At 68.0% G+C, this 459,725-nt stretch carries 431 protein-coding genes, 7 tRNA genes, 1 other RNA gene, 5 pseudogenes and 4 riboswitches (2 of these 448 only partly in view); of the genes and pseudogenes, 200 read left to right on the plus strand and 244 right to left on the minus strand.

The genetic code is table 11. The annotated features are described in order from the left end of the window. The 3 genes from HDA44_RS22400 to HDA44_RS22410 all read right to left on the minus strand — a co-directional run. A protein-coding gene (locus tag HDA44_RS22400; protein WP_337906260.1) for an AAA family ATPase crosses the window boundary here: on the minus strand, positions 1-49 show its beginning. The gene continues 944 nt to the left of window position 1, outside the view; the window shows 49 of its 993 coding nt (coding positions 1-49); its start codon is at positions 47-49; the stop codon falls past the left edge of the window. Beyond that, complete coding sequence (locus HDA44_RS22405; protein ID WP_184837472.1) at positions 46-2,385, minus strand: fibronectin type III domain-containing protein; 2,340 nt, start codon at positions 2,383-2,385, stop codon at positions 46-48. The genes HDA44_RS22400 and HDA44_RS22405 overlap by 4 nt, the downstream gene beginning before the upstream one ends. A gap of 79 nt (positions 2,386-2,464) precedes the next feature. Then, complete coding sequence (locus HDA44_RS22410) at positions 2,465-3,793, minus strand: BTAD domain-containing putative transcriptional regulator (protein WP_184837474.1); 1,329 nt, start codon at positions 3,791-3,793, stop codon at positions 2,465-2,467. Between the two features lie 260 nt (positions 3,794-4,053). On the opposite strand from HDA44_RS22410, the gene HDA44_RS22415 reads away from it, so the two are divergent. Both HDA44_RS22415 and HDA44_RS22420 read left to right on the plus strand, forming a co-directional pair. Continuing rightward, positions 4,054-4,377, plus strand: coding sequence for a YciI family protein (locus tag HDA44_RS22415; protein ID WP_184837476.1), 324 nt, complete (start codon positions 4,054-4,056; stop codon positions 4,375-4,377). Next, complete coding sequence (locus HDA44_RS22420; RefSeq protein ID WP_184837478.1) at positions 4,374-5,597, plus strand: RNA polymerase sigma factor; 1,224 nt, start codon at positions 4,374-4,376, stop codon at positions 5,595-5,597. The genes HDA44_RS22415 and HDA44_RS22420 overlap by 4 nt, the downstream gene beginning before the upstream one ends. Positions 5,598-5,645: 48 nt before the next feature. Here the strand turns inward: HDA44_RS22420 and HDA44_RS22425 are convergent, their stop codons facing one another. Together HDA44_RS22425 and HDA44_RS22430 are read right to left on the minus strand one after the other, a co-directional pair. Further along, positions 5,646-7,325 carry a dihydroxyacetone kinase family protein gene (locus HDA44_RS22425; protein ID WP_184837481.1) on the minus strand — a complete coding sequence of 560 codons (1,680 nt, stop codon included), beginning with the start codon at positions 7,323-7,325 and terminating at the stop codon, positions 5,646-5,648. 229 nt (positions 7,326-7,554) lie between these two features. Then, a complete protein-coding gene (locus HDA44_RS22430; protein WP_184837483.1) occupies positions 7,555-8,313 on the minus strand; it encodes an IclR family transcriptional regulator in 759 nt (252 codons plus the stop codon). Between the two features lie 125 nt (positions 8,314-8,438). Between HDA44_RS22430 and HDA44_RS22435 the strand changes: the two genes are divergently transcribed. Together HDA44_RS22435 and HDA44_RS22440 are read left to right on the plus strand one after the other, a co-directional pair. After that, complete coding sequence (locus tag HDA44_RS22435) at positions 8,439-9,206, plus strand: MIP/aquaporin family protein (RefSeq protein WP_184837485.1); 768 nt, start codon at positions 8,439-8,441, stop codon at positions 9,204-9,206. Further along, on the plus strand, positions 9,206-9,973 hold the full coding sequence (locus HDA44_RS22440; RefSeq protein ID WP_238352518.1) for a DAK2 domain-containing protein: 768 nt from the start codon (positions 9,206-9,208) through the stop codon (positions 9,971-9,973). The genes HDA44_RS22435 and HDA44_RS22440 overlap by 1 nt, the downstream gene beginning before the upstream one ends. Before the next feature lie 65 nt (positions 9,974-10,038). Here HDA44_RS22440 and HDA44_RS38975 read toward each other — a convergent pair whose 3' ends face one another. After that, on the minus strand, positions 10,039-10,497 hold the full coding sequence (locus HDA44_RS38975) for a RidA family protein (RefSeq protein ID WP_184837487.1): 459 nt from the start codon (positions 10,495-10,497) through the stop codon (positions 10,039-10,041). Beyond that, the gene (locus HDA44_RS22450) at positions 10,415-11,017 is read right to left on the minus strand and encodes a hypothetical protein (protein WP_184844927.1); all 603 of its coding nucleotides are present in this window, start codon (positions 11,015-11,017) and stop codon (positions 10,415-10,417) included. The genes HDA44_RS38975 and HDA44_RS22450 overlap by 83 nt, the downstream gene beginning before the upstream one ends. Positions 11,018-11,214: 197 nt before the next feature. Between HDA44_RS22450 and HDA44_RS22455 the strand changes: the two genes are divergently transcribed. Then, positions 11,215-11,556 (plus strand): hypothetical protein, encoded by a 342-nt coding sequence (locus tag HDA44_RS22455; protein WP_184837489.1) that lies wholly within the window; start codon positions 11,215-11,217, stop codon positions 11,554-11,556. 102 nt (positions 11,557-11,658) lie between these two features. On the opposite strand, the gene HDA44_RS22460 is transcribed toward HDA44_RS22455, so the two are convergent. The 4 genes and pseudogenes from HDA44_RS22460 to HDA44_RS22475 all read right to left on the minus strand — a co-directional run bounded on the left by HDA44_RS22460 (position 11,659) and on the right by HDA44_RS22475 (position 13,744). Beyond that, positions 11,659-11,946 (minus strand): hypothetical protein, encoded by a 288-nt coding sequence (locus tag HDA44_RS22460; RefSeq protein ID WP_184837491.1) that lies wholly within the window; start codon positions 11,944-11,946, stop codon positions 11,659-11,661. A gap of 543 nt (positions 11,947-12,489) precedes the next feature. Then, a pseudogene (locus tag HDA44_RS37480) lies at positions 12,490-12,858 on the minus strand (helix-turn-helix domain-containing protein); the annotation flags it as partial. Between the two features lie 110 nt (positions 12,859-12,968). After that, positions 12,969-13,044 (minus strand) — tRNA-Lys (locus HDA44_RS22470). Between the two features lie 67 nt (positions 13,045-13,111). After that, positions 13,112-13,744 (minus strand): YceI family protein, encoded by a 633-nt coding sequence (locus tag HDA44_RS22475; RefSeq protein ID WP_184837495.1) that lies wholly within the window; start codon positions 13,742-13,744, stop codon positions 13,112-13,114. Between the two features lie 140 nt (positions 13,745-13,884). Here HDA44_RS22475 and HDA44_RS22480 point away from each other — a divergent pair, with 140 nt between their 5' ends. From HDA44_RS22480 to HDA44_RS22495, 4 genes are all read left to right on the plus strand, one after another. Then, positions 13,885-14,769: a DUF5937 family protein gene (locus HDA44_RS22480; RefSeq protein WP_184837497.1), complete on the plus strand. Its 885-nt coding sequence runs from the start codon at positions 13,885-13,887 to the stop codon at positions 14,767-14,769. A 107-nt stretch (positions 14,770-14,876) separates the two neighbouring features. Then, positions 14,877-17,423: a glycosyl hydrolase gene (locus tag HDA44_RS22485; RefSeq protein ID WP_184837499.1), complete on the plus strand. Its 2,547-nt coding sequence runs from the start codon at positions 14,877-14,879 to the stop codon at positions 17,421-17,423. A 62-nt stretch (positions 17,424-17,485) separates the two neighbouring features. After that, positions 17,486-17,595: riboswitch (TPP riboswitch) on the plus strand. Further along, on the plus strand, positions 17,586-17,789 hold the full coding sequence (gene thiS / locus HDA44_RS22490; protein ID WP_184837501.1) for a sulfur carrier protein ThiS: 204 nt from the start codon (positions 17,586-17,588) through the stop codon (positions 17,787-17,789). (Overlaps the previous riboswitch by 10 nt.) Position 17,790: 1 nt before the next feature. Next, on the plus strand, positions 17,791-18,564 hold the full coding sequence (locus HDA44_RS22495) for a thiazole synthase (RefSeq protein ID WP_184837503.1): 774 nt from the start codon (positions 17,791-17,793) through the stop codon (positions 18,562-18,564). 3 nt (positions 18,565-18,567) lie between these two features. Here HDA44_RS22495 and HDA44_RS22500 read toward each other — a convergent pair whose 3' ends face one another. Next, positions 18,568-20,433 (minus strand): DUF6807 family protein, encoded by a 1,866-nt coding sequence (locus HDA44_RS22500; RefSeq protein ID WP_202887496.1) that lies wholly within the window; start codon positions 20,431-20,433, stop codon positions 18,568-18,570. An 84-nt stretch (positions 20,434-20,517) separates the two neighbouring features. Between HDA44_RS22500 and HDA44_RS22505 the strand changes: the two genes are divergently transcribed. After that, positions 20,518-20,904, plus strand: a complete 387-nt coding sequence (locus tag HDA44_RS22505; RefSeq protein ID WP_337906266.1) for a RidA family protein — start codon at positions 20,518-20,520, stop codon at positions 20,902-20,904. Here the strand turns inward: HDA44_RS22505 and HDA44_RS22510 are convergent. Continuing rightward, positions 20,901-21,773 (minus strand): serine hydrolase, encoded by an 873-nt coding sequence (locus HDA44_RS22510; protein ID WP_184837507.1) that lies wholly within the window; start codon positions 21,771-21,773, stop codon positions 20,901-20,903. The two genes, HDA44_RS22505 and HDA44_RS22510, sit on opposite strands and share 4 nt — an antisense overlap. After that, on the minus strand, positions 21,770-22,645 hold the full coding sequence (locus HDA44_RS22515; protein ID WP_184837509.1) for a LysR family transcriptional regulator: 876 nt from the start codon (positions 22,643-22,645) through the stop codon (positions 21,770-21,772). The genes HDA44_RS22510 and HDA44_RS22515 overlap by 4 nt, the downstream gene beginning before the upstream one ends. 122 nt (positions 22,646-22,767) lie before the next feature. On the opposite strand from HDA44_RS22515, the gene HDA44_RS22520 reads away from it, so the two are divergent. Further along, on the plus strand, positions 22,768-23,712 hold the full coding sequence (locus HDA44_RS22520) for an MBL fold metallo-hydrolase (protein WP_184837511.1): 945 nt from the start codon (positions 22,768-22,770) through the stop codon (positions 23,710-23,712). 8 nt (positions 23,713-23,720) lie between these two features. On the opposite strand, the gene HDA44_RS38660 is transcribed toward HDA44_RS22520, so the two are convergent. Together HDA44_RS38660 and pdxR (HDA44_RS22530) are read right to left on the minus strand one after the other, a co-directional pair. After that, the gene (locus HDA44_RS38660) at positions 23,721-24,464 is read right to left on the minus strand and encodes a GNAT family N-acetyltransferase (RefSeq protein ID WP_184837513.1); all 744 of its coding nucleotides are present in this window, start codon (positions 24,462-24,464) and stop codon (positions 23,721-23,723) included. Positions 24,465-24,516: 52 nt separating this feature from the next. Continuing rightward, entirely contained in the window at positions 24,517-25,908 is a 1,392-nt protein-coding gene (pdxR, locus tag HDA44_RS22530) for a MocR-like pyridoxine biosynthesis transcription factor PdxR (protein WP_202887500.1), read from the minus strand. A gap of 79 nt (positions 25,909-25,987) precedes the next feature. Between pdxR (HDA44_RS22530) and HDA44_RS22535 the strand changes: the two genes are divergently transcribed. Beyond that, positions 25,988-27,265 (plus strand): FAD-binding oxidoreductase, encoded by a 1,278-nt coding sequence (locus HDA44_RS22535; protein ID WP_238352519.1) that lies wholly within the window; start codon positions 25,988-25,990, stop codon positions 27,263-27,265. Then, positions 27,262-27,756 (plus strand): tetratricopeptide repeat protein, encoded by a 495-nt coding sequence (locus HDA44_RS22540; protein WP_319041857.1) that lies wholly within the window; start codon positions 27,262-27,264, stop codon positions 27,754-27,756. Before HDA44_RS22535 ends, HDA44_RS22540 begins: the two co-directional genes overlap by 4 nt. Here the strand turns inward: HDA44_RS22540 and HDA44_RS22545 are convergent. After that, on the minus strand, positions 27,749-28,597 hold the full coding sequence (locus HDA44_RS22545; RefSeq protein WP_184837518.1) for an SAM-dependent methyltransferase: 849 nt from the start codon (positions 28,595-28,597) through the stop codon (positions 27,749-27,751). The genes HDA44_RS22540 and HDA44_RS22545 overlap by 8 nt on opposite strands. Before the next feature lie 111 nt (positions 28,598-28,708). Continuing rightward, the gene (locus HDA44_RS22550) at positions 28,709-29,176 is read right to left on the minus strand and encodes a rhodanese-like domain-containing protein (RefSeq protein ID WP_184837521.1); all 468 of its coding nucleotides are present in this window, start codon (positions 29,174-29,176) and stop codon (positions 28,709-28,711) included. Positions 29,177-29,367: 191 nt separating this feature from the next. Between HDA44_RS22550 and HDA44_RS22555 the strand changes: the two genes are divergently transcribed. The 3 genes from HDA44_RS22555 (at position 29,368) to HDA44_RS22565 (ending at position 32,076) form a co-directional block, all read left to right on the plus strand. Further along, the gene (locus HDA44_RS22555; RefSeq protein ID WP_184837523.1) at positions 29,368-30,066 is read left to right on the plus strand and encodes an ANTAR domain-containing protein; all 699 of its coding nucleotides are present in this window, start codon (positions 29,368-29,370) and stop codon (positions 30,064-30,066) included. 168 nt (positions 30,067-30,234) lie between these two features. Further along, positions 30,235-31,389, plus strand: a complete 1,155-nt coding sequence (locus HDA44_RS22560; RefSeq protein WP_184837525.1) for an ROK family transcriptional regulator — start codon at positions 30,235-30,237, stop codon at positions 31,387-31,389. A gap of 36 nt (positions 31,390-31,425) precedes the next feature. Further along, entirely contained in the window at positions 31,426-32,076 is a 651-nt protein-coding gene (locus HDA44_RS22565) for a GNAT family N-acetyltransferase (protein ID WP_184837527.1), read from the plus strand. Here the strand turns inward: HDA44_RS22565 and HDA44_RS38665 are convergent. Further along, on the minus strand, positions 32,020-32,556 hold the full coding sequence (locus tag HDA44_RS38665) for a CGNR zinc finger domain-containing protein (protein WP_184837529.1): 537 nt from the start codon (positions 32,554-32,556) through the stop codon (positions 32,020-32,022). The genes HDA44_RS22565 and HDA44_RS38665 overlap by 57 nt on opposite strands. 131 nt (positions 32,557-32,687) lie before the next feature. Between HDA44_RS38665 and alr the strand changes: the two genes are divergently transcribed. From alr to fdhD, 12 genes and pseudogenes are all read left to right on the plus strand, one after another. After that, positions 32,688-33,818 (plus strand): alanine racemase, encoded by a 1,131-nt coding sequence (gene alr, locus HDA44_RS22575; protein ID WP_184837531.1) that lies wholly within the window; start codon positions 32,688-32,690, stop codon positions 33,816-33,818. Continuing rightward, on the plus strand, positions 33,815-34,780 hold the full coding sequence (locus HDA44_RS22580) for a D-alanine--D-alanine ligase family protein (RefSeq protein WP_184837533.1): 966 nt from the start codon (positions 33,815-33,817) through the stop codon (positions 34,778-34,780). Before alr ends, HDA44_RS22580 begins: the two co-directional genes overlap by 4 nt. Further along, on the plus strand, positions 34,777-35,574 hold the full coding sequence (locus tag HDA44_RS22585) for a M15 family metallopeptidase (RefSeq protein ID WP_184837535.1): 798 nt from the start codon (positions 34,777-34,779) through the stop codon (positions 35,572-35,574). Before HDA44_RS22580 ends, HDA44_RS22585 begins: the two co-directional genes overlap by 4 nt. Positions 35,575-35,771: 197 nt before the next feature. After that, positions 35,772-36,509, plus strand: a pseudogene (locus HDA44_RS37500) (peptidoglycan recognition protein family protein); the annotation flags it as partial. A 29-nt stretch (positions 36,510-36,538) separates the two neighbouring features. Beyond that, positions 36,539-36,601, plus strand: a pseudogene (locus tag HDA44_RS38980) (hypothetical protein); the annotation flags it as partial. A 96-nt stretch (positions 36,602-36,697) separates the two neighbouring features. Then, a complete protein-coding gene (locus tag HDA44_RS22595; RefSeq protein WP_238352521.1) occupies positions 36,698-37,189 on the plus strand; it encodes a PLL family lectin in 492 nt (163 codons plus the stop codon). 79 nt (positions 37,190-37,268) lie between these two features. Continuing rightward, entirely contained in the window at positions 37,269-37,763 is a 495-nt protein-coding gene (locus HDA44_RS22600; RefSeq protein WP_184837537.1) for an NAD(P)H-dependent oxidoreductase subunit E, read from the plus strand. Then, the gene (locus HDA44_RS22605; RefSeq protein ID WP_184837539.1) at positions 37,760-39,427 is read left to right on the plus strand and encodes an NADH-ubiquinone oxidoreductase-F iron-sulfur binding region domain-containing protein; all 1,668 of its coding nucleotides are present in this window, start codon (positions 37,760-37,762) and stop codon (positions 39,425-39,427) included. Before HDA44_RS22600 ends, HDA44_RS22605 begins: the two co-directional genes overlap by 4 nt. Next, positions 39,424-42,237 (plus strand): formate dehydrogenase subunit alpha, encoded by a 2,814-nt coding sequence (gene fdhF, locus HDA44_RS22610; protein ID WP_184837541.1) that lies wholly within the window; start codon positions 39,424-39,426, stop codon positions 42,235-42,237. Before HDA44_RS22605 ends, fdhF begins: the two co-directional genes overlap by 4 nt. Further along, positions 42,237-42,458, plus strand: coding sequence for a formate dehydrogenase subunit delta (locus HDA44_RS22615; protein ID WP_184837543.1), 222 nt, complete (start codon positions 42,237-42,239; stop codon positions 42,456-42,458). Before fdhF ends, HDA44_RS22615 begins: the two co-directional genes overlap by 1 nt. A gap of 44 nt (positions 42,459-42,502) precedes the next feature. After that, positions 42,503-43,804, plus strand: a complete 1,302-nt coding sequence (locus HDA44_RS38190) for a molybdopterin-binding protein (RefSeq protein WP_184844078.1) — start codon at positions 42,503-42,505, stop codon at positions 43,802-43,804. After that, complete coding sequence (gene fdhD, locus HDA44_RS22625; RefSeq protein WP_184837545.1) at positions 43,792-44,616, plus strand: formate dehydrogenase accessory sulfurtransferase FdhD; 825 nt, start codon at positions 43,792-43,794, stop codon at positions 44,614-44,616. Before HDA44_RS38190 ends, fdhD begins: the two co-directional genes overlap by 13 nt. Before the next feature lie 3 nt (positions 44,617-44,619). Here fdhD and HDA44_RS22630 read toward each other — a convergent pair whose 3' ends face one another. The 3 genes from HDA44_RS22630 to HDA44_RS22640 all read right to left on the minus strand — a co-directional run bounded on the left by HDA44_RS22630 (position 44,620) and on the right by HDA44_RS22640 (position 46,877). Continuing rightward, positions 44,620-45,051 carry a MerR family transcriptional regulator gene (locus HDA44_RS22630; protein ID WP_184837547.1) on the minus strand — a complete coding sequence of 144 codons (432 nt, stop codon included), beginning with the start codon at positions 45,049-45,051 and terminating at the stop codon, positions 44,620-44,622. 21 nt (positions 45,052-45,072) lie between these two features. Further along, positions 45,073-46,119 (minus strand): aminotransferase class V-fold PLP-dependent enzyme, encoded by a 1,047-nt coding sequence (locus tag HDA44_RS22635; protein WP_184837549.1) that lies wholly within the window; start codon positions 46,117-46,119, stop codon positions 45,073-45,075. An 83-nt stretch (positions 46,120-46,202) separates the two neighbouring features. After that, a complete protein-coding gene (locus HDA44_RS22640; RefSeq protein ID WP_184837551.1) occupies positions 46,203-46,877 on the minus strand; it encodes a glycoside hydrolase family 75 protein in 675 nt (224 codons plus the stop codon). 119 nt (positions 46,878-46,996) lie between these two features. On the opposite strand from HDA44_RS22640, the gene HDA44_RS22645 reads away from it, so the two are divergent. The 4 genes from HDA44_RS22645 to HDA44_RS22660 all read left to right on the plus strand — a co-directional run bounded on the left by HDA44_RS22645 (position 46,997) and on the right by HDA44_RS22660 (position 50,517). After that, positions 46,997-47,212, plus strand: coding sequence for a hypothetical protein (locus HDA44_RS22645; RefSeq protein ID WP_184837553.1), 216 nt, complete (start codon positions 46,997-46,999; stop codon positions 47,210-47,212). A gap of 54 nt (positions 47,213-47,266) precedes the next feature. Beyond that, entirely contained in the window at positions 47,267-48,277 is a 1,011-nt protein-coding gene (locus HDA44_RS22650; protein ID WP_337906268.1) for a LacI family DNA-binding transcriptional regulator, read from the plus strand. A gap of 97 nt (positions 48,278-48,374) precedes the next feature. After that, the gene (gene arfA, locus HDA44_RS22655; protein WP_184837556.1) at positions 48,375-49,874 is read left to right on the plus strand and encodes an arabinosylfuranosidase ArfA; all 1,500 of its coding nucleotides are present in this window, start codon (positions 48,375-48,377) and stop codon (positions 49,872-49,874) included. A gap of 25 nt (positions 49,875-49,899) precedes the next feature. Then, positions 49,900-50,517 (plus strand): TMEM175 family protein, encoded by a 618-nt coding sequence (locus HDA44_RS22660; protein ID WP_184837558.1) that lies wholly within the window; start codon positions 49,900-49,902, stop codon positions 50,515-50,517. Here HDA44_RS22660 and HDA44_RS22665 read toward each other — a convergent pair. Further along, the gene (locus tag HDA44_RS22665) at positions 50,501-50,953 is read right to left on the minus strand and encodes a GNAT family N-acetyltransferase (protein WP_337906269.1); all 453 of its coding nucleotides are present in this window, start codon (positions 50,951-50,953) and stop codon (positions 50,501-50,503) included. The two genes, HDA44_RS22660 and HDA44_RS22665, sit on opposite strands and share 17 nt — an antisense overlap. Before the next feature lie 83 nt (positions 50,954-51,036). Between HDA44_RS22665 and HDA44_RS22670 the strand changes: the two genes are divergently transcribed. Continuing rightward, entirely contained in the window at positions 51,037-53,634 is a 2,598-nt protein-coding gene (locus HDA44_RS22670; protein WP_184837562.1) for a GNAT family N-acetyltransferase, read from the plus strand. A gap of 17 nt (positions 53,635-53,651) precedes the next feature. Here HDA44_RS22670 and HDA44_RS22675 read toward each other — a convergent pair whose 3' ends face one another. The 5 genes from HDA44_RS22675 to HDA44_RS22695 all read right to left on the minus strand — a co-directional run bounded on the left by HDA44_RS22675 (position 53,652) and on the right by HDA44_RS22695 (position 61,822). Continuing rightward, entirely contained in the window at positions 53,652-54,476 is an 825-nt protein-coding gene (locus HDA44_RS22675; protein WP_184837564.1) for an SAM-dependent methyltransferase, read from the minus strand. Positions 54,477-54,908: 432 nt separating this feature from the next. Beyond that, positions 54,909-56,636 carry a malto-oligosyltrehalose trehalohydrolase gene (gene treZ / locus HDA44_RS22680; protein WP_184837567.1) on the minus strand — a complete coding sequence of 576 codons (1,728 nt, stop codon included), beginning with the start codon at positions 56,634-56,636 and terminating at the stop codon, positions 54,909-54,911. Between the two features lie 5 nt (positions 56,637-56,641). After that, positions 56,642-59,038 (minus strand): malto-oligosyltrehalose synthase, encoded by a 2,397-nt coding sequence (gene treY, locus HDA44_RS22685; RefSeq protein ID WP_184837569.1) that lies wholly within the window; start codon positions 59,036-59,038, stop codon positions 56,642-56,644. Beyond that, positions 59,035-61,152, minus strand: a complete 2,118-nt coding sequence (gene glgX / locus HDA44_RS22690; protein ID WP_184837571.1) for a glycogen debranching protein GlgX — start codon at positions 61,150-61,152, stop codon at positions 59,035-59,037. Before glgX ends, treY begins: the two co-directional genes overlap by 4 nt. 247 nt (positions 61,153-61,399) lie before the next feature. Continuing rightward, the gene (locus HDA44_RS22695) at positions 61,400-61,822 is read right to left on the minus strand and encodes a hypothetical protein (protein ID WP_184837573.1); all 423 of its coding nucleotides are present in this window, start codon (positions 61,820-61,822) and stop codon (positions 61,400-61,402) included. Between the two features lie 59 nt (positions 61,823-61,881). Here HDA44_RS22695 and HDA44_RS22700 point away from each other — a divergent pair, with 59 nt between their 5' ends. The 3 genes from HDA44_RS22700 to HDA44_RS22710 are packed head-to-tail and all read left to right on the plus strand — an operon-like array spanning position 61,882 to position 65,194. Continuing rightward, the gene (locus HDA44_RS22700) at positions 61,882-64,011 is read left to right on the plus strand and encodes a bifunctional polysaccharide deacetylase/glycosyltransferase family 2 protein (RefSeq protein WP_337906270.1); all 2,130 of its coding nucleotides are present in this window, start codon (positions 61,882-61,884) and stop codon (positions 64,009-64,011) included. A 33-nt stretch (positions 64,012-64,044) separates the two neighbouring features. After that, the gene (locus tag HDA44_RS22705) at positions 64,045-64,803 is read left to right on the plus strand and encodes a S1 family peptidase (protein WP_184837575.1); all 759 of its coding nucleotides are present in this window, start codon (positions 64,045-64,047) and stop codon (positions 64,801-64,803) included. A gap of 10 nt (positions 64,804-64,813) precedes the next feature. Continuing rightward, on the plus strand, positions 64,814-65,194 hold the full coding sequence (locus HDA44_RS22710) for a cupin domain-containing protein (protein ID WP_184837577.1): 381 nt from the start codon (positions 64,814-64,816) through the stop codon (positions 65,192-65,194). A gap of 110 nt (positions 65,195-65,304) precedes the next feature. Here the strand turns inward: HDA44_RS22710 and aceB are convergent, their stop codons facing one another. The 3 genes from aceB to HDA44_RS22725 all read right to left on the minus strand — a co-directional run bounded on the left by aceB (position 65,305) and on the right by HDA44_RS22725 (position 68,861). Next, positions 65,305-66,870 (minus strand): malate synthase A, encoded by a 1,566-nt coding sequence (aceB, locus tag HDA44_RS22715; protein ID WP_184837579.1) that lies wholly within the window; start codon positions 66,868-66,870, stop codon positions 65,305-65,307. An 81-nt stretch (positions 66,871-66,951) separates the two neighbouring features. Continuing rightward, complete coding sequence (locus tag HDA44_RS22720; RefSeq protein WP_238352523.1) at positions 66,952-68,649, minus strand: carboxylesterase/lipase family protein; 1,698 nt, start codon at positions 68,647-68,649, stop codon at positions 66,952-66,954. Further along, positions 68,646-68,861, minus strand: a complete 216-nt coding sequence (locus HDA44_RS22725; RefSeq protein WP_184837583.1) for a hypothetical protein — start codon at positions 68,859-68,861, stop codon at positions 68,646-68,648. The genes HDA44_RS22720 and HDA44_RS22725 overlap by 4 nt, the downstream gene beginning before the upstream one ends. Before the next feature lie 247 nt (positions 68,862-69,108). Here HDA44_RS22725 and HDA44_RS22730 point away from each other — a divergent pair, with 247 nt between their 5' ends. Next, positions 69,109-69,702, plus strand: coding sequence for a TetR/AcrR family transcriptional regulator (locus tag HDA44_RS22730; RefSeq protein ID WP_184837585.1), 594 nt, complete (start codon positions 69,109-69,111; stop codon positions 69,700-69,702). A gap of 272 nt (positions 69,703-69,974) precedes the next feature. On the opposite strand, the gene HDA44_RS22735 is transcribed toward HDA44_RS22730, so the two are convergent. After that, positions 69,975-70,535, minus strand: coding sequence for a TetR family transcriptional regulator C-terminal domain-containing protein (locus tag HDA44_RS22735; RefSeq protein WP_184837587.1), 561 nt, complete (start codon positions 70,533-70,535; stop codon positions 69,975-69,977). A gap of 208 nt (positions 70,536-70,743) precedes the next feature. Between HDA44_RS22735 and HDA44_RS22740 the strand changes: the two genes are divergently transcribed. The 3 genes from HDA44_RS22740 (at position 70,744) to HDA44_RS22750 (ending at position 73,514) form a co-directional block, all read left to right on the plus strand. Next, positions 70,744-71,808: a glycosyltransferase family 2 protein gene (locus HDA44_RS22740; RefSeq protein WP_184837589.1), complete on the plus strand. Its 1,065-nt coding sequence runs from the start codon at positions 70,744-70,746 to the stop codon at positions 71,806-71,808. Then, positions 71,792-72,958: a hypothetical protein gene (locus tag HDA44_RS22745; RefSeq protein ID WP_202888411.1), complete on the plus strand. Its 1,167-nt coding sequence runs from the start codon at positions 71,792-71,794 to the stop codon at positions 72,956-72,958. The genes HDA44_RS22740 and HDA44_RS22745 overlap by 17 nt, the downstream gene beginning before the upstream one ends. Before the next feature lie 211 nt (positions 72,959-73,169). After that, the gene (locus HDA44_RS22750; protein WP_184837591.1) at positions 73,170-73,514 is read left to right on the plus strand and encodes a YciI family protein; all 345 of its coding nucleotides are present in this window, start codon (positions 73,170-73,172) and stop codon (positions 73,512-73,514) included. 52 nt (positions 73,515-73,566) lie between these two features. On the opposite strand, the gene HDA44_RS22755 is transcribed toward HDA44_RS22750, so the two are convergent. From HDA44_RS22755 to HDA44_RS22790, 8 genes are all read right to left on the minus strand, one after another. Next, the gene (locus HDA44_RS22755; protein WP_184837593.1) at positions 73,567-73,854 is read right to left on the minus strand and encodes an antibiotic biosynthesis monooxygenase family protein; all 288 of its coding nucleotides are present in this window, start codon (positions 73,852-73,854) and stop codon (positions 73,567-73,569) included. 11 nt (positions 73,855-73,865) lie between these two features. Beyond that, positions 73,866-75,032 carry a VWA domain-containing protein gene (locus tag HDA44_RS22760; protein WP_184837595.1) on the minus strand — a complete coding sequence of 389 codons (1,167 nt, stop codon included), beginning with the start codon at positions 75,030-75,032 and terminating at the stop codon, positions 73,866-73,868. Then, positions 75,029-77,206, minus strand: a complete 2,178-nt coding sequence (locus HDA44_RS22765) for a DUF5682 family protein (protein ID WP_184837597.1) — start codon at positions 77,204-77,206, stop codon at positions 75,029-75,031. The genes HDA44_RS22760 and HDA44_RS22765 overlap by 4 nt, the downstream gene beginning before the upstream one ends. Continuing rightward, on the minus strand, positions 77,203-78,285 hold the full coding sequence (locus HDA44_RS22770; RefSeq protein ID WP_184837599.1) for an ATP-binding protein: 1,083 nt from the start codon (positions 78,283-78,285) through the stop codon (positions 77,203-77,205). Before HDA44_RS22770 ends, HDA44_RS22765 begins: the two co-directional genes overlap by 4 nt. Continuing rightward, the gene (locus HDA44_RS22775; protein ID WP_184837601.1) at positions 78,282-79,733 is read right to left on the minus strand and encodes a DUF5691 domain-containing protein; all 1,452 of its coding nucleotides are present in this window, start codon (positions 79,731-79,733) and stop codon (positions 78,282-78,284) included. Before HDA44_RS22775 ends, HDA44_RS22770 begins: the two co-directional genes overlap by 4 nt. Continuing rightward, the gene (locus HDA44_RS22780) at positions 79,730-81,067 is read right to left on the minus strand and encodes an SWIM zinc finger family protein (RefSeq protein WP_337906271.1); all 1,338 of its coding nucleotides are present in this window, start codon (positions 81,065-81,067) and stop codon (positions 79,730-79,732) included. The genes HDA44_RS22775 and HDA44_RS22780 overlap by 4 nt, the downstream gene beginning before the upstream one ends. Before the next feature lie 475 nt (positions 81,068-81,542). Further along, the gene (locus tag HDA44_RS38195; protein WP_272956432.1) at positions 81,543-84,155 is read right to left on the minus strand and encodes an MDR family MFS transporter; all 2,613 of its coding nucleotides are present in this window, start codon (positions 84,153-84,155) and stop codon (positions 81,543-81,545) included. A 292-nt stretch (positions 84,156-84,447) separates the two neighbouring features. Beyond that, positions 84,448-85,299, minus strand: a complete 852-nt coding sequence (locus HDA44_RS22790; RefSeq protein ID WP_184837606.1) for a LysR family transcriptional regulator — start codon at positions 85,297-85,299, stop codon at positions 84,448-84,450. A gap of 87 nt (positions 85,300-85,386) precedes the next feature. Here HDA44_RS22790 and HDA44_RS22795 point away from each other — a divergent pair, with 87 nt between their 5' ends. Then, a complete protein-coding gene (locus tag HDA44_RS22795) occupies positions 85,387-86,286 on the plus strand; it encodes a TIGR03564 family F420-dependent LLM class oxidoreductase (RefSeq protein WP_184837608.1) in 900 nt (299 codons plus the stop codon). Between the two features lie 70 nt (positions 86,287-86,356). Further along, positions 86,357-87,421, plus strand: coding sequence for a serine hydrolase domain-containing protein (locus HDA44_RS22800; RefSeq protein ID WP_184837610.1), 1,065 nt, complete (start codon positions 86,357-86,359; stop codon positions 87,419-87,421). A 22-nt stretch (positions 87,422-87,443) separates the two neighbouring features. Here the strand turns inward: HDA44_RS22800 and HDA44_RS22805 are convergent, their stop codons facing one another. After that, positions 87,444-87,626 carry a hypothetical protein gene (locus HDA44_RS22805; RefSeq protein WP_238352524.1) on the minus strand — a complete coding sequence of 61 codons (183 nt, stop codon included), beginning with the start codon at positions 87,624-87,626 and terminating at the stop codon, positions 87,444-87,446. A 136-nt stretch (positions 87,627-87,762) separates the two neighbouring features. Here HDA44_RS22805 and HDA44_RS22810 point away from each other — a divergent pair, with 136 nt between their 5' ends. The 4 genes from HDA44_RS22810 (at position 87,763) to HDA44_RS22825 (ending at position 96,165) form a co-directional block, all read left to right on the plus strand. Next, positions 87,763-88,257: a DNA polymerase ligase N-terminal domain-containing protein gene (locus HDA44_RS22810; protein ID WP_184837614.1), complete on the plus strand. Its 495-nt coding sequence runs from the start codon at positions 87,763-87,765 to the stop codon at positions 88,255-88,257. A 126-nt stretch (positions 88,258-88,383) separates the two neighbouring features. Next, a complete protein-coding gene (locus HDA44_RS22815) occupies positions 88,384-91,545 on the plus strand; it encodes a discoidin domain-containing protein (protein WP_184837616.1) in 3,162 nt (1,053 codons plus the stop codon). 66 nt (positions 91,546-91,611) lie between these two features. Then, a complete protein-coding gene (locus tag HDA44_RS22820) occupies positions 91,612-93,015 on the plus strand; it encodes a ricin-type beta-trefoil lectin domain protein (protein ID WP_184837618.1) in 1,404 nt (467 codons plus the stop codon). A gap of 24 nt (positions 93,016-93,039) precedes the next feature. Next, positions 93,040-96,165: a discoidin domain-containing protein gene (locus HDA44_RS22825; protein WP_184837620.1), complete on the plus strand. Its 3,126-nt coding sequence runs from the start codon at positions 93,040-93,042 to the stop codon at positions 96,163-96,165. A gap of 4 nt (positions 96,166-96,169) precedes the next feature. Here the strand turns inward: HDA44_RS22825 and HDA44_RS22830 are convergent, their stop codons facing one another. Both HDA44_RS22830 and HDA44_RS22835 read right to left on the minus strand, forming a co-directional pair. After that, positions 96,170-96,817: a nitroreductase family protein gene (locus tag HDA44_RS22830; protein WP_319040369.1), complete on the minus strand. Its 648-nt coding sequence runs from the start codon at positions 96,815-96,817 to the stop codon at positions 96,170-96,172. Between the two features lie 46 nt (positions 96,818-96,863). After that, positions 96,864-97,481: an L-threonylcarbamoyladenylate synthase gene (locus HDA44_RS22835; protein WP_184837622.1), complete on the minus strand. Its 618-nt coding sequence runs from the start codon at positions 97,479-97,481 to the stop codon at positions 96,864-96,866. Between the two features lie 356 nt (positions 97,482-97,837). Between HDA44_RS22835 and HDA44_RS22840 the strand changes: the two genes are divergently transcribed. Together HDA44_RS22840 and HDA44_RS22845 are read left to right on the plus strand one after the other, a co-directional pair. Beyond that, complete coding sequence (locus HDA44_RS22840; protein WP_184837624.1) at positions 97,838-99,313, plus strand: DHA2 family efflux MFS transporter permease subunit; 1,476 nt, start codon at positions 97,838-97,840, stop codon at positions 99,311-99,313. Between the two features lie 38 nt (positions 99,314-99,351). After that, positions 99,352-100,272 carry a CPBP family glutamic-type intramembrane protease gene (locus tag HDA44_RS22845; protein WP_184837625.1) on the plus strand — a complete coding sequence of 307 codons (921 nt, stop codon included), beginning with the start codon at positions 99,352-99,354 and terminating at the stop codon, positions 100,270-100,272. Here HDA44_RS22845 and HDA44_RS22850 read toward each other — a convergent pair. Next, positions 100,212-100,943 (minus strand): DNA alkylation repair protein, encoded by a 732-nt coding sequence (locus tag HDA44_RS22850; protein WP_184837627.1) that lies wholly within the window; start codon positions 100,941-100,943, stop codon positions 100,212-100,214. The two genes, HDA44_RS22845 and HDA44_RS22850, sit on opposite strands and share 61 nt — an antisense overlap. Then, positions 100,940-101,674 carry an SDR family oxidoreductase gene (locus HDA44_RS22855; protein ID WP_184837630.1) on the minus strand — a complete coding sequence of 245 codons (735 nt, stop codon included), beginning with the start codon at positions 101,672-101,674 and terminating at the stop codon, positions 100,940-100,942. Before HDA44_RS22855 ends, HDA44_RS22850 begins: the two co-directional genes overlap by 4 nt. A 221-nt stretch (positions 101,675-101,895) precedes the next feature. Here HDA44_RS22855 and HDA44_RS22860 point away from each other — a divergent pair, with 221 nt between their 5' ends. Both HDA44_RS22860 and HDA44_RS22865 read left to right on the plus strand, forming a co-directional pair. Further along, entirely contained in the window at positions 101,896-102,246 is a 351-nt protein-coding gene (locus HDA44_RS22860; protein WP_202887506.1) for an STAS domain-containing protein, read from the plus strand. Positions 102,247-102,449: 203 nt separating this feature from the next. Then, positions 102,450-103,178, plus strand: coding sequence for a polyprenol monophosphomannose synthase (locus HDA44_RS22865; protein WP_184837634.1), 729 nt, complete (start codon positions 102,450-102,452; stop codon positions 103,176-103,178). A gap of 361 nt (positions 103,179-103,539) precedes the next feature. Here the strand turns inward: HDA44_RS22865 and HDA44_RS22870 are convergent, their stop codons facing one another. Continuing rightward, positions 103,540-103,890, minus strand: a complete 351-nt coding sequence (locus HDA44_RS22870; protein WP_184837636.1) for a metallopeptidase family protein — start codon at positions 103,888-103,890, stop codon at positions 103,540-103,542. An 84-nt stretch (positions 103,891-103,974) separates the two neighbouring features. Between HDA44_RS22870 and HDA44_RS22875 the strand changes: the two genes are divergently transcribed. The 8 genes from HDA44_RS22875 to HDA44_RS22910 all read left to right on the plus strand — a co-directional run bounded on the left by HDA44_RS22875 (position 103,975) and on the right by HDA44_RS22910 (position 109,212). Beyond that, positions 103,975-104,047: transfer RNA gene (locus tag HDA44_RS22875), tRNA-Glu, on the plus strand. Positions 104,048-104,106: 59 nt separating this feature from the next. Further along, positions 104,107-104,180: transfer RNA gene (locus HDA44_RS22880), tRNA-Asp, on the plus strand. Positions 104,181-104,229: 49 nt separating this feature from the next. Next, positions 104,230-104,302 (plus strand) — tRNA-Phe (locus HDA44_RS22885). Positions 104,303-104,414: 112 nt separating this feature from the next. Beyond that, positions 104,415-104,705: a DUF6247 family protein gene (locus tag HDA44_RS22890; protein ID WP_184837638.1), complete on the plus strand. Its 291-nt coding sequence runs from the start codon at positions 104,415-104,417 to the stop codon at positions 104,703-104,705. 8 nt (positions 104,706-104,713) lie between these two features. Next, entirely contained in the window at positions 104,714-104,947 is a 234-nt protein-coding gene (locus HDA44_RS22895) for a hypothetical protein (protein WP_184837640.1), read from the plus strand. Positions 104,948-105,820: 873 nt separating this feature from the next. Next, entirely contained in the window at positions 105,821-106,555 is a 735-nt protein-coding gene (locus HDA44_RS22900) for a hypothetical protein (RefSeq protein ID WP_184837642.1), read from the plus strand. Between the two features lie 357 nt (positions 106,556-106,912). Beyond that, positions 106,913-108,010, plus strand: a complete 1,098-nt coding sequence (locus HDA44_RS22905) for a helix-turn-helix transcriptional regulator (RefSeq protein ID WP_184837644.1) — start codon at positions 106,913-106,915, stop codon at positions 108,008-108,010. After that, positions 108,007-109,212, plus strand: a complete 1,206-nt coding sequence (locus HDA44_RS22910; protein ID WP_184837646.1) for a hypothetical protein — start codon at positions 108,007-108,009, stop codon at positions 109,210-109,212. Before HDA44_RS22905 ends, HDA44_RS22910 begins: the two co-directional genes overlap by 4 nt. On the opposite strand, the gene HDA44_RS22915 is transcribed toward HDA44_RS22910, so the two are convergent. The 3 genes from HDA44_RS22915 to HDA44_RS22925 all read right to left on the minus strand — a co-directional run bounded on the left by HDA44_RS22915 (position 109,150) and on the right by HDA44_RS22925 (position 112,426). Then, the gene (locus HDA44_RS22915; RefSeq protein ID WP_184837648.1) at positions 109,150-109,662 is read right to left on the minus strand and encodes a GNAT family N-acetyltransferase; all 513 of its coding nucleotides are present in this window, start codon (positions 109,660-109,662) and stop codon (positions 109,150-109,152) included. The genes HDA44_RS22910 and HDA44_RS22915 overlap by 63 nt on opposite strands. Positions 109,663-109,791: 129 nt before the next feature. Beyond that, on the minus strand, positions 109,792-110,865 hold the full coding sequence (locus HDA44_RS22920; RefSeq protein WP_184837650.1) for a serine hydrolase domain-containing protein: 1,074 nt from the start codon (positions 110,863-110,865) through the stop codon (positions 109,792-109,794). 136 nt (positions 110,866-111,001) lie between these two features. Further along, positions 111,002-112,426 carry a DHA2 family efflux MFS transporter permease subunit gene (locus HDA44_RS22925; protein WP_184837652.1) on the minus strand — a complete coding sequence of 475 codons (1,425 nt, stop codon included), beginning with the start codon at positions 112,424-112,426 and terminating at the stop codon, positions 111,002-111,004. 93 nt (positions 112,427-112,519) lie between these two features. Between HDA44_RS22925 and HDA44_RS22930 the strand changes: the two genes are divergently transcribed. Continuing rightward, positions 112,520-113,188, plus strand: a complete 669-nt coding sequence (locus HDA44_RS22930; RefSeq protein ID WP_184837654.1) for a TetR/AcrR family transcriptional regulator — start codon at positions 112,520-112,522, stop codon at positions 113,186-113,188. Between the two features lie 107 nt (positions 113,189-113,295). Continuing rightward, on the plus strand, positions 113,296-113,481 hold the full coding sequence (locus HDA44_RS22935) for a YegP family protein (protein ID WP_184837657.1): 186 nt from the start codon (positions 113,296-113,298) through the stop codon (positions 113,479-113,481). Between the two features lie 54 nt (positions 113,482-113,535). Here the strand turns inward: HDA44_RS22935 and HDA44_RS22940 are convergent, their stop codons facing one another. Beyond that, positions 113,536-113,898, minus strand: coding sequence for a YciI family protein (locus HDA44_RS22940; protein ID WP_184837659.1), 363 nt, complete (start codon positions 113,896-113,898; stop codon positions 113,536-113,538). A 102-nt stretch (positions 113,899-114,000) separates the two neighbouring features. Between HDA44_RS22940 and HDA44_RS22945 the strand changes: the two genes are divergently transcribed. Together HDA44_RS22945 and HDA44_RS22950 are read left to right on the plus strand one after the other, a co-directional pair. Further along, a complete protein-coding gene (locus tag HDA44_RS22945) occupies positions 114,001-114,963 on the plus strand; it encodes a pyridoxal-phosphate dependent enzyme (RefSeq protein ID WP_184837661.1) in 963 nt (320 codons plus the stop codon). A 296-nt stretch (positions 114,964-115,259) separates the two neighbouring features. After that, positions 115,260-115,428: riboswitch (cyclic di-AMP (ydaO/yuaA leader) on the plus strand. Next, the gene (locus HDA44_RS22950; RefSeq protein ID WP_184837663.1) at positions 115,428-116,288 is read left to right on the plus strand and encodes a C40 family peptidase; all 861 of its coding nucleotides are present in this window, start codon (positions 115,428-115,430) and stop codon (positions 116,286-116,288) included. It overlaps the preceding riboswitch by 1 nt. Positions 116,289-116,484: 196 nt before the next feature. On the opposite strand, the gene HDA44_RS22955 is transcribed toward HDA44_RS22950, so the two are convergent. Further along, positions 116,485-117,141: a response regulator gene (locus HDA44_RS22955; RefSeq protein WP_184837665.1), complete on the minus strand. Its 657-nt coding sequence runs from the start codon at positions 117,139-117,141 to the stop codon at positions 116,485-116,487. After that, positions 117,138-118,469 carry a sensor histidine kinase gene (locus tag HDA44_RS22960; protein WP_184837667.1) on the minus strand — a complete coding sequence of 444 codons (1,332 nt, stop codon included), beginning with the start codon at positions 118,467-118,469 and terminating at the stop codon, positions 117,138-117,140. Before HDA44_RS22960 ends, HDA44_RS22955 begins: the two co-directional genes overlap by 4 nt. 143 nt (positions 118,470-118,612) lie before the next feature. Here HDA44_RS22960 and HDA44_RS22965 point away from each other — a divergent pair, with 143 nt between their 5' ends. The 3 genes from HDA44_RS22965 to HDA44_RS22975 all read left to right on the plus strand — a co-directional run bounded on the left by HDA44_RS22965 (position 118,613) and on the right by HDA44_RS22975 (position 120,749). Beyond that, positions 118,613-119,503 (plus strand): ABC transporter ATP-binding protein, encoded by an 891-nt coding sequence (locus HDA44_RS22965; RefSeq protein ID WP_184837669.1) that lies wholly within the window; start codon positions 118,613-118,615, stop codon positions 119,501-119,503. Between the two features lie 27 nt (positions 119,504-119,530). Then, positions 119,531-120,346 (plus strand): ABC transporter permease, encoded by an 816-nt coding sequence (locus tag HDA44_RS22970; RefSeq protein WP_184837671.1) that lies wholly within the window; start codon positions 119,531-119,533, stop codon positions 120,344-120,346. A gap of 217 nt (positions 120,347-120,563) precedes the next feature. Further along, complete coding sequence (locus tag HDA44_RS22975; protein ID WP_131293116.1) at positions 120,564-120,749, plus strand: DUF3073 domain-containing protein; 186 nt, start codon at positions 120,564-120,566, stop codon at positions 120,747-120,749. Between the two features lie 215 nt (positions 120,750-120,964). On the opposite strand, the gene purM is transcribed toward HDA44_RS22975, so the two are convergent. Together purM and purF are read right to left on the minus strand one after the other, a co-directional pair. After that, positions 120,965-122,038: a phosphoribosylformylglycinamidine cyclo-ligase gene (gene purM / locus HDA44_RS22980; RefSeq protein ID WP_184837673.1), complete on the minus strand. Its 1,074-nt coding sequence runs from the start codon at positions 122,036-122,038 to the stop codon at positions 120,965-120,967. 88 nt (positions 122,039-122,126) lie between these two features. Then, the gene (gene purF / locus HDA44_RS22985) at positions 122,127-123,689 is read right to left on the minus strand and encodes an amidophosphoribosyltransferase (RefSeq protein ID WP_184837675.1); all 1,563 of its coding nucleotides are present in this window, start codon (positions 123,687-123,689) and stop codon (positions 122,127-122,129) included. A gap of 265 nt (positions 123,690-123,954) precedes the next feature. Here purF and HDA44_RS22990 point away from each other — a divergent pair, with 265 nt between their 5' ends. Further along, on the plus strand, positions 123,955-124,938 hold the full coding sequence (locus HDA44_RS22990; protein ID WP_319040392.1) for a helix-turn-helix transcriptional regulator: 984 nt from the start codon (positions 123,955-123,957) through the stop codon (positions 124,936-124,938). Between the two features lie 46 nt (positions 124,939-124,984). Here the strand turns inward: HDA44_RS22990 and HDA44_RS22995 are convergent, their stop codons facing one another. The 4 genes from HDA44_RS22995 to HDA44_RS23010 form a co-directional block, all read right to left on the minus strand. Next, positions 124,985-126,355 (minus strand): NAD(P)(+) transhydrogenase (Re/Si-specific) subunit beta, encoded by a 1,371-nt coding sequence (locus tag HDA44_RS22995; RefSeq protein WP_184837677.1) that lies wholly within the window; start codon positions 126,353-126,355, stop codon positions 124,985-124,987. Next, positions 126,352-126,657, minus strand: a complete 306-nt coding sequence (locus HDA44_RS23000) for an NAD(P) transhydrogenase subunit alpha part 2 (RefSeq protein WP_184837679.1) — start codon at positions 126,655-126,657, stop codon at positions 126,352-126,354. The genes HDA44_RS22995 and HDA44_RS23000 overlap by 4 nt, the downstream gene beginning before the upstream one ends. Next, complete coding sequence (locus HDA44_RS23005) at positions 126,654-127,778, minus strand: NAD(P) transhydrogenase subunit alpha (RefSeq protein WP_184837681.1); 1,125 nt, start codon at positions 127,776-127,778, stop codon at positions 126,654-126,656. Before HDA44_RS23005 ends, HDA44_RS23000 begins: the two co-directional genes overlap by 4 nt. 82 nt (positions 127,779-127,860) lie before the next feature. Next, positions 127,861-129,204 carry a dipeptidase gene (locus HDA44_RS23010; RefSeq protein ID WP_184837682.1) on the minus strand — a complete coding sequence of 448 codons (1,344 nt, stop codon included), beginning with the start codon at positions 129,202-129,204 and terminating at the stop codon, positions 127,861-127,863. A gap of 120 nt (positions 129,205-129,324) precedes the next feature. Here HDA44_RS23010 and HDA44_RS23015 point away from each other — a divergent pair, with 120 nt between their 5' ends. Further along, positions 129,325-130,260 (plus strand): hypothetical protein, encoded by a 936-nt coding sequence (locus tag HDA44_RS23015; RefSeq protein WP_184837684.1) that lies wholly within the window; start codon positions 129,325-129,327, stop codon positions 130,258-130,260. Here the strand turns inward: HDA44_RS23015 and HDA44_RS23020 are convergent. Continuing rightward, positions 130,257-131,663, minus strand: coding sequence for a serine/threonine-protein kinase (locus tag HDA44_RS23020; RefSeq protein WP_184837686.1), 1,407 nt, complete (start codon positions 131,661-131,663; stop codon positions 130,257-130,259). The two genes, HDA44_RS23015 and HDA44_RS23020, sit on opposite strands and share 4 nt — an antisense overlap. A 180-nt stretch (positions 131,664-131,843) precedes the next feature. Between HDA44_RS23020 and HDA44_RS23025 the strand changes: the two genes are divergently transcribed. The 8 genes from HDA44_RS23025 to HDA44_RS23060 all read left to right on the plus strand — a co-directional run bounded on the left by HDA44_RS23025 (position 131,844) and on the right by HDA44_RS23060 (position 139,897). Then, positions 131,844-133,016 (plus strand): hypothetical protein, encoded by a 1,173-nt coding sequence (locus HDA44_RS23025; protein ID WP_184837688.1) that lies wholly within the window; start codon positions 131,844-131,846, stop codon positions 133,014-133,016. Between the two features lie 55 nt (positions 133,017-133,071). Then, positions 133,072-133,809 (plus strand): metallophosphoesterase family protein, encoded by a 738-nt coding sequence (locus HDA44_RS23030; RefSeq protein ID WP_184837690.1) that lies wholly within the window; start codon positions 133,072-133,074, stop codon positions 133,807-133,809. A gap of 17 nt (positions 133,810-133,826) precedes the next feature. Continuing rightward, positions 133,827-134,957, plus strand: coding sequence for a histidine kinase (locus HDA44_RS23035; RefSeq protein WP_184837692.1), 1,131 nt, complete (start codon positions 133,827-133,829; stop codon positions 134,955-134,957). A 10-nt stretch (positions 134,958-134,967) separates the two neighbouring features. Then, entirely contained in the window at positions 134,968-135,711 is a 744-nt protein-coding gene (locus HDA44_RS23040) for a LytR/AlgR family response regulator transcription factor (RefSeq protein WP_184837694.1), read from the plus strand. Positions 135,712-135,758: 47 nt separating this feature from the next. After that, entirely contained in the window at positions 135,759-136,139 is a 381-nt protein-coding gene (locus HDA44_RS23045) for a hypothetical protein (RefSeq protein ID WP_184837697.1), read from the plus strand. A gap of 2 nt (positions 136,140-136,141) precedes the next feature. Then, the gene (locus HDA44_RS23050) at positions 136,142-137,707 is read left to right on the plus strand and encodes a cation acetate symporter (protein ID WP_184837699.1); all 1,566 of its coding nucleotides are present in this window, start codon (positions 136,142-136,144) and stop codon (positions 137,705-137,707) included. Between the two features lie 208 nt (positions 137,708-137,915). Further along, positions 137,916-138,257, plus strand: a complete 342-nt coding sequence (locus tag HDA44_RS23055; protein ID WP_184837701.1) for a DUF485 domain-containing protein — start codon at positions 137,916-137,918, stop codon at positions 138,255-138,257. A gap of 11 nt (positions 138,258-138,268) precedes the next feature. After that, positions 138,269-139,897 carry a solute symporter family protein gene (locus HDA44_RS23060; RefSeq protein ID WP_184844095.1) on the plus strand — a complete coding sequence of 543 codons (1,629 nt, stop codon included), beginning with the start codon at positions 138,269-138,271 and terminating at the stop codon, positions 139,895-139,897. Positions 139,898-139,991: 94 nt separating this feature from the next. On the opposite strand, the gene HDA44_RS23065 is transcribed toward HDA44_RS23060, so the two are convergent. Continuing rightward, positions 139,992-140,738 carry an MBL fold metallo-hydrolase gene (locus HDA44_RS23065; protein ID WP_184837703.1) on the minus strand — a complete coding sequence of 249 codons (747 nt, stop codon included), beginning with the start codon at positions 140,736-140,738 and terminating at the stop codon, positions 139,992-139,994. A 28-nt stretch (positions 140,739-140,766) separates the two neighbouring features. Here HDA44_RS23065 and HDA44_RS23070 point away from each other — a divergent pair, with 28 nt between their 5' ends. Continuing rightward, positions 140,767-141,180: a MerR family transcriptional regulator gene (locus HDA44_RS23070; RefSeq protein WP_184837705.1), complete on the plus strand. Its 414-nt coding sequence runs from the start codon at positions 140,767-140,769 to the stop codon at positions 141,178-141,180. Between the two features lie 218 nt (positions 141,181-141,398). Here HDA44_RS23070 and HDA44_RS23075 read toward each other — a convergent pair whose 3' ends face one another. Genes HDA44_RS23075 through HDA44_RS23085 form a run of 3 tightly spaced genes read right to left on the minus strand, consistent with a single transcriptional unit; the run spans position 141,399 to position 143,876 of the window. Next, positions 141,399-142,907, minus strand: a complete 1,509-nt coding sequence (locus HDA44_RS23075) for a CYTH and CHAD domain-containing protein (RefSeq protein WP_184837706.1) — start codon at positions 142,905-142,907, stop codon at positions 141,399-141,401. Positions 142,908-142,938: 31 nt separating this feature from the next. Further along, complete coding sequence (locus HDA44_RS23080) at positions 142,939-143,079, minus strand: hypothetical protein (protein ID WP_184837708.1); 141 nt, start codon at positions 143,077-143,079, stop codon at positions 142,939-142,941. Continuing rightward, the gene (locus HDA44_RS23085) at positions 143,076-143,876 is read right to left on the minus strand and encodes a methyltransferase (RefSeq protein ID WP_184837710.1); all 801 of its coding nucleotides are present in this window, start codon (positions 143,874-143,876) and stop codon (positions 143,076-143,078) included. Before HDA44_RS23085 ends, HDA44_RS23080 begins: the two co-directional genes overlap by 4 nt. A gap of 28 nt (positions 143,877-143,904) precedes the next feature. Between HDA44_RS23085 and pdxR (HDA44_RS23090) the strand changes: the two genes are divergently transcribed. Then, positions 143,905-145,389: a MocR-like pyridoxine biosynthesis transcription factor PdxR gene (pdxR, locus tag HDA44_RS23090; protein ID WP_337906275.1), complete on the plus strand. Its 1,485-nt coding sequence runs from the start codon at positions 143,905-143,907 to the stop codon at positions 145,387-145,389. 71 nt (positions 145,390-145,460) lie between these two features. On the opposite strand, the gene HDA44_RS23095 is transcribed toward pdxR (HDA44_RS23090), so the two are convergent. The 5 genes from HDA44_RS23095 to HDA44_RS23115 form a co-directional block, all read right to left on the minus strand. Beyond that, entirely contained in the window at positions 145,461-146,393 is a 933-nt protein-coding gene (locus HDA44_RS23095; RefSeq protein ID WP_337906276.1) for a FecCD family ABC transporter permease, read from the minus strand. Between the two features lie 35 nt (positions 146,394-146,428). Further along, positions 146,429-147,412, minus strand: coding sequence for a FecCD family ABC transporter permease (locus HDA44_RS23100; protein ID WP_184837714.1), 984 nt, complete (start codon positions 147,410-147,412; stop codon positions 146,429-146,431). Beyond that, positions 147,409-148,431 (minus strand): ABC transporter substrate-binding protein, encoded by a 1,023-nt coding sequence (locus HDA44_RS23105; protein WP_184837716.1) that lies wholly within the window; start codon positions 148,429-148,431, stop codon positions 147,409-147,411. Before HDA44_RS23105 ends, HDA44_RS23100 begins: the two co-directional genes overlap by 4 nt. A gap of 26 nt (positions 148,432-148,457) precedes the next feature. Beyond that, positions 148,458-148,641: riboswitch (cobalamin riboswitch) on the minus strand. Between the two features lie 53 nt (positions 148,642-148,694). Continuing rightward, positions 148,695-149,666, minus strand: a complete 972-nt coding sequence (locus HDA44_RS23110) for a hypothetical protein (protein WP_184837718.1) — start codon at positions 149,664-149,666, stop codon at positions 148,695-148,697. Between the two features lie 13 nt (positions 149,667-149,679). Further along, the gene (locus tag HDA44_RS23115; protein ID WP_184837720.1) at positions 149,680-150,966 is read right to left on the minus strand and encodes an MFS transporter; all 1,287 of its coding nucleotides are present in this window, start codon (positions 150,964-150,966) and stop codon (positions 149,680-149,682) included. A gap of 200 nt (positions 150,967-151,166) precedes the next feature. Between HDA44_RS23115 and HDA44_RS23120 the strand changes: the two genes are divergently transcribed. Next, entirely contained in the window at positions 151,167-151,997 is an 831-nt protein-coding gene (locus HDA44_RS23120) for a hypothetical protein (RefSeq protein ID WP_184837723.1), read from the plus strand. 76 nt (positions 151,998-152,073) lie between these two features. Here HDA44_RS23120 and HDA44_RS23125 read toward each other — a convergent pair whose 3' ends face one another. Next, positions 152,074-152,409, minus strand: coding sequence for a sterol carrier family protein (locus HDA44_RS23125; RefSeq protein ID WP_184844100.1), 336 nt, complete (start codon positions 152,407-152,409; stop codon positions 152,074-152,076). Between the two features lie 88 nt (positions 152,410-152,497). Between HDA44_RS23125 and HDA44_RS23130 the strand changes: the two genes are divergently transcribed. After that, a complete protein-coding gene (locus tag HDA44_RS23130) occupies positions 152,498-153,124 on the plus strand; it encodes a hypothetical protein (protein WP_184837725.1) in 627 nt (208 codons plus the stop codon). 22 nt (positions 153,125-153,146) lie between these two features. Here the strand turns inward: HDA44_RS23130 and HDA44_RS23135 are convergent, their stop codons facing one another. The 7 genes from HDA44_RS23135 to HDA44_RS23165 form a co-directional block, all read right to left on the minus strand. Continuing rightward, positions 153,147-154,688 (minus strand): alpha/beta fold hydrolase, encoded by a 1,542-nt coding sequence (locus tag HDA44_RS23135; protein ID WP_184837727.1) that lies wholly within the window; start codon positions 154,686-154,688, stop codon positions 153,147-153,149. Beyond that, entirely contained in the window at positions 154,685-155,737 is a 1,053-nt protein-coding gene (locus tag HDA44_RS23140) for a PSP1 domain-containing protein (protein WP_184844103.1), read from the minus strand. The genes HDA44_RS23135 and HDA44_RS23140 overlap by 4 nt, the downstream gene beginning before the upstream one ends. 423 nt (positions 155,738-156,160) lie before the next feature. Beyond that, positions 156,161-157,165, minus strand: coding sequence for a DUF4190 domain-containing protein (locus HDA44_RS38670; protein WP_184837729.1), 1,005 nt, complete (start codon positions 157,163-157,165; stop codon positions 156,161-156,163). Positions 157,166-157,190: 25 nt separating this feature from the next. Then, on the minus strand, positions 157,191-157,850 hold the full coding sequence (locus tag HDA44_RS23150; protein WP_184837731.1) for a DUF4190 domain-containing protein: 660 nt from the start codon (positions 157,848-157,850) through the stop codon (positions 157,191-157,193). 135 nt (positions 157,851-157,985) lie between these two features. Then, on the minus strand, positions 157,986-159,194 hold the full coding sequence (locus tag HDA44_RS23155) for a DNA polymerase III subunit delta' (RefSeq protein WP_184837733.1): 1,209 nt from the start codon (positions 159,192-159,194) through the stop codon (positions 157,986-157,988). Further along, the gene (gene tmk / locus HDA44_RS23160) at positions 159,191-161,176 is read right to left on the minus strand and encodes a dTMP kinase (protein ID WP_184837735.1); all 1,986 of its coding nucleotides are present in this window, start codon (positions 161,174-161,176) and stop codon (positions 159,191-159,193) included. Before tmk ends, HDA44_RS23155 begins: the two co-directional genes overlap by 4 nt. A 9-nt stretch (positions 161,177-161,185) precedes the next feature. Continuing rightward, a complete protein-coding gene (locus HDA44_RS23165; RefSeq protein WP_184837737.1) occupies positions 161,186-162,283 on the minus strand; it encodes a pyridoxal phosphate-dependent aminotransferase in 1,098 nt (365 codons plus the stop codon). 63 nt (positions 162,284-162,346) lie between these two features. Between HDA44_RS23165 and HDA44_RS23170 the strand changes: the two genes are divergently transcribed. Further along, positions 162,347-163,759 (plus strand): aminotransferase-like domain-containing protein, encoded by a 1,413-nt coding sequence (locus HDA44_RS23170; protein WP_184837739.1) that lies wholly within the window; start codon positions 162,347-162,349, stop codon positions 163,757-163,759. A 41-nt stretch (positions 163,760-163,800) separates the two neighbouring features. Here HDA44_RS23170 and HDA44_RS23175 read toward each other — a convergent pair whose 3' ends face one another. The 4 genes from HDA44_RS23175 to HDA44_RS23190 form a co-directional block, all read right to left on the minus strand. Then, a complete protein-coding gene (locus tag HDA44_RS23175) occupies positions 163,801-166,590 on the minus strand; it encodes a glycoside hydrolase family 2 TIM barrel-domain containing protein (protein WP_337906277.1) in 2,790 nt (929 codons plus the stop codon). Between the two features lie 103 nt (positions 166,591-166,693). Next, positions 166,694-167,125, minus strand: a complete 432-nt coding sequence (locus tag HDA44_RS23180) for a Fur family transcriptional regulator (protein ID WP_184837743.1) — start codon at positions 167,123-167,125, stop codon at positions 166,694-166,696. A 54-nt stretch (positions 167,126-167,179) separates the two neighbouring features. Continuing rightward, positions 167,180-169,924, minus strand: coding sequence for a type I DNA topoisomerase (gene topA / locus HDA44_RS23185; protein ID WP_337906279.1), 2,745 nt, complete (start codon positions 169,922-169,924; stop codon positions 167,180-167,182). Between the two features lie 219 nt (positions 169,925-170,143). Next, positions 170,144-171,475, minus strand: coding sequence for an alpha/beta hydrolase family protein (locus HDA44_RS23190; RefSeq protein ID WP_184837745.1), 1,332 nt, complete (start codon positions 171,473-171,475; stop codon positions 170,144-170,146). A 172-nt stretch (positions 171,476-171,647) separates the two neighbouring features. Between HDA44_RS23190 and HDA44_RS23195 the strand changes: the two genes are divergently transcribed. Beyond that, positions 171,648-173,078 carry a DUF7059 domain-containing protein gene (locus HDA44_RS23195; RefSeq protein WP_184837746.1) on the plus strand — a complete coding sequence of 477 codons (1,431 nt, stop codon included), beginning with the start codon at positions 171,648-171,650 and terminating at the stop codon, positions 173,076-173,078. Here HDA44_RS23195 and HDA44_RS23200 read toward each other — a convergent pair. Next, positions 173,072-174,640 (minus strand): GGDEF domain-containing protein, encoded by a 1,569-nt coding sequence (locus tag HDA44_RS23200; protein ID WP_337906280.1) that lies wholly within the window; start codon positions 174,638-174,640, stop codon positions 173,072-173,074. The genes HDA44_RS23195 and HDA44_RS23200 overlap by 7 nt on opposite strands. 19 nt (positions 174,641-174,659) lie before the next feature. Continuing rightward, positions 174,660-176,216, minus strand: coding sequence for a GGDEF domain-containing protein (locus HDA44_RS23205; RefSeq protein WP_184837748.1), 1,557 nt, complete (start codon positions 176,214-176,216; stop codon positions 174,660-174,662). Positions 176,217-176,409: 193 nt separating this feature from the next. On the opposite strand from HDA44_RS23205, the gene HDA44_RS23210 reads away from it, so the two are divergent. Then, on the plus strand, positions 176,410-177,219 hold the full coding sequence (locus HDA44_RS23210; protein WP_184837750.1) for a TIGR03619 family F420-dependent LLM class oxidoreductase: 810 nt from the start codon (positions 176,410-176,412) through the stop codon (positions 177,217-177,219). On the opposite strand, the gene HDA44_RS23215 is transcribed toward HDA44_RS23210, so the two are convergent. The 8 genes from HDA44_RS23215 to HDA44_RS23250 all read right to left on the minus strand — a co-directional run bounded on the left by HDA44_RS23215 (position 177,216) and on the right by HDA44_RS23250 (position 186,601). Next, positions 177,216-177,713 carry an NUDIX domain-containing protein gene (locus HDA44_RS23215; protein WP_184837752.1) on the minus strand — a complete coding sequence of 166 codons (498 nt, stop codon included), beginning with the start codon at positions 177,711-177,713 and terminating at the stop codon, positions 177,216-177,218. The two genes, HDA44_RS23210 and HDA44_RS23215, sit on opposite strands and share 4 nt — an antisense overlap. Positions 177,714-177,760: 47 nt before the next feature. Further along, complete coding sequence (locus HDA44_RS23220; RefSeq protein ID WP_184837754.1) at positions 177,761-179,065, minus strand: cytochrome P450; 1,305 nt, start codon at positions 179,063-179,065, stop codon at positions 177,761-177,763. Positions 179,066-179,368: 303 nt separating this feature from the next. Next, entirely contained in the window at positions 179,369-180,157 is a 789-nt protein-coding gene (locus tag HDA44_RS23225) for a DUF2785 domain-containing protein (RefSeq protein WP_184837756.1), read from the minus strand. 190 nt (positions 180,158-180,347) lie between these two features. Beyond that, positions 180,348-181,112: a hypothetical protein gene (locus HDA44_RS23230; protein WP_184837758.1), complete on the minus strand. Its 765-nt coding sequence runs from the start codon at positions 181,110-181,112 to the stop codon at positions 180,348-180,350. Between the two features lies 1 nt (position 181,113). After that, positions 181,114-182,106, minus strand: coding sequence for an ABC transporter ATP-binding protein (locus HDA44_RS23235; RefSeq protein ID WP_184837760.1), 993 nt, complete (start codon positions 182,104-182,106; stop codon positions 181,114-181,116). A 276-nt stretch (positions 182,107-182,382) separates the two neighbouring features. Continuing rightward, positions 182,383-183,603, minus strand: coding sequence for a DUF4142 domain-containing protein (locus HDA44_RS23240; RefSeq protein WP_184837762.1), 1,221 nt, complete (start codon positions 183,601-183,603; stop codon positions 182,383-182,385). A gap of 130 nt (positions 183,604-183,733) precedes the next feature. Further along, complete coding sequence (locus tag HDA44_RS23245) at positions 183,734-186,034, minus strand: sodium-translocating pyrophosphatase (protein WP_184837764.1); 2,301 nt, start codon at positions 186,032-186,034, stop codon at positions 183,734-183,736. 237 nt (positions 186,035-186,271) lie between these two features. Then, entirely contained in the window at positions 186,272-186,601 is a 330-nt protein-coding gene (locus HDA44_RS23250) for an STAS domain-containing protein (RefSeq protein WP_184837767.1), read from the minus strand. 394 nt (positions 186,602-186,995) lie between these two features. On the opposite strand from HDA44_RS23250, the gene HDA44_RS23255 reads away from it, so the two are divergent. The 8 genes from HDA44_RS23255 to HDA44_RS23290 all read left to right on the plus strand — a co-directional run bounded on the left by HDA44_RS23255 (position 186,996) and on the right by HDA44_RS23290 (position 197,138). Then, positions 186,996-189,305 carry a DEAD/DEAH box helicase gene (locus HDA44_RS23255; protein ID WP_184837769.1) on the plus strand — a complete coding sequence of 770 codons (2,310 nt, stop codon included), beginning with the start codon at positions 186,996-186,998 and terminating at the stop codon, positions 189,303-189,305. A 36-nt stretch (positions 189,306-189,341) separates the two neighbouring features. Beyond that, positions 189,342-189,734, plus strand: a complete 393-nt coding sequence (locus tag HDA44_RS23260; protein WP_184837771.1) for a hypothetical protein — start codon at positions 189,342-189,344, stop codon at positions 189,732-189,734. A 329-nt stretch (positions 189,735-190,063) separates the two neighbouring features. Beyond that, complete coding sequence (locus tag HDA44_RS23265; protein ID WP_184837773.1) at positions 190,064-190,843, plus strand: RICIN domain-containing protein; 780 nt, start codon at positions 190,064-190,066, stop codon at positions 190,841-190,843. 631 nt (positions 190,844-191,474) lie between these two features. Beyond that, positions 191,475-192,905: an extracellular solute-binding protein gene (locus HDA44_RS23270; protein ID WP_184837775.1), complete on the plus strand. Its 1,431-nt coding sequence runs from the start codon at positions 191,475-191,477 to the stop codon at positions 192,903-192,905. Further along, positions 192,905-193,843 (plus strand): carbohydrate ABC transporter permease, encoded by a 939-nt coding sequence (locus HDA44_RS23275; protein ID WP_184837777.1) that lies wholly within the window; start codon positions 192,905-192,907, stop codon positions 193,841-193,843. Before HDA44_RS23270 ends, HDA44_RS23275 begins: the two co-directional genes overlap by 1 nt. Further along, positions 193,840-194,661 carry a carbohydrate ABC transporter permease gene (locus HDA44_RS23280; protein WP_184837779.1) on the plus strand — a complete coding sequence of 274 codons (822 nt, stop codon included), beginning with the start codon at positions 193,840-193,842 and terminating at the stop codon, positions 194,659-194,661. Before HDA44_RS23275 ends, HDA44_RS23280 begins: the two co-directional genes overlap by 4 nt. Positions 194,662-194,689: 28 nt before the next feature. Further along, the gene (locus tag HDA44_RS23285) at positions 194,690-195,823 is read left to right on the plus strand and encodes an ABC transporter ATP-binding protein (protein ID WP_184837781.1); all 1,134 of its coding nucleotides are present in this window, start codon (positions 194,690-194,692) and stop codon (positions 195,821-195,823) included. 67 nt (positions 195,824-195,890) lie between these two features. Beyond that, positions 195,891-197,138 carry a CehA/McbA family metallohydrolase gene (locus HDA44_RS23290; protein WP_184837784.1) on the plus strand — a complete coding sequence of 416 codons (1,248 nt, stop codon included), beginning with the start codon at positions 195,891-195,893 and terminating at the stop codon, positions 197,136-197,138. Between the two features lie 41 nt (positions 197,139-197,179). Here HDA44_RS23290 and HDA44_RS23295 read toward each other — a convergent pair whose 3' ends face one another. The 7 genes from HDA44_RS23295 to ssd all read right to left on the minus strand — a co-directional run bounded on the left by HDA44_RS23295 (position 197,180) and on the right by ssd (position 206,029). Beyond that, entirely contained in the window at positions 197,180-197,893 is a 714-nt protein-coding gene (locus HDA44_RS23295) for a hypothetical protein (protein WP_184837786.1), read from the minus strand. A 66-nt stretch (positions 197,894-197,959) separates the two neighbouring features. Then, on the minus strand, positions 197,960-198,580 hold the full coding sequence (locus tag HDA44_RS23300) for a response regulator transcription factor (protein WP_184837788.1): 621 nt from the start codon (positions 198,578-198,580) through the stop codon (positions 197,960-197,962). 991 nt (positions 198,581-199,571) lie between these two features. Then, complete coding sequence (locus HDA44_RS38985) at positions 199,572-200,402, minus strand: TadE family type IV pilus minor pilin (RefSeq protein WP_420488542.1); 831 nt, start codon at positions 200,400-200,402, stop codon at positions 199,572-199,574. 72 nt (positions 200,403-200,474) lie between these two features. Continuing rightward, positions 200,475-200,948: a DUF4244 domain-containing protein gene (locus HDA44_RS23310; RefSeq protein ID WP_184837792.1), complete on the minus strand. Its 474-nt coding sequence runs from the start codon at positions 200,946-200,948 to the stop codon at positions 200,475-200,477. Between the two features lie 299 nt (positions 200,949-201,247). Further along, entirely contained in the window at positions 201,248-201,967 is a 720-nt protein-coding gene (locus HDA44_RS36770; RefSeq protein WP_202887511.1) for a type II secretion system F family protein, read from the minus strand. 1,029 nt (positions 201,968-202,996) lie between these two features. Continuing rightward, positions 202,997-204,589, minus strand: coding sequence for a TadA family conjugal transfer-associated ATPase (locus tag HDA44_RS23325; RefSeq protein WP_184837794.1), 1,593 nt, complete (start codon positions 204,587-204,589; stop codon positions 202,997-202,999). Positions 204,590-204,904: 315 nt separating this feature from the next. Next, positions 204,905-206,029 carry a septum site-determining protein Ssd gene (gene ssd, locus HDA44_RS23330; protein ID WP_184837796.1) on the minus strand — a complete coding sequence of 375 codons (1,125 nt, stop codon included), beginning with the start codon at positions 206,027-206,029 and terminating at the stop codon, positions 204,905-204,907. A gap of 202 nt (positions 206,030-206,231) precedes the next feature. Between ssd and HDA44_RS23335 the strand changes: the two genes are divergently transcribed. Further along, on the plus strand, positions 206,232-207,995 hold the full coding sequence (locus HDA44_RS23335) for a glycosyl hydrolase family 18 protein (protein ID WP_184837798.1): 1,764 nt from the start codon (positions 206,232-206,234) through the stop codon (positions 207,993-207,995). A 28-nt stretch (positions 207,996-208,023) separates the two neighbouring features. After that, the gene (locus tag HDA44_RS23340) at positions 208,024-209,562 is read left to right on the plus strand and encodes a cellulose binding domain-containing protein (RefSeq protein WP_184837800.1); all 1,539 of its coding nucleotides are present in this window, start codon (positions 208,024-208,026) and stop codon (positions 209,560-209,562) included. A 68-nt stretch (positions 209,563-209,630) separates the two neighbouring features. Here the strand turns inward: HDA44_RS23340 and HDA44_RS23345 are convergent, their stop codons facing one another. Further along, a complete protein-coding gene (locus HDA44_RS23345) occupies positions 209,631-210,419 on the minus strand; it encodes an SGNH/GDSL hydrolase family protein (protein ID WP_337906287.1) in 789 nt (262 codons plus the stop codon). A 68-nt stretch (positions 210,420-210,487) separates the two neighbouring features. Then, positions 210,488-211,375: a LysR family transcriptional regulator gene (locus HDA44_RS23350; RefSeq protein ID WP_184837803.1), complete on the minus strand. Its 888-nt coding sequence runs from the start codon at positions 211,373-211,375 to the stop codon at positions 210,488-210,490. A 71-nt stretch (positions 211,376-211,446) separates the two neighbouring features. On the opposite strand from HDA44_RS23350, the gene HDA44_RS23355 reads away from it, so the two are divergent. Then, entirely contained in the window at positions 211,447-212,664 is a 1,218-nt protein-coding gene (locus HDA44_RS23355) for an MFS transporter (RefSeq protein ID WP_184837805.1), read from the plus strand. Positions 212,665-212,668: 4 nt separating this feature from the next. Beyond that, the gene (locus HDA44_RS23360) at positions 212,669-213,118 is read left to right on the plus strand and encodes an aminoacyl-tRNA deacylase (RefSeq protein ID WP_184837806.1); all 450 of its coding nucleotides are present in this window, start codon (positions 212,669-212,671) and stop codon (positions 213,116-213,118) included. A gap of 1 nt (position 213,119) precedes the next feature. Here the strand turns inward: HDA44_RS23360 and HDA44_RS23365 are convergent, their stop codons facing one another. After that, positions 213,120-214,022, minus strand: a complete 903-nt coding sequence (locus HDA44_RS23365; RefSeq protein WP_184837808.1) for a helix-turn-helix domain-containing protein — start codon at positions 214,020-214,022, stop codon at positions 213,120-213,122. Positions 214,023-214,024: 2 nt separating this feature from the next. Then, positions 214,025-215,704, minus strand: coding sequence for a chitinase (locus tag HDA44_RS23370; protein WP_184837810.1), 1,680 nt, complete (start codon positions 215,702-215,704; stop codon positions 214,025-214,027). 389 nt (positions 215,705-216,093) lie between these two features. On the opposite strand from HDA44_RS23370, the gene HDA44_RS23375 reads away from it, so the two are divergent. Beyond that, on the plus strand, positions 216,094-216,885 hold the full coding sequence (locus HDA44_RS23375) for an HAD family hydrolase (RefSeq protein ID WP_184837812.1): 792 nt from the start codon (positions 216,094-216,096) through the stop codon (positions 216,883-216,885). 243 nt (positions 216,886-217,128) lie between these two features. Here HDA44_RS23375 and HDA44_RS23380 read toward each other — a convergent pair whose 3' ends face one another. Then, positions 217,129-217,932: a Fic family protein gene (locus HDA44_RS23380; RefSeq protein ID WP_184837814.1), complete on the minus strand. Its 804-nt coding sequence runs from the start codon at positions 217,930-217,932 to the stop codon at positions 217,129-217,131. 24 nt (positions 217,933-217,956) lie between these two features. Here HDA44_RS23380 and HDA44_RS23385 point away from each other — a divergent pair, with 24 nt between their 5' ends. The 4 genes from HDA44_RS23385 to HDA44_RS23400 all read left to right on the plus strand — a co-directional run bounded on the left by HDA44_RS23385 (position 217,957) and on the right by HDA44_RS23400 (position 224,059). After that, positions 217,957-220,179, plus strand: a complete 2,223-nt coding sequence (locus HDA44_RS23385; protein ID WP_184837816.1) for a bifunctional glycosyltransferase/CDP-glycerol:glycerophosphate glycerophosphotransferase — start codon at positions 217,957-217,959, stop codon at positions 220,177-220,179. Positions 220,180-220,296: 117 nt separating this feature from the next. Continuing rightward, positions 220,297-221,991, plus strand: a complete 1,695-nt coding sequence (gene argS, locus HDA44_RS23390) for an arginine--tRNA ligase (RefSeq protein WP_184837818.1) — start codon at positions 220,297-220,299, stop codon at positions 221,989-221,991. Between the two features lie 16 nt (positions 221,992-222,007). Continuing rightward, positions 222,008-223,042, plus strand: a complete 1,035-nt coding sequence (locus HDA44_RS23395; RefSeq protein WP_184837820.1) for an alpha/beta hydrolase — start codon at positions 222,008-222,010, stop codon at positions 223,040-223,042. A gap of 36 nt (positions 223,043-223,078) precedes the next feature. Next, positions 223,079-224,059: a GNAT family N-acetyltransferase gene (locus HDA44_RS23400; RefSeq protein ID WP_238352526.1), complete on the plus strand. Its 981-nt coding sequence runs from the start codon at positions 223,079-223,081 to the stop codon at positions 224,057-224,059. Here HDA44_RS23400 and HDA44_RS23405 read toward each other — a convergent pair. Then, positions 224,048-225,517 carry an MFS transporter gene (locus HDA44_RS23405; protein WP_184837823.1) on the minus strand — a complete coding sequence of 490 codons (1,470 nt, stop codon included), beginning with the start codon at positions 225,515-225,517 and terminating at the stop codon, positions 224,048-224,050. The genes HDA44_RS23400 and HDA44_RS23405 overlap by 12 nt on opposite strands. A 128-nt stretch (positions 225,518-225,645) precedes the next feature. Here HDA44_RS23405 and HDA44_RS23410 point away from each other — a divergent pair, with 128 nt between their 5' ends. Continuing rightward, positions 225,646-226,236 carry a TetR/AcrR family transcriptional regulator gene (locus tag HDA44_RS23410; RefSeq protein ID WP_184837825.1) on the plus strand — a complete coding sequence of 197 codons (591 nt, stop codon included), beginning with the start codon at positions 225,646-225,648 and terminating at the stop codon, positions 226,234-226,236. Here the strand turns inward: HDA44_RS23410 and HDA44_RS23415 are convergent. Together HDA44_RS23415 and HDA44_RS23420 are read right to left on the minus strand one after the other, a co-directional pair. Continuing rightward, on the minus strand, positions 226,205-226,741 hold the full coding sequence (locus HDA44_RS23415; RefSeq protein WP_184837827.1) for a dTDP-4-dehydrorhamnose 3,5-epimerase family protein: 537 nt from the start codon (positions 226,739-226,741) through the stop codon (positions 226,205-226,207). The two genes, HDA44_RS23410 and HDA44_RS23415, sit on opposite strands and share 32 nt — an antisense overlap. Next, positions 226,738-227,958, minus strand: coding sequence for a DUF2786 domain-containing protein (locus HDA44_RS23420; protein ID WP_337906289.1), 1,221 nt, complete (start codon positions 227,956-227,958; stop codon positions 226,738-226,740). The genes HDA44_RS23415 and HDA44_RS23420 overlap by 4 nt, the downstream gene beginning before the upstream one ends. 133 nt (positions 227,959-228,091) lie before the next feature. On the opposite strand from HDA44_RS23420, the gene HDA44_RS23425 reads away from it, so the two are divergent. After that, on the plus strand, positions 228,092-229,480 hold the full coding sequence (locus tag HDA44_RS23425; RefSeq protein ID WP_184837831.1) for an FAD-binding oxidoreductase: 1,389 nt from the start codon (positions 228,092-228,094) through the stop codon (positions 229,478-229,480). A 13-nt stretch (positions 229,481-229,493) separates the two neighbouring features. On the opposite strand, the gene HDA44_RS23430 is transcribed toward HDA44_RS23425, so the two are convergent. The 3 genes from HDA44_RS23430 to HDA44_RS23440 are packed head-to-tail and all read right to left on the minus strand — an operon-like array spanning position 229,494 to position 231,722. After that, a complete protein-coding gene (locus HDA44_RS23430) occupies positions 229,494-230,240 on the minus strand; it encodes an SDR family NAD(P)-dependent oxidoreductase (RefSeq protein WP_184837833.1) in 747 nt (248 codons plus the stop codon). Beyond that, on the minus strand, positions 230,233-231,474 hold the full coding sequence (locus HDA44_RS23435) for an AMP-binding protein (RefSeq protein ID WP_184837835.1): 1,242 nt from the start codon (positions 231,472-231,474) through the stop codon (positions 230,233-230,235). The genes HDA44_RS23430 and HDA44_RS23435 overlap by 8 nt, the downstream gene beginning before the upstream one ends. Continuing rightward, on the minus strand, positions 231,471-231,722 hold the full coding sequence (locus tag HDA44_RS23440; protein ID WP_184837837.1) for an acyl carrier protein: 252 nt from the start codon (positions 231,720-231,722) through the stop codon (positions 231,471-231,473). The genes HDA44_RS23435 and HDA44_RS23440 overlap by 4 nt, the downstream gene beginning before the upstream one ends. A 57-nt stretch (positions 231,723-231,779) precedes the next feature. On the opposite strand from HDA44_RS23440, the gene HDA44_RS23445 reads away from it, so the two are divergent. After that, positions 231,780-234,146 (plus strand): hypothetical protein, encoded by a 2,367-nt coding sequence (locus HDA44_RS23445; RefSeq protein ID WP_184837839.1) that lies wholly within the window; start codon positions 231,780-231,782, stop codon positions 234,144-234,146. A gap of 2 nt (positions 234,147-234,148) precedes the next feature. Here the strand turns inward: HDA44_RS23445 and HDA44_RS23450 are convergent, their stop codons facing one another. After that, the gene (locus HDA44_RS23450; protein WP_184837841.1) at positions 234,149-235,720 is read right to left on the minus strand and encodes a glycoside hydrolase family 10-like protein; all 1,572 of its coding nucleotides are present in this window, start codon (positions 235,718-235,720) and stop codon (positions 234,149-234,151) included. 83 nt (positions 235,721-235,803) lie between these two features. Here HDA44_RS23450 and HDA44_RS23455 point away from each other — a divergent pair, with 83 nt between their 5' ends. The 3 genes from HDA44_RS23455 (at position 235,804) to HDA44_RS23465 (ending at position 238,843) form a co-directional block, all read left to right on the plus strand. Then, positions 235,804-236,313, plus strand: a complete 510-nt coding sequence (locus tag HDA44_RS23455; protein ID WP_184837843.1) for a GNAT family N-acetyltransferase — start codon at positions 235,804-235,806, stop codon at positions 236,311-236,313. Then, on the plus strand, positions 236,310-237,359 hold the full coding sequence (gene pseI / locus HDA44_RS23460) for a pseudaminic acid synthase (RefSeq protein WP_184837845.1): 1,050 nt from the start codon (positions 236,310-236,312) through the stop codon (positions 237,357-237,359). Before HDA44_RS23455 ends, pseI begins: the two co-directional genes overlap by 4 nt. 92 nt (positions 237,360-237,451) lie before the next feature. After that, positions 237,452-238,843 (plus strand): class I SAM-dependent methyltransferase, encoded by a 1,392-nt coding sequence (locus HDA44_RS23465; RefSeq protein ID WP_337906296.1) that lies wholly within the window; start codon positions 237,452-237,454, stop codon positions 238,841-238,843. Here the strand turns inward: HDA44_RS23465 and HDA44_RS23470 are convergent. The 5 genes from HDA44_RS23470 to HDA44_RS23490 are packed head-to-tail and all read right to left on the minus strand — an operon-like array spanning position 238,840 to position 246,605. Continuing rightward, the gene (locus tag HDA44_RS23470) at positions 238,840-240,987 is read right to left on the minus strand and encodes a glycosyltransferase family 2 protein (protein ID WP_184837850.1); all 2,148 of its coding nucleotides are present in this window, start codon (positions 240,985-240,987) and stop codon (positions 238,840-238,842) included. The two genes, HDA44_RS23465 and HDA44_RS23470, sit on opposite strands and share 4 nt — an antisense overlap. Next, positions 240,984-242,681 carry a hypothetical protein gene (locus HDA44_RS23475; RefSeq protein WP_184837852.1) on the minus strand — a complete coding sequence of 566 codons (1,698 nt, stop codon included), beginning with the start codon at positions 242,679-242,681 and terminating at the stop codon, positions 240,984-240,986. The genes HDA44_RS23470 and HDA44_RS23475 overlap by 4 nt, the downstream gene beginning before the upstream one ends. Beyond that, positions 242,674-243,519 carry a DNA replication complex GINS family protein gene (locus HDA44_RS23480; protein WP_184837854.1) on the minus strand — a complete coding sequence of 282 codons (846 nt, stop codon included), beginning with the start codon at positions 243,517-243,519 and terminating at the stop codon, positions 242,674-242,676. Before HDA44_RS23480 ends, HDA44_RS23475 begins: the two co-directional genes overlap by 8 nt. Continuing rightward, positions 243,519-245,801: a glycosyltransferase gene (locus HDA44_RS23485; protein WP_184837856.1), complete on the minus strand. Its 2,283-nt coding sequence runs from the start codon at positions 245,799-245,801 to the stop codon at positions 243,519-243,521. Before HDA44_RS23485 ends, HDA44_RS23480 begins: the two co-directional genes overlap by 1 nt. A 51-nt stretch (positions 245,802-245,852) precedes the next feature. Then, a complete protein-coding gene (locus tag HDA44_RS23490; RefSeq protein ID WP_184837858.1) occupies positions 245,853-246,605 on the minus strand; it encodes an N-acetyltransferase in 753 nt (250 codons plus the stop codon). A 130-nt stretch (positions 246,606-246,735) separates the two neighbouring features. Between HDA44_RS23490 and HDA44_RS23495 the strand changes: the two genes are divergently transcribed. After that, positions 246,736-248,964 (plus strand): hypothetical protein, encoded by a 2,229-nt coding sequence (locus HDA44_RS23495; RefSeq protein ID WP_184837860.1) that lies wholly within the window; start codon positions 246,736-246,738, stop codon positions 248,962-248,964. On the opposite strand, the gene HDA44_RS23500 is transcribed toward HDA44_RS23495, so the two are convergent. Further along, positions 248,957-249,979: a PseG/SpsG family protein gene (locus HDA44_RS23500; RefSeq protein WP_337906301.1), complete on the minus strand. Its 1,023-nt coding sequence runs from the start codon at positions 249,977-249,979 to the stop codon at positions 248,957-248,959. The two genes, HDA44_RS23495 and HDA44_RS23500, sit on opposite strands and share 8 nt — an antisense overlap. Before the next feature lie 163 nt (positions 249,980-250,142). Between HDA44_RS23500 and pseB the strand changes: the two genes are divergently transcribed. From pseB to HDA44_RS23545, 10 genes are all read left to right on the plus strand, one after another. After that, a complete protein-coding gene (gene pseB, locus HDA44_RS23505; RefSeq protein ID WP_184837862.1) occupies positions 250,143-251,126 on the plus strand; it encodes a UDP-N-acetylglucosamine 4,6-dehydratase (inverting) in 984 nt (327 codons plus the stop codon). A 33-nt stretch (positions 251,127-251,159) separates the two neighbouring features. Next, a complete protein-coding gene (locus HDA44_RS23510; RefSeq protein WP_184837864.1) occupies positions 251,160-252,284 on the plus strand; it encodes a DegT/DnrJ/EryC1/StrS family aminotransferase in 1,125 nt (374 codons plus the stop codon). Between the two features lie 10 nt (positions 252,285-252,294). Beyond that, entirely contained in the window at positions 252,295-253,776 is a 1,482-nt protein-coding gene (locus tag HDA44_RS23515; protein ID WP_337906304.1) for a hypothetical protein, read from the plus strand. After that, positions 253,776-254,591, plus strand: a complete 816-nt coding sequence (locus HDA44_RS23520) for a hypothetical protein (protein WP_184837866.1) — start codon at positions 253,776-253,778, stop codon at positions 254,589-254,591. The genes HDA44_RS23515 and HDA44_RS23520 overlap by 1 nt, the downstream gene beginning before the upstream one ends. Then, complete coding sequence (locus tag HDA44_RS23525; protein ID WP_238352527.1) at positions 254,579-255,316, plus strand: cytidylyltransferase domain-containing protein; 738 nt, start codon at positions 254,579-254,581, stop codon at positions 255,314-255,316. Before HDA44_RS23520 ends, HDA44_RS23525 begins: the two co-directional genes overlap by 13 nt. Positions 255,317-255,354: 38 nt before the next feature. Then, entirely contained in the window at positions 255,355-256,251 is an 897-nt protein-coding gene (locus HDA44_RS23530; RefSeq protein WP_184837868.1) for a class I SAM-dependent methyltransferase, read from the plus strand. Positions 256,252-256,359: 108 nt separating this feature from the next. Then, the gene (locus tag HDA44_RS23535) at positions 256,360-256,701 is read left to right on the plus strand and encodes a DUF485 domain-containing protein (RefSeq protein WP_184837870.1); all 342 of its coding nucleotides are present in this window, start codon (positions 256,360-256,362) and stop codon (positions 256,699-256,701) included. Next, a complete protein-coding gene (locus HDA44_RS23540) occupies positions 256,698-258,056 on the plus strand; it encodes a solute symporter family protein (protein ID WP_425557138.1) in 1,359 nt (452 codons plus the stop codon). The genes HDA44_RS23535 and HDA44_RS23540 overlap by 4 nt, the downstream gene beginning before the upstream one ends. A gap of 42 nt (positions 258,057-258,098) precedes the next feature. Beyond that, positions 258,099-258,347, plus strand: coding sequence for a hypothetical protein (locus HDA44_RS39095; RefSeq protein ID WP_425557137.1), 249 nt, complete (start codon positions 258,099-258,101; stop codon positions 258,345-258,347). A 322-nt stretch (positions 258,348-258,669) separates the two neighbouring features. Then, positions 258,670-259,185 (plus strand): hypothetical protein, encoded by a 516-nt coding sequence (locus tag HDA44_RS23545; protein ID WP_184837872.1) that lies wholly within the window; start codon positions 258,670-258,672, stop codon positions 259,183-259,185. 154 nt (positions 259,186-259,339) lie between these two features. Here the strand turns inward: HDA44_RS23545 and HDA44_RS23550 are convergent, their stop codons facing one another. The 4 genes from HDA44_RS23550 to acs all read right to left on the minus strand — a co-directional run bounded on the left by HDA44_RS23550 (position 259,340) and on the right by acs (position 264,225). Then, positions 259,340-259,798 carry a MarR family winged helix-turn-helix transcriptional regulator gene (locus tag HDA44_RS23550; RefSeq protein ID WP_184837874.1) on the minus strand — a complete coding sequence of 153 codons (459 nt, stop codon included), beginning with the start codon at positions 259,796-259,798 and terminating at the stop codon, positions 259,340-259,342. Positions 259,799-259,823: 25 nt separating this feature from the next. Further along, positions 259,824-261,689, minus strand: a complete 1,866-nt coding sequence (gene asnB, locus HDA44_RS23555; protein WP_238352528.1) for an asparagine synthase (glutamine-hydrolyzing) — start codon at positions 261,687-261,689, stop codon at positions 259,824-259,826. 60 nt (positions 261,690-261,749) lie between these two features. Further along, complete coding sequence (locus HDA44_RS23560; RefSeq protein WP_202887519.1) at positions 261,750-262,133, minus strand: hypothetical protein; 384 nt, start codon at positions 262,131-262,133, stop codon at positions 261,750-261,752. A gap of 157 nt (positions 262,134-262,290) precedes the next feature. Further along, entirely contained in the window at positions 262,291-264,225 is a 1,935-nt protein-coding gene (gene acs / locus HDA44_RS23565; RefSeq protein ID WP_184844134.1) for an acetate--CoA ligase, read from the minus strand. Positions 264,226-264,562: 337 nt separating this feature from the next. On the opposite strand from acs, the gene HDA44_RS23570 reads away from it, so the two are divergent. Next, positions 264,563-264,715 (plus strand): hypothetical protein, encoded by a 153-nt coding sequence (locus tag HDA44_RS23570; protein WP_184837877.1) that lies wholly within the window; start codon positions 264,563-264,565, stop codon positions 264,713-264,715. A gap of 104 nt (positions 264,716-264,819) precedes the next feature. Here the strand turns inward: HDA44_RS23570 and HDA44_RS23575 are convergent, their stop codons facing one another. Next, complete coding sequence (locus HDA44_RS23575) at positions 264,820-265,260, minus strand: MarR family transcriptional regulator (protein WP_184837879.1); 441 nt, start codon at positions 265,258-265,260, stop codon at positions 264,820-264,822. Between the two features lie 122 nt (positions 265,261-265,382). Then, the gene (locus HDA44_RS23580) at positions 265,383-265,736 is read right to left on the minus strand and encodes a winged helix-turn-helix transcriptional regulator (RefSeq protein ID WP_184837881.1); all 354 of its coding nucleotides are present in this window, start codon (positions 265,734-265,736) and stop codon (positions 265,383-265,385) included. Positions 265,737-265,808: 72 nt separating this feature from the next. Here HDA44_RS23580 and HDA44_RS23585 point away from each other — a divergent pair, with 72 nt between their 5' ends. Together HDA44_RS23585 and HDA44_RS23590 are read left to right on the plus strand one after the other, a co-directional pair. Beyond that, positions 265,809-266,507 (plus strand): NAD(P)H-binding protein, encoded by a 699-nt coding sequence (locus HDA44_RS23585; RefSeq protein ID WP_184837883.1) that lies wholly within the window; start codon positions 265,809-265,811, stop codon positions 266,505-266,507. Positions 266,508-266,551: 44 nt separating this feature from the next. Further along, positions 266,552-267,226 (plus strand): sugar isomerase domain-containing protein, encoded by a 675-nt coding sequence (locus HDA44_RS23590; protein WP_184837885.1) that lies wholly within the window; start codon positions 266,552-266,554, stop codon positions 267,224-267,226. Between the two features lie 237 nt (positions 267,227-267,463). On the opposite strand, the gene HDA44_RS23595 is transcribed toward HDA44_RS23590, so the two are convergent. Further along, positions 267,464-268,222 carry a GntR family transcriptional regulator gene (locus HDA44_RS23595; RefSeq protein WP_184837887.1) on the minus strand — a complete coding sequence of 253 codons (759 nt, stop codon included), beginning with the start codon at positions 268,220-268,222 and terminating at the stop codon, positions 267,464-267,466. 258 nt (positions 268,223-268,480) lie between these two features. On the opposite strand from HDA44_RS23595, the gene HDA44_RS23600 reads away from it, so the two are divergent. Then, positions 268,481-269,428 carry a glutathione S-transferase family protein gene (locus HDA44_RS23600; RefSeq protein ID WP_184837889.1) on the plus strand — a complete coding sequence of 316 codons (948 nt, stop codon included), beginning with the start codon at positions 268,481-268,483 and terminating at the stop codon, positions 269,426-269,428. A gap of 5 nt (positions 269,429-269,433) precedes the next feature. On the opposite strand, the gene HDA44_RS23605 is transcribed toward HDA44_RS23600, so the two are convergent. After that, positions 269,434-270,015: a TetR/AcrR family transcriptional regulator gene (locus HDA44_RS23605; protein WP_184837891.1), complete on the minus strand. Its 582-nt coding sequence runs from the start codon at positions 270,013-270,015 to the stop codon at positions 269,434-269,436. A gap of 56 nt (positions 270,016-270,071) precedes the next feature. Here HDA44_RS23605 and HDA44_RS23610 point away from each other — a divergent pair, with 56 nt between their 5' ends. From HDA44_RS23610 to HDA44_RS23625, 4 genes are all read left to right on the plus strand, one after another. Next, entirely contained in the window at positions 270,072-270,734 is a 663-nt protein-coding gene (locus tag HDA44_RS23610; protein ID WP_184837894.1) for a haloacid dehalogenase type II, read from the plus strand. Positions 270,735-270,805: 71 nt separating this feature from the next. Next, positions 270,806-272,020: a Na+/H+ antiporter NhaA gene (gene nhaA / locus HDA44_RS23615; RefSeq protein ID WP_202887521.1), complete on the plus strand. Its 1,215-nt coding sequence runs from the start codon at positions 270,806-270,808 to the stop codon at positions 272,018-272,020. 53 nt (positions 272,021-272,073) lie between these two features. Continuing rightward, complete coding sequence (locus tag HDA44_RS23620; RefSeq protein WP_184837898.1) at positions 272,074-272,553, plus strand: phage holin family protein; 480 nt, start codon at positions 272,074-272,076, stop codon at positions 272,551-272,553. 50 nt (positions 272,554-272,603) lie between these two features. Further along, positions 272,604-273,458, plus strand: coding sequence for an alpha/beta fold hydrolase (locus HDA44_RS23625; protein ID WP_238353281.1), 855 nt, complete (start codon positions 272,604-272,606; stop codon positions 273,456-273,458). On the opposite strand, the gene HDA44_RS23630 is transcribed toward HDA44_RS23625, so the two are convergent. The 6 genes from HDA44_RS23630 to nth all read right to left on the minus strand — a co-directional run bounded on the left by HDA44_RS23630 (position 273,415) and on the right by nth (position 278,271). Continuing rightward, positions 273,415-274,206 carry a hypothetical protein gene (locus tag HDA44_RS23630; protein ID WP_184837900.1) on the minus strand — a complete coding sequence of 264 codons (792 nt, stop codon included), beginning with the start codon at positions 274,204-274,206 and terminating at the stop codon, positions 273,415-273,417. The two genes, HDA44_RS23625 and HDA44_RS23630, sit on opposite strands and share 44 nt — an antisense overlap. Position 274,207: 1 nt before the next feature. Further along, positions 274,208-274,699 (minus strand): SigE family RNA polymerase sigma factor, encoded by a 492-nt coding sequence (locus HDA44_RS23635; RefSeq protein WP_184837902.1) that lies wholly within the window; start codon positions 274,697-274,699, stop codon positions 274,208-274,210. Positions 274,700-274,747: 48 nt separating this feature from the next. Further along, positions 274,748-275,920, minus strand: a complete 1,173-nt coding sequence (locus tag HDA44_RS23640) for a MarP family serine protease (protein ID WP_184837904.1) — start codon at positions 275,918-275,920, stop codon at positions 274,748-274,750. Continuing rightward, positions 275,917-276,687, minus strand: a complete 771-nt coding sequence (locus HDA44_RS23645; protein ID WP_184837906.1) for an NUDIX hydrolase — start codon at positions 276,685-276,687, stop codon at positions 275,917-275,919. The genes HDA44_RS23640 and HDA44_RS23645 overlap by 4 nt, the downstream gene beginning before the upstream one ends. Further along, positions 276,684-277,355 carry a TlpA family protein disulfide reductase gene (locus HDA44_RS23650; protein ID WP_337906309.1) on the minus strand — a complete coding sequence of 224 codons (672 nt, stop codon included), beginning with the start codon at positions 277,353-277,355 and terminating at the stop codon, positions 276,684-276,686. Before HDA44_RS23650 ends, HDA44_RS23645 begins: the two co-directional genes overlap by 4 nt. Before the next feature lie 151 nt (positions 277,356-277,506). Beyond that, a complete protein-coding gene (nth, locus tag HDA44_RS23655) occupies positions 277,507-278,271 on the minus strand; it encodes an endonuclease III (RefSeq protein ID WP_238352529.1) in 765 nt (254 codons plus the stop codon). Positions 278,272-278,405: 134 nt separating this feature from the next. On the opposite strand from nth, the gene HDA44_RS23660 reads away from it, so the two are divergent. Beyond that, positions 278,406-279,083, plus strand: coding sequence for a Crp/Fnr family transcriptional regulator (locus tag HDA44_RS23660; protein ID WP_184837908.1), 678 nt, complete (start codon positions 278,406-278,408; stop codon positions 279,081-279,083). A 125-nt stretch (positions 279,084-279,208) separates the two neighbouring features. Here the strand turns inward: HDA44_RS23660 and HDA44_RS23665 are convergent, their stop codons facing one another. Genes HDA44_RS23665 through HDA44_RS23680 form a run of 4 tightly spaced genes read right to left on the minus strand, consistent with a single transcriptional unit; the run spans position 279,209 to position 281,456 of the window. Next, complete coding sequence (locus HDA44_RS23665; protein ID WP_184837910.1) at positions 279,209-279,976, minus strand: MBL fold metallo-hydrolase; 768 nt, start codon at positions 279,974-279,976, stop codon at positions 279,209-279,211. Continuing rightward, positions 279,973-280,806, minus strand: coding sequence for an NUDIX hydrolase (locus HDA44_RS23670; protein WP_337906311.1), 834 nt, complete (start codon positions 280,804-280,806; stop codon positions 279,973-279,975). The genes HDA44_RS23665 and HDA44_RS23670 overlap by 4 nt, the downstream gene beginning before the upstream one ends. A 30-nt stretch (positions 280,807-280,836) precedes the next feature. Continuing rightward, positions 280,837-281,298: a RidA family protein gene (locus HDA44_RS23675; RefSeq protein ID WP_184837912.1), complete on the minus strand. Its 462-nt coding sequence runs from the start codon at positions 281,296-281,298 to the stop codon at positions 280,837-280,839. Beyond that, on the minus strand, positions 281,295-281,456 hold the full coding sequence (locus HDA44_RS23680; RefSeq protein ID WP_165553378.1) for a Sp36 family protein: 162 nt from the start codon (positions 281,454-281,456) through the stop codon (positions 281,295-281,297). Before HDA44_RS23680 ends, HDA44_RS23675 begins: the two co-directional genes overlap by 4 nt. A gap of 85 nt (positions 281,457-281,541) precedes the next feature. On the opposite strand from HDA44_RS23680, the gene bagA reads away from it, so the two are divergent. The 4 genes from bagA (at position 281,542) to HDA44_RS23700 (ending at position 288,571) form a co-directional block, all read left to right on the plus strand. Continuing rightward, positions 281,542-282,492 carry an ATPase BagA gene (gene bagA, locus HDA44_RS23685; RefSeq protein ID WP_184837913.1) on the plus strand — a complete coding sequence of 317 codons (951 nt, stop codon included), beginning with the start codon at positions 281,542-281,544 and terminating at the stop codon, positions 282,490-282,492. A gap of 31 nt (positions 282,493-282,523) precedes the next feature. Beyond that, on the plus strand, positions 282,524-283,645 hold the full coding sequence (gene bagB, locus HDA44_RS23690; RefSeq protein WP_184837915.1) for an ArsA family ATPase: 1,122 nt from the start codon (positions 282,524-282,526) through the stop codon (positions 283,643-283,645). A 94-nt stretch (positions 283,646-283,739) separates the two neighbouring features. Further along, complete coding sequence (lon, locus tag HDA44_RS23695; protein WP_184837916.1) at positions 283,740-286,091, plus strand: endopeptidase La; 2,352 nt, start codon at positions 283,740-283,742, stop codon at positions 286,089-286,091. Between the two features lie 200 nt (positions 286,092-286,291). After that, complete coding sequence (locus HDA44_RS23700; RefSeq protein ID WP_238353286.1) at positions 286,292-288,571, plus strand: penicillin-binding protein; 2,280 nt, start codon at positions 286,292-286,294, stop codon at positions 288,569-288,571. Here the strand turns inward: HDA44_RS23700 and HDA44_RS23705 are convergent. Then, positions 288,475-288,888: a hypothetical protein gene (locus HDA44_RS23705; protein WP_184837920.1), complete on the minus strand. Its 414-nt coding sequence runs from the start codon at positions 288,886-288,888 to the stop codon at positions 288,475-288,477. The two genes, HDA44_RS23700 and HDA44_RS23705, sit on opposite strands and share 97 nt — an antisense overlap. Before the next feature lie 117 nt (positions 288,889-289,005). Beyond that, entirely contained in the window at positions 289,006-289,473 is a 468-nt protein-coding gene (locus tag HDA44_RS23710) for a GatB/YqeY domain-containing protein (protein WP_184837922.1), read from the minus strand. A gap of 26 nt (positions 289,474-289,499) precedes the next feature. Here HDA44_RS23710 and HDA44_RS23715 point away from each other — a divergent pair, with 26 nt between their 5' ends. From HDA44_RS23715 to HDA44_RS23765, 12 genes and pseudogenes are all read left to right on the plus strand, one after another. Then, on the plus strand, positions 289,500-290,444 hold the full coding sequence (locus HDA44_RS23715) for a metallophosphoesterase (protein ID WP_184837923.1): 945 nt from the start codon (positions 289,500-289,502) through the stop codon (positions 290,442-290,444). A gap of 24 nt (positions 290,445-290,468) precedes the next feature. After that, positions 290,469-290,545: transfer RNA gene (locus HDA44_RS23720), tRNA-Pro, on the plus strand. Between the two features lie 61 nt (positions 290,546-290,606). Continuing rightward, positions 290,607-290,792, plus strand: a pseudogene (locus tag HDA44_RS38990) (J domain-containing protein); the annotation flags it as partial. Positions 290,793-291,308: 516 nt separating this feature from the next. Further along, positions 291,309-292,205 carry a hypothetical protein gene (locus tag HDA44_RS37525; RefSeq protein WP_238353602.1) on the plus strand — a complete coding sequence of 299 codons (897 nt, stop codon included), beginning with the start codon at positions 291,309-291,311 and terminating at the stop codon, positions 292,203-292,205. 9 nt (positions 292,206-292,214) lie between these two features. Then, positions 292,215-292,697 carry a hypothetical protein gene (locus HDA44_RS23730; RefSeq protein ID WP_238352530.1) on the plus strand — a complete coding sequence of 161 codons (483 nt, stop codon included), beginning with the start codon at positions 292,215-292,217 and terminating at the stop codon, positions 292,695-292,697. Further along, on the plus strand, positions 292,690-293,388 hold the full coding sequence (locus HDA44_RS23735; protein ID WP_184837927.1) for a carbohydrate-binding family 9-like protein: 699 nt from the start codon (positions 292,690-292,692) through the stop codon (positions 293,386-293,388). The genes HDA44_RS23730 and HDA44_RS23735 overlap by 8 nt, the downstream gene beginning before the upstream one ends. A gap of 72 nt (positions 293,389-293,460) precedes the next feature. Further along, entirely contained in the window at positions 293,461-294,393 is a 933-nt protein-coding gene (locus HDA44_RS23740) for a tetratricopeptide repeat protein (protein ID WP_184837929.1), read from the plus strand. A 123-nt stretch (positions 294,394-294,516) separates the two neighbouring features. Next, complete coding sequence (locus HDA44_RS23745) at positions 294,517-295,305, plus strand: CoA transferase subunit A (protein WP_184837931.1); 789 nt, start codon at positions 294,517-294,519, stop codon at positions 295,303-295,305. 1 nt (position 295,306) lies between these two features. Next, entirely contained in the window at positions 295,307-295,936 is a 630-nt protein-coding gene (locus tag HDA44_RS23750; protein WP_184837933.1) for a CoA transferase subunit B, read from the plus strand. A 61-nt stretch (positions 295,937-295,997) separates the two neighbouring features. Further along, positions 295,998-296,630: a DUF2975 domain-containing protein gene (locus tag HDA44_RS23755; RefSeq protein ID WP_184837935.1), complete on the plus strand. Its 633-nt coding sequence runs from the start codon at positions 295,998-296,000 to the stop codon at positions 296,628-296,630. Continuing rightward, positions 296,630-296,848: a helix-turn-helix domain-containing protein gene (locus HDA44_RS23760; protein ID WP_184837937.1), complete on the plus strand. Its 219-nt coding sequence runs from the start codon at positions 296,630-296,632 to the stop codon at positions 296,846-296,848. Before HDA44_RS23755 ends, HDA44_RS23760 begins: the two co-directional genes overlap by 1 nt. Before the next feature lie 116 nt (positions 296,849-296,964). Beyond that, positions 296,965-297,858 (plus strand): PfkB family carbohydrate kinase, encoded by an 894-nt coding sequence (locus HDA44_RS23765; RefSeq protein WP_184837939.1) that lies wholly within the window; start codon positions 296,965-296,967, stop codon positions 297,856-297,858. Here HDA44_RS23765 and HDA44_RS23770 read toward each other — a convergent pair. Together HDA44_RS23770 and HDA44_RS23775 are read right to left on the minus strand one after the other, a co-directional pair. Then, positions 297,815-298,495 (minus strand): SDR family NAD(P)-dependent oxidoreductase, encoded by a 681-nt coding sequence (locus tag HDA44_RS23770; protein WP_184837941.1) that lies wholly within the window; start codon positions 298,493-298,495, stop codon positions 297,815-297,817. The genes HDA44_RS23765 and HDA44_RS23770 overlap by 44 nt on opposite strands. A 34-nt stretch (positions 298,496-298,529) precedes the next feature. Next, positions 298,530-299,330 (minus strand): NUDIX hydrolase, encoded by an 801-nt coding sequence (locus tag HDA44_RS23775; protein WP_184837944.1) that lies wholly within the window; start codon positions 299,328-299,330, stop codon positions 298,530-298,532. Positions 299,331-299,408: 78 nt separating this feature from the next. Between HDA44_RS23775 and HDA44_RS23780 the strand changes: the two genes are divergently transcribed. After that, positions 299,409-300,428, plus strand: coding sequence for an SPFH domain-containing protein (locus tag HDA44_RS23780; protein ID WP_184837946.1), 1,020 nt, complete (start codon positions 299,409-299,411; stop codon positions 300,426-300,428). Beyond that, positions 300,428-301,303 (plus strand): NAD(+)/NADH kinase, encoded by an 876-nt coding sequence (locus HDA44_RS23785; protein WP_184837948.1) that lies wholly within the window; start codon positions 300,428-300,430, stop codon positions 301,301-301,303. The genes HDA44_RS23780 and HDA44_RS23785 overlap by 1 nt, the downstream gene beginning before the upstream one ends. Here HDA44_RS23785 and HDA44_RS23790 read toward each other — a convergent pair. Beyond that, positions 301,252-302,301: a hypothetical protein gene (locus HDA44_RS23790; protein WP_202887524.1), complete on the minus strand. Its 1,050-nt coding sequence runs from the start codon at positions 302,299-302,301 to the stop codon at positions 301,252-301,254. The two genes, HDA44_RS23785 and HDA44_RS23790, sit on opposite strands and share 52 nt — an antisense overlap. A gap of 34 nt (positions 302,302-302,335) precedes the next feature. Continuing rightward, positions 302,336-303,082 (minus strand): SDR family oxidoreductase, encoded by a 747-nt coding sequence (locus tag HDA44_RS23795; protein ID WP_184837951.1) that lies wholly within the window; start codon positions 303,080-303,082, stop codon positions 302,336-302,338. 101 nt (positions 303,083-303,183) lie between these two features. Here HDA44_RS23795 and HDA44_RS23800 point away from each other — a divergent pair, with 101 nt between their 5' ends. After that, entirely contained in the window at positions 303,184-304,017 is an 834-nt protein-coding gene (locus HDA44_RS23800) for an MmyB family transcriptional regulator (RefSeq protein WP_184837953.1), read from the plus strand. Positions 304,018-304,711: 694 nt separating this feature from the next. Continuing rightward, the gene (locus HDA44_RS23805; RefSeq protein ID WP_238352531.1) at positions 304,712-306,622 is read left to right on the plus strand and encodes a CocE/NonD family hydrolase; all 1,911 of its coding nucleotides are present in this window, start codon (positions 304,712-304,714) and stop codon (positions 306,620-306,622) included. A 145-nt stretch (positions 306,623-306,767) separates the two neighbouring features. On the opposite strand, the gene HDA44_RS23810 is transcribed toward HDA44_RS23805, so the two are convergent. The 15 genes from HDA44_RS23810 to HDA44_RS23880 all read right to left on the minus strand — a co-directional run bounded on the left by HDA44_RS23810 (position 306,768) and on the right by HDA44_RS23880 (position 323,615). Then, a complete protein-coding gene (locus HDA44_RS23810) occupies positions 306,768-307,913 on the minus strand; it encodes a glycosyltransferase (protein ID WP_184837958.1) in 1,146 nt (381 codons plus the stop codon). Positions 307,914-307,925: 12 nt separating this feature from the next. Then, positions 307,926-310,559: a glycosyltransferase gene (locus tag HDA44_RS23815; RefSeq protein WP_184837960.1), complete on the minus strand. Its 2,634-nt coding sequence runs from the start codon at positions 310,557-310,559 to the stop codon at positions 307,926-307,928. Further along, a complete protein-coding gene (locus tag HDA44_RS23820; protein ID WP_184837962.1) occupies positions 310,556-311,857 on the minus strand; it encodes a nucleotide sugar dehydrogenase in 1,302 nt (433 codons plus the stop codon). The genes HDA44_RS23815 and HDA44_RS23820 overlap by 4 nt, the downstream gene beginning before the upstream one ends. Positions 311,858-311,882: 25 nt before the next feature. Further along, positions 311,883-313,088 (minus strand): acyltransferase family protein, encoded by a 1,206-nt coding sequence (locus HDA44_RS23825; protein WP_184837965.1) that lies wholly within the window; start codon positions 313,086-313,088, stop codon positions 311,883-311,885. Positions 313,089-313,094: 6 nt separating this feature from the next. Further along, positions 313,095-314,147 carry a non-hydrolyzing UDP-N-acetylglucosamine 2-epimerase gene (wecB, locus tag HDA44_RS23830; RefSeq protein ID WP_184837968.1) on the minus strand — a complete coding sequence of 351 codons (1,053 nt, stop codon included), beginning with the start codon at positions 314,145-314,147 and terminating at the stop codon, positions 313,095-313,097. Continuing rightward, positions 314,147-315,148, minus strand: coding sequence for a Gfo/Idh/MocA family protein (locus HDA44_RS23835; RefSeq protein WP_184837970.1), 1,002 nt, complete (start codon positions 315,146-315,148; stop codon positions 314,147-314,149). Before HDA44_RS23835 ends, wecB begins: the two co-directional genes overlap by 1 nt. A 2-nt stretch (positions 315,149-315,150) precedes the next feature. Continuing rightward, positions 315,151-316,242, minus strand: a complete 1,092-nt coding sequence (locus HDA44_RS23840; RefSeq protein WP_202888441.1) for a DegT/DnrJ/EryC1/StrS family aminotransferase — start codon at positions 316,240-316,242, stop codon at positions 315,151-315,153. Beyond that, on the minus strand, positions 316,239-316,850 hold the full coding sequence (locus HDA44_RS23845) for an acyltransferase (RefSeq protein WP_184837974.1): 612 nt from the start codon (positions 316,848-316,850) through the stop codon (positions 316,239-316,241). The genes HDA44_RS23840 and HDA44_RS23845 overlap by 4 nt, the downstream gene beginning before the upstream one ends. After that, on the minus strand, positions 316,847-318,040 hold the full coding sequence (locus tag HDA44_RS23850; protein ID WP_184837976.1) for a hypothetical protein: 1,194 nt from the start codon (positions 318,038-318,040) through the stop codon (positions 316,847-316,849). The genes HDA44_RS23845 and HDA44_RS23850 overlap by 4 nt, the downstream gene beginning before the upstream one ends. Then, positions 318,040-318,780: a hypothetical protein gene (locus tag HDA44_RS23855; RefSeq protein WP_184837978.1), complete on the minus strand. Its 741-nt coding sequence runs from the start codon at positions 318,778-318,780 to the stop codon at positions 318,040-318,042. The genes HDA44_RS23850 and HDA44_RS23855 overlap by 1 nt, the downstream gene beginning before the upstream one ends. After that, positions 318,777-320,099, minus strand: coding sequence for a glycosyltransferase (locus HDA44_RS23860; RefSeq protein WP_238352532.1), 1,323 nt, complete (start codon positions 320,097-320,099; stop codon positions 318,777-318,779). The genes HDA44_RS23855 and HDA44_RS23860 overlap by 4 nt, the downstream gene beginning before the upstream one ends. Before the next feature lie 10 nt (positions 320,100-320,109). Then, positions 320,110-321,207, minus strand: coding sequence for a glycosyltransferase (locus tag HDA44_RS23865; RefSeq protein ID WP_184837980.1), 1,098 nt, complete (start codon positions 321,205-321,207; stop codon positions 320,110-320,112). A gap of 3 nt (positions 321,208-321,210) precedes the next feature. Continuing rightward, the gene (locus HDA44_RS23870) at positions 321,211-322,029 is read right to left on the minus strand and encodes an ABC transporter ATP-binding protein (protein WP_238352533.1); all 819 of its coding nucleotides are present in this window, start codon (positions 322,027-322,029) and stop codon (positions 321,211-321,213) included. After that, entirely contained in the window at positions 322,016-322,882 is an 867-nt protein-coding gene (locus tag HDA44_RS23875) for an ABC transporter permease (RefSeq protein WP_184837982.1), read from the minus strand. Before HDA44_RS23875 ends, HDA44_RS23870 begins: the two co-directional genes overlap by 14 nt. Positions 322,883-323,282: 400 nt before the next feature. Beyond that, complete coding sequence (locus tag HDA44_RS23880) at positions 323,283-323,615, minus strand: hypothetical protein (RefSeq protein WP_184837984.1); 333 nt, start codon at positions 323,613-323,615, stop codon at positions 323,283-323,285. 431 nt (positions 323,616-324,046) lie between these two features. On the opposite strand from HDA44_RS23880, the gene HDA44_RS23885 reads away from it, so the two are divergent. Further along, complete coding sequence (locus HDA44_RS23885) at positions 324,047-325,027, plus strand: helix-turn-helix domain-containing protein (RefSeq protein WP_202887525.1); 981 nt, start codon at positions 324,047-324,049, stop codon at positions 325,025-325,027. 214 nt (positions 325,028-325,241) lie between these two features. On the opposite strand, the gene HDA44_RS23890 is transcribed toward HDA44_RS23885, so the two are convergent. After that, positions 325,242-325,544 carry a hypothetical protein gene (locus tag HDA44_RS23890; protein ID WP_184837988.1) on the minus strand — a complete coding sequence of 101 codons (303 nt, stop codon included), beginning with the start codon at positions 325,542-325,544 and terminating at the stop codon, positions 325,242-325,244. A gap of 38 nt (positions 325,545-325,582) precedes the next feature. Here HDA44_RS23890 and HDA44_RS23895 point away from each other — a divergent pair, with 38 nt between their 5' ends. Then, the gene (locus HDA44_RS23895) at positions 325,583-326,032 is read left to right on the plus strand and encodes a helix-turn-helix domain-containing protein (protein WP_184837990.1); all 450 of its coding nucleotides are present in this window, start codon (positions 325,583-325,585) and stop codon (positions 326,030-326,032) included. A gap of 38 nt (positions 326,033-326,070) precedes the next feature. Here HDA44_RS23895 and HDA44_RS23900 read toward each other — a convergent pair whose 3' ends face one another. Continuing rightward, positions 326,071-327,177, minus strand: a complete 1,107-nt coding sequence (locus HDA44_RS23900) for an aspartate-semialdehyde dehydrogenase (RefSeq protein ID WP_319043208.1) — start codon at positions 327,175-327,177, stop codon at positions 326,071-326,073. Next, a complete protein-coding gene (locus HDA44_RS23905; RefSeq protein ID WP_184837992.1) occupies positions 327,174-328,442 on the minus strand; it encodes an aspartate kinase in 1,269 nt (422 codons plus the stop codon). The genes HDA44_RS23900 and HDA44_RS23905 overlap by 4 nt, the downstream gene beginning before the upstream one ends. A gap of 231 nt (positions 328,443-328,673) precedes the next feature. On the opposite strand from HDA44_RS23905, the gene HDA44_RS23910 reads away from it, so the two are divergent. Continuing rightward, positions 328,674-329,000 (plus strand): ArsR/SmtB family transcription factor, encoded by a 327-nt coding sequence (locus HDA44_RS23910; protein ID WP_184837994.1) that lies wholly within the window; start codon positions 328,674-328,676, stop codon positions 328,998-329,000. Between the two features lie 54 nt (positions 329,001-329,054). Further along, positions 329,055-329,639 carry a dihydrofolate reductase family protein gene (locus HDA44_RS23915; protein WP_184837996.1) on the plus strand — a complete coding sequence of 195 codons (585 nt, stop codon included), beginning with the start codon at positions 329,055-329,057 and terminating at the stop codon, positions 329,637-329,639. Here HDA44_RS23915 and HDA44_RS23920 read toward each other — a convergent pair. Then, positions 329,522-330,733, minus strand: a complete 1,212-nt coding sequence (locus HDA44_RS23920; RefSeq protein WP_238352534.1) for an MFS transporter — start codon at positions 330,731-330,733, stop codon at positions 329,522-329,524. The two genes, HDA44_RS23915 and HDA44_RS23920, sit on opposite strands and share 118 nt — an antisense overlap. Positions 330,734-330,832: 99 nt before the next feature. Here HDA44_RS23920 and dinB point away from each other — a divergent pair, with 99 nt between their 5' ends. Then, positions 330,833-332,029, plus strand: a complete 1,197-nt coding sequence (gene dinB, locus HDA44_RS23925) for a DNA polymerase IV (RefSeq protein ID WP_337906331.1) — start codon at positions 330,833-330,835, stop codon at positions 332,027-332,029. A gap of 87 nt (positions 332,030-332,116) precedes the next feature. On the opposite strand, the gene HDA44_RS23930 is transcribed toward dinB, so the two are convergent. The 5 genes from HDA44_RS23930 to HDA44_RS39100 all read right to left on the minus strand — a co-directional run bounded on the left by HDA44_RS23930 (position 332,117) and on the right by HDA44_RS39100 (position 339,329). Further along, the gene (locus HDA44_RS23930; protein ID WP_184830484.1) at positions 332,117-333,352 is read right to left on the minus strand and encodes an IS30 family transposase; all 1,236 of its coding nucleotides are present in this window, start codon (positions 333,350-333,352) and stop codon (positions 332,117-332,119) included. Between the two features lie 230 nt (positions 333,353-333,582). Then, on the minus strand, positions 333,583-334,227 hold the full coding sequence (locus HDA44_RS23935) for a DUF5063 domain-containing protein (RefSeq protein ID WP_184838002.1): 645 nt from the start codon (positions 334,225-334,227) through the stop codon (positions 333,583-333,585). Continuing rightward, complete coding sequence (gene recR / locus HDA44_RS23940) at positions 334,220-334,819, minus strand: recombination mediator RecR (RefSeq protein ID WP_184838003.1); 600 nt, start codon at positions 334,817-334,819, stop codon at positions 334,220-334,222. Before recR ends, HDA44_RS23935 begins: the two co-directional genes overlap by 8 nt. A gap of 1 nt (position 334,820) precedes the next feature. Further along, positions 334,821-335,525 carry a YbaB/EbfC family nucleoid-associated protein gene (locus HDA44_RS38675; protein WP_337906333.1) on the minus strand — a complete coding sequence of 235 codons (705 nt, stop codon included), beginning with the start codon at positions 335,523-335,525 and terminating at the stop codon, positions 334,821-334,823. A 516-nt stretch (positions 335,526-336,041) separates the two neighbouring features. Continuing rightward, positions 336,042-339,329, minus strand: coding sequence for a DNA polymerase III subunit gamma and tau (locus tag HDA44_RS39100; protein ID WP_184838005.1), 3,288 nt, complete (start codon positions 339,327-339,329; stop codon positions 336,042-336,044). 160 nt (positions 339,330-339,489) lie between these two features. Here HDA44_RS39100 and HDA44_RS39000 point away from each other — a divergent pair. Continuing rightward, positions 339,490-339,744 (plus strand): annotated as a pseudogene (locus HDA44_RS39000) (nucleotidyltransferase domain-containing protein); the annotation flags it as partial. A 135-nt stretch (positions 339,745-339,879) separates the two neighbouring features. Here the strand turns inward: HDA44_RS39000 and HDA44_RS23955 are convergent. Further along, a complete protein-coding gene (locus HDA44_RS23955) occupies positions 339,880-341,505 on the minus strand; it encodes a long-chain fatty acid--CoA ligase (protein ID WP_184838007.1) in 1,626 nt (541 codons plus the stop codon). 162 nt (positions 341,506-341,667) lie between these two features. Here HDA44_RS23955 and HDA44_RS23960 point away from each other — a divergent pair, with 162 nt between their 5' ends. Next, positions 341,668-342,150, plus strand: coding sequence for a MarR family winged helix-turn-helix transcriptional regulator (locus tag HDA44_RS23960; RefSeq protein WP_184838009.1), 483 nt, complete (start codon positions 341,668-341,670; stop codon positions 342,148-342,150). A gap of 2 nt (positions 342,151-342,152) precedes the next feature. Continuing rightward, positions 342,153-342,557, plus strand: coding sequence for an SRPBCC family protein (locus HDA44_RS23965; RefSeq protein WP_184838011.1), 405 nt, complete (start codon positions 342,153-342,155; stop codon positions 342,555-342,557). A 105-nt stretch (positions 342,558-342,662) separates the two neighbouring features. Here HDA44_RS23965 and nadE read toward each other — a convergent pair whose 3' ends face one another. Further along, positions 342,663-343,481, minus strand: a complete 819-nt coding sequence (gene nadE, locus HDA44_RS23970) for an ammonia-dependent NAD(+) synthetase (RefSeq protein ID WP_184838014.1) — start codon at positions 343,479-343,481, stop codon at positions 342,663-342,665. 21 nt (positions 343,482-343,502) lie between these two features. Continuing rightward, positions 343,503-343,599, minus strand: an RNA gene (ffs, locus tag HDA44_RS23975) — signal recognition particle sRNA small type. Positions 343,600-343,778: 179 nt separating this feature from the next. Between ffs and HDA44_RS23980 the strand changes: the two genes are divergently transcribed. After that, positions 343,779-344,594 (plus strand): TIGR03620 family F420-dependent LLM class oxidoreductase, encoded by an 816-nt coding sequence (locus tag HDA44_RS23980; RefSeq protein WP_184838016.1) that lies wholly within the window; start codon positions 343,779-343,781, stop codon positions 344,592-344,594. Here HDA44_RS23980 and HDA44_RS23985 read toward each other — a convergent pair. After that, positions 344,583-344,948 (minus strand): GNAT family N-acetyltransferase, encoded by a 366-nt coding sequence (locus HDA44_RS23985; RefSeq protein ID WP_184838018.1) that lies wholly within the window; start codon positions 344,946-344,948, stop codon positions 344,583-344,585. The genes HDA44_RS23980 and HDA44_RS23985 overlap by 12 nt on opposite strands. 80 nt (positions 344,949-345,028) lie before the next feature. Here HDA44_RS23985 and HDA44_RS23990 point away from each other — a divergent pair. Then, positions 345,029-345,116: transfer RNA gene (locus HDA44_RS23990), tRNA-Ser, on the plus strand. A gap of 133 nt (positions 345,117-345,249) precedes the next feature. Here the strand turns inward: HDA44_RS23990 and HDA44_RS23995 are convergent. From HDA44_RS23995 to HDA44_RS24065, 15 genes are all read right to left on the minus strand, one after another. Further along, the gene (locus HDA44_RS23995; RefSeq protein ID WP_337906338.1) at positions 345,250-346,521 is read right to left on the minus strand and encodes a tyrosine-type recombinase/integrase; all 1,272 of its coding nucleotides are present in this window, start codon (positions 346,519-346,521) and stop codon (positions 345,250-345,252) included. A gap of 13 nt (positions 346,522-346,534) precedes the next feature. Next, positions 346,535-346,813 (minus strand): helix-turn-helix domain-containing protein, encoded by a 279-nt coding sequence (locus HDA44_RS24000; protein WP_238352535.1) that lies wholly within the window; start codon positions 346,811-346,813, stop codon positions 346,535-346,537. After that, complete coding sequence (locus HDA44_RS24005) at positions 346,810-348,054, minus strand: DUF3631 domain-containing protein (RefSeq protein ID WP_337906341.1); 1,245 nt, start codon at positions 348,052-348,054, stop codon at positions 346,810-346,812. The genes HDA44_RS24000 and HDA44_RS24005 overlap by 4 nt, the downstream gene beginning before the upstream one ends. Positions 348,055-348,164: 110 nt before the next feature. Beyond that, on the minus strand, positions 348,165-349,070 hold the full coding sequence (locus tag HDA44_RS24010; RefSeq protein ID WP_184838022.1) for a bifunctional DNA primase/polymerase: 906 nt from the start codon (positions 349,068-349,070) through the stop codon (positions 348,165-348,167). Between the two features lie 17 nt (positions 349,071-349,087). Beyond that, complete coding sequence (locus HDA44_RS24015) at positions 349,088-349,510, minus strand: RRQRL motif-containing zinc-binding protein (protein ID WP_184838024.1); 423 nt, start codon at positions 349,508-349,510, stop codon at positions 349,088-349,090. Further along, on the minus strand, positions 349,510-349,824 hold the full coding sequence (locus tag HDA44_RS24020; protein WP_202887527.1) for a hypothetical protein: 315 nt from the start codon (positions 349,822-349,824) through the stop codon (positions 349,510-349,512). The genes HDA44_RS24015 and HDA44_RS24020 overlap by 1 nt, the downstream gene beginning before the upstream one ends. 249 nt (positions 349,825-350,073) lie before the next feature. Beyond that, positions 350,074-352,362, minus strand: a complete 2,289-nt coding sequence (locus HDA44_RS24025) for a cell division protein FtsK (protein ID WP_238352536.1) — start codon at positions 352,360-352,362, stop codon at positions 350,074-350,076. 19 nt (positions 352,363-352,381) lie between these two features. Then, positions 352,382-353,440 (minus strand): hypothetical protein, encoded by a 1,059-nt coding sequence (locus HDA44_RS24030; RefSeq protein WP_184838026.1) that lies wholly within the window; start codon positions 353,438-353,440, stop codon positions 352,382-352,384. Then, the gene (locus HDA44_RS24035) at positions 353,437-353,652 is read right to left on the minus strand and encodes a hypothetical protein (RefSeq protein ID WP_184838028.1); all 216 of its coding nucleotides are present in this window, start codon (positions 353,650-353,652) and stop codon (positions 353,437-353,439) included. Before HDA44_RS24035 ends, HDA44_RS24030 begins: the two co-directional genes overlap by 4 nt. Further along, positions 353,649-353,909: a hypothetical protein gene (locus HDA44_RS24040; protein ID WP_184838030.1), complete on the minus strand. Its 261-nt coding sequence runs from the start codon at positions 353,907-353,909 to the stop codon at positions 353,649-353,651. The genes HDA44_RS24035 and HDA44_RS24040 overlap by 4 nt, the downstream gene beginning before the upstream one ends. Then, positions 353,906-354,124, minus strand: coding sequence for a hypothetical protein (locus HDA44_RS24045; RefSeq protein WP_184838032.1), 219 nt, complete (start codon positions 354,122-354,124; stop codon positions 353,906-353,908). Before HDA44_RS24045 ends, HDA44_RS24040 begins: the two co-directional genes overlap by 4 nt. Next, positions 354,121-354,603 (minus strand): DUF3307 domain-containing protein, encoded by a 483-nt coding sequence (locus HDA44_RS24050; protein WP_184838035.1) that lies wholly within the window; start codon positions 354,601-354,603, stop codon positions 354,121-354,123. The genes HDA44_RS24045 and HDA44_RS24050 overlap by 4 nt, the downstream gene beginning before the upstream one ends. Continuing rightward, entirely contained in the window at positions 354,600-354,848 is a 249-nt protein-coding gene (locus HDA44_RS24055; protein ID WP_184838037.1) for a DUF6284 family protein, read from the minus strand. Before HDA44_RS24055 ends, HDA44_RS24050 begins: the two co-directional genes overlap by 4 nt. A gap of 98 nt (positions 354,849-354,946) precedes the next feature. Further along, positions 354,947-355,126 (minus strand): hypothetical protein, encoded by a 180-nt coding sequence (locus HDA44_RS24060; RefSeq protein WP_184838039.1) that lies wholly within the window; start codon positions 355,124-355,126, stop codon positions 354,947-354,949. Between the two features lie 41 nt (positions 355,127-355,167). Further along, positions 355,168-355,368, minus strand: coding sequence for a hypothetical protein (locus HDA44_RS24065; protein WP_184838042.1), 201 nt, complete (start codon positions 355,366-355,368; stop codon positions 355,168-355,170). A 151-nt stretch (positions 355,369-355,519) separates the two neighbouring features. On the opposite strand from HDA44_RS24065, the gene HDA44_RS24070 reads away from it, so the two are divergent. Together HDA44_RS24070 and HDA44_RS24075 are read left to right on the plus strand one after the other, a co-directional pair. Continuing rightward, on the plus strand, positions 355,520-356,299 hold the full coding sequence (locus HDA44_RS24070) for a GntR family transcriptional regulator (RefSeq protein WP_184838044.1): 780 nt from the start codon (positions 355,520-355,522) through the stop codon (positions 356,297-356,299). After that, the gene (locus HDA44_RS24075; RefSeq protein WP_184838046.1) at positions 356,296-356,826 is read left to right on the plus strand and encodes a GNAT family N-acetyltransferase; all 531 of its coding nucleotides are present in this window, start codon (positions 356,296-356,298) and stop codon (positions 356,824-356,826) included. Before HDA44_RS24070 ends, HDA44_RS24075 begins: the two co-directional genes overlap by 4 nt. A 421-nt stretch (positions 356,827-357,247) precedes the next feature. On the opposite strand, the gene HDA44_RS24080 is transcribed toward HDA44_RS24075, so the two are convergent. Continuing rightward, positions 357,248-357,862: a TetR/AcrR family transcriptional regulator gene (locus tag HDA44_RS24080; protein ID WP_238353294.1), complete on the minus strand. Its 615-nt coding sequence runs from the start codon at positions 357,860-357,862 to the stop codon at positions 357,248-357,250. Between the two features lie 57 nt (positions 357,863-357,919). On the opposite strand from HDA44_RS24080, the gene HDA44_RS24085 reads away from it, so the two are divergent. Further along, a complete protein-coding gene (locus tag HDA44_RS24085) occupies positions 357,920-358,438 on the plus strand; it encodes a cupin domain-containing protein (RefSeq protein WP_184838066.1) in 519 nt (172 codons plus the stop codon). Positions 358,439-358,505: 67 nt separating this feature from the next. Here the strand turns inward: HDA44_RS24085 and HDA44_RS24090 are convergent, their stop codons facing one another. Next, positions 358,506-359,351 carry an aminoglycoside phosphotransferase family protein gene (locus tag HDA44_RS24090; RefSeq protein WP_184838068.1) on the minus strand — a complete coding sequence of 282 codons (846 nt, stop codon included), beginning with the start codon at positions 359,349-359,351 and terminating at the stop codon, positions 358,506-358,508. 35 nt (positions 359,352-359,386) lie between these two features. On the opposite strand from HDA44_RS24090, the gene HDA44_RS24095 reads away from it, so the two are divergent. Together HDA44_RS24095 and HDA44_RS24100 are read left to right on the plus strand one after the other, a co-directional pair. Further along, complete coding sequence (locus tag HDA44_RS24095; RefSeq protein ID WP_184838071.1) at positions 359,387-359,854, plus strand: nucleotidyltransferase domain-containing protein; 468 nt, start codon at positions 359,387-359,389, stop codon at positions 359,852-359,854. A 201-nt stretch (positions 359,855-360,055) separates the two neighbouring features. Beyond that, positions 360,056-360,814 (plus strand): class I SAM-dependent methyltransferase, encoded by a 759-nt coding sequence (locus HDA44_RS24100; RefSeq protein ID WP_184838073.1) that lies wholly within the window; start codon positions 360,056-360,058, stop codon positions 360,812-360,814. Positions 360,815-360,842: 28 nt separating this feature from the next. Here HDA44_RS24100 and HDA44_RS24105 read toward each other — a convergent pair whose 3' ends face one another. The 5 genes from HDA44_RS24105 to HDA44_RS24125 all read right to left on the minus strand — a co-directional run bounded on the left by HDA44_RS24105 (position 360,843) and on the right by HDA44_RS24125 (position 366,417). Next, complete coding sequence (locus HDA44_RS24105; protein ID WP_337906826.1) at positions 360,843-361,682, minus strand: nitroreductase/quinone reductase family protein; 840 nt, start codon at positions 361,680-361,682, stop codon at positions 360,843-360,845. A gap of 382 nt (positions 361,683-362,064) precedes the next feature. Beyond that, entirely contained in the window at positions 362,065-362,967 is a 903-nt protein-coding gene (locus HDA44_RS24110) for a carbohydrate ABC transporter permease (RefSeq protein WP_184838083.1), read from the minus strand. Continuing rightward, a complete protein-coding gene (locus HDA44_RS24115; RefSeq protein WP_184838085.1) occupies positions 362,960-363,898 on the minus strand; it encodes a carbohydrate ABC transporter permease in 939 nt (312 codons plus the stop codon). The genes HDA44_RS24110 and HDA44_RS24115 overlap by 8 nt, the downstream gene beginning before the upstream one ends. Next, positions 363,895-365,169: an extracellular solute-binding protein gene (locus tag HDA44_RS24120; protein ID WP_184838088.1), complete on the minus strand. Its 1,275-nt coding sequence runs from the start codon at positions 365,167-365,169 to the stop codon at positions 363,895-363,897. Before HDA44_RS24120 ends, HDA44_RS24115 begins: the two co-directional genes overlap by 4 nt. Before the next feature lie 168 nt (positions 365,170-365,337). Further along, positions 365,338-366,417 (minus strand): substrate-binding domain-containing protein, encoded by a 1,080-nt coding sequence (locus HDA44_RS24125; RefSeq protein ID WP_184838090.1) that lies wholly within the window; start codon positions 366,415-366,417, stop codon positions 365,338-365,340. Positions 366,418-366,507: 90 nt separating this feature from the next. Between HDA44_RS24125 and HDA44_RS24130 the strand changes: the two genes are divergently transcribed. The 3 genes from HDA44_RS24130 to HDA44_RS24140 all read left to right on the plus strand — a co-directional run bounded on the left by HDA44_RS24130 (position 366,508) and on the right by HDA44_RS24140 (position 371,404). After that, entirely contained in the window at positions 366,508-367,125 is a 618-nt protein-coding gene (locus HDA44_RS24130; protein WP_184838092.1) for a DUF624 domain-containing protein, read from the plus strand. A 60-nt stretch (positions 367,126-367,185) separates the two neighbouring features. Beyond that, positions 367,186-368,661 (plus strand): MFS transporter, encoded by a 1,476-nt coding sequence (locus HDA44_RS24135; RefSeq protein WP_184838094.1) that lies wholly within the window; start codon positions 367,186-367,188, stop codon positions 368,659-368,661. Between the two features lie 199 nt (positions 368,662-368,860). Beyond that, the gene (locus HDA44_RS24140) at positions 368,861-371,404 is read left to right on the plus strand and encodes a Tex family protein (protein WP_337906350.1); all 2,544 of its coding nucleotides are present in this window, start codon (positions 368,861-368,863) and stop codon (positions 371,402-371,404) included. A gap of 417 nt (positions 371,405-371,821) precedes the next feature. Here HDA44_RS24140 and HDA44_RS24145 read toward each other — a convergent pair whose 3' ends face one another. Both HDA44_RS24145 and HDA44_RS24150 read right to left on the minus strand, forming a co-directional pair. Next, positions 371,822-372,061, minus strand: a complete 240-nt coding sequence (locus tag HDA44_RS24145; protein WP_184838098.1) for a heavy-metal-associated domain-containing protein — start codon at positions 372,059-372,061, stop codon at positions 371,822-371,824. Next, the gene (locus HDA44_RS24150) at positions 372,058-372,546 is read right to left on the minus strand and encodes a nuclear transport factor 2 family protein (protein ID WP_202887530.1); all 489 of its coding nucleotides are present in this window, start codon (positions 372,544-372,546) and stop codon (positions 372,058-372,060) included. The genes HDA44_RS24145 and HDA44_RS24150 overlap by 4 nt, the downstream gene beginning before the upstream one ends. A gap of 37 nt (positions 372,547-372,583) precedes the next feature. Between HDA44_RS24150 and HDA44_RS24155 the strand changes: the two genes are divergently transcribed. After that, positions 372,584-373,150, plus strand: coding sequence for a TetR family transcriptional regulator (locus HDA44_RS24155; RefSeq protein WP_202887532.1), 567 nt, complete (start codon positions 372,584-372,586; stop codon positions 373,148-373,150). A 62-nt stretch (positions 373,151-373,212) separates the two neighbouring features. Here HDA44_RS24155 and HDA44_RS24160 read toward each other — a convergent pair whose 3' ends face one another. Both HDA44_RS24160 and HDA44_RS24165 read right to left on the minus strand, forming a co-directional pair. Then, positions 373,213-373,986, minus strand: a complete 774-nt coding sequence (locus HDA44_RS24160; RefSeq protein WP_184838102.1) for a GNAT family N-acetyltransferase — start codon at positions 373,984-373,986, stop codon at positions 373,213-373,215. A gap of 23 nt (positions 373,987-374,009) precedes the next feature. Beyond that, on the minus strand, positions 374,010-374,447 hold the full coding sequence (locus tag HDA44_RS24165; RefSeq protein ID WP_184838104.1) for a helix-turn-helix domain-containing protein: 438 nt from the start codon (positions 374,445-374,447) through the stop codon (positions 374,010-374,012). Positions 374,448-374,509: 62 nt separating this feature from the next. On the opposite strand from HDA44_RS24165, the gene HDA44_RS24170 reads away from it, so the two are divergent. Beyond that, the gene (locus HDA44_RS24170; RefSeq protein ID WP_184838106.1) at positions 374,510-375,694 is read left to right on the plus strand and encodes an MFS transporter; all 1,185 of its coding nucleotides are present in this window, start codon (positions 374,510-374,512) and stop codon (positions 375,692-375,694) included. Here the strand turns inward: HDA44_RS24170 and HDA44_RS24175 are convergent. After that, entirely contained in the window at positions 375,675-376,109 is a 435-nt protein-coding gene (locus tag HDA44_RS24175) for a winged helix-turn-helix transcriptional regulator (RefSeq protein WP_202887533.1), read from the minus strand. The two genes, HDA44_RS24170 and HDA44_RS24175, sit on opposite strands and share 20 nt — an antisense overlap. An 80-nt stretch (positions 376,110-376,189) precedes the next feature. Here HDA44_RS24175 and HDA44_RS24180 point away from each other — a divergent pair, with 80 nt between their 5' ends. The 3 genes from HDA44_RS24180 (at position 376,190) to HDA44_RS24190 (ending at position 378,378) form a co-directional block, all read left to right on the plus strand. Continuing rightward, positions 376,190-377,590: an MFS transporter gene (locus HDA44_RS24180; protein ID WP_337906355.1), complete on the plus strand. Its 1,401-nt coding sequence runs from the start codon at positions 376,190-376,192 to the stop codon at positions 377,588-377,590. 270 nt (positions 377,591-377,860) lie between these two features. After that, positions 377,861-378,043, plus strand: coding sequence for a hypothetical protein (locus HDA44_RS24185; RefSeq protein WP_184838113.1), 183 nt, complete (start codon positions 377,861-377,863; stop codon positions 378,041-378,043). Continuing rightward, positions 378,040-378,378: a hypothetical protein gene (locus tag HDA44_RS24190; protein ID WP_184838115.1), complete on the plus strand. Its 339-nt coding sequence runs from the start codon at positions 378,040-378,042 to the stop codon at positions 378,376-378,378. Before HDA44_RS24185 ends, HDA44_RS24190 begins: the two co-directional genes overlap by 4 nt. A 168-nt stretch (positions 378,379-378,546) precedes the next feature. Here the strand turns inward: HDA44_RS24190 and HDA44_RS24195 are convergent, their stop codons facing one another. Then, a complete protein-coding gene (locus HDA44_RS24195; RefSeq protein WP_238352538.1) occupies positions 378,547-379,263 on the minus strand; it encodes a hypothetical protein in 717 nt (238 codons plus the stop codon). A 28-nt stretch (positions 379,264-379,291) separates the two neighbouring features. Continuing rightward, a complete protein-coding gene (locus HDA44_RS24200) occupies positions 379,292-379,468 on the minus strand; it encodes a hypothetical protein (protein ID WP_184838119.1) in 177 nt (58 codons plus the stop codon). Positions 379,469-379,866: 398 nt separating this feature from the next. On the opposite strand from HDA44_RS24200, the gene HDA44_RS24205 reads away from it, so the two are divergent. Continuing rightward, positions 379,867-380,694 carry an aminoglycoside phosphotransferase family protein gene (locus HDA44_RS24205; RefSeq protein WP_202888450.1) on the plus strand — a complete coding sequence of 276 codons (828 nt, stop codon included), beginning with the start codon at positions 379,867-379,869 and terminating at the stop codon, positions 380,692-380,694. Between the two features lie 80 nt (positions 380,695-380,774). Here the strand turns inward: HDA44_RS24205 and HDA44_RS24210 are convergent, their stop codons facing one another. Further along, positions 380,775-382,193: an alpha/beta hydrolase gene (locus HDA44_RS24210; protein WP_184838123.1), complete on the minus strand. Its 1,419-nt coding sequence runs from the start codon at positions 382,191-382,193 to the stop codon at positions 380,775-380,777. 114 nt (positions 382,194-382,307) lie between these two features. Beyond that, positions 382,308-382,670 (minus strand): nuclear transport factor 2 family protein, encoded by a 363-nt coding sequence (locus tag HDA44_RS24215; RefSeq protein ID WP_184838125.1) that lies wholly within the window; start codon positions 382,668-382,670, stop codon positions 382,308-382,310. Between the two features lie 112 nt (positions 382,671-382,782). Here HDA44_RS24215 and HDA44_RS24220 point away from each other — a divergent pair, with 112 nt between their 5' ends. Continuing rightward, positions 382,783-383,577 (plus strand): helix-turn-helix domain-containing protein, encoded by a 795-nt coding sequence (locus HDA44_RS24220; protein WP_184838127.1) that lies wholly within the window; start codon positions 382,783-382,785, stop codon positions 383,575-383,577. Continuing rightward, positions 383,574-384,077, plus strand: a complete 504-nt coding sequence (locus tag HDA44_RS24225; RefSeq protein WP_184838129.1) for a mycothiol transferase — start codon at positions 383,574-383,576, stop codon at positions 384,075-384,077. Before HDA44_RS24220 ends, HDA44_RS24225 begins: the two co-directional genes overlap by 4 nt. 139 nt (positions 384,078-384,216) lie before the next feature. Here HDA44_RS24225 and HDA44_RS24230 read toward each other — a convergent pair whose 3' ends face one another. Both HDA44_RS24230 and HDA44_RS24235 read right to left on the minus strand, forming a co-directional pair. Next, positions 384,217-385,452 carry a hypothetical protein gene (locus tag HDA44_RS24230; protein WP_184838131.1) on the minus strand — a complete coding sequence of 412 codons (1,236 nt, stop codon included), beginning with the start codon at positions 385,450-385,452 and terminating at the stop codon, positions 384,217-384,219. Continuing rightward, the gene (locus HDA44_RS24235) at positions 385,452-385,967 is read right to left on the minus strand and encodes a SigE family RNA polymerase sigma factor (RefSeq protein WP_184838133.1); all 516 of its coding nucleotides are present in this window, start codon (positions 385,965-385,967) and stop codon (positions 385,452-385,454) included. The genes HDA44_RS24230 and HDA44_RS24235 overlap by 1 nt, the downstream gene beginning before the upstream one ends. A gap of 167 nt (positions 385,968-386,134) precedes the next feature. Here HDA44_RS24235 and HDA44_RS24240 point away from each other — a divergent pair, with 167 nt between their 5' ends. Further along, a complete protein-coding gene (locus tag HDA44_RS24240) occupies positions 386,135-387,370 on the plus strand; it encodes a hypothetical protein (protein WP_184838135.1) in 1,236 nt (411 codons plus the stop codon). A 269-nt stretch (positions 387,371-387,639) separates the two neighbouring features. Next, complete coding sequence (locus tag HDA44_RS24245) at positions 387,640-387,903, plus strand: hypothetical protein (protein ID WP_184838137.1); 264 nt, start codon at positions 387,640-387,642, stop codon at positions 387,901-387,903. A 98-nt stretch (positions 387,904-388,001) separates the two neighbouring features. Here HDA44_RS24245 and HDA44_RS24250 read toward each other — a convergent pair whose 3' ends face one another. From HDA44_RS24250 to HDA44_RS24265, 4 genes are all read right to left on the minus strand, one after another. Continuing rightward, positions 388,002-388,658: a RodZ family helix-turn-helix domain-containing protein gene (locus HDA44_RS24250; RefSeq protein ID WP_184838139.1), complete on the minus strand. Its 657-nt coding sequence runs from the start codon at positions 388,656-388,658 to the stop codon at positions 388,002-388,004. Positions 388,659-388,765: 107 nt separating this feature from the next. Beyond that, complete coding sequence (locus HDA44_RS24255) at positions 388,766-389,293, minus strand: SigE family RNA polymerase sigma factor (protein WP_184838141.1); 528 nt, start codon at positions 389,291-389,293, stop codon at positions 388,766-388,768. Positions 389,294-389,380: 87 nt separating this feature from the next. After that, entirely contained in the window at positions 389,381-390,922 is a 1,542-nt protein-coding gene (locus tag HDA44_RS24260; RefSeq protein WP_238352539.1) for a GGDEF domain-containing protein, read from the minus strand. 161 nt (positions 390,923-391,083) lie between these two features. Further along, on the minus strand, positions 391,084-392,628 hold the full coding sequence (locus HDA44_RS24265) for a helicase HerA-like domain-containing protein (protein ID WP_184838143.1): 1,545 nt from the start codon (positions 392,626-392,628) through the stop codon (positions 391,084-391,086). A 187-nt stretch (positions 392,629-392,815) separates the two neighbouring features. On the opposite strand from HDA44_RS24265, the gene HDA44_RS24270 reads away from it, so the two are divergent. Both HDA44_RS24270 and HDA44_RS24275 read left to right on the plus strand, forming a co-directional pair. Then, positions 392,816-393,109 carry a type II toxin-antitoxin system VapB family antitoxin gene (locus tag HDA44_RS24270; RefSeq protein ID WP_130386840.1) on the plus strand — a complete coding sequence of 98 codons (294 nt, stop codon included), beginning with the start codon at positions 392,816-392,818 and terminating at the stop codon, positions 393,107-393,109. A 32-nt stretch (positions 393,110-393,141) separates the two neighbouring features. Next, complete coding sequence (locus tag HDA44_RS24275; RefSeq protein ID WP_184838145.1) at positions 393,142-393,702, plus strand: LytR C-terminal domain-containing protein; 561 nt, start codon at positions 393,142-393,144, stop codon at positions 393,700-393,702. 16 nt (positions 393,703-393,718) lie between these two features. Here the strand turns inward: HDA44_RS24275 and HDA44_RS24280 are convergent, their stop codons facing one another. The 6 genes from HDA44_RS24280 to HDA44_RS24305 form a co-directional block, all read right to left on the minus strand. Then, positions 393,719-395,230: a potassium/proton antiporter gene (locus HDA44_RS24280; RefSeq protein WP_184838147.1), complete on the minus strand. Its 1,512-nt coding sequence runs from the start codon at positions 395,228-395,230 to the stop codon at positions 393,719-393,721. A 110-nt stretch (positions 395,231-395,340) separates the two neighbouring features. Continuing rightward, a tRNA-Ser gene (locus tag HDA44_RS24285) sits at positions 395,341-395,431 on the minus strand. Between the two features lie 13 nt (positions 395,432-395,444). Next, entirely contained in the window at positions 395,445-395,873 is a 429-nt protein-coding gene (locus HDA44_RS24290) for a nucleoside deaminase (RefSeq protein ID WP_184844192.1), read from the minus strand. Positions 395,874-395,904: 31 nt separating this feature from the next. Then, positions 395,905-396,396, minus strand: coding sequence for a tRNA adenosine deaminase-associated protein (locus HDA44_RS24295; protein ID WP_184838149.1), 492 nt, complete (start codon positions 396,394-396,396; stop codon positions 395,905-395,907). A gap of 237 nt (positions 396,397-396,633) precedes the next feature. Beyond that, positions 396,634-397,740, minus strand: coding sequence for an IS110 family RNA-guided transposase (locus HDA44_RS24300; RefSeq protein WP_475584080.1), 1,107 nt, complete (start codon positions 397,738-397,740; stop codon positions 396,634-396,636). Between the two features lie 189 nt (positions 397,741-397,929). Next, the gene (locus HDA44_RS24305; RefSeq protein ID WP_184838151.1) at positions 397,930-398,091 is read right to left on the minus strand and encodes a hypothetical protein; all 162 of its coding nucleotides are present in this window, start codon (positions 398,089-398,091) and stop codon (positions 397,930-397,932) included. A gap of 107 nt (positions 398,092-398,198) precedes the next feature. Here HDA44_RS24305 and upp point away from each other — a divergent pair, with 107 nt between their 5' ends. Then, the gene (upp, locus tag HDA44_RS24310) at positions 398,199-398,840 is read left to right on the plus strand and encodes a uracil phosphoribosyltransferase (RefSeq protein WP_184838153.1); all 642 of its coding nucleotides are present in this window, start codon (positions 398,199-398,201) and stop codon (positions 398,838-398,840) included. Between the two features lie 70 nt (positions 398,841-398,910). Here the strand turns inward: upp and HDA44_RS24315 are convergent, their stop codons facing one another. From HDA44_RS24315 to HDA44_RS24325, 3 genes are all read right to left on the minus strand, one after another. Then, positions 398,911-399,882, minus strand: a complete 972-nt coding sequence (locus tag HDA44_RS24315; protein WP_184838155.1) for a phage baseplate protein — start codon at positions 399,880-399,882, stop codon at positions 398,911-398,913. A 126-nt stretch (positions 399,883-400,008) separates the two neighbouring features. Then, a complete protein-coding gene (locus HDA44_RS24320) occupies positions 400,009-400,911 on the minus strand; it encodes a 1,4-dihydroxy-2-naphthoyl-CoA synthase (protein WP_184838157.1) in 903 nt (300 codons plus the stop codon). A gap of 27 nt (positions 400,912-400,938) precedes the next feature. After that, complete coding sequence (locus HDA44_RS24325) at positions 400,939-401,952, minus strand: LacI family DNA-binding transcriptional regulator (RefSeq protein ID WP_184838160.1); 1,014 nt, start codon at positions 401,950-401,952, stop codon at positions 400,939-400,941. 157 nt (positions 401,953-402,109) lie between these two features. Here HDA44_RS24325 and HDA44_RS24330 point away from each other — a divergent pair, with 157 nt between their 5' ends. Further along, entirely contained in the window at positions 402,110-404,053 is a 1,944-nt protein-coding gene (locus tag HDA44_RS24330; RefSeq protein ID WP_184838162.1) for a Xaa-Pro dipeptidyl-peptidase, read from the plus strand. A gap of 51 nt (positions 404,054-404,104) precedes the next feature. On the opposite strand, the gene HDA44_RS24335 is transcribed toward HDA44_RS24330, so the two are convergent. Together HDA44_RS24335 and HDA44_RS24340 are read right to left on the minus strand one after the other, a co-directional pair. Next, positions 404,105-405,370: a type II toxin-antitoxin system HipA family toxin gene (locus tag HDA44_RS24335; protein ID WP_184838164.1), complete on the minus strand. Its 1,266-nt coding sequence runs from the start codon at positions 405,368-405,370 to the stop codon at positions 404,105-404,107. Further along, on the minus strand, positions 405,363-405,689 hold the full coding sequence (locus HDA44_RS24340) for a helix-turn-helix domain-containing protein (RefSeq protein WP_184838166.1): 327 nt from the start codon (positions 405,687-405,689) through the stop codon (positions 405,363-405,365). Before HDA44_RS24340 ends, HDA44_RS24335 begins: the two co-directional genes overlap by 8 nt. Positions 405,690-405,843: 154 nt before the next feature. On the opposite strand from HDA44_RS24340, the gene HDA44_RS24345 reads away from it, so the two are divergent. Further along, positions 405,844-406,173, plus strand: a complete 330-nt coding sequence (locus HDA44_RS24345; protein ID WP_184838168.1) for a PadR family transcriptional regulator — start codon at positions 405,844-405,846, stop codon at positions 406,171-406,173. Next, positions 406,170-407,156 carry a hypothetical protein gene (locus HDA44_RS24350; RefSeq protein WP_184838170.1) on the plus strand — a complete coding sequence of 329 codons (987 nt, stop codon included), beginning with the start codon at positions 406,170-406,172 and terminating at the stop codon, positions 407,154-407,156. The genes HDA44_RS24345 and HDA44_RS24350 overlap by 4 nt, the downstream gene beginning before the upstream one ends. Here HDA44_RS24350 and HDA44_RS24355 read toward each other — a convergent pair whose 3' ends face one another. The 8 genes from HDA44_RS24355 to HDA44_RS24390 all read right to left on the minus strand — a co-directional run bounded on the left by HDA44_RS24355 (position 407,157) and on the right by HDA44_RS24390 (position 414,989). Further along, positions 407,157-407,411 (minus strand): GNAT family N-acetyltransferase, encoded by a 255-nt coding sequence (locus HDA44_RS24355; protein WP_238352540.1) that lies wholly within the window; start codon positions 407,409-407,411, stop codon positions 407,157-407,159. Between the two features lie 99 nt (positions 407,412-407,510). After that, positions 407,511-408,533 carry an adenylate/guanylate cyclase domain-containing protein gene (locus HDA44_RS24360; protein ID WP_184838172.1) on the minus strand — a complete coding sequence of 341 codons (1,023 nt, stop codon included), beginning with the start codon at positions 408,531-408,533 and terminating at the stop codon, positions 407,511-407,513. 12 nt (positions 408,534-408,545) lie between these two features. Then, positions 408,546-408,938 (minus strand): cyclic nucleotide-binding domain-containing protein, encoded by a 393-nt coding sequence (locus tag HDA44_RS24365; RefSeq protein WP_184838174.1) that lies wholly within the window; start codon positions 408,936-408,938, stop codon positions 408,546-408,548. Positions 408,939-409,005: 67 nt separating this feature from the next. Beyond that, positions 409,006-409,728 (minus strand): class I SAM-dependent methyltransferase, encoded by a 723-nt coding sequence (locus HDA44_RS24370; protein WP_184838176.1) that lies wholly within the window; start codon positions 409,726-409,728, stop codon positions 409,006-409,008. Then, entirely contained in the window at positions 409,725-410,927 is a 1,203-nt protein-coding gene (locus tag HDA44_RS24375) for a 3,4-dihydroxy-2-butanone-4-phosphate synthase (protein ID WP_184838178.1), read from the minus strand. The genes HDA44_RS24370 and HDA44_RS24375 overlap by 4 nt, the downstream gene beginning before the upstream one ends. 224 nt (positions 410,928-411,151) lie before the next feature. Further along, a complete protein-coding gene (locus tag HDA44_RS24380) occupies positions 411,152-412,498 on the minus strand; it encodes a threonine/serine exporter family protein (RefSeq protein WP_184838180.1) in 1,347 nt (448 codons plus the stop codon). Further along, complete coding sequence (locus HDA44_RS24385) at positions 412,488-413,465, minus strand: sugar-binding domain-containing protein (RefSeq protein ID WP_202887535.1); 978 nt, start codon at positions 413,463-413,465, stop codon at positions 412,488-412,490. The genes HDA44_RS24380 and HDA44_RS24385 overlap by 11 nt, the downstream gene beginning before the upstream one ends. A 24-nt stretch (positions 413,466-413,489) precedes the next feature. Next, the gene (locus HDA44_RS24390) at positions 413,490-414,989 is read right to left on the minus strand and encodes a glycoside hydrolase family 140 protein (protein ID WP_184838181.1); all 1,500 of its coding nucleotides are present in this window, start codon (positions 414,987-414,989) and stop codon (positions 413,490-413,492) included. Positions 414,990-415,031: 42 nt separating this feature from the next. Next, positions 415,032-415,165, plus strand: a riboswitch (FMN riboswitch). An 84-nt stretch (positions 415,166-415,249) separates the two neighbouring features. Between HDA44_RS24390 and ribB the strand changes: the two genes are divergently transcribed. Beyond that, positions 415,250-415,873: a 3,4-dihydroxy-2-butanone-4-phosphate synthase gene (gene ribB, locus HDA44_RS24395; protein WP_184838183.1), complete on the plus strand. Its 624-nt coding sequence runs from the start codon at positions 415,250-415,252 to the stop codon at positions 415,871-415,873. Here ribB and HDA44_RS24400 read toward each other — a convergent pair. Genes HDA44_RS24400 through HDA44_RS24430 form a run of 7 tightly spaced genes read right to left on the minus strand, consistent with a single transcriptional unit; the run spans position 415,857 to position 422,680 of the window. Further along, on the minus strand, positions 415,857-416,825 hold the full coding sequence (locus HDA44_RS24400) for a transketolase family protein (RefSeq protein WP_184838185.1): 969 nt from the start codon (positions 416,823-416,825) through the stop codon (positions 415,857-415,859). The two genes, ribB and HDA44_RS24400, sit on opposite strands and share 17 nt — an antisense overlap. Beyond that, a complete protein-coding gene (locus tag HDA44_RS24405; protein WP_184838187.1) occupies positions 416,822-417,700 on the minus strand; it encodes a transketolase in 879 nt (292 codons plus the stop codon). The genes HDA44_RS24400 and HDA44_RS24405 overlap by 4 nt, the downstream gene beginning before the upstream one ends. After that, positions 417,697-418,692, minus strand: a complete 996-nt coding sequence (locus HDA44_RS24410; protein WP_184838189.1) for a sugar phosphate isomerase/epimerase family protein — start codon at positions 418,690-418,692, stop codon at positions 417,697-417,699. Before HDA44_RS24410 ends, HDA44_RS24405 begins: the two co-directional genes overlap by 4 nt. A gap of 8 nt (positions 418,693-418,700) precedes the next feature. After that, positions 418,701-419,591, minus strand: coding sequence for a carbohydrate ABC transporter permease (locus HDA44_RS24415; protein ID WP_184838191.1), 891 nt, complete (start codon positions 419,589-419,591; stop codon positions 418,701-418,703). Then, positions 419,588-420,493 (minus strand): carbohydrate ABC transporter permease, encoded by a 906-nt coding sequence (locus tag HDA44_RS24420; protein WP_184838193.1) that lies wholly within the window; start codon positions 420,491-420,493, stop codon positions 419,588-419,590. The genes HDA44_RS24415 and HDA44_RS24420 overlap by 4 nt, the downstream gene beginning before the upstream one ends. 4 nt (positions 420,494-420,497) lie before the next feature. Continuing rightward, a complete protein-coding gene (locus HDA44_RS24425) occupies positions 420,498-421,790 on the minus strand; it encodes an ABC transporter substrate-binding protein (protein WP_184838195.1) in 1,293 nt (430 codons plus the stop codon). Continuing rightward, entirely contained in the window at positions 421,787-422,680 is an 894-nt protein-coding gene (locus HDA44_RS24430; RefSeq protein WP_319036801.1) for a nucleoside hydrolase, read from the minus strand. Before HDA44_RS24430 ends, HDA44_RS24425 begins: the two co-directional genes overlap by 4 nt. Positions 422,681-422,790: 110 nt before the next feature. Between HDA44_RS24430 and HDA44_RS24435 the strand changes: the two genes are divergently transcribed. The 7 genes from HDA44_RS24435 to HDA44_RS24465 all read left to right on the plus strand — a co-directional run bounded on the left by HDA44_RS24435 (position 422,791) and on the right by HDA44_RS24465 (position 430,562). Continuing rightward, complete coding sequence (locus tag HDA44_RS24435) at positions 422,791-424,179, plus strand: FGGY family carbohydrate kinase (RefSeq protein WP_184838197.1); 1,389 nt, start codon at positions 422,791-422,793, stop codon at positions 424,177-424,179. Between the two features lie 217 nt (positions 424,180-424,396). Further along, entirely contained in the window at positions 424,397-425,134 is a 738-nt protein-coding gene (locus HDA44_RS24440; RefSeq protein WP_184838199.1) for a cupin domain-containing protein, read from the plus strand. Between the two features lie 11 nt (positions 425,135-425,145). Next, the gene (locus HDA44_RS24445; protein ID WP_184838201.1) at positions 425,146-426,306 is read left to right on the plus strand and encodes a Gfo/Idh/MocA family protein; all 1,161 of its coding nucleotides are present in this window, start codon (positions 425,146-425,148) and stop codon (positions 426,304-426,306) included. Further along, on the plus strand, positions 426,306-427,454 hold the full coding sequence (locus tag HDA44_RS24450; protein WP_184838203.1) for a dihydrodipicolinate synthase family protein: 1,149 nt from the start codon (positions 426,306-426,308) through the stop codon (positions 427,452-427,454). Before HDA44_RS24445 ends, HDA44_RS24450 begins: the two co-directional genes overlap by 1 nt. Further along, entirely contained in the window at positions 427,451-428,266 is an 816-nt protein-coding gene (locus tag HDA44_RS24455; RefSeq protein ID WP_184838205.1) for a sugar phosphate isomerase/epimerase family protein, read from the plus strand. The genes HDA44_RS24450 and HDA44_RS24455 overlap by 4 nt, the downstream gene beginning before the upstream one ends. A gap of 12 nt (positions 428,267-428,278) precedes the next feature. Further along, positions 428,279-429,034: a sugar phosphate isomerase/epimerase family protein gene (locus HDA44_RS24460; protein WP_184838207.1), complete on the plus strand. Its 756-nt coding sequence runs from the start codon at positions 428,279-428,281 to the stop codon at positions 429,032-429,034. 94 nt (positions 429,035-429,128) lie between these two features. Next, positions 429,129-430,562, plus strand: coding sequence for a diguanylate cyclase domain-containing protein (locus HDA44_RS24465; protein ID WP_184838209.1), 1,434 nt, complete (start codon positions 429,129-429,131; stop codon positions 430,560-430,562). A 2-nt stretch (positions 430,563-430,564) separates the two neighbouring features. On the opposite strand, the gene HDA44_RS24470 is transcribed toward HDA44_RS24465, so the two are convergent. From HDA44_RS24470 to HDA44_RS24490, 5 genes are all read right to left on the minus strand, one after another. Beyond that, entirely contained in the window at positions 430,565-432,217 is a 1,653-nt protein-coding gene (locus HDA44_RS24470) for a M16 family metallopeptidase (protein WP_184838211.1), read from the minus strand. Positions 432,218-432,358: 141 nt separating this feature from the next. Then, positions 432,359-432,850, minus strand: a complete 492-nt coding sequence (locus tag HDA44_RS24475) for a GNAT family N-acetyltransferase (protein WP_425557199.1) — start codon at positions 432,848-432,850, stop codon at positions 432,359-432,361. Between the two features lie 73 nt (positions 432,851-432,923). Further along, entirely contained in the window at positions 432,924-433,718 is a 795-nt protein-coding gene (locus HDA44_RS24480; protein ID WP_184838213.1) for a Fic family protein, read from the minus strand. Between the two features lie 49 nt (positions 433,719-433,767). Beyond that, positions 433,768-434,565 (minus strand): Fic family protein, encoded by a 798-nt coding sequence (locus HDA44_RS24485; protein WP_184838215.1) that lies wholly within the window; start codon positions 434,563-434,565, stop codon positions 433,768-433,770. After that, complete coding sequence (locus HDA44_RS24490) at positions 434,562-434,792, minus strand: antitoxin VbhA family protein (protein WP_184838217.1); 231 nt, start codon at positions 434,790-434,792, stop codon at positions 434,562-434,564. Before HDA44_RS24490 ends, HDA44_RS24485 begins: the two co-directional genes overlap by 4 nt. 128 nt (positions 434,793-434,920) lie before the next feature. Here HDA44_RS24490 and HDA44_RS24495 point away from each other — a divergent pair, with 128 nt between their 5' ends. The 4 genes from HDA44_RS24495 to HDA44_RS24510 all read left to right on the plus strand — a co-directional run bounded on the left by HDA44_RS24495 (position 434,921) and on the right by HDA44_RS24510 (position 437,971). Further along, positions 434,921-435,796, plus strand: coding sequence for an aldo/keto reductase (locus tag HDA44_RS24495; RefSeq protein ID WP_184838219.1), 876 nt, complete (start codon positions 434,921-434,923; stop codon positions 435,794-435,796). A gap of 39 nt (positions 435,797-435,835) precedes the next feature. Further along, positions 435,836-436,180: a tetratricopeptide repeat protein gene (locus tag HDA44_RS24500; RefSeq protein ID WP_184838221.1), complete on the plus strand. Its 345-nt coding sequence runs from the start codon at positions 435,836-435,838 to the stop codon at positions 436,178-436,180. 67 nt (positions 436,181-436,247) lie between these two features. Next, positions 436,248-437,360 (plus strand): LLM class flavin-dependent oxidoreductase, encoded by a 1,113-nt coding sequence (locus HDA44_RS24505; RefSeq protein ID WP_184838224.1) that lies wholly within the window; start codon positions 436,248-436,250, stop codon positions 437,358-437,360. Next, positions 437,357-437,971, plus strand: coding sequence for an FMN reductase (locus tag HDA44_RS24510; protein WP_184838226.1), 615 nt, complete (start codon positions 437,357-437,359; stop codon positions 437,969-437,971). Before HDA44_RS24505 ends, HDA44_RS24510 begins: the two co-directional genes overlap by 4 nt. On the opposite strand, the gene HDA44_RS24515 is transcribed toward HDA44_RS24510, so the two are convergent. Next, positions 437,957-438,727, minus strand: coding sequence for a TetR/AcrR family transcriptional regulator C-terminal domain-containing protein (locus HDA44_RS24515; protein ID WP_184838228.1), 771 nt, complete (start codon positions 438,725-438,727; stop codon positions 437,957-437,959). The genes HDA44_RS24510 and HDA44_RS24515 overlap by 15 nt on opposite strands. A gap of 95 nt (positions 438,728-438,822) precedes the next feature. On the opposite strand from HDA44_RS24515, the gene HDA44_RS24520 reads away from it, so the two are divergent. Together HDA44_RS24520 and HDA44_RS24525 are read left to right on the plus strand one after the other, a co-directional pair. Next, complete coding sequence (locus HDA44_RS24520) at positions 438,823-439,776, plus strand: ATP-binding cassette domain-containing protein (protein WP_319036784.1); 954 nt, start codon at positions 438,823-438,825, stop codon at positions 439,774-439,776. Continuing rightward, positions 439,773-440,567: an ABC transporter permease gene (locus tag HDA44_RS24525; RefSeq protein WP_184838229.1), complete on the plus strand. Its 795-nt coding sequence runs from the start codon at positions 439,773-439,775 to the stop codon at positions 440,565-440,567. Before HDA44_RS24520 ends, HDA44_RS24525 begins: the two co-directional genes overlap by 4 nt. Positions 440,568-440,682: 115 nt before the next feature. On the opposite strand, the gene HDA44_RS24530 is transcribed toward HDA44_RS24525, so the two are convergent. Next, positions 440,683-441,450: an SDR family NAD(P)-dependent oxidoreductase gene (locus HDA44_RS24530; RefSeq protein ID WP_184838231.1), complete on the minus strand. Its 768-nt coding sequence runs from the start codon at positions 441,448-441,450 to the stop codon at positions 440,683-440,685. Positions 441,451-441,538: 88 nt separating this feature from the next. Between HDA44_RS24530 and HDA44_RS24535 the strand changes: the two genes are divergently transcribed. After that, the gene (locus tag HDA44_RS24535; RefSeq protein ID WP_184838232.1) at positions 441,539-442,078 is read left to right on the plus strand and encodes a GNAT family N-acetyltransferase; all 540 of its coding nucleotides are present in this window, start codon (positions 441,539-441,541) and stop codon (positions 442,076-442,078) included. 50 nt (positions 442,079-442,128) lie between these two features. Here the strand turns inward: HDA44_RS24535 and HDA44_RS24540 are convergent, their stop codons facing one another. The 6 genes from HDA44_RS24540 to HDA44_RS24565 form a co-directional block, all read right to left on the minus strand. Next, positions 442,129-442,944: a bifunctional allantoicase/(S)-ureidoglycine aminohydrolase gene (locus HDA44_RS24540; protein ID WP_184838234.1), complete on the minus strand. Its 816-nt coding sequence runs from the start codon at positions 442,942-442,944 to the stop codon at positions 442,129-442,131. Further along, positions 442,941-444,281: an allantoinase AllB gene (gene allB, locus HDA44_RS24545; RefSeq protein ID WP_184838236.1), complete on the minus strand. Its 1,341-nt coding sequence runs from the start codon at positions 444,279-444,281 to the stop codon at positions 442,941-442,943. Before allB ends, HDA44_RS24540 begins: the two co-directional genes overlap by 4 nt. Next, positions 444,278-445,423 (minus strand): glycerate kinase, encoded by a 1,146-nt coding sequence (locus HDA44_RS24550; protein ID WP_184838238.1) that lies wholly within the window; start codon positions 445,421-445,423, stop codon positions 444,278-444,280. The genes allB and HDA44_RS24550 overlap by 4 nt, the downstream gene beginning before the upstream one ends. After that, entirely contained in the window at positions 445,423-447,198 is a 1,776-nt protein-coding gene (gene gcl / locus HDA44_RS24555; RefSeq protein ID WP_184838240.1) for a glyoxylate carboligase, read from the minus strand. Before gcl ends, HDA44_RS24550 begins: the two co-directional genes overlap by 1 nt. After that, the gene (locus HDA44_RS24560) at positions 447,198-448,097 is read right to left on the minus strand and encodes a 2-hydroxy-3-oxopropionate reductase (protein WP_184838241.1); all 900 of its coding nucleotides are present in this window, start codon (positions 448,095-448,097) and stop codon (positions 447,198-447,200) included. The genes gcl and HDA44_RS24560 overlap by 1 nt, the downstream gene beginning before the upstream one ends. Positions 448,098-448,214: 117 nt before the next feature. Continuing rightward, a complete protein-coding gene (locus HDA44_RS24565; RefSeq protein ID WP_184838243.1) occupies positions 448,215-449,030 on the minus strand; it encodes a hydroxypyruvate isomerase family protein in 816 nt (271 codons plus the stop codon). 473 nt (positions 449,031-449,503) lie between these two features. Here HDA44_RS24565 and HDA44_RS24570 point away from each other — a divergent pair, with 473 nt between their 5' ends. The 6 genes from HDA44_RS24570 to guaD all read left to right on the plus strand — a co-directional run bounded on the left by HDA44_RS24570 (position 449,504) and on the right by guaD (position 459,132). Beyond that, the gene (locus HDA44_RS24570) at positions 449,504-451,045 is read left to right on the plus strand and encodes a PucR family transcriptional regulator (RefSeq protein WP_184838245.1); all 1,542 of its coding nucleotides are present in this window, start codon (positions 449,504-449,506) and stop codon (positions 451,043-451,045) included. 120 nt (positions 451,046-451,165) lie between these two features. Further along, positions 451,166-453,103: a 2-oxo-4-hydroxy-4-carboxy-5-ureidoimidazoline decarboxylase gene (uraD, locus tag HDA44_RS24575; protein WP_184838247.1), complete on the plus strand. Its 1,938-nt coding sequence runs from the start codon at positions 451,166-451,168 to the stop codon at positions 453,101-453,103. Then, positions 453,100-454,536, plus strand: a complete 1,437-nt coding sequence (locus tag HDA44_RS24580) for a xanthine dehydrogenase small subunit (RefSeq protein WP_202887537.1) — start codon at positions 453,100-453,102, stop codon at positions 454,534-454,536. Before uraD ends, HDA44_RS24580 begins: the two co-directional genes overlap by 4 nt. After that, complete coding sequence (gene xdhB / locus HDA44_RS24585; RefSeq protein WP_184838249.1) at positions 454,533-456,872, plus strand: xanthine dehydrogenase molybdopterin binding subunit; 2,340 nt, start codon at positions 454,533-454,535, stop codon at positions 456,870-456,872. The genes HDA44_RS24580 and xdhB overlap by 4 nt, the downstream gene beginning before the upstream one ends. Further along, positions 456,860-457,858 (plus strand): xanthine dehydrogenase accessory protein XdhC, encoded by a 999-nt coding sequence (xdhC, locus tag HDA44_RS24590; protein ID WP_184838251.1) that lies wholly within the window; start codon positions 456,860-456,862, stop codon positions 457,856-457,858. Before xdhB ends, xdhC begins: the two co-directional genes overlap by 13 nt. After that, entirely contained in the window at positions 457,855-459,132 is a 1,278-nt protein-coding gene (guaD, locus tag HDA44_RS24595) for a guanine deaminase (protein ID WP_184838253.1), read from the plus strand. The genes xdhC and guaD overlap by 4 nt, the downstream gene beginning before the upstream one ends. 44 nt (positions 459,133-459,176) lie before the next feature. Here the strand turns inward: guaD and HDA44_RS24600 are convergent, their stop codons facing one another. Further along, on the minus strand, positions 459,177-459,725 hold the 3' portion of the coding sequence (locus tag HDA44_RS24600) for an MFS transporter (RefSeq protein ID WP_202887538.1). The gene runs 858 nt beyond the window's last position; only the last 549 of its 1,407 coding nucleotides appear in the window; the start codon falls outside the window, past its right edge; the stop codon is at positions 459,177-459,179.

Genomic DNA, 459,725 nt, shown 5'->3' on the forward strand with positions numbered 1-459,725 from the left:
CCGCGATCAGCTCGTACGCCTGCTGCGGCTCCAGCACGTCCCGCTTCACTCAGAGTCCTTCCGTCGGCGCGTGGTACGTCGTACTGCAGAGGCCGGCGCACTGGCCGGAAGTCCTGGAGCGCGCTGGGCCGGGGCCGCGCTCGTACTACCAGCCGCACCGGTCGCGGCAGTACTACTGGCGTTGTTGCGCTCCCTGGTGATCGCCTTGACCGTGAACATCACCGAACCAACAGACAGACCGGTGTAGCGCGTGCTGGTCGTTGTCACGGTCCGGTCTGACTGCCCGGTGGCCGACACGATGTAGTGCACCAGCTGACCACCATTGAGACTCGGTGCAGTCCAGCTGAGCGACACGGCGCCCTTGCTCGGTACTGCGGTCACCTTCGGCGCCGCAGCCGGCTTGTACGGGTACACCGTGCGCGTAGACGCCGACGGTGCTGACGTACCCGAGCTGTTCGTCGCAGTGACCCGATAGCTCACGCCCTTGCCCAGTGTGGGGTTCAGAGTCGTGGAGGTCGTGTACGGCGGGACCTGTGTCTTCGTACCGGTCGATGCGATCACCGTGTAGCCGGAGATGGTGTAGTCCGTGGTACTCGGCGCAGTCCACGACACAGTGACCGAACCGTTGGGCTTCGCAGCGGCACTGACCTTGGTCGGCGGACCAGGCGGCTCGGCTTTGCCACCGATCGACGTCACCTTGGTGTCCACGGACGGTCCAGTACCAACGCGGTTCGTCGCGGAGACGGTGAAGATGTAGCCGCCGCCGTTGAGCAGCTGACCGAAGCTGTGGCTGCGGGTACCACCTGACACGTTCACCGAGCCTGATGCCGGCAGACCGACGACAAACGTACCGGGAGCCACCCGGAAGCTCACCTTGTAGCCGGAGACCGCAGCACCGTTCGCCCGGGCAACGGTCCAGCTTACCGTCGCCTTACCGCTACCGGCCTTGGCAGACACTCCTCCCGGCGCACCAGGCGCGGCCGCGGGAGGCGTGGTCGGCTTCGTCGGAGGCGGCGGAGTCGGCTTGGTCGGTGTGGTTGGTCTGGTCGGCTTGCTGGGCGGTGTGGTCGGCTTGCTGGACTCTGGCCTCTTCGGCTTGCGCTCGTTCGTCCGCGGCGGTGCGACGGTCTCGGTTGCGTGCGGCCGCTCCGGGCCGATGGTCACGTGTACCGGCGGCAGGATCGGCCGATGCGCCGGCGGCGTCACGGGCGACGTCGGAGTACTGCTAGGTGTCGGCGTACTCGGCGTGGGCGTACTAGTCGGCGTACTGCTAGGGGTGGCTGATGGGGACACCGGCTTGTTTCCGCCGTCGATGTCGACTTCGCTCACTGACCCATCGCCGTCGACCACGGTGACAACCGCACCGGTCTCGTCGTCGATGTAGAGCCGCCCGTCTTCACCAGCAGTCACCCGCGGGTCGTGGCCCTTCTGCTCGCTGCCCTTCTTCTTACTCAACTCATGCGTGTGCAGAGCCTTGCCGTCAGGTGCGAACGTACGAACCACTCGCTTGGCGGTGTCCAGCACAGCTACAGCCGCACCTGTCGCCGCGACCGCGTTGTACTTGCCTGGCGGCAATGTGATGCTCTCCGCGGCCTTGGCACCAGTAGCGTCCACCAGCAGCAGACGCTGACCAGCCAGGATCGCGATGCGGCCACCGACGTCCGACTGCGCAACCACAGAGGTAGTCGGCAGAGCACCGCTGACATCCATCGGAAGCGCGCGGCCGGCCTTGTCACCAGTCAGCGGTGTCAGAGTCTGCTTGGACAGGTTGGCGAACGCAGGCTTGCCGGCAACGCTCAGCAGCGCCCCGGCGTCACCAGCTTGTGCAGGCAGCGTGCAGGCCAGCTCAGTCGACGCCGGTGCGAGCCTGCAGAAGTGGTCGGCGTCGCGGAGCCAGAGTGCACCGTCAGCAGTCGCTACTGCACTGGACACCGCGCTGCCGACGGTGATGGTCTGTTGCTGGTCACCGAGCCGGACGATCTGACCGTGCTGCCGGTACACCAGGTACGGCCCGCTCTGCGCCTCGATACCGATCGGCGCTTCCGGAATCCCGATCCGCACCGTGCTCTTCACGGACAGGTCCGACTTCCCGAACACGATCACGCCGTCGGACCGGACAACGTACCCATTGGTAGCGCCCTGGACGACCTGGCTGCCCGCCTCGGCCTCGACACCACGAACCTCGGCGTCGACGTTCTTGCCGCCGCCGTCAACGCGAAAGACCGCGCCGAGCGTCGCGTTGTACACCCAATGCCCGGCCTGCTGGAACGCGACGGCCGGCGCGCCGTGGCCGAACGCCGAGTACCCGACGAACGTCCCGAGCACCAGAGCCGCCACCACCCACCACGCGACGGGGCGGCGAATCGCGCGGGCGATACGAGTCATGGGGCTAAGCGTCCTCTCGGCTGTCCAGTTGTGGTCCAGCGGTGATACATCCGGCCAGTAGGCGTCCGGAAGCGGTCGTTCAGGAGGCCACCGACGACCTGGCCGGGTGCTCCGGCTCGCCCAGGTCGGCCAGCGCCTGGCGGGCCTCCGCTGCCGTCGCCGAGTCAGGCAGCAACCGCAGCGCACGGCGCAGGTACTCGGCCGCCTGCTGCCTCGCCCCACCGCTCGCCTCGGCCAGTGCCAGGTTCACCAGCACAGTGCCCTCCGCGTCCCGGTCGTCGTGTACGGAAGCAATGCCCAACGCCGCCGAGAACTCCGCCCTGGCGTCGTGCAGCCGACCGGCTCGCGTCTGCGCGATACCGAGGATGTTGCGAACGATGAGCTCGCCGTACCAGTCCTTACCTGCTCTGGTAGCCGCAGCAACGTCCGCAACCACAGGGGCCCAGCCCGGTACGTCACCACCGCTCTCGATGTACTGATGCACCGCACTGGTCAACAGCCACGCGTTAGCAACGTCGTTGGCGGCCAAGAGCCGGCTGATTGCTGTCGGAAGCTCAGTACGTCGACTGGCGAACCACTCGCGCGCAGCGACAGCATGCGGACCTACTAGTGCAGCGGAGGCGTCAACCACAGCCCGTACGTAACTCTCCGACGGCCCGGGCGCCGGCTCATCCACTAGCAGCTGTTGCTGCAGGGTACGCAGCTCCGGACCCGGCTCAGTACCCAACTCGTCGACCAGTGCGCTCCGCGCCTTCTGGTACGTGGCCAGTGCGTCAGCCCGGCGTCCGGCATCCCGGTACGCGACCAGCAGCCGCATCCAGTTCGTCTCTCGCAGTGGGTCTTCAGTGGTCAGGCTCTTGCCCAGTGCGATCGCATCGGCGAACCGCCCCGTACCGATCAAGGCATCCGCCAACCGCTCACGTACTGACCAGTGCAGCTCGGTCAGCCGTGCCACCTCCGGCTGGTACCGATCGGTCACCAACCCCTCGTACGGCGTGCCGCGCCAGAGTGACTGCGCCGACTCCAGGTGCGTCAACGCACCAGCCGAGTCCCGCGCCGCCAGTGCGTCATCCCCGGCGGCCAGCAGAGTACACATCCGGTCTGAGTCCAGCTCACCGGTCTCCACGCGGATGCGGTAGGCCTTGGAGCGGCTCTCGATCCGCTGTCCGTCCGCACCCAGCGGAGGCAGCGTTCGGCGCAGCTGCCAGATGTACGTACCGATGTTGCGCTCGGCCGACACCGGCGGCGTGCGACCGGACCAGACCGTGTCGATGATCTCGCCCACGCCGACCCACGTGTTCGCCTTGACCAGCAGCAACGCCAGCAACGCCCGTGGCTTGTCGGCCCGGATGTAGCTCACCGCATCGGTGCCATCGATCTCCACCGGCCCCAGCACCCGGAACAACACCGCCGCACCACCTCCACACGCTCACCGCAGGCCAACACCGAACCACTCGGGATCACTCGGACGCAACGTCCACGACCCCGGTTCCGCGACTCACCGCCGATATTCCATTACCGAAGGTAGTTACCCCGAGCGGCACCTGACGAACATAAAGGCCCGTAGGCTCAGATCCTGAGATCCAGCTGTCGGATCGGGGCAACAGCGTTCGTAGCAGAGGTGACGGGTCGCCCGCGAGGGGCACCACCGGCGTACGGGAGACGACGATGCAGTACTTGGTTTCGGTGATCGACGACACGCCGAACTCCGCCACCGACGCGGAGATGGTCGCGATCGACGCGTTCAACGACGGCCTGATCGCCGACGGGCACTGGGTGTTCGCCGGTGGGCTCGCGGCGCCCGACTCGGCCACCGTCATCGACAACACCGGCGCGGCGCCGATCTTCACCGACGGTCCGTTCGTGGAGTCGAAGGAGTACCTGGCCGGCTTCTGGGTGATGGAGGCGCCGGACCTGGACGTGGCGCTGAAACTGGCCGCGGCCGGTTCGAAGGCGTGCAACCGGAGGGTCGAGGTCCGGCCGTTCCTGTGAACTCGTACGAGGCGGCGATCACCCGCGTGCACCACGAGGAGTGGGCACGGGTGGTCGCGTCGCTGGCCAAGCGGTTCGGTGACCTGGACATCGCCGAGGAGGCGGCGGCCGAGGCGTTCGCGACCGCTGTCGAGCGCTGGCCGGAGACCGGTGTGCCGCCGAACCCGGGCGCCTGGCTGACCACTACCGCGAACCGCAAGGCGATCGACCGGCTGCGGCGCGAGACCAAGCGCGACGACAAGCACAAGGAGGCTCAGATGCGGTACGAAGAACCGCCCGAGCCACTGGGTGCGATCGACGACGAGCGGCTGCGACTGATCTTCACCTGCTGCCACCCGGCGCTGGCCATGGAGACACGGGTAGCGCTGACGCTCCGCATGGTCGCGGGGCTGACCGTACCCGAGATAGCCCGCGCCTTCCTGGTGCAGGAGACCGCTATGGGTCAGCGGATCACCCGTGCGAAGGCGAAGATCAAGGCGGCCAACATCCCGTACCGGGTGCCATCCGCGGAGGACCTGCCGACACGGGTCTCCGGTGTACTCGCTGTGCTGTTCCTGGTGTTCAACGAGGGCTATCTGGCGAGTAGCGCGGACACCGACCCCGTACGACAGGAGCTGACCGCAGAGGCGATCCGGTTGACCCGTCTGATCCGCACACTGCTCCCAGCCGACGGGGAGGTTGCTGGACTGCTCGCACTGATGCTGTTGACCGAAGCACGTCGTACTGCCCGGGTGTCGGCTACTGGTGAGCTGGTGTCACTGGACGAACAGGACCGCGGCTCCTGGGACACCACGCTGATCGCAGAGGGCCACCAGCTTGTCCGTGAACGCCTGGCCGCGCGGGTACGTCCCGGCCGGTACCAGATCCTCGCTGCGATCAACGCCGTACACACGTCTGCCCGCGACGCCCGCGACACCGACTGGTCCCAGGTGGTCGCACTGTACGACCAGCTACGCGTACTGGACCCGTCTCCGATCGTCGCACTCAACCACGCCATCGCCATGGCCGAACTGGACGGCCCAGACGTCGCACTGGCCGCAATAGACCGTTTAGAACCAAGACTGGCCGCCTACCACCCGTACCACGCCGCCCGAGCCGACCTTCTCCGCCGCTTGGGTCGCAGCCAAGAGTCCCGCACCGCCTACGACAAAGCCATAGCCCTAACCGCCAACACCGCCGAAACCGCCTACCTAACCCGCCGCCGCTCCCAACTCAGCTAACCCAGCGATCCGCTGGACCCGAGAAAGGAGCGGGCGACCTCCCCCTGGTCACCCTTCGGCGGGCACCTTCTCCTCTACCGTGGCGCGGACTGCTTCGAGTTGGATTACCACGGCTCGGGCGCCGGGGTCGACGATACCGAGGACGCGGTCGCCGAGGTAGCTGGATCGGCCGCGGGCGGCCTGAATGTCGGCTGTTGACTCGGTGCCGGCGCGCGCCGCGATGACGGCGTCAGCCAGCCGCCCCGTACGCAACGCCTCCGCCGCCGGGATCAACGCGTCCAGCATGGTCCGATCGCCGATCCCCGCGCCGCCAAGCTCGGCGATCGCGTGTACGCCGGCCTCGAACGCGACCGGCCACGATTCGCCGGAGTCCAACGTTCCCGCGATCCGGAGCACGAGCGCCGCGTACAGCGGTCCGGATGTACCCCCGATCACCCGCCGTACGGTGCCCGCGATTCCGCGAAGTACGGCCGCGTCGTCGCTCCCGTCGTACTGCACCTTGTCCTCGAGAACGGCCCGCGCGCCGCGAGCGAGGCTCAGCCCCAGATCCCCGTCACCGACCAGCTGGTCGAGCCTGGTCAGCTCGTCCTCGGCCTCGATCAGGCTCGCGCAGATCGTCTCGACGGTCCGCCACAGTACCGATTCGCCGTCGACCGGAACGGTGCTCACGGCAACATTCTCGGCCTCGCTGACCGGCAGTGAGAGCTCGCTCGCGACCCGGCCCACATGCGCCGCCGGCCAGGTCGTGGTCTGCGTCGGGGCATCCAGCCGCCCCAGCAACTGGTCGTCGACCCGCGCCAGGCTCAACGAACATCCAGCCATTTCCAGCGCGGTCAGGAACGTACCCACCCAGGCGCGCTCGACCTTGATCCCCTGCTCACCAAGGAATGTCACGGCCCGCCGGGCGACGATGCCGAGCTCCATCGTCGGGGTACCACCGAGGTTGTTCACCAGCAGTACGACGCGGTCCCCGGCGCCGATGCCACGGTCCGCGACCAGGCGGCCCAGCAACGCGTCGACAACCTCGTCGGCCGGACGGATCGCACCACGCTCGACACCAGGCTCGCCGTGGATACCAAGGCCCCACTCGATCTCGTCCATCGCGAGCTCGAGCCCGGGCTTACCCGCGGCCGGCACCGTACACGCGGACAGCGCGACGCCCATCGTCGCGATCGAACCGGCCGCCGCGAGCGCCTCCCGCTTGACCTCGGCCAGCGGCAGACCGGCCTCGGCGGCGGCACCCGCGACCTTGTGCACCAGCACCGTTCCGGCCAGGCCGCGGCGTCCGGCGTTGCCTCCGCCGGCGGCGAGGGCGGCGTCGTCGGCCACCACGATCATCTCGACCTGGTGGCCTTCGGTACGCGCGATCTCCGCCGCGAGACCGAAGTTGAGCCGGTCGCCGGTGTAGTTCTTCACGATCAGCAGTACGCCGCCGGGACCACCGACCGCCCGGATCGCGGCCAGCACGGCATCGACCGACGGCGAGGTGAAGACGTCACCCACGACCGCGGCGGTCAGCATGCCGGGCCCGACGTACCCGGCGTGCGCCGGCTCGTGGCCCGCGCCGCCGCCGGAGACGAGCGCGACCTGGCCGCGCTGCCGCAGCGCGGCGTGATCGGCGCGGACGACCACGCCGTCGCCGGCCAGCCGGAGCCCCGGGTTGGTCAGCACGAATCCCTGGAGCATCTCGGGGACGACCTTCGCCGGGTCGTTGACGAGCTTCTTCACGGCGAACCACCATTCCTTGAATCGAACCTCATTCGATAATGTCGAATGAGGTTCGGAGCATAGGCCGTGGTTCAGCGCGCTGTAAAGAGCGCGCGGCAGCTAGCGGCGGTTCGACAGGACGTAGTCGTATGGGTACATCGCTCCGCACGCCTGGACCGCCCGCAAATCACCCGCCGATGCCCGACACCTCCTGTCGAACTGCCGATCATGGCCGGCACAGGAGCCTGGGTCAGCGGGGCTGGATCGGCCAGTGGGCGGCGCCGAGTTCGCGGGAGATGTTCCGGGCGGCCTCGCGGACCGCGGCGAAGGTCGCGTCGGCCGGCGCCCAGTCGACGGCAGGCAGCACGATCCCGATCGCGCCCACGACCAGTCCGGACGCGTCGAAGATGGGCGCCGCGAGACCCGCCTCGCCGAGTACCGCCTCCTCCCGCTCCGCGGCCAGCGCATCGCGGGCGACCTCGTCGAGCTGCTTGCGCAGTTCGTCCCCGTCGATCACGGTCTCCGACGTCATGCTGCGCAGCGGTCCGTTGGCGAGCAGTTCGTCGAGCTGATCCGGCAGGTACGCGAGCATCGCCTTCCCGAGAGCGCTCGCATGCGCCGGAATCACGATCCCCACCTCAGGCATCTGCCGGCTGCCGTCCGGACGCGGTTCGTGGTGGATGATCACGACCTCGTCATGCGTCAGCACGCCCGTACGCACCGCATGACCGCTGCGCCGGGCCAGCTCCTCCGACCAGGTGACCGCCCGCGAGCGCAGCTCGAGCGTGTCCAGGTACACGTTGCCGAGCTTCAGAACCGCCGGGCCGAGCTGGTACCGGTTCGAATCGCGATCCTGCAGCACCATGCCGTGCGCTTGCAGCGTCTTCAGGATGCCGTGCACCGTCGACGGCGGCAGATCCAGCCGGGCGGCGAGATCGGACAGGCTCAGCCGGCGCGCCCCCTGCAGCACTCCGAGTATCCGGATCGCCCGATCGACGGACTGAATCATTGGCGAACCCCTCAGCTGAACGAGCAACTCTTTACAGCAGTGAACCACAGGCGTACCTTCCGAGTTGCGTTCGACAATGTCGAATACGCTTCGACGTACTCACCTTGGCTCGCGGAGGAACTTCCATGCCTGACAACAACCTGCGGCAACGGCTCGGTACCGAACTGCTCGGCACCGCGATCCTCGTCTTCGTCGGCGTCGGCGCGGTGCCGGCGACGCTGATCCTGAACGGTTCGGCACCGATGACGATGGCCGATCTCGGGATGATCTCGTTCGCCTTCGCCGCCGCCGTCATCGGCACCGCGTACGCGCTCGGCCCGATCTCCGGCAACCACATCAACCCCGCCGTGACGATCGGCCTGGCGGTGTCCGGCAAGTTCCCGTGGGCGCAGGTGCCCGGGTACCTCGCGGCGCAACTCGCCGGCGCGTTGCTCGGCGCCGGCGCGATCCTCGGCGTACTCGGTTCGAAGGCGAGCGACCTCGGGCTGGGCATCGCGGCGTACGGGCCGGGGGTCGGCACCGCGCAGGCGTTCACGGCGGAGTTCATCGGGACTTTCATCCTGGTACTGACCGTCTTCGGCGCGACGCACCGCAAGGCGGCGGCCGGGTTCGCGGGCATCGCCATCGGCCTGGTCGTCTTCGCCGTGATCATCCCGATCGCACCGGCCACGGGCGCCTCGATCAACCCCGCCCGTACGGTCGGCCCGATGCTCATCCAGCAGCTGGCCGGCGGCCAGGTCCAGTTCAGCCAGCTACCGATCTACGTACTCGCCGAACTGAGCGCGGGCGTGCTGGCCGGACTGACCTTCCTCGCCCTGTCCCGAACCACCGCGGACCAGCCGACGGCCGCATCAGCTACCGCACCGACTGCTGCGCCAACCGCGAAGGGCTGATGATGCGTCCACCCGGCCTGACCGCGCCGATGCTGGCCGAGTGGCTTCGCGAGTTCGCCCGCCTGGTGAGCGAACACGAGGACCAGCTCAACTCACTGGACGCAGCCATCGGCGACGCCGACCACGGCACCAACCTCACCCGCGGCTTCGAGGCCGTAGCCGCCAACCTCCGCCCCGGGACGTACCCCGCCGCACTGCTCACCGACGCCGGCCACATCATCATCAACAAAACCGGCGGCGCCGCGGGTCCGCTCTTCGGCACGTTCTTCCTCGGCCTTGCCGATGCCGTAGGCAACAACCCACTGACGCCAACCACCTTCACCACCGGCCTGCAAGCCGGCCTCACCGGAGTAGTAACCCGAGGCCGCGCCGAACCCGGCGACAAAACCATGTACGACACCCTGGCCCCCGCAATCACCGCCCTGACCTCCTCGATCACCGCCCTGGCCCGTGCCTCAACCACGGACCAGGGCGGTCCCAATGCCACTCCGACCCACGCGCCAACCACCGGTCAGCACGATCCCGGCGCCACCCTCTCGCAGGCGTCCACCACCGGCCAGCACGGTTCCGTCGCCGCCTTCACGTACGCCCTGCAAGCGGCCCGGCGCGCCGCCGAGGCCGGCCGCGACGCCACCATCCCCATGCTCGCCCGCAAAGGCCGAGCCAGCTACCTGGGCGAACGCACCATCGGCCACCAGGACCCCGGCGCCACCTCCGCCGCCCTCCTCTTCACCGCAGCCGCAACAGCCCTACCCCTCCTCAACTAGGGCCCGCGACACCAGCAACCGCGACGTACGGCCAGCCATCCCTCAACCAGCTACTCCACAACTGTTCAACGAGTCCGGAACGTAGCCGCAACCTCAACCGGACTCCCAGTAGGCAACGCACTAACCCCAATAGCCGCCCGCGCATGCCGCCCAACCTCAGCGCCGAACGTAGCGACGAACAACTCAGTAGCAGCATCAGCCACCAGATGCTGCTCAAAGAAGTCCGGCGTACAAGCAACCCAGATGTTCACCATCCGCACCGAAACAACAGACTCCAACGACCCCAACGCCTGCTGAGCTGCCGCAACCACATTGACCGCACACTGCCAAGCACAAGCCCGCCCCTGCTCCACGGACAGCTCAGCCCCCAACCGCCCCCGCATCAGCAACTCCCCAGACTCCCCCACCGCAGTCTGCCCAGAAACCGAAAGCAACCCGCCATCAAGCGTCGCCGGCAAGACCACCGGCCGCTCGCCCCTCGCCGGACACCCCTCTTTCGTCACCCGCAAGAACGCCTCGTCCACACCAATCCCCTTTATTCCAAATGCCGAAGATAACTTCCCAATATCGTACTCTCACCTCCCTCCGCCGGTCGGACCGTCCCCAGTCACGTACCGGGCGAAGCCGACCAGCCGATCGACGACGGGACTCGGCCGTGACGGTCACACCTGACGCGGTGAACTCGATCAAGAACGAGTAGGTGGTCAGCCTGAAAGTGTCCCAATTGTCGTACTCGAAGTCCGAAACCTGACCGTACGCCTCAGCAGGCGGCTCTTCACCACCCGGCCTTGTACCGTCGTATTCCCACCCGCGAATCATGACGTCCGCAAAACACATCGCCACGACAGGCGTTCGAACGGCCGCCTCGGGCGTCCACCGCGCCTCGGTGTACTCGAACCGCAGAATCAGAGTTCGATCGACAGGTTGCAGCTCGATCCCGACCAGCCCCATGTCGTGCAATCGCACGGGGACACCTTGATCGGTCCAGAACTCATACAGCCCGGTGCCACCACCAGCGAGGTCACGCCGAGGATCAATCGACACACCACGAACCTCAGCTCGCCGCCGAGCATCAATCACAAGGCGCTCCGGCGCCCCTCGACCCCGCCATCACCTGCCCATACCCAGAGTGTCGCAGGACGGGTGTCTACATCCACGCTCATTCACAGATCGTGTTCCTGGACGCCCCGTGCGGAATACTGCGACCGCATATCAAGGTCGCCCGTACGCGAAAGGCTGTCATGAAACCAGTTCTGGTTGTGATCGCAAGTCAGCTTCTTTTCACGATTGGAGACCTGATCGCGCGGCTGAAGATGCGGCAGCACGGCTTCGCGGCCGACACATTTCTGTCCTGGTGGTTCGTCAGCTACCTGACGCTGCGGACGGTCGCAACCTTCGGACAACTCTGGGTACTCGCGAAACTCGTACTCGGCCAGGCCCTGCCGTTGTTCGCAGCCTCATCGGTCATCCTCTCAATGGTCCTCAGCGCAACGGTCTTGAACGAAGGCCTCTCCCCAAAGACACTCATCGGCGGAGGCCTCGCCATCGCAGCACTCGTAGCCCTCGCATTACCGTGGGGCTAGACAGACACCCTCAAGGCCGGCTCCGCTTGGCGCACAGCCCCTGCCCCACCGCCTTGAGAGCGTTCGACCTTCAAAGTAGGGGCAAAGGCTGGCTCCGGTGTCCTACTCGTCGGCCTTCTGCAGTGCGTCCAGACCGCCCTCGAACCACGCATGAGCAGCAAGCCAGGTGATCGCGACCCGCTGTCCATCTGTCGCCGCAATCTCTTCTGCGCGTGTCAGGAGATAGCCGAGCATGGTGTTGTTGTCCTCAGGCCACGGCGGATCAGGCATATGACGGTCGCGAAGGTGCTCGACGGATGCTTGCTTGTCGAGATAACCCTCCAGTTGTTCGGCCCATCGTGCAAGCGAATCGCCGCCGGAGTCACCGAACAACTTAATTACCCGTCCCACGATCACTCCCGTTGTCCGGCGAGCAGCGCAGCGCTCGCGCTCGCTCGTATTGACGATTAGGCGTCCGGGTCACGCTAACCTCTTCTCACGCGAGCTGCTGGCTACGGGCCGAGTACGCGCCTCATCGAGAGGCACGGGCATGTCATTGCAGTTTTCTATTCAGATAGCCCCCGAGTTGCTCTGGGCGATCCTCCCGACCGTTCTCGGGGCTGGTTTCGTTCACAAGATCCGCGGACGCAAAACGCAAGTGACACGGACCGCCGTCGAGACTTCTGCGTCGCACCCCGAAGAGGTTGGATAATCGGCTGAGGTCGACGGCTGTCCGGCTGTCTGGTGGAATGCCCAAGCGACGGGTGCCGGATGTTGGCGGTGGGGGCGCATCGTCAACGGCTGAGATCTCGGCCGTTGTGCTTTTGCTGGGGTGTTGTCGTGGGTGGTCGCTGTGGTTTGGGCGCTGGTGCGTCTGGTGAGACCTTGCTGGTCACAAGGTCGCGCACCCAATCGAGTGCGAGTAACCCGTGGACTGAAATTGCGCGGCTGTTGACCGGCGCGGACCAGCGCCCGGTAGATCCCCGACCGCGACGGCACCACCACACCGTCCAGCTCAGCCAGGCCCGGGTCGTGCTGCAAGTCGTACAGGATCCGGCGCGGACCCCAGCCCGGATGCACCCGGCGCAGTTCCAAGATCCTGGCCTCGACCACCCCGCCGAGCTGATGCGGGCACGACCCCGGCCGGCGCGAACGCGGCGCCAAACCCGCGAGACCTTCGTCCTCGTAACGGCGCAGCCAGGCGTGCACCGACTGGCGTGACACTCCCCACTGCTCGGCGACCTCGGACACCGACCGTCCGTCAGCCAACACCGCGAGTACCGCCTGGTACTTCTGCTCTTGCACGCTCAACTCCTGCAACATGAGTCGAGTGTCAAGAAACAACCGAAACCACCGTCAAGCATCTACCGGAGCCACGTAAAGCAAGAGCCCAAGCCAACCTGTCAAGGATGACCCGGACTCATACACGGTTTTGGTAGGCCCCGTGGGACTCGAACCCACAACCCGCGGATTAAAAGTCCGCTGCTCTGCCAATTGAGCTAGAGGCCCTCGTAGGGGTGTGGGGAACAGTGTGTCAGGTTTGGTGGGGGAATGCTCGGTGGGGTGGGGTGGTGGGTCAGGGGCGGGTTGCCAGGAGGTCGAGGGTGAGGGTGACGTGGGGGTGGACCAGGGCTGTGGTCAGGGGGTTCCAGTTGGCGTGCCAGGTATGGCGGTTGAGGGTGGTGGTTGCGTGGAAGTGGAGGTCTGGGCCGAGCTTGGTGACGGTTAGCGGGATGGTTATGGGGTGGGTGGTGCCGCGGATGGTCAGGTCTCCGCTTACCACGAAGTGCTGGACGTCGGTCAGGTGAGTGGGGGTGGCGCTTGGTTGGCCGGCGGTGGGGTGGTGGGGAGCGGGTGCGGTGGTGAGGTGTGGGTTGGTTGGGGGCTGGGAGGCGGGTTGGTGGGTGGGGGTGATGGTGGTTGTGGTGAAGGTTATTTGGGGGTGGGTGGGGGTGTTGAGGAAGTCGCGGTGGAGTTGGGTGTCTCGGCGGGGGTTGTTGGTGGTGAGGCTGTTGGACTGGATGGTCAGGTGGGCGGTTGAGGTGGTGGGGGTGGTGGCGTTCAGGTGCAGGCTGGCCTTGAAGGTGGTGAAGTGGCCTTGGACTGTGGGGCCGAAGCGGTGGGCGGCGGTGAAGGCTATTCGGGTTCGGGTGGGGTCCAGTACGTAGTCGCCGGTCAGGTCGGTCGGGGTCCGGTCGGTTGGGGGCATGTCGGTTGGGGGCATGTTGGTTCGACGGGGTGGGGTGGTTGGGTGTCAGGTCATACTGCGGGGGTGGAAGGCTCGTTGCGGTGTTGACTTATGTGGTGGGGGCTCGGGATCTGGCGGAGGTTCGGTTTGCGGTTTCGCCGGTGGCTGAGGTGGTTTTGTCGTTGCGGGCCTTGCGGGAGCCGGGGCGGTTTCCGTTGCAGTTGGGGTGGGTGCGGGCGGTGCAGCCTCGGGTGCGGGAGTTGGAGTGGGATGTACTGCGGTGGCTGGTCAACGACACGATGGGGAGTCCGGACTTTCTGACGCCGCGGCCCAGTTCGCCGTTGACGCAGTTCGCGGATGAGTTGCAGGTGATCGGTGCGGTCGATCAGGGGACGTTCGAGCGGCAGCTGGTCGCGGTGCATGGTGAGCTGCCCCAAGGCATCAGTGCCGGCAAGGTTGTGGAGGCGCTCGAGCAGTACTGGCAGGCGGTCATCCAGCCGTACTGGGGTCGCATGCGGACGCTCTTGTCGGCTGACATCAGCTACCGCGGGCATGTGCTCACGCAGCACGGTACGGGTGCCATGCTCAACGGACTCGGCCCAGCTATCACGTACGCGGACGGGCTGCTCAAGGTGGATCGCGTCAGCGACCCCAGCCGTACTGAACGGATCGACGGCCGCGGACTGGTTCTCCAGCCGACGCTGTTCGGTCCGCACGCTGTTATTCCGTTCGACGTCGGCGCACCGCCCTTGCTGGGGTATCCGCCACGTGGTCAGGCGCACCTGTGGTCTGTTGTCGAGCCGCCGTCGCAGCAGGACCTGGCGCAGTTGATCGGTACGCCGCGGGCGCGCATCCTCCAGCTGCTCACCTACCCGCGGTCAACGACCGACCTGGCCGGCGAGCTGAAGGTGACGCCCTCTGCGGTCAGTCAGCACCTGCAGTTGCTCCGGCGTACTGGGCTGGTCGAGCCGCAGCGTACGGGCAAACAGGTGCTGTACCGCACGACCGAGCTGGCCGCGCTGCTGACCGGAACCCAAGTCGACTGAGCCGTTGACACCTCCGGCACCACGCGGCAATAGTACGAAAGCGCTTTCGCACACGTCGTGGCAGCCGACGTCCCATGACCCGCCCGCACCCTGAATCAGGAGTCGGCATGCGACGTACTCTTGCGCTCGCCCTAGGAGTGCTCCTTCTAACCCTCGGCACCATCACCCCCGCCCACGCGGCGACTCTCGCCCTGACCCCGATCACCCTCGGCAACGTGTTCACCGACGGACAGGCGGTGAAGGTCGGTCTGAGTACCGACGCCGCGTCCGTGACCTGGTCGGCCGCCGATGTCAACGGCACTGTGGTCGCCACCGGTAGCCAGGCCGCCGCCAGTACGCTGCAGCTCTCGGTCACCAACCGCGGCTGGTACAAGCTGACTGTCCAGGCCGGCACGCTGACCGCCCAGACCACTTTTGCCATCCTCAGCCCGCTCAGTACCGCACCTGTCACCGGAGTCACCAGCACACGCATTGGTGACTTCGAGAACGCCGCTGAGGGCTGGACCTTCTACCCAGGCAGTGAGTTCCCCGGTGCGACCGGTGGCTTCGCGCTGGACACCACTGACAACCACTCGGGTACGCACGCCGGCAAGCTGTCCGGTGACTTCAGCGCTGGTGGGGCGTACGTGAGTGTGACCCGCCCTTTGCCAGCAGTGGCTGCGAACAGCGTCAGCCTCTGGGCCAGAACGCCCAACTTGTCGTTTCTGACGTTCCGGCTGACTGATGCGACCGGACAGGTCCACCAGCAGCGACTGACCTTGTCCGGCGGGACGGACTGGCAACCGCTGACTGTCACGCGCTTCGACGGCGGCAAGCAGTACGTGCACTTCGGTGGTGCGAACGACGGTGTCTGGCACGGTCCGGCGAAGCAGATCGAGGTAGTACTCGACAAGGGCGCCATCAGTGGGGCAACGAGCAGCAGTGTGAGTCTCGATGACCTGACCCTCAGCTCTCCCGCCCCTGCACCTACTACTCCGCTGGGCGACTACGAGAGCACTGCTGAGGGCTGGTCGTTCTATCCGGGCAGTGAGTTCCCTGGTGCGACTGGCAGCCTCTCGTACGACACAGCGTCGCCACAGAGCGGTGCGCAGTCGGCGAAGCTCACTGGTGACTTCACTGGTGACGGCAACTACGTGGCACTGCAGCGCACGTTCGTACCGGTCAACCTGAACGCACTGAGCCTGTGGGTCAAGAGCAGCCAGCTGTCAGCACTAGGACTTCGGCTGACTGACGCGACCGGTCAGGTCCACCAGCAACGTCTGCCACTGACTGGAACAGGTTGGCAGCAGCTGAATGTCACCAGGTTCGACGGTGGCACCGGATACTTGCACTTTGGTGGTGCCAACGACGGCGTCTGGCACGGGCCAGCCACTGCGATGATGCTGACTCTCGACAAGAGCTCGATCAGCGGTACGACGGCGTCCGTCAATGTCGACGCAGTCGCCGCGACCACTCCGCGTTCGCTGGTCGGCGCTAGCACCCACTTCGGCGGTAGCTGGAGCCCGAACGCCATTCCGCTGCTCGCACAGACAGGTGCACGTGGCGCCCGCGACGAGGCGTACTGGTCCGCTGCCGAGACCACGGCCGGTACGTACAGCTTCCCCGCCAAGGTCGACACCTACTTGCAGTCCTGGCAGTCGAACAGCCTCGACCCACTACTGATCGCGGACTACGGCAACTGCCTGTACGACTGCCCGGACCAGCTGTTCAACGCGCCGTACACCGACGCCGGCCGCGCAGCGTTCGCCAACTACGCCGATGCACTCGCAACCCAGTACCCACAGGTGCACAACCTGGCGGTGTGGAACGAGTGGGACGTCAACGCGGCCGGTCCGGCGAACAAGACGCCGGACAGCTACCTGGCACTGCTGAAGGCGACGTACACCAAGGTGAAGGCGAACCACCCGGACGTCACGATCGTCGGTGGTGGTGACACCGATGTGACGCAGCAGGCGTGGTTCCAGGTGTTCTGCCAGCTGGGCGGGCTGAAGTACCTGGATGTGGTGTCGATCCACCCGTACAACTACCTGCATGCGCCGGAGGGCCTCGGCGCCGCGATCGACCAGGTACGGGCGACCATCCGCCAGTACAACGGCGGTGTGGACAAGCCGATCTGGATCACCGAAGCAGGCTGGTTCACCGGTACGGCGCAGGCGTCGGTGGACGAGGCCACACAGGCGATGTACCTGGCGCGCGCGCAACTGAACGTACCGGGCCATGACGTCGACCGGTTCTACATGTACGACTTCAAGAACGACGGTGTCGATCCGGCTGCACAGGAGGACAACTTCGGTTTGGTACACCATGAAGCGGATGCACTGGGTGCGTACACCCCGAAGCCGGCGTACGTCGCGTACGCAACCGCGGCCCGGCAACTGCGTGGCGCGACCTTCCTCGGCAAGGAATACCCGGGGAACGGACTGATCGACCAGGTGTACGCAGCCAACGACGGCACCCCGTTCCGAGCCATCTGGGCCGCCAGTGGCGCCAACTCGACCGTAACGGTCAAGGCGACCGGTCCGGTCCAGGTGACCAGTCTGTACGGACTGTCGTACACCATGTCACCAGATGCGAACGGTCAGGTCAGTGTCACGGTCGGCGTCTGGCCGACGTACATCTCCGGCACCAACGTGACCTCGGTGACCGCGCCATAACCCAGCAGCTCCCGCGGCCGGTGAGACCACGCTCGCGCCCGATTGAAGGCGTGAGTTAGAGTCGAGTTGTCCGCGGGAGCTCGCAGGAAGTGGGCTGAGAGGGTGACTGCCGTCACCGACCGCTGAACCTGAATCGGGTAATTCCGGCGTAGGGAGGAAGCGATGGAGTCCGTCTGGGTCAACGGTGCGGCGGTCGACGTGCCGGCCGGACAGTCGGTGGCCGAGTTGATTGCCGAGTACTCGGACCGTAGTACCGGGATCGCGGTCGCGGTGAATCAGACCGTGCTGACCAAGGCCGAGTGGGCGGCGACCGCGGTGCGGGCCGGCGACCGGGTCGAGATCGTCAGCGCCACCCAGGGAGGCTGAGATGGACGATCCACTGGAGCTGGGCGGGCGGACGTACACCTCGCGGCTGATCATGGGCACCGGCGGTTCCGCCAACCTGGAAGTGATGGAGGAGGCATTGATTGCCTCCGGCACCCAGTTGACCACGGTCGCGATGCGCCGGCTCGGGACCGGGCACGAGGGTTCGGTGCTGGACGTGCTGAAGAAGCACGACATCGCGGTACTGCCGAACACGGCCGGCTGTCACACCGCGGCCGAGGCGGTACTGACCGCGAAACTGGCCCGTGAGGCACTGGAAACCGACCTGATCAAGGTGGAAGTGGTCGCCGACGACCACCTGCTGCTGCCCGACCCGGTCGAGCTGCTGGACGCCGTGGACGCGCTGGTCGCCGACGGTTTCACCGTGCTCCCGTACACGAACGACGACCCGATCCTGGCCCGCCGGCTCGAGCAGGCGGGTTGTGCGGCGGTGATGCCGCTGGCCGCGCCGATCGGTTCGGCGCTGGGCATCCGCAACCCGCACAACATCGCGCTGATCGCCGAGGCGTCGAACGTGCCGGTGATCGTCGATGCGGGCATCGGTACGGCCAGCGACGCCGCACTGGCGATGGAGCTCGGCTGTTCGGCCGTCATGCTCGCGACCCCGGTCACCCGTGCGGAGAAGCCCGCACTGATGGCGGCCGCGATGCGTGACGCGGTGTCCGCGGGCCGGGCCGCACGGCTGGCCGGCCGCGTACCGCGCCGCTGGCAGTCCGCGCTGGCGTCGTCGCCTACAACCGGCCTGCCAGCCTTCTAGCCTCTACAAACGGCCAGCCAGCCTTCTAGCCTCGACCAGGTCAACCGCCCGGTCCAGCAGCAGGGCAGTGAGTGACAGTGTCAGCTCCTCGTTGGGCTGCAGCGTGAGCGGTTCATCCCAAGCGAGCGCCGGACACGCACCGACGTACTCCTCCGCCCGCAGGAACCACGGACGGACCTCACCAGGCTGGACCAGCAGCAGAGTCACCTCGCCCTGTACGAACGCCAGCCACCGACTCGACGACCCGAACGCACTATCCAGCCCCGAGCCGTCAGCACTCAGTACGGTGGTCGGCGCCAGTGGCAGTCGCCAGAAGATCCCGCCGTACGCCGCACCGTCCCGTCCACAGGTAGCCGGGCTGTCGATCCGCAACGCGCCGTACCGTGCAGTGAGCTCGCTCCGCCAGTCCAGCCGCCAGCCGTCGTGTACTGGCTCGCCCTTGAGGAACCGGCGTTCAACCAGTTGCGGACGACCCTGTTCGTCGTACCAGGTGAGGTCGTCGTTGAGCGTGTGCCCGTCCTGGATGGTCACGCTGCGGCTGCGCTGCTGCCCGTGGTTGGTGAGCAGCGTGGGGCCCTGGCCGCGTACGTACGTCCGACCGCCCCAGTGCGACGTGCCGTTCACCAACGGCACCGCCAGCGAGACGCCGTAGTGATGCCGATGGTCAACCGGACTGACTTCGGTCAACGGGTGTCCCCCGAGCGTACGGACCGGGTGCAGGTACGGGCGTGGCGCATGCACTTGGGGCATCCGGCGCCCGAACTCGTACCGCGCGAGTAGTCCGGCCGAACTGCCCAACTCGAAGATGTCGCCCTGTTGCTGCCAACCGATCCGGTCAGCCGGTGCACCACTGTCAGACCGAGGCTCCTGCGGTACTGGCCCGGTGCTCGCCCGCACAGCCAACCGCAGCTCCGGTACGGCATCCGCATCGCCCTGCTCGGTAGCGATCGCCGCATGCAACCGGCGCCACGCCAGCTCACCCAGGTCCGTCTGCGGCACCCGCACAGTCGTCAATGAAGGTACGGCGAACCGCGCCAAGCCGATGTCATCCATCCCAGTCACGGACAGATCAGCTGGTACGGCGACGCCGACCTCGTTCAACCGAGCCAGCAGACCGAACGCGACCAGATCGTTGAACGCAACCACCGCGGTGACCTGCGACTCAAGTACCTGCTCAACCGCGGCGTACCCGTCCTCGATCGACCGTCCACACTCCAGCCGGACCAGGTCCAGCCCGGGGATCTCCTGCTCGGCGACCTCAAGCGCACGCACCCGCATCAGGTTGGACGCGCTGGCGGCCGGACCGGACAGGAAGGCGAGCCGTCGATGCCCGAGCCCGACCAGGTGATCCACCACGATCCGGACCGCGCGGCCGTAGTCGACGACCACCGACGAGACCTCCGCCGGACCCTGGCGGTTGACCAGGATCACCGGCTGCACCTGCGGCAGCAGCTCGAGCAGGGCCGCCTCGTCCATCCGCGGCGACACCATGATCAGCGCGTCGCAGCGCCGCCGGGCCTCGATCGCGATCGACGCCTCGGCGCTCGGGTCCTCGTCGGTCTCCGCGACCAGCACCCGGTAGCCGGCCGCCGCCGACGCGTTGGTGATGCCGCGCAGGATCTGCTGGAACAACGGGTTGCCGAGGTCGGGGACCACCAGCGCGACCATGTTCGTCCGGCCGAGCGACAGGCTCCGGGCCAGGTCGCTGGGCCGGTAGTTCAGCCGCTCCGCCGCGGCCCGGACCCGGGTGACGATCTCCGGCGCGACGCTGAGCCGCCCGTTCATCACCCGGGACACGGTCGCCCGCGAAACCTCCGCCGCCCGGGCGACGTCGGCAATCGTGATCGAGTCCTTCGGTGTCCGTCCCACCCCCGTATCCTCTCCCGACAGAAACCGGTTTCTCAACCCTTCTTCCGGTATATGTGTCAGGACCCGACGAATTGGGAGGCACAGGTGAGCGAGCTGGAGTACCCGCCGGTGGACGGCGTTGCCCCAGGCAACGGTTATACCCACGTGGTGACCGGGCGTGGGCAGTGGGTCGCGGTCTCCGGGCAGGTCGCGCTGGACGTGGCCGGGCAGTTGGTCGGGATCGGCGATCCGGGCGCGCAGGCGGAGCAGGTGTTCGCGAATCTGGAGCGGTGTCTGGCGGCCGCCGGCGCGACCTTCGCGGACGTGGTCAAGATGACGTTCTTCGTCACTGATGTCGCTTATCTGCCGGCGATTCGGGAAGTGCGGGACAAATACATTCCCGGAACAAAACCCGCGGCGTCGGCGGTGCAGGTGGCCGCGTTGGTCATCCCCGAGTTCCTGCTGGAAATCGAAGCGTTTGCCATTGTCTAACGGAGCAGATCCACCGCCAGCCGAGCGGCCTCGCCGATCGCGGCGTCGACGCGTGGCTGGCGGAAGTCGCCGCGGGCGGTCAGCGTGTACACGGCGATCGCGTACGCGGCCCCGCCCGGCAACGTCACCACCCCGACCTCATGCCGCAACGCCCCGAAGGTCCCGGTCTTCCCCGCGACCAGCACGCCGTCGTGCGGAAACCCGGACGCCAATCGCTGCGTGAAGATCTGCCGATGCATCACCGCCCGCACGAACTCGGTCTGCCCGGCCGACAACAACTCCCCCGACCACAACCGGCGCAACAAGTACGTCATCTCCCGGGCCGTACTGGCCGACGCGTGCGCCGCCTCGTACACACCCGCCGGGTCGGTCTGGTCATTGTCGGCAAGCACCGCCAGCGCGGCATCCGGATCGTTTGTTCCGGTACGGCGTTGCAGGTCCCGCAGATTTCCCGCCGTACCGCGCCGTACCCAGGTCCTTTGTAATCCGAACGATTCCAGGATTTCGGCCAACCGGCGCAATCCGACAATGTCCAGCAAGGCATCGGCCGACGCATTGTCGGAGGCCGTCATCATCGACAGCGCAAGGTCTCGCAGCGACGCGGTCACCGGATCGGCGAACAACGACAGCCCAGTCGGCCCGGCGGTCTTGACCGCCGGATCGAGCGTGAGCTGCTGCCGCGGGTCCACCGCACCGAGGTCCACCAGTCGGCAGAAACCGGCCAGCAGCGGCAGCTTGTACACCGACGCCAGCGGCACGATCCCGTCCGCGTCGACCTCGACCGTCGACCCCGGGTCGTCCAGCGCGACCGCGTGCAACCAACCGCGGGCGCCGACGTCCTCGAACACCGCGCGAATCCGGGCGTTCACGACGCCACCAGCGCTTCCGTGAGCCGCGCCATCACATCGTCCGGTCGCAGGAACGGCGTCCGCGTCCGCGACCACACGAGCCGCAGCCGGAGCGGAAGGGGATCATCCACCAACCGGTGACGAGTCACTCCCGGCGCACCCAGCAGCGGATCGGCCGTGACGACGGCCGCCTGGCCCGCCGCGGCCATCGCCAGACCCGCTCGCTCATCCGTCACCACGACGGTGCCGCCGCGCGGGCGGTGCAGGGCGAGCGTGTCCAGGAAAAGATCGCGCGCCGCCGGTGCCTCCGTACGCGGCCGAACCGCGACCGGCAGCTCGCCCAGCTGACGCAACCCGACGACCTCGCCCGAGGCGGTCCCGGCAGGCAGCAGGAGCCAGGTCGGGAGCAGCGCGACCGGGCCGGCTTCCAGACCGTCCAGTACGGTCGGATGCGCCACGATCGCGAGCGTCAACCGCCCGGTACTCACCTGGTTGACCAGCGAACTCGTCGGCGCGGTCGCAACCGTCACCCGGCTGCCCGCGATCGCCTCACCACACGCGGCGGCAACGGCGGCGCCGGCCGACGGTGGCACCTCGGGAGCCAGGCCGAGCCGGATCTCCGGACCTTCCGGTTCGCGCTCGACCGCGGCCTGGTGCAGCTCCTCGATCGAGGACAGCGCGCGCCGGGCGTACGGCAGCAGGGCGGCGCCGGCGGGAGTCAGCTCGACCTGTCCGGCGCCTCGCTCGAACAGCTTCGCGCCGACCAGCGCCTCGAGCCGGCGCAGGCCCTGGGACAGCGGCGGCTGGGTGATCCCGACGACCCGCGCCGCGTCCCCGAAGTGCTGTTCCTCGGCCAGCGCGACGAAAATCTGCAGATGCCGTTCAGTCAGCACAGCACACCTGACCTGCGGTGATATCTCCAGACAATCGATGCATGCGTAAGAGCATATTCGACACGCAAGCGCGGCAAAGCCTTGACTGGGGTTCCAGGACGAACAGAGGAGACAGCGTGCAGGTGAGTCGGAGAGGGATGCTGACCGGAGCCGCGGCGGTCGGAGCGGTCGGCGTGATCGGCCTCGAAGCACACGGCGAGGCAGCCACGACAAAAGCTGCCACGACACAGGCGGCCACGACAGAGGCACAGCCCAAGAAGGAACCAGTCGAGCTGACTTGGTTCGGTACGCACGCCTGGCAGATCCGATGCGGCCAGAGCGTCGTGCTGACCGACCCCTGGCTGACCCGCTTCAAAACCGGGACGTTCACTCCGGAGGGCGCCGACCCCAAGACCGAGCTGGTGATCAAGCCCGAGGTGATCGATCGCCATCTCGGTACGGCGGACGCGATCCTGGTTCATCACGGCCACTACGACCACATGGCCGACGTACCGTACGTCGCCCGCAAGACCCAGGCGACCGTGCTCTGCACCGAGACGCACGCCAACCTGCTCCGCGCGATGAAGACCCCCGACGAGCTGCTTTCACCGGTCCGCGGCGGCGAGTACCTCCCGTTCGACGGCTTCACGATCGAGGTCTTCCCGTCCCTGCACTCGTGCGGCGGCAAGCGCCACACGTACGCCTATCCGGGCTACCGGTACGAAGTGCCGCCGCGTCCGCGAGTGATCGAGGATCTGGTCGAGGGCGGAACGCTCGCGTTCGTGATCACCATCGGCGGCGTACGCATCCTCAGTCTGAGTACCGCGAACTTCGACCCGAACGCGCTTCGCGGGCTGCAGGTGGACGTGATCTTCGCGGCGCCCGGCGGCGAACCGGGGATCACCGACCGGCTGCTGCGAACCATCAAGCCGGTGCGGAAGGTGATCGCGACGCACTGGGACGACTTCGACAAGCCGCTCGATCAGCCGGGTGTCCCGTGGACCGACCTGACCCCGCTGCGTACGTCGGTCGAACGCGCCGGCGCCGAGCTGATCGTCCTCGATCACCTGCAGAAGATCACGCTCTGAGCAGAGGATCACGCTTTGACGCGATAGTGGTACCGCGATGCGACCTGGAAGCCGAGCCGGTCGTACAGGGCGCGGGCCGGGGCGTTGCTCTCGACCACCTGCAGCCAGACCCGCTCGGTTCCCAGCGTCGTTGCCTTTCGCAACAACCCGTGGATGATCGCCTGCGCCAGCCCGAGCCGCCGGTGGCGCGGGTCGACGGCGAGGCAGTACAGCCCGGCCCAGTCGCCGACCAGCGCGAGCCGGCCGATCGCCCGCACCGGCGGACCGGACGGGATGACCGCGTACAGCGCGCGGGAGCGGTTCAGGATCTGCCGGGCCGCGGCCTGCGCGGCGGAACCGCCACGGCCGTCGACCGACCACCAGAAATCCATCCAGTGATCGTCGGGCGCTGCGGATATATTCACCGCAACGTCCGGCTCGGGGAGGTTCGCGAGGACCTCGGAGACGGTCGCGCAGAGCACCAGCGTCGGGTTCCGGAGCTGGTAACCACGGGCCGCCAGATATGCGTCGAGGTCGCCCGGCTGGGCCGCCGGACCGACCTGGAAGGACGGCGCGATGCCATGCGCCGCGTACAGGTTTTCCACGTAGTCCAAGGCGCGGCCGAGGTCGAACGGGGCGCCGGCCGGCAGCACCGAGTTGGCTCGCAGCGTGACGCCGGCGTTGCGGCGGACCAGCCAGCCGTCCAGCTCGGTGCTGGACGCGGCGGGCCAGCCTTGGTTCATCAGGGCGTCGATGCGAGCTGCGGCGATCACTCCACCAAGCCTAGAACCGCTCGGATCGAATTGCAATGAAATGCATACTTATTCATTCACGGATCGCCGCGACCGCGGCCGCGAGCAGATCGATGCCTTCGACAACGTCCTTCCGCGACACCGATCCGTACCCGAACACCAGCCCGGCCGGACCCGATCCCCCGTCCCAGTACGGCGCCAACCCGTACACGCCGAGCCCACGCTCCAGGGCGGCCGACTGCACTGCCTGCTCGTCCAGGTCGTCCGGCAGCCAAGTGAGTACGTGCAGCCCAGCCGATACGCCAACCGGCTCGAGCTCCGGCAACCGTGCGGCCAACCGGTCGATCAGCGTGTCCCGCAACAGCCGGTACCGCGGCCGCATCCGCCGCAGGTGCCGGTCGAACTCACCGCGCGCCACGAAGTCCGCGAACGCCAACTGGTCGAACACCGGTGAACCGCGATCGTCCATCAGCTTCGCGGTAGTCATTGGTTCGACCAACCAGGACGGCAGGATCAGCCAGCCGAGCCGCAGCCCGGGCACGAGCGTCTTGGACGCGGTCCCGGCGTACGCGACCCGATCCGGCGCAAGGCCCTGCACCGCACCGATCGGCTCCCGGTCGTACCGGTATTCCGCGTCGTAGTCGTCCTCGATCACCAGGCCGTCATGCCGATTCGCCCACGCCACCAGGGCCGCCCGGGTCTCGGCCGACGCGACCACGCCGGTCGGGAACTGGTGCGCTGCCGTCACGAGTACGACATCCGCGCCGGACTGCTCGAGTGCGTCGACATCGATCCCGGACGGCAGCATCGGTACGCCGACCACGTCCATCCCGGCCGCCCGCGCGACGTCCTTCAGATCGTTGTCGGACGGGTCCTCGACCGCGAGCCGCCGGCGCCCCAGAGCCACCAGCACCTGCAGCAACAGGCGGGAACCTTGCGCGAAACCGTTGCAGATCAACAGGTTCTCCGGGCGGGCCGCCGTACCCCGGACGCGATTCAGATAGTCGGCGAGCGACGTCCGCAACTCGATCGTGCCGCGACCGTCGATATACGCGAGGCTGTCGTTCGGCGTCTCGTTCAGCACCCGGCGTACGGAGCGCAGCCAAGCCGCGCGCGGGAACTGGGACACGTCCGGGCGGCTGTACTTGAAGTCGATCCGCGGCGGACCACTCGCGGCCGGTGCCGCGGGCGCCAATGCGACGGTGGCGATGTCCGCGACCGTCGTGTGGCCTCCGGCCCGGCTGATCAGGTAGCCCTCCGCGACCAGTTGCTGGTACGCCTCGACGACCACGCCACGCGACAGACCGAGGTCCTGCGCGAGCGCGCGGGTGGACGGCATCACGGCATCGGCCCGGAGCAGGCCGGACCGGATCCGGGTCCGCAAGCCGCTCTCCAGCTGCTGGTGCAGCGGCACGCCGTTGTCCCGGTGCAGCTCCACCAGGAGTTCGCCGGAACTGGTCCTCATTCGGCTCACGAAACTGGACCTTATCGGAGTACCGCTGCGCTGTCAGGGTTGTGCACGGAACCCGATGGGAGTGAGAACGATGACCACCTACCTGACCGCCGGCGACGCCGGCTACGACGAGGCCCGCAGCGTGTGGAACGCGATGGTCGACCGCCGGCCCGCGGCGATCGCGCGCTGCGCCACCACCGAGGACGTGGTGACGGCAGTCCGGTACGGGCGCCTGAACGGACTCGAAATCGCGGTCCGCTGCGGCGGGCACAACATCGCCGGACTGGCCGTACCGGAGGGTGGGTTGATGATCGACCTGACCCCGATGCACGAGGTCCGCGTCGACCCGGCGCTGCGGCGGGCGTGGGTGCAGGGCGGCGCGCTGCTCGGCGAGCTGGACCGAGCCGCGCAGGAGTACGGCCTGGCCACCACGGCGGGGAACGTGTCGCACACCGGCGTCGGCGGGCTGACGCTCGGCGGCGGGATGGGCTGGCTGGCGCGGCGGTTCGGACTGGCGTGCGACAACGTCATCTCGTACGAGGTGGTGACCGCCGACGGTTCCGTCGTACGGGCCAGCGCCGACGAGAACGCCGAGCTGTTCTGGGGCCTGCGCGGTGGTGGCGGCAACTTCGGGATCGTGACCAGCTTCGAGTTCCAGCTGCATCACATCGGCACCCGGGCGTTGAGCGTCGAGTTCACGTACCCGATGGCGAAGGGTTTCGAGGTGCTGCGCCGCTGGCGGGACCTGAACGCGAACGCGCCGCGCGAGGCGACCTGCACGGCCGGTCTGAGCACGGACTCGGTCACGGTCGGGTACGTCTGGGTCGGCGAAGGTGGGTACGACCTGCTGCCCGCCTTCCGCGAACTCGGTCCGACCGAGGAGAGCGTCGACGAGCTCACGTACCTCGAACTGCAGAGCCGCGATGACAACGTCCAAGGACATCGCTACCGCCGGTACTGGAAGGGGCACTACTTCAAGTCACTGCCCGACGAGGCGATCCGGGCGCTGCTCCAAGTACCTGACGTCGGCGTGAGCCTGCAGGCGTACGGCGGCGCGATCGCGGACGTACCCGATGCGGATTCCGCGTTCAGTCACCGGGACACGCGGTTCGAGTTCGTCACCGCGACCCGCTGGGAGGACCCGGCCGAGGACGAGGATCGGATCGGCGCGTTGCGCGCGTACGCGGCGACGCTGGAACCGTACGCACACGGCGCGTACGTGAACACGCTCAACGACGACCCGATCAACCGGGCCTTCCCGCCCGCGAAGCTGGCCCGGCTGGTCGCGCTGAAGACCGTCCACGACCCGGAGAACGTCTTCCACCTGAACCAGAACATCCGCCCGCGGCGCGGCATGATGGTGGTGTGACGACTGAGTTGACACCGGAGCTGGCCGCGACGATCGAGGCCGGGTTCGCGCGCCGCGACCGGGCGAACATGGGACCGACGATCGCGTTCTTCGAGCAGTTGCTGGCCGAGCACCCGGACAATCCGTACGTGCTGTACGAGGTCGGTGGTTCGTACGACACCGCCGGACAGGAAGAGACCGCGGTCGGGTACTACGAGCGCGCGCTCCCTGGGCTGAGCGGGGAGACGCGGCGGAAGTGCCTGCTGCAGTACGGGAGCACGTTGCGCAACCTCGGCCGGTACGACGAATCGCTCGCGATCTTCAAGTCAGCCTGCGCCGAGTTCCCGGAGTCGGATTCGCTGCGGGTGTTCAAGGCGCTGACGCTGCATGCCGCCGGGATGAAGGACAAGGCGCTCGCGACGCTGCTACTCGTGATCGCGGACAAGGTCGACACCGCGGACCTCAAGCGGTACGAGGCCGCGATCCGCGGGAACGCGGAGTACCTCAGCTAGCCGGTTTGCGGGCGACGCCGCCGTAGATGGCGTCGCGGACGTCGGCCGGCGGGTCCTCGTCCACCCGGCCGCCGGGCACGTGCCAGTCGCCGAGCTTGACCACGCCCGGGTCGAGGAGCTCGAACCCACTGAACAGCGACGAGATCTCCGCGACCGACCGGAAGGCCAAGTTCGGGAACGCGTGCCGGACCTTCTCGATCAGCTCGGTCACCATCGCGTCCACGTCGCCGCCGTCGCCCGGGTTGCAGGCGTGCGTGATCGCCAGGTACGACCCCGGCGGCAGCGCGTCGGCGTACGTCTGCGCGATCGCCCGCGTCTCTTCGTAGTCGGAGATGTGATGCAGCATCAGCGCCATCACCAGCGCGACCGGCTCACCGGGCTCCAGCAGCGCGGCGATCGCCGGGTCCGCGAGCACTTGGTCCGGCTTGGTCAGGTCGGCGGCGGTGAACTGCGTACGGTCGTTGTCCAGCAGCAAGGCCCGGCCGTGCGCGACCACGGACGGGTCGTTGTCGACGTACACGACCGAGGCGTCGGCGTTCACCCGCTGGGCGATCTGGTGGGTGTTGTCGGCGGTCGGCAGCCCGGACCCGGCGTCGATGAACCGCCGGATACCGGCATCGGCGGTCAGCCAGGTAATCACCTCGCTGAGCCAGCGCCGGTTCGCCTTCGCCCAGACCGGCGTCTCCGGCGCGACCTTGAGGATCTGCCGGTACAGCTCGCGATCGGACTCGTAGTTGTCCTTGCCGCCGAGCGCGTAGTCGTACACCCGGGCGACGCTCGGGCGGGTGGTGTCGATCCCGTGCGCGACCAGCCCGCCGTCGTTCCTCGGCTGATCGGTCACATCGTCTCCTCGCCTCGCGGCCTGGTAACTGATCCGAGCCTAACGTACGGAGAGTCAGCGTTTCACCACGGCGAGTTCAGCCTTTGTAAAACCTCTACTTTTCAGGGTTCTTCAGCAGGCGCAGGGGATCCCGTGCGGCGCGGCCAGTGGATCGGACGGCCGGCGTTCGATGCCGGCGGCGGTTTCGATCGGGCCGCCTTCGCGGACCCAGTACTCGAAGCCGCCGATCATTTCCTTGACCGGATAGCCGAGTCGCGCGAACGCGAGCGCCGCCTGGGTCGCGGCGTTGCAGCCCGGACCCCAGCAGTACGTCACCACCGTCACGCCGTCCGGTACGACGCTCGCCGCCCGGTCCGCGATCTCGCGATGCGGCAGCTGAATCGCACCCGGTACATGTCCCTGGTCCCAGCTTTCCTTGCTGCGGCTGTCGACCAGCACCCACCCGGTCACGCCCGCACCGAGGTCAGCGGCGACATCGGCCGCGTCCACCTCGTACGTAAGCCGCCCGGCGAAATGCGCCACGGCGGCATCTCGCGTGGCGGCCGGCGTACGCAGCACGGCGGAGGTTCGTACGGTCATGGCCGCTCCTTCAACTCGGGAACCACCAGCGTCAACCACCCGCCCGAGCCTCACCAGCGGCAGAAACGACCCACCTCAACAAGATCCAGCCATCGCGCTCCCGAGAGCCACGCCACTGCCTGTCCTTAGGTCCACCGTGGGTAGTGCATGATGTGCGTGCCCGTTTGGTTCGTTGTGCCCTGGAGCCTCCAGTGACTGAGTCTGACCTTGCTGCTTCGGCGGACACGTTCGCCCGTTTGGCGATCGAGTTGCATGATGCGCCGGGCGTGGTCGAGACCGTGGATGCCGTCGTGCAGTTCGCCTTGCAGGCGTTGAACTGCACGTATGCCGGCATCGCGCTGTACACCCGGGGTTCGCAGGCGGAGATCGCGGCGGTCACGGACCAGACGGTCGCGGAGGTGTACGAACTGCAGATCGCGACCGAGCGTGGTCCGTTGATCACTGCGCTCCGGGACCGTACGACGGTGCTGATCCGCGACACCGGCACCGACGAACGCTGGCCGGAATGGGCCGACAAGGTGGCCGCACTCGGCGTACGCAGTGTGCTCGACGTGCCGCTGGTCACCGGTGATGCACCGCAACGGACCGTGGGCGTACTCGGCTTGTACAGCCCGGAGCCGGATGCGTTCAATCAGGACGAGGAAGGGATCGCGCACATCCTCGCTCAGCACGCGTCGGTCGCGGTGGCGTCGGCGCGGCAGGAAGAGACGATGGCGCAGGCCGTCGACGCGCGGAAGCTGGTCGGGCAAGCGATGGGGATTCTGATGGAACGCTTCGACGTGGACGCGGACCGGGCGTTCGCGATCCTCAAGCGGTACTCGCAGGACACGAACACCAAACTCCGCGACGTCGCCCAGCACCTGATCGACACCCGCCGGCTCCCGCACTGAACCTGACACCGTTGTCCGGGCTCCGGGCCCGCGAAACCGTTGCATACTGCAAGGACAGGCCCGACGCCGGGGCTTGTGCGGCCAGTACGGCGGACCGGGTCAGGCCCCGGCGTTTCACCGCCCGGGCTGAACCAACCCCCGAGCAGCGCGAAGGCCTAAGCTGACCGGATGGGTGAGTGGCGGCCGTTGGCGGGTCCGTCCCGGCAGGTGGCGCTGGAGATCCTGCTGGACGGGCCGCTGTCGCGCGCCGAGCTTTCCCGGCGCGTGGGGTTGTCGCCGGGCAGTCTGACCCGGCTGACGAAACCGATGGTCGAGTCCGGCCTGCTGGTCGAGGTCGAGGGCGGTCCCACCGACGCCCGCGTCGGCCGGCCGTCCCAGCCGCTGGAGCTGGACGCGCACGCGCACCATTTCGTCGGCATCAAACTCACCGGCGACTCCGCGATCGGCGTACTCACCACGCTCCGGGCGGAGGTGATCGCGAGCGCGGAACGCCCGATCACCGACCCGACCCCGTCCGTGGTCGCCGATCTGGTCCTGGAGCTGACCGACGAGCTGGCCGTGCAGGTCCCGGCCGGTACGCCGATCACCGGGCTGGGCATCTCGCTCGGTGGCCGGATCGGGGCCGGCTCCGAAGTGCGCTGGGGCCCGTACCTGAACTGGGTGGACGTCCCGTTCGGCGACATCTTGGCCGCGCACACGGACGTACCGATCGTCCTCACCAACGACCTGACGTCGCTGACCGAAGCCACGCACTGGTTCGGCGCCGGGCGCAACGCGGATCGGTTCGTCCTGCTGACGATCGGTGCCGGGGTCGGGTACGGGCTGGTGGTGCACAACCGGATCGTCGAGAGCCCGGACGTCACGCTCGGTTTGATCGGTCACTACCCGTTGCTGCCGGACGGCCCGCGCTGCGACCGCGGGCATCGCGGCTGCGCGCTCAGTCTGCTCACCGTCGGCGCGATCACCGAGCAGGTAGGCGCGGCGATCGGCCGCCCGGTCGAGTACGACGAAGCGCTCGATCTGGCCGCGAAGGACGATCCGGCGGCCCGTGAGGTGATCGGCCGGGCCGGGCGCGCGCTCGGCAAGCTGATCGCCGCGGCCGCGAACTTCACCATGCCGGAGCTGGTCGTGCTCGGCGGCGAGGGCGTACGCCTGGCGGAGGTCGCCGACCGCGAACTGCTCACCGCCCTGCACGCCGACCGGCACCCGTCCGCGGCGGAACTGCCGATGGTGCTGCAGCCCGCGGACTTCAGCGAATGGGCCCGCGGCGCCGCCGTGGTCGCGATCCAGACCTTCGTCCTCGGCACCGAACAGGCACCGTAACTGACTATCTCGAAATAAACAGTTACAATCGTCGGCATGGACCTGATGCGGCGATGGTTGGCGGGTTGGCGGTTGTGCCGTGGACTGCCGCCGGTGATCGAGTACGACGACGCGTACGCCGCGGTGCTCGCACTACCCGGACGCGAACGCGAACTGTTCGCGCGCGACGACGATCCGGCCGTCGTCGATCGCCTGGCCAAGCACCTACCGCCGGACCACTGGCTGACGATCACGACCCACCACGGCGATGACATCGCGTCCCAGCTGGCGGCGGCCGGCGTACGCCCGTTCGACGAGCACAAAACGCTGATGTCGATCGACCTGACCGCCCACCCACAGCGCACGGCCGCGGATGAAAGCGACGGCCCGTTGGAGTACGTACGCGTGTATGTCGACGGGATCGTCGCCGCCCACGGGATGATGGCGATCGTTGGTACGGACGCGATCATGCACGACATCCAAACCGAGGCGGCGTACCGGCGGCGTGGTCTGGGCAATGTGGTGATGGGCGCGCTGGCAGCCCGGGCGCTCGATCGTGGCGCGCGGACCGGGATCTTGATGGCGACGACCGACGGCTTTCACCTGTACCGCAAGCTCGGGTGGCAAGCGGAAGCAACGATGGTGACCGGGTCAGGCTGTCCGCGCCCGGTGAGCGGCGACCTTGGTCCGGTTCTGACAGGCCGTTGAGCAGAACCGCTGGGTCCGGTTCCGGGTCGAGTCGAGGAACAGGTTGTCGCAGCGCGCCGCCTCGCACTTCCGGAGCCGCTCCTTCTCGTCGCTGCCCAGCAGCATCGCGGCCGCGGTCGCGAACTCGGCAAGCCAGCCGCGCGCCTCGTCCGGGCTGCCGAAGTGCAGGTGCCACGGCGTGCCCTCCCGCCGCGTCAGCCGCGGCGCGGCCTGGGTGTCGATCAGCAGCCGGTTCACCAGGTCGACCGCTGGATCGACGTCCGGCAGGCTGCTGAACGCGTCGTACAGCAGCCGCCCGCCGGCCGCGTAGTCGTCGACGATCACCTCGGGCAGCCGATTGGTGGTCAGGAGCAGTACCTCCCGGATCGCCTCGGCAGTCGGCGCGTTCGCCGCCCGGCCCTGGCGCATTTCGGCTCCGAACAGGTTGCTCAGCCCGACCGCTACCGCCAGCGACGCCTTCAGGTGATCGGTTGCATCCACGGCCCAAGTATCTCGCGGATGCTCTCATTCAACCGGATGAGGCCCGTCATACCACGGTCGTACGAGGCCCGCGCGGACATCCGTCCGCACTCCGATGATCGGGATCGTTGCCGGAAACAACAATGACTGGCATGTACCTGGTTCAGTCCCGCCCCCGCCCGGCGACCGACGGGATCACCGCCCTGGCGGAGGCAGTCGTCGACCTGTCCGCCATCCGCGACAATGTCCGGACCTTCCGGCGGCGCGTACCGCAGGAGGTCCTGGCCGTGGTCAAGGCCAACGGCTTCGGGCACGGCGCCGTACCGGTGGCTCGCGCGGCGCTCGACGCCGGCGCGACCTGGCTCGGCGTCGCGCATGCCGGTGAAGCACTGGAACTGCGCGCGGCCGGGCTGACCGTACCGATCCTGACCTGGCTGTACGACGCGTCGGAACTCATGCTGCTCAGTGACGCGGGCGTGGACGTCAGCGTTTCGACCGTTGCCGAACTCCAGCAAGTCGTATCAGCCGTGCCATTCGTACAGCTGAAGCTGGACACCGGCCTGCACCGATCCGGCAGCGCGCCGGATCAATGGATCGAGCTCACCCGAATGGCGGCGCACTATGAGGCGCTCGGCGCCGTCACGGTCCGCGGGATCTGGTCGCACCTCTCGCACGGTGACTCCGCCGATGCCGTGCAGAGTGAGCGGCAGCTCCAGTTCCTGCGGACCGGGGTGAGTCTCGCCCGCCGCGCCGGGCTGCGGCCGAGCGTCGTCCACCTGGCGAACTCGGCCGGCGCGATCACGCTGGACGCACCGGACACCGACCTGGTCCGGATCGGCGCCGGCCTGTACGGGATCGACGATCTCGGGATCGGATTACGCCCGGCGATGCGATTGACCAGCAAACTGACGCAGGTACGCCGCATCCGCGCCGGCGAAGGCGTTTCGTACCGGCACGACTTCGTCGCCGATCGGGACACCACGGTCGCGCTCGTCCCGATCGGGTACGCCGACGGTATCCCGCGCGCCGCGGCCGGACGGGCGAGCGTGCTGTGCCGGGGCGTACGGATGCCCGTGATCGGCCGGATCGCGATGGACCAGTTCGTCGTCGACGCCGGTGACCTCGGCGTCGAACCCGGCGAACCGGTGACGATCTTCGGCGCCGGTACGGACGGCGAACCGACCGCCCGCGAGTGGGCGGACTGGTCCGGCACGATCGAGCACGAGCTCTACTGCGGTATCGGCAATCGGGTTCCGCGACGGTACGAGGAGGGTACGCGATGAAGGTCGCGGTGGTGATGGGCGGCGCGAGCCCGGAACATGCGGTATCCATTGCCAGCGGCAACGGAATTGTCAGGGCGGTCGAGCTGCTCGGCCACACGGCCATTCCGCTGCTGATCGATGCCGACGGCAACTGGACGGACGGTCAGCACGAAGCGATCGAGATTCTGCAGGCCTGCGAGGTGACGATCCCGGCACTGCACGGTGAAGGCGGCGAGGACGGGCGGCTGCAAGGTTTCCTCGAGCAGCTCCACATTCCGTACGTAGGCAGCGGAATCGCGGCCAGCGCGATCGGCCTGGACAAGCACCTGACCAAGGCGCTGCTGTCCGCGCACGGCATCCCGGTGACGCCGGGCATCACGGTGCGCGGCGCGGACCTGACCGATACCGAGCTGGTGCTCCAGCAGCTCAAGGCCGCCGAGTTGGAGTTCCCCTTGTTCGTGAAGCCTGTCAACGGCGGGTCCAGCTTCGGGGTCACCCGGGCGATCGATCCGGTGTCGCTGGAGGCCGCGATCGCGGACGCGGCGATCATCGACCGGCACGTACTGATCGAGCGGGAGATGGCCGGGCGCGAGATCGACCTGGCAGTCCTGGAGTTTCCGGACGGCCGGGTCGAAACCGCGCCCGCGCTGGAGATTCATGCCGATCCGCGGCAGCCGTTCTTCAACGCGACCGCGAAGTACGACAGCAGCCGGACGCGCTTTTCCGTACCCGCGCTGCTGGAGGACGGACTGCCCGAGCGGTTGCGGCGTACGGCTCTCGACGTCTTCGAGGTCCTTGGCTGCGCCGGACTCGCGCGGGTGGACTTCTTCGTCCCGGCCGACGGCGAACCGGTGGTGAACGAGATCAACACCTTCCCCGGATTCACCCCCGCGTCACAGTTTCCGCGGATGTTCGCGGCCGCCGGGATGTCGTACGCCGAGGTCGTCGACACGCTGATCCGGACCGCGGTGGCGCGCGGATGACCGTCCTGCTGAGCGACGAGCGGATCACCCGCATCCCGGCGATCGAGAACGACGAGCCACTGGTCGACCTGTTCACCCGTGGCATCGCGACGACCGGCCGGCAGTTCGCCCGGGAGAGCGTCGCGGACCGGCTCGCGGTGGCCGATGCCTTCTTGCCCACGGGCATTCGGTTGCACGTACGCGAAGGACTGCGGCCGATCGAGAGTCAGCAGGAGATCTACGACGGGTACCGCGCCGAGCTGGAGCGGCTGCATCCGGGGATCTCCGATCAGGACGTGCACGTACTCGCCAGCCGGTTCGTGTCACCGGTCGAGGTAGCGCCGCATGTCGCGGGTGCGGCGGTCGACCTGACGCTGATCGTGGCGAACGGCGAACTGGACCTCGGTACGCCGATCGACGCGACCCCGGAGCAGAGCGACGGCGCCTGCTTCTTCGCGGCCACCAACATCAGCCGGGAGGCGCGGACGAACCGTTCCCTGCTCGCCGACGTACTCACGGCCGCCGGGCTGGTGAACTACCCGACCGAGTGGTGGCACTGGTCGTACGGCGACCGCTACTGGGCCTACCTGGAAGATCGCCCGGCCGCGCTGTACGGACCCGCGACGAATCTACTAGTGCCCCGCGTCGGAGATTGTTTGAGTGATTGCGGTGTCCAGGTGCGTGCATCGTGGTGGCGGAGGGGCAGCCTCGATGCTTTTCCATCGTGGCTGTTCCTCCGCCGCCGCGAGGTGCGTGCCTGGGCGCCGCAAGCGCCAAAGAATCTCCGACGCGGGGCACTAGGCCTTTCGACCTGAATTGCATCTGTTGCCGGGCGGTAGGAGGGCTGCTGTCATGCCGTCATGCCGCCCATTTCACAAAAGCACACACCCAAGCTCTCCCGCCGCCTCCTACTGTCCGTCCCGGTCGCCACGGTGGCCGTCGCGGCGGTCCAACCCCCGGCGCAGGCACTGAAGAAGCCTGAATGCGTCGCCGACCTGATCAGGCCGACCTGATGGCCGTCATTCCCTGGCTCGCCGACGTACTGCGATCTGCCGGCGTCCAGGTCGTCGAGGAAGGCAACTGGCAAGGTCGTGGCGTATCCGGGTCGTTCAACCCGTTCGGCGTGCTGTGGCACCACACGGCCGCCCGGTCGAGCCCGAGCAACCCGGCGCCGGCCCTGAACATCGTCATCAACGGACGCTCCGACTTGCAAGGGCCGCTGGCACACGCGCTGGTCGACTACAACGGTGTCTTCCACATCGTGTCCGCGAACCGCTGCAATCACGCCGGCGCGGCGCGGGCGAGCGGTCCGATCCCCGCGGGTGACGGCAACACGATGCTGATCGGCTGGGAGATCGACTACGACGGTGTCAATCAGCAGATGACTGCGGCGCAGTACGACGCGTCGTTGCGCGCCACCGCCGCCGTACTGACCCAGCTTGGCCGGGACTCCAGTTACGCGCGCGGGCATCGGGAGACGAGTACGACCGGGAAGATCGACCCGTCGTTCATCGACCTCGACGCGATGCGGTCCGATGTTGCGGCGCTGATGGCGAACGGCGGCGGGGTCGCGGGACAGGCGTACCGGTATCTCGATCAGCAGCATGTGGCCGCGGTCGGCGCGACCGGGACGCTGACCAATCTGATGTGGTCACCGGCAACTGACAAGGTGATCCAGAACTGGGGCAGTTCGAAGCTCGCCGGGCGGCCGATCGGGTACACGCACAATGGTCAGCAGCACGTGTTCGCGCGGAGCAGCGAGAACACGATCAGCCATTGGTGGCAGGTAGGCATGGCAATCTGGAACACAAGTTCTGGGATCAGGGCACGGATCAGATCAGTACGGGCGTGTGGGCGGGTGGACCGTTTGCCGGGAATCCACATGCTTTCGTCCACCGGAATCAGCAGCACATCTTCGGGCGCGGGCCCAATGGTGAGTTGAAGCACTGGTATTGGATTCCGGGACAGAACCCGGCGAACGACAACTGGGGAATCACCTCCGGCGTGGCGTCGGACCCGACCGGATTCAGTACTGGTTCGCAGCATCATGTGTTCTTCCGGAACACCGAGGGACAGTTGCAGCACCGGTTCTTCGACGACGGGTCGGGGCAGTTGCTGGGTGATGTTTGGGCGGGCGGGCCGTTCGTCGGCAATCCGCATGCGTTTACCCACAAGGGTCAGCAGCATGTGTTCGCTCGTAAGGAGAACGGCGACCTGCTGCATTACTACTGGTCACCGACGATCGATCCACCGGCGAACGACAACTGGGGAGCAGTCGGGGTGGTCGTCGGCGATCCCATCGGGCTGTCCACGCCGGACGCCCATCACGTCTTCTACCGCATCGCCGACGGTTCGCTGGAGCACCGCTTCTTCATCGACGCCGAGGGCAGCCTCGCCACCGACAACTGGGGTGGCGCGATCGCCGGGTAGGGCTTGATAGGTCGTGTCTATCGGCTGATAGCGAGCATTGCTTTGACCGGGTCGGGGTTCGCGACGGAATGTTGTATGCATGACGAGTGAGGTCGTGGCCGCCGCCCCCGTCCCGGTCCCCGGGCGCGCCCAGCGAGTGCGCGAGCTCGCCCTCGCCCGGCAGGATCTGCGCGGACCGCTGATCCCGATCCTGCATGCGGTGCAGGAGGAGCTCGGGTACGTCGCGCCGGCCGACGTCGCGGTCCTCGCCGACGTACTCAACCTTTCGGTCGCCGAGGTGCACGGCGTCGTCACGTTCTACAAGGACTTCCGGCGTACGCCCGCCGGCCGCACGACCGTGACCATCTGCCAAGCCGAGGCGTGCCGCTCGGTGGGCGCGGTCGCCCTGGCCGCCCACGCCCAGGCGACGACCGGCTGCGGCTTCGGCGAAACCACGGCCGACAACCGTCTGACCCTCGAACAGACGTACTGCTTCGGCAACTGCGCCCTCGGCCCAGCCGTACAAGTAGGCGACAAACTCCACGGCCGAGTCACCCCCACCCGCCTGGACGCCCTCCTGGGAGACGCCCGATGACCCATGACGCCGAGCCGGCCGACCCCTCATCCACTCCCGCGCCGGGTACTCGTCCAGCCGACCCCTCATCCACTCCCGCGCCGGGTACTCGTCCAGCCGACCCCTCATCCACTCCCGCGCCGGGTACTCGTCCGGCCGGCCGGGTGTTTGTTTCTTGCGACTCGGCGGCGCGGTCGGTCGGCGCGGACGAGGTCGCCGAGCGGATCGCCGCGCAGGCGGCGGAGGTGGAGATCGTACGCACCGGCTCGCGGGGAATGTTGTGGCTCGAACCGATGGTGGAGGTGGAGACCCCCGAGGGACGAGTCGGCTACGGACCGGTCGCCCCTGAGGACGTCGACGGCCTGATCGCCGCCGGCATGCTCACCGGCTCGCCATCAATCGCCGGGTGCCTTGGGCTGGTGGACGAGCTGCCCTGGATGGCAAAGCAGCAGCGGGTGACGTTCGCGCGGGTCGGCGTGGTGGACCCGATCTCGACCACCGACTACGTCGCACACGGTGGGATGAAGGGGCTTCGGGCCGCACTGGAGCTGCCGCCGGCGGAGGTTGTCGAAGCAGTGGTGGAATCGGGCCTGCGCGGACGCGGTGGCGCCGGCTTCCCCACCGGGATCAAGTGGCGGACCGTACTCGGCGCCGAAGCGGACCTGAAGTTCGTCTGCTGCAACGCCGACGAAGGCGACTCCGGCACCTTTGCCGACCGGATGCTGATCGAAGGCGATCCGTTCACACTGATCGAAGGCATGACCATCGCCGCGTACGCCGTCGGTGCCGCTGAAGGCTACGTGTACCTCCGCTCGGAGTACCCCGATGCGGTGGCAACCCTGACAACCGCGATCGAACGGGCGCGCGCGGAAGGCTGGCTGGGCCCGGACATCCTCGGCTCCGGTTTCGGCTTCGACCTGCAGGTACGGGTCGGCGCCGGCGCGTACATCTGCGGCGAGGAAACCTCCATGCTCGAAAGCCTCGAAGGCAAACGCGGAATGGTTCGCTCCAAACCTCCGATCCCTGCTCTGCAAGGACTCTTCGGCCGCCCGACCGTGGTGAACAACGTGTTGTCATTGGCAACGATTCCGGCGATTCTCGCGGACGGCGCAGTAAAGTACGCCGCGTACGGAACCGGCCGCTCGCTCGGAACCAGCGTCTTCCAGCTGGGTGGAAACGTCGCCCGCGGCGGCATCGTGGAAACCGCGTTCGGGATCACCCTCGGCGAACTGGTCAACGACTTCGGCGGCGGTACCGCGTCCGGCCGGCCGGTGCGCGCGGTACAGGTCGGCGGCCCGCTCGGCGCGTACCTTCCGGTCGAGCAGTTCGGGCTGCCGATGGACTACGAGGCGTTCGCGGCCGCCGGCGCGATGGTCGGGCACGGCGGGATCGTGGTGTTCGACGACACCGTGGACATGGCGGCGATGGCCCGGTTCGCGTTCGAGTTCTGCGCGGCCGAGTCGTGCGGGAAGTGCACCCCGTGCCGGGTCGGCGCGGTCCGCGGCGTGGAGACGATCGACCGCATCATGACCGACACCGCCGGTAGCGACCGGGCGCGGAACCTGGTCCTGCTCGACGACCTGTGCGAACTGATGACCGACGGCTCGCTCTGCGCGATGGGCGGCCTGACCCCGATGCCGGTACGCAGTGCCGTCCGCCACTTCGGAGAGGACTTCCACGCATGACGCTGCTGAAGGAACCTGACTTCGGTACGCCGGCCCGCCCCGGTGCCGCCACCGTCGAGCTGACCGTCGACGGCGTAGCAGTGCGGGTCCCACCGGGTACTTCGGTCCTGCGCGCGGCGAAGGAAGCCGGTGTGGACGTACCGAAACTGTGCGCGACCGACAACCTGGAGGCGTTCGGGTCGTGCCGGTTGTGCGTGGTCGAGATCGACGGCGTCCGCGGCACGCCCGCTTCGTGTACGACGCCGGTCGCGGCGGGCATGGTCGTACGCACCCAGAACGAGCGGCTCGGCAAACTGCGCCGCGGCGTGATGGAGCTGTACATCTCCGATCACCCGCTCGACTGCCTGACCTGCTCGGCCAACGGCGACTGCGAGTTGCAGGACATGGCCGGCGTCACCGGACTGCGCGAAGTGCGGTACGGCTCGGGTGTCGACGCCGGCGCGAATCATCTGGATCTACCAACGGATTCGTCCAACCCGTACTTCGATTTCGAGGCATCGAAGTGCATCGCGTGCTCGCGCTGCGTCCGCGCGTGTGACGAAGTACAGGGAACGCTCGCGCTGACGATCGAAGGGCGTGGCTTCGACTCGAAGGTCGCGGCCGGTGCCGGCGGATCGTTCTTCGATTCCGACTGCGTGTCCTGCGGCGCGTGCGTGCAGGCCTGTCCGACCGCGACGCTGCAGGAGAAGTCGGTCGTCGAGCTCGGGATGCCGACGCGGACAGTGCTGACGACGTGCGCGTACTGCGGGGTCGGCTGTTCGTTCAAGGCCGAGTTGCGCGGCGACGAACTGGTGCGGATGGTGCCGTACAAGAACGGCGGCGCGAACGAAGGACACTCGTGTGTGAAAGGGCGGTTCGCGTTCGGGTACGCGAGTCACCCGGACCGGGTGCTGGAGCCGATGGTGCGGGACAAGATCTCCGACCCGTGGCGGACGGTCTCGTGGCCGGAGGCGATCTCGTTCACCGCCCGGCGATTGCGGGAGATCCAGGCGGCGCATGGGCAAGGGTCGATCGGCGCGATCACCTCGTCGCGGACGACCAACGAAGAGGTGTACGCGGTCCAGAAGCTGGTTCGCGCCGTGTTCGGGAACAACAATGTCGACACCTGCGCGCGGGTCTGTCATTCACCGACCGGGTACGGACTGAAACAGACCTTCGGCGAATCCGCCGGCACGCAGGATTTCCGTTCCGTCGACGAATCCGACGTGATTCTGGTGATCGGTTCGAACCCGACCGACGCGCACCCGGTCTTCGGATCGCGAATGAAACAACGCATTCGGCAAGGCGCGAAACTGATCGTGATCGACCCGCGACGGATCGACCTGGTGCGTACGCCGCATGTCGAGGCCGCGTACCACCTGGAGCTCCGGCCGGGTACGAATGTCGCGATCGTCAACGCCTTGGCGCATGTGGTGGTGACGGAAGGACTGGTGGACCGGGAGTTCGTCGCGAGCCGGTGCGAGGACTTCGAGGCGTGGGAAACCTTCATCGCACAACCGGAGCACAGCCCGGAGGCGGTCGCGGACATCTGCGGCGTACCGGCGGACAAGATCCGCGCGGCGGCGCGGCTGTACGCGACCGGCGGCAACGCGGCGATCTACTACGGTCTCGGCGTCACCGAACACAGCCAGGGCTCGACCATGGTGATGGGGATGGCGAACCTCGCGATGGCGACCGGGAACATCGGCCGGCCGGGCGTCGGCGTGAACCCGATGCGCGGCCAGAACAACGTCCAGGGTTCGTGCGACATGGGTTCGTTCCCGCACGAGCTGCCCGGCTACCGGCATGTTTCCAACGACGATGTCCGTGAGATCTACGAGCAGTTGTGGGGTACGCCGATCCTGAACGAACCCGGGCTGCGGATTCCGAACATGTTCGACGCGGCGATCGACGGTTCGTTCAAGGCCTTGTTCGTGCAGGGCGAGGACATCGCGCAGTCCGATCCGAACACCCAGCACGTGTTCGCGGCGCTCGGCGCGCTGGAACTGCTGGTGGTGCAGGACCTGTTCGTCAACGAGACCGCGAAATTCGCGCACGTGTTGCTGCCCGGGACCTCGTTCCTGGAAAAGGACGGCACGTTCACGAACGCCGAGCGGCGGATCAACCGGGTCCGGCCGATCATGGCACCGCGAACCGGCAAACAGGAATGGGAGATCATCTGCGAGATCGCGCAGGCGATGGGGTACCCGATGCAGTACGAGTCGGCGGCGCGGATCATGGACGAGATCGCACTGACCACGCCGACGTTCACCGGGGTGTCTTTCGATCGGCTGGACGAACTCGGCTCGATCCAATGGCCTTGCGACGTGGACCATCCGGAGGGTACGCCGATCATGCACTCGGCCGAATTCACCCGCGGCAAAGGCCGGTTCATGGAGACCGTTTACGTGCCGACCTCGGAGCGGTCGACCCGGAAGTTCCCGTTGATTCTGACGACCGGGCGCATTCTTTCGCAGTACAACGTCGGGGCGCAGACGCGGCGGACGGCGAATGTGGCTTGGCATTCCGAGGACGTACTGGAACTGCATCCGCATGACGCCGAAGTACGCGGGGTGACCGACGGCGATCTGATCGCATTGTCCAGCCGGGTCGGGCGGACCGAACTGCGCGCGAAGATCTCGGACCGGATGCCGGTCGGGGTCTGCTACACGACGTTCCACCATCCGGTGAGTGGCGCGAACGTCGTCACCACTGACAACTCGGACTGGGCGACGAACTGCCCCGAATACAAGGTCACCGCGGTGCAAGTGGATCTCGTTCCGACCTCAGTCGCTGCTGTTCCTGAAGTAGTTGTTGCTGGAGGCAAGTGATGAGTTCGGGAGTGCCGCCGTACGTGCGGTTGGCGAACGAGATCGCGGCGCAGTTCGCGCATCGTGCGCCGGCGGAGGCGGCCACGGCGATCGCCAACCACCTGCGGGTGACGTGGGATCCGCGGATGAAGAGCGCGCTGATCGAGTACGCCAGGTCGGGTGGTCCGGATCTCGCTCCCGCCGCTGCCCAGGCCGCCCACCACCTGCAAGCCGGCTCGTGACCAGCCGACTGGACAACCCGCGACTGCTCAGCCAGGGTGATCGCGTGGACGGCCCCCAGGACACACCTCACTCCAACCCGGGCCTTTCTCACTCAGGCCACGTCTCTTGGGACGCGGCCCGCGAGCTGGCGCACGCCGCCGGTCGTCCTGGAGTTGCCGTTTCGCTCGACCTAAGCGAGACGATCGGCTGCGTGCTGGCCGTTCCCCTCATCTCCCCAGTCGCGGTCCCACCGGTTGACCGGTCGGCGATGGACGGGTACGCCGTCTGCGGTCCCGGACCCTGGCAGGTAACCCACCACGTAGCCGCCGGCGCAACCGACCCCGGCGAACTGACCGAGGGTCAAGCCACCACTATCGTCACCGGCGCCACAGTCCCCACCGGAACCACAGCAGTAATCCCCTCAGAACAAGCACTACACACCGGCAACCACTTGACCCGCACCTCACCACCTTCTGAGCGGATGGGAGAGGAGGGCGGACCGGCCCGCGGCACGGGCGGGGTGACGGCCGGCGCCGCGCCTCCACGGGCGCCCGTGCGGGATCACATTCGGCGGGTGGGTGAGGAGTGTTGGGCTGGGGATGAGTTGCTTTCGGCGGGGGTGGTTGTCGGTCCGGCGGTGGTTGGGTTGGCTGCGACGGTTGGGCTTGATCGGCTGACCGTGATCCCCAAGCCAACTGTCGCCGCTCTCATCACCGGTGACGAGCTGGTTCATCAAGGACCGTCCGGCCCTGGCCAAGTACGCGACGCCATCGGCCCGATGCTTCCCGCCCTGATCACCCAAGCCGGCGCCCACCTCCCAGCTGGGATCAACCACCTGGGGGACTCGCTGGACGAGCTGACCCGAGGGTTACGAGAGAGCCAAGCCGACCTCACACTGGTGTCAGGCTCCTCAGCCGCCGGCCCAGCAGACCACCTGCGACAAGCACTGACCGCACTTGGAGCTGAGCTGGTAGTCGACGGCGTCGCCTGCCGCCCAGGGCACCCACAAGCGTTGGCGCAGCTCCCAGACGGACGGCTCATTCTCGGCCTACCAGGCAACCCGTTCGCCGCACTGGTCGCGTTCCTTACCCTGGGTGTTGCAGCCATCGCCCGAATGCGCGGCCTCCCCCTCGCCGAGCTCCCACAGATCGCCATCCCCGGCGGAGTACATTGCCACCCAACCAGCACCCGCCTCGTACCCGTACGCCTCACCCCCGACGGCGCCGTACCCATCGGCCATGACGGCTCCGCCATGCTCCGCGGCCCCGCCACGGCCGACGCCCTCGCCGTCGTCACCCCCGGCCCCACCAAAGCCATCGCCGCCCGCCTCCTGACCTCGGCCGGAACGACACCATGGGCCGGTTGATCGCCCGGCGATCCGTCAGCCGGGTAGTCGCCGGCGAAGTACGCGCCCGCGCCGACTCGATCGCGGTTGAGGAACCGCTGGAGCTACGCGTCGGCGGCGTACCGCTGGCAGTGACGATGCGTACGCCGGGTCACGACGTCGAGCTCGCGCATGGATTCCTCCACACCGAAGGCGTGATCGGAACCGCCGACGACCTCCGCCTCGCCCGCTACTGCGACTCTTTCGACGACGCCGGCCGCAACACGTACAACGTCCTCGACGTCACCCTCGCGCCGCACGTCCCGCCACCCAGCACCGGCGTGGAGCGCAACTTCTACACCACTTCCTCCTGCGGTGTCTGCGGCAAAGCGTCCCTCGACGCGGTACGGACGAAGACCCGACACTCCCCCGCAAACGACACCACAACCATCGCGTACGAAGTGCTGGCCGTCCTCCCGGATGCATTGCGTGAACGGCAACAGGTGTTCGACCGTACCGGCGGATTGCACGCGGCCGGACTGTTCACTCCCGCGGGCGACCTGCTCGTCGTACGCGAGGACGTCGGCCGGCACAACGCCGTCGACAAGGTGATCGGGTGGGCGCTGCTGAACGGTCACGTACCAGCGCGCGGTCTGATCCTGATCGTGTCCGGCCGAACCTCGTTCGAGCTGGCGCAGAAGGCGGTGATGGCGGGCATCCCGGTCCTCGGCGCGGTGTCGGCGCCGAGTTCCCTCGCAATCGATCTCGCGGCTGAATCGGGTCTGACGCTGGCCGGTTTCATCCGCAACGGCAACCTGAACGTCTACAGCCGCCCGGACCGCGTGACCACCTGACCGTCAGGACGCCTCGCTGGCACCGGCCTGGCTGGCCGGCGTCACCCACAAACACGCCGCGCTCCCGTCCTCGAGATGCTGCGCGTACACGGTCACCTTGTGCGTGATCACGTTCATACACTCGGTGAGCTCCTGGATCTGCGCGGCCACGTAATCCTGATGACCGCGCAACAGCGCGAGCCGATCCGCCTCGTTGCCCGGCCCTTGCCGGACCAGGTCCGTGTACTGGCGGATGGTGTCCAGTGGCATCCCCGACGAGCGGAACTTGATGCACATGTCCAGCCACTCGACGTCGTCCTCGGTGTAAACCCGCCGCCCGTTCGACTCGCGTCGTACCGGGTCCGCGAGCAGGCCCTCGCGCTCGTAGAACCGGAGCGCGTGCACGCTCAACCCGGTCCGCTCCGCCACCTGCCCGATACTCAGTCCAGCACCCATACGCGGCACCTTAACCCGGATCTAGTGCAGCAGCGGTTTGAGGGCGTCCAGTGCCCGGTGGACGTCGTCCTGGGTGGAATAGATGTGGAAAGACGCGCGCAGCTTCCCGCCCCGGACCGCCGCCCGGATGCCGGCCGCCGCGAACGCCTCCTCGGCGCCGGGCAGGCTGGTGCTGACGATCGCGCTGTTCGACGGCGCCAGCCCGAGACCGTCACGGAACTCGTTCGCCAGCGCGAGGTTGTGCCGGTTGATCGTGCTGACGCCGATCTGCTCGATCAGTTCGAGCGCCGGCGCCGCTCCGACGAACGAGAACCACGCGGGCGACTGGTCGAACCGTCGCGCGCCGGGAGCAAGGTCCATCGCCGTCCCGTAGTACGACCCGTGCACGTCGCGGGCGGCGTACCACCCGGCGGCGCCTGGCCGGCAGCGTTCCTGCAGCCGCGGCGACAGGTACCCGAAGGTGGCGCCGCGGGGCGACATCAACCACTTGTAACTGTGCGAGATCAGCGCGTCGACCCCCGCCACGTCGATCGGATGCCAGCCGACCGCCTGGGTCGCGTCGACCACCACCAGCGCGCCAATTTCCTTGCTCGCGGCAACAACCTTCGCCAGGTCCAGTACGGCACCGGTCGACGACTGCACCGCGCTCACCGCGACCAGGTCGACGCCCGGGCGGATCGCCGCGATCACGTCATCACCGGGTACGGCGATCACGTCGACGCCACGGTCCGCGTGCACCTGCCACGGGAAGACGTTCGACGTGAACTCGACATCATCGGTCAGGACTCGCGCTCCGTCCGGCAGCGCGGCGGCGATCGGCACCAGCGCGGCGGAGACCGTGCTGCCGACGAACACGTCCGCGGCGTCCGCGCCGATCAGTCGCGCGAACGCGGCCCGCGCCCGCGTGGTCGACTCGTCCCACGGCTCCCAACTGGTCGCACCGACCCGCCAGTCCGAAAGCGCGGCCTGCAACGCCTCCCACGCCACCCGCGGCGGCAGCCCGTACGAGGCAGTGTTCAACCACCCCGCTTCCGCATCCCACAACCCGGCCCACTCCGCGCTCTCCATCCCCCCACCCTACGGACCTACTTTGAGAAGCCACCGCGCACTTTTGGTTCCGGGGAACGCGCGGTGGCTTCTCAAAGTCGGGGTTACTGGACGAAGTCGGTGGCGGCGGATTGGGCCTTGGTGGTGATGTCGGTGGTGGATTCGATCGGGGACGCGGTGACGCCGGGGAAGAGGATGTACGTGACGACCGCGCCGTCGATTCCGCCGGACGACGGGTTCGGGTTGATGCCGAGTTGCTGGGCCAGCTTGTACGAACCCTCGCCGATGATGCCGGTGGGTCCTTCGTCACCGACGACCGCGTACGCGACCTTGTCCTGGTACACGACCGCGGCGACGGTCGCGCCACCGATCCCGGCCGTGTGGTAGTCCCAGACCGAACTCGGCAGCGGTACGACGATGAACGGCAACCCGGCGGAGTTCAGCGGCCGGCCGTCGGACTGATGGAACGACGTGTCGGGCTGGAACGAAGGATCGGTGTTCTCGCTGCACTGCGTCGTACGCTGACCGTCGCAGTCGATGTCCAGGTCGGCTGTCCAATGCACCGCGGTGCCGGTCTTGCAGACCTTGATCGTCCGCGAATCGCCGTCATCTGGGGCGTACTTCCCGTTGGACAGCTGCGAAGCGCACGTTGCCCGGGCGCGAAGCTGATCGGCGGTCGGGCCGGCCAGCTCGGCGGCCTGCGAACTTCGGAGCGGTACTACCAGGGTCAGACCGGCCAGGGCCACGGCGAGACCGAGCAGGCTGAAGCGTCGAACCATCATTACCTCCGGGGGCGCGGAACGGAAAGGAAGGTTTTCGCCAGTTATGCTACAGAACGTGGTTACTATTTAACAATACGTATCGTGGGTACCGGAAGTCTTGCCCTTGGGAGGATGCGATGAGCTTCGACCGGCCCGGCCTGCCACACCCCGGACACGAGATGGACCCCGCCGTCGACGAGACGCTGCGCGAGGAAGGGGTCGAGCTCGACCCCGACGACGAGCCGCGCATTCCTGAGCACCCGGGCGGCACCTCGGCCGGCCCACAGCCCAACCCACCGCGCCGCCCACCCCACGCGTCCACCGGCGACGCTGCCGAGCCGACCGACGGCTGACGCCCCGCTCACGCGCCGTGCACTACCGTGGCGTCCCATGAGTGGGGAGTTGCCGTGGCCGTGACGATGCGCGACGTGGCGCGGGAGGCCGGGGTCTCACCGAAGACGGTCTCGAACGTGATGAACGGTTACCCGTACATCCGCGCCGAGACCCGGACCAGGGTGCTGGCCGCGATCGATGCCCTCGGCTACCGGATGAACCTGTCCGCGCGGAACCTGAAGTCCGGGCGTACGGGCGTGATCGCGCTGGCCGTACCGGAGCTGACCAACCCGTACTTCGCCGAGCTCGCCGACGCCGCCATTGCCGCCGCGGGCGAACACGGCCTGACGGTGATGATCGAAACCACCGGCGCCGACCGCGAACGCGAGCTGACCGCGCTCGCCCGGCCGCGCGGCCACCTGGTCGACGGCCTGCTCTACAGCCCGCTCGGTCTCGGCCCGGAGGATGTCGACGAGCTGAACACCTCGACCCCGATGGTGCTGCTCGGCGAGCGGATCTTCCACGGCCCGGTCGATCACGTGATGATCGACAACGTCGAGGGTACGAAGGCGGTCGTCCGGCATCTGCTCGATCAAGGCCGGCGGCGGATCGCGGTGATCGGCGTACGCCCCGGCGAGAAGATCGGCACGGCGGCGATCCGGTACGACGCGTACGCCGAGACCCTGACCGAGTACGGCGTCCCGGTGCCGACTGAGCTGACGGTCTCCGGCGGGAGCTGGCATCGGTCGAGCGGCGCGGACGCGATCGCGGAGCTGCTCGCGAGCGGGCAGCGGTTCGATGCCGTACTGGCCCTGAACGACGTGCTCGCACTGGGTGCGATCCGGGCGCTGACCGCGCGCGGCATCCGCATCCCGGACGATGTCGCGGTGGCCGGCTTCGACAACATCGACGAGGCCAGTTACAGCACGCCGACCCTGACCACGGTCGACCCGAACCGCGTCCACATCGCCCGGACCGCCGTCGAGCTGCTGGTCCAGCGGATGGCCGGCGACACCTCCGAACATCGCGAGCTGGTCGCCCCGTACGCGCTGCACGCCCGCGAATCCACCGTCGGCGCGAACTGACCCCTTGACCCTCCGGAACCGTCCGGGCATCCTTTCTACACCGATGTAGTACACCGATGTAGATCCGTCCCGAAGCACAGCCGACAGGAGCAACCTGGTGCCTGCTGCCACTCTGACCATCGATCCCGCGTTCACCATCGCGCCGGTGAACCGCCGCACCTTCGGAACGTTCGTCGAGCACATGGGCCGGTGCGTCTACACCGGCATCTACGAGCCCGGCCACGCGACCGCCGACGAGGACGGCTTCCGGAAGGACGTCCTGGAACTGACCCGCGAGCTGGGCGCGTCCGTCGTCCGCTACCCCGGCGGAAACTTCGTCTCCGGCTACCGCTGGGAGGACGGCGTCGGCCCGCGGGACGAGCGGCCGCGGCGGCTCGACCTTGCCTGGCACAGCATCGAGACGAACGAGTTCGGGCTGGACGAGTTCAGCCGCTGGTGCGCCAAGGCCGGCGTCGAGCCGATGATGGCGATCAACCTCGGCACCCGCGGCGTACCGGAAGCGCTCGATCTGCTCGAGTACGCCAACCACCCCGGCGGGACGACGCTCTCCGACCTTCGCGAGCAGCACGGCGCGGCGCCGTACGGGATCAAGCTCTGGTGCCTGGGCAACGAACTCGACGGCCCGTGGCAGGTCGGCCACAAGACACCGACCGAGTACGGACGGCTGGCGGCCGAGACCGCGCGGGCGATGCGGATGATCGAGCCGGATCTCCAACTGGTCGCCTGCGGTTCGTCATCGTCGAAGATGCCGCTCTTCGGGACCTGGGAGCGGGACGTACTGCGGGAGACGTACGAGTACGTCGAGTACATCTCCTGCCACGCGTACTACGGCAACGAGGACGGCGACACCGCATCGTTCGTCGCGTCCGCTGTGGACATGGACCACTTCATCGAGTCGGTCGTCGCGACCGCTGATCATGTCGGCGCGGAGCTGAAGAGCAGCAAGAAGATCGGCATCTCGTTCGACGAGTGGAACGTCTGGTACTCGGACCGGTCGCGCTGCACGGACGGTCCGGCCGACCAGTGGGAGGTTGCGCCGCGGCGGATCGAGGACCAGTACAACGTCACCGATGCCGTTGTCGTCGGCAACCTGTTGATCTCGCTGCTCCGGCACAGCGATCGGGTCGGGGTCGCTTGCCTGGCTCAGCTCGCGAACGTGATCGCCCCGATCATGACCGAGCCCGGCGGCGCCGCGTGGCGGCAGACGACGTTCCATCCGTTCGCGATCACCTCCCGGCTCGCGACCGGTCAGGTACTACGCGTCGAGACCGATTCGCCGACGATCAGCACCGCGCGGTACGGCGCGATCCCGGCCGTCGACGCGGTCGCCACGTACGACGCCGGCCGCCTGTCGATCTTCGCCACCAACCGCTCAACCGAAGCCCCGGTCGAGATCACCGTGGATGTCAGCCGCAGCGGGGTCACCACCGTCGACGAGGCCGTGGTCATCCACGACGAGGATCTGACCGCGACCAACACCGCCGGCGACCCGGACCGTGTCACCGCCAAGCCGCTGGACACCCGGCTGGCCGACGGCAAACTCACGATTACGCTACCGGCGATCAGCTGGGTCGCGGCATCTCTCTCGACCAACTGACCTGGCTGGTTCAGACTGTGTGGCCGTGAGCAATCAGTCCGACCTTGCCGAGACGTCCCGGCTGGAAGCGTTCAGTGACGGCGTCTTCGCGATCGCCATCACGCTGCTGGTCCTCGAACTGCACGCACCCGTGCTCGCCGAGGGCCGGCAGCTGTGGCCAGCGCTGCTGCATGAATGGCCGCAGTTCGCGGCGTACCTGGCCAGCTTCGCGGTCCTCGGCATCATGTGGGTCAACCACCACTCGCTGTTCCGGCAGATCGAGCGAACCGATCGCGGGTTGATGTTCCTCAACCTGTTCCTGCTTTTGTGGGTGACCCTGCTGCCGTTCCCGACCAGCATGTTCGCGGAACATCTCAAGGACGAGTCGACGAACGCGCATGTCGCGGCCGCCGTCTACAGCACGAACCTGACGCTGGCGGCGATCGCGTTCAGCCTGATCTGGTGGTATGTCCTGCGTAACAAGCTGGTCGAACACGAGATGAGCAGACCGCAGGTGCGGGCATCGGTGCTCCGGTACTCACTCGGCACGCTGTTCTACGCGGCGATGATCGGAGTCTCGTTCCTGTCCGCGAAGGTGACGCTGCTGATCGCGTTCCTGCTGGCGATCTACTACGCGTTCGAGCAGGTCAGGACGCGCGACTGAACTGGGTGAGGTAGACGCCGGGCGCGATCTCCAACCGGTCGGTCGGCGTGTAGCCGCGGGACGTGTACAGCGTCACCGCGGGACCGTTCGCCGTACCGGTCGAGACCAGGCTGAACCGGCGTGGCTCGAGTTGGTCCAGGTGATCGAGAAGCGCCTTGCCGTGACCGCGGCCCGCGTACGCGGGGTCGACGATCAGGCGGGAGATCTCGACCGTGTCGGCATCCGGCAGTTCGTACGCGACGGCGCCGACGAGCTGCTCGTCTTCGTACCGGCCGAGCCAGTGCTCCTTGGACGCCATCAAGCCGGCCAGATCCTCCTGCAAGGGCGGGATGCCGTCGAAGCCGATCAGCTCGGCCTCCACCGCGTACGCGGCGTGCTGGATCTGCAGGAGTCGCTCGGCGAGCGCACGGTCGGTGAGGTCGAGTGGCCTGATCACCCGACTGAGCATATTGCACTTGCCTGCCGGGTTGCCGCTGCGTAAGTTAGCCGAGCCTAACTTGATGAAGTGGGGGACTGCTGGTGAACGCGAGAGTGTTCCGGGACGCGTACGGCGTACCGCACCTGCGGGCCGGGGATCCGCTCGCGCTGGCGTACCTGCAGGGCGTGAACGCGGCCCGGGACCGGGCCTGGCAGATCGAGTACGAGCGGCGGCGGAGTCTCGGCACCACCGCCGCGTTCCTCGGCCCGGAGGCGGTCGGGTGGGACGTGTTCGCGCGGCAGGCACGACTGGATGACACCGCGCGGCGCTGCTTCGAGGCACTCGATCCGGAGACGCGGGAGTGGGTGGCCGCGTACGTCGACGGGGTGAACCACGCGCTTCCGAGCGGAGCGGCGCGGGCGCCTGAGTTCGCCGAGACCGGGCTGGCGGTGGAGCGATGGGATCCGTGGGCGCCGCTCGGGCTCTGGCTCGCGGTGCACATTCTGTTCGCGGGTTTTCCGGGCAAACTGTGGCGTACGCATGTGGTGGAGCACCTCGGTGAGTCGGCGGTCGAACTGTTCTCGTCGGAGGGGCCGCACGGGTCGGGGAGCAACGGGTGGCTGATCCCCGGATCGCATACCGCGAGCGGGCAGGCGATCCTCGCGGGCGATCCACATCGGTACATCGAGAGCCCTGGGATCTATCAACAGGTCCGGTTGACGTGCCCGGAGTTCGACGTGCTCGGGTTGGCGGTGCCTGGCATCCCGGGGATCGCGCACTTCGGTCACGCCGGGGGCGTTGCGTGGGCGATCACGAACGCGATGGCGGATTATCAGGACCTGTTCGCGGAGCAGCTTCGGCGTACTGCGGGTGGGGTCGAGGCGCTGGGGCCGGAGGGGTGGGCGACGGCGTCCACGCACACCGAGCAGGTGGAGGTCGCGGGCGGCGAATCGGTCGAGGTCGAGGTGATCGAGACGGACCGCGGCCCGATCATCAGCACTGCCGATCATCCGCCTGCGGCGGCGGGCGGTTCGGCGGGCGCGATCTCCTTGAGGTACCCGCCTCGGGTGACCGGGCGGTTGGGGTTCGAGGTGTTGCCTCGGTTGCTGCGGGCAACTTCGGTACGAGATGTGGACGCGGCTTTCGACGACTGGGTCGAGCCGGTGAACGTGGTGATGGCCGCCGACACCTCCGGCGGACTGCTGCACCGGACCGCGGGGGTCGTACCGCGCCGGCCACGCGAGAACATGCTGCGAGTCGTACCCGCGTGGGAGCCCGCTCACCAGTGGGACGGCTGGCACGACCCGATGCCGCGTGCCGACGTACACGGTCCGGCGGTGATGGCCAACGCACGCGAGCTCGCGGCAGGGCTCGGTGTCGAGTTCGCTGCTCCACATCGCGCCGACCGCATTCGCGAGCTGGTCAACGCGCGCGGCGACTGGTCGGTCGAGACCATGCCCGACATCCACACCGACACGTACCTCGGCTCAGCCGGCTTTGTACTCGATCTGCTCACCGAGCTCGACGATCTCTCCGCCGAAGCAATTGCCCTGCGCAACGACCTGTTGACGTGGGATCGGCACATGGATGCCGCCAGCACGACCGCATCCTCGTACGCCGCGGTGCGCAAGGCGCTCGTGTCCCGGCTCGCCGACCACTTCACGATGCTCGAAAACGCCGACGTACCAGAGCTCTTCACCGCGTGGATGGATCCGCTGACCCACGTTTCGTACGCGTTGGAGAACCTGATCGCCGCGGACCTTCCGGACGTCAACGTACGCTGGCTGGCTCGCGAGGCGCTTGAAGAGGTGGCCGCCCGCAAACCCCGCCCGCCGTGGGGCGAGACCCATCAGCTCGCGCCGTTGCACGCGCTGCGCGGCCCGGTGTTCGCGGCCGGTGAGCAGCCGCTCGACCTCGGGCTGTCCGGCGACCACCACTGCGTCATGTCGACGTCGAGCCTGCCCGGGTTGACCGATGTCTGCATCCGCGCGTCCGCCGCCCGGTACGCGTTCGATCTCGCGGACCGCGCGGACAGCCGCTGGATCGTGCCGCTCGGGGCGTCCGGTGTGCTCGGCGATCAGCATCATCACGATCAGCTTCCGCTGTGGTTGCGCGGGTCACTCGCTCCGGCGGCCGGTGAGCTGGCGCGCGAGGACGACGGGTACGCGACCACGTCCGCCCTGGGCGCCGTACGCGTCGAGGCGGCAGATCCTGAGCGGGACCTGGACCTGATCCACGACTGGGTGACGGCGGAACGGGCCGGTTTCTGGGGCATGACCGCACTGTCCCGCGCGGAGATCGCGGCCACGTACCGCTTCCTGGATTCGGTGCCGACGCATCACGTGTACGTCATGTCGCTGGACGGTACGCCGGTCGCACTGCTGCAGACCTACGATCCACAAGCCGATCCGGCCGGCACCGGGTACGAGATCGAGCCGGGCGACCTGGGCATACATCTCCTGATCGCCCCCGGCGAGCGCCGACCCGGTTTCACCGGCCACTTGATCACGGCGATCACCGACTTCGCCTTCACCCACCTGGGCCATCCACGCATCGTGGTCGACCCCGATGTCCACAACGCCAAGGCCATCGCCCGCTTCCACCGCAGCGGCTTCACCCTCGGCCCGACGACCACCATCCCGCAGCCGAACGGCACCACCAAAACCGCCCAACTCGCCTTCCTCACCCGCCCCGTTTGAGGAGTGGAGCGGCGGGGTCAGTTCTTGACGGCGAGGACCGCGGCGATCAGGCGCTGGTAGTCGGTCAGGTCGTCCGGCAGTTCGGGGTTGCGCCACTCGGCGGCGGCGGTGAGGCCGGGCTCTTGCACGGTGAAACCATCGCCGTACAGGGCAAGGATCTGGTCGTTGGTGCGCCAGCGACCACGCCCGAGTGAACCCTGCAGCACTTGCTCCAACTCCTGGCTGCGTGGGTCGTTCTCGCTGCGGAAGTGGCTGATGAAGACATGACTGCCGGCAGCGATCCGGTCGCGCCAGAAGCGGACGATCGCGGCCGGGTCCTCGTCGTCGTTCACGTGATGCAAGGTGGCGCTGAAGATCACCGCGACCGGCTTGCCGAAGTCGAGCAACCGGAGCGTGTCCGGGTTGTCGAAGATCGTCCGCGGCTCGCGCAGATCGGCCTGGATCACCGTGGTGTGGTCGTTCTCGGCCAGCAGCGCGCGACCGTGGGCAAGCACGATCGGGTCGTTGTCGACGTACACGACCTTGGAGTCCGGCGCGTACCGCTGCGCCACCTGGTGCACGTTGTCGGCCGTCGGCAGTCCGCTGCCGAGGTCGATGAACTGCCGGACCGGCGTGGTCGTGACGATCTCGCGGACCGCGCGGATCAGCGCGCCCCGGTTGTCGTACGCGATCTGCCGCGAACCCGGCAGCTCGTTGATGAACCGGTCGCCGAAGGCGCGGTCCACGGCGAAGTTGTCCTTGCCGCCGAGCAGGTAGTCGTAGGTCCGCGCGATACTCGGCTTCGTCGTGTCGAAGCCCGGGTACGGACCGCTCTCCGTCACCTGCTCGTCTGCGTCGGCCATCGCGAGAATTCCTTCCTGTCCGAGACAGAAGTCACTCTATGCGACCCGGAATCCACCGCGCTCCCGGCCCGGCCGGTCGTGCTCAGTTCAGCGTGTGTTTGGGTACCACCTGGTGGTCACGGTCGGGCACCGGGCGCACTGGGTGAGCCGACTGCTCAGCGGCGCGAGGGGCCGGGCAGACGGGTCCGCGGCGGATCGGTCCGCCGCCGAGTCTCCGGCTCTTCCACTGCTTCTCTTCGTAGTCGTAGTAAGTGTCGACGCCTCCGACTGTCATCCCGATCCTCCCGTCGAACCCCCCGTCCCCTGCTGGCTCATCCACAGTCCGCCAGGACAACCCCGGCAGACAAGCGATTCCGGAAATCACCACCGATCACCACGCTCGAACGGCGTATTGTGTTGGATTCCGCCGGAAATAGGGACGTTTGGAAAGTCCTAAACGGCGACGATCGCGACGCCGTGAGCGGGCAACAGGATTCCGGCCGGCGTCGCCTCGGCCGCGGCGAAGGACATCACCAGGTACGCGGGCGGTTCGTCGACCGGTACGACGCGCTCGGCCGCGCTCAGGTTCGCCACCACCCGCAAACTGCCGCGGGTCACCACCAGCCAGGCGCCGGCCGGGTCGAAGTCGATCCCGACGGACTCCAGCCGATCGTCCCGTAGCTCCGGCATCCGGGCCCGGAAGGTGAGCAGATGCCGGTACCAGGTCAGGATCTCGTGGTGCGGCGCCTCGTCCGGCTCCGACCAGTCGAGCACCGAGCTCCGCCAGGTCTCCGGGTCCTGCGGGTCGGGGATCTCGTCCGCCGCCCAGCCGAACTCGGCGAACTCGCGCCGCCGCCCGGTCCGGACCGCGTCGGCCAGCGCCGGCTCGTCGAAGTCGGTGAAGAACCGCCACGGGGTCGAGGCGCCCCACTCCGCACCCATGAACAGCATCGGCGTGTACGGCGAGGTGAGCACCAGCGCGGCGCCGATGGCGAGCTGTCCGGGTGTCAGCGCCGGCCGATCGCCCAGCGCCCGGTTGCCGATCTGGTCGTGGTTCGACGTGTACGCGAGGAACTGCCCACCCCGGTGCGTGTGCGGGTCGACCGGATGGCCCCACAACTTGTGCCGGAACGTCGAGTACGTCCCGTCATGCAGGAACACCCGGGTCAGGGTCTTGGCGAACACCGCCGGGTCACCGAAGTCCACGTAGTACCCGAACTTCTCACCGGTCAGCAGGGAGTGCAGCGCGTGGTGGAAGTCGTCGCTCCACTGCGCGGTCATCCCCATCCCACCGGACGACACCGGTTCGACCGTACGCGGGTCATTGAGGTCCGACTCCGCTACCAATCCCAGCGGGCGCCCGAGCTCGGCTGACAGCGCAGCGGTCTCTGCTGAGAGCTGCTGCAGGAGGTGGGTCGGGCTGTCATCCACTAGTGCGTGTACGGCGTCCAGGCGCAACGCGTCGAGGTGGAAGTCGCGGAACCAGCGCAGTGCGTTGTCACAGATCCACCGGCGTACTTCAGTACTGCCGGTGTCGTCGAGGTTGACTGCTGGTCCCCATGGCGTGGAGTGCTTGGTGGTGAAGTACGGACCGAAGCTGGACAGGTAGTTCCCGCTCGGACCGAGGTGGTTGTAGACAACGTCGAGACAAACGGCCAGTCCGGCTTCGTGACACCGGTCGACGAACCGCTGCAGTGCCTCGGGTCCGCCGTACGGGTCGTGGACCGCGTAGAGATCCACACCGTCGTACCCCCAGCCGTGTACGCCAGGGAACGCGGCGACCGGGAGCAGCGAGACCACCTCAATCCCTAGCACAGCCAGGTAATCCAGGTGCTCCGCGGCGGCATCCAGCGTGCCTTCGAGGGTGAACGTACCCAGGTGCAGCTCGTAGAAGACCGCGCCGCGTACGTCCCGGCCGGACCAACTGTCGTCGCTCCACTCGAACCGGTTCGCGTCAAACACCCTGCTGAACCCGTGTACCCCATCCGGCTGCCACGAGCTGCGTGGATCTGGAAGCGGGTCGCTGCCATCGACTGAGTACGCGTAGTCCGTTCGGTGGTGTGCCTCGACCACCTGTCGTTCCCACCAGCCATCAGCACCGGAGCGCATCGGCAGTACGCCGTCACGCAGTACCAGGTCGACAGTGGTTGCCTGCGGCACCCAGACGCGGAACGTGTGCATAAGGGTCAGCTCCTGACCAACAGGGCCACCGGTAGGTCCAACAGCAGCTCATCGATACGAGCCGCCCCGGTACCCACCTCGCGCCCGGTCAGTACATTCTTCCAGCGCCCACTCGGCAGCACCACCGTACTCTCGCCCCAACCACCCAGCCGCTGCAGAGCCGCCGGCAGTCTGGTTGCCACCGTGATAACCGCATCGCCACGTGCGAAGGCCACTGCATGCCCGTTGGAAGTCGGAAGCGGCGTGTAGCTACCGGCAAAGGCATCTGGGTACTGGCGTCGGATGCGCAAGGCCCGCGAAGTGACGAGCAGCTTCTCGTCGGACAGGTCGTCCGGCTTGCCGCCGGCGTCCAACCGCTTCAACCGCTCGATGCGCTCCGTGTAGTCCACCGGGCGTCGGTTGTCCGGGTCAACGAGGGACAGGTCGACCAGCTCAGTCCCCTGGTAGACATCCGGCACGCCAGGCATCGTCAGCTGCACCAGCTTCTGTCCAAGCGTTGCTGCTCGCACGTAGCCGGCCTGCTCATCCGCGAAGCGACGGACGGCCTCCAGCACGATCTGGTCATTCAGAACCGCGGTGGCGAACGCAGCCACCGTTTGCTCGTACTCTTCGTCCGGAGAGGTCCAGCTGGTGTTCCGCTTGGCTTCACGGATCGCCTTCAGCAGATAGCCCTGCATTCGCTCCTCGGCGAGCGGGCCGTTGTCCCAGGTACCAAACAGCGTCTGCCAGAACAGGTACTCCGTACTGCCGTCCAGTAACGGACTCCGGTGGTCTTCCGACCGCAGGCGCCATTCCCGCACCGCCTCGGACCAGGCGGCCGGCTGCTCCGACAGCACGCCGAGCCGAGCGCGTACGTCCTCGGACCGCTTGGTGTCGTGGGTGGACAGCGTGGTCATCGTCTTCGGCCAGTGCCGGTTCAGCTGGGTCGAGTACGCGTGGAACTCCTCCGGTGTGACTCCGAAGTGCTCCGGGTCGCCACCCACCTCGTTCAGCGACGTCAGCCGGAACCACCGGTAGAACGCAGTGTCCTCAACACCCTTGGCCATCACCGGACCGCAGGTCTGCTGGAAGCGCACGATCAGCTCGGCCCGCGCCCGTTCATCGATCGTGCTGGTCTCCCGACCGAGCAGCAGATGCAGCACGACGTCCAGCGTCGCCTGCCGGTCCTCGTCCAAGTTGGCCCGCGCCTTGTCGGCTGCCCGCTCCAATGCAACCACTGCTGTCGGCGGTGCGTCCTCGCCTGGTACGACGTACGCCCGGTACACGTCGAAGTGGACGAGTAACTCGGCCACGACTTCGTGGAAGGCCCTGCGCGTGTGATCACGCAGCCGTACGTCGTCCTGACAGATGCGGGCCAGTAGCTCGACCAGCCGATGCACCTCGGCGTACTGGCTGTTCTGTACGACCTCCCGCTTCGCCTCCTCCACTACCGGACCGAAGTCAGCCGGTGCGCCAGTCAGCTCAGAGTGCAGCGCAGCCAGTGGTGCAGCACCAGCTGGATCGACGAAGAGACCGCCGACGCGTAGTAGCGCGTCGTACCCGGTCGTACCGGCACACGGCCAGTCGCGGGGCAGCTCCTCGTCACCTTCGAGGATCTTCTCCACCACGACCCACGCACCACCAGTGCGCTCAGCCAGGCGACGCAGGTACCCGCGTGGGTCAGCCAGCCCGTCCGGGTGGTCGATCCGGTAGCCGTTGAGCTTGCCCTCGTGCAGCAGCTCCAGCAGAAGCTGGTGGGTCGCGTCGAAGACCTCCTGGATCTCCTGCCGCACTGCCGCGAGCGTGTCGACGTCGAAGAAGCGCCGGTAGTTCAGCTCCTCGTCAGCAACACGCCAGTGCGCCAGGCGGTACCACTGCTCGGTCACGAGCTCCTCAAGCGGCAGCTGCTCAGTACCAGGCCGGAGCGGGTACTCGTGCTCGTAGTACCGCAGCACGTCACCGTCAACGGACAACTCGTTGTCCGCCAGTACCTTGCCGATCCTCCTGCCCAGTACGGCCATCAGCAGCGGCTGGTTCCCCGAACCCCAGTCGACGTCGAACCACTCCGCGTACTGCGAACCAGGACCAAGCCGCAGCACCGACCAGAGCGCCTTGTTCAAACTCTCCGGCGTCGGCACGGCGACATGGTTCGATACGACGTCCGCGATCGCACCCATCCGGCTCTCGGCCAGCCGCGCCGACAGCCGCTCGAACGCCGGCCGGCCGCCCATCGGCTCCGACAGGCGGCTGTGGTCCACCACGTCGTACCCGTGGGTGGAGCCGGGCGCCGCCTGCAGGATCGGCGACAGGTACGCATGTGAGATCCCGAGGCCGGACAGGTACGGCACCACTGCCGCCGCGTCGTCGAAGTCGAACTCGGCGCGCAACTGGAACCGGTACGTGGCCTGCGGGACCGTCGTCATCCCGCTGCCTGCCTCGGGCGGGTCAGGACCAGCGTGCTCCGAGCAGGCAGTTGGAGCGTACGGCCGGCCGGGTGCGGCTCGTCGCTCGCACCACCGGTCGGTGTCGTGGTGTCCACAGCCACCGTCCAGCTCTCGCCGTACTCCTCCGGTGGCAGCAGGAAGTCGACCGGTTCGAAGTTGCTGTTCAGCAGCACCAGGAAGGAGTCGTCGACGACCGGTTCACCACGCGGGTCCGGCTCGGAGATGGCGTCACCGTTCAGGAACACCGCGATCGCCCGGGCGTCGTCGCGCTGCCAGTCGCCGTTCTGCATCTCGGTGCCCTTCGGCGTGAACCAGACCAGGTCACCGAGCCCGTCGATCCCGGTGTCGCCGTGGAAGAACCGGCGCCGGCGCAGGACCGGATGGTTGTTCCGCAGCCGGACCAGCGACCGGGTGAACTCCAGCAGGTGCTTCTGCGGCTCGGTCAGCTCCCAGTCGATCCAGGAGAGCTCGTTGTCCTGGCAGTACACGTTGTTGTTGCCCTGCTGCGTCCGGCCGAGCTCGTCGCCGTGCGCGAGCATCGGTACGCCCTGCGAGATCATCAATGTGGTCAGGAAGTTCCGCTGCTGCTGCGCGCGCAGCCGCAGCACCTCGGGGTCGTCGGCCGGCCCCTCGACGCCACAGTTCCAGGAGCGGTTGAAACTCTCGCCGTCCTTGCCGCCCTCACCGTTGGCGTCGTTGTGCTTGTCGTTGTACGAGACGAGGTCGCGCAGCGTGAAACCGTCATGCGCGACGACGAAGTTGATACTCGCCAGCGGCCGCCGGCTGTCGTCCTGGTACAGGTCGGACGAACCGGTCAACCGGGACGCGAACTCCGCCACCGTGTACTTCTCACTCCGCCAGTAGTCGCGCACGGTGTCGCGGTACTTCCCGTTCCACTCCGTCCACAGCGGCGGGAAGTTGCCCACCTGGTACCCGCCGTCGCCGACGTCCCACGGCTCGGCGATCAGCTTCACCTGACTCACCACCGGGTCCTGCTGGACCAGGTCGAAGAACGCCGACAGCCGGTCCACCTCATGGAACTGCCGGGCCAGCGTGGCGGCCAGGTCGAACCGGAAGCCGTCCACGTGCATCTCGGTAACCCAGTAGCGCAGCGAGTCCATGATCAGCTGCAGCACGTGCGGGTGCCGCATCAGCAGGCTGTTACCCGTACCGGTGGTGTCGTAGTAGTGCCGCTTGTCCTCGTCCACGAGCCGGTAGTACGCCGCGTTGTCGATGCCCTTGAACGACAGCGTCGGACCGAGCTCGTTCCCCTCGGCCGTGTGGTTGTAGACCACGTCGAGGATCACCTCGATGGCCGCCTCGTGCAGCGCCTTCACCATCGCCTTGAACTCGGTCACCTGCTGACCACGCGTACCGGTCGACGAGTACGCGTTGTGTGGCGCGAAGAAGCCGATCGTGTTGTAGCCCCAGTAGTTGGACAGGCCGAGCTCCTGCAGGTGCCCGTCCTGCGCGAACTGATGCACCGGCATCAGCTCGATCGCCGACACCCCGAGCTCCTTCAGGTGCTCGATGATGGCCGGGTGGCCGATCCCCGCGTACGTGCCGCGGATGTTCTCCGGCAGCCCCGGATGTGTCTTGGTCAGGCCCTTGACGTGCGCCTCGTAGATCACCGTCTCGTGGTACGCGTGCTCCGGCGGCCGGTCGTTGCCCCAGTCGAAGAACGGGTTCGTGACCACCGACTGCATGGTGTGCTCGCGGTTGTCCAGCGTGTTCAGCTCGTCCGGCTTGCCGAACCGGTAGCTGAACAGTGACTCGTCACCGTCCACCTGCCCGTCGATCGCCTTCGCGTACGGGTCGAGCAGCAGCTTCGACGGGTTGCACCGATGCCCCTCGGCCGGGTTGTACGGGCCGTGGACCCGGAACCCGTACCGCTGGCCCGGCTGCACGCCCGGCAGGTACGCGTGCCAGACGAAGCCGTCGACCTCGGTCAGTTGCACCAGCTGCTCGGTCCCGTCGTCACCGATCAGGGCCAGATCGACACGGTCCGCGACCTCCGAGAACACCGCGAAATTCGTCCCGGCGCCGTCGTAGGTGGCACCGAGAGGGTAGGGATGACCAGGCCATTTCTGCACTACATGACAGTAGCCACCCCGGCCCTCGGCGATCGCATCGCGGGTGGTTTCGGTGCCGAGAATTCACCCCGCACAAGGTTGCAGGAAGCTGCAAGACTTTTAACGTCCCAAAATTCTCTCGATTGGGCTAAGCTCTCGCCCTTGTGAAACCGCCTTCGCCTCGACGGCCGGTCTTCCTGGATTCAACCGGGCGCCGCCGCCGCACCATCCGCCGAACCGGGGCGCTGCTCGCGGTCCCTACTGTCGGTTACCTCGTGCTCATGGCCAGTAGTCTGCTCGGTGGACCGCAGCTGGACACACCGCTGATTCCGCTCCCCGTTGCGGCCAAGCCGAAGCAGACCATTCCCCCGGTCGGAGCGGCCGTGGACACGGCCCCGCCGCCGTCGGGCAGCACCACCACGCCCGGCACGTCCGCCACCGGGTCACCGTCGTCGAGCGCAAGCACGACCCAGTCCTCGACCGCGCCGACATCAGCCGGCACCACGGCGACCACCACGCCGGGAGCGCCCACGACCGCTGCCTCCACGCCGGTCGTGCCACCGGTCACTCCGCCGCCGCCGACCCTGACTGTCGTTCCGACCACGGCTCCGACGAGTGCGCCGACCACTACGGCAACGACCACCGCCACCACGACGACCGCACCGACGACCACGACCACCACGCACGGCAAGAAGCCGACGACTCCACCACCGGGCCGGACCAAGACACCGGGTAAGCCGTGAGCCGGTCGTGGCCAGGCCGGTAGCCCGGCGGGCGAAGCAGGTCCCACTACGGACGCACTGGATCGTCCTGACCATGCTGCTCGTCTGCCTGGCCACCATGCTCTTGCTGAACGGCTACACGCACCACATGTTCGGTGCGGCACCCGATGGCGCGGTCCAGCCGTCCGGAGGCGCCGCGGCGGTCCCGCGTTCGATCATCAAGGGCGGTCCGGTGATCGACGCGGGTACGGGTACGCCCCGGTCCGTCGCCGCGCACCCCCGGACCATCGCGCTCACGTTCGACGACGGGCCGGACCCGGTCTGGACGCCCAAGGTGCTCGATCTGTTGCGCGAGCAGGGCGTACACGCCACGTTCTTCGTGGTTGGCACCGCGGTCGCCGAGCATCCGGCGCTGGCCCGGCGGATCGTTGCCGAAGGGCATCAGATCGCCATACACAGCTTCACCCATGCGAACCTGACCACCGCCGCGTCCTGGCGTCGCTCAGTGGAGCTCCGGCAGAGCCAGCTGATCCTCGCGGGCGCCACCGGCGTACGTACGACGCTGCTCCGGCCGCCGTACTCGTCCGAGCCGAGTGCACTGACTGACCGCGACTGGGGGGCACTGCAGCAGATCCGTGCGGCCGGATACCTGTCCGTGCTGAGCAGCCAGGACAGCGAGGACTGGCGGCGCCCAGGTACTGAACAGGTGATCGCCAACTCGATGCCGCGAAGCACCGCCGGGCAACTGCTGCTGATGCACGACGCCGGCGGCGACCGCAGCCAGACCATCGAGGCACTGGAGAAGCTACTCCCCCGGCTGAAGGCCCGCGGATTCCGGTTCGCCACGGTCAGCGACGCCGTCGGCCTGCCCGACCCGACCCACAAGGCCGGTCTGGTGGAACGCGGCCGCGGTCTGGCCGTCATCGGGGTGATGCGGGCCAGCGATGCGGTGCTGACGATCATCACCTGGCTTCTGTACGCGGCCGGTGCGCTGAGCGTGCTCCGCGCCATCACCACCGTGATCGCCGCCCGCCGGCATGCACGGATGCGGGACTGGACCTGGGGACCACCGGTGACCGAGCCGGTCAGCGTGATCGTCCCGGCGTACAACGAGAGCGCCGGGATCGAGGCGGCGATCCGGTCGCTGGTCGCGTCCGATCATCCGCTCGAGGTGATAGTCGTCGACGACGGCTCCACGGACGGTACGGCGGATCTCGTCGAGGCGTTGCGCATCCCGGGCGTACGGGTGATCCGGCAGCCGAACGCCGGCAAGCCGGTCGCGCTCAACACCGGACTGCGGGCGGCACGGTACGAGCTGATCGTGATGGTCGACGGCGACACCGTGTTCGAGCCGGACGCGGTACGCAAGCTGATCCAGCCGTTCGGGCACCCGGGCGTCGGCGCGGTGTCCGGTAACGCCAAGGTGGGCAACCGGGGCGGTCTGATCGGGCGCTGGCAGCACATCGAGTACGTGATCGGCTTCAACCTGGACCGGCGGCTGTTCGACCTGGCTGAGTGCATGCCGACAGTGCCTGGTGCAGTAGGTGGGTTCCGGCGTACGGCACTGGAGCGCATCGGCGGACTCAGTGACGTGACGTTGGCGGAGGACACCGACCTGACCATGGCCCTGTGCCGCGACGGATGGCGCGTGGTCTACGAAGAGAGTGCGGTCGCATGGACCGAGGCACCGGCATCACTGGGCGCACTGTGGCGACAGCGGTACCGCTGGTGCTACGGAACGCTGCAGGCGATGTGGAAGCACCGTGGAGCACTGATCCAGCGCGGTAGTGCCGGTAAGTTCGGCCGGCGTGGTCTGACGTACCTCATGCTCTTCCAGGTACTGCTGCCGCTGCTGGCGCCCGTTGTGGATGTGTTCGCGATCTATGGCTTGGTTTTCCTCAACCCGGTTCGGGTGCTGTCCGTTTGGGCCGGGTTCGTGCTGCTGCAGCTGGTTATGGGGTTCTATGCGTTCCGGTTGGACGGTGAACGCGCTGGTCCGCTGTGGACGCTGCCGTTGCAGCAGTTCGTGTACCGGCAGCTGATGTACCTGGTTGTCATCCAATCGGTGTTCACCGCACTGGCCGGTACCAGACTGCGCTGGCAGCGGATGGAGCGCTACGGGAGCCTGCAGGCACCGGTCGGCCCGGAGGTTCGATAACCTACAGCGACTGATGTCGTACGGGGAGTAGGGATGCTGAAACGAGCCGCACTACTGGTCGGCGTACTGCTGACCGTCACCGCAGGAGCCAAGCCGTACGTAGTTGGTGGAACGCTGGCGAGTGTCAGCGAGGCCCCGTGGGCGATCGCACTGAACAACACCCAGTCGGCGTCGTCCAGCGGCCGGTACTGCGGTGCTGTCCTGGTAGCGCCGAACAAGATCGTCACAGCCGCGCACTGCATGGACGAGGCGGTCTCGACGTACTACGCCGTGCAGGGGCGAGCCGATCTGGCTGACGACTCCACTGGTCAGACGGCGAAGATCAGCAAGGTGTGGGTACATCCGAAGTACAACACCAAGGACAACCGGTACGACTTCGCCGTACTGACACTGGCGAAGCCGTTCGTCGGCGTACCGGTGCTTCCGCTTGAGACGCGTACGCGGGCCGACCGTGCTGGTGTCGTACCGACTGTCTATGGGTGGGGCGACACCCAGGGCACCGGGCCGGACGAGACACTGCAGAAGGCGGCGGTGCCGGATCTGGGCGACAGCACGTGCACCGCCAACCAGAGCTATGTAGCCAACGGGTACGCGGCAGCCACCAACATCTGCGCTGGGTACGTAGAGGGCGGCATCGACGCCTGCCAGGGCGACTCGGGTGGGCCACTGGTCCTCAACGGCCGCCTGCTCGGCGTGGTCTCCTGGGGCCAGGACTGCGCCCAACCAGGCAAGCCAGGCGTGTACGCCGAGGTCGCCGCCGCCGCACCCACCCTCCAGTCCCAACTGCACTGATACTGGATCTATGAGCGAGCCAGTCCGAGTGATCAAGGCCGGCGACCTGGTCGCCGCCGACCCCACCTCCGGCATGCTCCGGATGCGAGCCTTCGAACTCCCGATCCTGTGGGCCGGCCAGGTCATCACCCAACCCGGAGCGACCTCCGGCTGGCACCACCACGACAAGAACGAAAGCAGCCTCTACATCGTCTCCGGCGTCCTACGCCTCGAATTCGAAGGCACCGACGACTACCTGGACGCCGTAGCCGGCGACTTCGTCCACGTCCCCGCCTACACCATCCACCGCGAAAGCAACCCCAGCACATCTCCGTCCCTAGCCATCATCGCCAGAGCAGGCGGCGGCATCCCCACCGTCAACGTCGACCCACCTCACTCGAAACGCTCGTAGGCCGGCACCCCCACCAACCCTTCTCTACTTGAAACGCTCCTAGGCCGGCACCCCCACCAACCCTTCTCTACTTGAAACGCTCGTAGGCCGGCACCCCCACCAACCCTTCTTTACTTGAAACGCTCGTAGGCCGGCAGCGTCAGGAAGTCTGTGTACTCGTCTGCCAGTGCGACCTCAAGGAACAACGAGCGGGCGGCCGTGTAGCGGGCCGGGTTGTCCAGTTTGGTGATCTCTTCGTCGGCGATGTGTTCGACCAGCTCGGTGGTGACGGTGTCGCCGGTGTCGAGGACCACTTCGTTGCGGCGCCACTGCCAGATTTGGGAGCGGGAGATCTCGGCGGTGGCCGCGTCCTCCATCAGGTTGAAGATGCCGACCGCGCCGGTCCCCTCCAGCCAAGCGGCCAGGTACTGAATCGCGACGCTCACGTTATTCCGGAGCCCGGCCTCGGTCACCTCGCCCGGCGTGGCGGCAACGTCCAGGAGCTGCGCGGCAGTAACGGTTACGTCCTCCCGGAGCTTGTCCACCTGGTTCGGTCGCTCACCGAGCACCGAGTCGAACACCTCGCGACAGGTCTCCACCATGCCCGGATGCGCCACCCACGAACCGTCGAACCCGTCGCCCGCCTCACGCGTCTTGTCCGCCTGCACCTTCGCGAACGCCTGCTCGTTCACCGCCGGGTCCTTGCTCGGGATGAACGCCGCCATCCCGCCGATAGCGTGCGCGCCGCGCTTGTGACAGGTCCGCACCAGCAGCTCGGTGTACGCGCGCATGAACGGCACCGTCATCGTCACACTGTTCCGGTCCGGCAACTGGAACGCCGTACCGCGGGTGCGATGGGTTTTGATCACGCTGAACATGTAATCCCAGCGGCCCGCGTTCAGCCCGGCGGAGTGCTCGCGCAGCTCGTACAGGATCTCCTCCATCTCGAACGCGGCCGGGTACGTCTCGATCAGTACGGTCGCCCGGATCGTCCCGCGCGGGATGCCGAGCGCCTCCTGCGCGGTCACGAACACGTCGTTCCAGAGCCGGGCCTCGAGATGCGACTCCATCTTCGGCAGGTAGAAGTACGGTCCCTGGCCGCGGTCGAGCTGCGGTTGCGCGCAGGCGGCGAAGTACAGCGCGAAGTCGACCAGCGACCCGGACGTCGGCTCCCCGTCGACCAGGACGTGCTTCTCCGGCAGATGCCAGCCGCGCGGGCGTACGACGATGGTGGCGAGCTCCGCGTCCGGCTTCAGCGCATAGCTCTTCGTACCGGTGCTGAAGTCGATCCGGCGGGTGATCGCGTCCAGCAGGTTCAGCTGGCCGCCGACGACGTTCTCCCAGGTCGGCGTGTTCGCGTCCTCCTGGTCGGCCAGCCAGACCTTGGCGCCGGAGTTGAGCGCGTTGATCGTCATCTTCCGGTCCGTCGGCCCGGTGATCTCGACCCGCCGGTCGACCAGCCCCGGCGCGGCCGGAGCGACCCGCCACTCCGGATCGTCCCGGATCTCCTTGGTCTCCGGCAGGAACCCCAGCGACGCCCCGTCCGCGATCTCCGCGACCCGCCGGGCCCGGGCGTCCAGCAGCTCCCGCCGCCGCCCGTCGTACGCGCGGTGCAGCGTCTCGACCAGTCCGAGCGCACGCTCAGTGAGGATCTCGTCGTACCGCTCGTCCATCGGGCCGGTGACGTCGACTGCCACGTGAGACTCCTTAGTCCAGTACTACGACTTCGCGATCGGTGATCCGGTCTACCCCGACCGTAATCCAGCCAACCGGTTTCTTCACCCCCGCCCTCGGCTCCGGACCGGCGTACCAGCGGCCGCCTGGTCCAGGGCGCGCCAGAACGCGCAGTGGTGCGTCGTGTCCGGATCAACCTGGCTGTCGCGTGGCGCGAACTGGCGTGCTCCCGCCTGGGGCCAGTCCACGGCGCCGGTACGCGCGAACGTCGCCCACGCGCGGATGAAGCGATCCCCCAGCACGCGTTGCGCCCGGGTGAGTGGGACAGCGGGGTCCGGGAACGTGTAGGCGACATCCGACCCGTGCGGCGTCGACGGACGCGGAACCTTCGCGCCGTCGATCGTCGGCGCCGCCGGATCGGCGAACAGGTACGTCCAGGTCGGCGCGGTCCGCGCGTACACCCGCTGGGCCTCGACAGTCGGGCAGATCCAGTTGCGATCCGAATAGATGTGGCCGAGGGCAACGATCGGCGATTGGTAGCGATTCAGCGGGTACTGGCGTTCGACGGCCGCCGCGTCGACGCCGAAGCCGGAACGGATGACCTGACGGTACGTCGCCGCCGTCGCCGCGGGGTAGGCCGGGAAGATCCAGCCGAGATGCTCATCGGCGGTGTTGCCGGCCAGCACCGGGACATTGCGCGCCCAGGCAGCCCGGAGCTGGGTACGCGGCGCCCGCGGGACGGTCGGCGTACCGATCGACAGCAGCCCGAACTGGCTCGTCAGCGGCACCAACCGATCAGCCGGCAACCGGCGCAGGCAGGCAAGCGCGGTCCGGGCGTCAGTACAGCCCAACGACCGCGCGGCGGCGGTCCCCATCGCGTCGGTGGTCGCCCGGTCGTACCAGGTGCTGACCTCGACCGGAATCTGGCTGTCGATGGAGTACGGGGCGTAGGACGTCGTACACGAACCGCTCGAGACGATCGCCTTCGCGAACAGCCCCGCGGCCGCTGGTGACGCGAGCAGCGTGCAGGTGCTCAGCCCACCGGCCGACTCGCCGGACAGCGTCACGTTGGCAGGGTCGCCACCGAAGGCGCGGATGTTCGCCCGCACCCAACGCAGCGCCGCAAGCTGATCCCGCAAACCAAGGTTCACCTCCGGCATCCCCGGGAGCGCCAAATTGCCGAAGATCCCCAGCCGGTAGTTAGGCGTCACCACCACAGCGTCCCCAACCACCGCCATCCGCCGCGCATCAAAATACGAGCCACTACCCTGAACAAACCCACCCCCATGCAAATACACAACCACCGGCCTCAGCCCACCCGCGCGCCGCCGGGGCTCGGTCAGAGGCCCCGGCCCGCTCGTATGCCGCCCGGGCGCGGTCACGTTGAGGAAGAGGCAGTCCTCACTCGGCGTGGCTCCCGGTTCGAGTGTCTTCGGGTCCTGCTCGCAGACCGCGCCTGGGGTGTCAGCTGCTCGTACCCCGCGCCAGTGAGCGGGACGCGCCGGGAGGCTCCAGCGTTTCGCCGACGCGTAGGGCACCCCAAGGAAGCGAACACTCGCCGAGTCCTCCACCCCACGCAACACCCCTTCCGCAACCCGCACCCGCGGCCCAGCCTGGTACTGCCGCTCAGCCGTTGCCGCGGCCAGGACAGCTTCTGAGAGCGGGGCGGCTGCCGAAGGTGGGGCGGCGGTGGTGAGTGCGCCTGCGATGGAAGCAAGGGCGAGCAGGCTCGGGATGACCTGGCGCGGGGTGAGCCAACTCGGTGTGAGCCGGCCTGGAGTGAACCGGCGCGGGGGGATCATCCGGTTGGTTCTTTGGGACGGCGGGCGCCCGCGATTCCGCCGAGGATCAGGCCGATGAGTACCAGGGCCAGGTCGGCGAGCAGCGCGCCGGTGAATCCGCCGGGCATCCAGTCCACCAGACCGCGGTTGTCATGGTCGATCAGCAGCCGGATCGCGCCCTGCCCGCCGATCGCCACGACAACCATCCCCACCACCAGTACACCGGTCCACATCGCCGTACTCCTCTCCCGAGATTCTTGATGCGATCGCACCATAGCATGCCTTGGTACGATCGCATCAAGAATCAACGAGGACCACCCGGGACGACCGACCGGGACCGACCGGGGACCACCCAGGGCCGCGCAGGACCGTCCGAGGCGGGCCGGGGCGGGCCGGGGCGGCGGGTCGCGGACCGAGCTGGCTGGTGCCGCGGGATGCTGCGGGATCACGGCGTGCATCGCGGTCAAGCGTGGAGAGGACATGGCGAGCGACGAGAACAAGGCGCGCCGGCGTCGGCAGATCGCGGAGGCGGTGTGGCGGTTGGCCGCGCGGGACGGGCTGGAGGCTGTCACGCTCCGGCAGGTCGCCGACGAGGCCGGCGTCTCGATGCGCCTCGTGCAGTACTACTTCGGCAACCGCACCACGCTCCTGCTCGCCGCCCTGGAGATCCTCAACGAGGAGGCCGAGGCGGCCGCGCAGCAGCGCATCGGGGCGCTCGGCAGCGACATTCCGGCGCGCGAGCTGGTCCGGGCGATCCTGATGGAACTGCTCCCACTAGACGAGGACCGCCGCCGCCGGTACGTGGTCCAGTCGGCGTACTTCGTCCGCTTCCTCACCGATCCACAACTGCAAGAGGTGGCGCGTACGGCGGATCCGGCTCTGGAGTCACTGCTCGCGTCAATCCTGACCGCGGACCCAACAATCGAGTCCGACGACACTTTCGCCGACGCCGAACTACTGATCGCCTTCGCCTTCGGCCTACAGGCGGAGATGCTCCTCAACCAGCTCGACGAACCCCACGCCCTACGCCTCCTCGACCGCACCCTGAACCGCATCCTCGGCAACCCGCACTAGCACCCCGACCCGACCGCGACCCAAGCCGGCGGGTCGAGCCCGTTCACCCCACCCAGCACGGAGAGCCCGGCCACCTCAGACACCCCCGAGGCAGCCACCTCACGCAGTACGCCGAGCCGAGCACCCCACGCAGCTCACCTCACGCGCCGCGGCGTGGCCGATGAACTCAGGCGCTGCGGCGTACGCGACGAACCCCGGTGGCGCGGCGTACGCGGTGGGCTCAGGTGGTCGGGTGCACGGTGAACCCCGGTGGCGCGGCGTACGCGGTGGGCTCAGGTGGTGGGGTTTAGTAGATCGTTCAGGCCTTGGACGGCCAGGTTGAACGGTTCGGGGGATCCGGCGGCGCGGGCGAGTACGTACCCTCCCTGCAGTACCGCCGCGATCGTCGCGGCGGTTCGCTCTGGGTCGAGCGTCTCCGGGAACTCGCCGTTCTGTTTGCCTTCAGCAACGACCTCGGTGAGGCGGCCGCGTAACCATTCGAACGTCTCCGCCACCGGCGCCCGCAGCTCCGGGTCCGCGACCACTTCCGGATCGGCGGCCAGCCGCCCGATCTGGCACCCCTTGAGCACCTCGCGCTCCCGCCCGAGATACGCCGCGATCCGCTCCCGCGCCGTCCCGGCACCCCCCAGCTGCTCCTCGGCCGCCGCCCGCATCTCCTCCGCCGACCGCCCGATCGCCACCTTCGCCAGCTCCGCCTTCCCGGCGAAGTGGTGATACATACTCCCCTGCCCCGCCCCCGCCACCAGCTGCACGGCCTTCGGCGAGGTCCCCACGTACCCCCGCTCCCACAACAACTCCTGAGCCCCCGAAATCAACCGCTCCACCGTCTCCACCCCGCCACTGTACCCACAGGTACAGCCCGGACCGGCTACCGCCTGCAGTCCCACCGCACCCGGCGGATCATCCGCCGGCGGATGGATGGTCGCGGGAAGTTGGTGCTCTGGAACAACCGATTGATTGGGGTTGTGGGGGTTTGGGCGTACTCCACGTCACACCCGGTGAATGGGCGGTTGTTGGGTCGGACCGATAGTCTCGGGCGCCATGAGCACGAGTGTCGCCATCGCGGTGATTACGTTTAGGCGACCTGCTCTGTTGCGGGGGTTGTTGGCCAGTTTGCAGGCTCAGGAGTTGCCCTCGGGCGGGGATTACGCGATCCGGATCGTGGTGGTGGACAACGACGCGGACGGGTCGGCGGGGCAGGTGCTGGCGGAGTTCGGGGACGGTTCGCCGTACCCGATCGAGTCGGTGGTGGAGGCGGAGCCGGGGATTCCGTTCGCGCGGGAGAAGTCGGTCGAGTTGTGCTGGAACGACGACGCGCTGATCTTCGTGGACGACGACGAGGTGGCGCCGCCGGGGTGGTTGAAGACGCTGCTGACGGCGTGGGAGGCGACCGGCGCGGATGTGGTCACCGGTCCGGTGAAGGGCAATCTGCCGCCGGGCGCGCCGGCCTGGAGCCACCACAGCGACGTACACGACTCGACCGGGAAGCACGACACCGGCGAGGAGCTGAAGAAGGCGTACACGAACAACACCCTGGTGGCGCGCCGCGTTTACCACACGGTCACGCCCGGCTTCCACCCCGCATTCCGGTACACCGGCTCGAGCGACCTGCACTTTTTCCTCCGCGTGCACCGCGCCGGGTTCCGGATCGTCTGGTGCGAGGAGGCGTGGATCGCCGAGGAGGTGCCGGTCGGGCGGACCAGTCTGCACTGGCTGGTCCGGCGCGCCTTCCGCTCCGGCAGCGGTGACACGATCAGCCGCCTGCTGATCCGCCCGGGCGCGGTCAGTTACGTGCTGGTACTGGCCTATGCTTCCGCCCGGGTGTTCTCGGCGATCGGGTTCGCCCTGGCCGGGCTGCTGCTCGGCCGGAAGACGCACCTGCTGAAGGCCGTCCGCCGGTTCTTCTCGGGCGTCGGAAGTCTCGCCGGGATAGTTGGGATCAACCATGACGAGTACCGCGAACGGCACGGAGCCGAATCCGAGCCGGCCGACGGTGGCGGGGCTGTGCCGGGCGATCTGGCAGGTGGAGCAGGAGCTGGATCTCCTCCGGTGGACGATCAAGGGGACGAGTCCCTGGCCGATCATCCGGATGCGCGTCTTCCATGAGCTGACCCGCCGGAGCGGCATCCACGGCGCGCCGCACCCGGCCCGCCGCACCCCGTACGACAAGGCGGCCCTGGTCGCGAAGCACGTCACCGGCGTCGCCACCCGTTCACCGTTCCCCGGCCGGTACGACGCCCTGGTCGTCCCGCACCCGAGGAAACCGAACGGTGTCGAGATCTACACCGACGAACTCCGCGGCAGACTCGGCGACCGCGCCCTGATCCTCGACTCGGGGATCAACGGCACCCCACTCCCCGGCAGCAAGAACCTGGACTTCTTCACGTCCGCCGCCGGCGCGATCCACCGCGACACGATCGGCGACCGCGGCGCCACGGCCGCCCTGGAGCACCTCACCGGCGTACGTGTCCCGATCGGCGCGCTCCTGGCCCGCGAGGTACCAAAACACCTCCGCCTGCGCGCCCTGTACCGCGCCCTGCTCAAGAAGCACCGGATCACCACCGTGTACGTAGTGGTCGCGTACTTCCACCAGCACATCGTCGGCGCCGCCCGCGACCTGGGCATCCGCGTCGTCGAGCTCCAGCACGGCGCGATCAGCCCCTTCCACCTCGGGTACAGCTATCCCGGCCGCCCGGTCGTCGCCGACCAGCCGGACGAGCTGTGGTGCTTCGGCTCGTACTGGACCGATGTCGCGGAGCTGCCCGCCGGGATGCGGACCGAGGTGATGGGCGCACCGTTCCTGCCGCAGCCCGGCCCGAAGGACCCGCGCCGCGTGGTCTTCCTCTCCCAAGGCACGGTCGGCACCGAGCTCGTACACGTCGCCGGCGCGGTCGCGAAGGCGCATCCGGAGCTGGACGTCCGGTACCGGTTGCACCCGAGTGAGCGGCCTGAGGATTACACGATCCCGCCCGGCGTACGGCTGTCGACCGGTGGCAGCACGCTCGACCTGCTCGCCACGGCGACGTACCAAGTCGGGGTCTCGACGACGGCGCTCTTCGAGGGGATGGCGCTCGGCTGCCGTACGGCGGTCGCGGACCTGCCCGGTCATGAGTACCTGAACTCCGCCGTCGCCAAAGGTCACGCGCTGCTGATGACCGACCCGGAGCAGCTCACGCAGGCGCCGCTGTGCGACGACCCGACCAGCTACTACGCGCCGAGCGACCTCTCACGGCTCACGGCCGAGCAGTCCGAGTAGACGGTCCTGCAGCGCGGTACGACCACCTCAGCGCCGTACACCTCGATGCCTGCACCGAACGCGCCCGGCCGGCCGGACCGGCCCATGCCCCATGATGCCGCTAACGACAGGAGGTAGTCGGCCGCGGTCAGCTTGCGCACGCTCTGCCAGGCGCCAACGACGGGCCGGATGGTGACTACCTCCTGTCGTTAGCGGCGCTAGTCTCTCGGCTATGAGGTACATGCTGCTGCACAAGACGAACGACAACCTGGAGGCGGGGAATCCGCCGGACGCGGAGATCCTGGAGCGGGCGGATGCGGTGCTCGAGGAGATGCGCCAGGCCGGTGTGCTGGTCCTCGGCGAGGGTCTGATGCCGAGCTCGCGCGGCGCGCGGGTGGTGTTCCCGCGGCCGGGTCAGCCGCGGGTGGTCGACGGGCCGTTCGCGGAGACCAAGGAGCTGGTCGCCGGCGTGTCGATCATCCGGGTGGACAGCAAGGAGGAGGCCGTCCGCTGGGCACTCCGCTTCGCCGAGGCCGACCCCAACACCCCGATCGACATCCTGGAGATCGCCGGCTGACCCCCCGAACCGTCAGACGTGACACTGCGCGAGTTCGCCGCCGGCGCGCGACCTACTCCGCGAGGACGCCTTCCTCCGCGACGACGAGCGAGTCGATCGCCGCGAAGAACCGCGCGATGCCTGGCTGGTTCGGCCCCTTCTCACGGGACTCGGCGAAGGCCTCCGGGGTCGCCCACTCGACGATGTCCAGCCACTCGTTGTCCGGGAGCCGCACCAACCGCGCGCCCAGGAACCCGGCACGGTCGGCCTCGAAGTCCTTCAGCATCTCCGGTCGCGCGGCGAGCAGCTCGTCGGTCTTCTCCGGCAGCACCCGGAATCGGGTCAGTTCTACAGTCGTCATTCGTCGTCCTGTCAAGTGATGTTGGTTGCGGCCCAGCCGGTGATGTCGTCGTGACGGATCGCGGCGGCCATCAGGTCGGGGAACTTGTCGGGCGTGCAGGCAAAGGTCGGTACGCCGAGTTCGGTCAGCGCGGCCGCGTTCTCGGCGTCGTACGACGGGGTGCCCGAGTCGGCCAGCGCGAGCAGTGCGATCACCTGCACGCCGGATTCGACCAGTGACCGCGCCCGCCGGAGCAGGTCCTCGCGTACGCCGCCCTCGTACAGGTCGGAGATCAGTACGAGTACGGTCTCGGCCGGCTTTGTCACCAGCGTTTCGCAGTACGCGAGCGCGCGGTTGATGTCGGTACCGCCGCCGAGCTGCGTCCCGAACAGTACGTCGACCGGGTCGTCGAGCTGATCGGTGAGATCCACGACCGCGGTGTCGAACACGACCAGGCTGGTACGCAGCGTCCGGATCGAGCCGAGCACCGCGCCGAAGAGCGATGCGTACACGACCGACTCGGCCATCGATCCGGACTGGTCGATCGCGAGCACGATGTCGCGTTGGACGCTGTGGTTCCGCCGCGCGTACCCGATCAGACGGTCCGGGACGATCGTTCCGAGCGCCGGCGAGAAGTGCTTCAGGTTGGCGCGGATGGTCCGGTCCCAGTCGATGTCCGAGTGCCGCGGGCGACTGGTCCGGCCGGCCCGGTCGAGCGCGCCGGTGATCGCGGCGCGGGTCCGCTCCGCCAGCCGTGCCTCCAGCTCGGCGACGACCCGGCCGACCACCTCACGGGCGGTCTGCTTGGTCTCCTCGGGCATCACCTCGTTGAGCGCCAGCAGCGTACTCACCAGGTGCACGTCCGGCTCGACGGCACCCAGCAACTCAGGCTCCATCAGCATCCGGGTGATCCCGAGCCGCTCGACCGCGTCGCGTTGCATCACCTGGACGACGGTGCTCGGGAAGTACTGCCTGATGTCGCCGAGCCAGCGGGCCACCCGGGGCGCGGACGATCCGAGCCCCGCGGATCGTTGCGGTCCGGACTCGCCTTCGCCGGCGTCGTACAACGCGGCCAGCGCGGCGTCGACCGAGCGGTCCTGGCCGGACAAGGTCGTACCCGTCTCGGGCTCGGCTTCGCTGCCGAGCACCAGCCGCCAGCGGCGCATCCGCTCATCACCCATGACATCCCCAGCGGTCATGACACCCCCAGCAGTCGCGCCACGACCGGAAGCGCGGTCGCGGCCAGCTCAGCGTCGAGGTCGTTGTCATCAGCAACGACCATCGCGCCCGGATCGGCCAGGCCGCGGGCTCGCGCGCCGATCGACCGCCGCTCCGGCGCCGCGAACGTCCCGAACGTACGCCGCAGCAACGGCAGCACCTCCACGAACGCATCGTCCGGGATCGCGCCCAGCCAGGCATCCACCAACGCCAGCAACCGCTCGTCGTGTACGAGCAGCAATCCACCACCCGCCAAGAAACCCTCGACGTACCCGGCCGCGTCCGCCGTCGGCGTACCTGGTGAAAGCGAACGCCCCAGCCGCAGCTCGACCTCATGGTCCGGGAGCCGCGAAGTGTCAAGCATCAGCCGCGTCAACCGGCCGCGGATCAGAGGCGGCACGGAGACCCGATCGCTCAGTCCCTCCAACGTGTTCAGCCACTGCGCCCGTACGTCCTCGGCAAGTAGCACGGTCGCGTCCTGCACACCGTCGATCAGTTCTTGTACGGCCGCCGCCGCATCCGGATCGAGCCCATGCACCGTACGCGCCAGACCGGCGCACACCCGCGACACCATCCGCCCGGCAACCGCGGCCAGGCCGGCGGTGTCGGTTCCGCGTACGTCCCCGTAACGCGATGCCCGCGCGAGAGCGGGAAGCGCGGCCATCAAGTGACCGACGTCCGCATCGGCGGCTGCTCTGGTGTCAACGCCTTGAAGCAGCGTCGGCAGCGCGTCCGCGAGATCGGCCAGCAGCGATCTCTCCAGTGCCGCGGTGACATCGGCCAAGGTGGCGGAGTCGGCGGCCTTCAGCATCACGGTCGTCGCGGCGCCGAGCACCGTCGTGCCATGCGCGCCGGCCGCTACCAGCTCGACCTCCAAGCCGGGGTCCCAAGCGAGCCGCCACATCTCCCGGAACGTGCCTTGCGCCCGCCGCTCGTCGGTTGCGGGCACACCCCAATGCACGCCGAGAATCCGCAACCGGTGCAGGAGTCTCGACTTGTCCAGGTCGTTCGGCTTGCGCAGATCGAGCTCGATCACACGCTCCGTCACGTCTCGCTTCATCCGCAGCCGCCGCGCGTGCGCCGCCAGGTCCGCGGCAACTGGCGCCTGCGGAGTCTCGCCCGGCACGGTGCCGAGCAGCTCGCCGACGACGGCCTCGCGGGTGACCAGATCAAGCAGCACGTCGTTTCCACCGCAGAGCACGGCCCGCGTCGCCTCGGTCACCTCACTCAGACCGGCCAGCGGTCGTTCTCGCAATGCGGCCAGGGTGTCCGCGAGGCGGACGGCCTCGATCACGTGCGCACTGGAGACCGGCAGGTCCTCGGCCCTGAGTACCTGGGCGACCTTCGACAGCCAGCGCGTGGTGATCTGGTCCGGAGCCGTGAACAGGTGGTGGTACCAGCCCGGAGACGTGATGCCGGCGCCGTACCCACTCGCCGCGGCCAGCCGGCCGTGCGTCCACGGCACCCATGTACACGCCACCTTGCGCTTCGGCAGGCCTTTCAAGATCCGCTGATCATGTGTTGCCGGAGGCAACGGAAGCTCCAGCGCCGGAACGTGCCATGCGCCGCAGACCACCGCGATCCGCTCGAACCCCTCGCGGATCGCCTTACGCAGCACGGTTCGCATGTACGCCTCGCGCTGCGCTTCGCGGCCGGTCGGCTCGTCGCCGTGACGCAGCTCGCGCATCGCGTCGGCGATCACCGAGAACGGCTCCGCACCGCCCCGGCGCGACTCGATCACGTCGTCCCACCAGCGTTCCGGGTCGTCGTACCCACCGGCCGACGCGAGGGTCGCCAGCGGATCGATCGACGCCGCGCGCCGGCCTTCGCCACCCGATGACGCGAACTGATTCGCCGCCGGCAGATCGCAGAACCGCACCGGCACATCCGCCGCCAGCCCGTACCGGATCGCCTGCCACTCCGGGCTGAACACCGCGAACGGCCAAAACGCTGCCTTGGTCGAGTCATCGGCCGCGTACGCGAGCAACGCGACGGGTGGTTCCATCTCCGCCGAGCCGGCCAGCTCGACGAGCTTGTCCGCCTCGGGCGGTCCTTCGATCAGCACCACATCCGGCTGGAGCTCGCCCAGCGCGGTCGCGACCGCACGTGCCGACCCCGGCCCGTGGTGCCGAATCCCGAAGAGGTGAACGGTCATCCGGAGATCTCTCGGCAGGCCCGGTAGAACGGCGCCCAGTCGTCCCGTTCGCGGACGACCGTCTCGAGGTACTCCGACCAGACCACGCGGTCCGCCGACGGGTCCTTGATCACCGCGCCGAGAATTCCGCCGGCCACGTCGGAGGAGCGCAGTACGCCGTCGCCGAAATGCGCCGCGAGCGCGAGACCGCCGGTGACAACGCTGATCGCCTCGGCCGTGGACAGCGTGCCGGACGGCGATTTGACCGCCGTACGCCCGTCCTCGGTCCGGCCGGAACGCAGCTCCCGGAAGATCGTCACGACCCGGCGGATCTCGTCCAGCGCGTCGTCCGGCCGCGGCAGCTCCAGCGCCGAACCGAGCTGCGACACCCGGCGGGAGACGATCTCGACCTCGTCCTCGGCCGAATCCGGCAGCGGGAGGACGACGGTGTTGAACCGGCGGCGGAGCGCGCTGGACAACTCGTTGATGCCCTTGTCCCGGTCGTTCGCGGTGGCGATGACGTTGAAACCCTTACGGGCCTGGACTTCCGTGGCCAGCTCGGCGATCGGCAGCGTCTTCTCGGACAGGATCGTGATCAGCGCGTCCTGGACATCCGACGGCATCCGGGTCAGTTCCTCGATCCGGGCGATCTTCGCTTCGCTCATCGCGCGTTGCACCGGGCTTGGTACCAGGGCAGCCTCGGACGGGCCCTGGGCGATGAGTTGGGCATAGTTCCAGCCGTAGCGGATCGCTTCTTCGGCCGTACCGGCTGTTCCTTGTACCAGCAGGGTCGAGTCACCGCTGATCGCCGCGGCCAGGTGCTCGCTGACCCAGGTCTTCGCGGTCCCTGGTACGCCGAGGAGAAGCAGGGCACGGTCGGTGGCCAACGTGGCGACGGCCACTTCAACCAGGCGGCGGGGGCCGACGTACTTGGGCGAGATCTCGGTGCCACCGGCCGTTCCGCCCAGTAGATAGGTGACGACGGCTGCCGGCGACAGCTGCCAGGCCGGCGGGCGCGGCCGGTCGTCGGCTGCCGCTAGAGCTTGCAGTTCGTCCGCGTACTCCACTTCCGCGTGTGGGCGAAGGATCTCGGTGCTCATGACAGCTCCTCGTGGAGTTCGTGGCGGAAGGTGAGGGTTTCTACGAGGCGGCGGCGCCAGGTGTCTTCTTCGCCGGTGGGTTCGTGGGTGATCGGGTGGGTGAGTACGTCGGGCGGTACGGCGCGGGCGGCGATGCTCGCGAGCCTGGCCCAGGCGCGGTTCGTGCCTACTTTGGCGAGCTGGTCGAGGATCATCGTCGCCAGGTCGGTCGGCCACGGCACGGGGAGACCGCCTACCAGCTCGGCCACATCCACGGTGGCGCGCAGTCCGTCGACCGCGCGCGCCCACTCGTCTGGGGGCAACAAGCGCAACAGTTCAGCAGGACTACCGCTTCCGGTGCTCGCGCCAACCAACAACAACTCCCGCGCCCACCGCGCCGCTCCGCCCCCGCTCGCGTCACCCGCCGCGGGGCGCGGGGGGTGCGCGGTCGCCTCGCGGATTGCTGACTCGGTCCAACCGGCTTGGAGGATCTCGGCGGCGCACCCCTCCACCGGTAGCTGAATCCAGGCTGGGTCCATCGCGGCAAGCGGTGTATTTGCAACGATCTGCTGCAACCACCAAGCACGCTTCCCCACCCCTTGCGGGTTCTGCGAGTCCAGCCCATCACGCTCCATCGCCGACGACAGCCGGTGTGGAAGCTCAACCGCGAGTACGCCCTGGGTCTCCGTGACACACGAACGCATCCGCTCGACCATCCGCTCCCCGTACCGCGACCCCGGCAACCGGGCCAGCAGCCGCGCGGCCACCCGCCGTACCTCCCTGGACCGATCATCAAGCGCCGACTCCAGGAACTCCTCGTCCGCCAACGACAACCCATCCGCGAACAACCCCAGGAGATCAGCCCGCGTAGCAGCCGACTCGGTCGCCCACACCTCGGCCAACTCCGCCCGCGCTGCCGCGGCATCCTCCGCGCGGCGCGACTTCAGCCACGTACGCCGCTGCACCGCATTCCCATGCGTCCAGACCTCAGAATCATTGCCCTCAGCACCAGCTGCATGCAGGAATCGCCACTCCGGGTTGAGATCCGCCAGCCAGCGCGCCCGGCGACCGGCGGCGGCGATCACCAGCGGACGGTACTCGGCCCGGTTCCGCGCGTAATCCGCCAACGCCGGCAACTGCTCCGGCGGTACGCCCCACCCGTTCGCGTCCGCGACCCGCAACCATTCGCCCAGCGCTGAGGTCTGGAATCCGCCGAGCATCGCGGCCAGCCGGCGGATCGCCACCGGCCGCGGCAACGGACGATCCTCACCGGGCGCTGCATCCAGCGGCGTCAGGCCCACCAACGGTTTCCGGCCGGCCCGCTTGTACACGGTCGCGAGCGCCGCGGCATCAAGTAGACCGCCGTCACCTAGGCGTTCCTGGACGTGTTCGGGCAGGTCCTCGTAGTGCGGCGAGCGGCGATCCGTACCCAGCAACGCCGAGCTGACCAGCCCGTCCCAGCCCTTCACAACGTCACCGCCCGATCGCCTTGCCAGCAGGTCATCGGACGCAGGCCGGCGCGATTCCACTCGCCCGCGACGGTGATCGGATCGCCCGCGGACACCGCGAGCAGGCGCATCGCATCCCAGCCCGGCAGCAGCTCTAGCGCAGCACCGGACCCGTCGACGAGCGCCCAACCTTCACCGTGCCGGGCCGGGCGGACATCCTGGAGTACGAGCGGCCAGCGTTCGTTCCACGGATCGGCGGCGAGCGACTCGACGTACGCCGCCAGGGCTTGTCGTGCGTTCAGACCGTTCGGGCGCGGAGCGGGTTCGCGGGGTGCGGATTGGGTGAGAAGCGCGCGCATCGGCAGCGCGCCGGGGTAGAACGACAGCGCGCCCGGCACGTACTCGCCCGGGCGGGCCGGCAGTGGATCGAGCGGACGCCCGCCGGCGGCGAACGTGAGCAGCAGACCGAGGCGTCCAGTCGTTGCCCCGCGCAACCACACGCGGCGTACGGTCAGATGCTCGTCGGGCTCGATCACCCGACCGAGCATCAGCCAGTCGTCCTCCAGCTTCTCGCCTTCGGCCAGTACCCGCGCGGTTTCGGTGGTCCAGCCGATCCGGCTCTGCACGGTGTCGGCGAGCGACGGCGGCAGCTCCGCGAGCCGGCCGTGCGCGGACACGATCAGGTGAATCAGCGCGAGCTCTTCGAGCAGTTCGCCCGGCCAATCATGGCCGCGGCCAACAGCGGCGGCGGCACGTCGTACGGCACCTGCGACTCCTGGCGCCTGCGCGTCGACCATCCGCGCGGCGAGGCGGCTGAGCTCCGAGTACGCCCGCTGGTCGAACGCGCCGAGCCCCTGCCGTACCTGATCGTCCAACCAGCTCGCCAGCTCCGCCAACCCCGCCGAAACCCGGTCAGCCCGCCGCGCCGCCCGCTGCTGCGCCGCGATCGGATCAACCACCTCCCCCGGCTTCCGCTCCGGCCGCTCAGCCCGCTGATCTCGCTGATCCATCCACGCCCGCACCCAGTCGGGCTCATCGGCCGGCTGAACCTCGCCGTTCACCCACCGCAACATCAACCCCAGCGCGTGCTTACACGGGAACTTCCGGGACGGACAGGAACATTTGTACGCCGGCCCACCGAGATCGACGACACACTGATACGGCTCTTTCCCACTCCCGCGACACAACCCCCACACCGCACGCTCGGTCGCCCCGCTCCCCGTCCACTTCCCACTCCCCGCCACCCCCCGCCCAGCCTTGACAGACGCAGCATCAGACGCCAACCCCAGCACCCGCTCCACGTCCCACAACCCCACACACCCCTCCCAACACCCGACTCCCCCAAAGCATGCCACCCACCCCCGACACCCTCTCCCCCACCCGCTCCACACCCCGCCCGGTCCCCACACCCGAGTGGATATCCACTGCGGTTGAGCCTTCTCCACCGGCCCACAAGCAAAGAACCCCAACACAAGCAGACAACCCCGCCACCCCCACCCTTCAACCCAACAGTCCGCAGCCACGCCGCGCCATAACCCGCCCGCCAACGCCAAAGCGCTCCAGCAGCAGCGCGCGTCGGCGCCAGCGGGAGCAGCCAGCCTCGCGTACGCGCAGGTGCCCACCTACGCGCAGACGCACTGCGCGCACGGAGTCGTCACGCGCACGAGTTCGTCACGACCGGCACACCAGGCAGGTACGCCGAACACCGGCCGAGGTACCCCCGTCGACGTTGCCTGTCGAAGTGCAGGGTTGGTGTTGCCTGTTGGAGTGTGGGGTTGCCCCTGGGATTTTCGGGGGCAACCCTGTGGCTCGAGGGGCAGGGGGTGGTGGTTAGCCGAAGGGTTGGCGGTGGGGGGAGTCGTCGGGGTAGCCGTTACCGGCGGGTGGGTGGGTGGTGCTGGAGGCGTGGGTGGATGCCTGCGTCGGGGCGGTGCCGTGGGCCGGGGTCGGGCCGTGGGTTGGCGTGGGGCCTTGGGCTGGGGTCGGGCCGTGGGGTGGCGTGGTGCTGTGGGCTGCGCCGTGGGTGGGGTGGGTGGTGGCGGGGTGGGTTGGGGTCGTGTGTGGGGGGAGGGTGGTGTGGGTTGGGGTGGGGCGTGGGGGTGGGGTGGTGGAGAGGTTGTCGCGGACTGTGGTGAGGAGGTGTTGTTCTATGGACTGGAGTTCGGTGATTCGGGTGCGGATTTCTTGTTCTTCGGCGCGGGCTTCGGTGAGGAGTTGGGTGGCTTCGGATTGGGCTGCCAGGCGGAGTTCGGTGGTTTCGGTACGGGTGCTGCGGCGGAGCTCCTCGGCTTCGGTGCGGGCGGATTCGCGGAGGTGGGTAGCTTCGGACTGGGCGGATTCGCGGAGGTGGTCGGCGGTTCGTTGGCTGGCGCTCAGGACGCTCAGTTCGTAGCGGCGAAGTTCTTCGGAGAGGTCGCTGGTGGGGCGTTGGGAGTCGAGGAGTGCGGCGGCGGGGTGTGGGATCGCGGTGCCTGGGAGGGTTTCTTCCAGGTCGGCGATCTGCTGGTCTACGCGGGTGAACAGGTCGGCTACGTCCGTACGCATCTGGCGGATGGTGTCGGCGGCGGCCTGGACGTGTTCGTTGGCCTGGCGTTCGCGCTCGCGGGCGGTGCGTTCCGCGGAGATGATCACATCCAGAGCAACAACCGCAGCACGCTCTGCCGGGTCATCCACCACATCTCCAGTCGCCGAAGTACCGCCGGCGCTGGTTGAGGTGGGCGCGGTGGCGTTGGGGGTGGGGGTTTTGGCGACTGTTTGGCGGAGGGGGACTTCTTGGATGAAGAGGACTGCGAGGAGGCTGATGATGGCGGCGCCGGCTGCGATGATGAAGATTCGGCCGGTGGCGTCGCCGTAGGCGTGGCGGACGATCTCGGCTACCGGGGCGGGTAGGGCGTTGACGTCGAGAACGCTTCCCGAGCCGCCCTTCGCCGCGGCCTCGGCGCCGGGGCCGAGCGCTCGCAGGTGTTCGGCGATCAGGTCGGTCACCCGCGTTGCCAGGATCGCGCCGAGAACCGAGACCCCGACCGCGCCGCCAAGGCTGCGGAAGAACGTGACGGTGGCGCTTGCCGCGCCGACCTCGCTGACGTCGACGGTGTTCTGTACGGCCAGTACGAGGTTCTGCATCGTCATACCCATGCCGATGCCCATCGCAAGCATCCCGACGCCCACGTACCAGTACGGCGACGTGTGATCGATCGTCCCCAGCACACCGAGCCCTGCGGTCAGGAAGAGCCCACCAAGTACCAGATACCGCTTCCACTTCCCGTACCGGGTGATCAGCTGTCCGGACCCGACCGAGCCGAGGAACGAGCCGAACATCATCGGGATCGTCAGCAACCCGGCCTCGGTCGCGCTGTACCCGCGGGCGACCTGGAAGTACTGCCCGAGGAACACCGCGCTGCCGAACATCGCGATTCCCACCGAGAGGCTCGCGAGGATCGCCAGCGCGGTCGTCCGTTCCCGCACCACCCGCACGGGTACGAGTGGCTCACGCGCATGTGTTTCGACGACGACGGCCAGTACGCCGAGGAGCGCGGTACCGCCGAGGTACGCGCCGGTCTGCCATGACCACCAGGGGAAGTGCTGCCCGGCGAATGACACCCAGATCAGCGGCAGGCTGGCGGCGCCCGCGATCAGGACTGCGCCGAGGTAGTCCATCCGCACGCGGCGTTTCACCAGCGGCAGGTGCAGGAACTTCTGCAGCACGATCAGCGAAACGACGGCCAGCGGTACGCAGACGTAGAAGCACCAACGCCAGCCGAGCCACGACGTGTCCACGATGACGCCGCCGACGAGCGGGCCGGAGACGGTCGCGAGCGCCATCACGGCACCCATGTACCCGGAGTACCGGCCGCGGTTCCGGGGTGGGATCGCCGCGCCGATGATCGCCTGCGCGAGCGCCATCAGGCCGCCCATCGCGATGCCCTGCAGGACCCGGGCGCCGATCAGGAACGGTACGTTCTGGGACGCGCCGGCCAGCATCGAACCGATCACGAACGCGACGATGGCGAGCTGGACGAGCAGCTTCTTGCTGAGCAGGTCGGACAGCTTGCCCCACACCGGGGTGGAGACGGTCATCGCGAGCAGGCTGGCGGTGACCACCCAGGTGTACTGCGTCTGCGAACCCTCGAGGTCCGCGATGATCGTGGGCAGCGCGTTGCTGACGATCGTCGAGCTGAGCACCGCGGTGAACAGCGCCGCGAGCAGCCCGGCGAGGATCTCCAGGATCTCCCGGTGCGACAACTCGGGATCACCAGCCGCGGCACCGGGACCCGAAGCGCCGGGCCCCGAAACGCCGGAGCCGGAAGCGCCGGGGGCCGGGCCGCCGGAGTTCGGTTCGGGTGCCAGGTCCGGGTTGCCGCCGTCCGCGTAGCGGGAGCGGTAGCGGGTCGGCTTGGTGGGGCCGGCGGGTGGTGTCGCCGGCGAGGTCTGGGTGGCAGACATCGGCTTCCGTTCGTACGGCAGGGTCGCTACGACCGGGGCAGTGGCGGGCACTGTCCCGGGGCGGAAACGGCTGTCTTGTCCTCACGCAGCCCGATATTTGGTTGCAACTACCAACAATAATGCCGCGCTGTCAGCAACTGCTCACCGGGCGCCACCAACTACCTGCCGAAGCAGCCGGAAGATTTATGAGACGGTCACTTCTCGGAAGGCGATTTCCCCCGTACGATCCGGTGCTTGTTGAGTAATCAACACCCGGCCCTCGGCGGTGCTGTCAGGGCCCGCCGGGGGTCTTTCAGGTGAACGCGCGGACCAGCAGTTCGACGCACTCCGCAGTCGGGCTGGTGCCGACGACCAGCTGGCCCGGTGCGCTCAGCGCCGGCGCGAACTGTCCCATCCAGAGCGCGCCTTCGGCGGCCTCGCACGCGGTCCCGTACACGACGGTCCAGGCCGGCGCGCCGGTCGTCATCTCCACGATCGTGGCTTCGAGATCGTCCACCGGCCGGCCGATCACCGGTTCGAACCCGGCCGCGCGGCAGGCCGCGACCAGGTGGTCGTGCAGCCAGGTGTCAGCGGGCAAACGCAGCGGAAGCGCGGCCAGGTCGATCAGCTTGATCCCGTCGTCCGCCCGGTACGACGCGGGCGCCAGTACCGAGAGTGGATCACGCCAGAGCTCGATCACCCGCAGCCCGGCGACCGCCACCTCGCCTCGTACGAACGCGAAATCGAGTTCACCGGCCCGAAGCGCGGCCAGGTACTCGCCGGTGGTGCCCGAGGTCAGTCGAACCTCAAGATCGGGCGTACTCGCGCGGAGCACCGCCAATCCACGCTCCAGGCGATCACGAAGCCCCGGCGCGGTCCCGATCCGCAGTACGCCGGAACGCCCCGAAGCCAGCTCCACCGCGACCTCAACAGCATGATCGGCGGCAGTCAGCACAGCACGCGCTTCGGCCAGCATCCGCTCGCCGTCGCCGGTCAGCCGGACATGCCGGGAGGATCGGTCGAGGAGTCGAAGCCCGAGCTCGCGTTCGAGCCGCGCGACCTGCTGGCTGACGGCGGGCTGGACGATGTTCAGCCGTTCGGCGGCCCGGCCGAAGTGCAGTTCCTCGGCGACGGTGACGAAGTACCGCAGCTGTCGCAGCTCCATCGGACCCTCCGGCGATCACGATTCCTTATCGCTGCACAGCGTGACTGCGTCTGGGTCGGGGGCCGCCAGGCTCGTTGACTGGTGGACATGAGGATCGGACTGTGGATTGACGAAGAGGGCCGGAGCGTCGCCGAGATCGGTGCGGTCGCGAAGGCAGCCGAGGACGCCGGGATCGACCGGATCTGGTTCAGCCAGCGGCTCGGCTGGGACGCGCTGACGCTGATCGCCGGCGTCGCGCCGTACACGAAGACGATCGGGTACGCGGTCGGCGTCGTGCCGGTGTATCCGCGGCACCCGATCGCGCTGGCGTCGCAGGCGCTCAGCGTGCAGGCGCTGACCGGCAACCGGTTGACGCTCGGCGTCGGCTCGAGCCACCCGTACCTGATCGAGGGGATGTTCGGCCTGGCGATGGATCGTCCCGCCGCGTACGTTCGCGAGTACGTCGAGGCGCTTGGACCGTTGCTCACCGGCGAACCCACCAACTACGAGGGCGAACGCGTGATCGCCCGCGGCCAGGTGCAGATCGCCGGCGCCGAGGCTCCGGAGCTGATCCTGGCCGCGCTCGGTCCGCGGATGCTGAAGATCGCCGGCGAGCTGACCGCCGGTACGACGACCAGTTGGGCCGGGCCCGAGGTGATCGAAGGTTTCATCCGGCCCACGATCGATCGCGCGGCAACCGCTGCCGGCCGCCCCGAACCGCAGGTGATCGCGGGTGTCTGCGTCGCGATCACGGACGATCCGGACGCGACGCGGGCGTGGATCAGATCCCGGTTCGGCGCGGCGGGCGACATGCCGGCGTACCGGGCGGTGCTGGACCGTGGCGGCAAGGCCGGCCCGGAGGACACCGCGATTCTGGGCGATGAGGAGACCGTCGCGAAGGAGCTCCAGCGGTACGCGGACGCAGGCACCACGGAGTTCCTGTTCTGCCCGGTCGGAACCGGCGCGGAGCTCGAACGGACGACGCGATTCGCGCTCGACTACGCCTGAACCCGTGTTCAATCACCCGATCCAGCTCCGACGTCCCGCACAAGGACCGAGACGGAGACAGGATGGGTTGATGGACCTTCAGGACGTGGTGCAACGCCGGATCGACGAGCTGGCCGAGACCGAACTCGGCTTGCAGGTCACGGCGTACAAGGACGGTGAGCTGGTGGTGGACGCGGTCGCCGGGGTACCGCGAGACGGGTTGTACTTCGCCGCGTCCACCGGCAAGGGCGCGTCCGCGACGGTGGCGAACGTGCTCGTGGATCGGGGCGTACTCGACTACGACGCCCCGATCGCGGAGATCTGGCCCGAGTTCGGCGCGCGTGGAAAGGACCACGCGACGCTGCGCCACGTACTGACCCACTCGGTCGGCCTGCCCGCGCTACCGCCGGACGCGACCCGGGCGTCGCTCGCCGACAAGAACGCCCTGGCCGCGTACTTCGCGGACGCCGAGCCATGGTGGGAGCCGGGTACGAAGCTGACGTACCACGCGGAGACGTTCGGCGTCCTGGTCGGCGAGATCGTCCGCCGCGCCACCGGCCGGACGATCTCGGCGGTACTGAAGGAGATCCTGACCCCACTCGGCATCGAGAACGACGTGTACTTCGCGCTTCCGCCCGATCAGGCACACCGGCTGGTACCTCTGGTCGAACCCGAAGGCACCGAGGAGACCTTCGCGATGCTGGCCGAGATGTTCAGCCGGACCATCCCGGCCGCCGTACAACCGCGCGCCGCCGTACTCAACCGGCCGGAAGTACTGGCCGTCGAGGACCCGTCCTGCGGGATTCTCAACGCGTACGGGATCGCCACCCTGTACGCCGGACTGATCGGCCCGGTGAACGGTGTCCAGCTGGTCCGCCCCGAGTCCGTACCGGTCATCACCGGCCCGGCGTTGGTGGCGCCGGACGAGCTGCTCGGCAACCCCGCGACGATGGCGCTCGGCTATCCGGTCGGCCGGTTCGGGTCGAGCGCGGAGGAGAGCCCGGCGTCGTTCGGGATGCCTGGCATGGGTGGCAGCGTCGCCTGGGCCGACACGCGCTCAGGCGTCGCGTTCGCGTTGACGCGGACGCTGTTCGACCCGACCGGGTCGGGCTCGGCGCTCGAGATCGGCAACCTGGTTGCGAAAGCCCTTTGCTGAAAGTCCTTTCAGGTAAGGGCTTTCAGCGACCGAGTTCGCGCACAGACTGCTGGTCGATCCAGACGAGATGGCCGTGGTGGCTGACGAGAACTTCGTCGGCACCGGCCGTCCCGGTCCGGCGTCCCAGTTCTTGGCCGGCGATCCAGCGTCCCGCGATCAGGATCTGGACGGCGATCGGCCGAGCCGGGGAAGGGGCTACGGGCATGGCACCTGCTTCTGGACAGGGGCGGATGATGGAGAGGAGTTTGGGGACTGGTTTCCCAGCCACGGCAAAGCCTACAACCGCCAAGCGACGAACCGTTAGCTGTAACTCGAACTGACCGCCCGCCGAAGGGAACCGGATGCCCGCCCAGCCGATCTTCGTGGTCCAGTTGCACGACGCCCGGCGCCGGCACTACGACATACGGCTCGAAGTGGACGGCGTGCTCAAGTCCTGGGCGGTGCCGCGCGGCCCGTCGCTGGACCCGGTGGAGAAACGGCTCGCGGTGTTCACCAGCGACCACGACCTGGAGTACGCGTCGTTCGAGGGCGTGCACCGGGAAGCGCGGTACGGCAGTGGTGCCGTGATCGTGTGGGACGCCGGCGTGTACACGAACCTGACCCGGGACGACCGCCGGCAGCTGGTCGATCCGGCGGCGGCGATCGAACGCGGGCACTTGAAAGTGCAACTGCACGGCCTGAAACTCAACGGCGCCTGGGCTTTCACCCGGACCGGCGCCGATTGGCTGCTGGTCAAGGTGAAGGACGCCGACGCCGATCCGGGGCTCGATCTGACCGTCGCCGAGCCCCGATCGGTGCTGAGTGGTCTAACCATCGACGAGGTGGCCGCCAGCTGAACCGGTTCGCCGTTGGACCTGCCCGGAACTGGCCACGCGTTCCGGGTCCGACGGGTTGACCGGCTTCTGAGCAGGTGTCAAAACTGATGCGTATTCCTGTTCCTATCAACCGCCCGGAGGACAATAATGCGCAAATCTGCGGCGCTGCTGTCCGGCGTGCTACTGGCGGCGCTGCTGCCGTTGCCGGCCAACGCCGAACCGCCCCCGATCTGGACCCGCGATTCGTCCGACCGCCTCTTCCCGTACGAGACCCGACCGGCCGGGGCGTCGTCGACGATCGACCTGTACGCGGCCCGCAACGAGACCGAGGCGGCACAGATCGCGGTCCGCCCGACCGCCGACGTCCAGAACGTCTCCGTCGCCACCACGCCGCTGACCGGCCCGGACGGCGCGACCCTGACCGACATCAGCGTCCGCCGCGAGTACCTGCATCCGAACGTCGTCGACGCGTACGGCGGCATCGAAACCGACGGCACCGGCTCGAAGTACTACGACGCGCTGGTCGAGAACACGCCGCGTACCTTGGCCGCGAACGTCACCCAGCCGTACTTCTACAGCGTGCACGTACCGACCGGCGCGAAGCCCGGCGTGTACACCGGATCGGCGACCGTGAAGAGCGACGCCGGCAACACGACCGTACCGATCCGGGTCACGGTCTACCCGGCAACGCTGCCGCCGACCGACCAGTCGAACTTCAAGATGGACAACTGGACCACTTCGGCCGGCTGGGACTACGACGGCACCATCAAGGCGATCCCGTTGCAGTACGGCGTAAAGATGTACGACGTGAACTGGTGGCGCGTGATCGAAGCGATGGCGAAGAACCACGCCCGGCATCGCAACAACGTGGTCTTCGCGGACTTCCAGGCCCTGCTGATCCCGAACACCACCATCGACGCGGCCGGGAACTACACCTTCGGCTGGGACACGTTCGACCGGTTCCTCAAGATCTACAAGGACGCCGGTGCGCTGCAGTGGATTCACACGCCGCACCTGCTGAACGGCAGCACGGACTCCCGCGGTTCCGAGGTCGAGACGCTGCAGCGCGCCGCGGACGGCTCGACCCACATGGTCACGCTGCCGAGCGGTTCGCCGGAAGCCACCGCGTACCTGAACAAGGTGTTCCCCGCGCTCAAGCAGCACCTGGACCAGCTCGGCCTGACCAACAGGTTCTACATGAGCGCGAACGACGAGACGATGAAGTCCGTCGACACCGACGCGGCCAACTGGATGTACGCGATCTACCGCAAGTACTTCCCGAAGCCGCTGCTGAACGAGGCCACTTACCACATCATGAACCCACCGGCCACGGTCACCGCGGACACGCCGATCGTGGATCTGTACGAGAACAACGTCGGCTACTTCCAGACCCGGAAGCAGAACGGCACCGAGCTCTGGATGTACAACTCCGGCCAGCCGGGCGGAACGTACCTGAACCGGCTGATCAAGATGTACCTCAACAAGACCAGGTTGATTCCGTTGCTGGCGTGGAAGGCCGGTGCGACCGGTTACCTGCATTGGGGCTGGAACTACTGGTACGACGGCACCAACACCCCGATCGACACCTTCGACAGCGCCCAGACCGGCGACTACTTCCTGATCCGGCCGAACAAGGCCGCTTACGACATCTACGACAGCCTCCGGAGCGAGGCTCAAACGGACGGTATCGAGGACTACGAACTGTTCACTCAGCTCGCCGCGACCAAGCCCGTACTGGCGAAGGCGCTGGCGAACTCACTGCTGATGAACTCGTTCACTGTAGACAAGTCAGGTGTCGCGTCGGACACCGTGCACCGCCAGGTCCTCGATGCGTTGGCTGCCGGCGGCAACGACCAGGCCTATCCGTACGCCGATGACTTCTCCGGTGGATCGCAGGCTTGGCAATCGAAGGGTGGCAACTGGTCCGTCTCGGGCGGCGCACTGACCCAGACCGACACGTCCCGCTGGGACATCGTCAGCGGCCTGAAGGGACGCGCGTACGGAGACGTGTCCGCATCCGTCGACCTGCAGATCCGTGGCGTCAATGCAGACGGCGGCGACACGAACTGGGCCGGCATCGTCATCCGCAACCTGAACCCGACCGACTTCGACAGCGGCTACCTGATTGCCCAGCGCAACAATGGCGAAGTCTTCGTGTATCGCAACGGAACAGCGCTCGGCAAGGCCCAGAACCCGAGCTACACCGCCGGCCAGGTCACCCGGCTGCGGGTGGTCGCGCGTGGCACCAAACTCACCGTGTACGCCGGACCGAAGCAACTCCTCACCGTCAGCGACCCGAACTACACCGCCGGCGGCATTGGCCTGGCCAGCGGCGGCGTGAACGTTGCCTTCGACAACGTACGGATCAACCCGGACGTCAACCCGGCCGAAGGTTCCAAGGTGACCACGTCATCGTCCTACGAGCAGGACGGCTGGGGCGCCCAGGCCGCCGTGGACGGGCAACGTACGTCGGACGCCGCGTCGATGGGCTGGACCAGCGACGTCGGCACCACCGCCCAGTTCGACCTCGACCTCGGCCAGGTCCGATCGATCGGCCGCGTCGACCTCTACCCACGGACCGACGGCAGCAACACCGGCGCGGGGTTCCCGATCGACTACAAGGTCGAGGTGTCCACGAACGGCTCCGCCTGGACAACAGTCGCGAACCGGACGAACCAGACACGGCCCAGCGGCGTACAGACAGTGCCATTCGCGACACGTGACGCCCGGTACGTACGCGTCACCGGAACCAAGTTGAGCCAAGACCCGGCCGGTGCATCACGGATGCAGTTCGCCGAAGTCGAGGCCACGGGCGGCAACCTCGCGGCCGGACGACCGGTCACGGCATCCACCTCATCGGAGTACCCGAATGAAGGCTGGCTGCGGTCCAACCTGACCGACGGCGCACGGCAGTCACGGCTGTGGAACTCCATGGGCTGGACCAGCGAGTCAGTACCGGCCGGATCGCCGCAGTCCGTACGGATCGACCTGGGCGGACCGAGCCTGGTGAACCGGATCGACCTGTACGGACGGACCGATGGCGCTAGCACCGGCCAAGGCTTCCCGATCGACTACACGGTCGAAACGTCCACCGACGGTACGACGTGGACGCCGGTCGCCTCAGTCACCGGTGCACCGCAACCTGGCGCCGGTCCGGTCACCTACACCTTCGCGGATCGCACCGCGCGGTACGTGCAGGTACGCGGTACCCAGCTCCGTCCTGACGGTGAAGGTGGCTACCGCATGCAACTTGCTGAAGTGGAGGTACGGCAACAGCCCGCCAACCTGCGGCGCCATCGACGGCACTGAAGTACGGTCCCGGCCGCAGCCTGCGGCCGGGACCTCCTCCCAACGCCCCTCCGGAGGGAACTACCCATGTCCACTACCAGATTCCGCGGCCGACGGGTGTTACTCGCCGTCGCCGCACTGCTCACCAGCGCATTTCTCGTCGTACCCCAAGCCCAGCAGGCAGTTGCTGCCACGAACCAGTTCGCTGGTGTGAACTGGGCCGATCCCCGCGACAACTACGCCGACGACCCGGTCGTGCCCAGTGGGCTGTCGACGTCGGACAGCTACAACACCACGTACGCCAAGGCGGATGCGATCATCCGCGAGTTCCACACCGACCTGGCAGCCAACACGGTCCGGCTGCCGATCAACCCGTACACGGTCAACGGCTCGTACTGGAGCTCGTACACCGGAGCGATCGACGCCGCCGTCGCCGACGGGTTCAAGGTGATCCTCAGCTACTGGGAGGGCGCCGCGCACAAGGACGGCCTGGTCGACGACGCCGACGCGTACTGGGCGATGTGGAACAACGTCACCAGCAAGTACGCGAACAACAGCTCGGTGTACTTCGAGCCGATGAACGAACCGTTCGGGTACAGCCTCAGTGCCTGGTCGGATCTGGTCGCGAAGTGGATCAGCACGTACTCGACCGTGCCGAAGAACCGCATCTTCGTCAGCGGCACCGGGTACAACGACAACGTCACCGGTGTCTGCGCTGACAGCCGGTTCGACGGTACGTACCTGTCACTGCACCACTACGGGTTCTGGAACTCCACTCAGACCAGCTACTCCTGGTGGGTCAGCGACTTCAAGAACCGGATCGGCTCCTGCGCGTCCCGTACGGTGCTGGACGAGTGGGGCGCGCCGATGACCACCGGTGCGAACTACAACGGCGCTATCAACGGCGACGCCAACATCGCCTACATACAAGCGGATTCCGACACACTGCGATCGCTGGGTATGGGATCGGTCTACTGGCCCGGTCTACGCAACGGCGACAGCTACAGCATGACCACGCTCGGCGGTAGCGGTACCAATCTGAACCTGTCCGTCAACAACGTCACCGGCATGGGCAGGTTGCGGTGGTCGTGGGGCATGGACAACCCGACCGCGGTGGTCCGAGGTACCGGCTCCAACCGCTGCCTGGACGTACCCGGGTACTCCACTGCCAACGGCACCCAGATCAGCATCTTCGACTGCAACGGTGGCGGTAACCAGCAGTGGGCGTACACCTCGTCGAAGAGCCTCGTGGTGTACGGCAACAAGTGCCTCGACGTGGACGGCGCAAGTACCAGCCCAGGCGCCAAGGTACAGATCACGGACTGCAACGGCGGCACCAACGAGCAGTGGAACTTGAACAGTGACGGGACGATCACCGGGGTGCAGTCCGGTCTCTGTCTGGACGTCACCGGCGCTGGTACGGCCAACGGCACCGCAGTGAGCATCTACTACTGCAACGGCGGCTCGAACCAGCAGTGGACCCGCAGCTAACCCAATAGTCCCGGAGGCCCTTCCATGCGTACATCCGCAGCCCTACTGTCCGGCGTACTACTGGCGGCGCTGCTGCCGCTGCCGGCCAACGCCGAACCACCCTCGGTCTGGACGCACAACTCGTCCGATCGGCTATTTCCCTACGACACCCGCCCGGCACAGGCATCTTCCACAATCGACCTGTACGCGGCGCGGAACGAGACTGAGGCCGCGCAAATCGCGATCCGCCCCACGGCCGACGTACAGAACGTGTCGATCAGCACGACTCCACTGACCGGACCCGGTGGCGCGACGTTGAGTGACATCACGGTCCGGCGCGAGTACTTACATCCGAATGTCGTTCCGATCGGGCCGGGTGTCGAAATCGAGGGCACCGGCTCGAAGTACTACGACGCGCTGGTCGAGAACACGCCGCGTACCTTGGCCGCGAACGTCACGCAGCCGTATCACTACAGCGTGCACGTACCGACCGGCGCGAAACCCGGCGTGTACACCGGATCGGCGACCGTGAAGAGCAGCGCCGGCGATACGTCCGTACCGATCCGGATCACTGTCTATCCGTCCACGCTGCCACCCACGAACCAGTCGACGTTCCGGATGAACAACTGGACCACCTCCGCCGGCTGGGACTACGACGGCACCATCAAGGCAATTCCCTTGCAGTACGGCGTAAAGATGTTCGACGCGAACTGGTGGCGCGTGATCGAAGCCATGGCCCGCGACCACGCGAAGCACCGGAACAACGTGGTGTTCGCGGACTTCCAGGCGTTGCTGATCCCGAACACCACGATCGACACCGCCGGGAACTACACCTTCGGCTGGGAAAGCTTCGACCGGTTCCTGAAGATCTACAAGGACGCCGGTGCGCTGCAGTGGATACACACGCCGCACCTGCTGAACGGGACTACGGACACCCACGGCCCGCAGCTCGAGATGCTGCAGCGTGCTGCTGACGGCTCCACCCAGATGGTCCCAGTGCAAACAGGTACGCCGGAGGCGACCGCGTACTTGAACAAGGTGTTCGCCGCACTGAAGCAGCACCTGGACCAGCTTGGTCTGACCGACGTCTTCTACATGAGCGCGAACGACGAAACCTGGGCCGGCGCGGACCGCGACGCGGCGAACTGGATGTACGCGATCTACCGCAAGTACTTCCCCAAGCCGCTGCTCAACGAAGCCGAGACGAACCTCCTGGACCCGCCGGCCACAGTCACCGCCGACACACCGCGGTTGGACCTGTACGAGGACAACGTCGGCTACTTCCAGGCGCGCAAACAGGCCGGCAATGAGCTCTGGCTGTACAACTGCACGGTTCCGCGCGCCACGTACCTGAACCGGTTCCTGATGTCGTACCTGGCCAATACCCGGCTGACCCCGTTGCTGGCCTGGAAGACCGGTGCGGTCGGCTACCTGCACTGGGGCTGGAACTACTGGTACGACGGCACCAACACCCCGATCGACACCTTCGACGGCGCCCAGACCGGCGACAGCTTCCTAGTCCGGCCGAACAAGGCTGCCTACGATCTGTACGACAGCATCCGGAGTGAGGCGCAGCTGGACGGTATCGAGGACTTCGAGCTGTTCACTCAGCTGGCCGCCACCAAACCCCTGCTGGCGAAGGCACTGGCCAACTCACTGCTGACCAACTCCTTCACCTCGGACAAGTCCGGTGTCGCCGTGGACACCGTGCACCGGCAGGTACTGGACGCACTGGCTTCGGGCGGTGCGGATCAGGTCTATCCGTACGCCGATGACTTCTCCGGCGGGTCGCAGTCCTGGCGGCCGAAGGGTGGCAACTGGTCCGTCTCGGGCGGCGCACTGACCCAGACCGACACGTCCCGCTGGGACATCGTCGACGGCCTGAAAGCACGGGCGTACGGAGACGTGGCCGCGTCGGTCGACCTGCAGATCCGTGGCGTCAATGCAGACGGCGGCGACACGAACTGGGCCGGCATCGTCATCCGCAACCTGAACCCGACCGACTTCGGTAGCGGCTACCTGATTGCCCAGCGCAACAATGGCGAAGTCTTCGTGTATCGCAACGGAACAGCGCTCGGCAAGGCCCAGAACCCGAGCTACACCGCCGGCCAGGTCACCCGGCTGCGGGTGGTCGCGCGCGGCAGCAAGCTCAGCGTCTTCGCCGGCCGGACGCCGGTTCTGACGGTCACGGATCCGACGTTCACCGCCGGCGGCATCGGTCTCGCCAGCGGCGGCGTGAACGTTGCCTTCGACAACGTACGGATCAACCCGGACGTCAACCCGGCCGAAGGTTCCAAGGTGACCACGTCATCGTCCTACGAGCAGGACGGCTGGGGCGCCCAGGCCGCCATGGACGGGCAACGTACGTCGGACGCGGGATCGATGGGATGGACCAGCGACGTCGGCACCACCGCCCAGTTCGACCTCGACCTGGGCAAGGTGCGGTCGATCGGCCGCGTCGATCTGTATCCGCGGTCCGACGGCAGCAACACCGGCGCCGGCTTCCCGATCGACTACAAGGTGGAGGTGTCGGCGGACGGTTCGGCGTGGACGACCGTCGCGACCCGGACGAACCAGCCGCGGCCCAGCGGGGTACAGACAGTGCCATTCGCAGCGCGGGACGCCCGGTACGTACGTGTCACCGGGACGAAGTTGAGTCAGGACCCCGTCGGTGCGTCGCGGATGCAGTTCGCCGAGGTCGAGGTCGCGGGCGGCAACCTCGCGGCCGGACGGCCGGTCACGGCATCCACCTCATCGGAGTACCCGAATGAAGGCTGGCTGCGGTCCAACCTGACCGACGGCGCACGGCAGTCCAGGCTGTGGAACTCCATGGGCTGGACCAGCGAGTCAGTACCAGCCGGATCCGCGCAGTCCGTACGGGTGGACCTCGGCGGACCCAGTGTGGTGAGCAAGATCGACCTGTACGGCCGGACGGACGGTGCGAGCACCGGTCAGGGGTTCCCACTCGACTACACGGTCGAGACCTCTACAGACGGTACGAACTGGACACCGGTCGCCTCAGTCACCGGTGCACCACAGCCAGGAGCCGGTCCGGTGTCATACAGCTTCCCGGAGCGTACGGCGCGGTACGTGCAGGTACGCGGTACCCAGCTGCGCCCTGACGGTGAAGGTGGCTACCGGATGCAACTGTCGGAGCTGGAAGTGCGGTGAAGTCTCACCAGCCGTTGACGTGCAGTACGTCGTCAAGCGGCTGACGCGGTGCTGGCTTGAAGTTGGTCCCGACCGTGTACGCGGTCGGGATCAACACCGACTGCCGCACCTGCTCCGGCAGACCCAGTAGGTCACTGATCTCCTGCTCGTACGTCATGTGCAGCGTGGTCCACGCCGTACCGAGACCACGTGCGCGCGCGGCAAGCATGTAGCTCCAGGCTGCTGGGAGAATCGAGCCCCACAGACCGGACTGGTTCCCAGCAGGCAGTGTGCGCGCTTCAAGGCATGGAATAACCAGCACCGGCACCTGGCCCATCCGCTCCCCCAGATAGGCCACGCTGTCCCCGACCCGCCGCTGCACCGGACCACGCTCCGGGTCATCGACATGCAGCTTCCCAGCGGCACCCGGACCGGCCAGGTACTGCTCGACCGCGCGCCGGTAGTAGTCGCCGATGGCCGCCCGCTGCTCGGCGTCCGTGATCACCAGCCAGTGCCACGTCTGCCTGTTACTGCCCGACGGCGCCTGCAGAGCGATCTCCAGGCACTCCCGGATCACCTCCATCGGCACCGGCCGCTCGAGATCCAGCCGCTTCCGCACCGTACGCGTCGTCGTCAGCAGCTCGTCAGGATTCAGATCGAGAGTGTAGGTCACGCTACTCAGTCTGTCAGGCCTGTCAGCGCTGTCAGCCCGAGCGGGCCTACTCGAACGGCGCCGGGTCGCCGGAGCCGACGCGAACCACCTCTGGGACGTCGTCGGAGAAGTCGACGACGGTGGTCGGCTCGGTGCCGGCCTCGCCTTCGATCACCGCGTCGATCTGGTTGTCCAGCTCTTCCTTGATCTCCCAGCCCTGCGTCATCGGCTCCTCGTGGCCGGGCAGCAGCAGCGTGCTGGAGACCAGCGGCTCGCCGAGTTCCGCGACCAGCGCCTGGGTGACCACATGGTCGGGAATGCGTACGCCGACGGTCTTCTTCTTCGGGTGCAGCAATCGGCGCGGCACCTCCTTGGTGGCCGGCAAAATGAACGTATAACTGCCCGGAGTTGCAGCTTTTATCGATCGAAATACCGCATTACTGATATGCACGAACTGGCCGAGCTGCGCGAAGTTCTCGCACACCAGGGTGAAGTGATGCCGGTCGTCCAGCTGCCGGATCGTCCGGATCCGGTCGATCCCGTCCCGGTTCCCGAGCTGACAGCCGAGCGCGTAGCAGGAGTCGGTCGGGTACGCGATCAAGCCGTCGTCGCGGAGCAGGTCCACCACCTGACCGATCGCCCGCCGCTGTGGATTGTCAGGATGGACGTCGAAGTACCTGGCCATGACCGTCGAGCTTAGCCCTCCCGGCCGGCGCCCGGGCGTACGCACCGGCGGCCGGCCCGGAGCCGCAATTCGCGGAATCATTACCAGAGCCGGCCCGCCCGGAATTGCGCGCGCACCGGGCGTTTCCTGAATTTCCTTCAGTACCGGGAAAACACCGAAAGAATTGCTGTGAATTCTGGAATCTTGGCGTATTGTTATTGCCGTTCTCCCCGGCCGGAGAGACAACGTCCGGGTTCCTCCCTTTATCGGGGGTGGAGGAACCCAGGCGTGGCACGGCCACCCAGGTTTCCGCCCTGCCGGCGACCCGGGCGGCCGGGCGCTCGTCGTCCTCATTTCGATCTGCGACCCTGACCTGCATGAGCGATGAACGGATCGCCCTCGGCACCGCCCGGGGCCGATGGGTGCTGGCGGCGACCGCGCTGGGGTCGGGGATGGCGTTCCTGGACGGCACGGTCGTGAACGTCGCGCTGCCGGCAATGGGCTCCGACCTGAACGCGGACATGGCCGGCCTGCAGTGGATCGTGAACGGCTACATGCTGATGCTCGCCTCGCTGGTGCTGCTCAGCGGCTCGCTCGGCGACCGGCTCGGCCGGCGGCGGACGTTCGTGGCCGGCGTGATCTGGTTCGCGGCCGCCTCGGTGGTGTGCGCGATCGCGCCGAACCTCGAGGTGATGATCGCCGGCCGGGTCCTGCAGGGCATCGGCGGCGCGCTGCTGACGCCGGGCAGCCTGGCCATCCTGCAGACGAGCTTCCAGCACTCCGACCGCGGCAAGGCCGTCGGCACCTGGTCGGGGCTCACCTCGGTCGCGGCGGCGGTCGGGCCGTTCGTCGGCGGCACTTTGGTGGACATCGGCTACTGGCAGCTGATCTTCCTGATCAACGTACCGCTGGCGCTGGTGACCGTCCTGGTGACGCTTCGGCACGTACCCGAGACTCGCGACGAAACCGCCGCCGGCAAACTCGACCTCACCGGCGCGGTCCTCGCCACCGTCGGTCTCGCCGGACTGACGTACGGCCTGATCAGCGCCGGTGACCACGGCTTCGGCGACGCGCCGGTCCTGATCAGCCTGGCCGTCGGCGTGGTCGCGTTCGCCGCGTTCGTCGAGGTCGAGCGGCGCAGCTCGCACCCGATGCTGCCGCCGAGCATCTTCGCCAACACCCGCTTCACCGGCGCCAACCTTGTCACGGTCGTCGTGTACGGCGCGCTCGGCACGGCGACGTTCCTCGTCGTCGTGTACCTGCAGACCGTCCTGCACTACTCGGCCCTCTGGGCAGGCGCGTCCCTGTTGCCGATGACCATCCTGATGTTCACCCTCTCCGGCTACGCGGGTGGTCTGGCCGACCGCATCGGCGCCCGGATCCCGATGACCGTCGGACCATTGCTGATGGCCGGCGGCTTCCTGCTGATGCTGCGGATCGACAGCGGGTCGAGCTACTACAGCACAGTGCTTCCTGCCGTCGTACTGCTCGGACTCGGCCTGGTGTCGACCGTCGCGCCGCTGACCGCGACCGTACTGTCGTCGGTCGACGACCATCACGCCGGAATCGCGTCCGGGGTGAACAACGCGGTCGCCCGGTCGGCGCAGCTGATGGCGGTCGCGGCGATTCCGATGGCGGCCGGGATCACCGGCGACACGTACCGCGATGCCCTTGCCTTCCACAAGGGGTTCGGCCGGGCGCTGTGGATCGCCGCGGTCCTCGCCGCGGCCGGTGGCGTGATCGCGTGGGTGACCCTCGGCGAGCGCGGGGCGCCGCGGCAGCACCTCGTACGCCATCACCGGCACTGCGCGCTCGAGGCGCCACCACTGGCGGATCGCGAGAACGCCAGGTGATTTGTCGACATTGACCCTCGGCCGGTTAAGATACGTTCGTGTTAAAACAGCTGACGCGGGCGTGGGGCAGGGCGGCGTACGGTGCCGCGGCGATGGGGATCGCGCTGGGATGCGCGGGAGTGATGTCGGAGGTGGTCGGCAACCGGTACCTTCCGGCGGCGGTCTGCACGCTCGTCGCCGTCCTGCTGATCCGCCCGTTCCGCCGCGTCGAAGAACTGGGCCTCAAGCCGCGCTCCGGGGCCGGCTTGCGTGGTTCCGGGCTCCGGAACGGCCCGCGTGGCTTGGGGTCTCGGACCGGGTTCAGCTTTCGGAACGGCCTGCGTGGGTTCGGGTTCGGCGTGTTGGTGACCGGTGGTTGCGCGGCGGTGGTGCTGGGCGCGGGAACCCTCGCGGGCTGGATCTCCTGGGGCAGCTTTCACCCCGGTGACGTGCTCGTCTTCCTGATCACCAACGCCGTCGTCGCGATCCTGCTGGAGGCGTTCCCGGAAGAGCTCACGCTCCGCGGACACACCTGGTCAGCGCTGCGATCACACCACCGCGGCCTCATCGCCGCCCTCGGTACGACACTGCTTTTCCTACTCGTACCAGGCTTCTCGACCGTCGTGCAGCTCGTGCTCAGCCGGATCCTGGGCCTCGACAGCCCCGGCCTGAGCCTGGCACCAGCCGGCCAGGACCCGGTCTCGTACTTCATCCTGCTGACCGTCTTCGGCCTCACCCTGATCGCCGCCCGGCAAGCCACCGGATCGCTGTGGACGAGCATCGGCACCCATCTCACGTTCCTGACCGTGAACCGCCTGACCGTCGACGGCGCCGACCGCGATTCCGGCTGGTCCGCCGACCTCGCCAGCCCGGACGTACTGCTCCTGATCCCGCTCTATTTGTTGCTCGCGGCAATCATCTACCGGCGGACGGCCAGGTACGCGGCGCGCGTTTCGGGCGCGAGCCGTTCGATCGCGTAGCGCAGCATCGTCCGCGGCATCCGCGCCGCGTACTCGTCGAGAAACGCGAGCAGCTCCGGCTCCGACACCCGCTTGCCGGCCTCCCGCAGCATCCAGCCGGACGCCTTGTGGATCAGGTCCTCCCGATCATCGAGGACCAGCGCGGACAGCTTGTACGTATCGGTGGTCTGGCCTTGCCCGATCAGAAACTGTGTCGCGACCAGCGCGATCCGACGTTCCCACAGCGAGCTGGAGCGGACCAGCGTGTAGAGCTCCGCGCGCGACTTGTCGAGCAGGTAGCCGCCCACGATTTGCGGTGCACTGCAGTCGACCAGATCCCAGTTGTTGATGTACGCCGTACCGCGCAGGTACAGGTCGTGGATCGCGGTCAGCTCCGCCGGGTTCGCCGTACGCGGCTTGAGGCTGCGAGTGGCGCGATCGGCGAGCAGACAGAGGATCGTGAGCCGGTGCTCGTGCACCGGACTGGTCAGCGCCTTCTCCAGCTCGGCCAGCGGAAGATCGGCGCGCAGGTACGGCTTCAGGATGCCGCGGATCGTCGACAGTTTCACGCCGATCATCCGGTCACCATGCCCGTACCCACCGGGCTGCAGCTGGAAGTAGCGGGACAGCACGTCGGCCACCGCGGGATCACCCGCCGCGTCGACCTCGGCAAGCAGTTCGTCGGTACTCACACCAGCAACCCTCCACTCGCCCGCAGGTTCTGCCCGGTCATCCAGCGGCCGTCCGGCCCGGCCAGGAACGCCACCACGTCCGCGACCTCGGCCGGTTCGCCCATCCGGCCGAGCGCGGTGATGCCGACCAGCATCGCCTCGGCCTCCGGCGGATTGTGGCCGTGGAACATGTCGGTGTTCGTCGCGCCCGGCGAGACCGTGTTCACGGTGATCGCGCGCGGGCCGTACTCGCGGGCGGCGACCTTCACGAACTGCTCGACGGCGGCCTTGCTCGCGGCGTACAGCGAGATGCCCGCTCCGGGCACGACCGTGTTCAAGGTGGAGAGCGCGATGATCCGGCCGCCGTCGGGGAGCACCCGGCCGGCCCGCTGGATCGCGAAGTACGGCCCCTTGACGTTGGTCGCGAACAACTCGTCGTAGTCGGCGGCGGTGACGTCGTCGATCGGCTTCACCATCGACCGGGCCGCGTTGCAGACGAAGATGTCCAGCGTTCCGGTCGGTGCGGCGGCCTGGTCGAACAGCCCGTCGATACCGGAAAGGTCCGCCTGGTCGGCGCGTACGGCGATCGCCTTGCCACCGGACTGCTCGACAACTTCATCCGCCGCCGACGCGTTGCTCGAGTACGTGAAGGTGACCACCGCGCCGTCCGCGGCGAGCCGCCGAACGATCGCCGCGCCGATGCCACGGGACCCCCCGGTGACCAGCGCCGCCTTGCCGTCCAGAACGCCCATGCGAGCTTGTCTATCACCTCACTGGGTCCGCCGTCTGACAGCGCTTACAGGTCGGGAGGTCACGCTCCGGTGGCCATCGCCGGAACACCCGTTGTGACGGCTGCTCGTTCGGGCATACGGTGAGACCAGGGCAGTTCCACTCCGCCAGGACTTCGCGTTCGTGGCGCTACCCGGGGGAGACAGCACGCGTGACAGGCAACCCAGAGCCGCGGGACGGCGACATGATCAGAACCACCTTCGACGCTGTGACCGAGGAACTGGAACCCGGCGTACTGCTGGTCCGGTTGTCCGGTGAGATCGACATCGCCAGCACCGACTTCGCGGCCGAGGCGATCCGCGCCGCCGTCGCGCCACCGGCCCGGCTGGTGCTGATCGACGTCTCCGCCGTCACCTTCTGCAGCTCGGCCGGCCTCGGCAACCTGGTCGAGGCCCGCAACCTGGCCGGCGAACACAACATCACCCTCGCCCTGGTCGGCGTCGGCCGCCCGGTGGACCGCCCACTGACCGTCACCGGCCTCGGCAACCAGTTCCGCATCTACGCCAGCGCCGAACAGGCCCTCTCCGAGCTCTGACCTGCGCCCGCTCGGGCACTTTCCATAAAAGATGCCGATGGCAACCTTTGGCGCCGGTGGCGGCGGCCACGGCGTACCAACTTCCCGGTGATTTCGGGCGTACGGATACCATCGTTGTGCCGGCCTCGACACCGAGAGCTATCGCCTGCACGACCATCAACCGGAGATGCGATAGCGTCCGGGGTCTCCGACAAAGGAAAGTCATGGGTGAGCTGAGCAAGATCGTGGTCGTGGTGCCGACCTACAACGAGCGGGAGAACCTTCCCGTCCTGGCCGGGCTGCTGTCCGACCTGAACCTGCCCGGGCTGGAGCTTCTCGTTGTCGACGACAACTCCCCCGACGGCACCGGCGACGTCGCCGACGAGCTGGCGAAGGAGTCGCCGGAAAAGGTCGGCGTCCTGCACCGAACCGTCAAGGACGGCCTCGGCCGCGCGTACATCGCCGGGATCACCCGCGCCCTGGACGAGGGCGCGGACATCGTGATCCAGATGGACGCGGACCTGTCGCACCCCGCCTCGGTGGTCCCGATCATGGTCGAGACCCTGCGGACCACCGACGCCGGCGTGGTGATCGGCTCCCGGTACGTCCCCGGCGGCTCCGCTGCGGCCGAGTGGGGCTGGCACCGCCGGGCCCTGTCCGCCTGGGCCAACTTCTACGTGAACGCGATCCTGCGCCTGCACGTGAAGGACGCCACCGCCGGCTTCAAGGCCTGGAAGGCCGACACCCTGCGCTGGATCGACGTCGCGTCGATCAAGAGCAACGGGTACTCGTTCCAGGTCGAGATGAACTACCGGACCGTGAAGCGCGGCCTGAAGATCGCCGAGGTACCAATCCGCTTCGAGGAACGCACCGAAGGCGTCTCCAAGATGAGCCTCAAGGTACAACTCGAGTCCGCCCTGATGCCCTGGAAACTCCTCTTCAACCGAACCTGACCGGTCAGACCCGATCGTCCCCTGACCCGATCAGACCTGACCACCACCTGATCAGAGCCGATCGTCACCTGACCTGATCGTCGCCTCCCGCCGCCGTACGCCACCCGGCCGTACGGCGGCCGCGGCACGCCCAGTACCAACCACCCACCCCTCACCCACGCGGCGCGCTCCCCTCGCCCGTCCGCCCCGCTCACCACTTCGCCCGCGCACCCGCCGTCCCGCTCGCCGAGGCCGGTTCCGCATCTGCGCCGGCGCACTCACCCGACGGCTCGCTCGCCCGTCACCCCGCCCGCTCACCCGGGCCGACCCCCGTACCTGCACCGGCGCGCTCACCCGACGCCCGCTCACCGGCGAGGCCCGCTCACCCGTACCCGAGCTCGTGCAATCGGGCGTCGTCGATCCCGAAGTGATGTGCGATCTCGTGCACCACCGTGATGTTCACCTCATCCACGACGTCCTCGACGGTCTCGCAGATCGCCAGCGTCGGATTCCGGTAGATCGTGATCCGATCCGGCAGCACCCCGCCGTAGTAGTGCCCGCGTTCGGTCAGCGGAATTCCCTCGTAGATCCCCAGCAGGTCGCGCTCACCCACCGGCGGCTCGTCCTCCACGAACACCGCCACGTTGTCGATCAGCGCCGCCAGCTCCGCCGGCACCTCGTCCAGCGCCTGCGAAACCAGCACTTCGAAGTCCGCCCGACTCATCTCGATCACCCGTCCAGTATCTCGTTTTGGATGCTGGCCCGGTCTCCTCTATGCTTACGGCTGTCCCTGGAGCTTCGGCTCCCGCGGGTCCGAGTCCCCATCGTCTAGTGGCCTAGGACGCTGCCCTTTCAAGGCGGTAACGCGGGTTCGAATCCCGTTGGGGATACGGTCGAAAGACCGGTGCAAGAAGTAGCTCGAAGATGCTGTAAGATCATCGAGTCATCTGGCCCAGTGGCGCAGTTGGTTAGCGTGCCGCCCTGTCACGGCGGAGGTCGCGGGTTCGAGTCCCGTCTGGGTCGCAGGAGAAGAGGCGGCGGTGTGAAAACACCGCCGCCAACCTTTCTCCCCGGTCAGGTAGCTCAGCTGGTAGAGCGTCCGCCTGAAAAGCGGAAGGTCGGCGGTTCGAGACCGCCCCTGACCACCCCTCCTCACCTGCGGTTCCTCGCTCTGAGAATCGTCAGGACCGTCAGTCAGTTCGGCGGGGTGTGGATAGCTTCGCTACGCCGAGCGTCTGCTGAGAGTAATCTGGTGCCATGACTGCTCAGCCGATGCAGAGCTCGCCGGACGACCCCAGCGAGATCCTCCGTCTATTGCCGGCGAAGTGGCATGAGCAGTTCCTCAGCGAGTACCACGGCGCTCTGGATGCTGCCCACGAGGTGTGGCGCTTCCAGCAACTGCGGGACGTGTTGCACCTCTGGCGCCTGCGGGCGGTCGCGTACTCCGGTCCGGGCTTCGATGATGCACTACAAGCGACCCGCGAGGATCGACCTGACGAGTTCGTTTCGGCCGAGCAGGCGATACCGGGCTGGCCCGATCGGCTGTGAGCTATCGCGTGGAGTTTCACGCATCCGCACTGGCCCAGCTGCAAGGACTGCCTTCATCGGCATTCGACGCTTTGGTCGAACGTGTCAGCAAACTGGTCGGTGCGCCGTGGGAGACCCAAACCCTCGATCGAGATGAGCCGAGCTTTCGGCAATGCACCTTCGGTGGCCTCGGGCTGCTGTCCTTCCATGTCGACGACGATCGCGAGCAGATCCGGATCTTCGACGTGACTTGGGTCGGCTGAGCAATGACTTGTCTACCGTTGGTCCTCACGGGTGGACCCGCGGTGGGTAAGAGCGTAACGGCACGCACCCTCGCGGAACGTCGCCCGAGGTGTGCCTTCGTCGATGTGGATGACGTGCGCCAACTCGTCGTCACCGGTGCTGCCGCTCCGTGGGAGGGAGAGCAAGGCCGAGAACAGCAATGGCTCGGTGTGACAAACGCCTGCAGCCTGGCACGCAATTTCCTGACCATGGGAATTGAGGTCGTCGTCGCTGACGTACTCACGCCAGAGACCTGCGACCTGTACAGACGCGAGCTACCCGGGTGCCTGATCGTACATATGACGGTCGGTTTGCCAGAGGCGATGCGGCGTGCGGCGTCCCGTCAGGTCTGGCTGACTGACCATGAATTCCGAATGCTGCACGAGGCGGACGCAGCGAGCCCCCTGCCGCCGACCATCGCATCCAGGTCGACACACTCGACTTGGAGAACCAGGCCGAGAAGGTGGAAAGACTCTGGGGAGCAAGTCGATGATCCGCCCGGTGGCGACCCAGGATGTGCAGGACCGGTGTCGACTGTCCCGGCGGGTGCCGAACGACTCGGTGTGAATGGCATCGAAGAGGTCGTGAGCGCCCGAGATCGCGCTGCTGGCCGACCGCAACGAGGACCGCAACGGGCAACGTCAGCAACCGACCTCGCCATACGGAGCGACTCACTGAGCAACTGTTCTCGTAGGCAGCCCGACAGCCGCAGTCGAACTGAAAGCGGAAGGTCGGCGGTTCGAGACCGCCCCTGACCACCTTCAAACCCTCTCCACTCAAAGCGGGGAGGGATTTTTCTTTCCCACGTGTACTACGCAGGCGCTTCCTTCGTGGCTTCGTCGGTAGGGTGGGGTGTGACTTTCGATGGGCTGGATGCTGAGCTGGTGTGGGAACAGCGGTGGGTTGGTCGGCCTGTGGATACGCACTTTTCGGCTGGTGGGTCCAGTCCGCTTGCGCGGGCTGATGACACGAACAGGCTTGCGGCGCACGCGACTCTGGGCGATCGCGTCGAGGATGACGATGATGAAGAGTCCGACCTGCTGAAGGTGGCTGCGGGGATTGCGCTGGGAGTGTTGATGTCGGTTGGCGTTTACAAGGCGACGCCACACGTCAAGACCTGGTGGAAGGAACGGCGGGCGAAGAAGGTCGCTGATTCGGAATCTGGTGAACTGGCCGTGGGGGCTGATGCATCCGAGCGGGACACGGTGGGTGTTGCCGCGTTCGCGTCCGAGGTAGAGGTCGTGCTCGCTGAGCAGCGCGCGGAGATGAGCAGCGTGGAAGCGCAGCGACGCGTCCTCGAGATCATGCTCGCGGCGGCCGTGATCGCCGGCAATATGAGAGCACTGTCGGATGCCCAGCTCGAGCACAGCGCCCCGGAGGAACTGCGGAGCGCGCTGGACAAGCTCACGGTTCCCCAGGTCACCGACAGCCTCAACCGGATGCTCGGGGCCGACTCCACCTTGCTCGGCGAGCAGGCATCGGCCGACGTCATGAAGCTCTTCGGGGGAGGTCGCGCGATCGACGGGCGGTACGTGCCCTTGCGCGGCGAAATGATCCAGGAAGCCCTGCGGCTCCCCCGGGCTACCTGATCCCTCCACCTCACGACGCACGCCAGGGACCACCACAGGTACTGGTACGCCCCGGGAATCTGGCTTCAGAGGTTCAGGTGGATTCGGGTGGATTGGGTGTCGCGGTAGAGCTAGGTGTACTCCGGGGGTCTTCGCAGTATCGTTCGAGTCGAAGCGTACGGGGATGGTGGCTGTTGGTGGTCGGAGTAATGCAGGGAGTTGATGGATCAGGTAGGTGAGAAAGCTGATCGCCGGGGAGTTCAGTGCGGTGGGGTAGAGTTCGGTAGATCAGGGTGTACGATCAGCGAATGCGTGATTACCGCATTTGGCTGAGCTCGTTGGGGAGTGACGGTGGCACCCTCGCCTGAGGCTGTTCGGTTGGCTCGGAGACTTCGGGAGCTTCGGGAGTCGCAGCGGCTGACTCAGAAGCAGTTGTCGCGTGCGCTCAGCGCCGACGTGCGGGTCGCGGTGGCCACGATCAGTTCGTGGGAGTCGCAGTCGAACCCGAAGCTGCCGCCGGAAGAGCGGCTGCGGTCGTATGCGTTGTTCTTCGCGAAACCAGCGGCGCCGGAGCGGTTGCCGCGGGAGCAGGATCTGTCCACGGCCGAGCGGGAGCGGTTCAACTCCCTGCATCGGGAGCTGGTGAGTCTGCGGGACGAGGTCCGGCATCAGCAGGCCGACTCACCGTCCGGCGGCGGCTCGTACACGTTCGACTTCGAGTCGGGCCGGGTCACCATCATCTGCCCGGAAGCACCATCGGAGGGGCGTTCGCCGCTCGCGGACGAGGACAACCCGAATCACACCCGCCTGTACAAGTACGCCGATCTCGACGCACTGATCGAGATGTGGGGTCACGTCCGCGCCTCCAACCCGGAGCTCCGCGTACGGCACCGGCTGCCGTCGGAGGTGAGCGCGGATCACCTGTCCGGCCACCTGATCGTGCTCGGCGGCACCGCCTGGAACCAGCTCACCGGCCGGCTGCTGCGAGTTCTGAACGAACTCCCGATCAAACAGCTGTCCGTGGACGACTTCGCCGACGGCGAGATCTTCCGGTCGCGCGACACCCGTGAGTACCGCCCGGTCTGGGAGGAGCGCAGGGACGTCGAGGTCGACGAGGCTCCCACCAAGGCGGAGCTCGAGGTCGACCAGGCGCAGGACGCCTGGCAGGGTACGACGCCCCGCGAGCTGGTCGAAGACGTTGCACTGCTCGCCCGTTTGCGTAACCCGTTCAACCGCAGCCGCACCATCACCATCTGCAGCGGCGTCTACAGCCGCGGCGTACTGGGTGCGGTCCGGTCGCTGACCGATGACGCGGTCCGGGAACGCAACGAGGCTTACCTGGCCAATCGCTTTCCCAGTGGCACTTTCGGACTGTTGCTCCGGGTGCCCGTGGTGAACGGCGAGGCCATCACTCCTGACATGGAAATCTCGGAGAACCGGCTCTATGAGTGGTCGCCCGAGGAGGAGGACGAATGAGCCGGCCGATCAAGCACGGCACATCCCACGCAAGTCTGCTCCACGACGTCTCCGCGATCACCACGACGCCCAAGGCACGTAGCCGGCTGGACGCGATCGTGGTCCCGGCCGCGCGGCCGGCGTCGGCGCTGCAGGACGTCATCACGTTGTCGATCGAGCTGTCCGTACCGCTGGTGATCCTGTGCAGCCGGCAGGCCCAGCTCGAGCAGGTCGTCGCGCGGGTCGAGAACGTCGAGAAGAACTTCGGCGCCAAAGCGCTCGTCGTCGAGGTACCCGAGAACTATCGGCCGCCGTGCGACCCGCCGCTGACCTCCGGGCCGGAGTTCCGCGACGTGTCGGCCGGCCGGTCCAGCGATTTGAGTGCCAAGCGCAACATCGGCCTGCTGCTCGGCCGGATGCGCGGCTGGAACAAGATCCTCTTCGTCGACGACGACATCAGCAGGTTCAACCGTCGCGACGTCGAGCGCCTGACCGGGTACCTGGATCGCTATCCGGTCGCTTCGATGGTCAGCCGGGAGTTCCCGGACAACTCGGTGGTTTGTCACGCGCGCCGGCTGGCCGGATTCAAGCAGGACGTGTTCGTCAGCGGCGCCGCGCTCGGCGTGAACCTGAAGCACCCGGAGCTGTCGTTCTTCGCCGATGTCTACAACGAGGACTGGTTCTTCTTCGCCCGGCAGGCGGCCAACCGTTCACTGCCGAAGATCGGTGAGGTACGCCAACTCGCGTACGAACCGTTCGCGGATCAGGGCCGCGCGGACCGGGAGGAGTTCGGCGACCTGCTGGCCGAGGGACTGTACGGCCTGTTCGAAACCACGCCGAACTGGAGCTTCAAGGACCAGCTCGCCGCCGCCACCGTGAAGAGCCACTGGCGGAACTTCGCGACCGACCGGCTCGAGTTCATCCAGCAGACGCTCGACGCGCTCGACCGGGCCCAGATGTCGGCCAGCCCGGCCAACTACCTGGACATGCTGAACGCGCAGGCCTCGCTGCTGATCGCGGCGAAGCGCGCCTCCGGCATCACCCCGGACCTGTGCGTCGACTTCATCGAGAAGTGGCAGGAGGACGAGGTGCGCTGGCGGCAGATGCTGCGCCGCTTCCCGTCCTCGATGACCGAGCGGGACGCGCTGGCGGAGCTGCAGCTACCGACCTGGGCTTCGTGTGGGTACGGCCAGCTCGCCGGGGTCGTCGCCGGGACTGCCTGACCGCAGCCGGATCTCCCGCCGGCCCGAACCGTCCGCCAGCGGCTGACGTTCACCGGTGGGGCAGAACCCGAGCCGGTCGTACACCTGCTGGGCCAGCGTGTTCGTGTCCAGCACCCAGACCCGCCATTCGGTGACACCCGGATCGATCGCGGCCAGGTACGCCAGGATCTCCCGGAGTACGCCGGTACGCCGGTGCCGCGGATCGACCCAGACCGACTCGATGTGCCGTTCGTACTGCGGCCGGTCCGCGACCTGGACCGAGCTCGCCAGCCCGACGATCCGCGACTCGTGCCGGGCGACCACCCATCGCATCCGGGTGAACCGCTCCCGCCATCCCTCCTCGCCGACGGCCACCTCGTCCTCGTACACGGACAGGTAGGCCGACGGCGAGTCCTTCAGCGCCCGGAGACGTACCTCCCGGGCGATCGGCCAGTCGTCGCTTCCGAGCATCGCGAATTCCAAAGTCCCGGACCCCTTCGGGAGATGGCAAGGCATCCATCCCAGTGTCGCCGTTTCGCCCGATGGCCAAACAAGAGGACGAACAATCTCACACTCGCCGTGCCCGAAGCGACCCGGGTGTCACCCGCAGATCACGCGGTTCACCAACGCGTCGACGGAGGCGTCCGGGCTGGTCTTGAAGTTCGGGGTGACGGCGACGGTCACCTGCCGGCGGGTGTCCTCGGTGGCGAAGGAGTACGCCTGGTACGCGAGCGCGTCGCCGTCGTTGCCGTAGACCCGTACTCCGCACGAGGTGTCGTGCCAGGACAGTCCGAGGCCGTACGAGCCGCCCTTCGTACCCGGCGTCTTCATCTCGGCGAGCAGTCGCGCCGGAAGCAGCCGTCCGCCGAGCAGCGCGGAGAAAAACCGGTTCAGGTCATGTGTGGTGGAGATCAGCTCACCACCCGCGCCGAACAGCGACGGGTTCAGCTCGGTGAAGTCGATCAGGCCACCGTCCTTGGGTACGTACCCGTGCGGGTGGGGTCCGCGCAGGTACAGGGACGTACCGGGCATCGACGTACCGGACAGGTGGAGCCGACGGATCAGCCGGCGTTCGACCTGGTCGCCGTACGTCCGACCGGTCGCCTTGTAGATGATCTCGCCGAGTACCAGGTAGTTGGTGTTCGAGTAGTTGTACTGCGTACCTGGTGTTTCGAACACCGGTGGGTGCGCTACAGCTCGCTTGATCTGTTCGGCTGCAGTCCACGTCCGGTACCGGTTGGCGTAGAACTCCTCGCTGGGCGGCATCGGGAGGGTGTTCTTGTAGTCGTACAGCCCACTGGTGTGGTTGAGCAGCTCCCGTACGGTGATGTTCTGCCCGTTCGGCACAACACCTGGCAGCCAACGCTCTACGGTGTCGTCGAGGCGCAGCTTCTTCTCTTCAACCAGTTGCAGTACGACAGTGGCAACGAATGTCTTCGTGATGCTCCCTGCCCGGAACCGCCCCTCTACAGGCACCTTCCGCGTACTGCCCAGCTCCGCGACCCCAGTGCTCCCCCGCCACACGTCATTACCGCTCCGCACTTCAGCAAGAGCCCCGATCCCCTGCACTCCATTCAGTTGCCCCTGCAACCCACCGGTCGAAGCAACAGCCACTCCCGGCACCACACCAGCCACCGCAACTGTTACCAACGCGACCAAGCTTCGACCCAACATCCCAAATCTCCTCACGAAGTCCGAGCCCCAACCCTCGCCGCTACGGCCGCGGCAAACATCAGGGATGCCCCGCCCTCACCCCGGACCTCGTGAGTGACTTCCCCCGGCAAGTCGGCCAACAGTTGCCAGGGGCAACCTATGCGGCGGCGGTGGTTTCGGTCAGTTGGGATTGGGTCGGTTGCAGTTGCGGCGTGGCGAGAGTCAGCAGAACGTTGGCGGCGGCAAAGACCGCGGCGGCCAGGAGGCCGCGCTCGTAGCCGGACTGCATGGCCTGGAGCTGCGTGGCGCCGTGGGTCAGTTCATGGGTGGTGTGGGTGATCGACAAAGTGGTGACGATCGCCAGACCCAGCGCGCCGCCTACCTGGTACATCGCGTTCACCACGCCCGATGCCGCGCCGGCCTCCTGCGGACGTACCTCCGAGACAGCGGTGATCTGTCCAGCGACGCCGACGCCCATGATGCCGAAACCGAACACGAGCAGGCCGGGCAGAAGCTGCGAGGCATAGCTACCGGTCGCGGTCGCCTGGGAGAGCAGCAACAGACCGGCAACACTCAGGATCGCACCGGAGAACTGCACGGTACGCGTCCCGACCCGCTGCACCAGTTGAGACGCGAGCATCGCACCGACGATCGCGGCGCCACCCATCGGCAGGAAGTGCACCCCCGCCTCCAGCGCAGTGTCTCCGCGTACCTGCTGCAGATAAATCGCGGTCAGGAAGAACATCGACAGGAAGCCCGCTCCGTTCAGCGCCAGCGAAGCGCCGGAGACGCTGAGCGCACGCGACCGGAACAACCGCAGTGGGACAAGAGGTGCGGCCGAGCGCGATTCGACTACAACAAAGGCCGCGAGCAGAAGTACGCCGGCAGTCAGTACGCCGACGACCTCGAACGATCCCCAGCCGGACGGCTCGGAGCGCACCACGCCGTACACGACTGCCATCAACCCGGCCGTACCGAGCACCGCGCCGAGCGTGTCGAACGTACGGCGGCCCGCCGCGTGCCGCACGTCTCGTACGAACACGGGCACCAATGCGACCAGCGCGATCACGATCGGTACGTTGACGAAGAACACCCACTGCCAGCTGAGCGAGTCGACGAGTACGCCGCCCGCGACCACGCCGAGCGTTCCGCCGAGCCCGGCCAGACCGCCCCAGACGCCCATCGCGATGTTGCGCTCGCGGCCGTGCGCGAATGTCATCGTCAGAATCGCGAGCGCCGCCGGCGACAGCAGGGCGCCGCCGAGCCCCTGCACCGCCCGCGCCCCGATCAGGAACTCGGGTGAGTTGGACAGGCCCGCCACCAGCGAGGTCGCGCCGAACAGCAACAGACCCGCGGTGAACACCCGGCGCGGCCCGAGCAGGTCGGCCATCCGCCCGCCGAGGAGCAGGAAGCCGCCGAACAGCAGCGTGTACGCGTTGATCACCCATTGCAGGGAATCGGCGGAGAAGTGCAGATCCGCCTGGATGTGGGGCAGCGCGACATTCACGATCGTCACGTCGAGCACCACGATGAACTGCGCGAGAGCCAGCACCGCCAGAGTGGCCCAAGGACTGCGTCGCATCGCCGTACCTCATTCGGAAGTCTTGTCTACACCGTATGTATACGGCGTAAGCTTACGCAGTAGACGTTAGGTCTACGGTGTAAACTTGTCAACATGGCCACCCCGACAGCCCGCCGCCTCGACCCGGTGAAGGTCGTCGACAGCGCGCTCGCGATCGCCGACGACGAGGGCCCGGCCGCGGTCTCGTTCCGGAAGCTGGCCGCGCAGCACGACGTCACGCCGATGGCGATGTACCGGCACTTCAAGGACAAGGACGACCTGCTCGCCGCGCTCGGCGACCGGATCCTGGCCGACGTCGTGCTCCCGGAGCCGACCGACGAGCCGTGGGACGTGCAGCTGCACAACCTGCTGGGCGCGTTCGTGACCGCGCTCCGCGCGCATCCACGGCTGGCCGATCTGACCCTGCCGCGCATCCTGGTCGCCGAGCCCGGCCTGGCGATGGCCGAGCGGTCACTCGAGCTGCTGGTCGAGGGCGGTTTCGGGATCGAGGACGCGGCCGAGATCGGCCGGCAGTCGATGTGCTCGCTGATCGCGCTGGTGACGACCGACCCGATCGCCCGCGAGGCGAACGATCCCGAGGACCGGGAGGCCTCGCTGCGGCGGAAACGGGCTTCACTCGGCGCGTTGTCACCGCGGCGGTACCCGATGGTCACCTCGGCCTCGAGCGCGCTGGTCTGCCCGTCGTCGGCGGAGCGGTATTACACCGTCGGCCTGGAATTGGTGGTCGCGGGCATTCGCGGCGTACGCGCCGGGCAGAACTGAGAATTCAGGTCGAGAAACAACCGTTGGCGTGGAGATGCGGCGCGAACGCCGGGAGAGGACTACGCTCCGAAACGGAGCGATTCCACGATCTCTACGGAGGTACACCAATGGCGGGGAAGTTCGAGCTGTACAAGGACAAGTCCGGGGAATTCCGGTTCCGCTTGAAGGCCGGCAACGGTGAAATCATCGCGACCAGCAGCGAAAGCTACGGAACGAAGGCGTCGGCGCTGAACGGGATCGACTCGATCAAGCGCAACGCGGCCGAGGCGAAGGTCGACGACCAGACCGACTGAAACGCAGGACACAAGGGGGTTTCTCCGGTACGGGACCGAAGAAACCCCCTCCGCTCAGAGCCCTTCCGAGTACACCAGGCCGCGGACCTCGACGCCGAGGCCCTCGATGGCCGCGTCCGGGATCATCGCGGCCAGCTCGCAGGCGCGCTCCCGGGACGCCACGTCGACCAGGTAGAAGCCGCCGAGGAACTCCTTCGACTCCACGAACGGCCCGTCGGTGACGGCCGGCAGCCCGTCCCGGACCCGGACCAGGGCCGTCTGCTCCGGCTGCTCCAGGGCGACCGTGCTGAGGAACTCCCCGGACGCCTTGATGGTGTCCATGAGCTTCTGGTGGCCGGCGCCGATCGCCTGCTGCTCCGCCTCCGGCAGCGCGGCCAGTACGTCCGGGTTGATGTTCAGGACCAGTAGGTACTTCACGATGTCTCCTTTTACCCGCGGCCCCCGGTGGTGGGTGCCTCTCATCCATCAGTACGGAGCGGCCCGGCGCATCTTGACATCAGTCCCGCTACCGTTCCGCGCATGGCCGATTTGAGTCTCACAGATGTCCAGTCAGCCGCGGCACGCCTCGCCGGAGTGGCGCGGCGGACGCCGGTACTGACCTCGCGGACGCTGAACGAGCGGGTCGGTGCCGAGGTGTTCCTGAAGGCGGAGAACTTCCAGCGGATCGGGGCGTTCAAGTTCCGCGGCGCGTACAACGCGATCAGCCGGCTGAGCCCGGCGCGGTTGCAGGCGGGCGTCGCGGCGTACTCGTCCGGGAATCACGCGCAGGCGGTCGCCCTGGCGGCACGGATCGTGGGTACGAGCGCGGTGATCCTGATGCCCGAAGATGCTCCGCCGACGAAACTCGCCGCTACTCGCGGGTACGGCGCGGAGGTGATCACGTTCGACCGGTACACGCAGGACCGGACCGCGCTTGCGCACGAGCTGGCGGCCGAGCGCGGCCGGACGCTGATCCCGCCGTACGACCACTACGACGTGATGGCCGGCCAGGGGACGGTGGCGCTCGAACTGATCGAGGAGGTCGGCCACCTCGGCGCGCTGCTGGTCCCGGTCGGCGGCGGCGGGCTGATGGCCGGATGCGCGACCGCGGCCTCGATACTGGCACCGGGAATCCGGATGATCGGCGTCGAACCGGCCGCGGGTGACGATCACGCGCGCTCGCTGGCGGCCGGCGAACGGGTCGCGATCGACGTACCCCGGACGATCGCGGACGGCCAGGCGGTCTCCACGCCCGGCGAGCTGACGTACGCGCTGAACCGGCGGCTGGTCGAGTCGTTCGAGCTGGTCAGCGACGCGGAGATCGTGACCGCGATGGCGTTCGCGTTCGAGCGGCTGAAGATCGTGCTGGAGCCAAGCGGCGCGAGCGCGCTGGCGGCCCTGCTGGCCGGGCGCGTGCACGGCCTGCCGGAGCGCGTCGGGGTGGTGCTGTCAGGCGGAAACGTGGGGCTGGATCGGTTCCGCGAGCTGCTCGGAAGTAGCTGAACGCGCAAGGACTTTTAGGGTGCCCTGGCCACCCTCTGTGCTCGTCGTCACAGAAAGCAACTCGCACGATGTGACTGGGCTCACATCGATGCCCTGGATTGCCCTCTCTGCCCCGCTTGGACGCGCTCAGGACACCTGGTGTTCATACCGGGCCGCCGATCCGTCAGAGGCCCGCTGAAAGGCATTCAGGAGGGTCTGTTCCGATTTGAGGGTTTGCGCCGTGACCGTTCTGTTATACAGTCATCGGCGGTTCGGTAAACAGCACGAACCGCACCCGGGTCAACGCCGAGCTCTGCCAGGCCCGAGTGCTCCCCTCGAACAACCATGGCAGAGGTGGGGGACCCAGGAAGTTGGGTTGCGGCCGTGAGTGGCCAAAACCCTGGGGTGAAGTCCGCGGGAGCGGACCGGGCTATGAATCCCAGCCCGAACCCGACAGCTAACTTCACAGGCGTCGGGAGACAACCATGCCCGTCACTGCCCGACGGACGTCGCTTTCGCGCGCCGTCAGCTCAGCCGCCAGTACCGACCGGCCCACCGGCCGGACCCTGGCGAAGCACCGCAGGACCAGCAAGTCCGGCACCCCGCGTGCCGCCGCCGCCGTACTCTCGGTCGGCCTCGCTGTCGGCGGTGGGGCCGCCCTCAGCCTGAGCACCACCCCGGCGACCGCCTCGGCGGCCACCATGACCGCTGCCCAGCAGCGTGGCCACACCAGCGTCCCGAGCCGGCCGCTGCTGCGGTTCCGCGACTCCGGGCCGACGGTCAAGTACGTCCAGAAGGCCCTGCGCCTCGGACCGGACGGATACTTCGGCACCAGCACCGTGCGGGTGCTGAAGAAGTTCCAGGCGTCCTGGGGGCTGAAGGCCACCGGCTACATGGACAAGAAGACCTGGGGCCGGCTGACCTGGGCCGCGAAGCACAAGGTGCTCTACGGCAAGTACGGCACGACCAGCAGCAGCGCGACCAAGGGCACCACCGCCTTCCGGACCAAGGTGCTCCGCGAGGCGGCCGCGCTCAAGGGCACCCCGTACCGCTACGGCGGCACCACCAGGAGCGGTTTCGACTGCTCCGGCTACACCGGCTTCGTGTACAAGTCGGCCGGCCACAAGCTGCCGCGGACGGCCCGCCAGCAGTACGGCGCGACCAAGCACATCAGCCGCTCGGCCGCCAAGCCCGGTGACCTGGTGTTCTTCCGGAACAGTGGCGGCGGTGTGTACCACGTCGGCATCTACGCCGGCGGGAACACGCTGTGGCACGCCTCGAAGCCGGGCCGCCCGGTCGCCAAGGCGAAGATCTGGACCAGCAGCGTGGCCTTCGGCCGCGTCTGAGTCCTGACCGGTCGGCGCCCTTCCCCCCCATTGGGCGCACCCGGTCGTCAGCGTCTGCTCCCCCCAGGCACGCTGACCCCGAAACCGGCCCGAACCGTCGCTCCCCCACCCCTCCGACGGATCGGGCCGGTTTCTCATGTCCAGCCCAGCTACTCCGGCGCGGGCGGTCGGGGCGGGTGAGTTGTGTTGGGGTGGGTCAGTCGTCGAGTAGGCCGGCCTCGTAGGCGGTGATGGCAACCTGGACTCGGTTCGTCGCGTTCAGTTTCACCAGTGAGCGGGAGACGTGCGCCTTCACCGTCGCCTCGCTCATGAACAGCTTCCGGCCGATGTCGGAGTTCTGCAGGCCGCGGCCGACCTCGATCAGTACCTCCCGCTCGCGTTCGGTGAGTTTGCTGATCCGCTCCTGCGCGGCGCGCCGCCGGTCCGCGCGTGGGTCGGCGGCGAAGTGGCCGATCAGCCGCCGGGTGACCGCCGGCGACAGCATCGCCTCGCCGGCCGCGACCACCTTGATCGCCTGCACCAGCTCGCGCGGCGGGGTGTCCTTGAGCAGGAACCCGCTGGCGCCCGCCTGCAACGCCCGGAACACGTAGTCGTCCAGGTCGAACGTGGTGAGTACGACGATCTTCGGCGGATCGGGGAGCGCCTGCACCTCCCGGGTCGCGGCCAGGCCGTCCAGCCGGGGCATCCGGATGTCCATCAGTACGACATCCGGGCGATGTTCGCGCACCATCGCCGCCGCGTCCGCGCCGTCCTCGGCCTCGGCCACCACCTCGAGGGCGTCGTCCGACTCCAGGATCATCTTCAGCCCGGCCCGAACCAGAGCCTCGTCATCCACGATCAGCAGCCGAGTCATCGTTCCCCTTCAGTACGGTCCACCGAGTCACCCTTCAACGCCGAATCATGTCCCACCACAACATCCCGGTTCGACGTGGTGTCGCGAGGTGGGGCGGGATTGTGAGGCGACGCGGCATCCCGAGGCGACGCGGGGTTGTGAAGTGGGGCAGGGTTGATCAGGGATGGTTCGGTGTCCTGGCGGTGGGTGTCCCAGGGGAGCCAGGCTTCGACCTGCCAGCCGCCGTCGGTGGTTGGGCCGGTGGTGATGCGGCCTCCGACCAGCTGTACCCGCTCGCGGAGCCCGACCAGGCCGGCGCCGGCCCCAGGTAGTAGCGACCCGGCCGCCACCGGCCGGACATTCGTCACCCGCACGGTCACCCCGTCACCACGAGCACCGGACACACGTACGTCGGTTGCCGCGCCGCGGGCATGTTTGTGCACGTTGGTCAGCGACTCCTGGATCACCCGGTACACGGTGCGCCCCACCGACACCGGCACATCATCCGGCAGCGCGAACTCGTACCCCACCGTCACCCCGGCGTCCCGCGAAGCGGCGATCAGCCGCTCCAGATCGGACGCCCGCGGCACCGGCGCCAGGTCCGCGCCGTCGACACTGACATCCGTCCGCAGCACGCCCAGCACCTCCCGCAGGTCCTCCATCGCCTGCCGCGCGGTCTCGCGGATCAGCCGGGCAGAGCCCTCGACCTTGTCCGGTCCGACCGTCGGGTTCACCTCCAGGCCGCCGGCGTGCAGCGCGATCAGCGACACCTTGTGCGCCAGCACGTCGTGCATCTCCTGCGCGATCCGGGACCGCTCGCCGAGCCGCGCCTGCTCACTGCGCAGCTCGCGCTCGGCCTCGGCGCGCTCGGCCCGGTCCCGCAGTGAGGCCATCAGATCGCGGCGGGCACCCACGTACGCCCCGATCGCGATCCAGGTGCCGACCAGGAACGGGCCGGTGAACACCGACACCCAGATCTGGCCGCGACCACCCCAGCTGTTCAGTACGTACGCCGCGTACGCCGCGAGGCCGAGGATCGCCAGCGCGAGATCCCGGCGCCGGATCGACAGCGTCAGCAGCGCGAGACCCATCGGCACGAAGATGGACGCGGTCAGCATCGCGACGATCGTGACGGCGGTGACCGTGACCGGAAAGCGCCGGCGCCAGAGCAGCGCCAGCGAGGCGACCACGCCGGCACCCAGTACGTACCAGTCCTTGACCGACCAGCCGCCGGAGCCGGACGCCGCCTGCAGCACGATCGTCATCAGGCTGAAGCCGACATACATGACGTCGCGCAGGCGCGCGGCATGCCTGAGCCACCAGGCGTACCACCGGCGCAATCGTCGCATTCCGTCACTGTAGTTCGCCGCGCGACGCGATCACGTCCCCCTTCCGGGTGGGAAATGATGGCCGCCCGGACGACTTTCGTAGGGGGTCGGCGCAGCCGGTCGTCCGATGTGCGGGCAGGGGTCCGGACGGTTGACTCGATGCCATGATCACCGTCGAGAACCTGACCAAGCGCTACGGCAGCACCACCGCCGTCCAGGACGTGTCGTTCACCGTCCAGCCAGGCAGCATCACCGGCTTTCTCGGCCCGAACGGCGCCGGCAAGTCGACCACGCTGCGGATGCTGACCGGGCTGACGCCGCCGACCTCCGGCACCGCCACGATCACCGGCAAGCGGTACGCCGACCTGCTGAACCCGGGCCGAGTGGTCGGCGTGATGCTGGACGCTGCCGCGCAGCACCCGGGCCGGACCGGCCGCGAGACGCTGCTGCTGAGCGCCAGCCTGCTCGGCGTACCGAAGGGCCGCGCCGACGAGATGCTGGAGGCGGTCGGGCTTGACCACGCTGCCAAGCGCCGCGTCGGCCAGTACTCGCTCGGCATGCGCCAGCGGCTCGGTATCGCCGGTGCACTGCTCGGTGATCCCGCCGTACTCATTCTCGACGAGCCCGCCAACGGCATGGACCCGGAGGGCATCCGGTGGATGCGCGGGCTGCTGCAGGACTTCGCGTCCCGCGGCGGCACGGTCATCCTGTCCAGCCACCTGCTCGGTGAGGTCCAGGCGACCGTAGACCGACTGGTCGTCATCGGTGGCGGCCGGATCGTCGCCAACGGCTCGCTGGACGAGCTGCTGGCCGGGACCGGCACTCTGGTCCGCGGCCTCGACCCGATCGGGCTGAACCAGGCCCTGACCGCGGCCGGCCTGCAACTGGAGCCGCTGGCCGACGGCGCGCTCCGCGTCGACGCCACTGCCGAGCAGGTCGGGCGGGCTGCCGCGGCGGCCGGCCAGATCCTGCTGGAGCTCCGCCAGAGCGACGGCGCCGGCCTGGAGGACCTGTTCTTCCAGCTCACCTCCGCACCCGCCGCCGCGGCCGCCTGATCACCCCACTTCTTTCTGGAGACTCTGATGACCACCGTGACCACTGAGGACACACTCGCGCCCGTGCAGCCCGCCAAGCACCGGGCCGAGGTGGCGACCAGCCTGCCGCCGGCGCGCGGCCAGTCGTTCCTGAAGCTCGTGACGATCGAGCTACGCAAGTCCGTGAACACCCGCAGCGGCCGGGTGCTGATCGCCGCCATCCTGCTGATCGCCGTCGCCGCGCTGGCCTGGCAGATGACCCACTTGCCGGCCGGGAACGTCACGCTCGAGTACATGCTCAGCGCCGCTGTCACCGGCGTGATGCTGCTGATGCCGGTCATCGGTGTGATGACGATGACCTCGGAGTGGACCCAGCGGACCGCGCTGACCACGTTCACGCTGTCGCCGCGCCGGGTGCGCGTCCAGCTGGCGAAGTTCACCTCGGCGATCGTGCTGAGCGTCCTCGTCCTGAGCGTGGTCGTGGTGCTGAGCCTGCTGAGTACCGTCCTGACCGGCGCGGTCACCGATCACGCGACGTCGTACCCCGGTCTGGGCGGCCTGTTCGCCGGGGCGTACCTGATGGTGGCGCTGAATGTGGTGATGGGTGCCGCGTTCGGTGCGGTGATCCCGCAGACCGCGGTCGGCATCCTGGCGTACTTCATCGCGCCGACCGTCTGGTCGATGGCCGGCCCGGCGCTGTTCAAGGACAACGCGAAGTGGCTGGACGTGTTCGGCGCGCTCGGCCGGATCGCGGAGCGCGACCTGCACGGGGCGGTGCCGGAGACGCTCACCGCGGTCGGCGTCTGGATCGTCCTGCCGACCATCGCCGGACTGTGGGCAAGCTCACGTCGCGAGGTCAAGTAGCGGGGAAAAGACGCGGCGGGGTGGGCTGGTTTGAGGGGACCGGCCCGCTCCGCCGATGCTGTCTCCGGAGGTGCGCCGGGCGGTTCGGGACCCGGCCCAGGGGGCCGGTGCGTGTGTCGATCCACCGCTCCGGGTATCCTTGAACCACGATTACTGACGACTGATCCGTGGGCGCCACGCAGCGTACCCGGTTGACTTGTGCGAGGGGGTCGACGCTATGGGGCGCGGCCGTGCAAAGGCCAAGCAGACGAAGGTCGCACGCGACCTGAAGTACCGCACCTGGGACACCGACTTGGACCAGCTCAAGCGAGAGCTGTCCGGTGACCAGGGTGGCGACCGTTCTGCGAACGGTGACAACGACGGCGACGGAGACGACGCCGACGACTACCACCCCCGTCGGTAAGCATCAGCCCGGCTGAGCTGCTCAGGCGCCCCACTCGGGGTGGCTGAGCAGTTCACCGTGCGCCCGACGAGTACCACCGCATCAGCACCACCTGCGGCGGTTCAGTGATTCCAGTCGCCCGAGGCGTCGGACGGCTCGATGACGAACCGTGCTCAGGTGGTGCTGTGCACCCGCCACCGCCGGTAGTACGGCGACGGGTGCGGCAGTCGGCCCGCCTACTTGGCGTACGCGCCTTCCAGGGCGACCGTTCCGCCCGGCGTCGCGGTCACTTCACCGCATACCCAGGCGGGGATGTCGCGCGCTGCCAGTGCCTGGATGGCCGCGTCGGCGGCTGACGGGTCCAGTACGGCGACCATGCCCGCGCCCATGTTCAGCGTCTTCTCGAGCTCGGGCAGGGCCACGTCGCCGAGCAGTCCGACCAGGCCGAAGATCGGCGCCGGAGTCCAGGTCGAGCGGTCGATCCGTACCGACAGCTCGGCCGGGATCACCCGGGCCAGGTTCGCCGCGAAACCACCGCCGGTGATGTGCGACATCGCGTGCAACGGGCGGTCGTCGGTGTTGTTGAGCTCCTGGATCAGCTCGAGGCAGTGCTTCGCGTACACGCGGGTCGGCGTCAGCAGTACCTCACCGAGCGTCGTCCCGAGCTCCGGCACCACTCGGTCGAGCGTCCACTTGGCGCGATCGAAGAACACGTGCCGGACCAGGCTGTACCCGTTCGAGTGCAGTCCGGACGACGCCATCGCCACGACGACATCACCGGCCCGTACCCGCTCCGCGCCGAGCACCTCGTCGGCCTCGACCACACCGGTCGCCGCGCCCGCCACGTCGTACTCGTCCGCCTTCAGCAGGCCCGGGTGCTCGGCGGTCTCGCCACCGACCAGCGCCGTACCCGCCTCCACGCACGCCTCGGCAATGCCCTTCACGATCTGCGCGATCGTCTCCGGCACCACCTTGCCGGTGCAGATGTAGTCGGTCATGAACAGCGGCTCGGCACCGCAGACGACCAGGTCGTCCACGACCATCCCGACCAGGTCGAACCCGATCGTGTCGTGCTTGTCCAGCTTCTGCGCGATCGCGACCTTGGTACCGATACCGTCGGTCGACGTCGCCAGCAACGGCCGGCGGTACGAGGTCAGGGCGGTCGCGTCGAACAGCCCGGCGAACCCGCCGAGCCCGCCGACCACCTCGGGGCGGGTCGCCTTCGCCACCCACTCCTTCATCAGCTCGACGGCCCGGTCACCGGCCTCGATGTCGACCCCGGCGGCGGCGTAGCTCGCCCCTTCGCTCACGTTTCTCTCCCTGTCACGGCTGGGTACGTCGATGTCCCGGCGTACCGCCCCAGTCTGACTGACCGGCGCGCACGGCTGGGAAGGCGTGTTACGGCCGGCTCAGCGCGTCAGCGGCCCCGGCGCCACCGGCCACCGTCGCCAGCCCGTCCGCGTCCGTGCGGAGCGGATCCTCCAGCAGGTGCTTCCCGAGCTGTTCCGGGTCGGGCAGCGCCACCGGGTACACGCCGTCGAAGCAGGCGCGGCAGAGCCGATCCATCGGGACCGTGGTCGCCTCGACCAGCCCGTCCAGGCTGATGTACCCGAGCGAGTCGGCGCCGAGCGAACGGCAGATCTCCTCGGTGTTCAGCCCGTTCGCGATCAGCTCGGCGCGGCTGGCGAAGTCGATGCCGTAGAAACAAGGCCATTTCACCGGCGGCGCGGTGATCCGTACATGGATCTCCTTCGCGCCTGCCTCGCGCAGCATCCGGATCACCGCGCGCTGGGTGTTGCCGCGGACGATCGTGTCGTCGACGACGACCAGGCGCTTGCCCTCGATCACCTCACGCAGCGGGTTCAGCTTCAGGCGGATGCCGAGCTGACGGATGGTCTGGCTGGGCTGGATGAAAGTACGGCCGACGTACGCGTTCTTGACCAGGCCGGAACCGTACGGGATGCCGGACTCCTCGGCGTACCCGATCGCACCCGGCGTACCCGACTCCGGGGTCGCGATCACCAGATCGGCCTCGGCCGGATGCTCCTTCGCCAGCTTGCGACCGATCTCGACGCGGGTCGAGTAGATCCGCTGACCGGAGATCTGGGTGTCCGGGCGGGCCAGGTACACGAACTCGAACAGGCAGCCCTTCGGGTCCGCCTCGGCGAACCGGGTCGAGCGCAGACCGTCGGCGTCGACCGCGACCATCTCACCCGGCTCGATCTCGCGGATGAAGGAGGCGCCGACGATGTCCAGGGCGGCGGTCTCGCTGGCGATCACCCAGCCGCGCTCCAGCCGGCCCAGTACGAGCGGGCGGATGCCCTGCGGGTCACGCGCCGCGTACAGGGTGTTCTCGTCCATGAAGATCAGGCTGAACGCGCCCTTGACCTTCGGCAGCACCTTCGCGGCCGCCTGCTCGATGGTGAGATCCGGGTACCCGGCCAGCATCGAGGTCAGAATGTCGGTGTCCGACGACGCGCCGTGCTTCGCGTTCGCCTTGGCGTGGTCCACCTCGGTGTCCAGGCCGAGATCCAGGTCACCCTCACCGTTCAGACTGGCGGCGAGCTCGCTGGTGTTCGTCAGGTTCCCGTTGTGACCGAGCGCGATCGACCCGGTCGCCGTCGACCGGAACGTCGGCTGCGCGTTCGCCCAGACACTGGACCCGGTCGTCGAGTACCGGCAGTGGCCGATCGCGATATGCCCCTTCAGGGACGCCAGCGTCGCCTCGTCGAAGGCCTGGCTGACCAGCCCCATGTCCTTGTAAACCAGAATCTGATTCCCGTTGCCGACCGCGATCCCCGCCGACTCCTGCCCCCGATGCTGCAAGGCATAGAGCCCGAAGTACGTCAGTTTGGCAACCTCTTCCCCCGGCGCCCAAACCCCGAAGACGCCACAAGCGTCCTGCGGTCCCAGATCCTGAGGGTCAAGTTCATCAGTGAGCCGACCATCGCCACGAGCCACACCAGCAGTCTACGGGACGTCACTTGAGCGGATTACCAACGTCTACCAGCAGGTGACGCCTGGGGTACAGGCCGGCTCTGCCTCGCTCACCGCTGACGCGGGGGCCACGGCAGCAGCCACAAGAAGGAGCGTGCCAGCGGCTACACTCAGCAACTTCTTGATCACATCTGGACCTTTCGAAATAATCCGGACCCGACCTGTATGTCCTCTTTGTCGACGCTGTCTGTATATGGTCGGTTCCGACAAGTTCTGGAGGAGAGGGACCGTGCTCGAGCCGCTGGGGGTGGACGAAGCCACTTTCGCGGTCTATCACGCCCTGCTCAGTCACCCAGACAGTACGCCCGAGCAGATAGCAGCGCTAGTAGACCGGACGACGAGCGAAGTCCTGGAACTGATGGACCAGCTCCGTCGGCTGGAGCTTCTGGTACCGACCTGGACGAATCCTGACGGCGAGCACGCGGTACACCCCCGCGTCGGGCTGACCGGACTGGCCGAGCGGCGACGGACCGAGCTGAACAAGGCCCTCGGCGAGCTGAGAGAAGCCGAATCCTCCGCCGAGGTGATCGCCGAGCAGTACAACGAACTGCTGACCTCGCGGAGTAGCGGCGACGTCGAGGTACTCAAGGGCCGCGCGAACGCATCCCGCCGAATCGAGGAGCTCGCGCTGAAGGCCAAGGACACCTTTTGGGGTCTGGTTCCGGCACACTTCGACGACACGGTTCCGAAGTCGGATCGATCGCCTGACTTCGAGCATCTCGGACGTGGTCTCAGGATGAGGACCGTGTACCTGCAGAGCATGACCGCCTCGAAACAAGCCGTCGAGTACGCCGCCATGATGCACAAGCTCGGCGGCGAGGTGCGGATGACACCGACCCTGCCCATGCGCCTGTTGATCTTCGACCAGGCGATCGCAGTCATGCCGATGGACCCGGAGAACCCGACCGCCGGCGCCGTGATCCACCGCACCCCGGCCGTGGTCTCGGTTGCCCTCGCGCTTTTCGACTCCTACTGGTCCCGAGCCACAGAAATGTTCGACGCCGACGACCGCGACGACGAGACGCCGCTGACCCCGCATGAGTCCGAAGTCCTTCGCTTGCTCGCCGGTGGTGCGAAGGACGAGCAGGTTGCTCGGCTCCTGGGCATTTCCCTCCGTACCGCCCGGCGCATCACCGCCAACCTCTCCGAACGCCTCGACGCCGCCAGCCGCTTCGAGCTCGGCGTGGCCGCCGCCAAGCGCGGCTGGGTCTGAGAGTTCGGCAGCTCGACGGTACGTACGCCAACTGCCCGGCTTCAGGTCAGATGGTCTTGAGGGCGGCGAGGAGTTTGGTGAGGGTGTCTCGGGCGTCGCCGAAGAGGAGGGTGGTTTTGGGGTCGTAGAGGAGTTCGTTCTCGATGCCGGCGAAGCCGGGGCGCATGGAGCGTTTGAGGAAGATGACTCGGTGGGCCTCGTCGGCGTTCAGGATCGGCATGCCGTAGATGGGGGCCGAGGGGGTGGTGCGGGCGGCTGGGTTGACGACGTCGTTGGCGCCGACGACGAGGACCACGTCGGTGGTTTTGAAGTCGCCGTTGATGTCGTCCATTTCGCGCAGCTGGTCGTACGGGACCTGGGCCTCGGCGAGCAGTACGTTCATGTGGCCGGGCATCCGGCCGGCGACCGGGTGGATGGCGTAGTCGACCTTGACACCGCGGCCGTGCAGTTCCTCGACCAGGTCGCGGAGGGTGTGCTGCGCCTGGGCGACCGCGAGGCCGTACCCGGGCACGATGATCACCTTGCCGGCGTACCCGAGCAGGATCGCCACGTCCTCGGGGCCGGCCGAGATCACCGGCCGGTCGGAGGCGGTACCGGCGCCGAGCGTCGACCCGCCGCGGACGGCACCGAAGAGGATGTTGAAGACGGACCGCCCCATCGCGTTCGCCATCAACTTGGTCAGCAGCGAACCGGCCGCGCCGACCAACGTACCGGCGACGAGCAGCAGCGTGTTACCGAGTACGTAACCGCCGGCCGCGACGGTCAGGCCGGTGAACGCGTTCAGCAACGAGATCACGATCGGTACGTCCGCGCCGCCGACCGGCAGTACCAGCATGACGCCGATCGCGAGCCCCAGCAGGCAGAGCAGGATGCCGACCCAGACCCGCGGGTCGGAAACCAGCCACCCGGCGAGCGCCAGACTGCCCAGAACCGAAGCGATGAAGAGCACCGGCAGCCCCGGGAACGTCACCGGCCGGGTCGTCATCAGTTCCTGCAGTTTCGCGAACGTGACAACGGATCCGGAGAAGCTGATCGCCCCGACCAGGATCGTGAACGCCGTCGCGATCGCGGCCACGGTCGCGTCCGAGCTGACCTCGTCCAGCTCCAGCAGCGCGACCAGCGCGGCCGCGCCGCCGCCGACACCGTTGAACAAGGCAACGAGTTGCGGCATCTGGGTCATCTGTACCCGGCGCGAGCCGATCACGCCGCCGACGGTGCCGATCGCCAGCGCGATCAGGATCGCGGCCAGGTGGTTCGGCTTGTACGCGGCGAACGTGATGATCACGGCGAGTGCCGCGCCGGCGGCACCGATCAGGTTCCCGGTCCGGGCGCTGCGCGGTGACGACAACGCCTTCAGCGCGACGATGAAACAGACCGCGGAGACCAGGTAGCCGAGCTGGGCCCAGGTGGGGATCACTTCCGCAACTCCTTCTGCCGGGCCCCCGGGCCCTTGAACATCTCCAGCATCCGGTCGGTGACGACGAAGCCGCCGACCATGTTCACGGTCGCGAGGACGACCGCGATCAGGCCGACGATGACGACGGGCACCGATTCGGCGGCGCCGGTGACGATGATGGCGCCGACCAGGATGACGCCGTGGATGGCGTTCGCGCCGGACATCAGCGGGGTGTGCAGGGTCGAGGAGACCTTGCTGATCACCTCGACGCCGACGAAGGCCGCGAGCACGAAGATCGTCAGCAGGGCTATGGACTCGCTCATGCCGAGGGTCCTTCCAGGAGGGCACGGGTCGGCTCGTGCAGGACGCTGCCGTCGTGGGTGACGCAGCAGCCGCGGACGATCTCGTCGTCGAAGTCGGGGTCGAAGGCCGCGTTCCGGGTCATCAGCCGGATCAGGTTCGCGATGTTCTGGCCGTACAGCCGGGACGCCGGGCCGGCCATTTGGGACGGTACGTTCGCGCCGCCCCAGACCAGCGCGTCGCCGATGGTCAGCTCGGTACCGGCGACCGATCCTTCGACGTTGCCGCCCTGTTCGGACGCCAGGTCGACGACGACCGAGCCTGCTTTCATCTGCTCGACCATCGACCGCGAGACCAGCATCGGCGCGGTCCGGCCGGGTACGGCGGCGGTGGTGATCAGCGCGTCGGCGGCAGCCACGTACGGGGCGAGCAGGTCGCGCTGGAGCTGGGCGCGCTCCGGCGTCATCTCCCGCGCGTATCCACCGGCTCCGTCGAGCGTGCCCAGTTCGAGTTCGATCGGGATCGCGCCCATCGAGGCGATCTCTTCGGCGGCGGCGGTGCGGACGTCGTACGCCTTCACCACCGCGCCGAGGCGTTTCGCGGTGGCGATCGCCTGCAGGCCGGCGACGCCGGCGCCGAGGACCAGGACCTGGGCCGGTGGGACGGTGCCGGCCGCGGTCATGTTCAGCGGGAAGAACCGGGGCAGCCGTTCGGCGGCGACGATCGCGGCCCGGTACCCGGCGACAAGCGCCTGCGAGGACAGCGCGTCCATCGACTGGGCCCGGGAGATCCGCGGGATCAGTTCCATCGCGAAGACGGTCAGCTTGGCCCGGGTCGCGGTCCGGACCACGTCCGGCGGGTTGGTCGGCAGGAAGGACATCAGTGCCGTACCCGCGTGCAACCGCTGCAGGCGTTCGCGTTCCAGCGGTTGCACCGAGGCGACGATGGTGGCCGCGTGGTCGGCACCCCAGGCGACCTCCGCGCCGGCGTCGCGGTACTGGTCGTCGGAGAACAGCGCGCGTTCACCGGCGGCCGGCTCGACCGCCACCTCGTACCCGAGCTCGATCAGTTTCGCGACATGTTCCGGCACCAGCGCGACCCGGCGCTCGGCCGGTCTGGTCTCCCGTACGACTGCGATCTTCACTCGCCGAAACCTATGCCAAACACTGGGTCGCCGGAAAGCCCGCTGGGTGACTCGTGATGATGTCGGCGCCGGGCCAACATCATCACGAGTCACCTGGCTGGTTGGCGAGGTTCTGTAGAAGAAGTGCTTCGGCGAGGCAGACCTTGCGGAACTCGGCGAGGTGCAGGCCCTCGTCGATTCCGTGTGCCCGGGTGTCCGGGTCCTCGACGCCGGTGACCAGGATCGCGGCCTTCGGGAAGGCCTGCTGGAACTCGGCGATGAACGGGATCGAGCCGCCCATCCCCATGTCGACCGGCTCGACGCCCCAGGCTTCCTGGAACGCGGACCGGGCCGCTTCGTACCCGCCGCCGCGCGCGTTCACGCTGCACGGCTGGCCGGTCTGGCCCTCCGTCACCGTCACCCGCGCACCCCACGGCGCGCGCTCCTCCAGGTGCTGCTTGAGCGCCGCGCTCGCCTTCACCGCGTCGTCGCCGGGAGCGACGCGCAGGCTGACCTTGGCCCGCGCGACCGGCACCAGCGTGTTGCTGGCCTCGGCGACGGACGGCGCGTCGATGCCGATCACGGCGATCGCCGGCCGGGTCCACAACCGGTCGACCAGCGAACCGGAGCCGGTCAGCCGGACCGAGTCCAGCACGCTCGACTCGGCCCGCAGCCGGTCCTCCGGGTAGACGACATCGGCCGCGCGCGACGCGTGCAGGCCGTCGACCGCGACATCGCCCTTGTCGTCGTGCAGCGTCGCGAGCAGCCGGCACAGTGTCGACAGCGCATCCGGGATCGGCCCGCCGAACAGTCCGGAGTGCACCGCATGGTCGAGCGTACGCACCTCCACGTACGCCTCGACCAGGCCGCGCAGGGAGACCGTCAGCGCGGGCGTACCGACCTCCCAGTTGCCGGAGTCGGCGATCACGATCGCATCGGCGGCGAGCTCGGCAGAGTACTCGTCGAGCAGCTGCAGCAGGGTCGGCGAACCGATCTCCTCCTCACCCTCGACGAACACCGTCACGCCCACCGGAAGATCGTTGCCGAAGGCCCGTACGGCGGCCAGGTGCGCGGCGATGCCGGCCTTGTCGTCGGCGGCGCCGCGCCCGTACAGCCGGTCACCGCGCTCGGTCGGTACGAACGGCTCGGAGGTCCACTGCTCGACCGGGCCGGTCGGCTGCACGTCGTGGTGCGCGTACAGCAGCACGGTCGGCTTCCCGGCCGGGGCCGGCTTCTTCGCGATCACGGCCGGCGCGCCGGCGCCGGCCCGGACGATCTTGACCGTGAAACCCTCCGCCTCGAACAGCGCCGCGGTCGCCTCCGCGGAGCGCTGGACGTCGGCCGCGCGGGCCGGTTCGTAGCTGACCGAAGGAATCCGGATGAGGTCCTCGAGGTCGGCACGGACGCTGGGCAGGACGCGGTCGATCGCCGCGGACAGATCGGTCATGAGGCCTACGGTACGGCGTCTGTTCGCGATCCCGACGGCCGGAACACCTGGTCATGTCAATGATTTCCGTCTTACTCTGAAAATCTGGAAAATTTCGCCCATACAATTGAAGAGGTCATCATGGTCAAGCGCCCCCTTGCCATCACGATCACCGTCATCGCGGCCGCCCTTACCGGGACAGCACCGGCGTACGCCGCGATCAGCTGTGACACCGAGACGACCGGCGGGTCCACGTTCTACGACGGGCCGTCCGCGTCGAAGAAGTACGACGCCCGGTTCAGCAACAGTGTGAGCATTCCCAATCTGAGTACGCACACCCCACAAGGCGCCGGCACTTGGTACGACTGGGACGGCTCCGGCAAGAACTTGCTACTGGTTGCCGCGTACCGCGCTGGTGCCGACTCGCAGATCTACGGCATCGACCCGGCCACTGGTTCGACCGTTGGCGTAGTGGCGATCGCGGAGTCACACGTCGGTGGCATCACGGTCAGCAAGGGCTGGGCGTTCGTGTCCGGTCAGGGCAACAGCATCAGGAAGTACAAGCTGACCGAGCTACGGGACGCCTTGAAGGCGGCGGGTACGCCGTACCTGGCGCAGGTCGGTACTGCACGCGACGTGAACGGAGCGTCCTTCATGGGCAGCTACGGTGACTCGCTGTTCGCCGGGACGTTCAACGACACCGGACGCGGGACGATGTACGAGTACAAGATCGCCACGGACGGGACGCTGACGACAGTGGCCGGCGCGTGGGAGGTCCCAACGAAGACACAGGGGCTGACCGTCACGGCGAACCACTTCATCTACAGCACTTCGTACGGCCGCGGGAACCGCAGCAACCTCTACGTGGTGAAGCGCGGCCAGAAGGACCTAGACGCCGCCGCACTGAGCTGCTTCCGCGCACCGAGCATGACCGAGGGCATCACCGAGTACAACGGGACGGCCTACCTGGTGTACGAGTCCGGCTCGCACCTCTATGCGTCCGACCCCGCCACGCTCAACGTCATCCCCCGCATGCACAAGGCATCGGTCTCGTCGTTGACGTCCCTCGTGCCTTAGGGCTTGGTGTACTCGGCTGAGTCGAGTACCTGTTGGCGGGCCTGGTTGTCGCTGTCGCGGACCTGGACGCGGAGCAGGGTGGTGTTGTCGATTTGTTTGTACTGCTCTACAACACCAGGTCCGTCGCAGTTGTAGTTGAAGGTGACTACGCCTTCGGCTGCTGTCCTGGAACCTTGAGTGCAGCCGCTTGGAGGCGTAGCACTCTCAGGCAGGCTCGACGCGTTCACCAGCCCGACGTACACGCCCTCTGTGTTCGGGTCGGTCCGCCAGTCAGAGGTGCTCGTACTGACGACTAGGGACTGGCCGTTGTCGACTGCCTTCTGCCCCCAGGCCCGTGGCACCTCTACTGAGAGCCGCTGGTCCACCACCTTCACCGGGCGGGTCAGAACGTACTGGTAGCCGCCGTAGCCTCCACCAGCCGCCAGTAGTACTGCCGCGATGGTGGCGATCACTGCGGTACGCCGCCGCCTCGGACGCGCTGCGACCGTCAGCTGGTTCGAACTGGCCAGTGCGGTCGCCTGGTCGACCGGTCCGGTCGTCGCGGCCACCGGCATCTCCGCGGCCGGCACCAGGCCAGGCGGGACTTTACCGGTGGTGTGCGCCTCGCGTAGCGCGTTGAGGAAGCTGTCCAGGTCCGGCCAGCGCTTGTCCCGGTCCGGCTCCAATGCGCGCCGCACAACCACGTCGATCGCATCCGGTACGTCCTCGCGCAGCGTGGTCATCGACGGCGGCGGCGCGTCGATCTGCATCACCGCACCGAGGCTGGCGACACCGTGCGGCGTCTGCCCGGTGAAGGCCGCGTACGCGACCGCTCCGAGCGAGTACAGGTCCGCCCGGTGGTCCAGCCGCTCTCCGCGCACCTGCTCCGGCGCTACGTACGCCGGTGTGCCGCCGGGCATCGTGATCCGGGACACCTCGGCCAGGGACTTGCCCAGACCCAGATCGGACAGCATCGCCCGGTCGCCGGCCGGATCGGTGCGGAACAGTACGTTGGCCGGCTTCACGTCCCGGTGCAGTACGCCGCGGGCGTGCAGGTGCTTCAGGCCGCGGCCGACCTGGGTGATGATCCGGACCGCCTCGGCGAACTCCAACTGGCCGGCCTTGATCCGGTCCGCCAGCGTGCCCCCGTCGGCGTACGTGAGCACCATGAACGGGCGGCCGTCGTCCGCTTCGCCGATGTCGTGTACGCCCACCACGTACAGCGAGTCGACCTTGCGCAGGAACCGGCCCTCCGCCAGGAACCGGCGCCGGACGTCCTCGTCCTCGACCCAGTTCTCGGACAGGATCTTGACCGCCACCTCGGCGTCCAACTGCTCGTCCCGGGCCAGCCAGACGGTCGCGAAACCTCCGGCACCCACCCGGCGGACCAGGGAGTACCGGCCGATCCGCGGTGGCTGGTCCATGGCGCAATTATGCTCGATCCGTCCCGCGACCGGTTCGCTGGACCGAACAAACCGGTGTTTCCGGACGTCACATCCCCCGAGAAGCGGGATGTGAGTCCCGCCCGGCCGTGGTCCGCCGCACGACCGAACCGAGCGCGGGCGACCTGTCCCGGCCGGACCGTGATCATTAGGAGATCGCCGATGCCAGCGCAGACCGGCCGTCTGGTCGCCCTCGTCGCCGCCGTCGCCGTGGCCGCCATCACCGGCGGCGGCGCCCTCGCCTACCGGCAGGGCCCACAGACCGCGCAGGCGGACGCGGCCCCGCTCTCCGCCACCGCGTCCCAGTCGCCGTCACCTTCGGCCAGCGGCCGGACCACGAGCACCCCGGCCACCTCGGCCAAGCCGACGCCGACCACCCCGCCGCCGTCGAAGCCGTCCGGCCCCGTCAAGACCGCCATCGACCTCAAGAAGCTGCCGACCGGCCGGGCGCCGCAGCTCACGTACCTGAGCGGCCGGACCATCCGCGGTGGTGTGGGCGAGGACATCAAGGTGCCGGGCACTAGTGACATCCAGGACGTGGCCCGACTGGGTAACTCGGCGCTGGCCGTGGTCAGCCAGGGTGCCGGAAACGAACTGCTGACCATCGACGACCAGGGCAATGTGACCCGCCGTACGCCCGGGGTGACCCAGATCGTCACCACCGCCGACAGCGCCGCCGCGGCGTACGTCGGTACACAGCAGAAGTCCACCGGCGAGGAACTGCCCGGAGCGATCGTGTACGCCGGGCGGGACCCGATGCAGAGCCCGCAACTGGTGAAAGTGCCAGGTATCTGGAACACGAAGCTGCTCAGCTACGTAGGCGGCAAGGTCTACTTCGACGCATCCACAACGCAGAGCGGGCCGAGCAGCTTGTACGAGTGGACCCCCGGCGACGCGAAGGTCGCGCAGCTCAAGTCCATTCCGAACGCTATGGCAGTCTCCAGCGTCGGTACGGCCGGTTCACTGACCGCACTGGCCAACCAGAGCAGTTGCAGCAACCTCCTGGCCGTGCCGTCGGGCAAACGCCTCTGGCCTACCTGCGACTACCTCATTACCGGCTTCACTCCGGATGGCTCCACGGTGATCGCCGGACCGAAGTACCAGGACGGGTACGGCGACGGGATCACTGCGGCGCTGGACGCCAAGAACGGCGAGCTGCTGCACGAGTGGTCCGGTGTGTTCCGGCAGACGGTCCCGGAGGACGACCAGCACCTCCTGCTGCTCGCCGACACCGGTCAGGAGACTCCGGCCTCGATCGTCCGCTGCACCGTCAGCACCGGTGCCTGCGAGCTGGCCACGCCGCTGACCAAGGGCCCGCTGCTGATCGGGTCCTGATCTGCTCTGGGCAGATGTGCCTTTGCAACAACGAGCTTCGCGGCAGACTGCCGGTATGACGACTGTTGCCGTGCTGGCTGATGTACACGGGGTGCTGCCTGCGCTGGAGGCGGTTCTGGCCGAGAAGGACGTCGCATCGGCTGATGTGGTCGTACTGGCTGGAGACATCGCCAGTGGGCCGATGCCAGTGGAGACGTTGGACCTGTTGGTGTCGCTGGGCGACCGGGTGGTCTGGGTACGCGGGAACGCGGACCGGGAGCTCGTGGAGATGTCCCGGGGGACGTACACCGAGGAGCCGCCGGACGCCGTGTGCCCGTGGGCAGCCGAACAGGTACGACCAGACCAGGTCGCGCTACTGGCTCAACTGCCGACGACCGTGACCATCGGGGACATGCTCTTTTGCCACGCGACTCCACGGGACGACTTGGAGATGGTCCTGGTGGACAGTCCGATCTCCCGGTGGGCTCAGGTGTTCACTGGGCTGCCTGAGGCGATCCGCACAGTCGTGTGCGGACATACGCACATGCCGTTCGCCAGACAGGTCGACCGGCGGCTGGTAGTCAACGCGGGCAGTGTCGGCATGCCATACGGCGCTCCTGGTCCGTCGTGGGCGCTGCTGACCGACAACGGCGTCCAGCTACGGCGTACGCCGCTTGACGCTCGTAGCGCGGCGGACCGCATCGTCAACGAGTCGACGTACCCGGGACGCGAGGAGTGGGTGGCCGAGTACCTGCTGCACACCTACTCCGACACGGAAGCCCTGGAGGCGTTCAGGCCGCGCGCGGAGAGCTGAGCGGCTACCGTCAGGGGGTGTTCGCGCGGCGACGGAAGCATTTCGGCACTCCGGCTGACAAGGCGACGTATGCGACCCTGCATACCGCCTCGTTGGCCAGTCCGCACCTGCGCGAAGGTCTGACCCCAGCAGCGGCCGGCAAAGCCAGCAAGCACCTCCGGGACCTCCTGGGTACGGCAGCTATCGCCATCTGCGACTCCACTGGCGTACTGGCCTGGGACGGAGTCGGCGGACCGTACGAGAGCAACCACCGCCGTGACGCCAAGGACCTCGCCGGGCCGACACTGCGCTCTGGGCGTACGGCAGTACTCGGCGCGCATGATGTGGCATGCGGTGATCCGCAGTGCCCGATCCGTACGGCAGTGGTTGCACCGATCGTCACAGAAGAGCGAGTCGTTGCGGTTCTGCTGGCGTACAGCAACAACACCTCGGCTGCACTGGTCCGCGCGACCGAGGAGGTGGCCCGGTGGGTGTCAGGTCAGGTGGAGTTGGCGGAGCTCAACAAGGAGCGCACTCGCGCCATGGAGGCCGAGCTGCGTGCTCTACGGGCGCAGATCAGTCCGCACTTCATCTACAACGCTCTGGCTGCCATCGCGTCGTTCGTCCGTACTGACCCGGAGCGGGCGCGTGAACTGCTGTTGGAGTTCGCTGACTTCTCCAGATACGCGCTGCGGCGTGGCGGCGAGTACACCACCTTGGCGGACGAGCTGCGCAACGTGGAGCGCTACCTGGTACTGGAGCAGGCGCGGTTCGGTGACAGGTTGAAGGTGTCGCTGCTGATCGCTCCGGAGGTACTGCCGGTGGTGATCCCCTTCCTGGTGGTGCAGCCGCTGGTGGAGAACGCCGTACGCCACGGCCTGGAAGGTACTACCGGCGTCGGAAACATCACCATCCGCGCCCGGGACCGGATCAACGAGGCAGAGATCAGCGTGGAGGACGACGGCGCCGGCAGCGATCCGGAGGTGATCCGGGCCGCTCTGTCCGGTGAGTCGGGCAGCGACTCGGTCGGCCTCGGCAACGTCGACGCAAGGCTGCGTCAGGTGTACGGCGACGCGTACGGGCTGATCGTGGAGACCGCGGTGGACGCCGGTACGAAGGTGACGTTCCGCATCCCCAAATACTCCTCAGGGGTGCATGCGTCCCCTTAGTGTGTGAGCCATGGCCGACACTCCCCTGCGCGCGCTGGTCGCCGACGACGAGGAGCCCGCCCTGGCCGAGCTGGTCTATCTGCTCAGCCAGGACCGCCGGATCGGCGAGATCCAAACCGCGTCGAACGGCCCGGACGCACTGAAGCTCCTGCAGGCCACCGACCTGGACGTGGTGTTCTGCGACATCAAGATGCCTGGCCTGGACGGGATCGACCTGGCCCGGGTGCTCTCCAAGTTCGCCAGCCGTCCACAGATCGTGTTCGTCACGGCGTACGACGAGCACGCGGTGGCGGCGTTCGACCTGGAAGCCACCGACTACGTGATGAAGCCGGTCCGGCCGGAGCGGCTGGCGGAGGCAGTACGCCGCGTGGTCACGCAAGGCGCACCGACCGCGCTGCAGTCACCGGACGAGACGGAAGACGAGGTGATCCCGGTCGAGCTGGCTGGTGTCACCCGGTTCGTCCAGCGGTCCACGGTTCGGTATGTCGAGGCGCAGGGCGACTACGCCCGGCTGCACACCGGGCAGAACTCACATCTGGTCCGCATCCCGCTCAGTACGCTGGAGGAGCGCTGGCGGGACGCGGGGTTCACCCGCATCCATCGCAGCACGCTGGTCGCTCTGCAGCACGTGGACGAGATGCGCGTCGACGGCGGCCGCTGCGCGGTCCGGGTCGGCGACGACTGGCTTCCGGTCAGCCGCCGGCACACCCGCGAACTGCGCGACCTCCTGGTCCGCTCAACCTCACTGCGATGAGTAGTGCGTTGCTACGGGGCGGACGCTGCGATGACTAGGGCGTTGCGGTGAGTACGCCGGAAGGGCCGCGTCGGGTTCGGGTCACCAGTCCGCGGACCAGTGCGGCCCGGCGACCACCTGCTCCGACCGGTACGCGCGAGATTGACGAGCAGACCCGGCTCGGTGAGATCTACATGCACTCGCTGGTGCAGTCCCAGCTCCGACTCACTCTCGCGGTGATCGCCGGCGTCCTGGTGATCCTCGGCAGCATCCCGCTGCTGTTCTGGCTGGTCCCACCGACACGAACGCTGTTGGTGCTGGGCCTCCCCCTGCCTTGGGTGATCCTCGGCATCCTGGTGTACCCAGTGGTGTACGTCGCAGCGCGCATCTACGTCCGGCAGGCGGAGCGGATCGAAACCGAGTTCACCGAGTTCGTAGGGCGGCAGTAGCGGTGTCGCCGGCGATCAGCGTGGCTGCGATCGGTCTGGTGATCGCGGCGACCATCGGCATCGGTCTGTTCGGTCTGCGCATCTCACGCACCACCAGCGACTTCTACGTCGCCAGTCGAGCAGTCAGTCCACGCTGGAACGCGTCAGCGATCAGCGGCGAGTACCTGTCGGCAGCGTCGTTCCTCGGCGTGGCCGGTCTGGTGCTGCTGAACGGCGCGGACATGCTGTGGTTCTCGGTCGGGTACACAGTCGGCTATCTGATGCTGCTGGTCTTCGTAGCTGCTCCACTGCGCCGGTCCGGTGCTTACACCTTGCCTGACTTCGCTGAGACCAGGTTCGAGTCCGCTGCCGTACGCCGGATCTGCGCTGGACTCGTAGTCGGCATCGGAACGCTCTACCTGCTGCCACAGCTGCACGGAGCCGGGCTGGCCGTTCAGACCGTTACCGGTGCGCCACCACAGGTCGGTGCGGCGATCGTGGCGGTCATTGTGGTGATCAACGTGGCCGCGGGCGGGATGCGGTCGATCACCTTCGTCCAGGCGTTCCAGTACTGGCTGAAGCTGACAGCGTTGGCGGCACCCATCTTCGTCATCCTGCTGGCATGGCATCACCCCACTGGCGTACTCGACTCACTGCACGGAGCGGCCGGCGAGTGGGCCGAGCCACTGTCCCGCGCGGGCGGCCGCGACCATCCGCTGTACGCGACGTACTCGTTGCTGCTGGCCCTCTGTTTCGGAACGATGGGACTCCCGCACGTACTGGTGCGCTTCTACACGAACCCGGATGGCCGGGCAGCACGTCGTACGACCGTCGTGGTGCTCGCACTACTCGGGTTCTTCTACTTGTTCCCGCCCATGTACGCAGTACTCGGCCGGACGTTCGCCCCGGACCTGGTGACCACCGGGGGCGACACTGTCGTACTGGAGCTACCCGGACGGGTTTTCCCTGGTACAGCAGGTGATTTGCTCGGTGCACTGGTCGCGGCTGGAGCGTTTGCCGCGTTTCTGTCGACGTCGTCGGGGCTGACCGTCGCCATTGCCGGCGTGATCGACCAGGACCTGCTGCGCAGCCGGCTGCATCGCTGGACCGGCGGTGACTACGTCGCGGTGAGCAGCTTCCGGATCGCGGCGCTGATCGCGATGGTGGTTCCGTACGTCGCGTTCACGGTGACCGGTGCGTTGAGTCTTGCGGATACGGTCGGACTGGCGTTTGCCCTGGCCGCGTCGACGTTCTGCCCGTTGCTGGTACTCGGGATCTGGTGGCGGCGGATGTCCACTACGGGCGCCGCGGCCGGTCTGGTCGTGGGTGGGATCGCTGCCAGTGCCGCAGCACTTGTCAACGTTGCCGGTGCTCCACAGGGCGGGTGGCCGCGGGCGCTGGTCGGGCAGCCCGCCGCGTGGACGATGCCACTCGCCTTCCTGACCGTGATCGTGGTCTCCAAGCTCACTCCGGACCGCATCCCAGCCGGCACCGCTCGCAGCATGGTGCGGCTGCACACCCCTGAGGCAGTAGACGTGGACCGCGGCCCGGCCGCGCTCACCAGCCGTCCGGCCCGCCAGGCCCATTAGTCGCGCCGTCAGTCACACCAGGCCCAGTAGCCGTGCCGTTCGTCGTACGGTTCCTACCGCTCGTCGCACCGAAGTGATCCACCGAACGACTGGTCTGCCCGCTGAGCGCCTCGACGCGTGCTGGTGCTGTCGGCCCGCGGTGACCCGGGACACAGTACGACCCAGCACCCCGCCGCCCGGCTCGATCCCTTGTCTGGAGGTCACCCGTATGAGTGACACAAGATCGGCAGGCGATCGGAACCTGACGACGTACCGGGATGTCCAGCTCTCGCCGGACTTCTCCGAGCTGCGTCGCCGGTTCCGGCGCTTCGTGTTCCCGATGACCGCGCTGTTCCTGGTCTGGTACTTCGTCTACGTCCTGCTCGCCGACTACGCGCACGGCTTCATGTCGCACAAGGTCGGCGGCAACATCACCGTCGCCCTGCTGTTCGGGCTCGGCCAGTTCGTGTCGACGTTCGCGATCACACTGGCATACGTGCGCTGGGCCGACCGCCGGATCGACCTGGATGCCAAGAAACTGCGCGAACAGATCGAGGGAGAAGAGCAGTGACCGCCCCGCTGATGTTGCCGCTGGCAACGGTTGGCAACCCGACCGTGAACATCCTGATCTTCGCGCTGTTCGTGCTGGCCACGCTGGCGATCGTGCTCCGGGCGTCCCGGAACAACAAGACCGCCGCCGACTTCTACGCCGGCGGCCGGTCCTTCACCGGCCCGCAGAACGGGATCGCGATCGCCGGCGACTACCTGTCCGCCGCGTCCTTCCTCGGCATCGCCGGCGCGATCGCGCTGAACGGGTACGACGGCTTCCTGTACTCGATCGGCTTCCTCGTCGCCTGGCTAGTTGCATTGCTACTAGTTGCAGAGTTACTACGGAACACCGGCCGGTTCACGATGGCCGACGTGCTGTCGTTCCGCCTCAAGCAGCGGCCGGTCCGGATGGCGGCCGCGATCTCGACCCTCGGCGTCTGCTTCTTCTACCTGCTGGCGCAGATGGCAGGCGCCGGGGGTCTCGTCGCCCTCCTGCTCGGCGTCTCCGGCCGGGCCGGACAGAGCATCGTGATCGCCGTCGTCGGCGTCCTGATGATCGTGTACGTACTGGTCGGCGGTATGAAGGGCACCACCTGGGTACAGATCGTCAAGGCCGTCCTGCTCGTCATCGGCGCCGGGATCATGACGCTCTGGGTGCTGGCGAAGTACACCTTCAACCTGTCCGGGCTGCTCGGCGCCGCCGTCGACAACAGCCCCGCGGCCGGTGAGAAGCTGCTCAACCCCGGACTGCAGTACGGTCTGACCGGCGTCACGAAGCTGGACTTCCTGTCGCTGGCGCTCGCGCTGGTCCTGGGGACCGCCGGCCTGCCGCACGTACTGATGCGCTTCTACACCGTGCCGGACTCCAAGGAAGCACGCCGCAGTGTCAGCTGGGCGATCTGGATCATCGGCATCTTCTACCTGTTCACGCTGGTACTCGGGTACGGCGCCGCCGCGATCGTCGGCCCGGACCGGATCAAGGCCGCGCCCGGCAAGGCGAACTCGGCCGCGCCACTGCTCGCCTTCGAGCTCGGCGGCGAGGTACTCCTCGGCATCATCTCCGCGGTCGCCTTCGCCACCATCCTGGCCGTGGTCGCCGGACTGACGATCACCGCGAGTACGTCGTTCGCGCACGACATCTACGGCCAGATCATCAAGAAGGGCCAGATCAGCGGCGACGGCGAGGTCCGGGTGGCGCGCTACACCGCGGTCGTGATCGGCCTGGTCGCGATCGTCGGCGGCATCTTCGCGAACGGCCAGAACATCGCGTTCCTGGTCGCCCTCGCGTTCGCGGTCGCGGCGAGCGCGAACCTGCCGACCATCCTGTACTCGCTGTTCTGGCGCCGCTTCAACACCCGCGGCGCGCTCTGGAGCATCTATGGCGGCCTGGCGTCGACGATCATCCTGATCGCGTTCAGCCCGGTCGTCTCCGGCAAGGTCGACGCCAAGACCGGCAAGAGCCTGTCGATGATCACCGACACCGGCATCGACTTCCACTGGTTCCCGCTGGACAACCCCGGCATCGTGTCGATCCCCCTTGCCTTCCTCCTCGGCTGGCTGGGCACCATCACCAGCAAGGAACAGGTCGACACCGACAAGTTCGCCGAAATGGAAGTCCGCTCCCTAACCGGCGCCGGCGCCGAAAAGGCGGTCCAGCACTAGCCCCCGCCCCGAACGAGCCCGCGCGGCGAGGCGGTGAGTGCCTTCGCCCCGCGGGCTCGTCCACCGCCCGCCGCGCACGGCGACCCAGCGCTGGTTAGTTCATTGTGTTCAGGTCCAAGCGTTTTCCGGGTGGTAGGTCGGCGACCACAAGATCGTTTCCGCCGAGGCGTACGGCGTCTGCTCCCGTACCTCGCGGCCGGAACATCCGCGAGAACGGGTCTTCGCCGTGCGCATCGTGCACCGGAACCAGTATTCGAGCCCCCAACGCCGCCGCCCCCGCGATCGCCTCCTCCGGCCCCATCACCAGCCGCTGACCGAGCGGCGACCGCAACCCATTGACCGGCAGAAGCGCCAACTCCACCGGCCGGTACGCCTCCAGCCCCTCCGCGTCGGCGATCTCCCCACCGAAGAACACCCGCCCGGCCGACGTCTCGAAAACGTACGCGTTGTTCGGAAAGATCGCGGTCCGCCCAGCCGGTACGACCCGCAGGCTCAACCCCGGCGCGAGGTCCCGCGACTCACCCCATCGCAACCGCTCGGTCCGCGCGAACCCGAGCGCCCGCGCCCGCCGCGCCATCCCCGCGGTCGGTACGTACAGCGGCGTGCTCGCCTTCGCGGGCAGGACCCGCAGCGCCCGCAGATCCCAGTGATTGGTCGCGAGGTTGGTGACGACGACGGCAGTGAGCGGCGGCAGTTCCTCGATCCGCAGACCGAGCGGCTCCCCGCGCCGCAGCCACCACCGTTCGGTGAACCACGGGTCGGTGAGGACTGCCCGGCCGCCCAGTTCCAGCAGTACACACGAGTTGTTTACGCGGGTGACCGCGATCGATTGGTTGCTCATGACCGGCAGCGTGGCGATTAATGTACACATGAAGTCAAGCGACGACCTGTCCATCGGCGAGCTGGCCGAACGCTTCGGCCTCGCCACCCACGTACTCCGGCACTGGGAAACGATGGGCCTGCTCCGCCCCGCCCGCGGCCCCGGCGGCGCCCGCTACTACACACCCAGCGACCTGGAACGAGTAGCCATCATCCTGATGGGCAAAGAGGCCGGCTTCGCCCTGGGCGACCTACGCGCCCTGCTCTCCACCGACAGCCCGATGGACCACCGAGACGTCCTCCGCCGCCAGGTCAGCGAACTCGAAGCCCGCATCACCCAAGCCCAAACCGCCAAAACCCTGATCGAACACGCCCTCGCCTGCCCCAAACCCTTCGCCACCTGCCCCCACGCCCGAAACCGCATCACCGCCAACATCCCACCCGCCCCGAGCACCAAGCGCTGACCCAGCCGCTCCCCGAACAACTGCCGCTTCCGCTTGCGTCGCTGGATCCGAGAGCAAGCGGAGACGGCACAACGAACCCGCCCGGCACCGTCGACCCACGATCAGGGACCAACACCGCCAACCTCCTCGTCCTGAGCGCACAGTCCAGGCGATTGGAGGCGACGCGCAGCACAGCGACGTACGAACCACGCGTAGTGCCGCGTGGGCGTCAGCGCGGGTTACAGGTGGAAGTTCAGGGTGGGCCAGAGGTTGTAGAAGGCTGCGCGGGAGGTGGTTGCTCGGGATTCTTCGGCGGCGTGTAGGCGGCCGTAGGTGAAGGTGTTTCCGCCATCTGCGAATACCTGGAGGGACAGGTGGTGGAGGAGGTCTCGGGAGACGACCGAGTCTTGGTGTTCGCCGAGGACTTCTTGGATCTCTTCGGCTCGGACGGCCAACGTCGCGGCGTCTTCGGCGAGGACGGGTACGGCTGATTCGGCCGCGTACCTCAGGCGTTTTGCCGCCTTTCGTACCTCGTGCAGCTCGTGGTCCTGGTCAGCAATTGTCGGCGCGGATTCGGATCGGCGTACGGCCTTGCGCATTCGGCGGTAATCGTGATGCAGCAGCTCGCGGATCTGTTTCTTTGCTTTGTGATCGTCCGTAGTCACGGGCGGTCGGGCGATCAATTCGTCGAGCGCGTCCAGCAACCGGAAGTACCGCTCGCTCTCCAGCGCGGCGAGCGCGGCGGCGCGGCCTTCCTGGTAAACACCGCGCAAATGATCGTCAATGCGCCCCGCGACGCGACCGATCACCAGCTCGACCGGTTGTTCGGCGACCTCGGCGGCGAAATGTTCGCGCTGGACCTCGGCGTCCCGCGCGGCGCCGAGCTCGCCGGCCAGCCATTTCAGCTCGGCCCGGATTTCGTCACCCGCCGCGCGGTCGATCACCGGACGGTACGTCGCCAGCGCCGACCGCAGCCGGCGGGTCGCGACGCGGAACTTGTGGATCGAGTCCGGTACATCGCGCCGTACCTCGGGATCGCGTTCGCGGATCGCGTTCACCTGCGCGCCGGCGTACGCGCGGAACAGGTCCGACGTCAGTGGCTTGTTCGGCAGCGTCCACTCGGCGTACGAAGGGACGCGATCGCCCAACGCCCGGGCCAACTTGCTCGGGCCGGACGCGGGTCGCGCGCCGACGCCGAGCAGGAGCTCGCCCGCGTCCTCGAGCAGAGCGTTGTCGCCGTCGACGAGCTCGACTTCCCATTCGCGCCAGCTTTCCGGCTCGCCGCCGGTGACGGTCGCGGTCACCCGGTCGTCGGCGAACTCCGCGAGTACGCCGCCGTCTGCGTCGAGCAACCGGTGTACGACCCGTCGCGTCCGCAAGGTCACGACCGGCTCGAGCGCACGATCCCGGACAAGCACCCGAACCGTACCCACCACCTCAACCGGCACCACACCAACCGACACCTCCCCCGCCGATTCGTCGAGTGGATGTCTGACCTCGAGACGTCCGCCGGACGTGCCTGGGAACTTCACGTGCCAGCCGTCGTCCTCGCCGCCGGTGCGGCGGCGGAGGGTTACCTTGTTCGCGGCGAGGTCGAGTTCGGCGGTGTCGTAGTACGTCGCTTCGAGGTCCAGGGTGACCGGTTGGGCGACGCTCGCGACGCCTGGCAGTTCGTGCAGCGCGGGCAGGATGGTGCTCTCGTCGACGTCGTACTTCGTCTCGATTTCCAGCTGCTCGGTCGGTGCCATGTCCCATGTTTACCAGCCGTTCATGAACTGGTCAGCTGAGCGCCCGCAAGTCGGCCACCAACCGCTCGAGATCGCGATCCGGGATGCCGAACGTGGTCAGCCGGATCTCCCGTCGCCGGTTCCGGTTGAGGGCCCAGCAAACGATCGCGATCAGTCCGAGGAATCCGATCATCTTCGCCCAACTCCCTTGAAGAACGTGTAGTGAAAGGTGCCGCCGGCCTCGGCGGCGCGTTCGAGGTCGCGGATGCCCGCGGCCCATTCGGCTTCGGTCCGCAGCCCCGCGGCGAGCGCGCGTTCGCGGACGGATTCGACCATCGCGATGAACGTCTTGCGGGTGAACCCGTCGACGAGCTCCGGCCGGGCCGGGTCGGCGTAGACGGTCCGCGGCTCGACGCGTACGTCGCCGTATCCGGCCTGCTGCAGCAGCGGATGCAATCGCCGGCCGATCAGCGAGTCGCCACCAGCTTCGGCCTGGAGATCGACCAGACAGTCGACGACGGCCTGCGCGCTCGGGCTGCGCGGATGGTAGATCGCCGACCCGTGGTCGCCTTCGATCACGGTGATGGTGCCGCCGGGGTTGAGGTACTCGCGGAGCCGGGCGAGCGCGTCGGTCGGGTCGGCGAGGTGCTCGAGGACGAAGCAGACAAAGACGTGGTCGAACTTCTCGCCGCGCAGGTCGAGGAGGTCCGCGTGTCGCCAGTCGACAGTCGCGTACGGCGCTGCTGCCGCGACCCGGCTCTTGGCCTCCGCGAGCGATTCCTCGGAGACATCCACCGAGACGAGGTCGATGCCGGGGCTGCGGGTGACCAGCTGTACGGTCTGCGCGCCGACGCCGCAGCCCGCTTCGAGGACCCGGCTGCCCGGTGCATAGGTGGTGCCGCCGTGCAGCAGGTCCGCGAGGGTCCCGGCCTGGTCGGCGAGGCGGCGTGTCTCCGCCGGGGTGTAGCCGTGGACGTAGTCAGTTCCCATGTATCCACGGTCGCGCGACAATGGACCTGTGAACAGATCCAATCAGCCCGATATTGGCAGGTCCAATGGGCCGCGGGCCGGAGCGGACTTCCTCCAGCTGGACGCTGCCGAGGCACCTGCCGGCGGGCTCGCGGACTGGCTCACCGACCACCTCCGGACGGCGATCTCCACCGGCCACCTCCCGGTCGGCACCCGCCTCCCAGCCACCCGCACCCTCGCCACCGACCTCGGCGTCTCCCGCGGCGTGGTCACCGAGGCCTACCAACGCCTGACCGAGGACGGGCAGGTCGCGGGCCGAGGTCGCGCCGGGACGGTGGTTGTTGCTGCCCCGATCAGTACCGCGCCTCCCATCACCAACCACCTTGCAGGCACGCCGACCGAACTGAACGAACCCGGGATGGAGATCTTCGACCAGCTACGGGACGCGCCTGCGCGGATCGACCTGACGCCGGGGGTGCCGGATCTGGCGGCGTTTCCGCGGACCGGCTGGTTACGGGCGGAGCGGGCGGTGCTGGGCGATCTGGCGTCGGCGCAGTTCGGGTACGGCGACCCGGCGGGGACTCCCGCGCTTCGCCGGGCAGTCGCCGCGTGGCTGGCGCAATATCGCGGTATCGCCGCTGACCCGGACGACCTGATCATCGTCGCCGGGGTCGCGCAGGCGATCGGCCTGGTCGCGCAGGTACTCGCCGAGCGCGACATCCACGAGATCGCCGTCGAGGACCCGGGCTCACTCGGCTCGCGCCAGCACCTGAGCAGCTGGGGCATGCGCGTCCCGCCGATCCCGGTCGACGACAACGGCCTCCGCGTGGACGTACTGCGCGAATCCCGGGCGCGCGTGGTGATGGTGACCCCGGCGCATCATTTCCCGACCGGCGTGGTCCTGGAGGGCGAACGGCGCCGCGACCTGATCCAGTGGGCTGCCGACGGCGGGCTGATCCTGGAGGACGACTACGACGCCGAGCACCGGTACGACCGCCCGCCGGTGCCCGCGCTCCGGGCGATGCTCGGTGACCAGGTGATCTATGTCGGCAGTGTCTCGAAGTTACTCGCTCCCGCGTTGCGGATCGGCTGGATGCTCGCACCCGCCCAGTACAAGGACGAACTGATCAACAAGAAGCGGCTCGCCGACCTGGGTAATGCTGCCCTGCCGCAGCTCACCCTCGCGCAGCTGATGGAGTCCGGCGAGCTCGAACGGCAGCTCCGCTTCCTCCGCCGCCGGCACCGGACCCGCCGGGACGCGATGGTGAACGCAATCCACAAGCACTTGCCGACCGCAACGATCCACGGCGCCGCCGCCGGTCTGCACCTGACCATCACCTTCGACAACCCGGTCGACGACGTCGAGCTGGCCGCGGCGGCTTTGCGCAGCGGCGTGAAATGCCATCCGCTGTCCTGGCACTGCCAGCTCCCGCACGCCCCCGGCCTGGTCCTCGGCTACGCCGCCCGCACCCCCACGGAGATCACCACCGCCATCGCCACCATCGCCGGAGAGTTGCATTACGACAGGAGGTAGTGCCGTCAAAGCACCCCCGTGGAGCATCGCTGAGCGTGAGATCCGACGCCTGGATCAGACACCTCCTGTCGTCATGCAACTCGGCGACCGATCAGGAACAGCAGGTACGGCGCGCCGAGGAATGCGGTGACCACGCCGACTGGCAGGACCGTTGGTGCGACCACCGTTCGGGCGATCAGGTCCGACGCGACCACCAGCAACGCGCCGATCGCGCCGGATGTCGGCAGCCGGGCCGCGCGGTCGGCGACCAGGCGGCGGGTCAATTGCGGAGCGACCAGCGCGACGAAACCGATCGGCCCCGCGGTCGCCGTCGCCATCGCCGCCAGCCCGACGCCGAGCGCGATCAGTACGCCGCGCACGGTCTCGACCCGCGCGCCGAGCGCCCGCGCCAAGTCGTCGCCGAGCTCCAGCACCCGGAGTTGCCGCTCGACCACTATCGCCGCCGGAACCCCGGCAAACAAGGTGATTCCGATCAGTACGACATGCGTCCACGACCGTCCCGCGAGACTCCCGGCCAGCCACATCGACGCGCTTTTCGCCGTGTAGATATCGGCCAACGTCAGCAGGTACGCCGTCAACGAACCGACGATCGCCGTCACGCCGACCCCGACGAGAACGAGCCGATTCCCGGACACCCCGTTCCGGTACGCGAGCAGGTAAACGCATAACGCCGAAACCAATGAACCGACAAGCGCACCGAGCGGAATCCACCCACTCCCGATCACGGTGATGATCAGTACGGCGGCCAGCGCGGCCCCCGCGTTGATGCCGATCAAATCCGGGCTGACCAACGGATTCCGGGCCAGCCGCTGAAAGATCGCCCCCGACATCCCGAACGCCATCCCGACACCGACGCCGGTGAGAATACGAGGCAATCGGTTGTTCACCACGACGTCGTACGTGATCAAAGTGCCATGCCCCGACAGCGTACGAAGGACTTCCTCGATCGGCAGCGTGTAATCGCCCCGAGTCAGTGCAAACGCGCCAACGAGCACAATGAACACCCAAGCAGTGCCCGAGACCACAACGCTGTGAACCTTCACAGTGATGCCATTCGCCGCCGCCGGACCAGGGCGATGAACAACGGCGCACCCACCAACGCGGTGACAATTCCGACCTGCAACTCGGCCGGCCGTGCCGCGACGCGACCAACAACATCGGCAAGCAGCAGTACAGCCGGAGAAAGCACCATCGACCAAGGCAGAATCCACCGCTGATCCGGCCCGACAATCGTCCGCGCGACATGCGGTACGGCCAGACCGAGAAACCCGATCGGACCAGCGATAGCAGTCGCCGTACCGGCCAGCACAACCACCGCAAGACCGGCCAGCGACCGCACCAGCATCACCCGCGTACCGAGCGCGCGAGCCAGATCCTCGCCGAGCGCAAGCTGATTCAGCGATCGCCCCAGCATCAGCGCCAAAAAGGTGCCCACAGCAACAAATGGGACCGCTTGGGCGACGATCCCCTGGTCCGCGAGTGACAACGATCCGACCACCCAGAAGCGATACTCGTTCAACGTGGACAGGTCGAGCAACGTCACCGCCGAGGTGATCGAGCCCAGCAACGCGGAGATCGCCGCGCCGGCCAGCGCGAGCTTCACCGGCGTCGTACCGCCGACCGCCCCGACCAGGTAGACGACCACGGTCGCCACCAGCGCGCCGCCCATCGCGAACCAGACGTAGCCATTCAGGCTGTGCACCCCGAACAGCCCGATCGCCGCGACCACCGCCACCGCCGCGCCCGCGTTCACGCCGAGGATGCCCGGATCGGCGAGCGGATTCCGGGTGACGCCCTGCATCACCCCGCCCGACAGGCCCAGCGCGATGCCGACGAGCACCCCGGCCAGCGTGCGCGGCAGCCGCAAGTACCGGATCACCCGATCGGTGTCGCTGCCGCCGAACTCGGTCAGCGCCCGGTACACCTCACCGATCCCGATCCACCGGTTGCCGGCGCACAACGACAGCACCACGGCGACCCCGAGCACCGCGACGCAGAGGGCGAGACCGCCCGCTTTCTTCACTTGACCAGGTCAGGATGCAGGATGTGTGCCAGGTTCTCGGTGGTGTACGCGCCCCGCACTCCGGCCGAGTGATTCGCGAACAGCCACGGGATCACGTGCCGGTTGCGTACCGCCTTGAGATTCGCGTACGCCGGGTTGGCCAGCAGCTTGTCCACATCGGGCTGCGACGACGCGGCCGTCATGGCTGCGTCGCAACACCCGCTGATCAGTACGTAGTCCGGATCGCGCTTGATGAACTCCTCAACGCTGATCTTCACGTTCCGCTTCGAAGTCAGGTCCGCGAACGCGTTCACGCCACCGGCCTGCCGGATCAGCACGGTACCGAAATCCGGTCCGCCGGAAACCGTCAGACCACCGCCTTCGAGCGCCGGCCGGATGATCGCGACGGTCGGCCGCGGCGCGTTCTTGACCGCGTTCCCGACCGCGGCGATCCGGCGCTGCTGGTCCGCGATCACGCTCTCGGCCCGGTCCTCGACGCCGAACAGCCGGCCGAGATCACGCAGGTCCGCGTACACGTTGTCCATCGAGACCGTCGCCGGGTCGATCGCCTCGTCGCCCTTGCCGTCCGCGGTCGGGCAGAGCGGGCTGAAGATCCAGGTACGTACGCCGAGGTCGGCCAGGCTCTTCCGGCTACCGAAACTCGAGTCGCTACCGCCCGCGCTGAACACGTCGTTGAACCCGGACAGCACGAAATCCGGGTTCTGACTGAGCAGTTCCTCACGACTCGGCAGGTTCTTGAAGTACTTCGCCTTCGCCTGCGCGGCGGCGTACTCCGGCAGCACCCGCGCATCGAGGTACGCCGTGCCGACCAGCCGATCGGAGATACCCAGCGCGTGCGCCATTTCGATGGCCGGCTGGTACGCGGCGAACACGCGCTTCGGTGGACCGTTGACGGTGACGTCGATCCCGCAGTTCTTCACGGTGATCGCGTCGGCGCGCGAGCCGGCCTCGGCGGCGGGACCACAGCCGGCCAGCAACGACAGGGACAGGACAGCGGCAACAACGCGTACAACGGCCATGGCGGACCGCTCCTCCAGCACCTCGTGGACGGGTCAACGCCGTGGCCGGTCTCCTGGCTGACGGGTACCGCGTCCACCGGTCTGACCTTCCCAGCCGCACGCGGCCAGTGGTCCCCTCGCGGGTACGACTGATGCACATCCCGATCACAGTGGCGAGGGCCGCGCCGGTACCGCACCGGCTTCCCGTACACCACGGCGCCGCCACCCTAACACCCGCGATCCGGTCGCGGTGGGCATCGCGACGAACGTCTCAGCAGGGCAGCTCAGCGCGTGTACAGCGGCGACATCGCGAGCGCGAACTGCGTCATCAGATCCGGATTGATCGCGCGGGCCGGCAGCGGGACCAGGTCGACCAGCTTGTCGTCACCGACCCGGATCGTGGTCCGCCCGGTGGCGGTGTCGACATACCCCTCGTCGCCGAGCGGTACGGACTGGGCCGTCGCCGCCGTGCGGATCGGAGCCATCAAGGCCTTGGCGTTCGGGGTCCGCCGGACCGTGCTGTACAGCACACTCGCCGAGTTCACCCAGCCGCAGACCGGGTCGCCGCTCAGGGTCTGCCCGTCCCGCCGGATCATCGCCGCGGCGCCCATCACCTTCTCGGCCGCGGCCGACCCGCGATCGCATTCCGGCCGCGTGATCCGCCACTCCGGCACCAACTGCCCCGGCTGCTGGAGCGCGACGTCCCGCGCGATCTCGACGTACTTCGCCGGCGTCGCCTTCGGCCCGGCGATCTTGTACAGCTTGCCGCCCAGCAAGAACACCACGAACGTACTGGTCCCGTATCCACCTTCGCCCACGACGGCCGGCTTGGCCGGTTCGCCCTTGGTCGCAGCGTACGCCTTCTGGGTTGCCGCCAGGATCGCCTTTGTTGCCGGGAGCACCGAAGTCTCCACGTTCAGCACCGGCGGGTTCGGGCCGATGCCGAGCTCCAGCTGGCAGACGTCGTACGTCGGGATGCCGAAGTCGGCCGGCGGTGTCTTCGGCTGGACGGTCGCCACCGGTACGGCGAGGGTCGATCGCACCAGGGTCGCGTTCATACGTACGCACAACGTGTCGGCGGCCTTCGCGGACTCACTCGGCGTCGCCGACGGCGTTTGGGACGGTGTTTCCGAGTCCGGCGGCGTACTCACCGACACCAGCGGCGGCGCACTCGGCGCGTTCTCCGGCTTGAGCCCACCACAGCCGGCCAACAGTCCGGCAGCCAGCCCCGTGATCACTACCCGGCGGATACGCATGATGCCCCGAAGCCTAGCCCGCGGCGCGGAGTTGTCTTTCGCGGACGGCGTGTTCGTCGGTGCGGGCGTCGTAGCGCCAGAACTCGCGTAACCAGGCCGCGGTACCTAGTACGCCCACGACGCACAGCGCGCCGCCGCTGACGATCGCGGTCCGGACTGTGGTCAGGTCCGCGACCACGCCAGAGCGAGCCTGGCCGCCGAGCGGGCCGAGGGAGTAGCCGAGCATCTCGATCCCCGCCAGCCGGCCGCGCATCTCGTCCGGGATCGTCTGGTTCCAGATCACGGCACGGAACAGCCCCGACACCATGTCGGCCGCCCCGGCGACGGCGAAGAACGCGATCGCGAACCAGATGTTCGGGGCCAGCCCGGCGACCCCGACCGCCGCGCCCCAGCACATCGTCGCCAGGACCACCGCCCGGCCCTGATGGTGGACGTGCTTCGCCCAGCCACTGGTCAGGCTGGCGCACATCGCCCCGACCGCCTCCGCGCTGTACAGCAGACCAAGCAGCTTCGGTTCCTTCAGTACCTCGGTCGCGAACGCCGGGAACAGCACGATCGGCATCGCCAAGAACATCCCGACCATGTCCACCAGGTACGTCGCCAGCAGATCCTTGCGCCGGAACGCGTACGTGATCCCGCCACCGATCGCCCGCAGACTGGGCGCGGACGTCTGCTCACTCGGCCGGTACGAGCCGAGGCGGGCGTACAGCAGGGTCGCGAAGATGATGCCGACCAGCTCGACGCTGAACGCCCAGGTCACGCCGACCGAACCGACCAGCACCCCACCTAGCGCCGGCCCGGCCAGCTGGCCGATCTGGGCGGTCAGGGAGCTCAGCGCGACCGCTGCCGGGATCTCCGCGTGCTTCACCACCCGCGGCAGCAGCGCGTCACGGCTCGGCCGCTGGAGTGACGACGCGATCGCGTTCAGTGCGCCACAGACGTAGATCAGCCAGATCTGTGGATTCGGCAGCAGGGTGTTGGCGACCATCAGCGCGGAGATGACCACCTGCGCCAGTCCGGTACCGACCAGGAGCTTCCGGCGTTCCACATGGTCCGCGAGCGCGCCGCCGTACAGGCCGAACACGACCAGTGGCGCGATCGTCACCAGACCCATCGCGCCGACCGCGAAGTTGGAGCCGGTCAGTTGGTACAGCTGGTACGGCAGGGCGACGTACCCGACCATGCCGCCGAGGAAGAACACCGAGCCGGACACCAGCAGAATGCGGAAATCCCGCGAGCCACGCCACGGGGTCAGATCCACCCGCAGCCGGGAAAAGCGGGTCCGGAGACTTAGAGCCACCTGAGTATGGTGACAGCACCGAGCGGCCTGGACGAACCTGTTTTCAGGCAACCATTTCCACCTGCGCCGAAAGGGTCGCGGCAGACCCGGGAGCTGACCCCCGGCGTCCTACCGTTGGAACCGATTGGTTGCCCAGGGCGTCAATCGGCCCGGAGATCCGGCCGGACCTCCAGATGCATTGTGAAGACGAAAGGACCCGCATGATCTCGATCAAGTCGGTCGGTTCCCGGCTGCTCGGCACGCTCGTCGCGGGCGCTGCCGCCGGTACCACCCTGCTTGTTCCGTCCGCCGCGCAGGCAGCGGGCACGGCGGCAACGACCGCGACGGCGACGACCGCCGGAACCGCCACGACCGCGGTGACCCGCGCGGCCGCCGTGTCGGACGTGCTGCTGCCCGGGCAGTACCTGAAGCCCGGCCAGTACCGGCGGTCCAAGAACGGCAGCTACGCGCTGGTCATGCAGGCCGACGGCAACGCGGTACTGATCAAGGGCCGGACCCCGATCTGGGCGACGATGACGAACCGCAAGGCCTCGACGCTGATCATGCAGCGGGACGGCAACCTGGTCGTCATCTCCGGCCGGACCCCGGTCTGGGCCAGCGGCACCAACGGCAGCAACGGCGCCCACCTCGAGGTCCAGAACGACTCGAACCTGGTCATCTACAACACCCGGCACAAGGCGGCCTGGAGCCGGTACATGATCATGGTCACGCTCGGCTCCGGGCGGAACCTGACCTGGCCGAACGCGCTGTACTCGCACAACCGGATCTACCGGCTGCAGCTGCAGTCCGACGGCAACGCGGTGATCGTGAAGAACGGCCGGACGCCGATCTGGAGCACCAAGACGATCAGCAAGGGCGGGTACGCGACCATGCAGACCGACGGCAACTTCGTCGTGTACAGCGCGGCGAAGCGGCCGCTCTGGGCCACCAAGACCGTCCGCCACGGCGCCGTCCTGCAGATGCAGGACGACGGCAACCTGGTGGTCGTCTACGGCCGCACCCCAATCTGGGCCAGCAACACCGGCCGCTGATCCCACCAGCGCTGATCCACCAGCGCGTGGCCACAAGCTGAGCCGCGGCGACCCAGGCGGGGGCGCCGCGGCTCACTCACGTCAGTGGCAGTAGGGCGCTCAGGTCGGTTCGTTCGCCGCTGGCGCGGAGTTTGCCGGTGGCGCGGGCCTCCGCCCAGGTCGTACGGCCGAGGGCGACCGAGATCCACAGCTCCGGCGGCAGTTCGATCACCGCACCGGGCGTACCACGGGTGTGCCGCGGTCCCTCGATGCACTGCACCGCGCCGTACGGCGGGACGCGTACCTCGACCGCATGTCCTGGTGCCTTCGCGACCAGGATCTTCAGCAACTCCTTCGTCAACAGCTTCAGGTCGGCGCGATCCGCCGTACCGTTGTCGTAACGCTGCAAGGCCTGCTGAAGGGGAACGGGCATCTCCACGACGTGCCAGCGTACGCGGCAGTTTGCGATGACGCCCCTCTCGTCGGCGATAATCGGGCGGGACAGAGGAAGCGAGGTCGGGATGCTCACGCCCAGGCACCAGGCGCTGCTGATGACGCTGGCGGGAATGACCGTCGGCGTGGCCGTGTTCGGCGCGGTGCTCGCCATCAACGGCGGCAACCCGTTCGCCGCCGAGCCGCAGGTGGGGGTCGTGACTCCGGTTCCCTCGGGTCCGCCGTCGCGCACCGACGGTCTCCAGGCCGACGGCCTGCGGTACGCGGTGCAGAACTTCGGCACCGACAACGACCCGGTGTCCGCGGAGGTGCCGACGGGCTGGAAGAGCTCTCAGGACGGCACCCGGCCCAAGTTCGTCGACCCGACCGGCGTGTGGCAGATCCGGTTCGACACGCGCGGCAGCAACCAGACGCCGGATCAGCTCGTGGTCAGCCGGGAGCGCAGTATCGACGAGCGCGAGCTGAAGGTGATGAGCCGCGACGACGGCCTGCTGGTCTACACGTACGTCGACCAGAACCGTGGTCCGCGGATGGGCCTGTCCCGCTGGATCTCCACCGACCAGGGCCAGTCCACCGCGGTCGAGATCACCGTCGGCGGCCGCCCGCAGGACGAGGCCGGCCTGCGCGCCATCCTGCAGCACGCGACCGACACCCTCAAGGTCCCCGTCTCCGGGAACGACAACCGCCCGAACTGAGCTGGCTTTCCCAGCCGTCAGGTCAGCATTTGATGTCGGCGGCCGGCGTGTTGCCCTGGGCGAGATAGCTCTCGACCACGTTCTTCACGCAGGCGTTCCCGGACAGGTACGCGGTATGGCCGTCGCCGTCGCGGGTGACGAGGATACCGTTTTCCAGCTGATGCGCCAGGCCGACCGCCCACGCGTACGGGGTGGCCGGGTCGCGGGTGGTTCCGAGTACCAGGATCGGCTTCGAGCCGGCCGCGACGATCTTGTGCGGGGTGTTGTCCGGCTTCACCGGCCAGTTCATGCACGACACCGACGACCAGGCCAGGAACGGGCCGAACCGCGGTGACGCCGCGGTGAACTTCGGCAACTCCGCCTGCAACTGCGGGATCGAGGTGACATCGGGGTGATCGAGACAGTTCACCGCGATGATCGCTTCGTTCGAGTTGTCCGCGTACCCGGTCGGCTGCCGATCGGTGTACTCGTCGGCGAGCGCGAGCAACCGGGCACCGTTCCCGGCCAGACCGTCCGCGACCGCGTCCTCGAGCCGCGGCCAGAAATCCTTCAGGTACAGCGGGTAGATCAGTCCGAGCACGACCAGCGCCTGCGTGACCTTGCGGTTTCCGTTGCCCGGCAGCGGGTTGGCGTCGCTGTCCTTGACCAACTGGTCGACCTTGGCGAGTACCTCGCTCTTCGTACTGCCGAGCTTGCAGGACCGCTGCGCGCAGTCCTCGGCGAAGGCGTCCAGCGCCCGGTCGAAGCCCTGCGCCTGCGCCATTCCCATCTGCGCCGAGGTCAGCGACGGATCGACGGCGCCGTCCAGGACCATCCGGCCGACGTTCTTCGGGAACAGTTCGGCGTACGTGGCACCGAGGTACGTGCCGTAGGACATGCCCAGGTAGTTGAGCTGCGGGTCGCCGACGATGCCACGCAGTACGTCCAGGTCGCGCGCGGTGTCCTTCGTGGACACGTGCGGGAGCAGCCGGCCGGAGCGCTTCTCGCAGCCGGACGCGAAGATCTTCGCCTGCTTGTCCAGATCGGTGATCTCGGCCGCGTCGTCCGGTGTCGGGTCGGTGGCGATCATCGTGTCCAGCTGTCCGGTGTCCAGGCACTTCACCGGCGTGGACTCGCCGACGCCGCGCGGATCCCAGCCGACGATGTCGAACTTCCGCAACAACGGCGTGCCGAACAGCATCGGCGCCTGCTGAGCGAGTTGCTGACCCGACGCGCCCGGTCCACCCGGGTTGACGAAGAGCGTGCCGATCCGGCCGCCGCGATCCTTGGCGAGTACCTTCCGGGCCCGCAGCTCGATCGTCTCGCCGGTCGGCTTGGTGTAGTCGAGCGGGACCTCGATGGTCGTACACAGCTGGTTCGTGCCGCAGCGCTCCCAGTCCAGTTTCTGCTGGTAGAACTTCGCCAGCCCGGTTGGGATCGGCCCCGCGGGACCACTCGGCGGGTTACTTCCGATGCCCGGCGCCGTACTCCCACCGCCGGCGTTCTGCGCGCGACTGGCTACGCCACACCCACTCACCAGTACCGCGAGAACTGCCACCAGCACGATCGGCCTGCGGACATTCACTGCGTACTTTCTCCCTCGTCGTCGTGATGCAGCCGACGCCGCCGCCGCGGCTTCCGAACCCGCCGCTCGGCCCGCGACTCACCCACCGTGTCCACGCCGTCCACGCCGTCCACGCCCTGCTCAACCCGCTCGCCCTGCTCAGCCTGCTCGGTGCGGTTGGTCGGGTCGGCGGGTGGTGCTGTTGGTGGTTCGGTTGGTGGTTCTGGTGCGGCGTCCGGGGTTGTCGTGCTCGATGCCTCGTACTGCTGCCGCGGCGAGCACACGTCCGCGCGGCTGCAGGCGCACCGCCGGCCTGAAGCCGCCAGCCGTACGACCACGGTGTCGCTCGGTACGTTGTGCCCGACCACCACTCCATCACCCGCGGGGGTCTCCACCGCGCTCCCGACCGCCGGAGCCTTCGCGTTGAACTCCTGGTACAGCGGGTGCTCGTACTTCAGGCAGCACATCAGCCGCCCGCACGCGCCGGAGATCTTCAACGGGTTCAGCGGCAGGTCCTGGTCCTTCGCCATCCGTACGCTGACCGGCTCGAAGTCCTTCAGGAACGTCGCGCAACACAGGTCCCGCCCGCACGGCCCGATCCCGCCCTGCAGCCGGGCCTCGTCGCGGGCGCCGACCTGCCGGAGCTCGATCCGGGCCCGCAACGCCCGGGCCAGATCGCGTACGAGTTCACGGAAATCGACTCGGTGCGGCGCGGAGAAGTACACGATCACCAGCTGGTCGATGTCCGGGCGCCGGTCGACGAAGTCGATCCCGACCACCTTCATCGGCAACCCGTGCTGGCGGATCGTACGTTTGGCGATCACCCGCGCGTCGGCCCGACGCTGCCGGTTCTGCTCATCACGATCCAGATCGGCCGCCGAGGCGATCCCCGCGCAGGCGGGCAGTCCGCCGATCTCCTCGGTCACATACTGCGGCGCCCAGACACACTCCGCGACCTCAGGCCCGTCGTCGGTAGGCACCAGCACCTTGTCCCCCACCCGAGGCCGAAACTCACCCGGATCAAGGTAGTAAAGCCGCCCATACCGCTCGAACGACACCGCCATCACCATACCCACCGCGCCAGCCTACTTCCACGCGTCACCCCTGTCCCCAACCCAGCACATCAAGCCGACGGCTGGGGCTACCGACGGCAGAGGTTGGAGCAGGCCCACCGTGCCTGCTGCCAGGCGTTGGCCCTGTGCGCAGCCCAGCTCAGCAAGCCGGTGGCCGAGGCTACCGATGGAGGCGGTGGGAGCATGCCCACCGCGCCCACTTCCACGCGTGACCCCTGCCCGCAACCCAGCGCAGCGGCGCGGCAGGCCAGCTGTACTTGGTCGACACCGCCCCGCCCATTTCGGTGGTTCACCTTCTAATTTGCCTGTTCGCCAGGCGCGTGCGGGCGGTGAACGGGCGATTTGGAAGGTGAACCGCTGAAATGGGGTTGGGTCGTGGTGGGGTGGGTGTTGCTGGGGTGGGAACGCAACGTCCGCAGATTAGCGGTGGCTGTTTTTTACTGTGGTGGTGAGGGGGTTTTGGTTGGGGCCGTAGGCGGCGCAGATGGCTAGGCGGTCGGTGCGGGCCCACTGGGACTTGGTGGGGGTCCAGTAGGAGATCTCCAGCTCGGACTCCGCGACGGACTTGCCGACGTACGAAGCGAAGAGTGGGCCGCAGGCGCGTTCGGTGGCTTGGTCGACGCCCTTCTCGCCGGGCCAGTCGCCGGCGGGGAGATCCGGGCGCGCGAACACCTCACCGTCGTGAGACCCGTCGCACGGCTGGCGGATCACCTCGGAGTCCTGGCCCGACTCGTCGAAGCATTCGCCGATGACCAGGTCGTCGACCGACGTGGTGGGGCTGTTCGAGTACGACGAGACCGGCTGACCCGAACCGTAGTCCTCATCCGCCGACGAACCGAGCGCGATCACCAAGGTGAACAGCAGCACGTACCCGATCGTCACCAGAGAACCGATCACCAGGCCCGCGATCGCCATGCCCTTGCCGGCCTGACCGGTGCGCTTGATCTGGACCAGGGCCGCGATTCCGAGCGCGACACCGACCGGCGCGGACAGGCCGATGAAGATGCCGCCGATCCCGGTCGCCAGCGCGGCGGTCGCGAGACCGTTGGTGGACGCGGTGGAGCCGGGGTAACCGTAGCCGTACCCGTACGGCGCGGGCGCTTGCCCGTACGCCTGCGGGTACTGCCCCTGCCCGTAACCGGCCCCGTACGGCGGCTGCTGCCCCGGCGCCGCCCCGTAAGCCGACTGCGACCCGTACGGCGACTGCCCATAGGACGGTTGCCCAGCGGACGGTTGCCCGTACGACGGCGGCGCCTGTCCCGGCGCAACCCAAGGCGCCGACCCGGCCGGAGGCGGTTGGTGCGGCTGCGGCTGCTGTGACTGTGGTTGGGCGTACGTCGGGAACGCGCGGGTCGGTTCCGGCGGGCTGTCTTGTGGACGGTCCTGTGGGCGTTCATGTGCTGGCTCGTACGGTGGCTGACTCACGTTTCCCCCAGTGCTTCCCGCGGGTCTACCGCTGCGATCCGCGCATCGTACCGGTCAGCCGGGTTCCCGGCATGCCGACCAGGCACAGTACGTTGCCGTCAGCAACAGCACGATTTTCCAGTACGACGTAGTACATGTCCAGCTCGGACCGCTCGTACGGCTTGCCGACGAAGTCCACGAACGCCCCGGCGCACTGCTGCGTCGCCACCGCCGCGGTCTGGGCGGTCGGCAGCCCGGCCAGCGCGGCCGGCACCTTCGCGTACGCCTCGCCGCTGTGTGCCCCGGCGCAATCCGCGATCCGGACCAGCTGCAGCGAGGACGCGTCCAGATCGGCGTCGAAACAGCGGCCGACCTCGACCTTCGAGATCGGGACGGTGCGGCCGATTCCGGCCCGTTGCTCGCCGATCAGGTTCATCGTGACGGCGACGCCGATCGCGATCACCCAGCACAGCGACAGCAGCAGCGCCGCCTGCGCGAGCCGTTTCCCCTGGCTGCCGGTGCGTTTGATCCGGCGCAGCGCGAGCAGGCCGAGGACGACCGCGAGCGGTACCAGGCCGGGCAGGCTGGTCGCGAGCGCCGCCACCGCGTACCCGTCCGGTTTCCGCTTCGGCTCCGGGACGCCCTCCAGCCAGGACTCAGCCGACGGCAACGACGGCCGCGCGGGCTGGATCGGGGAGGTGTTCATCGGCGTCCGTTCGGAACTGTGGCACCGAGCGGTTCACTTCGCCCGGACACTCAGTCATCGGACCTGCCGGTCTCGGTGTTACACCGCCCGCCTGCCGCCGTGACACAGGCCTCACGAGACCTTCTCAGCGGACGCTCAGCGAGCCGGCCGGCGCGGGATGCTGAAACCGTCGCTGCTGCCCTCGAACAGCCCGACCGTCATCGCCTCGAGCGCGATCAGCGGCGCGACGTTCGCCTCGATCGCCTCCCGGCAGGTGGCGATCGCGTCGATCCGGCGGATCGTCTGCTCGGGCGTCGTACAAGCGCCGAGCTGCTCGATCTGCTGCCCCAGCTCGGCGTTGATCAGCTCGCTGCCGGAGCGTGTCTGGACCACCAGCACGTCCCGGTACAGCGCCATCAGGTCGACCAGCGAGCGGTCCAGCACGTCGCGCTCCCAGCGCTTGGCGCGGGCCTTCTGCTGGTCCTCCAGCTCCTTCAGCGCCGCGTTCGCCTCCCGGGGCTTGGCGCCTTTCGTACCGACCCCGAGCGCCTGTTCGAGCGCGGACCGTTCCTTCTCGTCGACCTTCTCCGCGCTGGCCTTGGCCTCCACCTTGGCGGCTTCGAGCAGTTGCTGCGCGGCTTTCAGGCAGGCACCGAGGTCACGCAGCGTGAACGGAACCTCCAGTACGTTGCTGCGCCGCTCCCGAACCGCCTCGTCCCGGGCCAGCGCCCGTGCCCGGCCGATGTGACCCTGGGCCGCCCGCGCCGCGAACCAGGCCAGCTCCTGATCCACTTCGAGCTTGCGGCCGAGCATCTCCGCGACGGCCGCGACCGGCGGCGTACGCAGCACCAGCAGCCGGCATCGGGACCGGATCGTCGGTACGACGTCCTCGACCGTCGGCGCGCACAGCACCCAGACGGTACGCGGCGCGGGCTCCTCGATGCTCTTCAGCAGCGCGTCGGCGGCCTGCTCGGTAAGGCGGTCCGCGTCCTCGACCACCATCACCTGCCAACGGCCCTGGGTCGGGCTCATCGCGGCCCGGCGGACCAGCTCGCGGACCTCGCTGACCCGGATCGACAGCAGCTCGGTCCGGATCAGGGAGATGTCGGGGTGGGCGCCGGTGAGCGCCGTACGGCACTCGTTGCACTCGCCGCAGCCCTCGTTCGGGCACTGCAGCGCCGCCGCGAACGCACGCCCCGCGTTCGACCGGCCGGACCCGGGCGGCCCGGTGATCAGCCACGCATGCGTCATCCCGGCGACCGCCGGCCCACTCTCCCCACGCAACACCGCCGCGGCACCCCCGACAGCCTTCCGCAGCACGGCAACCGCCGGCTCCTGGCCGACCAGGTCGTCCCAAACACTCATAGGTCCACCTTGGGCAGTAGCGGTTCGAGTCTGGCGCGGATCTGTTTGGCGATGTCTTCGCGGTCCTGTGTCGCGTCGACCACCAGGTAGTGCTGCGGCTCGGCGGCGGCCAGTTCGAGGAAGGCGTGCCGGACCCGCTCGTGGAAGTCGTCGGACTGCGCCTCGATCCGGTCCCGCTCGGTGAACCGGCCGAGACCGCGCTTCGGCGGCAGGTCAAGCAGGACGGTCAGGTTCGGCCTGAGGTCGTCAGTGGCCCAGCGGTTCACCCGCTCGACGTCGGACAGGTCGAGATCCCGGCCGGACCCCTGGTACGCCAGCGCGGAGTCGACGTACCGGTCGGTGATGACGACCGCACCGGCTTTCAAGGCGGGTTTGATCACCGAATCGACGTGCTCGGCCTTGTCCGCCGCATAGAGCAGCGCCTCCGCGCGGTGCGAGATGTCGCCGGTGGCCGGGTCCAGGACGATCTGCCGCAGGGTCTTGCCGAGCTCGGTCGCACCGGGCTCGCGGGTCAGCAGCACTTGCTGGCCCCGCTCTTCCAGCCACTGGACCAGCAGGGCGGACTGCGTCGACTTCCCGGCGCCCTCGCCGCCTTCGAGCGCGATGAACAACCCGGTCGTCGGGTAGTCGCCCCGGGTCTTGCCGAAACTGCGCCGCACGTCCCGCCAGAACGGAACGCCCGGCCGGTCGTCCATCTGCCGCCAGGCGAGCAGCCCGATCACCCCGGCCAGGATCGCGGCCGCCAGCATCGTCATCGAGGCACCGTTGTACGTCGCCGAGTGCCCGCCGATGGTCCAGGTGTGCCGCCCGATCGCGCCGGCGGCGAACGGCGCGATCGCCAGCGTGATCGCGAGTACGGTCCGGACCGCCGACTGGACGAAGGCGAACGTCCGCCCACGGACCGCGTCCGGCACCTCCAACCCGAGCAGCGTGTACCCGGAGACCCACGACGCGCCGGCGCAGAAGCCGAGCAGGATCGCGATCATGGTGGCGATCTCGAGCTGCTGGATCAACGCCAGCCCGGTCAGGCAGATGCCGGAACCGACCAGGCCGGCCGCGAACAGCCGGCGCCGGGACAGCCCGGAGAAAATCCGCGGGCCGAAGCCCATCCCGAGCGCGAGCCCACCGAACACGGCGCCGAACAACAGACCGTACCCGGGATCGCCGGCGCCGAGATCCTCGACGTACGTGCGGCCGAGACCGATCACGACCGCGCCGGCCGCGAAGGCTCCGGAGATGCCGACGACCAGGCCGCGGACCACCGGCGTACCGGTGACGTACGACCAGCCTTCGACCATCGTCCGCCACAGCGTCGGGTGGTCCTCGTGGTCGTGCACCGCGCGGCCGATCTCGGCGACGGAGACGATCGCGAAGGCCGAGATCGCAAAGGTGGCGGCGTTCACGTACACGGCCAGGTCGATGGAGAAGTTGCCGGCCCAGCGGGTGACCAGGGTGATCGCGGTGAAGATCGCGGCCGCCGGAAGCGCGGAACCGTACGTGGTGATCAGGCTCAGCTGGTTGGCCGCCTCGAGCCGGTGCCGGGGCACCAGGTTCGGCACGCTGGCGTCCTTGGCCGGGCCCCAGATCAGGCTGACGATCTCGATCAGTACGGTCGCGATCAGCAGCCAGGTCAGCGTCCCGACCAGCGGGATCGTGACGAAGAACGCGGCCCGGACCAGGTCGCCGACGATCATCGTCGCCCGCCGGTCCAGCCGGTCCGCGACCCAGCCGGCCACCGGCCCCATCACCAGCGCCGGCAGCACCCGGAGGAACAGCACGCCGCCGATCGCGAAGTTCGCCAGCTGGTAGTTGTCGCCGGCGAACGACTTCGCCATCGCGGTCAGCGCCAGCAGACCGATCCAGTCACCCAGGCTGGACAGGCCGAAGCCGATCCACAGCCGCCGGAACGCCCGGATGCGCAACACCGCGCGCACGTCGTGCGACGGTGCAGGATCGGTCAACGGGTCATAGGCCTCCGGCACGCCTAAAGCCTAGTAGGCCGCGTGGACAGCCTGAGTCAGCGCGTCCAGTGCCGCCTTCAGCTCGGTCGGGGCCGGGAAGCCGAAGCCGAGGCGGAAGACGCGCGGCTCGTCCCCGAACCAGTCGCCATCGGCGAGCCGTACGCCCAGCTCAGCCGTCGTACGCCGGAACCGTGCGAGGTCCACATCCGGCTTCAAGCGGATCACGCACAACGCGCCGGCGTCGGGGCGTACCCACTCCACCGACTGGTTGTTCCGCACCCAGTCCGCGGTGATCTGCAGGTTCTCCTCCAGCCAGGACCTCCGGTGCGCCAAGATCGTGTCCTCCTGCTCGAACAGCCGAACCGCCAGCGCCTCGCAGACCGGGGACGCGGACACGACGGTATTGAACTTGGCCGTCACCAGTTGCTCCACCAGCTTGTCGTCGGTGCTGACTACCCATCCGATGCGCAATCCGGCCGCTCCATGGCACTTCGACAACGACGCCACCGATATGACCTTCAGGCCGAGGCTCACTGCTGTGTCCGCGACCGGATCGTCGCCGTACGTCGCGCTGCGGTAGGTCTCGTCTACCAAGAGGTAGGCGTCCGGACAGATCTCCGTCATCGCTGCGACCACCTCCTGCAGGACAGTGCGCGGGATGGCGGTGCCGGACGGGTTCTGCGGTGTTGCCAGGCTGACCAGCTTGGTGTCGGGCGTGAGCTTGGCGCGTACCGCGTCGGCTGTGAGCTGGTACGCGTCGTCGAACGTCAGCGGGATCACTTGCACGTCCGCGCCCAGCGACTCGTACGTGGTGCGGGTCATCGGGAAGAGCGGTGCGGTCGTGACGACCTGTCCGCCGGCGTCCGCGAGAAGGTAGGAGAGCAGGAAGATGCCGTGCATTCCGCCGACCGTGACGACGACCTGGTCCGGGCGTACGCCGTGGCGGTCGGCGATCGCGGTACGCAACCGGGCGTCGCCGTCGGCCGTACCGTAACCGAGCTCTAGGTCCGCCAGCTCCGGCGTCAGCAGGTCCGCGAGCCGGAGGTCCGGGCCGTAGCTCTCGCCCAGGTCGTGCTGAACGTGCTCAGCGGTCAGGGACATGATCTGGTGACGCGGAAAAGTGGGCATACGGCCATGGTTCCGGCCGATCGGTGGTGTCTGCAGAGCCAATCGGGCAGAATTGGTTCGCAGATGAGACCAATCGAAGTGGTTGACCGATTGGGCCGCTGGTCCTCCGGCCGCGGCCCGCTGTACGTGCTGCTCGCGACGCGGCTCCGGCAACTCATCGACGACGGCGATCTCCCGCCTGGTGCAGTCCTACCGCCAGACCGTGCACTGGCCGGCGCACTGGCAGTCGGGCGTACCACGGTGGTCGCCGCGTACGACCTGCTCCGTGCTGAAGGGCGCATCACCCGCCGGCAGGGCAGTGGTACGCGAGTGGCCGGCGTACCGTCCGGAGCGCAGGTACTGGATGCACCGGTCGACCCCCTGTTCCTGGATTCACTGGAAGCACGTGACGACGACGTACTGCTCGCCATCTGCGCGGCTCCAGGCGATCCACCAAAGGAGTTGGCCGAGGCGTACGTACGGATCGCCCCGGAGCTCGCTGCACTTGAAGACGACATCGGCTACTACCCGTACGGGCATCCGGCTTTGCGGCAGGCACTGGCTGATCGCTACACGGCCCGTGGCGTGGCTACGCGTGTAGAGCAAGTCATGGTGACCAACGGGGGTCAGCAAGCGTTGTCGTTGCTCGCACATGCGTTGGTGTCGCCGGGAGATCGGGTGCTGGTGGAGGCGCCGACGTACCCGGGTGCGCTGGAGGCGTTCCGGGAGCAGGGAGCCGTGCTGCATGGACTACCGGTCGGGCTGGAAGGCATCGAGGCGGCCGTCCGGGAGCGGCGTCCCGCGGTTGCCTATGTCGTTCCGACGTACCACAACCCCACTGGGGCGGTGATGTCCGCGCTTACGCGGCAGCGGCTGGCTGGTGTGGGTGTTCCGGTGATCGAGGACGAGGTACCGGCGGACCTGGGGTTCCCTGGTGAGACACAGCCTGCACCGGTGGCGGCGTACAGCGACTCGGTTGTTTCCATCGGTTCACTCAGTAAGAGCGTGTGGGGTGGTCTGCGGATCGGGTGGATACGTGCTGCGGCGCCTCTGATCAACCGTGTGGCCCGGCTGCGCGCCGTACACGACCTGGGCGGCAATGTCCCGTCGCAGCTCGCCGCAGTACACCTGCTGCCCTTGCTGGACGCGCCAGGCCTACACACCACCCTGAAGGCCCGCCACGACCACCTGCACGCCTTGCTCACCCAGTCACTCCCCAGTTGGCAGGTCCCAACCGTCACGGGCGGCCAGTGCCTGTGGGTACGCCTCCCGTACGGCGACGGCGCCTCCTTCGCCCAAACCGCCCTCCGCCACGGCCTAGCCGTCCTCCCCGGCACCGGCCTCGACGTCACCGGCGCCGGAACCCCCTACATCCGCCTACACTTCCGCGCCCAACCAACCGCCCTCACCGAAGCAGCCCACCGCCTAACCAAGGCCTGGACCACCTACCACCCACCCAGTCACCACCCCATCCCCCGCCCCACCATCGCCATCTGACTGGCAGCTGGCCGGTGAAGCGAGGGTTGGGTGGGGTGCGGCTAGTTGGTAAAGCGGAGGGTTAGGTGGGAGGGGGTGGTGGTTAGTTTGTCGCGGGTGGGGAGGGCAGGGCCGCAGGCGGCGGTGCCTACTCCGGTTTGGGCTATGTCTAGGGTGACGTGGGTGGTATCGCCGGGGACCAGGTCGGGGGTGTGCTTGGCGGACTCCAGGTCGTGGGTGGTCCAGTCGCGGACAGTCAGGCCGAACAGGTCGTCCACTGCTTCGATGCGGAGTGTGTCGAGCGTGGCCCAGCGGGTGTCGATGCGCTGACCGTTCTCCTGCGGACGGACGTACGGCGTCTGGAGCTCGGCGACAGTGGCTGTGTACTTCCCGACCGCGGCGGCCGCGCGTGTGTCTACGTACGCCTCGTTCGGGCCGGTGCCGAACCACTCGACCTGCTGCACCTTCGGGAGCTCGAACGTGATGCCCAGGCGGGGCAGCACCTCCGGGAACAACCCCTCGGGTACGAGGCTGAGCTGCAGGACCACGCCATCCTCTACAGCAGTCCAACGCCATGTACTGCGCAGACCCCACTGCAGCGCGGGCGGTGCGGTGCGGGTGACGACCTCCCATGCACCGTCGCGTTCGCCCTGCGAGACGATCCGGTGCTGTACGCGGTGCAACCCCTGCTCACGCCAGGCGGCCGCGACCCCAGGAATCGCGTCGTTGTCGATCGGCGCCCGCCACACGTCCAGCCGAACATTCGTCAACCCAGCAACAGAAATCCCAGCTGCGTCGGCAACACCACCAACCACCGCCTCACCAGAGGGAACCGTCGCGGTCGGGGTGGTTGGTTGGTCGAGGCGGATTTGGCCCCAGGCGATGCGGTGGCCGGCGGTCGCCCATGGGGTGGCGTCGGCCAGTTCGGCGGTGACCGTGAGCCAGGTTTCCGGGCGGCCCTCCGCGCGTAGCTTGTCGAGCTCCGGCGGGAGCTCGACAGACGTCGACGCACCCGGCGCGAGCACCGGCACGTTCAGCGGGGCGGTTCCGACCACCTCGCCCTCCACCTCGACCCGTGCCGTGAACACCAGGTGGCTCGTGTCCAGCACCTCGTAGTGGTTCGTCACCGTCACCCCATCGTTGCCGTCAGCAACGATACGGACCGGCTCGATCACCTTGACGAACTCGTGCATTCCCGGCGACGGCGTCCGGTCCGGGAACAGCAGCCCGTCGCAGACGAAGTTCCCGTCGTGGATCGGCTCGCCGAAGTCACCGCCGTACGCGTAGACCTCGCGCCCGTCGATCGTGGTCCGCAGACCGTGGTCGATGAACTCCCAGATGAAACCACCCTGGCAGCGCGGATACTTCTCGAACACCTCGCGGTAGTCCAGCAGCCCGCCCGGCCCGTTACCCATCGCATGCCCGTACTCGCACAGGATGTACGGCAGGTTCCGGTACTTCGTGGCGTCCGCGCCGATCTCCGCGCACTGCTCCGGCGACGCGTACATCCGCGAGTAGATGTCGACGAACTCCGCCTCGGTGTCGCGTTCGTAGTGCACCGGCCGGGACGGGTCGAGCTCCTTGACCAGGTCGTACATGGCCTTCAGGTTGTCGCCCATCCCGCACTCGTTGCCGAGCGACCAGATCACGATCGACGGGTGGTTCTTGTCCCGGTGTACGGTCCGGCGCATCCGGTTCACCAGGTCGTCGCGGAACCGCTCGTCCATCACCGGGTTCGGCAGTTTCGGCGGCTGCGGTTCGTACCCGAACCCGTGTGATTCCAGATCGCATTCGTCGATCACGTACAGGCCGTACTCGTCGCACAGTTCGAGGAAGTGCGGGTGCGGCGGGTAGTGGCTGGTGCGTACGGCGTTGATGCCGGCGCGCTTCATGATCAGTACGTCGTCGAGCATGTCCTGCTCGGTCACCGAGCGGCCGCGATCCGGGTGGAACTCGTGCCGGTTGACGCCGTTGAACAGCACCCGGTTGCCGTTCACGGTGAAGATCCCGTCGACGATCGCGACCGTACGGAACCCGATCCGCAACCGGACGTCACCACCGGCGGTACGCAGCACGGCGTCGTACAACCGCGGCACCTCGGCGCTCCACGGCTGCACGCCTTCGACCCGCACGTGCTCGCCGGTCGGCACCTCGAGGCCGAGCTCGGCCACCGAAACGGTCCCCGGTACGTCGGACTCGACCAGCAGCGTGCCCGCGCCGTCGACGTGGTCCCAGGCCGCCTTCACGAACACGTCGGTCGGCGCGTCCGGCCGGAGCGCGAGCAGGTTGACCTCGCGGAAGATCCCGGACAGCCACCACATGTCCTGGTCCTCGACATAGCTGCCGGCCGACCACTGGTGTACGCGGACCGCGATCCGTGCTTCGTTGCCGGGCGCAACCAGCGCGGTGAGGTCGAACTCCGACGCCAGCCGCGAACCGGATGACCAGCCGACCCACTCGCCGTTCACGTACACCGCGAACCGGGAGTCGACGCCCTCGAACCGGAGCACGATCTTGGCGCCCGCGAAGTCGGCCGGAACGCTCACGGTCCGGACGTAGTCACCGGTCGGGTTGTCGGTCGGCACGTACGGCGGTTCGAGCGGGAACGGGTAGACCACGTTCGTGTACGCCGGCTTGCCGTACCCGCTGAGCTGCCAGTGGCCCGGGACGGTGATGGTGTCCCAGCCGGTGGTGTCCGGGTCGGTCAGGTCGTCCGGCGCGGCCGCGACCGTCGGCGACAGCCGGAAGCTCCACTCCCCGCCGAGCGGCACCCGCCGGGCGTCGTCATCCAGCCAGGAACGTGGGGGCAGCACGTTGGCCCCGGACCCAAAGTCCTCAACGTAATCGCTCACGAGAGCCGAGCCTACGGCCAACCTGTTCACAACTCCACACCTATCAACAGATATGGACAACAATCGCTCAGCTGCTCACCCGGAACAACCAGGCGGGAGCGGGTTACGGCTGGCAGTCCTTGCAGATGCCGACCAGGGCTACCTGTTCCGGGGCGAGGTGGAAGCCGAGGTCGCGGGCGAGTTTCTTGCGAGCCGACTCGAGGGTGTCGCCCGGCGCGTCGTACACGGTGCCGCACTCGGAGCAGCGCAGGTGCAGATGCCGCGGCGCCAGGTCCCCGGCCAGGTGGTACGTCGTCCCGGCCCGGCCCAGGTGCACGTGCGTGACCAGGCCGAACTCCCCCAGCGCATCCAGCGCCCGGTACACCGTCGCCCGATGAATCCCGGGCCGCAACTGCTCGGCCCGTTCACCGATCTGCTCGGCACTGAGATGTTCCTCGGTTCCGGCGAGCACCTCGACCACCGCGAGCCGAGCGGGTGTGACCCGCTCGCCCCGATCCCGCAGCCGCTGCGCGCTGACCTCAACAGCACTCGTCATCCGCGCTCCTTCGGTACGTCCCCGTGCACTTTGAAACCAGGCCCAGACGCCGGCTCAGGACTTCTTCGTCGCGCTCTTCTTGGCAGTCGTCTTCTTCGCGGTCGTCTTCTTCGCCGCCGTGGTCTTCTTGGCAGCCGTCTTCTTGGCCGCGGTCTTCTTCGCGGCCGTCTTCTTGGCGGCGGTCTTCTTGGCCGGTCGCTTCACCGGCCCGCGGGCGCGCTTCTCCGCCAGCAGCTCGGCCGCCCGCAGCAAGGAGATGGTGTCGACCGAGTCGTCCTTGCGGAGCGTCGCGTTCGTCTCCCCGTCGGTGACGTACGGACCGAAGCGGCCCTCCTTCACCACCACCGGCTTCTTCGACTCCGGGTCCTCGCCCAGCTCCTTCAGCGGCGGCGCGGCTGCCCGGCGACCACGCTGCTTCGGCTCCGAGTAGATCTTCAGCGCCTCTTCGAGGGTGATGTCGAACATCTGCTCCTCGGAGGACAGCGACCGCGAGTCCGTACCCTTCTTCAGGTACGGCCCGTAGCGCCCGTTCTGCGCGGTGATCTCGTCGCCGCTCTCCGGGTCCTTCCCGACGACCCGCGGCAGCGACAGCAGCTTCATCGCGTCGTCCAGGCTGATCGCGTCCAGCGTCATCGACTTGAGCAGCGACCCGGTCCGCGGTTTCGCACCCTTCGGCGCGTCCTCCGGCAGCACCTCGGTCACGTACGGCCCGAACCGTCCGGCCTTGGCCACCACCTTCAGCCCGGTGTCCGGCGCGTTGCCCAGCTCGTGCTCGACCCCGGAAGGCTGCTCCAGCAGTTCCTTCGCCTTGTCGACGGTGAGCTCGTCCGGCGGCAGATCCTCGGGTACGTTCGCCCGCCGCTCGTCCTTGTCCTCGACGTACGGCCCGTATCGCCCGACCCGGACCACGACCCCGCTGTCGTCCCCACCGACCGGGAAGGTCGACATCTCCCGGGCGTCGATGTCGCCCAGGTCGGTCACCATCGACTGCAGACCCTCAAGGTCGTCATCGCCGAAGTAGAACCGGGCCAGTACGCCCTCGCGCTGCAGGTCACCGGCGGCGACCTCGTCGAGGGTGTCCTCCATCGAGGCGGTGAAGGTGTAGTCCACCAGCCGGGTGAAGTGCTCCTCCAGCAGCCGGACCACCGCGAACGCCAGCCAGGCCGGTACGAGCGCCTGGCCCTTCTTGTAGATGTACTTGCGCGCCTGGATCGTGCCGATGATCGACGCGTACGTCGACGGGCGACCGATCTCGCGCTCTTCCAGCTCGCGGATCAGCGTCGCTTCGGTGTACCGGGCCGGCGGCTTCGTCTCATGTCCCGAGGCAAGCACCTCGAGCGCGGGCAGTACGTCGCCCTCCTCCACGTTCGGGAGGCGGGTCTCCTGGTCGTCGGTCCCGGCGGACGGGTCGTCCGCGCCCTCGACGTACGCCTTGAGGAACCCGTGGAACGTGATCACCCGGCCGGACGAGGTGAACTCGCACTTCTCCCCGGTCGAGGCGGTCGCGTCGATCTTGATCGAGACGCTGTTCCCGGCCGCGTCCTTCATCTGGGACGCGATCGTCCGCATCCAGATCAGCTCGTACAGCCGGAACTCGGGGCCGCTCAGACCGGTCTGCGCCGGAGTCTGGAAGACCTCACCGGCCGGCCGGATCGCCTCGTGTGCCTCCTGCGCGTTCTTCACCTTGGAGGTGTAGACCCGCGGCTTGTCCGGCAGGTACGACGCGCCGTACAGCTCGCGGACCTGCGCCCGGGCCGCGGTGATCGCGGTGTCCGACAGCGTCACGCTGTCAGTACGCATATAGGTGATGTTGCCGTTCTCGTACAGCCGCTGGGCGACCTGCATCGTCTGCGACGCGGACATGCCGAGCTTCCGCCCGGCCTCCTGCTGCAGCGTGGTGGTACGGAACGGGGCGTACGGCTTGCGGGTGTACGGCTTGGACTCGATCGCCCGGACGGTGAACCGCGAGTCGCGCAGCGCACCGGCCAGCGCGGTCGCGGTCGCCTCGTTCAGGTGAACCGTGTTCGCGCCCTTGAGCTCACCGGTCGAGCTGAAGTCGCGGCCCTGCGCCACCCGCTTGCTGTCCACCGAGACCAGGCGGGAACCGAACTGCCGCGGCGTCCGGCTCTCGCCGGCGTCCAGAGTCGCGTCCAGGTCCCAGTACGAGGCGCTGCGGAAGGCGATCCGCTCGCGCTCGCGGTCGACCACCATCCGGATCGCGACCGACTGGACCCGGCCCGCCGACAGCTTCGGCATGACCTTCTTCCAGAGCACCGGCGAGACCTCGTACCCGTACAGCCGGTCCAGGATCCGGCGCGCCTCCTGGGCGTCGACGAGCGCCTCGTCGATGTCCCGGGCGTTGCCGACCGCGTCCTGGATCGCCTTCGGGGTGATCTCGTGGAACACCATCCGGCGGACCGGGACCTTCGGCTTCAGCTCCTCCAGCAGGTGCCAGGCGATCGCCTCGCCCTCGCGGTCCTCGTCTGTCGCCAGGAAGAGCTCGTCGGCACCCTTGAGCAGGTCCTTGAGCTTGCGGATCTGCGCCTTCTTGTCGGCCGGCACCACGTACAGCGGGTCGAAGTGGTCCTCGACGTTCACCCCGAGCCGTGCCCATGGCAGGCCCTTGTACTTCGCCGGGATCTCGTCGGCGCCGCTCGGCAGGTCCCGGATGTGGCCGAAGCTGGACTCCACCACGTACCCGGACCCGAGGAAGCCGGCGATCATCCGCGCCTTCTTCGGCGACTCGACGATCACCAGACGCGTGCCCGCCGCTGTCTTCGTCCCTGCTGCCCCTGCCACTGCGCTCCCTACTCTCGTCCTGCCGACAACGCCCTTTCACCGACGCCTGTTCCCCCAGCACAGACCGACCCGCCCGAGGACAGAGTACGGCCGACGGCAACGCATTTCTCAACGCACGGTAACCGGTCAGGCCCCCGGTACGCCTCCCAGGGTTTCAGAAAGTGGCGAACGCCCCACCCTCACCGCGCGTCGCGACCAGGCTTACGAGCGTACGCCGTCTCAGCCGGCGAACCGTACTTCGGGGAACTTCGGGGAATCGCCGCGGAGCAGCAGGACCGGGCGGCGGCGCAGGGTCAGGTCGAAGAACGCGGCCAGGTACTCGCGCTGCGCGAGTACGCTCCGGGCCGGTTTCGCGCTGCCGACGAGGGCCCGCAGCACCGAACCGATGATCGGGTCGTTGCCGTAGATGTCGTGGAACAGCTGGGAGAAGATGAACTGGTAGTCGGTGAAAGCCTTCTGTTTGGTGTGCAAGAGTGCCAGGTTCAACCGCCCGCCGCGCTGCGCCGCCCAGAAACTCGCCCAGGACGGGTCGTAGTTGTCCTTGCCCGGGTCGGTCCGCTGGCTCTGGTCCGACCCGAACAGCAGGAACGGCCGGTTCAGTCCTTTCTCGGCGACCTCGCCAAGTGGCCCCTTGGTCCGGTCGTCCTGGAGCGTTCCGTCCAGGTCCACTCCGGCGGCGACGCGCCGGTCCGCGAGCATCGTGTTCGCGGTCGTGTACCCACCGAGCGCGTAGCCGAACATGCCGACCTTGCGCAGGTCGAGGCTGTCGCCGAGCCCGTCCGGAAGGTCCTTGCCGTCGGCGTCCGGGTTCTGGCCGTCGGCGATGTGCTCCAACTGGTTCAGTACGAACCGCGCATCGGCCGTCCGCGTCTCGAGTGCTTTCCGGATCGCGGCCGGGTCGGGCCCCTCGGGCGCCGGCGCGCCGGGCAGGAAGCGGCCGCGCGGGAACTCGACCGGTGATTCGTGCGAATGGTCGATGGTGACCACGACGTACCCACGGCTGGCCAGGTCCTCGACCTGGGCGGTGTTCACGAACCGGCTGTCGCCTTGACCGGGCGAGAACAGTACGACCGGGTGGCGGAGCGGCTGCACGGGTACGTCGACGCGCGCGTGCGTCAGCGTGTTCGCGAAGTCGAACGATCCGGTCGGCAGCGCCAGCCCTTCCTCGCCGGTCCACGCCTCGTCCACGTCCGCCGCGGTCTTCGGCGGCATGTACCGGGCGTACGGCGCGCTCGCCGACATCGACGCCGGGTACCAGACGCTGATCATCAGTTCGCGCTGCCCGCTCGGCATACTCGGGTCCTGCCGGGACCGGTCGATCAGATGGATCGCGGCCGTCCCGAGCGCCTTCCGCCCGGTCGGCGCCGGTATCCGGAACTTCACCGGATGAAAGTCGGGGTCGCCCTGGGTACGAAACTCGTCCGGGTCGAGCGGGCGAGCGGACGCGAGACCGGGCGTGACGAGCGTCAACCCCGCCGCCGCACCGGCCGTGAGCACGTGACGCCTGGTGAGATCGAGGCTGCTGTGACGGCTGAGTCGTTGACGCGGCATGCGACTCATGGTCATCGCCCCGCTTCTCTCCGTGATGGAGACCACATCCCAACTTGATGACAGCCACAACCCTCCAACTCGGGGGTCATCTCCGCGACTGCAGGGTTGCCCCCTGGAAATCCAAGGGGGCAACCCTGCGGTTCAGGGGGCCGGCGAATGCGAAGATAACGGGATGCGAAAGCTGGTGGACGGGTTGCGGGCGGCGTTCGTGGGGGCCGGGTACACCGTGGCGGGGGTCGCGGAGCGGCTTGGGGTGGCGGCGAACGCGGCGCTGGCGCGGAACGAAACCTCGCCGGCGGCGGGGCGTACGGGGAGCGGCGATCGGCTGGACACGATGATCCGGTTGTTCCTGCTGCAGCGCAGCGTGCCGGAAGAGCTTGTCCGGAAGGCGTTCCCCGGGATCGAGCTGGTTGCCTTGGGCATCATCGAGGTGAGCGGCGGCGAGGCCCGCGCGGTGCTGGAGATCCGCCCGTTCGCGGCCGGCGAGCGGGACTGCTGGGTGGTCGCCGACCTCACCCCGGGCCTGGACGGGCGCCGGGAGGCGATGCGCGGCGACTACGTCCTCGGCATCGCACCGGCCAGTCTGAGCCTGATGCAGCTGACCGTTCCGGTGAAAGCGGACCGTGCCCTGGACATCGGCACCGGGTGTGGGATTCAGTCACTGCACCTCGCGGACCGGGTCAACCAACTGGTCGCGACCGACGTCAACCCGCGCGCGCTGCAGCTCGCCGGCTGGACCGCCGCGCTCAACCAGGTCGAGGTCGACATCCGCGACGGCAGTCTGTACGAGCCGGTGCGCGGTGAGCGTTTCGACCTGATCATCAGCAACCCGCCGTACGTCATCTCACCGCCCGGTGGTGACCTGACGTACCGCGAGACCGGGTTCACCGGTGACGCGGTGGTCGAGCAACTCGTACGAGAAGCGCCGGCGCACCTGACTGACGGTGGCTGGTGCCAGCTACTCGCCAACTGGACCTGTGTACGAGGTGCGGCGTGGCAGGACCGCATAGCCACGTGGACCGGTGACCGCTCCGCCTGGGCCGTCCAGCGCGAACAGCTCGACCCGTCCGAGTACGTGGAACTGTGGCTGCGTGACGCCGGACTGCACGGCTCACCGGCGTACCCGGCCAGGTACGACGAGTGGATGCGCTACCTGGAGCAGCATGACGTCGAAGCGATCGGCATGGGCTGGATCAGCTTGCACAACGTCGAAGGCACGCTGTACGCGGAGTCCTGGCCGTACGAGATCGAGCGGCCGATCGGTCCGCACGTACTGCACCGGTTCGAGCGAGTGGAAGGCCTGCCGGCTGACCTGACCGGGATGCACTTCCGGGTCGCCGAGGACGTCATCCAGGAGACCACTGGGCAGCCAGGCGCCGAGGACCCGGCCACCATCGTGCTGCGGCGTCAGCGGGGCATGCGTAGAGCCGAGCAGGTCGACACGGTACTGGCTGGCTTCGTTGGCGCGTGTGACGGCGAGCTCAGCACCGGACAGATCCTTGCCGCACTGGCCGATCTCCTGGACCGACCAGTGGTCGACGTCCTGTCGGAGTACCTGCCACAGGTCAAACAGCTCGTAGTAGAAGGCTTCCTGGACTACTGAGTCGGACGACGACGCCGGCGCTTCTCCGCGTACATGCGCCGATCCGCCTCCGTCAGCAGATCGCCCACCGACGTACCGTCCGCGCTGCTCGCCTGACCGACGCTGAGCCGCAACATGGTGAACCAGGGCGCCTCGGCCCGCTCAGCCTCCCGCTCCGCTGCGATCTTGATCCGCTCGACCAGCTCCGGCGCACCGCGCTCATCCGGGTTGTCCAGTACGACTACGAACTCGTCACCGCCTGCACGGGCCACCACGTCCTCAGCACGGCACTGCTCGGTCAGTAGCTGTCCGACCCGCCGCAGCACCTCGTCACCACACGCATGGCCGTAGCTGTCGTTGATGACCTTCAGGTTGTCCACGTCGATCGCCACTACCGCCACTGAGCGACCAGAGTCGTGTGCTACCGACATCCGTTCGTCCAGAGCGCGCCGGTTGCCCACACCGGTCAGCGGATCCTCCCGGGCCGCCTTCCACTCGGCATCGTGCCGGATCGACAGCTCATGGTTGGCAAGTGCACTGCGTACGGCGTACAAACCGCGCAACCGCTCAGCCCACCAGCCACGGCTGATCGCACGCGCGTACTGCAGGCCGATGGTCGCGCCGGTGTCGCCGGACTCCGCCACGATCTGTACGGCCGTGTGCCGAATCAGCGCCTCCACAGGCGGATCGGACGTCGGCGGCAGGTCACTCGCCGCCCGGTCCGCCGCGGCCAGCGCCTCGTCGATCCGCCCGAGCGACAAGTACGCCCGCGCCAGGTACGTACCCGCGATCGCCGCCAGCTCGAAATCGCCAAGCTTCGCCAACTGGTCCCGGCAGTCCTTCAGGATCACCGCGGCATCGGCCGCGTCGGCCGCGTCGTTGCTCGCCGCCAGCCACATCCGCCCGGCCATCGGCCAGTACCCGAGCAGGTCGGCGGCGAGAATCGCATCCACCGCCTCAGCGGCCCACCGGTGCGCGGCCTGCCGGCGTTGCCTGATCTCCTCGTCGTACGACTGGTCGCCGAGCCGCTCCAGCTCATGCGCCCAGCGCAGGTTCGACTCGGCGAGGTTCAGCCGGTTGATCGCCGGCGCCTCACGCAGTCCGAGCGGATCGTGGTCCCCGTCCGCCGCCAGCTCGAAGTGCGGGATGCACAGCTCGTACAGCCGCAGCAGGTCGTACGCGTAGCCGAGGCCGGTGTGCGCCCAGCCGGCCAGGCCGAGATCCCTGGTCCGGGACAGGGCGTTCTCGGCGGCGACCAGGTCCGCGACCGAGTCACCGCCCTCGCCGGTCCGGATCAGCGTGACGATCCGGAGCGCGATCGCGTTCGCCTCCCAGCCCGGCTCGTCGATCGCCCGGGCGACCCGGATGCAGCCGTCGACGGCGTCCAGCGCCTCGGCCGCGTCAGTGCCGTGGTGCGCCGCGACGGCCCGCACGTACTCGGCGGCCGCCCGCTCATGACTGGGCTCCGGGCCGAGCTCGGCGAGCAGCGCGTTGATGTCCTGCCCGGCCTCGGCCGGACTGCCCGACTGGGCCCGCGTCATCGCCGCCGCGATCCGGGTCGTCACCCCCGACGTCTCTCGCACCACACCTCCCCTCCCAGTTTCACACTTTCCGCCGCTTGTCCGCGTACAGGCGCTGGTCCGCCACCGCGACCAGCTGATCCACCGCGATGCCCTCGGCGGTCGCCGCGAAACCGAGGCTCAGCCCGAGCCGGCGCAGCCACGGTTTGTCGGTCGCCGCCGCGATCGCCTCGACCGCCACCCGGATCCGCTCAGCCAGCTGGGCACCGCCCTTGGCGTCGGGCTGATCGAGCACCACGAAGAACTCGTCGCCACCTGATCGAATCACGGCATCGGTGGCTCGTGCCTGTTCTACCAGCAGATTTGCCACAACCTGCAGCAACTCGTCGCCGCACGCGTGACCGAAACCGTCGTTCACGATCTTCAGGTTGTCCACGTCGATCGCCAGCAGCGTGACCGCGCGGCCCGAGTCACGGGCGGCCGTCAGCCGCTCGGTCAGGGCGCGCCGGTTCCCCACTCCGGTCAGCGGATCCTGCCGCGCCGCGTGCCATTCGGCGTCGTGCCGGGCCGGCAGGTCGTGTGCGGCAAGCGCATGCCGGACCGCGTTGAGCGCTCGCTGCCGCTCCTTCCACCAGCCCCGCGCGACCGACTGCGCGTACGCCAATCCGGCCAGCGCGCCGGGACCACCATCGACCGCCTCGAGCTCCGACCTGGTTTGCAGGACGAGCACCTGAGTCGCTGGGTCGGCCAACGGAATCAGGTCAGCAGCGGCCCGGTCCGCCGCGGCCTTCGCCTGCTCGGACCGGCCCGCTGCCTGCAAGGCCCGGGCCAGGTACGCGCCGGCGATCGCGAGCCGCTCGGTCTCACCCAGCTTGCTGATCTCGTCCCGGATCTCGGTCAGGTCGGCAACCGCTTTCGCCGGGTCCTCGCCGGTGGCGGCGGCGGCCAGCCAGAGCCGGGCGCTGAGCCGCCAGAACTCCTGACTCTCGTCGTCCACGACCACCCGCTCGGCCTCCCGCGCCCAGTACGCGGCCGAGGCCAGCCGGTCCGCGATCTCCCTTGTATACAAGGGATCGCCGAGCCGCTCCAGCTCGTGCGCCCAGCGCAGGTACGTCTCGGCGAGGTTCAGCCGGTCGATCGCCTCGGCCTCGGCGAGCTCGAACACGTCGTCGTCCAGCTGGGTGGCCAGCTCGTAGTGCGGAATGCACAGCTCGAACAAGCGCAGCACGTCGTACGCGTACCCGAGGCCGGTGTGTGCCCAGGCGGTCAGGCCGGCGTCCTTCGTCCGGTTCAGCGCGGCTTCGGCGGCGACCAGGTCGTTGACCGTGTCGCCACCCCGGCCGCTGCGCGCGAGGTTGATGATCCGGATCGGCAGCGCGTTCGCTTCCCAGCCCGGTTCGTCGATCGCGCGGGCGATCTCGATACACGCGTCCACGGCCCGGAGCGCTTCGTCGGCGTCACTGGCGTGGTGCGCCGTCACTCCCCGGACGTACTCGGCCGCCGCCAGCGGATAGCTGGGGACGCCACCGAGCTCGGCCCGAATCGCCTCGATCTCCGCCGCCGCGCCGGCCTGCCCGCCCGACTGCGCGGCGGTCATCGCCCCGGCGATCCGAGCGGTCAGCGCCCCGTCCGCCGCCATCGCGCCATTCCCCATACCCGCAGACGGCCCTTCCCTGATCCGTCACCCGCACCTCGGGCCGGACCGACCATTGTGGCCACCCATCCCGGTCCTGTCACGACCCGATACCGCCACCGACCACCTGGTGCCACAATCAGTACACACCGAGTTGCGATTTGCCTTGACCCCAAGGGCAAGGTTTTACGGTGCCGCGGTGAAGTTCTCCGTCAGTTACAGCACGCCCGCGTACGGGACCGATCCTGATCGGCTGATTCGATTCGCACGGCACGCCGAGGCCTGCGGCTTCGAGGGTTTGTACGTGCCCGAGCACCTCGCGCTGTACAAAGGCGCCTCCTTCGGCGGGTACGAGCTGCCGGCCGACCTGCCGTACGGCGATCCGCTCGAACTGCTGACCTTCGTCGCCGGCGCCACCGAACGGCTGTTGCTCGGGACCGCCGTGTTGCTGCTGCCCTACCACCACCCGGTGCAGCTCGCGAAGCGGCTGGCGACGGTCGACGTGCTGTCCCAAGGCCGGATGCGACTGCTCACGGTCGGGGTGGGGAGCCTGCCGGGTGAGGCACGCGCGATGGGCATCGACTTCGCCTCCCGCGGGCGACGGGCGGACGAAGCGATCGACGTACTGCGGCTGCTGTGGTCGGGCGCCGACGTCAGCTACGCGGGCGAGTTCTTCGAGTTCGAGAACGTGAGCAGCTTTCCGCATCCGTCGGCACCGCTTCCGATCCACGTCGGCGGATCGAGCCGGGCGGCCGCCCGCCGGGCCGGCGCCCGGGGCGACGGGTACTTCCCCGGCGGCGCGCTGACCCCCGCCGAGCGCGCGGCGCAGTGGGATCTGGTCCGGACGACCTCCGGCCGGGACGATCTCGAGTACACCCGCTGGGCGTCTGTCGACCTGACCGCGGAAGCCGTCGCGGCGTACGCGGCGGAAGGCGTCACCCGCCTGGTCGTCACCTCGGCCGACCTCGCGGACCTGACCAGCTTCGCCGAACGACTGATCCAGGCCTAAGCCACCCGCTTGCCGTCCTCGCAGAGGACGACCGCGGCTTCGCGGACCGCGTCCAGGGCCGCGGTCAGGCGGAGGGCCAGCATCGGCTTGCCGAGCGTACGGGCCTGTTCGATCGTGTACAGCCCGGCGGACAGGATTTCGCCGTCCGGGAAGACGAACGCGGCGACCTCGGCCTCGTCCAGTACGCCGCCGTCGAACACGAACACCATCGCGTCGGGGCGCCGGTCGTTCGCGTGCACGTGGTCGACGACCAGCAGGCGGCCGACCACGCGATCCGTACCGAGCTCCTCGGCCAACTCACGCGTCGCCCCCGCCCACGGCGACTCATCGGCCTCGACGACACCGCCGGGGATCTCCCAGTTCGACTTGTAGGACGGCTCGACCAGCAGTACCCGGCCGTCCGCCGACCGGAACAGCACCCCGGCAGCCACCCGCTTCCGCGGCAGCCCCGCTATGTACTCCGGGTACTCCGGAATCGTTTCGCCCACGCCCATCAGGTCCTCCCCACCAGTGCACCACGCCCCGCCAACCCCCCGGCGTACTATCCGGCAGCTTGCTCCGGCGTGGTGGCGTGCAAACGAACGGGGAGGGTTTCGACGCCGTACACGAGGGAGAAGTCGCGGAAGCGAAGCTGGGTCTCCGGGACGGCGAGGGCCAGGTCCGGGAAGCGGTTGGCGAGCGCGGTGAACGCCGCCCGCAGCTCCATCCGGGCCAGCTCGGCGCCGACGCAGCGGTGCATGCCGTGACCGAAGGCGAGATGCGCGGCCGAGGCGTTCCGGCGCGGGTAGAAGTCCTCCGCGTCCGGGCCGAAGACGGCCTTGTCACGGTCCGCGCCGGACAGCGAGATGGCGACCAGATCGCCCTTCTTCAGCTGGTGACCGAACAGCTCCTGGTCGTGCTTGGCGAACCGCGGGAACGCGACCTGGACGACGGTCAGGTACCGCAGCAGCTCCTCGACGATCCCGTCGACGGCGCCCGGCTCGGACCGGATTCGCTCGAAGTTCGCCGGGTCCCGCATCAGCACCAGCGTGCCGAGCGCGAGCATGCTCGCGGACGTCTCGTACCCGCCCAGGAACACGCCGTCGGCGAGCCCACCGAGCTCGACGTCGTCGATCGCGTCGCCCTGCTCGCGGATGATCGACCCGATCAGCCCGTCGCCCGGGTTCGCCCGCTGCTTGCGGACGATCTCGAACAGGAACTCCCGCGACTCACTGGCCGACCCGAACACGCCGATCCCGCCGCCGGACAGGTCGAACCGGGCCGGGCCGAGGGCACGGAACCGGTCCCGGTCCTGCTCCTCGACGCCGAGCAGGTCGGCGATCAGCAGGAACGGCACGTTGAAGGCGAAGTCCGAGACGATGTCGACGACCGGGCCCTTGGCCTCCATCAGGTCCAGCTGGTCGTTCACGATCTTCTCGATCGCGGGCTCCAGCCGGGCCAGCCGGCGCTTGGTGAACTCCGGCGTGAGCAGCTTCCGCAGCCGGGTGTGGTCCGGCGGGTCGGTGAAGCCGAGGCCGCCGATCCCCTCCGACGGCTTGTTCGGGTCCGAGCCGACCAGCGGCCGGATGTCGTTGCTGAAGTTGGTGGAGTCGCTGAGCACGACCTTCGCCTCGGCGTGCCCGCTGACCATCCACACGTTCATCCCGAACAGGTGCGCCAGTTTGTGAACCGGCTCGGTCTCCCGCACCCGCGCGAGCTCGGGCACCGGATCCAGGCCCTGCCGGCGCAGCGGCATCGAAACCTGACTCGGGAACATCCGCATCTTCGACAGGTCGAGACCACCCTTGCGAGTGGTCCTGTTCAGGATGCGGTTGCCGACCCAACGCTTCAGGTATGTCGCAACCATGACTTCTATGGTCCCTCTCTACTGCGCCCCGACGGCTTTCGTCACTTCAAAAGTTAACGTCGCCGAGGACCAGATCTGATGGTGTTGGCACTACTCCGGTAGTGGCGTTGGCACCACCATGGGAGGGGGCCATGGCCTGCCAGCAGAGAACCCTGTCACGGACGGGGCCTTCACTGCCACCTGAAACCACCTGTACTCCGCCCTGGCGCGCGACATGCCGTACCTAGGGGAGCTTTCAGGGAAAAACCAGACGAAAGTCGGGTCCGGTGTACATCTTCCGGTTGTTGCCCTCGTCCACCATGTTCAGAGGTAGTACGGCGTGACCGTCCGGAGTACGTCCACCAGCTTTGTCTTGACCTGGTCGCGCCGGGGGATCACGGTGATCCGGTCCCGTACCCGCACCCCGTGGTCCGCGAGCACGTACAGGGCCCGCAGCGTACGAATCGTGTTGGTGACCTCTGGCCTGATCCCTTCGACCGGTGGATTCGACAGCGCCCGCAGAGCTGGATCGAGCCAGCCCGTGACGTCCTCATCGTTCAGATCCGTACGAGTCAGGGTAGCTGCCAGCGCGTAACCGAGCCGGTCGTCCTCCAGGTCCGCCAGCACGTACGCCGTGGGCGTCAGCAGGCGGCCGATGCCCAGCCGGAGCATCTGCACCGGTTCGACCGCGGAGTGCAGGCCGAGCGTACCGAGCAGGTCGGCGCCGTGTGCGACCGCGTGCAACCAGCCGAGCTTCTCGTCGTACCCACGGAGGTCCGCCTCGGCCACGTACCAGCGCTCGAACGGAGGCACCCAGCTCGGCTCGAACACCCCGGCGGTGACGATCGCGTCCAGCACCAGCGGCGCGAACGTACGCGCCTGCACCTCGCTGTCCGCGAACCGCGCGACCATCTCGTCCCCCAGCGCCCGCAGCTGCCCCGTGGACAGCACGCCACGCTCGATCCAGGTCGCCAGCGTGAAGTACGCCTGCCGGTCCCGGACGACCGGATCAGGCGACCGCAGCATCGCCACCAGCTCGGCCACCAGTACCTCCAGCGGCCGATCGGTGGGGACCTCGTACCCGTTGTCGCGTACCTGCGCCCAATCGGTCATGCGCGGCACCGTAAGCGTTTGCCGGGGCCAGGCGCCAGCCCAGGTCCGGAACCCCGCCCGGAAACGGGAAACGGCCCGTGGCTCATCCGGTTGCCCAGATGCGCCACGGACCGTCGCGGCCAGGACCCCTCAGCCCGGCCGGGCCCGTGCCCCGGTCAGGGCCCCTCAACTCCGACCGGGGTGGTTCGGGTTACGCGTCGCGCTTGCTCGCCGAGAACAGCGCGACCGCCATCAGCGCGACCGCCCAGCCGAGGAAGTACAGCAGCGCCCACCACGGCGTCAGCGCGTACTGGCTGCCGCCGGCGTTCGCACCGGCCAGGCCGAAGTCCTGGCCCTGGTTCAGGAACGAGGAACCGTTCGCGAACGGCGCCCAGCGGGCCAGGTCGTCACCGATCTTGGGGATCAGGTTGACCAGGTTCTCGACCAGCAGCGGCCAGAGGATCAGGATCGCGATCGCACCGGCGCTCTGCCGGATCAGGATGCCGACGGCCACCGCGAACACCGCGGAGATCGCGAACACCAGACCCTGACCGGCCAGCAGCCGCCACTCGGCCCCGGTCTTGATCGCCAGGTCGGCGTTGCTGGCGAACAGGCTGCCGACGCCCCAGGCGCCGAAGGACGCGATCAGGCCGATGATGCCGGACAGGAACGCGACCACCGCGGTCTTGCCGAGCAGCAGCGCGGCCCGCTGCGGGACGGCCTGGAAGCTGGTCCGGATGGTGCCGAACCGGTACTCGGTGGTGACGGCCAGCGCGGCCATCACCATCATCACCATCTGGCTCAGCTGCGCGCCGGGCTGGGTGATGAAGATCGTCGCCTGCCGCTCCTCGTCACCCTTGAGGAAGCCGGTCGTCAGTGCCGCGAACCCGACGGTCAGCACGGCCGCGACGATCATGCACCACCACGGCGAGCGGGTGGAGAAGAGCTTGATCCGCTCGACAGTGATCACCGACATGTCAGTTGTCCTCCTTCGGACCCGCGGCCACCTCGGAACCCGATGGCGCGGCAAGCTGGGTCACGGCAGCGACCTCGTCGTGCGCGTGGTACTCGACCGAGTCACCGGTCATCTGCATGAACGCCTGCTCCAGCGAGCCGCGCTGCAGCGTCAGCTCGTGCAGCACGATGCCGTGCGCGGCGGCGGCCTCACCGACCTGGTCGGTGGTCAGGTCGCCCTCGACGAACAGCACCTTGCCCTGGTCCTCGACGTCCTCGATCCGGGTCACCAGCTGCTGCCCGTTCAGCACGCCGGCCAGCTGGTCGAGCTGCGGGGTCCGCACCTTGACCGTGGTACCGCTGGCGCGGTCGACGAACTCCTGGGTGCTGCTCTGCGCGATCAGCTTGCCGCGGCCGATGACGATCAGTTCCTCGGCGGTGAGCGCCATCTCGGACAGCAGGTGGCTGGAGACCAGCACGGTCCGGCCTTCGTCGGCCAGCTTGTGCATGAAGGTCCGGATCCAGACGATGCCCTCCGGGTCGAGGCCGTTCACCGGCTCGTCGAAGAGCAGCACCTCCGGGTCACCGAGCAGCGCGCCGGCGATCCCGAGCCGCTGCGACATGCCCAGCGAGAAGGCACCGGCCCGCTTGTTCGCGACCGCGGCCAGGCCGACCATGTCGAGGGCCTTGTCGACCGACGACTTCGGCAGCTTGTTGGACGCGGCCATCCAGGTCAGATGGGCGCGGGCCGAGCGGTTCGGGTGGACCCACTTGGCGTCCAGCAGCGCGCCGACCTTGGTCAGCGGCTTGTGCAGGTCGCGGTAACGCTGCCCGTCGATGGTGACTTCGCCGGACGTCGGGGTGTCGAGCCCGAGGATCATCCGCATGGTGGTCGACTTGCCGGCCCCGTTCGGGCCGAGGAAGCCGGTCACCTTGCCGGGTTTGACCTCGAAAGACAGGTTGTCAACGGCAACGGTCGCGCCGTATCGCTTGGTGAGGCCCTTTGCCTCGATCATCGCCGTACTCCTCGTTCGGTGGCGCACCTGGTGTTGTGGACTGTCGGTAACAAGTATCGAGGTCACCTGGGCCGGAAGCATCGGACCTCGGGCGGAACCGGTGTGTCCACCCGTGGGTTGATTCTTCCGTCCCCCGCCGGGCGGCTGCCATCGGTTAAAGCCCTGACCACAACCCCGACCATCCCCTATCGGCCGCGGCCACGCATCAGCCGAAAGTCGACGCCGGCCGGACTTTCGGCGCGGAACCGGCCCTGGTTTATCGCGAAACCGGGCGATTCAGTCGAGCGGGACGCCGTACAGCACCAGGTTCTGGCTGTAGCGACGGGTCGCGCGATCGTACGAGCCGGTGCAGGTCACCAGCGCCAGCCGGGGCTTCGCCGCGCCACTGAACAGGTCCGCCGGCAGCGCATTCTGCTCGTACGTACGACGTGAGACGATCCGGTACCAGTGGACGCCTCCGTCGCCGCCCGTCACCGCGACACGCGCACCGACCGCTACATCAGGCAATGCGGCGAACACGCCGCGTCCGCGAGTGGTGTCGACGTGCCCTGCCAGTAGTACTGTGCCGCCGGCCGACCCAGGCGCCGCACCGGCCGCCCACCAGCCCACGTCGGCCGCTGACCCTGGCATCTGCAGCCGCCCGTCCCCACCAGTTCCTACTGGCTGCACTGCAGCTGTCAGCACACCAGGCAGCTTCAGCCGCACCGGTGGCACGGCTGCTTCACGTTCCTCTGCCGCCGCCCCGGCCTTCGGTACGTCGCCTGTATCAGGTGGCTGCTTTCCGAACAGCAGTACGAGTCCAACGGCCAGTGCGGCAACTCCTAGGACGCGGCGGCGTACGGAGATCGCCTTGCCGACCAGGAGCAGCAGTACGCCCAGACCGAGCAGCACCACTGCCGTACGCGAGCGTGCCTGCTGCGCGGCGGCCACCTGACCGCCGTCGCCAGTAGGTACGACCGGAGTACCGGATGCGGTGCGGCAGGGACCTGCCACTATCCGCAGGTCCATCTCGACCACTGGCTTGGCGCCATTCGCGACAGCCTCCACCGCGGGCGACGCGGCCTGTGGCAAGTCGCCTCCGATCAGCTTCAGGTACTGCTGGTGCTCCTGGCGCTGCAGCACCAGCCAGGCGTTGTCGAACGCTGCCGCCTTGCCCTTGGCGGTCAGTGCGTCGAGCTGCTGCCGTTCGGCCAGTGACGGGATCGCCACCAGCCCGAGACCAAGTCGATCGGCGACGGCGAGCTCCTGCGCGGACAGGCGGCGATGGTCCCGTTCCAGCTGCGCGCCCGCCTTGCGTACGCACGCACTCCGGCCGTTCGTCTGCGCGAGCTGCGCGGCCCGGATGATGGTCAGATTCAGCTGGTGGGCCTGGTTGAGGTAGTCGAGATCAGGTTGCGGCGTGGCCGCGTACGCCGGTTGTGCCGCCCCAGGGAAGCCCAGCAGTGCTGCCAGCAGGATCAGCAGCAACACCGTCGTCGTTCGCCGGGAAGAAGGCACGGCTACCCCCTGTCGTCCGTACGACACTAAAACGACACGCGCTCCGGGTCCAGACGTACGCGGCCCGGTCCAGACGGACGAAACGGCCCGCCGGTCCAGCCGGCGAGCCGTTTCGGGTGGAGCTACCGCGTCAGGCCGCGGCCTTCGCCTCCGCCGGAGTGTCGGCGATGACCGACTCCCGGCGCTTGGAGATGTACACCGCGACCACCAGGATGGCCAGCGCGACGACCGCGATGATGATCCGCAGCGCGGTGTTGGTGTTGTTGCCGATCGCGGAGTAGCCGACGACGGCCGGAGCGATCAGCACCGAGACCAGGTTCATCACCTTGATCAGCGGGTTGATGGCCGGACCAGCGGTGTCCTTGAACGGGTCACCGACGGTGTCACCGATGACGGTGGCCTCGTGCGCGGGCGAACCCTTACCGCCGTGGTTGCCGTCCTCGACCAGCTTCTTGGCGTTGTCCCAGGCACCACCGGAGTTGGCCAGGAAGACCGCCATCAGCGTGCCGGAGCCGATCGCACCGGCCAGGTAACCGGCCAGCGCCGGGGCACCCAGACCGAAGCCGACGGCGATCGGCGCGGTGATCGCGAGCAGACCGGGGGTGGCCAGCTCACGCAGCGAGTCGCGGGTGCAGATGTCCACGACCTTGCCGTACTCCGGCTTGCCGGTGCCTTCCATGATCCCGGGGATGTCCCGGAACTGCCGGCGCACCTCGTACACGACCGCGCCGGCGGCCCGGCCGACGGCGTTGATGGCCAGGCCGGAGAACATGAACACGACGGCCGCACCGAGGATCAGGCCGACCAGCGTGCCCGGGTTGAACACCAGCGCGTCCGCCTCGAACTTGGCGTAGTTGTCCGCCAGCGCGGTCCGGATCGCGTCCGTGTACGAGCCGAACAGCGCGGTCGCGGCGAGTACGGCGGTCGCGATCGCGATGCCCTTGGTGATCGCCTTCGTGGTGTTGCCGACGGCGTCCAGCTCGGTCAGGATCTGGGCCGCTTCGCCCTCGACGTCACCGGACATCTCGGCGATGCCCTGCGCGTTGTCGGAGACCGGGCCGAAGGTGTCCATCGCGACGATGACGCCGACCGTGGTGAGCAGACCACAACCGGCCAGCGCGATCGCGAACAGCGCGACGACGCCGGTACCACCGACCAGGAAGGCGCCGTACACGGCCGCCGCGATCACCACGGCGGTGTACACGGCGGACTCGAAGCCGACCGAGATACCGGACAGGATGACGGTGGCCGCGCCGGTCAGCGAGGTCTTGCCGACGTCCTTGACCGGCTTGTCCTCGGTGCCGGTGAAGTAACCGGTCAGGGCCAGGATGATGGCTGCCAGCACGATGCCGATGATCACCGAGACGGTGGCGATCAGTCGCGGGTCGCCGTCGGTGTTCGCGATCGCGGTGCCGGCCGCGCCGGTCAGTTCCTTGAAGCTGCCGGGCAGATAGACGAACGCCGCCACCGCACAGAGCACGCCGGAGACCACCGCGGAGATGTAGAAGGCACGGTTGATCGTGCGCAGGCCGTTCTCACCGGTCCGCGGCCGGGTCAGGAAGACCCCGATCACCGCGGTGACGGCGCCGATCGCCGGGACGATCAGCGGGAACACCAGGCCCTGCTCGCCGAACGCGGCCTTGCCCAGGATCAGCGAGGCCACCAGCATCACGGCGTAGGACTCGAACAGGTCGGCCGCCATGCCGGCACAGTCGCCGACGTTGTCACCGACGTTGTCGGCGATCGTCGCGGCGTTCCGGGGGTCGTCCTCGGGAATGTTCTGCTCGACCTTGCCGACCAGGTCGGCGCCGACGTCGGCGGCCTTGGTGAAGATACCGCCGCCGACCCGCATGAACATGGCCAGCATCGCGGCGCCGAAACCGAAGCCCTCGAGCACGGTCGGGGCGTCACCCTTGAAGAGCAGCACCACCAGCGCGGCACCGAACAGACCGAAACCGACGGTCGCCATCCCGACGGTGCCGCCGGTCCGGAACGCCACCCGCATCGCCGGGTCGCGGCCCTCGTCCCGGGCAGCCGCGGCGACCCGGACGTTGGCGCGGGTCGCCAGCCACATGCCCAGATAGCCGATCAGCGCGGAGAAGCCCGCGCCGACCAGGAAGAAGACCGACCGGAAGATCTTCAGTGTGGTCTCGTTGCTACCGTGGGCGGGCAGCAGGAAGAGCAGCAGAAAGGCGACAACGGCGAAGACGGACAGCGTCCGGAACTGCCGGCTCAGGTAGGCCGAAGCGCCTTCCTGGACCGCGGCGGCGATCGTCTTCATGTTCTCGGTGCCATCGTTCGCGGCAAGCACCTGGCCCCGGAAGACCATCGCGATCGCGACCGCGAGAATCGCGATCACTCCGACGACGATCACCAGTGTGGTGTTGCTCGACGAAAGATCCACCGCTTGTGCAGCAAGCAGCGCGGACATCCGTCCTCCTTGTAGGCAACCCGTCCGGGCTTGACGGCCCCCGTCTGCCGCAACCGAAGGGTTGGGAAAATACGACACAGCGCCAGGGGACTGACGCGGTGGGTCACTCTAACGGGTGACCGACCAGACCTGACGACAGGGTGGTCTACGCCATACCGGGCCGAAACGGCAAGAGGTGTGCCGAAACCTGAGCGCTGCGGTCACCCTGTGTAGTGACAGGGATACGTTTTCACTTGATCAGATCGCCGAGGCGACGTCGGGGTGGATGTCGAAGACCTTCGTCAGCCCGGTGATCCGGAAGATCTTCAGCAGCCGTTCCTGGGTACAGACCAGGGACAGCGAACCGTCGTGGGTACGCACCCGTTTCAGTCCGCCGACGAGGACGCCGAGTCCGGTGGAGTCCAGGAACTCCACGCCTTCCAGGTCGATGACGAGGTCGTGACTCCCTTCGTCGACGAGCGCGGCGATCTTCTCGCGGAGCTTCGGTGCGGTGTAGACGTCGATCTCCCCCGCCACCTCGATGACGGTCCGCCCGCCCTCGGCGCGCGCGGTCAGCGACAGATCCACTTCGGCCTCCGATCCCGTCCTGTGCACCTTGGTTCACTCGCATGCGCTCGGTGAACTGCTGCATTCAACCATGTACGGACCGTAAGAGGGTGTCCGAGGGCTCGGCGCCGTAGCGAGGAGGTGCTCGGTGCGGTAGCTCGGTGCGCGGGAGGGGAGGCCTCGATGTGGTTTCATCGTTGCCTTCCCTCCCGTGCGCCGAGGTGCCGTGCCGAGTGCCCCGCAGTAGGCGCAGAGCCCTCGGACACCCTCTAAGTGAGACCCGTTGCCGAAAACTCTTTCATCCTCGACCTACCGAAGTCGATTCCCGCCCGGAAAAAGCCGTGTGCATCAGCGCGTGCATTCTCAGCCGGTACTCAGTCCGGCAACTGTCCCCGGCTGGACATAGGCTCACCGCATGCGTGCGGGTGGTGAGGCGGCGGCCGTCCTGAAGCGCCTGGCCGCCGGGCGGGACGAGCGGCTGACGCATGTCGAAACCGTGCCGCCACGGCTCGGGCAGACATGTGCCTGGCCGCGCTGGGTGCCGGACGAGGTGCTCGGCCAGCTCCGTGACGCGGGCATCACGGCGCCCTGGACGCACCAGATCGCCACGGCCGAGGCGGCGTACGCGGGGAAGCATGTCGTCGTCGCGACCGGCACGGCCTCAGGCAAATCACTCGGGTACCTGTTGCCGGCCTTCGCGACGTTGAGCATCGCGCAGGCCGCATCACCCCATCGCCGGACCGCTTCCGTGTTGTACCTGTCTCCGACGAAGGCCCTGGCACATGACCAGCTCCGCGCGGTCTCGTCGTACACGGTGCCTGGTCTGCGGCCCACGACCCTCGATGGCGATTCGGAGCGTACGGAGCGGGACTGGGCGCGCGACCACGCGACGTACGTGTTGAGCAACCCGGACATGCTGCACCGGTCGGTGCTACCCAACCACCAACGCTGGGCACGCTTCCTGGGCTGCCTGCAGTACGTAGTGGTGGATGAGTGTCACCACTACCGCGGTGTCTTCGGTGCACATGTCGCTGGCGTACTGCGGCGGCTGCGGCGGGTCTGCGCGCAGTACGGTGCTCATCCGGTGTTCGTCTGCGCTTCAGCGACCGTGGCTGAGCCTGCCAGCTCTGGTGAGCGTCTGACCGGTCTGCCGATGGTGGAGGTAGTAGAGGATGGCTCCCCACGCGGTGGGGTCGCCTTTGGGCTCTGGGAGCCGCCGCTGACCTCTCTACACGGTGAGAACGGCGCACCGGTCCGGCGGTCGGCTACGGCAGAGGTAGCAGACCTGCTGACCGACCTGGTCGTGACAGGTGTCCGCACTGTCGCGTTCGTCCGCTCTCGCCGTGGCGCGGAGTCCGTTGCCATGACCGCCCGGGAGAACCTGGCCGAGGTCGACCCAACGCTGATGGACCAGGTGTCGGCGTACCGGGCCGGCTATCTGCCGGAGGAGCGCCGACGGCTTGAGGGGATGCTGCAGAGCGGTGAGCTCACTGGAGTGGCTGCCACCAACGCGCTGGAGCTCGGCATCGACATTGCCGGACTGGACGCCGTGCTGCTGTCTGGCTGGCCTGGCACGCGCGCATCGCTCTGGCAGCAGGCCGGTCGCGCCGGGCGGGCCGGTGGAGACGCACTGGCGCTACTGATCGCACGGGACGATCCACTGGACACGTACCTGGTGCGGCACCCGAGTGCGATCTTCGGCCGACCGGTCGAGGCAACTGTGTTCAACCCGGAGAACCCGTACGTCCTCGGCCCGCAGCTGTGCGCTGCCGCGCAGGAGGTCCCGCTGACCGCCGCCGACTTCGAGATCTTCGGGCGTACGACCGAAACGGTGATCGCCCAACTTGTCCGGCAGGGTCTGCTGCGTGAACGCCCGCACGGGTGGTTCTGGACCCGGCGGGAGCGCGCTGTCGATGCCATCGACATCCGGTCCGCCGGCGGCAAGACCGTACAGATCGTCGAGGACCAGACCGGGCGGTTGCTCGGTACCGTCGATGGCGGCTCGGCACATTCCTCCGTACATGAGGGTGCGGTGTACGTGCATGGCGGCGAGTCGTACCTGGTGCGATCGCTCGATCTCGACGAGCACGCCGCCGTGGTCGAGCCGGCTTCCCCGGACTACACGACGTTCGCACGGGACGTCACCGAGATCGGCATCCTCGCCACCGAAGAGACCTGCACCTGGGGTACGGCGGAGCTGTCCCGCGGCTGGGTCCAGGTGACCAGCCAGGTCATTTCGTACCAGCGCAAGCTCATCGCGACCGGCGACGTACTCGATGAGCAGCCACTGGACCTGCCGGAGCGCACCCTGCGGACCAAGGCAGTGTGGTGGACGGTGCCCGACAGCGTGGTCGAGAGTCTGGGGCTGGCCGACGTGCCAGGCGCGGCGCACGCGGCCGAGCACGCGTCGATCGGCCTGCTGCCGCTGTTCGCCACCTGCGACCGCTGGGACATCGGCGGCGTCTCCACCGCGCGGCATGCGGACACCGGCCGGCTGACCGTTTTCGTGTACGACGGCCACCCGGGCGGCGCCGGATTCGCCGAACACGGGTACGCGGCGGCGCGCGAGTGGTTGACGGCGACACGCGAGGCGATTGCACACTGTGATTGCACGGAGGGATGCCCCTCATGCGTACAGTCACCCAAGTGTGGGAACCAGAACAACCCACTCGACAAGAGCGGCGCGGTAGTGCTGCTCACCGCACTTCTGAGCAGTGAGGCCTGAAAGGCCGGCCCGTCGCCGGCAGAAAGGCAGCTTGCCATGGCCGTTCTCGGAATCGTCCTGATCGTCCTCGCCGTGCTGTTCGGCCTGGGCGTCTCGGTGTCATCGACCGCGTCCACCAAGCTGGAGGTCTTCGGCGTCGACTTCGGCGTCGCGGTACCGACGGTGTTCTTCCTCGGCGCGGTCACCGGCGCCTGTCTGGTACTCGGCGCGTGGCTGCTGAAGAAGGGCCTCGGGCGGACGTACCGCCGGCGCAAGGAGATGCGCGACCTCCGCAGCCAGGTCACGCACGGTGACAGCGCCCCGGAGCTGACCACGGACCGCGACGACAGCCGGCCTGACGCGGGCAGCGACGAAGCGGCTCGTACGGACGAGCCGGCGGTTGCGGAAGAGCACACCGAAGAGCACCGGCAGACGCACCAGCCGCACTGACAACTCTGTTGCCTCCGGCATCAGCCGACGCGGCGATATACTCGAATCACCCGCCGGCAACGGCGGATCTCGAACAGTTCACAACCACGACACGGCACCAGCACAATGGTCCCGCAGCCCGATACCGATGCCTTGCGCAACGATCGCTGGCTGGCAGTTAGTTGCCATTGGCATCAAGTTTCGCGGAATCGGCATAACCTCCCCGGTCCGACCTGTGCCTTACTGGTTGTGGCGTCAACGTTGCGCTGAGTCACTGCCGGCATTTCGGCTCGCGCCACGTGGTCCCGACGACCTGACGCTCTGAGAAAGCACGACCTCTGGAGGTTGTCTTGATCATCCGTAAGCTGTTCAGTCGCACCGGCGTGGTGGTACTCGCGGTCAGCGTCGCGCTGGCGACCGCCATCCCGGCCCAGGCCGCGAATCCCACCTCCGGTGGTTCGTCGTCCGGTTCTTCGTCACAGGCCGTTCAGGTCGGTGTGGCCCAGCAGATCGCCACCCGCTCCGACACCCGGTACTGCCTGACCTTCGTGACCGCGGACAAGGTTCCGATGGCGGTCATGATGGCCTGCGCTCCGGGCAAGGAAGGCAAGACCCAGGAGTGGATCTACACCAAGTCCGGCCAGCTGCAGGTCGCGATGAGCAAGAGCGTCGGTGGCGCCCTTGCTTCGACCGGTGCCTGCCTGGACAGCGGTGCGGACGTGGCCAAGGTGCCGGCTTCCGCGCCTCTCCTGGTACTGCCGTGCCGCGGTGGTGACGGTCAGAAGTGGAGTTACGACGAGAGCGCGGGCACGTTCGTGAACGCCGCCAGCGGTCTCGCCCTGACCTCGCTGCTTGGCAAGGGGAAGGCCAAGCAGGCACAACCGACCGGCAGCATGAGCACCGCCGGCACGCCGATCCAGGCCTGGGCCGGGCTGCCGGTACCGAGCCTGGACATCCTGGGCGCCGTGCTGGCACTCGTGAACGCGCTGCTGGCATCGCTGGGCCTGGCCCTGCCGCTGCCGATCGCGGGCGCCGCGGCCAGCCTGTTGCAGCTGGTCCGGCCGCAGGTGCCGATCCCGGCCCAGATGACCGAGCTGCCGAAGCAGATGATGCAGCTGGCGCAGCGCTGATCCAAGGAGGATCCCAACTGGGCCCAGTGCCCTACAGAGGACGGCCGGCCCCGACATCGTCGGGGCCGGCCGTTTTCTCTCCTTCGGATCGACACTGCTGTTCCGTTGTCTTGTCTGGTGAGCCGGCCAGACGGTCGCTCGATGCTCGGGGATGACTCCCGGTTGTCCCCGCTGCTTGCGCGTCAGCGGGAGCCCTGAGTCGTCGTCACCGCGCGGCCGTCCGGCCCGCAGCCGTCACCAGGCGGCCACGGTCACCACCAGCACCAGTGATGGCAGTGATCAAGCAGGTCGTCGAGAAGGCAGGCAACTCCGTGCAGTAGTCCCATGTCGTTCACCTCCGATCCACTGAACCGGTCGGCAAGACGCTACCTCTGCCGATCACGTTCTGTATCTACTCGACTACCTGTTGCCATGGAACCTTGAGCATCCTTTAACTTTTCCGCAACGCGTCAGGCGGGATCGCGACTTGACAGCCGGACCGGTGGTTGCCGTAAGCCCCTGACAACGTTCGCCATCGGGTTGGGAAAAAGTCTTCACATAGTCGCCGGGGAGTGCCAATCTTTGACCTTCACTGTTCTTCGCACTGTTCTTCGACCGGCTTTCGTGTGGACCACTTTCGCTAGGAGCGTTGATGCGATCTCTTTCCCGGGTGACCACGGCCGGCGTGCTCGGCGCCGCGGCCCTCGCCCTGCTCACCGGCTGTCTCGGCTCGTCCGGCTCCGGCGAGAGCGGCGGCCAGGACGCGAACCGGAACGCCGAGGCGAAGAAGGTCGAGCTGACCTTCGGCTCGAACTCGGTCAAGGGCGGCAAGAGCAGCGCCGGCGCGACCTTCATCTCCGACGTGCTGATCCCGAAGTTCGTCGCCGACCAGAAGGGCAAGGGCGTCGATGTCACCGTCAAGTTCCAGGGCGACGGTTCCGACGACGAGGTCTACAAGCAGAAGTTGTCCCTCGACCTGTCGAACAAGTCCGGCCCGGACCTGTTCCAGATCGACGGCATCTGGGTCGGTGAGTTCGCCCAGGCGAACTACATCAAGCCGCTGAACGACACCGTCGGCGCGGACGGCAAGGTGGACGAGTGGGACGGCTGGAAGCAGATCCCGGAGGCTGTCCAGGCACTCGGCAGCTACAACGGCCAGCGCTACGGCGTCCCCGGCGGTACGGACGGCCGCGTGCTGTACTTCAACAAGAAACTGTTCCAGCAGGCCGGACTGCCCGCGGACTGGCAGCCCAAGTCGTGGGACGACATCATCTCCGCCGGACAGGCGCTGAAGAAGCTTTCCGGTGTCACCCCGATCCAGATCAACGCCGGTACGGCGATGGGCGAGGCGACCACCATGCAGGGCGTACTTCCGCTGCTGGTCGGCACCGGCACCACGGTGAACGCCGACGGCAAGTGGCTCGGCAACAACTCGCAGCTCCGGCAGGTACTGGACTTCTACCACCAGATCTACTCGACCGGCCTGGGCGACCCGGTGCTGCAGCGTGAGGCCAAGGGCCGGGACAAGTCGTTCGCCGAGTTCGCCGCGAACAAGATCGGCATCCTGCTGGAGAGCGACTACTTCTGGCGCAGCGTGGTCGAGCCCAAGGAGGGCGTCGCCAAGATGGCCGACCGGGACAGCGCGGTCGGCTACGCGCTGATCCCGGCTGCCAAGCCGGGTGGCGGCGTGAAGGGTCAGGACTTCGTCTCAATGTCCGGCGGCGGCGCGACGGTGATCAACCCGAACACCAAGTACCCGCAGCAGGCCTGGGAGTTCCTGCAGTTCATGAACTCCGCCGACATGGTCAAGGAGTCGCTGGACGGCGCCGCCAAGATCACCCAGCGGTCGGACGTCAACAGCGAGGTGCTGAAGAGCGACCCGATGCTGAGCTTCGTCGCCGAGAAGGTGCTGCCGCTCACGCAGTACCGCCCGGGCCTGGCCGAGTACCCGAAGGTGTCGGCGGCGCTGCAGCAGGCCACCGCGGACATCGTCGGTGGGAAGAGCACCGACCAGACGGCGTCCGCGTACCAGAAGGCGGTCGAGACAGCGGTCGGCGGCAAGGACAAGGTCGCCAGTAACTGATGACTTCCGCCTCCGCACCTCCGGCGCCCGCGAAACCGGCACCGGGACGTGGACCGGCGCGGGGACCCGCGCGTGACGTCGCGGGCCTCGGCATCGGCCGGGCCCTCGGCTTCGTCGCGCCCGCGCTGCTGCTGATCGGCGCGTTCCTGATCTTCCCCGCGCTCTGGACCATCTACATCGGCGTCACCAACTACCGGCTCACCGGCGTCGAGGCGGTGTCGCCGTCGATCGTTGGCCTGTCCAACTACACGAAGGCGCTGAACGACGCGCTCTTCCACAACGCGCTCTGGCTGACGATGCTGTTCGTCCTCGGCTCGGCGATCATCGGGCAGAACATCCTCGGCTTCACGCTGGCCTGGATCCTCCGGCGTACCCGGCCGGCGGTTCGCCGTACCGTCGAGGGTTTCACCCTGCTCGCGTGGATCCTGCCGTCGACGGTGGTCGCGTACCTGTGGGTCGCCTTCTACGACCGGGACGGCGGCACGCTGAACAGCCTGCTCGGTACGCCCGGTACCGCCTGGCTGATCGACTACCCGATGATCTGCCTCGTCGTGTTCAACACCTGGCGCGGTACGGCGTTCTCGATGATGCTCTACTCGTCGGCGCTGCAGGCCGTACCGCCGTCGCAGCTCGAGTCCGCACGGATGGTCGGTGCATCGGGCTGGCAGACGCTGCGGGACGTGGTGTTCCCGCATATCCGCGGACATGTGCTGACGAACACGCTGCTGATCTCACTGTGGACGGCGAACGACTTCTCGCCGTTCCTGCTCACCAAGGGCGGACCGAACCACGAGTCCGAGACAGTGCCGGTCTACATCTACAACGTCGCGCTGCAGGGTGGTGAGCTCGGGTACTCGTCGGCCATCTCGTTCCTGCTGCTGATCGCGAACTTGCTGGTGTCGTTGGTGTACCTGCGGTTGTTGCGGAGGCGTGCATGAGGCCCGGGTACGTCGTACGCCGGATCGGGTTCTACGTCCTGATCTGCGCGATCACGCTGTTCTTCGCCGTACCGATGCTGTGGATCGCGTCGGCACCGTTCGACAAGAACCCCGGTCTCGGGGTGCGCTGGCCGGACTGGACGCTGGACAACGTCCGCAAAACGCTCGACCACCCGTACGCGTTGCACTCGATGGTCAACTCGTTGCTGATCTGCGTGACCACCGCGATCGCGGTCACCGCCTTCGCGGCGCTGGCGTCGTACGCGCTTTCCCGGGTGCGGATTCCGGGACGGGACGCGTTGCTGTACGGGTTGCTGCTGCTGTCATCAGTGGTGACCGGGACCGCGGCGATGGTGCCGATCTTCGTGATGATGTTCCAGCTCGGACTGATCGACTCGCGGTTCGGCGTCGCGCTGGTGATGACCGGTGGCCTGCTGCCGGCGGCGATCTTCATCCTGAAGGACTTCGTCGACGCGGTACCCAAGTCGTACGAGGAATCGGCCCGGGTCTTCGGCGCATCCACCGGCCAGATCCTGCGCGACGTCGTGCTCCCGGTCGCGCGGCCCGGTCTCGCGACCATCATGGTCTGGGCGTTCGTGAACTCGTGGGGCAACTTCCTGGTGCCCTTCCTGCTGATCCGGTCGATCGACAAGCAGCCCGGTGCGGTGCTGATGCAGACCCTCACCGACGAAGGCGGCAGCGTGAACCTGCAGGTCCTGCCGGTGTTCTCGCTGCTCTTCTCGATCCCGGTCGTCGTGCTCTATTTGCTGGTGAACTCGCGTTACGGGTTCCGCTTCCACGGAGGGATCAAGAGTTGATGTCTGTCCACGAAAGGATCGGTTTCTGATGGCGGGCATCGACATCGAAGGCCTCGCGACCGTGTACCCGAACGGGGTACGCGCCGTCGACGGACTCGACCTGCACGTTGCCGACGGCGAGTTCTTCGCGCTGCTCGGCCCGTCCGGCTGCGGCAAGACCACCTTGCTGCGGACGATCGCCGGCCTGGAGACCGCCTCCGAAGGCACCGTCCGCATCGACGCCACCGACGTCACCCGGACCGAACCGGGCAAGCGCGGCGTCGCGATGGTCTTCCAGGACTACGCCCTCTTCCCGCACATGAGCGTCGCGGAGAACATCACGTACCCGTTGAAGGTACGCCGGGTCGCCGCGGCCACCCGTACCGAAACCGCGGAACGTACCGCCGGCGAACTGTCACTGCAGGGCCTGCTCGAGCGCAGACCCGGCCAACTGTCCGGCGGTCAGCAACAGCGCGTCGCCCTGGCCCGCGCGATCGCCTCCGAAGGCAAGGTCCTGCTGCTCGACGAACCCCTCTCGAACCTGGACGCCCGCCTCCGGCTCGAAGCCCGTACCTTCCTGAAGAAGCTCCAGCGCGACCTGGGCATCACCACCGTCTTCGTCACCCACGACCAGGCCGAAGCCCTCGCCCTCGCCGACCGGATCGCGGTGATGGAATCCGGCAAACTCCGCCAACTCGGCTCGCCACGTGAAGTCTTCGCCCGTCCCACCAACACCTTCGTCGCCAACTTCATCGGCTCCACCCCCATGAACCTCCTCCCCGGCAAAGTAAGCACCTCCGCCGGCACCCCCGCCGACTCCGAGTCCGTCAACGGTGCGGTCGGCGTGGTCTCGGTAGCAGGCGGTTCCTTGCCCGCGACAACCATCTCCACCCCCGCCGGCGCCGAGGTGACCGTCGGCGTCCGCCCCGAATACCTGACCCTGACCACCTCGGACATCCCCGGCCCCGCCATCCGCGGCACCGTCGTAGTCGCCGAGAACCTCGGCACTCAGTCCCTGGTCACCGTCGACTGCGACGGCACTTTGATCGGCGTCACCGTCCCCGAAGAAACCGAACCCGCCCCCGGCACCCCCGTAACCCTCACCGCCCCACTCACCCGAGTCCTCCTCTACACCAAGGACACCGGCGACCTCCTGACCCACCAACCAGCCCCCGTCGCGTGACCACCCCCGTCCCGTAACCGTCCCGATCGCACGACCACTCGATCGCGCCACGCCTGGAGCCGACCCGATGGCAGTCACCTCGTACCGCCGACGCTGGACGCTCGACGACCGAGCCGAGTCCGTCTGGCACTCCCTCCCGGTCGACATCCCACCGGACTGCCCCGGCCTGCTGGTCACCCTCACCGTCCCACCGGTACCCGGCACCGTCGTCGACCTCGGCTGTGAAGGCGCGACCGGCTGGCGCGGCTGGTCCGGCGGTGCCCGCCAAACCTTCGCGATCACCCCCGACGCCGCCACCCCCGGCTACGTACCCGGCGAACTCGAACCAGGCACCTGGTCAATCGTCCTCGGCCTGCACCGCCTCCCCGTCGAAGGCGTCGAACTCCTGGTCGAAGCAGTCACCGGCCCGGTCACGGACATCCCTGGCCTCCGCGAGTACGCCGACGCGACCGCCACGATCGCCGTCCCCGCACGCCCACCACGCCGTACGCTCCCCGCCTCCGCCGGCCTGAAGTGGATCGCCGCCGACTTCCACGCCCACTCCCTGCACTCCGACGGCTCCACACCGGTCGCGAACCTGGCCGCCCTCGGCGTCGCAGCCGGCCTCGACGTACTCGCCGTCACCGACCACAACACCGTCGCCCACCACGCGGAACTCCCGTCCGTGAGCAAACAGTTCGGCATCGGCCTGATCCCCGGCCAGGAGGTCACCACCGACACCGGCCACGCGAACGCGTTCGGCCCCATCGGCCCGATCGACTTCCGCCGCCCTGCCGCCACCTGGGTATCCGAGGTCGCCCGTCGCGGCGGTCTCCTCTCCATCAACCACCCCCTGGGCGGCGACTGCTCCTGGCGCCATCCACTCCCCGAACACCCACCGCTCGCGGAGATCTGGCACTCGTCCTGGCTGGACCACACGTGGGGCGGCCCGGTCGCCTGGTGGCAAGCGTGGGGCCTGGAAGGCACCACCCCGATCGGCGGCAGCGACTGGCACAACCCGAGTTCGCCAACCCCGCCTGGCGCCCCCACCACCTGGGTAGCCGTAGACGCCAACGCCGAAGGCCCCGACGAACTCCCCACCGCCACCCTCGAAGCCCTAGCAGCCGGCCGAACCGCCCTCTCCTGGTCCTACACCGCCCCCGTACTCGTCCGCGCCGACGACCACCTGGTAGCCCTGAACGCCCCCAACACAATCGTCATAACCCCCACCGGCACCCGTCACCCCATCCGCACAACCAACACCCACCTCCCCGCCACCCCCGGCCCCCACCTCCTAATAACCCACACCGGCCAACTCCTATCCACCTGCACCTAGCCCCTCAACCGAGGTCGTCTCCCCACGCCCCTCGAGACGCACTAGCCAGGCAATCCATCCAACTGCTCAAGCAACCACCGCGGCCCAGTCGTCCCAGCCCCCACGGCTTCCACCCTCCCCCGAAGCCCCCGATCCGCAGTAACAACCAAAACCTCCCCCCACCCACCACGCCCCACCCAACCCGCACCACCCACGCCACCCGCACCGTCGGCACCACCCGAATCCACCGCACCACCCACGCCACCCACGCCGTCGGCACCACCCGAATCCACCGCACCGTCCGCGCCACCCACGCCGTCGGCACCGCCTGAACCCACCGCACCGTCCGCGCCACCCACGCCGTCCGCATCGTCCGCGCCATCCGCGTCGCCCACGGCGTCTGCGCCACCGGTGTCGTCCGCGTTGCGCGATCGAGCCGCGTCGTCCCTGTGATCCGATCGAGTCGTGTCATCGACCGGACCGACCTGCGCTACAGCGGCTGCGGTGACGTCGACGATCGTGTCGTCCCCCGAGCCCTCGGCAAGGACCACCCGTACTCGCCCAACATCCGGCGCGCCCTCCCCAGCAACCGCCCGCCGAGCCGCACCCTCCAGCACGACGACAATCTCGACACCCTCCAACTGCTCCTGCAGCAGAACCAAGCGACTCAACAACCGACGAGCCGCCCCCACCCGATCCCGCCACCACCCATCCGGCCGCGAACCGACAACATTCGCCGCGTCAACCACAACCACCCGCCCGCGCACCTCAACCATCCCCCCAGTCTGCCCGCCCAACCCCACCCCATCCGAAACCCCCGCCCGGTGTGGCCGGCGGCCCGCTCAGTCGAGTAACCAACCGTTCTGTTCGGCGATGTGCACGGCATCAAACCGCGTACGCGCCCCGGTCTTCCCAATCGCCGACCACAGCCGCGTACGAACCACCCGCTCGGACACATCCAGCTTCTTCGCCATCAACGCCACCGACCCGCCGTCACGCGCTGCCCGCAAGGTGTCGGTCTCACCTTCGTTCAACGGCGTCTCGGCGTACCTCAGGTTCTCCGCCGCTAGATTCGCGTCAACCACCCGCAGCCCGAGATGCACCCGCCGCACCGCATCCGCCAGCTGCGGCGCCGGACTCCCCTTCAGCGCGAACCCTTTCGCGCCCGCATCCAGCCCTCGCCGTAAGTGCACCGGCCGACCGTACGTCGTCAGCATCACGACCCGGCACTCCGGCATCGACGTACGCAACTTTGTCGTCACCGTGATGCTGTCGTTCCCCGGCCCGGCCGCGTCGACCAGCGCGACGTTCGCCCGATGCCGTTTCGCCGCGCCCACCACATCGTCGGAACGGTTGAGCTCGGCAACGATCTCCAGATCGCGCTCGCGTTCCAGACCGCTGCGGAGCAAGCCTCTGTTGAGGATCTGGTCATCGACCAGCAGCAGCCGAATCCGGTCGGGCAAACGAGCCTCCGAGGTAACCGTCCGGGCGCCGGGGAAGTACGTCCGGGAAGATGAGCAGTACTCGGTTTCAGATCATGGAGCGCCCTCGCACACCACGTCCACATCAACGCGGCATCTCTACCAGATTGCGACCAGATCGCGACCCGGCGTGCACCGCGCCTGCTGACGTCGCAGCAAACCTCCACTCACACAGGCCCTGCGCGAGCACTCGCATCAAGTGACACCGTCCCCACCGGAAGCTCAACCTGCACCGAAACCCGCACCGTCACAGCGCCCGCATCGACAACACAACCAATAACCCGCACTCCGTTAAGCCGTGCCACCCGTACCGCAACCTCACAAGGTTTCCCGCCCACATCGCCCATCCCTGACCCCTCAGGCTCTGCCCCCTCCACCCGATCGGCAACCTGCTCATTGACGACCGGCGCAGCTGTCGGTTGACCAGTGACCAGCGACTGCGCGGCGCTGAGAGCAGTCAGATCAGCCGCCGCCGCAACCTTGTGCCGCGCCGTGGAAATGCTCGACCAAAGCATCGCCGCACCAACCGCCGCCATAAGAAGCACAGCCGCAAAGACCGCATGAACAGTCAAACTCCCCCGCTCACCCCTCTCACCCCTCTCACGCCGCCCACCCCTCTCACCCCTCGCACGCCGCCCACCCCTCTCACCCCTCGCACGCCGCCCACCCCTTGCACCCCTCGCACGCCGATCGCCCAGCTCACCCCACGGACCCCACCCGCCCGACCCGGTCCGATCGCCCCGCCCCGCAAACGTCCGTGGATCGGACCCTCGGCGCCGTCCCGCCCGCCCAATCCGACCAGCCCACCCACTCCATCCAGCCCGCCCACTCCGTCGAGCCCGCCCGCTCCGACCAGCCGGCGCGCTCCGTTCATCCCGCGAACACCACGCAACAGGCTCGCTCCATTGGCTCGGCCGGCCCCATTCGCCCGACCAGCTCCACTCGCGACGCCGACCTCTCTCATTGCGCGGGCTCATTGGATCTCCGGCTCAACCTGAAGGACCGCAGTCGCAGTGAGCCGCGGCGCGAACAGCCGCCCAATGAGCGGCGGCGTACGCCTGGGCGCCGCGGACACAGTCACCCGGACATCAGACCCGTCGCGCGCGATGGCGACCGTACCGCCAGGAATTGCACGTTGTCCGATGGCTTGGGCTTCATCTGGTGACTCGCCCCGCGCCACCGCACGCGCAACGTCTCGAGCGGCGTCGATGCACTGCAGATTCAGAATCACCAACCCGATAGCCCAGACACCCAACAAAAGAAGGGACAACAACATCGGAAGCACAATCGCCAACTCGGCCGTCACAGCACCACGCCCAGCCCGATCCGTACGCCCAACTCGAGCAGTACGCCCAGCCCGAGCAGTACGCCAAGGTCGAGCCGTACGCCCAGGCAGAAGGCACCCTCGGCCCGGACCCCGGCTGCGACGTCTGCTGCGACTGCGGATGGGATCAGCGCCGAAGGAGCCGGGTTCCTCAGTCGCGTGTTGATACGGCTGGGGACGTTGGTCGTGCTGCTCGCAGCACCCGCCCCCGCCGGGCGAAGCGCGGTGAACGGTCTCGGATACGCGGACGTCGAGTACGTCAGCCGGACGGGCGGTCTTGTCGTTCGTGCTGAGTCTGCCGGCCGTGCCGGATACGTCGGCGAGCACGCCACTCGGTGCGGCCTCGTCGGGCACACGTGCACTCTCAGGCTCGGGCGCATCGGACGCGACTCGTCCGTCAGCGGGCTCGGTTATGTGGGCGGGCACGGACTTGTCGGAAGGCATGCGTACGGGCGCGGGCATGGGTGTGTTGGTGGGCATGAGGACTCCTTGGAGGTGGCGACCGGTCGGGAGGGGTGGACCGACCGGTCGCCTGCTTGAGAGGGTTGTGGGTTAGAGGTGTACGCCTTCTACGCCTGCAATCTTGAGCGCGTAGTTGATGATGGATTTGAGGGCGTTCGTCATCGCGGGGGATCTCAAGAGGACGACCAGGGCGCCGCCGATGGTGCAGGCGGCGACGATGGTGACTGCGTACTCGGCGGTGGCGGCGCCGCGTTCGGTGCGGAGTCGCAGGGATCTGAGGACGCGCGGCCTCAGAGAGGTGAACGTCCGCGTGTGTTGGCATCGTGGGGTGGCGCGGGGCTGCAGGTGTTCGAGGGCATTCGGCCTGGCCGGCCTCGGTAGGTCTAGGGCGGGACGCCGGTCGGTGGCTGGGCGGCCGACGAGCGGGAGTTCGGTCGTTGGGCGCTCGGGTTCCGTAGTGGGCTCGTACTGCGTGGTGCGCTCGGGTTCGGTGGTGCGGTCCGCGTCGGTGCAATCGTCGGCGTTCGTCGAGTGATCGGGCTTCGTGGCCTGCTCCGGCCCCATGACCTGGTCACGCCCCGTGGACTGGTCCGGCCCCGTGGACTGGTCCGGCCCCGTGGACTGGTCCGGCCCCGTGGACTGGTCCGGCCCCGTGGACTGGTCGGGGTCTGTGGAGTGGCTGGGTTGGTTGCGGTGGTGGGTTGTGGTCGGAGTGGGGTGGAGGTTGGCGTGTTGGGGGTTGTTGCTTTGGGCTACTTCTTGGGTCGGCATCTGGGGACTCCTGGGTGAGCTGGCGGGTGGGGCTCGTTTAGAACATGCCGTTGTTGGGTGGGTTTTGTGGTGATGACTTTTGGGGTTGTGGATTAGGGGTTGAGGAGGGCAGGGATCAGGGCGTCGGCGATGGTGGGGACGATTGAGAGAAAGACGAAGGCCGGTAGGAAGCAGAGGCCTAGTGGGAGGGCGGCTCGGGACTCGGCCGAGCGGGCTTGTTGGTCGGCTGTGTGGTGGCGGGTACGGCGGGATTCGTCGGAGAGGTGTTCGAGGGTTTTGGAGAGTGGGGCGCCGGAGCGCAGGGAGCGGGTTATGGCTCGGGCGAGGGGTACGCAGGGTGGCTCGGCGCGTAGGCGGGACCAGGCTGCTGCGGGGTCGGCGCCTAGCGCCAGGTGATGGGCGATCTGGGTGAAGACATCAGCCAAAGGACCGGGGAGGGCTTCGGCTACGAGGGTAAGGGCGTGTTGAGGCGGGCGGCCCGCGCGGAGACAGGCCGTCAGGAGATCGATTGCGAGCGGGAGGTCGCGGGCCAGTTGGGCGTTGCGTTGCTTGGTGGCGGCTGGTTCCAGGCGGGAGATCGCTTTCGGGAGGGCGTAGTACACGAGGGCGGCGGGGAGTACGCCCCAACGCAGGCCGATGAGGAAGAGGGTTGTCAGGGATGCCGCGATGGTGGCGAGGCGGATGGGACGTGGGGGTTTGGGTCGCGGTTTGGTACATGGCTGGGGTGGAGTGAGGCGGCCCAGGTCGGGGCGCGGCGGGATCAGGAGATAGGTGCTTAGGGCAACGGCTGTGGCGGCGAGGAGGCTTGGCATGGTTGAGGCTCAGGTCCGGCGTCGGTTCGAGGTTTGGCGTCAGGCTGTGGGCTTGGCGGCAGGCCGGGTGGCGTGACGTTGGAGGGTGGCGTCAGGTTGGGGGGTTGGCTAGGTGGGTGGTCCAGTGGAGGCCGGTGGCGGTGAGGGTTAGGCCGGTTGCGAGGCAGAGCCAGCCGGGTGGGGTGGCGGTGAGGAAGGTGAGGGGGTCGGCACCTAGGGCGTAGCCGAGGGCTATGCCGAAGGCGGGCAGGGCTGCGAGTAGGCGGGCGGTGGCGTGGGCGCCGGCGAGGCTGGATTCGGTTTGGCGGCGGACGGCTTCGTCGGATCTGAGGGAGTTGGCCAGGCGTTCGGTGAGGGTGGCAAAGGCGGCTCCGGATTGTTCGGTTACTCGCCAGGCGGCGGCTAGTGCGCGCAGGCTTGAGGCGCCGGGGGTGGTTGAGGCTCGGGTGAGGGCGGTGGGGACATCGGCGCCGAGGTTGGCTTCGGCGTGGACTACTTCCAGGTCTGGGCTGATGGAGGCGGCGCCTTCCAGGGCGGCGATTGGTGGACGGCCGGCTGATAGGTCCGCGGCTAGTACGTCGAGGGCTTCGATGATTTGGGTACGACGGGCTGATTCGGACTTGCGTTGCTGGTGGTGGGCTCGTTGGGTGGCGATGAGGGTCAGAACTGCTGCGGTTGCGAGGGTTGTGGCTACTGCTTGGGGGCCCAGTAGGGCGGGGATCAGCAGGGCTGGTGGGGCGAGGAGCCAAGCTCGGGGGTTGCGGAGCCATCGGAGGTTGCGGGTCCATCGGAGGTTGCGGGTCCATCGGAGGTTGTTGGGCGAGGGGTGTTTTCGCTGGGGGTGATGGGAGGTTGGGGGCGGCGTGGAGTTCGGGGGCGAGGGCTTCGAGCTTGGTTGTTGTGTGGGTGCGAATCGCGGGCGGCGGCGTTTGGGGGCGTGCGGGTTCAGGCGGTGGAGGCTGGAGGTTCGGGAGGGGACGGCGAGGGTGCAGGTCAGGAGAGTTAGGAGGGCGGCGAGGAAGGGGGTGGTCATCGGGTGCTGGTCGATGCGGTTGGCGCAAGGTGAGATGCGGTGAGCGTGGCGGGTCGGGCAATGCTTGGCGCTGGGGCGGGGGTGTTGGGGAGGCGGTAGGGGGTGGTGAGCTGCGCGGCTGGCGTCGCGGGGCGTACGCCGGGCTGGCTGGGCGGGGTTGTGGGGCGCGTCGGGGCGGGCTGTCGGGGTGAGGTTCCGGGGTTCGTTGTTCCTGGCTGTGTAGGTGGAGTTGCCGGGCGCCGGGGTGGATTTACCGGACGCGTGGGCGCGGTTGTTGAAGGCTGGGTCTTCGGGTGCGGGTTGTTGGGCTGCGCGGGTCGGCCTGCGAGGCCGGTGGTGGTGCCGTGGTCGGGGGTGGGGTCGGGAGGTGCAGGTTCGGGGTAGGTGGTGGTGAGGCGGGTGGGTGGGGTTGTGGGGTGGGTGGTGAAGAGGTGGGCGGGTGGGTGGAGGGTGAGGGTGTTGTTGGGGTGGAAGGTGACGGCGGGGTGGGTGGTTAGGGGGCCGTGGGGGGATCTGGTGAGGGTGTGGATTTCGGCGATTCGGCGGTGGCCGGTGGGGGTTCGGGTCAGGTGGATGACGGCGTGTAGGGCGGAGGCTGCTTGGCTGTGGATGGCTTGTTGTGGGAGGCCGGCCAGGGCGCCGAGGGCTTCCAGGCGGGCTGGGACGTCGGCGGCGGAGTTGGCGTGGATGGTGCCGCAGCCGCCTTCGTGGCCTGTGTTCAAAGCGATCAGGAGGTCCACTACCTCGGGGCCTCTGACCTCGCCTACTACCAGGCGGTCCGGACGCATCCGGAGGGCTTGACGGACGAGGTCCCGGAGGGAGATTTCGCCGGAGCCTTCGACGTTGGGTGGGCGGGCTTCCAGGCGGACCACGTGGGGATGTGCCGGGTGTAGCTCGCTGGCGTCCTCGACCAGTACCAGGCGGTCGGCGGGATCGGTCAGGGAGAGGAGGGAGTTCAGCAAGGTGGTCTTGCCGGTGCCGGTGCCGCCGCTGATCAGGAACGCTACGCGGGAGTCGAGGAGGTCTTGGAGGATCGTGGCGCCGGCTTCAGGTAATGCGCCGGCGGTGATGAGGTCTTCGAGGGTGAAGACTCGGCGGGCGGGGACTCGGAGGGACAGACACGTGCCGGGTGAGGCGATCGGCGCCAGGACGGCGTGGAAACGGGTGCCGTCGGAGAGGCGCACGTCGACGTATGGGGTCGAGTCGTCGAGGCGGCGGCCGGCTGCGGCGGCCAGGCGGGTGGCTAGGCGGCGGATGGATGGTTCGTCGCCGGTGTGGATGGGGACCAGCTCCAGGCCGTGGCCGCGGTCTATGTAGACCTCGCCGGGGCCGTTCACCAGGATGTCGGTGACGCCTGGCTCGGCGAGCAGAGAGTCGAGCGGGCCGGCGCCGAGGGCTTCTCTGCGGAGGGCTGTGACAACTGCCAGGACCATTGCGTCGCCGCAGACGGTGCCGTCGGCGCGGAGGGCGGCTGCCACGTTGGTGGGGGTTGGGGCGGCGCCGGTCAGGGCGAGGGTGGTGCGGACTCGGTCCAGGAGGTCGGCTGGGACGTCGGCGATGGTGGTGCGGTTGGCGAGTGGAGTGAGCATGCGGGGCCGCCTTGGTATTCGGGGCTGGTGCAGGTCGGGTCGGCGTTGGGTGGCAGTGAACTCGGTCAGCGGGCGGTGTGCGGTGGGAGATGGCGTTCGGTGGCGGTGAACTGAGTCAGCGGGCGGTGTGCGGTGGCAGGCGGCGTTTGGTGGCGGTGATCTGGGTCTGCGGGTGATGTGCGGTGGGAGATGGCGTTCGGTGGCGGTGAACTGAGTCAGCGGGCGGTGTGCGGTGGCAGGCGGCGTTTGGTGGCGGTGATCTGGGTCAGCGGGCGGTGTGCGGTGGGAGATGGCGTTCGGTGGCGGTGAGCTGGGTTAGTGGGGAGTGTGCGGTGGTGGGTGGCGGCGGTTGTGTGAGGTCGGGGTTGCGTCGGGGTAGAGGGGCGTGGGTGGGTTGAAGAGGTTCAGGAGGGTGGTGGCGGCTTGGGTTAGGGGGCTTCGGGGGTGGGGGGTGAAGTGGCCTTGGTCCATTGCCAGGGGGAGGGCTCGGTCGGTTCCGAGTTTTGTTGCTAAGGGCAAGGAGAGGTGGGTGGCTACGTCGGCGGCGGAGAGCGTTTGGCGGGACTGGCGGGCTACCAGGCGGAGGTCGGCGGCTACGGCGTGGAGAGGGCCGGACAGGCGTTTCGCGGCGGCGGTGGAGCGGACGTCGCAGGGGACTACCAGGAGGGTGGCGGTGGCGCGGATGAAGCCTTCCTCGGCGGTGGGGTCGGGGCGGCGTGGGAGGTCGAGGACCACCAGGTCGTTGCTGCGTTGGGCGGCGCCGATGACCGAGGTCATGGTTTCGGGTGGGAGGACGGTGACATCGGACTGGTCCCAGGAGAGGACGGCCAGGTCGTCGACGGATGGCAGGGCGGAGCGGAGAGCGGCGGCGCTGATGCGGCCGGAGGCGTTCAGAAGTTTGGGCCAGCGGTCGCCGGGGGTGTTTTCGATGCCGAGGGCAAGCTCGATCCCGCCACCCAACGGGTCGCCGTCGATGAGCATGGTGCGGAAGCCGCGCCGGCTACCTAGGACGGCCACGGCGGCGGCAAGGGTGGTTGCACCGGCTCCACCGCAGCCACCCACGAAGGCGAGCGTGACGGCCGTGCGGGTGGTGCCGTCCAGGGCGTCGGAGATCTTGCCGGCCAGCAGCGCCTCGTCGTCGGGTAGTCGGCAGACGACGTCTGCGCCGACGTCGAAGGCGCAGCGGTACAGCCCGTCGCCGTCGAAGGCAGAACCGACCACGACGACGCCGGGGCGGTGCGCGGGCTGAACACGGGCCAGCGGCTCGGCGAGGTCACTGCCGACGACCACCAGATTGCAGGTGTGCCAGCTGCGCCGGAGGCCGAGCAGGTCGGGCTCGACCAGCGGGGTGACCGAGGCGGCCGCGGTGAGGCGGAGCAGATCTTCGAGCAGGTCGTCGTTGGTAGTTGCCATCAGCACCGATGGGGGTTGTGGGTCCATGCCTAGAAGATGCCGTTGCCGGGGGGTGTTTCGGATGGGCAGTGAATTGCCTGTGGACAAAGGGTTGTCGGGTTTCCGCCAGCAGCGGGAACCCGCCACGGCGAGGCGGCGACCCAGCCGCCGGGAAGGGCTACCGTTCCTTTCGAAGCGTCTTTAACTAAAGTCACCGGACCGCTTCCGCCCCACGCTCCGGAGGAATCTGATGAGTCGATTACGCACGCTCGTCGCCACGGCCACCGTCGCGGCCACCGCCCTGATCTCCGCCGCCGGCGTCTCGCTCGCGAGCCCGAACACCGGCACCAGCACCAGCACCAGCACCGCCAACGCCGAGAACCCAGCAAAAGCAGCCGTTGCCGCGCCACAGGCGACCAGCGGCGGCGTCAAGACGGCGTACTTCACCCAGTGGGGGATCTACGCCAACGCGTTCTACCCAAAGAATCTGATCACCACCGGCGTGGCCGGCAAGCTGGACTTCCTGAACTACGCGTTCGCGAACATCCACCCGACCGATCACACCTGCTTCATGGCCAACAAGGCCGCGTCGCAGGACGAGAACAACCCGAGTGCCGGCGACGGCGCGGGTGACGCGTTCGCCGACTACGGCAAGTCGTACGGTGCCGACCTCAGCGTCGACGGAGTCGGCGACGTGTGGAACCAGCCGATCCAAGGAAACTTCAACCAGCTCAAGAAGCTGAAGGCAAAGTACCCGAACCTGAAGATCCTGATCTCGATCGGTGGCTGGACGTACTCGAAGTACTTCTCCGACGCCGCCTCCACGGACGCGAAGCGCAAGGCCTTCGTCAGCTCGTGCGTGAACATGTTCCTGAAGGGCGATCTGCCGGTGATCGACGGCTTCGGCGGACCAGGTACCGGAGCCGGAATCTTCGACGGGGTGGACATCGACTGGGAGTACCCGGGCTCTCCGGGCGGCCATGTCGGCAACCACTACAGCGCGGCGGACAAGCAGAACTTCACACTGCTACTGGCCGAGTTCCGCGCACAACTCGATGCCTATGGCAATCAGACGGGGAAGAAGTACTACCTCACCGCGGCCACTCCGTCCGGCCAGGACAAGATCGCCACGATCGAGACGAACAAGATCGGGCAGTACCTCGACTACAACAACGTGATGACGTACGACATGCACGGTGGCTGGGAGGCGACCGGTCCGACGAACTTCCAGGACCCGCTGTACACCGCGCCGAACGACCCGAGCAACCCGATCCCGCCAGGACAGGGCAAGTACTCGATCGACTCCGCGGTGAAGGCCTGGACGACCGGTGACGCGGCGTACGGCATCCCCGGCGGATTCCCCGCGAACAAGTTGAGCATCGGGTACCCCTTCTACTACAGGGGATGGAAGGGTGTGCCGGCCACTGACAACGGCAAGTACCAGACCGCGACCGGACCGGCGGATGGGCATGCACTGAGCGGCAATGTACCGGGTGTCTCGTTCTACAAGGAGCTGACCGGTTTCGTCGACAACCCGTCGGCCACGCACTTCGACGACGTCACCAAGTCATCGTGGTTCTACAGCAACGGCACGTTCTGGTCCGGTGACAACGCTCAGTCGATCAAGGCGAAGGCTGATTACCAGCACTGCAACGGGTTGGCCGGCGCGATGATGTACTCGCTCGAGGCACTGGACCCGAACGTCACCCTGTTCAACAACGTGGTCGACGCGGTCAACGCCAGCACACCAGGCTGCAGCGGCCCACCCACCACCCCGCCGACTACCCCGCCGACCACCCCACCCACGACACCGCCGACAACTCCCCCGACCACTCCGCCCACCACTCCACCAACCACACCCCCGGGCACCGCCACGCCCTGGGCGCCGAACACGACGTACGCCACCGGTGCGCTCGTGACCTACAACGGCGTCATCTACAAGTGCATCCAGGGACACACCTCCCTGACCGGCTGGGAGCCACCGAACGTCCCCGCGCTCTGGAGCCGGGTCTGATCACGTACCGCCCACTGATCGGAGCATCATGAAACGCATCTCCCTGGCGATAGCGGCCATCACCGCGGTGGTTTTCGCCCTGCTCACCGCACCAGCGGCCAGCGCCGCGGGTGTCACCGCCACCTTCACCAAAGTGTCCGACTGGGGCAGTGGCTTCGAAGGCAAGGTGACCGTCACCAACAGCACCACCAGTCCGCTCAGCACTTGGTCGGTCGCGCTGGACCTCCCGTCCGGCTACACCGTCACCAGTACCTGGGACGCCAACCACAGCAGCAGTGGACAGACACATACCTTCACTCCGCCAAGCTGGGCCGGACCGCTGGCCCCTGGCGCGACTACCAGCTTCGGTTTCAACGGCAGTCCGGGCAACTTTGCCGGTGTCGCGTCCTGTCGACTGAACGGCGGCTCGTGCTCCGGTAGCGGTGGCGGCACTGTCCCCGGCGCACCAACGGGCCTGTCCGGTACGGCGTCCGCGTCGTCCGTCAGCCTCACCTGGTCAGGATCCTCCGGTGCGACCAGCTACAACGTCTACCGGAACGGTACGAAGGTCGGCTCCCCCGCCGGCACGTCGTACACGGACTCCGGTCTTGCTGCGAACATGTCCTACAGCTACCAGGTCAGTGCGTCCAACAGCGCCGGTGAAGGGGCGAAGAGCACCAGCGTCTCCGTCAAGACCGGCACCGGCGGGAGTACGGGGACCAAGCAGGCAGCGCCGTACTTGTACATGGGCTGGGGTGACCCGCCGAACCCGGCGACCGTCATGAACGCGACCGGGATCAAGTGGTTCACGATGGCGTTCGTACTTTCGTCCGGTGGCTGCAACCCGGCCTGGGACGGCAGCCGCCCGCTGCAAGGCAGTGCCGACGCCAACGCGATCGCCGCGATCCGTGCGGCCGGTGGTGACGTCGTACCGTCGTTCGGCGGCTGGAGTGGCAATAAGCTCGGCCCGAACTGCAGTACGCCGGAAGCACTCGCCGGCGCGTACCAGCAGGTGATCAACGCGTACCACCTGAAGGCGATCGACATCGACATCGAGAACTCCGACGAGTTCGAGAACGAGGCAGTACAGGACCGCATCCTGACGGCGCTGAAGATCGTCAAGCAGAACAACCCCGGGATTCAGACAGTGGTCACGTTCGGTACGTCGACCACCGGGCCGACGTACTACGGCAACCGGCTGATCGACCGGTCGAAGGCACTCGGTGCGAACATCGACATCTTCACGCTGATGCCGTTCGACTTCGGCAGCTCGAACATCTACAACGACACGGTCGCCGCGTCGCAGGGCCTGAACAACAAGCTGAAGGCCACCTTCGGCTGGTCCACGGCGGAGGCGTACGCGCACCAGGGCATCTCCGGTATGAACGGGGTGTCCGACCAGCAGGAGATGACGACCACCGCGACCTGGCAGAACATCACCAACTGGGCTAAGAGCAACGGGCTCGGCCGGCTGGCGTTCTGGTCGGTGAACCGGGATCGCGGCTGCGCGGGCGGCGGCGTGGTCTCCAACTGCAGTGGGATCGCCCAGGGCGACTGGGACTTCACCCGCATCACCGCGGGCTTCTAGACGAGAGCGGGCTTCTAGGCGAGAGCGGGCTTCTAGGCGAGACAAGGCCGGCTGGGCGCGACCCGCGCTCAGCCGGCCTTGATCGCGTCGATGATGAGACCGTTGCGGGCGTTCTGCCCGAGCGTCACGGACGGGTGCAGACCGTCGCGCAGGTAGCGGGCCAACCGGTTGGGGCTCGACGCCAGGTGCTCGGCCCAGTGCACGATCCGCAGGTTGTCGTAGCGCCGCTGCGCGTCGGCCAGCTGCAGGTTGATCCAGGCGCTGTTGCGCTGGTCCGCGACCGTCACATCCGGGCCGTGCGCGGTCCGGGCGGCCTGCACGTTCACCCAGTACACGGTCCGCTCCTCGCCGACGATCTGCATCGTCCGGTCGACCTGCGCGGCCACCGCGGGCGGCGTGAAGATGTCGTTGGAGCCGACCGACATCAGAATCCGGTGCGGCAAGCCGTAGTCCTGTGACCAGGTCTCCAGCGCGTCCACCGCCGGTGTCACCGGCCGGCCGGCCCAGTTGTGTACGGCGATGCTGATCCCCAGCTTCGACAGCTGCCGAGCCAGCGGCGGACCGTCCTGGACGCCGATGCTGTCGCCGAACATGAAGACGCCGTCGCTCTCCCGGGTCCGGCGGATCTGTGCCTCGTTCGAGATCGCCCGGGCCTGCCGGTCCCACGCGCCGAGCACGCCGGAGCCGTAGTTGCCGAGAGAGGTCAGTCCGTCGGCGGCCGCCATCGCCGCCGCCGGGGAGCCTACGGTCGCCTCGGCCGTCGACGCCGCGGCGGCTGCCGAGGCCGCGGCCGCGGCTGTTCCGGCCGCGAACAGCAGCCGGCGACTCGGCCGGAACGGATCCTGAGGCTTTCTCACGCAGGAAAGAGTGCGCGGGAAAGCCCTCTCACCGCAAGTCGACACCGGGAACACTCAGGTAATCGTTGTCAGCTGGACGTCACCGGCCGGGACCGGAAGAACGTCCGGAACCGCTCCGCCGCCGGGGTCAGCGGAGTACTCAGCCGCCACGACAGCCCGATCTCCCGCCGGGCCTGGACGCCGGCCAGCGGTACGGAGACCGCGCCGCTGTCGTTCCCGCGCACCGATCCGGCGGGCAGGACGGCCACCCCGAGCCCGGCGCCGACCAAGCTGTCGATCGTCGCGAGGTCGGTCGCCTCGAACGCGAGCTGCGGACTGAATCCCGCCTCGCGGCAGAGCCGATCCGTCACTCGCCGGAACCCGAAGCCCGGCTGCAGCCCGACGAACGCCTCGTCCCGCGCCGCCTCCAGCTCGACCCGGTGCCGTGACGCCAGCGCGTGCCCAGGCGGTACGTGCAGGCACAGCCGCTGCCGTTCCAGCAGGAGCCAGCCGTACAGCGCGGGGTCCGCCCGGGGCGCGAGGATCGCGATCTCGGCCTCGCCCGACTCGAGGTCCTGGACGATGTCGTGCGCTGGTTCCTGCCGGAGTTCGAACTCCACCTGCGGCGCCACTGCCCGAAAGGCCTTCAACAAGTCTGGCATCAGGCTCGTCGCGACCGAGTGCAGGAACGCCAGTCGCACCGTCCCGGAGTCCGGGTCGAGCAGCGCGTCGATCCGGCGTTTGGCGGTGTCGACGGCCGCGGTTCCAGTCCGTGCGGCCTCGAGTACCAGCCGTCCGTACGGGTTCAGCCGGACGCCACGTGGCTCACGCTCGAACAGCGCGACGCCGAAAGCACGCTCGACGCGTTGCAGCGAACGGGACAGGTTCGGCTGGCTGGTACCCAGCGCGGTCGCCGCCGCGGTCAGGTGTTCGGTGTCCGCGAGTACGGCGAACCACCGGAGATCCTCGACATGCATACTGAAATCGTATCGATTTCTGCTGGGATCGACATTTTACGTATCACGTTTCGCGTGCGACCGTCGAAGACATGCACAAGTCCGTCGCGTACCAGCCCGGGTATCTGCCCGGCGACAAGGAGTACCGCAAGCTCTCCGTCGCGCTGTTCGCGGCCGGACTCGCGACGTTCGCCCTGCTCTACAGCACCCAGCCACTGCTCCCGCAGCTCGTGACCGCGTTCCACGTCTCCCCCAGCCAGAGTGCGTTCAGTATCTCGTTCGCGACGTTCGGGCTCGGCCTGGCGCTCCTGGTGGCCGGTCCGGCCTCTGAGGTACTCGGACGGACCAATCTGATGCGCTGGTCCGTGGCGGCGACCTCCCTGTTTGCCCTGCTCAGTGCGTTCGCACCGACCTGGCACACGCTGCTCGTACTGCGTGGTCTGCAGGGGATCGCGATGGCCGGCCTACCAGCTGTCGCAATGGCCTACCTGCGGGAAGAAGTGCATCCGGACAGCCATGCGCGGGCCAGCGGCCTCTACATCGCGGGTACGGCGGTCGGCGGGATGGCAGGGCGCCTGGTCGCCGGTGGACTGTCCGACCTTGGCGGTTGGCGGTTCGCGAGCGCCGGCATCGCAGTCGTCGGCGTACTCTGCGCGACCGTCGTCTGGCTCCTACTGCCGGCATCGCGGAACTTCCACCCCAGCACAGCACGACCGCGTGACCTGATCTCAGGCCACGTACTGCGTGATCCCGCGCTACTCGCGCTGTACGGGATCGCAGCGACCGCAGTGGGCGCATTTGTCGCCATCTACAACGGAGCGGTGTTCCGCCTGTCCGGATCGCCGTACCAGCTGAGCGCAGGCGCCGCCGGGCTGGTGTTCTGTGTCTACCTACTCGGCTCCGCAGGATCTGCGACCGCTGGATCACTGGCGGACCGCTTCGGGCGGCGCAGGGTGGTACCAGTCGGCTGCCTGATCACTCTGGCCGGCGTAGCGATCACACTGGCCGCTCCACTGCCGTTCATCGTGCTCGGACTGGCTGTGATGACAGCAGGGTTCTTCGCCGTACACGGCGTCGCCAGCGGCTGGGTACCGGCTCGGGCGCACGCCAGTGGAGTAGGAACCGGACAGGCGTCCAGCATGTACCTGTTCTCGTTCTACCTAGGGTCCTCCGTCTTCGGAGGATTGGCGGGTACGGCGTGGAGCCGCGCCCAGTGGACCGGTGTAGCAGCCGAAGCCGGTGTCCTGTTCGGTGTGACGCTTGTCCTCGCGCTCTTGCTCAAGAACGTTCCCAGCCGGGTGCCAAACTAGCTGAGTGACCAAAGCTACGGATGCGGCTGATCAGTTGGGGCTCACCTACGAGGTGACCAGGCACGGGCGGGTGAACTCGCTGGAGGAAGCAGCGGCGGCGCGCGGGATCGAGCCGGCCAAGTTGATCAAGACGATCGTGGTACGGCTGTCAGACCAGGACTACCGGTTCGTGCTGGTGCCGGGTGACCGCGAGATCGCGTGGCCGAAGCTACGGGCGCTGCTCGGCGTGAACCGGATCTCGATGCCGGACAAGGACACCGCGTACGAGGTCACCGGGTACGTACGCGGAACGATCACGCCGCTGGGAAGTACGCAGGCCTGGCCCGTGGTCGCGGACGAGCGGATCACCGGGACGATCTCCATCGGCGGCGGTGACCACGGCGTCGGGATCACGGTGGACGCGCAGGCACTGGCGAAGGCTCTGGGCGCCACCGTGGCGGATGTGACTGACTGATTCAGGCGAGCAGCCCCTGTTGCCCGGCGCGAAGGCCGGCTTGGAAACGGGTGGTGGCGTCGAGCGAACGCAGGATGCGCTGCATCCGGCGTTCCACGGTCCGCTGCGCCACACCCAGGCGACGAGCGATGGCTTGGTCGGTCAGACCGGCCGCGGCCAGCGACAGGAGCTGCTGGTCCGCTGAAGTCAGGGGTCCTTCAGTGAGTGCTGGTGTGAGTGGACTCGCCTGATGCCAGAGCAGGTCGAACAACCGGAGCAGTGCGTCCAGCAGGCTCGACGGACCAAGCTCCACGACCACGTCCGGCGCAGTCGGGAGTAGCGCGGCCCGACGATCCACCAGCAGCAGCTGCAGCGGTACGTCCCGCAACATCCGGCATCCAGTCGAACGAGCCGCGACCAGATCACCCGGCTCAGCCAACGTCGCCATGTCATAGATCGTCCGATACGAAACGCCGCGCTCTACGCGCAGCAATGCGTACGGAAGCCGATCCAGTACGAGCACCTCGTCCTGAGCACACTGCTGCGCTTGGTAGAACCGCTGCGCGATCGCCTCAGCGCCCCTGATGACCGTGAACGCGTCCGGCTGCCGGAACTCGGCTGTGAGCACCGATGCGCCCAGCCGAGCCTCCACGATCGCTGCCTGCTTGCGTAGCGCGAGTAGCTCGACCGCAGCCTCCGGTACGGCGGGAACGTACCGAGCCGGACGGCCTGGCGTACGGGACGCCAGGCCGAGCGACAACAGCGATCGCAGATGCCTACTGACCCGGTGGGCGGGCCAGCCGACCAGAGCGGCCAGATCAGTCGCGGTGGACTCCGGGCGGGCCAGAAGCGCCCGGTAGAGCTGCTCGTCTTCCGAGCAGACACCGAGCGCCTCCAGCACCGGAGCCGGTCGATAGCTGTGCATGATCAGGGCAGTGCATGCACGTGGCCGCCGACCTGGGTCGCGAACTGGTTACCGTTCGTTGCGTCCCAGTTGGTCGACCACGTCATCGCACCACGCAGCGATGGCCACGGAGTGCTCGGCTTGTAGTTGCCGCAGCTAGTGCCCTTGGTCAGGCAGTCCAGCGCGTTGTTGACGACTGACGGCGCGACGTACCCACTGCCGGCTGCACGGGACGACGCAGGCAGACCGAGTCCGACCTGATCGGGACGCAGACCGCCTTGCAGCATCAGGCAGGCCTGCGCGGTGATGAAGTCGACCGACCCCTGCGAGTACACCTGACCGTCGCAGCCGTTCATCGAGCCCGAGTTGTAGTACTGCACGTTGACGATGGTCAGGATGTCCTTGATTGCCAGCGCCAGCTTGAAGTACTCGGCGGACGTACTCTGCATGTCGATCGTCTGCGGCGCCATCGTCACCACCAGTCCGCTACCGAACTGACTCTGCAGGCTGTGCAGCGCCTGACCCATGTACTGCGCGTTGACGCCGTTCTCCAGGTCGATGTCGATCCCGTCGAACCCATACGCGCGCAGCACCGACAGTGCGCTCGAGGCGAAGTTGGCCGCGGCCGTTGGATCAGCCACCGAGATGGTGCCGTTCTGGCCGCCGACGGACAGGATCACCTTCTTGCCGGCTGCCTGCTTCGCGGCGATGTCGGCCTTGAACTGCGCGACGGTGTATCCGCCCAGCCCAGCACTGTCCAGGTTGAACGTGATGCCACCCGGCTTGGCCGCATCCGCGTCCGCAAAGGCGACCGCGATGACGTCGTACGCGGCCGGTACGTCAGAGATCTTCTGCACCGTCGCGCCGTTGTTGAAGTTCTGCCAGTAGCCGGTAAGCACATGCGCCGGCAGATTGCCTGCAGGTGGATTCGTACCGCCGTCAGAGGTAGTGCCGGACGCAGCCGCGCCGTACGGCGAGCAGTTGCCACTCGGATCACACGCCCGGACCTTGAATGAGTACGTGGTGGCAGCAGCCAGCCCGGTTGCGGTCCAGCTGGCCACGTTGCCGACGCTCTGCGCCGCGCCCGTACCTCGGACCACGTCGTAGTGGTCGATGCCGTTCGCGTCTGACGCGGCTGACCAGCTCAGCTTCAGTGAGTTCGAGGTAGGACTGCCAACAGCCAGACCACCAGGCGTAGACGGCGCTGTGGTGTCCGGTGTCCCACCCGGACCGTCCAGCACGACATCGTCAGCTTGGTACGCCGGTAGCGCGTACCAGCTGTGGACATAGATCGTCACCGAAGTCGCTGACGCACCAGTGGTGAATGGAACAGTCAGCTGACTCCAGCCGGAGCTGGTCGTCCAGGTACTAGGGCCGCCGTCTACTCCGAGATAAACGTTCGACCCTTTCACCCAGGCGGACAACGTGTACGCCGTATTGGGCTGGACCGCAATTGATTGGGAGCACCTAGCGATATCGCTGCCGCTGGGGGTGGCCTGAAGGGCATAGGTGCCGGAGTGGGGAGCGGTTGTCGTCACCCCGCCGGCCGGACAGTTCCAGCCGCTGAGCGTGCCGGACTCGAAGCCGGCGTTCGTGACGAGATTGGCGGCCGCGCCGGCGGAACTGGGGACCAGGAAGGCCATGAGTACGGCGAGCAGGCTGATGATGACCGCTGCCTGGGGGCGGTGTGCAGGCGGGTTCATGCCTTACAAAGTGTGACCACACAATTACATTGTCAAGACCCTGCATAAAATGGGAACGCTCTCACATACATAAAAGCGAAGATCTTTACCAGTACTTGCAAGAGGAAAGGCGACGGCCCCCGGCGGGGGGGTGACCGGGGGCCGTCTTCGGCCACGGGCTCGGGGGGAGGAGCCGGGGGCCGTTCAGGAGGCGACAGTCTGCCACTGTCAGGGGTTTATGTACCCCCTAAGACCTGGTGCTACACATCTCAGTTGAATCTCAACCGAATCGCGCCACCCAGGGCCCGAAACAGAGCCACTGTCACACTGGTCCCCAGTCTAACGGGATACCGGCCGACACAAAAGCCCGGGGGGCCTCGGCGTTTCTCCCAGCTGCCTATGCTCGGTCCATGGCGCACCCCGGTACGGCTCGATCGGCGGCCTTCTTCGATCTGGACAAGACCATTCTGGCCCGCTCGAGCACGCTCGCGTTCTCGCGCCCGTTCTACGCCGGCGGACTGATCAACCGCCGGACCGTCCTGCGCAGCGCGTACGCCCAGTTCGTGTACCTGCTCGGTGACGCGGACCACGACCAGATGGAGCGGATGCGCGAGTACATCTCGGCGATGTGCGCCGGCTGGGACGTGGCGACGGTGCAGGGGATCGTCGCCGACACGCTCGACCACATCGTCCGGCCGATGATCCACGCCGAGGCGGTCGAGCTGATCGACCGGCATCACGCGGCCGGCCGGGACGTGGTGATCGTGTCGTCGTCCGGCGCCGAGGTGGTGGAGCCGATCGGGGCGATCCTCGGCGCGGACAAGGTGATCGCGACCCGGATGGTCGTTGCCGACGGCAAGTACACGGGCGAGATCGCCGAGTACGCGTACGGTCCGCACAAGGTGACCGCGATGCAGGCGCTGGCCGCGGTCGAGGGGTACGACCTGGCGAGCTCGTACGGCTACTCGGACTCGATCACCGACGAGCCGATGCTCGCGGCGGTCGGGCATGCGCACGCGGTGAACCCGGACAAGGCGCTGCGCCGGGTCGCGGTCGAGCGCGGCTGGCCGGTGCTGGAGTTCGCCGAGCCGGGCGAGCGCGTGGGCCGGGTCCGGCGACCCGCGGTAGCCGCCGGCGTGGTCACGGCGGTGGCTGCCGGGGCGCTCCTGCTGGCGTACCGGCGGCGGGCGCGGGCGGTCTGAAAGCTGAAGATAGCTTCATTGTTCTCAACTCCATGAAGGCACTGCATCCCCTTCCCAGAAAGGGGTTTCAGGAGTACAAAGGAATCACAAAGGATCTCCGGATCCGGAGAGAAATTGCACGCCAGCCCGGTACCCACGCGGCGACCAGCCCATCCCAAACGGGCAGCGCGACCCAGGCCAAGTCCTGTGGCGGCAAACCGGTGCACGCATGGTAACCAGGATGGCGTGCCAGCGACGGCGCTCTCACTCGAGAGCGCCGTCGGCATGTCCGGCGGGCGAGACCAGCGGCGACAGTTCGGCACCTTTTGTCAGCACTTCGCAGGAGCGCAGCAACCAGTCACGTACGCCGGTCAGTCCTCGCTCTGTGTAGTCGGTGAGCCCGGTCGCGTACGACGCCCGCAACAGGTAGTGACCACCCTCCGGCACCGTGACCGCGACCGGGTCGATGCCTCGGGCAACCAGCAGGCAGCGCTCGGCGGCCCGGGCGACGAGTCCGTTCGCGGTCGGGAACGGCCGCAGCGCGGCGAGCTCGGCGTGCACGATCGCGGCCACCACCAGACCGGGTGCCTTGGTCGGGCGGGTGAGGTTCTGCGCGAGCGCGCTCAGTCGCTCCCACATCTCGGCGGCGGCCGGCGCCGGTGGCAGGCCGGGGATGTCGTCCGGGATCGGCTCGGCGGCGGTCCGCAGGTGGCCGAGCTCGGCGGCCGGGCCGAGGTCGGCGGCGGCCAGCTGATGCAGTCTGGTCCAGACCTGCACCGGCGCGGTGTCCACCTGCGGTGCCAAGGTCATCAGTTCGGCTGTCATCCGGACCGCGCCGGAGGCCAGTCCGTCGGCGGCACCACGGCGTACGTCGTCCGGTGTCGCCGTACTGCCCGCGAGTGCCGCGGAGGCGTGCGCGCCCCGCAACAGCGCCTCGGCGGTCACGTCCGAGCTGACCCGGCGCAGACCACGATCCCGCAGCAGCACGTCCACCGCGTCCCGCGCCGCCCGAGCCGCCGACCCGACCCCTTCCAGCCCGCTCAGAGGCTCGAACACATCGCTACTCATACCAGCAGCCTAGGATGACGTGGCATGGCGCTCGGCACCGTCCCAAGGTTCAGCATCGTGGTCCCCTGCCATGGCTCGCGGGCCTGGTTGCGGCCGTGTCTGGACTCGGTGCTCGGGCAGTCGTTCACCGACTTCGAGGTGATCGGGGTTGATGATGCCGACCGGGACTCGTCCGGCCGGATTCTGGAGGAGTACGCGGCCGCCGACCCGCGGGTGCAGGTGGTGCACCTGGACGAGAACCTCGGTCTCGGGCCGACCCGGAACGCTGGGCTGAAGGAGTGCCGCGGCGAGTACGTGCTGTTCCTGGACGCCGACGACGTCTGGCAGCCCGGGTCACTGGAGGCGATCGCGGCCCGGATCGACAGCGCCGGCCGGCCCGACATCGTGCTGTTCGACTACGAGCGGATCTTCTGGGACGGGCGCGTGGTCCGGAACCAGCGGCACGACGCGTTCGCCCGTGAAGGCGCCGGCGTGTTCACGGCGGCCGAGCGGCCGATCTTCCTGACCTTCCTCGAGGTGGTCTGGAACAAGGCGTACCGCCGGGAGTTCCTGACCCGGCACGGCTTCGCGTTCACGGCCGGCTTCTACGAGGACGCCCCCTGGACGTACTCGACGATGCTGACCGCCGAGCGGATCGCCACGTTGGACAAGGTGGTCGTGCACTACCGCCAGCACCGCACCGGCGGGAACATCCACGCCACCAGCGGGCGCCGGCAGTGGGACATCTTCGACCAGTACGACCGGGTGCACGCCTTCATCCAGTCCGATCCGGAGCTGGCGGGCTGGCGCAGGTTCGCGTTCGACCGGTCACTCGACCACATCCTCGCCGTACTCGCGAAACCGGAGCGGATCGACACCGACGACCGGGCCGACTTCTTCCACGCCGCGCACGCGTTCGCGAAGCGCTGGAAGCCGGAGGGATACAGCACCGACCGGACCGCCCGCGGGTTCAAGCGCTGGCTGCTCATCCACGACGACTACGCGACGTACTCCACGCTCAAGCTGAGCGCCCGGGTGCTGCGCGCGTCGACGCCGCCGAAGGCCGTCGGCAAGCTGCTCCGCCGCGGCAAGCTCGACCCGAACCTGGCGGTGTACGCGGCGTACTGGTTCAAGCAGTACGCCTGCAACCCGCGGGCGATCTTCGAGAAGGCGGCCGAGCTCGCACCGCAGGTCCGCGGCGTGTGGGTGATCGACAACGATCAACTGAGCGCGGTCCCCGAAGGCGTCGAGTACGTGGTCGCGGACTCCCCCGCGTACGAGAAGCTGCTCGGCAAGGCAACGTACTTCATCAGCAACATGAACTGGCCGAAGAGCCTGGTCAAACGCGAGGGCCAGATCCACCTGCAGACCCAGCACGGTACGCCGCTGAAGACGATGGGTACCGACCTGCGCCATTTCCCGCGTGCCGGTCAGGACCTCGACCTCGACGAGCTGATGCGCCAGGTCGACCGCTGGGACTACAACCTGTCCTCCAACCGGTACTCGTCGGAGATCTGGGAGCGTACGTACCCGGCGCGCTTCGAGGAGTTGGAGTACGGCTACCCACGCAACGACCGGCTGCTGACCGCGAGCATCGACGACGTCCGGGCGATCCGGGCCGCGCTCGGGTTCGACGACTCACACCTCGTCATCCTGTACGCGCCGACGTTCCGCGACGGGGTCGACTCGGTTCGGTTGCCGACCGGCTTGATGGATCTCGGTGGCTCCGGCATCCAGCTGGATCTGGACCGGCTGGCGTCCGCGGCCGGTGAGCACGGCCGGGTGCTGGTGCGGACGCACTATTCGTTGTCGAAGGCACCGGAATCGCACTCCGGGCGGGTGATCGACGTGTCCCGGCACCCACGGGTCGAGGACCTGATGCTGGCGGCCGACGTACTGATCACGGACTACTCGTCGATCGCCTTCGACTACGCGAACCTGGACCGTCCGATCATGCTGCACGTCGAGGACCAGGGGTTCTACAGCGGCCGGCGCGGCACGTACTTCGACGTCACCGACTTCCCGCCCGGTGTGGTGGCTCGGTCCGCCGAGGAGCTGTTCGCCGCGCTGCGGAACGGTACGTTCGCGAGTCCGGAGGCGGCCAAGCACCGCCAGCTGTACCGGGAGCGGTTCTGTGAGTTCGACGACGGGCAGGCGGCCGAGCGGGTCGTACGCCGGGTGCTCCTGGGCGAGACCGATGTACCGGCCGTACTGCCGCCGGCGGACCGGTCACCGGCGCCGTCGGCGTACTTCGTGCATAATGGCTGACATGTCGATCAGCTTGAAGCCCGTCCACGCTCTGCGCGTGCGCTTCAGCCTGCGACGACGACGCACTGTCTGAACACCCCAGCCTGTTCCAGTCGCGTCTCCTTGAAGGACTCTGCCATGTCCGCGATTCTGCCTGTCCTTGCCACCAGACTGTCCGCTGCCGCTGCGGCCGCCTGCGGCTCGTCGTACGCCGATGTCGATCCGGAGCTGCGGTCGGCCACCAAACCCGAGTTCGGGCACTACCAGAGCAATCTGGCGCTCCGGCTCGGCAATGCGCTCGGCCAACCGCCACGGGACGTTGCCGCGCGTCTGGTCGCCGCCGTGCAGCTGGATGACCTCTGTGAGCCGCCGACCATCGCCGGTCCCGGTTTCATCAACCTGACGCTGCTGCCGTCCACACTGGCCAGAGCAGTCAACGAACCGCAGACATTCACCAGTAACGGCCAGCGGGTCGTGGTCGACTACTCCCAGCCGAACGTAGCGAAGCAGATGCACGTAGGTCATCTCCGCTCCACTGTGATCGGCGACGCGCTCTGCAACGTACTGAACCACGTCGGCTATCAGGTGCTTCGGCAGAACCACGTAGGCGACTGGGGTACGCAGTACGGGATGATGATCGAGCAGCTCCTGGGGGAGGGGCTGACGGCTGAATCCCTTGACCTGGTTGGCTTGCAGCAGCTGTACGAGCGGAGCCGGAAGCACTTTGATGCCGACAGCAGCTTCGCGGACCTGTCCCGCGGCAGAGTGGTCCTGCTGCAGTCAGGTGATCCGGCAACGCGGGCGATCTGGCGGCACATGGTGGATGTGTCACTGGACGACTTCGAGCAGGTGTACGCGCTGCTGGGCTCTGCACTCACTCGGAGCGATGTGGTTGGCGAGAGTGCGTACAACGACGACCTGCCGCGAGTTGTAGCGGAGCTGGAACAGCAGGGATTGTTGACCGAGTCAGAAGGCGCCATGTGTGCTTTCATGCCCGGATTCGTCGGCCGGGACGGCAGTCCGCTGCCGGTGATCGTCCGGAAGTCAGATGGTGGTTTCGGCTACAGCGCAACGGATCTGGCCGCCGTACGGCATCGGGTGGGTACGCTGCACGCGGACCGGATCGTGTACGTAGTGGACCACCGGCAGGCGTTGCACTTCGACCAGATCTTCACGCTGGCACGGACGGCCGGCTGGCTGCCGACTACGGTCCCTGCAGAGCACGTCTCGTTCGGCACCGTACTCGGACCGAACGGAAAGCCCTTCAAAACAAGAGCAGGCGGCACGGTCAAGCTCGTGGACCTGCTGGACAGTGCAGTCGCCAGAGCGGACGCACTGCTTGCCGGACGGGACGGTGTAGATCGGGCAGCGACTGCACGGGCAGTCGGCATCGGTGCGGTCAAGTACGCGGACCTGTCGAGTGACCGGGGCAATGACTACGTGTTCGACCTGGACCGGATGGTCGCTATGACTGGCAACACCGGTCCGTACCTGCAGTACGCGCATGCTCGGCTCACCAGACTCCTGTCCAAGGCTGGAACAACAGGTGGTGAGGTAACCGAGCTGCAAGAACCTGCGGAGCAGCGGCTCGCCCTCCTCCTCACTGGCTTCGCTGCGACGGTCACACAAGTCGCGGAGACGCTCCAGCCCCACAAGCTGTGTACGTACCTCTACGAGTTGGCATCCGCGTTGTCGGTGTTCTACGAGCAGTGCCCCGTTCTCAGCAGTGTCGGAGCGACCAGAGCAAGCCGGATCGCCCTCTGCACGGCGACCCGGCAGGTGTTGCAGGATGGACTGGGCCTGCTCGGGATCCAGGCTCCTGACGCGATGTAACTCACCGGAGGTGCTGATGCTGCCGTGGTCCGTCGACTTCGCCGGTCGCCTGGAACAGACGACCTACACGAGTGAACTGCTACGCGGTAACCCGCTGGGCGATCCACACGAGCGCCCGGTGCTCGTGTACCTGCCACCGGGCTACGACGAGTCGGAGGACCGGTACCCGTCCATCTACGTGACGATGGGCTACACCGGACACGTCGGCATGTGGTTCAACCGCGTGCCGTTCCGGCAGCCGTACCCGGAGTTGCTGGACGCGATGTTCCAGGACGAGAACGTGCCGCGCGCAGTAGTGGTGTTCGTCGACTCGTGGACCAGGTACGGCGGCAGCCAGTGCCTGGACTCCCCTGGCACCGGGCAGTACCAGTCCTATCTGTGTGACGAGATCGTGCCGTGGGTCGACGCCACCTACCGGACCATCCCGGACCGCGACCACCGAGCCGTCACCGGTAAGTCGAGCGGTGGCTACACGGCGATGGTGACGCCGCTGCTGCGGCCGGACGTGTTCGGTGCACTCGCGACGCATGCCGGCGACGCGCTGTTCGACGTCTGCTACCGCCCGGAGTTCCCGAACCGGGCCAGGACACTGCGGGACAAGTACGACGGCAGCTACGAGAAGTACTTCGAGGTGCTGGCAACCCGGGCCGGACAGACCACGAACGAGGACCTGCACCTACTGGAGATCTACGGTTACGCATCGGCGTACTCAGCCGAACCGGACGGCACCGTGCTACTGCCGTTCGACGACGTGGGCGCGATCGTCCCGGCGGTCTGGTCGCGCTGGCTGTCCCGCGACCCGGTGGAGATGGTGAAGGAGCCGCAGTACGCCGAGGCACTGCGCTCGCTGCGCGCGGTGTGGATCGATGCGGGCCGGGAGGACGAGTACTACCTCGATCTCGGCGCGACCGCGTTCCACCGGGCGGCGCGGCAGGCCGGCGTACCCGACGGGCGGCTGCACTTCGAGCTGTTCGAGGGGACCCACGGCGGCATCGAATACCGGTACCCGATGGCAGTGCGTTGGTTGGCTGAGCAACTCAGGGCAAATTGACGTGCTGTCGCGATGTGGAGGCCGTACCTTCAAGCCATGAACTGGCCGAATGGAATCGAGGCGCGCCCCCTCGGCAAGAGCGACGTCGAGGCGTGGGCGGTGCTGGCTGCCGATGTGGAGAAGGTCGACCAGGACGGCGTGAACCTCGGAGTCGAGGAGCTCACCGAGCAACTGGAGGCGCCGGGACTCGACCTGGCCCGGGACACCGTCGCCCTGTGGGCCGACGGGCGGATGGTCGGCTTCGGCATGGCCGGCGTCTCCTCCGCCGTGGTGGACGTAGACCGGGTGCGCACCGAGGGTGCAGTGCATCCGGAGTGGCGCCGGCAGGGGCTGGGTACGGCGCTCGTGCGCTGGCTGATCCGCCGGGCACAAGAGCTGCACGTGGACACCCACCCGGAAGTGCCTGGTGTGGTCGCAGCCGGCACGATCAGTACCAACGTCGGTGCGACGACCATGTTCAGTGGCTTCGGTTTCGAAGAGGTCCGGTACTACATCGACATGCGCCGGCCGCTGGACCAGCCCGTACCTGAGGTGCCGGTGGCCGATGGGTTCCGGGTGATCCCGTTCGAGCTGGCGTACGACGACGCGGTGCGGCAGGCGCACAACGAGGCGTTCCAGGACCACTGGGGCTCGACGCCACGCGACCCGGAGACCTGGGCCAACCGAACCACCGGGACGCGGGCGTTCCGGGGCGCCCAGTCCTACCTGGCGATGGACGGTGAGACGGTCGCGGCGTATGTGCTCTGCTACGAGTACGCCGCCAGCACCGCCGCTACCGGGGTGCGGGAGCTGTACATCGGCCAGGTCGGCACCCGCCGGGCGTACCGTGGGCGCGGTCTGGCCCGGGCAACGCTGGCGAAGGTACTCGCCGAGGCCGCACAGGCCGGGTACCAGCGGGGCGGGCTCGGCGTCGACGCCGACAACCCCACTGGTGCGCTCGGCCTGTACGAGGGCCTCGGCTTCATCACTCACTCCAAGTACATCAACTACAGCCTGCCGATGCCGTCAGACGTGTGAGTCGACGACCGCCGGAGCCGAGGTCTCGACCGGCTCCGGCTGCGACCGGAACCAGTTCCACGGGCGGACGGTGACGATGATCATCGCCAGGCTCACCGCCGCGTAGACGAGCGAGCCGATGAACGCCGCGTGCACGCCGTCGACCAGTACCTCGCGGGGAACCGTCGACGTCGAGTTGCGGCTCGCCGTACCGAAGATCGTCACCAGGATGCCCAGGCCGAGCGCGCCGCCGACCTGCTGGACCACGTTCAGCATGCCGGACGCGGCACCCGAGTCCTCCGGTGCGACACCCGCGATCGCGCGGCCGACGAGCGGGATGAAGATCATCCCGGCACCCGCGCCGAACAGCAGCAGCGGACCGACCACATCGTGCAGGTACGCGCTGTGTGCACCGAGCCGGGTCAACCAGATCGTGCCGAGCGTGATCAGCACGGAGCCGGCCAGCATCAGCTTCGCTCCGTCGATCCGGGCCACCAGCTTGGGTACGACGCGGGACGCGGTGAACAGCAGCCCGGTCAGCGGCAGGAATGCCAGACCGGCCGCGAGCGGACTCAACTCGAGTACGCCCTGCAGGTACTGCGTGAGGAAGAAGAACATCCCGAACATCGTCCCGACCACCAACAGCATGGTCAGGTACGACGCCGACCGCTGAGCGGACTTGAACAGCCGCAACGGCACGATCGGGTGACTGACCCGGCGCTCGATCAGTACGAACGACACCAGCAGTACGACACCTGCCGCGAACGCGGCCAGCACCTCCGGCGACGACCAGCCCGACTCGGCGACGCGGATGAAGCCGAACACCAGCGAGGTGATGCCCAGCGTGGAGGTGAGCGCGCCGGCCACGTCGAACCGGCCGGTCTCCGGCGCGGTCTCGGTCAGCACCCGGCGGGCGGCGAAGACCAGCACAATGCCGATCGGGACATTGATGAACAGACCCCAGCGCCAGGACACCCAGTCCGTCAGCATCCCACCGAGGACCAGACCGACGCTGCCGCCGCCGGACGACACCAGGCTGTAGTAGCCGAGTGCCTTCATCCGGTCGGGACCTTCGCGGTACGTGAGCATCAGCAAGGTCAGCGCCGCCGGTGCGGCGATGGCACCACCGATGCCCTGCAGCACCCGCGCGGCGAGCAGTAGCTCCGCGTTCGGCGCCAGACCGCCGAGCAGGGAGGCCAGCGTGAAGACACTGATACCGGTGATGAAGACCCGGCGGCGACCGAGCAGGTCACCGGCGCGGGCGCCGAGCAGCAGCAACCCGCCGAAGGCGAGCGCGTAGGCGTTCTGGACCCAGGACAAGCTGGACGGACTGAAGTGCAGGGCCTGCTGAATGTGCGGCATGGCGATGTTCACCACGGTGCCGTCCAGGATCACCATCAGTTGGGTGACCAGGATGACCGCCAGAACCACCCCCGGCCGCCGGACCGGCGTACCGGAACCGACTGATGTTGCCGACATATTTGTTGCTCCTTACCCCCATGGGGTTACAGTTGAGAGAGAAAGCGGAGCGCTCCTCCGGATACGATGCGGAGGCACCCTCCACTTTGCAAGCGTTATTGTGGCGGAACTCGTGTGGAGGAGGCTGGATGGCGCCGCAACCACTGCCGTGCACGCGGCCGGCCCGCGCGGACGCCGCGCGGAACTACGACCGGCTGGTGACCGCTGCCCGGGAGACGTTCGCCGAGCACGGCACCGACACCTCGCTGGAGGAGATCGCCCGCCGGGCCGGCGTCGGCATCGGCACCCTGTACCGCCGGTTCCCGAGCCGGACGGCGCTGCTCGAGGCGGTCTACGTCGAGGAGATCCAGTCGGTCTGCGACCGGGCGTACGAGTTCGACCGGCAGCTCGAGCCGTTCGAGGCGCTGGCCGCGTGGCTGCGCAGCTTCCTCGGCTACGGGCTGTCCAAGGGCAGCCTGGCCTCCGAGCTGACCGTTGCGCTGGGCAAGGATTCGCCGTTCTTCCAGTCCTGCAAGGTGAACGTCCAGGAGGCCGGGGCGCTGCTGCTGGACAAGGCGAAGGCGGCCGGCGACGTCCGGCCCGAGCTGGAGCTGATGGACATCATGCGGCTGGTCGGCGGGATCAACATGGGCCGCGACATGGAAACCGAACAGGCCAACCGGCTGCTCGACATCGTGCTCTGCGGCCTCAGGCCGGCCAAGACCCCAGCCGCGTCCTGACTTCGGCGAGCGGCGGGTTGCCGGCGTCCCGTTCGGTGTAGCTCAGTCGCGCGCGCTCGTACGGCCAGGTGATCCGGAGCTCCGGATCGAACAGGTCGACCGTGATCCGCTCCGGCGACCAGTGCTCGTTCACGAGGAAGTTGTACGTGGTGTGCGCGGCCAGCGTACAGAACGAGTTCCCGACGCCGCGCGGTACGAAAAGCGCGTCGGACGTACCGAGCTCGAAGGTCTCGACCCGGCCGAACGTGTCGTTCGCACGCAGATCGGCGAGCGCGACGAACACCCGGCCGGACGACGGCGACAGGTACTTGTCCCACGGCTCGGCGTGGATGCCCCGAACGATCCCCGGCTCGGCGAAGTACGCCACGTTGTGCTGGACGACGTCCATCCCGAGCGATGCCAGCTTCTCCCGGTGGAAGTTCTCCTTGAACCAGCCGTCCGGATTGGCCTTGACCTCCAGCTCGATCCGCAGCACACCGGGGATGCCGGTTTCATCGATCTTCATCGGCGTACCTGCCTTCGCGCTTCCAGCTGAGCCTGGTCGGCAGCGGTCAGTCCTGCTTCCCAGCCGGCGCCGTTGGTGATCCGCGTCCGCCGGGTCGTCGTGTTCGGGAACAGCTGGGTGAACAGCGCGTCCACCTGCTCCTCCCGTTTCGCCAGCACCGGGAGCAATCGGCCCGCATCCGCTTCGGACACGGCCGCCTGGGTCGCCGCGGCGGTCTGCTCGAGCCGCTCGCCGATCCGCTGCGCGTACGCCATCAGGAACGACTGCCGGAACGACCTCGTCCTGGACTCACCCCGATGCCCGATATGTTTGCCAGCGGCAAGCATCGCCCGGTTCGCCTGTACCAGCAGGGATGTACTGAGTAGCTCGGTGTGCCGAAGATCCAGCTCGGCGCCGACGATCGTCACCACTGCCAGGTCCTCGATCACGACTGTCCGGCATCGATTCGCCGCGGCGACCGCGCCCACCAACTGCGCCTTCGCCGACACGTACGGCGTATCGAGCCAGATCCGGCAGGCGGCAGAGTCGTCCGGGATCTCCACCTCCGCCTGCACCAACGCGCTGTCGAGGGAGAACTTGGCCATCAGCTCCTGTGCCTTGCCGGACAGGGCTTCTGCCTCCTCGGGAAACTCGGTCGCTTCCGCCTTCGCGAGCAGCGCACGGATCCGCGCCAGCATCTTCCCGCTCGCCGGAAGGCCGTTCGCCGGTACCGCCGGTTGCTCGCGGCGCATCGGCGTACCCGGTAGTGGGATGAGCCGAGCGAGTACGGGCAATGTCTGAAGGAAACCGGCCACGAACAAGGCGTGGTGAAGGGTGAGGTAGCGGCCGACGCGCGCCGCGGAGGCCCAGGCGGTCAGGCTCAGCTTGGCGAAGGGCTGCCGGACATCGAACTCGTCCAGCTGGTCCAGCCAGCGGGGATCGATAGTGGCGACTCGATATCTCAGGTGCTCGGAAGAGATCGCGGCCAGCAGCAGCGGCTCGCCGCCGGGGTCCAGCGTGCGCCGGCCGTGCTGAACGAGATCGGCCGGAGTCCAGCCACGCTCCCAGGCCGCGCGGAGCAGTTCGCTGAGGAAGTCCTGCACGCACCGATCCACCTGCGCCTGGTCGCGCTCGTCGTACGCACCCAGCTGGGCCAGGTGCGCGTCGGCACGATCGTCACGCACGGCAACCACGGCGGCCGTGACCGGCAACAATTGCCGGATCTCCTCGTCACTCACGCGGACGAGTCTGACACTCACCGAAGTTCCCGCCCAAACGGGAATCCGTTCCCTTGTGGACAAACCCGGAGCTCAGGATGCTGACCGTGGGGGTCAGGCATCAGGCCTGGCAGCAGGGCAAGGGGGAACGGCAATGACTCAGCTTGCGGAATCCGGTGTCGACGCGCTGCGCGCGGCGCTGGAAGGACCGGTGCTGATACCCGGCGAGGACGGGTACGACGGCGCGAGACGGCTGTGGAACAGTGAGCACGAACGGCGGCCGGCGGTGATCACCCGGGTACGCTCCGAAGCGGATGTCCAGGCGGCCGTACGGTACGCGGTGGCCGAGGGACTGGAGATCGCCGTCCGCGGCGGCGCCCACAACATGGCCGGATTGTCGTCGGTCGACGGTGGGTTGATGATCGACCTCAGCCTGCTCAACCACGTCTCGGTGGACGCGGCCGCCCGGCGCGCCCGGGCCGGCGGTGGTGCACTGCTCGGAGACCTCGACCGCGCCACGCAAGAGCATGGCCTGGCCGTACCAGCTGGCGTCGTCAGCCACACCGGAGTCGGTGGGCTGACACTCGGCGGCGGCATGGGGCTGCTGACCAGGATGCACGGGCTCAGCATCGACAACCTGGAGTCGGTACGGATCGTCACCGCCGACGGGCAGGCGCTGCGCGCGGCCGCGGACGAAAACCCGGACCTGTTCTGGGCGGTCCGCGGTGGCGGCGGGAACTTCGGAGTGGTCACCGAGTTCGAGTTCCGGCTGCATGAGGTCGGGCCGATCGTTCACTACGGCCTCGCCTTCTGGGGCCAGGAGCGTGGCGCTGAGCTACTCCGGGCGGCGCGCGAGGTGATTCCGGCGTTGCCACGTGAGGTCAACGCGATGATCGCCTGCCTGAACGCACCGCCGGCGCCGTTCGTACCGGACGAGCATCAGTTCAAACTCGGGTACGCGCTGATCGTGGTCGGATTCGGATCGGCCGAGCAGCACGCCGAGGCGATGGAGCAGGTACGCCAGCTGGTGCCACCGCTTTTTGAGTTCGCGACACCGATGCCGTACGCCGCCGTCCAGCAACTGCTCGACGAACCGAACGCCTGGGGGATGTACCACTACGAGAAGGGCACGTACCTCGAACAGCTGTCCGACGAGGCCATCGCCGTGATTACGGAGCAGATGCCGCGCAAGACGTCACCGCTGTCCGTCTCGATGCTCTACCACCTCGACCAGGCGTACCTGGAGACCGCGGACGACGCCACTGCGTTCAGCGGGCAACGTACCGAGCGGTACGCCATGTTCATCATCGCTACCACGCCCCAGCTCGAGACACTCGACGCGGAACGTAGCTGGACGCGGATGTTCTGGTCGGCGTTGCAGCCGTACACGATCGGCATCGGCAGTTACGTGAACGGCATGGCCGATCTCGACACGGAGCGGTTGCGGGCGGCGTACGGCAGCAAGTACGGGCGGCTGGTGGAGCTGAAGCGGAAGTACGACCCGGCCAACGTGTTCCACCGGAACCAGAACATCAAGCCCTAGAACATCGTACGGACTAGATCGAGGCAGCACCGTCGATGGTCAGGACCTGGCCGTTGATGTTGGTGTTGTCGAGCAGCAGCATCCGGACGACGGGGAGGACGTCGTCCGGCTCGGTCAGGTGGCCGGTCGGGGTGCGCCGGACGATCTGGTCGAGCTGCGTCTGACCGAGGACCGCGGACATCTCCGACGCGAAGAAGCCGGGCGCGACCGCGTTGGCGAGGATGCGGCCGCCGAGCTCGCGGGCGAGCGAGCGGGTGGCCGCGTCCATGCCGCCCTTCGTGGCGGAGTACGCCACCAGGCCCGGGTAGCCGCGCTGGGCGCAGATCGAGGTGATGTTGACGATCCGGCCCTTCAGGCCCTTGGCCAGCATGCGGCGCAGGACGAACCGCGTCAGCACCAGCGGCGACGTCAGGTTGGTCTGGATGATCTGGGCCAGGTGATCGGCGGAGGTGTGGACGTGCAGCGAGTCCTGACCGATGGCCGCGTTGTTGACCAGGCCGTCGATCGGCCCCAGCTTGGCCTCGACCGCCTTCACGAACGCCTGCCCGGCGGCCGCGTCGTTCACATCGACCGACCCGTGGTGCAGTTGCTCCGGGTACTTCTCGCCGAGCGCGGTCAGCTCGGGCGTGACCGTACGCGCGAACGCCGCGACCTTCAGGCCGGACGCGAGCAGGTCGGTGACGATCGCCAGGCCGAGGCCACGGGAACCACCCGACACCAGGACCACCGACGCGGGCGGGACAACGCTGACTTCAGACATCGCTCTTCAGGGTTTCCTTCTGCGGGATCTGGTCGAGGAACTTGATCCGGCGCGGTACGCCGTAGTCGGGCAGCCGGCTGGAGCACCACTGGACCAGGTCGGCGTCGGTGATCGGACCGAGCGCCGGGTTCGGCACTACTTCGGCGGCGACCATCCGGCCGACCAGCGGGGCCTTGCGAGCGAAGACGCGCGCCCAGGACACGCCCGGGTGTCCCATCAACACGTTGCGGACCACACCGGCCGACACCTTGGAGCCGCCGACGTTGATCTCGTCGCTGTCCAGCCGCCCGGTGATCAGTACGCGGTCGCCGTCGTACTCGACCCGGTCGCCGGTGCGTACCGCGCCGACCAGACCGGCACCGTGGTGCGGCGAGCGGATGATCAGCTCGTCGCCCTCCACCGACAGCGCCGGGCGCTCGGGGTTGGCGTCCCGGTCCAGCCAGGCCTTGGGGAAGCCGGCCCTGCCGTCGTGGACGACGATCGACGCACCGACCTCGGAGGAGGCGTAGATCCAGGAGATCCGCGCGTTCGGGAAGAGCTCCCGGAGCTGATCGAGGATCGCCTGGTCAACCGGCTCACCACCGAGCGTGATCTGCTCCAGCGGTACCCCAGCCAGCGCCTCCGCGTCCCGGTAGATCGCCTGCCGCCAGAACGTCGGCGTACCGGACGCTGCTGTGACGCCGTGCTCAGTGGCAACCGCAGGCCACTCCTCCAGCTCGTGTGGCTCGATCACTACCAGGCCCTGGTCCGGCTGAGTCAGTGAGAGCGTGACGACCTGCCACCAGGCGTACGTCCCTGGTGAATAGGGCAGTAGCCACGTACGGGCCGGCTGATCGCCTGTGACAGTAGTCAGCGTCTCCAGGGTGTGGCCGATGCGTTTCGGCCGCCCCGTGGAACCAGAGGTGAGTAGCCAGGCCCGACCGGACTCCTCGACTCGTCTCAGCTTCGCAGGTGTCACCGTGCCGTCAGGCAGCACTACAGCGAAGCCGGACTCGCCCAGCTCTTCTCGCATCAGCTCGTCGACACGGGACTCGGTAGCGACGAGTAGCTCGGTCCCATGGACTGCGTGGTGCCGCAGCGCGGCCAGCGCGTCCGCACCGTTGTCGACCAGGACCGCCGCCGGTGACGGCAGCTGCGGGAGCTTGTGCAAGGTCCGCCAGGTCAGGCGCTTGCCCGCGACGACGACGGTGTTGTCGTCGCCGATCAGGGCGGTCGTACGGCGCCGCGTGCTCACGCCGACTGGAGTTGCTCGATGAAGTCCAGTACGTCGCCGACCGTCGCGATCCGGCGCAGCCCGGGGGCGTCGAAGTTCAGCTCGTCCCCCAGCTCGTCCTCCACCCGGAGGGCCAGCTCGGAGAAGTCCAGCGACCGGAACCCGATCTCCCGCAGGTCCGCCGCGTCATCGCCCGGCAACGACCGGCCCTGGGCCGTCATCACCTCACCCATCATCTCCCGGACCCGACTCCGTGCCACCGAACTCATAGTCAAGAAGCCTAAGGCATCCGTCTGGTGGACGGTGTGGGCTCATACACTTTGGCGATGATCAGAGCCGGGCGTGGCAGGCGGACCGCGGCGTTGGCGAGTCTGCCGGTGCTGCCGCTGGCCTGGTTCGTGGCGTTGCAGGAGCACCCACCGTGGATGCCGGCCGCGTACCTCGGCTACCTGCTGGTGGTCATCGTCGTACCAGGCACCATGTTCTGGCGGCGGCTGACCGGTGGTGTCGGCTGGTTCGCCGCGGACGTCATCCTGGGTACGTCGTTCGGGCTCGCCTGCGAGGCACTGCTCTACCCGCTCGGGATGCTGTTCCACCTGCCGTTCGCGGCGCTGCTGATGCCCGCACTGGCGTTTGGCATGTGGCGAGCACTGCCGCGCCGCAAGCTGCCGGAGCGGCCGACACCCTGGTGGGCAGTCGCCGGTCTGATGGTTGCGGTCGGCGCCGCGGCCGCGTGGTTCGTACGCGTCGGTGCACGGCTCATCCCACTGAACGGACCAGAGGCGCTGCGACCAGCTACGGACGCGCCGCACAATCTGGCCCTGGCGGGTGAGCTGGCTCACCACTTCCCGCCGCGCGTTCCGTACGCCGATGGGAAATGGCTGACCGGCCACTGGGCCGCGTACGACCACATCGCGTCCGCGCACTGGATCACCAGCGTGCCACTGGACGTACTGACGCACCGGATGGTGCCGTTCGCCTGGATCCTGCTGGCCGTACTAGGTGCAGCTGCTGTTGCGATGGTGCTGACTGGTCGTGCAGTAGCCGCTCCGATCGCTGCAGGCCTGGTGGTTGCCGGGGGTGACCTGGTGGCTTGGCCGTGGGCGGTGTCCGACCGGGTGTTCGCGGACGGGCCGTTTTCGTTGGGTCAGCTGACCAATCCGCCGCAGGCGTTCTCCACTGTGTTGCTGCTGCCCCTGATCGCTGTTACTGCGGTGCTACTGCGGCGCCGACCCGGTACTACCCGCGGGCAGCTGTTCCGGCTGTTTGTAGCGGCTGGCGTACTCGTTGCCGCACTTGCACTGACGAAATCCACCGCACTACCTGTCTACGCGACCGGACTGGCTGTCGCGTGGACCTATCTGACCGTTCGGGCCGGTCGACTCAACCTACGTGCGCTGCTGCTGGGCGTTGGCGTTGCGGCGGCGTACGCGCTGACGTTCTTTCTCGTACTGCGCGGTGTCGCATCGAGTGTGCGGTTCGACCCGGGCGCGACGTTCGACAGTCTGGCGGACCGGATGGGCGGTGGGCGTGCTGTCACGGTCATTGCCGTAGTGGTCGTGGTCGGTTGGGTCATGCCGTTGTTTGGTGCACTGCTGATCAAGCGGCGGCTGGCACGTGATCCGATGGTGGTGTTCCTGGTAGCCGGCTTTGTGGCAGCCCTGCTCGGTGCATCGTTGCTGGCAGACCACGGGGACACGCAGCTGTTCTTCGTACGCACCGGGTTTGTACTGGGCGTGCTACTCGCGAGCTGGGGACTCGGGTCGTTGCAGGGCAGGCAGTACTGGGTGGCTGCCGTGGCGCTGGGTATTGGTGTCGCAGCGATCTACTGGGGGCGGTACAGGTCGGACGGGTCGTGTACCTCGTCCAGTTGCTTCGGACAGGGCCTGGTTGTCGCTCTGGTGATCGCGGCGATCGGTATCGGGGTGTTCGGGCTGGTGCTGCGCGGTTCCCGGCGTACGTGGGCTGTGATCACTGTCGCAGTGCTGGTCGGTACTACGGTGTCGCCGACCGTCGCGTCAGTACGCCGGTTCGCGAGTCCCCCGCTGACCGAGTACGAGTCGATCGCACCAGGCGGTATCGAGGCAGCACGCTTCATCCGCCGCAACTCCGGCGCAGACGACCGTATCGCCACCAACGTGCACTGCCATCAGGCCAGGTCATCACACTGCGGCACCGGCTCGTACTGGATCGCCGGCTACACGGAACGCCGCGTACTAGTACAGGGCTGGGCGTACCAAACCCGCGCCGACGACACGTACCCCGCTGCCGTCCAGGGCCCGTACTGGAACCAGGACCAACTCAAACTGAACGACGAGGTCTTCACCAACCCCACCCGCCAACTGCTCGAGACCCTCCGCACCAAGTACGGCGTCCAGTGGCTCCTACTCGACGACCGAGTAAGCACCCCACCCAAAAACCTGGACAAACTGACCGACCTCAGATTCCAGCAGGGCACCGTCCGCGTCTACCAGCTCTACCCACCCCCACCAGAAACCCCGTACCCCACCAAAACCCCCACCCCCACCTCGACCACATCCCCCAGCTTCACGACGTCCCCCACCTACCCCACCCAACCCACCTACAGCCTCCCAACCACTTCACCAGCACCCACAACCACACCCACCCCGCCCTACCCCACCGGCCCAGCCCCAACGCAACTCACCACCACGCCGGGGCTCCAGTCGCCTTAGCGTCAGCGGATCGACACTGCTGGGATGCCTACGCTCTGGTTGGCGAGGCGGTCGAGGGTGGTGACGGTGTAGATGTAGGCGGTTCCTGGGGTTGCGGTGGGGTCTGTGTAGGTCTGGGTGGGGCCGGTCGCGCGGAGGGTGGTCAGGAGGTTGCGGGCGTCGTTGTCGGGGCAGTGGTCGGTGCCACGGAGCTCGCGGCGGTAGATGGCGTACGACGTGGTGTCCTTCGACGTCCTGGACCAGTTGAGCTGTACGCCGGCCGTGGTGCGGGTCGCGCGGACGGCGTGGGCCGGGAGGGGCGGGCGGGAGTCCAGCGCGGGCATCGCGGGGATCAGCGCCGGCTTGGAGTACCAGGTGCTGTTGACCAGTGAGGTCGCGCCGAGGCGGTCCGCGCGGACGTCCTTCGCGGAGAAGTAGATGTTGCCCTTGACCTCGGGGATCGTGCTGTCCAGGGCCAGGTGGTCGCTCAGTTCAGTGGGTACGGACCAGCCGGGCGACTGTGTCGACGTACCGACCTTGTACGTCGCCTCGCCGATGTACAAGTGGACGTGCGTACCGCGCACCTGCTCCGCCCACCACGGGACGATCTTGTCGTAGTCGGCGGGCGCGAAGCCACGAGCCCAGTACACCTGCGGGACGATGTAGTCGATCCACTCCTCGCGCACCCACTTCCGGGTGTCCGCGGCGAGGTCGTCGTACGTCTGCACGCCCGCGGTGGTGTCGGTGCCCTCCGGATCGGTCGCCTTGTTCCGCCAGACCGCGAACGGGGAGATGCCGAACTTGATCCACGGCTTGAGCGCGTGCATCTTCTGGCTCAGCTCGCTGATCAGCAGGTCGATGTTGTGCCGCCGCCAGTCCTGCAGGTTCGTGTAGCCGTCGTTGTAGCGCGCGAACGTCGCGGCGTCGTCGAACGTCTGACCGGCCACCGGGTACGGGTAGAAGTAGTCGTCGAAGTGCACGCCGTCGATGTCGTAGTTCGCGACCGCGTCCATGATCGCGTCCTCGACCAGCTTGCGGGCGGCCGGGATGCCGGGGTTGTAGTACAGCTTGCCGCCGTACTTCACCACCCAGTCCGGGTGCTGCCGCGCCGGGTGGGTGGGTACCAGCGCGTTGAGGTCGGTACCCATCGACAGCCGGTACGGGTTGAACCAGGCGTGCAGTTCGAGGTTCCGCTTGTGCGCCTCGGTGACCGCGAAGGCCAGCGGGTCGTACCCGGGGTCACCGCCTTGCTTGCCGGTCAGGTACTGCGACCAGGGCTCGACCTTCGACGGCCAGAACGCGTCGGCGGTCGGGCGTACCTGCAGGACGACCGCGTTGTGACGCTGCCGAACCGCGTCGTCCAGCCAGCCGATCAGCTCGGCCTGCTGCTGCGCGGCGCTCAACCCCGTCTTCGACGGCCAGTCGATGTTCACCACCGACGAGACCCAGCTCGCCCGGAACTGCCTGAGCGGCGTACTCGCGCTGGGCGCGCACTTCTGCTGATCAGCTTCGGCGGCTGTCGCCGTACCGGTGAGTCCGCTGATCAGCAACCCCGCCGTCACGCCCAGTACACCCATGGCTCGCCAGACTCTCATGTCACTCTCCGACCGTCGATCAAGGTGAAGTCGAAAGATGTTTACACATCAGGGCTTTGATGAGAAGACGCTAGGTTAGGGGCATGCTGCGGACCGCCACCGATGCTGATGCCGGCCTGATTCTGACCATGCGGAATCAGCAGGCCAATCGGGATGTGAGTATCACCACGCACGAGATCAGCGCGGACGAGCATGCGGCCTGGTGGGCGAAGACCTCGCTGGACCCGAGCCGCCGGGTGCTGATCTACCTGCGCGACGGCGCGCCCGCCGGGGTGGTGAACTTCTTCGACCTGGCCGGGACCAGCGGCGCCTGGGGGTTCTTCCTGGACGCCGACGGGCTGGCCGAGACCGGTGCGACGCTGCCGGCCTGGATCGAGGTGATGCGCGAGGCGACCGAGTACGCGTTCGACGAGCTCGGGCTGGAACTGCTCACCGGCGAGGTCCTCGAACACAACACCGTGGTCCGGCAGATGAACCGGCGGTTCCGGTTCACCGAGGGTACGCCGGAGACTCGGTACGCCGGCGGGCGTGAGATCACCGTGATTCCGATCAGCCTGCGCAAGCAGGACCGCAAGAAGCAGAGGAAAGCATGAAGACGATCGACATCGGCGGCGTATCTGTCGGGGCGGAGCACCAGCCGTTCGTGATCGCGGAGATGTCCGGGAACCACAACGGCGATCTGGAACGGGCCAAGGACATCGTCCGCGCCGTCGCCGAGTCCGGGGCGCAGGCGATCAAGCTGCAGACGTACACCGCCGACACGATGACGCTCGACCTGGATCTGCCCGCCTTCCGGCTGCCGGCCGAGCACGAGCTGTGGAGCGACGCCCGGCTGTACGACCTGTACAAGGAAGCACACACGCCGTGGGCCTGGCACGAGCCGATCTTCGAGCTCGCAGCCTCACTCGGCATGGTCGCGTTCTCGTCCGCGTTCGACCCGACCGCGATCGACTTCCTGGAGAAGCTGAACGTGCCGGCGTACAAGGTCGCGTCGAACGAGATCGGTGACCTGCCGCTGGTCCGCGGGATGGCCGAGACCGGTAAGCCGATCATCATCTCGACCGGTTCCGCGACGCTGACCGACATCGACGCGGCGGTCCGCGCGGCCCGCTCGACCGGCAACGAGCAGATCATCGTGCTGTCGTGTACGGCGAGCTACCCCGCGCCGCCCGAGCAGTCCAACCTGCGCGGCATCCCGGTGCTCCGCGACGCCCTCGGTGTCCAGGTCGGCCTGTCCGACCACACGATGGGCATCGGCGCCGCGGTTGCCGCCGTCGCCCTCGGCGCGACCGTGATCGAGAAGCACGTAACGCTGAAACGCATCGACGGCGGTGTCGACTCGGCCTTCTCGCTGGAGCCGTGGGAGCTGGAGTCCCTGGTCGAAAGCACCCGAGTCGCCCAGCTGGCCTTGGGCGAGCCCGTGATCGGCCCGAAACAAGCCGAACAGAACGTACTCCGCTTCCGCCGCTCCCTGTTTGTCACCACGGACGTCCGCGCCGGCGACCCCATCACCCCCGACAACGTCCGCTCCATCCGCCCAGCCGGCGGCCTCGCCCCCGACCTCTACCCCCAGGTAGCCGGCCGCCCCTTCCGCACCGACGCAAAAGCCGGCACCCCCCTCACCTGGGACCTGCTCTGATGTATTTGCTGTTTCCGGGCCGGCATCATGTGTTGACCCGGTTTCAGGGGGAGTTCTTGCGGGGGTTCGGTGGGCGGACCGTGGTGTGGGCGGTGACTTCGGCCAACCATCAGACGACCAAGCGGAATCCGGTGGGGTTCGACCGGCGGGAAGCCGCGATTGAGCGGTTCAGTGTGGTGGAGGGGATTCGGTCGTTGGTGGTGGGGGTGGTGGATACGCCGCCGACCGATGAGTTCGCCGAAGTGACGGTCAAAGCAGTCGAGGCGGGCACGGATGACCTTGTCCGGTTGACGCCCGCGAACACGGTGGTGGCGTGCTCCACGCCGGAAGTCGGCAAACTGTACGAAAAACTGGGGTTTCCGGTGATCGGGGTCGAGCCGGACGGTACACCGCGACCCTGGGACGTACTGCTGATGATTGCTGCAGGCAACGAGCAGTGGAAGGAGCTGGCGCATCCCGCGACCGTGGACGTGTTCGAACGGTACGCGCTGGACGCGCACGTCGCGCGTTGCGTGAATGACCCGGTCGTGGGTGACGACGGTGGACTCACCACGACCCGCGATTACAAGACGTACGCCGATGCGTTCGAAACCGCCGCGGACCGGAAATGGCTGCAGATCAAGGACTTTGTCCGGCCGGGACGGATCTTGGACATCGGCTGTGCCACCGGCGCGACTCTGCAGCTCGTCGATCGGGACCCACGATTCCACGAGTCGGACCTGATCGGCGTCGAAGTCGCGCGGCACTTGTACGCGGAATGCGTGCACAAGAAAGAACAAGGCGTCTTCACCAACCCGAACGTGTATTTCTATCAGCGGAACATGCTCGGTTCGGCCGTCTTTCCACCCCGATCGATCGACACCACGCTGACGCTCGCCCTGACCCACGAGATCTGGTCGTACGCCGATGGATCGCGCCCGGCGACGGTACAACGCTTCGCCGACGCGCTTTTCGTACACACCGCACCGCACGGTGTCTGGATCAACTCCGATGTCTGCGGACCTGACGAGCCTGATCGCCAGGTTGTACTCCAATTGGACGACAGCGATGGCGACAACCCTGAGTATGTCGCCGAGCTGGAGAAACTCGGGGACCCGGCGGCGTACATCACCGGGCTCTCCACCCGGGCGCGGTTCTTCCAGTTCGCCCACGACTTCCGGCGGAACGCGAAGGTCCCGTTCGGCTATCAGCAGCGCGGCGACGGCCTGGTCCTCCGACTGGCCGATGCGATGGACTTTCTGACCCGAAAGGACTACGTCGACAACTGGTTGAGCGAGACGCACGAACAGTTCTGCGGTCTCGACTTCGCCGGCTGGTGCGCCGTCGCCGAACGCGCCGGCTTCACCATCGACCCAGCCTCCAAGGCGTGGCGCAACGACTGGGTGGTCACCAACCGGATCGCCCCCGTCGCCGCAATCAGCACCCCCGACGGAGCTTCGTTGGACTTGCCAACCACCCACCAACTCCTGGTCGCGCGACGCTAACTCACTTCAAGGTGCAGCGTCCCGGCAAGTGGGCGTACGGCGAGAGTCCTACCGCCGTGCGGGATCATCAGGGGCAACCGGCTGGAGAGGAAGGGCTCGCACTGAACGGCGAAGGCGGTGCCTTCCGTCGTCGTGGCGAACAGGATCCATTCCGCGGGCTCCAGCTCCGCCATTTCCACCGCTGCCACCCAGCCGTCGTCCGACACCGTACGCCGGCATGGGACGTCGACGTGGTCATCAGAGTCCGGCAGGTACCGGCGCCAGCTGAACTCGACCTCATCCCAGTCCGGACCGCGCACCACCAACATGTTGCCCGCAACAACGGCTGCGGTGGCGGTCATCCGGATCGGTGACTCGTGCAGGTTCACGTACCCGCCGGTCGACCGCGTCAGCATCACCACTCGCCCGCCCTCGGCGTGCGAAACCAACCGCTCACCGGCCGTCCAGAGCAGTACCTGCTCCCGCCCTTGCGGCCCACGCATCCGGAAGGCGCGGGTGGTCCGCTGGCTGAACGGGTCGTCCGGGTTGATCTCCTTGAGAATCGGCGCGATCGGCAACCGCGCGGTGAAGTCCCGCCCGCTGACCTCCAGCGGCAGCGCCTCCTCACCACCGGACAGCGGCCGGCTGACGAACAGCTTCGGCTCCTCGAACGCGGACCGCCCGTGCAGTACGAGCGCCTCGGGCGTCTGCTCGATCGAAGTCAACCGGCACGGATCGGACAGTCGGCGGACGGCGAACGCACCGTCCTTTCCCGGACCGGGCTGAATCCAGTTCGTGTCGTCGATCCACGCGCCCGGCGGCCAGCCCGGGCTGCCCGCCTTCTGCCCGCGCAGGTTGTCCCGCCGCCGGACCGCACCGGCACGAAGCCGGACGTCGAAGTGCGACGGGCCGGCCGTACATTTGGCGAGCAGGCGGCGACTCACCCGGACCTCGAACCCGACCAGGTTCTCCTCACCGCGGAGATCGGTCGCGGTGAACCGCCGCACCGGCAGGCGGTGGTTCCGGCCGGCGATCACCAGCCCGATCCGCAACGCCGATTGCTTGCTCTGCAGATGCCGGATCTCGGCGGTGCCGCGGATCGCCAGCTCACCGTCGATCCAGGTCACCTCACGGACGCTCGTCGCCAGCGTCAGATCGGTCTTCGTCAGCTGCAGGTGGTCCTGCGCGGCATCCGGGTCGAGCGCCACCTCGCGGAGCAGCCCGATGTCACCGGAGCGTACGGCCGCGAACTGTAGTTGTGAGACCCGCGGCGAGTTCGCGAGCACGTCGTCGTCCAACCGGTCGATCAGCTCGGTCGTCAGCTCGACGAGATGCTGCTCCTCCTCCGGCGGGACCGTCCCGTACGCGGACAGGATCGAGTGCAGGTCGATCTGCCGGAAATGCGCATGTACGCGCCGGCGGACCGTCGGCAACGCGTCCTCGACCTCGTCCAGCACCATTCCGGCCGAGATGACGCGGTCCCGGATGTTCGCGAGCTGGAACTTCTGCTGCGTGATCGAGTCGCCGGACTCACGCTCGCGCCAGAAGTACACCGGCGCCGCGATGGTGTCGACGGTGACGGCTTCCAGGTGTGCCTTCAGCGTGACCGGGTAATCCTCGTACCGGATCGCGGGGAACTTGTAGCCGAACTCGTCCCAGAACGAGCGGCGGTACACCTTGTTCCACACCATCCGGTCCAGCACGAGCTGCGGCGTCTCGGAGACGTGCGTGGCCAGCCGGTCGGCGGTGAAGGCCTGCGCGTGCAGCCAGGACGGGCGTACGCCGTAACTGTTGTTGAAGCGGCGCGCGTTACCGCCGGCGAAATCCGATCCGGTCTGGTCGAGCGCCCGCAACAGCAGCGCGAAGCCGTGCCGAGTGACCAGGTCGTCGCTGTCGACGAAGGTGATGTACTCGCCGGACGCGTGCTCGACGCCGGTGTTCCGCGCCGGGCCGAGGCCCGCGTTCGCCTGCTCCACCACCCGGAACCGAGGATCGCGGCCGCAGAACTCCTTCGCCACCACCGCGCTGTCGTCCGGCGATCCGTCGTCGACCAGGATCGCCTCGAAATCGGCGAACGTCTGTCGCGAGATCGAATCCAGACAGTCCCCGATGTATGCCCCCACGTTGTAGAACGGAACTACCACGCTCAGGCGTGGCGCCGTCATCTCTTCCGGATCTTGCGGGCGAGTTTGCGGGCGACGGTCTTCGGCTTGCGGACCTGCGCGGCGTGGAAGATCACCCGGGACACGGCGTACGTCCGCGAGCCGCGGATGCGTTCGTGCGCGACGTTCAGCTTCTGCACCTGGCCGCGGAGTTCGCGGATCCGGTTCTCGCGGGTCTTCATCGCCTTGTTCCGGAAACCGAGCGTGCGCTCCAGGCCGTACACGTGGCCCTTCAGCTCGAACAGTTCCTGACGGGCTTCCTCGGCGGCGGCGAGGCTGGTCCGCAGGTCGACGAGGTCGGTGTTCGTCTCCACCGCGACGGCCAGGGCGGCGGCGAGTTCTTTGCCTCGGGCAACTTGTTCGGTGCTGGCCGGGAGGGCGTCCGGCGAGGTCGCCTGGAGATGCTCCGGCGGTTCGACCCCGGACATGCCGAGCCAGGCGGAGACCAGGTCGTCGCCGATCATCCACGGCGGCCAGGGGTGCCGGCGGTGGCGGGTGATCATCCGGTCGTGGAACCGGTACCAGGCGGCGGCAAGCAGGTCTTCCTTGGCTACTACGTCCGCGGCTACCCACGGCGAGACCCCGAAGGCGAAGGTGCCGCCGTCGACTACTACGTCGTCCCAGCGGACGAGCACGCGGGAGTCGCCTACCCACTCCCCCAACTCGGCCGCAAGCTTCCGGAAACCCGGCACGTCCTCAGCTGCGGCAAGCCGCAACAACACACTCTCAACCGAAACCCCGGCCGACACCACCGCCGGCACCACCGAACCATCAAAAGACAGCTCTTCATCGCTTGGTTCGGCTGCTTCCTCATCCACCTCAGTGCTCGGCGCAGGAGTGGTGATGCTGGTGTCCCAGCCGGTGAGGGTTTGGGTGGCGGTCAGGGCGGAGTGGGCTGATTGGGCGTAGATGTCCTGGGTGGGGGTGGCGCCGGTGACGGCCAGCCAGGCGGTGGGGACGGCGGGGAGGAGGCCGGCGCGGGCGGCGGTGTCGAGGCCGTCGGCGGGCGGGGAGAGGAGGGGTACGGGGACCGACTCCAGGGCGGCGCCCGCGAGTCGAGTAGGAAGCTCTCCGGGACGCGCCGCGGCGGCAACGTCGGCGCGGATGAAAGCACGCCCGCCGAAGTCCGCGTACACCTCGGCGCTCCACGGCAGCGCGGTCCTGAACTGCTCGACGGACACCGGCCGGGTCGGGTCGTCGTGCAGCGGGCGCCACTCGTCGTCGCCGTGCCGCTCGTCGGCCGGGCGGCTGTCCAGCAGGTTCAGCAGCGAGAACTCGTTCTCCAGGCCGAGGACAACGACCGCATCCGGCGCGGTCAGCGCGGACAAGGCCGCCAGCCGCTCACTCCAGTTCAGGTCGGCGCTGTCGTACCCGAGCACCCGGTCCAGCCCGTCGGTCGCGATGATCACGTCGAACGGCTCGACACTCAGCCCGTCGAGCGCGCCGGCGATCACCTGCAGACAAGGCCCGAAGTCCGCGCTCAGCCGCTGCGCGTCGGCAACCGAGCGAACCAGCATCGTCACGTCCGCCGAATGCGCGAGCACCGACTCGAGCTGCTCCGGGGCATGCGGCCCGAGCACGAGCGTACGCCGGTTGGCCGGCACCACCTCGGTCAGCAAAGCCGCCAGCGCCGGCCGCGCGGTCGTGTGATCGGTCCACGGCTGCATCTCCCCGCGGACGACCTGGACTTCAGACACGCTCTCTCCAATCGAACAGGCTTCGCAGTTCTGCCGGTGGCATCATCCACGGCCTGCCCAGCTCCAGGTCAGTGGTGGCGCGGGCGGCCTCCAGGTCGACGGTTTTGCCGAGCATCTCCGGCCACAGCCGCTCGATCCGGCTCTGCCCGCCGAACAGCGGGTTCTCGCCGTCCATCTCCATCGGGTCGCCGTACACCGCGGGCTCGCACCCGGCCGCGACACCGTAGAAGATCGCGGTCGACAACCGGTTGGCCGCGACCCGCTTGTGCTTGCGCAGCTCGGCCAGTTGCTTGAACAAGAACCGCCGCTCGGTTCCCTCGTACGAGAATCCGCGTTTGCCGAACGACACCACCCGGAACCCGGCGTCCTCGTAGAACCCACGGACCTCGGGGCGGTCGTACTCCGTGTAGTACAGGCTGAACGTGACCGGGCCCGGCTCGGTTTCGCGGATCTCGTCGATCAGCCGCTGGTGGTCGCCATGGATCTTGCCGCCCTCCCAGCCGTGGAACAGGAACCACAGCGTGCCTTCACGCTCGACCGGCGGCTCCTCGGAGTCGGGGTCGGGCTCCGGCTCTGGCTCCAGCTCGGTCAGATACAGGAACGGCGCGCCGATGCTGTGGTAGTTCCGTCGGCCGAGCGAGTGCCCGCGGCGCTTCGGCGCGTCGCTCCAGGTGAACCGCCAGGCGCCGTCGTAGAACTCGTGCACCGGGTTCCAGCCGCAGCCGATGTTCCAGCCGTGCTGCAGATACCCGCGCAGCCGTGGCGGGTGGTCGAAGTCGAATCCGGCGTACCGCGACAGGATGTGCGTCTGGCCGTAGTAGTGGTTGTGGTGATGCATCAGCGCACCTCGACGTGCAGAGTGCCGGCATGTGGTCGTACGGCGAGCGCGTGCGCCCCGTGCGTGATCGCCAACGGCAACCGGCTGCACAGGAACGGCTCGCACTGAACGGCGTGCGCCTCACCATCAGGGGAGGTCGCGAAGAGAATCCAGTCGGCCAGTCCGGCCAACGGGTCGACAGACTGCTTCACCGCGGTAACCGGGATCAGTGCGTCCACGTCCACCTCGGCAGACCATCCGTCCGCGGACCCGGTCCGGCGGCACGGTACGTCGAGGTGGTCGTCGGACTCGGCCAAGTACCGCCGCCAGCTGAAGGTGACGTCACGGCCGTCCGTACCGCGCACGACCAGCTGGTTGTCACTAGTACTGGCGTACGTGGCCGTGGTCCGGATCGGTGACTCGTGCAGGTTCACGTACCCACCGGTAGACCGGGTCAGCGTCACCACGCGGCCGTTGACAGTCCGGGAGACCGCGGTGTCGCCGGCAGTCCACAGCAGCACCCGCGGTACCTGCTCGAGTCCGCGCATCCGGAAGACCCGAGTGGTCCGCTGCCCGAACGGATCGTCCGGGTTGGCCGCGTCCAGGATGTGCTGGATCGGCAGCCGCGCGGTGAAGTCGCGTCCGTCGAGCTCCAGCGGGATCTCCTCGTCGCCGCCGACAATCGGCCGACTGAGTACGAGCGACGGTTCGTCGAATGACGCGTGACCGCGCAGCACCAGCTCGTCGGCGGTCTGCTCGACAGAAGTCAGCCGGCACGGGTCGGTCAGTCGCCGCAGCGAGAACCACCCTGCCTTGCCTGGACCAGGCTGAATCCAGCTGGTCTCATCGAGCCACGCACCAGGCGGCCAACCAGGGCTGCCTGGTCCTTGTCCGCCGAGCATGCCCTTCCGCTCGCGGCGACCGGACCGCATCTGTACGGCGAAGTGCGCCGGCGCACCAGTGCACTTCGCGAGCAGCTCCCGGTTCACCACTACCTCGAACCCGACCAGCGTGGTCTCCCCGTGCAGGTCCAGCGTCTCGTACCGGCGTACTGGCAACGGGTACGAGAGGTCGCCGACCTCCAGCGCGATCTCCACGTTCGAGGAGCGCTTTGTGGCCAGGTGGCGGATCTCGGCAGTGCCCTTGACCGACAGACCGCCGTCGACCCACGCCACCGCCCGCACGCTGGTCGCCAGCGTCAGGTCCTGTTCACGCAGCCGGTACAGCGAGTCGGGTACGACGGACTCGCCGCGCCCCGGGTAGTTGTAGTCGAGCTGTCGTGACCGGCGCGGCCGGGACACCGCGCGGGCGCCCCCGCGCAGACCGCCGGAGTTGCGGAACACCGCCAGTCGCCTGAGTAGGTCGACGTCACCGGACCGCAGTGCGGCGTGCTGAATCCGGTCGTAGCGGTGTGTCTTGGCCAGGACCTCTTCGTCGAGCCGATCGAGCAGCTCACGCGACAGATCGACCAGGTTCTGCTCCTGGTCCGCCGGAACAGTCCCGAACGCGGACATCAGCGTGAGTACGTCGATCTGCGCCAGGTGCGCGTGTACGCGCCGGCGCACCACCGGTACGGAGTCCTCGACCAGGTCGATCACCATGCCGGCCGACGTGACCCGGTCACGGATGTTGCCGAGCTGGAACTTCTGCTGGGTGATCGACTCGCCGGACTCGCGCTCGCGCCAGTAGTACACGGCCTGCGTGATCGTGTCGACGGTCACCGCGTCCAGGTGCGCCTTCAGCGCGACCGGGTAGTCCTCGTACCGGATCGGCGGGAACGTGTAGCCGTACTCGGTCCAGAACGAGCGCCGGTACACCTTGTTCCAGAGCATCCGGTCGAGTACCAGATCCGGAAACTCGGTCACGTGCGTGGCATGCCGTACCCGGGCGAACGGTTGCTTGTGCAGCCAGGACGGGCGTACGCCGAAGCTGTTGTTGAACCGGCGGGCGTTGCCACCGGCGAAATCGGAGCCGGTCCGGTCCAGCGTCCGGACCAGGGCGGCGAAGCCGTACCGGGAGACCAGGTCGTCGCCGTCGACGAACGCCAGGTACTCGCCCTGCGCCTCCTGGATGCCACGGTCGCGGGCCGGGCCGGGGCCGGCGTTGTCCTGCTGGATCAACCGGAACCGCGGGTCGGTGTCACAGAACGCCTTGGCCACGACGGCACTGTCGTCCGGAGACCCGTCATCGACCAGGATCGCCTCGAAGTCGGTCCAGGACTGCCGGGCGATCGATTCCAGGCAGTCGCCCAGGTACTCGCCGACGCCGTAGAAGGGCACCACCACGCTCAACCGCGGCGTCACTTCGGTGTCCCCTCTCCTGCGGTCAGTGGTGCGTGGGCCCCCAGCTCACTCCTACGTAGCCGCAACGAGATGCACCGTCAGTAGGTTATGCACTGGCTCGAAGCCGTACCGAGCCCAGATGCGTTGGATACCAGTCTGATGGGCTTGGGCCGTTACCACCAGCCTTCGGGTGCTACAAGTGTCCTCGACAGCTGCCAGCAGGTGACCGTACCGCCCGCGGCCCTGCTCGGCCGGTGCGACCCCGGCGAGCTGGATCTCGGTCCAGGAGCGCTGCTCGTCCAGCGCCGCCAGCGCGAGCACCCGACGGTCCGGACCGCGTAGCACGACCGCACCGACCTCGGCGATCCGTCGCCGCGCCCACTCCTGCTGCCCGGCCAGTGCGCGCGCCCGGTCGAAGACGGGGTTGGAGCAGTAGTGGTTGCCGGAGTCACCGAAGACGTCCGCGACCAGGTCATCCACCAGCTCGTCGTCGGCTTCCCGCTCGACCTGGGTGGTGAAACCGGCCAGTGGCGCCGGCCGTCGGCCCTTGCCGGCCGGCAGCGACCAGCAGACGACGGTGTCGGCCAGCAGCGCCGTGCGCGGGCCGCTGGCCAGCGCGGCGAACCAGGTGTTCTCGCGGGCCGGGTAGCGGAGCACGATCACGTCAGCGGTGGATCGCTCGACCGCGGCCAGTACTTCGGCCAGCGGCGTACCGGCGGAGGCCGACACGGACATCCGGTCGATCGAGACCCCGAACCGCTTCGCTGCGTCCACCGACGGCCGTACGGTGAGCTCACCGGCCTCGAGCGCGTCGTACCAACTCATAGATCGCCGAGCTTAAGGCATCGGACGCCCACTGTGTGACGACGTCAACCCTTACCAACAGTGGTCGTCCAGCCACTCAACAGACACCTTCCCCGCCCCACCACCCCGGTCTTCACATTACTGTTACGACATGCGCGCGAAAGCGAGGCGGCGGGGGCCGCGGACCGCGGGGCCTTCCCTTTCCGGGCTGGTCGCCGGGCTGACGGTGCTGGTGCTGGCGATTGTCCTGCTCGCGCTGCACGCGTCGTTCTTCGAGCTGGTCCGGTTCGTGCTGTTCACCGGCGTGGCGGTCGCCGCACCGGGCGTTGCGCTGTGGCGGCTGGTCGGTGGCTACGGGCGGAATCTGGTGGAGGACCTGTCCGCCGGGTTCGCTGTCGGTACGGCGGCCCAGGTGCTGGTGTACCTGGCCAGTGCGTCGATCGGCCTGCAGGCGTGGTCCTGGGCGTGGGCGCCGGTCGTACTGGTCATAGCTTTCGTGGACAGCGACGCCCGGGCGCGCGTACTGCGCCGGGTAGAGCAGCCGCTGCGACCACTGCAGGCGTGGCTGCTCGCCGCGTCAACCGCGGTCGTGCTGCTGATCGTGTACCGGCGTGGTCCGGGGCAGTTCTTGCCTGCGTACACCGATCCGCTCCGCGCGTACCCCGATCTGGCGTTTCAGCAGGCGCTGGCGGCCAGTGCGAAGTACGACGTCCCGATCTCGACGCTGTGGCTCGGTGGCGAGCCGATGAAGTACCACACGTTCTTCCACCAGGCCACGGCGGCGACACAGTGGGGTACGCGAATCGACCTGACCGATCTGATCCACGCACTGAGCTGGCTGCCGTTGTTCCTGGCCGGGTGCGGCCTGGTGTACGCACTGACCACGCGACTCGTACCAGCTGGTCAGTCGGGTGCTACCTGGGCCGGACCGCTCGCTGTGTTCATCGCCGGTCTCGGTGGTGCCGTCCAACCGCTGGCCGCCACTGGACTGGGCGGTATCTCCACCGCAGTGGCCGCGTACTTGAGCCCGACGCAGAACCTCGGCGTACTGATCGTGCTGGCGCTGTGCATCGTGGCGATCGACCTACTGCGAGCCAACGGCAAGCCCCGCAGCCGTTGGGTACTGCTGGTGCTGCTCGCACTTGTAGCCGCCGGGGCGAAGTCGACGATCCTGCCGGTGGTCGGGATCGGGTTCGCCTTCGCGTTCCTGCAGCTCGGACTGGTACGGCGGAGTACGCGGCCGGCGTTCTTCGGTGGGCTGCTGTCACTGGCGGTGTTCGTGGCCGCGCTGATCACGATCTTCGGCGGCAGCACCTGGGGTACGGAGATCAAGCCCTTCGAGACGTTCGTCCAACTGTCGCCGTACTCACTGCTCGTGTCGAATCCACACGCACAGTTGCTGTCTGGTGCTACGACCCTGCTGAGCTGGGCATTAGCGGCGTCCGGACTGTTCTTCCTCGGCCGACGGTGGCGGGACACCGGTGCGGTCTTCCTGGCCGGCGTAGCCGTCGCAGGGCTGTTGGGTACGTTGCTGACCACGCAGTCCGGTGTGAGCCAGCTCTACTTCCTGCGGACCGCCTTCCCAGTCATCGCAGTACTGGCCTCTGCTGGACTGGCGAACCTGGTCGGCCGGCTGGGTGATCGCCGTGCGGTGGTGCTGGTCGGTGCGGCTGGGCTACTCGGTCTGGTCGCGTTCGCTGTCGCCCGGGCGCAGTCTGCCGACCTGCAGGGCATCAAAGGGCCCTGGCTGTGGACACTGGCTGCTGTGGCCGTCGTAGCGGTGTTGGTGGCCGTGGCCTGGAAGGTAGTGCGGCGGCCTGGCAACTTCCTGGTGGCACTGGGCAGTGCCGCGGTGGCTGCCTGCATGATCGGCGCGACGCTGGTGCCACTACAGGCGTTCGGGTCGGACAAGGAGTCCAACCTGGTCTTCGCGCACCCGTTCCGTGGCGGTGCGACCGCAGCCGAGGCCGGTGCGGCGCAGTGGCTGCGGCGGAACAGCAAGCCGGGTGAGCTGGTCGCTACCAACGCGCACTGCATCATCCAGCGCGACGGAGTCTGCGACAGCCGGCACTTCTGGCTCGCTGCGCTGTCGGAGCGACCAGTACTGATCGAAGGCTGGTCGTACTCCAACCAGGCCAACCGGATCGCACTCACCTCCGGTGGAAACCCGAGCCTGATCCCGTACTGGGACCGTGCGCGGCTGGCCGCGAACGACGCCGCCTTCAAGGCGCCATCGCCGAACGCCATCCAGCGACTGCGTGACGCCGGAGTGCGCTGGCTGTACGCCGACAACCGGGCCGGCGAAGTCTCACCCGCACTGCGGAACTACGTCCGCATCCGGCACGCCACGCTGGACGCGACGATCTACGAGATCAGATGAGCCCCAGGAGCGCGTCCGCGACCCGCTCCCGGCCCTTGCCGTCGACCAACTCCCAACCGGCGCGTGCCAGCCGTTCACGCTCCACGGAGTCAGTGAGCAGTCGTTTGAGTACTGGAACCGCCGACGCCGGGTCTGCCTCGAGTGCACTGAGTAGACCGAGTCCTGCTGCCGCACAAGTACCGATAGCGCGCTCGTACCCCATCGCCTGGTTGTCGACCACGCAGACCAGCCCGGCAGTTGCCCCGAGGCAGAGCAGCTCCCACGTCGACGTACCGGAGGCACTGATGGTCAGGTCGGCCTTGCGGACCCTGGCAGCCAGCTGATCCGTCGGCCCGATGACTTCGAGGTGCTGGTGAGCCTGTGGAGTCACTGCGGCGACCTGTGCGGCCAGCGAAGGGTTCGGCGCGACCACGGTTGCCTGAAAGGGCAGACCTGTGGCCACCAGTGCACGAGCGACCTGCGGCCCGGCGCCGAACGCATCCGTGCCGCCGAAGAACGCGAAGACGTCCGGTACGCCGCTGGGCCGGGCTACCGGCGGTTCGGCCGGGCGGTGCCCGAGGATCTCGTCGCGGATCATCACGTACGGCAGACCGGCCAGCCGGATCGAGTTGGGCGGCAGCGCCGGCTGGTCGAGCTCGGCAGCAAGGTTCTGGTCGATCAGCACGTCCGCCTCGGCACCACGGAAGTCACCGTCGACGATCGCCAGCGTGGGCAGCCCACTCGCGCGGACGGCCGAGTAGACGGCGGCGTCCAGGTCGTACGAGTCGAAGACGACGGCGTCGAGACCGAGCTTTCCGAAGAGCCCGAGGTGGGCGTCGGGGGTCCACACCGCCGGCTGCACCGCGAATCCGCGGGCCGCGATCTGGTCAGCGGCCCACGGGACGGTATCGGCGTCGCAGACGAAGACCAGCTCGGCGTCGCGGCGCTTCACCTCCTCGGCCAGCGCCAGGCAGCGCATCACGTGCCCGATGCCGCGGGCCGGCCCCACATCACATCGCACCCCGACACGCTTCACGCCCCAGACCGTATCGGCTGCGGAGCCGACGACCGGGTTCAGGTGAGAATCCGCACTGTCTGAGACGGGGATTGAGAGGGTAGTCGCCGGGGCAGCTATTGTTTCGAGGTCCGCACCCCTGGTGCGCGGTCCGAAACAGTCCGTCAGAAGGGGTCCTGCTCGCGTGTCTATCCTCACCGGCTCCGACATCCTGGTCACCGGCGGCACCGGGTCCTTCGGGCGAACCTTCGTCCGGCATGTGCTGAACACCTTGGACCCACGCCGGATCATCGTCTTCAGCCGCGACGAGCTGAAGCAGTGGGAAGTACGCCAGTCGTTCGGCGACGATCCGCGGCTGCGGTTCTTCCTCGGCGACGTCCGCGACCGAACCCGGTTGCTGCGGGCGATGCACCGCGTCGACTACGTGGTCCACGCCGCCGCGCTGAAGCAGGTGGACAGCGGCGAGTACAACCCGTGGGAGTTCGTCCAGACCAACGTGGTCGGCTCACAGAACGTGATCGAGGCCGCGATCGACAGCGGCGTGAAACGGGTCGTCGCGCTGTCCACCGACAAGGCGTCCAGCCCGATCAACCTGTACGGCGCGACCAAGCTGACCGCCGACAAGCTGTTCATCAACGGCAACCACTACGCCGCCGCGTACGACACCCGCTTCAGCGTGGTGCGGTACGGCAACGTGATGGGCAGCCGCGGCTCGATCATCCCGAAGTTCCGCGCGCTGCACGCGGCCGGGCAGTCGCTGCCGATCACCGATCTGCGCTGCACCCGGTTCCTGATCACGCTGCCGGAGGCGGTCGAGTTCGTCGTCGATTCGTTCGACCTGATGACGGGCGGTGAGCTGTACGTACCGCGGATCCCGTCGATGAAGGTGACCGACCTGGCCGAGGCGATCGCCCCCGGCGCGGCGATGCACGACGTCGGCCTGCGTCCGGGCGAGAAGCTGCACGAGGAGATGATCAGCCCGGAGGAAGGCCGCCGCGCCGTCTCCCTCGGCAACCGGTACGTCCTGCAGCCCGACCTGGCCAGCTGGGGCTACCAGCCGCCGGCCGCCGGCGTGCCGGTGCAGGACGGCTTCCACTACGCGTCCGACACCAACGACCAGTGGTACTCGATCGAGGAGATCCGCAAGATCCTCGAAGGCGACGCCTGACGTGCGGCGCCGGCATTCCGTGACGAGGCGCTGATGCTGCCGTACGGGCGTCAGTCTGTTTCCGAGGCGGACATCGAGGCCGTCACCGCGGTACTGCGGGGCGACTGGCTGACCACCGGTCCGGCGGTCACTGCGTTCGAGGACGCGATCTCCGAGTTGGCCGGCGGGCATCGGGCAGTCAGCTGTACGTCGGGCACGGCCGCGCTGCACATGGCGTACGCCGCGCTCGGGGTCGGGCCAGGTGACGAGGTGGTGACCACGCCGATGACGTTCGTGGCGACCGCATCGTCGGCCGCGATTCTCGGCGCGAAGGTCGTCTTCGCGGACGTCGACGCGGACACCGCGCTGCTCGACCCGGCCGCCGTCGACGCGGTGGTGACCGAGCGGACCAAGGTGATCGCCGCGGTCGACTACGCGGGGCAGGCGGCCGAGTACGCCGCGCTGCAACCGATCGCGGACCGGGTCGGCGCGAAGACCCTCGCCGACGCGGCGCATTCGGTCGGCGGTACGGCGGACGGGCGCCCGGTCGGCGACCTCGCCGACGTCACCACACTGTCCTTCTTCCCGACCAAGAACCTGACCACCGGCGAAGGCGGCGCGGTCGTCTGCAAGGACCCGGCGATCGGGCAGCGCGCGCACGAGTTCCACTTCATCGGGCTGGTCCGCGACCCGGACCGGTTCGAGATCACCGATGAAGGTCCGTGGCACCAGGAGGTGCACGAGTACGGCGTCAACTACCGGCTGACCGATCTCGGCGCCGCGCTCGGGCTGTCGCAGTTGCGGCGGCTCGCGGAGTTCAAGCGGCGGCGCACCGAGATCACCGCTCGCTACAACGCGGCGTTCGCCGGGGTGGACGGGCTGCGGACGCCGGTACAGCGGTCCGGCGTCGATCCGATGTGGCATCTCTACCCGATTCGTGTACTCGGCGGGCGCCGGCGTGAGGTGTTCGAGCGGATGCGCGCGGCCGGGATCGGGGTCCAGGTGAACTACATTCCGGTCTACTGGCATCCGGTGTTCGCCCGGCAGGGGTACCGGCGGGGGTTGTGCCCGAATGCCGAGCAGTTCTACGCCGAGGAGCTGTCCCTACCGCTGTACCCGGACCTCACCGACGGTGACGTCGACCGGGTGATCGACACACTCGTGACTCTGGTTGGATAACTTGATGGATGTGACCCGATCGAATCTGATCGGCGGAGAGATGCTGAACTGGTCGGACCTGCACCCGGCCGACGCCCGCCCAGCAGCCGCCGGCGCCGCGGCCGCCGCGCTGCTGGCCGCCGTCCTCCAGCCCACCGACTCCGTCCTGATCGCCGGCCCGCACGCCGCCGAACTCGTCCTGGCGACCGCGGCCCAAGTCACGTCCACCGACCTCCTGGTCCGCTCGGCCCTCGACGCCGAGGAGCTGGCCGAACAGCTCCAGGACACCAAGGGCGAGATCTTCTGCGGCTCCCTGGACTGGTTTCCGGACGCCCCGCACACGCCCCAAACCGGTTTGGGGCAGCGCGAGGCCCAAACTGGGGGGGTAATCCTCCCCACTCCGGCCGGCGGCCCTCCCCAAACCGGTTTGGGCGCCGGGTATGACGTGATCGTCGCGCTGGACGGGCTTGGGCGGCTGGTGGGGCCGGACACCGCGGAGCTGCCTTGGGGCGAGGCGCTTCGGCGGTTGACCTCGCGGCTGCGGCCCGGCGGGCGGTTGTTGCTGGGCGCAGAGAACGCGTTCGGGTTCCAACGGCTGATTCAGCCCGACATCACGGCCGCGCTCCCCCGCGACGAGGACTGGGGTCGCGCTCTCACCGATCAACCACCTGCCGGCCTGAAACCGCTCCTCAACAGCCTCACCGAGACCGGCCCCGTTCAGGTACTGGCGGTCTTTCCCTCGCTTGTTCAGGCTGAGGTCGCGATGGGTTCGGTGGACGGGTTCGCGGGCGCGGTTGCCGCGCGGGCCGTTGCTTCGTGCAACCAAGGTCCGGTGTTGACGGACCCGTACCGGCTGGTGCTGGACGCGGCCGACGCCGGACTCGCCCTCGAACTGGCGCCGGCCTGGTACTTCGTGATGGGAACCGAAGCACCCACCACCCTGCCTGCGGGCGTCGTCCCCAGCGGCGAAGGCATGTTGCTGGAGGAGCAGCTACTGGCGGCTCTGAAGTTTGATGATCAAGCAGCACTCCGGCGAGCAATTCCGGCGTACGTAGCGTGGCTGGCCGCCGGCGGCGCAGGCTCCCCCGACAACGTGATCGTCGACGGCACCTCGTACCGGCTCTTCGGCGAGCCCCAGAACCTCGACGTCGTCGAGCACCTCGCACGCTTCGCGAAGCGAGCACTGGAAAGTGGCGCCCGGCAACCATGGCCCGCCGCCGCCGACCCGCACGCGTTGACCGCGCGGCTGGCCGCGATGGCCGGTATCACCGTGCCGGAGCCGGACTTCACGCCCGATGAAGTGGTCCGGCCGCGCGGCAGCGCCGAGCAGCTGACCACGGTCGCGCGGCTGGCCGACGAGCTGGCACACGCGAGCGCCCGCGCGATCCTGTTCGAGGGTACGGTCAGCGGCATCCGCCGGTCCCGGCCGTACCGCGTCGGTCATGCCGTGATGAACCCGGCCCGGGTGATCCGCCGCCGGCTCAAGCGGGTGCTGCGGAAAGTACGCCGCTGATGCATCACGCCAACCATTTCTACGGCCACGCCAACATCATGGCCACGTACGCCGGACTCTCGAAACCGCCGCGGATCTGGGGTTACCTGCAGCACGGCTGGAACATCCTCGACGGTTTCGCCCACGGTACGAACTTCGCGCCCGGGATGCCCAAGTTCGTCTGGTCCGACAGCGTCCGCCGCCGCGGCCACGCGCTCGGGCTGCGGAACTACTCGGTGATCGGCTCGGTCTGGCTGTACCTGCTCAAGGTGCACCCCGAGCTGGCCACGCCGGCGAAACGGGCCAAGGGCACCATTTTCTACCCGTTCCACGGCTGGGAAGGCCAGCACGTACTCGGCGACCACGGCCGGATCGTTGCCTCGATCAACGAGCACGAGACCGGCCCGGTGACGGTCTGCCTGTACTGGAACGAGTACGACAAACCCGCGATCCGCAACGTCTACAAGGACGCCGGGTTCCGCGTCATCACGCACGGCTACCGCGGCCTGCACTGGCGGCGTACGAACGCGAACTTCCTGCTCAACCAGCTCCGCGAGCTGCGCAAGCACGAACGGGTCGCCTCCAACCGGCTCAGCTCGGCCGTTCTGTACGGCGCCTCGCTCGGCCTGCAGCCCGGTGTGTACGGTGATCCGATGGTGCTGGAGAACGAGCACCCGTCGTTCGGTGGCCAGGCGCGGATCAAACGGCTCTGGCCGGAGCTCGACCAGCCGTTCGTACCCGCCGCCGCCGCGCGTGCTTTCACCGACACCGAGCTGGGCGTCGACCATGTCGCCGGTCCGGCCGAGATCCGGGAGATGTTCCGATGGAACAGCTGAAGATCGGCATCGTCACCCAGGTCCGCGTGACCAGTACGCGGCTGCCGGCCAAGGTGATGCTGACCGTCGCGGGCCGCACGTACCTGGAACATCACCTGGCCCGGCTCGCGCGCACCGATCTGCCGGTGATCGTCGCGACCACCACGAACCACCAGGACGACCTGGTCGTGCAGGTGTGCGAGGACCACGGCATCCCGGTGTTCCGCGGCAGCGAGGACGACGTCCTCAGCCGGTTCGCGGGCGCGGCCCGCGAACACGACCTGGACGCGCTGGTCCGGGTCACCTCGGACTGCCCGCTGATCGACCCGGAGATCGTTGCCGCGGGCGTCGATCGGTGGCGCGCCGAGAACGACCCCGACCTGTACATCTCGAACTGCCTGGAGCGTACGTATCCGCGCGGAATGGACTTCGAGATCTTCTCCGCGGCCCGGCTGTACGACGCCGAGGCCCGCGCCACGCTGAAGGCGGACCGCGAGCACGTCACCTCGTACCTGCACCAGAACCGCTCCGGCGAGATGCGGCTGCTGAACCTGCCGTGGACCGGCGGCGGCGCCCAGTACCGGCTGACGCTGGACACCGCGGACGACTGGAAACTGCTGGACGCGCTGATCGAGGACTTCGACGCGCCGCGGCTCGGCTGCGCCGAACTGGTCGCGATCCTGGACGCGCATCCGGAGCTGGCCGCGCTGAACGCACATATCGAGCAGAAGAAACTCGGCGAGTGACGGCGCGGCAGCCTTCGGCTACGGCATGATTTACACCGATGACCACCGATGACCCAGCCGATCGCCCCGCCGATCGCCCATCCGGCCACGCCGCCGGCAGCGCGACCGGCAACGGGTCCGGCCTGCGCGGGGCGTCGTTCGGCGCCCGGGCGACGTCGTTCGGCGAGGTCGCGGCGGCGTACGAGCTGGGCCGGCCGACTTTCCCGGTCGAGGCACTGACCTGGATCCTCGGCCCGGGCCGCGGCCTGCAGGTGCTCGATCTGGGCGCCGGCACCGGGAAGCTCGCGGCGGTCGCGGCCGGGCTCGGCCACCACGTGATCGCGGTCGACCCGTCGCCGGAGATGCTCGACGTCTGCCGCCGCCGGCCAGGGGTCGACACCATGGTCGGCACCGCCGAGTCGATCCCGCTCGCGCACGCCTCGGTGGACGCGGTGATCGTTGGTCAGGCCTTTCATTGGTTCGACCACGCCCGGGCGCTGCCGGAGATCGCCCGGGTGCTGCGCCCGAACGGCGTCCTCGGCCTGCTCTGGAACAACGCCGACACCGTCGTACCGTGGGTCCGGCGGATCTGGCAGGTGATGCAGGGCGACGCCCATCTGGGCGAGCACAGAGGCGGCAGCGACCGCTTCGAACCGCTCCCGGTCCTGGAGCAGTCCAACCTCTTCGCGCTGATCGAAACGGCCCGGTTCCGGCACTGGCACGATCTCGACCGCAACGGCCTGCGGCAGCTCGCCCAATCACATTCACGGGTCGCCGTACTCAAGGAGACCAGGCGCGACCAGGTGCTCGAGCAGATCGACCTCCTGTACGAACACACCGCCCGCCCACCGGAGCCGCTGCGGATGCCGTACCTGACCGACTGCTTCCGCGCCCGCCCGAGCGAATTCGCCAACTACCGCCGCACCCTCGACGGCCCGGTCGCACCCCACCTCTAGCACCCCTCCGGAACCGCACCGCCAGAAACGTTTTGGTTGCGGTAGGTCACAAATCGCCGACTTGCGGCTAACGTGCACCTGGTTCGAGTCCGGACGAGGGGATAGGTAATGGACGACGAGATGGTGCGCGAGCGGGACGCCCGCGCGTACGAGGCGGTGCACGACGCGGCCGACTTCACCGAGCTGAAACGGCGCTACAAGAACTTCGTCGTGCCCTGGACGATCGCCTTCATGACCTGGTACCTGGCCTACGTCGCCTGCAACAACTGGGCCCGCGACTTCATGAGCCACAAGGTGGCCGGGCATGTGAACGTGGCGCTGATCTTCGGCCTGCTGCAGTTCGTGTCCACGTTCCTGATCGCCGCTCTGTACGGCCGGTTCGCGAACCGGAAACTCGATCCGCTCGCACACGGGCTGAACGCCAAGTACAAGAGGGAGCGTCGCCGGTGAACGCGCTACTCGTCCCGTTGGCCCTTCCGTTGGCCGCCGAGCCCGGCAACCGTACGCTGACCATCTCCCTGTTCACCGCGGTCGTCGCCGTGACGCTGTACATCACCTGGTGGGCGTCCCGGCAGAACAAGACCGCGGCCGACTACTACGCCGGCGGCCGCTCGTTCAGCGGCGCGCAGAACGGGCTCGCGGTCGCCGGTGACTACATGTCCGCGGCGTCGTTCCTCGGCATCTCCGGCCAGATCGCCCTGTACGGGTACGACGGCTTCCTGTACTCGATCGGCTTCCTGGTCGCCTGGCTCGTCGCCCTGCTCCTGGTCGCGGAGCTGCTCCGCAACTCGGGCCGCTTCACGATGGCCGACCAGCTCGCGTTCCGGATGAAGCAGAAGCCGGTACGGACCGCGGCCGCGACGTCGACGATCGTCGTGTCGATCTTCTACCTGCTCGCCCAGATGGTCGGCGCCGGCTCGCTCGTCGGGCTGCTGCTCGGGGTGAAGAGCGAAGGCCTGAAAGCGGCCGTGATCATCCTGGTCGGCGCGCTGATGATCATCTACGTGACCATCGGCGGCATGAAGGGCACCACCTGGGTCCAGATCGTGAAGGCCGTCCTGCTGATGGCCGGTACGGTGCTGATCACCTTCCTGGTGCTGCTGAAGTTCCACTTCAACATCTCCGAGCTGCTCGGCTCGGCCGCGGCCAAGTCCGGCAAGGGCGAGTCGTTCCTGCAGCCCGGTCTGCTGTACGGGAAGGACCTGACCGGTCAGATCGACTTCCTGTCGCTGGGCCTGGCGCTGGTGCTGGGTACGGCCGGACTGCCCCATATCCTGATCCGCTTCTACACGGTGCCAGACTCCCGGTCGGCGCGGCGTTCCGTGCAGTGGGCGATCGGGCTGATCGGCGTGTTCTACCTGATGACGCTGGCCCTCGGGTTCGGCGCGGCGGCGCTGCTGAACACCGCGAAGGGATCGGCGGTCGCGGAGTCCAAGGGCAACGTCGCGTCGCCGCTGCTGGCCGAGTCCGTCGGTGGTGGCGCTGGTTCGCTCGGCGGTTCGATCCTGCTGGCGCTGATCGCGGCTGTCGCGTTCGCGACGATTCTCGCGGTGGTGGCCGGGTTGACGTTGACTTCCGCGTCGTCGTTCGCGCACGACCTGTACGCCAATGTTCTGGCGAAGCGGAAACCGTCGGAGAAGCAGGAGCTTCGGGTGGCCCGGTTCGCGGCGATCGGGATCGGCGCGGTCGCGATCGCGCTGGCGATCCCGGCGCAGAAACTGAACATCGCGTTCCTGGTCGCGTTGGCCTTCGCCGTCGCCGCCTCGGCAAACCTGCCGGCGCTCCTGTTCAACCTGTTCTGGTGACGGTTCAACACGTCCGGCGCGGTCTGGAGCATCTACGGCGGGTTGATCTCCGCCGTCGTCCTCGTCGTCTTCTCACCGGTGGTCTCCGGCAAGCCAACCTCCATGATCACCGGCGCCGACTTCGCCTGGTTCCCACTGTCGAACCCCGGCATCGTCTCGATCCCCCTCGGCTTCCTGTTCGGCGTCCTGGGCACCTACCTAGCCAAAGACCGCTCCAGCGAAACCCGCTACAACGAACTCTCAGTCCGCTCCCTAACCGGCGCCGGCGCCGAAACCCCCACCAAGCACTAACCCCCTCCCCAACAAGGCCGGCTCGCCCCACCGCGAGCCGGCCTTTACATCTGTTACGGGTTCAGGAACCGCCGGAGACCTCACCGCCCCGGCGGCTCCCACCACCGGCGGACCGGGCTCGTCCACCGTCCGGTGAGCTGCCCGGCCAACTTCCGAGAGGCTCTTCTGTCTCAAGGCGAAACCACCATAACCGCCTATTTCCCTGGCATTCAGCCCTTTCCCCGATCTGCCCCAACCTGCCCGCACCTGCCCCGGTGTCACGCGTCGTCCGCCCCCGCCCCACATGTGAGTGTCAAGCCTTGCTACTCATCAAGGCGGGGAAATGCCGATCCACGTATTCGTCGACGAAACCAAGTCCCGAGGGTTCCTGATGGCCGCCGCCCGCTGCCCAGGCGGCAACGTCGCGGTCAACCGTAAGGCGCTGAAGAACCTGCTGCTGCCCAGGCAGGAGCGGTTGCACTTCCGAAGCGAGAGCAACCGGAGGCGGAAGCAGATTCTGCAGGTCATCGCGGACTTCCACCTGACGGTCGACTTGTACTCGACCGACCTCACCTCACACGAAGCGCGGCGGCTGTGCCTCGACGCGATCGTCAGAGACAGCGCGGTGTCAGCCGAACGGCTGGTGATTGAACGAGATGACTCGACGTATGAGCACGACCGCCGGCGCCTGCGTGAGGCGACCCACCGGTTCGGCTGCCATGACACGTTGCGATGGGACGTTCTCGTCGCCAAGGCCGATCCGCTGCTCTGGATCCCGGACGCGGTCGCGTGGAGCTGGGCCCGTGGCGGCGAGTGGAAGGGGGCCGTCGCGCCGTTCTGCCAGGTCAAGGCCCTCTGACAGCGCGAGACCCGGCTCGTCCACCGTCCGGAGGGCTGCCGGGTCCACTTCCGGAAGACTCGTGTCCTCCGGCAAGATCAACTGTAGCGAGTTCTGCGGGTTTGGGGAGGGGGTTTCGCCATCTGCCCCTGGATGCCCCTGGATGCCCCGGGGTTTACAGGTCGTCGGTTATTCGGGCGAGGGCTGCGCCGGCTTTGAGGACCAGGGTTTGGTCTTCTTCGGGGAGGCGGCTGAGGAGTTTGGCGAGTTCGTCGGCGGCCTGGCGGCCGGAGGCGGCTACGGTTTCGGCGCCGGTGTCGGTGAGGACCACGGCGGTGGCGCGGCCGTCCACGGGGTCTGGTTCGCGGCGGACCAGGCCGGCTTGTTCGAGGGCCGCGACCGTGGTGGTGGCGGTGGGTTGGGAGCACGGTACCCGGAGGGCGATTTCGCCGATCCGGATCGGTTGCTCGTCGGCGATCAGCATCAGGGCCAGGAACTGCGTCGGGTGCAGGACCGTAGTGGTCCGGCTCCGGCGCAGGTGCCTGACGATTCGGTGCATGCTGACCAGTAGTTGCAGGGCCTCCTGCGCCAAGGCGATCACCTCCGTCGGGAGCCGCCATAGTGGCACAGGCATCCAAATTTTACCTATCGCGGAAGCTTCAACCGAGCCGAATCTCTGGGCGATAGAGGTCTATCCAGGTCGCCAGCGACAGCGTCTGTTCCAGGTGCCGGCGTGCCGCGCCATCCGCCTGCACCGCCTGCTCCTGCACCATTTTCCGGTCGAGCAGCTCGAACACCGGATGCCGATCGGCCAGTAGACCACGCGTCTGCTCCGCAAGCGCGGCCACGTACGCCGGGTCCTGCGTCTGCGGGTACGGGGACTTGCGCCGCTGCACCACCGACTCCGGCAGCACGTCCCGCGTCGCTGCCCGCAGCAGGCTCTTCTCGTGCCCGTCGAATATCTTCAGCGACCACGGCGTGTTGTAGACGTACTCGACCAGCCGGTGGTCGCAGAACGGGACGCGTACCTCCAGCCCGACCGCCATGCTCATCCGATCCTTCCGGTCGAGCAGGAGCCGCACCATCCGGGTCAGGTGCAGGTAGCAGATCTTCCGCATCGTGCACTCGTGGTCGGATTCGCCGTCCAGCCGTTGCACCTCGCCGATCGCTTCGGCGTACCGGTCGTGCAGATGCCCGCGAAGATCGAGCCGCTGCAGTACGTCCGGGCGCAGTACGCTGAACGGCCCGTCGCCCCGCCGGGACACGGCGTACGCGACCCACGGAAACGTCTGGTGCTGCTGGACCTCGGCGTCGTGGAACCACAGGTACCCGCCGAACACCTCGTCCGCGGACTCGCCCGACAGCGCGACCGTCGACTGCTCGCGGATCGCCGCGAACAGCAGGTACAGCGAGCAGAACATGTCGCCGCCGAGCGGTGCGTCGTTGGCGCGGATCACCTTCCGCCGGATGTCCGGATCGGTCAGCACCGCGTTCTCCAGCACGATGTCGGAGTGCTGCGACTGTACGAGGTCGGCGACGTCGTGGACATACGGCGTGTCCGGCGTACCGCGGAGCTCGTCCGGCTGGAAGTTCTCTTCCTGGCCGACGAAATCGACCGCGAAACTGCGTACCTTGCGGCCGGCGTCGGCGAGTTGACCGGCCGCCAGCGCGGTGATGGCGCTCGAATCCAGGCCGCCGGACAGGAGTACGCAGCGTGGAACGTCCGCGACGAGCTGGCGGCGGGTGATGTCGTCGAGGAGTTCCCGGACGCGCGCGATCGACGTTTCCTGGTCGTCGGTGTGCTGCCGGGTTTCGAGTCGCCAGTACGTACGCCGGTGCAGGCCGGCGCGATCGACGGTGACGACGGTGCCGGGCTCGACTTCGGACATCCCTGCCCACAAGGACTTTCCGGGAGTTTTTGTTGCCGTCAGCAACTCTTGGAAACCGTTGGCCTCGACAACGGCCGGTACGGACGGGTTCGCGAGGATCGCCTTCGGTTCGGAGCCGAAGAGTACGCCGTCGGTGGTCGGGTAGTAGAAGAACGGTTTGATGCCCATCCGGTCGCGGACCATCACCAGGGTCTCGATCCGCGGATCCCAGATCGCGAGCGCGTACATGCCGTTCAGGCGTTCGGCGAAGGACGTACCCCATTCGGCGTACGCGCGGAGCACGACCTCGGTGTCGGAATCGGTCCGGAACGGATGCCCGCGGCGGCGCAGCTCGTCGCGCAGCTCGGTGAAGTTGTAGACCTCACCGCTGTAGACCATTCCGAGCGTGACCGTCCGCCCGTCGTGCGCGACCTCGGTCGTCATCGGCTGCTCGCCGCCGGCCAGGTCGATGACCGCGAGCCGGCGATGACCGAGGGCCACGTGCGGCGCGTACCAGGTGCCGTCGGCGTCCGGCCCGCGACACGACATCGTCGCGGTCATCGCGTCGACGGTGCCCTGTTCCGCGCCGAGATCCTGCCGGTACGCCACCCACCCGGTGATGCCACACATCAGGGTTGCTCCTCTCGCGAGATACATTCCACTCCAATGTATTTCTCGCGGTGAGTGACGCAACCTGTCGTTTCCGTGACCAATGTCTCAGAGGTGTTCGGCGACCACTCCCAGGGCGAAGGCGAGTCCGGCGAGGCCGAGCATCACCGATGCCAGTACAACCAGCCGGCGCTGCAGTACCGGAAGTTCAGCCGCCGTCGCGAACACCCGTTGCGGCCAGTGCCGCCACGACACGTACCAGAAGATCCCGCTCGCCGCGATCAGCAGCAATCCTTTGACCGCATGAATCCACCAGCCGCGGTGATCGATCAGAAGCATCCCCAGTCCGGTGACCGCGATCGCCGCGATCAGACCGATCACCTTCCATCGATTCCCTGACGCAATCACCGCGACCAGCGCCTCCCGCCCGCCCTGATCCGCCCCGAAATACCTCTTCACCTTCGGCTGCACCACGAACAACGAGTACGCCATCCCCCCAACCCAAGCCGCCCCCAACCCCGCATGCACCACCGCCAGAACCACCACCACTCCGCTCACCCCTCGCACACTAAGCGCCCACTGGCCTTCTGAGTGAATGGGTAGGCCCCGGGAGGGAGGCTCCCGGGGCCTGGGGCAACTCAGTTGCAGGTCAGTCCTCGTCGGACTTTCCGGCGGCCAGGTTGGTTTTGATCAGGTCCATCACGGTGGAGTCGGCCAGCGTGGTGACGTCGCCTACCTCGCGGTTTTCGGCTACGTCGCGGAGCAGGCGGCGCATGATTTTGCCGGAGCGGGTTTTGGGGAGTTCGGAGACGACCATGATCTGGCGTGGTTTGGCGATCGGGCCGATTTCCTTGGCGACGTGGTTGCGGAGTTCCTGGACCACGTCCGGGCCGCCGTCGCCGGCTTCGGTGCGGAGGATGACGAACGCGGCGATCGCCTGACCGGTGGTCGGGTCGGTGGCGCCGACGACGGCGGCCTCCGCGACCTTCGGGTGCGAGACGAGCGCGGACTCGATCTCGGTGGTGGACAGCCGGTGCCCGGACACGTTCATCACGTCGTCGACCCGGCCGAGCAGCCAGAGGTCGCCGTCCTCGTCCTTCTTCGCGCCGTCACCGGCGAAGTACACGCCCGGCCAGCGCGACCAGTACGTGTCGATGAACCGCTGGTCGTCGCCCCACAGCGTACGCAGCATGGCCGGCCACGGCTTCGTGATCACCAGATAACCACCGGAGCCGTTCGGTACCGGCTTGCCGGCGTCGTCCACCACGTCGACGTTCACGCCCGGGATCGCCTTCATCGCGGCACCCGGCTTGCCCGCGGTCACGCCGGGCAGCGGCGAGATCATGTGCATACCGGTCTCGGTCTGCCACCAGGTGTCGACGACCGGCGCCTTGTTCCCGCCGATGTGCTCGCGGTACCAGACGTACGCCTCCGGGTTGATCGGCTCACCGACCGACCCGATCACCCGCAGCGAGGACAGGTCGAACTTCGCCGGGATGTCCGCGCCCCACTTCATGAAGGTGCGGATCGCAGTCGGCGCGCAGTACAGGATCGACACCTTGTACTTGGCGATGATCTCCCACCAGCGCCCTTGGTGCGGCGTGTCCGGCGTACCTTCGTACAGCACCGAGGTGCTCGCGTTCGCGAGCGCGCCGTACACGATGTAGCTGTGCCCGGTCACCCAGCCGATGTCGGCCGCGGTCCAGTACACGTCGGTGTCCGGCTTGAGGTCGAACACACCCCACTGCGTGTACGAAGTGCCGACCAGGTACCCACCGGTGGTGTGCAGGATGCCCTTGGGCTTGCCCGTGCTGCCCGACGTGTACATCACGTACAGCGGGTGCTCGGCGTCGAAGGCCTCCGGCTGGTGCTCGGCCGACTGCTTGCCGACGAAGTCCTCCCACCAGAGGTCGCGCCCGTCGGTCATCGCGGTTTCCTGGCCGGTGCGCTTCACCACCAGCACGTTGCGTACGTCCGGGCAGTCCACCAGCGCGGCGTCCACGGCCGGCTTCAGCGCGGCCGGCGCGCCACGGCGGTACCCGCCGTCGGAGGTGATCACGACGCGGGCGTCGCAGTCGAGGATCCGGTCCTTCAGCGCCTCCGAGGAGAAGCCGCCGAAGATCACCGTGTGCGGCGCGCCGATCCGGGCGCAGGCGAGCATCGCGACCACGGTCTCGGGAATCATCGGCATGTAGATGGCGACGATGTCACCGGCCTTGACGTTCAGCTCGAGCAGCGCGTTCGCGGCCTGGCTGACGTCGTCCTTGAGCTGCGCGTAGGTGATTTCGCGGGTGTCACCAGGCTCACCCTCGAAGTAGTACGCGACCTTGTCGCCGAGACCGTTCTCGACGTGCCGGTCGACACAGTTGTACGCGGCGTTCAGCTTGCCGTCGGCGTACCACTTCGCGAACGGCGGGTTGCTCCAGTCGAGCGTCTCGGTCGGCTCGGTGGCCCAGGTGAGCCGCTTGGCCTGCTCCGCCCAGAACCCCTCGAAGTCCGCGGCGGCCCGATCGTACGCGTCGGCCTTCAGGTTCGCTTGCGCGGCCAGGTCGGCGGGCGGCTCGAACCGGCGTTCCTCATGCATCAGGTTCGACAATGCCTCGGTTTGGGGTGACTCTGCATTCGTCACGTCGACGACTCCCTCATCGCTTGACTACTACTGGCGCGGCGGCAGCGCCTAGTTACTGTTGTATCAACGTCAACCCCGTACGCGGAACTGCCGTATCACCCAGACGGTTCGTTTTTGCGCCGAAAGGTCCGATTCCGGGCCTGACGGCGCAGTTCGGCGGCCCCAGTGGCCCAGACGGCCACCTGGTTGGCCGCTCAGTCAGCTAGCCCGTTGACTGCTCAGTCAGCAACCACGTTGGCTGAGGATTCAGGTACGACGGAACCAAGCGGGCCGCCCGTGCATCGGAGTTGACGTGAACCCGACGCAGCCGACCACGCCGCCGCAGCCGCCCGTGAGCAATGAGCGGCGCAGGATCTCCCGCGCCGCGCGCCGCCGGGTGCACGCGCGTGAACTGCGGGTACGCCGGACGCAGAAGGATGCCCGCGCCCAGCTCCCGGTGTGGTGATGATCGCAGTGTCGTAGGCGGTCCGATGTGGTATCGGACCGCCGGTAATAGGTCCTACCCCTGATGGATCGGCCGTTGGTGGGCCGATCGTTCCTGGTGGCCGGCTATTCCTGGTGGTACGTGCGGAGCTTGCCGAGGATCGTGGTCAGCCGGGCACGGTCGGTAGCTGACAGCGGCGCGAAGATCTCCTCCTGCGCCTTGCCGATCAGTGTCGACAGCTTCTTGTACTGCCGCTTGCCGGCCGTGGTGATCGTGATGATGTTGCGCCGCCCGTCCGCCGGATCGGGGCTGCGCTCGACGTACCCGTCGGCTTCCAGCTCGTTGAGCGCGGCAACAACATCGCTCCGGTCGATCGAACTCCGCCGGCCGAGCGTCGCCTGACTCGCCGGGCCGAACTCCACCAGCGTCGCAAGCAACCGGAAGTGGTACGCCCGCGCACCCCCGGCGGCGAACGACTCGGTGACGATCCGCTGCGCATGCGCGGCGTTCTGGGTCAGCAACCAGCTCGGCAACTGGGTCAGGGCTGTCGGGGTCTGCTCGTCCACCCGCGCAGTCTATGCGCTGACAGGTCCGCGAACCTGCACGTAGCTCCGCCCGCGCGGACCATTGACCACACTGGACTGTTGCCGAACCGCCTCAGTTGCCCGAACCGTAGCGTTGGCCGGACCTACGATTCGCGGGCGTCGAGCAGATCGTCCCAGTGGTTCTCGGCCCAGGTGCAGAGGTGCTCGAGCGGTTCCAGCAGGGCGCGGCCCAGGTCGGTGAGCTCGTACGTGACCCGCCGGCTCGGTTTGGTGGACGCGGTTCGGCGGACGAATCCGTCTCGCTCCAAGGCACGCAGCGACTGGGTCAGTACCTTCGGGCTGATCCGGGCCAGCGGAATCCGGAGCTCCGAGTACCGCCGGGGTCCGTCCGCCAGGCAGCGCAGCACCATCCCCGCCCACTTGTCGCCGCCGACCCGGAACGGCAGCAGCGACGACGGGCAGATCTCCTCGAACATGTCCGCTCGGAGCGCCTCCATGCTCACCAAGGTATCCAATCGGTAACCAGGTCGCCTTCTACGGTCGCCGTACCCATTTCGGAGGAGGTTGCGGTGAGCAAGATTCTGGTGATCGGAGCCCGCGGACGAGCCGCCCGCGCGGCAATCACCGAGGCGACAGAACGCGGTCACGACGTACTAGGCGTCGCACGCACGCCGGACACGCCGGCCGCCGGCGCTGCGAGCGGTGCGGGCGTCGGTGATCCGGATGTCGGTGGTGCGGGCGTCGGTGCTGCAGGTGCGGCGGGTGTCGGCGGGGGTGGGGTGGTCGTGGGGGATGTGACCGATGCGGCGCGGGTTGCCGAGTTGGCGCGGGGGCGGGATGCGGTGGTCGCGGCGGTGTACGACGGGGGCAGCGACCCGTCGGCGTTCTTCCCGGCCGCGGCGCGGGCGCTGGTCGACGGTTTGACGAAGGCGGGCGTGAACCGCCTGGTCTGGGTCGGGCTCGCGTCGATCCTGCCGACCGCCGACGGTACGTTGCTGATGGACACCGACGGGTACCCACGCGAGTACCGCTCGTTCTTCCTCGCCCACCAGGCCGCCCTCGACGTCTTCGCGGCATCGACCCTGGACTGGGTTTCGATCGCCCCGACCGGCGATTTCGACCACGCCGACCCGGCCCGCAGGGGCGGCTACCGCGTTGCCCCCGGCAACGCCGAGGACCTCATCTCGTACGCCGACCTGGCGGTTGCCCTGATCGACGAAGTGGACCACCCTGCCCACCACCGTACGGCGATCGGCGTAGTGGTCTAGCCGACCTCCTCGCCCCGGCCGCGCCGGAACGATAGGTTCGACGCATGGCCGGGGCCGAGGAGTACTTGAACAAGGCGCTGGCGGTCGCGCACCAGGCCGCCGAAACCCAACTCGAACCGATCCGCACCGCCGCCGCCCTGATCGCCGGCGCGCTGTCGGCCGGACATCAGTTCTGGGTCTTCGGTACGGGTCACAGCCACGCGCTCGCCGAAGAACTGTACGGCCGGGCGGGCGGCCTGGCCGACGTACGCGCGATCCTCGAACCCGGCCTGATGCTCCACGAAGGACTGCAGAAAAGCTCTCTGCTGGAACGCCTACCCGGTTTGGCCGCGGTGCTGCTGGAAGTCAACCCGCTGGCCGCCGGTGACGTCGTACTGATCGCATCGAACTCCGGGCGCAACGCCGTACCCGTCGAATTCGCCCTCGGCGCCCGCGAACGCGGCGTCAAGGTCATCGCGCTCACCTCGATCGCCCATTCCACCGCGGTAACCTCCCGCGCCCCGAACGGCCAACGCCTCTTCGAAACCGCCGACGTGGTGATAGACAACTGCGGCGTCGCCGGCGACGCCCTGATCCAAGTCCCCCATACCACCGAACCCACCGGCCCCACGTCGACCATGATCGGCGCCCTCCTCCTCCAGGCCCTGACCGTAGAACTCGTCACCCTCCTAACCGCCGAAGGCAATCCCCCAAACATCCTCCGCAGCCTGAACGTCTAGCCCAACCAACCGCGCCGACCGCGATGACGGGGCAAACCCTCCGGTTGAGGGGTCATCCCCGCAGGTGCGGGGTTGCCCCTTCGAATTCCCAGGGGGCAACCCTGCATCCGAACGGGCAGGCCCGATGGATGCTGGGCGGTTCTTTGGCGCAAGGCAGGCGCGTGGTGCTGGAAGGCCATCACCACAATCAACTCACCAACACACACCCAGCTCAGCAGCGGAGTACGCGAGGGAGTACTACGTAGCGCGGTACGCGACGGTGATGTCGTAGCGGTCTGAGCGGTAGATGGATCGGCCGAACTCGATTACCTGGTCGGTTGCGGTGCGGGGTGCTGAGGTGATGATCAGGCAGGGGGTGGTGTTGTCGATTTCGAGGAGTTCGGCGTCGCCTGGTTCGGGTGGGGCGGCGACGATGGAGGCGGAGACCATGCCGAGCTGGACGCCGTAGCGGGTGGCGAGTTCGGTGTAGAGGGACTTCTCGGTGAAGTCGATGTCGTCCAGGCCGGGGTAGCGGTGCAGGGAGAGGGCGGTGCGTTCGATCGCCATCGGGCTGCCGTCGGCGGTGCGGAGGCGGTCCAGGTGCAGGACCGGCGTACCGATCGGTTCCTCGAGTTCGCGGGCGAGGTCCTCGTCGGCGGCGCCGACGCGGTGTTCGAGGACCTTGGCGCCGGGGGTGATGCCGCGGTTGACCATGTCCTGGGTGAAGGAGGAGGCGAGCATCCGGGACGGGCGTGGTTCGGCGACGAAGGTGCCGCCGCCGGGGCGCCGGGCGGCCAGGCCTTCGGCGACGACGCGGTCGACTTCCTGGCGGACGGTCATCCGGGCGACGCCGAAGCGTTCGGCCAGGACGCGTTCGGACGGCAGCACGGTACCGACGGCCAGCGAGCGGGTGAGATTCTCCAGAATCTCGCGAATCTGGTCACCCTTCGGGCGATCGGTCCGCAGCTCGGTGGGGAGCTCGGCGAGGTCGCCTGGGTTGTTCCGTGGGCGGGCCATGAGGTCAGTATCCCTGGGAATCTGCCCGGCAAACCGGTTGCCGGGGACGCGGGCCGCGGCAAGTCGTACCGCGCAGGCTGTCCGTGACCACGTCGTCCCGAACCACCTTGTCAGCCCGACTGTAACGTCCAGTGCCACCTCACGGCCAGTGACGATCCACAGGGCCCCGAACACGCCTCCGCACCTAAGTCAGAACAAGACTCGGCACGACGCTCAGCGCAATCTCAGCCGGTGCCGGCCGGGGGTAGTTTGGACGCTATGACCCGGGCACAGTTCGCGCAGGAGACGTCGTCGGCCGGCGAGTGGAAGCGGCAGGGCAACCGGTTCACCGGCCGGATCAGCAGGCACTCGGCCTCGGCGCCGGGCGAGGGACCGGACGGGGAGGGGCGCTGGCCGGTCGAAGCCGGGCGGTACCGGTTGGTGGTGAGCCTGGCCTGCCCGTGGGCGCACCGGTCGGTGATCGTGCGCCGGCTGCTCGGCCTGGAGGACGCGATCAGCTTGGCGGTGGTGGACCCGATCCGCGACGAGCGCGGCTGGCGGTTCACGCTCGACCCGGACGGCCGCGACCCGGTGCTCGGCATCGAGTACCTGTCCGAGGCGTACCTGCGCACCGACCCGGCGTACGACGGCCGGGTGACGGTGCCCGCGATCGTCGACACCCGCACGGGCGAGGTGGTCACCAACGACTACCCACAGATCACGCTCGACCTGTCCACCGAGTGGGTCGACTTCCACCGCCCGGATGCGCCACAGCTGATCCCGGCGGAGCGCGCGGAGATGGACGCGCTGATCGACGACATCTACCAGGACGTGAACAACGGCGTGTACCGCTGTGGTTTCGCGACCAGCCAGGAGGCGTACGAGGCAGCGTACGACGCCCTGTTCGCACGACTCGACGTACTCGAGAATCGGCTGGCGCACCGCGAGTACTTGCTCGGTGACACGTTCCGCGAGGTGGATGTGCGTCTGTTCACCACGCTGGTCCGGTTCGACGCGGTGTACCACGGCCACTTCAAGTGCAACCGCCAGAAGCTCACCGAGTACCCGAATCTGTGGGCGTACGCGCGCCGCCTGTACCAACTGCCCGGGTTCGGCGACACGGTCGACTTCGATCAGATCAAGCGGCACTACTACGTCACGCACGACAACATCAACCCGACCGGCATCGTCCCGAAGGGCCCTGACGCTCGAGTCTGGCTCAGCTGAACCAACTACACCGCCAGCGCGGCCAGCGCGGCGTTCACCGCGGACCGCAGTTGCGCCCGGGTCGCCCCTGACCGCGACCGCAGGTTGATCGCGTACGCCAGCAGCGTGAGCAACTCGGCCGCACCCTCGACCTCGGTACCCGCCCGCAGCTCCCCGTTGCCCTGGGCAACCGTCAACGCGGCGGCCAGCGCGTCCCGCAGTACGGCGTGATGCTCCGCCAGCACCGCCCGCACCGCGTCCGGCGGGTTCTCCGCGTTCGCGTTCGACATCATGCAACCCCACCCGGCGTACTCCCCGGACAGCCGCAGTCGCAGCAACCGGTCGAAGAACGTCGTCACCGCCGCCAGCCCGCGACCGTCCGCGGCCAACTGGGCGAACATCGGCCGGGACCGGTGCTCGAGGTACCGCCGGGCCGCCGCCGCGTACAGGTCGTCCTTGCCGCCGAACGCGTTGTACAAGCTGGACCGGCTCAGCCCTGTCGCCGCGACCACGTCCTGGATTCCGGTCGCCGCGCTTCCGCGCCGCCAGAACAGCTGCTCGACCGTGGCCAGCGCCACATCCTGGTCGAAGTGTTTGACATCGGGCATGCTCAGCATCATATCTTGGAACGACCGATCCAAGATAAGCCACCCGAGGAGCCTCGATGCTCGACGTACTCCTGCTCGACGTGAACGAAACGCTCACCGACCTGGAACCGCTCCGGGACGACTTCGAGGCCGCCGGGCTCCCCCGGCACACCCTCGACGCCTGGTTCGCGGCAATGCTCCGGGACGGGCTGGCGCTGACCACGGCCGGGGCGTACGCCGACTTCCCCGCGCTGGCCCGCGAACTTCTGGAGGCGCAACTCGTCGCCGCGGGCATCGAGCCGACCGAGGAACGGGTGACCGGCGTACTGTCCGGGTTCACCCGCGTACCACTGCACCCCGACGTGGCCCCGGGTCTTCGCAAGGTCCACGCGGCCGGTGTGCGCATCGTCACGCTGACCAACGGCCGGGCGGCGATGTCCGAAGGCGTCTTCACCGCCGGCGGGATCATGCCGCTGCTCGAGCACCGCCTCGACGTCTCGGTACCGCGGCGCTGGAAACCGCACCCGGACGCGTACCGCTACGCCGCCGAGGTCTGCGGCGTACCGGTGGAGCGGATGGGTCTGGCCGCGGTGCATCCGTGGGACATCGACGGTGCGCGACGCGCCGGTCTGCAGGGCTTCTACGTCGACCGGCGGAACACCCCGTACCCGCAGGCCTTTCTGCCGCCGGACCTGATCGTGCCGGATTTCGAGGCGCTCGCGGTTGAGCTGGCAAGGTAAACTTGGGCTCAGGGTGTGCCGGGAAGTCTGGTCGGCGTCCGTCCGACCGACCCCGAATGAAGGGCCGTCCCATGAGCCAGCACCCTCGAGCGCGGTCGAAGCGGCGCGCGTTTCCCCGGGTCCTGGGCCGCGAACGCGCGTTCCTCTCCGACCTGCTCCGGACCGAAACCACCGGCGGCCTGTTGCTGCTCGCCGCCACGGTGGTCGCGCTGATCTGGGCGAACTCGCCTTGGCAGGACGCCTATCACCATCTGCGGGACGCGCAGCTCGGTCCGTTGACGGTCGAGGCGTGGGCCTCGGACGGCGCGTTGACCCTGTTCTTCTACCTGGCCGGGGTGGAGCTGAAGCGCGAGCTGGTGGTCGGTTCGCTGTCGAAGGCCAGCGAGGCTGTCGTACCGGTGGTGGCGGCGATCTCCGGAATGGTGCTCCCGGCAATCATCTACCTGATCACCAACCTGGTCGCGAGCAACGGCAAACCGCACGGCTGGGCGGTGCCGACCGCGACCGATATCGCGTTCGCGCTGGCCGTGCTGGCGATCGTCGGCTCCTCGCTGCCGACCGCGCTGCGGGCGTTCCTGCTGACGCTGGCAGTGGTGGACGACTTCGGCGCGATCCTGGTGATCGCGGTGTTCTTCTCACATGGTTTCCACCTGTTCGCGCTGCTCGCCTCGATCGCGTTGATCGCGCTTTGGTACGTGCTGCAGCGGCTCCGGGTTCGTACGCCCTTCCTGTACATCCCGATCGCCATCGGCGCCTGGTGGTTCATGCACGAGTCCGGGATTCACGCCACGATCGCCGGTGTCGCGCTCGGCCTGGTCACCCGGGTGGTCGCCGATCCCGGTGAGGAACACCCGCCGGCCGAGCGGATCGAGCACCGGTTGCGCCCGTGGTCGGCAGCGGTCGCGGTGCCATTGTTCGCCCTGTTCGCCGCGGGGGTGACGTTGAGCGGTGGCGCCATGCGCCAGATGCTCACCGACCCGGTCGCGATCGGGATCGCGGCCGGCCTGCTGTTCGGGAAGGCGATCGGCGTCTTCGGCGGGTCGTGGCTGACCGCGCGGTTCACCCGCGCCGAGCTGAACTCGGATCTCGCCTGGCGGGACGTCGGCGCGGTGGCCGTACTGGCCGGCATCGGGTTCACGGTCGCGTTGCTGATCACGCAGCTCGCCTTCGGGTCGGACACGGCCCAGATCGAGCGCGCCAAGGCGGCCGTTCTGATCGCCTCGGTACTGGCCGCGCTGATCGCCGCGTTGCTACTGGCTCGCCGAAACCGCGCGTACGCCGATTGACCCGCGGGTACGGACGGTAGTGTCGGGTCACGGACGTGTGGGAAGGAGTTGCGATGTCGATGGGGCAGCACGGGGACGAGCCCACGGTCGGCCAGCTGGTCGCGAACGCCAGCAAAGACCTGTCCAGCCTGGTCCGCAGCGAGGTCGAACTCGCCAAGACCGAGCTGAAGAAGACCGCGATCGCGGCCGGAACCGGCGCCGGCATGTTCGCGGCGGCCGCCTTCCTGGCGCTGCTCGCGGTCATCCTGCTCTGCATCGCCGCGGCGTACGGTCTGGTCGCGGCCGGTCTGCACCCGGCGATCGCCTTCCTGATCGTGGCCGGCGCCTTCCTGCTGATCGGCGCGGTCCTGGTCCTGATCGGGATCCGGATGCTGAAGAGCGCGAAGGGCCCGGAGCGGACGATCGAGACCTCGAAAGAGTCGGTCGAAGCGCTGAAATCGATCGGAAAGGGCCACGAGGAGCACGCCGCCCTACCGGAACCAGGCGTCCAGGATCAACCCGGCGTCCGGGCTGAACCAGGCGTCCCGCGCTGAGCCCGGCGGGAGTCGTCGACCTGCTGGTCGACGGCCCCTGGTCGCACTCCCTGGTCGCGGCCAACGGGGCCCGGTTCCACGTCGCGGAGTGCGGTGCGGCGGACGACCCACTCGTACTGTTCCTGCACGGTTTCCCGGAGTTCTGGTGGGCGTGGCGGCATCAGCTGCCGGTGGTCGCCGCGGCCGGGTACCGCGCGGTCGCGATGGATCTGCGTGGGTACGGTGCGAGTGACAAGACCCCGCGCGGCTACGACCCGTACACCGCCGCTGCCGACGTCTCCGGCGTGATCCGGTCACTCGGTGCGTCCGACGCGGTTGTGGTCGGGCACGGATGGGGCGGTTTCATCGGCTGGTCGGCCGCCGTACTGGCGCCGCGGCAGGTCCGCGCGCTGGCGGCGGTGTCCGCGCCGCATCCGCTGCTGCTGACGCGGTCAGGTCAGCGGAAGGCGGTCACGCGGACTGCCTGGTTTCAGCTGCCGATCCTCCCGGAGCGCCGGTTGCTGGCGCACGACGGCATCCACATCGAGCGCCTGCTCCGCGCCTGGGCCGCGCCGGGCGGAGGTTTCCCTGACGCGGAAGCCTCCCGCCGGTACCGGGCCGCGTTGCAGGTCTGGCCGGCGCCGCATTGCGCGCTGGAGTACCACCGCTGGTTCGCCCGATCCCGGTTCCGGCCCGATGGGCGCAAGTTCTCGGCCCAGCTGCGTACGCCGGTTGCCGTGCCCGTGCTCCAACTGCACGGCGCCCAGGACCCGGCCATCTCCCCGACCGCGACCACACCCCCGGATCTGGTCGCGGCGCCGCTGCGGCACGAAGTGATCACCCCAGCCGGCCACTTCCCGCACGAGGAGGCGCCGGACCTGTTCAACACGCTACTCGTGGATTGGCTTCGCTCGTTCGCTGCTTGACGCAGGGCAGCGTCCCGGTGCTGCTGGTGACCTGCCACGCACCGTCGATCAGCTGCAGGACGTAGATCCCCGCCGCGGGAGTGTCGCACCCGTCACGCAGTACGAGAGGTACGTCTCGACGGCTGCCCCGAGTGACCACCGAACCGACCGTCAGGGTGGCGCCTTGACTCGAGACACAGTTCAGTTCGACCGGGCCGTCCCAGCGAACCGATGCGAACGGGCGAACGGCTTGCTCGATCAGCGCCCGATCGGCCGCGCTGAAAACAGGTCCGGGCGGTGCCATCAGACTCTCCGGATCGGCCCCAGGGCTCGGAGACCTGGCCCCCGGGCTCGGAGACCTGTCCACCGAGCTCGCCGGCGGCGTGACCGCGCCGACGAACTGGATCAACTCGGCGTGTACCTGAACCTCCATCAAGCTCTCCGACCTGGGCCGAAGGTTCCGCGTCAGCGTCGCGATCGCCGCGGCCCAGACGGCGCCGTCCTCGCCGGACCGCGTCCGCCGGGTCTCCGGCTGGGCGGTGTCCGAACTGCCGGTGCCCGGCCGGGCCGCCGGATCGTGCCGGCGCAGACCGTCGGCGGCGACCAGGACGCCGGCGATCACCGCGAGGACGGCGGCCGCGGCCAGCAGGGCCGGTGCGACCCGATGCCGTCGCTTGGTTGCCACCGGCAAGCTGTCGGCCAGGTCCTCCTTGTCCGCAAAGGTTTCGCGAAGCAGCTCGGCGAGCTCGTCATCGGTCAGCTTGGGCATCTCAATCCTCCTCTGCCAGGGTGTCGCGAAGCGTCGCGAGAGCGCGGGCGGCGTTCGAACGGACCGTGCCCGGCGCGACGCCGAGCACCTTCGCGATCTCGTCGTCCGGCAGGTCCTCGTAGTAGCGCAGCACCAGTACCGCCCGCTGTTTGTTCGGCAGCCGGGCGAGCAGCCGCCAGGTGGCGTCACGCTGTGCCTGGCGGGCACCGATGTCCTCGTGGTCCGGGCCGTCGACCGGCTCGGCAAGCGGTACCTCACTGTTCTTCAGCAGGCGGCGCCACCCGAGGAACTCGTTCACCACCATGGTCCGCAGGTACGCCTCAGGGTGATCCAGTACGCCGATCCGGCCCCATTTCCGGTGCGCCCGGGCCAGCACGGTCTGCACCAGGTCCTCGGCCGTGTGCACGCTCCCGGAGAGCATCACCCCGAGCCGGAGCAGGCGTCGCTCGTACGCCCGCACCACCTCCTCGAACGAGACCGGATCCGTCGCCACCACCACGTACCTCCAATGCGGTGACAGACGCGATCTGCTGCATCCGGCTCAGGTGCAGGACTGGGTGGACACATCCTGGGTCGCGGTGGCGCCGGCCCGGGCGTCGGCGGCGACCTGCTGGGCGGTCAGTACATATCCGGTGCGGTTGTCCTCGACCGAGGCGGCGAACACCACCCCGTACACGGTGCCCTTGCTGGACAGCAGCGGGCCGCCGGAGTTGCCGGGACGGACCGATGCCCAGATCGAGAACGCTTCGCGGGTGACCGTCTTGTCGCCGTAGATGTCCGGGCCGCGGAGGCGTTCCTCGGAGCGGATCCGGGCCGCCTCGGCGTCGAACGGACCGTTCTCCGGGTAGCCGAGCACGACCGCCGGGTCGTCCGCCTTCCCGGTCAGGTCGAAGCTCAACGGCTTCTCGTTCAGGTTCTTCACGTACAGCACCGCGATGTCGGTCTCCGGATCGAAGACGACCACCTTCGCGTCGTACTTGCGCCCGTTCACCTCGACCTGCGGCGAACTCACGCCGGCCACGACATGCGCGTTCGTCATCACGCGTTGCGGCGCGTACACGAACCCGCTGCCCTCGAGGCCGCGGGAACAGCTGGCCACCCCGGTCACCTTCGCGATCCGGGTGTACGCCGCGCGGACCGTCGGCTGCCGGGCGATCGCACTGTCCGGCGGCTGCGTCTCGCGGATGCGCTCCGGGACGAACGGGTCCAGGAAGCGGGGGAACAGATCGGTGTTGACCACGTCGTTGAACGACTGCAGCGCCCGGTCGGCACTGCTCGGCAGCACCTGATCGACCTTCGCCAGCACCTCGGAGCCGCGGACCGCCGCCGTCACGTTCGGGATCCGGGCACCGCTGACCGCGACGCCGAGCACCCAGGCGACGATCAGCACCGACGCGGCCGCCAGCGCGGCGCCGCCGAGCGCGTCCAGGAACCGCAGCGGCCGCCAGGACAGCTTGTCCCGGATCCGGGACCCGATGACGGCGCCCAGCGCCCGCCCACCGGCGGCCAGCAGCACCACCGCCACCAGCGCGACGAAGGACACCGTCACGCTCGGTGAGAAGTGATCAAGTGCTTTCGGGGCGCCCCAGACACCGACCGCGGCACCGGCGAGCAGGCCGGCGGTGGCGCAGGCGCCGACCACGAAGCCCTCGACGTACCCGGAGATCGCCACCAGCGCGGCCGCGCTCAGCACCACCCAGTCGAGCCAGTTCACTCGGCACCTTCCGACGATCCATCTGTTGACCGGCCGAGATCGTGCTCGATGGCGGTCATCCGCCGCACGTCCTCCGGCCGGCGTCCCTCGCTTCGCCAGGCCGCCTCGACCAGCCGGTCGGGCAACGGTACGACGTTCGAGGGGCTCCAGTCTCGGTGCCATCCGCCGAGCAGCAGCAATTTGTCCAGCAGCCCGGCGGTGAACCCCCAGATGTAGAGGTCATCGATGGTGAACGCGGGACCGGTGAAGCCGGACGGGTGCAGGCAGCTGATCCGGTTCGCCGGGTCGGCCAGCGCGCTGATCGGCACCTCGTGCACCGAGGCGACCTCGGCCGGGTCGACCACCGCCACCGGCGACGGCTCCCGCCACCAGGCCAGCACCGGCGACACGCCGAAGTTGCTCACCGGCACCCAGAGCGCCGGCCAGATCCCGAACGGGACCACGCCGCGCGGATCCAGACCGGTCTCCTCCTCGGCCTCCCGGAGCGCCGTCCGGACCAGGCCGTCGTCGCCAGTGCCGTCCTCCGGGTCCACGCCGCCGCCCGGAAACGCCATCTGCCCGGCGTGCTTACGCAGCGACCAGGACCGCTCGGTGAGCAGCACCTCCGGCCCATCGTTGCCCTCAGCAAGCAAGATCAGGACGGCGGACTTGCGTACGGAGGGGTCGTCCGGCGGCAGGAACCTGGACAGTTCGCGCGGATCCACATCGTCCGAAGCCTTTGCCAACGGGCGCAGCCAGTCCGGGATACCGACGTCGCCGAAGATCATGGGGTGATCCCGAGTTTGTCCTTGACCAGTTGATTCAGCTGGTGCTGGGAGGTGAGGACGCCGCGGTGTACGTACGCGATCGTGCCGCTGGAATCGATGAACGCGGTCAGGGGTGGACCGCCTACCTTGAGCGCTTTCTGGATCGCTTTGTCCTGATCGACCAGGTGCGGGTAGGTCAGGCCCTCGTCGGCGGCGAACTTCACCGCGAGCTCCGGGCGCGGGTCGTCGTAGTCGATGCCGAGCATGGTCACCTTGCCGGACTTCGCCAGGTTGGCCAGGTACGGCGCTTCGTCGCGGCAGGGGCCGCACCACTGCGCCCAGATGTTGACGACCAGCGGGCCGCGGAGGTCGGCGAGGCGGACGTCCGGACCGGCGCCGAGACACGGAAGCGAGATGTCCGGCAGCCCGTTGCTGACGGGCGGCTTCGATTCGACCGTCGGGCAGCCGGCAAGCTTGTCCGCCCCCGGCACCGCGTTGCCCCCCGCCGACTGCCCGGCCGTCGCGCCGGACGACTGGCTGGACTGCCCCGGCGAGTTTTCCTCGGCGCCGCCCCGGCCAGCCGCCTGCTCCGACCCACACGCCACCAAGAACAGCACCAACGCGACAACACCACCTGCCGCAAAGAGCAGCCGGCCACCGCGCGTACCGGATCGGTGTGGACGGGTCACCGGACCTCCCGCGACCACGCCGGCTCTGGCCAGAAGCAGGCGGCGACGGGATCGGTGGGGACGGGTCACGAGTCCCCCCGGACCGGACGCACGTCCACACCGACTGCCGCAAGGTGCAGCCGGCGCGGGGTGCCGGGGCGGGGTAGGGGGCTCACGCCGGGACCTTCACCAGTTTCGTGGCAGCTTCCGGGTCGGTGGGGCCGGTGCCGTAGGACGGGCACCACTGGGCGATCGGGCAGGCGCCACAGGCCGGCTTCTTCGCGTGGCAGCGGCGGCGGCCGTGGAAGATCAGCCGGTGCGACAGCATCGTCCAGTCCTTCTTCGGGAACAGGTCGCCGATGAGGTGCTCGACCTTGACCGGGTCCTCCTCGGCGGTCCACCCGAACCGCCGGACCAGGCGCCCGAAGTGCGTGTCGACCGTGATCCCGGGCACATCGAAGGCGTTCCCGAGCACGACATTCGCGGTCTTCCGGCCCGTACCAGGCAGCTTGACCAGCTCGTCCAGCTTGTTCGGCACGACCCCGTCGTAGTCGTCGACCAGCGCCTGGCCGAGCTTGATCACACTGTTCGTCTTGGCGCGGAAGAAGCCGGTCGGCTTCAGGATCGTCTCCATCTCGTCCCGGTCGGCCTCCGCGTACGCGCTCGCCGTCGGGTACTTGGCGAACAGCGTCGGTGTGACCTTGTTGACCGTGACATCGGTGGTCTGCGCCGACAGAATGGTCGCCACCAGCAGTTCCAGCGGGGTGCGGAAGTCCAACTCACAGTGCGCGTCCGGGTACGTCTCGGTGAGCACCTTGTGCATCTTCCGGGCCCGGCGGACCAGCTGGGTGTGGGTCTCCCCGGCGTACACCGGAGCCTTGCGGGGGAGCTTCAGCGGGACCACGGGGAGGGGGTCCACGACACGCGGGGATGACATGGAGGCAAGCCTACGTGGCGGTGCCGACACCTGAGGGGCTACGGTTTTGTGGCGACCGGGTGTACACATATCGGTCGACGGACGTGGCTGAGCCCACATCCGGAGTCGTGGTCGAAGGTCCTAGGAGGCCCAACGTGGATGCCGCAGTGCTCCGACAGGCACCGCTGTTCAGTCAGCTCGACGACGAGGCGGCCGACGCGCTGGCCGCGTCGATGACCGAGAGCCGGCTGCGCCGCGGCCAGGTGCTGTTCCACGAGGGCGACTCGGGCGACCGGCTGTTCATCGTCACCGAGGGCAAGGTCAAGCTCGGCCGCACCTCCGCGGACGGCCGGGAGAACCTGATCGCCGTCCTCGGCCCGGGCCAGATGTTCGGCGAGCTGTCGCTGTTCGACCCGGGACCGCGCTCCGCGACCGTCACCGCGGTCACCGACGCGTCGATGATGTCGCTCACCCACGACGAGCTGCTGCGCTGGCTCGAGGGCCGCCCGGCGGTCGCCCGCGGCCTGCTCCTGCAGCTCGCGTCCCGGCTCCGCAAGGTCTCCGACGTGGTCGCCGACCTGGTCTTCTCGGACGTGCCCGGCCGGGTCGCCAAGGCCCTCCTGGACCTTGCCAGCCGCTTCGGCCGTACCGCCGACGACGGCGTCCACGTCCACCACGACCTGACCCAGGAGGAGCTCGCGCAACTCGTCGGCGCCTCCCGCGAAACCGTCAACAAGGCCCTCGCCGACTTCGCTTCCCGCGGCTGGGTACGCCTCGAACCCCGCTCGGTGGTCCTCCTCGACGTGGACCGCCTCCAACGCCGGGCCCGCTGACCCTCTCCATCCCACTCCTGTCCGCTCCGCCCGGCCAAACCCTCCGTTTCAGGGGATATCCCCCGAACCGCAGGGTTGCCCCCTGAAAATTCGAGGGGGCAACCCCGTGCTTGAGAGGGCAACCCTCAGCTGTTCAGGTGCTCCAGCTGGGCGCGGACTGACCTTTCGGCGGCCGGCCAGAGGGTCTTGTCCACGTCGGCGTAGACGTGGGCGACGATCGCCTCGGGGGTGGTGTGGCCGGCGGCAAGCGCCTCGCGGACCTGGGTGAGGCGTTCCTGACGGTGGTTCAGGTAGTAGGTGAGGACCGCGCTGGGGTCGTCGATCACGGGCCCGTGGCCGGGGAGCAGGCGGGCGACGCCGGCCGGGGAGTTGGCGAAAGCCCGGAGGTGCTCCAGGGAGTTCAGGTACGGGCCCAGGGCACCATCCGGGTACGCGACCACCGACGTACCGCGGCCGAGAACCGTGTCGCCGGTCAGCAGCGAACCGTCCTGAGGCAGCCAGAAACACACCGAGTCGAGCGTGTGACCGGGCGTGGGCAGTACTTCGACGCGGAGACCGTCGACGGTGATCACATCACCTTCGGACAGGCCGTGGGCGTGGTCGGTCGGGATGCGGAAAGCCGGATCCACCGCGCGTACGCCGCAGCCGGCCTGGTTGGCGAACCAGGCGGCACCGTCGGAGTGATCCGGGTGATTGTGGGTCAGCAGCACGACCGCGACCTGGCCTGCCTCGGCGAGGACCGCGCGCAGGTGGTCCTCCAGCATCGGGCCGGGATCGACGACCACCGACCGCTCCGCACCGGGAGCGCGCAGAATCCAGGTGTTGGTCCCGTCCAGGGTCATCGGGCCGGGGTTCGCCGCGAGTACCAGGGTGGCGTAGTCGGTGACGTTCATGTGGTCTCCAGATAGGCCTGGTCGCCGTCGAGACGCACGGTGGGCATGATCGCCCGGATGGTCCGCTCGCCGGCCGCGTCCAGGACCGCGGCCACGTCGGCGTACCGCGAGAGTTCGTGACAGCAGATGTACGTCGGCGGCAGCATCAGTACTTCGCCCGCGTCGACGGCGGCGACTGCTTTCTCCGGGCGGATCCAGGTGACTTGGTCGGATTCGCTGGTCACGTCGCGGGTGACCTGGCCGGCCGGGAGGGCGGCGACGAAGAACGCGGTGTCGTACCGCTTGGGCTCGAACTCCGGCGTGATCCAGTGCGCCCACGGGCCGAGCAGGTCGGCACGCAGGACCAGGCCGCGGCGGTGCAGGAACTCCGAGAAGCCGAGCTCGCGGGATTCCAGGGCGACCCGGTCGGCCTCCCAGTCCGCGCCGGTGGTGTCGTCGACGATCGAGTCCGGCGACGGGCCGGCCAGGAGTACGCCGGATTCCTCGAAGGTTTCGCGGACGGCGGCGGCGACGTACGCGGCGGCGGTCGCGGCGGAACAACCGAGCCGCCCGGCGAACCAGTCCGGCGCCGGGCCGGACCAGGAGTCCGCGACCGTCGAGTCGGTCGGATCGACCCGACCGCCCGGAAACACCGTCATCCCCGCCGCAAACGCCATCGTCCGCTGCCGCCTCAGTAGGTAGACCTCTGTCCCATCACCCTGAGTGGAGTTTCTCAGCAGGATGACCGTCGCGGCGGGGTGCGGTGGGGTGGGGGTGCGGGAACCCTGGGCGTACTCGAGGGCTACTTCGGCCATCCGGCCGGTCATCAACTCGGACGTCAGATCCCGCACCTCGTCACACCTTCCGCTCCGCCACCGCGGTCAGCCGACCTCGACGATCAGTTCAATCTCTACGGGGGCATCCAGCGGCAACACCGGTACGCCGACCGCGCTGCGCGCGTGCTGCCCAGCGTCACCGAAGACCTGCCCGAACAGCTCGGACGCGCCGTTCGCGACCTGCGGCTGACCGGTGAAGTCGGCGGTGGACGCGATGAACGCGACCGCCTTCACGATCCGCTTGACGTTCGCCAGGTCGCCGATCTCGGCCTTGACCGCGGCCAGCGCGTTCAGCGCGCACTGCTGGGCGCACTCGCTCGCCACCTCGGCGGTGACCGCGTCGCCGACCTTGCCGGTCGCGATCAGCGCGCCCTCGCGCAGCGGCAGCTGACCGGACGTGTACACCAGGTCACCGGTGCGGACCGCCGGAACGTACGCGGCGACCGGCTTGGCCACCTCGGGCAGCTTCAGGCCGAGCTCGGCCAGCTTCTCTTCCGGGTGGCTCACTTGTCCTCGATCTCTCGCTTGAAGTAGGCGACCAGGTTCTCCGGGTTGAGGCCCGGCACGACCTGGACCAGCTCCCAGCCGTCCTGGCCGAAGTTGTCCAGGATCTCCTTGGTCGAGTGGACCAGCAGCGGCGCGGTGAAGTACTCGAACTTCTTCATACAGGGGACTCTACTGAAACCTCCCCTATCCCACCGGCCCCGGTCAGGAACGCTGTGGTGTGGAGCACGTCCTACCCTGGGACCTATGGCACGACTGCACGTGGTCACCGGTAAGGGTGGCACCGGGAAGACCACCGTCGCGGCCGCCATGGCGTTGTCCCTGGCCGAACAGGGCAAGCGGGTGCTGCTCTGCGAGGTCGAAGGACGCCAGGGGCTGGCGCAGCTCTTCGACGTTCCGCCGCTCCCGTACGTCGAGCGCCGGATCGCACAAGGTCCCGGCGGTGGCGAGGTGTACGCGCTGGCGGTGGACGCCGAGGCGGCCCTGCTCGAGTACCTCGACATGTACTACCACCTCGGCCGCGCCGGGAAGGCACTGGAGAAAGTCGGTGCGATCGACTTCGTCACCACGATCGCGCCCGGCCTGCGCGACGTACTGCTCACCGGCAAGGTGTACGAGGCGACCCGACGGAAAGCACACGGCAAGCTCGCGTACGACGCGGTCGTGCTGGATGCCCCGCCGACCGGCCGGATCGCGCCGTTCCTGAACGTGAACCACGAGGTGGCCGGACTGGCCAAGGTCGGGCCTATCCGCAATCAGGCGGACGCGATCATGGGCATGCTCCGCTCGGACGTGACCCGGATCCACCTGGTCACGTTGCTTGAGGAAATGCCGGTGCAGGAGACGCTGGACGCGGTCGAGCAACTGGAGGCGCTGGACCTGCAGATCGGGTCGATCGTGGTGAACCTGGTCCGGAACAGTCCGCTCGACGACGACGCGCTCGCCCTTGCGGTGAAGGAGAAACTGCCCGCCGCGGAACTGACCCGGGGACTGAAGGCGGCCGGGCTGACGATCGGCGACGACCTGGTCCGGACGCTCGCCACCGAGGCGCACGACCACGCGATCCGGGTGGGCCTGGAACGCGAGAACCGCGACCGAATCGATGCCCTGGGCAAGAAAGTCACCGAGCTGCAACTGCAGCCCGAAGGCATCGACCACGGCGCCCTGATCGACCTGGCAGAGGAGTTCCGGGCATGAGCGCGACGCGACCGGCCGGGGAGGCCACCCGATGACCGGGCTCGATCTTGACGCGTTGATCGACGACCCGGGTACACGGATCGTGATCACCTGCGGGGCGGGTGGGGTCGGCAAGACCACGACCGCGGCGGCGCTCGGATTGCGGGCGGCGGAGCGGGGACGGAAGGTCGTCGTGCTGACGATCGACCCGGCCCGGCGGCTGGCGCAGTCGCTGGGGCTGACCGAGCTGGACAACACCCCGCGGGCGGTGGCCGACGTGAACGCGGCGAACGGTGGCCGGCTGGACGCGATGATGCTGGACATGAAACGGACGTTCGACGACGTCGTACTGCAGCATGCGACGCCGGAGAAGGCCGAGCAGATCCTCGCGAACCCGTTCTACCAGGCGCTGTCGTCGTCGTTCGCGGGGACGCAGGAGTACATGGCGATGGAGAAACTCGGGCAGCTGCACAAGCAGGCCGAGCAGACCGGCGACTGGGATCTGATCATCGTCGACACTCCCCCGTCACGCTCCGCGCTCGACTTCCTGGATGCGCCGGAGCGGCTCGCGTCACTGCTGGAGGGCCGTTTCCTCCGGTTGCTGCTGGCGCCGGCGCGCGGTCCGTTCAAGCTGATGTCGGCCGGGGTGAACATGGCGATGTCCGTACTGAACAAGGTGCTCGGCGCGCAGGTGCTGACCGACGTACAGACGTTCGTGGCGGCTTTCGACACGCTCTTCGGCGGGTTCCGGCAGCGGGCCGAGCAGACGGTGGCGCTACTACGGGAACCGCATACCGCGTTCCTGGTGGTGGCCGCGCCGCAGAATGACGCGTTGCGCGAGGCGTCGTACTTCGCCGAGCGATTGCGCGCGGAGGGCATGCCGCTGGCCGGCGTCGTGCTGAACCGGGTGACGAACACGCAAGCCCCGGAGCTGTCGGCGGAGCGGTCACTCGCCGCCGCGGAGAAGCTCGAGGAAGCGGACAAGTCGCCGCTGACCGCCGCGGTGCTGCGGTTGCACGCGGACAAGATGCAGCAGGTCGTCGGCGACCACAAGCGCGCGGAGCGCTTCCGCCGCGGCCACCGCGCGATCAGGATCGTCGAGGTCCCCGCCCTCGCCGACGATGTCCACGACCTCACCGGCCTCCGCGAAATCGGAGACCTCCTCACCGCCTGAGTTCACCGTCAGCGAACGCGCGGGAGCCTGGGAATTACTTGCTTACACCTGTGGTTGAGCCTGTCAGACTCAATCTTGTAAAGGGTGTGACAGCGTGACCGATACGTTGAATCTTCCTGTTCTGCCGCTGGACGACGCAGTGGTCCTGCCGGGGATGGTCGTGCCGGTCCGGCTCGCTGACAGCGAGGCCCGGGCGGCGATCGACGCCGCGCAGGCCGCGGGTCACGACCAGGTCCTCCTGGTGCCGCGGCTGGACGGACAATATGCGAAGGCCGGAACGCTCGGCGAGATCGAGCAGATCGGCCGGCTGCCGGGCGGTGACCGGGCGGCCGTGATCCGGGGTACCCAGCGGGTCCGGATCGGCGCCGGCACCACCGGTCCGGGGGCAGCGCTCTGGGTGGGCGCGACGGTGATGTACGAGATCACCGACGACCGCTCCGCCGAGCTGGCCCGTGAGTACAAGACTCTGACCACCTCCGTGCTGCAACGTCGCGGCGCGTACCAGGTGATCGATTCGATCAAGCAGGTCGACGACCCGGCGGAGCTGTCCGACCTGGCCGGCTACGCGTCGTACCTGAACAACGAGCAGAAGTCCTGGCTGGTCGAGAACGCGAACGTGTCCGAGCGGCTGGAGAAGCTGATCGGCTGGGTGAAGGACCACCTCGCCGAGCTCGAGGTCTCCGAGACGATCCAGAAGGACGTCCAGGAGGGCATGGAGAAGCAGCAGCGCGAGTTCCTGCTGCGCCAGCAGATGGCGGCGATCCGCAAGGAGCTGGCCGAGCTGGACGGCAAGGCCGAGTCCGAGGAAGAGGACTACCGGGCCCGCGTCGAGGCGGCCGATCTGCCCGAGCACGTCGCGAAGGCGGCGCTGGCGGAGGTCGACAAGCTGGAGCGGACCGCCGAGCAGTCCCCCGAGGTCGGCTGGATCCGGACCTGGCTGGACACCGTGCTCGAACTGCCCTGGAACGATCGCACCGAGGACAGCTACGACATCCGCGAGGCGCGGGCCGTACTGGACGCGGACCACGCCGGGCTGGACGACGTGAAACAGCGCATCACCGAGTACCTGGCCGTACGGCGCCGTCGCGCGGACCGTGGTCTCGGCGTCGTCGGCGGTCGCCGCAGTGGCGCTGTACTCGCGCTGGTCGGGCCGCCTGGTGTCGGCAAGACGTCGCTGGGTGAGTCGGTCGCGCGGGCGATGGGACGGAAGTTCGTCCGGGTCGCGCTCGGCGGTGTCCGGGACGAGGCCGAGATCCGCGGTCACCGGCGTACGTACGTCGGCGCGCTGCCGGGCCGGATCGTCCGGGCCATCACCGAAGCCGGTTCGATGAACCCGGTGGTGTTGCTGGACGAGATCGACAAGGTCGGCGCGGACTACCGGGGCGACCCGACCGCGGCGCTGCTGGAGGTCCTCGACCCGGCGCAGAACCACACCTTCCGGGACCACTACCTGGAGGTCGAGCTGGACCTGTCCGACGTGGTTTTCCTGGCCACGGCGAACGTGCTGGATTCGATCCCGGGGCCGTTGCTGGACCGGATGGAGCTGGTGCAGCTGGACGGGTACACCGAGGACGAGAAGGTCACCATCGCCCGTGACCACCTGCTCCCGCGACAGTTGGAGCGGGCGGGCCTGACGGCGGACGAAGTGACCGTCCAGGACTCGGCGCTGCGGGTGCTCGCGGGTGAGTACACGCGGGAGGCCGGGGTCCGGCAGCTCGAGCGCTCGATCGCGCGCGTGCTGCGGAAGGTCACGGCTCAGCTGGCGCTGGGTGAGGAACTGGGTGCCCTGACGGTCGGCTCTGGTGAGCTGAAGAAGTACCTGGGGTCGCCCAAGTTCACACCGGAGTCGGCGGAGCGTACGGCGCTACCGGGCGTGGCGACCGGTCTTGCCGTGACAGGTGCCGGTGGTGACGTGCTCTTCGTCGAGGCGTCGCTGGCGGACAAGGAGACCGGCCCGACCGGGGTCACGTTGACCGGACAGCTCGGCGACGTGATGAAGGAGTCGGCGCAGATCGCCCTGTCCTACCTGCGTTCGCACGGCGCGGAGCTGGGTCTGCCGGTCGGTGATCTGGCCGAACGGAACGCCCACATCCACGTACCGGCCGGTGCTGTCCCGAAGGATGGACCATCGGCTGGTGTGACGATGACAACGGCGCTCGCGTCGCTGCTGTCCGGACGGCCGGTCCGTTCGGAGGTCGCGATGACCGGTGAGGTGTCACTGACCGGGCGGGTACTGCCGATCGGTGGCGTGAAGCAGAAGCTGCTCGCGGCGCACCGGGCCGGGCTGACCACGATCCTGATCCCGAAGCGGAACGAGCCCGACCTGGAGGACGTGCCCGCGTCCGTACTGGCCGAGCTGACCGTGCACCCGGTGAGCGACGTCCGCGAAGTACTGGACCTGGCCCTGGAACCGGCCGAGGTCGTGGCGCACCAGTACGCCGCCTGAGGTAGCTGTAGACGATAAGCCCGCGCGACACGCGCGGGCTTATCGTCCTTTCGGACGAATCCTGTCCAGCTAGTGTGACCGAACTCATAGTCATCGCCGTAACCCAAACGGGCCATCCCGTAGTCTCTATAACCATGCGCGTGCGGGAGAAAGGCGACCGGGGAGTCGTCCAATCGGTGGTTCTGTTCCTTGGGGTGAGCATGCTTTCGGGGGCTTTGGCCGCCGGTCTCGCCATCCCGTTCGCCGGTCTGGCCGGGTTCACCACCCAGAAAACCTCCGAAACGCTGCAGGATCTGCCGCAGCAGTTCGACGAGGTCCCGCTCAAGCAGAAGAGCCAGATCTTCGCCGCCGACGGCAAGCTGATCGCGACCCTCGCCGAGCAGAACCGGGTGCCGGTGAAACTCAGCCAGGTCGCGCCGATCATGCAGAAGGCGATCGTCGCGATCGAGGACGACCGGTTCTACGAGCACGGCGCGCTGGACATGAAGGGCACGCTCCGCGCGCTGCTGCAGAACCAGTCGTCCGGGTCGGTGCAGCAGGGTGGTTCGAGCATCACCCAGCAGTACGTGAAGATCAGCCTGGTCGAGAAGGCGAAGACGCCCGAAGAAGTCGCCGCGGCGACCGCCGACACGTACCAGCGCAAGGTCGCCGAGCTGCGGTACGCGGTCGCGGTCGAGAAGCAGTACTCGAAGAACGAGATCCTGGAGAAGTACCTCAACCTCGCCAACTTCGGCGACGGCGCCTGGGGCATCCAGCAGGCCGCGCAGCACTACTTCTCGGTGAACGCCTCCCAGCTCACCCTCGCCCAGGCCGCGATGCTGGCCGGCCTGGTCAAGAACCCCACCGGCTACGACCCCACCAACAACGCCAAACGCGCCAAGGACCGCCGCGACGTGGTCATCCGCCGGATGCTCGAACTCCACGTCATCTCCCTCTCCCAAGCCAACTCGGCCCTCAAAACCCCCGTCATCGACCCAGCCAAGGTCCGCCCCAACAAACTCGGCTGCGCCAACGGCCCGTACCCGTTCTACTGCGAGTACGTGGTCTCAGAGCTCGAGAACAACAAAGCCTTCGGCAAGACCCGAAGCGAGGCGTCGAACTACATCAAGACCGCCGGCCTGACGATCCGTACGTCCCTGGACCCGAAGATCCAGGCCGCCGCCCAGCGCTCGATCGACACCCACTCGAAGCCGACCGACCAGGCCGTCGCCGCGATCACGATCGTCGAACCGGGCACAGGCGTTGTGAAGGCGATGGCCCAGAGCCGCACGTACGGCAACAAGCGCGGGCAGACCGCGTACAACTACAACGTCGGGAAGAGCTACGCGGGCGGTTACGGCGGCTACCAGATCGGCTCGACGATGAAGGCCTTCACGATCGCGGCAGCGATCCAGAAGGGCCTTCCGCTGAACTACAAGATCAACTCTCCGGACACGATCGACCTCAGCGGCAAGAAGTTCAGCACTTGCGAAGGCACCACGTCCGCGCCGGACTACACGCCGAAGAACTCGACCAAGAACGTGCCGGATCCGACCATGATCCAGGCCGCGCAGAAGTCGACGAACACCTACTTCCTTCAGTTGTCTCAGCAGACTGGCCTTTGCTCGATCGCCAGGATCTCCGCCAACCTCGGCTTGTACAACGCCCAATCCGGCGAGCCGCTCCAGCAGGTACCGTCGATGACGCTCGGTATCGACTATGTGACGCCGCTCCAGCTGACCGCCGCCTACGCTGCCTTCGCTGCTCGTGGCATGTACTGCGTCCCCTGGCTGATCACGTCGATCAAGGACTCCGCCGGTAAGTCGATGTCGACACCGGGCGCGAACTGCAAGCAGGTGCTGAAGCCAGAGGTCGCCGACGGCGTCAACGCGGTCCTGCACCAGGTGATGGAGGCGGGCGGAACCGGGTCGAAGCTGAAGTTCGGCAACAGTGACCTGGCCGGCAAGACCGGAACGATCAACCAGGCCAAGGCCGTCTGGTACGCGGGTTACTCGTCGAAGCTGGCCGCGGCCGCCGTGGTGGCCGACGCCTCCCCGCCGTACCACCAGCTGATCGGCCAGACGCTGAACGGCGAGAAGATGCGGGACGCGTCGGGTTCCGGGACCGCCGGCCCGATCTGGGAAGCCGCGATGAAGTCAGCCTTGCAGGGGTACCCGACCACACGCTTCACCGCCCCGAGCTCGATCGTCGTCCGCGGCAACGTGAAGGACCTGCCGTTCGTGAACGGCATGAACCCCGACGACGCTTCGAACAAGCTCAAGCAGGCCGGTTTCGAGGCAACAGTTGCCTCCGGCACCGTCAACTCCGAAGAAGCCGCCGGCACCGTCGCGTACACCGACCCCCGTCAGCGCGACGGCGCCCCCGAGGGCTCCCTGGTCACCATCTACGTCTCCAACGGCAACAAACAAGGCCAGCAGCCGAACGAGCCACAGAACTCGACCAAACCCCCCAACGGCAAACCCGGCCGCGGCAACCGCTGACCATCACCCCTTGGAAGTTGCTGGTTCTTGCGGGTCGCCCTGCTGATCATGACCGCCGCGGCCACCAGAGGTACGCCGATCACGAGCACGATGAGTACGCTCAACCAGGTCTTTCCGTCGGCGTCATCGCCGAAGGGTGCCCAGGGAGCGTCCTGCATGCTTCCGGCGATCTGCCGGACGAGCAGGTCCCCGATCAGCGCCGGGAACCCGAGCAGCAGGCCCATTGCGGCGAGCGCCAGATAGCTCGCCCCGGCGATCCAGCCGCCATCGCGTGTGGTCGTTGACCGGCTCTGATCGCGCAACGCTTGATCTTGCACCGTGCGTCTCCGTTCGGCGCCGTTGGTGCGGCGAACGCTACCGGGGCTCGTGGGTGGGGTAAACGGCGAGCGGCCACATTGCACGTTTGTGCAATGTGGCCGGGTGGGGTGCGTGGGTCAGGCGCCTAGTTGGCGTTTTACTTCGGCGGAGACGATGGCGCCGTCGGCTTTGCCTTTGACCTTGGGCTGGAGGGCGCCCATTACCTTGCCGATGCCGCGGGGGCCCAGGTCGGCGGCGCCGGTGCTGGTGATGGCTTCGGTGACGAGGGTCTTGATCTCGTCCTCGGTGAGCTGCCCGGGCAGGTACTCGGCCAGGATGTCCGCCTCGGCCTGTTCCTTGTCGGCGAGTTCGGCGCGGCCGGCGTCGCGGTACGCGATGACCGACTCGCGGCGCTTCTTCGCCTCGGAGCTGAGTACGTCGACGATCTCGGCATCGGCGAGCTCGCGGGCCTCCTTGCCGGACACCTCGGCCTTGGTGATCGCGGTCAGCGCCATCCGCAGGGTCGACTTGCGGATCTCGTCGCGCGCCTTCAGGGCGGCGGTCATGTCGTCGTGCAGGCGCTGCTTCATTCCGGAGTTGGACATGACCATGATTGTGGCAGGCTGGAGCAATGAGCTTGCGCGGGATCGCCAGTGCCACGTTGAAGACCACGGCCGTCGCCGGTGCCGTCGGTGCCGCCTGCGTCGCGTACGCGGCCGGGATCGAGGTCCGCTGGTTCACCGTGCGCCGCTTCACCGTGCCGGTGCTCCCGGAGGGTACGGCGCCGCTCAAGGTGCTGCACCTGTCCGACCTGCACCTGATGCCGGCGCAGGAACGCAAGATCCGCTGGGTGAGTGAACTGGCCTCACTCGACCCGGACCTGGTCGTCACCACCGGCGACAACCTCGCGCATGAAGACTCGGTCCGCCCGCTGCTCCGTGCGTACGGGGATCTGCTCGATCTTCCCGGCGTGTTCGTGTTCGGCTCCAACGACTACTGGAAGCCGCATTTCAAGAACCCGGGCAAGTACCTGCTGCCGGCGACCAAGCAGCGGCACAAGCCGCACGGTCCGGATCTGCCGTACGAGGAGATGCGTCGCGCGTTCAGTGACGCCGGATGGGTCGACCTGAACAATCTGAAGGCGACGCTGAAGGTGAACGGTCTGCGCCTGGACTTCGCCGGGACCGACGATCCGCACATCAGGCGCGACCGGTACGCGGATGTGGCCGGTGAGATCGATCCGGGTGCTGACCTGTCGATCGGCGTCACGCATGCGCCGTACCAGCGGGTCCTGAACGCGTTCGTCGGGGACGGGTACCCGCTGGTGCTGGCCGGACACACGCACGGTGGGCAGTTGGCGGTGCCGTTCTACGGTGCGCTGGTGACGAACTGCGACCTCGACACGTCCCGGGTGAAGGGGCTCTCGACCTGGGGGTACGCGGGCCGGCAGGCGGCTTTGCACGTGTCGGCGGGGCTCGGTACGTCGCCGTACGCGCCGGTCCGGTTCGCGTGCCGGCCGGAGGCGACATTGCTCACTCTGGTGCCCCGGGTAAACCCGATTTCGCTCGGACGCTGAGCCCATGTAAGCTACTCGCGACTTCGGGCTGTGGCGCAGCTTGGTAGCGCGCTTCGTTCGGGACGAAGAGGTCGCAGGTTCAAATCCTGTCAGCCCGACCAACACTCAGGGCCAGTCACTACGGTGGCTGGCCCTGAGTGCGTTACCGGGCACGTCGCGGAGGTGCTGGGGTTGAGCGGGCCGGATCACTACGAGGTCCTGAACGTCGAGCGGACCGCCACGACCGCGGAGATCAAGACGGCGTACCGGAAGCTCGTCCGCCAAGTACATCCCGACCAGGGCGGGAGCGCGGCGCTGTTCCGGGTGGTGCAGGAGGCGTGGACCACCCTCTCCGACCCAACCAAACGAGCCGCCTACGACCACCACCTCACCGGCCAGACCGGTACCGCAGGCACCACAACAACCGCTGGCGGCGAAGCTGGAGCGCGTGGCGGAGCCGGCGGTGCTGGTGGCGGAGCCGGCGGTGCTGGTGGCGGAGCCGGCGGTGCTGGTGGCGGAGCCGGCCGCGGGCCGGGGTCAGCTGATGGAGCCGGCGCACGCGGTGGTGCTGGTGGCGCGACAGGCGCTGGTGGCGGAGGCGGCGCACCTGGTGGGGATGGTGGCACGCGCGGTGGAGCTGGGGCGGGTGGTCCGGGCGCGGGTGGGGCTGGTGCTGGATCTGGGGGCGCTGGTGGGGAGTGGGGTGGGGCCGGGGCTGGTGGGGATTGGAGTGGGGCGGGGGTTGGGGCTGGTGGGGATTGGAGTGGGGCGGGGGTTGGGGCTGGTGGGGAGTGGGGTGGTGGGGGTTGGGTGCCGGGGGTTGGGGCGGTTGAGGTTTGGCCGGGGTTTGGGCGGGGGCGGGGGGCTGCGTTGGGGGCGTTGGGGGTGTACGCCGTTGGCGTCGTGCTGGTTTTTCTTGGGAGCAACCTCGGCGGTGGCTGGTCCATTGCGATCGCGGTCGGTCTTGCCTCCACCGTCGTCTTGGCCGCGCCGCCGCACTGGAGCCGCCGCATCCCCCTGCACCGCCTGTTCAAGGCGTACGGCGTGGTGGTCACCCTCGGCGGCACCTGGACCCTGTTCTCCACGAACAACACCCTCAGCACACTCGACCGTACGGTGCTTGCCGCTCTGCTGGCCGGTCTTCTCGGCGTCAGCTTCCTCACCAGACGCTGGTCGAAAGTGCATGCGCTGGACACCACCATCGACCCACCCGCCGCGTACGACTTCAACCTCTGGGGCCGCCCGGGTGAACCGCTCATCGACGACGGCCGCGCGGCCTGGCTCGCCCCGGATGACGTCCTCCGCCACCGCCGTACCGCCACGGTCCTGGACGCGGTCGTTTCCATGCTCCCGGCCGCCAAGCTCGTACACGGTGCCCGCATCGGCGACCTGGCTGTCAGCCACCTGCTCCTCAACGGCCACCGGATGGCGCTGGTCGCATCTCTGATCGGACCGCCGGGTTCATACACTCTGGACGCCTACGGCTCACTGGTGTGCAACGGACGCCCAGTAGCGGGCCCCCAGCTCGACACTGCGCTGACGGCGTGGCGTACGCGGCACCCGTCGCTGGCCGTACGCGGCTTCCTGATCGTCCACCCAGTAGTGGACGGCCAGAGCGGCATCACCACCCAGTCGGCCCCGGACGCCGCCGTCACGCTCCTCCCGGCGCAGTCAGCCGCCGGCGAGCTGCTCGTGTGGCTGCAGGCGGAGGGCAACGTACTGGACCGCCGCGTGCTGTACGACATCCTGCACCTCGCCCCGTACGGGCTGGGAGCCCGATAGCCTGCCGCAATGAGCCAGGAGGACGACGACGACCGGATGCCGGATGATCTGGAAGCCGTTCTGGACGCCGCGGATGAGGCCGAGCAGCAGCGCAAGGGGCGGTACGACGCCCCGCCGCTGCCGCCGTTGCTGATCCTGGCCGTTGTCGGACTGCTCTGCGGGTTCGCGACCATCGCGCTGGTGTGGCTGAGTGAGCGCGGCTGCGAACGGTTCCGGGACACCACCAACTGCGGCGCCCTCGGGCTTCCGCTACTGGTGCTGATCGTGGTGGTCACGGTGGTGCTCGGTGGGCTGGCGTTGAGCCGGCTCGCGATGCCGCACCCGCGGCTGATCCCGTTCCTCGGGGTGGCGTTCATGGTGGCGCTGGTGGTCGCGTTCCTGACCGGTCACCTGGACTCGCCCTGGATCATCGCCGTCGTGCCGGTACTGACCGCTCTGACCTTCCTGCTCGCCAATCTCGTCGCCCGACTGCTGGAGCGTGCCGATGCCTGACCTGCCCGTCTACGAGTGCCCGCGGACCACCACCACGCCGAACCTGGACGGCACTCTGACCGATCCCGCCTGGGCGGCCGCGCCCTGGACCACCGACTTCGTCCCGATCGCCGACGGCCCGGCGCCGCGGTTCCGGACCCGGTCGAAGCTGATGTACGACGACCAGTACCTGTATGTCGGCGGTCTGCTGGAGGAGCCGCACGTCTGGTCGACCATGACCGAGCACAACAGCAGGCTGTACTTCGAGAACAACTTCGAACTGTTCCTGGACCCGGACGGCGACGGGCTGAACTACTACGAGTTCGAGATCAACCCACTCGGCACCATCTGGGAGTTGACGCTGCCGAAGCCGTACTTCGACGGTGGCGTACCGATCGACCCGTCGAACCTGCCTGGTCTGCGGACCGCGATCCACATCGACGGTTCGGTCAACGACCCGTCCGACACGGACACCGGCTGGTCGGCGGAGCTGGCTGTTCCGTGGGCCGACCTGGCCGCGTACAACAAGGGCCGGGCGACCCCACCGAACCCGGGTGACGAGTGGCGGATGAACCTGATGCGCTGCCAGTGGCCGCACGAGGTGGTCGACGGGGCGTACGTGAAGGGTGCCGCGAGCGAGTTCTGGGTCTGGTCGCCGCAGGGCGTGGAGGACATGCACCTGCCGGCGCACTGGGGCGTACTGCGGTTCTGACCCCCGGTAAGCCCAGTAACCCCAGTGACCCCCGTGACACGGTGTTAACACGAGCACGAGACAATGAGGCACGTGAACTTGGGGGACTCCGGCGACGTACACAGTCTGGAGGCGGACCAGGTCGTCAGCGCGATAGAACGCGCCTGTGAGAGCGACCTGCGTACCGCCCTCCGGCTGGTTGCGCGTTACTCGGCGTACTGGTGGTCGAACGGGCTGCAGGACGAGGCTGCCGCGGCAGCCGAGCGCGTACTGAGCATGCTCGGCCGTACTGTTCCAGTGGGGCTGGACGAGGAGTACCTGCTTGCCGTGATCCACGGAGCCGCGTCAGCTGAGCAGGAGCAGGTGGAGCTGGCGCAGCAGATCGTACTGACGACCACAGGCCCGTTCCGGTACTCCATCACCGTGCTGCTCTGGTCACTGGTGTTCGGTCCGTTCGAGCCGGCTGACGTGGTTGAGGACGTACTGAACCGCAACGAGGCCGGTGATGCGTGGACGCGGGCCGCCGTGGAGCTCTGTCGTGGTTACCCCGGTCTGACCGCTGCTGCTCCGGATGACGCGGCTCAGTCGCTGCGTACGGCGCTGGGGCGCTTTCGCATGCTGGATGACCCGTGGGGCCTGTTCCTCGTTCTCACTGCCCTCCGGCAGGTTGTCGACGACCCACTGGATGTCACCACTGAAGCACTGGAGCTCGCTGAGCAGCTGGGTCTCGTCGAACAGACCGCACTACTGCTCTGTGAGCGTGCGGACCTCTACCGGTCGCAGGGGAAGCTGGAGGACGCGCACGCGGACTACAACCGCGCACTGTCCATCGGTGAGGACGCTGACCTGCTGGAGACCGTCGCGGCCGCACGGATCGGTCTGGCTCGTGCTGCGCGGCATTCCGGCAACCTGCCGACTGCTCGTACCCACCTCTCCGCCGTACTGACGCTGCCGAACCTCGAGGACGCGCACTTCGAGGCGCTGCACGAGCTTGGCGTACTGAACGCGTCCGAGGCCTCCGCCTGAGCGGACTCGGGTTATCCCCCGGGGGATATCCCCCGGCGAATTGTGGGGTCAGCCACATCGCGGCGGGCGGCGCGGCTGGTTAGAGTCGGGAGCTAATCGGCACCGACTGCAACGGAGCAGCTGATGGACAAGACGTACGGGTCGCCGCAAGAAGCGGTGGCGGACATCGGGGACGGGGCGAGCCTCGCCGTCGGCGGGTTCGGGTTGTGCGGCAACCCGATGCAGCTGATCAGCGCGCTGCACGACAAGGGGGTGACCGGGCTCAGCGTCGTGTCGAACAACTGTGGCGTCGACGACTGGGGGCTGGGCATCCTGCTCGCGGACAAGCGGATCGCCAAGATGACCTCGTCGTACGTCGGGGAGAACAAGGAGTTCGCCCGGCAGTTCCTGAGCGGGGAGCTGGAGGTCGAGCTGACCCCACAGGGCACGCTGGCCGAGAAGCTACGGGCCGGCGGCTGCGGGATCGCCGCGTTCTTCACACTCGCCGGGGTCGGCACGCAGGTCGCCGAGGGTGGGTTGCCGCGGAAGTACAACACGGACGGTTCGGTCGCGAAGGCGTCGGAGCCCAAGGAGACCCGCGAGATCAACGGCACGACGTACGTGCTGGAGGAGTCGATCACCACCGACTTCGGGCTGGTGCACGCGCTCAAGGGCGACACGCACGGCAACCTGGTCTTCGACCGCAGCGCGCGCAACTTCAACCCGCTCGCCGCGATGGCCGGCCGGGTCACGATCGCCACGGTCGAGGAGCTGGTCCAGCCCGGAGAGCTGGACCCGGACGAAATCCACCTGCCCGGCGTGTACGTCCAGCGGGTTGTTGCGGTCGGCAAGGACATCGAGAAGCGGATCGAGAAGCGTACGGTCCAACCCCGCGAAGCCTACGAGGCCCAGCGCGAGAAGCTGGAGGCCTGAGATGCCACTCACCCGTGAGCAGATGGCCGCCCGGGCAGCGGCAGAGCTCGAGGACGGTTCGTACGTGAACCTCGGGATCGGCCTGCCGACATTGGTACCGAACTACATTCCGGACGGCGTCACGGTCGTGCTGCAGTCCGAGAACGGCATCCTCGGCGTCGGCCCGTACCCGGTCGACGGTGACGAGGATCCGGATCTGATCAACGCCGGCAAGGAAACCGTCACCACGTTGCCGGGGGCAAGTTTCTTCGACTCCGCGCTGTCCTTCGGGATGATCCGCGGCGGCGCGATCGACGCGGCCATCCTCGGCGCCATGCAGGTCTCGGCCAAGGGCGACCTGTCCAACTGGATGATCCCCGGCAAGATGGTCAAGGGGATGGGCGGCGCGATGGACCTGGTCCACGGCGCAAAGCAGGTGATCGTCCTGATGGAACACGTCGCCAAGGACGGGTCGCACAAGATCCTCGAGGAGTGCACCCTCCCGTACACCGGACGCGGCGTGGTCAACCGGATCATCACCGACCTTTCCGTCCTGGACGTGACCGACGACGGCCTGCGCCTGGTCGAGCTTGCCGATGGAGTGACCTTCGACGAACTACAGGCAAAGACCGGAGCACCGATCAAGCAGTAGTGTCGATCGCCCCCCATATCGTTTATCGTTAGTATCGAGAAACGATATGGGGGTACTTGGGATGAAACTCGGCTGGAGCCGTACTGACGGCAACACCTTGACCGGTCTGCTCGGTCTTGCCTTCGCGATCGAAGGGCTGTTCGGAGTGCTGATCCCGGCGCTACACATCGCCGGCCTGACCAGCACCCGCGCAACCCGAGAGGTCGGCGTGAGCGGCGTGGCGCAGCAGCTCGCGGAAGGTGGGGCGAGCGGTGCGGCGCAGCCGATCGCTGAGGGTGGTGGCATGACGTTGTCCGCCGCCGAATCCGCGACGCTGACCGTCGCCGACCCGAGCCTCGGTCAGCGCGTCCTGCTCGACCTGCCGACCCTCTTCGACGCGGTCCCGATCCTGCTCGGCCTCTACCTGCTGTTCCTGGTCGCGCGCACGTTCAGCACCGGCGACCCGTTCGAACCACGCAACCCGCGCCGAATCTTCGCGATCTCGATCCTGATCGCCCTCGGTTCGCTCGGCGACGGCCTGTTGACCGCCCTCACCAACCACTTCCTCGTCGTCGGCACACCGCTCGAGCAGCAGGTGCCGTTCTCCTGGCACATCTCCTTCCTCCCGCTCGGCGTCGCGGCCGTCGTCGCGGCACTCGCACAGGCGTTCCGGGTCGGCGTACGGCTCCGCGCGGACACCGAAGGGCTGGTGTGATGCCGCCGGACGACGACCACCGGATCCAGGTCAACCTCGCTCGCCTCCTGGCCGAGCGCGACATGACGCTGGCCGAGCTGGCCCGGCGCATCGACGTCACCGTGGTGAACCTGTCGATCCTGAAGAACGGCCGCGCCAAGGCGATCCGCTTCTCGACCCTGACCGCGATCTGCGACGCCCTCGACTGCCGGCCCGGCGATCTCCTCGAAATCCGATGACTCTGTGTAGCTAAACGGTTGATTGGAGTCAGCGTCGGCAGGTTAGGTGGAGTGCCGGAGATCAGTTGGCGAAAGAGGGCTGGGTTAGGAGGTGGAAGTCGGGTATTACGGGTGGGGTGGAGTTGGATGTGTTGGTGATCGGTGGGGTTGGGATCGACACGATCGTGCGAGTGCCGGAGCTGCCGTTGGCGGATCTGGACTCGATTCCGGTCGAGCCGATCGAGTCGTACTTGGCGCATACCGGGCACGGTGTCGCGCTCGGGTGCCATCTGCTTGGGCTGCAGGCGGGCCTGGTCGACGTGATCGGTGACGATCCGGAGGGCGAGCGGATTCGCCGGACGTACCAGGAGCTCGGGCTGCCGCTGCGGTTCGCGCTGCATCCGAGCGGTACGCGCCGTTCGGTGAACCTGGTCTCGCCGGACGGGCGCCGGCTCTCGCTGTACGACGGCCGCCACCCGTACGGGTTGCGCGTCGACCCGAACTTGTGGCGCCCGTTGATCCGGCGCGCCGAGCACGTACACGTCTCGATCATGGATTTCGCCCGCGACGCCCTCGGGGATGCGATCGCCGCCGATCGCTCGATCTCGACCGACCTGCACGACTGGGACGGCCGCAACGAGCATCACAAGGACTTCGCCACCGCGTCCGACATCGTTTTCGTCTCCGCCAGCTCCCTGCCGGCTGACGGCGTGGAGTGGATTCTCGCGAACGGCCGCGCCGAGGTGGTGATCGCGATGGCCGGCGCGGACGGCAGCTACCTGCACGTCCGCGGCGAACCGGTCCAGCACTTCCCCGCCATCGAGTTCAAGGACCGTCCGGTCATCGACACGAACGGCGCCGGCGACGCGTACGTCGCCGCGTTCCTGGCGCGCTACCTCGACGGAGCGACCTGGCCCGAAGCCGCCCTCGCGGGCACGCTCGCGGGCTCCTGGGCCTGCGGGTCGGCGGGCACCCACACGAACCTGATCACGGCTGAGGAGCTCGCTGTTCGAAGTAGAACGCACGGATGAAGCAGTCGCGGGGCTGACCGACCGCGAACAGCACGCAGTCGACCACCGAGTCGGCGGTCAGCTCGGCTCCGGCCACGCGCGGTCCGTCCTGAACGAAGTCCGGCGGAAAGAGCGAGATCACCCGGATCCCCTCCGGCCGCAACCGCTCGGACAGGATCTCGGCGTACCTGGCCTGCGCGTGCTTGGCGGCGTAGAAGGCGGGATGCGCGTCCGAGCGATGCTGGCCCGGCTCGCCCGCGGCGGAGATCAGGTTGACGATGTCCGGCTGGTTCGAGGCGCGGAGCAGCGGAAGCAGGCGCTCGGTGAGCAGGACCGTACCGGTCGCCGCGCCCGCGATCGTGTCGCCGATGTCCGCGGCGGTCGGGGCACCGTCGAGATAACGCGCGCCGCTGTTCACGAGTACGTCGAGGTGGTCGACGGGGAGTTGCTCGATCGAGGCCGGGTCGGAGAGATCGAGTACGGCCGCGGTCGCCGCACCGCCCGCGGCCTGGATGAGTTCGGCCGTTTGCTGGGCGGCGGCGAGAGTCCGCGCGGTGACAAGTACGTGCGCGCCGCGACCGGCGAAGGCGAGGGCGAGTTTCCGCCCGGTGTCACGGCCGGCGCCGGTGACGAGTACGTGTCGTCCTTTGAAGGTCATGTGCGCTAGGCAAACATCTCCAGTCAACTGGAGGTCAACCCGCGCGGGTCATCGGTGGGTGCAGGGTATGGGCGGTGCCGCGGTGGAAGAGCTGGGCGGGGCGGCCGCCGTCGCGGGTCGTGGTCGCGCCGGACGGCTCGACGAAGCCGGGTGTCTTGGTGACCTTGCGGTGGAAGTTGCGCGGGTCCAGCGGCGTACCCCAAACCGCTTCGTAGATCCCGCGCAGTTCGGAGATGGTGAACTCCGCCGGGCAGAACGCGGTCGCCAGCGGTGAGTACTCGAGTTTCGCCCGGGCCCGCTCCACGCCGTCACCCAGGATCCGCCGGTGATCGAAGGCCAAACCGTCATCCGCGGTGCCGGCGCGATCCTGGAGAAGGTCGGCGACATCGACCCATTCGGCTGACGAGGCATCCGATCCGGCGACCGGCGCCGGTGGATCCGGGACCAGCGCCAAGTACGCCACGCTGACCACGCGACCACGCGGATCGCGGTCCGGGGCGCCGTACGTCGCCACCTGTTCGAGATGTAGCCGCTCCGACGACAGCCCGGTCTCCTCCGCCAGCTCGCGCCGCGCGCTCGCTTCCAGGTCCTCGTCCGGCCGGACGAACCCACCAGGCAACGCCCAGCGGCCCAGGTACGGCTCGATGCCCCGCCGGATCAGCAACACCTGCAGCCGCCCGTCGCGCACGGTCAGGATGACCAGATCGGCGGCCAGCCCCACCGCCACGAAGTCAGCCCCGGCCCCCGGCCCGCGCGCCACGAAGTCGGTCCCTGCCTCCGGTCCGCGCGCCGCCGAGGCAGCCAGGCCCGGCACTCCACCATCATCGCGCTCCATCCGCACACTCTAATCGTCACCTTGACGAAAAGCCATCAACCCCCTTATCGTCATAGTGACGACAAGGAGACAAGAGCAATGGCAGACATCACCCGGTTCCGCTTCGTCAGTCACCTGCGGGCGAACCCCACCACCCACGTACGGCACCTGCGCAACGGCAAGCTCGCGCACGAAGGACCCGGCCAGGCGTTCTGGTTCCGGGCACTGAACTCGTCGCTGAGCGAGGTCCCGATCGACGACCGCGAGCAACCGCTGCTGTTCCACGGCCGGACCGCCGACTTCCAGGACGTCGCGGTCCAGGCGTCGGTCACGTACCGCGTCACCGACCCGGAGCTGGCCGCGTCCCGGCTGGACTTCGGCATCGACCCGGACACCGGACTGTGGCGGTCGACTCCGCTCGAACAGGTCGGTGGCCTGCTGACCGAGCTGGCCCAGCAGACGGCGCTGGACCTGCTCGCCCGGATGACTCTCACCCAGGCGTTGTCCGAGGGCCTGACCGCCGTCCGCCAAGCCGTCGGCGCCGGGCTGCGCGCGGACGGACGACTCAGCGGACTCGGCATCGGCGTCGAGGACGTCCGCGTGATCGCCCTCCGGGCGGAGCGTGACGTCGAGAAGGCCCTGCAGACCCCCGCGCGCGAGTCGGTGCAACAGGCCGCGGACAAGGCGACGTACGAGCGCCGCGCGATGGCCGTCGAGCGCGAACGCTCCATCGCGGAGAACGAGCTGCAGAACCAGATCGAGCTCGCCCGCCGCGAAGAGCAACTGGTCAACCAGCGCGGCCAGAACGAGCGGATGCGTGCCACCGAGGCGGCCGCGGCCGGGCAGATCGAGACCGAGGCAGCAGCGGGCCGCCAGCGCGCGCTGAGCCAGGCGGAAGCGGATGCCAAGCGCGTACTCGGCTCCGCGGAGGCCGATGCGAAGCGGGCGATGGGTGAAGCCGAGGCCGCTACCGAACAAGCGATCCTGGAGGCGTACGGACGGCTCGATGCGGCGACCGTACTTGCCCTGGCGATCAAGCAGGCCGGCCTGCCGGAGATCGGCTCGCTGAACCTGACGCCCGACCTGATCACGCCGCTGATGGCCAAGCTGGTCGCCTGATGACGCTCCCGCCGAGGGCCGTGATCGTGCACCGGGCGACCGAGCTGACCGAGCTCGTCGCCCGGCACGGGACGCGGCAGCAGGCCGGGTTCTTCCTGGCCGGCCGTGGCCGCGACCTCGCCGAGCTGGACGTACGCCACCAGGCCCAACAGGACGCACTGGCGGCGGTATCGGCGGCGATCCCGCTGGACTGGCGTCGCGCTGTTGCCGAACGCAACGATCTGGACCGGTTCGGGTTCGGCCCGGAGGATGTGGTGATCGCGGTCGGCCAGGACGGTCTGGTCGCGAACGTCGCCAAGTACCTGAACGGCCAGCCGGTGATCGGAATCAACCCCGAACCGGACCGCAACCCGGGCGTACTCGTGCCGCACGAACCGGCCGCGATCGCGGACGTTTTACGCAGCCGGGACGTGGCCGAACGGACGATGGTTGCCGCGCGCACCGATGACGGTCAGCAACTCGTCGCGCTGAACGAGGTGTACCTCGGCCACCGTACGCACCAGTCCGCCCGGTACCGGTTGAGCTCGCCGGACGGGCTGCCCGAGCGGCAGTCGTCGTCGGGAGTCCTGATCGGCACCGGGACCGGAGCGACCGGTTGGTGCCGATCGGCCTGGCAGGAGCGGCGCAGTCCGCTCGCCCTGCCCGGCCCGACCGCGCCAGTACTGTGCTGGTTCGTCCGCGAGGCGTGGCCGTCGCCCGCGACCGGCACCGACAACACCGAAGGGTTGCTCAAGGCACCGGACTCGCTGACGATCACGGCCGAGTCCGATCTGGTCGTGTTCGGCGACGGGATGGAGTCCGACACCTTGAGCATCGGCTGGGGTCAGCGCGTCGAGATCGGCGTGGCGGCGGTCAAATTGCACCTGGTGCTCTGAATGGTCGCGTGCCACGCCGAGTACAGCCGACGGGCCGAGCCGCCGATCGGGCCGACCGCGTCGAACACCGCGCCGCGACTGGCCGGCTTCGCGTTCTCGATCGCGCTGACCGCCTCTTCGGGGCTGTCGATCGTCGACGAGCAGACACCGAGGATGTAGTCCGGCACCTGCAGCTTCGGGTCCACGCAGCCGACCAGCGGTACGCCGACCGCCGCGACGATCGGGAACACTGTGCCCGGGATGCCGACCGCGCATTCCACCGTCGCCGATTCCGGCACCGATCCCAGCGAGCTGAGCTCGTAGCGATCCCACAACGCACGGTCCTCGCGCGGGTGCAGGCCGACGACAATGTGCTTGCCCGCCGCCTCCAGCTTCGCCGCGGCATCGAGCAGCAGCTGCGTACCGGGTGCCGCGTTGCCGGTCTGATCCGGATGCGTCACGCTCGTCAGCACCAGTACGCGGTCCTTCCGCGGGGCGTACTTCGGCAGCGTGTCCGTCTGCGCCGAGCCCACCATGCGTACGCGCCGGCGCCAGCCCAAGTACGCCCCGAACACCTCCGACTCGGCCGGCGATGCCGCCGTGACCAGCTCCAGACGCGGCCGGAACTCCTTCGCCCGCGGTGCCTCGACCGGCTTCAAGTACGCCAGCGAACTCGCCGCCATCGGCAGCCGGTTCAGCGCTTTCGCGACATCGGCCGGCCAGGCCTCGGCGCCGTTCACGACCAGCAGGTCGGCCTGCGGTACGTCGGTCAGCGTCGCGACCCGTACTGGATCGCCGGGCTTGATCTGGGTCAGATCCGGTACGACCTGGATCAGCTCCCAACCGCGTCGCTTCGCCTCGGTCAGCAACGGTTGCGCGTGGTACGTACCCCACGGCTCGTTGGTTGCCAACAGCACCCGAGTCCGCCGCGGCCGGGCGGCCGGCGACAACCCCGGCGTCGTGGCCAGTCCGATCCCGAGAGCCCCGGCCTTCAACAGCGTACGTCGCGTCGTGATCATGGCCGGGAGGCTACGAAACCTGGGTGAACGGGCGCTAGACCTCCTTCGAAGGCTGGATGATCAGGTGTGGGAGGTTGACGTGGCGCGGGCGGTTGATCACGTACGCGACCAGGTCCGCGACCTCGCCGACCGGAACGGCTGGGAGGGTTCTGCGGAGCTCGTCGACCATCGACTGGAGTTCCGGCGAAAAGGTGTCGGCGAGTTCGGTGTCGCCGATCATGCCGGGCTCGAGGTCGGTCACGCGGATGCCTTCGGGGGCGAGCTCGGCGCGGAGCGTACGGGTCAGGTGGCTGACGGCGGCCTTGGAGGCGCCGTACACGGCCATGCCTGGGTTGATGCGCTCACCGGCGAGCGACGAGACGTTGACCAGGTCGGTCGTACGCGTCGCCGCCGACCTGCGCAGGGCCGGCAGGAAGGCGTGCGTGACGGTGATGACGCCGGTGACGTTGACGTCGATGGTGCTTCGCCAGTCCGCCAGCGGGCCGTCGGCGAACGGGACCACCCGCATCAGGCCGGCGTTGTTGACGAGCAGATCCAGGTCGCCGAAGCGGTCCTGTACCAAGGCGGCGGCCTCGGCCACGGAGTCCGGCGAGGTGACATCGGCGGGTACCGCGAGGGCCGTACCGCCGGCTTCCGTGATCTCCGCGGCGAGCTTCTCCAGGCGGTCGCGGCGGCGGGCGAGCAGAGCAACCGAGGCGCCGTCGGCGGCGAGACGGGTGGCGATGGCGGCACCGATTCCGCTGGCGGCGCCGGTGATCAGTGCGGTGCGTGAAGTGTTCATGCTTTTACCGTCGTGCTTGGGGATCGGGCGCAGAAGAGTCGATTCGACCGTAGGTCTGGCAGTACCACCCAGGCGGTTGGGCGGGCGGGGATACTGGGCAAGTGAGTGCGCGACCGGAGTTGGGTGAGTTCCTGCAGACGCGACGGGCCCGGGTGCGGCCCGAGGACGTCGGGCTCAGACCTGGGGCTGATCGGCGCGTCGCCGGGCTGCGGCGCGAGGAGGTCGCGCTGCTGGCCAGTGTCAGCGTGGACTACTACGTACGGCTCGAGCAGGGTCGTGCCGGGAATCCATCCGTCGCGGTACTGAACGCGGTCGCCGACGCGCTGCGGATGAACCAGGCGGAGCGTGACCACCTGCGTACGCTCGCCTGCTCCGCCCCGCCCGCCGTACCGCCGAAGCCGACCGTCCGGCCGCAACTCCAGGCGATGATCCACGCGATGCGCGAACTGCCCGCGATCGTCGTCGACCGGATGAGCAACGTCCTCGCCTGGAACGACGCCGCCACCGCCGTGATCACCAACTTCGAGGACCCGTCGCGGCGGAACCTGGCCCGGTTGTACTTCCTGGACGACGACTCGCGCACGTACTACGCCGACTGGACCACCGTCGCCCAGGACGCCGTGGCACTACTCCGGCGCGCATCCGCCGAGTACGCCGATGACACCGAACTCCAGTCTTTGGTCACTGAACTCCGCGCCGCGAGCCCTGACTTCGACCGCTTCTGGACCTCCCAAGAGGTACAGAACCGATCCCACTGCCCCAAAACCCTCAACCACCCCACCGCCGGCGAACTCACCTTCACCATCGAGTCCCTCCAACTCCCCGGCGACCCCGACCAGTACGTCCTCACCTACACCCCCGCCACCCCACCCACCGCCGCCTGGCTAAACCTCCGCACCGCTGTCTCCAACCCACACGAGACGTTCACCTCCTAAACGCCCGGTTCCTGCCCCGCACACCACCGGCGAACCCGCACTTTCAGACGTGAACCCCTCAACCGGAGCGCCGCTCACACAAGCGGCCGTCCTGGTAGGCGCTGCCCTTCACCGCTTGCGGACAACACATTCACCACGCCCACACCGCAGCAACCAGCAGCTGCTCGCGCAGCGCACCCCACCCGCACCACCGCTGCAACCCACGAAACGTTCACCTCCCAAATGACCGGTTACTGCCCCGCACACCACCCGTGAACCCGCACTTTCAGACGTGAACCCCTCAACCGGAGCGCCGCTCACACAAGCGGCCGTCCTGGTAGGCGCTGCCCTTCACCGCCTGTGGACAACACATTCACCACGCCCACACCGCAGCAACCAGCAGCTGCTCGCGCAGTGCACCCCACCCCCACCACCGCTGGAACCCACGAGACGTTCACCTCTCAAGTGGCTGGTTACTGCCCCGCACACCACCGGCGAACCCGCACTTGCAGAGGTGAACCCCTCAACCGGTGCCGCTCACACGGGCGGTCGTCCGACGCCGACGATGGCGTGCAGTTGGCCTTGGTGGGTGAAGTTTTTCCCGTGTTGTTTACGGGAAGTGAGCGGGTGGGTGGGGATTGTGTTCAGATTGAGGCTTCACCTACCGCCCATAGGGGGAGATGCTCGTATGCGCAGGAACAGGATTCGGGTTGGGTTGGCGCTGGTTTTGGTGGCTGTGGTGGTGCCGGGTGCGTCGTTGTACGCGGTGGCGGCGCCCGCGGAGCCGGCGCGGCCGTTTGTTCAAGGCAGCAGTACGGTGCCGGTGTACGACTACGCGAAGGCGATCCACGAACGCGTCCAGGTCGACGTACCAAAACTCGACGGTGACGCGAACGGGATCACCGATCAGGTCACGGTCGACATCATCCGGCCGCGTGAGGCAGCCGACGCGGGGATCGACGTACCGGTGATCATCCAGGCCTCGCCGTACTACGCGAGTGACCCGGCCAACTACTTCGACGGCGTCGGCGTACGTCAGGTGTACGGCAGCTGGCTGGACAACTATTTCGTACCGCGCGGTTACGCCGTCGCGTTCGTCGACATGCCCGGTACGTTCCGCTCGACCGGATGCAGTGACGTCGGCGCCGACCTGGAGGTACTCGGCACCAAGTCAGTCATCGACTGGCTGAACAACCGCACCTCCGCCCACAAACCGGACGGCAGTGTCGCGAAAGCGGACTGGTCGACCGGCAAAGCAGGCATGATCGGCGTGTCCTGGAACGGTACGATCGCGAACTCGGTCGCCAGCACGGGCGTACGCGGTCTGCAGACGATCGTGCCGATCGCGGCGATCTCCAGCTGGTACGACTACACCCGCGGCTTCGGCGTACCGTTCTACGACGAGTACATGGGGTTCCTGCACGACTACGTCAGCAACGACGCGTCGCCGCGCTGCGCCGCGATGACGAACGAGATCGAGCAGGATTCCGACACCCGCACCGGCTCGTACAGCAGGTGGTGGGAGCCGCGGAACTACCGGCTGGACGCCTCGAAGGTGAAGGCGAGCGTGTACGTCGTGCACGGGCTCGGCGACGAGAACGTGAAGACCCGCCAGTTCGGCGAATGGTGGGACGAGCTCGCGAAGCGGAACGTGCCGCGGAAGATCTTCCTGCACCAGGGCGTGCACCTGGACGGGTTCAGTTTCCGGGACGAGTGGGTCGACAAGCTGCATCCGTGGTTCGACTACTGGCTGCAGGGCCTGAACAACGGTGTGATGCAGACTCCGCAGGCGACGGTCCAGCGGGAGGACGGCTCGTTCGTGGACGAGGCGCGCTGGCCGGCGATCGGTGCGCGGCAGACCACGCTGAAGCTGAGCAAGGCGGCCGGCGCGAAGGCCGGCGGGCTGTCGATCGCGACCGCGTCGAGCGACCCGGTCAGTTTCACCGGCACGGACAAGGAGTCGGCGGACACCGTCGTGCTCGACCCGACCACTCAGCGTACGGACCGCGCCGTGTTCCTGAGTGACCCGCTGGAGAAGGCGGTCCGGGTCAGCGGGACCGGGAAGGTGTCGGTTCGGGTCAAGGTCAATAAGGTTGCTGCAGGCATCAAAGCGCGGCTGGTCGACTACGGTACGGCGAACCGGTACGTGAACGTCACGAACGTACCCGGCACCCGCGTGTGCTGGGGTGGCGGGAACGCCCTCGACACCGGATGCTACGCGCAAACCCAGATCAATACCGCGGTGTCCGACACGTCGGTCGTTGTCCGCAGTCTGGCGGATGTCGGGCATTACAAATCCCTTTACAGCAAGGAATCTTTACGTTCCGATCGTTGGTATGACCTATCGTTTGAGCTGAATGCCGATGACGTGGTGTTTGCCGAAGGCCACCGTCTCGGGTTGGTGCTGACGGTCGAACCCGACAACCCGTCGATCCCGTTCGCGGGTGCGACGATCACCCTCGATCCGTCCCGGTCGTCTCTCACGCTTCCGCTGACGGGGTACACCGCTGCGCTTCAGACGGCGGAGGTGCCGCAGGCGCGGGTCCCGTCCACCCGCCTGGCTCAGCCCGAGCCGGAGAAGAATCCGGTCGAACTGATGAAGCAGATGGTGGAAGCCTCACGCTGAAAAGCACCGCCCGCCCCGACCTTCGGTCGGGGCGGGCGGTTCCAGTTGGAGAGGAGCACCGACAGCTGAGAGCGCGGTGCCGGCGGTCCAGCTCGCCGTAGCGGAGCGCGTGCTAGCGGTCCAGCTCGCCGTAGCGGAGCGCGTGCTAGCGGTCCAGCTCGCCGTAGGCGGTTACCAGGGTGGTGGCGTCGTGTTCCCAGTTGAGTTCGGTGGCGGCGGTGCGGACGCCGTCGGTGTAGGTGGGGTAGTTCTCGATTAGTCCGCGGACGGCGGCGGTCAGCGATTGTGCGTTGCCCGGTTCATACAGGCCGCCGAGTTTGTAGTGCGTGACGACGGCACGTAGCTCGGGCAGGTCCGCGGCGATCACCGGTACCCCGGCGCGCACGGCGTGGAACAGCTTGTTCGGCAACGCGAGCCGGTGGTTTTCGCAGGTGTTCGTCAAGGTGACCAGCGAGATGCCGTACGTGCGCAGCGTCTCGTCGACTTCCTCGATCGGGCGTTCGGCGACGGTCTCCACCGGGCCGAGATCCAGGCGATAGTTCGGATCCACCGAACCCATCAACACGGTCCGGAAGGGCGCCAGCTGACGTGCGGCCGCGACCACGGTCGGCAGATCGCGGCCCGCGCCGATCCGCCCGGCGTACAGCAATCCTTCCGGCCGGTCCGGCGCCGCCGGCACATCGTCCGCGCGCGGAAACGTGTTCCGGATGACGCGTACGTCGGCGAGCCCGCGACCGCGCAACCGCTCCGCGATCCCGTCCGACACGGTGAACACCACTCGCGCCTTGGAAGCCAGCTCGACCTCGTACCGTCGGCCGCGTGCCCGCCACAACGGCGTCGGCCGCCCCGGAAGTGCACGGTCGAACCACAGTTCATGGCTGTCGTACACCAGCGCGGCCGACCACTTCGCGGCGTACTCCGCGGCGAGCTCCAGCGTGTTGAAGTCATGCGCGTGCACTGCGTCGAACGGACCGGCCGCGGCCACCACCGGCGCCGCCGCGATCCGCCACTGCTTCTCGGTCCGGCTGCGGTGCTCCGGCAGCAACAGCCACCGGCCGAACCGCTTGACCAGCACCTTCGGCCCGTTCCGGCCGTGCCCGACTGCCAGCCCGCCGCTCCCGGTCCGCAGACCGGACGACCGCGACACCGACTCGACCGTGACACCAGGCCCAACTTCGAACCCGTCAGGGACATCCCGGCCGATCACGTGCAGCGTGTGACCGGCCGCGGCCAGCGCCGTCGCTTCCCGGAGGATGCGCGAGTCCCCGGCGATCGGGGACTGCGCGATCATCAGAATCCGCACTTACTCGCCGCCAGACCCGGACTTATGGCGGTCAAGTTCGTTGTTCAGGAACGGCAACAGCATCTCCACCGACTTCCGTCCGTCGTGCAGGTCGCGGACGTAACCTGGTCCCGAGTCGGCGATCTTGCGGGCCGTGTCGCGCTCGGCGACCAGCCGTTCGATCACCTCGGCGAGGTCGTCCGGGGTCGCCTCGGCGATCGGCAGGTCGGTCGGGAGCAGGTCGCGAACCGGGTCCGCGATGTGCCCGACGGTGACCCGGCCGGCCGCCATCGCCTCACACGCGAAGACGCCGTACGAACCGAGCAGCAACTGGTCGACCACGATGTCCGCGCTCTTGACCATCTCGGCCAGCTCGGAGTGCGGTACGCCCTGGACCCGGTTGTACTTGATCAGGCCCTTGGCATCCAGATCCTTCAGCACCGGGTCGACGTACGCGGAGCCCTTGAGCGCGCTGGCCGACGGCGCGTGCAGCACCACCGGTACCTCCCGCTCGAGCACCGGCTGAGTCGACGCGAAGCTCTCGACATCGACGGCGAGCGGCAGCCAGTACCCGTTGTCGACGAACTCCAGCAGATCCGGCGTGGTGACGAAGATCGGACCGTCGTAGTCCTCCAGGTGCCGGCGCATCAGGTTGTTCGCGGCCTGCAGACGCTCGGTCAGCTCGTCGTCCGGGTTCCGGAACGGCGAGAACTGGTACTGCCGGCGGTGCAGCTCCGGGTCGCGGATCTCGGACCCGTGGAACACCAGACCGTGCCGGATGCCGGCCTGGTCGAGCATCGGTACGTCGGTTGTCCACATCTGCCCACGCTGCTGACCGAACATCGGCCGGCCCGCCTCGAACAGCACATGCGTCACCTCGCGCAGCGCGTACGCCGTCAGCTCCAACTGCCAGCGCAGATCGGACCTGTACTGCCGGTAGGTGCCGGTGCGGTGTACGCGGAAGTCGAACGCGCCGCTGCCAGTGGTCAGCGACTCGGCCTTGACGCCAGGAACCTCACGCTCCAGAGCGGTTGCCCACAGCCACGCCTGACCCGCACTGTTGACCGGGCCGAGCAGCAGGTGCCGGCCGGTCTTGACGATCTTGCCGCCCGGACGGGTGATCTCGAGCGGACGCCCGGTCAGCTCGCCGTACAGCTGCCGCAGCTTCTTGGCCTGGCCGGACCAGGACACCTCCTCCTGGTACCCCGGGTGCACGACCCGCTCGCGGTAGTTGTCCAGGTCGCCCAGCACCGTACGGACCTTGCTGGCCAGGTCGTGCGCGTCGGCCGCGACGAAGACCTCACCGATCCGGGTGTAGTCGACGAACTCCTTCATGCTGGGCATGTCGCTGACCACCACGGGCAGCCCGGCGAACGCGTACTCGAACAGCTTGTTCGGCAGGGCCATCTCGTGGCTCGGGTAGCGCAGGATCGGGATCAGCCCGACGTCGGCGGTCCGCAGGAACGCGACCACCTCGTCCGGCTTCACCGGGTCCAGGCAGTGCAGACGGTCCTGCACCTCCAGCTCGGCGGCCTGCGCCTGCAGCTCGCGTACGGCGTCCGTCGCCACGCCAGGCACGCAGACGACCGCCAGATGCGCCTCCGGCAGGTCCACGAGTGCCTGCACCGCGGTGTGGATGCCACGCGCCCGGGTGACACCGCCGCTGTAGACCAGCAGCGGCACGTCGGAGGCGAGCCCGATCCGGCTGCGGATGTCGGACACCTCGACCGACACGTCAGCAGGGTTCGGCGTGTTCATCACCACGACCGGCTCGGTCCGCAGGTTGTGCTCCCGGCGCAGCCGGGTCGCGATCGCCGGGCTGACCGTGATGACCCGATCCGCCGAGCCGATGTACTCCCGCTCGTGGTTCGCCCAGGCGGCGATCGAACGCCGGGTCCGGGCACCGTACTGCGAGAGACCGGCGACGTACTCGTGCGCGTCGTAGACGACCTTCAGCGTCCGCCCGCGCAGCTTCGCGCGACCGGCGGCGCGGGTGGCGACACCGATCACGTGCATGTCGTGGGCGTGTACGACGTCCGGCTCGAGCCGGTCGATCAGGTCACCGAACGCGATCTCCAGGTCCAGCGCCTCCGGGTGCAGCTTGCGCCACGGCGCCGGCCAGGGCAGCCGGTGCAGCACCCCGTCGTACGCCCGCCAGCCGAACTTGAACGGGCTGTCCGCCTTGTTCCCGACACCCTTGCGGACCCAGGTGGCCCGCTCGGAGGCCTGCCAGCGGGCCCGGCGCAGCAGCCGGGTGGCGACCCCGAGCTTGAACTTGACCGGATTTCCCTGACCGCTCTTGGCCCGCGCGATCGCGTGCCCGGAGTCGGCCTTCAGCTCCTTGAGCTCGGCCTTGACCCGCTGACTGCGGGCCACGTAGGTCGAGCGGTTCTTGTAACCCACCATCGGCGGCCGCCAGTCGCGGCGAGCCTTCCGGCTTCGTTTCCGTTCCTCACGCAGTGCGAAGGGCACCGCCACCCGGACGATCAGCGCACCGTCGAGCATCTCCCTCGACGGCAGGCCGCTGGCCGAGACCCCGAGCACAGTCACCTCTGCTCCGGTCTCGGCCAATGCCGCGGCCTCCTTGCGGACCCTACTGTCGTTGGTGACGTCGTTCGCGACCATCATCACGACCCGCAGGTCGGCAGTTGTCACTGGCTGATCGACCTTCCGATCACAATCCGCCGCACGCCGGCCCACTTGGCCGCGTCGGTCCGGTCACGCCCGTCGACGAGCACCTTGACGCCCGGCAGGTCGGCAGGCGTGAGCTGCGCGTAGTCCGCGTGGTCGGCCTGCAGCACCGCCGCGTCCACCGCGGAACCCAGGGTGTACGGCGTGAAGCCGAGGCCCTGCAGTTCGGCGTCGGTGTACAGCGGGTCGTGCACGGACACTTCGGCTCCGCGCGCCTTCAACGCCTCCACGGCCGGGAAGACCCCGGAGAACGCGGTTTCCTTCACCCCACCACGGTAGGACGCGCCGAGCACCACGACCTTGGCGCCCTTGAGGTCGCCGTACGCGCCCTCGAGCAGACCGATCGTGTAGTCCGGCATGCCGGCGTTCGCCTCGCGCGCGGCGCGGACGACCGTCGCGTCCGGGTCGGTGTAGAGGTACAGCCGCGGGTACACCGGGATGCAGTGCCCGCCGACCGCGATACCGGGCCGGTGGATGTGGCTGTACGGCTGCGAGTTCGACGCCTCGATCACGGCGTGTACGTCGATGCCGTTCTGTCCCGCGAACCGGGCGAACTGGTTCGCCAGGCCGATGTTGACGTCCCGGTACGTGGTCTCGGCCAGCTTCGCCAGCTCGGCCGCCTCGGCCGAACCGAGGTCCCAGACACCGTTCGCGCGCTCCAGGTCCGGGCGCTCGTCGAAGTCCAGCACCGCCTCATAGAACGCGGTGGCGCGCTTGGCGCCCTCCTCGGACAGACCGCCGACCAGCTTCGGGTACTTGCGCAGGTCCGCGAACACGCGCCCGGTCAGCACCCGCTCCGGCGAGAACACCAGGTGGAAGTCCGTACCCTCGGTCAGGCCGGAGATCTCCTCGATCATCGGCTTCCACCGGCTCCGGGTGGTGCCGACCGGAAGGGTGGTCTCGTAGCTGACCAGAGTGCCGGGACTCAGGTGCTCGGCCAGGGAACGGGTCGCGTTCTCCATCCAGCCGAACTCGGGCTGACCGGTCTGCTCGTCCACGAACAGCGGCACGACCACGACGACCGCGTCGCTGTTCGGGATCGCGTCCGCGTAGTCCGTGGTCGCCCGCAGGCGGCCGTCGGCCACGGTCTCGGACAGCAGCTCCTGCAGGTGGGCCTCACCCGGGAACGGCTCCTGACCGGCGTTGACCAGCTCGACGAACTTCTCGTTGATGTCGACACCGACGACCTGATGACCCTTGGCCGCGAACTGGACCGCCAACGGCAGTCCGATCTTGCCTAAGGCAACAACACTGACACGCACAGCAACTCCACTAGGTAGTGATTCTTCATCGGGGGCCTCGGAGCTTCCGTTCCAGCGGGTGCTCCACGAACCGGTAGAGCAGCCACGAGGCGAAGATCGAAACGACGAGCACACCGGCGTACCAGGTCAGGTTCGCCCAGCCGATCGGGCCGGCCACACCGTGGTACTCCTTGATCGCGTACAGGATGGTGGCGTGCACCAGGTAGAACGCGTACGACCACTGGCCGAGCTTGACCAGCGGGGTGCTCCGCAGCAGTGACCGGCCGCCGCGGATGTCGCGGGCCGCGACCGCGAAGATCAGGAAGCCGTACAGCAGGGTCAGGACTTCCTTCTGGCACAGGCCCATGCTGACCGCGCCCGGGATCTCGGTCGGGTGCGAACCGGAGTACCAGAGCAGGTACAGACCGCCGCCGGTGACCAGGAACGCGAACCAGACCGGGATCTGCGGCCGCCAGCCGGACCGGAGCGCGATCGCCAGACCGATCCCGAACAGGAACGCCACCGAGTGCAGCACCGGTTGCGGCAGCACCGGCACTTCGGTCTTGTAATGGAACAGCGCCAACCGGTACGCGCACCCGATCGCGATCACCGCGAAACAGATGATCAGCCCACCGGCCACCTTCAGCCGCTGCGTGGCCCGCCAGACGAACGGGAAGTACGCGTAGAAGAACGCCTCGACCGAGAGCGTCCAGCCGGCCGGGTTGCCGCCGTACAGGATGGTCGGGTTGTTCGACCAGCCGTGCAACAGGAACGCGGACAGCACCAGCACGGTGACCGACACCGGCTTGATCCAGGACATCCCCGCCGGCGGGTCGACCCGGTAGAAGACGAAGAACGCCGCCACCAGGGTGAGGAAGTACAGCGGGAAGATCCGCGCGAACCGGCGCCGGTAGAACGTCCGGATCTTCGTACCCGGCTGGGCCGACCAGGTCAGCACGAAACCGGAGAGCACGAAGAAGAACGTGACGCCGGAGGTGCCGTACTTCAGGAAGTCGAAGATCGGCAGCGGTGCCAGGTTCGTCATGTGGTGGCAGAACACGAAGAAGGCCGCCCACCAGCGCAATCCGGTGAGCGACTCGACTCGTGGCAACCTCCCGCCGCGGGCCGGTGGACCGGTGTCCCCGACCGCGGTACTGACAGGCGCGCCGGCAGGCGGATTCGTCCCGACGCCGGCCGACCCGGGGGCTTCCTGGGTCGGCGGCGTCTGGTTCTCTTCGGCGGCCTTCGTCATGTAGGTCTACTCCGCGAGAGTGGCAACGACACGCTCGGCAGCGTGGCCGTCGCCGTAGGGCATCGGGCGTTCCCCCGTAGGAACAGGCCTGGCGGCCAACTCCGGCAGCTTACTCACGTCGGATGTCAGGACGTTCCACTCGTTGTCCAACGTCTCGACCCATTCGGTCTCGGTCCGCAGTGTGGTACACACCCGTCCGAGCAGGAAGGCCTCCTTCTGCAGACCCCCGGAGTCCGTCACCACCCCGGCCGAGCCGAGCACGGCCGCGACCATCTCCGGGTACGCGAGCGGCTCGCGGACGTGCAGCGAACCGTCCGGACGCTCCAGCTTGATGCCGTGCTCCGCGCACTTCGCGACCAGCCGCGGATGTGCCAGCAGCAGCACCGGCGCGCCCGCCGCGGCCAGACCGTCGACGATCGCGGCCAGCCGCTCCGGGTCGTCGGTGTTCTCGGCCCGGTGGATGGTGGAGACGACGTACTCACCCTGCTTGAACGGCAGGTCGAGCGGCTGGTCCTGGACCGCGTCGCGGACCCGGAAGCAGACATCCGTCATCACGTCGCCGACCAGCCGCGACTTGTCCTTCAGGCCCTCGTTCGCCAGGTGGTCCATCGCCACCTGGGTCGGCGCGAGCAGCAGGTCGGCCGCGTGGTCGGTGAGCACCCGGTTGTGCTCCTCCGGCATCAGCCGGTTGAAGGAACGCAGCCCGGCCTCCAGGTGCGCGACCGGCAGGTGCATCTTCACCGCGGACAACGTACCGGCCAGAGTGGAGTTGGTGTCGCCGTAGACGAGCACCCAGTCCGGCTTGTGCTCGTCCAGGACGGCGTCCATCGCGGCCAGCATCGCGCCGGTCTGGACGCCGTGGCTCCCGGACCCGACGCCCAGGTGGACGTCCGGGGCCGGGATCCGCAGGTCGGCGAAGAACACGTCGGACATGTTCTTGTCGTAGTGCTGCCCGGTGTGCACGATCACGTGCTGGTGCTCGGTGGCGGCGAACGCCTCCGCGACCGGCGCCAGCTTCACGAACTGCGGGCGCGCACCGACAACGCTGAGCACCTTCACTAGTGCGTCTCCCCCGCGACCGGCACCGTACGCGCCTCGGCGGCGGACTGGAGCACTGCCTCGGCGACCTTGACGGTGGCCAGACCCTGCTGCAGCGTGACGATGTCCGCCTCCTTGCCGAGTACCGCGTCCCGGAACGCCTCGTGCTCGGTCCGCAGCGGCTCCGGCTTGCTGATCGCGTACCGGATCATGTCACCCTCGCTGACACCACGGAAGTGCGCGACGTCGTCCCACGCGGTCGCGACCGTACCGTTCGAGTGGAAGGTCAGGTCGGCGAGCAGCGTGTCGGCGATGAAGGCGCCCTTCTCACCGGTGACGACGGTCAGCCGCTCCTTCATCGGGGACAGCCAGTTGACCAGGTGACTGGTGACGGTGCCGTCGGCCAGCTTGCCGGTCACCGCGATCAGGTCCTCGTACTGACGGCCGGACTTGTGCGCGCTCTGCGCGGCCACCGAGACGAACGGCGACTGGGTCACCCAGGCGGTCAGGTCGATGTCGTGGGTGGCCAGGTCGAGCACCACGCCGACGTCGGCGATCCGGGCCGGGAACGGGCCCTGGCGGCGGGTGGTGATCTGGTAGATGTCACCCAGCTCGCCGGCCTCCAGCCGGACCCGGAGCGCCTGCAGCGCCGGGTTGTACCGCTCGATGTGACCGACCGCGCCGACCAGGCCGGCCGCCTCGAACGCCTTCGCGATCTCGGTCGCCTCGGCGGTGGAACCGGCCAGCGGCTTCTCGATCATCGCGTGCACGCCGGCCTCGGCCAGCGCCTTCGCGGTCTCCGCGTGGTACTGGGTCGGGACCGCGACCATGCAGTAGTCGAGCTTCTCGGTGATCAGCTGCTCGATGGTCTCGTGCACCGGACGACCGCCGGCGACACCGAACTTGTCACCACCCGGGTCGGCCACCGCGACCAGGTCGACGCCCTCGAGGGACGCCAGTACCCGGGCGTGGTGCCGGCCCATCATGCCCAGGCCGATCAGGCCCGCACGCAGGTTCGCCATCGTCACGCACCCGCCTTCGCCACGGTGTTCACCGCGGCCACGATCCGGTTCAGGTCATCCTCGGACAGCGAGGGGTGGACCGGCAGCGAGAGCACCTCGGCCGCGGCCTTCTCGGTCTCCGGCAGGTCCAGCTCACGCTGGAACGACGGGAGCCGGTGGTTCGGGATCGGGTAGTACACGCCGCAGCCGACGCCGTACTCGGTCCGCAACGCGTTCGCGAAGCCGTCCCGGTCCTCGGTCACCCGGATCGTGTACTGGTGGTAGACGTGCGACGCCTCCGCGGCCACGGCCGGGACGCCGACACCGGCCAGGTTCGCGTCCAGGAAGGCCGCGTTCTCCTGCCGCTGCTTGGTCCAGCCGCCGACCTTGGTCAGCTGCACGCGGCCGATCGCGGCGTGCAGGTCGGTCATCCGGTTGTTCAGGCCGACGACCTCGTTCTCGTACTGCTTGAGCATGCCCTGGTTGCGGAACAGCCGCATCCGGCGCTCGAGGTCCGCGTTCGCGACCGAGTTCATGCCGCCCTCACCGGACGTCATGTTCTTGGTCGGGTACAGGCTGAACATCGCGAACTCGCCGAAGGAACCGACCGGCGCGCCGTTCCAGGTCGCGCCGTGCGCCTGCGCGGCGTCCTCGTAGATCTGGATGCCGTGCTTGTCGGCGATCTCCTGCAGCGCGGTCATGTTCGCCGGGTGACCGAACAGGTGCACCGGCATGACGGCCTTGGTCTTCTCGGTGATCGCCGCCTCGACCGCCTTCGGGTCCAGGCAGAAGTACGTCGGCTCGATGTCGACGAACACCGGGGTGGCGCCGGTCAGCGCGACGCTGTTCGCGGTCGCGGCGAAGGTGAAGGACGGGACGATCACCTCGTCACCCGGGCCGACCCCGGCGGCCAGCAGGCCGAGGTGCAGACCGGACGTACCCGAGTTGGTCGCGACGCAGGCTCGGCCGGAGACCAGCGTTGCGCCGAACTCCTGCTCGAACGCCGCCACCTCGGGGCCCTGGGCCAGCATGCCGGACTGCATCACCCGGTCGACGGCTTCGCGCTCCTCCTTCCCGATGATCGGCTTCGCGGCCGGAATCGGCTGCACCATCAGTTCTCCTCCGTTGATTCACCGGCCGGCCGCAGCCGTCCGTCGGTTTCGATGTACATCTCGCCCGTGTTCGGGCACTTCCACTCGCCGTTCCCGACCTCGAGCAACGGGACACCGGCCTTGCCAACCCACTTGAGCCGGCGCGCCGGGACACCCGCGACCAGCGCGAAGTCCGGCACGTCCTTGGTCACCACCGCGCCGGCGGCGACAGTCGCCCAGCGGCCGATGGTGACCGGAGCCACGCACACGCTGCGCGCGCCGAGCGAGCAGCCTTCCTTCATCGTCACCCCGACCGGTTCCCAGTCGTGCCCGCTCTTCGGCGAACCGTCCGGGTTCACCGCGCGCGGGAAGTAGTCGTTGGTGAGTACCACCGCCGGGCCGATGAACACGCCGTCCTCGAGGGACGCCGGCTCGTACACCAGGGCGTAGTTCTGGATCTTGCAGTTGTCGCCCATCCGGACCCCGGTACCGACGTACGCGCCGCGGCCGACGATGCAGTTCTTGCCGAGAACCGCGTTCTCGCGGATCTGGGCCAGGTGCCAGACCGACGAACCGGCGCCGATCTGGGCGCTCTCGTCGACGTCGGCGGATGGCGCGATGCGGGCCGTCACAGGGTCTCCTTCGAAATCAGCCAGGTTCTCAGTGCTTCGGCCGAGCGGCGTCCGTCGTGCAGCTCGGCCACGAAACCGGGGCCGGCGGCTGCCCGCTCGGCGGCGGCCTCGCGATCGGCGATCAGACCGGTGACGACGTCACCCAGGGTGCCGGGATCCGCCTCGACGATCGGTACCTCTCGCCCAGTCAGACTACGCACCCGCCGGCGCACGGCGTCACCGACGTACGAAACCACGATCCGCCCGGCCGCCAGCGCCTCAGCGGCCGCCACGCCGTACAGACCGATCCGGAGTTGATCGACAACGATGTCGGCGGCGCCGATCACGGCCGGCATGTCCTGATGCTGCACGCCGGTGATCCGCCGGTACTCGACCAGGCCCCGCTCGTGCAGGCCGGTCAGGACGGCGTCGATCTCCTCGGTGCCCTTGAGTTTCGCGTTCGACGGGACATGTACGACGACCGGTTTGTCCGTACTGAACAAGGGCCGCGCCGCCTGCTGCCAGCGAGTCGGGTCGATCGCGACCGGGAGCCAGGTGGCGTCCGGTACGTCCTCCAGCAGGTCGACCGTGGAAACGAAGACCGGCAGGCCGAGCGATTCGACCAGCTCGGCATGCCGGCGGGCCTGCGGCTCCAGCCGGTCGGTCAGCTCGTCGCCCGGCATGAACGGCGACCACTGCTCGCGCTTCGCGTGCCGGCTGGGCAGGCGGATGTCTGAACCGTGGAACGCGAGCGCGACGTTGATGCCGCGGTCACGCATCGCCTCGATGTCCGGCGCCGCGTCCGGGTAGCCGCGGGCGCCGAACAGCGGACGCAGCGATTCGACCATCACGTGCGTGTAGTTCGTGAGTACATGGTGCTGCTGGGCGCGCTGCCAGCGCGACTGCCCGAACCACGCCAGCGGTACGCCGTAGTCGTCGGCGAACTGGAAACGGCCCTTGCGGTGCAGGGCGAACGAGACGGCGTCGACGTCCGGCAGGGTCCCGGCGGCTTGCGCCCAGGCGTGACCCTGCCCCGCGGAGTTGGTCGGGCCGACCAGCATCCGCACCGGTGTCGTAGCGGCCGGCGGGAAGGCCGGCAGCTGCGCGTACGTGTACCGCAGCCCGCGCAGGCGCCGCCGGACCGCACCCGCGGTCCGGGCCAACGGCGCCGGCAGGCGCTCGCGGATCGTCATCGTCGTCGTGTCACCCATTACCTGCCGGAACCCTCGGTGCTCGCCGCGAGCTTCAGCTGGTCGAACTCGCGCCGCGCGGCCGGCAGACCGAGCACCACCGGGGTACTCGCCTTCCGCTGCCCGAGGTTCCAGCCGGCCCAGATCGCCCCCGCGTCCAGCGCCACGATCACGTCCGCGCCATCGATCGTCGCCAGCACGTCCCGCCGGCTCAGCACGCGGTCCCAGTAGGTCTTGCCAAGATCGTTCGAGGCCCGCTGCCCACGCAGGAACTTCACCGGCGCCGACGTCTTGATCGCCTTCGGCACCACCCGCCCCGCGACCTTCCGAGCCCGCCGAGCCCGCCACTCCACAGCCTTGACAACCCGCTTCGCCCCAGTAGGCCGAGCCTTGGCAGCAGACGGGGAGGCGGCGGCAGGTGCGGCGGCGGCCGACGCAGAAGGGGACGAGGATGGGGATGGGGATGGGGATGAAGAGGCTTGAATGCCCTCCGTCTTTTCTTCGGCGGGAGCGGGCGTCGGGGTAGCAACCTCACCCGCCGCATCGGAGCCAACGGAAGAGGAAGGCTCCTCGACCGGCTCGGCAGGCATCCGACCAGGACCGATCAAAGTGAAGGTGTTGACCTTGTCGGCCACCCACGCGGACGGCGCCACCCAGCCGACCACGTCGATGGTGATGTTCTGATCCCCCAGATCCTCCCGGACCTGGTCGAAGTACGTCGGCGGCAACCGCCGCGTGGACAGCAGGACGACCGTGTTCACGCCGCCACCCCCGTCACGGACGCGGCCAGCGACGTGATCCGCGGATCAAGCTGCAGATCCCGCCGGTACGAAGCGCCGAACTCCCGCGCCTTCGCCCGAATCCCCTCGTCAGCGGTACGAGCCGCATGGGCCGCCTCGATCAGCGCCGCCGCGATCGCCTCCGGCGTCACGTCCGCGACCGGGAACCACAACGGATGCCCACGCAGTACGTCGGACGCCGCGTTCTCCGGGTCGTGCACCGACACCACCGGAAGCCCGGTCGCGAGGTACTCGAACACCTTCCCGCTGGTCACGTAGCGTCCCTTGCCGAGCATCAACAGCTGGGCGTCGAACTCGTCGTACGCCTTCGCGATCTCCGCCTTGCCGACCGGTCCTTCGTACGAGACCCCGGCTTCGGCCGCGCTGTTGATGGTGGCGAGCATGTCGGCCCGCGGCTGCGCGTAGTACCCGAGGTATCCGTAGATCTTCGCCTTCGCGCCGGCCAGCTCCTCGGACTGTTCCTTGGCGAGCTTCCAGCCTTCGACGAAGTCCGCGAGCGGCACCTTCGGCGACACCGTGCCGACGTACCCGAAGACCAGCGGACGGCCGGCGACCGGGCCGCGGTCGTGGGTGTCCGGCACCAGGTCCGGGTCGAACCCGTTGGAGACCGTGTGCATCTTGCCGGCCTGGGCCGGGTAGAGCTTCTCGTGCCACTCCTTGATCGGGTCGTTCACGAACCAGACCTCGCGGGCGGACTCGACCAGCTTCTTCTCCCAGCGCGCGGCCCGGCTGTTCGGCTCGTGCAGCCGGTCACCGGTGAACACGTCCAGCAGCCAGGCGTCGCGGTAGTCCATCACGTACGGCACCTGGAACTTCTTGTGCAGGTGGTACGCGGCGGTGAACGCGACATGCGGGTTAGCGGTGGCGACGGTGAGGTCGACCTTGTCCGCCTGGTGGATCCGCTCGGCGGCCTTCTCGATCACCGAACGCCACGGCCCGTACCCGCTCTCCGGGAACGGGATCTGGTCCTGCTTGGTCCGCCACTTGGCCCAGACCTTCGGGTTCTGCGCGCGGCGCTTGGACCAATTGCGCAGGTCGGCCTCCAGGATCGGCCATTCGAACGGGACCCGGACCACCTCGACGGACGGGTCGACCCGTTCCTCGAGGGTCAGGTCGGCGCCGGTGAAACGGAAGAAGGTGTCGCGGTCGGCCGTCAGCACTGTCACCTTCCAGCCGAGCGCGGCGAACCGGTTGGCGGTGGCCAGGGCCCGGTAGACACCACCACCCCGGCAGGGCGGGAAGCCCCAGGCGACGTACAGCAGGTGTGGGCGGTCGGTCATGCCCGTCCTCTCATCGAGATGAGCCTCTTAGCAGGTTGAGAATCGCGTCGGCCAGGTCGTCGTAGGGCGTGTTCTTGGCCAGATGGTCGGTCGCCCATTGCAGCGCGTGGTCGCGCAGCTTCTCCAGCTCGCCCGGATCGGCGGACCAGCGTCGCAGTATGCCGGACGCCTCGGCCACCGAGTCCACCAGGACTCCGCCACCGGACTCCTCGATCACCCGGGTCTGCCTGGGCAGCCGGGTGGACAGCACGGGAAGGCCGCTGGCGAGGTACTCGTAGATCTTGGACGGCATCGCTTCGATGAACGCCGGGGTGGGCTGCAGCATCGCCAGGCTGGCCCAGGCGCCGTGCGCGATCCGCCAGGCGTCGGCGGGTGGCTGCCGTCCGTGCAGCCGGACCCGGCCGGCCAGCTCGGGCTGGGCGATCCGGTCTTCCAGCTGGTCCCGGTCGGCTTGCGCGACCGGACCGACCAGGTCGAGTGACCAGTCCGGCGCCGCGGCAACGGTTTCGACCATGTCGAACAGTCCACGGCTGGTACGCAGATCCCCGACGTACACGGCGCGTGGTGTGCCGGTCGGCGGGGACGGGGCGAGGAAACCGAGGTCTGGAAGGTTCTGTACGACCAGGCGATGTTTCGCCTGATGCGGCGCGAGATGGGAGTCGGCGACCACGGTCAGGTCGGCACCGGCCGCCAGCTTGGACCCGGCCCGGACGATCAGCCGGGCCGGCAGACCGGCCGGTCCCTGCGCCCAGGCGCGGTCGGCGAGCAGCCGCTCGTAGTCCTCGTGGACGTCGACGACGAGCTTCCGCCGCCGGATGGTGGTGACCAGGCGGGTGACCGGGATCATGTCCGGGTCGACCGTCATCACCACCTTGGCCTTGGTCCGCCACGGCAGCACCGCGGTCCGGGCCAGCCGCTGCACCAGAGTGCCGCGCGGCCCGGCGTGCACGACCGCGCCGGCCGGGCCGCCCGCCGCGTCACCGAGGCCCCACAGCTCGACCCGGAGGTCGCGGTTCCGCAGGGCCGCGGTGATCTTGTGCAGGCGCGCGTCGGCGACGTCGTGACCGGTCGTGATGATCCCCACGTCCGGCGCCGTGCTGCGTGACATTGGTCAGAGGTCCTCGAGTGAGACGGATTCCGCTTCGCCGACCTGCAGGAACTTCGTGTACGCCTGGATGACCTCGTTCGGCTCGCCGCGCATCATCAGCTCGCCCTTGTGCAGCCAGATGCAGTCGTTGCACAGCTCGCGGACGCTGCTCATCGCGTGACTGACCAGGAACATCGTCCGGCTGTTGCTGACCAGCTCGTTCATCTTGGCCGCGGCCTTGGTCTTGAACGACGCGTCGCCGGCCGACAGGGCCTCGTCGATCAGCAGGATGTCCGGGTCCATGTGCACCGCGACCGAGAACGCCAGCCGGCTGAACATGCCGGACGAGTACGTCCGCATCGGCATTTCCATGAAGTCGCCGAGCTCCGCGAAGTCGGCGATCTCCTCGTACCGGGCCTCGATCTCCTTGCGGCTCATGCCGGAGGCGAGGCCGCCGAGGACGACGTTCTCCTTGCCGGACAGGGCCGCGTTGAAGCCGACGCCGAGGGCGAGCAGGGTGGAGACCCGGCCGTGCACCTCGATCCGGCCCGAGGTCGGCGGCAGGATGCCGGCCACCGAACGCATCAGCGTCGACTTGCCGGCCCCGTTCGCGCCGATGATGCCGATGGTGGTGCCGTGGTCGACGTCGAAGGACACGTTCTGGACGGCCTTGACCTCGCGGATCGCGCGCTCGCCGCGGCCGAGCCGGACGATCGCGCTCTTGAAGGTCGGCACCCGCTCGAACGTGGTCCGGTAGGTGATGGAGACGTCCTGGACCTTGACGGCCGGGACACCGGTCCTGCTCTTCTGCATCGGCTTCTTCTCGGTCTCAGAGACGGACAACGAACTCACGCTCCCTCGACATGAAGAACAACGAGCCGACCACGAAGGCGACGAGCGCCCAGACCCCGGCACCGGCCCACATCTGCCACTTCGGGATCTCGCCGCGGACCAGTAGGTCGGTCCAGCCGCCGATCAGCGGGTAGAGCGGGTTGTACTGGATGAAGCCCTTGAACTTCGCGGGGGCCTGCTCGGCGAACCACAGCACCGGCGACATGTACAGCCAGATCCGGACGAAGTACGGCAGGAAGCTGGTGGTGTCGCGGAAGTACACCTGCAGGGCCGCGAAGACCATGCCCATGCCGGCCGCGAAGACCGTCAGCATGATCAGGAAGACCGGTGCCAGCAGCATCGGCCAGCGCAGCTTCTGACCCATCAGCACGTGGATGACCAGGTACACGACGAGGGTCGGCAGGAAGCGGAAGAACGCCGTCCGGACCGCGGACAGCGGAAGCAGCATCCGGGGGAACGACATGTTCATCAGCAGCTTGCCGCCGCCGACCACACTGGCCGCACCGGTCGTCATCGCACCGGAGAAGTAGTAAAAGGCGAAGAGACCGCCGCACATGTGTGCAAACCGCTCGCCGGCGTCGATCTTCGACCCACCACCGGCGATGATGTCGACCAGTAGGTAGTAGACCAGTGCCAGCAGCAGTGGGTTCAGCACCAGCCACACCTGGCCGAAGAAGGTGTTCGTGTGGGCGCCCCGGATGTTGGTCCGGGACATCTCCGCCGCGAACTCCCGTCGCTGCCACAACGCCTTGAAGTACGGGCGCAGCGCGGGCAGACCGACCTTGTGCGGTTCGTACACGTGCACCGACGGGTTGAACTCCTCGTCGACGCTAGTCGCGTTCATTCAGGCGATGCCTCTCTCTGCCGGAAAGTAGGGTCCACGATGACCGACTCACCTGGGGTTTCGGCGGATGCCGCCCGGGGTAACGGCGTGCCACGCAGACCGGGAAGCAGAGTAGCGGATCGGCTCGTACGCCGACGACACAGCGGTCCTCCTTAGTGAGCAACGACGTACGGACGGCTACCAAACGTCGTTCCCCGCTGCGTGCACAACACCTGCGTCGTCCTTCGCCGATCGTTATCCGGAATATACATTTGACAGCCAGCGACGGCCAAAACGCCTTCCAGCTAAGTCAAATGAAGGTCAATTCACAGGTACGACGCTACTCGCCGGGGTGAAGTTGACGTGAGCTGCCGCACCGGGGTCCGGGCACACCGGTCCGAACCGCCTGGCGGGACGGGAGTTACCGGTGGGACCCCAGGGGGTGCTTCCTGGCCGGGGCGCGCCGGGCGGCGGACGTGACACGCAACATCACATCCGCGCTCCCCATGGACAGCCTCACCATCCACGGAGCACCGTTCGGCACCTCCTGGGGTTCACCGTCGATCCGGGGCTTGCGTCCGCGCTGGGCGGGTACGGACGCGGGGCGCGCCGGATCGGTCGGCACGATGACCAGGGCGGCGGTCATCGCGCGGAGGCCGGCGGTGGACAGCGCACGACGGGATCCCTGCAAAGACGCCCGCGCGCTGGGGACGGCGCCGACACGTTCGGTGGCACACGGCTGGACCGGTCGCATCGGGCGCTCCTCCTCACGGCCTCACGATGAGAGAGATGCCACAGTTTGTACACCCTTCAGCACGGTGGGTGATGGCACGGAAGTGCGAGGGCACCGATCCGCCGGATCGAGACCCAACCGAGACAGGGTCCGCTGACGGGACCGCCGGCACAGGTCAGAATTGGGACCACGGGCCAGAATTGGAACAGCAGCCCGGCGGCGCTCAGGTGGTCCGTCGCCGGGCTGCTGGACCTCAATTCTCGCTCAGCAGCGCGCGAATAGGGTGGCCAGATGGTGACACGGCACAAGAATGCTGACAGGACAACAAATATTGCTGGCCGCAGCTACGTCGACACGGACAGTGCCGACGGCGCTGGATCGGCCCCTCTAACCTGGAGGGACGGTAGCTGACGGTGACAGTACTCGGAAGGGAGGGGGGAGTTGTGAGCCCAATGGACACGGAGCGTGCCGATCATTTGAAGGTGCTCGGACTCGACGACGACGAGATCAAGGTCTACCAGCACCTGCTGCGGACCGGACCGGCGTCGATCGCCGAACTGGACGACGCGGTTCCCGACCGCGACCGCCCGATCGACAGCACCCTCGGTGGCCTGGTCCGGGCCGGCCTGGCCCGCCGCTCCGGCTCCGACCACTCCCGGTACCTGCCGGTGCCGCCGGACGCCGGCCTGGAAGCGATGACGCTGCGGCGCGAGTCCGAGCTGAAACAGGCCCGGATCCAGGTCCTGAACGCGTATGACGAGTTCCGCCGGACCGTGCACAACGAGTCGACCACGCACCTGATCGAGGTAGTCACCGGAACCGCGATCGTGCAGCGGATCCGCCAGATCAAGAGCGGCGCCCAGCGCGAGATCCTGGCCATCGACTCCCCGCCGTACTACATCGGCGGCCCGAACCAGGAAGAGATCGACCACCTGAAACGCGGCGTCTCATACCGGGTGGTGTACTCGCCGGAGTCGGTCGAAGTGCCCGGGTACCTGACCGAGAACATCCTGCCCTGCGTGGAAGCCGGCGAGCAGGCGCGCGTACTCCCTGACGTCCCGGCGAAGCTGACGATCATCGATGGCTCGATCGCGTTCGTGTCGATGTCGGTGCGCGACACCGACGTGAACCGCTCGTTGCTGATAATCCGTCCGAGCAGTCTGCTGACCGCGCTGATGGGCATGTTCGAGCTCTGCTGGCGCAACGCGCTGCCACTGCACGCGTCGGTCGGCGCGGAGGACGACCGGCTGGAGCCGATTGAGCGCCGCCTACTGGCACTGCTAGCAACGGGTGCAGCGGACGACACCATCGCCCGTACGCTCGGTATCAGCCGCCGTACGTTCTTCCGCTACCTGGAGCGCCTGATGAACCGCACCGGCGCCAGTACGCGCTTCCAGCTCGCCCTGCACGCCGCCCGGGAGAGCTGGCTCTAGAAGGCTCTGCGTCGCGTGGCTGTGACAAGCACAGCCACGACCAGCCCGATCACTCCGGAGACACCGGCGATCCGATGCAGTCCGGCAGTGTGCGTAACAGCGCGGTCTCTGGGAAGCCGGTGCTCGGCTGTTCCGTGAAAGGACCAGTGCGGCGGCGGCTAGCAGTACGTACCCGGCAATGATCGGCCAGGCCGGACCGGACCTGTGCAGCCACCTACCGGTCCAGCGACGCGTGCTCCGGGTCAGCCGACTCGCTCACACTGCGCGCACCCATCCAGAGGATCGCCGCACCGATCGGCAGGTTGACCAGGAAGATCGCCTGCCGACCAGCCAGTGCGATCAGCAGACCGCCTGCAGTCGGCCCGACCACACCGGCGAGACCACCGGCCATTGCTGCACCGGCGATGACCCGGCCGCGTTCCCGTGGTTCGTGGAAGGTCTGAGCGTCGCCGAGTGCTCCGGCTGACAGGGACAGCGTCGCCAGACACAGCGTGTACGCGCCTATCACCCACTGCACGGTTGCCGGTGAGGCGTGCAGGTCGGTCTGTCGCCTTCATGTCAACGGTGCCGATCGGGCCCGCGGCGGCCCTGTATGAGGTGGCGACGTCCACCCTGCGCTGGTGGGAACGCGAAGGCGTACTCGGGACCGATCGCGGCGCGGACGGCCGCCGGCGGTACGGCGAGGAGGAACTGCGGCTGATCGGGTTCGCCTACCTGCGCCACGTGGTCGGGCTGATGCCGCTCGACAAGACCGCGATCGTGGTCAGCGCGGCCGTCGAGCGGGAGAAGTGGCAGCAGACGGTCACCGAGGAGATCGCGGCGCTGGCGGCCCGGATCGACGACCTGACCGCCGCCCGCGAGTACCTGCAGCACCTACTGACGTGCACCAGCGACCCACCGGTCGACTGCCCGCACCTGGACGCGGAACTCATCCGCCGCACCCCAGCAGGCTGCTTCCCGACCGCGACGAACCTGACCACCGCAGCCCACGAAGCGGCCCACTGAGACTCTCGCCCACCCAGCACTCTTTCCGACCGGCGCGCTCAGGCTTCGGCCGGGATGAACTCCTTCGCGACAACTTCCGCGATCTGAGCGGTGTTCAGCGCGGCACCCTTGCGCAGGTTGTCTCCGCAGACGAAGAGCTCCAGCGCGTTCGGGTCGTCGAGGGACTTGCGGATCCGCCCGACCCAGGTCGGATCGGTACCGACCACGTCGGCCGGCGTCGGGAACTCACCCTCGGCCGGGTTGTCGAAGAGCAGCACGCCCGGCGCATCCCGCAGTACCTCACGGGCGCCGTCCGCGTCGACCTCCTGCACGAACCGGGCATGCACCGACAACGAGTGCGTGGTGACCACCGGGACCCGGACGCAGGTCGCGGACACCTTCAGCTCCGGCAACCCGAGGATCTTCCGCGACTCGTTGCGTACCTTCAGCTCCTCCGACGACCAGCCGTCGTCCTTGAGCGAACCGGCCCATGGCACCACGTTCAGCGCCAGCGGCGCCGCGAACGGCCCGAGATCGTTCCCGACCACCCGGCGGACGTCACCCGGCGAGCTGCCCAGCTCCCGGTTGCCGGCCACCTTCGCGAGCTGGTCGTACAGCGCGTCGATCCCGGACTGCCCGGCCCCGGACGCCGCCTGGTACGAAGCGACCACCAGCTGCTCCAACTCGTACCGGTGGTGCAGCGCGCCCATCGCGACGATCATCGACAGGGTCGTGCAGTTCGGGTTCGAGATGATGCCCTTCGGCCGGTTCCGGGCCGCCTCGGCGTTCACCTCCGGGACCACCAGCGGCACGTCCGGGTCCATCCGGAACGCGCCCGAGTTGTCCACCACGACCGCGCCCTTGGCGGCCGCTACCGGCGCCCACTCCAGCGACACCTCGTCGGGTACGTCGAACATCGCCACGTCGATACCGTCGAAGGCGTCCGCGCTGATCGCGACCACCTCGACCTCCTCGCCGCGGACCTTCAGCCGCTTACCCGCGGAGCGCTCGGACGCGATCAGCCGGATCTCTCCCCAGACGTTCTGCCGGGTCGAGAGCAGGGTCAGCATCACCGACCCGACCGCACCGGTGGCGCCGACCACCGCCAGCGATGGCAGCCCCGCCCGGTCCTCGATCGTGTTGTCCACAGCGCTCACAGCGGTCACCGTCCAGTTCCTCCGTACACGACGGCCTGGGTGTGCTCGTCGTCCAGATCGAATGCGGTGTGCGCCGCGGTCACGGCAGCATCCACCAGGTTCTCGTCCACCACCACCGAGATCCGGATCTCCGAGGTGGAGATCATCTCGATGTTCACGCCAGCGTCGGCCAGCGCCGAGAAGAACTTCGCCGATACACCCGGGTGCGAGCGCATCCCGACCCCGACCACCGAGACCTTGCCGATCTGGTCGTCGTACAGCAACTGCTCGTAGCCGACCTCGTCCTTCATCCGGGCCAGCGCGGACATCGCCCGGGCGCCGTCGGAGCGGGGCAGCGTGAACGAGATATCGGTCCGGTTGGTCGCCACCGCCGACACGTTCTGCACGATCATGTCGATGTTGGTCTCGGCCCCGGCCACGGTCTCGAAGATCCGGGCCGCCTCACCCGGCTTGTCCGGTACTCCGACCACGGTGATTTTGGCCTCGCCACGGTCGTGGGCCACGCCGGAGATGATCGCCTGTTCCATCTGATCCAGTTCCTTCGCATCGACGACCCAGGTGCCTTCCTTCTGTGAGAAGGAGGAACGCACATGGACCGGTACGTTGTACCGCCGCGCGTACTCGACGCAGCGCAGGTGCAGCACCTTGGCGCCGCAGGCGGCCATCTCGAGCATCTCCTCGTAGGAGATCTTCGGGATCTGTTTGGCGGCCGGCACGATCCGCGGGTCCGCGGTGAAGATGCCGTCCACGTCGGTGTAGATCTCGCAGTAGTCCGCCTCGATGGCCGCCGCCAGCGCGACCGCGGTGGTGTCCGACGCGCCGCGGCCCATCGTGGTGATGTCCTTGGTGTCCTGCGCGACCCCCTGGAACCCGGCCACGATCGCGACGTACCCGTCGCCGAGGGCGTCCTCGATCCGGCCCGGGGTGATGTCGATGATCCGGGCGTTGCCGTGCGCCGAGGTGGTGATCACGCCGGCCTGCGAGCCGGTGAAGCTGCGTGCCTCGTAGCCCAGGTTCGCGATCGCCATCGCCAGCAGCGCGGCGGAGATCCGCTCACCCGAGGTGAGCAGCATGTCGAGCTCCCGCGGCGGGGGCAGCGGGGAGACCTGCTGGGCCAGGTCCATCAATTCGTCGGTGGTGTCACCCATGGCGGAAATGACGACCACCACGTCGTTGCCGGCCTTCTTTGTCGCGACGATCCGTTGGGCCACGCGCTTGATGCAATCGGCGTCGGCGACCGAAGAACCGCCGTACTTGTGTACGACGCGTCCCACAGTTGTGTCTCCTCAAACCACTGGTTGCGGTACGCCGTGCGGCGTTGCACCAGGCGTAGTCTCTGGGCTCATTCTAGCCGTGACCTGCCTGTTGCCTACCGGCTGACCAGCACCCGGGCGGACCGTCCGGTGGATCGGCGGGCCGGCCGGAAGGTCCCTGGCCCGGGCCGGCGGCGGCCGGAAACCGTTCGGCCACTTGTTCATATAAGTCTTCGCTGAAATAATGGCCAGGTGCATGCGTTCGACATTCTCGGTGATCCCGTCCGCCGCCGGATCCTGGAACTGCTGGCCGAGGGCGAGCTGCCGGCGGGCAGCATCGCCGGCACGATCGGTGCCGAGTTCGGCATCAGCCAGCCGGCCGTTTCCCAGCATCTGCGGGTGCTCCGCGACAACGGCTTCGCGACCGTCACCGTCGACGGCACCCGCCGGCTGTACGCGGTCGACCCGGGCCCGCTGCGCGAGATCGATACCTGGCTGGACCGGTATCGCAAGTTCTGGACGAACCGCCTCGACGCGCTCGAAACCGAACTCCACCGCGGCCGCCGCGACAAGAACTGAAACCTTCCGGCAACAGGCTGCATCTGGGTTGGTAGGAGCTCAGAGGGGGTTGTGATGCGGAACATCGTGGTCCGGTTGTGCATGTCCGAGGACGGCATCGTGGAGCGGCCGGAGCGGTGGCTGCCCGGTGGCGCGCTCGCGGAGTTGACGGCGGGTACTGGGACCGTGCTGCTGGGACGTCAGACGTACGAGCGGTACGCCGACTCGCTCGACCTGGTCGGCAGCCGAGCCCTGGTCATCGCGTCACGACCTGTCAGCGCGCGCCCGGCAACCGAGCTGCTGCAGGGCGAGACCCGCCGGGTGCTGACTGCGCTGAAGTCGATTCCCGGGGAGGACCTACAGGTCATCGGCAGTCTGATGCTGGTCCGGTCGCTGCTGCGCTGGCGGTTGATCGACGAGTTCTCACTGCTCATCCACCCGGTCGCAGCGGGGCGTGGCGTACTGCTCGACCGCCGTCCGCTCCGGCTGATCTCGATGTCCGCGCGCGATGGCGGCGTACTGGAGGCGAACTACCGCGTCCGCTACGCGGCAACCGCAGCTCCGTCGACTGCACTGGTCTCAGCCGGCCGGTGGGGCGGTACACGTAGCAGGGCCAGGGTCGCCAGTACGGAGAGACCTGCGGTCAGGACCCACGCGTAGCGCACTCCACCGGCTTCCACCACTGCGCCAGCAACAGCGGAACCGACAGCTGACCCGACCATTCCACCGCTCTGCGCCCAGCCGAAGATCTCGGTGTGCGCCGACGTCGGCGTCAACGCGCCGATCCGCTCGTACACGGCGGCGATCGTCGGCGCGATCATGCAGCCGGCCGCGAACATCGCAATCGCCAGTGCGACCACGGACGACGTGACAAAGATGCACACCACGACCAGTCCGGAGAGTACGAGCATCCGGCGCCACACCGCCGACGTACGCCGGCCAGGTAGCGCTCCACCGATCACACCGCCGGTCACACTGCCCGCTGCGGCGACCGTTTCGAGTACGCCGGCGATCAGCCGGTTGCCGTGCTCGTCCGCAACCGCAACCATGCCGAGCGACATCGACGCGAATCCCATCACCAGACAGGCCCAGGCCAGCAGGATCGGCGTACGGTGCGGGTGGACGATCAGCTGCCAGGCAGTAGGACGCGGACCGGCGGAGGTGTCACGCGGTACGACGGGCTGCTGCATCAGCCCGAACCACCAGATCGCTGCAACCGCTGCGACCGCACAGACGAGCAGACCGGCCCGTGGACTCGCGAAACTGACTATGACCGCGCCGGTCATCGGTCCGAAGACGAAGAGCACCTCCTGCGCCGTCGCATCCAGTGAGTACACCGCTCGGAGCTGGGAGCCGTGCACCAGCCGTGGCCAGTTCGCACGCAGTGCTGAGGTGACTGGCGAGACAAACGCTCCGGCCAGTACGGCCGCGAGTGGGAGCAGCCGGTACCAGCTGTCCGGCAGAAGTGCGAGCACCGCCATCCAGACACCCCAGGCCATGCCCGTACCGATGACGACCTTGCGGGCGCCTCGCCGGTCGGCCATCCGGGACCAAACCACGCTGGCGACCGCCGTACCGATCGAGTAGGCACCGGCAACCACGCCGGCCCAGCCGAAGTTTCCGCCGGCGTCCTTGGCCAGGAAGGCCAGCGGGACCATTGTCGCCAGCACCGGCATCCTCGCGATCAGCGCGGCGGCCAGCAGGGCCATCACGCCTTGGATCTTCCACAGATCGCGGTATACCGACAGGTCCATGAGCGGCATTCTCTCCTGACGGTTGGCGCGCCGCCTCCGGAAATTTCCCTATCTCGTTTCGCCGATCTATTTGTCGGCGGCGTATGCGAACATGTGTTCGTGTCAGGTTCCGGCGGAGCGACCATCCTGCATGCCGATCTGGACGCGTTCTACGCGTCGGTCGAGCAGCGGGACGACCCGCGCCTGCGCGGCCGGCCGGTGATCGTCGGCGCCGGCGTGGTGCTCGCCTGCAGCTACGAGGCCAAGGCGTTCGGCGTCCGGACCGCGATGAGCGGCAGCCAGGCGCTGCGCCGCTGCCCGGGCGCGATCGTGGTCGACCCGCGGATGCCGGCGTACTCCGAGGCCAGCAAGGCGGTGTTCGAGGTCTTCGAGGACACCACGCCACTGGTCGAGGGGTTGTCGATCGACGAAGCATTCCTGGACGTCGGCGGGCTGTGGAAGATCCGCGGCACGCCGGTGCAGATCGCGCAGCGGCTGCGCGCCGAGGTGCTGTCCCGGGTCGGGCTGCCGATCACCGTCGGGGTGGCGCGGACGAAGTTCCTGGCCAAGGTGGCCAGCGGCGTCGCGAAGCCCGACGGCCTGCTCGAGGTCCCGCCGGACCGGGAGCTGGATTTCCTGCACCCGTTGGACGTTTCGCGACTGTGGGGCGTCGGCGAGGTGACGGCGGAGAAGCTCCGGAGCCGCGGACTGACCAAAGTGGGCGACGTCGCGATGATGCCCGAGGCTGCCCTGATCTCGATCCTCGGGCGCGCCTCCGGGCGGCATCTGCACGCGCTCGCGCACAACCGCGACCCCCGTCCGATCGAGGTCGGCCGCCGGCGCCGTTCGATCGGCTCGCAACGCGCGCTGGGGCGTTCACCGAAGTCACCCGCGACCCTGGACGCGGTGCTCGCCGGGCTGGTCGACCGGGTCAGCCGGCGGATGCGCGGCGCCGGGCGCTCCGGGCGGACCGTGACGCTACGGCTGCGATTCGACGACTTCAGCCGGGCGACGCGCTCACATACGTTGCCCGAGGCAACCGATCAGACGCGGGCGATTCTGCACACCGCGCGTACCTTGCTGCGGACCGCGCGACCGTTGATCGACGCCCAGGGCATCACCATGATCGGCATCTCGGTCGGCAACCTGCAGACCGAGGCGGCGATCCAGCTCGCCCTCCCGTTCGACAAGGCGGCCAACAACGAGCTGGACAGCGCCCTCGACCTGGTCAAGGACAAGTTCGGCACCAACGCCATCACCCGCGGCGTCCTCCTCGGCAAAGACCAAGGCATCCAAATGCCAATGCTCCCGGACTGACACCCCGAACCATTTGAGTGGTTAACCTCGCGGATTGCCCGTTCACCACCGGCATGCGAGGGGTGAACGGGGGCGGGGTCCAGTGGTCTAAGCAACGAGTAGTTCGGCCAGTGCTTGGGCTGGGGTTTTGAGGTTGAGTGTAGGGCGGGGTCGTTGGTTGAGGGTGGTGGCGATCTGGTCGAGGCTGGCGGCGGTGTGGGTGGACAGGTCTGTGCCTTTGGTGAGCCAGAACCGCAGGAGCCGGTTGGTGTTCTCGTTGGTGCCGCGTTGCCAGGGGGAGTGGGGGTCGCAGAAGTAGACAGGCATGTTCAGATCGAGCTGGATGCGCCGGTAGGCGGCTAGTTCGCGTCCGCGGTCCCAGGTCAGGGAGCGGCGCAGGTGGTCGGGCAGGGTGCGCATCTGGGTGATCATGGTCTCGGCCACGGTGTCGGCGTCGTGCTGGCCGGGCAGGTGCAGCAAGATGGTGAACCGGGTGGTGCGCTCGACCAGTGTGCCGACCGCGGAGCGGTTGCCGGTGCCGATGATCAGGTCGCCTTCCCAATGTCCGGGCACGGCACGGTCGGTGGCCTCGGCGGGGCGTTGACTGATCGTGAACGCTTCCCGGTACGGGTTTCGGGCCTGGCGATGGTCGCCGCCGCGGGGTTTGCGGGCCGTGCGGCGCAGGCTCAACTGCCGGTGCAGGTCTTGTCGCAGCTGGCCGCGGGTCTGCACATACAGCGCTTGGTAGATGGTTTCGTGCGACACACGAGCCATCCTCTCCTGCGCGCTGTCGCCGGGGTGATCACGGCGCAGTACTGCCGCGATCAGGCCCGGGGACCAGCCGGTGTCCATCCAGCCGGTGATCCGGGCGCACAGCCCCGGATCGGCGGCCAGCTTGAACTCCTTGGGCCGGCGCCGCCGCTCATGAGCGGCACGGTGAGCCACCGGCGCCCAATAGGACCCGTCCCGGCCGCGATTGCGGGCCACCTCACGCCAGATCACCGACTTGTCCCGCCCGATCGCCTCACCGATCCCGGCATACGACAACCCCTGCCGTAACAGCACAGCGATCACCGCCCGGTCCTCACTGGTCAACGGCCGCCGAGCTCGCGTCCCCGCGACCCCACCCGCGACCCCACCCGGGACTGCTGCTGGCACGCTGCCCGGCAACCCACCAGCTCTGTTCTGCCGCAACGATGGCTCCACAAGCCCCGATGTTCGCCACCACAACGAACCCGTATCCCACGACACGCCGACCGCCGACGCCGCTGACTGCACCGACCACCCACCACCCACCAGCGCGAAAAACTCATCCCGCACTCCGTACGGATACCTCATCGGCATACACAACACCTTCCATCAGGCGTTGCTTCGACCACTGGACCCCGCCGGGCAAACTCAGACGTTAACCCCTGAAATTGCCGGGGTGCCGAGGGCCGGGTGCCCGGGGCCCGGAGTGCCGGGGCCCGGAGTGCCGGGTGCCCGGAGTGCCGGGTGCCCGGAGTGCCGGGTGCCCGGAGTGCCGGGTGCCGAGGGCCGGGTGCCCGGAGTGCCGGGTGCCGGCGTGCGCCGGGTCAGCGGCGTTGGACTGCTTCTTCGGCTACCTCGACGAGTTCGCGGTCGGTTGCCTCGGTCTCGGCGTCATGGGCCGGCTCGAGCCGGTCATGCGCGATCAAGGACTGGATCGCGCGCAGTACCGCACTCGCCGCGGCACCCCAAGTGGACACGTACGAGAACTGCCACCACCACAGCGCCTCGACCACCCGGCCGTCCTCGTAGTGCGCGAGGCCGTGTACCAGGTCGGTCGCGATCGCGGTCAGGTCGTCGGAGAGCCGGTTCACCGTGATCTCCGGCGGCGCGGCGTACGGATCGAACACCTCGGCGTACTCGTCGAGGCCCTCGAACAGCACCGCCAACCGGGCCCGCATCGCGTCCAGATCCGGATCCGGACCGGCGTCGCTCTCGAACCGCTCCTCCGGCACGAAGTCCTCGAACGCGCCCAGCCGCCCGCCCGCGAGCAGCAACTGACTCACCTCGAGCAGCAGGTACGGCAGTGAGGCGAGGCCTTCGTCGACCCCGTCCTCGTCCGGCTGCGCGGCGATGTCGCGCACCGAGATCAGGAAGCTCCGGACCTGGTCGGCGATCTGCTCGGCGAACTCGGTCAGGTCCTCGGAGTCGGTGCCCAGCGCCCGCTCCGCAATATCGGTTGGTTCAGTCATCGATCGATCGTCGCCCTTCAAACGCCCGTCCGAGTGTGACCTCGTCGGCGTACTCGAGGTCACCGCCTACAGGAAGTCCACTAGCCAATCGGGTCACGCGCAAGCCCATGGGCCGGAGCAGGCGGCTCAGGTACGTCGCCGTCGCCTCGCCCTCGAGGTTCGGATCGGTGGCGAGAATGATCTCGGTCACCTCACCGCTGGCCAGCCGTTGCATCAGTTCCTTGATCCGCAGCTCGTCCGGCCCGATCCCCTCGATCGGCGAGATCGCCCCGCCGAGTACGTGGTACCGGCCGCGGAACTCGCGCGTACGCTCGATCGCGACCACGTCCTTGGCCTCTTCGACCACGCAGATCAGCGCCAGGTCGCGGCGCGGGTCGCGGCAGATCCGGCACTGCGTCTCCTCCGAGACGTTGCCGCAGATCTCGCAGAACTTGACCTTCTCCTTGACCTGCACCAGCACGTGCGCGAGCCGCCGGACATCGGTCTCGTCCGCCGCGAGCAGATGGAACGCGATCCGCTGCGCCGACTTCGGTCCCACCCCGGGCAACCGCCCCAGCTCGTCGATGAGATCCTGAACGGCCCCCTCGTACACGTCAGCCCGGGTTCTGACCGGAGTCGCCGGCCCCACTCCCCGGGTTCACAAACCCGACCCCCCGACCAACCTGCCCGCCATCGTGAACCTCATCGCGCGGCTGGCCACCACCTGCGGTGCCGCTGCCCGATTTCCCAGCGTCACGGTCGCTCGACTCGTTCCCGCTGCCGGATTGCCCACCGTCACGGCCGTTCAGATCGTTGTCGCTGCCCGGCGCGTCCTCACCGCCTGACTCGACCGCCGGCGGCGTCGCGCTCGGCAGCCCGAACCCGGCCGGAGCCGAACCCCCGGCACCGAACCCGGCCGGCGCTCCGCCGCCGAACCCCGGGATGCCACCTTCGCCCCCGAACGCGCCACCCAGCCCACCGGCGAGCGGCCCCATCGCGGCGGCAGCAGCCTGCTTCGCGTTCTCGGAAGCGTCCCGCACCGCCGCCACGACCAGATCGGCCAGCGTCTCGGTGTCGTCCGGGTCCACCGCTTCCTTCTTGATCGTCAGGCTGAGCAACTCCCCAGTACCCGACACCAGCGCCGTCACCAGCCCACCGCCGGCCGACCCCTCGATCTCCTGCTCCTCGAGATCAGCCTGAGCTTCCATCAGCTGGTTCTGCATCGCCTGCGCCTGCGCAAGCAGATTGGACATATCGAAGCCCCCAGCACCGCCACCGTCGAACACCGCGATCTCCTCGTCCCAACCGCTCGAACCCACCTACAGCCGGAACCACAACCCTAGCCGGTCCCCCCGACAACCCCACCAGCCCCCAGAAACCGACCGTTCTCCCCCAACTTATCCACAACCCTGTGGATATCCCCATCCACACCAACCCCACCCCCTGTGCACCCCACCCCAAACTCCCCACACCCAACCCCGACCGCCTGTGGAAAACCGGCTCTTCTATTGGCTGAGCCAGACCGTCAACGAAGCGACCGCGCCAGGCTCAGCCCTCGATCACCCTCGAAGGGGTTATCTGCTGCTGTGGTGGGTTCTCCACCGGTGTACAAGTGGAGAACCCACCACAACGGTGGATAACCACTCTCCAGCACTACGGATTCATCGGCTGCCGCCTGCTGCGCTATCTCGCCTGCACGGTGGTCGGGCGGGTGCGGTGGATTCCGGCGGGTGCTCGTGGATCGGCAGCTCTGCTCCCAGGGCTAGCGGCGAGACCTCAAACCGAACCGCACGCGGCTGTAGGCGCCAGTCGATGCGGCCTCGCCCCCAGCGGAGCTAGTTGGGCTCTTCGGTGATGATCTGTGCGCCGAGGGTCTCGCGAAGCAGGTCCGTGTGCGTCCGGAAGTCGTCTTCGAGCACGACGTCGTCTTCGCCGATCGAGGCAGCTTCCTCTTCCGGCGTCAGCGGTACGTCAGGCGCACGCGACACCACAGCCGCCTCCCGCGCCTGCTCAGCCGCGACCGCAGCCTCAGCCGCCCGCCGCTTACTCGCCGCTCGCGCCCGCCGATCCTCCGCCCCACCCCCAGCCGCAGCACCAGCTCCGGCCGCAGCACCGGCTCCGGTCGCGGACGCGGTGCCGGTCCCAGCTCGGGGCCCGGCCTGCTGAGCACCCTGCCGCCCATTCCCGCGCCCAGAACCCGTACTTCCCCCGTCTTCCCACGGATCAGGCTCCGGCGGCACGTCGTACTCAGAATCCGGCGGCTCCCGCAAATCAACCGCGGCCTCGGCCCGATCCCCCACACGCGCCGCACTACCAGTCGTCGGCGTCCCACCTGCACCCGCTGATCCACCCGCGGCATTCAAACCGCCATTTGTACCTGCGCCAGCACCCGCTCCGTACGAACCTGAGCCGCCTGCACCAGCACCATCTGCACCACCTGAGCCTGCAGCACCCGCGCCAGGAGCGCCTGCGGCGACGGCGTCATGCTCGCCTGAGAATGGAGAGTCTGCGCCCGGTACGCCTCGGCCGGCGGCGGTTCCGTCCGCGGCAGCACCCGGAGCTCCATGGGTTTGGCTGCCGAGGCCTTGCGCTCCCGATGCTTGGCCGCCGGAGTGATCGGCAGAACTCCCGCCGTGCGGACCACCCGACACCGGAGCATCAGGTACTGGGCCACCCGCGTGCGGACCGCCCGGGGCTGAACCGTCGAACTGTGGATTGCCGGACTGCGAACCGCCAGACAGCGGACCGTCGGGCGCTTGGCCGCCGGACTGCGAACTACCGGACGTCACACCATCAGATGCCGCGTTGTCAGATCCTGGACCGCCGGATTGCGCGGTCCCGGATCGCGAACCGTCGGCAGCCGGGGCGCCGGCCCCTCCATGGCCGGGCATCGAAGCGCCAGGCTGCAAGCCGCCGGGCGCTGGCGTGCCGTGCGGGGCGTCGGGCCCTGAGGTGTTGGACTGTGGGGCGCCTGACACCGGGGTGTCGGAGTGCTGACCGCCAGGTGGTCGGCTGTCGGGCTGCTGACCGCCGGGTGCCGGGAGATTGGACTGTGGGCCGCTGAAAGTCGCAGGGCCGGAGTGGGGATCGGGTGTGGTGGGGGCGCCGGAGTGGGGGGTGTTGAGTTGGGGGCCGGGGCGGTTGGTAGGGGTGCCGCCGGTGCCTGGGTCGGTGGAGGGGTCTACTACTGCTTCCACCCGGCGGTTGACGCCGATGGTGTCGATCATGGCCTGGCGGAGGATTTCGTCGCTGCCGGAGCGGGCGAAGCTCTCGCGGGCGCCGGCGTTGCCCAGGCCCAGCGTCAGGGTGTGGTCGTCGATCGCGATCACCTGAGCGTGCTGACTCAGCACGATCCAGGCGAAACGGCGCTTCGCCTTCACTGCTTCCAGTACCTCGGGCCAAAGCCGTCGAATGTCAGCCAAGCCAACAGGTCCACCGGACGCCGACCCCCCACCTGCACCGCCCGCACCGCCCGCACCGCCCGGAGCAGCCTGCGCCGCCGGAGCGGGTTGGGCGTACGCGTCGGATTGCGCGTGCGAGGTGGATTGCGCGTACGGATCGGGGTGCGCGGGCGAGCTGGACTGAGCACCCGAACCGGGCTGTGCTGCTGACGGCTCATCACCCCAAGAGCCCGTCCGCGCTCCAGCAGGTGCGCCACTGCTCGCAGATGCGGCACCGGAGCCTGGAGCGTCACGAGCCGTACGACCTGCCGCCGGACCGGTCGATGCGCTGCCGGCGGATGCGCTCCCGGCAGATGCACTGCCGGTGGACGCACTGCCAGTGGACGCACTGCCAGTGGATGCGCTGCCGGTGGTTGTGGTGTCTGCAGGTGCGTCGCCTGCCGGGCCGCCGTGGGCAGGCGAACCGGCGCTAGGCCCCGCCACCTGCCCACCGCCCACTGGTGACCCCGCGTTCTGCGAGGTGCCGGCTCCGGCGGGGGGTCCCGTGGGGGTGCCGATGGTTAGGCGGCGTTCGAGGCGGTCGAGGCGGGCTTGGATGCCGTTGGTGGAGTCGTCGGCGCCGGGGAGGAGGACCTTGGAGCAGATGAGTTCGAGTTGCAGGCGGGGAGCGGTCGCGCCGCGCATTTCCAGCAGGCCGGCCGCGACGATGTCGGCGGCTCGGGTGAGTTCGGCGGAGCCGATGCCCGCGGCCTGGGTCTGGAGGCGCTCGGCCTGGTCCTCGGCGGCCTCGATCAGGCCGGAGGTGATCGCGGTCGGTACGGCGGACAGTACGACCAGGTCGCGCAGCCGGCGAAGCAGGTCCTCGGCGAACCGCTTCGGGTCCTGGCCGGTCTCGATCACCTTCTCGATCGTCTGGAAGACCGCCGCGCTGTCATGCGCCGCGAACCCGTCCACACACGCGTCGAGCAGCGAGTCCGGCGTGAAGCCGAGCAGCGCGACGGCAAGCTCGTACGTGACGCCGGCCGGCCCCGCACCGCCGATCAGCTGGTCGAGCACGCTCAGCGAATCGCGGACCGATCCGGCACCGGCGCGTACGACCAGCGGCAGCGCGGCCGCCTCGATCGAGACGCCCTCGGACTCGCACAGTCGCGCCATGTAGTCGCCGAGCACCTTCGGCGGCACCAGCCGGAACGGGTAGTGGTGCGTACGGGACCGGATGGTGCCGATCACCTTGTCGGGTTCGGTGGTCGCGAAGATGAACTTGAGGTGCGGCGGCGGCTCCTCGACCAGCTTCAGCAGGGCGTTGAAGCCCTGCGTGGTGACCATGTGCGCCTCGTCGATGATGTAGATCTTGTACCGGCTCTCGACCGGCGCGAAGAACGCCCGCTCGCGCAGGTCACGGGCGTCGTCGACACCACCGTGCGACGCCGCGTCGATCTCGATCACGTCGATGCTGCCGGGCCCGCCGCGGGCCAGGTCGGTGCACGATTTGCACACCCCGCACGGCTCGGCGATCGGGCCCTTCTCGCAGTTGATCGCCCGGGCCAGGATGCGCGCGCTGGTGGTTTTCCCACAGCCGCGTGGCCCGGAGAACAGGTAGGCGTGATTCACCCGGTTGTTGCTCAACGCGTTCCGCAGCGGACCGGTGACATGGTCCTGCCCGATCACTTCCGCGAACGTCTCCGGGCGGTATCGGCGGTACAAGGCAAGGGGCGCTTCCACCCGGCAACCCTAGCGCCGCCCGCCGACAAATCGCCGCCCGCGCCCGGGAGCAGGCAGTTTCGACACCAGGGTGAGACGGGTGACGGCCGGCGGCGGGCGGCTGACCTGGCCGGCTCAGCCGAAGGTCGGCGTGCAGGCGGTGATCACCCGGGCGCGCGAGGTGCTGCCCGCCGACGAGCGGGTGCTGACGGTCTACCTGATCGGCAGCTACGCGACCGGCGCGGCGGATCGGTTCAGCGACGTCGACGTACACCTCGTGGTCACCGACGACAGCACAGACTGGCACGAAGAGCATTGGGCCGACGTACTACACCAGCTCACCGGACCGACCGTACTCGCGGACCGCCTGCCCGGGATGATCGGCGGCCTCGGAATCACGCCGGACTGGCTGCACGTCGATCTGATCGTGCATCCGCTGGCGTCGTTCGACCGGTTCCAGTACGACGGTGTGCAGGTGCTGTTCGACCGGGACGCGACGCTGTTCCCCGAGGGTGATATCGCGCCGAAAGGCGGTCAGCCCGACGAGCCGTACTGGCCGGCCAGTACGGTCCTATTTCAGGTGGTAGTTGGCGAACCGGGTCCGCAGGTCCTTCTTCGAGAACTTGCCCACCGACGTTTTCGGTACCTCGTCGATGAACTCGACCGCGTCCGGCAGCCACCATTTCGCCACCAGCGGACGCAGGTAGTCGAGGATGTCTTCTCCGGTCGCCGTCGAGCCTTCCTGGAGCACGATGCACGCGAGCGGCCGCTCGTCCCAGCGCGGATGCGGTACGCCGATGACCGCCGCCTCCTTGACTGCGGGATGCGCCATCAACAGGTTCTCCAACTCGACCGAGCTGATCCACTCGCCGCCGGACTTCACCAGATCCTTGGTCCGGTCAACGATTCGCACCGATCCGTACTGATCGATCGCCGCCACGTCGCCGGTCTTCATCCAGCCGTCCTCGGTGTTCAGCTGCGCGCCGTCGTCGGGACGGTAGTACTCGGCCGCGATCCACGCGCCCCGGACCTGTAGCTCACCGGTCGCCTCGTCGTCCCACGGCAATGGCGTGATCGATCCGGGCTCGACGATGCGCACCTCCACGCCAGGCAGCGACAGACCGGCGCGGGCCCGCAGGTGCGCCTGCTCCTCCTCGGGAAGTCCCTTGCTTCGCGTAGGTACGTGGGATGCCGTCGCGACCGGGCTCGTCTCAGTCATCCCCCATGCCTGCAGGATCGGCCGGCCGAGCTTGAGCCGGAACGCCTCCGACAACGCTTCCGGTACGGCCGAACCGCCGCAGGGGATGCGCCTCAGCTTCGGCAGCTCGACACCGTCCAGCAGCGGCAGCAAACCCTGCCAGATCGTCGGCACACCGGCCGACAGCGTGACCTCTTGTTCTTGAAGCAGCTTGAGGATGCCCGCCGGACTCATGTCCGGTCCAGGGAACACCAGCGACGCCCCGGCCATCGGCGCCGCGTGCGCCAGACCCCAGGCGTTCGCGTGGAACATCGGCACCACCGGCATCACGGTGTCCGTCTCGGCAAGTCCGATTCCCGAGTTCGTCAGTACGCCGATGGAGTGCAGCCACGTGGAACGGTGTGAGTACACGACGCCTTTCGGATTGCCCGTCGTACCGCTCGTGTAACACATCGCGGCCGCCTGGTTCTCGTCCTCGACGTGGAACTCGACCGGCGCGGCGGCGGCCAGCAGCTCCTCGTAGTCGTGGAACCGCGGATCGTCCGGCACCTCCGCCCCCGGAGCTCCGGCCGGCAGATCGTCCATCACGACGACATGCCGCACCTGTGGAAGCCGCTCGAGCAGTGGCAGGAACAGCCCGAGCAGTGACCGGTCGACGAACACGACCTCGTCCTCGGCGTGGTTCGCGATGTACACGACCTGGTCGGGGAAGAGTCTGATGTTCAGCGTGTGCAGGACACGCCCGGTGCAGGGCGCGGCGAAGTACAGCTCGAGGTGGCGGCCCGAGTTCCACGCGAAGGTGGCGACCCGTCCGTCCGCGCTGATCCCTAGTGTGTCGAGTACACCGCCCAGGCGTCTGGTGCGGTCGGCCCACTCGCCGTACGTCAGCGTGATCGGCGCCGGACCGCCCGTATGGACGGTCTTGTCCGGGTAGAACTGCTCCGCCCGGCGGAAGATCGTGTCCAGCGACAACTGGTAGTCCTGCATCAGACCCTTCATGCACTCACTGTGCCAGCCGCGCATCACCTTGGCCATGACCGCAACCGGACTTTCTCCGGCCCTCATCCGGAACTTTGCCTGCCCAGAGGCCGTGAGCAACTACCTCGAGCCGATTCGCGTCCGATACATGCCATGACATACGTGTCGTGTAACATATTTGCCATGAAGATCGTCGAGGAGCTTCGCTACCTCGTGCTGGCGATTCAGCGCGAGGGCAATCGGGCGCTGGCCGCGGAGCTGCGCCCGCTCGGCATCACGCCTTCCCAGGCAGAGGTTCTGCGGGTGCTGAAGGACCACGGACCGATGACGCTGAACGCGCTCGGCGGGCTGCTGGTCTGCGAGACCGGCAACAGTCCCAGCCGGCTGGTCGACCGGCTGGTCGCGCAAGGTCTGGTGAAGCGCGGGATCGATCCGGTCGACCGGCGGTACCTGACACTCAGCCTGACTCCGTCCGGCCGGGCCCTGCACCGCCGCATCATCACCGCGGAGAACCGGCTGCACCGAACCATGCACGACCTCGTCGCCGGTCAGCCGCTCGACGCGACGATCAGCACCCTCCGCACGCTCGCCGGCGCGTTCCCCGCCGGCGCCGCGCTGGCCCGCCGCCGCGGCCCCGAGCTCGCCCACCTCGCCCAGGAGAGATAGCCATGGAACAGGCCACCGAGACCATCCACGCCAGTCAGGCAGCGATCCGCCAGGTCCTGCTCGACGCGCTCGGGTTGCCGGAGTGGAACGAGGCGTTCCTCGCCGTCGAAGGTCCCCGCGAGACCAACCCGGGCACCCGGTACGGGCTGCGCGTCCGGCCGGGGTTCGCGGGCGAGCTGCAGTACACGGCCGTCGAGGCGGACCGGGTCGAGATCGTCTGGCAGGTCCCCGGTTTCCGTGAGGTCGGCACCTGGACGATCGGCGCGGACAGCCGGGTCACGCACACGTTCGAGCAGTCCGGTCCACTCGCCACGGTGCTGCGACCGGCGTACCGGAACATTGCGACCATCCGGCTGGCCCGGCTCGCCAACCGCATCCGTCAAGTACAACTGGCGCATACCGCTTGATGCGCCGCGGCCGACGACTGTTCGGCGCGGGGCGTCCGGGCCGCAGGCGGCACCGAGGAGTACCCGGCGCTGCCTGAGCTTCTCGACCGGGCTGCGGGTGATCGCTCAGCTGAAGGGCAGCGGCACGGCGCGTTTGTGCGCGGTCCGGCGATGGGTCGCGATGATCGTGCTCGCGGCCTTCTCGTCGATCTCGAGACCTTCGAGGAAGTCGTCGATCTCGTCGTACGTGACGCCCAGCACCGCCTCGTCGGGCAGGCCCGGGTTGTTCGTCTCCAGATCGGCGGTCGGGACCTTGCCCGTGATCGAGGCGTCCGCGCCGAGCCTCTCACCGACCGCCCGAACGCGCCGCTTGTTCAGCCCGGACAGTGGCGTCAGGTCGCACGCGCCGTCGCCGTACTTGGTGAAGAATCCCATCACCGCCTCGGCCGCATGATCCGTGCCGATCACCAGCAGGCCGCGGGCGCCGGCCACCAGGTACTGCGAGACCATCCGCTGGCGCGCCTTGACGTTGCCGATGTGGAAGTCCTCGCGGTCACCCAGCCCAGCGTGCCGTACTTCCTCGACCATCGCGTCGGTGGCCGGCTTGATGTTCACGTCGAGCGTCTCGTCCGGCTTGATGAACGCCAGCGCGCGCTGCGCGTCCGCCTCGTCGGCCTGGATACCGTACGGGAGCCGCATCGCGGTGAAGGTCGCCTGACCGCCCTCGGCCCGGATCCGCTCGACCGCCAACTGACCGAGGCGCCCGCCGACCGAGGAGTCGACCCCGCCGCTGATCGCGAGCACGTACCCGGACGCTTTGCTCTGCCGGAGCCGGTCGGCGAGGAATTCCACCCGCCGCTCGATCTCGCTGTCCACGTCGAACACCGCGGGAACGCCGAGCTCGGCGATGATCAGTTCCTGCAGGTACCGGATCTCGGGATTCATCTGGCTCCTCACACCCCTGGGCATAAGGATTCCCCGCGCACCCGGAAGAGCTCACTTACCCTTGCTGCCTTCCGGCCCTGGGGGGATTGGGCGAGATACCGCCACGCGGGGAACCAGCCACGAGTGTACGGGATCGGATCACCGGGCCTGAAATCCCCCTGCTCGCCAGCTCGCTCTCACTTCCGCTCCCCTGCTCGCCCGCTCTGCCCTCGCCTCGCGCGCCGCTCCGCCCCTCGCCCCGCTCGCTCTGAGCGAACAAGGGGTGCGCGGCTGCCTGCCGCGGCGCAAGCTTGATGCGTGACGAATCATCAATTCGGTCCTTTCGGGATCACGACCGGGCTCGACAGCACCTCGGAGTCGATTTCGGCGGCACAGGCGGCGGAAGAGCTCGGTTACCCGGTGGTTTGGCTGTCCGGTGGGCCGTTGCCCGGGCTGCAGACCATTGCTGACCTGATAGAAGCCACGGCGACGATCAAGTACGTCAGTGGGATCTTGGCGGTTGTGAAGTACAGCGCGGCGGAGGTGAGCGCGGCGTACGCGTCACTGGAGGCAACTGCCCCGGGACGGTTCACTGCTGGACTGGGTGGGGCACACGGGCCGCGGCCACTCGCCACGCTCAACGCGTACCTGGATGAGGTGGATGTACCCGTGGAGCGCCGGGTGCTCGCTGCACTCGGTCCACGGATGCTGAAGCTGGCAGCGGAGCGGTCCGCCGGCGCGTACCCGTTCCTGACCAGTGCAGCGTACGCAGCGGAGGCGCGGAAGGTACTTGGCCCGGACAAGCTGCTAGCGGTCAGTCACCTGGTAGTAGTCGAGCCAGACGCGGACCGGGCGCGGGCGATCGCCCGGAACACGATCAGCTTCTTCACGAACATCCCCGGGTACGTGGCCTCACTGAAACGCCAGGGCTTCACCGACCACGACCTGACCGACCTCCCCAACCACATGATCGACGCCCTGGCCGCTTGGGGAACCCCAGCCGACATCAAGTCCAAACTCACCGAACACTTGGCCGCCGGCGCAGACCACGTAGCCGTCAACGTAATCACCGGCGAAACCGGCCCACAACCGGTAGGCCAGTGGCGAACGCTGGCCCCAGTCCTACTCTCCTAGCTGCTTCTCGTAGAGGCGTGCGGTCGACTCCAGCTTGTCGTACACATACGGCCGCACCTCCCCGGTCGCCTCAAACCCCTGCCGCTCCCAGAGCCCAGCGGCAACCTGAGCGTTGGTATCCACCACAGCCAGCCGCAACGTCCCGATCTCAGGCCACGTGTCCTCAACAAACCGCTCAGCAAGCGCACAGGCAGTACGGCCGTAGCCACGCCCCTGCTGATTCGAATGCACCTGAAGCAGCCCGACAGACACCGTCCGCTCCGCCGGGTACCCCCGGATCAGATCCGCCTCGATCAACTCCGGCAGAGCCCCCACATCAGCAACCCCGACCGCCCGCACCAAGACCTCGTCCACACCCCGACCCTAGATCCCCCACCCACCCCCAAGCTCCCCGATTTCAGATTCCCCCACCCCCTTCGGTATTCTCTCCGCTTGGAGGATTCGCCTAGAGGCCTAGGGCGCACGCTTGGAAAGCGTGTTGGGGGCAACCCCTCACGAGTTCGAATCTCGTATCCTCCGCCACCCCCCCAGAGTGAAGAAACCGCAGGTCAGAGCGCGGTTTCGGACTCGGGAAGGGCAGACAACAGCCGGGGCGGCTCCCACACTTGGGAGCCGCCCCGGAGTCGTTTGGTCTCAGTTTTGGTCTCAGTTCCTCCTAGGCGGGGACTGCCTCCCGGCCGCCGTCGCTGTCCGGCTCCTCATCCTCTTCAGTGCCGGCGGGTTCACTGGGCCGCCAGAGCAGCCCTCCGAGCCGCTTGGCGATCTCCCGGCGGATGGGGTCCGTCATGTGCTGATACCGGCCCGACATCGTCGTTGACGACCACCCCATGATGTCCGCCGCCGCCCTGTCGTTGACGCCCAGAGCGAGCAGCATCGTTGCAGCCGTGTGGCGGGCGTCGTGCAGCCGCGCTTCCCGCACGCCAGCTCGGGTGAGAAGCGCCTTCCACTCGTGGTAGTCGGTGTTCGGGTTCAGCGGTTCGCCGGTCTCACTGGCGAAAACCCAGTCCCCCTCGACCCACAATTGCCGTGCTCGTGCCCGCTCCCGGCTCTGTACCTTCCTGTGCTCCTTGAGCAGGGCCACGAGTTCATCCGGCAGGCCGATCGTGCGTCGCCCCGCATTACTCTTGGTTTCCCCGAGCAGGGGATTCACCCGGACCTTCTCCGGGCAATAGCCAGGAGTTCGGCCGCACGGCTTCTTCTTGCAGCCGTGCTCGTACATCGGCCGCAACGCAGTCCACCTGACGCTGAGGTGCCCGGACTCCAGATCGATATCCGACCACCGGAGCGCCAACGCTTCACCCTGGCGAAGTCCGAGCGACAGTGCCACCGACCAGCGGGACGCGTTCCTGTCCTTTGCCGCCGCATTCATGACCCGCTGCGCTTCTTCGACCGAATACGGCTCGATTTCCGCACCAGTGATCCGTGGACCCTTTGCGATTCGTGCAACGTTCCGCTTCACGTGTCCGCGTCGCAGCGCCTCACCCAATGCGACCCGGACAGTTCGGTGTACCTGATGCGCCGTTGCGGGTTTGCTTCCTTCGGCGATCATGCGCTGATAGAAGCGCTCCAGGTGCTCAGGCTCCAGGCGATCAAGCTTGTGTGCACCAATTCCCGGAATCAGGTGGGTGTGGACAGCAGCGCGGTAGGCGGAGTAGCTCGTCTGCCGAAGGTTCGGCCTAGCGATGTTCTCCAGCCAATGCACGAGCCAGGCCGCGAGCGTCCACCGCTCCCCCGGCCGCGTCGTCACCCCTTCGTCACGCTCCTTCTCCAGCTCCTTGATTCGGGCAACAACCGCCGCCTTGCTTTTGCGGTTGATGTGGCGACGATCCGGGGTGCCGTCGTCCTTGATTCCCATCGTCACTCGACCGTGCCACCGGCCGCCGTCGTCCTTGTAGATCGTCGATCGACCATTCGGATTACGCTTCACTGGTGGTTTCTCCTCAGGCAGCAGTTGCGGTGTGGATTTGCGAACGGAGCCTCCGGACGTACTCGTCCAGGCACTCAGTGGGAATTCGGCGGAGACGACCGACCGGGACCGACTCGATCTCACCTGTCTTCAGAAGGGCATAGACACTGGTCCGACCGATGCCGAGTCGCTGTGCAGCCTGTTCGACGGTCAGGAGCAGCGGGGTCGTGGGAAGAACATCCAGCGTGGTCATGGGTTGCAAACTCCCTTGCGCAGCAGTGGATTCGTCAGACTTCGCGGCGAGATCGTTCATGCGGTCTCACATGCCGGGTGAGTGTTTGTTCCGTCGTCGTGCGACATGGGTTGCCGGCATCGGATGCAGGTGGCCTGTGCGGGCTTGGGTGGGTGATCCGTCCCATCCGTCCCAAGCGTCCCTTCCCAGGTCAGAGCGGGGACGGTTTGGTTGTTGGGACGGTTTGATCCGTCCCGGGTGGTCGATCCGTCCCCGGCGTGACCTGGGAAGGGACGGTTGGGACGGATGGGACGGATCTCCCCCTCGGGCTGGTCGTCTGGGACGGTTTCGGGGCAGTAGCGGGCCCAGGCGTCGGTGAAGTCGTCGCGGCTGTAGCCCTTGGATTGGGTGCCGTCTTGCCAGCGGTGGTTCCTCGGGGTGATGTCGAATTCCTTCAGCAGAACGGCAAGCCGCCGAACCGTCAGACCGGTCGGGCTGGGCTGCTCCTGCCACGGCAACTCATCGTCGCCCCGCAGCCGCTGCACGATGACAGCCGACGACAGCGCGCGAGCCTCACCGAACACGGTCCGGCAGTCGCTGAGCAGCCGCACCGACTGCGAAACCTCACTGGAGTCCTGCAGTTCAGCCAGCAGCGTCAACGCGGCTTCACGGGCCGCCTGTGGCCAGCGACCGCCTGCCAGATCAGCCAGCGCGATCAGCGGTTCCCAGGTGTCGGCCGCGCGGTCTTCGAGCGGCATCGCCGGTTCGGAGTCGGCCAGCTCTTCCAGATGAGCAGAGACCCACAGAGCAAGCCGTTCACGCAGGTCGGTCAGCACCGGCTTGTCCCGCCGGACCCGGTACGGGGCAACGAACTCACCGGCCGCCCGGCGACGCATCCGGATGACGGCGGCGCGGTCTTCGATGGTGTCAGGCATGACCCCGATCCCGGCCAGTGCAGCCATGGCGAAGGTTTCGATGTGCTCGACGTTGTTGGTTCCGGCGTCGTAGCGCAGGGTCGGGCGTCCGCGCTGGTGACCTGCGTTCAGCAGGCCACGTAGGGATTCGTTGTCGCCTGCCTTGGGGCCAAAGATCGTGTCGGCCTCATCGATCAGCAGCGTGGGTGGATCGGACGGCATCAGCCCGATCGACCGGTAGACCGCTGACGGGGATGCGTTGGTGGTCATCAGCGGCCGGTGCACCATGCCGTCTGCCATGTCCAGCAGCCGCGATTTCCCGCACCGCTTCTCCGGTGCCCGGATCACTAACCGGGGCGCGCAGTTCCATGCCGGAACACCATGCGTCGCAGCGATCCACAGCACCACAGCAGTCAGCGCGGCCTCGCTGGGCAGGACAACATACCGGGTGATGGTCGCTGCTACCTCGTCCAGCAGCTCAGCACCATTGATGCGCTCGGGGATGTTGGTGGGGGTGGTCATGCGGCGATCCCTTCGTCACGGAAGCCACCGGTGATTGCGGCTTGGATGTCGCGGGCGGTTTGGTCGGCTTGCTGCCCCACAGCGGTCAGTGCGGCGACGGCGTCGGCACGCTGGATGGCACCGGCGGCGACCATCCGCGCAACGCCTCGTGCGGCGCCGTAGAGGGTGGTTCGGCGCTTCCCCTGGCCTGCGTTGCGGACGGCGTCCAGGTGCGCGTCTAGCAGCCGTTCAGGGTGGGAGATGCCCCCGCCTCCGGGCTTGGAGGTAGTCCGGATCGGCCCGGCCGGGTGAGCGGGTATTTCGGCCGGCAGGGGCGGCAGGCATGCGTGGATCAGCGCGGGGGGCATCTCGTACGGTTCGCCCAGTCCTGCTCCCCACTGGTAGGGCTGGCGGGTGCGGTGGTGGATCGACGGCGGCAGCACGACGTACCCGCCATCGGCCTTCACATCGATCCCGGCACGACCCGGCATCGGCCGCGACCCGACCTCCTGCCCGGGGTGCCGGTAGTACAGGTGCACCCCGCCCGACCCGGTCTGGACCCACAGGGTGCGCGGCACCAGCTGGTGCGCCACCAGTTCGGAGAGGCTGGGCCAGCCGCCGTGGGCGGGGTCGACGTCGACCACCACCAGCCCGGACCCTCCACGCGCCACGGCGCCGGTGCGGACGGCGAGCTGCCCAGCCGGGACAGCAGCCACAATCGCGGCGACACGGTCGGGGTCGGTGGTAGCGGCGTAGAACCCGTGGCAGGTCAGGTGCCCACAGGCCGCCGGATCGTGCGCAGAGTCGTTCGCCTGGTCGCGGCAGTCGTTGCAGTTGGCAACGGGCCGCTTCGAACGTCCGAGCATGAACACTGGCCAGCCGCGTCCGGCGGCTGCGAGAGCTGCGGTGAGTACGTCGTTCATCGGGCCTCCTGTTGGGGCTAGGCGGCTAGGCCGTGGGTGGTGGCGTCGATGCAGTCGTTGCAGCGGCCGTCTGAGGTGGGGATGCAGTAGTCCTGCTCGGTGCGGCACTGTCCGCAGGTCCGGCGAGCTGCCATGGCCTTGTCCAGTGCGTTCAGCACAGCGGGAGTCGGTGTGCGCGACGGGCGGGCGAGGTCGAGTCGGTACAGCCAGGCCCACCGCTTCCCGTTCCGCCAGACCAGCAGCGCGTACGGTTCCTGACCGCCCGGCGACATGCGCATCGCGCGGAGCTGTCGGCGGGTGGCCAGCCCTGCGGGCGCCCATCGGAACCGGAACACCGGCGTCCCGTAGTAGTCCCAGCCCAGTGCCTGCCGGCCGTTCCACAGCTCGATCCAGCACGACTTGGCGGGGTGAACGCTGAGGCCTTGCAGTGCGGCGGGCATCAGCGGTCTCCTTTGCGTAGGAGGCGTCGGCCTAGTCGTTCGCGGCGGCCGGTGCCTTCGCAGCGCGGGCAGTTGCGGAACTTCTTGCCGCCCGGGGATCGGGACTTGCCCGACCCCTCGCAGCGCGGGCAGTTCGCGTACGGCCAGACCGTGCAGGCCAGCAGGTAGATCCCGGTCAGGACGAGTGCGGCGATGACCAGCACGGCGATCTGTTCGGGGCGGCTGAGGGTGTCGGCAGCGTTGGCGGCTGAGGCAAGCCCAGCCAGGACGACGCTAGAGCCGCCGAGGAGTACGGCGTGGACAGGATCAGACATCACTCGCTACTTTCTGTAGTCGAATGTGGGTGTGGCGGGCCGAGGCAGTGACCGTGGGCCGGGCTGCCTGAGGTGGTGAGGTGGGACGGTTAGGTGCCGGTGATCGGGTTAGGTTCCTAACTCGGTCCGTCCCGCGGGGCTAATGTGGCCGTGACCTGCGGAAAGTTAGCGAGTGAGCCGAGTTAACCGGGGGCCGGAAACCGCCTGATCAGGGCCTGATTCGCGGGCTTCCGGCCCCCGGTCGTGGGGCTAACTCGCCAGCTCGCCGGCGTCTCCGCTGCCGTCCTCGTCGGTCGTGATGCCCTGCTCTCGCCGCACGATTGCATCACGGACCGTGACAGGGTCGAGCGGGTAGCGGTTCCCGGTCGACGGGACTTTGATGCTGTGCTCGCGCTCCAGCAGCTCGCGCAGCGCCTTCCCAGTCAGCCCCTGGTACGGGGTCCAGGTCGGTGCATGCCGCTTGAGCAGTGCGGGCACGTCCGCGATCGGCCGGACCTCGTCACCCAGGACCTGATCCAGGTCCGAGAGCAGGTCACGGGTCTCGATCTCGACCGGCTGGGAGTCCGGGATGGTCTTGCCGAGCTTGGCGATGGCGTCCAAGGATCGCTTGATCAACGGGGTCACTTGGTCGTTGTTCTTCGACACGTCGAGGTAGTACCACTGGAGGATCTCCGAGCGTTCGCCGGTGAAGCCCTTGACGACCGACGTTCCCCGGTCGGTGCCCGGGATCAGCTCGGTGGCGCGGTGACCGGCGGCGTAGGCGCCTTGCCCGAGGAGACCGTCGTTGGCGACGTGGTCCCCCACCGCGAACGCGATGCCGTTGGAGCAGTTCCGGGTCACGTCGCGCGGCATGGAGTTCCCGGTCGGCGCCTGAGTCGAGACGATGAAGTGGATACCGCGCTTGCGGTCCAGTTTCACGATGTCGATCAGGAGTTTCGCGATCTCCTTGCCGTGCTCGGGGTGCTGGATCGCCACGTGTGCCTCTTCCAGCAGACACACCAGCGGGTGCAGCCCGACACCGGCGGAGGCGAGTTCACGAGTCACCGACGGCACCTCGTACTTGAGGAGCAGCTCACCGCGCCGCTGGACCTCTTCATGAATGTTCACGAGCTGGTCACGGATAGCTTTCATGGAATCGTCGTCGGCGCCCATGATGTAGTTGGAGCAGCGGGGCTTGAACACCTCGAAGTCGAAGTTCGTATCCGGTACCCAGATCCGCATCTCAGCGGTCGGGTCCAACGCGACCCCGGCCATGATCGCCCGGGCTGATGATGACTTGCCCTGACCGGGCATGCCACCGGTCATCGTGTTGCGTTCCATGATCGGCGCGAGCATCGCCTCACCCCGCAGCGTCCGGCCCGCCGGGACGCCCTTGAACACGTCCACCAGCCCATCGGTCAGCAACGGGTAGTCGCCCGCGCCTTCGGCCAGCGCGCCCTTGTCCGCGATCCACAGATCCAGGATTCCGGCCTCCGACCCGGTCGTCGGCCACACCTCCTTCGCGGCCCGGTGCAACCCGGTCGCGAGCTGACCACGACGGCGCGCGATCAGCTCCGCCGTGACACCGGCCGGCAGCCTCACCACGGCGTGCGTGCCGCGACCATCGACCCGGGCCGGGGTGATGAACTGGAGCTTCAGACCGGACTTCAGGTACTGCGTGATGGCAGCAATCCGCAGCGCCTGCAGAGCGTTCGCGATCGTGGTTTCATCAATCGCTGCGTCCCACTCGGTGTCGGCGGTGGTGACCAGCCATGCGGGCGGTTCCGCGCGGCGTTTGCCTTCGCGCCAGGCGGCGAGCACGATCAGGAACGGGGCCGCGATCGACACCCCGGACCAGGCCAGCGCGCCGGCCGCGATCAGGAACCCGACGAACGCGAAGAACCCCAACCACACACCGGTGAACGAGCCGTGCCCAGTCATCTTGGTGAGGATCGCGATCAGCAGCACCAGGAACGGCACCCCCACCGCCGCCGCCACGGTCACCTTCAACACACCCCAGGCCAGCTTCGGCAGGTCCATCAGCCGCTTGTGGCGGCGTTCAGTCGCGGACTCCTTCCGGTCCGTCCACTCCTTCAGCTCTTCGCGGTCCCCGACCGCTTCGGCGGCCTTGATCTGGCGCCGGTAGACACCCTGCGTGGACGCATCCCACGCCCGCTTGAACCACGACTCCAGGCCCTGCACGACGGTGAACCCCTCCCGCAGCACCACCTTGCCGGCTGTCTTGGTCCGGTCGTGCGTCGCGACCGTCTTCGATGCCCGCGCCACCACCTGACTGGTCGTCACCGCACGCCGCACGAGCGCGCCCCGGTTCGCCAGACGTTCATCCAACGCGGCCGACTCCTCATCGGACAGGATCTCGCCCTCAATCACCTCAGCGTCAACCACCTCGCCGGTGGCGTCGACCCGTACGGCCGACTCGTGAACGATGCCCTCAGCAACATCCTGCACCGAGTCCTGCACGTCGTCCTGTGGGCGGTCGCTACCGTCGTTGTCGGGGTGAAGCTTGTGCACATTACCCATGCCATCCGTGCCGTCCATGGCGTCTCGCTCCTATCGGTCAGGCCGCGACCGGGACGGTTACGTCCGGTGCGCCTGCGTCGTCAGTGCTCGTTTGAGGGGTGGAGGTGCTGGTGCGCAGATCGGCGCGGACAGCCGTCGCGACCTTCGCTGACAGGCCGGTTGAGCAACCGGTCGTGTGCCGTGCCCAGGCAGGCGTGATGTCGTCGGCCGCTGTCCCCGGCTCGACCGCCGCCAAGGCTTCGGTGACGTAGTCGGCCAGCAACTTCCGGCCCGTCGTCCGGCCGGTCTTCGGGGTCTTGGTGGGCTTCCTGCCCGGCCGTGTCGTCTTCGGCACAACCTTGGGCTTGGGTTTCGTCGCCGGGGCGGTCTCGACCGCCTCAACGGGCTTACCAGCGCCATCTGCACTGGCTGTGCCGTCGGTGCTCTTGGCGGTGTCAGTCGGGTCGGAGGTGTCGGCCGGCGGGGGCATCTCGACCGGTGCCGCAGCAACCGCGGGAGTGGTGCCGTGGTGAGATGCCCCCTCCGCCGCGACTCCTTCGGCCGCGAGCGCTGCCGTGCGTTCGGCGCGGAGGACAGCTTCGGTCAGCCGGTCCCGTAGCACCGGGGCGGTCTCGGCCGCGCAGAACACCAGCAGCGGCGGCACCGAGTGCAGCACGATCCCGGCCACATCCGCACTGATGATCGAGTGCCACGTGTTCATTGCGTACGTGGCGGCGAACGCGAACCGCTTCGTGCGGCCGATCCACCGCGTGTGGTCGCTGACCTGGTACCGGGCCGTGATCTGCTCCGCCCGCAACACCGCGATCAGCACCAGCGACACCATCGGGTCCAGCAACCACGCAGCCACCCACGGCAGCGAACCGAACACCGCGCCCTGGGCGGCGAAGGCCTGGACGTTGACCATCGTGAACGCCAGCCCCAGCACGATCCCGACCCACATACACCGGTCCACCTGCGTCCGCACCGACTCCACCCGCAACGCCACCACATCCGGATGCGTGGACAACGCCCGCACCTGCGACGCCTCGGCCGCTGCCGTGTGGAGACGCTCGACCGCGCCCGGCTTGGTCTGCCTGGTCTGTGATGCCGTGGTCATCGTCGGTCCTCCGTTCCCGGGCCGCTGCCCGTGTCGGTCCACCGCAACGGCCGCGCCGCGTCCAGCCCGGCGACCAGCTCGGCCAGCAGTTCGGCCGGCAGGACCCGCACCACGAACGCCACCAGGTAGCCGCCGGTGAACGGCGCGGCCTGATCCACGTGCCGATCAAGCGCGCGGCGCGCGTCCTCACGGAACTCCTTCTCCCCGGTCATCGCGCCGCACCCCCGGTGAGCTGGTCAGTGACCCAGTCGCCCGCATGGGGCAACGTGTCGGTGGTGTGCAAGAGGTGATCGCCGTGCCACACGATCCACGCCGTTCCCAGCGCCGTACGCGGCGACGCGACCTGGACCAGGTCGTAACCCGCGACCTTCCACCACCCGAAATCGACCCGGACGAGATCCACCACCGGCAACTCAGCCGCCTGCCCTGGCACCGGCCCGCGCACCTGCTCTGTCATCAGCGTGGTCATCGGGAACCACCGCCGTTCACGGCCTGCCCGACCCACTGCCACGCGTCCCGCAGCCGGTCGGTCGCGGCGACCGTCCGGCCGTGCCGGCGGATGACCCAGACCGGCCGACTCGAAAAGTCCGAGTGGAACCGCAGCACGTCATAGCCCTCGATCAGCCAATGACCCGGCTCAACACACGACGCCTCCAGCCCCAGCGCCTCGTAGTGCTCGCTCATGAGGCACCCCCGGACAGCAACACCGTGACCAGCGCCGCCACGAACAAGCACAGGTGGTGGAACGACTGATCCAGCGCATACCCAGCGGTCCCGAGCGACGGGTTGTCGTCATACGGCCGGCCGTCGCGGTCAACACCGGACCGAGGGACACCGAGCGCCAGGAAACCGCCCTTGCCGATCCAGCGAGCGAACCGCTCCAGATGCACCCGACGATCGGCCAGGTAGTGCGTGCCGGCCGACAACACCTGACCGGCCACGAACCCCAGCCAGGACACGTGCAGGTCCAGTACCTGCCAGACCAGCAGCCCCAGCAGCGCCGTGGTCGCGGTGTAGGTGGCGACGTGACGAAGGCAGGCCAGCCGACCCGCCCAGCCGGGCTTGCCCTTGCACAGGGCCTGGGTGTGGGTCTGAATCCAGTGGTCGCCCACCGTGTGAGCGGCCAGCAGAGCCGCGAGGTAGGCGGCGAACGCGGCGGTCATGCGACAACCTCCGTTCCCTGGTTGCGGTTGGCCAGCTCCCGACTGATCTTCTGAACGCGCTGCTCCGCGCGGCGCACCCGCCGCCGCGCCAGCTCCAGCGACTCCGGACCCGCCGAGTCCAGCGCCGTCTCGGCCGCCTGCAGCTCCATATCGGCCTGGATCAGCGGCATCTCCCGATCGATCGCCGCCAGCTCGGCCGCCGTCGGCTCATCGCCAACGACCGGCGAAAGGTGGATGATGTTCATCAGGGTTGTGCTCCTTCTACGCAATGGAAATGTGTGCGACCCCGGACGCCTCGGCGGGTGCAACCGCCGGGGCGTCACTCATGTGCGGCGATTCGTCGTCAGCGACGCCACCACGACACCTTCTGTGCGGCCTTGCTCGCAGCGCCGTTGAGCTTCAAGTACGTCGGGTCATCAGCGGACTCACAGCGGTGCGAGTGCAGCGCCTTCAGCGCCTTCTTGTACTCCGCAACCGCCTTCTGCTGCTGGGCCTTGCTCGCCTGACGGTCCTTACTCGCCATGACTACCTCCGGTGGGTTCGAAAGCTCGTACACACAGGGATTCAGAGCCAGCCGCTACGCTTCTTGGCCACCTTCTTCGCCTGCTTCGCGGCCTCCTTCTTCACGGCCTTCTTCAGCGCCTTCTCAGCAGCGTTGATCGCCGCCCACTTCGCCTGAGTCGCCCTGATGCACTGCATCCACTCCGCCTCAGAGACGTACTCAGCCTTGCCATTGCGGTACACAAGCTTCTTTCCGTTGCTCACGGTCCGGTCCTCTCATCGGCTACATCCTGTACCAACAAATCTGTACCAACAGGTGGTACTGAGAACAGTCACATGGAAACGCTCTGTGAGTCAAGCGCTACGGGTAGAGTTGTTGGTACAGATCTGTTGGCACTGATCAAAGGAGCGTCAGTTGACGACCGATGGACCAGCTCGAACTGCAGCCGGGGTGCATCTGCACGAGGCGATGGCTGCTGATCTGAGACGAGCTATCGAGACTGGCCAGCTCCCGCCCGGCGCGGCCTTACCGAGTGAGGCGGAGCTGATGCAGCGCTACGACGTGTCGAGGAACACGGTTCGTGGTGCCTTGCGCACGTTGGAGAACGCCGGACTCGTGACAAGCGTTAAGGGGCGTGGACGACGCGTCAGCCGACGCGAGCCGGTGGAGATCTGGGCGTCGCGGTCGGAGAGCCGTGCACGTCGGCGCCCGACCGGGGTGGACTCCTGGGTGGACGATGTGGAGGCCCAGGGCAGGACGGCACGAACCGACATCAAGGTTGCCGTAGTGCAGCCGCCAGCCGACGTTGCCAAGCGCTTGCAGCTCGAACCGGGCGGCCTAGCCGCAGTCCGGCAGCGCGTGCGGCTCGTCGACGGTCAGCCGTGGAACCTCAACGACTCGTACTACCCGATGGAACTCGCACAGGAGGTTCCGGCGATCCTCGATCCGGCGGACGTAGTCACGGGGCTTACAGTGCACCTCGCGGACCGTGGTCACATTCAGGTGTCTTACCTAGACGAAATCGCCAGCCGGATGCCCACCCCCGACGAGGCGAAAACCCTTGAAATTGGACCCGGCGTTCCAGTCACGGTCCAAACTCGTACCGGCAGCGCAAAAGACGGAACACCGATCCGATGCACCATCAGCGTACTGCCGGGCGATCGCCATATTTTGCTTTATGAGGTTTCAGCGTGACGAACATCCGGAGGGCCGAACCGTCTAATCTTGAAGCCTTCCTTGACGTACTAGCAACTGCGACAGCGCGTCTGCATGCACGCGGCATCCAGCAATGGCCAAAACGATTTGCGTCGACCAAGGTATTACCCGACATCGAATCCGGCAACGCATACATCGTTTGGGACGGACGAGATGCGGTCGCCACAACGATCCTCAGCCCGAACGGTGATAGAGACTTCTGGACGCCGGAGGAATTGAGCGATTCGGCGTACTACGTCAGCAAGATCTCAACCGCCGGCGGCTACGGTGGCCTCGGGTCAGCCGTACTCGACTGGTGCGGCAGGAAGGCTGCACAGCAGGGCGGGGAACTACTGCGCCTCGACGCTTGGCGTACGAACTTCGATTTGCAGAAGTACTACCTCTCGCAAGGCTTCCGTCACGTGCGGACCGTGGAACTCGGCCACCGCAACTCCGGCGCACTGTTCGAGCGGCCTGCCCGCGATATCGTCACGGGAGCAATGCTCAAGTACGGGCTCAGTGCCTAGGCCGCGAACCCTGGGTATTCATGACCCCCAACCCGCCCGATCATGGTCTCAGTTTTGGTCTCATTCATCGTCGTTCGCGACCGTTCAGAGTCGTTCGGCCACCCGCCCTGCTAAGTCGCGCTGAACGCACAAATGACCCCACGAACAGATCTCCAAGGAATTGGAAAGCGTGTTGGGGGCAACCCCTCACGAGTTCGAATCTCGTATCCTCCGCCACTCTCCGAGACAAACGGGACCACGCTTCTGCAGGTCAGAGCGTGGTTTCAGTCCTTCTGAGGGCAGACAACAGCCGGGGCGGTTCCCAGATCTGGGAACCGCCCCGAGTCGTTCAGTCTCAATCCACCGGATGGGAGTTCCCTCCAGGTGAATGAGTTCTTGGAACTCTAGGGCTCGCGACGGTTGAGGTGCGAGCCGTTGTCGTTCAGTGGAGGGTTTGGACGAGGGTGGTCATGAGGTCGACCGCCTGGGGGTTGGTTAGGGCCTGGTCTCGGCATAGCGAGCGCCAGGTGGTGAAGGATGCGGCGTGGGCGACGGCGGCTTGGCGGAGTGGGTTGGCGGGAGGTGGCCAGGCGGCGGTGAGTACGGCGAGGTGCTGCTTGGTGATTGCCTCGCGGGCGGCGCGGATCGGCTGGGGAATTGCGTGGGCGTCGCGGGCGACCAGCGTCAGCATTTGCTCGGCGTCGCGGTAGAAGCGGTAGAGGTCGGCTAGGCCGACGCGAAGTCGTTCGAGGGGGTCCTCGATCGCGCTCCATTTCTCGGGCGCAGGCAGCTTCTGCTGTGACATCCAGTGTCCGGAGCACGCCTGGAACAAGGCCGTTTCGTCTGGGAAATGCCGGTACACCGTCAGCCGGGTGACGCCGGCGCGCTCGGCGATCGCTGCGATGCTTGTCAACGCCGGGCCGGCAGTGCCGTGCAGCTCTACGGCGGCCTCGACGATGCGCCGGCGGGTCCGGCCCACATCGTCGGCACGTTTGCGCATCTCGTAGCCGCGAGATTTCGTAGTACGCGGATGTTCACTCAACTCTTGACGCCCCATGGTCACGGGTGAAAGCTATTTGAGAGAACGCCAGTGTATCGCCAAAGGGGGATCGTCATGACAGAACCGATGGCTCCACCGCTCACGATCGTTCCGCCTGGCGACGGTGGGGAGGGTTCGCTCGGCTCCATCGGGGTCGCGTTCAAGTTGTGGGGTGCCGACACCGGTGGCGCCGTTTCCGTGGTCGAGCATCCGTTCCCGGTCGGGGCGTTGGTACCGCCACATCTTCATACCCGCGAGGACGAGTACTCGATCGTCACCGCGGGCGAGATCGGATTCCGTTCCGGCGATCGCGAAGCGGTGCTGGGCGCCGGCGGGTACATCACCAAGCCGCGCGGAGAACTGCACACGATGTGGAATGCCGGTGCCATCCCGGCCCGGATGATCGAGATCATCACTCCGGCCGGATTCGAGCACTTCTTCCGCGAGCTGGCCGAAATGCTCGCCGACGGGCCACCGCCCACGGAGGACGCGATCCCGGCACTCGGCGCCAAGTACGGGCTCGAGTTCGGCAGGCCAGCCTGGCTCCCCGACCTGATCTCCAGGTTCGATCTGACACCGCCGCCTGGCATGTGACGCTCCAGACCAACAGAGCGCCCAGCCGTCGCAGCATGCGCGGCCTGAACGCGACGTCCGCAGGGAGTTAGGGGAGGTTTCGCAGGGCCTCGTCGAGGAAGTCGTTTCGGCGGAGGGTGGCAGTGGGGGTCCAGCAGGTGGTCGGGGTGTTCAGGGCGGCTACTGCGTCCCAGTAGGCGACGTGGGGAGCTGGGTGACCGGTGGCGTGTTGGTAGCCGGTCAGGACTTCGGTGGGGGCCTGGGGACCGAAGGTGATGGCTACCTGCTTGCGGAGTTCGGAGAGGTCTACGCCCAGGGCTCCTACGCCGGCGGTTTTCCAGTCGATGAAGGCGGTGACCTGGTGGTTGGACCAGAGCATGTTGCCGGGCCAGACGTCGCCGTGTAAGTAGACGGAGGGTTCTTCGGGAAGGCCGTGGGCTCTGATCAGGGCGTCGGCTTGCTGGAGGAGCGGCGTGGTTGGCATGCGGCCGGTGCGGCGGTCGGTGGCGAAGTCGTCTACGGCTATGGGGCGGGGGCGGAACGGCAGGTGCTCGCGCGGCGCCATGGGGATCGTGTGAAGCCGGGCCAGTGCGGCGCCGGCGGCTCGGAGGCGTTCGGGTGAGCTGTTGGGCCAGTTGGTGGTGCCTGCGACTGCGGTTTCGAGGCTGGCTGGTGTGCCGGATTGATTGCCTGCGAGGTCGGCGGCGATCAGGCGTGGGGCGGGTAGGTCGTGGTGCTCGGCTAGCTGTAGGGCGGTTGCATTTGTGGCGATCATGGATTGGTCGATGCGGGACGTTGGAGCGCGGAGGATGTACTGGCGGTTGACGCCGTTGTGTATGGCGTGCAGCCGCCATGGACCCTCGTCGCCATGCAAGGGGTTTACGGCGATAACACGACCGGTCGCAGTGGTTGCCCAGTTGATTAATTCCCTCATGGCTGAGTTTAGGTGACTGGTAGGAAGTCAGGGTGATGACTGCTGAGCGGGTTTTGGGGTTGGTGGGGGCGTTGGAGGGGCTGGGGGTTTGGGTGGATGGCGGGTGGGGGGTGGATGCGTTGGTGGGGCGGCAGACTCGGGTTCATGGGGATTTGGACTTGGGGGTGGTGCGGGATGAGCTTGAGCGGGTGGTGGGGGTGCTCAACCGGCTGGGGTACGAGGTGACCGACGCGCGCTACCCGGATGTGACGTTGCAGTTGACGCATGTGGCCGAAGGGCATCGGGTGGATTTGCATCCGAGTACGGCGGTTGATGGGGGTACGGAGCAGGTCGACTTTGATGGGGATGTTCGGGTGATTCCGCCGGCGGTTGAGGGGTGGATTGGCGGGGTGAAAGTGCGGTGTATGCCGGTTGAGGCGCAGCGGCGGGCTCGTCAGGGGTATGTGTTGCGGGCGCAGGATCACCACGATCTGCGGCTGCTTGATGCGCTTGAGCAGGACTGATTGCAGTTGCTCGGCGCTTGATCAAGGCTGGTTGCGGTCGTTCGACGCTTGAGCAGCGGTTGCTCAACGCTTGAGCATTGCGGTTGCTCGGCGCTTGAGCATTGCGGTTGCTCGGCGCTTGAGCATTGCGGGTGCTCGGGGCGTTTGAGTTGGGCTGATTTTTGGTTGCTTGGTGAGGGGTGGGTGGGGCTGACTGGGTGTATGGATGACGTGGTCGCGGGTAATCGGGTGGTTTGGGAGCAGGCTTCTGTGAAGCACGTGAGGGAGTATGGCGAGCTGTTGGAGGCGGCTCGTTCGGGTGAGTTGTTGGTGGAGCGGGAACAGCAGTTGCTCGCGCCTCTGTTGGCTGAGGGGCCGTTGGTGGTGCATTTGCAGAGTGGGCATGGGCTGGATGATGTGGGGCTCGTGAGGGCGGGGGCTCGGGTGGTTGTGGGGGTGGACTACAGCTCGGTTGCGGTGGGAGCGGCACGGCAACGGGCCGACGAGCTGCACGTTCCTTGTCGCTACGTGGTGGCCGAAGTGCCTGGTGTGCCGTTGAAGGACGACTCGGCGGACCTTGTGTACACGGGTAAGGGCGCGCTGATCTGGATGCGCGACATCGACGCCTGGGCGCGGGACGTGGCGCGGGTCGTACGGCCGGGTGGGCATTTGTTCGTGTACGAGGCGCACCCGGCCGTACCGTTGTGGAGTTGGGACGAGGATGACGTACGCGTTCGCCCGGACCGGAGCTACTTCGCCGAGTCGCACCTCAACGACACGTACCCGGCGAACGGTGCGCGTGAGTGGCAGTGGACGCTCGGGCAGATCGTCACTGCGATCACCTCGGCCGGCCTGCAGTTGCAGGTACTGGAGGAGTACGCCGAACCGTTCTGGCGTCCGCAGAACGGTACGAACGCAGCAGCGTGGTCCGGCCGGCTGCCCAACTCCTACGCACTACTGGCCCGTCAACCGTCGCAGTAAGGCCGAACGTCATCCATAGGGCCGAGCGTCATAGATAAGGCAGCAGCTCCGCCTCCTCGCGGTCCAGGTGCGCAGTGAGCTGTCCGATCAACTCGTCGACCTGTGGCAGCACATCGGCACCCGATACCTCAACCAAACGCTCCAGCTCTGCCAGTACCACTGCGATCTGGTCGTGCTCCTTCTGCAGTACGCCAACCACCTCGGTCAGCTCCGGGTGCTGTGCAACCAGTGCCGGGAACAGTCCGGTTGATTCACCGGTGTGGTGGTAGTGCAGGCCCTGGCACATCGTCAGGCAGTTGATCCGGAGCTGTGCGCCGAGTGTCCCCGAAGCCGCGACCTCGTTGCGTACGAGGGAAAGCTCGCGCCGGAACGCGTTGTGGATGGTAATGAGCATTTCGGCCAACGAACCGCCCGGTGGTGGGCCTGGTTGCCGGGTCAGTGCGACGACCGGGAGCGTACGGGTGGTGTGCTGCTGGTAATCGCCCCACCCGGAGTCGGCCTCGACGAGGCGGGCAAAGACGTCGTCACGTTCGGCGCCTTGCAGTACGACCGCCGTGGCCGTGTAAGTGAAGGCACCGTCCTCAACGGTGACTTCGGGATGCGCGAGCAGGTTGTGGTACCAGTCCGGGTGCTTCGGGCTGCCGCCGGCCGAGCCGATGATCAGTACCCGCTCGCCGTCGGGGTAGTACGCGAGCAGCACGGTCCGTTGCTGACCGGACCGTGCGCCTGTGGTTGTCAAAAGCAACAACCTGGAGTTCTCGAACTGGCCGGAGAGCCGGCCGCCGTTCGCGCGGTACTCCGCGATGAGTGCTGCGGTGAAATCGTTCAGGGTTCGCTTCTCTCTGAGTCGTGGAAAGGGACGAAACAGAGAAGCGGGCGGGGCCCGCGCGGCGCTCAGAACGCGGCCGGGTGCCCCACTCGTGAATGGCCAAAGGCCGACCCGGCAGTCACGCGGGAGATCGTACCCAACGAACCGGGCCAACCCAACCGCTGCCGACCGGCCGGGAGCGAGAACCGCACCCAGGCGGTGATTCCATTGACTACCGAGAGTAATCGTTTGCATTCAAGGCGAATAAACCTCACGAACGCTGTAACGACCGGCACACAGGCCCGATAAACGGTTGAGTGACCCAGCCGGGGGGACCGAGTGGGAAGCTCCGGTGTTTCTTCGGGACCACCGCATGGAGGGGGCCTCGCAGGTGCTCACCCGGGGCGGGGTGAGCACCTGACAGAGGATCTACCAGGTGCTTTCAGCCCTTGATCCCCACGTTCGCCATTCCTTCCACGAACCGTTTCTGCGCGAACACGAACAGTACGATCATCGGCAGTGTCGCCAGCGCGGTCCCGGCCATCAGGTACGGCCACTGGATCTCGGCCGGGTTCTGCGAGAAGATCGCCAGCCCGAGTTGCAGCGGCCGCATTTCGTCGGATGTGGTGATCATCAACGGCCAGAGGAATCCGTTCCAGGCGGCCTCGATCTGGAAGACCGCGATGGTGATCAGGGCCGGCTTGATCAGCGGCGTCATGATCCGCCAGAAGATCCCGAACTCCCCCAGCCCGTCCACCCGCGCCGCCTGCGCCAGCTGATCCGGCAGTGAGACGTAGAACTGCCGGGCCAGGAAGGTGAACAGCGGCGCCGCGCCGAGCGGGATGATCAGGCCCCACCACGAGTTGAGCCAGCCGATGCCGCCCTGGCCGACGATGTTGTTGCCGCCGAACAGTGGCACCGACTTCACGATCAGGAACAACGGCACCAGGATGATCTGGAACGGCACCGTCAGCAGCACGATGAAGTAGTTCAGCAGTGCCTTCCCGCCGCGCAGGGGCAGTTTCGCCAGCGCGTACCCGGCCGTCGTACACACCGCCAGCGTGAACAGCGTCTCGCCGACCGCGATGAACAGGCTGTTCCGGAAGTAGCGCAGGAACGGCGCGGTCTGCATCGCCTCGACGAAGTTCCGCCAGCGCAGTTCGGTCGGCAGCCAGCTGAACTTCGCGATCTCCGCGTTGCTCTTGAACGCGGTCAGCAGCATCCAGACGAAGGGCGTGATCATCAGGATCGCGCCGGCGGCGAGTACGACGTACAGCAGAATCCGGCCGCCCCGGAGCATCGGCGGTTTCGCGGCACCGGCCGCCGGCAACGAGACGCTAGTCATTGGTGTCCGCCTTCTGGAGCAGGCGCCCGGCCGCGATGAAGATCGCGATCACGATCATCATGATCACGGTTTCCGCGGACGCGTAGCCGAGTTTCAGGTTCTGGAAAGCGTTCTGGTAGATGTCCATCACCAGCACCCGGGTGGACGAACCCGGACCGCCCTGCGTCATCACGTAGACCAGATCGAACACCTGGAACGTACCGACGATCGACGTGATCAGTACGAAGAACTGAACCGGGCCGATCGCCGGCCAGGTGACGTTGACGAACTTCTGCCACCGGCCGGCGCCGTCCAGCTGCGCCGATTCGAGCAGATCCCGCGAGACGCCCTGCAACGCGGCCAGGTAGATGATGATCTTGGTACCCAGGCCCTGCCAGATGCCGACCACCATCAGCGACGGCAACGCGGTCCCCGGGTCGGCCAGCCAGCGGTTCGGCGCGAAGCCGAACAGGCTGAGGAACCCGTTCGCCAGGCCGGAACCCGGGTTGTAGATCCACAGCCAGATGGTGGCGACGGCGACCGTCGCGGTCACGGTCGGGATGTAGAACGCGGTCCGGAAGAAGCCCAGGCCGCGGATCTTCTGGTTCAGGCCGATCGCGACCGCGAGCGAGATCGCCATCGAGATCGGGATCACCACGATCGCGTACAGCACGGTGTGCCACAGCGACGCGAGGAAGTTCGGATCGCGGAACAGGTCGGTGTAGTTGGTGAAACCGACCCATTCGAACGAGTCGCCGAAGCTGTAGTCGGTCAGGCTGAGCACCAGCACCGCGATCACCGGGACGACGATGAAGATGCCGGAGTGCAGCAGCGCGGGCGTGAGCAGCGTCCAGCCGGCCCGGACCTGGCCGCGGATCAGCGTACGGTCGCCCTTGGCCGGCGCGATTTTGCCGGTGGACGCCGCCGCCGGACGTTCAAGAGTTGTACTCATCGGGACTGTCCTGCCAGGTTGTGCAGCACTTTCGCCGGGTCCTTCTGTCCGAGGACGGCCTGGGTGAGCTGGATGTCGAAGTTGCCGCGCATCTCCAGCCAGTTGGCCGGCACTTCGTTCTCGTTGGCCGCGTACACCAGGCCGTCGGCGACGAACTGGCTGAGCGGATTCGACTTCGCCGCCGGTGAGTTGCCGGCGTCCTTGTAGGCCGGGACCTTCTTGTTCAGCTTGGCGATCGCGTCCAGCGTGGCCGGTTTGGTCAGGGTCTGGATGAACGACCAGGCGGCTTCCTTGTGCCGGCTGCGTGATCCGATCGAGGCCAGGTCACCACCGACGTACTCGATCTCCTTGCCGCTGTTGAAGCGGAAGAACTTCAGGTCGTCGCAGTTCTTCTGCCCGATGCCGTCGGCGGAGCAGTCCACACCACCGTTGACGATGCCCATCGCGGCCTCACCGGTCAGTACGAGCGGCTGCTGCGCCGCGTTCGTCTGCCCGTACGGCTGGACGTTGTTGATCATCGACTTGATCCACAGCAGCGTGTCGAGGCCTGCCTTGTTGTCGAAGTTCGGTTCGCCCTTCACGTACAGCGGCGTGCCGGTCGAGGCGAGGAAGGTGACGAACGACTGCCGGAATCCGGTCGCCGAGTTGAGGTCGAACCCGGTGCGGGTGATGTTGCCGCTCTTGTCCCGCTTGGTCAGTTTCTCCGCCGCGACCTTGATCTCGGCCAGCGACGCCGGCGGCTTGTCCGGGTCCAGGCCGGCCTCGATGAACGCGCTCTTGCGGAGCGCGACGGCGCGGGCGTCGGCGATCAGCGGGTACGCGTACAGCTTGCCGTCGTACGTGGCGGCCGGGATCAGCGCGGCCGTGCTCTTCTCCTTGATCACGTCCGGCGTCACGCCGTACTTGCCGAGGTCCTCGAAGATCCGCTTCGACGCGAACGGCTGGATCCAGCCGACCCCGGTGACCACCACGTCGTACGGGATGCCGGCCGCGATCGACGTGGACAGCTTCTCGTTCAGGTTCTTGTACGTCGCGAAGTCCGGCTCGACCTTCATCTTCGGATAGGTCTGCTGGAAGTCGTCCACAACCTTCTGGAACGCGTCCCGGCCCTTCGTACTGGGCGGGAAGGACGGGATCAGGACCCGCAGCGTCCCGGTCGCCTCGGCCGGCGGTACGCCGTCGGTGTTCTTGTCGATCACCCCGTTGCCGCAACTGCCGACCAGCAGGCTGAGCGCAGCCGCCAGCACGGTCAGTCCCACACCATGTCTCACACCGCGTCTCACCGGTCTCACAGGGCAACTCCTTCGCTGACTGGTGCGCAGCCGGGCCGGTAGACCCACCCAAGTGCAGCGAAAGTATGGGAAAGGGCTTTCCTCGTCAATACCTCGGCGCTCGAATGATCACAATCGATCATTTACGGAACGAGATCGATCAGAGTTCTATCCGACGGAAATCTCAGCGGGTGACTCTTCGACCGCGCCGCAGGAGGTCCGGATGTTCAGCGTGGGCAGCAGGCTCAGGTGCTGAATCGACGCGGGACCGCCCTGCAGTTTGCGGATCAGCAGGTCGCACGCGGTTTCACCGAGGGCGTACCGCGGCGGGCAGACCGCGGTCAGCGGAACGACGGCGAGCGCGGCGGTGACGTCGTTGTACGCGATCACGGCAAGGTCCTCCGGTACGCGCAGACCGAGCTCCATCGCGCGTTCGACCAGGCGGGCGCCATGCTCGTCGGAGTGGATCAGGACCGCGCGGCTGCCGAACGCCTCGCACTCGGCCAGAAACGCGTCCAGCTGGGCGACCGCGCCGGGGTCGTCGCCGCGCATCGGCAGGTCGACGGGCGACAGGAAGATCTCGACGCCAAGTGCCTTCGCGGCGGTCTCGATACCGCGGCGCAGCCAGTACGCGGTGACCGTGGCCTGCAGGTTGATCGCGATCCGGCGATGACCGAGGGCAGCGAAATGACGGAGGGCGAGCATCGCGCCGTACGCGTGGTCCGTACGCACGTGGTCGTATTCGCGCGCGACATGGGGGAAGCCGAACGCGCGCTCCATCAGCACCACCGGTACGTCGACGTCGTCCAGCCGGGAACCGATCCGGTCCGCGGCGCCGTCGCCGAGCGCGGTGCTGATCAGCAGGCCGCCGACGCCGATCCCGAGCACCTTGTCGATCCGTTCGAGCTCGGTGGTCGCGTCGTACCCGGACACGCCGAGCACCAGGCGCGTGTCGTACCGGGCGGCCATCGCCTCGGCGCCGCGGATCACGTCGGAGTAGTACGCGGCCGCGCTCGGTACGACGATGCCGATCGTCTGCCGGCTGCCCGGCGTACCCTGCTCGGCGCCGGCGGTACCGATCGCGCCGCCGTGCACCCGGCGGAGCAGGCCGGCCGAGTCCAGTTCGGCCAGGTCGCGGCGTACGGTGATCGCGGAGACGCCGAGCTCGGTGACCAGATCGGTCACCCGAAGCCGCCCGTGCCGCCGTAGGCTGCGCAGGATCAGCTCATGGCGCTCCTGTGCAAGCATGCGGTCCCCTGCCGTGTCGACTGATCCGGTTGTGTGATTGGTTCGTGATCATACGATCAAGGCACGCCCGTACGGAACGAGGAGGTGCCCGTGCCGAACACCAGCCGGACGAACACGGTGCTGGCGAAGCTGTCGGTTGCCGGTGACCTGCTGATGCTGCAACTGGTGTTCCTGGTGATCAGCTTCGGCATCCTGACCATGTTCCCGGCCGCGTTCGCGCTCCAGCGGGTGCTGCCGGATGCGATCAGCCAGGAGCGGCCGAAGCTGTTGCGGCGGTTCTTCCGGGAGTTCCGCTGGGCGATGAAGCGGTTCTGGCTGTCCGGGTTCGGTCTGTACGCCGGCGGGCTGATGCTGGCGTTCGGCATCTCGTTCTGGGCGTACGCCTCCGGGCCGATGCGAGTTGTCGCGCTGGCTGTACTGATACCGCTGGCCGGGATGGTCCTGGGGCTCTACTTGAGCGGTCTGGCCATCCTGCCGGACGCACCGGTGGAGTCGACGCTCAAAACGCTCTTCCGGTCAGCCACTACGTTCCTGATGGGCAGACCGCTTCCGGTGGCTGGTGGAGTGGTCGTACTGCTCACCTGGTTCGCCCTGGCGTCGCAGCTGCCCACACTGCTGTTTGCCGGTTCCGGACTGGTGCCCGCACTCACGGCGTACGCGCTGGGACGGACGCGGCGCGAAAAAACTTCGGCGGACGTGTCAATCTGAGCTCTCCGAGTTCGACGTAGAGGTGTAAGGCCACTACGACGGACTGCAAGGAGAACCGGAATGTACGCGACGACCGACACCCTGGCGACCACGCCGGCCACGCAGGGCGGCCGCTCGCGCTGGCTGGCTCTCTACACGCTGTGCGCGGGCATGTTGATGATCGTGCTCGACGTGACCGTGGTGAACGTGGCCCTACCGGCCATTCAGGACGACCTCCACTTCACCAGCTCCTCCCTTGCCTGGGTGGTGAACGCGTACCTGATCGCATTCGGCGGCCTGCTCCTGCTGGCCGGCCGTCTGGGCGACCTGCTCGGCCGACGGAACGTCTTCACCGCCGGACTGATCGTTTTCACCGCCGCCTCCGTGCTGTGCGGGCTGGCGCGGACCCAGGAGCTGCTGGTGATCGCCCGGTTCATCCAGGGCGTCGGCGGTGCACTGACCTCCGCGGTCATCCTGGGCATGATCGTGACCCTGTTCCCCGAACCGCGCGAGCAGGCCAAGGCGATCGGCATGTACGCGTTCGTCGCATCGGCCGGTGGCTCGATCGGTCTGCTCGCCGGTGGCGTACTTACTCAGGCCATCAGCTGGCACTGGATCTTCTTCGTCAACCTGCCGCTCGGCGTACTGACGACCGTACTGGCCGTCAAGTTGATCGAGAAGGACAAGGGCCTCGGACTGGCGCGCGGGACCGACGTACCGGGTGCTGTGCTGATCACTGGTGCGCTGATGGTTGGTGTGTTCACCATCGTCAAGCCAGCCGCCGAGCTGGGCTGGACCGCGCCGCGTACGTTGCTGCTGGCTGCTGTGACGCTGGTGCTACTGGCCGGCTTCATCGTGCGAGAGGCCACTGCGGCCACACCGCTGGTGCCGCTGCGGATCTTCCGCTCCCGCACCCTGACCGGCGCCAACCTGATCCAGGCACTGTCCAGCTCCGGGATGTTCGGGATCTTCTTCCTCGGGTCGCTGTACCTGCAGCGCGTACTCGGCTATGACGCACTGGAGATCGGACTGGCGTTCCTGCCGACCACACTGCTGATGGGGCTGCTCTCGGTTCGGTACTCCGAGAAGCTGGTGATGCGCTTCGGCCCGCGGCGCCCGCTGATCGCCGGCCTGTCGCTGATCGTGGTCGGACTGGCACTGTTCACGCAGGCACCGGTTGGTGGCAACTACTTCATCCACGTGTTGCCCGTACTGGCTCTGCTGGGTCTTGGTGGAGGTATCTGCTTCCCCGCGCTGATGGGACTGTCGATGGCTGATGTGAAGCCCGAGGACGCCGGTTTGGCATCCGGCCTGATCGGCACCATGGGCGAGGTAGGCGCCGCCCTCGGCCTCGCCATCCTGGCCACCCTCTCAGCCACCCACACCGCCGCCAGCCCCAAGTCCCCCCTCCAGGCACTAACGGACGGCTACCACTTCTCCTTCGCCATCGCAGCCCTCATCGTCGCCGCCTCAGTAGCCATCGCCCTCACCGTAATGCGCCCAAAGCCCCAACCCGAGCCAACCACCACCGAAGACCTCATCTGCGAAGCCGCCTAACCCCGCACTACGACGAGGGGCCGCCGTCCACCTCGGACGCGCTCATGTTCCCCTCCCGGGGGGGGATGATCGCATGGGGTTGTCCACAGGGGGAGGGGATCGGGTTTCCGGGGTGGGGGTGGGATGGGGAAGGATATGGGGACTGGCCGGGACAGAATGCTCGGTGGTTGTTGTCGGTAGAGGGGAACGGACAGTGGTGGTGCAGTCGATCGAGCAGCGGATCGCCGGCGAGCTGGAGGTCGGTGACAACCAGGTACGAGCGGCGGTGGCGTTGCTCGACGAGGGGTCGACGGTCCCGTTCATCGCGCGGTACCGCAAGGAAGTCACCGGGATGCTGGACGATGCCCAGCTCCGGACCATCGAGGAACGGCTGCGGTACCTGCGGGAGCTCGAGGAGCGCCGGCAGACCGTGCTGGACTCGATCGAGAGCCAGGGCAAGCTGGATGACGCGCTGAAGGCGCAGATCCTCGCCGCGGACACGAAGTCCCGGCTGGAGGACATCTACCTGCCGTACAAACCGAAGCGCCGGACCAAGGCGATGATCGCCCGCGAGAACGGTCTGGAACCGCTCGCCGACGGCCTGATGGCGGACCCGGACGTCGAGCCGTTCGCGGCCGCGGCGGTGTTCGTGAACGCCGAGGTGCCGGACCCGCAGGCCGCGCTGGACGGCGCCCGCGCGATCCTGGTCGAGCGGTTCGCCGAGGACGCCGACCTGATCGGTGAGCTGCGTGAGCGGCTCTGGTCACAGGGCCGGCTGGCGTCCGCGGTGCGCGAGGGCAAGGAGACCGACGGCGCGAAGTTCTCGGACTACTTCGACTTCGACGAGCCGTTCACCAAGATGCCGTCGCACCGGATTCTCGCGCTGTTCCGCGGCGAGAAGGAGGACGTGCTGACGATCACCGTCGAGCCGCTGCCCGCGGGCGTGGAAGCCGACGGACCGACCGAGTACGAGTCGACCATCGCCCGCAAGGTCGGCATCGAGAACCAGGGCCGCGCCGCCGACAAGTGGCTGGTCGAGACGGTGCGCTGGGCGTGGCGTACGAAGATCCTGGTGCACCTCGGCATCGACCTGCGGATGCGGCTGCGCCAGGTCGCCGAGGACGAGGCGATCCGGGTCTTCGCGGCGAACCTGCGCGACCTGCTGCTGGCCGCGCCGGCCGGCACCCGCGCCACCATGGGCCTCGACCCGGGCTTCCGGACCGGCGTGAAGGTCGCCATCGTGGACGCGACCGGCAAGGTGGTCAACACCGGCGTCATCTACCCGCACGTCCCGCAGAACCAGTGGGACAAGTCGATCGCCACCCTGGCCGCGCTGGCGGCCGCGCACCACGTCGACCTGATTGCCATCGGCAACGGTACGGCGTCGCGCGAGACCGACAAGCTGGCCGCGGAGCTGATCGCCAAACACCCGGAGCTGAAGCTGACCAAGGCGGTCGTGTCGGAGGCCGGAGCGTCCGTGTACTCGGCGTCCGCCTTCGCGTCCCAGGAGCTGCCCGGGATGGATGTTTCGCTGCGCGGCGCAGTCTCGATCGCACGCCGGCTGCAGGATCCGCTGGCCGAGCTGGTGAAGATCGACCCGAAGTCGATCGGCGTCGGTCAGTACCAGCACGACCTCCCGGAGAACTCGCTGTCCCGCTCCCTCGACGCGGTCGTCGAGGACTGCGTGAACGCGGTCGGCGTCGACCTGAACACCGCGTCCGCGCCGCTCCTCACCCGGGTCTCCGGAATCACGCCGGGCCTGGCCGACAACATCGTCCTGCACCGCGACCAGAACGGTCCGTTCAAGTCCCGTACGGCGCTGAAGGATGTCGCCCGGCTCGGCCCGAAGGCGTTCGAGCAGGCGGCCGGGTTCCTCCGGATTCCCGACGGTGACGACCCGCTGGACGCGTCGAGCGTGCACCCGGAGTCGTACCCGGTGGTCCGCCGGATCCTGGACGCGACCGGGTCGGACGTGAAGGCGCTGGTCGGCTCGGCCGAGCTGAAGCGGCTGAAGGCGGCGGACTTCGTCGACGACATGTTCGGCCTGCCGACCGTCACCGACATCCTGGCCGAGCTCGAGAAGCCGGGCCGCGACCCCCGCCCGGCCTTCAAGACCGCCGTCTTCGCCGAAGGCGTGGACAAGATCGCCGACCTGAAACCTGGGATGCGCCTGGAAGGCCAGGTCACGAACGTTGCCGCTTTCGGGGCGTTCATCGACATCGGCGTACACCAGGACGGGTTGGCGCACGTGTCAGCCTTGTCGAAGAACTACGTGAAGGACCCCCGCGAGGTGGTCAAGCCCGGCGACATCGTGACCGTGAAGGTCCTCGAGGTCGACATCCCCCGGAACCGCATCTCCCTGACCCTCCGAATGGAAGACGAGCCCAGCACCACCTCCGGCCGCCCCAACCAGGGCAACCGCTCCCAGTCCAACCGCCCCAACCGCGGCACCGACGCACGCGGCGCGGGCGGACGCGGCGATGGACGCGGTGCCGACGGTCGCGGCGGCCGCGGGTCTGACGGCAACCGCGGCGCGGCTGGTCGCGGTGCCGACGGCAATCGTGGCGCGGGTGGCGGTACCGACGGCAATCGCGGCACGGGCGGACGCAGCTCCGACGGCGGCCGCGGCGGACGCGGCGGTTCAGGCGGCCGTGGTGGATCGGGCGGTCCGGGCGGACGCGGCTCCGGCGGCCAGTCCGACACCCCCATGGACGAAACCTCCCTCGCCGACGCCTTCCGCAAGGCAGGCTTCACCGTCCGCTAACTACACCCAGCCCGACGTCCCACCCACCACCGGGACGTCGGGCACCCCTCACCTCCAGGCCTACCAGCGCCGTACGCCCGCCTCCGCTCCGGCGCATCCGCGGAGACGTCGCGTACGCGTCAACTCAGTGCCCCACACCGGCAGCCGGCGCCAACCATTCACGCACCGCTCAGCACCCACCGGTACCAGCGGGTACTTCCGCTACGCATGCGCTTGCAGGCAAGGCGCGCCCCACTCGGCGGCCGCTGGTACGCGAAGCGCGCTTCCGCTCGGCGGCCGCGGGTGCGTACCTGAGGCCTGCTCCCGTGCCATTTGAGAGGTGAACCTCTCAAGGTGACTGTTCACCACCCGCATGCTGGTAGTGAACGGACAACGGCGCACGTTCACCTCTCAAATGGCACCGCGTGAAGGGCGCATTCACACGGCGTGGGCAGGCGCGCTTCCGGGGGCTTTGAGGGTGTAGCCGGCGGCTTCTACTGCGGTTTGGATTTTGGTGGGGGTGATGGGGCGGTCGGTGGTGATGGTTAGTTTGCCGGTGGGTAGGTCGATGGCGATCGTGGTGATGCCGGGGACGGTTTGCAGCTCTTCGGTGATGAAGCGGACGCAGTGGGCGCAGGTCATGCCCAGTACGTGGAAGGTTTTCGTCTCGGTCGTCATGCCGTGCTCGGATCGGTGGGTTGGGGTTTTAGTTCGCGGGTGGACTGGGTGGTGTGGCGGAAGCGGTTGTCGGGGGTCAGTTCGCCGAAGAGGAAGACTTCGGTGGAGATGGTTCGGGTGTGCCGTAGTTCGGCGTGGATGGTGAAGTGGGCGGCCAGTTGATCGCCGGAGCGGAGGGCCTCGTGTACCTCGTACCGGCAGCCGGTGAGGTTTTTTCGGACCGGGTGTAGGTGGTCGATCAGGCGCTGGCGGTCGAGGGTGATGCCGTCGGCGATCTGGGTGATGCCGGGGGCGAAGTACCGGTCGACGACCGTGCCGGCGTCGCCGCCCGCGACCACCTCGCGGGTGAAGGATTCGTAGAAGTCCGCGATGAACTCGGGTGCGGCGGCGTTGGGGTTGGTCGGCGTCCAGGCGCCCACTTCCGCGCCGGAACCGACCGTCGGCGGCGCCGCGGGTGCTGTCCGTGGAGGAGTTAATTTTGACATGTCGTCAAAGATAGGCAGGTGGGTTAAGGTTTACAAGGTGTCAGAGAATGGGCGTAGGCGGCGGGCGGATGCGGATCGGAGCCGGGCGGCGATCCTGGCGGCGGCGGTCACGGTGCTCGACGAGCGGGTTGATGCCGGGCTGGAGCGGGTTGCCGAGGTGGCGGGGGTGACGCGGCAGACGGTGTACGCGCACTTCCCGTCCCGCGATGCACTCGTCAACGCCGTGGTGGACGAGCTGACCCGCGAAACCGTCCAGGCGATCGACGCCCTCGATCTCGACGAAGGGCCTGCGCTGGAGTGCATTCAGAAGCTGGTCGGTCTGGGCTGGCGCGCGTTCGAGGAGCATCCGCTACTGCTGCAGTTGCCACCGTCGGGTACCTCGGATGAGCGGCATGACCCAGTGACCGATCGTTTCGAGAAGGTGATTCGTCGCGGTCAGCGCGCTGGTGAGATCACGAGTGAGCTGCCGGCCGGCTGGTTGGTCACGTCGCTGGTCGGGCTCGGGCATGCGGCAGGCGAGGCAGTAGCTGCCGGGCGGATGACGCCGAGAAAGGCCAGTTCGGTACTGCGTACGAGCATCACCCGGCTACTACGAGCCGAGTGAGCAACAACTCCCGTCGCGTAGTACAACTCGGACCTGATTCCTGCTGTCGGCGGGTGTTCGGTCTAGCGGAGGTCGGCGAGGTGGCCGCCGGGGTCGCCCAGGTGCACGGCGGTGGCTTTCGGGGCGTAGCCGAGGCGGCGGTAGACGCGGTCGGCGCCGTCGTCGCCGGGGGTCAGCCAGGCGAGGGTCGCGCCGGCGAGCGTGAAGGCCTGTTGGGTCGCGTACGCGGTGGCGAGCGCGCCGTGGCCGCGGCGGCGGTGCGAATGGATCGTGCCGACACCGGCCACCTCGGTCACGCCGTCGGCGATCGCAGTCCAGGCAGCGGTCGCGACGGGCACGTCATCGGCGTACACCAGGACCGCGCCGCCATCGACCGGGTCCGGTTTGAAGGTGAAGTCGGCGTCATCCATCTCGTACGCCGCCGCCGACACCGCGTTCGCGACCTTCTGGTCGGCGGCCGAGGCGACCACCTTCACGGTCACCCCGGACGACTCGGGTACGACGAGCTCGGCCGGCTCGACCACCAGCAGCGGGAGCTGCGAAACGATCGTCATGCCGTTGGCCTCGAGCGCCTGCGCCAGGCCAGGGTTCGCCTCGTCGACCAGCTCGGCGCTCACCCAGCGCCCTTCCGCGGCGAACGCCTGCCGGATCGTGTTGAGCGCCCACTCGACGTCGCCGGCTTCGAACGGCTGACCGGGCTCGGCGGCGAGTACGCCGGACAGGTACCAGGCATCGCTCTCGTGCAGGAGGCCGACCAACGGCCCGGCGACGATCTGCCGTTTCGACCGCGCCGCGCCGGTCAGTTGGGCAGTTGCGATCCGCGTACCGATGTCCATGCCCGGACCCTACGGTGCCCCGGTCACGCGAGTTGGAGCAGGTCGAGCAGGCGGCTCAGGTCGGCGGCGTTCGGCGGGCGGCCGAGGACCGTACCGAGCGCGTCGAGGGTCGCGATCAGATCCCGCCGGACGGCCGCGCGCGACCTGCCGTCGGCCACGGCCGCAACCACCGCGTCGACCCGCGCGGACGCGGCCACCAGCCCGGCTGCACCCACCAGCTGAGCCCCGGCCACCAGCTCGGCTCCGACTGACGCAGGCGCCGGCGGCTCCTCGCCGATCCGCACCTCGAGCTGTGCCCCGAGCGCGGTCGCGAGCCGCTCGAGCGCCGCGAGCGTCGGATTGCCACGACCGTTCTCCAGGTTCGCGATGTACGGCACGGACAGCCCGGCGTCGACGGCGACCGACGCGATCGTCCGTCCGGCCGCCTTGCGCCGATCACGCAACACCTCACCCAACTCCATACCGACTATCTTCACAGAACAGACTTGCCGATGTCTATCTTCTGAGGATAGATTCCCGCTCCGTGAGAAACCGAGACTTCCGTCGGCTGTGGCTCAGCGGAGCAGTGTCCGGCATCGGATCGTGGCTGCTGGTGGTCGCGATCCCGTTCTATGTGTTCACGCTGACCGGCTCGACGGTCGCGACCGGACTGACGCTCGCACTGGAGGCCCTGCCCGCGCTCACCATCGGCCCCTGGGCCGGCGTCCTGCTCGACCGTTGGGATCTGGTCCGAGCAATGTGGATCGCGGACCTGGTCAGCGCGGCCGCGGTCGGACTGATCTTGTTCGCCGACCGCGACCAGCTCTGGCTGATCTACGTCGCGATCCTGCTCGAAAACACCGCCACCACCGTCTTCCGTCCGGCGGCCCGCGCCCTACGCCCGACCGTCGTCGGCACCGGCGACGAACTGGCATCGGCCAACGCCCTGACCGCGGTGACGAGCAGCGCGATCCGGCTCGCCGCACCGCCGCTCGGCGCGCTGCTGCTGGCCGGCCCTGGAATCAAGTTCGTCCTGGCTGTGGATATCGCCAGCTACCTGATCTCGGCGGTCGTCATCGCAACGATCCGTACGCGTCGACGCACGACCACCACCGAACCACCACGCGCACTCGAAGGGCTTCGCGTCGTCGTACGACACCGAGCGCTTCGCGGCGTACTCATCGGCCAAACCGCCTTCCTGACAGCGAACGCGGGCCTGACCGCGCTCCTCGTACCGTTCACCGTCGACCGCCTGCAAGCACCCGGGTACGTCGTGGGCTACCTGATCTCCGGACTCGGAGCCGGGTACTTGATCGGCGCGGCCCTCAGTACGAAGGCGAGCCGCCTGCTCGGCATCCGCGAACTACTGGCGATCACCCAACTCGCCACGGCCGCGGCGTTCTTCGCGCTCTTCAACGCCCCGAACGTCCCGATCGCCGTCGCGGCCACCGTGCTGATCGGGCTCCCCGGCAGCATCCTGCTCATCACCGCCGAAACCACCATTCAGCGATCCGCGCCGGCCGAAGTACTCGCCGGCGTCGGCGCGCTCTTCTTCGCCGCCGACTCACTCGCGCTACTCGTCGGAGCACTCGCCGCGCCCGCGACCACGCTCGCTCTCGGCCTGCCCCTGACCCTGAACGTGATCGCCGCACTCGCGTTCATCGCCGCCGGGCTGACGCTGATCGTCGTACCGCGTCACCCGGCGCACTTCACGAAGACGGCACGCTAGCGGTGTCGTACCGGGCCTGGGCCGACGCGTCGGCGTCGTACCGGGCGCGGGCCGTGGCGATCTCGGCCTGGTGGGTTTCGGTCCAGGTGACGAGTGACTGGATCGTCGCGTGCAGCGTGACGCCGAGCGGCGTGAGCTCGTAGTCGACCCGCGGCGGCACCACCGGATGTACGGTCCGCTTGACCAGACCGTCCCGCTCCAGCTGGCGCAACGTCACGGTCAGCATCCGCTGACTGATCCCGTCGATCGTGCGCTTCAGCTCGGTGAACCGCATCGACTCGCTGTCCAGCAGCGCGACGACCAGCAACGACCACTTGTCGCCGATCCGATCCAGGATCTGCCGGACGTCACAATCCTCGCGGGTGTCCCACTGGAACGCCTCCTCGGTGCAGCAGGAGTTACTCGGTTCCTTCAAAGTGCCTTCTTCCACAAGTCGCCATGGTTCCTCAAGATGGGGTCAGTTACAAGAGAGAACCGACCCTTGAAGGAGCAGTTGTGGCGGCAACCATTACCCAGGAACGGATCACCGGACGGGGCTGGGCAGTCCTGTTCGTGCTGTGCGGCGCGATCTTCCTGGAAGGCATCGACGTCTCGATGATGGGCGTCGCGCTGCCGTCCATCCGCGCCGAGCTCGGCCTCGCGACCGGCGAACTGCAGTGGATCGTCAGCGCGTACGCCCTCGGCTACGGCGGTTTCGTACTGCTCGGCGGCCGCGCCGCTGACCTGCTCGGCCGGCGGCGGATGTTCGTCGGCTGGCTGGCGATCTTCCTGATGTTCAGCGGCCTGGGCGGGTTCGCCACCGAGGGCTGGGTGCTGATCCTGGCCCGGTTCGTCACCGGAATCGCGGCGGCGTTCATGACCCCGGCCGGCCTGTCGATCATCACCACCACGTACACCGAAGGACCGCAGCGAGACCGGGCGCTGCTCGTGTACGCCGGTACCGCGGCCGGCGGCTTCTCGCTCGGCATGGTCACCGGCGGACTGCTCAGCTCGATCGACTGGCGCTGGGTGTTCTTCGCGCCGGTACTGGTGTCCGCGATCGTTCTTGCCGGCGCGCTCGCGCTGATCCCGCGTGATGTACGTACGCCCGGACCGCGCCACGGTTTCGACATCATCGGCACGCTGACGCTGACCGGAGCGATGATGCTGCTGATCAGCACGGTCGTACGCGCACCCGACGTCGCCCGCGGCCAAACCGTAGGCACCGGGATCGCCGGACTGGCCGTACTCGCACTGTTCATCCTGATCGAGCGGCGAGCGAAGTCGTCGCTGATCCGGCTCGGCATCCTCCGGAACGCCGGCCTGGTCCGCGCGAACCTCGGCGCGATCCTGCTGGTCGGTTCGTTCGTCGGATTCCAGTTCGTGGCCGTCCTGTACCTGCAGGAGCTGCGGCATTGGTCCGAGCTGGAGACCGGGCTCGCGCTGATGGTCATCGGTATCGATTCGGTGCTCGCGCCGACGCTGACGCCGTGGCTGGTGAAGCGTTTCGGCAATCCGCGGGTGGTTTTCGGCGGTTTCGCACTCGCCACACTGGCCTATGCCGCATTTCTTCCACTCAAAGCGGACTGGACCTATACCGCGATGCTGCCGGCATTCATTCTGCTCGGCCTCGCATTCGCGCTCACGTACGGGCCGCTGACGATTGCCGCCACCGATGGAGTACTGGAGAACGAGCAGGGATTGGCGAGTGGCGTACTGACGACGTCGTTCCAGTTCGGGTCCGCGCTCGGACTCGCCGTGGTCGCTGCCGTACTGACCGCGACGGATGTATTGACGGTCGATCGTTTCCGCGCCGGGCTCGTGGTTCCGCTGATCGCGGCCGTGCTCGGCTTACTGATCGCCGGTCGCGGACTCTTGGTGATCGCCCGCCCGCGTGAAGTTAGCAGGACGTCATAGATTTCGGCCCTGATCGAATAACCCGGGGCGTCGCCGAATCGTTACCGGTAAATAGCTGCAAACATTCTTGACAGCGATTCGCTTGCGGTTGCCGAAGGTTCGGTGACGCTGCGGAGACGGCGTTGACCTGCACGTTCGAAGGTTTCCCTACTCTGCGTTAGGCCTCTGTAAAGGTCCCTACCGAAGTGTTCCGAAGGCAGCCACCGGTGCGGTCTTCTATTCCTACCGGACAAAGCCGTCCGGTACCGAGACGGCCGAAGAGGAATCGCGATGACCGAGACGCTGGAGAACCCCATCACGCACCGCCGGGTGCGAGTCTGGTTCGGCGCTCATCCGATCGCGGACCACACCGCCGACGCGGAGCACGCCGTCCAGTACGAGGAAGCCATGCGCCGCCGCTTCGCCTCCCTCCGGGTGACGAGCGAGCCGGTACCGGTGAAGAGCACCCGATGACCACCCGGCCGACGTTGCTCGGGTACGTACGGGCCGACGCGCTGAGCTGCGCGGAGGAGCTGGCCGCGGCGACCGATTCACTGGTCGCCTTCGCCAGCGCCGAGGGATTCACCCTCGGCACCGTCTACACCGAACGCGACGCGGCCGAGTCCGCCGCCTTCCACGCACTGCTCGACGAGGTCAAGCGGTCCGAGGTACGCGCGGTGGTGGTCCCGACGATGAACCATCTCGGCCTCGGCGCCCCGGGCGGTACGCCGGCGGAGATGCGGCAGCACCTCGAGTTCCACCACGCGCAGGTCTGGGCGGCCAGAACCGTAGAGCACAGAACTCCATAGACAAGCGGAGCTGACGTCTTGACCCCTGCATCGGCGTCGGTTCCGCTCTCCACCTCCACAGCTGCACCGGGGATGCCCGGGCGGTAGTGGACCACCAAGGCCCCACCGGCTGCTACCGGTGGGGCCTTGTCGCGTACCCGGCCCTGTCACGTACCTGGCGCCGTGTACTCAGGCGACGATGGTGTACCCGTACTTCTTCATCACGCCGGCGACCGCGGGGTTGAAGATCCCGGTCACCTCGAGCTTGAAGTGCATTTGCACCTTCCGGATCACCCGCTGGAAGTGCAGGTGCCACGGTACGCCGGCGGCCGGCACCGTCTCCGCCTTGGTGATCGCGCCGACCCGCGGATGCGCCGCCCAGGCGACCACTCGGGCCCGATCCGCGCCCCACACCCCGGTCATCGCGTCGTGCGTGCGCGCGTACGCCATCGCCGCCAGCGAAATGGTCGAGTCCGGAACCGGTTCCTTCGGCGGATGCGCCTTCAGGTACAGCTCCCAGGTCATCCCGTAGTACCCGGGCGGGCCGTCGTCCTTGCCGCGATTGGCCAGGCCGTTGCGCTTGCGGTGGTACTCCACGACCTGCAGCGCCGCGCCGCGGGACAGGTCCTTGTCGCCGACCGCGATCGCGTGCACGTGGTACGGCCAGTTGCCCTGCGCCGGCGTCCGTAACCAGGCGGCGAACCCGACCTGGCGGAGCGCCTTCACCACCGCGACCCGCTGCGCGGCGCTCTTCGTCCGCACGTCCACGTCGACCGCGCCGCCGCCGTCATGCGTACCCGCGGACGCGTCCACGCCGCCGGCGTTGTACGACCCCTGCAGGATCGCGAACTTCGAGTGATAGAGCTGCTCGGCGGCCTCGACCATCGACACGGTGCGCTTGTTCATGGTGAACCCACGCCACCGAATCCTTGCCTCAGGCATCTTTCTGTCCAGCCACGTCCTGTCCGGTCATGTCCGGTCCGGTCACGTTCTGTCCGGCTACCGGACCGAGGATCTGCTCCGCGTCCTCGGCCGCGCCGAGCGCCTCCAGCTCGTCCAGCTGGTCCTCGGTCAGCTCCTCCGCGAACTGCTCGTCGGGCACTTCCGCCATCGCCGTTCCTTCCCCCTTGATGGATCGCCGCACCGGCCCCCGCTGGGCGAAATCGGCACCCAGCGTACGGCGGCGGATGGGTCAGATCGTGGGCGTTACAGTCCTGAACGTTCGAAGTATGTGAAGTTTTCCGGCCGAACCGCGTGCCGATAGGTGTGCGAACCCGATCCCTGGGGTACCTCTAGGTGGTCCCGCGGTTCGGTCAGTGCCATTCGGGCATGGGTGGTGTTCACCGAGCCGCGAGTTCTCCCACTGAGGGGCGGGAGAACGACCGGCCCGGCGGGTGCGTCTCTCCCAGGGTGCACCCGCCGAGTCCGTACCTCCTCAAACCCACCCCGCGATCGCCTGGCGATCGGTAGGTTGGCCGGGTGATCGAGCTACCGGCGGAGTTCTTGGCAATGCCGCGCTGGTGGAATGAAGGAGAAGGGTGGTTACGGGGGCTGCCTGCCGCGGTTGAGCGGCAGTGTGAGCGGTGGGACTTGGAGATCGTGGGAGCGGTTGCACACGGGTCGAATGCTGTCGTTGTGCCGGTATCGCGGGGCGGTGATGCCTTTGTGCTGCGGATGTCGCCGCCTGGGGGCGAGGTGGTCGAGCAGGTCTGGGCGTTGCGGTGGTGGGCGGGGCGGGGCATGGCGCTGTTGTACGACGATGATGCCGACGCCGGCGCGATGCTGCTTGAGCGGTTGTCCACACCGTTGACAAGCCGGCCGGTCGACGAGGCGGTCGCCGTCCTCGGACAACTGATGCGCCGCCTCGCCGTACCTGCCCCGGACGAAGCGCGGTCGACCGAGGACCTCGTGCGTACGCGAACCCCGGAACTCGAACCGGAATGGGAACGGCTCGGCCGCCCGTTCGACCTGGCGATCCTCCGCGAGGCGATCCGGGTCGCGCCGGACGCGACGCACTCGACCCTCGCGGTGAACGGCGACCTGCACTCGGATCAGGTCCTCGCCGGTACGCGTGAGGACTGGTTGACCGTCGATCCGGTGCTGTTCAAGGGCGATATCGAGTACGACCTCGGCCGCGTGCTGTGGACGCGCCTGGACGAGATGCCCGACATCGTCGAACACTTCGACCTCGCCGTCCACGAAGCCGGTCTGGACCGCGACCGCGCCCGCGACTGGGTCATCTGGCGAACCGTCGACTACTGGCTCTGGGGCCTGGCCGCCGGCCTGACCGAAGACCCGATTCGCTGCGCCCGCCTCGTCAACTCACTCCTCCCCTGAAAACCCAGCCGGCCCGAGAACTCAGCTGCGCTCGCCTCACCGACCCACTCCGCACCTGAAACCCCAACCGGCCCGAGAACTCAGCAGGTTTTCGTTGGGAGCTTTCCCTTCAGTAGATAGTCCGCGATGCCGTCCCGGGCGCAGGCAGAGTTGAAGTACGCGGTGTGACCGACGGCGTCGGCGGTCAGCAGGCGACTGCCGTCTATCTGCCGGTTCAGGCTGCGAGCGTTGGTAACCGGCGTCGACGGGTCGTGCAGCGTCGAAGTGATCAGAATCGGTGCCGCGCCATGCACCGGCGTCGCCTGCCACGGGTTGCTCGGCGGAATGGGCCAACCGGAACAGGCTGCGGTGAGCGCCCAGCCTTCGACCGACGCGCCGAGGCGTGGCGCGACGGACTTGGCGAGAGCGAGCCGGGCACGGGCATCGGCGTACCCGCGCAGTTCGCCGGGAAGGTCCATACAGGACACGGCCGCGTACGCGGTCTCCGGATCGCCGAGATAGCTCACGTTCGCGAAGTCGGTGCCATCGCCCTTCGCCGCCTTGGCCAGCGCGGTTGCCAGCGCGGGCCAGTTGTCCGAGACCATCGCGGTCAGGGGCAGCAGCGTCGGTACTGCCATCCGGATCACGTCGCCGGTGACCGGACCCTTCGGGCCCTTCAGCGGCGTCTTGTCGGCGGTCCGGAGCGTCGCGTCGTACACGTCCCCGACGTCCTGCCCGTGCAGCGCGCACGCTGTGTCCTTCGCGCACCAGGCGGCGAAGCGGTTGAAGCTGTCCTCCATCGTCCGCGCCTCGTCGAGCATGAACTTCAGCGCACCCTGCTTGTGGTCGACGATCCCGTCCAGGACCATCCGGCCGACCCGTTGCGGGAACTGCTGCGCGTAGATCGTGCCCAGGTACGACCCGTACGACAGGCCGATGTAGTTGAACTTCGCTTCGCCGAGCGCGCCGCGGATCGCGTCCATGTCGCGCGCGACCGAACGCGTGTCCAGGTTTCGCATCAGCTCGCCGTGCTGCTTCAGGCATTGCTCGCCGGTCGCGCGGCTGGACGCCACCATCGCGTCGTACTCCGCGGCCGACTTGGGGAACACCGGTACGCCCTGGCGCAGCACCGGTCCGCAGTCGAGTTGGCTGCTGCTCCCGGTCCCCCGCGGGTCGAAGCTGATCAGGTCGTACTTGTCCCGGAACTGCGGCAGGATCACGTCCGCGAGCCCGGCGGCGAAGATCGAGCCGCCGGCGCCACCCGGCCCGCCCGGGTTGAAGAACAGCGCGCCGAGCTTGTGTTTCTGGTCCTTCGCCGGCACCTTGGCGACGAACACGTCGGTGGTCGAACCGGCGGGTTTCGACCAGTCCAGCGGTACCTTCAAAGTCGCGCATCGCTCGATCGCGCCCGGTTTACAGGCTTTCCAGTCCAGGGTGCCCGCGGCGGCCGCCGTATTCACACCAACGGCGGCCACCAGCACGGCTCCTGCTATCGATGCCGCTGTCAACGATTTCCACATGCCTGCAACCTAGGCGGCGGCGCGGCCGGGTCGCATCCGCCGTTCGGCGACAACAAGATCAGCCGGAAGTCTGACAAGATCCCGGTACGTCGCGACGCCGGCTGTGATACCCGCTCAGTGCGCCGGCGCGAAGTCGTGGAAGCCGATCAGCTTCTGGATCTTCCCGTCGGCAGCCAGGATCACGATGTCGGTGCCGCCGGCGACCGGCTCCTGGCCCTCGGCCTTGAGGTGCCAGGTCCAGCGCAGGTACCCGTGGTGCTCGTCGATGTTCCCGACCCGGACGAACGACAACCCCGGGAACAGCTGCTGCGCGGCGCCGATCAGCTTGTTCAGTTCGTCCGGACCGGTGGCCTCGAAGCTCGGGTCCTGGAAGGTCGCGTCGGCGGTCCAGGTACTGGCGATCAGCTCTGCCCGGCGGTCGGCGTCGGCCGCGTTCCAGGTGGCGAAGTACTGGTCGGCCAGGGTGCTTGCGGTCATGGTGTTTCCTCCTCGATCGGTTCCGTTGAGCAGAACTCTGCCGCCGGACCGGCATACCGTCGATGACCTCGGAGGTAATGGCCTTGTCTATGCCACCCGCTACCGTCGGAGCATGGCAGCGACGATCGAGGAGACCTTCCAGCGCCCGGTGGGCGAGCTTCTGCGCGGCTGGCGGGAGCGCCGGCGGTTCAGTCAGCTCGAGCTGGCGAACCGGGTCGAGGTGTCCACCCGGCACGTCAGTTTCGTGGAAACCGGTCGGTCCCGGCCGAGCCGGGAGATGGTGCTGCGACTCGCCGAGCAACTCGACGTACCGCTCCGGGACCGGAACCAGCTACTGCTCGCCGGTGGTTTCGCGCCGATCTACAGCGAGGCGTCGCTGCACTCGCCGGCGATGCTCGCGATCCGTACGACCCTGCGCCGGCTGCTCAAGGCACACGAACCGTACCCGGCGCTGGTGGTGGACCGGTGGTGGAACATCGTCGAGGCGAACGCCGGGATCGGCATCTTCACCGCCGGCGTCGACGAACAGTTGCTCCAGGCACCGATCAACGCGCTCCGGCTGACCCTGCACCCGGACGGTCTGGCCCGGCGGATCGACAACATCGCGGACGTCCGCGCCGCGGCGCTCGGCGCGCTGCAACGGCAGGTGGCGAGTACCGCGGATCCGGAGCTCCAGGACTTGTACGACGAACTGTGCGCGTACGCCGCGGCTGATCAACCGACGCAACCCGGTAGCGCGGAAGTCGTGATCCCGTTCAAACTCAGGCACGACGGGAAGGAGCTGTCGTTACTGACCACGATCGCCACGTTCGGTACGCCGCTCGACGTCACCGTGTCGGAGTTGATGATCGAGTCGTTCTACCCGGCCGACGACGAGACCGCCGAGTACCTGCGGGCGGGGTCGTGAAGCCCGGGCGGGAGGTTGCCGACACGATCGAGCTGCATCTTCAGTACCTCGACCGGTACCGCGGGATCGTCGAGAACAAGCTGACCGGGTTGAGCGAGACCGAGCTGCGTACCAGCCGGATGCCGTCCGGGTGGTCGCCGTTGGAGCTGCTGAAACACCTTGTTTTCATGGAGCGCCGGTGGTTGCGGTGGGGATTCACCGCGGAGCAGGTCGAGCATCCGTGGGGCGACTCCGGCGACGACCCGGACGGGCGGTGGGAGCTCGCACCTGGTGACACGCTCGAGAGTCTGCTGGCGCAGTTGCACGCGGGTGGTGAGTACACGCGGCACGTGGTCGCGGGGGCCGACCCGGCGACGGTCGCGCCGGCCGGTGGCCGTTTCGGGACCGACGACCGGCCGACGCTGAACTGGATCCTCTTCCACGTACTTCAGGAGTACGCGCGCCACGCGGGCCACCTGGACGTGGCCCGCGAACTCGCGGATGGCGTCACCGGCGAGTAGACCCGCAGGGTTGGTCCACTCGCCGGTGACCGGAATCCCAACCGGCCGGAGGAGGGGTGGCCGGTTGGAGAACGCACTCGGAGCTACCGGTCGGGCGCGCTCGGCCTGCCGGTTGCCAGGTCGGACGGCACGCTCGGGTTCACCGGTGGGCGGGGAGGGTGGTTGGGAAGGCCGGCGTCGGGACGGTCGGCTTCGCTGACGGGAAGCTGGGGGTCGCGGCCGGGAGAGTCGGCTTGGCCGGGTGGGTGGGCTTGGCCGGGAGGGTGGGCTTGGCGGCCGGTTTGCCTGGGTCGACGGTCACCTCTACCTTGGCAGTGACGTGACCGGTCGGCTTCCCGGCGGCAGGCACGGACGGGTTCGCGGTCGGCTTGCCGGGGAGCGCCGGGAGCTGCGGTGCGGTCGGCTTCGGGGCGGACGGCTGCGCGGTCGGTACGCCTTGTACACAGTCCGGCAGCTGAACCGACGGGGCGCCGGTCGGGAGCTTGCCTGGGAGGGTCGGCTTGGCCGACGGGAGGCCCGGCTTCGCGGGCAGCGTCGGCGTACCCGGCACGTTCGGCTTCCCGGGCAGCGTCGGCTCCGGGAGGCTCGGCTTGCCGGACGGCAGCGTCGGCTTGCCCGGGAGGGTCGGCGTGGCCGGCACGTTCGGGTGACCAGGCAGGGTGGGCTTGCCGGACGGCACGCTCGGCGCTCCGGTCGGCTTACCCGGCAGCGTCGGCCGAGCCGTCGGCACGCCGGTGGGCTTGACCGAGGGCAGCGCCGGCTCGCCGGTGGGATGACCCGACGGCAGGGTCGGCTTGCCGGACGGCGGCGTCGGCATACCCGGCAGGCTCGGGTGGCTGGACGGCAGCGTCGGCTTCCCCGACGGCACGCCAGGCTTACCCGGCACACCCGGCACACCCGGCTGGCCCGGCACGGTTGGCTTGCCGGAAAGGGTCGGCTTGCCAGGCAGCGTCGGGTTGGCCGGCTTGCCCGGGAGGGTTGCGGTCGGGAAGGACGGCGTACCCGGCAGGTTCGGCTTCCCGGGCAGCGTGGGTGTGCCCGGCTTCCCTGGCAGGGTTGGGTTGTTCGGGTCGACGGTTACTGTTGCCTTGGGCAACCGAGGGACAGTTGGCAGACACGTCGGGTCGACCGACGGGCTGGCTGCCGGCACGACCGGCTTCCCGCTGCCCGCCAGCAGGTTCTTGACCTGTGCCGGTCCACCCACGGCTGCCGACACGGTCGCGACCGTCCCGGCCAGCGCGGTCACCCCGGCCGCGGCCAGGCCCCGGCGCAACCACGCCAGCCGCTTGCCGCGCCGCATCAGGTCGGCGGCGTCCGGTTGCCACGGCTCCATCTCGTACGTGAGCGCGTCGCGCACCCGCTGCTCGTCACCCATCAGTTTCCTCCAACTCCGCTGTCGATCAGATCAGGTGCCAGCCGCAACTTGGCCAGCGCGCGGGACGCCGTGCTCTTCACGGTCCCGGCCGCCATGCCAAGCAGGTCGGCGGTCTCGGCCTCGGAGAGATCCTGCGAGTAGCGCAGCGCGACCACGGCTCGTTCCCGGACGGTCAGGCCGGAGAGCGCCGCGAGCACGGCCTCCCTGGTCTGTACGTCCGCGGCGAAGTCCGCCACCGCTCGCTGGTCCCAGTCGTTGTGCACCGGGTCGCTGGGTACTTCGTTGTTCCAGCGCCGGCGGGCCTGACTGAGGAACCGGTTCACCAGCACCCGGCGGACGTACCGCAGTGGGTCGCCCTCCAGCCGGTGCCATTTCGGGTACGACCGCATCAACGCCTGCTGCACCAGATCCTCGGCGGTATGCCGATCGCCGCACAGCATCTCCGCGAACCGGAGCAAGGGGGTCGACTGCGCCACGACGAAACGCTCGAAGTCGGCGTCCGCGGTCCCGGTCATCGATTCTCCTCAGCCTCTGTCACACCGGTCCAAACCCGCTGAGCAACCGATCAGGTTCTGTTCTGTCACCAACTCCTGGGAGGAAATTTATTGACGGGCTAGCCAGAGGTGAAGTTTATGAGTCACATTGGATGCACACACCTTCACCGCCCCGGAGGTTTCCGCCCATGCGTACCACTCGTAGGTTCACCCCTGCCCTCGGTCTGACCGCGGCAGCGGCAATCCTTGCCGCGACCTTTACCCTCGCCCCACCAAGCACCGCCGCACCAAGCACCGTTGCTCCGGCGAGCACCACGGCCCCGGTCGCGGTCTCCCCGCAGCCGATCGCCGGCTCCAGCAACGTGAAACAGGACGGCAACCGGATCGTCCTCGGCGACGCCGCCGCCGCGATCGGTGCGTCCGAGCTCAAACAGCGCTCCGGCCTCGCCGAGCTGACCCCGGTCCGTTTCAGTACGCCGGCATCCAGCGTGGTCGTCGGCTACACGGCCAGTACGCCGGACGGTTCATCGGCCGAGGTTCTCGTACGCGCCTGGGTGCACGGCCGATGGTCCGAATGGACCCCGACCAAGGCCGGTACGCCGACCGCGCTGCCCGGCGCCAGCGACCAGGTGCAGCTTCGGATCATCGTCCTGGCCCCGCCGACCGGCGCGAAACCGTCGGTCGGTGACGTCAGCGTGCAGCCGGCCGACAAGGTTGCCGCCAGCAACATGACGGTCCAGGCCGCGCCGCTGAAGTCCAAGGTGTTCGCCACCCGCGAGGGCCTGGTCGGCGGTACGACGGCCAACGGCCACGTGATCGTGGACCGGGATCACTTCGTCGCCCTGCCGTCCCGGCGCGGCCTGTCCGGCAACGGCTCCGGCACGTACTCGGTCAAGGTCTGCACCGCCTCGCGCTGCGCCTTCGAACCGGTCTGGGACGTCGGGCCGTGGAACACCAAGGACGACTACTGGAACCCGAGCGCGACCCGCGAGATGTGGAAGGACCTCCCGCAGGGCAAGCCCGAGGCACAGGCCGCGTACCAGAACGGCTACAACGGCAAGAAGGACCAGTTCGGGCGTACGGTCGCCAACCCCGCGGGGATCGATCTCGCCGACGGCGTCTTCTGGGATGCGCTCAAGCTGGCCGACAACTCCTGGGTCGACGTCACGTACCTGTGGACCGGCGACGGTGGTCGCGGAACGGTGTCGATTTCGTCCGGGTACCTGAACGTACGCAACGCGCCCAACTCGGCCGGCGCGGTGGTCGGAATGGCCGGGAAGTCGGCGCAGGTCACCGTCGAGTGTCAGACCACCGGTGAGAACGTGACCGGATCACAGGGCACGAGCAACGTCTGGCTCCGGGTCAACGCCGGGATGTACGTCGCGAAGGCGTGGATCTCGGGCGGCACGTTCGGCGCCTGCTGAACCTCCAGCACTGTCCAAGTGCCACACGCATCGCAGCCGCACGCTCGCCGACGTACTCGGTGAGGTGCGGCTGCGGTGTTGTGATGGGCTGGAGATCCGCCTACTTGCCGCGCGGGGCGACGGTCGGCGTCTGCGACGGGTAGGTCGGGGTCGCCGAGGGCGGGTAACTCGGCGACGCGCTCGGCGGAAGGATCAACGGGTGGGTCGGGGATGATGCCGGCGGCGGCGGTGCGGTCGGCGGAACCATCCGCGGTGTCTGAGCGACCGGGATGCTGGTACTGATCGGGCTGGGCGTTGCTTCCGTCGGCGTCGCGCTCGTCGGTGACTGCGACGGGACCGGCGTCATCGAGGGCGGCGGCTGCACTGTCGGCGTTTGGTCAATGGGCGTCGGACTCGCGCTGGTCGGCGTCGCGGCCGGTCCGCCGTCGGAACCGTTGCTTCGAGCCATCGCCGAACCGGCGAGCGCCACGCCACCTACCGCGGCGACCGCCACCCCCGCCAGCACCATCCGCGTCAGCCGCCGCTTCCCGTGATCCTGATTCATTCGTTGCCCTCCGCACCTGTTCGATGAGCTTGTCAGGCTGAAGGACGCGGCCGGTACGGGAAAAGGTTCTGCCCGCCCGACTCCCTTTCAGACCGGCGTGCTGGTCGCCGGTGTGGCGGTCGCCGGGGCGCGGGTGGCCGGTGGGCTCTGGAATGGAGCTGAGGTTGACGGGCCGGTGGGGGTTGCGATCTCGGCTGCCGGGGTCGACCGAGCGGCGTGGGTCGGTTGCCTGGTCGGGCTGAGCGGCTGGGTTGGTGGTACCGACGGCGGGCTGGTTTCGGTCGGTGAACCGGTCGGGCTCGGTGGAACGCCGCCGCTCGATTGGATGCTGTTGCTCGGTTGGATGCTGTTGTTCGGTTGGGCGGATTGGTTCGGTCCCGTGCTGGTCGGCGGCATGGTCGGGGTTGGCGTCGTGGAAGGCAGGTCCGGGCTGCTTGGGGTGACGGATGGAACCGGGCCGGTCGGAGGCGTGTACGGCACGCTGGGGGTCTGTGGATAGGCCGGCGGGCTCGCCGGCTCGGGCGCCTCGCCGCGGAGCAGTCCGCTGCCGACGACTCCCCCGATCACGACCGCCACGGTCGCCGCCGCCGCGGCTCCCACCGCCGCCCGCTCCCGTACCCGCCGCCGACGCGCCCGAGTGATGACCCGGGCCGGATCGAGCGACCTGACCGAGTAGTCCGGCGCCAACGTGGCGCGCAGCTCCTCCTCCACCACCCGCCGTCGCTCATCACGCGACCAATCCACCCCACTACCCCCGTCCACCTCACCCGAGGCTCCCCTCGCGCCCCCCAGGCGCGGCTCACCCGGCGCACGGATCCCCTCCGGCGTTCCCGGCTCTTCGGGTGTGCTGTTCATGCGTGCCCCCTCACGCTGGTCAGTTCGGGGGCGGCCCGGAGTTTGTCGAGCGCGCGGGCGTTGGCGCTCTTCACGGTGCCGACAGCTACACCCAGTACCTCGGCAGTTTCGCGTTCGGTCAGGTCTTCCACGTAGCGAAGCACGACGACCGCGCGCTCGCGGCGGCTGAGCGCGGCCAGCGCCGCGCCCATTGCCACCTGACGATGAACGGCGCCTGCTTGGTCAGGTTCTACCGGGTCGACATACAGGTCGATCTCGGACGCGTGCCCGCTCGGGCGCTCACGCCACAGCCGGCGGCGCAACCAGGAGAGATGCTGGTTGACGACGGCTTGGCGTACGTACGCGAACGGGTCCGCCAACTCGATGCGATCCCAGCGTAGGTACGCCTTTTCGAGTGCGTTCTGGACCAGGTCCTCGGCGAGTTCGAGGTCACCGCAGAGCATCCGCGCGAAGTGCACCAGGCGGGCGGATCTGGCCAGGACAAAACCCGTGAAGTCGTCGTCGCGACTCCCCGTACCCGGCATCTGCACTCCGTTCTTGCTGGCCCCCACACTTGAAGACGCCGCCCACCCGTAAAAGGTTCTCTCCACCGAACAACCGAGGGTGACTGTTCAAGGGCGGTCGGTCGGGGTGACGCCTGAGGCGAGGGGGCGGTCCGCGGAATGCGCGGTCGGGGCGGCGATTCCCCGGTCTGCGGAATGCGCGGTGGGAGCGGTGATGCCGCGATCCGCCGGGCGGTTGGGGCCCTGGGTGGTCGGGTGCTCGGTGGTCGGGTGTGCGGTGGTCGGGTGTGCGGTGGTCGCGCGGTTGGCGTTGGGCCTGACAACCGTCGCCGCGGTGCCATCGGCTGGGGTCGGGCGATGGATGGGGTGGGATGCCAGCGACGCGATCGGGACCGTGTCGGCGGCCAGGCGGACTCGGTTTCGGCCGGCGGCTTTGGCCGCGTACATGGCTCGGTCGGCGCGGAGCAGGAGGTCGTCGACGGTGCCGCCGTCACCTGGATACACGGCGACGCCGATGCTGACGGTGAGGTGGAACGTGTCCGGGTCCAGATCGGGATCATCGAGGACGCCGGCGCACATCGCGGCGAGTGGGCTCGCGGCGACGGCGTTCCGGAGGCGGTCCGCGGTGACGGTCGCCTCGTCGATCCCGGTGTCCGGGAGCGCGATCACGAACTCCTCGCCGCCGAACCGCCCGATCACGTCCTTGACCCGGATCGCGCTGCGCAGGATCGTCGCGACCGCGCGCAGTGCCTCGTCGCCGACCAGGTGGCCGTGCCGGTCGTTGACCAGTTTGAAGTGGTCGATGTCGATCAGCAGGACCGCCATCGGTTCGCGCTGGTTCCGGGACGTACGCAGCATCTGATCGGTGCGCCGGCGCCACCAGTCGACGCGAGTCAGGCTGGTCTTCGGGTCGGTCTGCGCCTCGGTTTCGAGCTGCCCGAGGAGCAGCGAGCGTTGCGCGGTCAGCGTGATCGGGATCGCCGCGAACGCGAACCACGGGCTGATCAGGCAGGCGCTCCCGAGCAGGACGCCGAAGGTGGCGGCGGTCGCGTCGATACAGACGTCGTCCCGGCCGCCGACCGTCTCACGCCGGCTGCTGCCCGGGACGATCAGCGAAATCGCCAGCCCGCACAGCAAAGTGTCAGTCACCACGTAGGCGGCCGCGCCGCCGATCATCGACACGACCAGGCCGAGCCCACTGTCCCCGGTCAGCTGCCGAGCCGAGACGAACACCGCGTGCGCCGCGCCGACCGCGAGCACGTGGACGGCGGTGGAGAACGCCCAGCGGTACGGAATGCACTTCCCGGCGCGGATCCGCCACCAGATCCGCAGCAGCAGCGCGACCAGGATCGCCAGCGCCGGGTGCAGGATCACCGCCGCCGCGATCATCCAGGCGGGCGCCAGGTCCTTGTGCAGCGCGCCGCCGCGGCGCCGCCGGTTCTCCACCCGGCGGGCGCCCTCGACCGAGATCAGCGCCGCCACGGTCAGCGCGACCACCACATCGAGCCCGCGCCAGTCCGGCCGGCCGGCGAAAGCGTGCGCGGCGTACCCGATGGCGGCGAGGTCGACGAGCACGACGAGGGCGAACGCCGGAACCGTCAGGGTCCAGAGCGCCCAGGATCGTACCGCTCGCCTACTCTGCGCAACCATTACCTCACACGGTACGACGAGAGAGCGTCAGGTCCCAATCCGCGACGGCGCGGCTGTGGATGACGACTTGGAAACGATCGACAATCGTTCCGTATTCAGTCGTTTGATCAACTATCAGTGCGGGTTTTCCCTTGCAGCGCAGGAAAAACCCGCTTTCGGACCTACTTCCGGCGCGCCGCGCCGAACAGGCCGCGGACGATCTCCCGGCCGGCCGTCCGGGCGAACTGCTTGAACGCGGTCGACCCGATCACCTGCTCGACCATCGACTTCTCCGGCTTCTGCGCCCGTGGCCGCGACTCCGGCTCCGGCTTGGCCTGCTCCTTCGCCTGTTCCTCGGCCGCCGCCTGCTCGGCTCCGGCCTGGACCTTCGCCGCCAGGATCTCGTACGCCGACTCGCGATCGACCGTCTCCGAGTACTTGGCGTTGTTCGGCGAGGCCTGCACGGTGGCCGTGAGCTGTTCCGCGCTGGCCGGCGCCATCAGCGACTGCGGCGCCCGCAGCCGGGTCCAGGCGACCGGGGTCGGCGCGCCCGACTCGTTCATCACGGTCACGATCGCCTCGCCGATCCCGAGCTGGGTCAGCACCTCACCGAGGTCGTACGACGAGCTCGGGAACGTCGACACGGTCGCCTTCAGCGCCTTCGCGTCGTTCGGCGTGTGCGCCCGGAGCTGGTGCTGGACGCGCGAACCGAGCTGCGCCAGAACCGCGTCCGGTACGTCCTTCGGCGTCTGGGTGACGAAGAAGACGCCGACGCCCTTCGACCGGATCAGGCGGACGGTCTGCGCGATCGAGTCCAGGAACGCCTTCGACGCGTCGTTGAAGAGCAGGTGCGCCTCGTCGAAGAAGAACACCAGCTTCGGCTTGTCCACGTCGCCGACCTCGGGCAGGTCGTGGTACAGGTCCGCGAGCAGCCACATCAGGAAGGTGGAGAACAGCGCCGGCCGGTCCTGCAGGTTGGGCAGCTCGAGCAGCGAGATGACGCCCTTGCCGTCGCGCTGCTGGAGCAGGTCGGCGGTGTCGAACTCGGGCTCGCCGAAGAACGCCTCGGCACCCTGGTCGGCGAACCCGATCAGCGCCCGCAGGATGACGCCCGCGGTCGCCGCCGACAGTCCGCCGAGATCCTTCAGGTCCGCCTTGCCCTCGTCCGAGGTCAGGTGCTGGATGACGGCCCGCAGGTCCTTCAGGTCCAGCAGCGTCAGGCCGGCCTTGTCGGCGTAGTGGAAGATCAGCCCGAGCGACGATTCCTGTACGTCGTTCAGCCCGAGCACCTTGGACAGCAGCACCGGCCCGAACGAGGTGATGGTGGCTCGGATCGGGATGCCCGTACCCTGCCCGCCGAGCGCGTAGAACTCGGTCGGGAAGCCGGTGGCGGTCCAGTCCTGGCCGATCGCCTTGGTCCGGGCCAGCAGTTTGTCGCCGCCCGCGCCCGGCTGGGAGATCCCGGACAGGTCGCCCTTCACGTCGGCCGCGAAGACCGCGACGCCGGCCGCGGAGAGCTGCTCGGCCATCAGCTGCAGCGTCTTCGTCTTACCGGTACCGGTGGCGCCCGCGACCAGGCCGTGCCGGTTCATCATCCCGAGCGGGATCCGGACCGCCGCCTCCGGTTCCGGCGTACCGTCGATCAGCAGCGCGCCCAGCTCGAGCGCCGCCCCATCGAACGCGTACCCCTGCTTGACGGTCTCCACCACGTCGGCTTTCTCGGCCATCTCAGCGTGCCTTCCCCGGTTGCCTGACGGTTGTCGGACTTGTGCCTGACTTACCCGTCGGAATGTTAGTCCTCCGGCGCCGCTGGGAGACGCCTGACGGCGCCGAAAGGTTGCTTCGGGTCACCGGACTATTCCGGTGACATTGCCTACCTCTCGTACGACCTGGAACCCCGCTAGACTTCGGGGGGTGATCTTCAAGCGTGTCGGGGACGACAAGCCGTACCCGGACCACGGGCTGCGGCCGAAGGACTGGTCTTCGCTGCCGCCACGGCAGGTGCGGCTGGACGAGCTCGTCACGACCAAGGGCACCCTTGACCTGAACGCGCTGCTGGACGAGGACTCGACCTTCTACGGCGACCTGTTCGCGCATGTAGTGGAGTGGAAGGGCGACATGTACCTCGAGGACGGGCTGCACCGGGCGCTGCGCGCCGCGCTGCAGCAGCGTCAGGTCCTGCACGCCCGGGTCCTGGTAGTGGACTGACCAATGGCTGCCGCTCACGGGGGGTGGAGCAGATGACAGCGATACATCCGCAACCGAGGCCGCACTCGCGGGCCCGGTGGCGTACGCCGATCACGATGGTGATCCTGCTCGGCATCCTGGCCGGCGGCGGCTGGTGGGGCTGGAAGGCGATCAGCAGCAGCGCCGACCCGACCTGCGTCGCGCAGAAGCTGCCGAACAACCGCCTGGTGCCCAAACAGGTGGTCCTGAACGTGTACAACGGCGGCGCCCGGGCCGGATCGGCCGGCCGGGTCGCGGAGGTGCTGAAGAAGTACGGGTTCAACATCAACAAGATCTCGAACGAGCCCAAGGGCGACAAGGTCGACGTGGTGTCGCTGCGCGGCGCGAGCGCGAACGCGCCCGAGATGCTGCTGGTCGCCGGTCAGCTGAACCAGAAGGCGGTGATGGTCGCCGACGGCCGCACCGACCACACCGTCGACCTGGTGATCGGCGCCGGCTTCGGCTCGGTCAAGCTCAAGGGCATCCCGTCGGTCTCGGTCCCGGCCGGCACCGAGGTCTGCCTGCCGGTGATCCGTACCCCGCAGCCGATCCCCTCCGGCCAGAACCCGAACTGACCCTGCCCAGCACGCGCTAGTGCTGTTCCCGGCCGCGTTCACCGAACCAGCCGGCCAGGCGACCGGCCCGGGAGACGGCACGCAGGCGGCTCACGGTCTGCTCGCGGACCGGGCTCGGAGCAACCACCAGCAGTGAGTCGGCGGCCCGCAGGACGGTCCGCCGATCGGGTACGAACGTCTGCTTGTTGCGGATCACCAGCGACACCGACACGCCTGGCGGGAGCCGGAGCTCGCCGATCTCCACCCCGGCCAGTTTGGACTCGCTCGGGACGTGTACCTGGAGCATGTCCGCGCCGAGCGACTCGAGCGGCGCCACGTCGATGTCCACTTCGTGCGCCGCGTTCTCGTCCAGTACCTTCAGCCGGGCCGCCAACCAGGGCAGGGAGGGGCCTTGGAGTAGCGTGAACACCAGCACGAGCACGAACACCACGTCGAAGATCCGGTCCGCATGCGGTACGCCCTCGGCCAGCGGGATCGTCGCCAGCACGATCGGTACGGCGCCACGCAGGCCCGCCCAGGCGATGAATGTCTGTTCGCGCCACGGCAATCGGAACGGCGTGGCCGAGATCGCCACCGACGCGAACCGCCCGACCACCGTCACGGCCACACCGATGACCAGCGCGACCACCACATCGTTCAATACGAAGCGCCCTGGCGACGCCAGCAGGCCGAGCATCACGAACAACCCGATCTGAGCCAGCCAGGCGATCCCGTCGACGAACGACCGGGTCGCCATCCGGTGCGGCAGCTCCGCCCGTCCGAGTACGAGCGAGGTCACGTACACCGCCGCGAACCCGGAGACATGCAGCAGGACGGAACCACCCGCGTACGAGATGAAGGCGACCGACAGCACCGTCAGTGGGTAGAGCCCGGCCGAGCCGAGTGCCATCCGGCGGATCAGGCGGACGCTCACCCAGCCAACGGCCAGACCGAAAAGCGCGCCGACCACCAGCTCGTACAGGACCAGGCCGCTGAACGCCAGGAGGCCCTTTTCGCCGACCTCGCCCGTGCTCACGAGTGTGACGAGCAACACGGTCGGGGCGTCGTTCAGCCCGGACTCGGCTTCCAGCGCGCCGCGGAGGCGCGGCCGGATCGGCACTTTTCGGAGTACGGAGAACACCGCGGCTGCGTCCGTGGGGGAGGTGATCGCGCCGAGCAGCACGGACAGCTGCCAACTGAGCCCGAGGACGAAATGCGCTACACAGGCGACCACGCCGACGCTGACGGCGACACCGAGTGTTGCCAGTACGAGCCCAAGTGGCATCACCGGGCGTACTTCGTTCCATCTGGTGGTCAGACCGCCCTCGGTCAGGATCACCACCAGCGCGGCGAACCCCAGAGCGTGCGCGAGCTGGGCGTTCTCGAAGTCGATGTGGCCCGGGCCGGACTCGCCGAGCAGCAGGCCCATCCCGAGGTAGATCAGCAGCGACGGAAGCCCGATCCGGCCCGACAGGCGCACGGCCACCACGGCGACCAGCAGGATCGCCGCACCGGCCAGCAGAATCCGGTCGAGCTCGGCAACGTCCATGGGGGCCTCTCGTCGAGCGTCAGGTCCCGAGTCAGGTCCAGAGAGACGAAAACCCTGACGCATCACACAGCATCAGGGTCTTCGACTCTCTGCCGCCCCTAAAGGCGGTTTGGCGGTGGCGGAGGGATTTGAACCCTCGGACGGGGGTTGCCCGTCACGCGCTTTCGAGGCGCGCTCCTTCGGCCGCTCGGACACGCCACCGCCGAGGACACTATCAAGATCTGTGGCCGATGAAGAAATCGCGCAGCCTGGCACCCGCCTCGTCGGCCAGCACCCCGCCCACTACCTCGGGCCGATGGTTCAGCCGACGGTCCCGGACCACGTCCCAGAGTGATCCGACCGCGCCCGCCTTCTCGTCGTACGCGGCGAACACCAGCCGGTCCAGCCGGGACAGCACGATCGCCCCCGCACACATCGTGCACGGCTCCAAGGTGACCACGAGGGTGCAGCCGGTCAGCCGCCACTCACCGACGTGTTCGGCGGCCGCCCGGATCGCCAGCACCTCGGCGTGCGCGGTCGGGTCGCCGGTCGCCTCGCGCTCATTGTGACCGCGGCCGATGATCTCGCCCTCCTCGGTCACCACCAGCGCACCGATCGGTACGTCCGGCAGCGCCAGCTCGCCCTCCTCCAGGGCCAGCGCCATCAACCGCGACCACTCCCGCCGCAGCAATGGGCTAGCCAAGGGCTTCGAGCGCGTCGTGGAACTGGTTGCCGAACCCGAGCTCCTCGGCGATCTCCTCCAGCATCTCCTCCGGGAGCAGGTCGACGTCGTCGCAGAGCGCGCCGAGGTCCATCGCGTTCATGCCCAGGTCTGCGATGATCGTCAGGTCGCCGGCCGGGACCTGCTCGTCGTCGTCATCGGCCAGCGGGATGTCCAGCTCGTCCACGATCTGCCGGGCCAGCGGCCATTCGGTCGCCGCGGTGACGTCGGAGATCAGCAGCCGGGCGCGGCCGCCGAGCACCCGGACCAGGACGAAGAAGTCCTCGTCGACGGACACCATCCCGAGTACGCCACCCTCGCCCGGGTAGCGGCGCAGCGCCGACACCAGCGTGGAGAGGTCCGGCTCGCCGCGGAGCACGAGTGGAGTCACCGTCCAGTTCCCGTCCTCGGTGTACGCGGCAACCGCGAAGTCGAGGTCAGTGGTCCCAGCCAAGGCATCAGACACGGCCTCATCGTCCCAGACTCGGACGATCCAGGGGAGATTCCGGATCGTCAGCCCATCACAATTACATCTCGCCGCCCTGCGGGCGGACCCGCCACGACGGGGTGTCACCCACCCCAAACCGGTTTGGGGTGGGTTCTGTCCGTGGAGCGGGGAAGGTTGTACCCCTGGAATGGACCGCTAGGCGCCCCAAACCGGTTTGGGGGCTGTGGCGGCGGCGGGGGATGCTCCTATGGATGGTCAAGGGGTTTGTGGTTTGGTGAGGACGTAGTAGATCTCGCGTGCGATGAGGCGTTTGAGGCATCGGATGATGTCTTTCTTGGACAGTCCGTTGGTTGTGCGGCGTTCGAGGTAGGCGCGGGTGCGTGGGTCCCAGCGGAGTCGGCTGATGACGATGGTGTAGAGGGCTGAGTTGGCTTGGCGATCGCCGCCGCGGTTGAGTCGGTGGCGGTGGGTCTGGCCGGATGATGCGGGGATGGGGGCGACTCCGCAGAGCATCGCGAAGGCGCCTTCGGAGTGGATGCGTTCTGGGTTTTGTCCGATGGTGACCAGGAGTTGGCCGGCGACATCGGGGCCGACGCCGTTGAGGGTGAGCAGTTCGGGGTTGATCGTGTTGATGAGTTCGGTGATGAGTTGATCGAGCTCGGCGATCTCGTGCTGGGCTGCGAGGTGACGGCGGGCCAGGGAGCGTAGCGCGGTTTTGACGGCGTGTTGTGGGATCGCGATCTGATTAGGGTCGGGTCGCAGGTTGTGGCAGGTGTCGATCAGGCGCGGGTTGGTGAGGCCGCGTAGTTGCTGGCGCAGGTCGTGTGGTGCGGTGACGATCAGGGCCTTGATTCTGCGCAGGCAGTCAGCGCGCTGGCTGACGGCGCTGTTGCGGGCGATGCGCAGGTTCCGTAGTGCCTCGACCTGCCCGTCACGGTTCTTGGGGATGCCGGTGCGTACTTTGCCCAAAGCGGCTCGGGCGGCTGCTTCGGCGTCGATCGGGTCGGACTTGCCTGCTGTCCGGCGGGTTTTACGACTGGGCCGGTCGATCTCGACCACGGTCACACCCTGCCCGGTCAGGTAGCCGGTCAGGCCCGACCCGTAAGCGCCGGTGCCCTCGACACCGATCAGAACGACCGGCCCGAACGAGCCCAGCCAGGCCAGCAAAGCCGCATAGCCGGCACCAGTGGCGGGAAAGGTCTGGTGACCGAGCATCCGGCCCGTCTGGTCGATCGCAGCCGCCGTATGGGTATCGCGGTGAGTGTCGACACCACCGGTGATCTCGGCCTGGGACACGGCATCTGGCTGTGCGATGGTAGACATCGCCGTCCTTCCATTCGACACGGTCAGGGCGGCACGCACCAGCCGAGCGACGGACAAAACAGTGATGGGTGCCTGCTGGCACAGGCTCCTATGAAGTCACGAGTTCTCGCCGAGTGAGTGCAAGCGAACCCCGCAGCAGGTCGACCGACAGATCCCGTTCAAGACCCGAAGTCAGTTAGGGGCCGAGTCAGGACGACCACTGCGGGGTCCACGCCTACATCCTCACTGTTAGTGGTGGAAGGTGGCTCGGCGCATTGCTTCGCGGAGTTGGCGGACCTTGGCTCGGCGGGGGGCGATCCGGTCGCGGAGGGCGCGGGCCTCGTCGCGTTCGCGCAGGAACGCGGCACGGCGGCGCAAGCGGTCCAGCTGCTCAGGGCTCTTCTCGGCCATCGGCGTACTCCCTGGGGGGCGAGGTCAGGGCAGATTCCGGTGCAGCTCCAAGTCTGGCAGCGAGCGCTGTTTCCGGTCGCGAATCGCCGACGGTACCGTTCGGGCTTATGCAGATCCTCGTTGTGGACCACCCGCTCGTCGCTCACAAGCTCACCGCGCTACGCGACGAGCACACGGACTCACCCACGTTCCGGCGGCTGACCGAGGAACTCGTCACGCTGCTCGCCTACGAGGCGACGCGGGACGTCCGGACCGGTCCGGTCACCGTCCAGACCCCGGTCGCGGCCGCGCCGGGCGTCAAGCTGACCTCACCGAAGCCGCTGGTGGTACCCATCCTGCGCGCCGGGCTCGGCATGCTGGAGGGGATGACCCGGTTGCTGCCGACCGCCGAGGTCGGGTTCCTGGGCATGATCCGGAACGAGGAGACGCTGACCGCGTCGACGTACGCCGAGCGGTTGCCGGAGGACCTGTCCGGCCGCCAGTGCTACGTACTCGACCCGATGCTCGCCACCGGCGGCACGCTCGCGGCGGCGATCCAGTTCCTGGTCGATCGCGGCGCCGACCACATCACCGCGATCTGTCTGCTGGCCGCGCCGGAGGGCGTACAGCGGGTCGAACGCGAACTGACCGACCTGGACGTCCCGTGCAACCTGGTGGTCGCCGCGATGGACTCCCACCTGAACGAGAAGGGCTACATCGTGCCGGGGCTGGGCGACGCAGGTGACCGTTTGTATGGGGTAGCGCAGTAAGAAAAGACGGTTGGGGGGAGGGTTGGGCGACGCCGGCGATCGGCTGTACGGCGTCGCCCAGTAGGTCCAGCTAGACCAGCGTGTTGCGGTAGAAGAGGTTGGCTCGGCGGGCGCCGGTGACGCCGGAGGCGAAGCCGAAGTACAGGCGGGCGGTCGCATCGGTGGAACCGTAGACTGCCATCCCTTCAGCTTCCCGGTACGTCAGGCTCTTCCCGGCCAGGGTCAGGAACGAGTCGACGATCTCACCGGCATTGATGTCGTAGCACCACAGCTTCGAGTTCGCCTTGGTCTCGTCAGGCTCACCCGGATACGCCTCGCCTTCCCAGAAGTACGCGTACGACCCGTACAACGTCCAGCCCTGGAAGTCGATCCCCGGCGTCAGCGCGGGCTGCTTGAACGATGCGAGCACGGTGGAGAAATCACCGGCCCGCGCCGCCGCCAGCGAGTACACGTTGATGTGCATCCCGTCCGCGAGCGCATAGCGTACGCCGAGTCGCCCGAAGCGCTGATCGGTCGCGGGGGTGAAGATCGTTCCGTTCGAGACCGGCTTCCACTTGGTCACCGACGCCGTCGTCAGCGTTTTCCCGCTCTGCCAGGGGAATCGGCAGATCTGGCGGCCGCGTCCGTTCGTCGTGTCGACATCGGTCTCGGTCCAGATGTACGTCGTGCTGCCGGATGCTTCGGCGCCGATCGAGACGGCATGACCGAAGCCGGTCAGGTACATGTACCCGAGCTCGTTGCCGGCGAAGTCGAGCCGGGTCAGGGTCAGGTCGCCACCGTTGCTCACGCTGCCGCCGCGTACCTGCGCGGCGAACAGCCGGTTGTTGGGCGTGTCGAACGCGAACGACTGCATCACGGTCGCGTCGTGCAACGGCTGACTGCGAAAGAACTCGTTGGTGGTCGCGCTCATCTTGAAGCGCTTGGTCGTCGGTAGGGCGGTCGGGGACAGGTTCCGGGCGGTGGCCGTCGGCAGCCCAAAGGTGCCGGCGGCAACAACTGCCCCGGCACCCGTCAGCAACCCACGACGGGAGAGTTTGTCCATGCATTCAGACGGTAAGTGATTTACCGCGAACTGTCACCAGTTCGAACTATGTTTCCTGTGAAGATCACGGTGAGTGATGTTAAGAAGGAATCGAAGCAATCCCGTCAAACAAGTTGCCCAAGGCATCTAGAACGCGTACGGGTACGGTGACCAATCAGCCGGACGCTTTTGCAGGAAGGAATCCCGGCCCTCGGCCGCCTCGTCGGTGCCGTACGCCAACCGGGTCGCCTCGCCGGCGAACAGCTGCTGCCCGACCAGACCGTCGTCGATCAGGTTGAACGCGTACTTGAGCATCCGCTGCGCGGTCGGCGACTTCGCGCAGATCTTCTTGCCCCACTCCAGCGCCACCGTCTCCAGCTCGGCGTGCGGCACCACCTTGTTGACCATGCCCATCCGGCAGGCGTCGTCGGCCGTGTACTCGTCGCCGAGGAAGAAGATCTCCCGGGCGAACTTCTGCCCGACCTGCCGCGCCAGGTACGCCGAACCGAACCCACCGTCGAACGACGCCACGTCCGCGTCGGTCTGCTTGAACCGCGCGTGCTCCGCCGACGCCAGCGTCAGGTCCGCGACCACGTGCAGGCTGTGCCCGCCACCCGCGGCCCAGCCCGGAACGACACAGATCACCACCTTCGGCATGAAGCGGATCAGTCGCTGCACCTCAAGAATGTGCAGCCGGCCGGCGCGCGCCGGGTCGATCGTGTCAGCCGTCGTCCCCTCGGCGTACTTGTAACCGTCCTTGCCCCGAATCCGCTGATCGCCACCGGAGCAGAACGCCCAGCCGCCGTCCTTCGCGGACGGTCCGTTGCCGGTGAGCAGTACACACCCGACATCGCTCGACATCCGGGCGTGGTCCAGGACGCGGTACAACTCGTCGACCGTTTGCGGCCGGAACGCGTTCCGTACCTCGGGGCGGTTGAAAGCGATCCGTACGACGCCGGCGTCGACCGCGCGGTGGTAGGTGATGTCGGTCAGCTCGAAGCCGTCCACCTGCTTCCAGGCCGACGGGTCGAAGATCTCGGAAACAGTCACCCAGGCAGCATATTTCAGCCCACCTACTCAGCCCCGGGCGGTGCTCTCCCGCAGCACTACCTCCGCCTTGAACGTCTCGGTCGTCACGTCGCCGCCCTCGACCGCCAGTTCCAGCGCCCGGCGGCCCATCTGCTCCAGTGGCAAGCGGACCGTCGTCAGGCCGGGCCACACGTCCCGCAAGGTCGCGATGTCGTCGAATCCGGCCACGCCCAGCTTGCCCGGTACGTCGACGCCCCGCGCGCGCAACGCGGACATCGCGCCGACCGCCATCACGTCGTTGACCGCGAACACACAGTCCAGGTCGATATGCCGGTCCAGCAGTTGTTCAGCCGCCGCGTACCCACCGTCCCGGGTGAAGTCGCCGGCCTCGACCGCCACCGGCCGCAGGCCCGACTCGGCCAGCCCGGCGACGAAACCGTCACGCCGATCCCGCGCGGTGGCGAGGCTCTCCGGACCACCGAGCACGGCGAACTTCCGCCAGCCCAGCCCGACCAGCGCGCGGGCCAGATCCGCTGAGCCGGCCCGGTTGTCCGGCTCGACCGTGTGCGCCGGCATCCCGGACTGGCTGACCAGCGCCAGACCCGCGCCGGAGTTGAGGAAACTCTCCACCTCCGCCGCCGTCCGGGACAGGCTCTCCTGGTCGGTCCGGCGGCTGCCGATCATCACCGCGGCCCGGGCCCGCTGCGCCCGCAACGACGACAGGTAGGCGATCTCACGATCCGAGTCGCGGAACGTACTGGCCATCATCACCAGCAGGTTGCGTTCGTCGGCGGCGCGCATCACGCCGTTCGCGATCGCGGCGAAGTACGGATCCTCGATGTCGTGGACCAGGATGCCGACCACGTTCGTCGACGACTTGGCCAGCGCCTGCGCCTGCGCGTTCGGCGTGTAACCGAGCTCGTCGGCCGCCGCCTTCACGCGTTCCTGCAGTTCGGGACGCGGGACCCGGTCCCCGCCGTTCAGCACCCGGGAGGCGGTCGCGACCGACACTCCCGCCCGCTGCGCGACGTCCAGCAACGTCACTGGTGCTCGCAGATTCATTGGCCTACCCTTTCGTGCGTCCCCCCGGTGGGCGGTGGCGGTCACCCTACCGAATCACCTGATCCCACCGCCGCTATCACGCTGAGTATCGGGCAGGTCGCTGCCAATCTCGGCAGAACCTGGCTTTGCGGCCCGGGAGTGACTAGCCTTCCCAGCCATGACGACCGTCCGCGCCAGGGTGACGATCCTGGTTTCGTCCGCCGTGCTCAGCCTCGCGACCGTGACCGGTCCGGCGGTGGCCGCGCCGATCCCGGACGTACCCGACGCGCCGGGCGTCAAGGCGGCCCCGGCCGCTCCCAGTGCCCCGCAGCACGTCGACACGCGTACCAAGAGCACGCAGCCGGTCTACGACTACTCCGACGCGATCCGCGAGTCGGTGTACGTCGACACCGATCTGGACACCGACTCCGACGGCAAGAACGACGTCATCGCGGTCGACATCGTCCGGCCGAGCGAGCCCGCTCTCACCGGCGTGAAGATCCCGGTCATCATGGACGCCTCGCCGTACTACTCGTGCTGCGGACGCGGCAACGAGAACGAGAAGAAGACGTACGACAGCGACGGCACGATCCGGAAGATGCCGCTGTACTACGACAACTACTTCGTACCGCGCGGGTACGCGATGGTCGGCGTCGACGTGCTCGGTACCGGGCGGTCCACCGGCTGCGGCGACGTCGGCGGTCCGGACGAGATCCAGTCCGTCGTCGACGTGATCGACTGGCTGAACGGGCGCAACACCGCGCACACCGCCGACGGGCGGCCGGTGAAGGCGACCTGGACCACCGGCGCGGTCGGCATGATCGGCAAGTCGTACGACGGCACGCTCGCGAACGGTGTCGCGGCGACCGGAGTACAAGGCCTGAAGACGATCGTGCCGATCTCCGCGATCTCGTCCTGGTACGACTACACCCGCTCCGGCGGCGTCCCGTACTCGGACGACTACATGCCCTGGCTCGGTGGGTACGTCGGCCATCAAAGCGCGGCCTGCGACGACGTACGCGGACAACTCGGCGACAACGACGAGGACGAAACCGGTGACTACACGTCGTTCTGGGCCGAACGGGACTACACCAAGAACGCGTCCAAGGTGAAGGCATCGGTCTTCATGACGCACGGGCTGAGCGACTACAACGTACAGACCAACCACTTCTCGCAGTGGTGGTCCGCGCTGTCGCGCAACAACGTGCCGCGGAAGCTGTGGCTCGGGCTCGAGGATCACGTCGACCCGTTCGAGTTCCGGCGGGACGCGTGGGTGGACGAGCTGCACAAGTGGTTCGACTACTGGCTGCAGGGTCTGCAGAACGGTGTGATGAAGGAGCCCGCGGTCTCGATCGAGACGTCGCCGGACGTATGGCAGAACTACAAGACCTGGCCGGCCGTGAACCGTCCGGTCCAGGTGCCGCTGGCGGCGGGGAAACTAGGTGCCGCCGGCAAGGGTTCGGTGACGATCACCGACGATCCCGGGCTCACCGAGGACGACATCGTCGCGGACCCGACCGAGGTGATCGCCGGCCGGCAGATGTTCCTGTCCGCGCCGCTGACCACACCGCTGCGGGTGAGCGGCACGCCGTCGGTGACGCTCCGCGTGAAGTCCGACTCCGCGACCACGCCGGTGACGGCGCGCCTGATCGAGTACGGCAACGCGGAACGGTATTCAGGCATCCGCCGGACCAGCAACAGCACATGCGAGGGCTCGAGCACCGACTACGACGACAGCTGCTACTACACGGTCGACAAGGTCACGACCCAGAGCGACCACGGCATCATCAGCCGCGGCTGGATCGACGCCGCCCACAGCAAGTCCCTGTCCAAGCCGACCCCCCTCACCCCCGGCAAGTGGACCACCGTCACCGTCCCCCTCCGCGCCCAGGACGAGATCATCCCCAAGGGCCGCGTGGTGGGCCTCGCCATCACCCTCTCCGACCCCGAATGGACCACCCCCAACGACACCGGCGCCACCGTCGACATCGACGTCTCCGCCAGCAAACTCAACATCCCCGTCACCACCGGCAAACTCACCGCCCCCACCAAACTCACCCCCATCGACGTGGACATCACCACCCCCACCCAACGCCCCAACCTCCACGACCCGAAGAACTAGCGCATGTCTCCCAATTCCCCGCCGTAGCGAGGAGATGCTGGGAGACATGCCCTAGCTCAACTGTCGGAGGACGTTCTCGCAATGGGTGCGGAGTTGTGGAAGGGTGCGGCCGGCAACCTCATCGGCACCAGGCACCTCCGCAACCGCGGCGAGGGCCGTCTCGAACGCGTCGGGATAGCGCTCGGCCAGTACGCGGACCCGGCCGATCATCAACTCGGCCGGAACATCGAGCGACCGCGCCATCTTCTCCCACTGTCTGCGCCTGATTCGGCTGAAGACGCGTTCGCCGCCGATCGACAGCGCAACTGATCTGTCCACCCGCTTGCTGTCGTACGACAGGCCGGTGGCAAGGTCGTACAACGGCGCGATCCACCGCGAACCGGTCGAATCCAGAAGTAGCGAGATGTTCTTCGAGTGTCCGTCCGGTGCGCCCGCAACGAGGTTGACGGCAGCGAAGTCGGCCAGCGCCAGCAGGTCATCCTCAGGTTCTGTCAGCTGCCGCCGGACCAGTGCGACCAGGTCGGACAGCCGAGGCCCTCCCCTGCTCTCGTACTTCGCGGCGGGCAGTCGGCCGAGGGCCTGACAGAAGTCCTCCTGATGAATCCGTCTGACTGCCGCACCGTCCACCACGCGGTCGAAACGCTCGACCACGATCGCCCACTGATCCTCGAATCGCAGCATCCGGCTGGACGCGACATCAACTGCCAGTTCCGCCGCGGCGGCCATCGTGACGTGCTCGATCAGCGCCTGGTGCAGAAGCGCCTTGATACCTGGCTTGACGATGTGCGTCGTAGCGGCCGATCCGCGCGCCTCGTACCACTGTCCGTCGATCGAGGTCAGCGCGAACTTCTCCTGCTGACCACCGAGCGACCAGTGTTCGGCGGGCATCGACCAGGTCGCGGGCTGGTCCACCAGCCGACGCAGCCGCTCGGCGATCTCCGCTTCCCCCACGGGGTGCGTCTGAGACCCTCGGTTCCGTAGTTCTTCCAGTCGCTCAGGTGCGCAGAACTGGACGGCACCAGGGCAGTCCCAACCCATTTCGGCGAGGATTCCGAAGATGTCGTCCGCTGTCGTGTTCAGGCGGTCGGCCCATTGACCGAGCGTCTGCGGGTTCTCCGGCAACAGGCCCCGGAGGTACGGTTCGACCCGGCCGGCCGGGTACGTACGCGATCCGATCGGCAGTCGAAGCGACAGCGGGATGGTTCCGGAGCCGACGTAGTCGTCGGTGTAGGTGAAGGTCGGCATGACGTCCGTGCCGGCACGCTCCAGGTGTCCGGCGACTTCGTCGTACAGCACAACCGCGAGTCGCTCAGTCATTTCCGGACGGCTCCTCGTCGCCGTACCAGGCCCGGCGCCGGTTCGCGGCGCGGAGAAGGCGGCGGTCGGTCAGATGTTGGTCCGAACCGGCTTCGGGGGCATTCGACGCGCGGAACACCATGGTCAGCCCCAGCGCGGCCAGCAGACGCATCAACTGTTCCAGCTCGACGCCGCGGTGCCCGCTCTCCACCTTTGCCAGCCAGGACCGGGAGACCCGTGCACGCGCGGCGGCCTCGGCCTGGCTGAACTCGAGCCGCAGTCGTTGCGCGCGGACCGTCGAGCCGAGCTTCGACCAGTCACCGATGACGATCTCGTCCATGGCATCCGTCCTTTGTCTACGTTCGTAGACATTCTCGCATTGTCCTCGTTCGAAGACAATCCACGTTTGTCTACGTTCGTGGACAAACGTGCCCCGGAGTACTGCGCATTGTGGAGTAGTGTGCGTGGGGGAGTTCCGGGGAGGTGGAGGGTCGATGGATACGAGTCAGTTGCTCAAGGGTGTGCTGGATCTTGCGGTGCTGGCGGTGTTGCGGGAGGGGGACGGGTATGGGTATGACGTGTTGCGGCGGTTGCGGGCGGCGGGGCTGGTGGATGTCGCGGATGCGTCGGTGTACGGGACGTTGCGGCGGCTGTTCGCGGCGGGGGTGCTGACTTCGTACGTGCAGCCGAGTGAAGAAGGGCCGCATCGGAAGTACTACGGGCTGAACCAGGACGGGCATGAGTTGCTGGCCCGGTCCACCCAGACGTGGAACCACTTCGCCGGCGCGATGTCCGTGTTGTTGCTGGCGAAGGAGGCCGCGTGAACAGCACGCCGCCGCGTTCGCCGGCCAGCAGCCAGAGCCAACTCGACGCCGGCTGGAACGCGCTGCGCTGGGGCGCGCTCGCCGGTACGGTCGGGCCGTTCTTCGTCGCGGTCGCGATCTTCGCGTGGTCACGGCAGCAGACCGCGTTCTTCGGCGTACTCGGGCTCGGCGTACTCTTCGGCGCCGGGTTCCTCGGTGTCCACTCGTTGCGCGGCAACGACCCGCGGATCGTGCTCGACACCCCGCAGGGCGCCCGCGGCGCGACGTCCGTACGCGGCTGGATCGACCAGATCCCGGCGAACCTCCGGCACGAACTGGTGACGATCGGCCAGCCGGTCTGGTGGGCTGTCCGCGGCGTGATCGGCGCGGGCGGGTTCTTCGCGCTGTTCGGCGCCACCTCGGTGACCGTGGTCGCCGCGATCGCCGGCGCCGCCGCGTCGATCTGGATCGGCCGCAAGACCCAGCAGGACCGGCGCTTGCTCTGGTACGTGGTGCCGCTGAACGTGGTCGCGGCGATCGCGGTGCCGTCGTTCCTCGCGGCCGCGTACTCGGGGGCGTCGTTCGGATTCCTGAAGAACTACAACGACTTCCGCGGCCATCCGACGAGGACGGCCCAGGCGCAGCCGGTGGACGGCTTGACGCTGAACGGGGTCACGGTCAGCAACATCTACCCATTTGATGCCCAGGGCAAGCAAATCTCGGTCCGGCTGTACGACCAGGACGGGAACCTGATCGCCCTGGATCCGCAGGACTGCGCGAACGCGTTCGGGTCGAGCCGGCGGGAGCCCAGCAACCTGTTCCCGCAGGCGGTGGTCACCCCGGACGCGAACGGCTACTCGGGGCCGGAGAACTGCAAGGAGAGCACCAAGGCTCCGTTCCCACCCCCGAAGCCCCTGCCCACAAAGGCCACCCCGCCCACACCGAAGCCGACAACGAAGCCCACCGCCAAGCCCAGTACGCCTGCCGTAACACCGACCCGGTAACTACCGCAGTCGGGCCGCGGCAACCTTTCGGTACGTGTAACCCAACCGCTCGTACACGGCCGCGTTGTCACCATCCACCATCAACGCGGCCCGCCCGTGGCGCTTCACCAGCTCGGCGGTGGCGAATCCACACACCTGCCGCGACAATCCCTTGCCCCGGGCAACCGGATTCGTCGCGACCCCGGCCAGGAAGCCGACCTCCGGCGCGCTCCACGCATCCGCCGCCACGCTCACGACGATGGCACCGAGCAGCAACTCCTCCTACCTGGCGCACCTAAGGACAGGAGGTGGTCGGGCCTGACCTAGTGCACCTGAGCGTGGACGGGGATTTGTGTACGGCGTCTCGGCGGTGCACTACCTGTTCTTCGGTACACCATCGGCGCGCTGGACGGCGTAGGGGACCAGGTGGCGGTAGCCGCGGACCGCGACGCGGCGGAGGCGGTGCAGGTTGTACGCGGGGTGGCCGTCGAGGGCGGCGGCGAGTTCGCGGTCGGCGAGGACGCGGCCGGGTTTGCATTCGGTGGTCAGGCGGGCGGCCAGGTTGACCACCTCGCCGTACACGTCGCCGAGCCGGATCAGGATCGTTCCGTACGCGAGCCCGATCCGCAGCTCGGGGAGATCCTCGTCCGCGGTCACCGCGTCCTGGAGCGCGAGCGCGACCGCCGCGCCCTGCGCCGCGGTGTCGGCGACGAACAGCACTTCGTCGCCGATCGACTTGATCACCCGGCCACCGTTCAGCGCGACCACGTCGGCGGCCGTCCCCTCGAACCGTTCGATCAGGCCGCCGAGCTCGGCCTCGGTCAGGCGGCGGGTGAGCCGGGTGTAGCTGACGATGTCGGCGAAACCGACCGCGCGTACGCCGCGGGCCAGCTCGTCCGACCCCGCGACCGCTCGGCCGGCCGCGGCGGCGAGGTGGCGGCGCCAGACGTACGTCTGCAACCGTTCCATTGCTGGAAGCAACAATCCGGCGACTTCGATCGCTTCGTCCGGCGGGAGTTGGGTACCGCCCAGGAACTCCAGGAACATGGCGGACTGCCAGGACGCCAGCCGCGACTGGGTCTGTCCGAGTTTCCGGGCCAGTGACGATTCCATCTCGGGCTCGATGAAACCGTCGTCCTCCAGCGCGGCCACCAGCCGCAGCGCCTCGACGTCGTCGTCGGTGAACGCCACCTCGTCGTCCGGTACGGTCGCGAACCCGAGCGCGTGCCACATCCGCTCGGCCCGCTCCATCGAAATCCCGGCCCGCTCGGAAACCTGTACCCGAGTGAACTTCCGCTCGCCCCCGAGCAGCGTCCGCTCGAACTCGCGCTGCACGGCACTCAGATCCACCCGCCCAGCCGCGCCGGAACCACTGTCGTTCGACTCAGGCGTGTTCATTTCGTTCAGGAGCTAACCGCGGCGTTCTTGGATGGTGGCGTCGATGGCGTCGCGGAACGCAGGCAGGCGGCGGGTGAGGTCGTCGAACTTCTCCCGGGTGAAGTGCAGCAGCTGGAGCCGCGACTTCGCCGTGACGGTTGCCGTCCGCAACGTGTTCTTCCGGACCGCGACCTCGCCGGCGATGTCACCCGGGCCGAGTTCGGCGATCTCCTGGCCCTTCTCGCGGACCGCGGCGGTACCACTGAGGATCAGGTACGCGGCGTCCGGCGGCGTCTGCTCAAGGATCAGCGACCACCCGGCCGGTACCGAAACCTCTTCGCCGGCCCGGAAGATGTCCCGGATGTCCCGCCCGGACAGATCCGCGAACAGCGGCAGATCCCGCGGGGATGTCCTACCCAGTGCCACGACGCTCCTCCTCGTCCCCCCGCCGATGTTTCCAGTCGGTAACTCTAACGGCTCCCACCCGCCACGGTCACGTACTCAGCGCGCGGGCCGCGACCAGGAGGACGGGCGGGCGGCGGCGGTGGATGGCAAGGTGGGGGTGGGCGGCTACCTGTTCCGGTGTCGGGAGTGGTTCGTCGAGCACTTCCAGCTGGAACCCATGGCGCCGGAGGGTCGCGACGATCGAGCCGATCGTCCGGTGGTACTTCACCACCCTGTCCACGAACCACGTCCGCTCCCGCCGCCCCTCGTCCGCGTAGTCGTCCACCACACCGTCCGCGGCCACCATCGGGGCGGTCATCACCGGATGCTCCACCGAGAAGACAAACACCCCGGACGACAGCCAGCTCGCTGCTCGGCTGACCAGGATGTCGAAGTCCTCGACGTAGTGGAGAGCCATGCTGCTGACGATCAGGTCCGCGGACCCTGACGGTAGGTCGAAGGTCGCGAGGTCGGCACGCTGGTACCGAACGCGCGGATGCGGGGTAGCCGCCGCGAGCATCTGTTCCGAGGCATCAACAGCCAGCACCTCAGCAGCGCCCGCCATCGCCAGCCGAACCGCGAGACCACCTTCGCCACAGCCCAGATCCACGACCCGAGCCCCGGCGACCGGCAGCGTCGCGAGGACGGCGTTCATCGCCGGGATCTCCAGTTCGTCGTTGATCCCCTGGCCGGTACGGCGCAGGTGGCGGTATCCGGCAAGGAAGTCCGGGTCGTCGTACAACCCGGCACCGTCACGCGGTCGCCCGGTCATAACCAGCGGGCCAGGTCGTGAATGTCGATCATCGGTAGCTCCCATCGGAGGGCGAACTGTTCGAGGTCGGACGCGCCGGCCATCACCCCGTCCGGGCGCATCACCTCGCAGCACACCCCGACCGGCGCCAGCCCGGCGGCCACGCACAACGCGACAGTCGCCTCGGTGTGACCGCAACGCTCGGCCAGCAAACCAGGTCGCGCGGCCAGCGGGAACACGTGCCCGGGCCGTAAGAAGTCGGACGGTACGGCATCCGCCGACGCGAGCCGCCGAATCGTCGCCGCCCGGTCGGCCGCGGACACCCCGGTCCCGTCCGACGAGGCGAGATCGATCGGCACATGCATCGCCGTACCCTGCCGGTCGCCGCCGCCCGGGATCGGCCCGATCTCCAACCGCTGCAGTACGTCGGCCGCGCACGGGATCGTCGTATGCCCGCAAGCCTGGGTCAGCAGGAACCGCATCGCCTCCGGCCGGAACCGCTCGCCCGCGAAGACCACATCGCCTTCACCTTCCGCGGTCGGGTCCCACACCACTACCCCACCACCCGCGGCGATCTGTGCGACCACCTTCTGGACGCCGGTCTCACCGCTCAGCTGTCCGGCCCACGGCAATCGCGCCACCGCCCGCTGGAACTCCGGCCCGTGTCCTTCGCGCGCCATCCGGACGAGCAAGTCGCTCTCCAGGTTGACCCGGCTGCCGGCGGTAAGCGCGCCGAGTTTCGTCTTCGCCAGCGTGGCCGGTACGAGCACGACCGAGAACCGGTCCTTCAGTACCTCGGCGACCGTGATGCTGACCCCGTCGATCGCCACCGAGGTCTTCGCCACCAGCCGGGCCAGGAGCCGCTCTGGCGGCTTGATCCAGACCCGGTGCCCGGCCGGCTCCACGTCGACCCGCAGTACCTTGCCGACGCCCTCGACGTGCCCCTGGACGAGATGTCCGTCGATCCGGTCGCCGATGGCAACCGGCAGCTGGACGTGCAGCACCGTGCCGGCGCAGATCCGGTCGAAGGTCGTACGGCGGCGGGTCTCCTCGGTGACCACGACCTCGATCTCCCCGGGCGAAATCGGTTCGGCGCTGAACCTGATCCCGTCGAGGCAGACCGCGCCACCCGGCGCGACCGTGATCTCGGTCCGGACCCGCAACAGGTCGCCCGCGATCCCGGCGACGGTGCCTACCTGCTCGATCAATCCTGTGAACATGCTTCGCTCTCCGCCACTCGTTCATGGCCAGGGACCTCAAGCGTGCCAGTTACCGGGCACTTGGTCCGAGCTGAAGCGGGGTATCACCGCGTGGCCCCGGTCGCACCGGGTTGCTCCGCCTTCCGGCAGAGTCGACGGGCCTGGACCAGGTCCAACCGTCACACCGTGGAATCGCACCAGGCGGCATTAAATCACGGCATCTGCGCGTCGCACTGTTGACCAGCTCACTGGGCCGCGCGTCGGCGGCGCCTGGTTCGGTTGGTCCGGCGGCGTACCGGGCGGCGTGGTCCGACCAGACGCGGGCCGGCCAGCCGGTCCTCCAGGCGGCGCGCTTCGCGGCGGATCGGCTGCGCCACGTACTCGCCGAGGATCAGGCCGGAGGCCAGGGCGACGCCGATGGCGACCGCGGTGGTGAGGCTGACGATGCCGAAGATGTTGCTCCGCGCCATCAGTTCGTACAGGCCGCGGTAGATGGTCAGGCCGGGCAGCAGCGGGATCGAGCCCGCGACGACCACGACCAGCGGCGGTACGCCGGTGCGCCGGCCGCTGGAGTAACCGCCCAGGCCGACGACGAAGGCTGCCGCGGCGGTCGACCAGGCCGGGCCGAAGGATGCCCGGGTCATCAGCGTGAAGACCAGCGATGCCAGCGCGCCCATCACCGCCACCGGGAGCAGCGCGCGCAGGGGCGCGTACGTCGCGTACGCGAACGCGGTCGCCATCACCGCGCCGGAGATGACCATCACCGGAAGGTTCGTCAGCTGGATCGCCTGCGGTTCGATGCCGACGTTCAGCCCGAACTTCAGTCCCAGCGTCAGACCAAGGGACACCCCGGCGATGATGCCGCCGGTGAGCAGCATCGCTTCCAGACTTCGGGCCGCGGCGGTCACGTAGTACCCGGTGATCGCGTCCTGGACCGCACCGGTGAGGGCGATTCCGGCCAGCAACATAATGATGCCTGCGGCAACTACCAGTGATGGTTTCACCGGTGCGTCCACGGCGTACAGACCGAGCGCGACCGCGGTTGCCACGAATGCGCCGGCGACCTGCTGGTAGAACGCGGGCAAGCGCTGCCGGTTGAACCAGCGGTTGTTCAGGTCGATCACGATCGCGGTCAGGACCGCCACCGCGGTGATCAGCCAGCCACCGCCGAGCAGCAGCGTCGCGCCGCCCGCCATCACGCCCCAGGCGAGCACGGCGCTCCAGCGCGGGTACGGCGGCCCGGCGGACGTCAGCCGGGCCAGCTCCCGCGAAGCCTCCTCGCGCGTCACGTCACCGCGCGCGAACCGGCGGACCAGGCGGTCGACGTCGGTCAGCCGGGAGAAGTCCTGCGACCGGTACCGGACCAGGCGGATGTGCGTCTCGGGCGCGACATCCGGCGCCTCCTGGTACGAGACGGCCATCGAGGTGAAGGTGATGTCCACCTCGCACCCGCGCAGCCCACCGGCCGCGGTCACGCCGAGGATCGTCGCGGTCGCGTCCGCCGTACCGGCGCCGCTGGACAGCAGCACCTCACCGACCCGCAAGGCCAGGTCGATGGTCGCGTAGACCTCCCGCTGCTCGTCAGGCTGCATCTAACAAACGCTGTGCCATCGCGAGGTCGGTGATCAGGATGTTGACCCAGCCGCCGAGCAGAGCGGCGCGAATGGCCGAGTACTTGCGGTCGCCACCGGCCACGCCGATCCGGCGCGGCACCGCCAGCAGCTCCTTCGCGGTCACCCCGATGACCCGTTGGTCGAACGTCGAGCGCACCAGCTTTCCCTCTTCGTCGAAGAACCGGAAACACACGTCCCCGACGGCACCGAGCCTGCGCAGCTCGTCCTGGTCGGCCTCGGCGACCGCGTTCCCGCTGCGCTGCAGCAGCGGTGACGGCTCCAGGCTGCCGATCCCGACCAGGGCGTCGGTGAGCTGTCCCCAGGTGCCCAGAACGTCCCGAACCGACACATCGTTCATCATCGCCCGCCGGACCGCGGGTGTCCCGACCAGGCCGGGCGCCGGCAGGTACACCGGCATCCCACCGGTCAGCTCGGCGAACCGCGCGGTCAGCCGGGTGGCCTGCATCTGCACCGCCGCGTCACCGAGCCCGCCGACGATCTGGACCACCTTGTCGACCACCGGCACGCTCTTGCGTGGCATCCGGTCGACGGCGCTGAGCAGCGTCTCGCTCCAGGACGAGATGCCGACCAGATGCCCGCCGGTGAGCGTCATGTCCAGGTACGCCGCCGCGCCGGAACCGAGCGCGGACAGTACGTCCTCGCCAACACCCAGCGTGTCGACGACAACCGCGTCCCGCAGTCCGTACCGGCCCTGCAGCTCGTCTTCGAGATCACTGTGGACGCCACTCGGCATGGTCACCACGGTGCGGACGATACCGACGTCGACGGCCTGCCTGAGCATCCGCGACACCCGTGCCTGGGACAGGTTCAGTTCGGTGGCGATCCGCGGCTGGCGGATGCCCTTCTCGTGGTACATCCGCGCCACCTTCGCGAGCAGCCGCAGCTCGTCCAGCCCCGGCCGGCGCACACCACGGTTGCTGTTCACGGCGCTCCTTTCGATGAACCTGGACTATAGGCAGATGTAGACCCGCGGCGCGCCACCAGGATCAGGGATCGGAGCCTGGGGCGTGTCGCGTTCCCCGGCGGCGACGATCGATCCGTCCCGCGGATCGACGATCGTGTACGCGAGCGGGACGCTGTCGTCGAACACCATCACCGGCCCGCCGTGCTCGCGGTACACGATCAGGCCCCCGGCCGGCGTACTCAGCGCGCGCCCCGAGATCACCCGGGTCCAGTCCGGCGCCAGATCGGTCGTCGGCAGGCCGGCAAGGACCTTCCCGAGCATGCCGACGTACGTCGATCCCTCGAAACCGATCGCCTCCCGCCAGCCCGCGCCTGGTGCCAGAAAGAACTCGGAGTGCCCCGGTTCGTCCGCGTGCAAACGCCATTGCCACAAGCTGCCCGCGCCGTACACGACGCCCATCGTCCCGCCCGCGCACAGGTTGCTCCACGCTTCATGCCCTTGCCACCAACCTTCGGCGACACCAGTACGGCCAGTGTGCTCGTACGTTGGCTCGCCGTTCGCGACCGCCTTGACCGGCTCGTTCCGCCACATGTCCGCGACCCGCTCGGGTACGTGCTCGCCGGTGTGCCCGGTCTGGCACCACTGGAAGTCCAGCCAGTCGGCGTCCTGGTGAGCGTTCGCCCGGATGTGCGGGCGGTAGTGGATGCCGGTCGGCTGCTCGTAGCAGTCCGCGGCGTGTACTTCCGCTCCGCCCGCGGCGATCTGTGGCTCGGTGCCCGAACCGTCAGCACCGACCAGGTAGATCGCGGGACCGGCGCCGTACCGGGCGACCAGGTAGCGGCAGTACGCCGCGTACTCGGACGCCGGGACCACTGTTCCGGCGACATCCAGGCCTTTCCAGCCGAAGCCGTGGAAGACGGGTTGCAGTACGGGTACCAGGCCATGCTCGATCAGGATGCGGATCAGGACGTCGAGGTACTGGAAGTAGTCGGCGTTCGGCTCGTTGAGATGTCCGGTGGGGAGATCCTCGAACGCGACGCCGAATCCCTCGTCCTGGGTACGGTCTCGTGGGCCGGATGCGCGCATGTCTGGCTGGACGGTCATGAGGAGGACCGCGTTGAAGCCTTTCGCTTGCCGGTCGGCGGCATACAGGCGGACCTGGTCCGGAGTTGCGCGCCACGGGAGCGCCCAGGCGGTGTCGGCGATCATCAGAGCCGGCGTACCGTCCGCGTGCACCACGCTCCGCCCACCAGGCGACATCCGCCAGAACCCGTGCCGGTAGAACGGGTTGGGCTCGTCGGCAGGTGCCGGTTGCACCTCGAACTCACCGCCGGCTGACCCGCTGGTCCATCGCCAGTGCCCCGCCTCCGGCGCCGCGAAGCGGACGCGGAAGATCCGCTCGCCATCCCAGAACGCCGGACGCCGTAGGCGTCGTCCGGACTCGTGCACAAAATCCACCCAGCGCTCAGCGGCGAAGGGTGGCTCGAGCGCCTCGGCGGCCGGAAGGGTGAGCTCGAGTTCTCGCCAGATGGGTGAGATGGACATGACACTCCTCGAGTGCTGGTTGCGGTTAAGCTGGGGACGAACACACGTGCTCTGGGGTCGGTGAAATTCCGAGCCGGCGGTGACAGTCCGCGACCCGTGACTTCGTCAGAAGAAGCGGTTGACCTGGTGGAACTCCAGGACCGACGGTAAAAGTCCGGATGGGAAGACGCACGTGGCAACCGCACGTCCGCCGGACCGGGACGTGAGGTTTGCCGTTGCCCCGGAGTGCTGTCGACAGCACCGCCGAGAGGACAACGACGATGAACCCGCTGAACACGCTGACCAGCCTGGACACGATCGACCACGCGGTTGCCGAGCTCGCCGCCGGGCGCCCGGTCGTGGTGATCGACGACGCGGACCGCGAGAACGAAGGCGATCTGACCTTCGCCGCGAGCCTGGCGACGCCCGAGCTGATGGCCCTGCTCGTCCGCCACACCAGCGGGTACGTCTGCGCGCCGGCCGCCGCGGAGATCCTGGACCGGCTCGAGCTGCCGTTGATGGTCCCGGACAACCAGGACAGCCTGCGCACCGCGTACACGATCTCGGTGGACGCGGCGACCGGCGTCGGCACCGGCATCTCGGCGGCGGACCGGGCGCGTACCGTCCGGGTGCTGGCCGATCCCTCGGCCGGGCGCACGGACCTGATCCGGCCCGGTCACATCCTGCCGCTGCGCGCGGTCGACGGAGGCGTCCGGCAGCGGCCCGGCCACACCGAAGCCACCGTCGACCTGCTGAAGCTGGCCGGCCTGCCGCTGGTCGGCGTGATCGGCGAGCTCATGAACGACGACGGCACCCTGATGACCGGCACGGATCTGCGGGGGTTCGCCGACGCTCATGGCTTCGCGCTGATCTCGATCGCCGACCTGGTCAGCTACCTGTCCTGACCAGCTTGCGGGCGGCGTCGGCGATGCCCTCGGGGGACAGGCCGTAGCGGTCCAGCAGGTAGCCGGCCGACCCCGTGGGCGCGAACTCGGGAATCCCGAGGATCGACACCCGGGCCGGATGCCGCTGCACCACGGTCTCCGCGACCGCGCCGCCGAGCCCACCGCCGGAGACCGCCTCCTCGGCGGTGACGATGCCGGCCGTCTCCCGCGCGGCCGCGACCACGGCGTCGACGTCCAGCGGCCGCACCGTCGGCATCGACAGTACGCGGGCCGAAATGCCCTCCGCGGCGAGCCGTTCCGCGGCGGCCAAGGCCCGCCACAGCACCGTCCCGTTGCTGATCACTGTCACGTCGCCGCCTTCGCGAACCGTGATCGCCTTGCCGAGCACGAACGAGTAGTCGTCGGCGTACACCTTCGGCACGCTCATCCGGCTGACCCGGATGAACACCGGCCCTTCCGAAGCGGCCGCCCAGCGCAGCGCGGCCGCGGTTTCGATCGGGTCCGCCGGGACGATGATGGTCAGCCCAGCGATCGCGCGCAGCCAGGCGATGTCCTCGATCGAATGATGCGTCGGGCCGAGTTCTCCGTACGCGACGCCGGGACTCATCCCGCAGAGTTTCACGTTCGTCTTCGAGTACGCGACGTCGGCCTTGATCTGTTCGAGCGCGCGCCCGGTGAGGAAGCAGGATGCCGCCGAGACGAACGGGATCCGGCCGCCGTTCGCCAGCCCGGACGCGACGCCGACCATGTCCTGCTCGGCGATCCCGACGTTGATCAGCCGGTCCGGGAACGCCTTCCGGAAACTGTTCAGCTTGCTCGATCCGACCGAGTCGTTGACCACGCCAACGATCCGATGATCCGCCTCGGCAAGCTGGGCCAGCGTTTCCACGTACGCGTCCCGGCAGTCGTAGCGCGGCTGATCGGCAATCGAAGCGGTCTCCAGGACTGTCATTGCAGCTCCTCCAGGGCCTGCTGGTATTCAGCGGCATCGGGTACGCGGTGGTGCCAGGCGACGTTGTTGCTCATGAACGAGATCGGGTGGCCCTTGTGCGTATGGGCGATCACGAAGGTCGGTTTGCCCGGCCGAAACGGAACAGCGGACAGTACGTCCAGCAGCTCGCCGTGATCGTGCCCGTTCACCTCGACGACCGCGAACCCGAACGCGGCCGCCTTCTCCGGCAGCGGGTCGAGATCGTTGGTCTCCTTCGTGGTCGCGCCCTGCTGCAGCCGGTTCCGGTCGACGATCACGGTCAGCCGATCCAGCTGGTACTGCGAGGCCGCCATCATCGCCTCCCAGTTCGACCCTTCCTGCAATTCACCGTCGCCGACCAGGACGTACGTACGCCGCAACGAGACGTCGAGCTTCGCGGACAGCGCGTGGCCGACCGCGACCGGCAGACCGTGCCCGAGCGGGCCGGTGTTCGCCTCGACGCCGGCCACCTTGTTCCGGTTCGGGTGCCCGTTCAGCGCGGACAGCGGCTTCAGGAAGGTCGCCAGTTCCTCGACCGGCAGGAACCCGAAGGCGGCCAGCGTGGTGTACAGCGCGCCGGCGACATGTCCCTTGCTGAGGATGAAGCGGTCCCGCTCCGGGTCGTCGACCCGCGCGGGCGAGATGTCGAGCACCGCGCCGTACAGCGTGGCCAGGATGTCGATCGCGGAGAAGTCGCCGCCGATGTGCCCGGCGCCGGCGTGATGGACCAGCTTGAGGTCCTGAATCCGGATCTGTTTCGCGGCCTCGGCGATCCACGCGACCTGCTCGGCCCGGCTGCTGTGCACCGGCAACCGCGCGCGGACGGGCATGGTCGTGTGCTCGGCTGTCAAACTCATACGATCTCCGCCATCGAACTCAGCAACACTTTCTGGACCAGCCGCTGCGCCGCCAGCGCGTCGTGCGCGGCCTGCGCCGCCGCGAGCGCCTCCTCGTCCAGTACGTCCAGCGCGTGGTGTACGGCCTTGAGAAAACGAATCGCCTGCTTGGCAGCCTCGACGCTGTCCTCCCGGAACGGGAACTGGTCGAGCTGCCAGACCCCTTCCCAGTTGTTCTTCCGCAGCGTGTGGAAGAACTCGAACGTCTCGACCAGGTGCACCGAGCCGACCACCATGTCGTCGTCCCAGCCGCGCAGGTTGTCGTTCACGTCGATCGCGAACAGCCGGTTGTAGTCGATCGCCAGCTGCGCCGCGTCGGCCGGCGTCTCCTGGCCGTACAGCGAATGCCCGAAGTCGAGCAGGATGCCCAGGTTCGGCAGCCCGATCTTCTCGATCCCGAGCAGGGTCCGGGCCACGTTCGGGAAGATGATCTTCACCCGCGGTTCACGCGGTTTGTACTCGATCACGAAGTTGATGTCCGGGTGCGCGGACACCAGTTCCTTCAGGCCGTCCAGCGCAAGGTTCCAGATGTCGTGGTAGTTCACCTGGAACGGGTAGTCCCAACCGTCCTGCCCGGGCCACAGCTTCACGTACGAGCAGCCGAGGTCCTTCGCGAGCTCGGTTGCCTGGTGCAACAGTTCGAGTGCTTGCTTACGCACCGCCGGATCCGGGTTGGTCAGCGATCCCTTGACGAAGTCGCGGGTGTAGATCTCCGGCGTGATCGCGATCGCCTTCAGCTGGTTCCGCTCCAGCGCGGCCTTCACCTCGTCGAGCGTCCCGTCGTACCCGGCGAACGGCCAGTTCAGGTCGACCACCGACAGGTCGCCGACGGCACCGGCGCGGTCGATCTGCTCGAGCAGGCCGACCGGTTCGCCGTACCCGTCGGTGGCGTAACGGTCCTTGTAGGTGGCGAAGTGCCAGATACCCGCGCCGAAGACCGGCATGTCAGTCATCTTTGTTCCTATCCTTTCAGGGAGCCGGCGGTCAGACCGCCGACGATCCAGCGCTGGAGCAGGGTGTAGGCGATCAGGATCGGGACCACGGCGATCAGAATTCCGGCCGCGAGCCCGGTGTTGTTGTTGGCGAACTGGCCCTGGAAGTTGAGCAGCCCGACCGGGATGGTCTTGTGCGCGTCCGAGTTCAGCAGGATCAGCGCGAACAGGAACTCGTTCCAGGTCGCGACCGCGTCCAGGATCGCGACGGTGACCAGGGCCGGCACCGACAACGGCAGGATCATCGTGAAGAACACCCGCCAGTCGCCGGCGCCGTCGACCTTCGCGGCCTCGATGATCTCGTCCGGGATCTGCCGGAAGAACGACTGCAGGACCAGTACCTCGAACGGGATACCGAACGCCAGGTACGGCCCGATCAGCCCGAAGATGCTGTCGGTCGCGCCGGCCGAGCGCATCATGATGAAGACCGGCACGATGGTGATGTAGATCGGGATGGTCAGTCCGAGGAAGACCGTGAACATCACCGTCCGGCGGAACCGCATCCGCAACTTCGCGAGCGCGAACCCGAGCATCGCCGAGATCAGTACGCCGACCGGCACCTTGATCAGCGCGAGCAACGCGCTGTTGCGGTACGTGGTGGCGAAGTTGCCGATCCCCCACGCGTCGGAGAAGTTCTTCCAGGTGAAGTCGGCCGGCCACGACAGCGGGCCGTTGCCGATGAAGTCGGACAGCGGGCGTACGGCGGTGATCACCAGGAGCGCCAGCGGTGAAATCCAGAAGAGAGCTATCACCGCCAGGACGAATGTCATCACCAGGCCGCGACGTCCTTTGGGCGCGGGACTGTCGGATCGGGTGGCTGCGATCGGCAGGTCCACCGGCGCTTGAGCCGTGACGGTCATGAGGCCTCCCTGGTCTGGGAGCGTACGTAGGGGATTCCGACGGCCACTGCCACCAGTGTGATCACGACGGCGATCGCGGTGCCGTAGCCGGCCTGGTAGTACTGGAAGACGTTGAAGTACATCCACGTCCCCATCACCTGCGTCGACGTACCCGGACCGCCGTACGTCATCGCGTAGATCATGTCGAACACCTTGAACGAATCGATCAGCGACAACGCCAGCACGATGTAGTGCGCCGGCCGCAAACTCGGCATCGTCACATGCCAGAACTGCTGCCATTTCGTCGCACCGTCGACGGTCGCCGCCTCGTACAACTCGTTCGGAATGCCTTGCAGCGCGGCCAGGTAGAGCAGCATCGGGAAGCCCGTACGCAGCCAGATCGCCGGCACCATCACGGCCCACAGCGCGGTCGAGTCCTGCCCGAGCCAGGCCTGCGCGAGGCCGTCCAGCCCGATCATCCGCAGGAACGAGTTGATCGCGCCGTACTGCGGGTTGTACAGCCAGCCCCAGATGCTCGCGATCGAAACCAGCGGCAGTACGGCGGGCGTGTAGAAGATCAGCCGCAGGATCGGCTTGCCGTGCACCTTGCCGTTCAGCGCGATCGCCAGCAGCAGGCCGATCACGGTCGGGACGGCGATCGTGACGACCGTCCAGATCAGGTTGTTCTGCACCGCGCTCACCACGACCGGGTCGTGCGGCAGCTTGAAGTAGTTGTCCAGACCAACGAACTTGTACGTCGCGCTGAGGCCGTCCCAGTTCGTCAGGCTGAACCACAGTGAGGACAACGCCGGGTACACCAGGAACGCGACGTACACCGCCAGCGCCGGAATGGCGAACAACCACGGCGACCAGCGGCCACCACGTTTGACCGTGCTGGGTTTGACTGCGACTGTGCCGGCCATCGACTCAGCTCTTCGCCCAGGCGGAGACGATCTCCTGCATCTTCTTCGCGGCCGCGTCCGGCTGCACCGAACCCTGCAGCAGATCGCTCTGTACGCTGAAGTACTGGTCGGCCTGCTTCTTCGGGAACGCCTGGTCCTGAATCGTGTAGAACGGGTTGCCGCCGTACTTCGTCGACCACTCCGCCGACAACGGCAGCGCCTTCGGGTCCGGCTCGGCGCCCTTCACGGTCGACGCGCTGATCTGCATCGCCTTCTGGGCCGCTGGCTGCAGGATGAAGTCGAGCAGCGCGGCCGCCTTGTCGGCGTTGCCGGTCTTCGCGTTGATCATGTAGCCCTCGACGAAGCCCGAGTGCCGGGCCGGCGTCTTGTCGGTCGGCAGCTCGAAGTTGCCGAACCCGGCCGGGCTCTTCTTCGCGGTCAGGATCGCGGCCGCCTCGGTCCACGGCCCGGTGATCGTGTACGCGGTCTTGCCCTGGACGTACCCGGGCTCGATGTCCGCGGGATCAAGACCGAGCGCGCCCTGCGGCAGCCATTTCTTGTCCTGCCACTTCTTGAACAGCGTGAACGCCTCGACCACCTCGGGACGGTCCCAGCTCTCGGCGCCCGTCAGCAGCTTGTCGTGCAGGTCCGGGCCGGCGGTGTGCTCCAGCAGGTACTCGAACAACCGCATGATGTCCCAGCCGTACTTGCCGCCGAGTCCACAAGGCGTGACGCCGACAGCCACCAGCTTGTCGTTCAGCGCCTCCAGCTCGGCGTACGTCTTCGGCGGGCCGCTGACACCGGCCTTGGCGAACAACGACTTGTTGTACCAGGCACCGATCCCGAGGGACACGAACGGAACCCCCGTCTTCACGCCGTCGAACGTCATCCCGCCGATCGCCGTGGTGCTGATCTTCGAGTCCCAGCCGTACTTGGAGTAGTACGGCGACAGGTCGAGGGCCTGCTTCGCCTTCGCGAACGGCGCCCCGATCTGGCCGCCCCAGATCCGCCAGATGTCCGGACCCTTGCCGCCGAGCAACTCCGTCCGCAGCTTGTCCGGATAGACCGCGGCACCTGAACCCGGCAGGCTGTCCACCGTCGTGGTCGTGCCGTTCTGCTCGTCGAACTTCTTGATCTGCGCCTTCAGCAGGCCGATGGTCTCGTCACCTTCGTAGGTGAACAGGCGCAGCTCGTTCGACCCGCTCTGGGTGGCTCCCCCGCCGGTCGACGCACCACCGCCCGTACACGCGGACAGACCGGCGCCGAGCGCGGCGGCGGACGTGAGACCGAGGAAACCCCGGCGGGTGAAGTTGCTCATGACATACTCCTTTGGCGGGCAAAGCGGCGGATCTTGGCGAACATGTCCGCCAGCAGGAAGCGGACGTCGACCTGCTCACAGACCTGGATCGGGTTGTCGGTACCGGGCAGGTACCAGCCGTCGACACCGAACCGCGGCGCCGGCTGGACCCGCATGTCCCCGCTGCGTGGATAGAGCATCAGCGCGATCGCCGGGGAGTCACCGAGCGAGCGCGACTCGATCGGTTCAGGGTGATGTTCCGCGTTCCACGCGACCAGCTGGTCGATCAGGTACCGGCCGAGCGGCCCGGCGTCGCCGATCTCCTCCTCGAGTTCGGCGTAGCTCACCGACACCTTCGTGTACACGTCGCTCGGCACCTGCCAGACGGTCATTCCGGACCCGAACACCACGTTGGCGGCGTGGATGTCGTTCGACAGGTTGAACTCGATCCCGGGGTACGTCGCGTACCCGCGGTAACCCCGGCCGCCGATCCAGACCACGATCACGTTCCGGTGTACGAGGTCCGGGTCGAGCAGGATCGCCGATGCCATGTCGGTCAGTGGACCGAGGAACGACACGTACAGCGGGTCGTCCGCCGTGGCGAGCTTCGACTCCTCGACGATCAACCGGGCGCCGGGTGAGTCGAGCGGGGTCTGCTCGTCCGGGATGCCGGTCGGAGCACCGTCCGCGACCGGCACCTTGCCGGTCAGGTCCATCAGGTCCAGCAGCAGGTCGATCTCCTCGCGCGACTCCGCCATGCTGCGGTTCGACCGGCGAGTACCGAAGTGCGCGGGGATCAGACCGCGGACGTCGAAGCTCGGCGACAGCAGCCCGTGCACGATCGCGAACTGATCGTCGGCCTCGTTCTTGGCATCGGTGTTGATGATCACCCGGCGTCTGGTCGGCCTCACACGCACGCTCCTACGAATAGATATTCAGTACTGCATAGCCTGTCGCCCAGAGTGTCACCATCCGGCTAGAGTCACGTCAAGACCTCGGTTGAAAGTTGGAGGGACTTGTGATGGTCCAGGCGGTGCTGGCGATCGATCAGGGCACGACGAACTCCAAGGCCGTGCTGGTCGACGCCGATGGCAACGTGCTCGGGACCGGCTCGGCACCGGTCGGGCTGTCCACGCCACGCCCGGGCTGGGTCGAGCAGGATGCCGAAGATCTCTGGCAGAGCGTGCTTCTCGCGATTGCCGGCTGCGTGCGGTCCAACGTTGAAATCGTGGGCCTCGCGCTCTCCACCCAGCGCGAATCGGTCGTCGGCTGGGATCGCTCAGGCACGCCGGTCGGGCCGGTGCTCGGCTGGCAGGACGCCCGTACCGCCGAATGGTGCCGCCAGCTTCCTGCATCCGTTGACGATCTGGTCCGGCGCCGGACCGGACTTCGGGTCGACGCGATGTTCTCCGCGCCCAAACTACGCTGGCTTCTCGACCGTACCGATGCCCTTGCCGGCACCGTCGACAGCTGGCTGGTCCATCGGCTGACTGGTTGCCGTGAGCACCTTATTGAGGCCGGCAACGCGTCGCGGACGTTGCTCTACGACACCATTGATCTCGACTGGTCGGCGGAGCTGCTGGACGCTTTCGGCGTACCCCGCTCGGCGTTGCCCGAAGTACGCCCGTCCAACGCCGGATTCGGTACGACACAAGGCGTACCTGGTCTCGCGGACGGGATTCCGATCGTCGCCGTACTCGCGGACTCGCACGCCGCGATGTACGGCCAGGGCTGCACGAGTACGGGCCTGGTCAAGGCAACGTACGGCACCGGTTCGTCGGTGATGACACCGGTGGACGGCTTCGTCCCGAGCGGATGCACGTTGGCCTGGCTGACGGATCGACCGAGGTACGCGCTCGAAGGCAACATCGTTTCGTCCGGCGCCGCGCTCGCCTGGACCGCCGACCTCCTCGGCCTCCCGGCCGTCGGCGCACTGATCGAACTGGCCGCAACCGTACCGGCGGCGGACGGCGTCACGCTCGTACCGGCCTTCTCCGGCCTCGGCGCACCACACTGGAATCGCGATGCCCGCGCGACCCTCAACGGAATGAGCAGCTCCACCACCCGCGCTCACGTCGCCCGAGCCGCGGTCGACGCGGTCGCGCACCAGATCTGCGACATCACCGACGCCCTCCCTGACCCGCTGACCACCCTCCGCGCCGACGGCGGCGGCACGGTGTCCACCCTCTTGATGCAAACCCAGGCCGACCTCCTGGGCCACCCGGTACAAGCCGCCGACCTGCCCCAGATCTCGGCCCTCGGCGCCGCCGAACTCGCCTGGACCACCCTCGGCGCACCCACCAACTGGCCCGCCGGCCGCACGTACCGCACCTTCACCCCCGCCATCACCCCGGCAGCACGCGCCCACGCCCGCGCCCACTGGTCAAACGCCGTCCAAACCATCAGCTGACGGCGTACCGAAGGGCGGGTAGCGCACCGGCGCTACACCGTTCTGACAGGCATGCCCCCGCTCAGCCGCGCCGGGCACTCGGCACCACTACCCGTTCTTGCGTACACCAGCGGGCGGAGATCGCTTTCCGTCGCGGGTTGACTGGGGGTGGGGGGCCACTTACAGTAGCGGTCACAGGGTTTGGAAAGCCCTTTCCAAGGGTCTGTGGGAGGTGTGCGTGGGTGGGTTCGGGTCCGGGGCTGTGTTGCCGGGCGGGATCGGTGTGTCGAAGGTGACCGTCTACGACGTCGCCACGCAGGCAGGGCCGCCTGGGGGTACGCCGCATGTGCACCTGGCCTGCGCCGAGGGGTACTACGTGCTCGCCGGAAGCGGAACGGTCGAGACCCTGAACACGAAGGGTTACACCGAGACCCCGCTGCAGGCCGGGACCATGGTGTGGTTCGAGCCCGGCACGATTCACCGGCTGATCAACGGTGGTGGGCTGGTGATCCTCGCGCTGATGGCGAACTCCGGTCTGCCGGAGGCGGGCGATGCCGTACTGACGCTACCGCCGCGACACCTCGCCGATCGGGAGGCGTACCAGCGTGCGACGGCGCTCAGCGGCGAAGGCGACGCCCGGACGACGGCCGCGATCGCGCGGCGAGACCTTGCCCTGCAGGGGTACGCGGACCTGCGCGAACGGTACGAATCGGACGGACCGATCGCGCTGGCCAGCTTCTTCGCGGCCGCGATCCGGATCGTCCAACCGCAACTCGCGGACTGGCGGCACCGCTGGGAACAGGGCGCCCGCCGCCTCGCCGACGCGACCGGCACCGCGCTGGACGCACTGGAGATCGGCGACGCGGCCTACCTGGAAAGAGCCGAAGTGGGCCGGCTGAATGCTCCGACCGAGAGCGGACGGCACGGGATGTGTGGGTGGCTGGACATTTACGAGACAGGCGTGACACGAGCGTGAGAGGCAAGACTGTGAACGAGCGACGCATCGGCATTGTGATGAACGGCGTCACCGGCCGGATGGGCCTGCGCCAGCACCTCGAGCGTTCGATCGTGGCCATCCGGGAGCAGGGCGGACTGCCCGCCGCGGACGGCACGATGATCATCCCGGAACCGATCCTGGTCGGGCGGAACGAGGCGAAGCTGCGCCGGATCGCCGAGCAGTACGGGCTGGAGCGGTGGACGACCGACCTGGCCGAGGCGCTCGCCCAGCCGGACGTCAAGATCTACTTCGACTCGCAGCTCACCCAGTTGCGGGAGAAGGGCGTCCGCGCCGCGGTCGAGGCCGGGAAGGCGATCTACTGCGAGAAGCCGATCGCCGAGAGCCTGGACGCCGCGGTCGACCTGGCCGCGCTGGTGGTCGGCTCCGGGCTGAAGAACGGCGTGGTGATGGACAAGCTGTCGCTGCCCGGCCTGCGCAAGCTGAAGCGGCTGGTCGACGGCGGGTTCTTCGGGAAGATCCTCTCGGTCCGCGGCGAGTTCGGGTACTGGGTGTTCGAGGGCGACTGGCAGGAAGCGCAGCGGCCGTCCTGGAACTACAAGCTCGAAGAGGGCGGCGGCATCATCCTGGACATGTTCTGCCACTGGCGGTACGTGCTCGACCAGACCTTCGGTCCGGTCAACTCGGTGTACTGCCAGGGCGCCACGCACATCCCGACCCGGGTGGACGAGAACGGCGACGCGTACGCCGCGACCGCGGACGACGCCGCGTACGGGATCTTCGAGCTGGAAGGTGGGATCGTCGCGCAGCTGAACTCGTCGTGGGCGACCCGGGTGTTCCGGGACGAGCTGGTCGAGTTCCATGTCGACGGGACCGAGGGGTCGGCGGTTGCCGGGCTGCGGGACTGCCGTGTCCAGCACCGGTCCGCGACGCCGAAGCCGGTGTGGAACCCGGACATCCCGGTGACCGAGAAGTTCCGTGAGCAGTGGGCGACGGTGCCGGACAACGAGACGTTCGACAACGGGTTCAAGGTGCAGTGGGAGATGTTCCTGCGGCATGTGGTCGACGACGCGCCGTTCACGTGGGACTTCGTCGAGGCGGCCAAGGGCGTGCAGTTGGCTGAGCTCGGTCTGCAGTCCTGGCGCGAGGGCCGCAAGCTCGAGGTGCCGCGACTGGAGCTCGAGGGCAAGTGATGGAGCTCGTACTTCCTTCTGCTGATGGGCTGACCAACTATCGACTCGTCGGCGAACCGGTTGCTCAAGGCACCTATGCGCCGACGCGGTCGCGGGTTGCGTACGCGGCGGCGCATGTTGTTGCCGATCCACTGGGTGACAACTCCCCTGGTGCGCCGGCGGTCGTCGATTGGGAACACACGCTGGAGTTCCGGCGGCACCTGTGGTCGCTCGGGTTGTCCGTTGCCGAGGCGATGGATACCGCCCAGCGCGGGATGGGGCTGGACTGGAAAGCCACTCAAGAACTGATCCGCCGCTCGGCCGCCGAAGCACCAGACGGTCGAATCGCTGTGGGCGTGGGCACAGACCAGCTTGCCTCAGGCAAACATTCTCTGGACGTGGTGGCCGAAGCGTACGAAGAGCAGCTGGCCGTGGCTGAGGATGTGGGCGCTCAGCCGATCTTGATGGCCAGTCGGGCTTTGTGTGGTGTTGCTTCCGGGCCTGATGATTATCGGACGGTGTACGACCGGTTGCTGGCGCAGTCGGCTCGGCCGGTGATCTTGCACTGGCTCGGGGACATGTTCGACCCGGCGCTGGCGGGCTACTGGGGTAGCGCTTCGGTCGACTCGGCCGCCGACACCGTCGTCGAACTGATCAAGGCCAATCTCGGCAAGGTCGACGGGATCAAGGTCTCGTTGCTCGACGCCACGAAAGAAGTTGCCCTGCGCAACCGGCTCCCCGAGGGCGTACGCCTCTACACCGGCGACGACTTCAACTACCCCGAACTCATCCGCGGCGACGAGAACCACCACAGCGACGCGCTGCTCGGAATCTTCGCCGCCATCGCCCCAGCGGCGGCGGCCGCCTTGAAAGCACTCGACGACGGCGACCTCGCGACGTACGAGAAGGTGTTCGCGCCGACCGTACCGTTGGCCAGGCAGATCTTCTCCGCGCCGACCTACTACTACAAAACCGGAATCGCCTTCCTGGCCTGGCTGAACGGGCATCAGCCCGGCTTCACCATGGTCGGCGGCCTGCAGACCGGGCGCTCCCTGCCGCATCTCGCCGACACGTTCCGCCTCGCCGACCAGGCCGGCGTACTGACGAACCCCGAACTCGCCGTCGACCGCTTCCGCCGGCTGCTCAACGTCAGCGGGATCGACGCATGAACCGATACAGCCTGAACCAGGCAACCACCAAGTACTGGCCGCTGGAGGACGTCGTCGGCGCGAGCGCGCAGGCCGGTCTGGAGTGGATCGGTCTGTGGCGCGAGCCGATCCAGGAGTACGGCGTCGACAAGGCCGCGAAACTGGTCGCGGACGCCGGCCTGAAGGTCTCGTCGCTGTGCCGCGGCGGCTTCTTCACCGCGACCGACCCGACCGAGCGTCAGGCCAAGATCGAGGACAACCGCCGCGCGATCGACGAAGCCGCGGCCCTCGGTACGTCGGTGCTGGTCCTGGTCAGCGGCGGGCTTCCGGCCGGATCCCGTGATCTCGACGGCGCGCGAGCGATGGTACGCGACGGCCTGGCGGAGCTGGCGCCGTACGCGGACGAGCGTGGCGTACGCCTCGGGATCGAGGCGCTGCATCCGATGTTCTGCTCGGACCGCTGTGTGGTGTCGTCACTCGGCGGCGCGCTCGATCTGGCCGAACAGTTCCCGGCGTCGCAAGTAGGCGTGATCGTCGACGCGTACCACCTGTGGTGGGACGCCGACGTGTACCGGCAGATCGAACGCGCCGGCGAGCGGATCTTGTCGTACCAGGTCAGCGACTGGGTGGTTCCGCTGCCCGCGGACACCCTGCTCGGGCGGGCGATGATGGGCGACGGTTCGATCGAACTGCGCCGGCTGCGCGCGGCCTGCGACGCGGCCGGGTACGACGGGCCGATCGAGGTCGAGATCTTCAACCGGCAACTGTGGGACGCGCCCGGGCAGGAGGTCTTCGACCTGGCGCTGGCGAGGTATCAGGAACACGTCATCTAGGAGGGTGTTTGTATGACTGACCGGACCATTCCCGCCGACGGCATCGGGATGCACCTCTACACCATGCGGGACGCGCTGGCCGAGGACTATCCAGGGACGCTGAAGCGGCTGGCCACGATCGGATACCGGACGGTCGGGGTGAGTGGACGGTTCGGCCATGACGCGGCCGAGCTCCGCGCGTACGCGGACGACGCCGGGCTCGGGATCGTCCTGGAGCACGTCGGGTACCAGCGGTTGACCGACGACTGGGCCGGCGCGCTGTCCGACGTCCGGACGCTTGGCGCGCGGTGGGCCGTGGTGCCGTCGATCCCGGCGGAGCTGCACTCGGTCGAGGGCTTCAAGACCGCCGCGGCCGCGTTCACCGAAGCCGGGAAGGTGGCCCGGGACGCCGGGCTGAAACTGCTTTTCCACAACCACGGCCACGACTTCGCGGAGGTCGACGGACGGGTGCTGTACGACATCCTGCTGGACGTCGATCCGGAGCTGCTCGGCTTCGAGCTGGATCTGTACTGGGCGGTCGACGGCGGGCACGACCCGGCGAAACTGTTCCAGCAGCACCCGGGCCGGTTCCCCGCGCTGCATGTGAAGGACATGGCCGCGGACGGTTCCTGGGAAGACGTCGGCGCCGGCAAACTCGATTTCGGCGCGATGTTCGCGTACGCGGAATCGGGCGGCGTGGAGCAGTACCTGGTCGAGCACGACAAGCCCACCGACGCGTGGGCGTCGGCCGAACGCAGCTACCGCGGGCTGACCGAACTCCGGTACTGAGAACAGGCCGGCAAGACCGGTTCAGCAAACGCTTAACCGGGTCAGCTGTGGATACAGCTGCTCACCCGCGGTGAAATCGGCCTATTCTCGACGCGTGCGGAACGAGCAAACGGTCCGGCTGACCGCCGTCCGTCGGCTGTACGAAGTGAGCGCGCGGATGGGCGCCGGGCGCAGCCTTGCCGAGACGCTGCAGGCGGTCGTCGAAGGTGTCGTGGACGGGCTCGGCTTCGGGATCGCCGTGCTGAACCTGCGGCACCCGGACGGCAAGTTCGAGGTGATCGCGGTGTCCGGGTCGCCGGAGGCGCGGGAGGCGTTGCTCGGAACGGTCAGTGCCGCGGACATCTTCGACGCGGAGTTCGCGATCGCGGACGCGTGGGGCAAGCTGCGGTTCGTACCGCATGAGCGGCTGCCCGAGGGTGAAGTGATCGGCTGGGTGCCGGACCTGCCGGTGTCGGACGATCCGGAGGCGTGGCATCCGCTGGACGCGCTGTTCGCGCCGCTGTACTCGTCCGACGGCGAGCTGGTCGGGATGCTCTCGGTGGACCTGCCCGAGGACCAGCGGCGGCCCGGGCCGGTGCACCGGGAGTTGCTGGAGATCTTCGCCACCCAGGCCGGGCTGGCGATCGACAAGGCCCGGCTGACCGACCGGCTGCTGGCCGAGAAGACCCGGCTGGAAGCGAGCGAGGCAACGTTCCGGCTGGTCTTCGAAGGTGCCGGGAACGGGATGGCGACGATCGGCTTCGACGGCGCCGAACGCGGCCTGATGCTGCGCGTGAACGATGCCTTCTGCCGCATCACCGGGTACCCGGCTGACCAACTGCTCGGCGCGCGGCTGGCGACCTTCCTCCGGGATGTGGAACCGGAGCAGACCCGGACCGAGCTGGAACAGCTTGCCGGCGGGACGTTGCGGTTCGAGCGGGTGTTCAGACAGCCGGGCGGAAACGACATCTGGCTGGGTGGTACGGCCGCGCTGGTCGCGCAAGGCGCCGGGCAGCCGCGGATTCTGCTGATCCAGATCGACGACGTCACCGCCCGCAAGGACGCCGAACGCGAGCTCCGGCACCACGCTGCCCACGATCCCCTCACCGGCCTCCCGAACCGCCGCCTCCTCCAGCACCGCTTCACCAAGGTCCTCGCCCGGACCAGAACAACCGGCCGCCCCGGCGCGCTGCTGTTCTGCGACCTCAACCACTTCAAACTCGTCAACGACAGCTACGGCCACGAGGCCGGCGACCGCGCGCTACGCGACATCGCCACCCGCCTGACCAACGCCGTACGCCACGGCGACACGGTCGCCCGCCTCGGCGGCGACGAGTTCGCGGTCCTGGCCGAAGACATCGCCGGCGACGACCTCGCCACCCTCATCACCCGCCTGGAATCCGCCGTCAGCCTCCCCCTGGACAACATCACCATCCAGGTCACCACCAGCGTCGGCTCCGTCCCCATCACCCCCACCACCACCGACCTGACCGCCCTACTCCACCAAGCCGACCAAGCCATGTACACGGCCAAGAACCGCCGGCCCTGAGCTCAGCGCTTGATGAGGTTGCGGAGGGCGACTATTACGGCGATGAGGAGGACGGCTACGGCGCCTCGGGGGGCGAGGTCTTCGCCGGGGGTGCCGGTCAGGAGGCCTGCGGCTACCAGAGTGAGGAGGATCAGGGTTACCCAGATCTCGGGTTTCTTGAGGAGGTGGGTGGTCTTGTGGCGCCAGGTCACCTGGCTTTGGGGGATGTGGTCGGGGTCGCGGGGTGGCATCGGGATCTTCAGGGTGGGCGGGATCGCGGCGTCCACGGCGGTGACGGCTTGGGGGCCGTTCTTCCAGATGGCTGGTTCCAGTCGGAGTTGGTAGCCGTCGCGGCGGATCAGTTGGCGGCCGCCGTCGGGGTACGCGACCAGGGCGGCCAGGTCTTCGTACACCGCGGAGGTGCGGCCGTTGTCGGTGTCGATGTGGGCGCTGCTCCGGCCGACGGTCAGTTCGCCCTTGACGACCGGCCAGCCGGCGGGCTTGAAGCGTTGGCCGGTCGGGACCGCCTTCGAGCTCGGTGCTTCGCCGAGCCACTCCAGCGCGGGGTCGGTGATGGCGTCGGGATCGACCGACAGCAGGAGGTTGTCCCACAGCGCGTCCGCTGCCTGTCGTACGTCGCCGACCGTGATCGCGTCGACCTCCGCGATCAGCTCGTCGCGCCCGTCGACGTCGCCGCCGAGAAGTACCTCCCGCGCGGCCGCGTACGGCATCCAGTGCTCCGCCGGTTCGGTCTTGATCCGCCGGATCTCCCGATCGAGGTCATCGCGCAGTTCGGCCGCGTCCGGACCGCGCTGCCGCAGCCGGCGCAGTACCTCGACGGTCTGCGCGACCACCGCCGGCCGTGCCTCGGGCAGCATGTCGATCCCCGCGGTGATCATCGCGTTCGCGCCGTCCACCAGCTCGTAGGACGACCACGCGCTGTACCCGACTCCGGTGCCGTGCCGGAACCCACCGTCCAGCCCGCGCTGCAGCGCCCGCGCGAGCGCTCGCCCCGCCGTAGATCGCGTCACCACGCCCGACACCGCCAGCGAGCCGGTCAAGCCGGCGAAGCCCGCCGGCAACCGCTGATCGCACGGCACCGCGGCCTGGACCGGCCGGCGCGTCCCCTCGTCCAACGGCAGCCGCAACCCGGCCGGTGGCGGACCAGTCAGTGCGAGTACTGCGTTCCCGCGCGTGAACGTGTCCGCCGCGTACGCCCGGAGCCCATCGGGATCAGCGGTGTGCAGCCCGTACTCGTCGTACCCGACAACCCCCGGTCCCTGAGCGCCGTACCGCCACAGCAGATGCAGGTCGACCGGACCAGCGCGCCGCGTAGCGCTCTCGGCGCGCAGCACTCGCCGCTCGTGTTCCAGCTCGCGAAAGTCCGGCGTACGCAGCCAATCGCACACGTCGCGAAGGAACGCCACGATGTCATCGGGTTCGCCCTCGACGTCGAAGGTCGTGTGCAACATCGAGACAGACCCGTTGATCGGGGTACGAATCGAGCCGCGATCGTGCAGCGCGAGGTGCTCCAGCAGGTGCATCCAGCCGTGCCTGGGCAGCGCCTCGTCCGCCTGGCCGCCCCGGAACCACAGGCTGGCCCGCAACTGGCGCTCGCCGGGCACCCAGTAGACCGGCACCCCGTCGACCTCGTCGGACCGCAACTCACCAGCCATCCCCGCGCATCCTCACTGATCCGGACATAGGTTGGCTCATCCTGCCGGATCTACGCGCCGCCCCACCTCCTTTTTGCCACTATTGACATCGGGGCGTGCGGGGCATCGGGGCGTACTGGGCATCGGGCGTACGGGGCGTGGTCAGCCGCCGAGCTTTGCCAACGCGTCGTCGGTGAGGCGGTAGACGGTCCATTCGTCCTGCGGTCCGGCGCCGAGGGACTTGTAGAAGTCGATGGCTGGGGTGTTCCAGTTCAGGACCGACCATTCGAGGCGTTCGTACCCGTTGCGTACGCATTCCTGGGCGAGCGCGGTCAGGAGCGCCTTGCCGAGGCCGGTGCCGCGGGTTTCGGGGCGGACGAACAGGTCTTCCAGGTAGATGCCGTGGACGCCGCGCCAGGTGGAGAAGCTCAGGAACCAGATCGCGCAGCCGACCACCTCGCCCTGATGTTCGGCGACATGCGCGAAGGCCGCGGGCGCGTCGCCGAACAGGGCGGTGTGTAGCTGGTCAGCGGTCAGGTGGCATTCCTGCGGCACGCGTTCGTACTCGGCGAGCGCGTACACCAGGTCCACAATCGCTGGGACATCCTCAGGCCGGGCACGCCGAACTCGCTCGTCGATCTGCATGCGTCCCATCTTCCCAGCCAACGATTGCCCAGCCGGACAGCACCACGATCACCCACCGGACGAGGCTCCCGATGGTCGCGCGTCAGCTGCCGCGTTCGGTACTCACATCGCTGCCCGGACCGTGCTGCGCCGGCCTGGCAGTGGTGGCATCCGGCTGCACGGTTCCGGTCAGCGGCGACCCGTCCGGGCGGGTGTACGCGGTGGTCTGCAGCCGGATCGCGTTCGCAAGGTCCGGGTCGGCGACCACGGCGGGCTCCCGGTCGACGGTCAGCTTGTCGAAGACGTCGTACATCTCCTGCTCACGGACGATGCCGTCGAACGGGTCGTGCGGAAGGGCGGCGTACGCGGCCGCGTTCCACTCCGCCTTGTCCACCCGGTCGAAGTCGAGCCGGTACCTGGACATCTCGGCGACGTGCGCCAGGAACACCTTGCTGGTGGCACCGTTGCCCTCACGGAACGGATGCGCGAAATTCTGGTGACAGTAGATCTTCGCGATGTCCTGAACAAATTCCGAGCGCGGCACCGTCGACCATTCCCGGGGTTCGATCATCCGCTCCCGGACGGTGTCGAGGAGCTCGTCCACGTGCTCGGGATAAGCGAAGAACTTCTCCTGCTTGCCGAACACCACGTCCCGGAACTCGCCCGCCCAGTCGTACACGTCCTGCAGCAGATGCCGGTGGATCGCGCGCAGGTGGGCCTGGTCGAAGGTGCGCGGGATCTCGACCTCGCCGCTGTCGAGTTGCGCCTGCCGGGCGGTTCTCAGCCGGTACTCGGCTTCCTCCAGCTGGATCCTGCTCTTGATGCCGAGTTTGTTCCGCAGGCAGTTGCCGGACTCCCAGAAGTACGCCTTCTCGCGGCGGGCCTCGTCATCCGTCACACCGCACCGCCTGCTTCTGGCCGTCGTCGAGCGCCTCGTAGACCATCGATCAGCTGCCGCGTTCGGAGTTCACATCGCTGGCCGGACCTTGCTGCGCCGGCCTGGCAGTGGTGGCATCCGGCTGCACGGTTCCGGTCAGCGGCGACCCGTCCGGGCGGGTGTACGCGGTGGTCTGCAGCCGGATCACGTTCGCGAGGTCCGGGTCGGCGGCCGCGGCGGGTTCCCTGTCGACGGTCAGCTTGCCGAAGACGTCGTACATCTCCCGCTCGGAAATGATGACCGCGAGCGGATCGTCCGGGCGGGCGGCGTTCGAGGCCGCGTTCCATTCGGCTTTGTCCACGCGGTCGAAGTCAAGACGGAACCTCGTCCTCTCCGCGAGCTGAGCCAGGAACGCCTTGCCGGCCGCACCGTTGCCCTCACGGAACGGGTGTGCGAAATTCAGGTGAGAGTAAATTCCCGCCATGTTGCTGACGAATGCCCAGCGCGGTGTCGTCGACCAGTCCCGGGTCTCGCGCACCCGACTCTCGACAACGTCGAGAAGTTCGCCGATCCGATACGGATAGGCGAAGCTCTTCTTCTCGTCCTTGTCCATTCCCACGTCCCGGAACTCACCCGCCCAGTCGTACACGTCCTGCAGCAGATGCCGGTGGATCGCGCGCAGGTGGGCCTGGTCGAAGGTGCGCGGGATCTCGACCTCGCCGCGGTCGAGTTGCGCCTGCCGCATGGCCCGCAGCCGGTACTCGGCTTTCTCCAGCTCACGCTCGTTCTTGATGCCGAGCTTGTTCCGCAGGCATTCGCCGGACTCCCAGAAGTACGCATTCCAGCGGCTGCTCCCCTCTGTTGTCACACCGCACCGCCGCCGGTGACCTTGGTCATCGTTCGGCGGACGTACTCGGCGACGTCGATCCGGCCCAGCTCGCAGTCGACCAGGTCCGCGACGTCGTCGCGTTGCGGCTCCCAGCCCTCCAGGCGGTTGTTCGCCAGCGCGTCACTGACCCGCTGCTTCTGGGCGTCGTCGAGCGGCTCGAACAGCTCTGGCCAGCGCTGGACGTAACGGCACGGCTGGTAGGCCATCGATCAGCTCCCCGCGGTAGACAGTGATCCACCAGTTTAGAACTGGTAACTGATTGAGTACTCACGGTGCTCACTGTGTGCGGATATTCAGGTTGGAATTGGCACCGGGTACGAGGCAGGTTGTACCCATGGCAGCTGACACGAACAAGACCCGTCGGATCGGTGATGTCGAGGTGTCCGCGATCGGGCTCGGCGCGATGCCGATGTCGATCGAGGGCCGGCCCGACGAGGCCCGGTCGATCGCGACCATCCACGCGGCGCTGGACGCCGGGATCACGCTGATCGACACGGCCGACGCGTACCACCTGACCGCGACCGACCTCGGTCACAACGAGACCCTGATCGCCAAGGCGCTGGCGTCGTACGCCGGTGACACCTCCGGCGTACTGGTCGCCACCAAGGGCGGCCACCTCCGCCCGGGCGACGGCACCTGGACCCAGGACGGCTCCCCGAAGTACCTGGCCGCGGCCGCCGAGGCGTCGCTGAAGCGGCTCGGTGTGGAGGCGATCGGGCTGTACCAGTTCCACCGGCCGGACCCGAAGACGCCGTACGCGGACTCGATCGGCGCGATCCGCGACCTGCTCGACGCCGGCAAGATCCGGATGGCCGGCATCTCGAACGCGAACCCGGAGCAGATCAAGCAGGCGAACGAGATCCTCGGCGGACGGCTGGTCTCGGTGCAGAACCAGTTCTCGCCCGCGTTCCGGTCCAGCGAGCCGGAGCTCGAGCTGTGCGACTCGCTGGGGATCGCGTTCCTGCCGTGGGCGCCGCTCGGCGGGATCGCGCAGGCCGGTGACCTCGGAGCGAAGCACCCCGCGTTCCACAAGCTGGCGGCCGAGCTCGGCGTCTCCCCGCATCGGCTGACGCTGGCGTGGATGCTCACCAAGTCGCCGCAGGTGATCCCGATTCCCGGTTCGAGCCGGCCGGAGACGATCCTTGACTCGTACGCCGCGCTGAACCTGCCGCTGACCGCTGACCAGGTCGCGCTCCTGGATGCCTCCTGACCTGGGCATATTCGCCGTAGCGCCGGTGTTGAGCAGCTCATGGACGACCTGCGCGCACTGAGCTACGGATTGGGACAGCAGTACTTCGACGAGCGCGACTACCGGGGTGCGATCCGGGCGCTGAAGCCGGTGGTCGACGAGACTCCGGACGATGTCGGGACCCGCCTGCTGCTGGCCCGCGCGTACTACCACGCGGCGCTGTTGAAGCCGGCCGAGGAACAACTCCTCGAAGTGATCGACCGCGAGCCGACCGAGTACTACGCGCATCTGATGATGGCCCGGACCCTGGAACGGCAGTCCCGGCCGGATGAAGCCGGGAAACACCGCCGGATCGCCGCTGCCCTCACCGGCGACGACGAACTGCTGAAGCCGCACACCGTCTGAGTGGCGGAATGCTGCAAGCCACTCCTGCGTTCTGATAGTTTAATAGTTAACCATCTAGGAGGACAGGATGCAGTTCGGCGTTTTCAGCGTCGGGGACGTGACCGCGAACCCGACCACCGGGACCACGGTGAGCGAAGGCGAGCGGATCAAGGCGATGGTCGCGATCGCGCTCAAGGCCGAAGAGGTCGGGCTGGACGTGTTCGCGCAGGGTGAGCACCACAACCCGCCGTTCGTGCCGTCGTCGCCGACCACGCAGCTGGCGTACGTGGCCGCGCGGACGTCGAAGATCGTCCTGTCCACCTCGACGACCCTGATCACCACCAACGACCCGGTGAAGATCGCCGAGGACTACGCGATGCTGCAGCACCTGGCCGACGGGCGCGTCGACCTGATGATGGGCCGCGGCAACACCGGCCCGGTGTATCCGTGGTTCGGGCAGGACATCCGGAACGGGATCGCGCTCGCGGTCGAGAACTACGCGCTGCTCCGCCGGCTCTGGCGGGAGGACGTGGTCGACTGGGAAGGCAAGTTCCGGACGCCGCTGCAGGGGTTCACCGCCACGCCGCGCCCGCTGGACGACGTACCGCCGTTCGTCTGGCACGGTTCGATCCGGTCGCCGGAGATCGCGGAGCAGGCCGCGTATTACGGTGACGGGTTCTTCCACAACAACATCTTCTGGCCGATCTCGCACACCAAGCAGATGATCGACCTGTACCGCCGCCGCTTCGAGCACTACGGGCACGGCGCCGCGGACCAGGCGATCGTCGGGCTCGGCGGGCAGATCTTCATGCGGAAGAACTCGCAGGACGCGGTACGTGAGTTCCGGCCGTACTTCGACAACGCGCCGGTGTACGGGCACGGGCCGTCGCTGGAGGACTTCAGCCGGGAGACACCGCTGACTGTCGGCAGCCCGCAAGAGGTGATCGAGCGGACGCTGTCGTTCCGGGAGCACTTCGGTGACTACCAGCGGCAGTTGTTCCTGATCGACCACGCCGGATTGCCGTTGAAGACCGTGCTGGAGCAGTTGGACATTCTCGGCGAGGAGGTCGTCCCGGTGCTGCGGAAGGAGTTCGCGGCGCTGAAGCCGGCGCACGTACCGGACGCGCCGACGCATGCTTCGCTGAAGGCGGCGGCCGAGCGGGCGCGCGACCTGGAGACCATCAAGGAGCCGACACGATGACACACTCCGGCGCCGAGCGGGTGATTGCCGTGGTGACGGCCGGGTTGACGACGCCGTCGTCGTCCCGGTTGCTGGCGGATCAGTTGGCCGAGGCGGTACGGGATGAGCTCGCGGGGCGTGGGCTGAGTACGCGGATCGAGCTGATCGAGGTACGCGACCACGCCCACGATCTGACGAACAACCTGCTCACCGGCTTTCCGTCGGCCAGTCTCCGTGCGGTTCTGGAGACGGTCGCGGCCGCCGACGCGCTGATCGTGGTCAGCCCGACCTTCAGCGCGTCGTACTCCGGCCTGTTCAAGATGTTCTTCGACGTCCTCGACGACCAGGCTCTGGCCGGTAAGCCGGTTCTGCTTGCCGCGACCGGCGGCACCGAACGGCACTCGCTGGTACTGGAGTTCGCCCTCCGGCCGCTGTTCGCGTACCTGAAGGCCCTCCCGGTGCCGACGGCGGTCTACGCCGCCTCAACGGACTGGGGTCCGAACGCGGCAACTCTCCGCCCCCGCATCACCCAGGCCGCCGCCGAACTGGTGGCGAGCCTCCATCAGGAGACTCCGACCGCGACGAACCCGTTCGCCAACCCCACCCCGTTCGAAGACCTACTGAACAGCTGACCTTTGGTCAATCAACTGACCAAGGCCGTTCAGGATTGTGGTCAGGCCGAAGGTCAGGGAGTGGGTGGCGTCCAGGGCCGACTGGAAGTGTTCGCCGACCGCCGTGCCCACTCGGCCGGCGGTCGGGAAATGGGTGCCGCTCATGACCGTGGTGAGAGTCGGCGAGATCTGACGCCACCACTCCTCGTCGGTCAGGCCCGAGTCGCGCTGGGTGCGGAGTTGCTCCGCGCCGGCGCGGGCGATCCCCTGGACGTGGGTGAGGACCAGGGCCAGCGCTGAGTCCATCTCCACGTCGGTCAGGCCGAGGCCATCCAGCGGGCGGAGCTCGGTCTCGTACTTGCGGGTGATGTTCGGGCCCAGCGCGGTCCGCATCGTCGGCACCTCGTGTATCCACGGGTGCGCGGTCAGCACCTCCCAGTTGCGGTGCGCGATGAACTCCAGCGCCGCCCGCCAGCCAGGTTGCCTCGCCGGTTCGTCGGCGTCGGCGTACAGGTCGCCGTACACCCGGTCGAACATCAGGTCGGTCAGCTCGCCCTTGCCGGGGACATGCGTGTACAGCGACATGGTGCCGACCTTCAGCCGCTCGGCGACCGTCCGCATCGACAGCGCCTCCAGTCCGACCGTGTCCGCCACCTCGACCGCCGCGTCCACGATGGCGCGCACGGTCAGGCCGGACCGGCCGGGCTTGGTGTGGCTGCCCCAGAGCAGCGCCAGACTGCGCGCCGGATCCGGTGCCGCCGCTTTTCTTCCCGCCACGGGAACCTTCCTCCGCCGCTTGCCGTTAAAGTCATCGTACCTGAGCCGTACAATGTACGGTACACTCTACGGCTCAGCGATCGGAGAGGTGGGAAGTGACAACGGAACGAGTGATCGAAGCTGCCGGGGTACGGAAGAACTACCGCGGCGGTACGGAGGGTGCGGGGCTGAACGGCTTCGACCTGGAGGTCACGGCCGGTACGGTGACCGGTCTGCTCGGCCCGAACGGTGCCGGCAAGACGACAGCAGTACGCATCCTGTCCACACTGCTGGAGCTGGATTCCGGTCAAGCGACAGTCGCCGGGTACGACGTACGCCGCCAAGGGGCCGAGGTACGGCGCCGGATCGGCCTGGTCGGGCAGTACGCGGCGGTGGACGAAGTACTGACCGGCCGGCAGAACCTGGTGCTTTTCGGCCGGCTGAATCACCTCGGTCACACCAAGGCGGTACGCCGTGCGGACGAACTACTCGAACGATTCAGTCTGACCGAGGCGGCCGGGCAAGCGGTCGGCAAGTACTCCGGCGGGATGCGGCGACGCCTCGATCTCGCGGCCAGTCTGATCGTGGCGCCGCGGGTGCTGTTCGTGGACGAGCCGACGACCGGGCTGGACCCGGCCGGGCGGATCGAGGTGTGGTCGGCGGTACGGCAACTGGTCGCCGGCGGCACGACGGTGCTGCTGACCACGCAGTACCTGGAAGAGGCGGATCAGCTGGCGAATCGGATCTCGATGTTGAAGGAGGGGAAGGTCGTCGCCGAAGGAACACCGGACGAGCTGAAGACCCGGCTGGGATCGGACTGGCTGGATCTGGTCCTGACCGATCCGGCCGAGGTGGCTCGCGTGGTCGAGCTGGCCGGGCCGTTGGCCGACGGGGACATCCGGGTGGCCGACGTACGCGTCAGTGTGCCGGTGAAGGACCGGACCAAGGCGCTGGTGGTGATGGCGAATTCGTTGCATGAGGCAAACATCGAGCCGGCCGACCTGACCTTGCGCCGGCCGACGCTGGACGAAGTGTTCCTGCACCTGACCGGAACGGAGGTGGCGGTATGACGGCGCTGTCCTGGGCGCTCGCGGACAGCTGGACGATCGCGCGGCGGACGCTGACGCACTGGCGGATGCAGCCGGGGGTGGTGATCTTCACCTGGTTCTTCCCGGTGCTGATGCTGCTGATGTTCGGCGCGCTGCTCGGCGGGGCGATGGAGATGCCGGGCGGCTCGTCGTACTACGAGCTGCTGGTCCCCGGGATCTTCGCGCTGGCGATGCTGTTCGGGCTGGAAGGCACGATGACGGCGGTCACCACCGACGTCTCGAAGGGCGTGACCGACCGGTTCCGGTCGCTGCCGATGAGCTCGGCCGCGGTCGTGCTCGGCCGGTGCATCGCGGACATGCTCGACTCGATCGTGACGCTCGCGGTGCTGGTCGGTACCGGGCTAGCGCTGGGCTGGCGGTGGCACGAAGGGCTGCCGTCGGCGCTGGCCGCGTTCGGCTTGCTGCTGTTGCTGCGGTTCGCGCTGTTGTGGGTCGGGATCTTCATCGGGCTGACCGTGAAGAACGCACAGAGCGTGAGCATGGTGCAGGTGCTGGTGTGGCCGGTCGGGTTCCTGTCCAGCGCGTTCGTGGCGACGTCGACGATGCCGGGCTGGCTGGGCACGATCGCGCAGTGGAACCCGCTGTCGTCCACGGCGACCGCGGCCCGCGCGTTCTTCGGCAACCCGGACCCGTCGGCGACGGCGACCTGGATCGGCACCCACGCGACCCTGGCCGCGATCATCGCGCCACTCGTGCTGGTCGCGATCTTCCTGCCGCTGTCGGCACACCGCTTCCGCACGTTGTCGCGGTAACCCACCCCCCCGTGCGCCTCCCCAAACCGGTTTGGGGAGGCGCACCTACCCGATTCGGGCAGCTGCACTCCCCGGTTGACGTAGAGGCCTCCCCAAAGCGGTTTGGGGAGGGTGGTCAGGGGGTCAGTTGGCCGCCGTTGACTTCGATGATCTGCCCGGTGACGTACGAGGACATCCGCTCGGACGCGAGAAAGAGGATCGTGCCGACGCACTCGTGTGGGGTGCCGGTGCGCCCCATCGGGATGGTCGCGAGCATGGCCCGCAGCTGGTCTTCACCGGTATGCCGGTCGTGGAACGGGGTCTTGATCACGCCCGGCGCGATCGCGTTCACCCGGATGCCGTCCGGTGCCAGCTCCTTGGCCAGCCCGCGGGTGAACGTACTCACCGCGCCCTTCGACGTCGCGTACACGACCGACCCGCCGGCGCCACCCGTACGCCCCGCGATCGAGGTCACGTTGATGATCGAGCCGCCACCCTGCGCCTTGAACACCGGCACGATCCGGCGGCTGAGCGCGAACACCGAGGTCAGGTTGACGTCCAGGATCCGGTGGAACTCCTCGTCCGGTACGTCCGCGACCGGGGAGCGGTTGACCAGGTCACCGGCGTTGTTCACGAGTACGTCGATCCGCCCGTGCCGCGCGAGCACCTCCTCGACGAACGCGTCCGCCGAGGCCGGGTCCGCGAGATCCGCCTGGTGCAGCGAGGCCGTACCACCGGCTGTCTGCACCGCGCCCACCGTGTGCTTCGCGCCGTCCTCGTTCCGGTGGTAGTGCAGCGCGACCGAGGCCCCCGCCTCCGCGAAGCCCACCGCCGCCGCGGCGCCGATCCCGCTGCTGGCCCCGGTGACCACCACGACCTGATCCCTGAAATCCACATATCCCATGCGCCCTATCCTCTCCCAGCCGGTCGCGGCGGGTGGGAACGCGCCGGGGAGCGGGTGCGCGGGGCGGCGGCGGGGGTATTTTCGAGGGATGGGATACGCGCTCGGGGAGTTGGGGTTGCGGCGGTGGCGTACGGGGGACGCGTTGCGGCTGGCGGCGGCGCATGACGATCCGGAGATGGTGAACCAGGGCGGGATCCTGGACCGGGCGTCCGCGGTGGACTGGATCGGGCGGGTCGCGGATCTGGACAACGGGCATGTGTACGCGGTCGCGGACGCCGAGGATCATCCGATCGGGTGCGTGGGGGTGACGAACATCGACCGGCACCGGGTCGGGTGGACCTGGTACTGGACGCTCGCCGACGTCCGCGGCCAGGGGGTCGCGCGGGACGCACTGCGCGCGCTGGCCGACTGGGCGCACCGGGACGCCGGTCTGTACCGGCTCGAGCTCGGCCACCGCATGGGCAACCCGGCCTCCTGCGCGGTCGCCGCCGGCGCCGGCTTCCTGTACGAGGGCGTAGAACGCGAACGCCTGGCCTTCGACGGCACCCGCTACGACGTGGAACGCCACGCCCGCCTGGTCACCGACCCCCTCAACCCACCCCACCGCCCAGTCCGCATCACCAACTGAAATCGGCCGTCAGAGGGTTGGTCTGCCCCCACTGCCTCTCCCAACCTTCGTCAGAGGGTTAGCTTGGGGTGGCGGTTTACATCCTTGTACAAGAGATAGCGGAAGCGACCCGGGCCGCCGGCGTAGCAGGCCTGGGGGCAGAAGGCGCGTAGCCACATGAAATCGCCTTCCTGTACCTCCACCCAGTCCTTGTTCAGCAAGTAGATCGCCTTGCCCTCCAGGACGTACAGCCCATGCTCCATCACATGCGTCTCCGGGAACGGAATCACCCCACCCGGCTCGAAACTGACGATGTTCACATGCATGTCATGACGTACGTCGTCCGGGTCCACGAATCGTTGGGTCTTCCAACGCCCGTCGGTGTCCGGCATCTCCCGGCCGACAACGTCCGCCTCGTGGGTGATCAGCGCCGGCGGTACATCGATCCCCTCGACCCGCTCGTACGCCTTCCGCACCAGGTGGAAGGTCGCATGAGCGTCGCTGGTGTTCCGCACCGTCCAATCACCACCCGGCGGCAGGTAAGCGTACCCACCTTCGGTCAGCGTGTGCTTGTCCCCGGCAACCGTCAGCACAACGTTGCCAGAGACAACGAACAGCACCGCCTCGGCAGCCGGATCGGTTTCCGGCTTGTCGCTTCCACCACCCGGCGCGACCTCGACGATGTACTGCGAGAACGTCTCCGCGAACCCGGACAGCGGCCGTGCGATCACCCACAGCCGGGTGTCGTCCCAGAACGGCAGCCGGCTGGTGACGATGTCGCGCATCGTGCCGCGGGGCAGCACCGCGTACGCCTCGGTGAAGACGGCCCGGTCGGTGGTGAGGTCGGTCTGCGCGGGCAGTCCGCCCTTCGGCGCGTAGTAGGTCATCGTTCTCCTCGGGTCAGCAGGCGGCCGCGCGGTCCGGCGGCGATGTCGACGGGTACGCCGTGCAGCCAGGTGCTCCGGACGACGCCGGTGAGCGTCCGCCCGTCGTACGGCGTGATCGCGTTCTTGTGCTGGAGTTCGTTCGCGTCCACGGTGAAGGTTTCGTCCGGGGCGAAGACGGCAAGGTCGGCGTCGGCGCCCAGCTCGATGCGGCCCTTCGTACGCAGACCCGTCTGCTCCGCAGGCGCTTCGGCCATCCAGCGGACCACGTCGGCGAGGGTGAAACCGCGCTGCCGGGCCTCGGTCCAGACGGCGGACAGGCCGAGCTGAAGGGACGCGATCCCGCCCCACGCGACGCCGAAGTCGCCGGTGTCGAGGTGCTTGAGGTCGATCGTGGACGGCGAGTGATCGGACACCACCAGGTTGATCGTGCCGTCGCGCAGCCCCGCCCAGAGCAGTTCGCGGTTCGCGGCCTCGCGGATCGGCGGGCAGCACTTGTACTGGGTGGCGCCGTCGGGGATGTCCTCCGCGGTGAAACTCAGGTAGTGCGGGCAGGTCTCGGCCGAGATCCGTACGCCGTTGGCGCGGGCGCCGGCGATCAGCGGGAGGACGTCCGCGCTGGAAACATGCAGGATGTGTACGCGGCAACCGGTCTTTTCAGCCAGGCGGATGACGTCGGCGACGGCGTCGTTCTCGGCCGCGCGAGGGCGGGAGCCGAGGAAGTCGCGGTAGCTCGCGCCGTTCGGTGGGGCGGCGGTGTCGATGCGGTGCGCGTCCTCGGCGTGCACGATCAGCAGACCGTCGAACGAGCTGATCTCCCGCATCGCCGCCTCGAGCTGCTGGGTGTCGAGCGGCGGGAACTCGTCGACGCCGGAGTGCAGCAGGAAGCATTTGTAGCCGAACACGCCGGCGTCGTGCAGTGGGCGCAGGTCGGCGAGGTTGCCCGGGATCGCGCCGCCCCAGAAGCCGACGTCGACGTACGCCTGGGTGTCGGCGGTCTTGCGTTTGAGCGCGAGCGCGGGGACGTCGCAGGTCGGCGGGATGCTGTTCAGCGGCATGTCGACAACCGTGGTGACGCCGCCGCGGGCCGCCGCCCGGGTCGCGGAGGTGAAGCCCTCCCAGTCGGTGCGGCCCGGGTCGTTGACGTGTACGTGCGAGTCGACCAGGCCCGGTAGCAGGACCTCGTCGTCGGCGAGCCGGAGCTGGGTGGTCGCGTCGAGCTCGGCGTCGTACGGGGCGATCGCGACGATCTTTCCGGCGTGAATGCCGATCGCGCACTCCTGCTCGGCGGCCGCGCGTACTACCCGACGAGATCTGACCACAAGATCGAGAGAACTCATCCGATGCCTCCCTCCGTCCGTGCCATCGTAAGATGCTCGACCGCTATCCGTTCGCCTAGTTGTTCGAGCAGCGGTTCTGGGTTGGCGATGCAGCGCTGGACGTCCGGCTCGAGGTCGGTGAGCGCGTAGGCGGTTCGTACGCCGATCTCCTGCAACTGCGGATCATCCAGCCGATTGACCCCACAAACCGCCACCACCGGCACACCCCCAGCTGACCGGCCCGTGGCCGAGCTGTCCCCGGCTGATCCGGCTGCTGCGGCGATTCCAGCTACTGCTTTGCCGTGCAGGGTTTGTTCGTCCAAGGCGCCTTCGCCGGTGATCACCAGGTCGGCGCCGACTAGCTTTTCGTGGAAGCCGACCATCTCCAGGACGAGCTCGATGCCCGGTCGTAGCTCGGCGTTCAGGAGCGCTAGCGCCGCGAATCCGACTCCTCCGGCGGCACCCGCGCCTGGTACATCCCGGAGGTCACGCCCGGTCGCATCCGCCACCACGTCCGCCCACTCGGTGAGCCGTTCGTCCAGCTCGCGCACCTGCTCAGGTGAAGCACCTTTCTGCGGGCCGTACACGGCAGCTGCTCCGTTCGGTCCCGTCAGCGGGTTGTCGACATCACAGGCGACAACCACCTCCACACCCCGCAACCGGCGGCGTAGTACCTCTAGATCCAAGGCCTGGGTGCCAGTCAGTGCGTGGATCAAACCAGCGCCGCCGTCAGTGGAGGCGCTGCCGCCGATCCCCAGGATGATCCGGGTGCAGCCCGCGTCCAGCGCGGCGGCCAGCAGCTGCCCGGTGCCGTAAGTGGTAGCGGTCAGGGGCGCCGGAACATCACCCGGAAGATGCACAAGCCCAGAAACCGCCGCCAACTCCACCACCGCAGTCGCGCCGCTGCGGGCGTAAATGGTTTGTCTTGGGTGGCCGGTGGGGCCTTGAGCGGTGTGGGGGACGGAGGTGTAGCCGGCGGCGAGGGCGGCGGACAGGGTGCCGTCGCCGCCGTCGGCCACTGGGACTGCGACTACCGTCGCGTGTGGGACTACGCGGTGGATTCCGGTGGTGAGTGCGCCCGCCACTTCGGGGCTGGACAGGCTGCCCTTGAACTTGTCGGCGGCGATCACCACCCGGAATCCCCCGGCGGAGCTGCTTCCCATCAGTCCAGCAACGCGAGGGCGGTCGGCGCGTCGGCCGGTGAGACGGCCAGGTCCTCGAACTCGATCACGTTGTCGATCTCGACACCCATCGACACGTTCGTGACCCGTTCCAGGATCACCTCGACGACGACCGGCACCTGGTACTCGACCATCAGCTTCTTGGCCTCTTCGAGCGCCGGCCCGATCCCGTCCGGCTCGAACACCCGCAACGCCTTGCAGCCGAGTCCTTCGACCACCTTCACATGGTCGACGCCGTACCCGTTCACCTCGGGGCTGTTGATGTTCTCGAACGACAACTGCACGCAGTAGTCCATGTCGAAGTTCCGCTGTGCCTGCCGGATCAGCCCGAGGTACGAGTTGTTCACCACCACGTGGATGTACGGGATGCCGAACTGCGCTCCGACCGCGAGTTCCTCGATCAGGAACTGGAAGTCGTAGTCACCCGACAACGCGACCACCGTGCTGTCCGGATCGGCGACCGCGACCCCGAGCGTCGCCGGCACGGTCCATCCGAGCGGACCGGCCTGCCCGGCGTTGATCCAGTGTCGCGGCCGATACACGTGCAGCATCTGCGCGGCCTGGATCTGCGAAAGCCCGATCGTGCTGACGTACCGGACGTCCGGCCCGAAAGCGCGGTTCATCTCTTCGTACACGCGCTGCGGTTTGATCGGGGTGTTGTCGAAGTGCGTCTTGCGTTGCAGCGTCGTACGCCGCTCCCGGCACTCCGCCGCCCACGCCGTCCGGTCCGGCAGCCGGCCGGCCGCCGACCATTCGCGGGCCACCTCGACGAACACCTGCAGAGCGGCGCGCGCATCCGAGACCACCGCGTAGTCCGGCGCGAACACCCGGCCGATCTGTGTCGGCTCGATGTCCACGTGGATGAACTTCCGCTCCCCCCGATACACATCCAGTCCGCCGGTGTGCCGGTTCGCCCACCGGTTGCCGATCCCGAGCACCAGGTCGGACGCCAGCATGGTCGCGTTCCCGTACCGGTGGGAGGTCTGCAGCCCGACCATGCCCGCGGCCAGCGGGTGATCGTCCGGCAGCGTGCCCCAACCCATCAGCGTCGGCACGACCGGAATGCCTGTCAGCTCGGCGAACTCGACCAGCAGGTCCGCCGCGTCCGCGTTGATGATCCCGCCGCCCGCGACGATCAGCGGGTGCGCGGCGTCGCCGAGCATCGACAGCACCTTCTCGGCCTGCGCCCGGGTGGCCGCCGGCCGCGACACCGGCAGCGGTTCGTACGTGTCGATGTCGAACTCGATCTCCGCGAGCTGAACGTCCAGCGGCAGATCGACCAGTACCGGACCCGGCCGCCCTTCGCGCATCACCTGGAACGCCTTCTGGAACGTACCCGGCACCTGCGCCGCCTCCATCACCGTGACCGCCCATTTCGCGACCGGCTTGGCGATCGCGGAGATGTCGACGGCCTGGAAGTCCTCCTTGTGCAGCTTCGCGACCGGCGCCTGACCGGTGATGCAGAGGATCGGGATCGAGTCGGCGGAAGCGGAGTACAGGCCGGTGATCATGTCCGTACCGGCCGGTCCGGACGTACCGATGCAGACGCCGATGTTGCCGGCGCGAGCGCGGGTGTACCCCTCGGCCATGTGCGATGCGGCCTCGACGTGCCGGGCGAGCACGTGCTTGATGCCGCCGTGCGCCCGGATCGCACTGTAGAACGGGTTGATCGCGGCGCCGGGCAGCCCGAACGCCTGCGTCGACCCCTCCTTCTCCAGGATCAGGACCGCGGCGTCGACCGCGCGCATGCGGGCCATCAGCCGGCCTGCCCGTTCGCCGGCTCGAGTCCGGACAGTCGCTCCACGCCGCGGAGCAGCGCCGAGTGGTCCAGTCCGCCGTCGCCGTTGGCGCGCGCGGAGGCGACCAGCTGCGCCACCAGCGCACCGAGCGGTACGACCACGCCCGCTTCGCGCGCTGCCGCGGTGACGATGCCCATGTCCTTGTGGTGCAGGTCGATCCGGAACCCGGGCTCGAAGGAGCGGGACAGCATGTTCTCCTTCTTCTGGTTCAGTACGGTCGAACCCGCGAGACCACCGCCCAGTACTTCGAGCGCTGCCTTCGTGTCGACGCCGTACGCCTCGAGGAAGACGACCGCCTCGGAGACCGCCTGGATGTTCGCGGCGACGATCAGCTGGTTGGCGGCCTTCACCGTCTGGCCGGAACCACTCGGGCCGACGTGCACCACGGTCTTGCCGACCACGTCGAACAGCGGCTTGGCGGCGGCGAAGTCGTCCTCCGCGCCGCCGACCATGATCGACAGGGCGGCGTTCTTGGCGCCGGCCTCGCCACCGGAAACCGGAGCGTCGAGCAGCCGGAAGCCGAGCGCCTGCGCCTGCTCGGCGAGCTGCTGGGTGACGTCCGGGCGGATGCTGGAGAAGTCGATGATCAGCGCGCCGGTCTCGGCCAGCTGGAAGACGCCGTTCTCACCTTCGAGGACGTCCTGGACGTCCGGCGAGTCCGGCACCATCACGCAGATCACGTCGGCGCCCTTGACCGCGTCGGCGAGTGAGCTCGCGGCGCGGCCGCCGGCGGCGACCAGGGCGGCGCTCCGCTCCGGCGACCGGTCGAGACCGGCCACGGTGTGCCCGGCGTTGGCGAGGTGGACGGCCATCGGGTTGCCCATGATGCCGAGGCCGATGAAAGCGATGTTCGTCATAGTTCGTTCTCCTGGAAGTGCGTGACCCACGAGGAAGGAAGAAAGGAAGGAAAGAGCGGGGGTGGCGCCGTGGGAGTCACGGGGGTCCGGTGGGTGTCACGGGGGTGCGGTTGGGTGTCAGCGGCGCTCGAACGGGAGCCAGTCGAAGCTTGCTTCTGATGTGGTGGACGGCTTGTACTCGAGCCCGGCCCATCCGGTGTAGCCGTTCGCCGCGAGGGCGGTCAGCTGGTGGTCGAGCGCGAGCGTGCCGGTACCAGGCTCGTTCCGGCCGGGCGCGTCGGCGATCTGGACGTGGGCGATCCGGTCGGTGTGCTCGGCGATCACCCGGTCGACGTCGTCGCCGTTGACCGCGAGGTGGTACAGGTCGGCGAGCAGACCGAGGTTGGGTACGTCGTCGTACGCCGCCTGGACGCGGTCGATCACGGCGAGCGCGTCGGCCGCCGTCTTCAGCGGGTACTTCGGGGCGCCGCTGACCGGCTCGAGCAGCACGGTCGCGTCGATCCGGGCGGCGGCGCGGGCGGCGAGGGCGAGGTTCTCGACCGCGACGTCGTCCTGATCCGGCTCGGTCGCGCCGTCGACGCGGTTGCCGTACAGGGCGTTGAAGCCACGGGTCCCGAGTCGTTCGCCGATGCCAATGGTGACGTCGATGTTGTCGCGGAACTCGCCGGACCGCTTCGGCCAGGACACCAGCCCGCGGTCGCCGCCGGGCATGTCGCCGGCGAAGAAGTTCAGCCCGGTGAGCTGTACCCCGGCGTCGGTGATCGCGGTGACGAACGCGTCGACCTGCCGGTCCGGCGGGACCGCCTCGACGAACGGCCACCAGAACTCGACCGCACCGAACCCGGCCCGCCGGGCGGCCGCCGGCCGCTCCAGCAGAGGCAGCTCGGTGAAGAGCAACGAACAGTTCACCGTGTACCGCAGGGGCTGACTCATCCCAACTCCACTTCCCGCAATTTCTGTATTGTGGAAATCTGTTTCTGTTCTGCGAAAACAGTAAGCGGGCACCCAACGCGCGTCAACCCCCAGCCCACCTCCCCGCCACCCCGCTTCCCCACCTCCCGGCCGACCCCCGGACCGGCCAACCCCCACCGCCATTTCAGACGTGAACCCCTGAAACTGCCCCTTCACCACACGCATGCGAGAGGTGAACGCACACCCCCGGGGGTTAACCACCGAAATTGCTCCCGGTCGGCGGGCGCCTGGCGGGCGGCTGGGCGACTGGGGCGGGCGGCTTCGCGCCGTGGGTGGATGGCGTCGTGGGTGGATGGCGTCGTGGGTGGATGGCGTCGGGCGGGGGGCGCGGGCGGCGGGCCGGGGGTGGCTGGGGTGCGGTCAGGTGGGGGTGGGATGGGGCGTGAAGGGGGTGTCTCGCGGGGGCGCGCGCGTTGTACTTTCCTCTAAAGGCGGTGGTAGAGGTGTTGCTTGGTGAGTTGCTGGACGCGCCGGAGTTGGGGTTGCGGTTGCTGCATTCGGTCGGCGGGGTGCTGGATCGGCCGATCGGGCGGCTGGTGACGACCGACCTGCTGGAGCCGGGGCGGTACCTGAGTGGTGGCGAGGTGGTGCTGACCGGGCTGGTTTGGCGGCGGCAGGCGGACGACAGCGAGGTGTTCGTCGCTTCGGTGGCGGGGCGTGGCGCGACCACGATCCTGGCCGGGAAAGCGCAGTTGGGTGACGTACCGCCGGATCTCGTGGACGCCTGCCGGCGGTACGAGGTGACGCTGATCGAGGTACCGGTCGAGATCGCCTTCGCGGACGTCACCGAGTACGTCGCCGCGGCCGGATCAGCCGAAACCGGCGCCCGGTTGTCCGCGAGTCTGGTACGCCAGCGGCAGCTGTTGTCGTCGATCGCGGCCGGGCGCAGCCTGGACGAACTGGCGGCCCGGATCTCCGCCGAGATCGGGCACGACTGCCGCGTACTCACGCCGACCGGCCGGCATGTCGTACCGGGTCCGGGCGAGCTGGATGCCGCCGCGATGGACGCGGTGACCAAGTGCTTCCTGACCGCGGACCGGACGCCGGCGGTGGCGACGGCCGGAGACGCGGCGTACAGCCTGTTCCCGGTCGGGTCCGGCTTCGGGAACCGGCTGACGGCCTGGGTGCTGGTGATCGACGGCGACCACAACCAGTGGTCGCGGGACCATGTCGAGGCGGTCCACGAGCTGTCCGCGATCGCCGCATTGGACCGCGCCAGGCGGGACGAAGGCCGCCGCGCGCTCCGCCCGCTGGTGGCTGACGCGTTGGCGCTGGTCGAGTCCGGCGCGCCCCAGGCCGAGGTCGCCGCCCGGCTGCGGCAGGCGGGCGCGCATTCGGAGCGCCCGATGGTGGTTGCCGTTGCCGAGCTGCGCGACGACGGTCCGAGCGAGGTCGCGCTGAGTCTGTTGGAGGACGTCGCGCTGACCGTCGGCCCAGCGGTGGTCGCGCCCGGCCGCGACGGTCTACTGGTCGGCTTCCTGCCGTCGACACCCGAGCTCCCCGAACATCTGCGCCGCGCGTTCGGCCGGCTCGGCCCGGGCCTGAACCGTGGCCGGCTCGCGGTCGGGATCAGCGGCGAGACGTCGATCGACGCCCTGGCCGGCGCACTGGAGGAAGCCCGGTTCGCTCAGCGCGCGGCCGGTGCCGGGCGGGCGCCGGTCTCGGTGGTGACGTCGGACGAGGTCGCCTCCCACGTACTGCTCCTCGCCACCCTCCCCGACGACGTACGCCGCACGTACACCCACCGTGTCCTCGGTGCCGTCCTCGATCACGACCGTCGTACGCACGCCGATCTGCTCGCGACCCTGCAGGCCTTCCTCGCCTGCTCGTGTTCCTGGACCCGGACCGCGGAGTCACTGCACCTGCACGTCAACACGGTCCGGTACCGGATCGAACGCGTTGAGCAACTGACCGGACGCGATCTGTCGCGACTCGAGGACCGGGTGGACGTGTTCCTGGCGCTCAAGTCGCTCTGATTGTGTGATCACACAAAGCGGGGTGTTCATCAGCGGTTCAACTTAGGACGTTCACCGGGTGCCGCCGGGGTCCTGTCGCGCGGATGCTGGCGTGCAGGTCAACCCGAGGAGCGTGTCCCGATGAAGGCAGTCCCGCGACCCAGCCGGCCCGAGCGCCGGATCAGCCGCCACCCTGTCGACCAGGTGCTGCCACCCGGCAAGCTCGCCGTGTACGGCACGCAACACGTACTCGCCTTCTACGCCGGCGCCGTGATCGTACCGATCCTGCTGGCCGGGTCGATCGGACTCACCACCGAGCAGCTCATCCACCTGATCAACGCGGACCTGTTCACCTGTGGAATCGCGTCGATCATCCAGTCCGTCGGGTTCTGGAAGGTCGGCGTCCGGCTGCCGCTGCTGCAGGGCGTCACCTTCACGGCGGTCTCGCCGATGATCGCGATCGGCCTCGCGGCCGGTGGTGGTACCAACGGTCTGCTGGTGATCTACGGCGCGGTCCTGGTCGCCGGGCTGGCCACGTTCTTCATCGCGCCGTTCTTCAGCCGGCTGATTCGGTTCTTCCCGCCGGTGGTGACCGGTTCGGTGATCACCATCATCGGGCTGGCGCTGCTGCCGGTCGCGGCCGGGGACGCGGTCGGCGGCGCCGGGCCGACGGCCGCGCCGACCAGCGGCAAGAACATGGCGTACGCGCTCGGCACGCTGGCCCTGATCGTGCTGATTCAGCGGGTCTTCAAGGGGTTCATGGCAACCATCGCGGTGCTGGTCGGCCTGGTCGCCGGAACACTGGTGGCCTGGGCGTTCGGCGACGCGCACTTCGGTGCCGTCGGGGACGCGGCCTGGGTGGGCGTGACGCAGCCGTTCTACTTCGGCTGGCCGAAGTTCTCGATCGCGGCGATCATCTCGATGGTCGTGGTGATGCTGATCACCGCGGTGGAGACGACTGGTGACGTCTTCGCGACCGGTGAGATCGTCGAGAAGCGGATCGGCCGCGAGGACATCGCCCGGGCGTTGCGCGCCGACGGTCTGGCGACCACGATCGGCGGCGTCTTCAACTCGTTCCCGTACACCTGCTTCGCCGAGAACGTCGGTCTGGTCCGGCTGACCCGGATTCGCAGCCGCTGGGTGGTCGCGGCGGCGGGCGCGATCATGATCCTGATCGGGCTGGTGCCGAAGGCCGGCGCGATCGTGGCCGGCGTACCGCATCCGGTCCTCGGTGGCGCGGCGCTGGCGATGTTCGCGACCGTGGCGGTGGTCGGCTTCCAGACCCTCGCGAAGGTCGACTTCCACGACCACCGGAACGTGGTGATCGTCGCGACCAGCGTCGGCCTGGCCATGTACGTGACCGCGCAACCGCAGGTCGCGCAGGCCGTACCGCACTGGGCCGAGATCATCTTCGGCAGCGGCATCACGCTCGGCAGCCTGACCGCGATCGTGCTGAACATCCTGTTCCACCACGTCGGCAAGAACTACGGTCCGGCGGTCGCGGGGCAGCCCGGTGACACGGTCCGGCTCGACCAGGTGAACCAGATGACCCGCGAGGAGTTCGTCGGGACGTTCGGCAGCCTGTTCCAGGGTCCGCGCTGGGCGGTCGAGCGGGCGTGGGACATGCGCCCGTACGCCGACACGCACGCGCTGCGACGGTCCTTCCAGGAGGCCCTGTTCTCCGGCTCGCGGGAGGAGCAGCTTGCGCTGATCCAGGCGTACCCGCAGCTCGGGTCGCAGTTCGTCGCGGACGGTCTGAGTGGCGAGGCGTCGCTGCGGGACCAGTCCGACAAGGGCCTCACCTTCCTGGGCGAACCGGAGCGCGACGAACTGACCGCGGTCACCGAGGCGTACCGCGAACGGTTCGGGTTCCCGCTGGTGATCTCGGTACGGGACGCGGAGTCGTTCGGCCGGATCGTCGAGCAGGGCCGCGAACGGCTCGGCAACTGCGAGAACCAGGAGCACGCCGCCGCGCTGCTCGAGATCGCGAAGATCGCCGGGTACCGGTTCGACGACTTCGTGTCCGATGCCAACCCGATCCACAGTGCCCGCAACACCCGTTGGAGTACGAACCGATGACCACTCAAGCTCTGCGATCCCCCGCTTTGACCGTGAATGGTGAGGTCACCGCGATCGGCGACGTGTCCGTACACACCACCGTCCTCGACTGGCTGCGTGACAAGGGACTGACCGGCGCGAAGGAAGGTTGTGCGGAAGGCGAGTGTGGCGCGTGTTCGGTACTGGTCGCGCGCGCCGGGACCGATGCGCCGACCGAGTGGACCGCGGTGAATGCGTGCCTACTGCCGATCGCCTCGCTCGACGGGCAGGAGCTGGTCACTTCCGAAGGACTGGGGTCAGCCGCCGAGCTGCACCCGGTTCAGAAGGAGATGGCCGTACGCGGCGGCTCGCAGTGTGGCTACTGCACGCCCGGGTTCGTCTGCAGCATGGCGGCGGAGTACTACCGCCCGGGACGTACCTGTGGCGCGGGTGATCACGAGCATGGCGAGAACGGGTTCGATCTCCACTCGTTGAGCGGCAACCTGTGTCGCTGCACTGGCTATCGTCCGATCCGCGACGCCGCCTACGCCCTCGGTGATCCGACCGAGCACGACGCGCTGGCCGTACGCCGCCACTCACCGCCCCCGGCGGCGGCGCCGACCGGCATCGTCTCCGGCGAGGCCGAGTTCATCCGGCCGACCACACTCGATCAGGCGCTGACGGTGCTGGCCGACCGGACCGACGCCCAGGTCGTCGCTGGTTCGACCGACCTGGGCGTACAGGTGAACATCTTCGGCTCCCGCCCGGCGCTGACCGTCGCGATCGATCGGCTGGAGGAGCTGCGTGAGTTCAGCTTCGGTCCGACCGAGGTACGCCTCGGCGCCGCGCTGACGCTGACCGAGATCGAGCGCCGCCTGGCCGGCCGCGTCCCGTTGCTGGGCCAGCTCTTCCCACAGTTCGCATCGCGGCTGATCCGGAACGGCGCGACCATCGGCGGCAACCTCGGTACCGGCTCGCCGATCGGCGACACCCCGCCGGCGCTGCTCGCCCTCGACGCTTCGCTCGTACTGGCGTCCGCGCGCGGCCAGCGGATCGTCGAACTGGCGGAGTACTTCACCGGGTACCGGCAAACGGTGAAGGCAGCGGACGAGCTGATCCGGACGATCGTGATCCCGTTGCCGTTGGCACCGATGACCGCTTTCCACAAGATCGCGAAACGACGTTTCGACGACATCTCCAGCGTCGCGATCGGGTACGCCCTGACCGTCACCGACGGTGTCATCCAGGACATCCGCATCGGCCTCGGCGGTGTCGCGGCGACGCCGTTGCGGGCGCGGGACACCGAGGCGGCCCTGATCAATCAGCCGTGGAGCGAGGAGACGGTACGGACCGCGGCGGCGGTGCTGGCGGCCGAAGGTACGCCGATGGACGATCACCGCGCCAGTTCCGCGTACCGCTCCGCGATGCTCGGCCAGTCGTTGCTGCGCTTCTACCACCAGGAGGTGAGCGCATGAGCTCGCTGTCCGAACGCCCAGCCGTCGCGGTCGTCGGCGTACCCCTCCCGCACGAGAGCGCCGCGTTGCACGTGACCGGAACCGCCTTGTACACGGACGATCTGGTGCAGCGTACGCGTGACGTGCTGCATGCGTACCCGGTCCAATCCCCGCACGCCCACGCACGCGTGACTGCACTACGAGTGAAGCCGGCGTACGACGTACCAGGTGTCGTCCGCGTACTGACCAGTGAGGACGTGCCCGGTGTGAACGACGCCGGGGTGAAGCACGACGAGCCGTTGTTCCCGGGCGAGGTGAAGTTCAACGGGCACGCGGTCTGCTGGGTGCTCGCGGACACTCTGGAGGCGGCGCGGCTCGGGGCATCAGCGGTGGAGGTCGAGTACGAGCCACTGCCGTCGTTGGTGACCGTCCGCGAGGCCATCGAGGCCGAGAGCTTCCAGGGCATCGGGCGGCAGCTGGAGCGCGGTGACGTCGATGCGGCGCTGGCCGAGGCGGCGCAGGTGTTCAGTGGTGAGTTCGAATTCGCCGGGCAGGAGCACTTCTACCTTGAGACGCATGCCGCGCTGGCGCAGGTGGACGAGGCCGGCCAGATCTTCGTCCAGTCGAGTACGCAGCATCCGTCGGAAACTCAGGAGATCGTCGCGCATGTACTCGGGCTGGCCAGTCACTCGGTGACGGTGCAGTGCCTGCGGATGGGCGGCGGATTCGGCGGCAAGGAGATGCAGCCGCACGGGTTCGCGGCGATCGCGGCGCTGGGCGCGACGCTGACCGGACGACCGGTGCGGTTGCGGTTGAATCGGACGCAGGACATGACGATGTCCGGCAAACGGCATGGATTCCACAGCAAGTGGACTGTTGGGTTCTCCAACGATGGTCGACTGGTCGCGCTGGATGCGACGCTGACGGCCGACGGCGGGTGGAGCCTCGATCTGTCGGAGCCGGTACTCGCGCGGGCGATGTGCCATATCGACAACGCGTACGAGATCCCGCACGTACGCGTCGTCGGGCAGATCGCGAAGACGAACAAGACGTCGCAGACCGCATTCCGTGGTTTCGGTGGGCCGCAGGGGATGCTGGTGATCGAGGACATCCTCGGGCGCTGCGCGCCGCTGCTCGGGTACGACCCGCTGGAGCTGCGACGGCGCAACTTCTACCAGCCAGGTGACGCGACCCCGTACGGGCAGCCGGTACGGCACGCGGACCGGCTGGAATCGTGCTGGAGTCAAGTGATTGCCGGCGGCAACGTCGCCGAGCGGCAGGCGGAGATCGCGGCCTTCAACGCGTCGCATCAGCAGGTGAAGCGTGGGTTGGCGATGACGCCGGTGAAGTTCGGGATCTCGTTCAACCTCACCGCATTCAACCAGGCCGGGGCGCTGGTGCACGTCTACAAGGACGGGTCGGTGCTGATCAACCACGGCGGCACCGAGATGGGACAGGGCCTGCACACGAAGATGTTGCAGGTCGCGGCGACCACGCTCGGCGTGCCGCTGGCCCGGGTCCGGCTGGCGCCGACGCGGACGGACAAGGTGCCGAACACCTCCGCGACCGCCGCATCGTCCGGCGCCGACCTGAACGGCGCGGCGATCAAGAACGCGTGCGATCAGATCCGGGACCGGCTGGCGCAGGTCGCCGGTGGGCGGCTCGGGATCAGCCCGGCGGACGTCCGGTTCGAGGACGGCACCGTCCGTGGCCTGTCCGGCGACGGCATTCCCTGGAACGAGCTCGTCGGTGCGGCGTACATGCAGCGGGTGCAGTTGTGGGCGGCCGGGTTCTACCGGACCGAAGGCCTGCACTGGGACGCGAACGCGATGCGCGGCGAGCCCTTCAAGTACTTCGCGTACGGCGTCGCCGCATCGGAAGTCGAGGTCGACGGGTTCACCGGGGCGTACACGCTACGCCGGGTCGACATCGTGCATGACGTCGGCGACAGCCTCAGCCCCCTGATCGACATCGGGCAGATCGAAGGCGGTTTCGTCCAGGGCGCCGGATGGTTGACGCTGGAGGATCTCCGCTGGGACGAAAGCACGGGTGACCGTCGTGGCAGGCTGGCGACGCAGGCGGCGAGTACGTACAAACTGCCGAGCTTCTCGGAGATGCCCGAGGTCTTCAACGTGCGCTTACTGGAGAAGGCGCACGAGGACGGCGCGGTGTACGGCTCGAAGGCGGTCGGTGAACCGCCGTTGATGCTTGCGTTCTCGGTCCGCGAGGCGCTGCGGGAGGCGGCGGCCGCGTTCGGCCCGGTGGGTACGAGCGTCGATCTGCCGTCGCCGGCGACACCTGAGGCCGTCTATTGGGCGGTCGAGCGGGCGCGTGGAGGTGTGTCATGGAGTGGCTGAAGGCGATCCAGTTGCTGCGTACGGGACGGCGCGCGGGTGTGCTTGTCACGGTGATGTCCGTTCGCGGGCATGCGCCGCGGGAGGCCGGCGCGAAGATGGTGGTTGCCGATGACAACGTCTGGTCGACTGTTGGCGGCGGCAACCTCGAGGCGCTGGCGATCTCGCGGTCGCGGGCGATGATCGCTGATGGGGTGACGGTTCCCGAGGTGCTGACGGCGGCGTTGTCGGACAAGGCGCCGTACCAGCACGGGGTGCAGTGTTGTGGTGGAGAGGTGAAGCTGTTGCTGGAACCGTTGCCGGTGGTGCCTTCGGTCGCGATCTTCGGGGTCGGGCATGTGGGGATGGAGCTGGCGCGCATCCTTGCCCGGCATGACATCGAGCTGCATTTGGTGGATTCGCGGGCGGAGCAGTTGGCGCCGGAGCGGTTGCGGGTGCTGGATGACGCGGTCGCGCAGGTGCACGTACACAACGTGCCGGTGCTGCCTGAGCTCGTGGTCGGGGAGTTGCCGCCCGGTACGCACGCGGTGATCATGACGCATGATCATGCCGAGGATGCGGCGTTGTGCGATGCGGCGATCCGTACCGAGCAGCTGGCGACGATCGGGCTGATCGGGTCGAGCGCCAAGTGGACCCGGTTCCAGCGCAAGCTCACCGAGGACGGCAACACCGCGACGGCGATCGCCCGCATCACCACCCCGATCGGCCTACCCGACCTCCCCGGAAAGGAGCCGGTCGTCATCGCGGTCAGCGTCGCCGCCTGGCTCCTCCAACGCTTCGCCACCACCCCATCCCCCGCTCCCGCATCATCACCCGCCGCGCCACCCCGCACTCCCGCATCACCGTCCTCGGCGCCATCCCCCACCCCCACTTCAGCGCCCGCCGGGCCGGGCCCATCCCTCGCTTCTTCACCCGCCGAGCGGCAAACCGTCTCGGCCCATTCTGCCGGGCGACAGCATGCTCCGGCTCAGCGTGAGGCAACCGCATGACCATCTTTCGTGGCACCTTCGTCGACACGCCGGACAACCCGTTCGGCGGCGCCGCCCTGCGCGTCGGCACCGACGCCGGACTGCTCGTCCAGGACGGCGTGATCGTTGCCCGCAGCCCCTTCTCCGATCTGCGTCGCGCCCACCCGGCCGAGCCGGTCGTCGACCTGTCCGACGGCATCGTCCTCCCCGGCTTCGTCGACACCCACGTGCACTTCCCGCAGATCCGCGCCGTCGGCGGCCTCGGACTTCCGTTGCTCGAATGGCTGGACCGCTACGCCCTCCCCGAGGAAGCCCGGATGGCCGACGCCGAGTACGCGAAAGGCGTCGCCACCGAGTTCGTCAACGGCCTGGCCGCCGCGGGTACGACCTCGGCCCTGGTCTTCGGCGCCCACTACCCCGACGCCGTCGACGCACTCTTCAACGCTGCCTCGTCGATCGGCCTGCGCATCACCTCCGGCCTGGTCCTGAGCGACCGCCTGCTCCGCCCAGAGCTCCTCACCACTCCAGTACGCGCGTACGCCGAATCGCTCGCCCTTTCGAACCGCTGGCACAACGTCGGCCGCAACCGGTACGCCGTCACACCACGCTTCTCGCTCTCCTGCACCGACGACCTGCTCGCCACCTGCCGCGAACTGATGGACGCCATCCCCGGCGCCCTCTTCACCTCCCATGTGAACGAGAACGAGGCAGAGATCGCCAGCGTCGCGGACCTGTTCGGCGGCAGCGACTACGTCACCACGTACGACCGGCACGGTCTGGTCGACCGTCGTACCGTCCTGGCCCACAACGTCCACCCGACCGACGTGGAGCTCAAGACCCTCGCGACCAGCGGCGCCACCGTCGCGCACTGCCCGACCAGCAACGCGGCCCTCGGCAGCGGCCTCTTCCCCTTGCACCGCCACCTCCAGTACGGAGTACGCGTCGCGCTTGGTTCCGATGTCGGCGCCGGCACCGGATTCTCCTTGCTGAAGGAAGGCCTGCAGGCGTACTTCTGCCAGCAACTCCTCGGCGACCAGGGCCGCCCGCTGACCGCCGCCCACCTCCTCTACCTGTCCACCGCCGCGGGCGCGGAGGCCTTGGACCTACCCCAGGTAGGCCACCTTTCGGTCGGCCGGCAGTTCGACGCGCAACTGCTCCGCCCGGCCCCGGACTCGCCGTTGGCCGTGGCGCTCCAGCACGCCGAGGACACCGAGGAAGCGCTGGCCCGCATCTTCACCCTCGGCGCGCCCACCGATATCCAGGCTGTCTGGATCGCCGGCGACCTGCTCAACTGACGACACCCCACCGGGGACCTCAAGCGAGGTCCCCGGTGCGGCCGTCAGGCCATCGAGTCGACGGCGACCGGTTCGTACCGCCGGGCAGTCAGCCGCTTCGCGGTCGCGATTCCGACGACCGCAATCAGCGCGAACCCAGCCAGCAGGTACCTGGCCGAGGTCTCCAGGTTCGGCTGACCGAGGTTGACGAGCAGTCCGGCAACCGCGGCACCACTGGCCGTACCCATCGTGAGGACAGTCGCGATCGATGCGGCCGCTTGCTGCGCTTCGGCCTGATCCTCGGCGCTGGACATCGCCCGCACGGTCAGGTGCGGCATCGCCATCCCGATCCCCGATCCGGCCAGTACGAGCACAACGAGCCAACCGACGACCAGACCGATCGAGGCGTCGGCCGCGATCGTCACGGCGAGGACCGCGAGCCCGATCACCAGCACCGCTGGGCCGCCGAGCATCAGCGCATTGGCCCGCCGTCCGTGCGCCGAGGCACTCCACACCTGGGTGAGCGCCCAGCCGAGGGAGAGCGCCGCCCCGTAGAAGCCGGCCGCCACCGGCGGAAGGTCACCCAACTGCTGGCCGAACAGCGGCAGGAACGT

This window comes from Kribbella solani (genome assembly GCF_014205295.1).
GTDB classification, from domain to species: domain Bacteria; phylum Actinomycetota; class Actinomycetes; order Propionibacteriales; family Kribbellaceae; genus Kribbella; species Kribbella solani.

Coding starts and splice junctions, on each gene's coding strand:
- HDA44_RS22820 (WP_184837618.1), top strand. CDS start 91,612: ATGTCCACTACCAGATTCCGCGGCCGACGGGTGTTACTCGCCGTCGCC.
- HDA44_RS23935 (WP_184838002.1), bottom strand. CDS start 334,227: ATGACTGAACCAACCGATATTGCGGAGCGGGCGCTGGGCACCGACTCC.
- bagB (WP_184837915.1), top strand. CDS start 282,524: ATGACCGGGCTCGATCTTGACGCGTTGATCGACGACCCGGGTACACGG.
- HDA44_RS22705 (WP_184837575.1), top strand. CDS start 64,045: ATGCTGAAACGAGCCGCACTACTGGTCGGCGTACTGCTGACCGTCACC.
- HDA44_RS23545 (WP_184837872.1), top strand. CDS start 258,670: ATGCCGATCCACGTATTCGTCGACGAAACCAAGTCCCGAGGGTTCCTG.
- HDA44_RS23885 (WP_202887525.1), top strand. CDS start 324,047: ATGGACACGGAGCGTGCCGATCATTTGAAGGTGCTCGGACTCGACGAC.
- HDA44_RS24495 (WP_184838219.1), top strand. CDS start 434,921: ATGGCAGCTGACACGAACAAGACCCGTCGGATCGGTGATGTCGAGGTG.
- treZ (WP_184837567.1), bottom strand. CDS start 56,636: ATGCACACGTTCCGCGTCTGGGTGCCGCAGGCAACCACTGTCGACCTG.
- HDA44_RS23385 (WP_184837816.1), top strand. CDS start 217,957: ATGGCGCTCGGCACCGTCCCAAGGTTCAGCATCGTGGTCCCCTGCCAT.
- HDA44_RS23270 (WP_184837775.1), top strand. CDS start 191,475: ATGCGATCTCTTTCCCGGGTGACCACGGCCGGCGTGCTCGGCGCCGCG.
- HDA44_RS24045 (WP_184838032.1), bottom strand. CDS start 354,124: ATGAGCGAGCACTACGAGGCGCTGGGGCTGGAGGCGTCGTGTGTTGAG.
- HDA44_RS23665 (WP_184837910.1), bottom strand. CDS start 279,976: ATGAACGTCACCGACTACGCCACCCTGGTACTCGCGGCGAACCCCGGC.
- HDA44_RS24530 (WP_184838231.1), bottom strand. CDS start 441,450: ATGGGATATGTGGATTTCAGGGATCAGGTCGTGGTGGTCACCGGGGCC.
- HDA44_RS24410 (WP_184838189.1), bottom strand. CDS start 418,692: ATGACTGACATGCCGGTCTTCGGCGCGGGTATCTGGCACTTCGCCACC.
- HDA44_RS23560 (WP_202887519.1), bottom strand. CDS start 262,133: ATGGCGTACTCGTTGTTCGTGGTGCAGCCGAAGGTGAAGAGGTATTTC.
- HDA44_RS22730 (WP_184837585.1), top strand. CDS start 69,109: ATGGCGAGCGACGAGAACAAGGCGCGCCGGCGTCGGCAGATCGCGGAG.
- argS (WP_184837818.1), top strand. CDS start 220,297: ATGTCCGCGATTCTGCCTGTCCTTGCCACCAGACTGTCCGCTGCCGCT.
- HDA44_RS23285 (WP_184837781.1), top strand. CDS start 194,690: ATGGCGGGCATCGACATCGAAGGCCTCGCGACCGTGTACCCGAACGGG.
- HDA44_RS23440 (WP_184837837.1), bottom strand. CDS start 231,722: ATGAGTTCGGTGGCACGGAGTCGGGTCCGGGAGATGATGGGTGAGGTG.
- HDA44_RS24200 (WP_184838119.1), bottom strand. CDS start 379,468: ATGGCGGAAGTGCCCGACGAGCAGTTCGCGGAGGAGCTGACCGAGGAC.
- HDA44_RS22960 (WP_184837667.1), bottom strand. CDS start 118,469: ATGCGACGATTGCGCCGGTGGTACGCCTGGTGGCTCAGGCATGCCGCG.
- HDA44_RS22950 (WP_184837663.1), top strand. CDS start 115,428: ATGCCCGTCACTGCCCGACGGACGTCGCTTTCGCGCGCCGTCAGCTCA.
- HDA44_RS23920 (WP_238352534.1), bottom strand. CDS start 330,733: ATGGACCTGTCGGTATACCGCGATCTGTGGAAGATCCAAGGCGTGATG.
- HDA44_RS23595 (WP_184837887.1), bottom strand. CDS start 268,222: ATGGCCCGCCCACGGAACAACCCAGGCGACCTCGCCGAGCTCCCCACC.
- HDA44_RS22495 (WP_184837503.1), top strand. CDS start 17,791: ATGGACGATCCACTGGAGCTGGGCGGGCGGACGTACACCTCGCGGCTG.
- HDA44_RS22435 (WP_184837485.1), top strand. CDS start 8,439: ATGCCTGACAACAACCTGCGGCAACGGCTCGGTACCGAACTGCTCGGC.
- nhaA (WP_202887521.1), top strand. CDS start 270,806: ATGAGCCAGCACCCTCGAGCGCGGTCGAAGCGGCGCGCGTTTCCCCGG.
- HDA44_RS23955 (WP_184838007.1), bottom strand. CDS start 341,505: ATGAAGGGTCTGATGCAGGACTACCAGTTGTCGCTGGACACGATCTTC.
- HDA44_RS22585 (WP_184837535.1), top strand. CDS start 34,777: ATGACCGTCCTGCTGAGCGACGAGCGGATCACCCGCATCCCGGCGATC.
- HDA44_RS23105 (WP_184837716.1), bottom strand. CDS start 148,431: ATGGCCGTTGTACGCGTTGTTGCCGCTGTCCTGTCCCTGTCGTTGCTG.
- HDA44_RS22535 (WP_238352519.1), top strand. CDS start 25,988: ATGACCACCTACCTGACCGCCGGCGACGCCGGCTACGACGAGGCCCGC.
- upp (WP_184838153.1), top strand. CDS start 398,199: ATGCAGATCCTCGTTGTGGACCACCCGCTCGTCGCTCACAAGCTCACC.
- HDA44_RS23875 (WP_184837982.1), bottom strand. CDS start 322,882: ATGAACGCGACTAGCGTCGACGAGGAGTTCAACCCGTCGGTGCACGTG.
- HDA44_RS23280 (WP_184837779.1), top strand. CDS start 193,840: ATGAGGCCCGGGTACGTCGTACGCCGGATCGGGTTCTACGTCCTGATC.
- HDA44_RS23055 (WP_184837701.1), top strand. CDS start 137,916: ATGAGTGACACAAGATCGGCAGGCGATCGGAACCTGACGACGTACCGG.
- ssd (WP_184837796.1), bottom strand. CDS start 206,029: ATGGACCCACAACCCCCATCGGTGCTGATGGCAACTACCAACGACGAC.
- treY (WP_184837569.1), bottom strand. CDS start 59,038: ATGACGACGGTCCCGCAGGCCACGTACCGGTTCCAGTTGCGCGCCGAG.
- HDA44_RS23195 (WP_184837746.1), top strand. CDS start 171,648: ATGCGAAAGCTGGTGGACGGGTTGCGGGCGGCGTTCGTGGGGGCCGGG.
- HDA44_RS23310 (WP_184837792.1), bottom strand. CDS start 200,948: ATGGGGCCGGAGCAGGCCACGAAGCCCGATCACTCGACGAACGCCGAC.
- HDA44_RS24205 (WP_202888450.1), top strand. CDS start 379,867: ATGCCGCGCTGGTGGAATGAAGGAGAAGGGTGGTTACGGGGGCTGCCT.
- HDA44_RS24195 (WP_238352538.1), bottom strand. CDS start 379,263: ATGAACAAGCGCACCGTGTCGATGGTCGAGGCCGCCGAGCAGCTCTAT.
- HDA44_RS24405 (WP_184838187.1), bottom strand. CDS start 417,700: ATGAGTTTGACAGCCGAGCACACGACCATGCCCGTCCGCGCGCGGTTG.
- HDA44_RS23810 (WP_184837958.1), bottom strand. CDS start 307,913: ATGATCGCGCAGTCCCCGATCGCCGGGGACTCGCGCATCCTCCGGGAA.
- HDA44_RS23060 (WP_184844095.1), top strand. CDS start 138,269: ATGTTGCCGCTGGCAACGGTTGGCAACCCGACCGTGAACATCCTGATC.
- HDA44_RS22725 (WP_184837583.1), bottom strand. CDS start 68,861: ATGTGGACCGGTGTACTGGTGGTGGGGATGGTTGTCGTGGCGATCGGC.
- HDA44_RS23835 (WP_184837970.1), bottom strand. CDS start 315,148: ATGGCGAACCTGCGTGCGGGCCTGATCGGCCTGGGCATGATGGGCCGG.
- HDA44_RS24455 (WP_184838205.1), top strand. CDS start 427,451: ATGAACCGATACAGCCTGAACCAGGCAACCACCAAGTACTGGCCGCTG.
- thiS (WP_184837501.1), top strand. CDS start 17,586: ATGGAGTCCGTCTGGGTCAACGGTGCGGCGGTCGACGTGCCGGCCGGA.
- HDA44_RS23850 (WP_184837976.1), bottom strand. CDS start 318,040: ATGGGTGACACGACGACGATGACGATCCGCGAGCGCCTGCCGGCGCCG.
- HDA44_RS23290 (WP_184837784.1), top strand. CDS start 195,891: ATGGCAGTCACCTCGTACCGCCGACGCTGGACGCTCGACGACCGAGCC.
- HDA44_RS23445 (WP_184837839.1), top strand. CDS start 231,780: ATGATCAGAGCCGGGCGTGGCAGGCGGACCGCGGCGTTGGCGAGTCTG.
- HDA44_RS23245 (WP_184837764.1), bottom strand. CDS start 186,034: ATGTCCGCGCTGCTTGCTGCACAAGCGGTGGATCTTTCGTCGAGCAAC.
- HDA44_RS24150 (WP_202887530.1), bottom strand. CDS start 372,546: ATGTCAAAATTAACTCCTCCACGGACAGCACCCGCGGCGCCGCCGACG.
- HDA44_RS23580 (WP_184837881.1), bottom strand. CDS start 265,736: ATGGAGGCGCTCCGAGCGGACATGTTCGAGGAGATCTGCCCGTCGTCG.
- HDA44_RS23380 (WP_184837814.1), bottom strand. CDS start 217,932: ATGAGTAGCGATGTGTTCGAGCCTCTGAGCGGGCTGGAAGGGGTCGGG.
- HDA44_RS24370 (WP_184838176.1), bottom strand. CDS start 409,728: ATGACCGGGCGACCGCGTGACGGTGCCGGGTTGTACGACGACCCGGAC.
- HDA44_RS24425 (WP_184838195.1), bottom strand. CDS start 421,790: ATGAGCAACTTCACCCGCCGGGGTTTCCTCGGTCTCACGTCCGCCGCC.
- guaD (WP_184838253.1), top strand. CDS start 457,855: ATGACCATCTTTCGTGGCACCTTCGTCGACACGCCGGACAACCCGTTC.
- HDA44_RS22475 (WP_184837495.1), bottom strand. CDS start 13,744: ATGCCCCCAACCGACCGGACCCCGACCGACCTGACCGGCGACTACGTA.
- gcl (WP_184838240.1), bottom strand. CDS start 447,198: ATGGCCCGCATGCGCGCGGTCGACGCCGCGGTCCTGATCCTGGAGAAG.
- HDA44_RS24415 (WP_184838191.1), bottom strand. CDS start 419,591: ATGACCGTCACGGCTCAAGCGCCGGTGGACCTGCCGATCGCAGCCACC.
- HDA44_RS22915 (WP_184837648.1), bottom strand. CDS start 109,662: ATGCTCGGAAGCGACGACTGGCCGATCGCCCGGGAGGTACGTCTCCGG.
- HDA44_RS23335 (WP_184837798.1), top strand. CDS start 206,232: ATGAGTCGATTACGCACGCTCGTCGCCACGGCCACCGTCGCGGCCACC.
- HDA44_RS24055 (WP_184838037.1), bottom strand. CDS start 354,848: ATGAACATCATCCACCTTTCGCCGGTCGTTGGCGATGAGCCGACGGCG.
- HDA44_RS23015 (WP_184837684.1), top strand. CDS start 129,325: ATGGTCAAGCGCCCCCTTGCCATCACGATCACCGTCATCGCGGCCGCC.
- allB (WP_184838236.1), bottom strand. CDS start 444,281: ATGAGTTCTCTCGATCTTGTGGTCAGATCTCGTCGGGTAGTACGCGCG.
- HDA44_RS24100 (WP_184838073.1), top strand. CDS start 360,056: ATGGATGACGTGGTCGCGGGTAATCGGGTGGTTTGGGAGCAGGCTTCT.
- HDA44_RS23230 (WP_184837758.1), bottom strand. CDS start 181,112: ATGTCGGTGATCACTGTCGAGCGGATCAAGCTCTTCTCCACCCGCTCG.
- HDA44_RS22565 (WP_184837527.1), top strand. CDS start 31,426: ATGGACCTGATGCGGCGATGGTTGGCGGGTTGGCGGTTGTGCCGTGGA.
- HDA44_RS23790 (WP_202887524.1), bottom strand. CDS start 302,301: ATGATCACGACGCGACGTACGCTGTTGAAGGCCGGGGCTCTCGGGATC.
- ribB (WP_184838183.1), top strand. CDS start 415,250: ATGAACCCGCTGAACACGCTGACCAGCCTGGACACGATCGACCACGCG.
- HDA44_RS24000 (WP_238352535.1), bottom strand. CDS start 346,813: ATGAACGATCTCGCCGCGAAGTCTGACGAATCCACTGCTGCGCAAGGG.
- HDA44_RS22815 (WP_184837616.1), top strand. CDS start 88,384: ATGCGCAAATCTGCGGCGCTGCTGTCCGGCGTGCTACTGGCGGCGCTG.
- HDA44_RS22935 (WP_184837657.1), top strand. CDS start 113,296: ATGGCGGGGAAGTTCGAGCTGTACAAGGACAAGTCCGGGGAATTCCGG.
- HDA44_RS24540 (WP_184838234.1), bottom strand. CDS start 442,944: ATGACCTACTACGCGCCGAAGGGCGGACTGCCCGCGCAGACCGACCTC.
- HDA44_RS23355 (WP_184837805.1), top strand. CDS start 211,447: ATGCACAAGTCCGTCGCGTACCAGCCCGGGTATCTGCCCGGCGACAAG.
- HDA44_RS24335 (WP_184838164.1), bottom strand. CDS start 405,370: ATGACTGAGCGACTCGCGGTTGTGCTGTACGACGAAGTCGCCGGACAC.
- HDA44_RS22405 (WP_184837472.1), bottom strand. CDS start 2,385: ATGACTCGTATCGCCCGCGCGATTCGCCGCCCCGTCGCGTGGTGGGTG.
- HDA44_RS24185 (WP_184838113.1), top strand. CDS start 377,861: ATGACCGAGACGCTGGAGAACCCCATCACGCACCGCCGGGTGCGAGTC.
- HDA44_RS23410 (WP_184837825.1), top strand. CDS start 225,646: ATGGCGCCGCAACCACTGCCGTGCACGCGGCCGGCCCGCGCGGACGCC.
- HDA44_RS23780 (WP_184837946.1), top strand. CDS start 299,409: ATGGCAGACATCACCCGGTTCCGCTTCGTCAGTCACCTGCGGGCGAAC.
- HDA44_RS23040 (WP_184837694.1), top strand. CDS start 134,968: ATGGCCGACACTCCCCTGCGCGCGCTGGTCGCCGACGACGAGGAGCCC.
- HDA44_RS22600 (WP_184837537.1), top strand. CDS start 37,269: ATGACGAGTGAGGTCGTGGCCGCCGCCCCCGTCCCGGTCCCCGGGCGC.
- HDA44_RS23710 (WP_184837922.1), bottom strand. CDS start 289,473: ATGTCCAACTCCGGAATGAAGCAGCGCCTGCACGACGACATGACCGCC.
- nadE (WP_184838014.1), bottom strand. CDS start 343,481: ATGAATCCCGAGATCCGGTACCTGCAGGAACTGATCATCGCCGAGCTC.
- HDA44_RS23030 (WP_184837690.1), top strand. CDS start 133,072: ATGACGACTGTTGCCGTGCTGGCTGATGTACACGGGGTGCTGCCTGCG.
- HDA44_RS23075 (WP_184837706.1), bottom strand. CDS start 142,907: ATGGCACCGACCGAGCAGCTGGAAATCGAGACGAAGTACGACGTCGAC.
- HDA44_RS24160 (WP_184838102.1), bottom strand. CDS start 373,986: ATGGACATCGGTACGCGGATCGCAACTGCCCAACTGACCGGCGCGGCG.
- HDA44_RS23120 (WP_184837723.1), top strand. CDS start 151,167: ATGATCTCGATCAAGTCGGTCGGTTCCCGGCTGCTCGGCACGCTCGTC.
- HDA44_RS24260 (WP_238352539.1), bottom strand. CDS start 390,922: ATGGTTGCGCAGAGTAGGCGAGCGGTACGATCCTGGGCGCTCTGGACC.
- HDA44_RS23400 (WP_238352526.1), top strand. CDS start 223,079: ATGAACTGGCCGAATGGAATCGAGGCGCGCCCCCTCGGCAAGAGCGAC.
- HDA44_RS23225 (WP_184837756.1), bottom strand. CDS start 180,157: ATGACCGATTGGGCGCAGGTACGCGACAACGGGTACGAGGTCCCCACC.
- HDA44_RS24015 (WP_184838024.1), bottom strand. CDS start 349,510: ATGCCCGCCGCACTGCAAGGCCTCAGCGTTCACCCCGCCAAGTCGTGC.
- HDA44_RS24525 (WP_184838229.1), top strand. CDS start 439,773: ATGACGGCGCTGTCCTGGGCGCTCGCGGACAGCTGGACGATCGCGCGG.
- bagA (WP_184837913.1), top strand. CDS start 281,542: ATGGCACGACTGCACGTGGTCACCGGTAAGGGTGGCACCGGGAAGACC.
- HDA44_RS23235 (WP_184837760.1), bottom strand. CDS start 182,106: ATGATCGAGGCAAAGGGCCTCACCAAGCGATACGGCGCGACCGTTGCC.
- HDA44_RS23825 (WP_184837965.1), bottom strand. CDS start 313,088: ATGACGAAGGCCGCCGAAGAGAACCAGACGCCGCCGACCCAGGAAGCC.
- HDA44_RS23325 (WP_184837794.1), bottom strand. CDS start 204,589: ATGCTCACTCCACTCGCCAACCGCACCACCATCGCCGACGTCCCAGCC.
- HDA44_RS23865 (WP_184837980.1), bottom strand. CDS start 321,207: ATGTCACGCAGCACGGCGCCGGACGTGGGGATCATCACGACCGGTCAC.
- HDA44_RS22790 (WP_184837606.1), bottom strand. CDS start 85,299: ATGGAGCTGCGACAGCTGCGGTACTTCGTCACCGTCGCCGAGGAACTG.
- HDA44_RS24500 (WP_184838221.1), top strand. CDS start 435,836: ATGGACGACCTGCGCGCACTGAGCTACGGATTGGGACAGCAGTACTTC.
- HDA44_RS24340 (WP_184838166.1), bottom strand. CDS start 405,689: ATGGACGAGATCGTCATCGGTGACTGGTCGAAGCTCGGCTCGACGGTC.
- HDA44_RS23715 (WP_184837923.1), top strand. CDS start 289,500: ATGAGCTTGCGCGGGATCGCCAGTGCCACGTTGAAGACCACGGCCGTC.
- HDA44_RS22710 (WP_184837577.1), top strand. CDS start 64,814: ATGAGCGAGCCAGTCCGAGTGATCAAGGCCGGCGACCTGGTCGCCGCC.
- HDA44_RS23065 (WP_184837703.1), bottom strand. CDS start 140,738: ATGAGCAACCAATCGATCGCGGTCACCCGCGTAAACAACTCGTGTGTA.
- HDA44_RS22550 (WP_184837521.1), bottom strand. CDS start 29,176: ATGACCGTACGAACCTCCGCCGTGCTGCGTACGCCGGCCGCCACGCGA.
- HDA44_RS22605 (WP_184837539.1), top strand. CDS start 37,760: ATGACCCATGACGCCGAGCCGGCCGACCCCTCATCCACTCCCGCGCCG.
- HDA44_RS22840 (WP_184837624.1), top strand. CDS start 97,838: ATGAGCGATGAACGGATCGCCCTCGGCACCGCCCGGGGCCGATGGGTG.
- HDA44_RS22430 (WP_184837483.1), bottom strand. CDS start 8,313: ATGATTCAGTCCGTCGATCGGGCGATCCGGATACTCGGAGTGCTGCAG.
- HDA44_RS22645 (WP_184837553.1), top strand. CDS start 46,997: ATGAGCTTCGACCGGCCCGGCCTGCCACACCCCGGACACGAGATGGAC.
- HDA44_RS22740 (WP_184837589.1), top strand. CDS start 70,744: ATGAGCACGAGTGTCGCCATCGCGGTGATTACGTTTAGGCGACCTGCT.
- HDA44_RS24245 (WP_184838137.1), top strand. CDS start 387,640: ATGCTGGTACTGATCGGGCTGGGCGTTGCTTCCGTCGGCGTCGCGCTC.
- HDA44_RS23010 (WP_184837682.1), bottom strand. CDS start 129,204: ATGACCGATCTGTCCGCGGCGATCGACCGCGTCCTGCCCAGCGTCCGT.
- HDA44_RS22755 (WP_184837593.1), bottom strand. CDS start 73,854: ATGACGACTGTAGAACTGACCCGATTCCGGGTGCTGCCGGAGAAGACC.
- HDA44_RS24050 (WP_184838035.1), bottom strand. CDS start 354,603: ATGACCGCCGCGTTCGCCGCCTACCTCGCGGCTCTGCTGGCCGCTCAC.
- HDA44_RS22920 (WP_184837650.1), bottom strand. CDS start 110,865: ATGTTGGGTCGAAGCTTGGTCGCGTTGGTAACAGTTGCGGTGGCTGGT.
- HDA44_RS22955 (WP_184837665.1), bottom strand. CDS start 117,141: ATGACTCGGCTGCTGATCGTGGATGACGAGGCTCTGGTTCGGGCCGGG.
- HDA44_RS22805 (WP_238352524.1), bottom strand. CDS start 87,626: ATGCCCGTAGCCCCTTCCCCGGCTCGGCCGATCGCCGTCCAGATCCTG.
- HDA44_RS24470 (WP_184838211.1), bottom strand. CDS start 432,217: ATGGCTGGTGAGTTGCGGTCCGACGAGGTCGACGGGGTGCCGGTCTAC.
- HDA44_RS22890 (WP_184837638.1), top strand. CDS start 104,415: ATGACTGCTCAGCCGATGCAGAGCTCGCCGGACGACCCCAGCGAGATC.
- HDA44_RS23150 (WP_184837731.1), bottom strand. CDS start 157,850: ATGAACACCTCCCCGATCCAGCCCGCGCGGCCGTCGTTGCCGTCGGCT.
- HDA44_RS22560 (WP_184837525.1), top strand. CDS start 30,235: ATGGGTGAGTGGCGGCCGTTGGCGGGTCCGTCCCGGCAGGTGGCGCTG.
- HDA44_RS22750 (WP_184837591.1), top strand. CDS start 73,170: ATGAGGTACATGCTGCTGCACAAGACGAACGACAACCTGGAGGCGGGG.
- HDA44_RS24315 (WP_184838155.1), bottom strand. CDS start 399,882: ATGGACAAACTCTCCCGTCGTGGGTTGCTGACGGGTGCCGGGGCAGTT.
- HDA44_RS24030 (WP_184838026.1), bottom strand. CDS start 353,440: ATGACCACGGCATCACAGACCAGGCAGACCAAGCCGGGCGCGGTCGAG.
- HDA44_RS22910 (WP_184837646.1), top strand. CDS start 108,007: ATGAGCCGGCCGATCAAGCACGGCACATCCCACGCAAGTCTGCTCCAC.
- HDA44_RS24110 (WP_184838083.1), bottom strand. CDS start 362,967: ATGACTAGCGTCTCGTTGCCGGCGGCCGGTGCCGCGAAACCGCCGATG.
- HDA44_RS24035 (WP_184838028.1), bottom strand. CDS start 353,652: ATGACCGGGGAGAAGGAGTTCCGTGAGGACGCGCGCCGCGCGCTTGAT.
- HDA44_RS22810 (WP_184837614.1), top strand. CDS start 87,763: ATGCCCGCCCAGCCGATCTTCGTGGTCCAGTTGCACGACGCCCGGCGC.
- HDA44_RS23205 (WP_184837748.1), bottom strand. CDS start 176,216: ATGGCGGCGGACGGGGCGCTGACCGCTCGGATCGCCGGGGCGATGACC.
- HDA44_RS23130 (WP_184837725.1), top strand. CDS start 152,498: ATGCTCACGCCCAGGCACCAGGCGCTGCTGATGACGCTGGCGGGAATG.
- HDA44_RS23785 (WP_184837948.1), top strand. CDS start 300,428: ATGACGCTCCCGCCGAGGGCCGTGATCGTGCACCGGGCGACCGAGCTG.
- HDA44_RS22930 (WP_184837654.1), top strand. CDS start 112,520: ATGGCCACCCCGACAGCCCGCCGCCTCGACCCGGTGAAGGTCGTCGAC.
- HDA44_RS23070 (WP_184837705.1), top strand. CDS start 140,767: ATGAAGTCAAGCGACGACCTGTCCATCGGCGAGCTGGCCGAACGCTTC.
- HDA44_RS24390 (WP_184838181.1), bottom strand. CDS start 414,989: ATGTCCATCTCACCCATCTGGCGAGAACTCGAGCTCACCCTTCCGGCC.
- HDA44_RS23535 (WP_184837870.1), top strand. CDS start 256,360: ATGGACGACGAGATGGTGCGCGAGCGGGACGCCCGCGCGTACGAGGCG.
- HDA44_RS23960 (WP_184838009.1), top strand. CDS start 341,668: ATGAAGATCGTCGAGGAGCTTCGCTACCTCGTGCTGGCGATTCAGCGC.
- HDA44_RS24360 (WP_184838172.1), bottom strand. CDS start 408,533: ATGAACACGCCTGAGTCGAACGACAGTGGTTCCGGCGCGGCTGGGCGG.
- HDA44_RS22975 (WP_131293116.1), top strand. CDS start 120,564: ATGGGGCGCGGCCGTGCAAAGGCCAAGCAGACGAAGGTCGCACGCGAC.
- HDA44_RS24145 (WP_184838098.1), bottom strand. CDS start 372,061: ATGACGACCGAGACGAAAACCTTCCACGTACTGGGCATGACCTGCGCC.
- HDA44_RS24560 (WP_184838241.1), bottom strand. CDS start 448,097: ATGACGAACATCGCTTTCATCGGCCTCGGCATCATGGGCAACCCGATG.
- HDA44_RS22640 (WP_184837551.1), bottom strand. CDS start 46,877: ATGGTTCGACGCTTCAGCCTGCTCGGTCTCGCCGTGGCCCTGGCCGGT.
- HDA44_RS24125 (WP_184838090.1), bottom strand. CDS start 366,417: ATGCTTGCACAGGAGCGCCATGAGCTGATCCTGCGCAGCCTACGGCGG.
- HDA44_RS23415 (WP_184837827.1), bottom strand. CDS start 226,741: ATGAAGATCGATGAAACCGGCATCCCCGGTGTGCTGCGGATCGAGCTG.
- asnB (WP_238352528.1), bottom strand. CDS start 261,689: ATGTATCTCGCGAGAGGAGCAACCCTGATGTGTGGCATCACCGGGTGG.
- HDA44_RS23930 (WP_184830484.1), bottom strand. CDS start 333,352: ATGCCGATGAGGTATCCGTACGGAGTGCGGGATGAGTTTTTCGCGCTG.
- HDA44_RS22455 (WP_184837489.1), top strand. CDS start 11,215: ATGAAACCAGTTCTGGTTGTGATCGCAAGTCAGCTTCTTTTCACGATT.
- HDA44_RS24505 (WP_184838224.1), top strand. CDS start 436,248: ATGCAGTTCGGCGTTTTCAGCGTCGGGGACGTGACCGCGAACCCGACC.
- HDA44_RS23155 (WP_184837733.1), bottom strand. CDS start 159,194: ATGAGTGTTTGGGACGACCTGGTCGGCCAGGAGCCGGCGGTTGCCGTG.
- HDA44_RS22770 (WP_184837599.1), bottom strand. CDS start 78,285: ATGAGCACCGAGATCCTTCGCCCACACGCGGAAGTGGAGTACGCGGAC.
- HDA44_RS38195 (WP_272956432.1), bottom strand. CDS start 84,155: ATGTCTGCCACCCAGACCTCGCCGGCGACACCACCCGCCGGCCCCACC.
- HDA44_RS24025 (WP_238352536.1), bottom strand. CDS start 352,362: ATGGACGGCACGGATGGCATGGGTAATGTGCACAAGCTTCACCCCGAC.
- HDA44_RS24020 (WP_202887527.1), bottom strand. CDS start 349,824: ATGTCTGATCCTGTCCACGCCGTACTCCTCGGCGGCTCTAGCGTCGTC.
- fdhD (WP_184837545.1), top strand. CDS start 43,792: ATGGGCCGGTTGATCGCCCGGCGATCCGTCAGCCGGGTAGTCGCCGGC.
- HDA44_RS24165 (WP_184838104.1), bottom strand. CDS start 374,447: ATGGAGTTGGGTGAGGTGTTGCGTGATCGGCGCAAGGCGGCCGGACGG.
- HDA44_RS23275 (WP_184837777.1), top strand. CDS start 192,905: ATGACTTCCGCCTCCGCACCTCCGGCGCCCGCGAAACCGGCACCGGGA.
- HDA44_RS22860 (WP_202887506.1), top strand. CDS start 101,896: ATGATCAGAACCACCTTCGACGCTGTGACCGAGGAACTGGAACCCGGC.
- HDA44_RS23395 (WP_184837820.1), top strand. CDS start 222,008: ATGCTGCCGTGGTCCGTCGACTTCGCCGGTCGCCTGGAACAGACGACC.
- HDA44_RS22795 (WP_184837608.1), top strand. CDS start 85,387: ATGAGGATCGGACTGTGGATTGACGAAGAGGGCCGGAGCGTCGCCGAG.
- HDA44_RS23450 (WP_184837841.1), bottom strand. CDS start 235,720: ATGAGAGTCTGGCGAGCCATGGGTGTACTGGGCGTGACGGCGGGGTTG.
- HDA44_RS23770 (WP_184837941.1), bottom strand. CDS start 298,495: ATGACCTTCAAAGGACGACACGTACTCGTCACCGGCGCCGGCCGTGAC.
- pseI (WP_184837845.1), top strand. CDS start 236,310: ATGAAGACGATCGACATCGGCGGCGTATCTGTCGGGGCGGAGCACCAG.
- HDA44_RS24290 (WP_184844192.1), bottom strand. CDS start 395,873: ATGGCGCTGGCCCTGGAGGAGGGCGAGCTGGCGCTGCCGGACGTACCG.
- nth (WP_238352529.1), bottom strand. CDS start 278,271: ATGTCATCCCCGCGTGTCGTGGACCCCCTCCCCGTGGTCCCGCTGAAG.
- HDA44_RS38985 (WP_420488542.1), bottom strand. CDS start 200,402: ATGCCCACCAACACACCCATGCCCGCGCCCGTACGCATGCCTTCCGAC.
- HDA44_RS24040 (WP_184838030.1), bottom strand. CDS start 353,909: ATGACCACGCTGATGACAGAGCAGGTGCGCGGGCCGGTGCCAGGGCAG.
- HDA44_RS23190 (WP_184837745.1), bottom strand. CDS start 171,475: ATGCCGCGTCAACGACTCAGCCGTCACAGCAGCCTCGATCTCACCAGG.
- HDA44_RS24255 (WP_184838141.1), bottom strand. CDS start 389,293: ATGCCGGGTACGGGGAGTCGCGACGACGACTTCACGGGTTTTGTCCTG.
- HDA44_RS24375 (WP_184838178.1), bottom strand. CDS start 410,927: ATGTTCACAGGATTGATCGAGCAGGTAGGCACCGTCGCCGGGATCGCG.
- HDA44_RS23425 (WP_184837831.1), top strand. CDS start 228,092: ATGACTCAGCTTGCGGAATCCGGTGTCGACGCGCTGCGCGCGGCGCTG.
- HDA44_RS22745 (WP_202888411.1), top strand. CDS start 71,792: ATGCGCGTCTTCCATGAGCTGACCCGCCGGAGCGGCATCCACGGCGCG.
- HDA44_RS23520 (WP_184837866.1), top strand. CDS start 253,776: ATGCATCACGCCAACCATTTCTACGGCCACGCCAACATCATGGCCACG.
- HDA44_RS36770 (WP_202887511.1), bottom strand. CDS start 201,967: ATGCCAAGCCTCCTCGCCGCCACAGCCGTTGCCCTAAGCACCTATCTC.
- HDA44_RS23630 (WP_184837900.1), bottom strand. CDS start 274,206: ATGCCCAAGCTGACCGATGACGAGCTCGCCGAGCTGCTTCGCGAAACC.
- HDA44_RS23255 (WP_184837769.1), top strand. CDS start 186,996: ATGCGTGCGGGTGGTGAGGCGGCGGCCGTCCTGAAGCGCCTGGCCGCC.
- HDA44_RS23860 (WP_238352532.1), bottom strand. CDS start 320,099: ATGACCGACCGCCCACACCTGCTGTACGTCGCCTGGGGCTTCCCGCCC.
- HDA44_RS23755 (WP_184837935.1), top strand. CDS start 295,998: ATGAAACTCGGCTGGAGCCGTACTGACGGCAACACCTTGACCGGTCTG.
- HDA44_RS24420 (WP_184838193.1), bottom strand. CDS start 420,493: ATGGCCGGCACAGTCGCAGTCAAACCCAGCACGGTCAAACGTGGTGGC.
- HDA44_RS24115 (WP_184838085.1), bottom strand. CDS start 363,898: ATGAGTACAACTCTTGAACGTCCGGCGGCGGCGTCCACCGGCAAAATC.
- HDA44_RS23370 (WP_184837810.1), bottom strand. CDS start 215,704: ATGAACCCGCCTGCACACCGCCCCCAGGCAGCGGTCATCATCAGCCTG.
- HDA44_RS23750 (WP_184837933.1), top strand. CDS start 295,307: ATGCCACTCACCCGTGAGCAGATGGCCGCCCGGGCAGCGGCAGAGCTC.
- HDA44_RS22615 (WP_184837543.1), top strand. CDS start 42,237: ATGAGTTCGGGAGTGCCGCCGTACGTGCGGTTGGCGAACGAGATCGCG.
- HDA44_RS23085 (WP_184837710.1), bottom strand. CDS start 143,876: ATGGGAACTGACTACGTCCACGGCTACACCCCGGCGGAGACACGCCGC.
- HDA44_RS22865 (WP_184837634.1), top strand. CDS start 102,450: ATGGGTGAGCTGAGCAAGATCGTGGTCGTGGTGCCGACCTACAACGAG.
- HDA44_RS23480 (WP_184837854.1), bottom strand. CDS start 243,519: ATGCATCACCACAACCACTACTACGGCCAGACGCACATCCTGTCGCGG.
- HDA44_RS24380 (WP_184838180.1), bottom strand. CDS start 412,498: ATGCAGCCTGACGAGCAGCGGGAGGTCTACGCGACCATCGACCTGGCC.
- HDA44_RS23760 (WP_184837937.1), top strand. CDS start 296,630: ATGCCGCCGGACGACGACCACCGGATCCAGGTCAACCTCGCTCGCCTC.
- HDA44_RS23510 (WP_184837864.1), top strand. CDS start 251,160: ATGCTGCCGTACGGGCGTCAGTCTGTTTCCGAGGCGGACATCGAGGCC.
- HDA44_RS23700 (WP_238353286.1), top strand. CDS start 286,292: ATGCTTTCGGGGGCTTTGGCCGCCGGTCTCGCCATCCCGTTCGCCGGT.
- HDA44_RS24010 (WP_184838022.1), bottom strand. CDS start 349,070: ATGAACGACGTACTCACCGCAGCTCTCGCAGCCGCCGGACGCGGCTGG.
- HDA44_RS23795 (WP_184837951.1), bottom strand. CDS start 303,082: ATGAACACTTCACGCACCGCACTGATCACCGGCGCCGCCAGCGGAATC.
- HDA44_RS24550 (WP_184838238.1), bottom strand. CDS start 445,423: ATGGGAAGCAGCTCCGCCGGGGGATTCCGGGTGGTGATCGCCGCCGAC.
- fdhF (WP_184837541.1), top strand. CDS start 39,424: ATGACGCTGCTGAAGGAACCTGACTTCGGTACGCCGGCCCGCCCCGGT.
- HDA44_RS22630 (WP_184837547.1), bottom strand. CDS start 45,051: ATGGGTGCTGGACTGAGTATCGGGCAGGTGGCGGAGCGGACCGGGTTG.
- HDA44_RS23620 (WP_184837898.1), top strand. CDS start 272,074: ATGTCGATGGGGCAGCACGGGGACGAGCCCACGGTCGGCCAGCTGGTC.
- HDA44_RS24325 (WP_184838160.1), bottom strand. CDS start 401,952: ATGAATCTGCGAGCACCAGTGACGTTGCTGGACGTCGCGCAGCGGGCG.
- xdhB (WP_184838249.1), top strand. CDS start 454,533: ATGAGCTCGCTGTCCGAACGCCCAGCCGTCGCGGTCGTCGGCGTACCC.
- xdhC (WP_184838251.1), top strand. CDS start 456,860: ATGGAGTGGCTGAAGGCGATCCAGTTGCTGCGTACGGGACGGCGCGCG.
- HDA44_RS24235 (WP_184838133.1), bottom strand. CDS start 385,967: ATGACCGGGACCGCGGACGCCGACTTCGAGCGTTTCGTCGTGGCGCAG.
- HDA44_RS24135 (WP_184838094.1), top strand. CDS start 367,186: ATGTACGCGACGACCGACACCCTGGCGACCACGCCGGCCACGCAGGGC.
- HDA44_RS23215 (WP_184837752.1), bottom strand. CDS start 177,713: ATGGGCGTGGGCGAAACGATTCCGGAGTACCCGGAGTACATAGCGGGG.
- HDA44_RS22765 (WP_184837597.1), bottom strand. CDS start 77,206: ATGACCGTTCACCTCTTCGGGATTCGGCACCACGGGCCGGGGTCGGCA.
- HDA44_RS23645 (WP_184837906.1), bottom strand. CDS start 276,687: ATGATCTTCGGCGACGTCGGTATCCCGGACTGGCTGCGCCCGTTGGCA.
- HDA44_RS22825 (WP_184837620.1), top strand. CDS start 93,040: ATGCGTACATCCGCAGCCCTACTGTCCGGCGTACTACTGGCGGCGCTG.
- uraD (WP_184838247.1), top strand. CDS start 451,166: ATGAAGGCAGTCCCGCGACCCAGCCGGCCCGAGCGCCGGATCAGCCGC.
- HDA44_RS24280 (WP_184838147.1), bottom strand. CDS start 395,230: ATGGACGTTGCCGAGCTCGACCGGATTCTGCTGGCCGGTGCGGCGATC.
- HDA44_RS23605 (WP_184837891.1), bottom strand. CDS start 270,015: ATGCCCGATGTCAAACACTTCGACCAGGATGTGGCGCTGGCCACGGTC.
- HDA44_RS24490 (WP_184838217.1), bottom strand. CDS start 434,792: ATGGCCTACCAGCCGTGCCGTTACGTCCAGCGCTGGCCAGAGCTGTTC.
- HDA44_RS24215 (WP_184838125.1), bottom strand. CDS start 382,670: ATGACCGCAAGCACCCTGGCCGACCAGTACTTCGCCACCTGGAACGCG.
- HDA44_RS24220 (WP_184838127.1), top strand. CDS start 382,783: ATGGCAGCGACGATCGAGGAGACCTTCCAGCGCCCGGTGGGCGAGCTT.
- HDA44_RS22440 (WP_238352518.1), top strand. CDS start 9,206: ATGATGCGTCCACCCGGCCTGACCGCGCCGATGCTGGCCGAGTGGCTT.
- HDA44_RS23600 (WP_184837889.1), top strand. CDS start 268,481: ATGACCCGGGCACAGTTCGCGCAGGAGACGTCGTCGGCCGGCGAGTGG.
- HDA44_RS23365 (WP_184837808.1), bottom strand. CDS start 214,022: ATGCACAGCTATCGACCGGCTCCGGTGCTGGAGGCGCTCGGTGTCTGC.
- HDA44_RS22675 (WP_184837564.1), bottom strand. CDS start 54,476: ATGGCCGACGCAGACGAGCAGGTGACGGAGAGCGGTCCGTACCCGGGC.
- HDA44_RS22720 (WP_238352523.1), bottom strand. CDS start 68,649: ATGATCCCCCCGCGCCGGTTCACTCCAGGCCGGCTCACACCGAGTTGG.
- HDA44_RS23965 (WP_184838011.1), top strand. CDS start 342,153: ATGGAACAGGCCACCGAGACCATCCACGCCAGTCAGGCAGCGATCCGC.
- HDA44_RS22925 (WP_184837652.1), bottom strand. CDS start 112,426: ATGCGACGCAGTCCTTGGGCCACTCTGGCGGTGCTGGCTCTCGCGCAG.
- HDA44_RS24210 (WP_184838123.1), bottom strand. CDS start 382,193: ATGTGGAAATCGTTGACAGCGGCATCGATAGCAGGAGCCGTGCTGGTG.
- pdxR (WP_202887500.1), bottom strand. CDS start 25,908: ATGAGGACCAGTTCCGGCGAACTCCTGGTGGAGCTGCACCGGGACAAC.
- HDA44_RS23490 (WP_184837858.1), bottom strand. CDS start 246,605: ATGAGTTGGTACGACGCGCTCGAGGCCGGTGAGCTCACCGTACGGCCG.
- HDA44_RS22945 (WP_184837661.1), top strand. CDS start 114,001: ATGGCCGATTTGAGTCTCACAGATGTCCAGTCAGCCGCGGCACGCCTC.
- HDA44_RS24230 (WP_184838131.1), bottom strand. CDS start 385,452: ATGGGTGACGAGCAGCGGGTGCGCGACGCGCTCACGTACGAGATGGAG.
- HDA44_RS23895 (WP_184837990.1), top strand. CDS start 325,583: ATGTCAACGGTGCCGATCGGGCCCGCGGCGGCCCTGTATGAGGTGGCG.
- HDA44_RS23080 (WP_184837708.1), bottom strand. CDS start 143,079: ATGATCGGATTCCTCGGACTGATCGCGATCGTTTGCTGGGCCCTCAAC.
- HDA44_RS24435 (WP_184838197.1), top strand. CDS start 422,791: ATGGTCCAGGCGGTGCTGGCGATCGATCAGGGCACGACGAACTCCAAG.
- HDA44_RS23470 (WP_184837850.1), bottom strand. CDS start 240,987: ATGACGGCGCCACGCCTGAGCGTGGTAGTTCCGTTCTACAACGTGGGG.
- HDA44_RS24580 (WP_202887537.1), top strand. CDS start 453,100: ATGACCACTCAAGCTCTGCGATCCCCCGCTTTGACCGTGAATGGTGAG.
- HDA44_RS23525 (WP_238352527.1), top strand. CDS start 254,579: ATGGAACAGCTGAAGATCGGCATCGTCACCCAGGTCCGCGTGACCAGT.
- HDA44_RS24565 (WP_184838243.1), bottom strand. CDS start 449,030: ATGAGTCAGCCCCTGCGGTACACGGTGAACTGTTCGTTGCTCTTCACC.
- HDA44_RS22800 (WP_184837610.1), top strand. CDS start 86,357: ATGGACCTTCAGGACGTGGTGCAACGCCGGATCGACGAGCTGGCCGAG.
- HDA44_RS23915 (WP_184837996.1), top strand. CDS start 329,055: ATGCGGAACATCGTGGTCCGGTTGTGCATGTCCGAGGACGGCATCGTG.
- HDA44_RS24345 (WP_184838168.1), top strand. CDS start 405,844: ATGGATACGAGTCAGTTGCTCAAGGGTGTGCTGGATCTTGCGGTGCTG.
- HDA44_RS23340 (WP_184837800.1), top strand. CDS start 208,024: ATGAAACGCATCTCCCTGGCGATAGCGGCCATCACCGCGGTGGTTTTC.
- HDA44_RS23610 (WP_184837894.1), top strand. CDS start 270,072: ATGCTCGACGTACTCCTGCTCGACGTGAACGAAACGCTCACCGACCTG.
- HDA44_RS23735 (WP_184837927.1), top strand. CDS start 292,690: ATGCCTGACCTGCCCGTCTACGAGTGCCCGCGGACCACCACCACGCCG.
- HDA44_RS23680 (WP_165553378.1), bottom strand. CDS start 281,456: ATGAAGAAGTTCGAGTACTTCACCGCGCCGCTGCTGGTCCACTCGACC.
- HDA44_RS22965 (WP_184837669.1), top strand. CDS start 118,613: ATGATCACCGTCGAGAACCTGACCAAGCGCTACGGCAGCACCACCGCC.
- HDA44_RS22485 (WP_184837499.1), top strand. CDS start 14,877: ATGCGACGTACTCTTGCGCTCGCCCTAGGAGTGCTCCTTCTAACCCTC.
- HDA44_RS23550 (WP_184837874.1), bottom strand. CDS start 259,798: ATGCCTGTGCCACTATGGCGGCTCCCGACGGAGGTGATCGCCTTGGCG.
- HDA44_RS22580 (WP_184837533.1), top strand. CDS start 33,815: ATGAAGGTCGCGGTGGTGATGGGCGGCGCGAGCCCGGAACATGCGGTA.
- alr (WP_184837531.1), top strand. CDS start 32,688: ATGTACCTGGTTCAGTCCCGCCCCCGCCCGGCGACCGACGGGATCACC.
- HDA44_RS23260 (WP_184837771.1), top strand. CDS start 189,342: ATGGCCGTTCTCGGAATCGTCCTGATCGTCCTCGCCGTGCTGTTCGGC.
- HDA44_RS23495 (WP_184837860.1), top strand. CDS start 246,736: ATGCGCGCGAAAGCGAGGCGGCGGGGGCCGCGGACCGCGGGGCCTTCC.
- HDA44_RS23745 (WP_184837931.1), top strand. CDS start 294,517: ATGGACAAGACGTACGGGTCGCCGCAAGAAGCGGTGGCGGACATCGGG.
- HDA44_RS23020 (WP_184837686.1), bottom strand. CDS start 131,663: ATGGACCAGCCACCGCGGATCGGCCGGTACTCCCTGGTCCGCCGGGTG.
- HDA44_RS22760 (WP_184837595.1), bottom strand. CDS start 75,032: ATGACCGCTGGGGATGTCATGGGTGATGAGCGGATGCGCCGCTGGCGG.
- HDA44_RS24090 (WP_184838068.1), bottom strand. CDS start 359,351: ATGAGGGAATTAATCAACTGGGCAACCACTGCGACCGGTCGTGTTATC.
- HDA44_RS24305 (WP_184838151.1), bottom strand. CDS start 398,091: ATGGCCGAGAAGAGCCCTGAGCAGCTGGACCGCTTGCGCCGCCGTGCC.
- HDA44_RS23530 (WP_184837868.1), top strand. CDS start 255,355: ATGACCACCGATGACCCAGCCGATCGCCCCGCCGATCGCCCATCCGGC.
- HDA44_RS23125 (WP_184844100.1), bottom strand. CDS start 152,409: ATGCCCGTTCCCCTTCAGCAGGCCTTGCAGCGTTACGACAACGGTACG.
- HDA44_RS24060 (WP_184838039.1), bottom strand. CDS start 355,126: ATGGCGAGTAAGGACCGTCAGGCGAGCAAGGCCCAGCAGCAGAAGGCG.
- HDA44_RS24080 (WP_238353294.1), bottom strand. CDS start 357,862: ATGGGGCGTCAAGAGTTGAGTGAACATCCGCGTACTACGAAATCTCGC.
- HDA44_RS23140 (WP_184844103.1), bottom strand. CDS start 155,737: ATGGTGATGGCGGTGTCGTTCGAGCGGTATGGGCGGCTTTACTACCTT.
- HDA44_RS24265 (WP_184838143.1), bottom strand. CDS start 392,628: ATGGCCGAGAAAGCCGACGTGGTGGAGACCGTCAAGCAGGGGTACGCG.
- HDA44_RS24510 (WP_184838226.1), top strand. CDS start 437,357: ATGACACACTCCGGCGCCGAGCGGGTGATTGCCGTGGTGACGGCCGGG.
- HDA44_RS23170 (WP_184837739.1), top strand. CDS start 162,347: ATGAGACCAATCGAAGTGGTTGACCGATTGGGCCGCTGGTCCTCCGGC.
- HDA44_RS23730 (WP_238352530.1), top strand. CDS start 292,215: ATGAGCCAGGAGGACGACGACGACCGGATGCCGGATGATCTGGAAGCC.
- HDA44_RS24190 (WP_184838115.1), top strand. CDS start 378,040: ATGACCACCCGGCCGACGTTGCTCGGGTACGTACGGGCCGACGCGCTG.
- HDA44_RS23880 (WP_184837984.1), bottom strand. CDS start 323,615: ATGCGACCGGTCCAGCCGTGTGCCACCGAACGTGTCGGCGCCGTCCCC.
- HDA44_RS22835 (WP_184837622.1), bottom strand. CDS start 97,481: ATGGCCAGGTACTTCGACGTCCATCCTGACAATCCACAGCGGCGGGCG.
- HDA44_RS22970 (WP_184837671.1), top strand. CDS start 119,531: ATGACCACCGTGACCACTGAGGACACACTCGCGCCCGTGCAGCCCGCC.
- HDA44_RS23180 (WP_184837743.1), bottom strand. CDS start 167,125: ATGACGAGTGCTGTTGAGGTCAGCGCGCAGCGGCTGCGGGATCGGGGC.
- HDA44_RS22415 (WP_184837476.1), top strand. CDS start 4,054: ATGCAGTACTTGGTTTCGGTGATCGACGACACGCCGAACTCCGCCACC.
- HDA44_RS23350 (WP_184837803.1), bottom strand. CDS start 211,375: ATGCATGTCGAGGATCTCCGGTGGTTCGCCGTACTCGCGGACACCGAA.
- HDA44_RS24240 (WP_184838135.1), top strand. CDS start 386,135: ATGCGTACCACTCGTAGGTTCACCCCTGCCCTCGGTCTGACCGCGGCA.
- HDA44_RS23295 (WP_184837786.1), bottom strand. CDS start 197,893: ATGGTTGAGGTGCGCGGGCGGGTGGTTGTGGTTGACGCGGCGAATGTT.
- HDA44_RS23775 (WP_184837944.1), bottom strand. CDS start 299,330: ATGGAGCGCGATGATGGTGGAGTGCCGGGCCTGGCTGCCTCGGCGGCG.
- HDA44_RS23430 (WP_184837833.1), bottom strand. CDS start 230,240: ATGTCTGAAGTCAGCGTTGTCCCGCCCGCGTCGGTGGTCCTGGTGTCG.
- HDA44_RS23165 (WP_184837737.1), bottom strand. CDS start 162,283: ATGCCCACTTTTCCGCGTCACCAGATCATGTCCCTGACCGCTGAGCAC.
- HDA44_RS23405 (WP_184837823.1), bottom strand. CDS start 225,517: ATGTCGGCAACATCAGTCGGTTCCGGTACGCCGGTCCGGCGGCCGGGG.
- HDA44_RS24535 (WP_184838232.1), top strand. CDS start 441,539: ATGGGATACGCGCTCGGGGAGTTGGGGTTGCGGCGGTGGCGTACGGGG.
- HDA44_RS24460 (WP_184838207.1), top strand. CDS start 428,279: ATGACTGACCGGACCATTCCCGCCGACGGCATCGGGATGCACCTCTAC.
- HDA44_RS24450 (WP_184838203.1), top strand. CDS start 426,306: ATGGAGCTCGTACTTCCTTCTGCTGATGGGCTGACCAACTATCGACTC.
- HDA44_RS23590 (WP_184837885.1), top strand. CDS start 266,552: ATGGCCGGGGCCGAGGAGTACTTGAACAAGGCGCTGGCGGTCGCGCAC.
- HDA44_RS22855 (WP_184837630.1), bottom strand. CDS start 101,674: ATGGGCGTTCTGGACGGCAAGGCGGCGCTGGTCACCGGGGGGTCCCGT.
- HDA44_RS22635 (WP_184837549.1), bottom strand. CDS start 46,119: ATGGAGAGCGCGGAGTGGGCCGGGTTGTGGGATGCGGAAGCGGGGTGG.
- HDA44_RS23220 (WP_184837754.1), bottom strand. CDS start 179,065: ATGGTTGCGACATACCTGAAGCGTTGGGTCGGCAACCGCATCCTGAAC.
- HDA44_RS23025 (WP_184837688.1), top strand. CDS start 131,844: ATGCCAGCGCAGACCGGCCGTCTGGTCGCCCTCGTCGCCGCCGTCGCC.
- HDA44_RS24475 (WP_425557199.1), bottom strand. CDS start 432,850: ATGGGACGCATGCAGATCGACGAGCGAGTTCGGCGTGCCCGGCCTGAG.
- HDA44_RS24330 (WP_184838162.1), top strand. CDS start 402,110: ATGACGACCGTCCGCGCCAGGGTGACGATCCTGGTTTCGTCCGCCGTG.
- acs (WP_184844134.1), bottom strand. CDS start 264,225: ATGCATGAGGAACGCCGGTTCGAGCCGCCCGCCGACCTGGCCGCGCAA.
- HDA44_RS24095 (WP_184838071.1), top strand. CDS start 359,387: ATGACTGCTGAGCGGGTTTTGGGGTTGGTGGGGGCGTTGGAGGGGCTG.
- HDA44_RS23375 (WP_184837812.1), top strand. CDS start 216,094: ATGGCGCACCCCGGTACGGCTCGATCGGCGGCCTTCTTCGATCTGGAC.
- HDA44_RS24275 (WP_184838145.1), top strand. CDS start 393,142: ATGACAGCGATACATCCGCAACCGAGGCCGCACTCGCGGGCCCGGTGG.
- HDA44_RS23455 (WP_184837843.1), top strand. CDS start 235,804: ATGCTGCGGACCGCCACCGATGCTGATGCCGGCCTGATTCTGACCATG.
- HDA44_RS23110 (WP_184837718.1), bottom strand. CDS start 149,666: ATGCGTATCCGCCGGGTAGTGATCACGGGGCTGGCTGCCGGACTGTTG.
- HDA44_RS24400 (WP_184838185.1), bottom strand. CDS start 416,825: ATGACAGTCCTGGAGACCGCTTCGATTGCCGATCAGCCGCGCTACGAC.
- HDA44_RS23000 (WP_184837679.1), bottom strand. CDS start 126,657: ATGAGCGAGTCCATAGCCCTGCTGACGATCTTCGTGCTCGCGGCCTTC.
- HDA44_RS24085 (WP_184838066.1), top strand. CDS start 357,920: ATGACAGAACCGATGGCTCCACCGCTCACGATCGTTCCGCCTGGCGAC.